The sequence below is a fragment of the Pseudoponticoccus marisrubri genome (assembly GCF_001482405.1).
GTDB lineage: Bacteria > Pseudomonadota > Alphaproteobacteria > Rhodobacterales > Rhodobacteraceae > Pseudoponticoccus > Pseudoponticoccus marisrubri.
On record NZ_LPXO01000001.1, the window covers coordinates 163315 to 610068 of the forward strand.

A 446754-nucleotide genomic window follows, 5' to 3' on the forward strand; every position below is an offset into this window, starting at 1 on the left:
CCGGACGCTCTCGGAGATGATCGCGCAGCAGGAAGACGCGGCGGCAGACAAGGAGACCGAGCGTTTCCACGCGCTCGATTACGCGTTCCATCGCCATATCTGCGACAGCATCGGCCGGCCGCTGGCCTTCGAGACGATCGAGCGCTGCAAGCGCGGCGTCGACCGGCTCTGCATGCTCAGCCTCGAGAAGGCGCATGAGGCCGGCGCGATCCTGCGCGACCACCGGCAGATCGCCGAGGCGCTGGAGCAGCGCGACGTGGCCGCGGCCCGCGCCGCACTCAAGACCCACCTGACGCGGCTCGACGAGACCATCGCCGAGATCCACGCCACGCATGGCACCTATTTCGAGTGAACGCCGCCGCTCAGTAATTCCACATCGTGCCATCGGTCAGGCGCACCACCGGGTGACTGCCGGGCTGGTACTCGAAGCGCGCGGCCTCGCCCTCGTCGAAATCGACGCCCAGGCCCGGTGCATCGCTGACATGGACCATGCCGCCCATCATCCGGTGCTCCGACGGGAACAGTGCATCGCAGTCCGGCGTGCCCAGCACGAGATATTCCTGGATGCCGAAATTGGGCGCCCAGGCGTTCAGATGTGCCTGCGCCGCCATCGAGATCGGCGAATGGCTGGGCGCGCCGTGAAACCCGGTGCGCACATGGTGCAGCCCGGCCAGGTCGACGATCCGCTTCACATGGGTGATGCCGCCGGCATAGGTCACCGCCACACGGATATAGTCGATCAGCTCTTCCTCAATCAGCCTGTTGCAGTCATGGATCGAGTTGAAGACCTCGCCGATGGCCACCGGCACCGTTGAATGCTGCCGCAGCAGGCGCAGCGCGGCCTGGTCTTCGGCCGGCGTCGGATCCTCGAGCCAGAACAGGCCGACGGGTTCCACCGCCTTGGCGAATTCCGCCGCCTCGCGCGGGGTCAGCCGGTGGTGCACGTCGTGCAGGATCTCGAGATCGGGGCCGAACCGCTCGCGGATCTCCATCAGCGCGCCGGGCATGTAGCGCATGTACTTGCCCGTGTCCCAGGTCTCGACCTTGGGCCGGATGCCGGAATAGTCGGTGATGTAGTTCTTCACGTCGCCCTTTTCCTCGGGCACGGCGTAGCTGGCCGAGGGCGTGCCGGGGATGCCGCATTGCACGCGCACCGCCCTGTAGCCCGCCTCGACGTAATGCGCGACCGAGTCCATCAGGTCTTCCAGGTCGGCACCTGTGGCATGGGCATAGCACAGCGCCCCGTCGCGGCTCTTGCCGCCGAACAGCTGGTAGAGCGGCATGTTCGCCAGCTTGCCCTTGATGTCCCAGAGCGCCATGTCGATCGCGCCGACGGCCGCCATCGCGATGGGGCCGCGCCGGAAATAGGCGCCGCGATAGAAGAACTGCCAGATATCCTCGGACCGGCGCGGGTCCATCCCGATCAGGTTCGGCACGAGGTAATCCTGCAGGTATTTCGCGGGCAGCGTCTCGCGGTTGTTCAGCGTCGCGTCGCCCAGCCCGTAGACCCCCTGGTCGGTCATGATCTTGAGCGTGACGTAGTTCTTCTTCGGGCCGCCGACGAATACCTTGGCATCGGTGATCTTCACGGGCTCTCCTCCCTGTATGTGGCCGGCACGGCGCTCAGCCCAGCGCCGTCACGTCGGTGCCGGACCCGGACGTGCGGATGATGTCGATGATCTGCTGGTAGAGGCTGCCTTCGTGAAAGGTCGGATAGGGGTCCACCGTGTGGCCCTGGATGTCCTGCACGAAGATCCGCGCAAGGTGATGCCAGCATTGTTCCGTCTCGCCCGTCACGTCGGGCAGGCTGTCGCTGATATCGGCGGGCAATGGCAGCGCCTGCCAGCGCCCGTCACGATAGTGATGCAGCTGCCCGCTGCCGTAATGCCCCTCGAGGTACAGCGCCCCCTCGGTGCCGTAGAAGACGATGTGATCCTCGTGGAAGCGCGGCACCAGCCCGCCATGCTTGAACAGGACCGAGACGGGCCGCTCAGCCAGCGGGCTCTGCAGCTGCGCCAGCACGGTATAGGACCATTCGACATTGCTCTCGCCCCATTCCAGCGCGGGGTCGTCCAGATCCTCGGGAATGAACGCGCGCCGCGTGGCGAAATTATGCACGCCGGCCACCTTGGGCGCGCGGCCAAGGTCATCGCGCACCTGCCCGGTCACGGTCAGGATCGTCTCGCCCACCACGGCGCAGGCGATGGACAGGGTATGGGTGAAGTTGTTGTTGAGCCGGCCGCCGCCATCCTCCCGGCGATGCGACCAGCCGAAGGGGATGCCGCGTTCGAGGTTGAAATGCGAGATGCACTCCACCTCGGTCGGCGCCCCGATCGCCCCCTCGGCCACGAGGCGCTGCGCGTGCAGCACGCTGGGCGTGTAGCGGAAACTGGCGGCATAGGCGGTCTTGACCCCCGCCGCCTCGGCCCGGCGGCAGAGATCGACCGCCGTGTCGCCCTCGGCCGTCATGGGCTTGTCGCAGAAGACGTGGCAGCCACGCTCCAACGCCTGCCGGATCGGTGCGTAATGCGCGCCGCCGGGTGTGGCGATGGACACGATATCCGCGCGGCAGGTCTCGAGCGCCGCTTCCCAATCGGTGCCGGCAAAGGGAATGCCCATCTCCTCGGCCACCTGCGCCACCACCGCGTCGGTGCGCCCGACAATGCCGACAACCTCCGCCCCCGCCGCGCGAAACGCCTCGGCATGGCCCCGCCCGGCAAACCCGGTGCCACAGATCAGTACCTTCAATGTCGTCACAGGCTCCCCCTCCATATCTGAGCTACTAGCATACTAGTAAATCAGACGAGGGCAATGCGAATCCGCCGACATAATCCACCGCCGCATCGGGCGTCGATGATATCGCAACAGTAAGGGCAATCAGGCAGATGGATCCCGAACGCGGCGCCATCATGATCACGACCAAGCGCCGCCTCGGCCGTGGGCGCTTGCGAAGGGAGACCCGTTGTTCCCGGCCTGTCGCGCGCCCGCTTGCGCCCGAATCGACCATGTTTCTACGGCCCGATCATACCGATGCCGTGATTGCGGGAACATTTTGCAGCTGCAGCGTGTTGCTTGGGCCAACGAGCCAGGAGTGAACATGTCGACGATCACCACGCGAAATCCCGCCACGGGCGAGACGATCGAAACCTATCCCCTGATGTCCGAGCAGGAAGCCGTGTCGCGTCTCGAGGCCGCGCATGCCGCCTTTCTGGACTGGCGCAGGCTGTCCCATGCCGAGCGCGCGCCCTACCTGACGAAGATCGCCGAGGTGCTGCGCGCGCATACCGACGAGCTGGCCGAGCTGATGACGCGCGAGACCGGCAAGCTGTTGCGCGACGGCAAGCTCGAGGTCGAGATCTGCGCCGCGATCTTCGAATACACCGCGCAGCACGGGCCCGACGTGCTGGCCGACGAGGAGCGCACGCATGGCCGCAATGGCTCGCGCGGCGTCGTCACCTACCAGCCGCTCGGTGTGATCTACTCGATCCAGCCGTGGAACTTCCCGCTCTACCAGCCGGTGCGCGTGCTCGCCGCCAACCTGATGGCCGGCAATGCCTGCGTGCTGAAACATGCCACGATCTGCACCGGCTCGGGCCTGCGCCTGCGCGAGCTCTGCATCGAGGCCGGCCTGCCCGAGGACCTGTTCCAGGTCATCCTGATCGACCATGACACCAGCGACCGGCTGATCGAGCATCCCCATGTGCGCGGCGTGACCCTGACCGGCAGCGATGGCGCGGGCCGTCACGTGGGCAGCGTGGCGTCCAAGGCGCTGAAGAAGACCGTGCTCGAGCTCGGCTCCAACGACGCCTACATGGTGCTCGAGGATGCCGATATCGAGACAGCTGTGAAATACTCGGTCATGGGGCGGCTCTACAACAATGGCGAGACCTGCGTCTCGGCCAAGCGCTTTATCGTGGCCGACAAGGTCCATGACAGCTTCGTCGCGGCCTTTGTCGAGCAGATGAAGGCGATCCGCATGGGCGATCCCATGGATGACGATGTCCAGCTCGGCCCGCTCTCGAGCGACGACCAGTTCGAGACCGTCAAGGAGCAGGTCGAGACAAGCGTCGCCAAGGGGGCCAAGGTACTGTGCGGCGGCGCGGCGCCCGAGGGCACCGGCGCCTATTACCCGGCCACCGTGCTGGCCGAAGTTGCCCCGGGCATGCCCGCCTATGACGACGAGATCTTCGGCCCCGTTGCCTCGGTGATCCGCGCCAAGGATGACGAAGACGCGATGCGGCTGGCCAATGACAGCCGTTACGGCCTGGGCGGCGGCATCTTCTGCACCGACGAGGACCATGCGCTCAAGCTCGCCCGCGACCATTTCGACACCGGCATGGTGCGGATCAATTCCTTTGGCGCGGCCGATCCCAACATGCCCTTCGGCGGGGTCAAGGATTCGGGCTACGGGCGCGAACATGGCGGCTTCGGCATGAAGGAATTCGTCAATACGAAAGCGATCTTCCTGCCATGATCACGCTGCACGCCCTGAACTATTCGCGCGCCACCCGCGTCCTGTGGCTGCTGGCCGATCTCGGCAAGCCCTGCGACCGGATCGACTATGAACGCACCAAGGCGTTCCGCGCGCCCGAGGCGCTGTCCCGCGTGCACCCGCTGGGCAAGTCGCCGGTGATCGAGGATGACGGGATGATGCTCGCGGAATCCGCGACCATCCTGCGCTACCTTGTGGCGAAATACGGCGATCACAGCCATACGCCGCCGCCCGGCACCCCCGCCTATTGGCGACACGAGGCGTTGTTCGACTATGTCGAGGCCTCGCTGGCCGAGGTTGCGCTGCAGGCCATCCTGCCCGCCTTTCAGGGCCAGCCCGTGCCCGAGCCGGCCAAGACGGCGCTGGACACGCATCTCGACTACCTCACGCAGGCCATCGGCGATGGCCCGCTGCTGTTCGGCAAGCGCGCCATGCTGGCGGATATCCAGCTGTCCTACATCGTCGCGCTGCTGGCGCGGATGGACCTTTTGGGCGACCACCCGACGGTCGCCGCCTACTGGGAGGCGCTGCAGGAGCAGCCCGGCTACATCTCGGCCACGCAGGCCGCCGGGCCCATGGCGCCCCCCGCTTGATGACATCGAAAGGAGCAACGACCATGAACATCCTCATCGCCGGCGCGACCGGCAAGACCGGCCGCCTTGTCGCACAGGACCTGCTGGCACAGGGCCATACCGTCACAGCACTGACCCGCGAGGGCTCGGACACGAGCGTGCTGCCCGAGGGCACGCAGCAGCGGCAGGCCGACCTGACCGACCTGCAGCCCGGTGTGTGCGACGGGGCCGACGTGGTGGTCTTTGCCGCGGGCTCCGGCTCGTCGACCGGGCCCGAGATGACTCAGAAAGTCGATCGCGACGGCGCGCAGCGGCTGGTGGATTTGGCCAAGCAGGCCGGGGCGCAGCGCTTCGTCATGCTCAGCTCGATCGGCGCCGACCAGAGCAACCCGTCGGGCAAGCTGGCCCATTACCTCGAGGCCAAGCACGCCGCCGACGAGCACCTCAAGCAGTCCGGCCTGACCTACGCCATCCTGCGCCCGGTCGCCCTGACCGATGACGGCCGCAGCGACGCGGTCATCCTCGGCGACCAGGTCGACATGCGCGCCGAGGCCAGCCGCGCCGACGTCGCCGCGGTCCTCGCCGAGGCCGCCACGACCGGCAAGCTCGACAACCAGGCGCTGGACATGCAATCCGCGTGACCGCTCGGGGCGCCCGGCAGTTTCATTCATGATCCGCCGGGCGCCCGCCGGTCGGGCCTTTAGATCAATTAACGGCCGTGTTCCGACAGCTTCCAAAGCCGGTCTGGACACGAATTTCTGGTTTGTGGGTTCCCGTCGGGCTTTTTCCAATAGCCTGAAGAACACCTTTCTTGCGACCGCACCTCCCCGCCCGTCCATGATCCCCCATAACACGCAGTAATCTCATTCTACCGGAGCCAACCCGGCAACGGCCATGACGCGCATAAAACGCTCACCGCATTGCGCGCGGTTCGGAAAACGCCGATCCTGCCCTGAAGACGCGATTTCAGGTCCGATCAGCCGGCCTGCACAAACGGGGAGCCGAAAGCCATGAAGAAAGTGATCATCGCGGGTGGCGGGATCGGGGGGCTGGTGGCGGCGCTGGTCCTGCACCGGATCGGCGTGCCCTGCCTGGTCCTCGAGCAGGTGCACACGCTGAAGCCGCTGGGCGTGGGCATCAACCTGCAGCCCAACGCGGTGCGCGAGCTGTTCGACCTGGACATCGGGCCCGAGGCGCTGGACCGGGTCGGGCTGCCGGTGCGCGAATGGGCGCTGGTCGGCCTGAACGGGCGGGAGATCCATGCCGAGCCGCGCGGAACCCATGCCGGCTACAACTGGCCGCAATACGCCGTGCATCGCGGCCGCTTCCATATGCTGTTGCGCGATGCGCTGATCCGGCGGGCCGGGCCCGATATCCTGCGCACGGGGTGCAAGGTGACGGGTTACCGAAAGGACAGCGACGGTGGCGTGACGGTGCTGGGCGACGGGCCCGACGGGCCCTTTGCCGAACCCGCCACCCTGCTGATCGGCGCCGAGGGCATCCACTCGGCCATCCGCGCGCAGATGCATCCCGACCAGCCGCCGATCCATTGGGGCGGCGCGCTGATGTGGCGGGGCGTCACGCGGGCCCGGCCCATCCGCACGGGGTCGAGCTTCGTGGGCCTTGGCACGCATCGCCACCGCATGGTGATCTACCCGATCTCGCAACCGGACGCGGACGGGCTGGCCGATATCAACTGGATCGCCGAGCTGACGCTGGAGGACACGCGCGGCTGGGAGAAGAGCGGCTGGTTCCGCCCGGTGGAGATCGACAGCTTCGCCCATCATTTTGCGCAGTTCCGCTATGACTGGCTCGATGTCCCCGCGCTGCTTGCATCGGCCGAGATCGCCTACGAGAACCCGATGATCGACCGCGACCCGGTGCCCACATGGGTGGACGGCCCGGTCGCGCTGATGGGAGACGCGGCCCATGCCATGTACCCGACCGGATCGAACGGGGCGAGCCAGGCGGTCATCGACGCGGTGGCGCTGGGACGTCACTTTCTGGCGCACGGGCTGACGCCGGCTGCGCTGGCCGCCTATGATGCCGAGCTCTGCGGGCCGGTGTCCCAGCTGGTCCTGCGCAATCGCGGCGCGGGGCCCTTCGGCCTGCTCGACCTCGTCGACGAGCGCTGCCGCGGCCAGTTCACCCATATCGACGAGGTCATTCCGCCCGAGGAGCGCCGCGCCTTCATGGCCGATTACAAGCGCGCCGCCGGCTTCGCGATCGAGACGCTGAACGCCGCGCCCCGCTCGCTGCCACAGGGCGCCACGCTGCCCGCGACACCGGGCTGACCGGCGGGTCCGGACCGTCCGCCGCCACGGGCGCACCCAAATTTCGTGCACGAAATTTGCAAGAATTTTCGCAAAATTCTTGCACCCCCGGCCGGACCCGGGTCGCGCGGACTGTCACCCGCCGCGCTGGCCGATCTCGCCCTCCAGCAGCCGCTCGAAGGCCACGGGTTCCAGAGCCCCGGGCGTGTCGAACGGATCGGCGAAGGCGTAGATGATGAACATGACCAGCCCGCTGAACGCCCCGTAGATGCTGAGCAGCAGCAGGTGCAGGCGCGTCGGCGAGAAGACGAAATAAGGCACGGTCACCAGCACGACGCCGGCCAGCGCCGCGATCCAGAACAGCGCGTTGACCGCGTGCAGGGCCGTGTTCTCGCGCTCCTGGCGCAGCTCGGCGATCAGCTGCGCCTTGGCGACCATGTGGCGGCGCAGATCCTCCTGCCGCGGCGTCTCGGGCACCAGGTCCAGCACGCCCAGGTAAATGGTCTCGCGCAGGATCCAGCCCTCGGCGCTCAGCGGGCGGTTCTCTGAGAGCAGCTGCCATTCCTCCTCGACCACGATGCGTGTGTAGCGTGACAGCGCGTTCTGGATTGCCCCCTCGGTCTCGGCCTCGCCCCCATAGCGGCGGATGTCGTTGTAGATATCGGCCACCGCGGTCGCCTCGGCCACGAGGTTGCTCCGCAGCGAGTGGTAGTCGACCATCTCCTGCGCGAAGACCAGCGCCAGGATCAGCCCGTGCAGCGCGGCCACCCGGATGATCACCGATCCGGCCAAGGTCTGCGTGTCCTCGGCAAAACGCGCGCCCGACAGCCAACGCAGGGTGAAATAGACGATCCAGGCGAGGGCGATGGTTCCGCCGATGAATAGGACCGGCAAGAGGACAGAGGACAGGCTCATCGAAGGCTCCGCTTTTACGGGGCGAGCACAGCCGCTTTCGCCGCGCTTGGCAAGACCGCCCGCGCCCATGCGGCGCCATGCCCTTGCCATGACCTGCAAAACTGCCCAGAACCGGGAGGGCCGGCATGCGCGCCGGCGCGCTGCAGGAGACATGCCCATGGGTTTCATATTCGATCCGCCCACCCCGCCCTCGGTCGCCGTAGCCGGCGAGGCGGACCGCTTCCCGGTCCGCCGGATCTTCTGCGTGGGGCGCAACTATGCGGCCCATGCGCGCGAGATGGGCAAGGATCCCGATCGCGAGCCACCCTTCTTCTTTACCAAGGCCGCCGACACGGTGGTGGATGACGGCGCCACCCTGCCCTACCCGTCGTTGACCAACGACCTGCATCACGAGGCCGAGCTGGTCATCGCCATCGGTCAGGGCGGGCGCGACATCCCGCGCGAGACCGCGCTGGCCCATGTCTGGGGCTATGGCTGCGGCAACGACCTGACCCGCCGCGACCTGCAGGCCGAGGCCAAGGCGGCGGGCCGCCCCTGGGACTGGGCCAAGAATTTCGACCGCGCCGCGGTGATCGGGCCGCTGCACCGGGTCGCGCGCGTCGGCCATCCCGAAACGGGCCGCATCGCGCTGGAGGTCAATGACGAGACCCGGCAGGAGGGCGACCTGGCCGACATGATCTGGGCGGTGCCCGACATCATCGCCTTTCTCAGCACCGCGGTCGAGATCCGGCCCGGCGACCTGGTGATGACCGGCACGCCGGCCGGGGTGGCCGCGCTGGTGCCGGGCGATGTCTGCACCGTCTCGATCGAGGGGCTCGGCCAGGTGACCACCACCATCGCCGAACGGGCATGACGCTGCGGCTGCACAACTACTTCCGCTCCTCCACCTCGACCCGGCTGCGCGCGGCGCTGAATCTCAAGGGGCTGGACTATGACTATGTCGCCTATGCCCTGCGGGATGATGCGCATCGCCAGCCCGATTTCCTGGCCCGCAACCCCGCCGGGCTGGTGCCCGTGCTCGAGACCTCTGACGGCCACCACCTGACCCAATCACTGGCCATCATCGAATGGCTGGACGAGACATACCCCGCCCCGCCGCTGCTGCCCGCCGATGCGGGCGGGCGGGCGCGGGTTCGGGCGCTGGCCGGCATGATCGCCTGCGAGGTGCATCCGCTGAACAACCTGCGCGTGCTGCGCCAGCTTGAACGCCAGTTCGGGGCCGATGCGGCGGCGCAGGCGCAGTGGTTCACGCATTGGGTGACCGAGACCTTTGACGCGCTCGAAACCATGCTGGCGGGCGCGGCCGAGACCGGGCGCTATTGCCATGGAGCCATGCCCGGGCTGGCCGATATCTGCCTTTACGCGCAGGTCTGGAACAACCGCCGCTTCGACATCGAAACGGCGCGCTGGCCGACCATCGCCCGGATCTTCGCGGCACTGGACCAATTGGACGCGTTCCGCCGTGCCGCGCCCGATGCGCAGCCCGACGCGACCTAGCCGCTTCCACCGCCCAGCTTCGCGGCCGCGTCGAACAGGGCGCGCAGCGTCGGGGTCTGCGGCTCCTGCGCGGGCGCGACCAGCCCCACCGCATGGGCCGCATGGCCACCGGTCAGCGGCACGACCCGCAGCTCGGGCGAGGCGGCGAGAAAGCCGGCCAGGTCGGTGGGCAGGATCGTCGCCCAGCCGCCTTGCCGCACGGTGGCAACCAGCACCACGGTCGAGCTCGCCTCGAGCGCCGGCACCATGTCCAGCCCGGCCTCCATGAAGTTGCGGTTGATGATGCGCCGGTTCTGCATGTCGGGCGTCAGCAGGCAGAGCCGCTGCCCGGCCAGCTCGTCCCAGCCGAGCGACGCGCGACCGGCCAGCGGGTCATCGGCGTGGCAGACCAGCGTGTAGGTCTCGCGGTAGAGCGCCTGCGTCGCGGCGCGCCCCAGCGGCTCGTTGTCGAGGTAGGTGATCCCGGCATCGCATTCGAGCGCTTCGAGCATGTGCAGGATCTCCTGCGAGCTGGCCGCGCGCACCGAGAAGCGCAGCCCGGGATGCGCCTCGGTGCAGCGCGCGGCCAGGCGGGCGCCCCAGGTCAGCGCCGTGGGGATCACCGCCAGCCGGATCTGCCCCGAGGGGCCATGGGTGGAATAGCGCATCTCGTCGCGCAGGCGCTTGGTCTCGCCCACGATGCTGCGCGCCATTTCCAGCGCGCGTTGCCCCTCGGGCGTCAGGCCGCGAAACCGCGCGCCGCGCTGTACCAGCTTGACGCCCAGCTGCGCCTCGAGCTGCTTGATACCACTGGATAATGTGGGCTGCGTGATATTGAGGCTTTCGGCCGCGCGGCCGAAATGGCGCTCCTGCGCGAGCGCGATCAGCATTTCCAGCTTGGCGATCACGCGCGCCTCCGCCGGTCGGGGCGGCGCGGAGCCTGTCCGCGCCGCCCAAGGCTCAGGTTCAGCCCAGCACCTCGGCGACGGCCTGCGCGGTCTTGCCGGCGATCTCGTCCGCCTCGGCCCGGGTCAGGCAGAAGGGCGGCGCGAAGCCGAGGATGTCGCCCTGCGGCATGGCGCGCCCGATCACGCCGCGCTCCATCAGCGCCCCGGCCACCTTGGCGCCCACCTTGTCGGCGGGATCGAAGAAGGCCGGTCCCTCGCGGCCCTTGACCAGTTCCACCGCGCAGAGAAGGCCCTCGCCGCGGACCTCGCCCACATGGGCATGGCCGGCCAGCGCATCGGTCATCGCGGCGTTCAGGTAGGCCCCCACCTCGCCGGCATTCTGCACGAGGTTCAGGTCGTCGATCAGCTGAAGGTTGGCCACGCCTGCCGCGGCGCCCACCGGGTGCGCGGAGTAGGTCCAGCCATGGCCGATCGGGCCGTTCTCGTCGGTGCCCTGCTCCAGCACCTTCCACATCTTGTCGGAAACGATGGAGCCCGAGAGCGGCGCATAGGCCGAGGTCAGCCCCTTGGCGATGGTGATGAGGTCAGGCTTCAGCCCGTAATGGGTGGAGCCCATCATGCTGCCCAGCCGGCCGAACCCGGTCACCACCTCGTCGGCGATCAGCAGGATGTCATGCTTGGCCAGCACCTCCTGGATGGCGTCCCAGTAGCCGGCGGGCGGCGGCACGATGCCGCCCGTGCCCAGCACCGGCTCGCCGATGAAGGCGGCGATCGTGTCGGCGCCCTCGCGGTCGATCAGCGCCTCCAGCTCGGACACGCAATGGGCGACAAAGGCGGCTTCGTCCATCGCCGGGTCGGGGCGGCGGTAGAAATAGGGCGCCTCGGTGTGCAGCACCTGCGCCAGCGGCAGGTCGAACTTCTTGTGGAAGAGCTCGAGCCCCGTCAGCGAGCCGGTCATCAGCCCCGAGCCGTGATAGCCACGCCAGCGCGAGATGATCTTCTTCTTCTCGGGACGGCCGAGGATGTTGTTGTAGTACCAGACCAGCTTGATGTTGGTCTCGTTCGCATCCGAGCCCGACAGGCCGAAATAGACCTTGGACATGTGGTCGGGCGCACGGTCCAGCACCATCTTGGAGAGGGTGATCGAGGCCTCGGTCCCGTGGCCCACATAGGCGTGGTAATAGGCCAGCTCCTTGGCCTGCGTGGCGATGGCCTCGGCGATCTCGGGCCGGCCATAGCCCACGTTCACGCAGTAGAGCCCGGCGAACCCGTCCAGCAGCCGCTTGCCGTCACGATCCTCGATATGGCAGCCATGCCCGCCCGTCACGATGCGGTTGGGCGCCTCGCCGCGGGCGAATTGCGCCAGATGCGTCGAGGGATGGAAGAAGTTCTCGCGGTCCCACTGGTCGAGCCGGTCGTTCTTGAGCATGTGTCACCTCCTGCGGCCCCCCGCGTCACGGGGCGCCCGATGCGTTTCATCACTGGATGGGGCCGCGCCGTGGTCCCGGCGCGGGACCCGCGATGCGGGCGGCGGCGCCGGGGACCGGGTGACGCAGATGGCCCCGGCGACCCGTGCAGCAGCGCGCAATGCCTTTATTGCCAGGGCTGTCCCCGTCCTAGCGCAGCGCGCGCGCCATGACCAGTGCCGCGACCGATGCTAGACCGCGATGACGCTGCCCGCGTCACCGAGACGCGCATGCACATGCGTGGCAATCGCCGTGTCCTGCACCCCGGTGCCGGTCAGGTCGCAGATGATGCAGCCCGGCCGCGGTGCCGGCATGGCCCCGATCAGCGCGCCCAGCTCCGGCGGCACCACGTCCTGCATCAGCCCGGCGGCCAAGGCGCCTTCCAGTTCGCCCGAGACCCGGGCCTGGCTGACCCGGTCGCAGACATAGAGACCGGCTGCCTCCAGCGCCGCGGGCGCGATCTCGGTCTTGCCCGCCTGGTCGGCGCCCATGGCAGTGACCAGCAGCTCGTCATGCAGCCAGTCGGCCTGCACCAGCGGCGTGCGGCTGGGCGTGGTGGTCACCACCAGCTGGCTGTCGCGGACCACCGCCTCGGGCGTCGCGGCGACCTGCGCCTCGATACCCAGCGTCTCGGCCAGGTCCCGCGCGCAGGCCTGCGCCCTGGCCGCGTCGCGCCCCCAGACCAGAACGCGCCGGAAGGGCCGCTCCAGATGCGCGGCCTGCATCTGCAGCCGTGCCTGCACGCCGGTGCCCAGCACGCCCGCCGTCTCGACCGTCGCGGGGGCCAGATGTCGTGCGGCCACCGCCCCGGCGGCGGCGGTGCGGATATCGGTCAGGTAGCCATTGTCGAGAAACACCGCCTGCACCAGCCCCGTCCGGGCCGAGAGCAGCACCATCAGCCCGTTGAGCGAGGCCAGCCCCAGCGCAGGGTTGTCGAAGAACCCGGGCGAGACCTTGATGGCGAACCCCTCGACCCCGGGCATCCAGGCCGTCTTGACATCGACCTCGCCATTCACTTGCGGCAGGTCCATGGACAGGATCGGCGGCATCACCACCTCGCCCGCCGCCAGCGCGACGAAGCCGCGTTCGATCACGTCGACCAAGTCGCGGTCCAGCGCCACGATCTCGCGCAGCTGCGCCTCGGTCACGATGCGGATGTCATGTCCCATAGGGGTGCCCCTTCACGGTCAGATCGCCCAGCACCACGTCCTGCCCGGTGATCACCCGGGTGAACAGGCCCATATCCGGGTTGCGCCCGGTGATGATCGTGGCTGTCGGCCCCTCGGGCTCCAGCTTGCCCGACAGGCAGGCGGCCAGCCCCACCACGCAGGCCCCCTCGGCCACGATCCGGTCCTCGTAATAGAGCACCTGCATGGCGTGGTAGATCTCCTCCTCGCTGACCAGCACAGTCTCGTCCAGCAGGTCGCGGCAGAGCGGGAAGGACAGCCGGTTCCCGGCCCCGATCCCGCCGCCCAGGCTGTCGGCCAGCGAGGCCACTTCCTCGACCTCGACCGGGTGGCCCGCCGCGATCGAGGCCGCCATCGCCGCGCCGCGCTCCATCGTGATGCCGACGACGCGGATGCCGGGCTTGATGGCCTTGGCCGCCAGCGCCACACCCGCCGCCAGCCCGCCGCCCGAGAGCGGCACCAGCAGGGTCTGCAGGTCGGGCCGCGCCTCGAGCATCTCGAGCCCGATGGTCCCCTGCCCCGCGATCACCTGCGGGTCGTCGAAAGGCGATATCTCGACCAGCCCCTCCTCGGCCACCAGCCTGCGGCTTTCGGCCAGCGCATCGTCCTGGCTCTGCCCGCGGATCCGCACCTCGGCCCCCAGCGCGCGGATGCCGTCCACCTTGGCCTGCGGCACCAGCTCGGACATGCAGATCACCGCGCGCAGGCCGCGCTCGGCCGCGGAAAAGGCGACGCCGCGCCCGTGATTGCCGGTCGAGCAGCAGGTGACGCCCGCCGTGCCCTCGGGCAGCGCGGCCACGGCGCTGAGCGCGCCGCGCAGCTTGAACGCCCCGATCGGCTGCATGTTCTCCAGCTTGAGCAGGAACGGCGTCCCGGTCCGCGCGGACATGAAGGGAGACGGCACCAGCGGCGTGGCATCCGCCCGCCCGCGCAGCACCTGTCGGGCCCGCAGGATATCGGCAAGGGTGAGTGTCATCGGACCTCCTTTCACGGGCCGAGTGAACCCCAGCCGCGCCCGAATGTCACGCGATGGCGGAGCCTCGGGATCGGCTGATTTTTTGTCTTGACCTCCCCGGCCGCCAGCCTTAGAGACCGCGCACGGTCTGGCGGAGTAGCTCAGTTGGTTAGAGCAGCGGAATCATAATCCGCGTGTCGGGGGTTCAAGTCCCTCCTCCGCTACCAAAATATCTAGTAATATCAGACAATTCCCTGTACTTGGTTGGTACAGACAGACGGCCGCCACTTGTTTGAGGTTGCGCCGGGGTTGCCCAATGCGGCTCCGTAAGAAAGATGGCCCGGACACCGTTCCGACAGAATCTTCGAGGACGTTGATGGCAGCCAGGAGCCTGCGTCACAGGCGCCGAGGATTTTTCGCCCCATCGCAGGTTTCTTTTTTTCTACCTTACGGCGTCCAATCCGACCTCCCTTCCACAAGCAGAGGGGAGAACGGCGTAGACGCTGAAAAAGCACTGAACGAAAACCTCGTCACCATTTCCGGTCTGGTATCAATGCTTCAACGGTCTCGCGCCAGCATCTATCGCGACGTGAAGGCGGTCACCATCCGATATAAACTGTTGCGGTTGTCTTATCACTGACCTGCCCCCCCCCGGTCGTCCCTCGTTCATGACGAGAGTCCTTGGGGTTGATAGTGGTCTGTTTCGGGTTGGGCAAGCGCGCCGGGCGCGGAGTCCTCAAATTGCTCAAGCGCTCGGCGCGCTTTCTGTGGCGTCTGGTTGCCCAAGGACGAGTGCGGCCTGACCGTGTTGTAGTCGTAGCGCCACAGGGCCAGCTTCCGCTGCGCATAGCCGAGGCTATCAAAAAGCTCCTCGTTGAGCAGCTCGTCTCGCAGGCTGCCGTTGATGGGGAATACGGCCCCGCTCCTGAGAAGGGACCGTATGCTGGTCCTGCATTGCAAGAGGAGCTTTCCCATGACCCCAACCACCGTTGGCCTCGATCTGGCCAAGAACGTTTTTCACGTCCATGTCGCCGATGCGTCGGGCCACACCATTGACAGCAAGAAGCTTGCGCGGCGCAAGCTGTTGCCATTCTTTGAGGCGTTACCGCCTTGTCTGATCGGTATCGAAGCTTGTGCGACTGCCCACAATTGGGCACGTCAGTTACAAGGGCTTGGACATGATGTCCGTCTCATTCCGCCCGGCTACGTCAAACCCTTTGTGCGGCGCGGGGCAAAGAATGATGCTTCAGATGCCGCTGCCATTTGTGAAGCAGTGAACCGTCCGAACATGCGTTTTTTCCCGATCAAATCACGAGAGGATCAAGCCTTTTTGATGCTCCATCGGGCCAGAGGGCTTCTGGTTCGACAACGCACCATGGCAGCTTATGCGTTTCGAGCACATTTGGTTGAATATGGCGTCATCGTCGCCCAAGGCAGACATCGGGTGGATACGCTGATCACCAAGTTAGATGAGTTGAGGAAGGACCTGCCGGATGATGCTTGCTTTGCCTTGGACGCTCTCATCGGCCAACTGGATGCGCTGAACCAGCAGATTGACAGCATTGATGCCCGATTGGCAGAGATCCACAAAAATAGCGCGATCTGCCGCTTGCTGGCGACTGTACCAGCGATCAGGCCGATCACAGCAACTGCTTTCGCCGCCGCAATCCCCGACCCATCAGCTTTCAGATCAGGCCGTGAGTTTGCCGCCTGGCTTGGCCTGACGCCGAGACAGAATTCATCTGGAGGAAAAACCAGGCTTGGTGGCATCACCAAGCAAGGGGACCGATACCTCCGTCATCTATTGGTCTTGGGGGCTCGAACAGTCGTGCGCTATCCTAAGGCGCGTTCACGCGTTGATGGCCCATGGATAGAAGCATTGCTCCAGAGACGCCGACCTATGGTCGTTGCCGTCCCCGTTGCAAACAAGTTGGCACGAGCCATATGGGCCATGCTCACGACTGGTGAAGTTTACCGGGCCGCATAACTGCAAAACTTAATTCACCGAAGGCACAACAAGATGGCACATGTGCAATGACAGCGAGATGGCAAATCGGCAGAGCTGAGGATCGAGAAAGCCCGGAGAGCTTTAAGCGCGCCAGAGCGCGTCCCGTTGATGAGGCCTCGATCTGCGGACACCATCAGGGCCAGCAGTCATGTTCAGGCTGCACAAACAGGCCGAATACATGAACGCACCCGCCGATGGACATTGCGATCAAGACACTTGCGCCTGCAGGACCGTCTATATATGAAGCTCTCCACGAAGGCGTTCTGCTGCGGCTTGCCGGGGTCGATGTAATGCCACGGCGCGATGTTCTCGTCTGCCCATCTCAGGATCGCCCGACTGGTGAACTCGGTGCGGTTGTCACTGACGATGCAGCCGGGCTTGCCATGGAGCCGCACCAGCGCGTCCAGTCCCCGCGTGACGCGGTCGCCCGAGATGCTGGTGTCGGCAATCAGGGCGAGGTTTTTGCGACGGCAGTCATCGTTCACGGCGAGGATCCGGAACCGGCGCGACGCTCCGAAGGTGTCGGAAACGAAGTCCATCGACCAGCGTTGATTCGGGCGCAGCGCTTCGGGCATCGGAGTTCGGCTGCCGCGGGCGCGCTTGCGGCCGCGTCTGCGGCGGATTGAGAGGCCTTCTTCCCGATACAGGCGGTAGAAGCTTCTTGTGGTTCATCGTGATCCCCTTGCGCTCGAGCAGGATGCCAATGCGGCGATCGCCGAACCGCCGCCGCTTCTCGGCGATCCTGCCCATCTCCTTGCGGATATCCGGGTTGTCGGGCGGACGCTCCCGCCCCACCGTCTTCGGATCAACATCGACCAGGATGCGGGCCCGGCGCTGCGAGAGATCATGATCCCGCATCGCCTTCAGTGCCGCGTCCCGCCGCGCCTTCGGTGTCGTCAGGGTTTTCCCAGGAGATCCTTCAGCACGACGTTGTCCAGCATCGCATCCGCCAGCTCGGCATTCTCGTCCTCCAGCTGCCTCAGCCGCTTGGCATCGGACAAGTCCATGCCGCCATACTTGGACTTCAGCTTGTAAAAGAATGGCCGGACTGAGCCCGTGCCTGCGACACACCTCGGAAGTCGGCATTCCGTTCGGCGCTACGATTGATCCACTGGATCAATCGCTTCACGCTTCAACCCTGTTCATTGATCATCCCGATGATCTGCGCCTCGGTAAAACGGCTTTTCCTCATGTCGTCTGCTCCTTCAGAGTGGCAGACTCTACATCACGACGAGGGAACTTCCGGGGGGCAGGTCAGGCGTGTTGGACAGCTTGCCGCCTTCCAGCATCGTCCTCATCCATTCATCAGCCTGGCGGACTGTGACGGTTCCGACGTTCTTGCTCTTGCGGTGCGAAGCGAACTCGTCAGCTGCTCGCCGGTACTTTCGCTCGGCGCTGCTGGACATGGGCTTGGCATCACGACCCGCCGCACGCCGCGCGACCTCCGCATCGATCACGTCTGCAAACGTCTTGTCCGTGGCTTCGCGAGCCTGCTCTCTTGAAGCCTCGGTCTTCGGTACATAGGCCGGATACTTGTCCACTACGTCAGTCTCAGAGTAATCGCCCCTTGCTCGCGCTCCGTTGACACGTGCCACGTCTTCCATGGCGACGGCGACGCGCTGCAACAACCTGACTCGGGATACCGGATCGACAACCAGACCTCGTCGTTCGAGCGTGGCGTCTGTCAGGGCTCCGAAGCGCCGTTCGACGTCGCGGGCTTTGGACTCTTCCGTGGGCACTGCGAGTGGATTGCTACGACCCTTTCTCGCAGCTAGGTCCACTGCCTCGATGTTTTCCCACATTTCGGGTGTCTTGGGATCCTCATCGAAGGCTTCGACAAATACCCCGACCACCTCACCGGCCAAGGCGACCGCCTGCTTGTGGGTGAGACTGCCCGGGCCGCGCCGAAGCGTTTCCCAGTGGTCCTCCAGCGCGGCCAGCGCCTGCGAGTAGCGTCTCTTCGCCTCGGGCCAGTCCTTGGTCCTCAGCGAAACCTTGGCACGGGTGTTGAGCGTGAGGCGGCTCAAACGATCACCGATGGGCAATGCCACAACTGTGCCCGCCGCGCGATTCCGCAGCTCACGGGGGACAATAACACGCAGGTAGTAGGTCGATCCGATCAGGACGGGCTGTGGCATCGTGCATCTCATTATGTACCACCTCTATGTACCAATGGAGGCGGCGCATGGTCCTGACTAACAGGAAGCTGTACGATTTCAATGCGTTAGAGTGGTGGGTGATGAGAGACTCGAACTCCCGACATCTTCGGTGTAAACGAAGCGCTCTACCAACTGAGCTAATCACCCGGGGCCGCGTCGGGATAGCGAAAGCGTGCGGGCTGTGCAAGACCGCTTTGTTGGTTTGCTTGCGTGGTTGGGTGCCGTCCCTTCGAAACTGAAGTCGATGCACCAGCCCTACAGAGCAGGGCGCAACGCGCCCTGCTCCCGAGCAATTGGGTGATCAGGAACTTCCGCCTTCATCTCTGCGGCTCTCCCGCAGCACCCGGTCCACGACCACGCTGCAGGACGGCGAACATCTGTGCCATGAATTCCCGACCCAAACCTCGGTCCAGACGAGCTCTCTTTCCGTCGATTGCATGCTTTCCTCGACGTCATAGACGTCTTGCGTCTGGTAGGTCCTGCCATTGACAACAATGTCCCTACCCGGTCTGCTTTCGTATCTGGACGTTGTGCAGGCCGTCAGCCCGAGGATCGCAATCGTCAAGACCATTGTCGCGATTCCGTTTCCTGTCATGGATCATCCTTTCCTCAATACACATTCCAAAAATAGCATTAATACGCTCCGCGCACCTTGACCCAGGTCATGTCATTGAACGGCTTGTGAAATTTGATCCGCCGGGAATGCAAGCGCGTGTATGCGTCGCACAGCTCCGTCACGCGGTCATGGGCCGCCCTGCCGCACGCTCGGCACGATTCCCTGCAGGGGCTGCCACGCAACAAAAAAACGGCGCGCCGGGGGTGCCGGTGCGCCGTCTGGGTCTTTCGGTGGATCACCCGAGGGGGATCCGGAATTCTGGTGGGTGATAAGAGATTCGAACTCCTGACATCTTCGATGTGAACGAAGCGCTCTACCACTGAGCTAATCACCCGGTGACGCGCGGTTTAGCGTTACTCCGCGGCGTGTGCAAGAGGGTCTGTCGGGGTATTTTCGACGTGTTCGGGCTGGCGCACGCGGGCGTTGATGATCTGGCCGTTGTCGCCCTTCTTCATGCGCGTGATCTTGAGCTTGCCGAAATTCGGCAGGTTCAGCTCGCGCCCGTCGGAGAGCGCCTCGCCCAGCACGGCGAGCGCCGCCTCGATGGCGGGCTTGGCGTCGCGCTTCTTGACGCCGCTGCGTTCGACGGCGAGTTCGACCAGCTCCTTCTTCTTCATCTCGGGCTGCGGCTCGATCGGCAGCACCTCGACATTGGGGTTCTGGGGCGCCTTCTCGCTGGGTTTCACAAGCTCGGGCTCGGCAGCCTCCGGGGCGGCAAGCGGCGCCTCGGGTGCGGGCATGGCCGTTTGCGGAACGCGGAAATCCTCGGTCACGGTGGCCACGACCTCGGTCGGGGCCTCGGTGGGCGCCGCCGGCTTGCTGCGCGGGGTGGCGGATTTGGCGGAGGACGTCCGCGACCGGGTGCTCGTCGACGTCGTCGACGCACGACGGCGCGTCGTGGTCTTGGATGTGGTGCTCATTGGCCTGTCTCTGCTCGGTTCGTTTTTGTCTCCGCGCAAAGCGCGGGAGAGCGTTTCGCTCACCCCTCAGTCTAGACGAAAAAACCACATCGGGGAAGGCACTTGCTTGACCGGTCCGAATCGGCGCGGCAGAATCACCCCAGTCTGCCAAAAAGATAAACGGAGAATACGCATGAAACCTGTTGTGGCGGGGACCGCACTGCTCATCCTGGCCGGGACGGCCCATGCCGGATCGATGGCCGATCCCGTGGTCGAACCCGTGCTCTCGCCCGTGGTCGTGGAAGAGGCCGCCGCAGACAGCAGCGCCCCCTCGGCCGCGCTGGTGCTGGCGCTGATGACCATCGCCGTCTTCGGCGCGGCGGCTGCCGGCAACTGATCCGAAATTCGTATCGACAAAAGCAAAGGCGCCGCAAGATCTTGCGGCGCCTTCTTCATGTGATGGGCGAAGCCCGGCTCAGTGCGCGGTGGCGCCGGCCGTGCTGTCCTCGCCCGAAATGTTGCGGGCCGCGGCGGCCGCTTCTTCAGCCGCTTCATCCCACTCGATCGGCTCGGGCTTGTCGATCAGCGCGGCCTCCAGCACTTCCGAGACGTGGCTGACGGGGATGATCTTGAGCCCGTCCTTCACGTTGTCGGGCAGTTCGGCCAGATCCTTCTCGTTCTCCTGCGGGATGAATACCGTGGTGATTCCGCCACGCAGGGCCGCCAGAAGCTTCTCTTTCAGCCCGCCAATGGCCAGCGCATTGCCCCGCAGCGTGACCTCGCCCGTCATGGCGACATCCTTGCGCACGGGGATGTTGGTCAGCACCGACACGATCGAGGTGACCATGGCCAAGCCGGCCGAGGGGCCGTCCTTGGGCGTGGCGCCCTCGGGGACGTGGACGTGGATGTCCAGCTTGTCGAAGCGCGGCGGCTTGACCCCGATCTGCGGCGCGATGGAGCGCACATAGGACGAGGCCGCGTCGATCGACTCCTTCATCACGTCGCCCAGCTTGCCGGTGGTCTTCATCCGACCCTTGCCCGGCAGGCGCAGCGCCTCGATCTGCAGCAGGTCGCCGCCCACGCTGGTATAGGCCAGCCCGGTGACGACACCGACCTGGTGCTCGTCCTCGGCCAGGCCATAGCGGAACTTCCGCACGCCCAGATAGTCATCAAGATTGTCCGACTCCACCGAGACGGTGTCGGTCTCCTTCTTGACGATCTTGGTCACGGCCTTCCGCGCCAGCTTGGCGATCTCGCGCTCGAGGTTCCGCACCCCGGCCTCGCGCGTGTAGTAGCGCACGATGTCGGTAAGCGCCCCGTCGGTGACCGAGAACTCCTTGCCCTTCAGCCCGTGGTTCTTGACCTGCTTGTCCAGCAGGTGCCGCTTGGCGATCTCGATCTTCTCGTCCTCGGTGTAACCCGACAGCGAGATGATCTCCATCCGGTCCAGCAGCGGCCCCGGCATGTTGTAACTGTTCGCCGTGGTGACGAACATCACGTTGGACAGGTCGTACTCCACCTCGAGATAGTGGTCGACGAAGGTGCCGTTCTGCTCGGGGTCGAGCACTTCCAGCATGGCCGAGGCCGGGTCGCCACGGAAGTCCTGCCCCATCTTGTCGATCTCGTCGAGCAGGATGAGCGGGTTCGTGGTCTTGGCCTTTTTCAGCGCCTGGATGATCTTGCCCGGCATCGAGCCGATATAGGTCCGGCGGTGGCCGCGGATCTCGGATTCGTCACGCACACCGCCCAGGCTGATGCGGATGAACTCGCGCCCCGTGGCGCGTGCCACCGACTTGCCCAGCGAGGTCTTGCCCACGCCCGGCGGGCCGACGAGGCAGAGGATCGGACCCTTCAGCTTCTTCGAGCGCGCCTGCACCGCGAGATACTCGACGATGCGCTCCTTGACCTTGTCGAGGCTGTAGTGATCGGCATCCAGGATGTCCTGCGCCTTGTTCAGGTCCTTCTTGACGCGGCTCTTCACGCCCCACGGGATGGACAGCATCCAGTCGAGGTAGTTGCGCACCACGGTGGCCTCGGCCGACATGGGCGACATGTTCTTGAGCTTCTTCAGCTCGGCCTCGGCCTTCTCGCGCGCCTCCTTGGACAGCTTGGTCTCGGCGATACGCTCTTCCAGCTCGGCCACTTCGCCTTCGCCATCCTCGCCGTCGCCCAGCTCCTTCTGAATGGCCTTCATCTGCTCATTCAGGTAGTACTCGCGCTGGGTCTTCTCCATCTGGCTCTTGACCCGGGTCTTGATCTTCTTCTCGACCTGCAGGACCGACATCTCGCCCTGCATCAGGCCATAGACCTTCTCCAGCCGCTCCGAGACCGACAGCGTCTCCAGCAGGTCCTGCTTCTGCGGCACCTCGATGCCCAGATGACCGGCGACAAGATCGGCCAGCTGCGCCGGCTCGGTCGCCTCGCCCACGGCGGACAGCGCCTCTTCGGGGATGTTCTTCTTGACCTTGGCGTAGCGCTCGAACTCTTCGGCCACGGTGTGCACCAGCGCCTCGATCGCGGCCTGATCGCCGGGCATCTCGGTCAGGTACTCGGCCCGGGCCTCGAAGAAGTTCTCGTTCTCGAGGTATTCGTCGATGCGCACGCGGGTGCGGCCCTCGACCAGAACCTTGACGGTGCCGTCGGGCAGTTTCAGCAGCTGCAGCACGTTGGCCAGCACGCCGGCCTTGTAGATGCCGCCGGTGTCCGGATCGTCCACCGAGGGGTCGATCTGGCTGGCCAGCAGGATCTGCTTGTCGTCATTCATCACCTCTTCGAGCGCGCGGACGGATTTGTCACGGCCCACGAAGAGCGGCACGATCATGTGCGGGAACACAACGATATCGCGCAGCGGCAGCACCGGGTACGAAGGATTGAGGGGCTGTTTCATGCTCGCGTTTCCTTTTTGGCAAGACGGTCCGGCCCCGCTTGGCGGCAGCGTGGCCCGTCTCCGGTTATGAGGGTTACAGGTGGGGTATCCGCCCGGGAATTCAAGCCGAGCCCCCCGTCCCTCCTTGCTGGAAAGATGGCCCTCCTGACCGCCATCCGCAAGGCGGCAAATCCGCGGGCGCGCGCAGGGCCGGCCTGTGGATCGGCGGTCACGGGCGGGACATTGGGCAACACGCGCGGCCCGCGCCCGCGACATGGGCGGGATCCTGCCGGACGGCACGGCAAAAGTGACACATCAATCCTGCGCACCACCATTGTTTTCAAATGACTTTTCAGCAAGATACTCAACCAATCCTGTATCAATTCGCAGAATCTTCATTTTACACGCGCCCCGTCCAGCGTTAGATCCCCGTGCAACGCCCCATCCGCGCGCGGCGCGACGGGGCCTTTCAGGCACGCGGAAAGGAACGGGCACATGCGCATTGCAATCCTCGGGGGCGACGGTTTCGTCGGCTGGCCCACCACCCTGCATCTCAGCGAGACCGGGCACGAGGTCCATATCGTCGACAACCTCTCGCGCCGCTGGATCGACGCCGAGCTGGGCGTGCAGTCGCTGACCCCCATCGATTCGATCCAGGAGCGCTGCCGCATCTGGAAACAGGTCACCGGCCGGGCGCTGCAGTTCCACCTGCTCGACCTCGCCAACGAGTACGAGCGGCTGAAGACCTGGCTCGAGACCGTCAAGCCCGACGCGATCGTGCATTTCGCCGAACAGCGCGCGGCGCCCTACTCGATGAAGACCGACCGCCACAAGGTCTATACCGTCAACAACAATGTCAGCTGCACGCACAACCTGCTGGCGGCGATGGTCGAGACCGGCTGCGACGCGCATCTCGTGCACCTGGGCACGATGGGCGTCTACGGCTATTCCAGCGTCGGCGCCGCCATCCCCGAGGGCTATCTCGACGTGCAGATCGACACGCCCTCCGGACCCAAGGGACAGGAGATCCTTTATCCCACGCGGCCCGGCTCGGTCTATCACATGACCAAGAGCCTCGATCAGATCCTGTTCCAGTTCTACGCCCAGAATGACGGGCTGCGCATCACCGACCTGCACCAGGGCATCGTCTGGGGCACCCATACCGACCAGACCCGCCGGCATGAGCAGCTGATCAACCGCTTCGATTATGACGGCGATTACGGCACGGTGCTGAACCGCTTCCTGATCCAGGCCGCGATCGGCTATCCGCTGACCGTGCATGGCACCGGCGGCCAGACCCGCGCCTTCATCCATATCCAGGACTCGGTGCGCTGCGTCGACCTGGCCCTGCAGGATGCACCGCGCGCAGGTGACAGGGTGAAGATCTTCAACCAGATGACCCAGACCCGCCGCGTCCGCGACCTGGCCGAGATGGTGGCCGGGCTGACCGGCTCCGAGATCCGCTACCTGCCCAACCCCCGCAAGGAAGCGGCCGAGAACGATCTCGAGGTGAAGAACGACCAGTTCCTCGCCCTCGGGCTCGACCCGATCACCCTGCAGGAGGGGCTGCTGAGCGAGGTGGTCGAGGTGGCCGGCAAGTATGCCCACCGCATCGACCGCAGCCGCGTGCCGGCCGTCTCGGCCTGGACGCGCGAACATGGCGCCCGGGTCGAGCATGACCCCGAGGGCACGCGCCTGAAATCCGTGTCATGACGGCGATGGTCGCGGATCGGCCGGCGCGCGGCCGGCAGGCCTATGTGACGCTGGTCACCAATGCCGATTTCGCGCTGGGGGCGCAGGCGCTGCTGAGCTCGCTGCGCCAGAGCGGCACCGAGGCCGACCTCGTCGTCCTGCACACCGACGCGGTCGCGCCCGACGTGCTGGCCCCGCTGTCGCGCCACGGCGCGCGGCTGGTGCGCACCGCGCTGCTGCCCACCTCGGACGCGTTCAACGCCGCCCATGCGCGCGACCGGCTGCACGGGCTGGCCCCCTTCACCAAGGGGGGCAAGCCACCCTTCCACACGCCGCTGGACAATTTCGTCAAGCTGCGCCTGTGGCAGTTGGACTACGACACCTGCATCTTTCTCGATGCCGACACGCTGGTGCTGCGCAATATCGACCGGCTTTTCGACTATCCCGGCTTCTGCGCCGCGCCCAATGTCTATGAAAGCCTCGCCGATTTCCACCGGATGAATTCCGGGGTCTTCGTGGCCCGCCCCTCGGCCCGGGTCTTTGCCGACATGCTGGCGCGGCTGGACAGCCCGGGCGCGTTCTGGCGGCGCACCGACCAGACCTTCCTGCAGGCGTTCTTTCCCGACTGGCACGGGCTGCCGGTCTTCTGCAACATGCTACAATATTGCTGGATGAACCTGCCCGATCTCTGGGACTGGGACTCGATCCGCGTGCTGCACTACCAGTACGAGAAGCCGTGGCAGGCCGACCACCCCAAGGCCCGGGAACTGGCACCACTCATCGCGCTCTGGCACGCCTATGCCGAGGGTCGCAGCCCCGACCTGGCGGCCCTGCCCGCCGCCGCATGAGGATCGCGCTGACAGGCGCCACGGGCCTTGTGGGCCGCTTCCTGCTGGACCTGCCCGGAGAGGTCGTGACGCTGGGCCGGCGCCCCCTGCCCGGCCATGCGCACCGGCCCTGGACGCTGGACGGGCCGGCACCCGATCTCGCGGGCATCGACCTGCTGGTCCATGCCGCCCTGTCGCATGTGCCCGGGCGCTACCGCGGTGGCGAGGGCGATGACCCCAAGGGCTTCCTGACCGCAAATCTCGACGGCAGCCGGCGGCTCTTCGATGCCGCCGCCGCGGCCGGCGTGCAGCGCGTGCTCTTCCTCTCTTCGCGCGCGGTGTTCGACGGGCTGCCCCCGGGCACAAGGCTCACCGAAGAACTGACGCCGCAACCGCGCTCGCTCTACGGGCAGATGAAACGCGCCGCCGAGATGCACCTGTCGCAGATGCCGCTCATCGGCCTGTCGCTGCGCGCCACCGGTATCTACGGCCCCGGTCCCGGCCACAAGTGGGAGGCGCTCTTCGCCGATTACCGGGCCGGAAGGCCGATCGCCCCGCGCCGCGGGACCGAGCTGCACGGCGCGGATCTCGCACGCGCCTGCGCGCTGCTGCTGGACGCGACGCAAGGCGGGCCGGTCCATGTCTCCGACATGCTGCTCGACCGCCACGACCTGCTGGCCGAGCTGCAGCGCCTGACCGGCTGCCCGCATCCGCCACCGCCCCGCGCCACCGATCCGATCAGCACCTTGGCCTGCGACCGGCTGCACGCGCTGGGATGGCGACCGGGCGGCATGAAAAGGCTGCGCGCCGACCTGCCCGCGATTCTGGCCACGGCCGCCCCGGACACCTCCGCCAGCCGCCCGAGCGGTTGACCAAGAGCGCGCACTTCCGCTTCTTCTCTTTCAAAATACTCCGGGGGTCCGGGGGCAGAGCCCCCGGCGGATCGCCCCGTCAGCGGGGCGACCCGGCGCTCAGAGCACCGCGTCCAGCGCCGCGATCAGCCGCGCGACTTCGTCTTCCGAGGTGTAATGCACGAAGGACAGCCGCAGCACCCCGCGCTCGGGATCGACGCCAAGCGCCTGCAGGGGCCGCACCGCGTAGAAATCGCCGCCGCCGGCCATGATGCCGTGATCGGCCAGCGCCGTCGCAGCCTCCAGCGCGGGCCGGGTCAGGGCCAGCGCCACGGTGGGCGCCCGGCTGGCGGCGTCGCGCGGGCCCAGCAGGCGCACGCCCGGCCGGTCGGCCACCGCGTCCAGCAGCGGCTGCAGCAGCCGCGTCTCATGCGCGCGCATCAGGTCATGCACGCAACCCGCACCGATCTCGTGATGCGCGGCCAGCGCCTCGACGTAATCGGCAATGCCGGCACAGGCAGCCACCTGCGCGTGGTCGGGTCCGGCCGGGGTGAAGCGCTTGTAAAGCGTGTCGCCGTTGAAGAAATGCCCCTGGTTGGGCAGCGCCTCGCCCAGGGCGCGGCGGATCACCATGATCCCCTGGTGCGGCCCGTAGGTCTTGTAGGCCGAGAACAGGTAGATATCGGCCCCCATCGCGCCCACCTCGGGAAAGCCGTGCGGCGCATAGCTGACCCCGTCGACGCAGACAAAGGCCCCGGCCGCATGGGCCCGCGCGGTGATCTCGACCACCGGGTTGATCTCGCCCACCACGTTCGAGCAATGCGGAAAGCAGACCAGCCGCACCTTCTCGTCCAGAAGCGGATCCAGCGCCGCCGGATCGAGGTGCCCGGTCTCGGGGTCGATCTTCCATTCGCGGATCTCGATCCCCTCCTCTTCCAGCCGCCGCCACGGCCCGGAATTGGCCTCGTGGTCCTGGTTGGTGACCACGATCGCCTCGCCCGGTGACAGGAACTGCCGGAAGGCCTGCGCCAGCACATAGGCGTTTTGGGTGGTCGAGGGGCCAAAGCTCACCTCGTCCGTCTCCACCCCCAGCAGGCCGGCCAGCCGCGCCCGCGCCTCGTCCATCTCGGCCCCGGCGCGCTCTGCCGCGCCGAAAGGACCGTAGGGCTGCACCTTGCGGTCATGGTAGAAGCGGGTCAGACGGTCGATCACCGGCGCGCAGGCATAGGATCCGCCCGCGTTCTCGAAATGCGCCTGCCCGGCCAGGCCCTCTTCGGCAAAGGCCGGAAACTGCCCGCGCACGAAATCGATATCCAGCATGTCCCTGCCCCTCTTGCTGTGATGCAGCCGCGAAAAGACAGTGCCGCGGCGCCGTCGTCAAGCGCCCGTCCGGCCCGTTCGGCAGAGCGGCGCCACCGCTCCCGCGGCCCGCGGGGCGGGCGGACATATTCACCCCTTGCGATACGGGCAGCCGCGACTTAAGCCACCTGCATGAGCACGACATCCACCCCCCGCGCCCGCCGCAACGTCATCGTCCTCGTCATGGCACAGGCCGTGCTGGGGGCGCAGATGCCGATGATCTTCACCATCGGCGGGCTGGCCGGGCAGTCGCTGGCCGCCAATGCCTGTTTCGCCACGCTGCCGATCTCGCTGATCGTGCTGGGCTCGATGCTGTCGGCCACGCCGGTCTCGGCCTTGATGCAGAAATACGGCCGCCGGGCGGGGTTCTTCGTGGGTGCGGGCGGCGGTGCCCTGGGTGGGCTGGTGGGGGCTTACGGGCTCTACCTCGCCTCCTTCCCGGTCTTCCTGCTGGGCTCCTTCCTGACCGGCATCTACATGTCCGCGCAGGGGTTCTACCGCTTCGCCGCCGCCGACACGGCCTCGGACGATTTCCGGCCCAAGGCGATCTCCTACGTGATGGCGGGCGGGCTGGCCTCGGCCATCATCGGCCCGCAGCTGGTCAAGCTGACGGCGGATGCCTACGTGATCCCCTTCCTCGGCACCTATGGCGCGGTGATCGCGATCAACCTGATCGGGTCGCTGATGTTTCTCTTCCTCGACATCCCAAAGCCGCCCGTGCCCGCGCAGGACGCGCCGCGCGGGCGCACCCGGCTGGAGCTGCTGGCCACGCCGCGCATCGCCGTGGCGGTGATCTGCGCCACCGTTTCCTACGCGCTGATGAACCTCGTGATGACCTCGACCCCGCTGGCCGTGGTCGGCTGCGGCTTCGAGACGGGCGACGCGGCCGACGTGGTTACCGCCCATGTGCTGGCCATGTTCGCGCCCTCCTTCTTCACCGGCCACCTGATCGCGCGCTTCGGGGTCGAGCGGATCATGGCGCTGGGGCTGCTGATCCTCGCCGGGGCGGGCGCCGTGGCGCTGTCCGGCGTCGCGCTCGAGCAGTTCTTTGTGGCACTGATCCTGCTGGGGCTTGGCTGGAATTTCGGCTTCATCGGCGCGACCACCATGCTGGCCGGCGCCCATGAGGCGCATGAGCGCGGCCGCATGCAGGGGCTGAACGACCTGATCGTCTTCGGCGGCGTGACCTTCGCCTCGCTGGCCTCGGGCGGGCTGATGAACTGCTCGGGCGGGTCGGCGGAACAGGGCTGGATGGCGGTCAACATCGCCATGGCGCCCTTCCTCGCGCTGGCGGGCGGCGCGCTGATCTGGCTGGCGCTGCGTCCCAAGGAACAGGACCAGGCGGTCTGAGCGGGCCCGCTACCAGCGGCCGGTGATCCCGACCCAGAGCCGGCGCAGCCTTGTGCGCGCCTCGGAGGGGGCCAGCGTGCCGTCGGCCACGTGGCGCGGATCCTGCACCGCGCGCGCCAGCACCGGGCGCGCCATCATCCCGGTCAGCAGCGCCGGACGGGCCTGCGCGGGCATGGCACCCACGTGCCGGCGCGCTTCTTCCAGCCGGTCCAGCCCGGCCTGCGCCAGGGCCTGCACCGCCTCCGGGCGACCATCGGCCAGTGGCACCTTGGCCAGCGCCTCCAGATCCGGGACCGCCTGCAGGTAGGCCGCCACACCGGATGCCGTGCCAAGGGCATGGGCCGTGCGCCCGTCGAGATCCCCCAGCGCACGGGCCGCGCCCGCCATCAGCACGCCCGCGGTCTCGGCCAGGTAGGCCAGCACCGCGTCATTGTCGTCGAAGGGCGCCTTCTCGATATCGGCGCGCCGCGCCACCACCACCCGGTCGAGCATCTGCGCGGTCTCGGCATCCAGCGCCTCGGAGAGCGGCGTGACCACCTCGTGCCGGCGCACCGTGCCGCCGCCGGCGATCTCTTCCAGTGCGTCGCGCCACCATTGCAGGCGCATCTCGGCGATCATCGGCTCGGCCGTGACCCAGGGCGCGCGGCTGACCTCGACATTGAAGGCGTAGATCGGGAAGAGCGCCAGGCGCGCGGCCACCGGCGCGGCCATCACCCCGGCAAACCGCTCGGGGTCGCCGCGTTCGACGATCTGCGCGCAGGCGTGAATGTCGGTTCCGGGGGCGATGCTCATGGGATGCGTGTCCTGACAAGGGTCGGTGTCGTGGCGCCGCGCGCGGCGGTTTTGCGCGATGTCATGGGCGTCAGCTAGGGCGGGCCCGGGCCGCCGACCAGCCGGCAGCCCGCATGCGCGCGATCAGCCTTCCCAGTCGCGCACCAGCTTCCAGCGCACCGCGTCCAGCAGCGCCTCGAAGGAGGCGTCGACGATATTGGCGCTGACGCCCACGGTGGCCCAGCGGCGGCCCTGCCCGTCTTCGCTGTCGATTGTCACGCGGGTGACCGCCTCTGTCCCGCCCTGGGTGATGCGCACCTTGAAGTCCACCAGCCGCATGTCGTCGATCACCGCCTGGTAGCGGCCCAGATCCTTGGCCAGCGCCTTGGACAGCGCGTTGACCGGGCCGCGATCATTGCCCTCGGCATCCATGCTCTCGCTGACCGAGAGCTTCTTGACGCCATCGACCTTGACCACGACCACCGCCTCGGAGAGCGAGACCATGCGGTTGTACTTGTTCTTGCGCCGCTCGACCGAGACCCGGTAGCGCTTGACCTCGAAGAACTCGGGCAGCCGGCCCAGCTCCTCGCGGGCGAGGATCTCGAACGAGGCCTGCGCCGTGTCGTAGGAATAGCCATCCGTCTCGCGCGCCTTCACCCGGTCGAGGATGCGCGCCAGCGCCGGATCGCCCTTCTCGACCTCCAGCCCCATCTCGGACAGGCGGCGGCGCAGGTTGGACTGGCCGGCCTGGTTCGACATGGGCACCACGCGGCGATTGCCCACCGCGCCGGGGTCGATATGCTCGTAGGTCGAGGGATCCTTGAGGATCGCGCTGGCATGCAGCCCGGCCTTGTGGGCAAAGGCCGAGGCGCCCACATAGGCCATCTGCCGCACCGGCACGCGGTTCAGGATGTCGTCGAGCATCCGGCTGATCCGCGTCAGGTCCTGCAGCGCGGCGCGGTCGATCCCGGTCTCGAACCGGTCGGCGTAATGCGGCTTGAGCAGCAATGTCGGGATGAGCGAGGTCAGGCTGGCATTGCCGCAGCGCTCGCCCAGCCCGTTCAGCGTGCCCTGGATCTGGCGCGCCCCGGCATCCACCGCCGCGAGGCTGCCCGCCACCGCGTTCTCGGTGTCGTTATGAGTGTGGATCCCCAGATGATCGCCGGGCACCGCCTGCGCGATCACCTCCTGCACGATCTGACCGATCTCATGCGGCAGGGTCCCGCCATTCGTATCGCAGAGCACGATCCAGCGCGCCCCGGCCTCCAGCGCCGCGCGCAGGCAGTCCAGCGCATAGGCGGGGTCGGACTTGTAGCCGTCGAAGAAATGCTCGGCATCGAAGAGCGGCTCACGCCCCAGCGCGGCCAGATGCGCCACCGAGGCGCGGATGCTCTCGAGGTTCTCCTCGAGCGAGACCCCCAGCGCCCGGGTGACATGGTAGTCATGCGTCTTGCCCACGATGCAGACCGCCGGCGTGCCCGCATTGGCCACCGCCGCCAGCACGTCGTCATTCTCGGCCGAACGCCCGGCGCGCTTGGTCATGCCGAAGGCGGTCATGGTGGCGCGGGTGCGAGGCACCTCCTCGAAGAAGGCGCTGTCGGTCGGGTTCGCGCCGGGCCAGCCGCCTTCGATATAGTCGAGCCCCAGCGCATCCAGCGCCGCCGCGATGCGGATCTTCTCGGCGGTGGAGAATTGCACGCCCTGGGTCTGCTGCCCGTCACGCAGCGTGGTGTCATACAGGTAAAGGCGGTCGCGGGTCATGCGGTCAGGTCCTTTCGGCCGGTCCGGGCGCGGCAGGTGTCTCGGGCGTCACGATCGGGCGCCGGGCCAAATTCCATGCATGGAATTTGCAAATTTCCAGAGGGAAATTTGGGCGCGCCTCTCACGACGCATCTTCCATCAGGCGGGCCGGGTCGAAGCCGGCCCCGGGCAGAAGCTCCACGCCCTGCTTGGACATGCGCACCTCCAGCCCGGCGGCCAGGAAGCGGGCCTTGAGCCGGTCGACCTCGGAGAAATCCTTGCTCTGCATGGCGCTGTCCCGCGCCGCGGCCAGCGCCTGCGCAAAGGGGGCCAGGTCGATGCCGACCTCGGCCCAGGCGCCCAGCGCCGCCTCCAGCAGCCCCATCAGCCCGGCCCCGGCCTTCAGCCCCGCGGCGTCGCCCTCGGTGGCCAGCCGGTGCAGCGCGGCCAGCGCGCCGGCCGTGTTCAGGTCATCGGCCAGCGCCGCAACCACACTCTCGGGCACCGGCCCCGGCGTGACGCCCGCGGTCAGGGCGCGCCATTTGCGCAGGGTCGCCTCGGCCTCGCGCGCCTTCTCGGCGGTCCAGTCCATCGGCTTGCGGTAATGGGTCGAGAGCATGACGAAGCGGATCACCTCGCCGGGGATGCCCTGGTCCAGCAGGTCGCGCACCGTGAAGAAGTTGCCCAGCGACTTGGACATCTTCTTGCCTTCGACCTGCAGCATCTCGTTATGCATCCAGACCCGGGCAAAGCCGCCCTCGGGATGGGCGCAGCAGCTTTGCGCGACCTCGTTCTCGTGGTGGGGGAACATCAGGTCGTTGCCGCCGCCATGGATGTCGAAGCTGTCGCCCAGCAGCGCATGCGCCATGGCCGAGCACTCGATATGCCAGCCGGGCCGCCCCCGGCCCCAGGGGCTGTCCCAGCCCGGCAGCTCCTCCGAGGAGGGTTTCCACAGCACGAAATCCATCGGGTTGCGCTTGTAGGGCGCCACCTCGACCCGCGCACCGGCGATCATGTCCTCGACCGAGCGGCCGGAAAGCGCGCCGTACCCCGCAAAGGAGTCGACCGAGAAGAGCACATGCCCCTCGGCGGCGTAGGCATGGCCGCGCGCCACCAGATCCGCGATCATCGCGATCATCTCGCCGATATAGGCGGTGGCGCGGGGTTCGTGATCGGGGCGCAGCGCACCCAGCGCGTCCATGTCCTGATGATACCAGTCGATCGTCTCGTCCGAGCGGGCGCGCACCAGTTCCTCCAGCGTGCCCTCGGCGCCATCCGCCTTGCGCTGCAGGGCGGTGGCGTTGATCTTGTCATCCACGTCGGTGAAATTGCGTACATAGGTGACGTGGTCCGCGCCGTAGACATGGCGCAGCAGCCGGTAGAGCGTGTCGAAGACCAGCACCGGCCGGGCATTGCCCAGATGCGCCCGGTCATAGACCGTCGGGCCGCACACATACATCCGCACGTTTCGGTCATCGAGCGGGGTGAACCGCTCCTTGCGGCGGGTGCGCGTATTGGTGAGGAAGATGTCCATGGCCCATCCTTCGCGGGGTTCGCGGCGGGCTTAGCAACTTCGTCGCAGAGAGGGAATAGAAGACCGGCCCGCCAGAAGATTCAGCGGGTAATGCAGCAGGTGATGCGTGCGACGGTCGTCATGCGGCTTGCCTAGCAGAGTTCCGACGGCAGGCCAAGCGGCTTGGGCGGGCGCTGCGAATTTCATTTGCCCCGCGGCTCCGGGGGCGGCACTCTGGGGTCATGGGCCGCGCAACCGTGAACGAGATCTGCAAGGCGCTGCCCGGGGCGGAATGGTCCGATCCCTGGGGCGGCGGGCATGACGCGTGGAAGGTCGGCGGCAAGATGTTCGCCTGTATCGGCGCGGCGGGCGACGGTGTCTCGGTCAAGACACCCTCGATCGAGGATGCGCAGCTGCTGATCGAGATGCAGCGCGCGGTCAAGGCGCCCTATTTCCACCGCTCCTGGGTGCGGGTGGACTGGGATGCCGTGCCCGCGGACGAGCTGCGCGACCGGATCGAGGGCTCGTACCGGATCATCTTTGCAGGGTTGACGAAAAAGCTGCAGCGGCAGATCGCGGGCAGCTAGCGTTCAATCCTCACCGCGTGAGCGAATGAAAAAAGGCGGGCCCGGGGCCCGCCTTTCGATCTGAATGCCTGTCGGCTCAGCGGCCGAGCGACCACCAGCCGCGGCGCTTGGGCTGGCTGGGCGTCTCTTCCGCCGGCTCGGCCGTCTCCGCGTCCGCCTCGGCCGGGCTGTCCTTTGCGACGGGGGCGGTCTCGGTCGCGGGGTCCTCTGCGGCCTCGGGCGCGGGGTCGGCCACCGGCTGGGCCTCGGGCTCCGCCTCCGTCACCGTCTCCGGTGCCGATTGGACCTCTGCCGCTTGCGGGGCCGGCTCGGGCTCCTGTGCGGGCGTCTCGACCGGCTCAACGGCGGCGCTCTCCCCGATCGCCATCGGCTCCGGCGCTTCCGCGCTCTCGGCCGGGGCTGCCGGCTCGGGCGCCTCAGAAGGTTCGGGCGTGCTGTCCGCAGGCGCGTCGGGCTCGGCGGGGGTCACTTCGCCCACGACCTCGGCGATGACATCGGCGGCCTTGCGGCGCACCCGCTTGGGTCGGGCCGGCTCCTCGCCCTCGGCGAGCGCGGGTTGCGCGGCCTCTTCGGCCGGGGCCGGGTCGGGCGCCTGCACGGTCTCGGCCGCGGGCGCGGCCTGCTCGGCCACCGGTTCGGGCGTCGGGATCTCGTCGCCCTTGGCCCCCTCTTCCGCGGTCTCGGTCGCGTCGGATTTCTTGCGCGAGCGCGAGCGGCGCGTCCGGGTCTTGCGCGGCTTCTCCTCGCCCGTCTCGTCCGGGCTGTCCTCGGCGGTCGACGCGGGCTCGGAGGTCTCGGCGGGCGCGGTCTCGGCGCCGTCCTTCGCACCCTCTGGGCGCGCCTCATATGCCGTGGCGGGCTGCTGGCCGTTGCCGTTCTCGGACTCCTCGCCCTCCTTCGACTTGGACTTGCGGCGACGCCGGCGGCGGCGCTTCTTGGGCTTGCCCTCGTCGCCGGTCTCCTCGGATTTCTCGGGAGCGGGTGCGGGCGCGGCTTCGGCCTCTTCCGGCTCGGGCGTCTCGGCCTGGGCCTCGGCCTCGGCGGCCTGCGAGGCATCCTCGTCGATCTGGTCCATGATCGAGGTGTCCACCGACACGACCGGCGCGGTCGCCTCGGGCACGCTGCGCGTGGCGGTCTTGAACTTCTCCATGGCGAAATCGGGCGCGACCAGGTGCGGGTCGCCCTCGATGCGCACGGCCATGCCGTAACGCGCCTCGATCTGGGCCACGTGTTCGCGCTTCTGGTTCATCAGGTAGTTGGCGATGCCCACCGGACATTTCACCAGCACCTCGCGCGAGCGGCGACGCACGCCCTCTTCCTCGATCTGGCGCAGGATCTGCAGCGCCATGTTGTCATCCGAGCGGATCAGCCCGGTGCCGTGGCAGGCCGGGCAAGGCTGGGTCGTGGCCTCGATCATGCCGGGGCGCAGGCGCTGGCGGCTCATCTCCAGCAGGCCGAAGCCCGAGATGCGGCCCACCTGGATGCGCGCGCGGTCGGTCTTGAGCTTTTCCTTCAGGCGCTTCTCGACCGCGGTGTTGTTCTTGCGCTCGTCCATGTCGATGAAATCGATCACGATCAGGCCGGCCAGGTCGCGCAGGCGCAGCTGGCGGGCCACCTCCTCGGCGGCCTCGAGATTGGTCTTGAGCGCGGTCTCCTCGATCGAGCCCTCTTTCGTGGCCCGGCCCGAGTTCACGTCGATCGCCACCAGCGCCTCGGTCACGCCGATCACGATATAGCCGCCGGATTTCAGCTGCACGGTCGGGTTGAACATGCCGCCCAGGTAGCTTTCCACCTGGTAGCGCGCGAAGAGCGGCATCTGCTCGGCGTAATGCTTCACGTTCTTGGCGTGGGACGGCATGATCATCTTCATGAAGTCCTTGGCCACGCGGTAGCCGCGCTCACCCTCGACCAGAACCTCGTCGATCTCGCGCGAATAGAGGTCGCGGATCGAGCGCTTGATCAGGTCGCCCTCCTCGTAGATCTTGGCCGGCGCGATGGATTTCAGCGTCAGCTCGCGGATCTGCTCCCACAGGCGCTGCAGGTACTCATAGTCGCGCTTGATCTCGGTCTTGGTGCGCTTGGCACCGGCAGTGCGGATGATCAGCCCCGCGCCCTTGGGCACGTCGATGCCCTGTGCGATCTCCTTGAGCTTGGAGCGGTCGGCGGCATTGGTGATCTTGCGGCTGATCCCGCCGCCGCGCGCGGTGTTGGGCATCAGCACGCAGTAGCGCCCGGCGAGGCTGAGATAGGTGGTCAGCGCGGCGCCCTTGTTGCCGCGCTCTTCCTTGACGACCTGCACCAGCATGATCTGGCGGACCTTGATGACCTCCTGGATCTTGTAGCGGCGCGGGCGCGGCTTGCGGACCGGGCGGATGTCCTCCTCGGTGTCGTCATCGGCCACGGATTCGATCGAGGTGTCGCGCGCGGCGGCATCGGCGCCGTCGGCGTCACCCTCGTCGTCCTCGTCCTCGTCGCGGGCGCTGTCCTTCTTCGACGCGCCCTTGTCCCGCCGGCTGCGCGAGCGTGACGGCTTGGGGGTCTCGTCGCTGTCCGGTGCGCTGTCGGCGCTCTCGGGCCCGGCCTCGGGCGTGGCGTCCTCGGAGGTCACGACCGCCGCGTCATCCTTGGAGGATTCCGCGATCGGGCGCGGCTTGGGCGCGTCCTCGCTGTCCTCGTCGGGGGCGGCGTCCGTGTCGGTGCTCTCGGAGGTGTCCCCAGCGGTCTCTGCCGGTGCATCGTCCTGCTGTCCCGCGGGCGCCTCTTCTGTCTGGGCCTCGGCCGGCGTAGCCTCCGCGACGGGTGCGCTGTCCGCGGCCGGCGCCTCGGGCACAGCGATCTCCGGCGCCGCAGCCGGGGTTTCGGATGCCGTGGCCTCGGGCGCGGGTTGCGTTTCTGCCACTTCCGTAGTGGCCACGCTCTCCGACGCCGCATCACCCGTCGCAGCCAGAGTATCCGGCGCCGCTACGGGCGTCTCGGGCGCGGCCGGGGCCTGCGCCTCGGCCGGGGCCTGCGCCTCGGCACCCGGGGTCTCGGCGGGCGTCGTCGCGGCCTCGCCGGTCTCGGGCTCGGCCACAGGTGCCTCGCGCACGGTCTCCATCGGGGACAAGCCCTCGCCCGGGGCGCCGGCCTCGCTGTCCTCGCCGAGATCGATCATCTCCATGCCGCTGGGTTCGCGCGGCGTGTCGGGCTTGGCCTGTGCCTCGGGCTTGTCGCCGGCGGGCTTGGATTTGGAGCGGCGCGAGCGGGTGCGCTTGGGCTTTTCCTTCTCGTCCTCCTCCTCGGCGGCGGCCAGGGCCGCCTCTTCCTCCATCAGCGCCTTCCGGTCGGCGATCGGGATCTGGTAGTAATCCGGGTGGATTTCCGAGAAGGCGAGGAAGCCGTGGCGATTGCCGCCGTAATCGACGAAGGCCGCCTGCAGCGAGGGCTCGACCCGGGTGACCTTGGCTAGGTAGATGTTGCCGGCGAGCTGCCGCTTGTTTTCCGATTCAAAGTCGAACTCCTCGACCTTGTTTCCGTCCACCACCACGACGCGGGTCTCTTCCGCGTGGGTGGCGTCGATGAGCATTTTCTTTGCCATGTTATCCGTCTGCACGTGAAGCGCGCCCCCGGTCCGGGCGGACGGGAGGCGGCATAGACGTGTCTTGTCTGGGCGAACTGCGGCGTGCGAGGACGGCGGGCGCATCTGCGTCCTGCCCCGTGCCTCGTCTGTGTCGCGCGCGTCATCGCGGTTCTTCTCCGACGCTCTCGCGGGTCAAGCCCCGCTGGCGCCCGTTGGGAAAGCCCGTCGCACTGCGGCGGTCCGGGCCCGGTTCATCGGCCTTGCGGCCCTATCGGTCTGGCCACGCCTGCCATGGCAGGGCAGCGGCCAGCGAAACTCTTGGCCATGCGCCGCGCGCAATGGCCTGAAAGCCACATTACAGCCAGAGGTGCAGCAAAGACAATGGGCAATCGTGTCCGGCCGCCCCGACATCGGGGCCCTGCCCGCCGGCCGGGCCGCGGCAAGGCGGTTCGAACCGCCTTGGCCAAGCGCGTTGCAACGCGCTTTCACGCCGCTTGCAAGCGGCGTCCGCCCGGTCCTGCCGCCGGGCATGGGCGCGGGAAGCCGCTTCGAAGCGGCTTCGGCGCGTCGCTCATCGGGTCAGCCGATGGCGTTCAACCGTGCGATCAGCGACGAGGTGTCCCAACGCCCGCCGCCCATCTTCTGGACCTCCTTGTAGAACTGGTCGACCAGCGCGGTCACCGGCAGCGCGGCCTGCACCTCGTCGGCGGTCTTCAGGCAGATGCCCAGGTCCTTGCGCATCCAGTCCACTGCGAAGCCGTGGTCGAACTTGCCGTCCAGCATGGTCTCGAACCGGTTCACCATCTGCCAGGACCCGGCCGCGCCGCCGCCGATCACCTCGACCACCTCGCGCCCGTCGAGCCCGGCTTTCTGCGCGAAATGCAGCCCTTCGGACAGGCCCTGCACCAGCCCCGCGATGCAGATCTGGTTGACCATCTTGGTCAGCTGCCCCGCACCGCTGCCGCCCAGCCGCTTGCACAGCTTGGCATAGGCGTCGATCACCGGCGCGGCCGCGTCGTATTGCGCCGCGTCGCCGCCGCACATCACCACCAGCTGACCGTTCTCGGCGCCCGCCTGACCGCCCGAGACCGGCGCGTCGACAAAGCCCAGGCCCTGCCCCTTTGCCGCCTCATACAGCTCGGCCGTCACCTGCGCCGAGACCGTGGTGTGATCGACGAAGATCGCCCCCTCGCGCATACCGCCGAAGGCACCGTCTTCGCCCGTGCAGACCGCGCGCAGGTCGTCGTCATTGCCGACGCAAGCCATCACGAAATCCTGCCCCTCGGCCGCCGCGCGCGGCGTCTCGGCCCGTGCGCCGCCATGCTCGGCCACCCAGGCCTCGGCCTTGGCGGCGGTGCGGTTGTAGACCGTCACGTCGTGCCCGGCCTTTGCCAGGTGACCCGCCATCGGATAGCCCATCACGCCCAGGCCCAGAAATGCAACTTTCGCCATGTCGTCCCTTTCCCTGTGGTTCCGTCCGCCTTTCGCGGATCCGCCGATCCCGGGCCGCGGCTCTTGGCAAGCCCGGTCGGGCAAGTTAAGCCCGCCTGGATCCTTCAGTAACGCAAGGCGGGGGCAAGGGAAATGGCGCGCGTGTTCCGGTGGCTTCTGCGCCTAGCAACCGCTTTCGTCGTGCTGGCCGTGCTGGCCGTGGCCACCGTCTACTACCTCGCCTCACGCTCGCTGCCTTCCTATGACAAGACGCTGCCGGTCGCGGGCACCACCGCCGATATCGAGATCGTGCGCGACAACTCGGCCATCCCGCATATCCTTGCCCTGTCGGACCGCGACGCGTTTTTCGGGCTGGGCTATGCCCATGCGCAGGACCGGCTGTGGCAGATGATGCTGCTGCGCCGCACCGCGCAGGGCCGCCTGTCCGAGATGTTCGGCCGCGCCACGGTCGAGACCGACACGCTTCTGCGCCGGCTCGATCTCTACACGCTGGCGGTGCAGTCGGTCGAGCATCAGGACGCCCGCACGCTGGACGCGCTTGAGGCTTATGCCGCCGGCGTCAACGCGCGCATCTCCGAGATCAACGCCCGTAGCCTCGGCCGCGGGGCGCCGGAATATTTCCTCTTCGACGCGGCCATCGCGCCGTGGCAGCCGGCCGACAGCATCGCGCTGATCAAGGTGATGGCGCTGCAGCTGGCCGGCCATCTCGAGGAGGAGGTGCTGCGCGCGCGCACCTCGCTGGCGCTGGACGATGCCGCGCGGCTGGCCGACATCCTGCCCGACAGCCCCGGCACCGGCGTCGCCGCCCTGCCCGACTACGCCGCGCTGGCCCCCGGTGTCCTGCCGCGCCATGCCAGCGCGCAATCCCCGCGCCCGCCGCTCTTCCCGGTGCCAGCACGCGGGCTGGCCGGCGCATCCAATGTCTGGGCGGCGGCACCAGACCGCTCGGCCGGGCGCGGCACGCTTCTGGCCAACGACCCGCATCTGGGCTTCTCGGCGCCGTCGATCTGGTATCTCGCCCGGATGGAGCTGCAATCGGGTGGCGTGATCGGCGGCACGATCCCGGGCATCCCCACCGTGTTGGTCGGCCGGACCGAGGCGCTGGCCTGGGGGCTGACCTCCAGCTATCTCGACGACCAGGACCTGTTCCTCGAAGAGCTCAACCCCGACGACCCCGAGGAGTACCGCACGCCGGACGGGTTCAAGCGGTTCCGCACGCGCAAGACGATCATCGAGATCAAGGACCACGCGCCGATCACCATCACCCTGCGCTGGACCGAGAACGGCCCCGTCCTGCCCGGCTCGCAGTTCAACCTTGGCGACATCACCCCGCAGGGCCATGTCATGTCGCTGGCCTGGACCGCGCTCTCGCCCGAGGACACCTCGGCCAGCGCCGCGATCGCGCTGATGATGTCGGGCTCGGTCGAGGAGGCGCTGGAGGTCTCGCGCGGGTTCATGGCGCCGTCGCAGAACCTGACGCTGATCGATGACGACACGGTGGCGATGAAGCTGATCGGCACCATGCCGCGCCGCGACCCCGCCCATCAGAGCCGCGGACGCCTGCCCAGCCCCGGCTGGATCGCCACCAACCGCTGGCAGGGCGCGCTGCCCTATACCTCGAACCCCGAATTCCTGGCCCCCGTGGGTGGCATCGTGGGCAATACCAACAACAAGGTGATCGACCGGCCCTTTCCCAACCATGTCAGCTATCACTGGGGCGACAGCCAGCGCGTGCAGCGCTGGCGCGGGCTGATGCAGGGGCGCAAGGTGCATACCCGGGACAGCTTTGTCGAGGCACAGCTGGACACGGTCTCGCCCGTGGCGCGCACCCTGTTGCCGCTGATCGGCGCCGACCTGTGGTATACCGAGGAAACCCTGCCCGAGGGCACGCCGGAACGCCGCCGCCAGCGCGCGCTGGCGCTGCTGGCCGAGTGGAACGGCGCGATGAACGAGCACCTGCCCGAGCCGCTGATCTATGCCGCCTGGCTGCGCGCCCTGCAGGACCGGCTGATCCGCGACGACCTCGGGCCCCTGGCCGATGCCTATACCCATGTGCAGCCGCTCTTCATCGAGCGGGTCTTTCGCAACGTGGACGGCGCCTCGATCTGGTGCGACGTGCGCCGCTCGGCCCCGCGCGAGACCTGCACCGACATCGCCCGGCTGGCGCTGGATGACGCGCTGATCTGGATCGAGGAAACTCATGGCAGCGCGCTGGAAAGCCTGCGCTGGGGCGATGCTCATGCTGTCACCCACAAGCACGAGGTGCTGGGGGACGTGCCGCTGCTGCGCTATTTCGTGAACATCCGCCAGACCACCTCGGGCGGGGATCACACGCTGATGCGCGGCGTGACCTCGGGGCGCGACCCCGATCCCTTCGCCAATGTGCACGGCGCGGGCTATCGCGGGGTCTATGATTTCGCCGATCCCGACAGCTCGGTCTTCATCAATGCCACCGGCCAATCGGGGCATTTCCTGTCGCGCCATTACGACGACCTTGGCCAGCTCTGGCGGCGCGGCGAATACGTGCCCATGTCGCTGGATATCGACCTGGCGCGCGCCGCCTCGGTGGGCATCACACGGCTCGTGAAACCGTGAGGCGCGCCGCCGCGCAGGCGCGCGCGGCCGCGGCGCTGGCTGCGCGGGGTCAGCCTGCCCCGGTGCCCATGGGCCCGGAGGGCGCGCGGCAGGCGCACCTGTTCCGGGCCGAGCGGCCGGAGGGGCCGCTTGTCGTCAAGACCTGGGCGCCCGAGGCGGCCGAACGCGCCCGCGCGCAGGCCCGCCGGCAGTCCGAGCTCGCCCCGGCGCTGCAGGACGGCCCCTGCCGCGTGCCCGCGGTGCATTTCTTCGACGAGGACCATCTTGCGCTGGCCATGCAGGCCGTGCCGGGCCACGACCTGGCCACGCTCTGGCAGGACCGGGGCGATCCAAGGCTGGCCCGGGCGGCGGGACACTGGCTGCGCGCCTTGCACGGGCTGAGCCTGCGCGAGACGCGCTTCGACCCGAAAGGTCAGGTCAACTGGCTGGACCGGCTGGTGGCCGCGGGCGAGGCCGGCAACCGCGCCATCCCCGACCTGCCGGGCTTCACCCGGGCCGCCCGCGCGGTGCAGGCCCGCATGGTGGCGGCCGCGGGGCGCTCCGCCACCCGCGCCATAACGCATCGCGACATGACGCTGTCGAACCTGATGCTAGATGCCAGCGGTACGGTCTGGGGGCTGGATGTCGAGAACCGACGCGAGGACGAACCGCTGCGCGATCTCTTCACCCTTGCGCTGGACCTTGCGACGCTGGGTCCCGGAGACGCTGGGCCCGGCCGCGCCGCGCTGATCGCGGGCTATGGCGACGCACAGACCCATCCGCTCGTGCGGCTGGCACTGCAGGGGGGCTTTGCGCTCTGGGTCTGGGCCAACACACCGGCGCGCCCGTCCCGGCGCCAGATCCGGAGGCTTGCCTTTGCCGAGCGCGTGCTGGCGGACGATGCACCACTGATCTGAGACCCGGCCGCGCCCGGTCAGTCCATCGACGCGAAGCGGGCGCGGTCGCGCGCCGACCAGTTCAGCTGCAGGCGAAAGCCGTCCTCGCCCTGCTGCTCGCCCTCGACAAGGCCGCGCTCGAACAGCCAGGCGCGCTTGCGCCCTTCATCATAGCCCAGCACCAGTTCCTCGCGCCGCCGTTCCTCGCCCAAGGCGCGGGTCACGGCCTGCAGCATCTCGTCCAGCCCCTGCCCGGTCAGGGCCGAGACGACAAAGACGCCGTCCTCGCGCGTGGCGCGCAGGCGCAGCGCCTCGGCCTCGTCCGCGTCGAGCAGGTCGATCTTGTTCCACAGCTCGATCTGGGCGGTCTCCTCGGCCACGCCGAGGCTTTCGAGGATGGCGCGCACATCGGCGGCCTGCTCATCCGTCTCGGGATGAGAGATGTCGCGCACATGCACCACCACGTCGGCGGCCAGCACCTCTTCCAGCGTGGCGCGGAAGGCCGCGACCAGCTCGGTCGGCAGGTCCGAGATGAAGCCCACCGTGTCCGACAGGATCACGTCCGCCCCGGTGGGCAGCGTCACCTTGCGCATGGTCGGGTCCAGCGTGGCAAAGAGCATGTCCTTGGCCATCACCTCGGCCCCGGTCAGCCGGTTGAACAGGGTGGACTTGCCGGCATTGGTATAGCCCACCAGCGCGACGATCGGGTACGGCACCTTGGCGCGCGCCTTGCGGTGCAGGTCACGCGTGCGCACCACCTTGTCCAGCTGCCGGCGCAGGCGCACCAGCTGCTCGTCGATGGCGCGGCGGTCCGCCTCGATCTGCGTCTCGCCCGGGCCGCCGACGAATCCCAGCCCGCCGCGCTGGCGTTCCAGGTGGGTCCAGGCGCGCACCAGCCGGGTGCGCTGGTAGGACAGGTGCGCCATCTCGACCTGCAGCACGCCCTCGCGCGTGGCGGCGCGGTCCGAGAAGATCTCGAGGATCAGCCCGGTCCGGTCGAGCAGCTTGACCTTCCATTCCTTTTCCAGGTTGCGCTGCTGCACGGGGGTCACCGGGCCGTCGACCAGCACCAGCTCGACCTCGGCGGCCTTCAGCCGCTCGGCCAGCTCGGCGATCTTGCCCGAGCCGAACAGCATGCCGGGCTGGGGCCGCGGCAGGGGCACGACCTCGTGGCCGACCACTTCGAGGTCGGGCAGCGCATGGGCCAGCGACACGGCCTCGTCCAGCGCCATGGGCGCGTCCCGGCGGTCCGGGTCGCTCTTGATGTCGGGATGCAGGACCCAGGCGCGGGTCACATGCGGGGCGTGTTCCTTCAAGAGTCCCCTTCGCCGTCATACAGGTTGATCGGCTGGCTTGGCATGATGGTCGAGATCGCGTGCTTGTAGACCAGCTGGGACTGGCCGTCGCGGCGCAGCAGGACGCAGAAATTGTCGAACCACGTGATCACGCCCTGCAGCTTGACGCCGTTGATCAGGAACACGGTCACGGGCACCTTGGTCTTGCGAACGTGATTGAGAAATGCGTCCTGAAGGTTCTGTCTGTCCGAAGCCATCTGAAATTGCCTTTTTTCTTGCGATGCCCGGTACGGCGGGCGGCCCTCGTTCCGCCGGAGTATGTCGCGCGCGCGGCGGAGTTTCCAGCCGAAAAATAATGCGTTTCCCGGCAAGCGCGCGGCTTGGCATTCCGGCAACACGCGCCCGTTCGCCGCAGGGCGGCGGGCTCAGTCGCGCCAGATGTCGGGCGTGAACATGACGATCACCGCCAGCAGTTCCAGCCGGCCCAGCACCATGGCCCCGCAAAGCAGCAGCTTGGCCGGCCAGGCCATGCCCATCAGGTCGATCGGGACGGCCGGCGCCACCTCGATCAGCGGGCCCGTGTTGGACAGCGCCGCGATGGTCAGCACGGTGGCCGGTTCGAATCCCTGCCCCGTCAGGCCCAGCAGAACGGTCAGCGCCGCGATGGTGATCGCGAAGAGCATGAAGAACACCCAGGCGATGAAGGCGCCCTCGCGCCGGATGCGCCGCCCCGCCGCGCCGACCCGCCCCACAGAGGAGGGATGGATCAGCCGCTCGATCTCGCGCTTGCCGTTGAGGTAGAGCGCGAAGACCCTAAGCAGCTTGACCCCGCCCGCGGTGGTGGCCACGCCGCCGCCCACCAGCGCCAGCCCCATCAGGATCAGACCCGGCGTCGACAGGCCCGACCAGCCCTGCGCCGTGGCCCAGTCCGCGCTGAGAAAGCCTGTCGTGGACAGGTAGGACAGCGCCGTGAAGAGCCCGCCCCAGAGCGCGCGCAGCCCGGCCTGCCAGTTCTGCTCGTCGCCCACGTCGAAGGCGGCCGACCAGTGGCGCAGGAAGAGCAGCACCGGCACCACGGCGACGATGGCAAGGCCCAGCCGGAACTCGGGGTCGTGCAAGAGCCCACGCTCCATCCGCGTGTCGCTGGAGAAGGTCAGTCGCGACAGGGCGAAGACGAGGAAGCAGAACAGGATCATCTCGCCCGCCATGCCGCTGGGCGCGGCCTCGAGCCCGCCCACCGGCGAGATCCCCGAGGTCGACATGGCGGCCATGGCATGGCTGAGCGCCACCAGCGGCGGATCGCCCGCCACCAGCAGCATCACCGTCAGCGCGGCGGTAAGCCCGGTATAGACGGGAAAGAGCGCCTCGACGCTGCGCCAGAGCCGCTGTCCGGGATCCGAGACCGCGCTGCGCGCCGCGCCCTGCAGATCGGCCTGTCCGGGCTCGCCGCTGGCGGTCACCTCGAACCCGCCCAGTGCCAGCGGTGCCATGATCGCCGCCGCGGCCACCCACATCAGCAGCCCGCCCATCCAGCCGACCTGCGCCCGCCACAGGTGCTCGGGCGCCGACAGCCGGCCCGGCTCGAACAGGGTGGCGCCCGTGGTGGTCAGGGCCGAGACCATCTCGAAATAGGCGCTGGTGAAGCTGGTGTTGCGCACCGCCTCGTGGAACGGCACGGCCAGGAAGACCGGCAGGAAGACGAAGACCGCGGCCAGCCCGACCAGCTGGCGCAGCGCGTGGCGGTTGTGCTCGCGATTGGCCAGCGCCATGCCGACCAGCGCGGTCAGGATGCCGCCGAGCAGCCCGGCATAGAAGAAGCTGCGCGCGTCGTGATATTCGCCCAGCACCCGGGCATAGACCGCCGGCACGATCATCGAGACCGAGGCGAGGCCCAGCACGATCAGGACGAAGGGGAGCGCGCGAATCGCCGCCATCGGGGATCAGAAGAAATCGATCGAGACCTGCAGCAGGCGCTCGACCTCGGGCACGTCCTTGCTGAGGGCGAACATCACGATCAGGTCGCCCTCCTCGATCTTGGTGCTGCCGGTGGGGCGCACCACCTTGTCGCCCTTCTTCAGCGCGCCGACCAGCACGCCTTCGGGGAAGTCGATCTCGCGGATGCGCGCGCCCGAGATCGGCGAGGTGGACAGCACCTCGGCCTCGATCACCTCGGCCTCGGCATCGCCGATGGAATAGACCGCACGCACCCGCCCGTGGCGGATGTGGCGCAGGATCGAGCTGACCGTGGTGGCGCGCGGGTTGATATAGGCGTCGATCCCCAGCGGCTCCATCAGCGGCACCAGCGTGGGGTCGTTGATCAACGCGATCACCATGGGACAGCCCTTTGCCTTGGCGCGCACCGCGACCAGCATGTTGGTCTTGTCGTCATCGGTCACGCAGAGCGCGGCATCGGCGCGCTCGACACCGGCCTCGGACAGCAGCGCGGCATCCAGCCCGTCGCCATGCAGCACGATGGTGCGCTCCAGCTCCTCGGCGGCGCGCTCGGCGCTCTTGCGCGAGCGTTCGATGACCTTGGCGCGGACGCGCTCCTCCTGGCCCTCCAGCGCGCTGGCCACGGCCAGCCCGACATTGCCGCCGCCCACGATGACCACGCGCTCCTGCTTGCGGACCTGCTTGCCGAAGATCTCGAGCGTGCGGCGGATGTCGTCGCGATGCACCATCACATAGGCCGAATCTCCGTCGAAGAGCTGGTCGCCCGGCTCGGGCGAGAAGAGCGTGCCCTCGCGGCGCACCCCCACAACCACCGCGCGCAGGGTGGAGAACAGGTCCGACAGCTGGCGCAGCGGCGTGTTCACGATCGGGCAGTCGGGATCCACCGACAGGCCCATCAGCTGCGCGTCGCCGTTGAAGAAGATCTCGGTGTCGAAGGCGGCGGGCGCGGCCAGGCGCTGCAGCGCGGCCTCGGCCACCTCCTTCTCGGGGCTGATCACCACATCGATGGGCATGTGATCGCGCCGGTAGAGATCGGAATAGATCGCCGTCAGGTAGGATTGCGCGCGCAGCCGCGCGACCTTGCGCGGCACGGAAAAGACCGAATGCGCGACCTGGCAGGTGACCATGTTCACCTCGTCCGAATAGGTCGCGGCGATCACCATGTCGGCATCGCGCGCACCGGCCTTGTCCAGCACGTCCGGGTAGGAGGCAAAGCCGGCAATGCCCTGCACGTCCAGCGTATCGGTGGCACGCCGCACCAGATCGGGATTGTTGTCCACCACCGTGACGTCGTTGCGCTCGCCCGACAGGTGCCGCGCGATCTGCCAGCCGACCTGGCCCGCCCCGCAAATGATGACCTTCATGGCCTGCCCTCACACCGCCTGACGCCCGGCATGGCACGGCGCCGCGCCGTGGTCAACGTCCGGGGAACAGGGGCGGGTCCGGACCGGGGCGCCCCGCCCCGCCCGGGGCCATCCGGCCCGGGATGCGCGCTCACTGCGCGGCGGTCTCGGCGCGGGCGCGGGCCTTCCAGTCGCGCTTCCAGGCAAAGACCTGCTGGCGGGGCTCCCAGACATAGCGGGGATCCTCGGTCACGCCCACGAAGTAGAGCCGGCCCAGCCCCTGCCGCCACGGGTCCAGCACGATGCCGGTCTCCATCGGCGCGCCCTTCGCGGTCAGGATCAGCGTGGAATGCTCCAGCCGGATGTTGCGCGAATTGGCGATGGCACGGTGCAGGTCGAAGGTGCGGAAGCGCTCGGCCCGCATGGCGCGTTCGAGGTCGTCGGCCCAGTCCTTGCACAGCCCGCGCGGGCGCTGGCCGTTATTGACCTTCATGTTGTGCAGCAGCGGCGGGTCGGTCACGTTCCACTCGCGCGCCCAGACCAGCGGCTCCATCACCGCGATGCGGGCGGCGCGGCGTGCCTCGGCCGGGTCCACGCCGGGGCCGAGATCCATCAGCGCCTGTGTCAGCGCCATGACCTTGGCCTCCTCGGTGTTCTGGGTGGCGGTGAAGGCGCGCGCCTCGCCATTGGCCAGCTTGTCCTCGGGCATGCCGCAGCCGGCCAGCAGGCCCAACCCCAGGCATAGTGCCCAAACCATCCGCAGGATCATTGCCCGCCCCCCGTGTTCATCGCGGCTCTCAGGACACTTCCTGCATCGGATGGTCGACATGGGCAACCCGTCCGCCCGACTTGGCCGAGGTCACCACGCCCAGCGACTTGAGCTTGCGGTGCAGGGCCGAGCGCTCCATCCCGACAAAGGAGGCGGTGCGCGAGATGTTGCCCCCGAAGCGGTTGATCTGGGTCATCAGGTATTCGCGTTCGAACGCCTCGCGCGCCTCGCGCAGGGGCAGCGTCGCCAGCGTGCCGGAAAGCACCACGCGATCCTCGCCGCCATCCTCGCGGCCGCCCTCCTGCGGCAGCTCGCGCGCCTCGATCGGGCCGGTGCCGTCGCCCAGGATCAGCACCCGCTCGACCAGGTTCTTGAGCTGGCGCACGTTGCCGGGCCAGGTCATGGTCTGCATCAGCGCCACCGCGTCCTCGGAGAGCGCGCGCATGGGCAGGCCCTGCCCCTGGTGGCAGCTCTCGATGAAATACTGTGCCAGCACGGGGATGTCCTCGCGCCGCTCGGCCAGCGAGGGCACCGCGATCGGCACCACGTTCAGCCGGTGATAGAGCTCTTCGCGGAAACGGCCCTGCGCAATCTCGGTCTGCAGGTCGCGATTGGTCGAGGAGATCACGCGCAAATCGACCCGCACCTTGTCATTGCCGCCCACGCGGGTGAACTGCTGGTCGACCAGCACGCGCAGAATCTTGGACTGGGTGCCGACCGGCATGTCGGCCACCTCGTCGAAATAGATCACCCCGCCATGCGCCTGCTCCAGCAGGCCCGGTTCGACCCCGCGCTTGGCGCTTTCACGTCCGAAGAGCATCGCCTCCATCATCTCGGGCTCGACGCCGGCGCAGTTGACGGTGACGAAGGGGCCGCGCGCCCGGTTGGAACGGCCGTGAATATAGCGCGCCGCCACCTCCTTGCCGCTGCCGGCCGGGCCGGTCAGCATGACGCGGCCATTGGACTTGGTCACCTTGTCCAGCTGGCTGACCAGCCCGCGGAAGGACGGGCTCTCGCCCACCATCTCGGCCGCCTTGACCTCGCCGCGCTTGAGCTGCTGGTTCTCGCGGCGCAGAAGCGATGTCTCCATCGCGCGGCGGATCACCACCAGCAGCTGGTCGATGTTGAACGGCTTCTCGATGAAGTCGTAGGCGCCCTGCTTGATCGCCGCCACGGCGATCTCGATATTGCCGTGGCCCGAGATGATGACGACGGGAATGTCGGGATTGTCGCGCTTGACGGTCTTGAGGATGTCGATCCCGTCCATCTTGCTGTCCTTCAGCCAGATGTCGAGGATCAGCAGCGCCGGAGGCTCGGCGTTGATCTCGGTCATCGCGTCCTGGCTGTTTCCGGCCAGCCGCGTGGTAAAGCCCTCGTCTTCCAGGATGTCCCCGATCAGCTCGCGGATGTCGCGCTCGTCGTCCACAATCAGGATGTCACTCATGCCTTGCCTCTTACCTTCACGTTCTCAAACCTGTTCCAAGCTCGCCTCGGCGCCGGCCAGCGCCGCGCGGGTCAGCGGCAGGCGGACCAGCGCCCGCGCCCCCACATGCCCGTCGGGGCCGAAGGCCGGCGCGTCGTCCAGCGCCAGCGTGCCGCCATGTTCCTCGATGATCTTCTTGACGATGGGCAGACCCAGCCCGGTGCCCTTGTCGCGTGTCGTCACGTAGGGCTCGAAAAGCCGCGCGCGGTCCTCGGGCAGGCCGATGCCGTTATCCATGATGGCGATCTCGGCCCAGCCGTCCTGCATGCTGGCCGAGACGCGGATCTCGGGGGCGTAATCCTCGGGCGCGCCGCGCTCGATGCGCCCCTCGATCGCCTCGCCCGCATTCTTGATCAGGTTGGTCAACGCCTGCCCGATCATGGTGGCGTCCAGCTCGGCCGGCATCGCCTCGTCCGGCAGTTCGGTGCGGAAGGTCACGTCCGGCAGGCCGGTCTCCTGCAGCAGCACCGCGCCGCGCAGGATCTCGGACAGGTCCTCGGGGCGGCGTTCGGGTTCGGGCATGCGCGCGAATTTCGAGAACTCGTCCACGATGCGGCGCAGATCGTCGGTCTGGCGCACGATCACCTCGGTCATGCTCTCCAGCTTCTCGGCCGAGGCGCCCTCGAGCTCGCGCCCGAACTTGCGGCGGATGCGTTCGGCCGACAGCTTGATCGGCGTCAGCGGGTTCTTGATCTCGTGCGCGATGCGCCGCGCCACGTCGCCCCAGGCCGCCATGCGCTGCGCGCTGACAAGGTCGGTCACGTCGTCGAAGGCGATCACGTAGCCCTCGAGCGAGCCGTCCGCCCGCCGCCGGCGCGACAGCCGCACCAGCAGGTGCTCCAGCCGGCCCTCGCGGCTGACCTTGACCTCTTCCTGCGCCACCTCGCGCCGCTCGGTGCGCAGCCGCTCGAAGAGCGGGCCGAATTCCGGCACCGCCACCATGATCGGGTCCGAGCGATGCGTCTCGTGCCAGCCCAGCAGCCGCTCGGCCGAGCGGTTGACGAAGGTCACCTTGCCCTTGGCGTCCAGCCCGACCACGCCCGAGGTGACCGAGGTCAGCACCGAGTCGAACAGCCGTTGGCGGCGCTCGATCTGGCGGGTGTTTTCCAGCAGCGTCTCGCGCTGGGCCTTCAGCTGCCGGGTCATCTGGTTGAAATAGCGCCCCAGCATCGAGATCTCGTCATCGCCCTCTTCCTCGGGCACCTGCACATCCAGATCGCCCGAGCCCACGCGCTGCGCCGCGCCGGTCAGCTTGCCCACCGGACGGCTGAGCCGTTCGGCAAACCACAGCCCGGCCCACGTCGCGGCGAGGATCAGCAGCACGGCAAAGCCGAGATAGAGCAGCGCGAAATCGAACAGCTGGCGACCGCGCTCGTTTTCCTGCTGCTGGTAGAAGCGCGCGGTCTCCTGCGTCTCGTCCAGCAGGTCGAGGATGTCGCCATCCACCTCGCGCGAGACATAGAGATAGCGGTCCACGAAGGCGCCCAGCGGCATCAGCGCGCGCAGCTCGTTGTTGTCCCAGTCGGCGACCAGCGCCACGCCCTGCGCCTCGGCCGTCTCGAACACGTCGCTGCCCGGCTCTTCGAAATCGAACAGGTAGGAACGCTCGCCACGCGCGCGGATGTCCCCTGCCCCGTCGATCACGAAAGCCTCGCGCAGGCCGCGCTGGATCTGGCCCTGACCCTGGCTCAGCGCCTGGCGCAGCTCGCCGTCATCCATGATGAAGGTGGCGCGTCGGCTGGCATCGAGGAACCCCCCCAGCGCGCGGATGTCCTGTTCGAGGGCGGCGCGCTGGTCCTCCTCATAGGCCTCGGCCGCCGCCAGCGAGGCGCCCACAACGTTCTGCACCCGGTTCGAGAACCATGTCTCGAGCCCGATATTGATGGTGAGCACGGCAAAGACCGCCACGGTCACGGTGGGCAGCAGCGCCATCAGCGCAAAGGCCGCGGTCAGCCGCAGGTGCAGCCGCGAGCCGGCCGATTGCGCGCGCCGATCCGCGATCATCCGGGCCACGCGCGCCATGACCAGCGCCGCGATCAGCAGCACGTAGACAAGGTCGGCCAGCAGCACCAGCCGCAGCGACAGGGCCGAGGCGCCGGTGTCCAGCGGACCCAGCACGGCGAAGGTGGCCCCGGCCAGCGCCGGGCCCAGCAACACCAGCGCCAGCGTCATCACGTTCTGCACGTGACGCCGGCGGCGCAGGCGCGAAAGTCGTTCCCAAAAGGTGGGACTGGTCAACGGACGTGCCCGCGTGGCCACAGCCAAACCTCATAATGATGTGCTGCCCAAGGCAGCGACCGCCATATCATGTGGTCTTTTCGCCACGCAGAGGCGGCGGCGCCACAGTTATGTGGCCCTTTTACATCAACTTGCGGCGGCGTGTCACGCGAATATCGAGATCGGTGATCTTCTTGCGCAAAGTATTGCGATTGATGCCCAGCAGGTCGGCGCATTTCGCCTGGTTTCCGCCGGTGGCCTCCAGCGCGATCTCGAGCAGCGGCGCCTCGACCTCGCGGATGATCCGACCATAGAGCCCCGGCGGCGGCAGCGCCGCGCCATGCAGGTCGAAATAGCGCCGCAGGTGGCGGGCCACCGATTCCCCCAGCTTGTCGCTGTCGCCGCCGCGCAGCACCGCGCCGGTCTCGGGCTGGTTGCCCAGCACCGCCTCGACCTCGGCGCGGCTGATCTCCTCGGTGCGCGAGGTCAGGCTGAGCCGGCGCACCGCGTTTTCCAGCTGGCGCACGTTGCCGGGCCAGGAATAGACGCGGAAGAGATCCGCCGCCCCTTCCGACAGCCAGCGCTTGGGCGCGCCCTCCCGCTCGGAGCGCAGCAGGAAGTGATCCGCCAGAAGCGGGATGTCCTCGACCCGCTCGCGCAGGCTGGGCACGGCGATGGCCGCCCCGTCCAGGCGGTAGAACAGGTCCTGCCGGACCTTGCCCTGCTCGATCAGCGCCGAGGGGTCGAATTGCGACGACGCCAGGAAGCGCGGCACGTGATCGCCCGGCACGTCCATCATGCGCACGATCCGGGCCTGGATCTCGTCGGGTACGTCGGCGATCTCGTCGATCAGCAGCGTGCCGCCCTTGACCCGGGCCAGGATCCGGGCCGGCCCGTCCAGATCCATCAGGTCGGCCGCCGTGACGGTGACAAAAGGCAGGGTGCGGCGGTCCGAGAAATCGTGCAACGCGCGGGCGATCAGGCTCTTGCCGGTGCCGGATTCGCCGGTGATCAGAACCGGCAGGTCGGTGTTCATCACCCGCGCCACCAGCCGGTAGAGCGCCTGCATGGCCGGGGTCTTGCCCACCAGCGGCAGCTCGTCGGGCTCGTCCGCGCCGACCACCGGCTCCTCGCGCGTGGGCGTGCGGTTGCGCGTCTCCAACGCCTTGGCCGTGCGCTTCATCAGGTCCGGCAGGTCGAAGGGCTTGGGCAGGTAGTCGTAGGCCTCGGCCTCGGCCGCCTGGATCGCCGTCATGATCGTGTTCTGCGCGCTGATCACGATCACCGGCAGGCCGGGCCGGTCCTGCGAGATCTTGGGCAGCATCTCGAGCCCGTTGCCATCGGGCATGACCACGTCCGAGATCACCACGTCGCCCTTGCCCTCGCCCACCCAGCGCATCAGCGTTGTCAGGCTCGATGTGGCATGCACCTTGCAGCCGGCCCGTGTCAGGGCCTGGGTCAGCACGGTGCGGATCGTGCGATCGTCATCGGCAACCAGTACAGTGCCATCCATCACGTGGTCTCCTGTGGATCCCCCGGCGCGCGGGGCAGTGAAATGCGAAAGACGGTGCGGCCGGGCACGCTGTCCACGGCGATCCACCCGTCATGGTCGGATATGATCTTGCTGACCAGCGCCAGCCCCAGCCCGGTGCCGTTCTCGCGGCCCGACACGAAGGGATCGAAGATGTCGCCCTTGATGTCCGGTGGCAGGCCGGGCCCGTCATCGATGATCTCGATCTGCAGCGGCAGCGTGTGGCCCGAGCCGTCGGCGCGGCGCAGCCGGAAACTGTGCTCGAAATAGGTGTGCAACCGGATGCGCCCGCCCTGCAGCGGGTCGGCGGCCTCGGCGGCGTTCTTGAGCAGGTTCAGCACCACCTGCAGCAGCTGGTCGGGATCGCCCAGCGCCATGGGCAGCGAGGGGTCGTAATCCTCGATGATCTTCATATGCGCGCCGAAGCCCAGCAGCGCCGAGCGGCGCGCCCGGTCCAGCACGTCATGGATGTTGACCGGCCGGCGCTCGGGGGCCGAGAGGTTGCCGAACTGCTCGACCTGTTCCAGCAGCTTCACGATGCGCCGCGTCTCGGCCACGATAAGATCCGTGAATTCAAGGTCTTCAGGGCCGAGATTCATGCTCAGCAACTGCGCCGCCCCGGTGATGCCGGCCAGCGGGTTCTTGATCTCGTGGGCCAGCATCTCGGCCATGCCGATGGCGGACTTGGCCGCCGACTTGACGCTGTGGCTCTGCGTCATGCGGCCGGCCAGCTCGCGCGGGGAAATCAGCATGACCATCCAACCGGGGCTGCCCTGCAGCGGCGCGATCTGGAGGTTGCAGACCAGCGGCGCGCGCGACCCGGTGCCCACGTCCACGTCGTTGACGAAAAGCGGCGTGCCGTTGGCGCGGGCCCGGGCGAGGCTTTCCTCCAGCGGTGCGTCGATTGCCAGCCGGTCCCAGATCGGCTGGCCGGTCAGCCACTTGGCGGAGTTGTTCAGGAACCCCTCGGCCGCGGGGTTGAGATCGGCGATGCGCTCGTCGGCGTCGATCAGGATCGCCGGGACGGGCAGCGAGGACCAGACCTGGGACTGGATGTCAGGGTCGATCATGCGGCCTCCGCCCGGTTACGGATCAGCGCGTCGGGCAGCAGCTGCAGCACCGCCCGGGGGTCCTTTTCGGTCAGCAGGCGCTGGCGCAGCGCGGCCGGCGTGCCGGCGCGATCCATGTACCAGCCCAGATGCTTGCGGGCGACGCGGCCACCCAACGTGGTGCCATAGAAGCCCAGCATCGCCTCGTAATGGTCCGCGACCATGTCACAAAACGCGCGCCCCTCGGGGATGTGGACGGGCGGCGCGCCGTAAAGCGCCGCGGCGATCTCGGCCAGCCGCCAGGGCGCGCCCTGTGCACCCCGGCCCACCATCACGCCCGCCGCGCCGGATTGCGCGAGCGCCTGCCGCGCGCTGGCCGCATCGGTGATGTCACCATTGGCCACAACGGGGATCTGCACCGCCTCGACCACCTCTCGGATCGCGGCCCAGTCGGCGCGGCCCTTGTAGAACTGGCAGCGCGTGCGACCATGGATCACCACCATGCGCACGCCCGCCGCCTCGGCCCGGCGCGCCAGATCGGCGGCGTTTCGGTGGTCGTCATCCCAGCCCAGACGGGTCTTGAGCGTCACCGGCACGTCCACCGCGCCCACAACGGCCTCGATCAGGCGCAACGCGTGATCGGGCACCTGCATCAGCGCCGAGCCCGACCAGCCGCCGGTCACCTTCTTGGCCGGGCAGCCCATGTTGATGTCGATCACCCGCGCGCCCATGTCGGCAACCTGCCGCGCGGCCTCGGCCATGGGGCCGGGTTCCCGCCCCGCGATCTGGACCGAGGTGTTCTCGATCCCGGCGCCCAGTTCGGCCTTCTCGCGGGTGCCGGGGCGCGCGGTCAGGAACTCGCCGCTGGCGATCATCTCTGAGACGACCAGCCCCGCGCCGAAGCCCGAGACCAGCCGGCGAAAGGGCAGATCCGTGATGCCGGCCAGCGGGGCCAGCAGGACGGGGGGCGCGATCTGTCGGGATCCTAGGGAAAGGGACACCTGCTTATTCCTTGTGCATCTGTTTCCGAGGTACTGTCGGCCCGGGTCGGATACAACATTTAGCGGCTGTTATCCGCGCGGCCCCTTGTCGCTTGCCTGTTTTTTGGGCGCTTCCAGCGGGTCGATTGCGCCGGCCCGCAACTGCCCCTAAGACAGGCGCATGGGACAAGGGGGGCGCATGACGGGCCGCGGGGCGACAACAGGAATCGTGATCGTCGCGGCCGGGCGCGGCACGCGCGCGGGCGGGCCGCTGCCCAAGCAATGGCAGGCGGTCGCCGGGGCGCCGGTCGCCCGCTGGACCCTGCAGGCGCTGGCCCCGCATGGCCGCATCATCCTGGTGATCCACCCCGAGGACGAGGCCCGGGCCGCCTGCGTGGCCGAGGGCCTGCTCGTCACGCTGGTCCCCGGCGCGGGCAGCCGCGCGGGCTCGGTCCTGGCCGGGCTCGAGGCGCTGGCCCAGGATCCGCCGGAGCGTGTTCTGATCCATGATGTGGCGCGGCCCTGCGTCTCGCCCGCGGTGATCGGCGCCGTGCTGGCCGCGCTTGAGACCCATGACGGTGCCGCCCCGGCCCTGCCCGTGACCGATGCGCTCTGGACCGGGGCCGGCGGTCGCGTGACGGGCACGCAAAGTCGCGAGGGGCTGTTCCGGGCGCAGACGCCGCAGGGCTTCCGCTTCGATGCGATCCTGCAGGCGCATCGCACCCATGACGGGACCGCCGCCGACGATGTCGAGGTGGCGCGCGCCGCGGGGCTTGAGGTGGCGATCGTTCCGGGCGAAGAGAGCAATATCAAGATCACCGCGCCCGGCGATTTCGCCCGGGCCGCCAAGCTGCTGGAGCCTCGCATGGATGTGCGCCTGGGCAACGGGTACGATGTACACGCATTCACCACGGGCGATCACGTGGTGCTCTGCGGCGTGCGCGTGCCGCATGACCGCGCCCTGAAGGGCCATTCTGACGCCGATGTGGGCATGCATGCGGCGACCGACGCGATCTATGGCGCGCTGGCCGAGGGCGATATCGGCCGCCATTTCCCGCCCTCCGACCCGCAATGGAAGGGGGCGGCCAGCGAGATCTTCCTGCGCCACGCGGTGGAGCTGGCCCGTTCGAAAGGGTTCGATCTGGGCAATGTCGACGTCACGCTGGTCTGCGAACGGCCCAAGATCGGCCCCCATGCGGCTGCCATGCAGCAAGAAATAGCGCGCATCCTGGGCGTCGAGATCGGGCGCGTCTCGGTCAAGGCGACCACCTCTGAACGGCTGGGCTTCACCGGTCGCGAAGAGGGTATCGCGGCGCTGGCCACCGCGACGCTGGTGACGGCATGAGGGCCCTGGCCTCGCTACTCTATGTGGGGTTCCTGCGCCCGGCCCCCGGGACCTGGGGCAGTCTTGTCGCGATCCCGCTGGCCTGGGCGCTGCACCTGCTGGGCGGGTTCTGGCTCCTGGCGCTGGCCACCCTTGGCGCTTTCGCACTGGGACTGGCCGCGACGCGCGCCGTCACGGCTGGTGGTGAGAGCGACCCGTCCTGGGTGGTGATCGACGAGCTTGTGGGCATGTGGATCGCCCTCTTCCCCGTCAGCTACGGCGCGCAGATGATGGGGGTCGACGTTCTACGGCTCTGGCCGGGCTGGGTTGCCGGTTTCGTGCTGTTCCGCCTGTTCGACATCTGGAAACCCTGGCTGGTGGGGCGCGCCGACCGCATGGGCACGGCGTTGGGGGTGATGCTGGATGACGTGGTGGCCGGTGTCTTTGCCGCACTTGGGGCCATCGCGCTGGCCGGCCTGTTCCACCTGGTCCTCCTCTGACCCGGCGTGGCGCCGGTGGCCCGCGGGGGAGTCGAGTATTTATGGAAAGATGAAAGTGGGGGCGCCTCGTGACCGGCATTCATGACATTGCGACGCGGTTGGTGAGCCGCGCGGTCGAGACGGGCCGGACGGTGACCACGGCGGAGAGCTGCACGGGGGGCAAGGTCTCGGCCGCGATCACCGATGTGGCAGGCTCGTCCAACATGTTCGAGCGCGGCTTCGTCACCTATTCGAACCGCGCCAAGACCGAGATGCTGGGCGTGCCCCCGGACCTGCTGGAGGCGCATGGCGCGGTCTCGGAAGAGGTGGTGCGGGCTATGGCCAGCGGGGCCCGCGCAGCGGCGGGGGCGGATCTTGCCGTGGCGATCAGCGGCATCGCCGGGCCGGGCGGGTCGGAGTTCAAGCCCGAGGGGCGGGTCTGCTACGCGCTGGCCGGTCCGGACGGGGTGACAAGCGAGACGCTGGAGCATGGCGCGCCGGGGCGCGCCGCGGTGCGTGATGCGGCCACGGCACATGCGCTGGAGCTGCTGCTGCGGGCCTTGGGCTGATCATCTTGTACAATTTGGCGGGTTTTCCGCCTGTTTCCGCGCGAGCTGCAAGCTTTGCGTAACGGTTTGCTGCGAGTCTGATCCCACGGTTCACGCGGTCATCAGCAGGCGCGCCGGCGAGGGTTCGGAGGTGGTCTCGTTCGCGGCGGCATATCCCGTATCGGCCCGGCGCGCGGTGTCCGTGGGCGCGGGGTCATCGGCAGGCATGCGGGCCAAGGCCTCGGCCACGCGGGCCGCGGGTTCGCTGCGGGCCGGCGGGGTCGGCGCGGGGGCCGGGAAGAGCGGGCTGGGCTTGGTCTCGGGCCGTGTGTCCAGCACTGGCGGCGCCCAGCCTCGGGCGGCGTCGGGTGCCGGCGGAACAGGCGCGGCCGTGTAGGCCGGCGCGTTGAAGAGCGAGGGCATGGCGTCACCTCCGGGCAGGATACGCCACAGAGGATGGGACGGAAATATGGCAGAAACCGGGCAGACCGCCGCGATTTCGGGGAACAAGGTTAACGCGTGCTCAGGCCTGCCGCGCGGTGCCCTGCGCCCCGTAAAGCGCCGCGGCACGCCGTTCGAAGGCCCGCACGATGCGCTGCATGGCGTCGTAGAAGAACATCCCCGCCGCGCCTTGCAGGATGCGGTTGCGGAACTCGAAATCGACGAAGAAGGAGACCTCGCAGCCGCCGTCGACGTCGCGGAAGGCCCATTTCGAGATCATGTGCTTGAACGGACCGTCGAGATACTCGGTATCGATCCGGTTCTCGCCGGGCCACAGCGTGACCTTGGAGCCGAAGCGTTCGCGGAACACCTTGAAGGAGATCACCAGGTCGGCGAGCATCACCTCGTGGTCGCCCTCGTCCTTGCGCGACCGGATCCGGGCCGCCGCCGTCCAGGGCAGGAACTCCGGGTAGGCGCCCACGTCGGCCACGAGGTCGTACATCTGCGCGGCCGTGTAAGGCAGCGTGCGGGTCTCGGAATGGGTCGGCATGTCGCTCCTTCAAAGGCCTGACATTGCGGACAGATGTCGTATGGTGCGTCGGGGAAATCAAGAGGCGGCTCATGACACAGCGTCCTTATGTCGTAGACGAGATGATCTCGGCCAAGGCGATCGCCGCGCGGATCGAGGCACTGGCCCAGGAGATCAAGCGCGAGTTCGGCGACACGAATCAACTGGTGGTGGTCGGGCTGCTGCGCGGCTCCTTCGTGTTCATCGCCGACCTCGTGCGGGAGCTGGACCTGCCGGTGGAGGTCGACTTCCTCGAGGCCTCCTCCTACGGCAATGCCATGGAATCGAGCCGCGAGGTGCGCATCCTCAAGGATCTGCGCTCGGGGATCGAGGGGCGCGACGTGCTGGTGGTCGAGGATATCGTCGATACCGGCCACACGCTCAGCCATGTGACCGGGCTTCTGACCTCGCGCAAGCCGGCACGGCTGCGCTCCATCGCGCTCTTGGACAAGCCGACGCGGCGCGAGGTGGATTTCGGCGCCGACTGGACGGGGTTCGAGATCCCGGACGAGTTCGTGGTGGGCTACGGCATCGATTACGCGCAGCGCAACCGCAACCTGCCCTATATCGGCAAGGTCCGCTTCACCGGCTGAGGCGGCCGCCAAGCTGTCAATATTCGGGCTGCGCGGGCATGGACACGACCCTGTGCGGCGGGCGAGAATGACATTGTCACATTCCGCGTCCATAGTATCGTGGCGTTATTGCACCTTTGGGAGATACCGATGAAATACACCTTCGCTGCATTGGCCGCCTGTGCCGTTCTCGCCACCCCTGCCCTCGCCCAGGACCTGCCGCAGCCCGTGAAGGCGCGCCAGGGGCAATTCAACATCCTCGCGCTGAACCTCGGCATCCTCGGCGGCATGGCCCGCGGCACGGTGGAGTATGACGCCGACGCAGCGCAGGCCGCGGCCGATTCGCTGGTCGCGGTGACCATGGTCGACCAGCGCGCCATGTGGCCCGAGGGCACCGACATGGAATCGATCGACGGCACCCGCGCCCTGCCCGCCGCCTTCGAGAATGTCGAGGACGTGGTCGCCAAGTGGGAAGCGCTGGGCGAGGCCGCCGTGGCCATGCAGGCCGCCGTGGGTGACGGTCAGCAGGCGATCGGCCAGAACATGGGCGCCATCGCAGGGGCCTGCAAGGATTGCCACGACGACTACCGCGCATCCGAGTAACCCCGCATGCGCCGTCTTCTGACACTTCTGATCCCGGTGGCGATCGTCGCCATCGGGATCGGGCTTTGGCTCACCGCGCCCAGCCGCGTCGATGCCGCCCGGTTCGACGGGCTGACCGGCGCGGCGGACCGGGGCGAGGCGGTGTTCACCGCCGCGGGCTGCGCCTCGTGCCATCACGCCCCCGATGCCGAGGGGGAGGCCAAGCTGGTCCTGGCCGGCGGCCAGCCCTTCCCGTCCGATTTCGGCACCTTCTACGCGCCCAACATCTCGTCGCATCCCGAGGCGGGGATCGGGGATTGGGATCTGGAGGATCTCGCCAACGCGGTGACGCGCGGCGTCTCGCCCGAGAGCCAGCATTACTATCCGGCCTTCCCCTACGGTGCCTATGCCAAGATCACCGACCAGGACCTGGCCGATCTCTGGGCCTACATGCAGACCCTGCCCGCCGACGCGACCCCGTCGAGGGCGCATGACGTGGGCTTTCCCTTCAACATCCGCCGCTCGCTGGGCGGTTGGAAGCTGTTGTTTTTCAGCGATGACTACGTGATCGAGGATATCCCGGCCGAGCTGGAGCGCGGGCGCTACCTGGTCGAGGCGCTGGCCCATTGTGCCGAGTGTCACACGCCGCGCAACGCGTTGGGCGGTCTGGACACCGCGCGTTGGATGGGCGGGGCGCCTAACCCGTCGGGCCGCGGCACGATCCCGCCGCTGACCCCGGATGAGCTGACATGGTCGGCGGCCGATATCGCCTATTACCTGGAAACCGGGTTCACCCCCGATTTCGACGCGGTGGGCGGGCACATGGCCGAGGTGGTGGAGAATTTCGCCGCCCTGACGAAAGAAGACCGCGACGCCGTCGCGGCCTATGTCAAGGCGCTGCCGCCCCTGTCGGAGTAAAGGCCTGGCGGGGCCACGCGGCCCCGCAACACTGTCAGACCGGGCGGGCCTGCGCCAGCTTGGCCTCGCGCGCATCGCGCAGCCGGGCGAAATCATCGCCCGCATGGTAGGACGACCGCGTCAGCGGCGTGGCCGAAACCATCAGGAAGCCCTTGCCGTAGGCGGTCTTCTCATAGGCCGCGAATTCGTCCGGGGTCACGAAACGGTCGACGCGGTGATGCTTGGGCGTCGGCTGCAGGTACTGGCCGATGGTCAGGAAATCGACATCAGCTGCGCGCATGTCATCCATCACCTGCGTCACCGACTGCCGGTCCTCGCCGAGACCGACCATGATGCCGGACTTGGTGAAGATGGAGGGGTCGATCTCCTTCACGCGTTGCAGCAGGCGCAGCGAGTGGAAGTAGCGTGCCCCCGGCCGCACCGTCGGGTAGAGCCCGGGCACGGTTTCGAGGTTGTGGTTGAACACGTCGGGCTTGGCCGCGACCACGGTTTCCAGCGCGCCGGCATCGCATTTCAGGAAGTCGGGCGTCAGGATCTCGATCGTGGTGCCGGGCGAGCGATGGCGCACGGCGCGGATCGTCTGGGCGAAATGCTCGGCCCCGCCATCGGCCAGGTCGTCGCGGTCGACTGAGGTGATCACCACGTGGTTCAGCCCCAGCTTCTGCACCGCATCGGCGACGCGGCCGGGCTCGAACAGGTCCAGCGCGTCGGGCCGGCCGGTGGCCACGTTGCAGAAGGTGCAGCCGCGGGTGCAGATCTCGCCCATGATCATCATCGTGGCGTGACCCTGGTTCCAGCACTCGCCCGCGTTGGGGCAGCCGGCCTCCTCGCAGACGGTGACCAGCTTGTGCTCGCGCATGATTCGGCGGGTTTCTAGGTAGCCTTCGCCCCCCGGGGCCTTGACGCGGATCCAGTCGGGTTTCTTCGGCTGGGCGTTGTCGGGGCGATGCGCCTTTTCGGGATGCCGCTCGCCGGGGATCTTGAGATCGCGCACGGAAAATTCCCCTCTTCCCTGTGTCATTCCCTCCTTAATAAGGGCGTGCAGGGGGTTTTTCCAGTACGGCTTCGCTGACTGCGCAGTGACGCATCCCCAAAGGTAACCAGTGCCCCCTGCGCCTTTTCTGCCCCGATCCCAACCACTTGCCCGCCGCCGTCGCGCGTGCGGCCGGGCGGGCTGTTACAATGGGACGCGGGGTTGCACGGGCCGCAAGGGGCTGACTTTCCTCAGCCCACCAGGTCGCCGCCGCCCTTGGCGGCCTCGTCGTAATGGCGGCGCAGGCGCTGCAGCGCGATGCGCAGCACGATCTTGCCCGAGCGGGCCGACCAGCCCAGCCGCTTCTCGGTCACCTCGAGCCCTTCGAGATAGCAGCAGCAGCGCAGCGCCACGTCGCCCAGCCCGGGGCCCAGATCGCGCAGCGCCGCCTGCACCCGGTGCCGGGCCCGGGCCGCGCCATCGCCGCCGGCGGCCTCGGCCGGGATCGGGTCGGCCATCAGGAACTGGTCCCAGTTGCGGTCCTGGCGCGCGCCGATCTGGCTGAGCTCGAAATCCTCGCGCAGCCGCTCGCCCGCGGCGACCAGCGCCTCGGGCAGGAAGGGGGTGCCGTCCTTCTCGCGCCGGCGGGCCAGCGCGGTCAGCGGGCTTTCGGCCAGCATGTAACGCCCCCGCCGGGCGCGCGGGTCGCGCTCGACCGCGTCCAGCGCGGCCTCGGCGGCGCGGCCCGTCTCGAATCCGGCCTGCGCCTCGGCAAAGCCCCGCACGCGGCTTTCCTGCTCGGCCACCATGCGGTTCAGCGCCTGCCGCCCCGTGGCGGTGATGCGGTAGCGCGAGATGCGGCCCGGCGCCCCGCAGGCGATCCAGTCCTTCAGCGCCATGGCCTGCGCCACCGGCGCATCGACCACCGCGGTGCGCGTGCTGCCGCCATCGCCGGTGTCGCGCACCACCACGGCCTTGTCCATCTCGGCCGCCACGGCCAGCACGGCCCCGGTCTCGCAGAGCCGGCGCAGGACGCGCCGCGCCTCGCGCAGCAGCGTCTGTTCGTCGGGCGGCAGGGGCATGTCATTCATCGCGCTCATCAGCTGTTCCTTTCCGGCCGTGACGGGATCCGCGTCGCCAAGCTGGCGCAGGGCGGCATCCACGAGAGGATCGTCGCGCCGCGTCTCGATCCGGCGCACCTGGCGCAGCACGGTCGAGGCATGGCAGCCCGCCTGCCGCGCCAGCGCGCGGATCGACGCGCCATGTTCGGTATGCGCGAGATAGACCCGCGCGGCATCGGGCACCCAGGACGGCCAGTGCGGCCGCATGACATGTGTTCCCGACTCATCCATTCGCGCTCCCATGGCAGGCCTTTTCCACAGACTTGTCCCCACCCGTCAACTTCGCAACCTTGGCGTGTGCTTCTTACCGAGAAGTTAATGGAACATTTTCAATGTGATCTTTCAGAACAATTTATAAACAGTCCTGACAGCGCCGTGCGCCGCTCTGCGCCCGCCGGCAACACCACTTTGAGTTGTGTCACGCTGATCCCGTCACGCCAGTTCGGGGGAGCACGACATGAAGGATATTCTTGGCATTCTGAGCGACCTGCGCCGGCCGCGCCTGCTGATCCGCGCGGCCCGGATCGGGGCGCAGGATTACTGTCGCGATGCGCATCTCAACCGGCTTCTGGGCTATGGCAGCCTGCCGCGGCCGGGGGCGGCGCTGATGCAGCTGGTCGAGCTGGAATCCGAGATGAACGCCCATCGCCAGCGCCAGAGCGCGACCTATTCGGTCAGCCGCCACGTGGCGCTGCTGACCGCCATGATGGGCGAGGCCCGGCTGCTGCGCGAGACGCGCCAGGCCTGAAGCAGACCCGCCCCGGTCGCGGCCGGGGCGGTGCATGTTCGCGCTGCGTTCCGCAGCGGCGTCGCGCGGGCCGTTTCCCGTTCGGAAACAACGACAGGTGCCAGCGACCCGGCCCGGTGGCGAATCAGGTGAAGCTGTCGCTCATGGCCGCCTTGCGCTGCGCCACGTAAGAGGTCAGCGCCTCGTGGATGCCGGGATCGAGATGCGGCGCCTGGTAGCTGTCCAGCAGCTTGCGCATCCGCGCCTGCGCCAAGAGCACGGTGTCGCGCCCGCCCTCCTCGGACCAGGTCTCGAACGGCTTGTAGTCCAGCAGTTCGGAGCGCCAGAAGGCCTGCTTGAAATTGGCCTGCGTGTGCGCGCAGCCAAGGTAGTGGCCGCCCGGCCCCACTTCACGGATCGCGTCCATGGCCTGGGCATTGGCGTCGCAGCTGACGCCCTCGGCCATCTTGTGAAGCGCGCCCAGCTGGTCGGCATCCATCACGAATTTCTCGAAACTGGCCACCAGCCCGCCTTCCAGCCAGCCGCAGGCGTGCAGCATGAAGTTCACGCCCGACAGAAGCCCCATGTTGAGCGAGTTCGCCGTCTCGTAAGCAGCCTGCGCATCGGGCAGCTTGGAGCCGCAGAAGGACCCGGCCGAGCGATAGGGCAGCCCCAGCCGCCGCGCCAGCTGGCCCGCGCCATAGGTGATCTGGCTGGCCTCGGGCGTGCCGAAAGTGGGCGCGCCGGAATTCATGTCGATCGAGGTGACGAAGGCGCCGAAGATCACCGGCGCGCCGGGCCGGATCAGCTGCGAATAGGCCACGCCCGCCAGCACCTCGGCCAGCACCTGCGTCAGCGTGCCCGCGACCGAGACCGGCGCCATGGCACCGCCCACGATGAAGGGCGAGATGATGCAGGCCTGGTTGTTGGCGGCATAGACCTCGAGCGCGCCCATCATCGTCTCGTCGAAGGTCAGCGGCGAGTTGATGTTGATCAGCGAGGTCATCACCGTGTTGTCACGCACGAAATCGGGCCCGAACAGGATGCCGGCCATGTCGACGCTGTCCTGCGCGCGGCTGGGTTCGGTCACCGCCCCCATGAAGGGCTTGTCCGACAGGGTCATGTGCGCCAGCAGCATGTCGTAATGGCGCTTGTTGACCGGGATGTCGGTGGGCTCGCAGATCGTGCCGCCGGAATGGTGCAGCCATTTGGACATCTGCCCCAGCTTCACGAAGGTGCGGAAATCCTCGATCGTGGCATAGCGCCGCCCGCCCTCTGCATCGCGCACGAAGGGCGGGCCGTAGACCGGAGCCAGCACGAGGTTGCGCCCGCCGATCTCGACCGACTTGGCGGGGTTGCGCGCGTGCTGGGTGAAGCGCGCCGGCGCGGTGGCGGCCAGTTTGCGGGCCAGGCCCCGGGGGATGCGCACCCGCTCGCCCTGCACGTCGGCGCCCGCAGCGCGCCAGCGCTCCAGAGCGGCGGGGGTGTTGACGAAGTTGACGCCGATCTCTTCCAGCACCGTCTCGGCATTGGTCTCGATGATCTCCAGCGCCTCTTCGGTCAGCACCTCGAAATCGGGAATGTTGCGCTCGATATAGCGCGCGGTCTCGATCGTCACCGCGCTGCGCTCGGCCCGCCTTGCGGCACCGCCACCGCTCCGGGACCGTCTGCGCGCTGCCACTTCTGCCATGGGTCTGCCCTCTGCCAAGGTTCGGGCACCGCCAAGGGGCGGCACCGCCGGGTTGTTCCCGGTTCTAACGTGCAACGGCACCCGGCCATCGACGAATTCCGGCACGTCACATGCGAAAGCGACATGATCGGGCCCGCGGGCCCGGCGGGTTTACCGCGGCAGGGCTTCGCGCCATCATGGGCGTGCAGGCGTCAGGGAGGGGTCGCATGCCCGAAGAGGCGGAACGCAGCCAGTTCACCGCGGCCGAGATCGGCGCCATTGCGCATCTCTACCGCGGCGAGGTCTATCGCAGCACGATCTGGCGCACGCGGCTGGACACCACGACCAACTGGGCGGTGGTCACGCTGGGCATCGCGCTGTCCATCTCCTTTGCCGCGCCCGGGGCCTCGCCCCTGCCCTTGGTGCTGGTCGGCGTGCTGATCATTCTCTTTCTCGTGCTGGAGGCGCGGCGCTACCGCTATTTCAACGTCTGGCGTGCGCGCTGCCGCTGGATGGAGCAGAATTTCTACGCCCCCATGCTGATCGAGGGCGACCTGCACCTGGAAGAGAACTGGCAGGAGGTGCTGGCCAATGATTACCTGCGGCCGAACTACCATATCAGCTTCTTTACCGCCGTCGGCCGGCGCATCCGGCGCAACTACCTGTGGATCCTGCTGATCCAGTCCGTGGCCTTCATCGGCAAGATCGTCGTGCACCCGGTGCCGCTGACCACCTGGGACGAGGTGCTGGAGCGCTCGAGCGTGGGCCCCCTGCCCGGCTGGATCGTGCTGGCCGCCGGTGCGCTCTACGTGCTCAGCTGGACCGGCATCGCCATCTGGAGCGAGATCCACGACACGCGCCGCGCCCGGCGCCGCGGGCATAGCGGCTCGTCCATGGGCTGAGGAACCATTCGGCGCCGCGCGCGTTGACCGGCGACTTTCCGGAGGGTTCCCATGTCGACACCTGTCAAGGACCGCCCCGCCAAATGGGGCACGGCCGGCGTTCTGATCGCCGGTTTTCTCGTGGCCGTGCTGGGCTTTCTGACCGGCGCGATCGGCTTCGGCCTGTCGCTGGCCCTGTGTTTCCTGATCTGGATCGGCGGCACGCTGCTGCTGAACCGCCACCGCGTGCGGCAGGACGCGAGGCTGCGGAACGGCGGCTGAGCGTCCGACCCTGCGCCAGATCAAGGCGCCACGGTCCCCTGCCGGCATGATGCACCTGGCGGCGCATGGATCGACGGAGGGGCGGCATGGACTGGCGAGGCAGGAAAAAGCCCTTGATGGGGCTCGTCGGCGGTATCGGTCTCGCCGTCGCGATCGGCGGGCTGGTCGGGCAATGGTATGCGCCGGGCACCGCCATCGCGGGCGCCCTGATCGTCTGGATCGTCGGCGCGATGATCGTGCACGTGATCTGCGACTGACGCGGCCGCGTGGGCCTTGCGCGCCCGCCCCGCTGTGCCTAAAGCGGGGCCATGACCCAGCATGACCGCCTTCTGATCATCGATTTCGGCTCTCAGGTGACGCAGCTGATCGCGCGCCGCCTGCGCGAGCTTAACGTCTATTGCGAGATCCACCCCTACCAGAACGTCACCGACGCCTTCCTGGCCGAGTTCGCGCCGCGGGCGGTGATCTTCTCGGGCGGGCCCGACAGCGTCACGCGCGAGGGCAGCCCCCGCCCGCCCAAATCGGTCTATGACCTGGGCGTGCCGATCCTGGGCATCTGCTATGGCCAGCAGGTCATGATGCAGGATCTCGGCGGCACCGTCGTCGCCGGCGAGGGCACCTCGGAATTCGGTCGCGCCTGGGTCACGCCGGCCGAGACACGCACGGACCTGCTGGCCGGCTGGTTCATGGACGGCTCGGGGCGCGAGCAGGTCTGGATGAGCCATGGCGACCATGTCAGCGCGCTGGCCCCCGGTTTCGCGGTCTACGGCACCTCGCCCGGCGCGCCCTTTGCGGTGACCGCCGATCTGGACCGCCGCTTCTACGCCGTGCAGTTCCACCCCGAGGTGCACCACACCCCCAACGGCAAGACCCTCTACGAGAATTTCGTGCGCGAGGCGGGCTTTGCCGGCGACTGGACCATGGGCGCCTATCGCGAGGAAGCGGTGGCCAGGATCCGCGAAAAGGTGGGCGATGCCAAGGTGATCTGCGCGCTCTCAGGCGGGGTCGACAGCTCGGTCGCCGCGGCGCTGATCCACGAGGCGGTTGGCGACCAGCTGACCTGCGTCTTCGTCGATCACGGGCTGCTGCGGCTCAACGAGGCCGAGGAAGTCGTGGGCATGTTCCGCGACCACATGAACCTGCACGTGATCCATGCCGAGGAGCAGGAGCTGTTCCTGGGCGAGCTTGACGGCGTCTCCGACCCCGAGACCAAGCGCAAGATCATCGGCCGGCTCTTCATCGACGTGTTCCAGAAATATGCTGACGGGATCGAGGGGGCGCAGTTCCTGGCGCAGGGCACGCTTTATCCGGACGTGATCGAATCGGTCTCCTTCTCCGGCGGGCCCTCCGTCACGATCAAGAGCCATCACAACGTGGGCGGCCTGCCCGAGAAGATGGGGCTGAAACTGGTCGAGCCGCTGCGCGAGCTTTTCAAGGACGAGGTGCGCGCTCTGGGCCACGAGCTGGGCCTGCCGGCCAGCTTCATCGGCCGCCACCCCTTCCCCGGGCCGGGCCTTGCCATTCGCTGCCCCGGCGAGATCACGCGCGACAAGCTCGAGATCCTGCGCAAGGCGGATGCGGTCTTCATCGACCAGATCCGCAAGCACGGGCTCTATGACGAGATCTGGCAGGCCTTCGCCGCCATCCTGCCGGTGCGTACCGTGGGCGTGATGGGCGACGGGCGCACCTATGACTATGCCTGCGCCCTGCGCGCGGTGACCAGCGTCGACGGCATGACGGCCGATTTCTACCCGTTCTCGCATGACTTCCTGGGCGAGACGGCGACGCGCATCATCAACGAGGTGAAGGGCATCAACCGCGTCACCTATGACGTCACCTCGAAACCGCCGGGCACGATCGAGTGGGAATGAGGGCGGTGCGCCGCGCGGCGCTCGCCTTCCTTCTGCTCTGCCTGCTGCTGCCCACGCTGTCGCGTTTCGTCACCCCGCCCTGCACCGACCGTGAGCGGCCTGTCGAGATCGCCGTGGTTCTGGGCGGCGGGGCCAGCGCCCGGGGCCTCGGCCCCGACACCGCGAGCCGCGTCGATGCGGGGGTCGCGCTGTTCGACCGGGGTCTGGCCCGACATCTGCACATGACCGGTGGCGGCACCGCGCAGGACGGGCTGACCATCGGCGCCGCCATGGCACAGCGTGCCATCGCCGCCGGCGTGCCGCCCGCACAGGTCAGCTGGGAAGGCGCGTCGCAATCCACGCTGGAGAACGCGCTCTTCTCGCGCCCTGCCCTGCCAGCCGGCGAGAAACGCATCCTCGTGACCGAAAGCTTCCACAGCCTGCGCGCCGCGGCCTCCTTTGCCTGGGCGGGCCGACCCGGCGCGATCTGCGCGGCCCCTGCAGCCCGGCGTTCGGCGCGTGGCTGGCTCTGGACCCGTACGCGCGAGACGCTGGCTTGGGGTTGGAACCTGCCCCGCGCCCTGGTCTGGTCGGCCGCCGCAGTCACCGGCCTGCAGGACGCGCTGCCAGAGACTTGGCTGGAATAGCCCCGCCCGGCCCCACATCATCGATCTGGCTCATGAAGGTGATGCGGATTATGCGTTTGCCTTGTGGTGGCGCATGTGGAACACGACAGGCGACCGGAACGAAAGGCGAAAGATGAGCGACGCTTTGCAGAAAGCCCTGGCCACGCGCGACTGGCTCTTGGCCGATGGCGCGACGGGGACGAACCTGTTCAACATGGGCCTGATGTCGGGCGACGCGCCGGAATTCTGGAACGAGACCGCGCCGGACAAGATCCGCGCGCTCTATCGCGGCGCGGTGGAGGCGGGCTCGGACCTGTTCCTGACCAATTCCTTCGGCGCGAATGCCTCGCGGCTGAAACTGCACGAGGCGCAGCATCGCGCTTTTGAACTTTCCAGGCTGTCTGCCGAGATCGGGCGCGAGATTGCCGATGCCGCCGATCGCCCCGTGATCGTCGCCGGCTCGGTCGGCCCCACGGGCGAGATCATGGGCGCCGCCGGCACGCTGGACCACGCCACCGCGGTCGAGATGTTCGAGGAGACCGCCTCGGGGCTGATGGAGGGCGGCGCCGACCTGCTCTGGGTCGAGACGATCAGCGCGCCCGAGGAATTCCGCGCCGCGGCAGAGGCCTTCGAGCGGATCGGCGCGCCGTGGTGCGGCACGATGAGCTTCGACACGGCCGGGCGCACCATGATGGGCGTCACCTCGGCCGACATGGTCAAGCTGGTCGACGGGCTGCCCAACCCGCCGCTGGCCTTCGGCGCGAATTGCGGCGTCGGCGCGTCGGACCTGCTGCGCACCGTGCTGGGCTTCGTCGCGCAGGGCACCGAGCGGCCGATCATCGCCAAGGGGAATGCGGGCATCCCGAAATACGAGGACGGCCATATTCACTATGACGGCACGCCCGAGCTGATGGCCGAATACGCCGTGCTGGCCCGCGATTCCGGCGCGCGCATCATCGGCGGCTGCTGCGGCACCATGCCCGACCATCTGCGAGCCATGCGCGCCGCGCTGGAAAGCCAGCCGCCCGGCCCGCGCCCGACGCTGGACCGGATCGCCGAAGCGCTCGGCGGGTTCTCTTCCGAGAGCGACGGCACCGGCGAGTCCGCCCCCGCCAAGCCGCGCCGCGGCGGCCGCCGGCGCCGGGCCTGAGCCCGGTTCACGCGCTGTTAACCGGATTCGGGCAAGTCTCATGGCATGTCTCGCGCTCCGATCCATACCCGCCCCGATGACTGGCTCGTCTCCATCTTCTCCGCCCGGGCCGTGGCGCAAGGTGGCATCATCCGCCGCCAGTCGCGCGATATCGACCGCATCGTCGGGTGCGACCGCTTTCTGCGCGAACTGTCCCGCCGCGGCTATCACGCGGTCGAGAATGGCGGCCAGATCGTCATCTTCTGCAACCAGGAGGCGGTCCGGGTGCTGCGGTGACAAATTCCATTCATGGAATTTGCAAATTCTGTCGACAGAATTTGCCCGCTCAGAACAGCGACAGCTGCGCGTCTTCCCGGCCGGGCACCCGGAACAGGTCGCAGCGCAGGGGCGGCTGGGCATGATCCAGCCCCAGCGCCCGTGCAGCACGCTTGAACCGGGCCGCGACCAGCTCTGCATAGGGCCCCTCGCCGCGCATCCGGTGGAACCATTTCGAGGAATAGACCGCGCCGCCATGCATGTCGCGCAGATGCCCCATGATGCGTGCCGCGCGGTCGGGATAATGGGCCTCCAGCCAATCCTGCCAAAGGGTCGCCACCTCGCGCGGCAGGCGCAGCATGATCCAGCTGGCGGCATCGGCCCCGGCCTCGGCCCCCGCGGCCAGGATCGCCTCGAGCTCGTGATCGGTCAGCGCCGGCACGAGGGGCGAGGCCATCACCCGCACCGGCACGCCGGCATCGGTCAGGGCCCGGATCGTGGCCAGCCGCCGCGCAGGCGCCGGGGCGCGGGGTTCCATCTTGCGCGACAGCGCCGGGTCCAGCGTGGTGACCGACAGGCCGACCCGCACCAGCCCCTGCTCCGCCATGTCGGACAGGATGTCGAGATCGCGCTCGATCAGCGTGCCCTTGGTGACAACGGCCACCGGGTGACGGAAGTCGCGCAGCACCTCGAGGCAGGCGCGCATGATGGCACGATCCCGCTCCACCGGCTGGTAGGGATCGGTATTGGTGCCGATCGCCAGCGGCGCCACCCGATAGGACTTGCGCGACAACTCGCGGGCCAGCACCTCGGGCGCGTCGGGTCGGGCGATCAGCCGCGTCTCGAAATCCAGCCCGGGCGACAGGCCCAGATAGGCATGGCTCGGCCGGGCAAAGCAGTAGATGCAGCCATGCTCGCAGCCGCGATAGGGGTTCAGCGTCCGATCAAAGGGCAGGTCCGGCGACCGCGTGTAATTGATCACGCTGCGCGGCCGCTCCTCCGAGATTTGGGTGCGCAGCACGCCTTGCGGCTCGGGGATGTCCCAGCCATCGCAGACATCCTCGCGCCCGTAGCGCTCGAACCGGCCGGCATCGCAGCTGGTCGCGCCCCGTCCCTTGCGGCGGGCTTCATCGATGGGGCGTCGGGCATGACTCATCCCGCGACACTAGAACACAACGGGAACATCCGCAAGCGCGCGCGAAACGGCCCGGCCAAGGTCGGAGACGTCGCGAACCATGTCGCAATCCACCAATTGGCGGCGCGACAAAAAGACCATGAGATTCAGAAGGCCACGCCCCAAGCGCGTGCTCAGGCGAAAGGAACCGCGCCCATGTCCGAAGACGAAGACGACATCATCCTGTCCGAACTCGATGACGAGGAACTCGTCCAGCAGATGTTCGACGATCTCTATGACGGCCTGCGCGAGGAGATCGAGGAAGGCGTCAACATCCTGCTCGAGCGCGGCTGGGCGCCCTACCGCATTCTGACCGAGGCCCTGGTCGGCGGCATGACCATCGTGGGCCATGATTTCCGCGACGGGATCCTCTTCGTGCCCGAGGTGCTGCTGGCCGCCAATGCGATGAAGGGCGGGATGGCGATCCTCAAGCCGCTTCTGGCCGAGACCGGCGCGCCCAAGCAGGGCAAGATGGTGATCGGCACGGTCAAGGGCGACATCCACGACATCGGCAAGAACCTCGTCAGCATGATGATGGAGGGCGCCGGGTTCGAGATCGTCGACCTGGGCATCAACAACCCGGTCGAGAACTATCTCGAGGCGCTGGAGCGCGAAGAGGCCGACATTCTCGGCATGTCCGCGCTGCTGACCACCACCATGCCCTACATGAAGGTCGTGATCGACACGATGGTCGAGCAGGGCATCCGCGACGATTACATCGTGCTGGTCGGCGGCGCGCCGCTGAACGAGGAGTTCGGCCGCGCCATCGGCGCCGATGCCTATTGCCGCGATGCGGCGGTGGCGGTCGAGACAGCCAAGGATTTCATCGCCCGCAAGCACAACCAGATGGCGGCGGGCTGACGGACGGGAACTTATGTCGCACCTGCCCGGTTGTGCCTGCAATGCATGACCGGAGAGGTACAATGTCGCAACGTCTGAACAACCTGAACACCATCGTCGCAGTCCTGAAATCGGGCGCCGAGTTCTACCGCAAGGCATCGCGCGCCACCGGCAAGACCGAGCTCGAGTCGCTGTTCATCGAACATGCCGAGCTGCGCGAGAAGGTCGCGGTGGAGCTGAGCGAGCTGATCGACGAGGCCGGCCACGAACCCGCCGAGGCCTCGACCGTCGAGCAGGGCCGCGCGCATCTGACGCGCATCGGCACGATCTTCAACGACCGCGACGACACGCTGGTCTCCGGGCTCGAAGAGCACGAGGACCGCACGCTCGCCGCCTTTCGCGAGGCGATCCAGCACCGCGACAACGAGCGCGACAAGCCCATGCTGGAAAGCTACATGCAGATGTTCCAGCACTCGCATGACAAGATGCGCGCGCTGAAGCAGGCGGCATGAGCATGCTTTCGGCAAAATCATGACAGAAGGCTCCTTCTCGGCGAAGGGGCCTTTTTCTTTGGCGATCAATGCCACATATTGGTTGGGAAAGGAGACATGGATGCCTGTGACGTCTTTCGCACTTCTGCTCTGTGCCGTGATCGCCGCGGCGGCGCTGACCCTCTGGGCCATGTCGGCCTGGGGTGTGCTGACCGTGTTGCCGGTGCTGATCGTGGCCGTGCTCTGTGCCCGCTGGGGCCTGGCGCATGTGCCCTATGACGACAGCCGACCCTGACCGGACAGCAGGTGACCTGCCGGCGGGCAGTCCTGCCCCGGATGATGCAACACTGACCGAGGACGGGCTGGCCCCCGATTGTTGCGGCCGGGTTCTGCTGATCGCCTGTGGTGCACTGGCCCGCGAGATCCTGGATATCCGGGCCCGCAATGGCTGGACGCATCTCGACCTGACCTGCCTTCCCGCGATCCTGCACAATCACCCGGACCGCATCGCCGATACCGTGCGCGCGGCGGTCGAGAAACACCGACAGGATTACGATCGGATCTGCGTGGTCTATGCCGATTGCGGCACGGGCGGCGCGCTGCACACCACTTGTGACGCGCTCGGGGTCGAGATGGTGGCGGGGCCGCATTGCTACGCCTTCTTCGACGGGCTCGACCGCTTCGCCGCCCGCGACGAGATCGATGCCTTCTACCTCACCGACTTCCTCGTGCGGCAATTCGATGCTTTCGTGTGGAAGCCGCTGGGACTGGACCGCCACCCGGCACTGCGCGACATGTATTTCGGCAACTACCGGCGGCTGGTCTACCTTGCCCAGACCGAGGATCCTGCCCTGACCGAGAAGGCACAGGCGCAGGCCAACCGGCTGGGCCTGGCATTCGAGCGGCGCAGCACCGGGTATGGCGACCTGTCCGGCACGCTGGAAGGCTGGGCGACACGGGCCTGACCCGGGGTGTCGGAACCCGCTTCGAAGCGGGTTCGCCCCGTCCAACTGTCCGCGCGGGCATGGCACGCTCTCCGCAGCACCACCGTCGCGAAGAGGGGCGCGCCGCAGGGGCCGGGCGGTGGGAAGGCTTTTGCAAAAGCCTTGGAAGCCGCTTCGAAGCGGCTTCGGCTCACTCCGGGGCAACCGACTCGCGCAGGACCTGCGACACCGGCACCATCGCGATGCTGGTGCCGCGATCCTGCAGCCCCCAGAGCACGAGGGCCGAGACCGTGTCGGCACGCAGCCGCCCCAGCATGACCACGGCCCCTTCCTGACGTGCCCGGAAGGCCGCCTGGTCCAGCGTGCGCCGGATCGTGGCCGGGTCCTGCCCCTCGCCGTCGAAATCGCGGAACAGGGTTGTCGAGGGCACGCCTTCCTTGGCCGCAAGCTGTTGGGCCGTGTTCAGCCCCTTCGGCATCATGACCATCCCGTGCCCCGAGGCCGCGAGATAGGCCGTCGCCTGCGAAGACACGGCGCGCGAGGCCTGAAGCCCGCCGCCCGGCGCCTCGAGCACGGCCACCGCCTCGGGCACCGCGTCCAACGCCCCGGCCAGTGCCACCTCGACATCGGCGGCCTGCGCGCCTTCGGGCATGTCGGCCAGCGCCAGCACCTCGAACCCGCGTTCCCGATAGGCCGCGGCCGTTTCCGCCGCGGTCGGGTGGCTCGGGTCGATGGCGAAGCTGACCGGAAAGGGGAAGGCCGCCAGCGCGTCGGGGCCCAGCGGGCCGCTGCCATCATCTATCAGCACGACGGACAGGCGCGGCACCTCCGCATCGGCGGTGCTTTCGGCCGCAAACCGGGTGAGCGGGCTGTCCCCGGCGCGCGGCGCCGCCTCGGCCGGCGCGGTCTCCGAGGTCTCCCCCACCGTGGGCAGCCGCCCTTCGCGCACCGCCGGGTCACGGTCGATCAGCGAGGTGGCCGGCCGCCCGATTCCCGGCGCGGAGGGCGACTGGGCCTGCACGGGTTCGGGCGCGCTCTCGGTCCCCGGGCGGAGCTCCAGCGCGGGGCCATCCGACGGCGCGGGCCGCTCGGTCACAAGCGCGCTCTCCCCTTGCGGCACTTGCGGGATCGGCGGTTGCGCGGGATCGGTGGAGATGTCGGGCTCGGCATCGGGGCTGGGCGCGCCAGGCGCCGTGCCCTGCCGCGCAGGCGAGACCGGCGCATCGCGCGCCACGGCGACCTCGGCCCCCTCGGCCGGCTCAACGCCGGGGGACAGCGCATCCGGCGCCGCGCCGACCTCGGGCCGATCCAGCGGCACCGTGTCCGCCCCAACATCGCGCGGCGACGCAGGCTCGTCGAGCGCTGCATCAGGGCGCGGGGGCAGCGCAACGCCGCTTTCCGGCGCAGGACGACGACCGGGTTGCGAGCGATCCTCCAGCACCTCCGGCGCGGCGGCGGCCATTTCTTCCCCGGCCGCCTGCCGGTCCGCGGCCGGGGGCGCTGCTGTCGGCGATGTCGCCTCGGATGCGGTCGGCTCGGCCCTCTCGTCGGCCGCCGGCAACTCATCGGTATCCGCCGGATCGGGGTCAGCGGTCGTCGCGACCGCCTCGGCCGCAGGCTCCGGCGTGGTGCTGGCCGCCTCGCCAGTCTGTTCGGGCGCGACCGGCGCGAGATCCGCGCCCTCGGCCTCTTCCGGGTCGTCTGCGCCCTCGCTGGAGGCCACCTCCGGAGCGCGCGCATCCCCGTCATCGGCCAGATCAGCCGCGGGCGACTGCGCCGCGCGGGTCGCCTCGGGCCCGGGATCGGCCGTGGGCGGGCCGATCGCCACGCCAAGTGCGGCGACGCTCACGCCCGAGACGACGACGCCCCAGATCACCCCTGTCAGAATCCCGCGTGCCATCCTGTGCCCTCCTGCCCGTCTGTTCGTGCCCCGTGCCGCCGGTCCCGACACATCTTGGCCGATGCGCGTCCGGCTTGGCGGGCCTTGACGCCAGAGGGCCCGCCTGCGCATGTATACCGCGATGAGGCGCGACCCTGCCAGCCCCGAGAGCCGAATGCCATGCTTCTTCTGATAGATAACTACGACAGCTTCACCTACAACCTCGTCCATTTCCTGGGCGAGCTGGGCGCCGAGGTGCAGGTGCATCGCAATGACCGGATCGACGTGCAATCGGCCATGGCGCTGAAGCCGCAGGGCATCGTGCTCAGCCCCGGCCCCTGCGACCCCGACCGCGCCGGCATCTGCCTCGCGCTGACCGAGGCCGCGGCTGAGACGGGCACGCCGCTGCTGGGGGTGTGCCTCGGGCACCAGACGCTGGGGCAGGCCTTTGGCGGCACGGTCGTGCGCCATGACGAGATCGTGCATGGCAAGCCGGGCATCATCCACCACCAGGGTGGCGGCGTGTTCGCCGGGCTGCCCTCGCCGCTCAAGGCGACGCGCTACCACTCGCTGGTGGTGGCGCGCGACCGGTTGCCCGACGTGCTCGAGGTGACCGCCGCGCTCGAGGATGGCACGATCATGGGGCTGTCGCACAAGGCGCTGCCGCTGCACGGGGTGCAGTTCCATCCCGAATCCATCGCCTCGGAGCATGGCCACGCGCTGCTGCGCAACTTCCTGGACCTGACATCCGTCGGGGCGCCGGCATGAGCGACGACCTGCGCCCGCTGATCGGCACAGCCGCCGACCGCCCGCTGACCCGCGCCGAGGCCGAGCGCGCCTTCACGCTGCTCTTCGAGGGCGCCGCCACCCCGGCCCAGATCGGCGGGCTGCTGATGGCGCTGCGCACCCGGGGCGAGACGGTGGACGAGTATTCCGCCGCCGCCGCGGTGATGCGGGCCAAGTGCAACAAGGTGACCGCACCCGCCGGCGCGATGGACATCGTGGGCACCGGGGGCGACGGCAAGGGCACGCTGAACATCTCGACCGCGACCGCGCTGGTGGTGGCCGGCGCCGGCGTGCCGGTGGCCAAGCATGGCAACCGCAACCTCAGCTCGAAATCGGGCGCGGCGGATGCGCTGGGGCAGATGGGCATCGACGTGATGCTGAGCGCGGCGCGGGTCGAGGCCGTGCTGGCCGAGACCGGCATCTGCTTCATGATGGCCCCGATGCACCACCCGGCCATGGCCCATGTGGGCCCGGTGCGCGCCGAGCTGGGGACCCGCACGATCTTCAACATACTCGGCCCGCTGACCAACCCCGCCGGCGTCAAGCGCCAGCTGACCGGGGCCTTCACGCGCGACCTGATCCGCCCCATGGCCGAGACGCTCAAGCAGCTGGGCGCCGAACGCGCCTGGCTGGTGCACGGCGGCGATGGCACCGACGAGCTGAGCATCTCGGGCGTCAGCTGGGTGGCCGCGCTGGACACCGATGGCAGCATCCGCGAGACCGAGCTGCACCCCGAGGAGGCCGGCCTGCCCGTGCATCCTTTCGAGGAGATCCTCGGCGGCACCCCGGACGAGAACGGCGCTGCCCTGCGCGCGCTGCTGGACGGTGCGCCCTCGGCCTATCGCGACGCGGTGCTGCTGAACGCCGCCGCCGCGCTGACCATCGCGGACAAGGCCACGGATCTGCGCGACGGCGTGGCGCTGGCACGTGAGAGCATCGACAGCGGCGCCGCACGCGACACGGTCCAAGCGCTGGCCCGAGCCACGCATGCCGGCTGAGCCGGGCGCAATGCTCACCGCAAGAGCTGCAAATTTCATGAATGAAATTTGCAAATTCCGTTCACGGAATTTGCCGTGACCCTTGGCGAGACTCCGCCCGCATGGCGACACCTGCGCTTTTTTCAGCGTGACCTGCCCGAAATCGCCGCGCGCCTGTCGCAGGAGGACGCTCCGGTCCTGCCGCCCGCGGAGCAGGTCTTTGCCGCGCTCGACGCCTGCCCGCCCGACCGGGTCCGCGTGGTCATCCTCGGGCAGGACCCCTACCCCACGCAAGGCCATGCGCATGGCTTCGCCTTCTCGGTCGCGCCGGGCACGCGTCCGCTGCCGCGCTCGCTGACCAATATCTTCCGCGAGATGACCGAGGATCTCGGCGCCTGCCCGCCCGATGGTGACCTGCGGTTCTGGGCGCCGCAGGGCGTGCTGCTGCTCAACACTGCGCTGACCGTGCCCGCGGGCCGGGCCGGCGGGCATGCGCGGCTGGGCTGGTCGCGCCTGACCGAGGAGGTTCTGGCCACGCTCTCGGACCGGCCCCGCGCCTTCCTGCTCTGGGGCAACCACGCGCAGGGCTTTGCCCGCCACATCACCGGCGCCGATCACCTGGTGCTGCGCAGCGCGCATCCCTCGCCCCTCTCGGCGCGGCGTGGCTTTTTCGGCTCGCGCCCCTTTTCCCGGATCAATGACTGGCTTAAAGCCAGAGGTGATACCCCGATCAACTGGACCGTGCCGCCCCATGACTGAGACCATCCTCGACCGGATCAAGGCCTACAAGCTGGAGGAGGTCGCCGCCGACAAGGCGCAGGTGTCGCTGGCCGAGATCGAGGCGCGCGCCCGCGCTGCCGACCCAGTCCGCCCCTTCGCGAGGGCGCTGCAGGCCGCCGCGGCCACGGGCTACGGGCTGATCGCCGAGGTCAAGAAGGCCTCCCCCTCCAAGGGGTTGATCCGGGCCGATTTCGACCCGGCCACGCTGGCCCGCGCCTATGAACAGGGCGGCGCCACCTGCCTCTCGGTTCTGACCGACACGCCCTCCTTCCAGGGGGCCAAGCCCTTCCTGACCGCGGCGCGGGCCGCCACCGCGCTGCCCGCCCTGCGCAAGGATTTCATGTACGACCCCTACCAGGTGGCCGAGGCGCGCAGCCTCGGGGCCGACTGCATCCTGATCATCATGGCCAGCGTCTCGGACGCGCAGGCGGCCGAGCTGGAAGCGGCCGCGCGCGACTGGGGGATGGATGCGCTGATCGAGGTGCATGACGCGGCCGAGCTGGACCGCGCGCTGCGGCTGGACTCGCCCCTGATCGGGGTGAACAACCGCAATCTCAAGACCTTCGAGACCACGCTGGACACCACCCGGCAGCTGTCGCGCGCCATTCCCGAGGGGCGACTGCTGATCTCGGAATCCGGCCTGACCACGCCGCAGGACCTGGCCGACATGGCCGGCTTTGGCGCGCGGGCCTTCCTCATCGGCGAGAGCCTCATGCGGCAGGACGACGTGGCCGCCGCCACCCGCGACCTGCTGCGCGATCCGGTCCCGGCATGAGCGGGCTGACCCATTTCGACGCCGAGGGCAATGCCCGCATGGTCGATGTCTCGGACAAGGCGGTGACCGCGCGCGTTGCCGTGGCCGAGGGCCATATCCGCATGGCGCCCGAGACCTATGCGTTGATCGACGAGGGCCGCGCCAAGAAGGGCGACGTGATCGGCGTGGCGCAGCTGGCCGGCATCATGGGCGCCAAGAAGACCCCCGACCTGATCCCGCTCTGCCACCCGCTGCCGGTCACCAAGGTCTCGGTCGAGCTGACCCGCGACCCCGACCTGCCCGGCCTGCGCATCACCGCGACGGTCAAGACCACCGGGCAGACAGGGGTCGAGATGGAGGCGCTGACCGCCGTCTCGACCGCGGCGCTGACGGTCTATGACATGGTCAAGGCCGCGGACAAGTCCATGCAAATCGGCGGCATCCGCGTCGTGCTGAAGGATGGCGGAAAATCAGGACGTTACGAGGCAGAGTGAGTGCGATGCGCAAAGCGGTGACCGCATGATCCCCGTCGCCGAGGCGCTGGACCGCCTGTTCGCCCTGGCCCGCCCGCTGGGCCATGAGACGGTGCCGCTGGCGCAGGCTGCGGGGCGGGTCCTGGCCGTCGCGGCGACCGCACGGCGTGACCAGCCGCCCTTCCCGGCCTCGGCCATGGATGGCTACGCGGTCAGCGATGCGGCCCCCGGCCAGCAGAAGACGGTGATCGGCGAAAGCGCCGCCGGCGCGCGTTTTGCCGGCGCGGTCGGCGCGGGCGAAGCGGTGCGCATCTTCACCGGCGCTCCGGTGCCCGACGGTGCCACCCGCATCGTCCTGCAGGAGGACGTCACCCGCGACGGCGACCGGATCACGCTGGGCGACGCGCTGGACGCGGGCCCGCATATCCGCGCCGCAGGCACGGATTTCCGCGCCGGCCACCAGCTGGAGGCCCCCCGCCGCCTGACACCGAACGACATCGCGCTGCTGGCGGCGATGAACGTGCCCGAGGTGACGGTGACGCGGCGCCCGAAAGTGGCGCTGATCTCGACCGGAAACGAGCTGGTCATGCCCGGCGACACGCCCGGTCCCGACCAGATCATCGTGTCCAACACCTACGGGCTGCAGGCGCTGCTGAGGGACCTCGGCGCCGAGCCGCGCATCCTGCCCATCGCGCGCGACAGCCTCGCCTCGCTGACCGGGGCCTTCGCGCTGATGGATGATGCCGATCTCGTCATCACGATCGGCGGCGCCTCGGTGGGGGATCATGACCTCGTGGCCGAGGTGGCAGGCACGCTGGGCATGGACCGCGCCTTTCACAAGGTGGCCATGCGCCCGGGCAAGCCGCTCATGTCCGGGCGGCTGGGCGGGGCGATGATGATCGGCCTGCCCGGCAACCCGGTCTCGGCCATGGTCTGCGGCCATGTCTTCGTGGCCCCGGTGATCGACGCGCTGAGCGGCCTGCCCGCGCGCCCCACCCCGCGGCGCCATGCGCCCCTGTCCGCCGATATCGGCGCCAATGGCTTGCGCGAGCATTACATGCGCGCCCGGCTGACCGAGGACGGCATCGCGCCATTCGAGCGGCAGGATTCCAGCCTGTTGAGCGTGCTGGGTCAGGCCAACGCCCTGCTGGTCCGCCCGCCGCAGGACCCGGCGCGCACGGCCGGAGACCGGGTGGCCTACCTGCCGCTCTAGCGCTGTCAAGGACTTATCCACAGACCATTGACACAAAACGGGAACGCCTGTAGAACAAACCGAAACAGGTTTGGGATGACCGGCGATGCTCACCAAGAAACAACTGGATCTTCTGGACTTCATCAACAGGCGGATGGCGCGCGACGGCGTGCCGCCCAGCTTTGACGAGATGAAGGAGGCGCTGGACCTTCGCTCCAAATCGGGAATCCATCGCCTGATCACCGCGCTGGAGGAACGGGGCTTCATCCGCCGGCTGGCCCATCGCGCCCGCGCCATCGAGATCGTGAAACTGCCCGAAAGCCTTGGGGGCCGGGCCAGCGGCTTTGCCCCGCAGGTGATCGAGGGCGACCTGCCCGACACCACCCCCGCCGCCGCGCAGGAGGTCAGTTCGGCCAACGTGGCCGAGCTGCCGCTGATGGGCCGCATCGCCGCCGGCCGCCCGATCGAGGCGATCAACGACCAGCCGCCGGGCATCACGGTGCCGGGCCAGATGCTGCAGGGCCGCGGGCGGCATTACGCGCTCGAGGTCAAGGGCGACTCGATGATCGAGGCCGGGATCAACGATGGCGACGTGGTCGTGATCCGCGAGACGTCGGACGCCTCCGAGGGCGATATCGTCGTGGCGCAGGTAGAGGGCTACGAGGCCACGCTGAAACGCTTCCGCCGCAAGGGTGACATGATCGTGCTCGAGGCCGCCAACCCGGCCTACGAGGCGCGTGTGCTGCCCGCCGGCGCGGTCAGCGTGCAGGGCCGGCTGGTCGGGTTGATCCGAACCTACTGATCCGCCTGCGCGACGCGCCGCTCTTCGGCCTTGGGCCGGCGGTGCCACAGCCGGGTGCCCGCGCGATCCGCGTCGGTGACACGCCGCCATCCATCCTCTGCCGGCCAATAGGCCACCGCGCCGGTGCGGCGCAGCCGGTCCGGGTCAAGGATCTCGCAGCCGCCGGACAGGCGCAGCGGCGCGCTGGTCACGAGGATCTGGCCCTTGGCGCAACCGGTCCAGGCCTCGGTCGCGCGCTTGCCCTGCAGGTGCACCAGGGTGGCGCCCTCCAGCACGGCCCGCGCGGTGCGCTTGGCGGGCCGGTCGGGCCAGAGTTCGGCCGCCCCCTCCTGCACCCCGCCCTGCCCGTCATTCTCCAGCCAGGTGTTCGCGACAAAGCCCGAGCCGCGCGCGCGCGACAGGGCGCGCCCCTCGGGCGTCATCACGCCGACCAGCGTGCCGGTATCGTTGACGAGGATCGCGGGCCGCTCGGTCACGACCCAGAGCGTCAGCCCCAACGCCGCCGGGGCCAGCCCCGCCAGCCGGCCCGGTCCGCGCCAGAGGCAGAGGATCAGACCGCCAAGCGCCAGCAGCGGCAGCACGGCGGGCATGGGCGCCTTGACGTGGCGCACCGCGCCCTCCCACGCGGCCACGTGATGCGCGACGGCCAGGATCCAGTCCAGCCCCAGCCCCATCACCGCCAGCGCGGCCCCGTCCCAGCCCAGCGGCATCAGCAGCGCCGCGACCACGCCCATGGGCACGACGAGCATGCCCATGACCGGGACCGAGACGAGGTTGGCCAGCAGCCCGTAGGGCGCGGCCTGGTTGAAATGCGCCATGCCTACCGGTGCCGTCGCCGCGCCCGCCACGGCCGAGGAGACCACAACCGACAGGACCGCGCCCAGCCAGGGCGGCGGGCGCCAGCTGCGCTGCGCGCGGCTCACCTGTTCGAACACCGCGACCAGCGCGGTCGTGGCGGCAAAGGACATCTGGAAGCCCGGGCCCAGCAATGCCTCTGGCCGCAGCATCAGCACCACCAGCGCGGCCACCGCCACGCTGCGCAGCGACAGCGCGCGCCGGTCCAGCATCAGCGCGCAAAGCGCCGCAGCGGCCATGATGAAGGCGCGTTCGGTCGCGACATTGCCGCCCGACAGCGCGAGATAGCCCGCCGCGGCCCAGAGCGCGCCGAAGGCGGCCACCTTCTTGACCGGCCAGCAATGCCGCGTCCAGGGCAGCAGGAGCAGCGCCAGCCGCAGCGCGGCAAAGACGAACCCGGCCAGCAGCCCCATGTGCAGCCCCGAAATCGCCAGCAGATGCGCAAGGTTCGTGTCGCGCAGCGCCTGCAGCGTGTCCTCGCCCATGCCCGAGCGGTCACCGCTCATGATCGCGGCGGCGAAAGCGCCGGTCTCTCCCGGCAGTCGGGCCTGCACCCGCTCGGACAGCCACATGCGCGCGCGAAAGAGCGGCAGTCCCGCGCCCGGCGGCTCCAGCATCAGCACCGGGTTGCGCGTGTAGCCCACCGCGCCCAGCTGCAGGAACCAGGCATGACGGCGGAAATCGAAGCCGCCGGGCTCCACCGCGCCGCCGGGGGGTGACAGATGGCCGGTCAGGATCACCGTGGCGCCCGGCTCGGGGTCGTAGAAGCCCTGTGTGCCGTGCAGCGAGACGCGCACGCGCAGCGGCGTGTCGTCGGGATCCATGCGCTCCAGCACCACGCGGTCGAGCGTCAGGCGCAGCGCGTCCGAGGCGGAGCGGTCGATCCGCACCACGCGCCCCTCGATCGCGCCGTAATAGCGGAAGTCCAGCACCGGCCCGGCCACTTGGTGCGCCCGCGCCCCGGCCAGCGCCACTCCTAGCGCCACCAGTGCCAGCGCCGCCAGCAGCGGGCCGAACACCGCGCCCGCCCGGGCCTGCCCGAAGACGGCCAGCCCGGCCAGCCCGCAGGCGGCCAGCACGGCAGGTGCCGGTTCGACCCGCAGCGCGAAATAGAGGCCGATGCCGCCGGCGAGGCAGACCGGCACCCAGGGAAACAGGTGCCCGCGCTGGCCGATCACCACGCGCTCCAGCCATTGAAAAGCCTGGCCCATGGTTGCCCCGGCAATACTGGCTCGTTAAGGAACGCGCAGATCCTGCCCCAGCCCGATTAGCAAAAGGTTAACCACGCCATGACCGCCCCCGTCGTGACCCGTTTCGCCCCCTCGCCCACCGGTTTCCTGCATATCGGCGGGGCGCGCACGGCGCTGTTCAACTGGCTGTTTGCGCGCGGCCGCGGCGGGCAGTTCCTGCTGCGGATCGAGGACACCGACCGCGCCCGCTCGACCCCCGAGGCAACCGAGGCGATCCTCAAGGGCCTCGACTGGCTGGGGCTGGACCATGATGGCGAGGTGGTCAGCCAGGCCGCCCGCGCCGAGCGCCATGCCGAGGTGGCGCGCGCGCTGCTGGACCGCGGCGCCGCCTACAAGTGCTTCTCGACCCAGGACGAGATCGAGGCCTTCCGCGAGGCGGCCCGGGCCGAGAAGCGCTCGACCCTCTTCGTCAGCCCGTGGCGCGACGCCGATCCGGCGACGCATCCGGACGCGCCTTACGTGATCCGCCTGCGCACCCCGCTGGACGGCGAGACGGTGATCCGCGACGAGGTGCAGGGCGAGGTGACGATCCGCAACGACCAGCTGGACGACATGATCCTGCTGCGCTCGGACGGCACGCCGGTCTACATGCTGGCCGTGGTGGTGGACGATCACGACATGGGCGTGACCCACGTGATCCGCGGCGACGACCACCTGAACAACGCGGCGCGCCAGATGGGCATCTACACCGCCATGGGCTGGGACCTGCCGGTCTATGCGCACATCCCGCTGATCCACGGGCCGGACGGCAAGAAACTGTCCAAGCGGCACGGCGCGCTGGGGGCGGACGAGTACCAGAAGATGGGCTACCCGGCGGCGGGCATGCGCAACTACCTGGCGCGGCTGGGCTGGAGCCATGGCGATGACGAGTTCTTCACCGACGCACAGGCGCGGGAATGGTTCGACCTTGCGGGAATCGGCAAGTCCCCGGCCCGGTTCGATTTCAAGAAACTGGAGAATATCTGCGGCCAGCACATCGCCGCGGCCGAGGATGCTGCGTTGCTGCAAGAAATCGACGCCTTCCTTGAGGTGACTGGCCAGCTGCCCCTGACCGAGGCGCAGCGCGACGGGTTGGGACGTGCGCTGTATTGCCTCAAGGAGCGGGCCAAGACCCTGCCAGAAGTGCTTGAAAAGGGGCACTTTGTCCTGACAGAGACGCCGGTGGAACCGGACGCGAAGGCGGCCAAGGCGCTGGATACTGTATCCCGTGGTATACTGGGATCGTTGACGCCGCACTTGCAAAATGCTAGCTGGACGCGCGAGGATCTGGAGGCGGTCATGAACCGTTTCGCCGAGGATCAGGGCACCAAGTTCGGCAAGCTGGCGGCGCCCCTGCGGGCCGCTCTGGCCGGTCGCGCGGCGACGCCCTCGGTCTTCGACATGATGCTGGTGCTGGGCCGGGACGAGACGCTGAACCGTCTGACCCATGCCGCGGCCGGCGGGGACGGCTGATCGCCCCTGTCCCCGGGCCATGTGATTGCAAACGGCAGGGCCGCCGCACTGGCCCCGCCCCGACATGACGAAGAGGGACGAAAAGCATGGCTGAACCGACCAAGACTGCAAAACTGACCATCGGCGAACAGGCCTTCGACCTGCCGATCCATTCGCCGACCGCCGGTCCGGACGTGATCGACATCCGCAAGCTCTATGGCCAGGCGGGCGTGTTCACCTATGACCCCGGCTTCACCTCGACCGCGTCCTGCGACTCGACCATCACCTTCATCGATGGCGAGAAGGGCGAGCTGCTGCATCGCGGCTACCCGATCGACCAGCTGGCCTCGAAATCGCATTACCTCGAGGTCTGCTTCCTGCTGCTCTACGGCTACCTGCCCAAGGCGGAAGAGCTCGAGACCTTCGAGGGCACGATCACCCGCCACACCATGATCCACGAGCAGATGGTGAACTTCTTCCGCGGCTTCCGCCGGGATGCGCACCCGATGGCGATCATGGTCGGCGTGGTCGGCGCGATGGCAGCCTTCTACCATGACAGCACCGACATCTCGGACCCGCGCCAGCGCGAGATCGCCAGCCACCGCCTGATCGCCAAGATGCCCACCATCGCGGCCTGGGCCTACAAGTACTCGATCGGCCAGCCCTTCGTGTATCCGCGCAACGATCTGGATTACGCGGCGAACTTCCTGCACATGTGCTTCAGCGTGCCGGCAGAGGAATACGTGGTCGACCCGATCCTGAGCCGCGCGATGGACCGGATCTTCACCCTGCACGCCGATCACGAGCAGAACGCTTCGACCTCGACGGTGCGGCTGGCTTCCTCCTCGGGCGCCAACCCCTTTGCCTGCATCGCGGCCGGCATCGCCTGCCTGTGGGGTCCGGCCCATGGCGGCGCCAACCAGGCCTGCCTCGAGATGCTCAAGCAGATCGGCAGCCCCGAGAACATCCCCGAATACATCGCGCGGGCCAAGGACAAGAACGATCCGTTCCGCCTGATGGGCTTCGGCCACCGGGTCTACAAGAACTTCGACCCGCGCGCCAAGGTGATGAAGCAGTCCGCCGACGAGGTGCTGGACCTGATGGGGATCGAGAACAACCCGATCCTCGCCACCGCCAAGGCGCTGGAAGAGGCCGCACTAAAGGACGAGTACTTCACCGAGAAGAAGCTCTTCCCGAATGTGGATTTCTACTCGGGCATCATCCTCGAGGCGATGGGCTTCCCGACCTCGATGTTCACGCCGATCTTCGCGCTGTCGCGCACCGTCGGCTGGGTCAGCCAGTGGAAGGAAATGCTGAACGACCCGCAGAACAAGATCGGCCGCCCGCGGCAGCTCTACCTTGGCGAGACCGCGCGCGACTACGTCGATATCGAGAACCGTTGAGCCGCCAAGGGCCCGCGACTCACCCGACAGGACCCGGTGCCGGAGACGGCGCCGGGTTTTCCTTTGCCGCCATGCTGCGGCCACCGGTGTCGCGGACAATCTCTGACACCGTCCGGCATTGTTCCGGAACCGGGACGGGCGGCCCGTGGAATGTGGCGCCTTGATGGCGGAAACGCTGCGTTTCCACAAAATTTGAAGCAATTACGGCGGTTTCGCGGCACGACATTGGGCAATCGTCTTTTTTGGTCAATTTGCGCGAGGACCCCGTCATGCCCGCTGTTCCCAGTTCCGAAATCCTGCTTGGCTGTGACCCGCAAGTGCGCTTCGTCGTGATCGAGGACGAGGGCAACCTTGTCCTGCAGGTCTTTGCCGAGGACCCGGCCAATACCGATCTCGACGCGCTGTTCTTCAACCTGACCGATCCCGCGATCGCCCCCGACCTGACGATCTCTCCAGGCTTCAACGAGGCGATCGGTTCCAACGGCGAGAACGTGACCGGCTATGACGTGGCGGTCGGCACGCAGAACCAGTTGAACAACGGCGCCCAGATCGCCGAGAGTTATGACGTCAAGCTGGAATTCGGCACCGTGCCCTATTCCTCGAACGGCGATGTCGACGAGGCGATGCTGACCCTCTATGTCGACGGAAACGGATCAAACCTGACGGCCGACAGCCTCGACCTGTCGAACATGACCGCCGTTGTGAACACCGAGACCGGCACCGGGCTGGCGCTGACCGGCGGCGTGCCGGGCAGCAACGCGCCGGTGCAGACCCCCGTGATCAACACCGTCTCCGAGGATTTCAACGGGCTGCACTATGCCTCGCAGAGCGATCTCGTCGAGGGCTGGACCGACTGGGACATCCGCCATGGCCAGCTGGAGACCGACGGCAATGATGACGGCACGCTGATGCTGCAGGAGGTCGCGACCGAGGGCCCGGCCGCGCTGTCCTTCGACGCGCGCGGCATCAATATCGACCGGTTCGAGAATTCCGGCCATGCCGCCGACAGCCTGCGCATCGAGGTGCAGGTGGATGGCGGCGACTGGGTGCTGCTGGACGAGTTCCAGGTCAATGATGACGGCACTGCGCTGGTCGGCTCGAACACCGGGCAGACCATCACCAGCCACATGGGCCAGGTCAGCTATTCCGGCGGCGTTCTGGACGAAGCCTCGGAAAGCGTGCAGTTCCGGCTGGTCTCGGACATCTCGGCCCGTGACGAGAATATCCGCATCGACAATATCGAGATCCAGACCACCGAGCTGCTGACCGCCGGCGAGACGGTGCTGCTGGACGAGGATTTCGACGGTCTGCACGACCCCGATGACAGCGAGACCGTGGTGCGCGACGATGGCTGGGAGGTCGAGAACGGCCAGGCCATGACCGATGGCTGCAATGACGGCACGATGACCTTCGCCGAGGTCGCCACCTCCGACCCGGTGGAGCTGTCGCTCGACATGCGCGCCCACGGCGTGCAGAATTTCGAGAATTCCGGCTGGAGCGAGGACAGCCTGCGCGTCGAGGTCCAGATCGACGGCGGCGACTGGGTGCTGCTGGACGAATTCCAGGTCAACGATGACGGCACCGCCATGGTGGGCTCGCTCACCGGGCAGAGCTTTGACGGCGACCTCTCCACATTGAACTATTCCGGCGGCGTGCTGGACAGCGCCTCCGAGGACGTGCAGGTGCGGCTGGTCTCGGACATCTCGGCCTCGAACGAGAAGATCTATGTCGACAACGTGCAGATCACCTCGACCTCCGAGGGTGCCCCGGCCAGCGGCGAAGAGACCTGCGAGGAATTCGAGGCCGCGCAGGCCGGTGACAGCGGCGCACTGGTCTTCGGCGGCGTGACCGTCACCGCCGACCGCGCGCAGGACAGCGACGGCGCGGGCAATGACGCCATGGTGTTCGACACCGCCAACCCCACCGGCGGCGATTGGGATCTCGGCTATGCCGGCCAGGGCAATGCGATCATCATCTCCGAGGATGGCGATGCGGCGGATCCCGACGACAACGCGGCCGGCGGCACCATCCGCTTCGAGTTCGAACAGGCCTCGGACGTGACCAGCCTGACCGTGCTCGATGTCGAGGAAGAGGGCGGCGCGATCGACCTCTACGACACCGAGGGCGAGCTGATCGACAGCGTCGCGATCCCGGCGGCCGGCAACAATTCCGAGCAGCTGCTAGAGCTGAACGCCGCCGGCGTGGCCAGCATGGAGGTGACCCTCGCCGGCTCCGGCGCCGTGGACGACCTGTACTACACCACGCCCCAGGACGCCGATTGCGGCCAGTACGAGCTCACCTATGACGACCTGATGAACACCGATCCCCTGCCCGAGGAGCAGCCGGACGAGGAGCAACAGGTCGAGGACGACATGGTTTTCGCCTGACCCTCAGCAACGGGTCGCGCGGCGCACCCCCGGGGGGCCTGCCGCGCGACACAGCGCGGGCCATGGACCGTCAGCGCCCCTCGTAGATCGCGGGGCGCTTTTCGTGGAAGGCGACGACGCCTTCCTTGAAATCACGGGTCTTGCCGCATTCGCCCTGCAGCTTGGCCTCCAGCGTCAGCTGGCTCTCGATGTCGTTGTCAAAGCTCGCCCGCAGCGCCTGCTTGACCCGCGCATAGGCAGCGGTCGGCCCCTTGGCAAGATGGGCGGCGCGGCGGCGCCACGTGGCCTCGAACCCCTCGTCCGGCACCGCCTCCCAGATCAGCCCCCAGGCCTCGGCCTGCGCCGCGGGGATCTTCTCGGCAAAGAGCGCGGCCCCCATGGCCTTGGCCAGCCCAACCTGGCGCGGCAGGACCCAGGTGCCGCCGGCATCCGGGATCAGCCCGATCCGCGTGAAGGCCTGCAAGAAGAAGGCGCTTTGCGTGGCGATCACCACGTCGGTCACGAGCGCGAGGTTCGCCCCCGCCCCCGCCGCCGCGCCGTTCACCGCCGCGATGGTGGGCACCGGGCAGTCGATCACCGCCTTGAGCATGGGCACGTATTCGTCGCGCAGCGTGCGCTCGAGATCGAGATTGGCCGCGTTGCCAGCATCGCCGAGATCCTGCCCCGAGCAGAAGGCCGGCCCCTGCCCCGTCAGCACGACCACCCGCGCCTCGCGCCCCGCACGGGTCACCGCATCGGTGATCTCGGCCCGCATCAGGCTGTTGAGCGCATTCATCACCTCGGGCCGGGCCAGCGAGATCACCGCTTGCCCGTCTTCCAGCTCATACGTGATCGTGTCATAGCGCATATCCGCGGCTCCCCTGTCCTGCTGCCGGCATGAAACACGCGCCGCTCTGGTTTGGCAAAGCCAAACGCCGCGTCACGGCGGCGCCCTTCGCGACAAAAGCCCTCTTGGCGGATTTGCCGGAGGCAGGCCTTTTGGCGCCTTGCCTGGAACATGATACCCGGGCGCCCGGTCCGATCCTTGCGCCGTGAGTATTTTAGGAAAGATGAAAGACAGGCTTGTGGGCGCTGTCAGCTCTTGAGGATCTCGTCGAGGCGTTTCTGCTCGTCTTCGCTGAGGCCGGTGTCGGCGGGGCCGGTGGCGCGGGCGCGGAGGTAAATCGCTGCGAGGGTGAGCGCGATGAGGAAGAGCAGCGGGCCGGAGGCCCAGAGCAGCCAGTTCCAGCCCCCCGTGGTGGGGCGCAGGAGGACGAATTCGCCGTAGCGGTCGACCACGTAATCAACCACCTCCTCGTTGCTGTCGCCTTCCAGCAGGCGTTCGCGCACGAGCAGGCGCAGGTCGCGGGCCAGCGAAGCGTTCGATTCGTCGATGCTCTCGTTCTGGCAGACGAGGCAGCGCAGCCCGGCCGAGATGTCGCGGGCGCGCTCTTCCAGCGCCGGGTCCTCGAGCACCTCGTCGGGGTTCACCGCCAGCGCGGGCAGGGCCGCGCCAGCCAGCATCACTGCCAGGGCGAGGCGGCGAAATCCTTGCATCCAGCCGCTCATTCCGCCGGGACCCCGGTGGCGGGGGTGGGCTTGGCGGCGCCGGCCGCGACGCGGTAGCGGCGGTCGCTGAGGCTGAGCGTGCCGCCCAGAGCCATCAGGATGGAGCCCGCCCAGATCCAGTTGGCCAGCGGCTTGATATAGGTGCGCATCACCCAGCCACCGCCCTCTTGCGGGTCACCGATCACCACGTAGACGTCACGCATCACGCGGTAGTCGATCGCCGCCTCGGTGGTGGGCATCTCGGCCACGGGATAGTTGCGCTTCTCGGGGTTGAGCCGCGCGATCTCGCGCCCGTCCTTCGACAGGCGGACATCGCCCATGGTCGAGATGTAGTTGGGCCCCTGCACCCGATCGACCGAGAGCAGCTCCAGCGTGAAGCCGCCCACCTCGAAGGACTCGTTCAGCTGCGCGACGCGGATATCTTCCTCCTGCCAGGCCATCAGCCCGGCAATGCCCAGCATGGTCACGCCGAGTCCGGCATGGGCCACCGCCTTGCCCCAGTCCGCGCGTGGCAGGCGCGCGAGGCGCGACAGGTCGCGGTTGCGGCCGGTGCGGCTGACCAGGTCGGTCGCGGCGCCGGCGATCAGCCAGGTGCCGAGGAAAACGCCGATCGGACCCATCAGGCTGCGCCCGGTCTGCATCGCCCAGACCAGCCCCATCAGCGCCAAGGCCAGGCCGAAGGCGGGGGCGAGATCCCGCGCCACGCGGGAGAGCTTGCCGCGCTTCCAGGCCAGCATGGAGCCCAGCGGAAGCGCCAGCCCCAGCACCACCATGAAGGGGGTGAAGGCCATGTTGAAGAAGGGCGGGCCGACCGACAGTTTCCGGTCAAACAGCATCTCGGCCACGAAGGGCCACATGGTGCCCACGAAGACCACGAAGGAGGACACGGCCAGCAGGATGTTGTTCAGCACCAGCGCGCTTTCGCGGCTGACCACGCCGAACACGCCCTTGGCCTCCATCGCCTGCGCCCGGGCGGCGAAGAGCGTCAGCGCGCCGCCGGTGAAGAAGACGAGGATCATCAGGATGAACTGGCCGCGCTCGGGGTCGTTGGCGAAGGCATGCACCGAGGTCAGCAGGCCCGAGCGCACGATGAAGGTGCCGATCAGCGAGAAACCGAAGGCGAGGATCGCTAGCAGCACGGTCCAGCTTTTCAGCGCCTCGCGCTTCTCGACCACGATGGCCGAGTGCAGCAGTGCGGCGGCAAAGAGCCAGGGCATGAAGGAGGCATTCTCGACCGGATCCCAGAACCAGAAGCCCCCCCAGCCCAGCTCGTAATAGGCCCACCACGACCCCAGCGCGATGCCGATGGTCAGGAAGACCCAGCTGACCAGCGTCCAGGGCCGCACCCAGCGCCCCCAGGCGGCATCGACCCGCCCTTCGATCAGCGCCGCCACGGCGAAGGAGAAGCAGATGCTCAGCCCGACATAGCCGAGATAGAGGAAGGGCGGGTGGAAAGCGAGCCCGGGATCCTGCAGCAGCGGGTTGAGATCCTGCCCGTCAAAGGGCGGCACGCCGAGGCGCAGGAACGGGTTCGAGGTGAAGATGATGAAGGCGAAAAAGGCCGCCGCGACCGAGGACTGCACGGCCAGCACGCGCGCCCGAAGCGTCGGTGGCAGGTTGCCCCCGAACCAGGCCGCCAGCGCGCCGAACAGGGTCAGGATCAGCACCCAGAGCAGCATCGAGCCCTCGTGGTTGCCCCAGACGCCCGAGATCTTGTAGATCATCGGCTTGGCCGAATGGCTGTTGAGATAGACCAGCCTGAGCGAGAAATCCGACACCACGAAGGCGTAGGTCAGCGCGCAGAAGGAGGCCGCGGTCAGGGCGAACTGCGCCGTCGCGGCGGGCTCGGCCATGGCCATCCAGCCGGGCCATCGCTTGTGGGCCCCCACCAGCGGCACGACCGCCTGGACCAGCGACACGAGAAAGGCGAGGATGAGGGCGAAGTGGCCGAGCTCTGTAATCATGCCTCTGGTTATAGAGGCTGGGGCAGGCCCGGCCAACGGATTTCCCGTCCGCCGGGCGATCACATTGTCGCAACACGATACGATACGTGGCCGTTCAGCGCGACCGTTCCGCGCGCCATTCGGCCAGCGCCGGGTTGTCCGAGCGGTTCTCCGGGACATCCGGTCGGGCATTGTCCGTCGCGTCGGTGGCCGGCGCTTCAGGATCATGGCTGCGCAACCCGTCGATGTCGCGCATGGTGCGCACCACCTGCGGCACCGCGGCGATGGTCGCGGCCATCTCGCGCTGGAACTCCTGCCCCTTGGCCTGGTGGCGCGCGCCGAAATAGAAGCTGACGATCGCCGCCAGCAGCCACCAGAGCGGCTCCGGCACCAGCGCGATCCCGGCCATGCGCGCCGCGAACCAGACCGGGTCGACCATGGCCGCAACGAACAGGCCCAGCGTGCCCAACGCCATGGCAGGCCTCGGCAGCCGGTTCAGCGCGTCCATCAGCCGGTCGAACCAGCCGCGCCGGGTGATCCGGAACTCGCCCGCGAACTGGCCCAGCGCGGCCGATTGCAGGTCATGGCCGCGGGCCGCCTGCGCCTCGGCATTGATGCGGAACACCTCCGCGGTCTCGGCCACCACGTTGCGCCCGCCGCCGAACAGGGCCGAGAGCAGCTTTTCGATCATCCCCATGCCGCCACCCGCTCTGCAAATTCGGCCGCGCTCAGGTGATAGCGGGGCGAGATGAACTCTTCGGCGCGGCGGATCCAGCCGCCCTTGCCGCCGGCCCGGGTGCGCGCGTATTTCCGCGAGGCCGGCCGGCGATCGGCAAGGCGGAAATAGTAGTTGCGCCGCGCGATCCCGTAGGCATCGACCATGTGATCGGGCGCCTGGGCAAAGGCGCGCGCCGCGGCGCCGATAGTCTGTGGCCCGATTTTCCCGTCAACCGCGACCACCTCTCCCATCTCTCCCAGAAGGCGCTGCAGGATCTTCACCGCGTTGCCGCCCGCGTTGACATACATGTCGAAAACGGTGGCATGCAGCGCCTCGGGCAGCTCGGCGATGCGCGGGGACATGAAGTAGTGCTGCAGGAAGATCTCGACCGCCTGGGCGCGGCTCAGCCGCCGGACATCGGCGGCATCCACCCGCCCGTCGCCGGTCAGGTCCAGCCCCAATCGGCGCATGGTGTGGATCGTGACCCCGTGCTTGGTGGCCCCGCCCGGGTCGTCGGGATCGTTGACATAGCCGCCCTCGCGGGCGACGATTTCCTCGGCCATCTGCCGGATACGCCTTTGCGACGCCGCCATCTTCTGCCTCCTGCTGACGCGGATATCGAATGAGAGCAGGCTGCGCCGCGCGGGTTAACCAAACTTCAGGAGGGCGTACGCCGATGCGCGCAGACCAGGTCATCTCAACGCTCGGACTGGCCCCGCATCCCGAAGGCGGTCACTACCGCCAGACCTGGAGCGCCGAAGAATGCGATGCCGAGGGCCGCGCCCTGGGCACCTGCATCTATTTCCTGCTGGCGGACGGCGAGCGCAGCCACTGGCACCGCGTCGATGCCACCGAGATCTGGCTCTTCCACGCCGGCGCGCCGCTGGTGCTTTCCCTCGCCGAGAGCATGTCGGGCCCGCGCACCGACCTCACCCTGGGCCCCGACCTCGCCACCGGCGCGCGCCCGCAAGCGATCGTTCCGAAACATCACTGGCAAAGCGCGCGCAGCACCGGCGCCTGGACCCTGGTCAGTTGCACCGTCTCGCCCGGCTTCCGCTTCGAAGGCTTCACCCTCGCTCCACCTGAGTTTGACATCCCGTGACCGGCGCACCTCAAGACACGCCAGAGCAAGGGTGGCTTGCGTTCATTTTTGAGTATTTTCAGAAAGATGAAAGATACGTGGTGCGTTCCACTCTGAGTCTTTCCGGGCCACGGCCTGTCTTTCATCTTTCCCAAAATACTCAAATCTACCCGAGACATAGGCGCCTTGGTCAGGCGTGGCGTGCCTTCGGCTGCGACAACTTCAGTCACGCCAAAAAAAGACCCCGTCCGGGAGGGAACCGGACGGGGTGGGTGGCCCTTGAACGAGGCCGCGGCGTCAGCCGTCGGTGTCGCCCCGCGCCATCGCTTCGTCGATGCTCTGCATCGAGGTCAGGCGATCTTCGGTGAAGGGCGTGACGATGGCATAGCTGTCCTCGCCGGTGGGCACCAGCTTCATCTCTTCGACCGGGAGCATGACGAACTTGTCGCCGATCCCGAGGAAGCCGCCCACTTCGGCCACGACGCCGGCCAGCTTGCCATCGGCGCTCAGGACCACGTCCTCGATCGAGCCGATGCGGGTCCAGCCTTCGGCAATCCCGTCATGCATCAGCTCGGTATCCCAATCCGCCTGTTCCTGGGCGTCGAGCGTGTAGACCACGCCACCCTCGATGCCGCTGACGCGCAGCAACTGGGTGTTTGCGGCCGCCTCGGTGCCGTCTTCCATGCCCTCCGGTGCGGCGTCGGCCGTGGCATTGCCCGTGGGCACCATCGGATCATCCGAGTCGGCCATGGAGGTCTCACCCTCCGCCATCGGATCGGCACTCTCGGCCGTTTCGCTATCGTCCTCCGCCACCGGCTCGGCGTTTTCGGCCGTCTCGCTATCGTCCTCCGCCATCGGGTCGGCGTTTTCGGCCGTTTCGCTATCGTCCTCCGCCATCGGGTCGGCGTTGTCGGCCGTCTCGCCGCCGTCCTCGGCCATCGGGTCGGCGTTGTCGGCCGTTTCGGACTTGTCACCGGTCATGGTGACCGTATCGTCATCGGCCGTGGGCGCGGTGCTGTCGGCGGTCTCGGTGCCGTCTTCCGAGCCTTGCGAATCGGTATTCTCTGCCTGGTCGGCGGGCGTGACCGTCTGGTCGGTCTCGGTCATGTCGGCCGACGAGGCATGGCTCTCGGCAAGGGCGGGGGCAGTCATCAGGGCGAGCACGGCCGTGGCCGTCACGAAGGTGAGGCGTGTCATCATAAGCTCCTTGAAGCATTGAGGAAATGTGCCCCCTCAACGCCGGGCCCGTGTGGCGGTTCCCGGGCTGCCTCAAGGATCTTCACGGATGCGTGCGGAAACCCGCCGAGGGTTGACAGGGGCGTCGAGGACGACGCCCCGGCCCGGCTCAGCCGCGATGCGCGTGCACGTAGCCCAGAAGCTGCGCGGTGGAGCCGTCCTTGCCTGTGACGGGCGTCTCGCCCGAGACCATCGGCCCCAGCGCGGTGGCCAGCTCCTTGCCCAGTTCGACGCCCCACTGGTCGTAGGAGTTGATGTCGAGGATCACGCCTTCGACAAAGACCCGGTGCTCATACAGAGCCACGATCCGACCCAGCGTCTCGGGGTCGAGCGTTTCGTAGATCAGCGTGGTCGAGGGGCGGTTGCCGGGGAAGACCCGGTGGCGCGCCTGCCGCTCCAGCTCGTCGCCCTCGAACTGGCCGGCCACCTTGGCACGCGCCTCGTCGAGGCTGCGCCCGCGCATCAGCGCTTCGGACTGGGCGAGGCAATTGGCGACCAGCAGCTCGTGATGGTGGCGCAGATCCGGCTCGTGGCCCCGCGCGGCCAGCAGGAATTCGCAGGGCACGACGCGGGTGCCCTGGTGGATCAGCTGGTAGAAGGCGTGCTGGCCGTTTGTGCCAGGCTCGCCCCAGACCACCGGGCCGGAATGGCAGGTCAGATCGGCCCCGTCCATGCTGACGCCCTTGCCGTTGCTCTCCATCTCCAGCTGTTGCAGGTAGGCCGGCAGGCGCATCAGCCGGTTGTCATAGGGCAGCACGGCGCGCGTGGCATGGCCCAGCACCTGGTTGTGCCACAGCCCCACCAGCGCCAGCAGCACCGGCATGTTGGCCTCGGGCGGCGCTTCGCGGAAATGGCGGTCCATGGACTGGCCGCCGCGCAGGAAGGCGCGGAAATTCTCGGGCCCGATGGCCAGCATCAGCGACAGCCCGATCGGCCCCCAGACCGAGTAGCGCCCGCCGACCCAGTCCTCGAAGCCGAAGACCCGCTCGGCCGGGATGCCGAACTCGCCCGCCTTGGCCACGTTCGAGCTCAGCGCGATGAAGCGCCCCGCGTCCGAGACACCCTTTTCGGCCAGCCAGGCCTTGGCGCTGCGGGCATTGGTCATGGTCTCGATCGTGGTGAAGGTCTTGGAGGCCACGATGAACACCGTGCGCTCGGGATCGCAGAGCTTGAGCGTGTCGGCGATATCGGCCCCGTCCACGTTCGAGACGAAATGTGCGCGCGGCCCGTCATGATAGGGCGCCAGCGCCAGCGTCGCCATGACCGGGCCGAGGTCCGAGCCGCCGATGCCGATATTGACCACGTCGGTCACGTCGCTGTCACGGATCTCGCGGGCCAGCGCCTCCATCCGGTCCAGCACCTCGAGCACGCCGGGCATCACGTCGCGGCCATCCACCAGCACCGGGGCGGCATCGAGATTGCGCAGCGCAGTGTGCAGCACGGCGCGGCCCTCGGTCTCGTTGATCTTCTGGCCCGCGAACATCGCGTCGCGCCGCGCCGCGACGCCGCGCGTCTCGGCCAGCTCCAGCAGGGCGGCGCGGATCTCGTCATCGATCTGCGTCTTGGAATAGTCGAACAGCATGTCCTCGGCCGACAGGCTGAAGGCCGCCGCGCGGCCCTCGTCGGCGAACAGCTCCTCGATGCGCCGGTCGCCAAGGCGCCCTGCGAGGCTTGTCAGTTTGTCCCACATGGTCTTTCTCCGCACAGTCCTATACGCGCCGGGCCGGCCGGCCGCGTGCCGCCCGGTCCCCGATGCCCGTCCCCTGCCCGGGGCCGGACCTCATTCCGCCCAGTGCACCGTCGCGTCCGAGAGCACCGCGTTGATCGGGGCCTCGCGCGCAGGCTTGCCGCGGGCCTGTTCCAGCACCTTGCGCTTTTCGGCGCCGAAGATCAGCAGGTGCTTGCGCATGCCGCCATTCAGCACGCGTGCGCTCAGCGTGATGCGCGGCTCCGGCACGTCGTCGCGGCGCATGGCCATCAGGATCGGCGCGCGCGGCGCCAGCGCCGCTTCCAGCTGGTCCGCGCCGGGAAAGAGCGAGGCCGTGTGCAGATCGGTGCCCATGCCCAGCAGCACCACCGCCAGCGGAAGCACGGGCGCGATGGGCACCTCCAGCTCGGCCAGCGCGTCGTCCGGGTCGGCCTTGGGCGCGTAGAGCGGCAGATAGCGGGCCTTGGCGGCGCGATCGACCAGCAGCCGCTGCTTGACCAGCCCGGTATTCGAGCGCGGGCTGTCCTCTGGCACCCAGCGTTCATCTGTCAGCAGCACGTCGACGCGGTCCCAGTCGAGATCCACGGCGCAGAGATCGTCGAAGACCGGCCCGGGCGAGGTGCCCCCCGGCACGGCCAGCGCCACGCGGTCCTCGTGGCGCAGCGCGTTGCGCAGGTCGCTGGCCAGCTGGTCGGCCAGGCCGATGGCCAGCAGGTCGCGGTCGGGATACTCGATGAATTCATAGCTCATGACGCCCCTTTCGCCTGTCGCCCCCGGTCTGTCACGGATCGGCGGCCCGTGGCAAGCCGCGGCAGCTCAGGTCCGGATCTCGCGCCACTTGCGCCCGTCGCGATGCATCAGCATCAGCGCATCCTCGGGCCCCGAGCTGTGCGCGTCATAGGGCTTGGGCACGTCGCCGCGAGTCTGCCAGCCCTCGATGATGGGATCGGTCCAGGCCCAGGCGGCCTCGACCTCGTCACCGCGCATGAACAGGGTCTGGTTGCCGCGGATCACGTCCATGATCAGCCGCTCATAGGCGTCGGGCACCTCTTCGGCCTCGGGGCCCAGCGCCTCGGCAAAGGACATGTCCAGCGGCACGTCGACCAGCCGCATGCCGCCCGGCCCCGGTTCCTTGATGGTGACGTCCAGCGTCATCCCCTCGTTGGGCTGCAGCCGGATCGCCAGCACGTTGCGGTGCCGCCCGGCATCGGCGCCGAAGATCGAATGCGGCGCGTCCTTGAAGACGACGGCGATCTCGCTGGTGCGCGCGCGCAGCATCTTGCCGGTGCGCAGGTAGAAGGGCGTGCCCGCCCAGCGCCAGTTCGAGATGTGGCAGCGCATGGCCACGAAGCTCTCGGTCCTGGAGCGCGGATCCTCGACATGGGCGCGATAGCCCGGCTGATTGTCGTCGGGCGCGTACTGGCCGCGCACGATGTGGTGGTGATCCACCGGGTCCAGCGCGCGGATCACCTTGAGCTTCTCGTCGCGCACCGCGTCCGGCTCGAACCGGGCGGGCGGCTCCATGGCGATCAGGCAGAGCAGCTGCATCAGGTGGTTCTGCACCATGTCCCGCATGGCGCCCGACTGGTCGTAATAGCCACCGCGCCCGCTGACATCGACGGTCTCGGCCACGGTGATCTGGATGTGGTCGACGAATTGCGCGTTCCACAACGGCTCGAACAGGACATTGCCGAAGCGCACCGCCATCAGGTTCTGCACCGTCTCCTTGCCCAGGTAATGGTCGATCCGGTAGATCTGCGTCTCGTCGAAATGCTGCGCCAGCGTCAGGTTCAGCGCCCGGGCCGAGGCGAGATCCTTGCCGAAGGGTTTCTCGACCACCACGCGGCTGTCGTCATCGGCCAGGCCGAACCCCTTGAGCCGCTCGGCCAGCGCGCCGAACAGGCTGGGCGCCACCGAGAAATAGAAGGCCCGCACGCAGCCCGGCCGCATCCGCGCCTTGAGCGCGCTCCAGCCGCCCTCGCCCATGGCATCGACCTGCTCATAGCCGACCCGTTCGAGGAACGCCTCCAGCGTGCCGTGATCACAGGCGCGCGGGCCGCCGAACTCGCGAATCGCTTCGCCCACCAGCGCGCGATAGGCGTCGTCGTCCATCTCGGAGCGCGCGGCGCCGGTGATCCGCGCCTCCTCGGGCATCTGCCCCGAGCAGAAGCGCCGGAACAGGCCCGGCAGGATCTTGCGCCGGGCCAGATCGCCCGTGCCGCCGAAAATCACCAGATCGAAGGGGTCCACCGGGATGACGCGTGAGACCATGGGCTGCCTGCCTTTCGCGGTTGTTAGCGCTAACGCGTGTGTTCTTAGCCGATGTTGCGGCGCGAGTCTAACACCCTTCTTGCGCATCACAATGCTGTCAGGGAAAATCTTTGTGCTGGCATGGGTTAGACAGGTGGCCTAGCTCGAATGCCGCAGCCGGAGGACGTGATGAAAGACCAGATCGCCGCGAATGCGGGCAAATTCGACAATCCCGACTGGACCGCCAAGGGCGAGCCGCGCGCCACCGTGGCGCTCCGCCGGCCGCAGACGCTGTGGTTCAACACCGGCACGCTGTGCAACATCGAATGCGCCAATTGCTACATCCACAGCTCGCCCACGAATGACGATCTCGTCTACATCACCGCCGAGGAAGTGACCGCCTATCTCGACCAGCTCGAGGCGCGGCAATGGGGCGTCGAGGAGATCGGCTTCACCGGGGGCGAGCCCTTCATGAACCCGCAGATGATCGCCATGACGGCGGCCGCGCTCGAGCGCGGCTACCGCGTGCTGATCCTGACCAATGCCATGCGCCCGATGATGCGCCCCTCGGTCCAGCGCGGGCTGCGCGCATTGCAGGAGGCCCATGGCGACCGGCTGACCCTGCGCATCTCGCTCGACCATTTCGACCCCGACTGCCACGATGCCGAACGCGGCCGCGGCAGTTTCGAGGCCTCGCTGAAAGGCATGCGCTGGCTGCGCGATGCCGGGATTCGCATGGACGTGGCCGGCCGCACCCTCTGGGACGAGACCGAGGCCCAGACCCGCGACGGGTTTGCCGCGCTCTACGCCCGTGAAGGCTTCGCCATCGACGCCTTCGACCCCGCCCGCACCGTGCTCTTCCCCGAGATGGATGAAAGCGTCGAGGTGCCCGAGATCACCACCGGCTGCTGGGACATCCTGAACAAGTCGCCCGATGACGTGATGTGCGCCTCCTCGCGCATGGTGGTCAAGCGCCGCGGCGCCGCGCGTCCGGCCGTGCTGGCCTGCACGCTGCTCGCCTATGACCGCGCATTCGAGCTGGGCGAGACCCTGGCCGAGGCCGAGCGCCCGGTCTCGCTCAACCACCCCCATTGCGCCAAGTTCTGCGTTCTGGGCGGGGCCAGCTGCTCGGCCTGAACCCGCGCCCCACACGGCCCACCGGGCCCCATGTCTGGGTCGGCTCGCCACGGGCTCCCTCCCCCCGGCCGTGACGGGGGGAGGACAGGTGGGGGGCCGAGGCCTCCGGCCGAGCGTCAGCGAGACCGCGAGAGAGCGCTGAGCCGGACGCGCGGCGCTTGCCCCCGGGCCCGGCGCGTGTCACGACATGGGCGCACGCGCGAGGAGAGCCCCATGGCCCGGAAGATCATCATCGACACCGATCCCGGACAGGATGATGCGGTGGGCATCCTGCTGGCCCTCGCCTGCCCCGACCAGATCGACCTGCTCGGCATCACGACGGTGGCCGGCAACGTGCCGCTGGAGCTGACCACGCGCAATGCCCGCACCACCTGCGAACTGGCCGGGCGTCCCGACATTCCCCTCCATGCCGGCTGCGACCGCCCGCTGCAGCGCCCGTTGCGCACGGCCGAGTACATCCATGGCGGCACCGGGCTCGACGGGCACGACCTGCCCGCCCCCACCATGCCGGTGCAAGAGGCCCACGCGGTCGATTTCCTGATCGACACGCTGCGCCGCGAGGAACCGGGCACGGTGACGCTCTGCACCATGGGGATGCTGACCAATATCGCCACCGCCTTCACCCGCGCCCCCGACATCGTGCCGCGGGTGGCGGGGATCGTCGCCATGGGCGGCGCCTATTTCGAGGTGGGCAATTACACCCCGGCGGCCGAGTTCAACATCTACAACGACCCCGAGGCGGCCGAGATCGTGCTGCAGGCGGGCCGCCCGGTCACGCTCGTGCCGCTCGACGTCACCCACAAGGCGCTGGCCACGCCCGAGCGGCTGGCCGCCCTGCGCGCCGCCGGCACGCGGGTCTGCGATGTGGTGGCCGACTGGATCGGCTTCTTCGAGCGCCACGACATGGAGAAATACGGCAGCCCCGGCGGCCCGCTGCACGACCCGCTGGTCATCGCCTGGCTGCTCTGGCCCGAGCTCTTTTCGGGCCGCGAGATCAATGTCGAGATCGAGACCGGCTCCGAGCTGACCCTCGGCATGACCGTGGCCGACTGGTGGCGCGTCACAGACCGCCCGGCCAACGCGCTCTTCCTCGGCGATCTCGACGCCGATGCCTTCTATGCCCGCCTGACCGAAAAGCTGGCCACGCTATGAGCCGCCCCGCCGCGCGACGCAGTAACGGCCGGCCCCCGTCGGTCAGTGCCCGGATCGGACCCTTGTCATGAAAAGCCTGCACCTTGCCACGCCCGACGATGCCGACCGGCTGTTGCCGCTGGTGGCCGCCTTCCATGCCGAGATGGGCTTCGACAGCGATGCCGAGGCGCAGGCCGCCGCCGTGGGCCCACTGCTCGACGGCTCGCCGCATGGCGCGATCTGGCTGATCGGGCCGCGCCGCGCGCCGGTGGGCTATATCGCCGTCACCTTCGGCTGGTCGCTGGAATTCGGCGGGCTGGACGGCCATGTGGACGAGATCTTCATCCGCCGCGCCGTGCGCGGACGCGGCATGGGGGGCGATGCGCTGAACGGCATCTGCAAGGCGCTGAAGGAGGCCGGCGTCAAGGCGCTGCATCTCGAGGTCGACCGCGAGGACGAGACCGGGCAGCGCTTCTACCGCCGCGCCCGGTTCGCCCCCCGCGACCGCGCCATGCTGATGACCCGCGCGCTGTGACGCCCGGCCCGGCCTAGACCGCCGTGGCCACCACGATCACCATCAGGATCGAGTAGAGCATGATTCCGCCCCCGATCAGCCAGATCGGGTAGTTGCGCCCGACGCTCGCCTTGGCCAGTTCCTTGGCCTGGTAGATCAGGTCCGGCCACGTGTAGCTGACGAAATCGCCCTGCGTGAAGATCACCTTGATGCGCCCCTCCTCGTCGACCACGGGCAGGCGGCGAAAGCGTTCGTTGGACATGATGCGCAGCCAGTTCACCACCTCGTCGGTGTCGCGCGCCACGCGCGGATTCGCGGTCATGATGTCGCTCAGGGTGACCGCGCCCGGCTCCTTGCCGACGGCCACGATCTTGCGCAGGATGTCGCGCTCGGTGACGATCCCCTCGACCTTGTCCTCGGCGTCCACGACCACGACCGAGCCGAAATTGTTCTTGTCCATCGCCTGCGCCGCGGTCAGCACCGGCGTGTCGGCGGGAAAGGTCAGCGGCTTGGGCTTGGTCGAAAACTCCGGCCGGTCGCGCAGCTTCATGACGTAGTCGTTGTCGGTGTTCATCTTGGGCCTCCTGCTAAGCATGTGACCAAGTGACGCTAGCGCGCAGATTTGAAGGGCAAGCGCTCTGACAAAGCTGTGACCGGCGGGCGCGGCGAGTGATCCAGTCGCTCCCCCCGGAAATCCCGCCATTTCGGCGAATTTGCGTGTCAAACCGGACAAGACGTACAAAACCCGGCAGAGACCGCCTATCTAGTCCGCATGACCCTCTCGATTCCCTTCGACAACAGCTATGCGCGCCTGCCCGACGGCTTCTTTGCCCGGCAGGGGCCCACGCCCGTCCGCGCGCCCGAGCTGATCGCCTTCAACCACGACCTTGCCCGGCTCATGGGCATCGACGGCGCCGACGATCCGCGGCTGGCCGCGCTCTTTGCCGGCAACGCCCTGCCCGAGGGCGCCGAGCCCATCGCCCAGCTTTATGCCGGCCACCAGTTCGGCCAGTACAACCCCCAGCTTGGCGACGGCCGCGCGCTGCTTCTGGGCGAGGTGGTAGGCCGCGACGGGCTGCGCCGCGACATCCAGCTCAAGGGCTCGGGGCCCACGCCCTTCTCGCGCCGGGGGGACGGGCGCGCCTGGCTGGGCCCGGTCCTGCGCGAATACGTCGTCTCCGAGGCGATGCACGCGCTTGGCATCCCCACCACCCGCGCGCTGGCCGCTGTGCGCACCGGCGAGGAGGTGATCCGCGAACGCCACCTGCCCGGCGCCGTGCTGACCCGCGTCGCCGCCAGCCATATCCGCGTCGGCACCTTCCAGGTCTTCGCCGCGCGCGACGACCGGGAGGCCCTTCAGAAGCTCTACGATTACACGGTCGAGCGGCACTACCCCGATGTCACCGACCCCGCCCAGCTGCTGGACCGCGTGATGGAACGGCAGGCGGCGCTGGTGACGCAATGGCTGTCGGTGGGCTTCATCCACGGCGTGATGAACACCGACAACTGCACCCTGTCGGGCGAGACGATCGACTATGGCCCCTGCGCCTTCATGGACAGCTACAACCCCGAGACGGTGTTCTCCTCGATCGACCGGTTCGGGCGCTACGGCTATGCCGCGCAGGCCGACATCATCGTGTGGAACATGGCGCAGCTGGCCAGCGCGCTGGTGCCGCTGATGCCCGACGTCGATGCCGCGGTCGAGGATTTCACCACTCGGGTGCGCGCCATGGGCGACCTGATCCGGGCCGAGTGGCTGACGCGCTTTGCCGCCAAGATCGGCATCTCGACCCCGGTGGCCGAGGATTCCCGGCTGATCGGCGACCTCTTGCAGCTGATGGATGCCGGCGGGTCGGATTTCACCAACACGTTCCGGGCCCTGTCGCGCGATGCCGGCCGGGACGAGATCGCCGACCGCGCCGGGTTCGACGCCTGGGCCGCGCGCTGGCACGAACGGATCGCGGACGAGCCCGCGCCCTTTGAGCTGATGGCGCGGGTGAACCCGGCCGTGATCCCGCGCAACCACCGGATCGAGCAGATGATCGAGGCCGCCGTAGCGGGCGACGACGCGCCCTTCCACCGGTTGCTGCAGGTGCTCTCGGACCCCTATACCGATCAGCCCGAGGCCGCGGATCTCTGCCGCCCGCCGGCCAATTCGGAAAAGGTGCGCGCCACCTTCTGCGGCACCTGACACGGGGCATGGGTGGGCCCCGCGCCCACCCCTAGGCGGGCGCCCGTCGCCGGCGGTTGATCAGCACGATCCCCACCGCCACCAGCGCCAGCGCGCCCAGCAGGCCCGGGCCCACCGGCTCGGACAGCAGCGCCCAGCCGAAGCCCACCGCCAGCACTGGCGAGAGAAAGCTGAAGGCGGCGATGTCCGAGGCCGGGTAGATCGCCATCAGCCGCAGCCAGAACAGGAAGCCCAGCGAGGCGACCATCACCGACTGGTAGCCCAGCCCCAGCGCATGCCACCACGTGGGCGCGCGCATCAACGAGCCGAAGAGCGGCGCCACCACGATCAGCACCACCGCCGAAACCGCCAGCTGCCAGAACAGCTGCGCCTCGGCATTGGCCTCGGAGACGCGCGTCAGCCGCACCGTCAGCGCGATCCCCGCCCAGCAGAACGCCCCCGCCAGCGCCAGCGCATCGCCGCGCAGATCGCCCGCGGCAAGGCTGGCGGGGTCGGCCAGCGCCCATCCGACCCCCGCCATGGCCAGCGCCAGCCCCAGCGCGCGGCGCCGCGACAGCCGCTCGCCCGGCAGGGTGACATGCGCCACGATCGCCAGCCAGACCGGCATGGAATAGAACAGGATCGAGGCGCGCGACACGCTTGTCAGGTCCAGCGCGCTGAACAGGAACAGGAATTCGAAGCTGAAGAGCAGGCCCAGCAGCAGCCCCGACCACAAGGTCCGGCGCAGCATGGTGGGCCGCCGCCCGGTGACCAGCACCCAGAGCCCCAGCACCGCCAGGGCCAGCCACGAGCGCAGCCCGGCGGCAAAGACCGGCTGCAGCCCGTCATTGGTCAACTTGATCACAACCTGGTTCAGCGCCAGTACGCCGGCGAAGGTGACCATCCCGGCCGCCCCCGCCAGATCCATCTCGGTCTTGCGGTCCATGCCGCCATGGACACCGCCCTGCGGCCAAGGTCAATGCCTGCGCGTGCGGGGTGTGCGCGGCGCCCGAATCTGGCACTGTGGTGCGATCGCTGGACAGGGAGGGGACGCGACATGGGACTGATGGGAACGCTGGCCAAGGTCGCGATCGGCTATGCCGCGGCACGCGGGGTGGACAGGATGTCCGGTGGTGCCGGTCTGGGCGGGCTTCTGGGCGGCGGGGCGCAGCTCAAGGCGCGCGACCCCAATGCCGCGACGCAGGCGCAGATGGCGCAGCCGCTCTCGGGCCAGGTACCGGGCGGGGCCGCGAACCCCATGCAGGGCATGCTGGACATGGCGCGGCAGAGCACGGCCGGGCTGGGCGCCGGCGCGCCCATGGCGACGCTGCTGGAAAAGCTGCAGGCCGGCGGGATCGACCTGTCGCACCTGGCCGGGCGTACCCCGGGCGGCGCGGGCTCGGGCGGGCTGCTGTCGCAGCTGGGCTCCGGCGGCACCGGCATGGCCGGGCTCTTCGCGGCCCTCGGCGGCGCGGCGGCGCAGGCGCAGGGTGACGGCGTGGCCCGGGCGCTCGACGCGGTCGATACCGGCGACAGCGCGGCCGAGGAAGCCGCCGCGCTGATGCTGCGCGCCATGATCCAGGCCGCCCGCGCGGATGGCGAGATCGACGCGGCCGAGCGGGCCCGCATCCTCGAGACCGTGGGCGCCGATGCGGATGCCGAGGACCGCGCCTTTGTCGAGGCGCAGATGGCCGCCCCGCTCGATCCCGAAGCGCTGGCCGCCGACACGCCCGAGGCGCAGCGCATGCAGGTCTATTCCGCCTCGCTGATGACGATCCGCGTCGATACCGAGGCCGAGGCGCAGTATCTCGACCGGCTGGCCCGCGCGCTGTCGCTGGACGAGCCCACGGTCAACGCGCTGCACATGCAGATGGGCCTGCAGCCGCTCTACGCCTGACCCCATGATGACCTTCTTCCTGCGTGGTCCCGGCCTGGCCCTGGCCGGGGCGCTGATCCTTACCCCCGATGCGCTGTTCATGCGCTGGTCCGGCATGGACGGGCTGCAGATGCTGGGCTGGCGCGGCCTGTCCATGGGCGCGGTCTTCCTGGGGATCTGGCTGCTCACCGCGCGCCAGCCGCGGCGCGACCTGGCCCGGCTCGCCGCGCCGGTGGCCTGGCTGGTGATCCTCGTGCACGCGATGAACGCGCTGCTCTTCCCGCTGGGCATCGCCAATGCCCCCGTAGCGCCGGTGCTGCTGGGCGTGGCGACCGTGCCCGTCTGGGCGGCGCTGCTGGCGCATGTGCTGCATGGCGAGCGCGCCGGTCGCGCCACATGGATCGCCACGGCCCTGACGCTGGCGGGCATCGCCATCGCGGTGGGCGACCCCGCCCCCTCGGGCACCGAGGCGCGCGCCGCGCTGATCGGCGCGGGCTGCGGGCTGGGCGTGGCGCTGATGCTGGCGCTGAACTTCGTGACGCTGCGCCACCACCCCGACCTGCCGATCCTGCCCGCGATCGGCACCGGCGCGCTGCTGGCCGGGCTGCTGGGCTGGACCGTGACCGGCCCGGGCCAGATGGGCGATGGCGGCGTGGCCGCGATCCTCGTCACAGGGCTGGTGATCCTGCCGCTCTCGTTCTTCGCGCTCAGCCAGGGCTCGCGCCACACCAGCGCCGCCAATGTCAGCCTGCTGATGCTGCTCGAGACCGTTCTGGCGCCGCTCTGGGTCTGGCTCGGCATCGGCGAGGCGCCGCATGAGCGCGAGCTGATCGGCGGCGCCGTGGTGATCGTCACGCTGGCCGCCTACCTGTTGCATGGCCGCCCGCGCCGCCGCGCTCCGGCCTTGGCCTCGGAGCCCGCTTTGCCTAAAACGGCGCGCAACGAATGAGGCCGCCCGATGACCGAGACGATCGCTGACCGCTGTGCCGCGCAGGGCCTGCGCATGACCGAGCAGCGCCGCACCATCGCCGGCGTGCTCGAGGAGTCGAGCGACCACCCCGATGTCGAGGAGCTGCATGCCCGCGCCGTGGCGCTCGACCCCAACATCTCGATCGCCACGGTCTACCGCACCGTCAAGCTGTTCGAGGAGAACGGCATCATCGACCGGCTGGATTTCGGCGACGGCCGCGCCCGCTACGAAGATGCCGAGCGCGAGCACCACGACCACCTGATCGACCTCAGCACCGGCGAGGTGATCGAGTTCGTCGACCCCGAGATCGAGAAGCTGCAGGAACGCATCGCCGAAAAGCTGGGCTACCGGCTCAAAGGCCACCGGATGGAGCTCTACGGCCTGCCCCTCAAGAAGCGGTAAGCGGCCGACCGGGACAGACCATCGAAGCGCCATGCGTACACCCGGACCTGTAGGGTTTGAGCCGCGGAGATGACGAAGCCGCGATAGCAGAGATTGGCCTGCGGGGACGGGCTGACCTGAAGACTCGCGTCCTGAGCGCCATGGCTTTCCAACTGGAACCAAGGCGGAGGACCTGCGCCCTGCTCTACCGCAAGAGCCTTGGACCGGAATGACGCCATCACGCCGATCAATTCATTCCTCGATCTTGGCGATGTGCAGCGTGCCGATCCCGCCAGCCAGCGCAAAAGGCCGCTCTAAAGGACCAATGCGACAGGATTGCAGCACGGCCGAACACCAAACATCTGTTGATGAAATGGTGCTGCCGGAGAGATTTGAATTCTAAACAGTTATTTTAAAACAATAGCTTACAAAGATTATTGTAACGCTGTTCAGTGCTTGATTTTGTAATGTGATTCCCTTGCGTAGGGGCGCTTTGGCGTGTTCGCACCGGGTGTACTTCGGCCAGACGCACTAGGTCGTCTGGCGAATCGGGCCGAAGTTTTGGAGTGAATGCCGGGATCGTTGTTTAGCCGGTACGTCCTGCTACCGGCGGTCAGATGTTGTCGGTTTCCGCAAGCTTGGCGTCGATCTGTGCTAGTTTCGCCAAGTGCGCCTCGTATTCCTCGGGCCTCATAAGCTCTTTCGCGGTCGGCTCTTCGACTGACGGCGCTTTCGGCGGGGCGAACAAAAGTATCTCGGCCTCTTCACGTTCCTTCAGGAACAGTGCCACGTCGCTGCGCTTGACGCTTGTGGAAAGCAGGACCGGGGCTGAATTCTCAATCCCCCTGTGGCCGCGTGCAAATTCTAACGCGGTCTGGCGGTCCAGAGTCCACGACAGCCCAGGCAATGCCTCGGCATCCGTGCCACGGTAGATAGTGAATTCTTCCGGCAGGGCATTGAATGCCGCGCTGTCTTCGGGCCGCATAACATCATTGGTCAGGTACGGGCGCATGCGGTGGAACAGGAGGTGAAACCATCCGTGCGGGATCGCGTCAAAGCCCGTCCATTCCTCGGCGATCAACCGCCAGAACACTTTGCCAAGCGCGTCTTCCTGTCCTTTGAGAAGGGCCTCTTCGGCCCAGCTTGCGACAACGCTGGCGCGCTGTTCGGAAGGGTACAGGGTCGTGTCAGGGGTTTGCATCACTTAGCCCTCAACCTGTTCTTCGCGCATCTCCTGAAACGTACCCTTGCCTTTCGCGCGTATCCACTCGCGGACATGGCCGGGGATCGCGCCGAAGGTTGCCTCAATCTGTGCCTCTACTTCGCGCCGATTAACGTCATGTATCTCGGCGTGTTCAAGCAAGGTTTCCATCACGACAGTGGCGGTAAATAGGGCGGCGCCCATGTGATACTCGGCGGGAAGTTCGGCCTCGTCATCATCTGCCACAGAGCGCGGCCAGATACCGCCGGGGGTGGCCTCAGCAAGTATATGCACGATTTCATCGCGCCTGCCGGGGGCGAGTTCTTCCAGTGCGCGCACAAGGGCGTGGTATTTGTCTTCGCTGATCATCACAACGTCGGCGGGCTGGTTGGCGGTGTCTTTCACTCGGGGTGTCCTTTGTGTCTGTTCTAGTGATTGCAGAATCTCCGATACTGGAATCCTCTGCAAGTCAAAAATTCTTGTAAGCATTTGAAAATAAATGATTAATCACTGAAGGAGGTGCCCTGGATAACCACCCGTGCGAGAGCCGGAAGCTGGTTTTTTCGCGGTCTATGCAACCAGGTTGCCGCAGGATCGCCGGAGCGGCGCTGTCATAAGGCTGAGGCGGTTGCGCGGGACGTTGGGCTGTCTGGGTGCCTGCGGCCTCCTGCGCCTTCTGTGGCGCTGTGGCCGCGTCGGGCGTTTCCAGGTCGAGCGAGTCGAGTAGCGTATCAATCTCGGCACTGGACTGTGCTTGCACCGGCAGAGGCACCACAGGCGAGGTGTCACGCGGCAGGGGATTACCGGAAGGGGTATCAGGGTCTATGTCGAGACAATGCCGCTCGCGGTGGTGCTTGGCACGCCAAGCACGGGCCAACTTGGGCGAGGTGCGGCGCCATGTCGTCAGCCTTTTGTGGCGTGCCTGGGCGATCTGGCGGACAGACTGCGAGAGGTAGATCCGGTCAGGATCGCCCTTAGCGCAATATGCGGTCCATCCGGCGCCGTCGAATATCTCCCCCAGGGAAAGCTGACGTGCTGCCGATCCCCGCTTGGTGATGCGCCCACCGGCGGCTCGAAGTGCCTTCTTGACTTTATCACGGTCATAGTCACCGGGGAGCAACACACCGTGCGCGTGGAGTTTTCCGGTGGGCGAGGTTTCAAGCACCAGTGCGAGGGGCAGCCCGGAGAGGCCGTGTTGTCTCAGGGCGCGGTTAACACGGCGTTGCAGTGCCCGGAGCGGATCGGGTGCGGCGGCGATGCTGGTCTCAACGTCGGGGTGCAAGTTCATGGTGATCGCTGCGGCGGTCATATGGGCCTGATCGGCGGCGAGCCGGAGCTTCTGCATGGGTGTAACGTAGCGCCACTGGCCGGGGAGGCGCGCGTTGTGACTGTGACGGGCGGTGGTGCTCGGTCGGGTCGTCTGGGTGTTGGGGCTTGTGGAGGGGAGTGCGCGGTGGTTCGGTGTCGGGCTGGTGTTGTTGTCGGGTCGGTGGGTGTTGGGGTGTGTAGGTTGGGTAACTGCTGTTACTGCTGTTACTGCTGTTACTGCACAAACGCCGCCGGCAACCGCATTTCGGCCTTGCTGTGCAAGGTTCTTGGCGTCATGCGCAGCGCTCAGGCGTGCGTCAAAACCTGCGCCTCTGTGACCGCCGAAAATCGAAACCACAGGCGTAGAAAAGGGCTGCGTAGGGGGGCGCGAGGTGTTACACATATGCCACCAGTTGATCGTTAGTATCGGTCTGAGGGCCGGGGTGCAGTTGAAGGGGCGCCCCGGCCATTTCTTGTTATAGCGGTTCAGTCGTCGGAGTGCTTGATCTGTGCTTCGATCAAGTCGGCGAATTCGTCGATCACGTCGGGCGCCAGTTTCTTTTCGACGCCGCCGATCTCTATCGCGACAGCACCGCCGGCGCCGCGCAAGGTGTAGCCGTGGTCAATGTTGATGAGCGGCCCTTGGCGCCCCTTTGTGGCAAGCCGCTCGCGTATGTGGCCCACAAGCGCTTGCGCCCCTTCACTTGTGAACGCGACACGCTCGCCTTCGTCAAACATGACCGAAACGTGTTTGCCGATTTTGCGGATCTCGATTCCGGGAATCTCGTGCTCTATCACGCCAAGCTCGGCGAGGTGGGTAATCATGGCGCGGATCGCCTGAGACACGCTTGACGCCTCATAATGATCCTTGAGCCTGTCCAGTTGCAGCAGCCGCTCCTGAGGCAAAGCGATGCGAGAGTTCGGGGGTTTCACCATGGGGGCTATCTCCAAGAATTTGTTCATTTACTTGGAGGTATGCATACCATGTACATAGTATGCTGTCAACACACCATGTACATGGTGTGTTTGATTCAGCTTCCAAGCATGTTGCCGGGCCGGGTAGCCTGCCGGATCTCCTTGACCACGATCTGCTTCATCGAGTTCTCCATCTCGCGCGCCATCTTCTTGGCGAGATCGGCATTCTGCTCCGGCGAGCCGGCCGAGCCGTTCACGGTGACCGGTGCGGAGATGTTGACATCGCCCGAGGAGCGCGCGACCGGCGCCAGGGCGGCCTTGGGGGCGCTGGCGCCGCCTACCAGCCCGCCGGCCGCGTAGCCGCGTAGCGCGCCCTCGTGGAGCCGTTCAAGCTGGTCTACGCCGATCCGTTCGACGGCGGGCTTGCTAACGACAAACTCGCCTCGGTGGACGATCCCGGCGGGTTCATGGCGCGCGCCGGGTCCGGTGAAGCCGCCACCAGCAAAGCCGAGCAGGCCGCCGACAAAGCCCAGCAGGCCGCCCCCAGAGGCCGCGCTGCCGCCGGAGGCCGCGATGCTGCCGGTGAAGATCCTGTCGAAAACCCGGCTTGCGGCCATCTCTGCGAGGCGTCCGATTACGCGCTGCAACGCGCTGTCCAATGTCGTGGCGCCAGTGATCAGGTCGGTGAAGGCGCCTTTGGCGGCGCTTCGCACCTGTTCGCGGGCCTCCTGAATCCCCTCGATCTTCGCAGCGGCTGCATCTGCGGCTCGGGCAGCCTCGGAATAGCTGGCGGCCTCGGCCTCGATTTCGGCGCGCACCTGCGGCGTGATCTCGATACCGGCGCGCTGCGCCGCGTGCAGAAGTTCCGCCTCGCGCCGTGCTTGCTCGATCGCGTCGGCGAAGGTGCGGCCAGCGGCGGCGGTGGCAACCAGGGCGGCGGCTTCGAGTTCCAGCGCGACCGTTTCCTCGCGAATGTCGGCGATCTCGGCTTCGTAATTGTTAAGCTTCGGGGCGCCGCCACTGCCGCCGCCGCCACCGCCGCCGCCGGGGCTGGCCGGTTCAGGATCAGGCACGCCGAAACTGTGGTTGACGCTGGGCAGCTTGGGCCGGAGCGACGTAGTGGGCGCCAGCGGTCCTGTCCGGCCATTTTCGAACGCACGCGGATCGCCACCACGGCCGCTGTAGACCTTCGCAGGTTCGTCTGGCGTGGGGAGGTTTTGGCGTAGCTTTGCAGCCTCGCCTGCCGCTACGGCCAGCGCGCGAGCGATGCCGCCCAATGCCTCGATCACATTACCGAAACGTTTGGCGTCAACCTCGTCCAGTTCGCCGATCAGGTTCTGTGCCTCACCGATCAGGTCGCCGACCGTCTTCTCAAATTCGGCGGCGCTTTTCTTTCCGGACTGGAAAGCACGCATCTCGTGGTCGATATCCTGCAGGATTCCGGCCAATTCGTGCGCCTCGTCAATGTCGGCCACGTCCATCAACCGCAGACCATCCGGGCCGGTGGCGGCGTTGATCGCCCGGAAAAGCCCTTCGTAGGTTGCTTGCAGCCCCTCAACAGTGTCGCGCTGGTCCTCGGTGATACGGGTGGCACCTTTCATCGCGTCATAGGCATCTTGACCCATCATCGCAGCGGCGCGCTCAGCCGATCCGAAAATCTCGTCCACGTCGATTGTCAGCGCATCCTCAATCGCACCGGCAACGTTCACAACGACGCTCTTGCCAAGGGCCGACACGCGCGCTGTGATCTCATCGAATTTTCGGCTTACTTCGTCGGCCTTTTCGATCATCTCCTGGTCGAGCACAGCGCCGACTTCATGCGCGCGGTCGATGGTGCGGCGCAGTTCATCCTCGCCTCGCGCAAGTAGTTGGACGAATTGCTCGCCGCCGGTGCCGCCAAAGACTTCATCGGCGATCCTGATCTGCGCAGCACGGTCGAGGCGTCGGGTGCGCGCGATGATCTCAAGCATGAGTTCGCTGGGGTCTTGCAGCTTCTCGCGCAATTCCTCGGCGCCGAAGCCCAGGCGTTGCAGCGCCTCGGCGGCAGGACCAGCGCCGGTGATGATGAATTCATCGGTGCGCAGGCTCAGTTCTTTTAGGCCATCGGTCAGGGCGTCGGCGCTGATCCGGTTCTGCTCGGCGACGAAGCGCCATTCCTGGAACGCCTCAAGAGGCACGCCTGCGCGTTTGGCCTCGTCGCCGATCTGTGCGACGGCCCGCGCTGTATTCTTCATAGCACGAACGGTCGCGGCGCTACCCAACGTTGCGGCCACGGGCGCGGCCATCTTGGCGAGCCTCCCGGTCACGCGAGACGCCATGGCCCCATAGCTGGAGTTGATCCTGTCCGCGCTTTGTTTTGCACGGCGTTCCATCTGGTCAGCGCTGCGCCGCTGCGCGCGGTTGGCTTTGGCGAGGCCCTTTTCGAGCTTGTCGATCTTGGCTTCCAGATCGACCACAAGGCCGGGCAGGTTCACGTCAGGCATGGTCTGGTTCCTCAGAAAATGAATAGTTCGGCGTCGTCGCTGGCGTAGGCGCTGCGCGTGGTCTCGGCATTCACGGCGCGGCTGACTGCCATCGCGGCGGCAATGGCGCCGTCGATCCGGTCGGTTTTCTTGGCCTTGTGCATCCTGGTCAGGCCGGTGTCGTTTCGGCTCGCAACCACGTTGTCGAAGTGATTGCGCAAGATCGGGTGGCCGTCATGGCGGATCATGTGGCCGTTTACGACGCGCTCAAGATCTCCGGCGGCAACACCCATCGTTAGCGGCGCCTGGCGCATCTCGATAACCGGCAAGCTGTCGTCAAAGAGCTTCTGCATGATTTGCCGGGCAAGGTGCGGATCGAAGGCGATCTCTTGCACGTCGAAGCGCGCCGCCAGTTCGCGGATCAGGGCCTCAATCTCCACCTGGTCAATGATCGGGCCGGGTGTGGCAGTCAGCAGCCCCTCGTCGCGCCAGCGCTCATAGGGCACGCGGTCACGCTCGGCGCGTGCTTTCAGATCGTCGCCCGGCACGAAAAACCACGGCTTGATCGTGATCTGCCCATCGTCATGGCGCCACGCTGCGACCACGGCGGCGGTGTCGGCATTCAAGGCGAGGTCTACGCCGATCCAGCACGGCAGGTCTTCGAGGTCTTCCAACGGATCATCGAAGCGGCGCGCGTCGTATGTGTCGAGGTCGAAGAGCGGGTCACGGCTGTTCCCGTGCCAGCGGTTCAGGTTGTACTGCTGAAAGCTGTAGCGTTCTGCCGGGTGCTCGGCCGCCTCTGCGGCGAGCGTGCGCAGGCCAGACAGGGACGGAAAGCCATGCTGCAGACCGGGGTTCACACGGTGCCACACGTCTTCGTCCTGCCAGTCGTCGCCCGGCTCTGCCGCAAAGATGATCGGCAGGAATTCCGGGTTGTCGATCTCACCTTTCGCCACGCGCAGCGCATACTCGTATTGCTCGGCGGCGAGCGTGTCAGTGCCACGTCCTGCGGTGGTGGCGACGATCAACAAGCTATCGTCGGACTTGGCGAGGCCGGATTTCAGCGCTTCCCACAGGTCGCGGCCCTTCCATGCGTGAATTTCGTCGGCGAGTACGAAAGCCGGGGTGGTGCCGTGCTGGGCACGCCCATCACTGGACACGGCGCGCAACCTAGCGCCGCTGGTCCGGTCGGTGATCTGCTTGGCGGCGTTGAAGGCGTCGTGAATGCGTGTTGCAGCGACAAGCCGGTGATCGGCGCGGATGATCTCGGCGGCTTCGCGAAAGCCGATCCCGGCCTGTTCACGATCACTGGCGGCGAAGATGGCTTGACCGGCGGGGCGCTTCTCGGGGCCGATTACATGCAGCAGGGACAAGGCGGCGGCGAGGCTGGTTTTTCGGTTCCCACGCGGTAGCATCAGGAAGACGCTCTTCACCACGCGGCTGCCGTCAGGGTGGCGCGGTCCGTAGATGCGCCGCACGATCCGCTCCTGAAACGGGTAGAGCTGGAAGGCGCACTTGGGTTCGGTGCTGGCGGGGTGGCGCAGGCGGCGCAGGAATTCGACAGCACGCGCGCCGTGTCCTAACGGGTCAGGGATCGGCGAGCCGTCAAAGATCCAATCGGGATATGCGCTGCCCTTCGCCATGGTCAGACGCTCAGAGGGTTGTCGTCGTCATCGTCGGCGGGCTGCGCGGCGCCGATCCGTGCGCGGCTGGTGGGCGACAGGCCGTACTCGGCGGCAAGCTGGCGCGCAGTCTGGGCGGCACGGTTCAGCACGCCGAAAAGCTTGGGGTCGATTGCGCTACCGGCGGCGGCACGCTGTTCTTCGATCTGCCGGACGTAGCCGATCTGGATACAGTAGTTCTCCACCCCGGCGAGGTCGGCACGGGTAATGACGCGCCGGCCGATCAGTTGCGGCATGATCCGGCGCCACTCGGCTTTCGCGTGCCGGTCGAGGTAGCGCGGCGGGGTCGGCGCTTTCTTCAGCGCGTCGGCGTCGGGCTTCAAGGGCGGCTTCACGCCGCGCTCATGGATGCTCATGTGATGGCCTTTCCGTAAAGGTCGAGGGCGGCGCGGCGGCCTTGTTCGGTGATCCGGTCGATCTCATATGCTGTGCCGTCGAAAATGATGCGGTCGCTGTTTTTCAGGTCGTTGCGCCAGCGCACGCGGAACACGGTCACGTCGCTGTCCAGCGCGCCGAAACCGTGCAGCCGTTCCTCGGTCGAGGCGGTCAGCACCTGAGCGCGCAGAGTGACAACGGGCGCCCATGCCTTCGAAACGGCACCGGACGCGGCCACGGTTTCGGTCTGGCGCTCAATTTTGATGCTGCGATCAAGTTTGCCTGCCGGGATCATCAGACCCTCCACCGGCAAACGGCTTCGACCGTGCCGATACCGTGGCAGTAGGCGCGTTCCGGGTCAGGGTCGCGCATGAAGGCGAAGCTGGGGCGCTGGTACTCGTCAATCTGGATATCGGCAGCGTCCGGCTGATCCCACAGAGCGAGCGCCACCGCGTGGCCGATCTGTTGCGCGGTGTCGGCGCCGTCCTCCAAGGCCCAAAGGTGCAGATCCAGCGCGACAGAAGAGGCGTAGAAACCGCCAGCGGCGCGGCCCAGGTGGATCAGTTGCGGCGTGGCGAAGATCACGCAGGGCAGCCCATCTGGCCGGGTGGAGCCTGTGCGGATCTGGTCAGGCTGTACCAGCGCCGTGACTGCCGGTGTGGCGATCAGCGCGGCACGGCACGCGGTGCGGAGGGACACGGCGGGGTCGATCATTTGCCCGCCTTTCTGATGGCCGTGGTAATCGCGCGCTGAATGCGGCGCATGACGCGGGGCCGAGCGATCCGCCAACCAGGTCGCAGAAAGGGCTGCGCCTCGTGGTGGATCGTGCCGAATTCCTGCAAGTGGCCGTGGCGCACATTCTCATTCCCGACAGTCACCAGTGCCTGGTTCGGACCTGCCGTCCGCTTGCCGCCACCTTCGGCATAGGCCGGTGTGGTCTCATTCGGGCCGGTGACGGTGATCGACGCGGCAAGGTCGCCATCTTCCACCGGGGCGAGCGTGCGCGCATTGCGTGCGGTTTCTTCCGCGCTCTTCACCAATGCCGGGCGCAGGGCGTGGAGAATGTCCTGCGGGATCGCCTCAAGGCGGCGCTCAAGGCGCTTGCTGTCATCACGCAACGACATGGCCTGTCACCTCTTCGACACGGCAGGACTGCAAGAGGTCGATCACGCCGAACGGGATAGGCCGCGCGGTGCCTTCGTATGACGCGGCTTCACGCTGCAGATACCAGAATGCCGCGATCTGCAGGACCGCCTCAGTGATCTGCGGCGGCACCGGATCAGGCAGGGTCGTGATCCCCAGGTATTGCAGCGCCCAGCCCTCGGCGGCGGCGAGCTTGTGCGTCAGGATGGCGTCGTCGGCGTCGTCGGTGATGTTCAGATGCTGTTTCAGCAGGGTGAGGCTGGTGGTCGGCATGGTCATTCCTCAAATCTTATTTTCTGCATATCTTGTGCGGTGGTCCCCCCGCCGGTCCCCTGAGAGCCGCCAAAGTCGGAGCCCCCCCCGCCTCTCTACGTGGCGCTAAGATGTTTTTAAGCATTCGGGGTGAGCCTTGTGATCTGCGGGCATTCGAGCCACTGATGTTCGCGACAAGAACATGCACGGAGGGACCCAAGTAATGCCCTGGGGCTTTGAAGAGGGACGTGTCTACAACCGCAGAAGGGAGATCCACGGGCGTTATGGTGGTCAGCAACGGGGCGGAATTATCACGCCGGCCGACCACGCTCTTGTCATCTGCATCAGCGGTGAAGAGGGCGAGCAACACGGTTACTCGGATAGGATGCGAGCCGATGGAGTCTTTGAATATTTCGGACAAGGACAGGTCGGCGACATGCAAATGTTGCGCGGGAATAAGCACATCCGGGACCATGCCGAGAACGGCAAGGACTTGCTGGTCTTTCGAAACACCGCGGACGGCTTGAGGTTCGTCGGACAGTACTTCTATGAGGCAGACCATATTGAAAGGGCGCCGGATCGTGAAGGTGCCATGCGCGATGCCATTGTTTTCGAGCTTCGCCACATCGACGCGATACTGGCGAGTGAAAACGAACATGCCAATGCACCAAGGCCGGATGAAGCTCCTGATCTCGCTGAGCTTCGTCGGCGCGCTCTGGACGCTGCGTCTGCCGTTCCGAAACAAAAGAAACAGACCGGCTCGGTGTTCGAGCGTGCTAAGGCTGTGCGCGAATATGTACTCGCACGTTCCAAGGGGCGTTGCGAGGACTGCGGCGAACCTGCACCTTTTGCCACGTCCGCAGGGCAGCCGTTTCTTGAGGCGCACCATGTGCGGCGGCTTACGGATGGTGGGCCAGACGATCCGCGCTTTGTGATTGCAATTTGTCCGAATTGCCATCGGAGAGCACATTTCGGCGCTGATGCGGCGGATTGCAACGCGCGTATGCTTGGGTTTCTCAAGCTCATCGAGAAGTTGTAGGCGCGACATCATCAAGCCCACTGTTCAGGTTGGTTGCGACTGCGTGCATAGCGCCGGAACTGCTTGCGGCCCTGTTGGTTCGGCGTGGCTCCATGTTCGGCGGTCTCGATCTGGCGCACCACGCGCTGCCGAACAGCTGCCGGGTCGAGGTCCAGCAGTTCGCAGATGACAGAAAGGCTTGGCGTTGGGTCGCGGAAATAGGCGCATGCCTCGGCGGTCAGGCGTTGCCGGGTCTTGCGGTTTCCCAAGATCGACGGTGCGCCATGCACCGCGTCTTCGATCATCGCTTGAAGCACCGTTGCCCATAGCTGGCGCTCGGGATTGGAGAAGTTGCGTGCATCGGCAGGGTTGCGGAAGCGGTCTGTGTAAGGGGTGGTCATTCGCTGCGCTCCTGCCGCTGTTTGTCGGCGTCGTGGTGGCGCTGGCATAACGGCTGCCAGTTGCTGCGATCCCAGAAGAGGGCGTGGTCGCCACGGTGGGGAATGATGTGATCGACCACGGTAGCGGGTGCGGTGCAGCCGGGATGCGCACAGATCGGATAGAGCGTCAGGAAGGCGGCACGGGCCTTGCGCCATGCGCTGCTGTAGCCTCGGCGTGCGGCGCTGGGACGGTGGGCGTCGTGGCGTTTGTCACGGGCGCGCTTCGTGTCACGCTGACAGGTGCAGAGGGTGCCGTGCGCGACCGTGCGGCCACAGGAGCAGAGGCGGGGCGGACGGGGCATTAGGCACCTCCCTGTAGTCGAGCCTTCAGGGCCTGTAGCCGGTCAAGGTCGAGGTCGGGATCAAGGCCGGCGTCGATATTGCGCTGGCGCTGCTCTTCCGACGGGTGGTGATTTTCAGGTTCATCTTCGGCGGCGCCGTGCAGGGCCTTCAGTTTGTCCAGGTGCGCGGTATAGGCTGCCGTGATCTCATAGGGCGTGGCGGTCCAAGCGATCTCAGGGGGCCATTCCAGCCAGCCGGTGGCGATCTTGTAGAGGCCGTCGAAGATTTCCGCCCAGGTGACGCGCCGGGCAGGTTTGGGACTGTCGCTGGTGGTTTCCGGCTCGGGAAAGATGGCGGCGATCAGGTCGAGAGCAGGAGCCTGCGTAAGTGCCAGGAAGTCGGCCAGCGGCATGTTCCGGGTGCTGCGCAGGAAGCGGTCTGCCGCGTTGGGATCGCTGGCGGCACTCTGAATGACGGTATGCAGCGTGGCGGTGTCGCCTTCCTGCACCTTGCGCAACAGGCCTGCGAAGCCGTCATGCAGCCGTTCAAGTTCCCAGGCCGCGCGCAGGGTCGGACGCAAGCGCACGGCGTGGGTGCCGTGTGCGAGTGTCACTTGCTGATATGCGCGCGGCGTGGGCATGGCTTAGGCGGCGGCCATGGTCAGCTTGCGGAACGCATCGGGCCGCACCACGCCAGCGCCGACGCGGCGGCGGGCGTGGTAGCGCATCAGGCCGTTGGCGCGCTGTGTGAACGGATCTGCAAGCACGCCAAGCATCAGCCGATCATAGATGCGGTAGCCGCGTTTGAAGTCACCGAAGGCGATGGGCGAGGCAGCGGCGCCAATGTCGGGCATATCCACGGCTTCGATCACCGGACGGCCCAGGATCGTTTCGGGCTGGCCTGCCTGGTAAGAGGGCTGCCACAGGTAATTGTCGTGGCCGTCCTTGAGGGTGCGGATCGCGGCCAGCGTGCTGCCGTTCATCATCCAGGTGCCAGCGTTCCGGTAGGTGGCCGGAAGCGCGTAGATCATGGCAATCAGTTCGTCAGCGTCGAGTGCCGTGGCACTGGCGGCAACGGTTTCGGCAATGTTAGCGTCAGCCATGAAACCAGCGGGTTCGTTGGCCGTGCTGCCGGCCACGAAGGAGGTGCTTTCCTTCTGGCCGAAATCCTCCGCCAGCGCGAGGTTCACTTCGCTCAGCACGTTGTCGCTGTCTTCGGAAAGCTGCAGCGACATATCGACGAAGGTGGCGATCTCCTTGATCGTGATCTCGGACTGGTCGAAGGTCGGCACGCTGCCGGTGCGTGCCTCGGTCTCACCAACCCAAGCCGCGTTGGTGACGCTGGCGCGCTTGGGCAGAATGATCGTCGCTGCCGCAGTGGTGCGCACATCTGCGATGCTGCGGATCGGGCTAAATTCCACCAGGTTGCGGATAAACTCTGCGCTCACCTCGTCAGGCGCGAGGATGTGATTGGCCGTATCGCTGGCGGTGGTCAGTGCCTTGGTGTCGTTGCTGCCGGTGCGCAGGTATTCGACAAAGGCCGCTTTCTTCTCGGTGCCCTGATCCGGCTGCCCAATGTGAACGGGGTGGGGTCGGGCAGCTTTTGCTTCGAGCTTGTCGAGCCGGGAGTTGATGGCGTCGAATGCTCTGGTGTCGATCTGCGGCACTTGCGGCGCATCGTTGGCCGGGTTGTTGTCCGGCTTCGGATCGGTGGTTTCGAGGTTTTCGTTTTCCATATGTACGGTCTCCTGTTCATGGGGCGTGCCACCTTTGAGGGAGGAAATGCGCGCGTCCGGGTGGCACGGAACGGCGACAATCGAGATCTCGTGCAGGTCGGCCTTGGTGATGCTGCGACCCTTGGCGCCGCGTTTGGCGTCTTTTGTCTGAAAGCCGATGCTAAGGCCGGAGACTGCGCCAGAGCTGACAAGGGCGCGCACCTCGCGGGCACGCGCCACGTCTTCAATCAGCAAGCGGCCCTTGACGGTGATGCCCTGTTCGGTCTCTTCGATCCGATCCCAAACGCCGACAACCTGCGCCTGATCGTGCGCCCAGAGCATCGGCAGGGTTGCGGGGTAAGTCAGGGCGCCCTTGGTGATGGTGTCGCCGACGCGATCCGGCGTGGTGAAGGGCCAGGCGGTGCCGGTAATCTCGCCGGTCTCTTCGACGTTCAGCGATGCTTTGATTTCGAGCCGGTCAGCCATCGGCAGGTTCCTTGGTTGTGCCGCTCCACCGCGCATCGAGAATGTTGAGTGCGAGCGGGTAGAGTTCTTCGAGGGGCCGGTTGGTGGCGTAGGTGGTGCAAAGATTGTGGGCGGTTTCCGGCGCGGTGCCGCCGCCGATCAGGCCCAACCGAATGATCTGGGTAAGGTCCGCCAGGGCGAAACCGGCACGAACAACGCGCAGATAGAGCGCGCCGATCCCGGTTTCGGTCACGCGCTCAAGCTCGCCGATCATGTCGTCAGTCAGGGCAAAGGTCTTCTCGCCATCGCCGAAGAATGCTGTGTGCTTCATGCGGCGCGGTCCTTGTCTGACGTGGTGTAGGGATTGGCGATCAGGTCGCCGTCCGCGTGCGCCGGGAGGTTCAGGCCAGCGCGGACTTCGTTCGCTGTCATGGCGCCCATTGCGCGATACTGGCCGTAGGCCGTGGCGCGCGATGCGTGATCGGTGGTGAGAAGATCGTCGGTGACGAATTCAAGGTAGAGGTCGGCGCGCTCTTCCGGGGTCAGCAGGCACCGGGAATAGGCCCAGGTCCATTCGGCGAGCCACGGCTTCAGCGTGACGCTGTAGAATTGCCGGGCCATCTCTTCGGTGTTCGACCATGTGCCGCGCGTAAGTTCAAAAAGCATGGTCGGCGGGACACGGAAGGCGCGCGCGATCTCGCGGATTTGTTCAAGGCGGTTCTCGGCAAACTGCGCGTCAGCCAGTGTCATGGCGAGTTGCTGATACGCCATGCCTTCATCGAGGATCGCGGTGCCGCCTGCGTTGTCGCGCGAATGTGTACTGAACCATGACGCGGCGATGCGTTTCTTGGTCTCAAGGTCGAGGCTCTTCTGTGCGGTGATGATGCCGGAGGGGCGGCCACCATTGGCGAAGATTCCGCCCATGTGTTTTTCAAAGGCGATAGCAAGGCCAATGGCTTCGCGCGCCAGATAGATCGGAGAAGCCCCGCCGAAGGGCTGGACGTGCACCACGTCGCGGAAAGTTAGTCGCGCGGTGCCGGTCTCGGTGGTGACGGCGTAGACAGGTTCGCCGGTCGGTTCGATCGTGCGTTGAACTGCGGCGGGGTCGAGGCGGTGTAGCTCGTAAGGGGCGCCATCGCGGACGCGGACAACCTGGGCGTAGCCGGAGCCGTGCAGCAGGGCGTCGGTGCTAAGCTGCGTGCGAAGCTGGGCCGCACTGGTCCATTCGTTCGCCTCGGTATGGGCGAGGCGGTAGGCGGGGTGGTCGCTGACGGTTTGCTTGGTGCCGCGCTCGTAAATCTTGATCGGCAAGGTGCCAACCGTGTCAGCGATCAGGCCAACAGCACAGGCGACGGCGGGCACGCGCATCGCCGAATGCGGCCCGATGTCCAGACCGGAGTGCGTGGCGATGGCGCCAAAGAGTTCGAACGCTGCCGGATCTGAGAGCGACAGCGCCTTGGTCGAATCCTTGTTTTCCACCTGCTTGCGATCCGTCCCGAAGGTGCGGCGCAGGCGTTCTGCGAAGTGCATGTTGGTTGCCCAGAAGTTGCCAATGTTAATAGTATTAACATTAGGATAATAGAATGTAAACAGATTAGTTCATATTGGAGTGGGACTTTGGCAACGCCGTTCAACCGGCAGTCGAAAGCACTGTAGACATGCATCTAAGGCGGGGTGATTAATCGGGCGTAATAAGGAGAATACTATGAAAAACATCATACTAGCGCTCGGCCTAATCGCGCCCCTGGCTGCCCAGGCGGCCGATCCCGCAGACACGCCCAAAGAGGTTAGCGACGCGATCATCGCCTATTGCGAAGACACCGGCGATCTTGCCGAGGCGATCATGCGGCAACGCCAGAACGGGGTGCGCATGAGCACCCTGCTCAAGAAGGTGGATAGCAGGAAAGCCGAGATCCTGATCGAGCTTGCCTACATGGAGTTCCAGCGCCGGGGCAAGGCAGGCAAGGAGCGCATCATCAACGAGTTCGCCGTCGAGTACGAGGCACGGTGCCTGTCGATCGCGTTCGAATGACCGATCATTTCCGAGCGCACCCCGCGCCGGAATTCGGCGAGGGGCTATCATGCAGCGGTGCGTTGCGAAGCGGGGCGGCGCGGGGCGAAGCGTGACGACGTGCTGCGATGTATCTACACTATAACAGGCGATGCTGCGGCACGCAGCGTAAAGCTAACTTTTCAGGTGTGCCAGATCCAAGCCGGGGTAGGTGATGGCCGCAATTAGTTAAGATCGTAGTCCGGCAATGCGTCGACCACACGCGCCTTTGCCTTGAGGGTCACGTCGCCATAGTTCTCACCGGCTGTTCTGCCGGCGTGGCCGCAGATTGCGTCAGTTACTCTGTCTGACGCGCCGACTTCGCGCGCGACGGTCTTGAACCTATGTCGCCAGCCGTGGTTCGGACTGACGCCATTCGGGACCAGATCGCGCGACTTCAGCCACGCGCCGATACGGTTTGAAATGATCCGGGCGCTTTCGAGGTGGGGTTTGCCATCTTTCGGTGTGAAGAACAGCGGGCCGGTTCCGCTGGCTGCTACAAAGTCAAGAAAGCCCATGTCGACAAGCTGTTTGTGCAGCGGCACGTCGCGGTACTGGTCAGTCTTCACTGTTCCGGCGTCTGGGGAAATGCGGATGAAAGAAACACCGTCTTCGTGCTGGACGTCCTGCTTCCGAAGCTGTGTGATCTCGGTGACGCGCGCGCCGGTGTGCGCGCAAAGGAGGGGCACCCAATTCTTCGCTGCGGTCGTTTTGGGAAATTCGCGCGGTGCATTGCCATTGAATGGCTGCGGCTCATACGAAACCGTGTGCCGAATGATGGCCGTGGCTTCTGCGTTCGTGAAACCCTGTTCGCGGTTCCGTGTCGCCTTCGGCACGTCCTGTCGAACGTCCTTGGCCGGGTTGCTCGGCAAGCGGTCTTCGTTCACCGCCCATCCTAACACGGTGCGCACAGAGGCTAGGTAGACGCTCGCGACGGTTTTTGCGGACTTCTCCTGCAAGAGCGCGTCACGCCAACCTATCAGATCTTTCTTCACGATGCGCCGCGCGTCGTCGTGGCGCAGGTATTTCCGCAGATGTTCGAAAACTGGTGTCCAGCGCTTCTCTGCCTCAGCACCTTTGCCAAGTACTTTGCGCGAAGCGATGTAGTCGCCAAACAAGCCCTGCAGCGATACCGGCTCTGGTTGCTGCTCTTCGACTTCGGCGGTGGCAAGGAGCGGATGCTCTGGCGTGCCGGTATAGTTGCCCTCGTCGCGTTCATACATCCGCGCAAGCGATTCAAGTTCCGCAACGCATAGGGAGCGCGCCAGCCGCCGCCATTCCTCGCTGCCGATTTCGGCAGTCGTATTGCCGCGTCGGCGGAACTCAGCGATCCGGTGGCCCACCAGATTATTGAGTTCGGGGTCGGTAAGTGAGCCTGCGATACCGCTCCTGATCTCCGCGACGAATCCATCATCAATCGAGATAGTTGAATAGCCAGGCAGCGAGTTGCGCGCTGTTTCATCCTGCCGAAGCCTGTCCTGGTAACTTCGCAGTGCGATCTGTGCATCAGACAGCGGGTATTGCCCAGGTTCAACGGCAACGCCGCGTGCCTGCGCCTCCTGCTGGCGGGCAAGCTCAATCTTAGCGGTGATCTCGGCCACCGCCATCGGGTGCTTGCGAAGAGCGTTGCGCCGATCAGGACCAAGCGGAACACGAAGCTCGGTTTTTCCGTTCAGAAAGGGTCTGAGAGCAGGCGGAACGACTTTGCGAGCGAAGTACCGTCCTTCCCGGTACAGCAGATGGCGCACCTTGCCTGCCATGTCACAACCTCAATTTTGTAACGGGTTTTGTAACATGAAAACGGGCAAACGCCCTGCCATGCAAGGGAATTCTTTGTTTTCAAAGGGGTGGAATGGTGCTGCCGGAGAGATTTGAACTCTCGACCTCTCCCTTACCAAGGGAGTGCTCTACCCCTGAGCTACGGCAGCAGCCGATCTTCGTCTTGCGCCCCGAGGATCGGGCAGGCCGGATGCGAAGCGGGTCCGGCGCGGCGCCGTGACGGCCCGTCCGGGGCGCTGCGTCATGGCGTGGCGCGCTGATAGACGAAGCGTGCGGGGGGCGCAAGAGGGCGGGTGCAAAAATCTCTGCAGCGCCGTCGCGTCACCGGCCAAACGCTGGACCCGGACCGGTCGCTGCGCTAGACGAACGCGCATGACACGCAAATCCGACGGGCAGAGCGGGCCGGGCACGACGCGCGAGGACCGGCTCAAGGCGGCGCTGAAGGCGAACCTCGCCCGGCGCAAGGCTCAGGCGCGCGCCCGCAGCACGGACAAGGACGCCCAGGCGGCGAAGAGCAGCGAGAAGGACTGACAGGCATGGATTCGATTCTGGTCACGGGCAACGGGCCGTTGGCGGGCGAGATCCCGATCGCGGGCGCCAAGAACGCCTGCCTGACACTGATGCCCGCCACGCTGCTCAGCGAGGATCCGCTCACGCTGACCAATGCGCCGCGGTTGTCGGACATCCGCACCATGTCGCTGCTGCTGCAGTCGCTGGGCGCCGAGGTGACCGCGCTGCAGGACGGCAAGGTGCTGGCCATGTCCAGCCACGGGCTGACCTCGCAGCGCGCCGATTACGACATCGTACGCAAGATGCGCGCCTCGATCCTCGTGCTGGGGCCGCTGCTGGCGCGCACCGGCTATGCCGAGGTCTCGCTGCCCGGCGGCTGCGCCATCGGCGCCCGCCCGGTGGACCTGCATCTCAAGGCGCTCGAGGCGATGGGCGCCGAGATGGACCTGCGCGACGGCTATGTCCATGCGCGCGCGCCGCAGGGCGGGCTGCGCGGCGGCGTGGTCGAGTTCCCGCTGGTCTCGGTCGGCGCGACCGAGAACGCGCTGATGGCCGCCACGCTGGCCCGCGGCACGACCGAGCTGCGCAATGCCGCGCGCGAGCCCGAGATCGTCGACCTCGCGCAGTGCCTGCGCCGCATGGGCGCGCAGATCGAAGGCGAGGGCAGCTCGACCATCACCATCCAGGGTGTCGAGAAACTGGGCGGGGCGACGCATCGCGTGGTCACCGACCGGATCGAGCTGGGCACCTACATGCTGGCCCCGGCGATCTGCGGCGGCGAGGTGACCTGCCTTGGCGGTCGCATCGAGCTGGTGCAGGCCTTCTGCGAGCGGCTGGCCGCCGCCGGCATCGAAATCGAGGAGACCGGCACCGGGCTCAAGGTGGCGCGCAAGGGCGACCGGGTGCGGGCGGTGGACGTCACCACCGCCCCCTTTCCGGGCTTCCCCACCGACCTGCAGGCGCAGATGATGGCGCTGCTCTGCACGGCCGAGGGCACCTCGGTGCTGGAGGAGAAGATCTTCGAGAACCGCTTCATGCACGCGCCCGAACTGATCCGCATGGGCGCCTCGATCGACGTGCATGGCGGCACCGCCACGGTCACCGGCGTCGAGCGGCTGCGCGGCGCACCGGTGATGGCCACCGACCTGCGCGCCAGCGTCTCGCTGATCCTGGCCGGGCTCGCGGCCGAGGGCGAGACGCTGGTCAACCGGGTCTACCATCTCGACCGCGGCTACGAGCATGTCGAGGACAAGCTCTCGGCCGTGGGCGCCCGGATCGAGCGGGTGCAGGGCGCATGACCGAGGACGCGCGCTTCGAGGATGCCGGCGGCCGCGCGCTCCACCTGGGCGCGCTCGATGCCGAGGATCTCAAGGTGATCTCGTCGCTGGCGCAGGATTCGGTCCTGCCGGTGACCGAGATCCGCTACCAGCCGCGCCGCCGCCGGCTGGCGCTGCTGCTCAACCGCGTCCGCTGGGAGGACGTGACCGGCCCGCGCGCCGCCGCGCGCCCGCCCGAGCGCGTGCGGTCACTGCTGGTCTTCGACAACGTGCTGTCGGTCTCCAGCCAGGGGGTCGACCGGACCGACACCGACCTGATCCTGTCGATCCTTGCCATCAGCTTCGAGGAGGGCCCCCCGCCCGGCGGTCACGTGCTGCTGACGCTGGCCGGCGACGGTGTGCTGCGCGCCGAGGTCGAGGCGCTGGAGGTCACCTTGCGCGACGTGACCCGGCCCTATCTCGCCCCCTCGGGCAAGCTGCCGAAACACCCGGACTGATCCGCGACAACAGGGCGCCTGCCGGGGCGCGCCCGGGCCGCTTGAGACCCGCCGGCGCAGCCTCTATGCAGGGCGCCGAGCCTTTGGAGAGCGCCCATGCCTGTCTTCCTGGACACCACGGACCCTGATTTCGAACCGGCCTTCGCCGCGCTGCTGAGCGCCAAGCGCGAGGACAGCCCCGACGTGGACGAGACCGTCGGCCGCATCATCGCCGATGTCCGGACCCGCGGCGATGCCGCCGTGCTGGAGCTGACGGCACAGTTCGACCGGCTGGCGCTGACGGCCGACCGGCTGCGCTTCACCGAGGACGAGATCGCCGCGGAATGCGCCAAGGTGGACGAGGCGGACCGCGCCGCGCTCGAGACCGCGGCGCAGCGCATCCGCGCCTACCATGTGCGCCAGATGCCGGATGATGCGCAATGGACCGACCCCGAGGGCGCGACGCTGGGCTGGCGCTGGACGCCGGTGGGCGCGGCGGGGCTCTACGTGCCCGGCGGGCTGGCCTCCTACCCGTCCTCGGTGCTGATGAACGCGATTCCCGCAAAGGTGGCCGGCGTGCCGCGGCTGGCCATCACCGTGCCGACGCCCGACGGGGTGGTGAACCCGCTGGTCCTGCTGGCCGCGCGTATCGCCGGCGTGGACGAGATCTACCGCATCGGCGGCGCCCAGGCCGTGGCCGCGCTGGCTTATGGCACCGAAAGCATCGCGCCGGTGGACAAGATCACCGGGCCGGGCAACGCCTTCGTTGCCGCCGCCAAGCGGCGGGTCTTCGGCAAGGTGGGCATCGACATGATCGCCGGCCCCTCCGAGATCTTGGTGATCGCCGATGCCGAGAACGACCCCGACTGGATCGCGCTCGACCTGATGAGCCAGGCCGAACATGACGAGAGCGCCCAGTCGATCCTGGTGACCACCGATGCCGGTTTCGGCCAGGCGGTGGCCGAGGCGGTCGAGGCCCGGCTGCAGACGCTGGAGCGGCGCGCCATCGCCGGCGCCGCCTGGCGCGATTTCGGCGCTGTGATCACCGTGCGCGACCTCGACGAGGCGGCCGCCCTGTCGGATCGCATCGCGCCCGAGCATCTCGAGCTCTGCGTCGCCGATCCCGAGGCGCTGAGCGCACGGATCACCCATGCCGGCGCGATCTTCCTGGGCCAGTGGACGCCCGAGGCGATCGGTGACTACGTGGGCGGGCCGAACCACGTGCTGCCCACCGCGCGCTCGGCCCGGTTCTCCTCGGGCCTGTCGGTGCTGGATTTCCTCAAGCGCACCACGCTGGCCAAAATGTCGCCCGAAGCCCTGCGCGCCATCGGCCCCGCCGCCGAGGCGCTGGCCCGCTCCGAAAGCCTGGAAGCCCACGGCCTCAGCGTCACCGCCCGGCTGGCGCGCCTGAACCGCTAGCGCCACGGTCTGGGCAGCGAGAGGCCCGACGGTCGCGAACACGCAATAGGGAATGACCATGCGGGATCATGGCGGAGACCTGGACCGGGCCCGAAGCGCATATGGCGGCACAGACTGGCTGGACTTGTCGACCGGGATCAACCCGGTGCCCTACCCGATGCCGGCCCTGACCGAGGGCGCGCTGGGGGCGCTGCCGCTGGCGCAGGATGTGGCGGCGCTGGAGGGAGTGGCGCGGTCTGCCTTTGGCGGGGGCGACAGCACCGCCTGTCTCGCCATGGGCGGCGCTTCGGCGGCGATCCAGCTGGTGCCGCGGCTGGCCCGCGCGGGCGGGGCCCGCGTGCTGGGCCCGACCTACAACGAGCACGCCGCCGCACTGCGGGCCGAGGGCTGGCACGTGCAGGAGGTGGCGACGCTGGCCGAGCTGGCAGGGGCCGAACTCGCCGTCGTGGTCAATCCCAACAATCCCGACGGGCGCTGCCACGACCCGGACGCGCTGCAAGCCCTCGCACGGAAGGTCGGCCTGCTGGTGGTCGACGAGAGCTTTGCCGATTCCTGCCCCGCCCTGTCGCTGGTGCCGCGGCTGGAGTACGCCCCGCGCGCAATCGTACTGCGCAGTTTCGGCAAGTTCTACGGGCTGGCGGGGCTGCGGCTGGGCTTCGCCTTGGGGGCGCAGCCCCTGATCGACGCGCTGCGGCGCATGGCCGGGCCCTGGGCCGTCAGCGGGCCGGCCATCGCGGCCGGGCGCGCGGCCTATGCCGACAGAGACTGGCAAGAGGCCACGACAGCACGGCTGACCCGCGATGCTGCGCGGCTGGACGGGCTGGCGGCGCGGGCGGGCTGGGCCTTGGTCGGCGGCACGCCGCTCTTTCGCACCTACGCGACACCGGACGCCCGCGCGGCGAAGGACGGGCTGGCCCGGCACCATGTCTGGTCGCGGATCTTTCCCTATTCGGAGACCTGGCTGCGCCTGGGCCTGCCAGGACAGGCAGAGGGCTGGGCCCGGCTGGACCGGGCACTGACGCAGATGGCTCAGTCGTAGCGCGACCAGAAGACCATCAGCGGGTCGACCCAGCTTTCATGGACCAGGAAATAGCCGACCCCGGTATGCAGCACGCAGACCGCGGGCACGCTGTCCAGCTCGGTGCAGGCGCTGACCCGGGACTGGTCCAGGGCGACCCCGTCCGCGCAACCCTCGCCCGCGGCAAAGGCCTGTGCGGCGGCCAGCGCGAGGTCGAGATCCCGCGGCTCGCCGTCTATGTCATCGGGAAACACGATCCCGGTGGCGAGGTCGCGGCTGTCGTCCTGCGACAGGGCGGCGCGGCAGGTCTCGACCGGATCAGAGCTGTCCTCGGACTGGGCGGCAGCCGAAAGCGGCAGGGCCAGAAGGCCGCAAGCCAGAAGCGCGCGGGGCGCGAAACGGTGGATGATCATGAACGGAACTCCTGCGAATGCAGCGTCAGCCTAGCAGCCCCCCGCAACAGGTCAATGACGCGCCGTCACCCGGCCAGCGCCAGCAGGCCCGCCACGTCCAGATGTCTTTCGAGATGGTCGGCCAGCGCGTCCAGCGTGGCCTCGACCGTGGCATCATAGGCCAGCGCGTCGCCCGTCGCACCCAGCCCGGCCAGCCATGCCGCGCGGAAGGCATCCTCGGCGAACATGCCGTGCAGGTAGCTGCCCGCGACGCGCCCGTCGGCCGAGACCGCGCCCTCGGGCTGGCCCGCGACACGGGCAAAGGGGCGCGCCCGGTCCGGCCCGTCCGAGCGGCCGATATGGATCTCGTAACCCGTGAAGGGCAGATCCAGCGTTGCGTGCTGCGCAGCGACGCGGCGCAGGCTCTTGTCGCCGCCCATGACCGTGTCGACCTGCAGCAGGCCAAGGCCCGGCGTCTCGCCCGGCGGGCCCTCGATCCCCTCGGGATCGGCGACCACGCGGCCCAGCATCTGGTAGCCGCCGCAGATGCCCAGCACGCGCCCGCCGCGCCGGTGATGGGCGCGGATGTCCACGTCCCAACCCTGCGCGTGCAGGAAATCGAGATCGCCGCGCGTGGATTTCGAGCCCGGCAGGATCACCAGGTCGGCATCCGCCGGCAGCGCCTGGCCCGGGCCCAGCATGGTCAGCCGCACCCCGGGGCTTTGCGCCAGCGGGTCGAGATCGTCGAAATTGGCGATTCGCGACAGGCGCAGGCAGACCACGTGCAGCCCCTCGGCGCGCGACGGCGTGGCGATGTCCAGCGCATCCTCGGCCGGCAGCTTCCACGCCTCGGCGAACCAGGGCGCCACGCCGTAGCCGCGCCAGCCGGTGCGCGCCGCGATCAGCGCATAGCCCTCGTCGAAAAGCGACGGGTCGCCGCGGAACTTGTTGATGACAAAGCCCTGCACAAGCGCGGCATCGGCCGGGTCCATCACCGCCTGCGTGCCGACCAGCTGCGCGATCACCCCGCCCCGGTCGATATCGCCGCAAAGCACCACGGGCACCTCGGCCGCCTGCGCGAAGCCCATATTGGCGATGTCGCCCGCGCGCAGGTTGACCTCGGCCGGGCTGCCCGCGCCCTCGACCAGCACGATGTCATGCGCCGCGCCCAGCCGGTGAAAGCTGTCGAGCACCGGCGCCATCAGCTGCGGCTTGAGCCGGGCATAGTCGCGCGCCCGCGCGGTGGTCAGCCGGCGCCCCTGCACCACCACCTGCGCGCCGGTCTCGGATTCGGGCTTGAGCAGCACCGGGTTCATGTCGACCACCGGCTCCAGCCCGCAGGCACGCGCCTGCAATGCCTGCGCACGGCCGATCTCGCCCCCGTCTGCGGTGACGGCGGCATTGTTGGACATGTTCTGCGGCTTGAAGGGCGCCACCGACAGGCCGCGGCGCCGCGCGGCGCGGCAGAGCCCCGCCACCAGCATCGACTTGCCGACGTTCGAGCCCGTCCCCTGGATCATCAGCGCGCGTGTCATGCCCGGTCCTGTCCCCTCAAGCCGCGATTGGTCCGCCCCGCCAGACACCTAGCGGCAAACCGGTGCGGGCGGTAGCCCTGCCCCGTCGCTGCGCGCCAAGGGTCAGTCCAGGCCCAGCCGCACAGGCAGCGCGTCGCGGCTGTCATCGGTGAAGTGGAACCCCTGCCAGCCGCGCGCCCGCGCCGCGGCGATATTGGCGGCAAGGTCGTCGACCAGCAGGATGCGCGAGGGGGCCAGCCCGGACCAGCGCTCGATCTGCGCGAAGAAGCCGGGATCGGGCTTGGCCGCCCCCATCCGCCCCGAGGAGAAGACCCGCTCCACTATGGCGGCATAGCCCATCTCCTCCTCGATATAGCGGCAACGGTGATGCTCGTTATTGGTGCCGATCACGTGGCGCGCGGGATGCGCCGCGATCAGCCTTTGCAGCTCGGGATCGGGATGGGCGTCCTTCTCGAACCAGTAGGCGAGGAATTCCGCGCCGGTCAGCGCGTGCCCGTTGCGCCCCAGCCAGTCCGAAACATGGGCCAGCAGGTCGCGCCGCCCGCGCAGGATGTCGTGGAAGTCGCGCGAACTGAACATGTCGCCGCGGAACACCGCCGGGTCGATGCCCAGATCGGCCTTCATGGTCTCGGACCAGAAGGTCCGGCCATTGCGCATGTTGGCGTTCAGCACGCCGTCGAAATCCCAGACGATCAGATCAGGCTGGGTCATGCGATCTCCACCACCACCAGCTCGGGCGGGCAGCGCCAGCGCAGCGGCGGGCCGGACATCCCCAACCCGCCCGAGACGATCATCTGCCGCGCCCCGTCCCGGTAATGACCCCGCGCATAGCGCGTGCCGAAGCGCGAGGGCACGATCAGCGGCCGGTCGAAGGGCCGGATCTGCCCGCCATGCGTGTGGCCGCAGACCGTCAGCGTGACGTGGTCGGGCAGCTCGGGGAAGATGTCGGGCTCATGGGCCATGAGCAGGGTGAAGCGCCCCGCCGGCATCTGCGGCAGAAGCGCCGGCAGGTCGTCCATGCCCCCGGCCCGGCGGCGAAAGAAGGTCTTGAAGGCCTGCTGGGATTCGAGCCCGGCCAGCGTGATCGGCCCCTGCCCGGTCTCCAGCACCGTTGCGGCGTTGCTCAGCATGTGCAGCCCGGCCTCGGCAAAGGCGTGGTGCCAGGCCGTGGGGCGGCGCGCGTCCCGCGCCGCAGGATCGTCGCGCCAGTCATGGTTGCCGAAGATGCCAAAGACCCCAATAGGAGCCGTGAGCCCCGCCAGCACCCCGGCCACCGAGGCCGGCGGCAGCGGGCGCGCGCCCCAGACATGGCCCACGTAATCGCCCAGCATCAGGATCAGATCGCAGCCCAGCGCGTTGGTCCGGTCGACCAGCGCCGCCAGCCGGTCCAGCCCCATGAACGGCGTGCAGGCATGGGGATCTGCAAAGAGCGCAACCCGCAGCCGCGGCGCGGCAGGCCCGGGCGGGGCCGCGACCCGGTAGCTCGTGACCTGCGCCGGGCCCATGGCTCAGCCCTGCGGCGGCAGGAAGGCCTCGATCGCGGCCTGCGCGATCACCGTGACCTCGCCGGTGTCCGGATTGGTGATGTCCAGCCCGCCCGGCACCGCCGTCACCTCGGCCCGGCCGCGCGGCAGGCGTGTGGCCAGCGCGGCGCAATCCACCGCCTCGGGCGCCTGCACGCCGACCTTCACCCGGACCTGCATCTGGTCGTGGTCGATCCCCAGCGCCCCGAAGAGCGGGAGCGAGCTGTGCCGCAGCGCGTCCTCGATCGCGCGCCCGGCGGCCTTGGTGTAATCCTGCCCGTGCAGGTCGGTGCCCATGCCCATCTCGATGATGAAACGCTGCATCACACGCCCTCCAGCGCGACCGAGATCGCCACGTTCGCCATCACCGTCGGCGGCCCGTCGCCCTCGGGGCGCGGCACGTCCAGCCCGCCGCGCGTGACGTTCACCGTCACCTGGCCATACGGGAAGACCGCCGCCACGCGGTCGATATCGACCCGCTCGGGCGCCTGCACGCCCACATCCACGGTGATGCGCATGTCGGTCTTGTCCTTGCCGAAGAGCTCGGCCAAGTTGATCGAGTTGTGCCAGAGCGCATTCTCCACCGCCCGGCAGGCGGCCTGGGTATAGTCCTGCCGGCGCAGCGAGCTGCCCATGCCGAACTCGGTCAGAAGGCGGCGGGGCATCAGAACTCCACCCCTTTCTGCGCCTTCACCCCGTCGCGGAACGGGTGCTTGACGAGGCTCATCTCGGTCACCAGGTCGGCCGCCTCGATCAGCTCGGGCTTGGCATTGCGGCCGGTCAGGCAGACATGGGTCATGCGCGGCTTTTCGTGCAGCAGGAAATCGACCACCTCGTCGATATCCAGATAATCGTAGCGCAGCGCGATGTTGATCTCGTCCAGCAGCACAAACTGCACCTCGGGGTCGAGGATCTGCTCGCGGGCGATCTTCCAGCCGTTCTGCGCCGCGGCGATGTCGCGTTCGCGGTCCTGCACCTCCCAGGTGAAGCCCTCGCCCGAGATGAAGAAGCGGCATTCCTCGGCAAAGCGGTTGCGCAGGATCTCTGCCTCGCCGGTGACCCAGGTGCCCTTGATGAACTGCACCACGGCGCAGGGCATGCCATGCGCGATGCAGCGCAGGATCATCCCGAATCCCGACGAGGACTTGCCCTTGCCCGGGCCGGTATGGACCATGATCAGGCCCTTCTCCTCGGTCTTGCCCTCCATCATCCGGTCGCGCGCGGCCTTGATCTTCTTCATCTTGGCGGCATGGCGGGCGTTCGCGTCGGTGGACTCGTCGCTCATGGCGTGCTGCTCCTTGACATCGCAGGGGATCGTGGCGCATCTGGCATCCAGCTGGTGCCTGTGTAAACAGGTGAAAAGGGAATGTGCAGCCGGGTCCGCCCGGCCAGGCACAGCCGCCCCCGCGACCGTGACCGGAAAGGTCGTCCACCGCCACTGGCCCATGCGCCGGGAAGGCCGGACGCCCGCGGGCCCCAGACCGGGGCCGGGATCCGCAAGCCGGGAGACCTGCCAGCGCATGTTGTTGAGACCGGACGGGGTGTGCCGGTGTCGGACAGGCCATTGCCACCGGCCCGCCCGTCGCCCCTGCCCCGTTCCAGAAGGATGGACCCGCGCGATGGACCCCGCCCCGACCGAACTGCTCGTCTGCGTCAAGTGCCGGCGCGGCCGCGAGATCCCGCAGGACGAGCGCCGCCCGGGCCAGCGGCTCTACGATAGCCTGACCCGGCAGGCGCCGCCCGAGGGCGTGACCGTCACCCCGGTCGAATGCCTGCAGAACTGCGATCACGGCTGCACCGTGGCGCTGCGCGGCGGCGACCGCTGGACCTACGTGTTCGGCAATGTCGACGAGGTGTCGCATCCGGACATGCTTCTGGACGGCGCGGCGCTCTATCACGCGACGGGCGACGGGCTGATCCCGTGGCGCGCCCGGCCCGAACATTTCAAGCGCAACTGCGTGGCGCGCATCCCGCCTGTGACCCCAGCCCCATCCCTGACCCCCGAGGCCAAGACATGACCGATCTCGCCAAGCTCCCCGTCACCGTGATCACCGGCTTTCTCGGCTCGGGCAAGACGACGCTGATCACCCAGCTGATGCAGAACCCCGGCGGCCGGCGGCTGGCCGTGGTGGTCAACGAGTTCGGCGATGTCGGCGTCGATGGCGAGATCCTGAAGGGCTGCGCCATCCCCGACTGCCCGGCCGAGAACATCATGGAGCTGGCCAATGGCTGCATCTGCTGCACCGTGGCCGATGATTTCATCCCCACGATCGAGGCGCTGATGGCGCTGGAGCCGCGCCCCGATCACATCCTGATCGAGACCTCGGGCCTGGCCCTGCCCAAGCCGCTGCTCAAGGCCTTCGACTGGCCCGACATCCGCTCCAAGATCACCGTGGACGGGGTGATCGCGCTGGCCGATGCCGAGGCGGTGGCCGCGGGCCGGTTTGCCCCGGATGTGGCAAAGGTGGATGCGCAGCGGCTGGCCGACGACTCGCTCGACCACGAGACGCCGCTGTCCGAGGTGTTCGAGGACCAGATCTCCTGCGCCGATATCGTGCTGCTGACCAAGCCCGACCTTGCCGGGCCCGAGGGCGTGGCCCGCGCGCGCGAGATCGTGCTGGCCGAAGCGCCCCGCGCCCTGCCCGTGGTCGAGGTGGCCGAGGGCGCGGTGGATCCGCGCGTCATCCTCGGGCTCGAGGCCGCGGCCGAGGATGACATGGCCGCCCGGCCCAGCCACCATGACGACCACGACGATCACGAACATGACGATTTCGACTCGATCGTGGTCGAGATCCCCGAGCAGGCGGCGCCGGACGAACTGGTGGCCGCGATCGAGGCGCTGGCCCGCGATCACGACATCCTGCGGGTCAAGGGCCATGCCGCCGTCACCGGCAAGCCGATGCGCCTGCTGGTGCAGGCCGTGGGCGCGCGAGTGCGCCACCAGTATGACCGGCCCTGGGGCCCGGACGAGGCCCGGCAGGGCCGGCTGGTGGTCATCGCCGAGCATGACCGGATCGACCGCGCCGTGATCGAGGCCGCGCTGTTCGGCCACGCGCAGGCCGCCGAGTAACGCGCCGGGCGGGTCTTGGGCCCGCCCCGCCTGGACCACGCCTATGCATGTCATCTTCCGCGAAAGCCACGGGCTCGACGAGACCGACACCCCCACCGACCTGGGCCAGAGCCCGGCCGACCTGGTGGTGCTGTCCTTCTCGGACAGCGATCTTGGCGCCTTCGCAGAAGGCTGGCATCGCGGCGGCGGGTCCGAGGGGCGGCTGCCGACGCTGCGGCTGGCCAACCTCGCCGCGCTGCGCCACCCGCTTTCGGTCGACACCTATGTCGAGCAGACGCTGGCCGGCGCCAAGGGAATCCTGATCCGGCTGATCGGCGGCGTGCCCTACTGGGCCTACGGGTTGCAGCAGGTCGCCGCGCTGGCGGCCGAACGCGGCATCGCGCTGGCCGTGCTGCCGGCCGACGGGCGCGAGGACCCGAGGCTCGACGCGGTCTCGACCCTGCCGGTCTCGACCCTGCGGCGGTTGGCACATCTTTGCGACACCGGCGGCGCGGTGGCCGCGCAGGCGGCGCTGGCGCAGCTGGCACTGGCCGCCGGGCTCTATGCCGGACCGGTGCGCGGCGCCAAGACCCTGCCGCAGGTCGGCGCATGGACGCCCGAGACCGGCGTGACCTGCCCGGTCCTGACCGTAACCGCCCCGCCGCGCCCGCGCCTGCTGGTGGTGTTCTACCGCTCCTACCTGGTGGCTGCCGACCTCGCCCCGGTCGAGGCGCTGTTTGCCGCCTTCCGCACGCGCGGCTACGAGGTGCTGGGCCTCTTCGCCCCCTCGCTCAAGGCGCCCGAGGCGGCGCGCTGGCTGCGCCGTCAGGTGGCCGCGCTGGCCCCCGCCGGCATCGTCAACGCGACCGCCTTCAGCGGCGCGGGCGAGACCGGGGCCTCGCCGCTCGACGCCGCCGGCGTGCCAGTCTTCCAGGTGGCGCTGGCCACCTCGACCCGCGACGCCTGGGACGGGTCCGAGCGCGGCCTCTCGCCCGGTGACCTCGCCATGCATGTGGTTCTGCCCGAGGTCGACGGCCGGCTCTTCGCGGGCGTCGCCTCGTTCAAGGAGCCGGGCCAGCGCGATCCGCAGCTGCAATTTGCCCGCACCGCCCACCGGTCCGAGCCCGCGCGCATCGAGGCCATCGCCGACCGTGCGCATGGCTGGCTGCGGCTGGCCGCGAGGCCGCGGTCCGCGCGCCGCGTCGGGCTGCTGCTGTCGACCTATCCCGGCAAGGACTGGCAGGCCGGCCATGCGGTGGGGCTGGATGCACCGGCATCGGCGCGCGCGATCCTGTCGGATCTCGCGGCGCAGGGCTATAACACCGCCCCCGAAGCGGGGCTGCTGGACCGGATGCAGCTGCGCGAGATCCGCTGGCCGGTCGCGGACTACCGTGCCGCGCTGGACCGGCTGCCGCAGGCATTGCGCGACGACCTGAAGACCGCCTGGGGCCCGCCCGAAGACGATGAAGACGTGACCGACGGCGCCTTCCGCTTTGCCGCCGCATGGTCCGGCAAGGTGCTGGTCGGGCTGCAACCCGAACGCGGCACGCCCGCCGCGCGCGAGGACGAGTATCACGACCTGTCCCGCGTCCCCCGTCACGGCTATGTCGCCTTCTACCTGTGGCTGCAGATGCAGCTGGACGCGCTGGTCCATATCGGCGCGCATGGCACGCTGGAATGGCTGCCGGGCAAGTCGGTCGCCCTGTCGGATGGCTGCTGGCCCGAGGTGCTGACCGGCGCGCTGCCAGTGCTCTACCCGTTCATCGTGAACGATCCCGGCGAGGCGGCGCAGGCCAAGCGGCGCATCGGCGCGCTGACACTGGGCCACGTGCCGCCGCCGATGCGCGCGTCGCGCACGCCCGACCGGCTGGTCCGGCTCGAGGCGCTGCTGGACGAGTTCTCCAATGCCGACGGGCTGGACCCGCGGCGCCGCGACCGGCTGCAGGGCGACATCCGCGCCGAGGCGCAGGCGCTGGGGGTCGAGGCGGATCTGGGGCTCGACGGGGCCGCCTGCCCGGCCGAGGCGATCACCCGGATCGACCGCTTCGTCTGCGACGTCAAGGAAAGCCAGTTCGGCGACGGGTTGCATGTCTGGGGCCGCGCCCCCGACCCGGCCGACGGCGCCGCGCATCCCGCTGCCCCCGACACCATCGCCGCGGCGGCCGCGGCCGAGCGCGCCGCGCTGATCGACGCGCTGGACGGGCGGCGCATCGCGCCGGGCCCCTCGGGCTCGCCTTGGCGCGGGCGAGCCGACGTGCTGCCCACCGGGCGCAACATCTTCACCACCGACCCGCGCTCCGTGCCCACCCGCGCTGCCTATGCGCAGGGCGGCCGGCTGGCCGAGGAGCTGGTGCGCCGCCACCTGCAGGACGAGGGCGACTGGCCACGCGGTCTGGTGGTCGATCTCTGGGGCTCGGCCACCATGCGCACCGCGGGCGAGGAATTCGCCATGGCGCTGCAGCTGATCGGCGTGCGCCCGGTCTGGGACGCGGGATCCGAACGGGTCTCGGGCATCGAGGTGCTGCCCGTGGCCGAGCTGGCGCGGCCGCGGATCGACGTGACGCTGCGCGTCTCGGGCCTGTTCCGTGACGTCTTCCCCACGCTCTCGGCGCTTTTCGCGCAGGCGGTGCGGGCGCTGGCGGCGCGGGACGAGGCGCCGGACTGGAACCCCTATGTGGGCCGGGCCGACCTGTCGCGGGTCTACGGCCCCGCGCCGGGGCAATTCGGGCTGGGCATGGGCGCCGATCCCGAGACCTTCACTCCCGAGGCGCGCCGCCGCGCCGGCGAGGCCTGGCTGGCGGCCAGCGCCTGGGCGCTGGACGGCGATGCGGCGGCGCGCGACATGGACGGGCTGCAGGCCCGCGTGGCCGGGGCGGATGCCTTCGTGCACCCGCAGGACCTGCCCGAGACCGACCTGCTGCTGGCCGCCGATTACGCCACGCACGAGGCCGGATTTGCCGCCGCGCAGGCCGTGACCGGGGGGCAGGCCCGGACCTGGCATCTCGACAATACCGATCCAGCCCGCCCGCGCGCCCGCGCCCTGCCCGAGGAGATCGCCCGCGTCGTGCAGGCCCGCGCGGCCAATCCCGACTGGATCGCGGGGATGCGCCGGCACGGCTTCCGCGGCGCGGCCGAGATCGCCGCCACGCTGGACCACATGGCCGCCTTCGCGCAGCTGGCCGGCGCCGTGGCGCCGCATCTCTTCGATCTCTACCACGAGGCGACGCTGGGCGACCCCGAGACCGAGGCCTTCCTGCGCGACGCCAACCCCGAGGCGCATGCCGCCATGCGAGACCGCTTTCGCGCGCTGATGGCGGCGGGGCTGTGGCAGACGCGGCGCAACTCGATCGCCGCCGCGCTGGAGGCCCGCGCATGAGCGCGCCGCACGTCAGGGGCTGGTGCCCCGGCGCGCACCGGCCGATGCTGTCGGGCGACGGGCTGGTGGTGCGCGTGCGCCCCTTTCGCGCCGCGCTGTCGACCGAGGCGGTGGCCGGGCTCTGCGCGCTGGCGCGGCGCTTCGGCAATGGCACGCTGGACCTGACGGCCCGGGCCAACCTGCAGATCCGCGGCGTGGCCGAGCCCGATCACCCGGCGCTGCTGCAGGCGCTGGACGGGCTGGGGCTGATCGATGCCGAACCAGCCGTCGAGGCACATCGCAACGTCCTGATGCCGCCGGACTGGCAGGCGGGCGACCTGACCGACCGGCTGCACGCCGCGCTGCTGGGCCAATTGCCGCACCTGCCGGAGCTTCCGGGCAAGATGGGCTTCGCGCTGGACACCGGCGGCGCGGCCTGCCTGACCGACGGCTCGGCCGATTTCCGGTTCGAACGCGATGCGGATGGCGGGCTGATCCTGCGCGCCGATGGCGCCGCGCTGGGGCGCCCCGTGGACGAGGCACGCGCGATGGCGGCGCTGTCGGCGCTGGTGGGCTGGTTCGTCGAGACCGGCGGCCCGGCGCAGGGTCGCATGGCCCGCCACCTGCGCGACACAGCGCTGCCGGCCGACTGGCAGCAGGTCGCGCCCCGACCCCCGCAGGGCGGGCCGGATATCGGGCCCGGGCCGCTGGGAACCGTGCTGGGCGCGCCCTTCGGCAGCATCGAGGCGGCGGCGCTGGAGCAGCTGATAACGGCCAGCGGAGCCAGCGGTCTGCGCCTGATGCTGGGCCGCCGCCTGCTGCTGCTGGATGCGCAGCCGGAGGAAGCCCCCGGTTTCGTCACCCGCCCCGGCGATCCGCGCATGACCACCTTTGCCTGCCCCGGCGCGCCCTATTGCCCGCAGGCCAGCGTCGAGACCCGGCCGCTCGCCACGCGGCTGGCCGGGCGGGTCCGCGGCACGCTGCATGTCTCGGGCTGTGCCAAGGGCTGCGCGCATCCGCGCACTGCCGATCTTACCCTGACCGGGCGCGACGGCGCCTTCGACCTTGTGCGCGACGGCGCCCCATGGGATGAGCCCGCGCGCCGCGGCCTTGCGCCCGCCCAGATCCCCGACCTGACCGAGTTGTCCTGAATGCCTTACACCTACGAGAAAGACGGCGCCGCGATCTACCGGCAGAGCTTCGCCACGATCCGGGCCGAGGCCGAGCTGGCCCGGTTCGATGCCGATGAAGAGCCCATCGCCGTGCGCATGATCCATGCCGCCGGCATGGTGGGGCTGGAGCGTCACGTGCGCTTCTCGCCCGGCTTCGGCGCCGTGGCCCGCGCCGCGCTGGAAGGTGGCGCACCGATCCTGTGCGATGCGCGCATGGTCTCCGAAGGGGTGACGCGCCCGCGCCTGCCGGCCGACAACGCCGTGATCTGCACCTTGCAGGACCCCCGCGTGCCCGAGATGGCGCGCGAGATGGGCAATACCCGCTCGGCCGCCGCGCTGGAGCTCTGGCGCCCCGATCTGGAGGGTGCGCTGGTGGCGATCGGCAACGCGCCCACGGCGCTCTTTCACCTGCTCAACATGCTGGAAGATCCCGCCTGCCCGCGCCCCGCGGCGATCATCGGCTGCCCGGTGGGCTTCGTCGGCGCGGCCGAAAGCAAGGAAGCGCTCTGGGCCGACCAGCCGGTGCCCTGCTGCATCGTCGAGGGGCGGCTGGGCGGCAGCGCGATCACCGTGGCGGCGATCAACGCCATCGCGAGCCGCGCGGAATGACCGGCACGGTGCATGGCGTGGGGCTCGGCCCCGGCGATCCCGAGCTGATGAGCGTGCGTGCCGATCGGCTGGTGCGCGGGGCACGCAACGTGGCCTTCTTCCGCAAAGCCGGCCGGCGCGGCCAGGCCCGCGGCATCGTCGAGGGGATGCTGGCCCCCGGCGCGCGGGAAATCCCCATGGAATACCCGGTCACGACCGAGATCCCGCTTGGCGATCCGCGCTACAACCAGCTTCTCTCGGCCTTCTATGCCGAGTGCACGGAGCGGCTGCGCGCGCTGGTGCAGGCGGGCGAGGACGTGGTGGTGCTCTGCGAGGGCGACCCGTTCTTCTACGGCTCGTTCATGCATCTCTACACCCGGCTCTCGGGCGTGGTGCCCGTGTCGGTGGTGCCCGCGATCACCGGCATGTCGGCGGCCTGGACCGCGACCGGCGCGCCGGTGACCTGGGGCGACGACGTGCTCTGCGTGCTGATGGGCACCCTGCCCGAGGAAGAACTGGCCCGCCGCATGGCCGATGCCGACGCGCTGGTGGTGATGAAAATCGGCCGCAACATCGACAAGATCCGCCGCGCGCTGGCCACCGCGGGCCGCTTCGACGCGGCCTGGCTGGTGGAATATGCCAGCATGGGCGGGCAGAGCGTGATGCGCCTGTCCGAAGCGGGCGAGAAGGTGACGCCCTATTTCTCGATCATCGTGGTGCATGGGCAGGGGCGCCGGCCATGAGCGGCTGGCTGAAGATCGCGGGGCTGGGCCCGGGCGCCGAGGCGCAAGTCACCCCCGAGGTCCGGGAGGCGCTGGACGCGGCGACCGACGTGGTGGGCTACATTCCCTATGTCGCCCGCGTGGCCGAGCGGCCCGGTCTGACCCTGCATGCCAGCGACAACCGGGTCGAGATCGACCGGTCGCGCCACGCGCTGCAGATGGCGGCCGAAGGGCGGCGCGTCGTCGTGGTCTCCTCGGGCGATCCCGGTGTCTTTGCCATGGCGGCGGCCGTCTTCGAGGCGGTCGAGGCCGGGCCCGACGCCTGGCGGGACCTCGACATCGCGGTGCTGCCCGGCATCACCGCCATGCTGGCCGCCGCCGCGCGCGCCGGGGCGCCGCTGGGCCATGATTTCTGCGCCATCAACCTCAGCGACAATCTCAAGCCGTGGGCGCTGATCGAGAAGCGCCTGCGCCTTGCCGTCGAGGCCGATTTCGCCATGGCCTTCTACAACCCCCGCTCCAAAGCGCGGCCCGAGGGGTTCGCCCGCACGCTGGACCTGCTCAAGACCGCCTGCGGCGATGCCCGCCCGGTGATCTTTGCCCGCGCCGTCTCGACCCCAGAAGAGGAACTGCGCGTGGTGCCCCTGCCCGATTGCACACCCGAGATGGCCGACATGCGCACCATGGTGCTGGTGGGCTCGTCGCAGACGCGGGTGATCGCGCGCGACGGTGCGCCCATCGTCTACACGCCGAGATCGGTCGCCTCATGAGCGATCCAGTCCAGCACCGCCGAAACGCCATGTGCCTCGCGCCGGGGCGGGATGCGCGGGCGGTCGATCATGATAACCGGCAGGCCCAGCCTCCGGGCGGCCTCGATCTTGGCATAGGCCCCCGTGCCGCCGGCATTCTTGGAGACGACCAGGTCGACCCCGTGCGCGCGCATCAGCGCCAGGTCGCCCTCCAGCGTGAAGGGGCCGCGATCGACGACGACGTGATGGCGCGGGAAGGCCGGCGGCTCACGCGGCGGATCGACGAGGCGCAGCAGGTAGCGATGCTGCGGGTTCACGGTGAACTCCGGCAGGTGCATCCGCCCCACGGCCAGCATCACCGCACAGGCGGGCCGGTCCAGCGCGGCCACGGCACCGGCAATGTCGGGCACATGGGTCCAGTCGTCGCCCGTCCGCGCCTGCCACGGCGCGCGGGTCAGCGCGATCAGCGGCACGCCGGCCGCGTCGCAGGCCGCCACCGCATTGGCGCTCATCTGCGCGGCGAAGGGATGGGTGGCATCGACCACGTGGGTGATACCGTGGGTCTCAAGGTAGTCCCGCAGCCCCGCCACCCCGCCGAACCCGCCCACGCGCTGCGGCAGCGGCTGGCGCACCGGCCGCGCGACGCGGCCCGCGAAAGAGATCGTACCGCGCAGCCCGGCCTCGGCCAGCGCACGGCAGAGCGCCGTGGCCTCGGTCGTGCCGCCCAGCACAAGCAGGTTGGGGTCCATGTCTGAGGCTCCGTGGCTGACGATCATCGGTCTGGGCGAAGATGGCCCGGATGGGCTGTCGCCCGCAAGCCGTGCCGCGCTGGAACGGGCCGAGATCGTCATGGGCCCGCCGCGCCACCTGTCGCTGCTGCCCGACCTTGCCGCAGAGCGGATCGACTGGCCGGTGCCCTTTGCCGACGGGGTGCAGCAGCTGATGGCCCTGCGCGGGCGTCCTGTCTGCGTGCTGGCCTCGGGCGATCCGTTCTGGTTCGGCGCGGGCAGCGTGCTGGCCGGACGGCTGTCGCCCGGCGAATGGCGCGCCCTGCCCGGCCTGTCCAGCTTTGCGCTGGCCGCCAGCCGGCTGGGCTGGGCGCTGGACCGCACGGGGTGCTACGGGCTGCACGCGGCACCGCTGAGCCGCCTGCGCCCGTCCCTGGCACCGGAGGCGCGAATGATCGTGCTGTTGCGCGACGGCGCGGCGGTGGCCGAACTGGCCGACCTGATCTGCGACGCGGGCTTTGGCGCCAGCCGCATGGTGGTGATGGAGGCCCTGGGCGGCCCGCGCGAACGCATCACCGAGGCCGTGGCCCATGCGCTGCCAGCGACGGGCTTTGCCCACCCGGTCTGCGCCGCGCTCGAGATCGCGGGGGATGGCGCGGTGCTGCCGCTGGCCTCGGGCCGGCCCGACAGCTGGTTCGACAGCGACGGCACGATGACCAAGCAGCCGGTGCGCGCTCTGACCCTCTCGGCGCTGGCGCCACGTCCGGGCGAGCACCTGTGGGATATCGGCGGCGGCTCGGGCTCGATCGCGATCGAATGGCTGCTGAGCCATGCCAGCCTGCGCGCCACCTGCATCGAGCCCCGCCCCGACCGGCTGGCCCGGATCCGCGCCAATGCGGACAGGCTGGGCGCCGATCGGCTGCAGCTGGTCGAAGGCGCCGCGCCCGCCGCGCTGGAAGGGCTGGAGGCGCCGGACGTGGTCTTTGTCGGCGGTGGGCTGTCGCAGGCGCTGTTGGAGCGTCTGGCCACCCTGCCCGCCGGCACGCGGATCGTGGCCAACGCGGTGACGCTGGAGAGCGAGGCGCTGCTGACGCAGGCGCAGGCCACGCTGGGCGGCGAGCTGATGCGGATCGAGATCGCCCGCGCCACGCCACTTGGCCCGCGCCGCGGCTGGTCGGCGGCCTACCCGGTCGTGACCTGGAGCACGGTGCTGTGATCGTCGCGGGGTTCGGCTTCCGCGCCGGCGCCACGGCAGACAGCCTGCGCGACGCCTATGAACAGGCCCGCGGCGCGCTGGCGCCCGATGCGCTGGCCACGGCCGAGGACAAGGCGCTGACGCCGCTCTTTGCCGGGTTCTCCGAGGCGGTGGGCCTGCCGGTGCATGGCGTGGGCGTGCAGGCCCTGCAGGCGGCCCGAACCACCACGCAATCCGAGGCCTCGCAGGCCGCGCGCGGCACCGGATCGGTGGCCGAGGCCGCCGCGCTGGCCGCCGCCGGTCCGGGCGCGCGGCTCTTGACGGCGCGCATGGTCTCGGCCGATCAACGGGCGACCTGCGCGCTCGCCATGGGAAAGAGCACATGACCGTCCATTTCATCGGCGCCGGTCCCGGCGCACCCGACCTGCTGACCCTGCGCGGCCGCGACCTGATCGCGGCCTGCCCGGTCTGCCTTTATGCCGGCTCGCTGGTGCCCGAGGCGGTTCTGGCGCATTGCCCGCCCGGCGCGCGGATCGTGAACACCGCGCCGATGGATCTCGACGCGATCATCGCCGAGATCCGCACCGCCCATGCGCGGGGCCATGACGTGGCGAGGCTGCATTCGGGCGACCTGTCGGTCTGGTCGGCCATGGGCGAACAGCTGCGCCGCCTGCGCGCCGAGGGCATCCCCGTCAGCGTGACGCCGGGCGTGCCGTCCTTCGCCGCCGCCGCCGCGGCCCTGGGCACCGAGCTGACCCTGCCCGGGCTGGCGCAATCGGTGGTGCTGACGCGCACGCCGGGGCGGGCCTCGTCGATGCCCGAAGGCGAGACGCTGGCCAATTTTGCCGCCACCGGCGCGACGCTGGCCATTCACCTGTCGATCCAGAACCTCGCCTCGGTCGTGGAGGACCTCGCGCCCGCCTACGGCCCCGATTGCCCGGTGGCCATCGTCTTCCGCGCCAGCTGGCCTGACCAGCGCATATTGCGCGGCACGCTGGCCGATATCGAGGCACAGCTGGATGCGGGGATCACGCGCACCGCGCTGATCCTCGTGGGCCCGGCTCTGGCCGGCGAGGGGTTCGACGAAAGCTGCCTCTACGCCGCCGCCTATGACCGCCGCTACCGCCCGCAAAGCGCCGAGAGCCCCTGGGCCGGCTGGACGCCGGAAAGCGAGGCGCAGGATGGCTGAGGGTCTGCTTGTTTCCGCGCCCGCCTCCGGCACCGGCAAGACCACCGTCATGCTGGGGCTCTTGCGCGCGCTGGCCGAGGACGGGCTGGTGGTACAGCCCTTCAAGTCGGGCCCGGACTATATCGACCCGGCCTTCCACCTCGCCGCGGCGGGGCGGGCGTCCTACAACCTCGACACCTGGGCGATGGGGCCCGGCCTGCTCGACCGGATCGCGGCCGAGGCGGCGGGCGCGGATCTGTGCATCGCCGAGGGCAGCATGGGCCTGTTCGACGGGGTCGCCACGCCCGGGCAGAGCGGCTTTGGCAGCAGCGCCGAGACGGCGCGGCGCATGGGCTGGCCCGTGGTGCTGGTGCTGGACGTGGGCGGGCAGGCGCAATCGGCCGCCGCCACGGCGCTGGGGTTCAAGACCTACATGCCCGATCTGCCCTTTGCCGGCGTGATCCTGAACCGCGTTGCCTCGCCCCGGCACGAACGGCTGGCGCGCGCGGGCATGGACCGGGCCGGGATCGCGGTGCTGGGCGTGCTGCCAAGGCGCGGCGACCTGACCCTGCCCGAGCGGCACCTCGGCCTGATCCAGGCGGTGGAACATCCCGATCTGGACCAAGCCATCGCGGGCTATGCGACCTTCCTGCGCGAGAATGTGGACCTCTCTGCGATCCGCAAGGCAGCCGCAGGCACCGTGCAGACCGCGCCCACCGGCCGCCTGCCGCGCCCGCCGGCACAACGCATCGCGCTGGCCCGGGACGCGGCCTTTTCCTTCACCTACCCGCACCTGCTGGAGGGCTGGCGCGCGGCGGGGGCCGAGATCCTGCCCTTCTCGCCGCTGGCCGACGAGGCGCCGGCACCCGACGCCGATCTGGTCTGGCTGCCCGGCGGCTATCCCGAGCTGCATGCCGGCCGGCTGGCCGCCGCCGGCACCTACCTGGCCGGGCTGCGCAAACATGCCGAGACCCGGCCGGTGCATGGTGAATGCGGCGGCTACATGGCGCTGGGACAGGCGCTGATCGACAAGGAAGGCACGCGGCACGAGATGGCCGGGCTGCTGGGCCTCGTGACCAGCTACGAGAAGCGCAAGTTCCACCTCGGCTATCGCCGCGCCGTGCTGGAGGCGCCGCTGCCCGGCTTTGCCCCGGGGACGGCGTTGCGCGGGCACGAGTTCCACTATTCCACCATTCTCGAGCAGCCCGACCCGGCGCTGGCCGCGGTGGCCGATGCCGATGGCACGCCCGTGCCCGAGACCGGCTCGCATCGGGGACATGTCAGCGGCACCTTCTTCCACCTGATCTCGGATGAGGGGGCGGCATGAGCGGCTTTGTCAGCTTCATCGGCTCCGGCCCCGGCGACCCCGAGCTTCTGACCCTCAAGGCGGTGGACCGGCTGAAGCGCGCCGACGCGGTGCTCTTCGACGACCTGTCCTCGGGGCCGATCCTGGCCCATGCGCGCGCCGGTGCCGATCTGGTCGGCGTGGGCAAGCGCGCCGGCCGCCCCTCGCCCAAGCAGCACCATGTCAGCCGCCTGCTGGTGGATTACGCGCAGATGGACCAGCGCGTGGTTCGGCTGAAATCCGGCGATGGCGGGCTGTTCGGCCGGCTGGAGGAAGAGCTGGTCGCGCTGCGCGCCGCGGCCATCCCCTACGAGATCGTGCCCGGCGTGCCCTCGGCCGTGGCGGCGGCGGCGGCGGCGGGCATCCCGCTGACCCGGCGACTGACCGCGCGGCGCGTGCAGTTCGTCACCGGCCATGACATCAGCGGCCAGCTGCCCGAGGACATCAACCTTGATGCGCTGGCCGACCCGACGGCCTCGACCGTGGTCTTCATGGGCAAGCGCACCTTTCCCAAGCTGGCCGCACAGCTGGTCATGCGCGGCCTGCCCGAGGACACGCCCGCCCTGCTGGCCGAGGCGGTCAGCACGCCGGAGCAGAACCTGTATCGCAGCACCCTGTCCGCGCTGGTCCAGCGCCTGTCGGCCGAGATCGGCAACAAGCCGGCGCTGATCCTCTACGGCCCGCTGGCCGAGATCGGGGTCGGCTTTGACTGAGCTCTGGCTGATCGGCATCGGCACCGGCCATCCCGGCCACCTGACTCTGGAGGGACGGCAGGCGATCCGCGACGCCCGCCTGATCCTCGTGCCGCAGAAGGGCGCGGGCAAGGAGGACCTGGCCGATCTGCGCCTCGCCATGGCGCGCGAGGCCGGGGCCACGGCGCGGATCGTGCGCTTTGCCATGCCGGTGCGCGACCCCGCCCTGCCCTACCAGGACCGCGTGGCGCGCTGGCATGACGAGATCGCCGAGGCTTGGCAGGCGGCGCTGGCCGGGACCGAGGTCGACGGGCCGGTGGCGCTGCTGGTCTGGGGGGATCCGGGACTCTATGACAGCACGCTGCGCATCGCCGAGCGGCTGCGCCCGGCCCCGCGCCTGCGGGTGATCCCCGGCATCACCGCGCTGCAGGCGCTGACCGCGGCCCATGCGATCCCGTTCAACACGGTGAACGGGCCGGTCACGGTCACCACCGGGCGACGCCTGCGCGATCACGGCTGGCCGGAGGGGGCCGAAACCGTGGTCGTGATGCTGGATGGCGCGTGCAGCTTCGACACGCTGGACCGGCCCGACCTGCAGATCTGGTGGGGCGCCTACCTGGGCATGGCCGAGCAGATCCTCGAGGCCGGCCCGCTGGCCGAGGCCGGGCCGCGCATCAAAGAGGCGCGCGCCGCCGCCCGCGCGCGCCATGGCTGGATCATGGACACCTACCTGTTGCGCGCGCCCTAGGCCGGGCGCGGCTCGGAGGTCAGCACGCCCTGGCGCAGCCGCACCGCGCGCGGCGCCACCTGCGCGCGAAATCCCGCGTCATGGCTGACCAGCAGGATCGCCTGCGGCAGCGTGTTCAGGATCGCGATCAGCCGCGCCTCGTTCTCCTCGTCCAGCGCGTTTGTGGGCTCGTCCAGCAGCAGCACCTCGGGCGTCATGGCCAGCACGGTGGCCAGCGTGACCAGCCGCTTCTCGCCGCCTGACAGGCGATGGGTGATGCGGTCGCGCAGGTGCATCAGGTCCAGCCGGGTCAGCACGTCATCGACGATGGCGCGCGCCTCCTCGCGGCTCTTGCCGAGGTTCAGCGGCCCGAAGGCGACGTCCTCGACCACGGTGGGGCAGAACAGCTGGTCGTCGGGATCCTGGAAGACCAGCCCGACACGGCGGCGCACCTCGTGGAAATCGGCTTCGTCGCGCCGCTCCTGCCCGAAGACGCGAACCCGGCCCGCATCGGGGCGCAACAGCCCCATGATCACGCGCAGCAACGTGGACTTGCCCGCCCCGTTCGGCCCGGTCAGCGACAGCCGCTCGCCCGGGCCCAGCGACAGCGAGGCCCCGTCCAGCACCGGCGCATGACCGGGATAGGCGAAGGACACGGTGTCGAGTTCGATCAGGCTCATGCCAGCACCTCGACCGCCCCGAGCAGCGCGCAGAGCGCCAGCATGGCGCCGGCAAAGACCGCGTCGCGCCGGGCATAGGCAAAGCGCTCCAACAGGGGGATCCGCCCGTCGAAGCCGCGGCATTTCATGGCGTCGAGGATCCGTTCGGAGCGTTCGATGGCCCGGACCAACATCATGCCGACAAGATAGCCGATGCTGCGATAGGTGTGCCAGTTCGTGCCGGGCCGGAAGCCGCGCACCTTCATCGAGACGCGCAGGCGCTGGTATTCCTCGTGCAGCACCTCGATGTAGCGGATGGTGAACATCATCAGGTGCACCAGCCGCTCGGGGCAGCGCAGCGCGTGCAGCGCGTGGCCCAGCGTGACCGGCTCCATCGAGCCGACCAGCACCATCAGCGCCAGCACCACGGCATTGGCGGTCAGGCCGATCTCGATCGCCTGCGCCAGCCCCTGCCACGAGGCTGTCAGCCCCCAGAGCGTGAAGATCGCCTCGCCCGGCACGGTGAAGGGCAGCAGGACCAGCATGAACAGGATGAACCCGTCCATCAGGATCATGCGGCGCAGCGTGCGGCGGGCCGGCATGGGCGACAACGCCAGCAGCGCCAGCGCGCCCCCCAGCGCGGCCAGCAGCGCGGTCAGCGTGGACAGCGCCACGGTGACGACGGCAAACAGCAGCGCGGCCAGGATGCGCGCGCGCGGATCGACCCGGGCCAGCGCGCCCTCGGCCTGCGGCGCCCCGGTCTCGGACAGCCTGCGTGCCGCGCCCGACAGCGTGTGGCCCATGCTCAGCCCGCCGCGAGCTTGCGGCGCGCGGCAAGGTAAAAGCCCAGCCCGAACAGCCCGAAGATGTAGCCGATCCCGCCCAGCACGGTCTGAAGGTCATTCTTTTCGCGATAGGCGGCGATCTCGCGGCGCAGCGGGCGGATCTCGTCGCGCACCAGCGTGGCGATGGCGGCCTTGTCGGCGGCGCTGAGCCCGGTGGCGGCCGGCGTGACCGCTTGCGTGTTAGGTGTCGGGGCGGGCTCCGGCGGGGCCACGCCCAGCAGCGCGGCCACCTCCTCGGCGCTCATGCTGGTCTCGGCCACGTGGCCCGCGCCCAGATCGGCGCGGAAGACATGGCGCACGGGCGCCTGCGGCACGTATTCGAAGAACCCGTCGGCATCGGTCACCGTCTCGCCCAGCCGGTTGCCCTGCCCGTCGAAGACCTCGACCGCCTGGTCGGTGGCCATGTCGCCGTTGGAAAAGCCGATCTCGCCCTCGATCCGATCGCCCGAGGGGAAGACCGCGGCGATCACCTTGTGCGCCAGGGCCGGCCCGGGCAGGGCCAGCAGCAGGACGAGGCAGGCGGCACGGATCATGCCGCACCTTTCCGGAAGCTGGCAAACAGCTCGGGCTTGACCTGCCGCGCGAGGTAGACCGCCGCACCGGTCAGCAGCGCCTCGACCGCGATGACCGGCAGATGCGCGAAAAAGACCAGGCGCGCGGCCGGCAGGAATTCGTCGCCGCTCAGCACCAGCGCGACGGCCACGACCAGCGTCGTGCCCGTGATCGCCAGCGCGCCGCCCAGCCCGGCCCAGAGCGCCGCCACCGGTGGTCGACTGCGCGCGATGACCGGGCCCAGCAGCAGCCCCACCAGCACCGCGGGCAGAGCGATGTTGAGCGTGTTCACGCCCAGCACGGTGAGCCCGCCGAAGCCGAAGAACACCGCCTGCAGCAACAGCCCGACAAAGAGCGCGGGAAAGGCCGCCCAGCCGAGTACGAGCCCGGCCAGACCGTTCAGGATCAGGTGGACCGAGGACGGGCCGATCGGCACATGGATCAGCGAGGCCGTGAAGAAACAGGCCGACAGGACGCCGGCGGCCGGGATCTTTTCCAGCGGCAGGTGGCGCAGCCCCAACGCAACGCCGCCCGCGGCCAGCACCGCACCGCCGATCACCACCTCGTTGGCCAGCGCCCCGTCGACGATATGCATGGGCCTACTCCATGTCCCAGGCGCGGATCCAGAGCACGGCGTCCTGGCTCAGCTCCTTGCCGTCATGCTCGGTCACCGGGCCGGCACCCAGCGCGGCAAAGCCCCAATAGCCCGCGCGCGGAATGCCGAAGGTGAAATAGCCGTTGGCGTCCGAGAGCGCCACGACCGCGCCGCCCGGCGGCGGGCTGGCGGTGGGATCGGTGGCGCGCGCGCTGTCCATGTCCGGCTCGGCCGCCATGTACTCGATCTCGATCTCGGCGCCCGCCACGGGCGCGCCCTCGGCCATGACGCGGCCGGTGAAGGTCGAGCCCGCGAGCACGTTGTAGGGCTTGTTAAGCGGCAGGATCTCGACCGGCAGGCCGACAGGCTCGGCCCAGTCGGTGGGCAGCCCGTTGCGGTTCAGCACGACCTTGGTCAGCTGCTGGATGTAGATGTCCTCGGTCTCTTCGAAATAGGGCTCGGGTACCGTCACCAGCACGTAGTCGCCCGAGCGCTTGACCGGAACGGTGCCGCGAAAAGCCGCGCCGGCGTTCTCGGCGCCCTCGAACGTGATCGGGGCCAGCCCGTCCATCAGGTCGGTCCGCTCGCCCCGATGCACCACGAAGAACTCGCGCGGGCGCGCGAGGTCCATCACCTGCCCGTTCTCGAACGGGTGCCAGAAGATCAGCTTGACCGGGACGTCGCCGGGCCGCGCGATCATCGCGTCGGTGGTGTATTGCAGCAGGAAATGGGCCGAGGCCGCGGCGGGCAGGCAGAGGGCCGCGGTGGCGGCGACGAGCGGTTTCAACAAGGTCATGTCCTTCCGCGTGACACGGGGCCGAGCGGCCCCGGGGTACAAGGGAACGGACGGGATGTATCGGCACGAACGGCGACAGGGCCGCTTCGAGCCAGACGCGCACCCCGGCGTCCGGTGGCAATGCCCCGAAGGGCATGCAAGCGGCAGGTCTCCTGGCTTGCGGATCGACGCTCGGCCGGCCTTCCCGGATCTCTCCAGTGGCACCGTCGGCCTCGCTCACCGCTCACAGTTGCGGGGGCAGCTGCAGGATTGGCGGCCGGGGCCACCGCACTGCATTCCCTCTTTCCCCTGACGCGACTCGCACGTGCAGGACCGTTTGCTAGGCTGGTTTGACCCATGAGGGGCGCGGCTGTCAATCGCGCATGACGACCACGCCGGGCCGGGGGGTGCGGCTCAGACCTTGTAGTAATCGCGGTACCAGCGCACGAATTCGGCCACGCCCTCGCGGATGTCGGTCTGCGGCCGGTAGCCGGTCAGGCGCTCCAGCAGGGTCGCATCGGCCCAGGTCGCGGGCACGTCGCCGGGTTGCATGTCCATGTAGTTGCGCTCGGCCTTGACGCCCAGCGCGGCCTCGATCGCCTCGATGAACTCCATCAGCCGCACGCTGCGCGAATTGCCGATATTGACCACCCGGAACGGCGCCACCGGCGACAGGCTGTCGCCCTCGGGCACCTGCCCGTCGGCGGGTGTCTGCGGCACCGCGTCGGTCATCAGCAGGCGCACCGCGCGCACGAGATCCGTCACATAGGTGAAGTCGCGCTGCATGTTGCCGTGATTGTAGACGTCGATGGGCCGCCCCTCGAGCGTCGCCTTGACGAATTTGAACAGCGCCATGTCGGGCCGGCCCCATGGCCCGTAGACCGTGAAGAAGCGGAACATCGTGGTCGGCAGGCCGTGGATATGGGCATAGGCATGGCCCATGGATTCATCGGCCTTCTTGGTGGCGCCGTAGATCGACATGGGCGTGTCGGCCTTGTCGGTCTCGCGGAAGGGCACCGCGCTGTTGGCGCCGTAGACCGAGGAGGAGGAGGCCATCAGCAAGTGCTGCACGCCGTGGCGCCGCGCGGCCTCCATCACGTTGAAGGTGCCGATCACATTGCTGTCGAGATAGGCGCGCGGGTTCTCGATCGAGTAGCGCACCCCGGCCTGCGCGGCGAGATGCACCACGATCTCGGGCGCAAAGGCATCGGCAGCGCGGTCCAGCGCCGGCTGGTCCTCGAGCATGGCCTCGGTGGCGGTGAAGCGCGCGTGCCGGGCCAGCCGCGCGTGGCGGGCCTGTTTCAGCGACACGTCGTAGTAATCGGTCATGCCGTCGTAGCCCAGCACGTCATGCCCCTCGTCCAGCAGCAGCAAGGCGAGGTGGTAGCCGATGAAGCCGGCCGTGCCGGTGATGAGAACGCGTGCCATGAAGTCCCCTTTCGTTCCGCGGCGTGTAGCGATTGCGCCCCCGGGCGTCAAAAGGAAACGCCCGGCCATCTTTGGCCGGGCGTGGGGATGCCGGGTCGCACCGTGCCGGGCAAGGCCCGGCCGGTCTGGCGCCCGTTGGTCTCAGGCGAGGTCGAACCGGTCGGCGTTCATCACCTTCGTCCAGGCCGAGACGAAATCGCGCGCGAACTTGGCGGCGTTGTCGTCCTGCGCATAGACCTCGGCGATGGCGCGCAGCTGCGAGTTGGAGCCGAAGACCAGGTCGACCCGGGTCGCGGTCCACTTGCGCTCGCCGGTGACGCGGTCATTGCCCTCGAACTCGGTCTGGTCCTCGGTGACCGGCTTCCACACCGTGCGCATGTCCATAAGGTTGACGAAGAAGTCATTCGTCAGCTGGCCCGGACGGTCGGTGAAGACGCCATGCGCGCTGCCGCCATGCGTGGCGCCCAGCGCCCGCATGCCGCCGACCAGAACGGTCATTTCCGGCGCGGTCAGGCCCAGAAGCTGCGCGTGATCCACCAGCAGCTCTTCGCTGGACATGGTGTACTGGCCCTTCTGGAAGTTGCGGAACCCGTCCGAGACCGGCTCCAGCGGCTCGAAGCTCTCGGCGTCGGTCATCTCGTCGGTGGCATCGGTCCGGCCCGGAGTGAAGGGCACGGTGATGTCGTGGCCGGCCGCCTTGGCCGCGGCCTCGACACCGGCGACACCGCCCAGCACGATCAGGTCGGCCATCGAGATCTTCTTGCCGCCCGACGCGCTGTCGTTGAACTCCGACCGGATGCCCTCGAGCGTGTCCAGCACCTTGGCCAGTGCTTCGGGCTCGTTCACGGCCCAGCCCTTCTGCGGGTCGAGGCGCAGGCGTGCCCCGTTGGCACCGCCGCGACGGTCCGAGCCGCGATAGGTCGCGGCCGAAGCCCAGGCGGTCTTGACCAGTTCGGCCACCGGCAGCGCATCTGTCAGCTTGGCCTTCAGCGCGGCCACGTCGGCCTCGTCCACCAGCGGATGGTCGACCGCGGGCACCGGATCCTGCCAGATCAGGTCCTCGGCCGGCACGTCATTGCCCAGGTAGCAGGCCTTGGGGCCCATGTCGCGGTGGGTCAGCTTGAACCAGGCGCGCGCAAAGGCATCGGCGAACTTCTCCGGGTTGGCATGGAAGTCGCGGCTGATCTTCTCGTAGATCGGATCCTCGCGCATGGCCATGTCGGCGGTGGTCATCATGGTGATGGCCTTGCCCTTGCCGTCCGCGGTGGGGGCCAGATGCTCGTCCTTCACGTCCTTGGGCTGCCACTGGTAAGCGCCGGCCGGCGACTTGACCAGTTCCCACTCGTAGCCGAACAGCATGTCGAAATAGGTCATGTCCCAGGTCGTGGGCGTCGGCGTCCACGCCCCCTCGATGCCCGAGCCGATGGCGTGGATGCCCTTGCCGGTCTCGAACTTGGAATCCCAGCCCAGGCCCTGCGCGGCGATGTCGGCGCCCTCGGGCTCGGGCCCGATCAGCGCGGCATCCCCGGCGCCATGCGCCTTGCCGAAGGTGTGGCCGCCGGCGGTCAGCGCGACGGTCTCCTCGTCGTTCATCGCCATGCGGGCAAAGGTCTCGCGGATGTCCAGCGCCGAGGCCTTGGGATCGGGACGGCCGTCCGGCCCCTCGGGGTTGACGTAGATCAGGCCCATCTGCACGGCGGCCAGCGGGTTTTCCAGATCACGCTCGCCCGAGTAGCGGCTGTTGGGCTTGTCGGAGGTGGCCAGCCACTCTTCCTCGGCGCCCCAGTAGATGTCTTCCTCGGGCTCCCAGATATCCTCGCGCCCGCCGCCGAAGCCGAAGGGCTTGAGGCCCATGTCCTCGATCGCGCAGTTGCCGGCCAGGATCATCAGGTCGGCCCAGGACAGGGCGTTGCCGTATTTCTGCTTGATCGGCCAGAGCAGGCGCCGCGCCTTGTCGAGGTTGACGTTGTCGGGCCAGGAGTTCAGCGGCGCGAAGCGCTGCGTGCCCGAGCGCGAGCCGCCGCGGCCATCCGCGGTCCGGTAGGTCCCGGCCGAATGCCACGCCATGCGGATGAAGAAGGGCCCGTAATGGCCGTAATCGGCCGGCCACCATTCCTGGCTGTCCTTCATCAGCGCGAAGATGTCGGCCTTGACGGCCTCCATGTCCAGCTTCTTGAACGCCTCGGCATAGCTGAACTCGGCCCCCATCGGGTTCGAGGCCGGCTGGTTCTGGTGCAGGATCTTCAGGTTGAGCTGGTTGGGCCACCAGTCGCGGTTCGAGCGGCCGCCGAACCGGGTGTGCACGACCGGGCACTTGCCGCTTTCGAAATCATTTCCGTCCATGACGATCTCCGATATTGCCATATGGGGTCGCACGGCCCGCGAACCGGGCACGCGCAGGCCGGTTGCGCCTTGGCGCCGCCCGGCATGTCGGGACAGGTCGGAAACCGTGCCGGTCCCCTGCCCGTCCGGCAGCCGCGACCGGCGCCGGCAGGCGCCCTCCCCCGAGAAACTGGAATGGTTCTAACAAACCCAGCCCATGGGTTTAAGTTGTATTTTCTCATTGGCGCGATAATATTTTTTTATGACAAACCTGACCCTGCGCCAGCTGCGCTATTTCGAGGCGCTGTCCCGCCACGGCCATTTCGGCCATGCCGCCGCGTCCTGCGCGGTCTCCCAGCCCGCCCTGTCGGTGCAGATCCGCGATCTGGAGGACGAGGTCGGCGCCAAGCTCTTCGAACGCGGCGCGCGGCAGGTGCGGCTGACCCAGTTCGGCGAGGAATTCGCCCAGCGCACGCGCGAGATCCTGCGCCGCGTGGACGAGCTGGGCGACCTGGCCCGCGCCTCGCAGGCGCAGCTGGTCGGGCGGCTGCGAATCGGCATCATCCCCACTATCGCGCCCTACCTGCTGCCGCGCCTGATCGGGGACCTGTCGCGCACCCATCAGGGCATCGACATCCATGTGCGCGAGACGCTGACGCCGCGCCTCGTGCAGGAGCTGGTCGAGGGGCGGATCGACACGGCGGTGGTGGCGCTGCCGATTTCCGAGCCGACGCTGCACGAAGAGGCACTGTTCACCGAGCGCTTCATGCTGGTCCGCCACGCCGCGGAAGCCGACAAGCCGGTGCCCGAGGCCGACGAGCTGCGCGAGATGCGGCTCCTTCTGCTGGAAGAGGGGCATTGCTTCCGCGACCAGGCGCTGTCCTTCTGCAACATCCAGTCCGCCCTGTCGCGCGACGGGCTGGATGGCAGCTCGCTGGGCACGCTGGTGCAGATGGTGGGCGCTGGGATCGGCGTGACGCTGATCCCCGAGATGGCCGTCCCGGTCGAGACACGCTCGGCCGATGTGGCGGTGGCGCGGTTCCGCGCGCCCGAGCCCACCCGCGTGATCGGCATGGTCTGGCGGCGCACCAGCCCGCTGGCCGCGCAGCTGGGCCGGATCTCGGAGGTGGTGCGCGACGCGGCCCGGGCGCTCTACCCCGCCGACCCGCTCAGCTGAGCACCAGCACGAGCCCCAGCGCCAGCCCGGTCCCGGCCAGCGCGGCGGGCAGCACCTGCGCCCGCACCAGCCGGGCCAGCAGCACCAGCCCCAGCGCCGCGCCGGCCGCCAGCGCGGCCTCGGGCCCCTCCCACGCGCCGGACAGGCGCAGACCGCAATAGACCGCCAGCGGCACCGCAACGGCTTGTGACAGCGTGCCCGCGCGCTCGGCTGCCGCTGCCTGCAGCCCCAGCACCGCGATCCCGCCCGCGGCCAGCAGCAGCGGGCGCACGTCCGCGGGCAGCTGCGCGGCCAGCGGGCCGGACAGGCTGGCCACTGCGCCCGTCAGCAGGGCCACGGCCAGCACGCGCTCGGCCCCCGCGCGCAGGTAGAGCGCCCAGAGCCCCAGCCCCCAGAGCGCGCCCACCACGTCCAGCGCCGGCACGGCCCACGCGCCCGGAGCGCGCAACACCAGCCCCGCGATGCAAAGCGCAGCGAGACCGGCCAGCGCGGGCCCGCTGCCGCTCATGTGGCGCCCCCGTTCAGCCGCGCGCGGAAGCCTTGCGCGGCCGCGACGATCCCCGGCTGGCAGGGCTGCGCGCGGCAATGCCGCTCCAACGCGTCCAGCGCGCGCAGCGCGCCCTGCGGCAGGTTTGCCCAGTTCAGCATCACCGCGCCAAGATAATGGCACCCCTCGGTGCGGCAGCGGCCCTCGGCCGCCTCGCGCGACAGATCGATCGCGTAGCGCCTTGCCCCGCGGAACCGGCCCAGCGCCTGCATGGCATGGACCGCGGCCTCGACCTCGGGGCCATGGGTCGGGGCGGCCAGACCGCGGCGCAGGATCTCGACATGTGCGGGCAGGTGCAGCGGGTTCAGCTCGACCGCCTGTGCGTAGAGCGCCTGCGCGGCCGCCCCCTGCCCGCGCTGCTCGGCCAGCCGGCCGGCCAGGAAGGCCGTGTCAGCGCCAAGGCAAGGATCGGGCGCCAGCCCCTCCACCGCCTGCAGCGCCGTGGCGGCGCGGCCCGTGTCACCGGCGCCAAGCGCCAGCCGGGCCAGACGGTTGGCAATGGCCACGCGCACCTCCACCGCCCCGTCCGGCAGCCGGGTCTGCAGGTCTTCGGCCAGCGGGGCGGCCTCTTCCAGCGATTTCGTCGAGAGCAGCACCGCCAACGCCGTGCGGTCGCGCAGCCGCACCTGCCCGGCCAGCAGCGCGGCGCGATCGGGCTGCAGCTCGAGACAGCTGCGCCCAGTGACCTCCAGCGTGCCCACCGCGTCATCCGAGGCGTCCTGCAGCGCAACCAGCGCGTCCTCCAGCGCGCTTTGAGAGGCCGCCGGGGCGGCGGGCGGCGCGGCCTCGGCCAGTTCCACCCGGTCCTGCAGCGCCCAGGCGGTCAGCGCGGCCAGCGCCAGCAACCCCGCGCCCAGCGTATGGAACAGTCGCTCTCCTGCGGGCCCGGTCATGCCGGGCATTCCCGCCGCCCCATGAGCGAGGCCGGACGGATCCGCAGCGGGTTCGCGCGGTCGGTATAGGCCGTCTGCGTGCGGGTCCAGGCGGTCCAGCGAAAGCACACCCCGGTCTCGGAGAGGTGCCGGTAGACCGGGCCGAACCGGGCCATCCCGTCGGGAAAAACGATGAAGTCCGGCGCCGCCCCCGCGGGCAGGCGCGCGCGCAGCGCCGCCACCAGCGCGGCCGGCGTCTGACCCGGTACGGCAAGCGCCTGCGGCACCGCGTTCAGCGGGATGTCCAGCACGGCGGTCAGCGCGTGATCGCCCGACAGCGCGCCGCGGTTGCGCACCCGGGTCGGTTCGCCCTCGGCCGCGCCAACGAAGATCCCGCCCGGCACCTCGACCGGCCCGCCACGCCCGGCCGCGGCCAGCGCCTGCCGGATGGCGGGCATGTCCAGCACGGCAAAGCCGGTCGCCGTCACCACCACGGGGCCCGCGGGCCGCGTCACGGTGTCGAAGGGCCGCGCCACGAGGTCGCCGCCATCGGCCTCGGCCAGTCGACCGGGGCGGTCCGCGGCGGCCTCGGCCGTGACGCGGGCCAGGAGCACGATCATGGTCAGCAGGATGAACAGCGCCATCAGGTTCGAGACGATGTCGCCCAGCCCCTCGACCGGGGTCAGATCCTCGGGCCGCCTCATCCCTCTTCCCACTCCGTCACGATCCGGCGCGCGCGGGCGCTGTCCTCGGCGGGGATCACGGTCCAGGAGACCGGCAGGAAATCATCGGCCCCGGTCAGGGCGGCATCGCTGAGCACCGCGTTCAGCGCCTTCATCGCGTCGAACCCGTCGGGCAGCAGCACGATGCCCACCGACAGCGGCGCCGCGCGCCCCTCTGCCGCGGTGACCAGCACGGCGCGCGTCGCGGTCCCGAAGGCGTTGTCGGGTCGGAACGGGTTGTCCAGCGGGGCCACGATCTCGACCGGCGGGGCGCCGTCGGACAGGATCTCGGCCCGGCCCTGCTCGGGCACCGGCCCGGCCGAGACCAGCACCAGCAGGTCGGGCCGCATCGCGCTGGCCTCGGTCTGCAACAGCACGCGCACGGCAAAGACCACCAGGAAGATGCCGAAGACGCCGAAATTCACGTCGAGAAAGCCCAGCGCCGGCGTGCCGCCCAGCCAGCCCGCGCCCCGGCGTGCACGGCGCTGCGCTACCACCGCTGCAACAGCTCGGCATGCATGCCGCGCAGCGCCATCGAGAGCGCGCCCAGCAGGAAAGAACCCACCAGCAGCATCAGCAGCCCCACCAGCGTGGTGTCGAAGGCGGTCTCGAGCCCCGAGACCACGCCCACCAGCGCGCCCGAGACGGCGCCCGCGCCGGCGCCCTCGGCCCCGGCGAGGATGTCGAGCGGCGCGATGGCGGTGCGGATGCCCAGCACCGTGCCGATGAAGCCCGTGGTCGGGAAGGCCACCAGCAGCAGGCGCAGCAGGGTCAGGCGGGCCTCCTCATGCTGGCCCAGCACCAGCTCCAGCCGGTCGCGGTCAAGCGCGCGGGGCCCGTCGGCAAGGTGCCGCACCCAGCCCTCGGGCAGGCCCAGCGCATGCAGCAGCTGCGCGCCGCTTGCCCCGCGCCCGTCCATGGCGGCGCGTTCGATCCGCACGGCGGCCAGCTGCGCGACGATCAGCACGAGGAAGGCGATGAACCCGCCCAGCTGGGCCACGATCACCCAGCCGCCCTGGTTCTCCAGCATGCCGATCAGGCCGTCCGGCAGCTGCCCGGCGGCCTGCAGGCTGCGCAGCAGAAGCGCGCCCAGCGCGCCGAGAACCCCCAGCGCCACGGCCTGCGGGCCCCAGGCGACCAGGAGGCCCGCGCGGCTGTCGGCGGGGTGGGCAGAGCGGCCGAGCGTGTCGTCCGCCCCGTCCATCAATTGGTTTCCTGTTGCCCGAATTCCGGCCCGCCGATGGCGACGGCCAGTTTCTGCATCTCGGTTCTGAGCGTGCCCATGGTTTCGAGCGAGGTCTTGAGCTCGGTCAGCGCACGGTCGAATTCGCCCAGCTTGAGGTCCGCGATGGCATAGACGCGGTTGTCGACATAGGTCTCGCGGATCTGCTCCATCTCGTCGACGAGCGTCAGGTATTCCTCCTCGCGCAGCAGCGCCTCGGCCACGCGCTCGTCCCAGCGGGTGACATATTCGCAGTCGCGGTTCTTGCCGCTCTCGTCGCAGCGCTCCTGCCAGAAGACGCGCTCGGCCTCGGCCTGATCCTTCAGCCCCAGCACGTCGGCGGCCACGTCGGACTCGGCATCGACCTTGTCCAGCATCCGGTCGACCGAGGCGATCATGTCGTCGTAGAACTGCTCGGTCGCCGCCATCTCGGCGGGCAGGTCCGACAGGGTCCGGCCCAGCGTGTCGATATCCTGCGCAAAGCTTTCCGACAGCGTGGCGATGGTGGTGGCCAGCGCCTTGGTGTCGATCGGGGTGGCCTCCTCCTGCGCGGCCGCCGGGCCGCACAGTGCCAGCGACAGGACCAGCGCGGGGATCCAGGGACGTGTCATGATGCTCTCCTCTCCGGGCGGGCCGGTCAGTTGGTTTCCTGGGTGAACTCGGCTTCGAGGTTTTCCATCCGGTCCATGGTGGCGCGGGTCGCGTTGACCACCGTCTCGAGCTGGGCCAGCGTCTCGTCCAGCCCGCGCAGCCGGATCGACAGCGCGATGTCCGGCGCGTCGTCGCGCAGCGCCCGCAGGCTGGCATCCACCTCGGTCTTGAGCGTGCCGACCTGCGCCTCGAGCGTGGTGAACCGGCCCTTGCGCTCGGCCAGCTGCTCGGCGCTGCGCTCGGCCTCCTCGGGGTTGCGCTCGCGCTGGCGGGCAATCTCGTCCTCCAGCGCCTCGATCTCGGTCGCGGTCTGGCGCAAGCCGTTGTCCAGCTTGCCGCCCGATTGCAGGTCGCGCTGGAACAGCTTGAGCGTCGTGATCTCGAGATCCAGCTTGCTGAGCGCGAGGTTGAACGCATCCTCGGCCGAGGCCTCGCTGCCCAGATCCGCGGCCGAGGCGACGAAGGCCTCTGTGCAGAAATTGCGCACGGCCGTCATCTCGGACAGGCTCTCGAGCTCGCCCATGAAGGCCAGCACCGCGGTGCTGTCGGTGCAGTCGATGTCGAAATCGGGCGCCGCGGCCCGATCCGCCGGCGGGACCGGCTGCGGCGTCTCGGGCGTCTCCTCGGCCTGCTGCGCCTGCAGGGCGCCGGCGGCGAGGAGGGCGGCGGCGAACAAGGTGCTGCGCATCACGATCCCTCCGTCTCGCAAACCTGCATGTCGGCCGCGACGCGCTGCGCGTAATCGCTCAGCGTGGTGCCGATCTCGAACAGCCCCATCACCGAGGCAAAGCCCTGCAGGCGATAGAGCTCGCGGATCTCGTCCTCGGCCCGGCGCTTGGAGAGCACCGACAGGCCGCTCTGCACGCCCTCGGCGTCGAAACGCGCGATCAGCTCGTCCCGCGCGGCCACCTGCGCGTCGATGCAGCCGTTGAACCTGTCGCGTTGCGCCGAGGTCAGCGCACCGTATTGCGGCACCAGCCCGTCCAGCTGGGCCTTGATCGCGGGCATGCCGTCCTCGGCGCAGATCACCGGGATCTCGCGCACGATCAGCGCGGCATAGGCGGCGCCGATCTCCTCGACCTGCGTGGTGCGCGCGATGGTGGCGCCATGCTCGACACAGGCGCGATAGCTGGCCACGTCTTCGGGACAGGCCGAGAAATCGCAGATCCCCTCGGGGGCCGGCGCCGCGGCCGTCTCCTCCTCGGGCTCGGGCAGGGCCTCGCCGCCATAGCACATGAAGGCGCGCATCCGCCGCTCATCCGCGCTGTCGCCGGCAAAGTTCTGCAGGCAGGCGCGGCACCCCGACCCGTCCGGCGCATCGAGGCACAGACGGCCCTGCGCCAGCCCCGGCGCCGCGGCCAGAAGGGCGGGAAGGACGGCCGCAAGGATGCGGTACGTCATATGCTATCCCCCTGATTCCAATATAGAAGCGAGACGGTGGCGCACGCTGTTCAATTCACCTCGGACAACGTACCAAGCGGTCGCGAAACAGGTCAACGCTATTAACCCCAGCGCCCCCAGAAACAGGCAGAAATACCTGGTCGCGCCGATCTCGGCGATCTGACCCGCGACGCCGCCCGCCAGCACAAGGCCCAGCCATGTCAGCCCGGCCAGCAGCAGCGCGGTGCCCCCCGCCAGCGCGAAGAGCACGCCCAGATACCAGCCGATCACCGCCATGGGCAGGCGCCGCGGCACCCCCATGGCCAGCATCATGGCAAAGGCGCGGCGGTTGTCGGCGACCAGCGCACCCACCGAGGCCGCGATCATCAGCGCCGTGGCGACCAGAACCAGCGTGGCGACCACCGCCAGCACCGCCGAGACCAGAAGGTTCGAGGCGATCACCTGCCGGAACCGTTCCAGGCTGTCGGGATCATAGCGGTAGCGCACCCCGATGCTGTCGGCTCCCGCTTCGGGTTCGAGGAAACGCGCCAGCGGCGCCAGCTCGCGCGGCTGGAAATAGAGCGCGGTCTTGCGATAGGCGTCATCGGCCATGTCCGGCTTGGCGCGCTCCAGCGCCTCGAGCGGGAAGAGCGCGTCGAAGTAGAAGTCGCCGTCGCGCGGCAGCCGGTCCGAGATGCCGATTAGCGTGATCAGCTGCGGCTCCCCGTCGCGCAGCCCGTTGCGCTGGACGCAGATCGTGTCGCGCGCCGCCGCCTCGGCCGGGCTGATCCCGAACAGACGCGGCACCGCCTCGGCGGCGATGACCAGCCCCATGCGGCTGCCCGCGGCGGTGCGGTCGCGCACCAGCGACGCGATCGAGGCGCCGCCCACGCCGTGCAGGTCCTGCAGGAGCGGCTCGTTACGGTGCAGCGCCACGGTCTGGAGCGAGCGCCGCGCATTGGCCCCGTCGGGCCCACGCCGGCTGTCCGCGCAGCTTTGCCCCGGCTGCGGGAACCACGCGTCCAGCCGCAGGTCGCGCCGGGGCCAGGCCGCAATCTGCGGCGTGCAGGCCGGGCCGGGACTTGCGGAAGCCAGCAGGGCCAGCATCTCGTCGCTGGCCATGCGCTCGGAGCGCAGCGCCTCGTCCGCGGTCGCCTCCAGCCAGGGCCGCGTGGCCAGCCAGCGCACTTCCGGCGGGTCGAGATCCAGCTCGGCGCTGGTGCCCTTGACGATGGTGTGGCAGTTGCGCGCGCTGTTCAGCACGGTCTCGGCCTGACGGTCCTGCACGGCGTAGAGCAACATCAGCCCGTGCAGCACCACCACACCCAGCAGCAGGCGCAGCGTCAGGCTGTATTCGCTGAAGGCCCGTGCCCAGGCGCCCGGCGACGCGCGCGCCCTCGGCCCGGGCAGCGACAGTGTGGCGGCCAGCCCGGACCCCGCCCCGGGCCGGCGCAACACCTGCGCGAGCGCGAGGCTACGGGCCAGGTGGCGCCAGCCGCTGGCCCCCTCGGCCCCGGTGCGGGCGCTGACGGGCGGTGGCGGCGCGGCCGTGCCGACCAGCGCCTCGATCTCGCGCAGGGTCTGCGGCACCGGCACGGGGGCGTCGGTCTTCGGCCCGGCCCGCCCAACGGCATCGGTCGTCATCACCAGAAGCCGGTCGGCATAGCGCTGCACCGGGCGGTAATCATGCGTGACCCAGAGGATGCTGCGCGCGCCCGGCGGACCCGCATCCACCCAGCGACGCAGCCGCAACATCAGCTCGTCGGCGAGGTCGGGATCAAGGCTCGAGGTCGGCTCGTCGGCGATGATCAGCGGCGGATCGGCGATCAGGGCGCGGGCCAGCGCCACACGCTGCTGCTGCCCGCCCGAAAGCTGCCAGACCCGCCGGTCGAGCAGTTCTTCGGAGAGGTTCACATCGGCCAGCGCCCGGGCCAGTTGCGCCCGGTCCACCTGCGCCAGCGCCGCGCCCCGGGGCGCGAGGCCCAGGGCAAGGTTCGCCGCCACGGTCGCGCCCTGCACCAGATGGCCGGACTGGAAGACGCGCCCGACCCGCGCATGGTCGAACCCGTCGCGATCCAGATCGACGGCCGGCCCCTCGCCCAGTGCCACGCGGACCGTCCCCTGCCCCGATCGCTCCAGCCCCGAGCAGATGTTGAGCAGGGTCGACTTGCCGCTGCCCGAGACGCCGACAATGGCCGTGATGCCGCCGCGCGGGATCTCGAGCGCCGGGATCTCGAGCCGGAAGCCCGGCCCGCCCGGCGCGCCACGGGCCAGCGCGAAGGCCTCGATCCGGACCAGGGGCCCCGGCTGGCGCATGGCTCAGAGCACCTGTTTGGGAAAGAAGCTCTGCGGGACGAAATGCACCTGCAGCCCGCCGCCAACGCCCCAGCGCCACTCGAACTCCTTGAGCGGCGCGCGCTCGATGAAGTCGAAGGCCTGGAAATCCTCGTCGAACTCGGCCTCGAAGCTGTCGCGGTCCACGTAATCGCCCTGCCCCACGGCCTCCAGCAGCCGCGCCGAGAGGCACAGCTCCTGCTGCAGGGCGCGGTATTGCGCGGGGTCGTCCTCGAGGTCGATCACCACGTCGACGAAGGCATCGACGCCCAGCTCGCGGTCACCGATCTTGAAGACGCTGAAATACTCGGCTGGCAGGTTGGTCATGCGGGCAAAGAACTCGGGGATGGTCTCGCCCTCGGGGCTGAGCGCGGTGGAGCCGATGCGCGACTCGCCCAGGAAACCCGCGGCCAGCTGCTCGGCCATGTCCTCCAGCTCGCGCCGCATGCGTCCCGGGTCCTGCATGGCGGCGCAGACCGTCTCCATCGCGCTTTCCAGCCCCTGCCGTTCCAGCACCGACAGCGCCACGAAGATCTCGGCATCCTCGATCGGGTAATAGCCGGTGCGCAGCAGGTCGGTGCGCAACTCCAGCGCCTCCAGCTCGCTCAGGTCGGCATCGGCCAGCCGCTGCAGCATCAGCAGCGGGATGTTGCACGAGACGTTGTTCTCCAGCGCAATGCGGCAGACCTCGTCGAGGTTGAACTCGCCCGGCGCGGCCTTCTGCAGCACGAAGAGCGAGGCGATGCTGTCGCGCACGCCGCGCCGCGCATTGTCAAGATCGCTGACCCCGGGATCGTTATAGGCCACCACCGTGGGCAGCGAGCCGCCCGAGCCGGGGATCTGCTCGCCCGCCTCGGCGATGCGCGCGACCTGCTCCAGCCACGCGCTGTTGTTGTCGTCGATATCGCGCCCGGCCACGTTGATCGGCAGGAAGAGCGCGTTGAAATCCTTGAGCGTCAGCGCGATGCGCTCGGCGCTGTCGGCCAGGTCGCGGCCGGGAAACAGCCGCGCCCGGTCATCGCCCACATAGATCACCAACCGCACGGAATCCTGCCGCCACCCGGTCGAGCGGATGGCGATGTCGAGCGCGGCCAGCCCCATCTCCTCGCGGTCCACCTGCGGGTCGGCATAGGCGCCACCGAACCGCGCCTGCAGATCCGCCAGCGTCGGGAAGGCGCCGGGAAAGGCGAGATCCTGCAGCCAGAACTGGAAGGGCTGGCCCGGCGGCATCAACTGGCGCCAGGACGGGTCGAACCCGCCGCGCGTCGCCGCCCAGTCGGTGGCCGCCTCGGGGCTGTCGAAGAAGTCGCCGAACATGGCGACCGCGACGCGCAGCGTCTCGCGGTCGGTGGCGGGATCGTTGTTCAGGTCCTCGATGCCGCGGATCACGCTGTCGCGGTAGACCTCCATGCTCTCGGTATTGTCGAGCACGAAGAGCACGTCGAGATCCTGCGTCGAATCCGCCAGCAGGTTCAGCAGCACCCGGGTCGCGTCGCTGCCGCCGGCCACGCCGGCCTCGGGCGCCGCCGGGGTGGGCCGTGCCCGCGCGGTGACCGGTTCGGCCCGGTCGCTGGCGATCTGCGGATAGGCGACGGAATAGACGCCTTCGGTATCGGACTGGCCCAGCAGCGAGAATTTCAGGATCGAATTGGCCTGGTCGGGGGCGGCTTCGTCGATCCACTCGATCCGCACACCGCGCCCGTCGGCATCAGCCAGGTCGGCGTCCCCGACGATGGACATGAAGGCCTCGGGCCCCTTGGGATAGACCGCCTGGCGCTGCGGCCAGAGCACGAGGTCGTTCTGGCTGACCCAGCCCAGCATCTCGTCGGCGGAGCGCGGGTTGATCCGCCCGTCCTCTTCCAGCCGCAGCCGCGCCTCGTCCTTGGAGCCTATGAAATACCAGTATTGAAGCGTCTCGGCATCGTAATGCGACGCATAGACATAGCCCAGCAGGTAGCGCTTGCGGTATTCCAGCACCGGCGCTTCGGCCGAGGGGCCGGCGCGCAGCGCGATGCCCTGCGGCTCTTCGCCGGGCGCCAGCGTCTCGAGGCTTTCGGGCCGGATGCCCAGCAGCGCCTTGGCCTGCAGCGTGTTGGTCAGGTCCCGCTCGTTGCGGGGGATGTCACTCATCCGCACCCGTTCCGACAGGCAGCCCCGCCCCGAGAAGGTCAGCACCTGGTCGGCCGGCACCAGCGCCGGCGTACCGTCAGGCGCCACCACCGACACGGTCGCGGGCGGCGCCCCGCCCGGCGCCGGGGCCAGCGTGCTCTGGTACTGCTCGGCCTCAAGCGCGTCGAGATAGCCCAGACGGCCGATCTCGGCCCCCGAGGGGTCAACCATGGGCAACCCCTCGGTCAGCGAGAGCACCGGGTAGGCCACCGGGCCGCGACACTCGGCACGGGCGGCCCCGGGCAGCGACAGTGCCAGCGCGGCGCTGAGAAGGCAGAAGACGGTCTGGCGCATGATGGTCCCTCCGCAGGGTCAATCGAGCAGGTATTCGGACAGCGGGTCGCGCAGGGCGCGGGCGAAATCCACGGGCGGGTCGGTCTGGTCGACGAAATCGGTCACCACGAGCGTCGCCTCGAACCCTTCGGGCCCGGTGCAGCGGCTGGTCGCCCAGGTGCGGATCTCGCCGGTCCCGGCATCCTGCGCGGGCGGCACCGGCACGCTGCCGCGCATGTCCTCGAGGATCAGGATCCGCGCCCCGGCGGGCCGGGCCCGGATCGCGCGGCTGAGATCGGCGCAATCGGTGCCCAGCTCGAACCGGGTGGCGGCGGCGCGCAGCACGATGATGTCGGGCCAGCTGCCCTCGGGCAGGCCGGCGGCATCGGCCACGGCGCGGGCATCGTCGAACACGTCACGCAGGTCGGGCTCGCTCAGCGCGGTGGCGTTGCCGCGGATCAGCGCGGCGCTTTCGATGCGCCAGTCCAGCGGCTTGGCCGTGGTGCCCGCGGCGATGGTCTCGAAGCCGCGGCGCGCCGGCTGGCGGATCGCCATCAGCCGCCTGCCTGTCAGCCCCTGCAGCGCGTCCAGCCAGGCCCGGTAGACACGCGGCGCGTCGCGGCCGTAATGCGTGTCGCTGGGCGCGGTGCGCAGGAAATAGACCAGCACGGGATGCGCATAGGGCAGCGCGATGCGGTCGAGCGCGACAAAGGACTTGGCGTCCATGCTGGCGATCACCGTGCCCTCGGGCCGGCAGACCTGTTCGGGCGGCGCGGATTCGCTGCCCGAGGCCGGACGCGGCCCGGTCACGATGTCGATCCGCGAGACCGAGTCCAGCCGGGTGCCGCTGATCGCGTCGGGCAGCACCGCGTCGCGCCCCTCGGGCGTCAGCCACGAGGTCAGCGAGTCCTCGATCTTGAGCCCGACGCGGCAGAAATAATCCTGCACCGGCGTCACCCCGTCCCGGGTCAGGGCCAGCCCGTCCACCGGCAGCCGCTCCGGCAGGGTGACGGAATCGGGCAGGATGCGGATCACCGCGGCGGGCTGGTCGGGCGCCGGTGCGCCGGTCATCCCCGAGATGTCGAGATCCAGCCGGATGCTGCGCGCCTCGGCGCCCGTGTCATCGACAAAGCGCTGCCCGCCGAGCGATTCGAGGAAGACCGGCAGCTGCGCGGTCTTCTGCCACGCATCCAGCGCGGCGGCGGCAAAGCGCGGCGTCAGGCGGACCGAGGCGCGGTCCTCGGCCAGATCAAGCGCCACGGACTCGACGATGTCGCGCCCGTTGATCAGGCTGACGCGGAAATCCCCTGCGCCGACATCCTCGTTCAGCAGCCCGCCCTGCACCGGCACGGTGATCGGCGTCGCGCGCGGCCGCACCCGCAGCGCGACCTGCACCGGCGCGCCCTCGGTCAGCGCGCTGCGCGGCAGGCTGCGCGGATAGTCGGCAACGATCTCGTAGCGCTCGGACAGGCCGGCCTCGTCAAAGGCGATCTCCAGCTCGGGCAGCCCGGCGCGCGGCGTGTCGAGATCGAGACAGTAATGCCGCGCCCGGCTGGCCGGATCGGGGGTAAAGCCGGGGCACGGCCCCTTGAACAGGTCGTCGCGCGCGCCCAGCGCAAAGCCCTCGGGCAGGCGCAACGTGACCGAGATCTCGCGCGCCCCGCAGCTGACCGCGCTGCGCGGCACGGTGAAGGGATCGGCCCCCACCTGCAGCGGCACGGGCGGGCAGACCGACAGCTCCGAGGCCGGCTGCACCGCGATCTCGGCCGGGCCCGGCCGGTCGAGGCGCAGGTGGAAGAGCTCTTCGCCCGTGCCCGCGCGCCAATAGCCCACCCGGTCCGAGAAGATGGCCGGGCCGGTCAGCCGGGCCAGCTCGATCCGCGTCCCGCCGGGCCGCAGCAGCGCCATGCCAGTCACGGGGGTGCGCGTGTCCAGCTCCACCAGCGCGTAGCGCCCGCCGGTTGCGTCCGGGGTGGGTTGCGACACCGGGGTGGCAAAGGCGGTCTCGTCCACCAACAGGAAACCGCCCGTCTCGGCAAGCTCGCGCAGGCGCGCATCGCGGGGCACGACCACCTGCCCGCCGCCGCGCGACAGGGTCACCGGCCCCGTGCCTTCGGGCAGATAGGTGCCGTCGCCCTGCGCGCGCAGCCCGGTGACCGAGACCTCGGCCCCCGCCGCATCTGCCACGCCGCAGCGCGAATTGGTGTTCAGATCGCCCAGCTGCCCGGCGAAGGACGCGCCCAGCCGCGTCACCGGCACGGCCGGGTCAAGGAAATCGGGGCAGTCCGGCGCGCCGCCATCCCAGACCAGCAGGCGCAGCCCGGCCGGCTGCGACGCTTCGGCCGGGCCGACTTGCGCGGCATAGGGCGCGTCGCGCGTGCCCAGCACCAGCAAGTGATCCTCGGCCCCGTCCAGCGTGATCCGCGCCCAGCCGGCGGTCTCGGTCGGGCGCAACTCGCACGCCGCCCCGGGGCCATAGGCCCGCTCGCCCGCCCCCGCGATGCTCAGCGTGAAGCGGTAGCACCCGACGGGCCAGGTCTCGGCCTCTGCATTCTCGACATTGGGGCGGGTATAGACGGCCCGGGGCCGCCCCTGGGACCAGCGGTCGCGCGGATGCCCGCCATCGGGGAAATGCAGCAGGATGGACAGGTCCGTGGGCTGGGGATCGCGATCCGCCACCGGCGCCGCGGCAAAGGGTGTCTCTGCCCCCTCGAACAGGAAATAATTGCTGAGCCGCGGCTCCTTGATGCTGGGAAAAACCCGAAACCACTGCCCGCTGTCGCCGATGGGCTGGATGTCGCGGAAATAGACGTCGTTGGCATTGACCTCGCGCAGCTTCTCGTTCCCGCCGACATTGGGGTTCTGCAGCGCGATCGGCAGCGAGCGCACCGCCTCGAGCGCGACCTCCCCCTGTGCCAGGGCCTCGGCCAGCCGGTCATTGTCGATCTGCGCCGACAGCGCGGTCGCGGACAGGCAGAACGCCGCCGCAAGGGACAGGTGCCTCATTCGGGCGCCTCCGCCAGCACGGTCAGGTAGCGCGTCGCCTCGGAGGTGTTCGGCCGGAAGGTCCGCACATAGGCGCCATCCTCAAGCACGCAGGCCGCCAGCCGCCGCGTGCCGCCCAGCTCGCGCGCGACCCAGGCGCCGCGGGCGCCCGACAGGCCCGGCGTGGCCGCGCGGTACTCGGCCAGCCGCGGGTTCTCCTCGATCACCTGGCCGATACGGTCGCAGTCCGCGATCCCGGCCAGCTCGGGCAGCATCTCCTGCGCCGCGCGCGCCTCGGCGCCCAGGATCCGCCCTCCCGTCTCGACAAAGGTGAACCCGTCCAGCGCCAGCGCGCAGGAGGTGTCGGACAGGGTGGGGTCGAAATCGGTCTCGACCCGGGTCAGCGGCAGGGACAGCGCCTCCAGCCGCTCGGCCGCAAAGCCCGGCACCTGCCCGCTCAGCCGCGCGATCACCGTCTCGCCCTCGACCGAGACCTGCACGGTCGGGCGCATGCACTCGGACAGGTCGAGCTCGGACAGCAAGCCGAACAGCGCCGTCTCGGTATGCGCGACCAACCGGCCGACAAGGCGCAGCCGGTCCTCCAGCTCGCGCTCGGCGCGTTCGAGCGCCGCATCGGCGCGCAGCCGTTCGGCCGCGGCCAGGTCCAGCGCCTCGTCCAGCCGCGCCTCGGCATCGGCGATGGCGCCCTCGGCCTCGGAGGCACGGGCCTCGGCCGCGTCGGCCCGGTCGCGGGCGGCGTCGCGCTCGGCACCCAGCGTGGCCAGTTGCGCCTCGGCCTCTGCCTGCGCTTCGGCGGCGTCGGCTTCGGCCTGCGCCAACGCGGTCTCGAACTCTGCCCGGGCCTCCGTCAGCTCGGCCTGCAGCGCTGCCATCTCGGCCTCGAGATCGGCCACGTCGCCGCGCAGTTGCACGAGGTCATCCGCGGCCTCGGCCGCGCGGGCCTGCGCGGCGTCGCGCGCGATTCGTGCTTCGTCCAGCGCGGTCTGCAATGCCTCGGTGGCCGAGGGCTCCGCCGCGGTATCCGTGCCTGGCGCCGTGCCGGGGGCGGTTTCGACCTCGGTGGTCCGGGGCACGCTCTCCGGCCCGTCCGCCTGCGGAGTGTCGACCGTCGTAACTCCGGGACCGGGATCGGCGGCCTCGGGCAGGTCACAGCCCTGCGCCGCGGCCATCTCGGTCAGTGCGCCGGTGTCCTGCGCCTGCGAGGTGGCGAAGGCCAGCATCTGGGCGATCTGCGCGCAGGAGAACTCCTGCGCCGCGCCCGGCATCGGCAGCGCCGCGATCAGGCAGGCGCAGGCCGCCCGGCTCCCGCTGAAAAGGGTCTTGGTCACTTTCGCTCCTGCCAGTCCGCCCGTCGGTCCGATTCTTTGCCCATGTGCCCGCAAGTGTAGAAAAAAATTGCGCGCATTGGCTAGGCCGGCGCCCAACCTTTGCCACATTGGCAGGCCAGACTGCCAAGCCAGACCCTGACACAAGAGCAGTCGGACACCGATATGGCAATCCTACGGAGCCTCGGCCGGATCGGACAGGACCCGCTTCCCGCGGCGCGCCAGTTGCGGCGCGCATCGCTGCGTGGCCGGGCCCTGCCGATGGGTGCGCTGCTGGTGCTGGCCTTCCTTGCCGGTGCCTACGCGGCGTTGCGCCTGGCCGCCCCGCCCCCGGTGTCGCAGGCCATGGGCCCGGCGCCCGTCACGGTGCTGTCGCCCGATCTGAACCGGGCCAGCGCCGTCGTCTGGCTGAGCCCCGACCGGCGGCGCGTGACCGTCGAGCTCAAGAACCTTGCCGCAACGCGGGAGGCGCCGCTGGCGGTCTGGCTCTACCCGCCCCAGGGCGCGCCGCAGCGGCTGGGCCGCATCGACGGCGCGGCCAGCTTCGACCTGCCCGCCCCGGCGGCTCGCGACACCCGGCTTGCCGTGGTGCTGGACAAAGGACGGCCCGGCACGCCCGGTCCCTGGGCGCTGATGGGGGACCTGCCCTGATGGGCCGCGCGGGCTAGGAGCCGCTCGCGTCGGGCTGGTCCGGCACCGCGAAGACCTGCGGCAGGTGTGCCAGCGCCTCCCGGGCGACGGGACGCGAGAACAGGAAGCCCTGCCCCAGATCGCAACCGATGCCGCGCAGCGCGCGCACCTGTGCCTCGGTCTCGATCCCCTCGGCCACCAGCGAATAGCCCGCCTCGCGCGCGATCGCGGCGATCGCCTGTGTCACGGCGAAATCGGTGCGGTCGCGGTCCATCGCGGCGGTGAAATGCCGGTCGATCTTGATGCGGTCCACGGGCCAGCCGCTGAGATGGCGCAGCCCGCCATAGCCGGTGCCGAAATCGTCCAGCGCGATGCCGGCGCCGCGCGCGCGCAACGTGTCGAGCGTGCGAAAGACCTGCGTCCCGCCGGCATCCAGCATGACGCTTTCGGTCACCTCGAAGACGAAGCTCTGCCAGCGCAGCCCGAACTCGGCCAGCAGGGTCTGGAAATCCAGCACGAAGCCCGGGTTCATCAGGTCGAAAGAGGTCAGGTTGAGCGACATCACCGTCTCGCCCTGCGGCGCGGCCGAAAGGGTCTGCATGACCTGCCGCGCGATGCAGAAGGTCAGCTGCTCGGCATGGCGGTAATCCGAGAACACCGCGCGGAAGGCCCGCGGCCCCAGCACGCCGCGCGCCGGATCCAGCCAGCGGGCCAGCACCTCGTGGCCGCGGCAGGTGCCATTGTGCAGGTCAACGATGGGCTGGAAGAAGGGCACGATCCGTCCCTGCGTGACAGCCGAGGCGAATTGCCGTCCGATCCCGCGCCCGTTCAGCCGGCGCTGCGCGGGGGCGGCCGGGTTTGCCGACTGCGCCGCCCGGCCCTGCCCCAGCTCGGCATCGGCCGTGGCCAGCAGCCTGTCCAGATCGCCACCCTGTCCCGGAAAACGTGCCGTGCCCAGGACCACCGTGCCCAGCCCGGCCCGGCCCATCTTGCGCGTGGCGCGCGACAGGGCGCGGGTGCAGCGCAGCCGCAGCGCCGCGGGCGTCGGGCTCTGGCCCGCCGGCAAATCGACCAGCGCCGCGAACTCCGAGCCGCAGAGCCGCCCGATCAGGCTGCCCGTCGGCAGGGTCTCGACCAGTTCCTCGGCCACGGCCCGGACGAAGGCATCGGCGAATTGCGCGCCATAAAGGTCGGTGACCGCGCGCAGCCGCTCGATCTCGGCCAGGATCAGCATGGCGGGACGGGCGGGATCGGCCAGCCGGCGATCCGCCGCCTCCTCGAAGGCGGGTTTGCCGGCCAGCCCGGTCAGCGCATCGGTCCGCACCTGCCGTCGCAAACGGTCGGCCTGCCCGCTGAGCGCGGCAAGATCGGCGCGCGCCTGCGCCTGCTCGACCAGCGCATCGAGCATCCCGGCCGTCATGCGCAGCACGGCGCGCCAGCGGGTGAGCGTGGACGCGGGCGGCGCCTCGGCCGGGTCGGCGAAACGCAGGCGCACATCGGCGCCCCCGGTCGCCGCCTCGGGCAATCCGACGGTAAGCTGCGCCGCGGCATCGTGCCAGAGCCAGAGCCCGGCCACGGGCTCGCTGGCGGCCGCCGGCCGACCCGCATCGGACGGCACCGCAAGGCCCTGCCGCGACAGCGCCACGATCAGCGGCGCATGGCCCGCCGGCCGCAGCACCGGCAGGCGGATCTGCACGGCCTCGGCGCCCGGTTCGGCCGCCAGCAGCTGCCGCGCCGCGTCGCGCGCATCCGACAGCAGCCGGCCATCGGTATCGACCGGCATCATCGCGGCATGCGTGGTCATGACGGCACCGCCCGGCCGCACGCGGACCTGCAGATGCCCTTCGGTGTCTCGCAACTGCCTGCCCCGGGCGTTCCCCGCACCCGGACCACGCGCGCCGCAGATCCTACACGTTCCACGCGCTTCACCTGTAGTTGTCCCCGCCTTGCAACCTTGAGTATAATCGTTAACAAAACCTTTACGATCCGGCGAGCCCGTATTTCGCGCCCACCTTGTTCCGAGCACGCCACAGTCCCATCCGTCGTGGAGCGCACGCGGGCATTGCGCCACGGGCCGGTTCCGGCTAGCTCTTTGGCAGCAAGTGATTTCGGATTGTGAGATGCCCAACTGTCCCAATTGCGGGGACGCGGTTCCCGGTCGGCTCGACGCGGCGCTGATGGCGGTCTGCCCGTCCTGCGACTCCACGCTCTACATCCTTGACGGTCGGCTGAACGCGGCCGGCACCGCGGGGGTGATGCATGACGCGCCGACGCTGATCGGCCTCGGCGACCGGGTCCAGCTGGACGGGCGCTGGCTGACCGTGGAGGGGCATGCGCGCTTCAGCTATGGCCCCGGCTGGTGGGACGAGTTCTGGGCCACCGCGCCCAAGGGCGACGGCGTCTGGATCAGCGTCGACGAGGGCGATGTCGTGGCACAGTCCGACCTGCCCGATCCGCCCGCCGACCTGCCCGCCCGGCCACGGCTGGGCGACACCGTGCAGTACCGCGGCGAGACCTATGCCGCGACCGAAATCGACAGCGGCGAATGTACCGCGCTGCGCGGTGTCTTCCCCGAGCGTCTGGCGGTGGGTGACCGGTTCGATTACGTCAACCTCTCGGGCCCCGAGACCACGCTGCTGAGCGCCGAGACCCATGCCGGGCAGACCGACTGGTTCCTCGGCGCCTGGCTCGATCCCTTCGAATTGCAGGTGGAGCGGGCATGACGGGCACGGTGCGCGCGATCAACTGCCCCTCCTGCGGCGCCGGGCAGGACGTGCTGGGCGGCGGCCGGGTGCAGACCCATGTCTGCCCCTATTGCGGCGGCGTGCTGGACGCGCACGAGGATTTCCGCCTGATCGCGCAATATGCCGACATGGAGCGGCCGCACAGCCCGCTGTCGCTGGGCGATACCGGGCGGATCGAGGGCGTCAGCTTCACCGTGATCGGCAAGGTCGGCTGGGTCGAACGGTACGGCGGGCGGACCTGGCACTGGCTGGATCACCAGATCTACTCGCCGACGCATGGCTATGCCTGGATCACGCTCGAGGCCTCGGGCCACCTGACCTTCACCCGGCGGCTGCGCCGGCAGCCCTCGCTGTGGTACTCGGCCCGCGACGTGGAACTGGCCGAGCGCCGGCCGCGGGTCTGGCTGGGCGACCGGCAATACGATTATTACGAGAGCTCGCTGGCCGAGATCGACTTTGTCGAGGGCGCCTTCAACTGGACGCCGCGGCTGGGCGATGCGACTTCGACCGTGACCTTCGTCGGGCCGGACGGCATGCTGGCACTGAACCGCGGCGAGGGCAGCGCCGAGCGCGAGGTCGAGCTGACGCGCCTGCTGAGCGATGCCGAGCAGGGCTCCTTCGGGATCGACCACCCGGCGCCCCGCGCCTCGCACCCGCTGACCGCGCCGGGGCCCTGGGCCAACGGTCCCTTCTTCAAGGCCACCGCGATGGCCTTCCTCGTCCTGTCGGTTCTGCTGCTGCTCTTCACCATGATGTCGGGCGGGCCGACGCTGGCGCGGACCGACCGGGTGTCGCTGGACGCGCTGCCGCTGACACTGGAGTTCGAGACCGACGCCTCGATGAACCTGATCTCGATCGACCTGCAGACCGATGTCACCAATGGCTGGGCCTTCTTCGAGCTGGAGCTGGAGGATGCCGAGGGCGAGACGCTCTTCGAAGGCGGGCGCGAGGTGTCCTACTATTTCGGGCGCGACTCCGAGGGCACATGGACCGAGGGCAGCCGTTCGGGCACGCTGACCTTCCGCTCTCCCGCGGCGCAGAGCTATACGCTGCACGTGGACATGACCGAGTTCGGCTCGGGCGAGGTGGGCACGCGGCAGACCAACAGCTGGATCAGCGCCACGGCGCGCGGGCGCACCTACAGCCCCTCGCCGATGTGGAAGACGGTCTTCCTGTTCGGCCTCGTCTTTGCCGCCTGCTTCGCCTACGACCACTGGCGGCGGAACCGCAAATTCGCCGGCTCGGACTGGAGTGACGACGATTGAGTGAGGAGCCGACATGATCTGGATCACGCGCCTGGTCTTCGTGCTGTGCTGCGCCGCCGTGCTGGGGGGATCGGTCTACCTGTCCTCCAAGGGCGTGTGGGGCGCCAGCGCCAGTGTCGTGTCGGTGCGTTCGGGCACATTCGGCGTCGGCGGACGCGTGAAATAGGGAAAGGGCCTTGCCATGTTGGCGAATATTCTGATTGCCGAGATCGTCGGCACGATCTTCTACACCTTCCTCGGTCTGCTCCTGCTGGTGGCCTGCTGGCTGCTGATCGAGAAGCTGACCCCGTTCTCGCTGCGCCGCGAGATCGAGGAGGACCAGAACGTGGCCATCGCGGTGCTGATCTCGGCGCTGTTCCTGTCGATCTCGATCATCATCGCGGCCGTCATCCTGTCGTGACGCAGACCCGGGCCGAGGCGGTCTGGCTGCTGCTGGCCACCTTCATCGTCGCCGTCGCCGGGCTGGTCTACGAGCTGATCGCCGCCACCGCGTCAAGCTACCTGCTGGGCGACAGCGTGCGCCAGTTCAGCCTGGTGATCGGCGTCTTCCTCAGCTCGATGGGCCTCGGCGCCTGGCTGTCGCGCTTCGTGGCGGAACCTGTCGGCGGCTTCGTGCGCGCGCAGATCGCGCTGGGGGTGATCGGTGGCTTCAGCGCGCCGGTGATCTTCGCGGTCTATGCCGGCTACGGCGTGGTGGGCCTGCCGCTCTACGGCGCGCTTGTCGCCATCGGCGTGCTGTCGGGGATGGAAATCCCGCTGATCGCCCGCGTGCTGGACGAGATCGGCGCCCGCGATTTCCGCTTCGAGAACGTGCTGACCGCCGACTATCTTGGCGCGCTGGTCGCCTCGCTGGCCTTTCCGCTGCTGGTCGTGCCGTACCTCGGCCTGATGAGCGCGAGCCTTGCCTTCGGGCTGGCCAACCTCGCCGTGGCGGGGCTGTCGCTGTGGATCTTCCGCGACCGGCTGGGCCGGCTCCTGCCATGGGCCTGGGGGCTGGCGCTGCTGCTCTGCGCCGGCACGCTTGTTGCCTCCGAGCGCATCGTCTCGGCGCTGGATGCCGCGCTTTACGAGGATGACATCATCCTCGCCGAGCGCACGCCCTACCAGGCGATCACGGTCACCCGCTTCCGCGACCGCGTGCGGCTGTTCCTCGACCAGTCGATCCAGTTCGACAGCCGCGACGAGCATCGCTACCACGAGGCGCTGGTCCACCCCGCCATGGGCTATGTCGCGCGACCGCGCAATGTGCTGATCCTGGGCGGCGGCGACGGCATGGCGGCGCGCGAGGTCTTGCGCCATGACGACGTGCAGGCGGTGACGCTGGTCGATCTCGACCCGCGGGTGACCGAGCTTTTCCGCGACACCCCACAATTGGCCGCGCTGAACGACCGAGCGCTCAGCGATCCGCGCGTGACAATCGTGAACCGCGACGCCTGGCAATTCCTCGAAGAGGCCGGGCCGTCCTATGACGTGATCATCGCCGACCTGCCCGATCCACGGAACCTGACGCTGTCCAAGCTCTATTCGGCCGAGTTCTACAAGCTGATGGTGCAGCGGCTGGGCTTTGGCGGCGTCTTCGTCACGCAATCGGGCTCACCGCTCTTCGCGCGCGCGGCCTTCTGGTCGATCGAAGCGACGCTGGCCGCCATTCCCAGCCCCGCCCTGCCGGGCGAGACATTGGCCACCCTGCCCTACCATGTCTACGTGCCCAGCTTCGGCGACTGGGGGTTCGTGATGGCGCGGGCGCAGGGCTTTCCCGACCGCGCGCCGGAACTGCCCGGCGGGCTGCGCTTCCTGACCCCGGCAGCGTGGCAGGCCGCGCAGGTTTTCGGGGCCGATACCGGGCCGCTGGAGGTCGAGGTGAACTCGATCCGGTCGCACCCGCTGGCGCGCTACTACGAAGAGGGCTGGGCGGCCTGGTTCGACTGACAGGGCCGCATCCCGCGCCCGGCTGCCCAAATTTTCAGCAGCTGCACGCATGTCCGGCACCCCGGGGGCGGCATTCCGGCACCCCGGCCCCGCAAACATGACCAAACCATTGCGCGCTCACGGATCTGTTGATTGAGTTGGTGCATGGGCGCCCGCTCGTGGCGCCCTGCCCCACGCGGGCCGAAGACGCAAAGCAGGTGCCCTGACCCCATGGACGACGAACCGATCTTCGACGAGATGCTGGGCCGAGACGACCGGATCCGGGCACCTTATGCGAAATTCAAGGACTGGTTCGACGGCGAGGAACCCAAGCGGCTGCGCGACAAGCAGCGCGAGGCCGAGGAGCTGTTCCGCCTGACCGGGATCACCTTCAACGTCTATGGCCGGGCCGAGGCCGAGGAACGACTGATCCCCTTCGACATCGTGCCGCGCATCATCTCGAACGGGGAATGGCAACGCCTGTCGCGCGGCATCGAGCAGCGCGTGCGCGCGATCAACGCCTTCCTGCACGACATCTATCACCGGCAGGAGATCGTGAAGGCCGGCAAGCTGCCGGCGCAGATGATCGACCGCAACGAGGCCTTCCTGCCCGAGATGATCGGCGTCGACCCGCCGGGCAACATCTACACCCATATCGTGGGCATCGACCTGGTGCGCACCGATGACGACCGGTTCTACGTGCTCGAGGACAATGCCCGCACGCCGTCGGGCGTCAGCTACATGCTCGAGAACCGCGAGACCATGTTGCAGATGTTCCCCGAGCTGTTCTCGCAGAACCGGGTGCAATCGGTGCAGAACTACCCCTCGCACCTGCGCAAGTCGCTGGCCGCCTGCGCGCCGCAGGGCCTGTCGGGCCGGCCCGCCGTGGCGGTGCTGACGCCGGGGATCTACAACTCGGCCTATTTCGAGCATGCCTTCCTGGCCGACCAGATGGGGGTCGAGCTGGTCGAGGGGCACGACCTGCGCATCGTCGACGGCCGCGTGGCCATGCGCACCACGCAAGGCTACAAGCAGATCGACGTGCTCTATCGCCGCGTCGACGACGAGTTCCTCGACCCGCTGAACTTCAACCCGGACTCTGCCCTGGGCGTGCCGGGGATCATGGATGTCTACCGCGCCGGCCGGATCACCATTGCCAATGCGCCGGGCACCGGGATCGCCGATGACAAGGCGATCTACAGCTACATCCCCGACATCGTGCAGTTCTACACCGGCGAGCGCCCGCTGCTGGAAAACGTGCCCACCTGGCGCTGCTCGGAGCCCGACAGCCTGGCCTACGTGCTGGACAACCTGTCCGAGCTGGTCGTCAAGGAGGTGCACGGATCGGGCGGCTACGGCATGTTGATCGGGCCCACCGCGACCAAGAAGGACATCGCCGAGTTCCGCAAGAAGCTGACCGCGCGGCCGGGCAACTACATCGCCCAGCCCACGCTGTCGCTGTCCACCGTGCCGATCTTCAACCGCGCCGGGCTGACCCCGCGCCATGTCGACCTGCGCCCCTTCGTGCTGGTCTCGCCCGACGGGATCCGCATCACCCCGGGCGGGCTGACCCGCGTGGCGCTCAAGAAGGGCTCGCTTGTGGTGAACTCGTCGCAGGGCGGCGGGACCAAGGACACCTGGGTGCTGGAGGACTGATGCTCGGCAAGACGGCAAACGGTCTGTTCTGGATGTACCGCTATCTCGAGCGGGCCGAGAACGTGTCGCGGCTGGTCGAGACCGGCCAGCGCATCGCCCTGACCCGCTCGGGCGAAAGCGACGAGGACTGGCAATCGGTCCTGCAATCGGCCGGCGTGACCGCCGGCTTCCACGATCATTACGACGCGGTGACCAAGGACACGGTGATCGACTGGATGCTGCGCGCCAAGGGCAACCCGTCCTCGGTTCTGAACTGCATCGGCGGCGCGCGGCAGAACGCGCGGCTGGTGCGCACCGCGTTGACCGGCGAGGTCTGGGAAGGCACCAACGCGATCTACATGGGCGCGCGCGACATGCTGGCGCGCAAGGTGGGCGAGCGCGACCTACCCAACATCCTGCGCCGCATCCGCCAGCAGACCGCGCTGGTGCGCGGCGCCACCCATGGCACGATGCTGCGCAACGACATCTACGATTTCTGTCGCATCGGCACCTTCCTCGAACGCGCCGACAACACTACGCGCATCCTCGATGTGAAGTACTACGTGCTGCTGCCTTCGGTCATGGCGGTGGGCACCGATCTGGACAATGTCCAGTGGGAGACGATCCTGCGCTCTGTCTCGGCGCGCGGCGGCTTCCGGATGGAATTCGGCAACCAGTTCGAGCCGCGCGACATCGCCTCCTTCCTGATCCTCGACCGGCGCTTCCCGCGCAGCCTGGGGTTCTGCGTCGACAAGCTGCGCAGCAACATGGAGTTCCTCGGCCGCGAATACGGGAATTTCCCGCGCGCGCACGGCATGGTCGTCGACATGTCCGAGCGGCACCTGAGCCGCGACATCGACGAGATCTTCGACTACGGTCTGCACGAATTCGTCCAGGAGACGCTGAACTGCCTCGGCGCGCTGGGGCAGCAGATCGAGATCGACTACCGATTCTACGAGTGAGCCCCATGCGCCTGCGGATCCGCCACACCACCCAGTACCGCTTCGACAGCCCCGAGACCTACGGGCTCCAGCAGGTGCGCAAGACGCCCAAGCCCGGCGCGGCGCAATCCGTGCTGAGCTGGAGCACCCGGATCGAGGGCGGGGTCAAGGAACTGTCCTACGAGGATCACCACCGCAACACGGTGGAGCTGATCAGCTTCGAGAAGGGCACCGAGACGCTGCTGGTCACCTCCGAGGGCGAGGTCGAGCTGAGCGAGACCCATGGCGTGGTCGGCCCGCATCCCGGGCCCGCGCCGCTCTGGCTCTACCGCCGGGTGACGCCGCGCACCAAACCCGGCCCGGCGATCCGCGCGCTGGTGCGCGAGGTGACGGGCGACACGCCGCTGGAACGGCTGCACATGCTGATGAAACTGATCGGCGAACGGGTGGACTACCAGCTGGGCGCCACCGACAGCGCGTCCGAGGCCGAGCGCGTGCTGACCGAGGGCAAGGGCGTCTGCCAGGACCACGCGCATGTCTACATCGCCTGCGCGCGCGAGATGGGGCTGCCGGCGCGCTACGTCTCGGGCTACCTGCTGATGGATGACCGGGTCGAGCAGGAGGCCATGCATGCCTGGGCCGAGACCCATGTGGACGGGCTGGGCTGGGTGGGGTTCGACGTTTCCAATTGCATTTCGCCCGATACCCGCTATGTCCGCGTGGCGACCGGGCTGGACTATGCCGATGCCGCCCCGGTGACGGGCACCCGAACGGGACAGGCGGGCGAGGCCATGAACGTCGCGATAGAGGTGGCGCAGCAGTAAGGACGATCCCGACATGACCTATTGCGTTGGCATGATGCTCGATGCCGGTCTCGTCTTCATGTCCGACACCCGGACCAATGCCGGGCTCGACAACATCTCGACCTTCCGCAAGATGTTCCACTGGGACAAGCCCGGCGAGCGGATGATCACGCTGATGACCGCCGGCAACCTGGCCACCACGCAGGCCGTGGTCAGCCTGCTGGACGAGCGCACCAAGGCCCACGACGAGCGCGACCCCTCGATCCTGGCCGTGCCCTCGATGTTCCAGGCCGCCAAACTGGTGGCCGAGACCCTGCGCGAGGTGATCGCGAAACAGGCCGGCGAGGGCATGGAGGCCAGCACCGCCTTCAATGCCACGCTGATCATCGGCGGCCAGATCGCCGGCGGCCCGCCGCGGCTGTTCCTGATCTACCCCGAGGGCAATTTCATCGAGGCCGGGTCCGACACGCCCTATTTCCAGACCGGCGAGATCAAGTACGGCCGCCCGATCCTCGTGCGCGCCTTCGAGCCGGGGCTGAGCTTCGACGAGGCCATGCGCCTGCTCTGCGTCAGCTTCGACAGCACCATCAAGGCCAACCTGACCGTCGGCCTGCCGCTGGACTACCACCTGTACAGGGCGGACAGCTTCGAGATCGGCACGACCGGCCGGATCGCGGCAGACTCCGAGTATTTCCAAGCGATCTCGCAGGGTTGGGGCGACGCGCTCAAGAACGCGCTGGACAGCCTGCCGGTCTTCGGTGACTGACCGGGGTGATCCGCCCCCGTTGCCCGGACCGACCGGCGCCCGTTCTTTCAGCACAGTGGCGCGGGATTGGCCCGCGCGGGCACCGGCCCCGACGGCGCAGGCTTTACACGCCGTGCGACGCCCTGTCATCTGAACCCGGACAATCACAAAGGGGACGCCCATGGCGATCACGGCAAGCGTCTATCACCTGACCCATTACGAATATGACCGCCCCGTCATGCTGTCGCCCCAGATCATCCGGCTGCGCCCTGCCCCGCACAGCCGGACGCGGGTGATCTCGCATTCGCTCAAGATCAGCCCGACAGACCATTTCGTGAACCACCAGCAGGACCCCTATGGCAACTGGCTGGCCCGGTTCGTCTTCCCCGAGCCAGTGCGCGAGTTGAAGATCGAGGTCGACCTCGTGGCCGACATGACGGTCTACAACCCGTTCGACTTCTTCACCGAGGACTACGCCAAGGACTGGCCCTTCGACTATGGCGAGGATTTCGGCCATGACCTGCAGATCTACCTGAACCCCGAGCCGGCCGGCCCGCGGCTGAAGGACTACCTTGCCGCGATCCCGCGCCAGAGCACCGGCACGGTGGATTTCCTCGTCGATCTGAACATGAAACTGCAGCAGCAGATCGGCTACATCATCCGCATGGAGCCCGGCGTGCAGACGCCGGAAGAGACGCTGGAGCGCGGCAAGGGCTCGTGCCGCGACACCTCGTGGCTGCTGGTGCAGATCCTGCGCCACCTGGGTTTTGCGGCGCGCTTCTGCTCGGGCTACCTGATCCAGCTGAAACCGGACCTTGTGTCGCTGGACGGGCCACCGGGCACGGATCACGATTTCACCGACCTGCATGCCTGGGCCGAGGTCTTCCTGCCCGGGGCCGGTTGGATCGGGCTGGACCCGACCTCGGGGCTGCTGACCGGCGAAAGCCACATCCCGCTGGCCGCGACGCCGCATTACCGCAACGCCGCCCCCATCGTGGGCGGCTTCACCGGCGATCCCGAGACGCAGACCACCTTCCATTTCGACATGACCGTGGCGCGCACGGCCGAGCATCCGCGCATCACCAAGCCTTTCTCGGACGAGGCCTGGGACGCGCTGGACAAGCTGGGCCACCAGGTGGACGCGGCGATCGAGCGGCAGGACATGCGCCTGACCATGGGCGGCGAGCCGACCTTCGTGTCGATCGACGATTTCCAGTCCGACGAGTGGAACACCGCCGCGGTGGGCCCGCAGAAACGCGCGCTGGCCGACACGCTGATCCGCCGGCTGCGCGGGCGCTTCGCGCCGGGCGGATTCCTGCATTACGGCCAGGGCAAGTGGTACCCGGGCGAGACGCTGCCGCGCTGGACCTTCGCGCTTTACTGGCGCCGCGACGGCAAGCCGGTCTGGAAGAACGACGCCCATGTCGCGCGCGAGAACCCGGCACAGGCGGCCGGCATCGCCGAGGCCGAGAGCTTCCTGTCGAAATTCGCCGAGAACCTCGGCATCCCGCGAGACCACGCGCAACCCGCCTTCGAGGACCCGGCCGAATGGGTGCTGCGCGAGGCCGGCCTGCCGGCCAATGTCTCGCCCGAGGACAGCAAGCTGAAGGATCCCGAGGCGCGGGCGCGCATCGCGCGGGTCTTCAACCGCGGCCTGACAGAGCCTGCGGGCTACGTGCTGCCGCTGCAGCGGCTCTGGCAGTCGCGCGCCTCGGGGCGCTGGCAGTCGGAATACTGGCGTCCGCGGCGAGGCCATCTCTTCCTGATCCCCGGCGACAGCCCGGTGGGCTATCGCCTGCCGCTGGGCGGGCTGCCCTATATCACGCCGGTCGCCTACCCTTACATCTATCCGGCAGACCCGTCCGAGATCCCGGCCACGCCCCTGCCCGACGTGCATGCCGATCTCGACGAGCGCCGCCGTGCCATCCTCGAGGAGCTGGAGCGCATCGCGCGCGAAGAGGCCGAGACCCTGCCGCCGGTCACGCAGGGCCGCGACCAGGATGTCGCCTCGTCGCGGCAGGACATGCGCCGGCGCGAGGAGCAGCGCCAGATGGGCGGCGTGGACCCGGCCACCGGCGCGGTGCGCACCGCCATCGCGATCGAGCCGCGCGACGGCAAGCTGTGCCTGTTCATGCCGCCGACCACCACGCTCGAGGACTATCTCGAGCTGCTCGCCAATGCCGAGGCCACCGCCGAGGAGCTGGGCCTGCCGATCCATGTCGAGGGCTACGCCCCGCCCGACGATCCGCGCATGAACGTCATCAAGGTGGCCCCCGATCCCGGCGTGATCGAGGTCAACATCCACCCCGCCCACAGCTGGGAGGACTGCAAGGCCATCACGCAGGGCGTCTATGAAGAGGCGCGGCACTGCCGGCTGGGCGCCGACAAGTTCATGATCGACGGCAAGCATACCGGCACCGGTGGCGGCAACCATGTCGTGGTGGGCGGGGGCACGACCTACGATTCCCCCTTCCTGCGCCGGCCGGACATGCTGCGCTCGATCGTGCTGCACTGGCTGCGTCACCCGTCGCTGTCCTACCTGTTCTCGGGCACCTTCATCGGCCCGACCAGCCAGGCGCCGCGGATCGACGAGGCGCGGCACGACACGCTCTACGAGCTGGAGATCGCGCTGAACCACATTCCCGACCCGGGCGACGGCACGCAGCCGCAGCCCTGGCTGGTGGACCGGCTGCTGCGCAACATGCTGATCGACGTGACCGGCAACACCCACCGGGCCGAGATCTGCATCGACAAGCTGTTCTCGCCCGACGGGCCGACCGGCCGGCTGGGACTGGTGGAGTTCCGCGGCTTCGAGATGCCGCCCGACGCCAAGATGAGCCTCGCCCAGCAGGTGCTGCTGCGCGCGCTGCTGGCGCGGTTCTGGGCGGCGCCGATCAAGGGCACGCCGCCACGCTGGGGCACCGTGCTGCATGACCGCTTCATGCTGCCGCATTTCGTCTGGGCCGATTTCCTCGACGTGCTGCGCGACCTTGGCGATCACGGCTTCCACTTCCGCCCCGACTGGTACGAGGCGCAGGCCGAGTTCCGTTTCCCCTTCTGCGGCGAAGTCGAGTACGAGGGCGTGCACCTGGAGCTGCGCCAGGCGCTGGAGCCCTGGCACGTGCTGGGCGAGCGCGGCGCCATCGGCGGGACGGTGCGCTATACCGACAGCTCGGTCGAGCGCATGCAGGTCAAGCTGAACTCGCTGAACCCGGGGCGCTACATCGTCACCGCCAATGGCCGCCGCGTGCCGCTGACCGGCACGGGCACCAGCGGCGAAGAGATCGCCGGCGTGCGCTTCAAGGCGTGGCAGCCGCCGGATTCGCTGCACCCCACCCTGCCCACCAACGTGCCGCTGGTCTTCGACATCTTCGACACCTGGACCGGCCGGGCGCTGGGGGGCTGCCGCTATCACGTGGCGCATCCGGGCGGACGCAACTACGACACCTTCCCGGTCAATGCCAACGAGGCCGAGGCCCGCAGGCTGGCGCGGTTCGAAAAGATGGGCCACACGCCCGGCGGCTATTGGCCTGCCGAGGAAAACGTGCATCCTGAGTTCCCGATGACGCTGGACCTGCGCCGACCACCCGGACTCTGATCATGACCGCACCCGACCCCGACCTGCGCAAGCTGGTCGAGGGATATTCCCCACCGAATGGCGTGGCCGACGAGCTGTTGCAGCCCGACGGGCGGCTGCGGCCGGTCTGGCGCCCGCTGATGCGGCTGATCGCGCAGGAAGAGCCCGAGGCGCTGGCCGAACGGTTCCGGCGCGGCGACCAGTACCTGCACGACGCCGGCGTCTACTACCGGCAATATTCCGGCTCGGGCTCGACCGAGCGGGACTGGCCGCTCAGCCACGTGCCGGTGATGATCGGCGCCGAGGAATGGGAGACGCTGGGCGCCGGCATCGTGCAGCGCGCCGAGCTGCTGGAACGGGTGATGGCCGATCTCTACGGCCCCGGCCGGCTGGTCGAGGACGGCCACCTGCCCGCCGAGATCGTCACCCGGATCCCCGAATGGCTGCGCCCCATGGTGGGCGTGCCGCCCCGCTCGGGGCATTACCTGCATTTCCTCGCCTTCGAGCTGGGCCGCGCGCCCGACGGGCAGTGGTTCGTGCTGGGCGACCGCACGCAGGCGCCCTCGGGCGCGGGCTTCGCGCTGGAAAACCGGATGGCCACGGGGCGGGTCTTTCCCGACGTCTTTGCCCGGGCCAATGTCACGCGGCTGGCCGGGTTCTTCCGCAGCTTCCGCGACACGCTGAACGGCTATCGCAGCCAGCCGGGCGGGCGCGTGGGCATCCTGACCCCCGGCCAGCACAACGCCACCTATTACGAGCACGCCTACATGGCGCGCTACCTGGGCTTCATGCTGCTGGAGGGCGACGATCTGCGGGTCGAGGATGACCGTCTGACCGTGCGCACCATCCGCGGCTCCGAGCCGGTCAACGTGCTGTGGCGGCGGCTGGATTCCAGCTATGCCGACCCGCTGGAGCTAAACGGCGCATCGACGCTGGGCACGCCCGGTATGGTCTCGGCACTGCGGGCCGGCGCCTTCACCATGGTCAACGCGCTGGGATCGGGCGTGCTCGAGGCACGCGCGCTGCTGGCCTTCCTGCCCCGCATCGCCGAAGAGCTGACCGGCGCACCGCTGCGCCTGCCCAACATCGCCACCTGGTGGTGCGGCCAGGCGGCCGAGCGCGCCTATGTGCGCGACAACCTGTCCCGGATGATGATCGGGCCGGCCTATTCGACCCGCCTGCCCTTCGACGTGGATGACGCCACCGCGCTGGGGGGGCGGTTCCGCGGCACCGCGCATCCCTCGATCTCGGACTGGCTGGAGGCCGAGGGCAGCCAGCTGGTGGGGCAGGAGGCCGTGACCCTGTCCACCACGCCGGCGATGATCGACGGCGCGCTGGTGCCGCGGCCGATGGTGATGCGCGTCTTCGCCGCCCGCACCCGCGACGGCTGGACGGTGATGCCGGGCGGCTATGCGCGGATCGGCCGGACCGAGGACCCCACCGCGCTGGCGCTGCAGGATGGCGGCTCGGTCGCCGATGTCTGGATCGTCGGCAAGGACCGGGTCGATCCCGACACGCTGGCCCCCAGCCAGACCGGCGCGGCGCGCTACCGCAAGCAGGGCAACCTGCCTTCGCGCGCGGCCGACAACCTGTTCTGGATGGGCCGCTACGTGGAGCGCGCCGACAGCGCGGTGCGCCTGCTGCGCGCCTATCACCTGCGCCTGCAGGACAGCGGCCTGCAGGAGACGCCGCTGCTGGCCCATGTGCAGGGCCATCTCGACGGCATGGGGCTGAGCACCGAGCGCGGCGTGCCCGAGGGGCTGCAGGAGCTCTTCGACAGCGCGCAGAACTGTGCCGGCAAGGTGCGCGACCGCTTTTCGACCGATGGCTGGAACGCGCTTGGCGACCTGTCGCTCTCGGCGCGCGCGCTGAGCCGGGCGGAGTCGCGCGGTGATGCCGCGGCGCGCGAGCTGAGCATGCTGCTGCGCAAGCTGGCGGGCTTTGCCGGGCTGGTGCATGACAACATGTACCATTCCTCCGGCTGGCGCTTCCTGTCGATCGGCCGCGCGCTGGAACGCGCGTTGCAGACCACCTGGCTGCTGGACAGCTTCGCCGACCCCGAGGCGCCGCGCGGCAGTTTCGACGTGGCCATCGAGATGGGCGACAGCGTGATGACCCATCGCCGTCTCTACCCGGTCGAGGCCAATCGCGACACCCTGATCGACCTCATGGTGCTGGAGCGCGAGAACCCGCGTTCGGTGCTCTACCAGCTCGACCGGCTGCGCGAGCTCGAGGTGATGCTGCCGATGAAGGCCGAGGATGTGCGCATGTCGGATCTGGCGCGCCTCATCCTGCGCACACAGACCGCGCTCTCGGTGGCGCATCCCGAAGAGGTCACCGGGGCGCAGCTGGGCGGGCTGCGGGCCGATCTGTCGGCCATGTCCGACGAGCTCTCCGCGCGCTACCTGCAGTGAGGCCCGCCCGTGCCCATCCTCTATGACATCAGGCTTGCCATTTCCTACAGCTACTCGGCGCCGGCGGGCGCGCATCGCACGGTGTTGCGGATGCTGCCGCGCGACCGCGACGGGCAGCGCGTGCTGCGCGGGGCGCTGCGGGTCGAGCCGGCCGAGGATTTCCGGCGCGACAGCCTCGATTTCTTCGGCAACCCGCGGACCGAGCTGTCGCATGCCCGGCCGCTGAGCGCAGTCAGCTTCACCTTCGAGGGGCGGCTGCTGCGCGACGCGCCCGAGTTGCCGCTGGACCTGTCCTGCGGCCTGTCCGAGCTGCGCGCCGAGATCGCCGCGGTGCACAGCATCGCGCCGGACAGCCCGCATCACTTCACCGGCCCCTCGCCCCGCGTGGCGCCGGATCCTGCGATCACCGCCTTTGCCCGCGAGGCCACGTCCGGCGCGCGCTCGGTCCGGGCCATCGTGGCGGCGCTGTCGCGGGCGATCCATGACGGGTTCGCCTTCGACCCGGCCGCGACCGACGTGGCCACCGACCCCGCGCAGGCCTTTGCCCAGCGCCGCGGCGTCTGCCAGGATTTCAGCCACGTGATGATCGCGGGGCTGCGCGGGTTGGGCATCCCGGCGGGCTATGTCTCGGGCTTCCTGCGCACGATCCCGCCCGAGGGGCAGCCGCCGCTGGACGGGGTGGATGCCATGCATGCCTGGGTGCGCGCCTGGTGCGGGGCCGAGACCGGATGGCTCGAGATCGACCCGACCAATGACCGGTGGGCCGGCGCCGATCACGTCACCGTGGCGGTGGGGCGCGATTACGGCGACGTCTCGCCCGTCAAGGGCGCGCTGCGCAGCGCCGGCGGGCATGGCACCAGCCACAGCGTCGACGTCGTGCCGGTGCGCCCCTGAGCCGGCCGACAAGCGCCTGTTTCGGCGGCAGATGCCCGGAAAATCCCCAGACCGACCGGCCGCGCCCGCCCGGCCCGCTTTCAACCACCCCGTGACGTGGTATACCCGTCCCTTGACGACAGACCCCGCGCCTCAGGAGATCCCGCACCCGATGCCCGAGACCTCGACCGCCCTGCACCAGCGTCTGCGCCGCCTGCTGTTCGCCATCTATCCCGAGCAAGACCCCGACGCGCTGGCCCGTCAGGTCGTCGAGGCGTTCTGGCCCGAGGGGCACAGCGCGCGCAAACGCGCCCGCAAGGCCGGCAACACGCTCTGGTCGCAGCGCGACGGCATCCTGATCACCTATGGCGACTCGCTGATCGACGGGGTCTACAAGCCGCTCGACCTGCTGCGCGACTTCCTGGTCGAGCACATGAGCGGCGTGGTCAACGGGGTGCACATCCTTCCCTTCTTTCCCTTCACCTCGGATGACGGCTTTGCGGTGACCGATTACCGCAAGGTGAACCCGACGCTGGGCGACTGGCCGGACATCACCCGCATCGGCGAGGCGTTCCACCTGATGTCGGACCTCGTGCTGAACCATGTGTCGAGCCAGGGCACGTGGTTCAACGCCTACCGCCAGCGCCAGGCCCCCTATGACCGGTTCTTCTACGAGGCCTCGCCCGAGGATGACGTCTCGACCGTCGTGCGCCCGCGCACCACGCCGCTGCTGCAGGAGATCGAGACGCTGGACGGCATCCGCCATGTCTGGTGCACCTTCAGCCATGACCAGGTGGATCTGGATTTCCGCAACCCCGAGGTGCTGCTCGAGATCATCCGCATCATCCGCCTGCATGTCGAGATGGGCGTGCGCATCGTGCGGCTGGACGCGGTGGCCTTCGTCTGGAAGGAGCCGGGCACGCCCTCGATCCACCTGCCCCAGACCCATGCCATCGTGCAGCTGCTGCGCGTGCTGTCGGATTTCGCCGCCGAACCGCTGATCCTGCTGACCGAGACCAACGTGCCCAAGGCCGAGAACCTGTCCTATTTCGGCCAGTGCAACGAGGCCCACTGGATCTACAACTTCCCGCTGCCGCCGCTGATCCTGCACGCGCTGCTGTCGGGCGATGCGCGCTACCTGCTGGGCTGGCAGCGCGCCATGCCGCCCGCCCCGCATGGCTGCGCCTACCTGAATTTCAGCGCCAGCCATGACGGGATCGGGATGCGCCCGGCCGAGGGGCTGCTGCCCGAGGACGAGGTCGCGCGCATGATCGAGACCGTCAAGCTGTCCGGCGGGCTGGCCTCGATGCGCAGCCTGCCCGGCGGGGGCGAGTCGGTCTACGAGCTGAACACCACCTATTTCTCGGCCATGGCGCGGACCTATGCCGGCGAGGACGCGCACCAGGTCGCGCGGTTCCTGTGCTCACAGACCATCGTCATGTCGCTGGAAGGGATCCCCGCCTTCTACATCCATGCCATGCTGGCCACGCCGAACGACCTCGAGGGCGTCGAGCGGCGCGGCATGAACCGGGCCATCAACCGGCACCGTTGGGATTATCCCAGCCTGCAGGAGAAGCTGGCCGATCCCGCCTCGGACCAGGCAAGGGTGATGGCCGCCCTCTCGGAACGTATGCGGCTGCGCGCGCAGCAGCCGGCCTTCCATCCCAATGCCACGCAGTTCACCCTGCATCTGGACGACCGGGTCTTCGGGCTCTGGCGGCAGGCGCTGGACCGCAGCCAGTCGATCTTTGCGCTGCACAATGTCAGCGGCGACCGGGTGGACCTGCCCTCGGGCGCGCTCAACCTGATCGCCGACGAGACCTGGGTTGACCTGCTCTCGGGCGAGGAGCTGACCCCCGACCAGACCGGCGTCTCGCTCGATCCCTACCAGTGTCGCTGGATCACCAACCGGCGCTGAGCCCGGCGGGCGGCGCGCGCTTTTTCGTTTGAAGCGCCCGGCCGGACATGCTGATCTCGGGCCATGACCGACACGCCGCCGCCCCTGCCCTCGGGCCCGACCGAGGAACACCGCTTTCCCTGCGACCAATGCGGGTCGGACCTGCGTTTCGACCCCGAGGCCGGCCGGCTGGTCTGCGACCATTGCGGCAATACCGGCGAGATCGCCGGCGCCGGCCCGTGGGAGGGCGGTGTGCGCGAGCTGGATTTCAAGCAGGCCATGGCCAACCTGCTGCCCTTGCAGGAGATCGAGGAGACGCGGGTCACCACGTGCCCCAACTGCGCCGCCCAGATCGAGTTCGACCCCGATACGCATGCCGCCGAATGCCCCTATTGCGCGACGCCCGTGGTCACCGATACCGGCACGCATCGCCATATCAAGCCGCGCGGCCTGCTGCCCTTCGCGCTGGACGAGGCCGCCGCGCGCAAGGCGATGACCGACTGGCTGGGCGGGCTGTGGTTCGCGCCGAACGGGCTGCAGGACTATGCCCGCAAGGGGCGGCGCATGTCGGGCATCTACGTGCCCTACTGGACCTTCGACGCCCAGACCGCCTCGGCCTATCGCGGCGAGCGCGGCACGATCTACTACGAGACCCGGCAGGTGGTGCGCGACGGCAAGACCGAGACGGTGCGCGTGCAGAAGATCCGCTGGACCCCAGCCGCGGGGCGGGTGGCGCGCTTCTTCGACGACGTGTTGGTGCTGGCCTCCAAGGCGCTGCCCAAGCGCTTCACCGACGCGCTGGAGCCCTGGGACCTGTCGGCGATGGAACCCTACCGCCCCGAATTCCTCGCCGGGTTCCGGGCCGAGGGCTACCAGGTCGATCTCGATGACGGCTTCACCGAGGCGCGCGCCCGCATGGACCGCCAGATCGAGCGCGACGTGAAATTCGATATCGGCGGCGACCGCCAGCGCATCCACCGAATCGACACCGATGTCTCGGACGTGACCTTCAAGCACGTGCTGCTGCCGGTCTGGATGGCCGCCTACAAGTATCGCGGCAAGAGCTATCGCTTCGTGGTCAATGGCCGCACGGGCCGGGTGCAGGGCGAACGGCCCTGGTCGGCCTGGAAGATCGCGCTGGCCGTGCTGCTGGGCGTGATCGTGGCCGGCATCGCGGGCTACGTGATCGCGATGAACCAGTGAGCCGGCGCCCGCCCCCGTGCCGACACGGCTTCCCAGCCCGCGCGCTTTCGTGATAGATAGCGCTAACAATTCGAGGAGATCCCCATGATCCTGTGCTGCGGCGAAGCCCTGATCGACATGTTGCCCCGCAAGACCGAGGCCGGCGAAAGCGCCTTCGCCCCCCATGCGGGCGGCGCGGTGTTCAACACCGCCATCGCGCTGGGGCGCCTTGGCGCGCCCGCGGGCTATTTCGGCGGCCTGTCCACCGACCTCTTCGGCCAGATCCTCGAGGGCTCGCTGCGCGACAGCCGGGTGGATCACAGCCTCTGCCCGCGCAGCGACCGGCCCACCACGCTGGCCTTCGTGACCCTGACCGACGGGCAGGCACGCTACGCCTTCTACGACGAGAATACCGCCGGCCGACTGCTGTCGGAAAGCGACCTGCCCGGCGCGGACGCGCAGATCGACGCGCTGTTCTTCGGCGGCATCAGCCTCGTGGGCGAACCGGCGGCCGACAGCTATGCCGCGCTCTGCGCCCGCGCCGGGGACCGCCCGGTGATGATCGACCCCAATATCCGCCCCGGCTTCATCCGCGACGAGGCCGCCTACCGCGCGCGCCTGCAGACCATGCTGGGCCGCGCCGACATCGTGAAGATCTCGGACGAGGATCTCGACTGGCTGGGCAGCGACCCGGCCGAGCTGATCGCCGGCGGCACCCGCGTGCTGCTGCTGACCCGTGGCGCCGAGGGCGTGACCGTGCTGACCGCCGACGGCAATCTCGACGTGCCCGCCCGCAAGGTCGCGGTGGTCGACACGGTGGGCGCGGGCGACACGTTCAATGCGGGCTTTCTCGCCGGGCTGCACCGCGACGGGCTGCTCGACCGGGGCGCGCTGCAGGGCATCACGGCCGAGGCTTGCGCCCCCGCGGCCGAGCTCGGCACCCGCGCCGCCGCCATCACCGTCAGCCGCGCCGGGGCCAACCCGCCCTGGGACACCGAGCTGTGAGGGCGCTGATCCAGCGGGTCTCCGACGCCCGGGTCGAGATCAACGCCACAACGGTCGGCGAGATCGGCCCGGGGCTGCTGATCCTCGTCTGTGCCATGCAGGGCGACACCGAGGCCGACGCCGACCGGCTGGCCGGGAAGATCGCCAAGCTGCGCATCTTCCGCGACGCGGCCGGTCGCATGAACCGCTCCGTGCGCGACAGCGGCGGCGCGGCGCTCGTGGTCAGCCAGTTCACGCTGGCCGCCGACACGCGGCGCGGCAACCGCCCCGGTTTCTCCGCCGCCGCCTCCCCGGAGGAGGGCCAGCGGCTCTACGAGTATTTCGCCGCGGCGATGCAGGCACAGGGCCTGCCCGTGGCCACGGGGCGCTTCGGCGCCGACATGGCCGTGTCCCTGACCAATGACGGCCCCGTCACGATCTGGCTCGACACCGCCGACAAGGGCTGAGCCGCGACCAAGAGTACCCCGACCACGCCCCAGCCGCGCCACGACCGGCCAGCGCGCCCCCTCTTTCATCTTTCGAAAAATACTCCCGCCGGAGGCCCCTGCCCGCGCCAAACCGGACATCCGTCAGGCGCGACCAAGACCCGCTGTCACAGCCGGGCGCAGGCCTCACGGCTCGCGGAAGGCGTCGCGCGTCTTGTAGAGCGGCTTGAGCAGGTATTGCAGCACCGTCTTCTCGCCGGTGTGCAGCTCGGCCTGCGCCATCATGCCGGGGCGGATCTCGATCCCGGACTGCCGCTCGGTCAGCTCGGACAGGTCGACGCGGATCTGCACCTTGTAATGCGGCGGCGCCTCGGGGCGGCGCTCGTCGCGGAACGTGTCGGCCGAGATGATGTCCACCCGGCCCTTCAGCGTGCCGTAGATCGTGTAATCATAGGCGGTCAGCTTGATCGTCGCGGCCTGGCCTGGGCGGATATTGGCGATGTCCTCGGGATGGACCTGCGCCTCGACGAACAGCTCCTCGCCCGCCGGGATGATCTGCATGATCTCCTCGCCCGGGCGCACCACCCCGCCGATCGTGGTGACGGCAAGGTTGTTGACCACCCCGTGCATGGGCGAGACCAGCACCGTGCGGTTCAGCTGGTCCTGGCTGGCCTTGAGGTTCTGGCGCAGCGTGGCCAGTTCCTTCAGCGTGTCGGAATAGGCCTCAGCGCGGGCCAGCTCGGTCTGGGTGACGATCTCGTCATGCAGCTTCTTGGCATCGGCATGGGCCTTGCGGGCGCGCGTCACCTCGATCAGGGCGACGACCTTCTGGTCCAGCAGGTCCTCCATCAGCCGCATCTCGGCGGTCGCTTCCTGCAGCACCTGCCGCGCGCCCTCGCGACGGCTGACGAAATCGGCCTGCCGCGCGGCCAGCAGCGCGCGTTCCGAGGCCACGATATCGGGCGAGCGCTGCGCCAGCGCGGCGGGCACCTCGAATTCGGCCGCGCCGCGCAGCTCGGCCTCCAGCCGCAGGCGACGGATCTCCAGCGCGGTGATCTGGTCCTGCAGGTCGTCCACCGAGGACTGGAACTGCGTCGGGTGCAGCCGGGCCAGCAGGTCGCCGCGCATCACCTCGTCGCCCTCCTTGACCATCAGCTCGGTCAGGATGCCGCCCTCGAGGTTCTGGATGATCTGAGGCCGCGAGGAGGAGATGATCTCGCCCTCCGCGCGCACGATCTCGTCCAGCCAGGCGACCGAGGCCCAGACGATGAAGGCCCAGACCGCCAGCGCGCAGAGCCAGATCGTGGTCGAGGGCCCGCGCAGCGTGGCCGAAAGCTGCGATGCGAGGTTGGTGGAGGATACGGCCATCACGCGGCTCCCTGTCCGGCGGTGCGCAGGTGGTCCAGCACCTGATCACGCGGCCCGTCGATCGCGATGCGGCCCTGCGCCAGCACCGTGGTGCGGCTGGCCAGCGACAGGATCGGCACGCGATGGGTGGCGATTACCGCGGTGCGTCCTTCCAGCCAGCCCTCCAGCCGCGAGATCAAGGTCTTCTCCAGCGTCTGGTCCAGCGCGGCGGTGGGTTCGTCCAGCAGGCAGATATCGGGATCCTGCAGCCAGAGCCGCGCCCAGCCGATGCTCTGGCGCTGGCCGACCGACAGCCCCTGCCCGCCATCGGTGATGTCGAGATCCAGCCCCTTGGGATGCGCCTTGACGAACTGGCCCAGCCCGGCAAAGTCCAGCGCCTCGTAGAGCCGCTCGTCATTGCGCTCCAGCAGGGTCAGGTTGAGATTGTCGCGCAGCGTGCCCTGGAACAGGCGCACATCCTGGCCCAGGTAGCCGATGGCGCGGCGCAGGTCGCGCGGCTCGATCTGGGCCATCTCGGTGCCGTCGACCAGCACCTTGCCGGCCTGCGGCGCGTAGAGCCCGCTGAGGATCTTCAGCAGCGTGGACTTGCCCGAGCCGTTGGCGCCCAGCACCGCCAGCGTCTGGCCGGGCTGGATCCTGAGGCTCTGCAGGTCCAGCACCGCAACCCCCTCGGGATCGTAGCGATAGCTGACGCCCTGCAGCTCGTACTGGCCCGACAGGCTTTCGCGGCGCAGGTAGCTGCGCGTCGCCGAGCGGTCCTGCGGCGCCTCGGCCAGCCGGTCCAGCCCGTCCAGCGCCGCCTTGACATTGCCCCACCGCGCGAGGATGCCGGACAGCTGCGTCAGCGGCGCCAGCGTGCGCGAGGACAGGATGCCCACGGCGATGATCGTACCGACGGTGAAATTGCCCGCGAAAACAAGGTAAGTGCCCGCGATCACGGCGCCGACATAGGTGGCCTGCTGCAGCCCCTGGCTCCAGAAGGTCAGCGTGGCGGCCAACTTGCGCTGGTCCGAGCTTTTCAGCGCCTGCACGGCGGTCAGCTCTTCCCAGATGCGGGCAAAACGGTCCTCGGCGCGCTGGGTCTTGATTGTGTCCAGCTCGACCACGGTTTCCTGAAGCAGCCGCGCCTGCTTGGCCGCGGCGCCGTGCATCTCCTGTGTCAGCCGGATCATGCGGCGCTGCAGGAAGAAGCCCGGGATCACCATCAGCAGCCCGCCGGCGACCAGCACCCAGACCACGTTGCCCGCGATCGACCAGACCAGCAGCAGGAAGACGAAGATGAAGGGGATGTCGGCCAGCGCCCCCGCGGTCGAGGCGGTGAAGAACTCGCGCACCGAGCCGAATTCCCGCATCGCCGAGAAGAGCTGCGAGGGCGAGCGCCCCACCATGTCCGAGCGCATGCCCAGAAGCCGGGTCATCAGGATCTTCTGCGCGCCCATCTCGATCTGCCGCCCCGCCCCGTCCAGCAACTGCGAGCGCGCAACCTTCAGGAAGGCCTCGAGCAGCAGCGCCACGACGGCGCCGGCGGCCAGCACCCAGAGCGTCGCCTCGGACTGGTGCGGGATCACCCGGTCATAGACCTGCAGCGAGAACAGCGCCACCGAGACGGCCAGCAGGTTGGCCACGAAAGAGCCCAGCGCCACCTCGGCGAATTGCCGGCGGAACTGGCCGAACTGGCCCCAGAACCAATGTGTCTTGCGCTCGACATTGGCATGGGTGTCCGACAGCAGCCGGACCGGCGCCTCGGCGCGCACCACCTGCCCCGAGAAATAGCTGCCGAACTCGTCGATCGCGACCTCGGACTGGCGATGGGCCGTGGTGTCGTCATAGATCGTCAGCGTGTCGCCGTCCTGCGACAGGACCAGCACGACCTGCCCGTTGCTCATCAGCGCCAGCGCGGGCCAGAGGCCGGGGGCCAGCGTGTCGGGCTCGTCCTCCAGCCCCATGAGGCCGGCAGCCTCGACCCCGGCGCGCAGCGCGGCCGGGCCGAACGTGTCCTCGGGGCCGGCATGGCGGGTCAGCGCGTCGAGGATGTCCTGCGCCTTGCCCTCGACCCCCAGCCGGCCGGCCAGTACTCGGATCAGGTCGGCGCGGGCGCGGGCCCGGGCCGAGTGGCGCGGCGCGCGGCGTGCGCTGTTGGCGGCGGCCGAGGGCTTGGGGACGGCGCGCAGCACCGCCCGGCCCGTGCCGCGCGCGGCGGCCTGATCCGGCATGTCGGTCAAATCTCTGCCCCCTCGGCCAAAGCCCCCTGCAGCCGCGCCAGCTCCAGCGCGGCGCGGGCGGCCTTGTATTTCAGCTCGATCTCACGTTCGAGCGCAGCAGCATAGGTCTCGTAGACGCCGACCACGTCCATCACCTGGCGCTGACCGCCCTGGTATTGCTGCTGGAACAGGTCGAGATTGGTCTTGGCCTGCCGCGTCAGCCCCGCCGCCTCGGTGGCCTGCCGGCGATAGGCCGAAAGCTGGCTGGACTGGGTCTGCACCTTGCGCTCGGCCACCTCGCGCGCCTCGGCGACGCGGCGCTCGGCGCTGACCTTGGTGGCCTCGATCGCCTCGAACTCGGCCATGGTGCCCAGCGAGAACAGCGTGTCGGTGGTCACGTCCAGCGAGGCGGTGGGCTGCGAGGTGCCGCCAGAGGCGCCCACCGACAGGCCCGGCAGGTGCTGGGCCCGCGCGATGCGCGCCTCGGCGATGGTGCGTTCATACTCGGCCCGCGCGCGCAGCACGCCCAGCGCCTCGCCCGGGGGGGTATCGGTCAGCCCGCCCAGCCCGGACACGCCGTCCAGCGGGCGGCCGGCCATGGCGGCCAGCTCGGCCAGCGCGGTGGTGGTGGTCTCGCGCGCCTCCAGCCGGTCGGCGCGCATCTGGGCCAGCTTCTGCTGCAGGATGTTGAGGTCCGAGCGGTCCGAGACGCCCCCCGCAACCCGCTGCTGCATGACCCATTCGAAATGCGTCATGTCCTCGATCGCGCCGGCCAGGTGGGCGGCGAATTCCCGGTTCTCTTCCGCCGTCACGTACAGCGACAGCGCGTCGAACACGCGGGTATTGCCGTCCTCGACCAGCGCGACGGCGGCAAACTCCACGTCGGCCTTGGCCAGGTCGCGCTCCGCCTTCTTGCGGCCATTGTCGAAGATCACCTGGTTGATCACCAGGTCGGCCACGAAATCGCCCAGCGAGGTCAGCGAAATGCTAGGCCCGATCCGCGGCATCCAGTTGTTGCGCGCGGCCTCGGCGCGCAGCTGTGCCACGCGCAGCTCGGCGGCCGCGACACGTGCATCCGAGGCGATCACCGCTGCGGCGACCTGCGCATAGGGCGTGCCCGGCTCGATCACCGAGGGGCGGATCTGCAGGGCGTGGATGATGGGGGAGGCATCGGCGGAGCGGATCACGGCGGGCTCGGCCGCCGCGCGCTGCCCCTCGGCCACGACGACGGGATCGGCGCCGCGAAACCGCGACACCGTCCCCTCGGCGAATGTCTTCAAACAGCCGGGCAGCACCGTCAGCGCGACGATCAGGCCCAGGCTCTGCCTGCCAATGCTCATTCGTGCCCCCGTCTCGGCGCGATTATCGTTGTATCGGGATCCGGGGCCCGGTTCGGCCGGGCCTCCGGACGTGGTATCCGCGGTCTCAGACCACCCCGGTCGAGACGTTGGTGATGTCGTCCTCGATCAGGATCGTGGCATCGCCCAGCGAGAAGCTATTGTAGCCGGTGCCATCCTCGCCGGTGACGCTGCCATTGGCGGTCGCCCCGGTGATGGTGACGCTGTCATCGCTGCCGCCCTCGACCACCAGCGTGTCGCTGGTCTGCGACAGCGCGAGGATCTGGTCCTCGGTGATGGTCAGGTGGCTGTCCTCGGCGAATTGCAGGTCGATCGTCTCGACCTGGAAGGCCGACAGCGACCCGGCCAGCTCGTCGGTCATCGCCACTTCCGAGGTGCGGGTGTCGTCGACCACCAGATAGGTGCCCGATGTGTTGCCCGCCGCATCCGTGCCGCTGACCACCAGGTGCGAGCCGTCGGGCACGACCTCGGTGAAGGCGAAGGAGGTCTCGTTCAGCACCGGGATCTCGACGGCGGAATTGCCCACCGGGTCGATCTCGGCATCCGAGACCACATGGCCGATGGCCACCGCGTCGTCGGTCGTCTCGATCGAGATGCCGCGCAGACCGGTATGGTCGCGGGTGTAGCTCTCGACATCAGGCGAGTCCGGCACGTCGGTGTCGATCGAGATCGTGTCGCTGATCGAGCGGGTGTTGCCGGCCGCATCGGTCGCGTCGACCTGCACCGGCGCCTCGAGCGTGCCCTCGGGGATCGATTCCGGCGGAATGTCCGCGCTCCAGCTGCCATCGGCCTCGACACTCGCCACATGCGCCACGCCGCCCACGGTCACCACGACCTCGGAGCCGGGCTCGACCACGCCGGTGAGCGAGATGCCCTGCAGCGCCTCGATCGCGTTGACCACGTCATCGGCGGTGACCGGATCGGCCGACATGGCCAGCCGGTTGACCTCGGTATCGACGGCAAAGCTCACCGTGGCGTCGGCCGTGTTGCCCGCCGCGTCAGTGGTCGTCACCTGTGCCTCGGTCGGGTACTCGCCCGCCGCGATGGCGCTGGCCGGGAAGTCGACCGACCAGTTGCCCTCGGGATCCACGCCGGCGGCGATCGTCTGGCCGGCGAAGGTCACCGCGACCGAACCGCCCGGCTCGGTGGTGCCCGACAGGGTGAAGCCGTCCGACGCCTCGTCGGCATTGATGATGTTGTCACCTTCCACAGGGTCGGTGGAGGTGGCGAAGTTCAGCACCTCGGTGTCGAAGTTCAGCGTGTCGGTCCGGGTCAGCGTGTTGCCCGCGCTGTCGGTGATCGTCGCCGTGATGTCCGCGGTATAGGTGCCTGCCGCCAGCTCACCGGCCGCGAAGGGCGCGGTCCAGATGCCGTTGGCCGCGGTCTCGACCGTGTGGGTGACGCCGTTCATCGTGACATCGACCATCTGGCCGGGGTTGGAGGTGCCGCGCAGGATCACCCCGTCCGAGGCCTCGGCCGCGTTCACCATGTCGTCGCCCTCGACCGGCTCGGGGCTGATGGTCAGCATCCCGGCATCGGTGTCAAAGCGCACGTCCTGGGTGATCGTGTCGGTATTGCCGGCCGGGTCGGTGGCCGTGGCGGTCAGGGTCACGGTGCGCTCGCCATCGGGCAGCTGTGCCGGGGCGAAGCTTGCCGTCCAGCTGCCATCGGCGGCGACCAGCGCCTCGACCTGCTCGCCATCGAGATCCAGTGTCACCGTGCCGCCCGGCTCGGTCGTGCCGGTCAGGGTCAGGCCAGCGGCGGCTTCCTCGGCATTGACCACCGCGTCGGCCCCGCCCGGGGTCGCGGTGACGGCGAAGTCGCGCACCAGCGTGTCCACGTCCAGGGTTCCGGTCGCGGTGGCGGTGTTGCCGGCCGCATCCGTGGCAGTGGCGGTGACGTCCAGCACGCGCTCGCCCTCGGGGATGTCGAAGGCGGCGAAATCGGCGCTCCAGCTGCCATCGGACGCGACCGAGGCGCTGCGGGTGAGCGCGCCCAGCGTGACCTCGACCGTGGCGCCCGGTTCAGCCGCGCCGGTCAGCGTCACGCCATCGGCATGCTCGACCGCGTTGACCACGCCGTCGCCTTCCACGTCATCGGTATCGACGCTGACCGAGGTCAGGGTGTCGATGGCGATGGTGCCGGTGGCGGTGGCAAGGTTGCCGGCCGCGTCCGTCGAGGTGGCGGTCACCGACAGGCTGCGCTCGCCTTCCGGCACGGTTCCGGCGGGGATGGTCACCTGCCAGGTGCCGCTGTCCGAGACGGTGGCGGACAGGGTGGTGCCGGCCACGGTGACCTCGACCGCGGCGCCGGGATTGCCCTCGCCCGTCAGGACCACGCCATCGGCGCGTTCCGCCGCGTTGACGGTGCCATCACCCTCCACCGTGTCGTCTTTAAGCGTGATCGCGTTCAGCGTATCGATCGCGATGCTGCCGGAGGTGGTGGCCACGTTGCCGGCCGCGTCCGTCGCGGTGACCACGGCCTCGGCCGAGGTCTCGCCCTCGGGCAGGCGGCCCGCCGGGATCGCGACCGACCATGCGCCGTCGGTGCCGGCGGTGGTGGTCAGGGTCTCGCCCGCCACGGCGACCGAGATCGCGGCGCCGGCCTCGGCCGTGCCGGTCAGGGTCACGCTGCCGGCCTGTTCTGCGGCATTGACCACGCCGTCGCCGGCCACGCTGGCCGTGTCCACGGTCACGCCGGTCACGGTGTCGATATCCACGTTGCCCGTGGTGCCGGCGGTGTTGCCCGCGGCGTCGGTCGCGGTGACCTCGACATCGAGGCTGGTCTCGCCCTCGGGGATGTCGGCGGCCGGAAGCGCGACGCTCCAGCTGCCGTCGCCCGAGACGGTGGTGGAGAGCACCTGCCCTGCCACGGCGACCGAGATCGCCGCGCCGGGCTCACCGGTGCCGGTCAACGCCAGACCGTCCGCACGGTCGGCGGCGTTGATGACGGAGCCCGTTTCGTCCAGCGTCACGCTGGTCACGGTGTCGATATCCACGCTGCCCGTGGTGCCGGCGGTGTTGCCTGCCGCGTCGGTCGCGGTGACCTCGACATCGAGGCTGGTCTCGCCCTCGGGGATATCGGCGGCCGGAAGCGCGACGCTCCAGCTGCCGTCGCCCGAGACGGTGGTGGAGAGCACCTGCCCCGCCACGGCGACCGAGATCGCCGCGCCGGGCTCACCGGTGCCGGTCAGCGCCAGACCGTCCGCACGGTCGGCCGCGTTTATGACGGAGCCCATGTCGTCCAGCGTCACGCCGGTCACGGTGTCGACCGGGATCTCGCCCGAGGTGCTGGCCGTGTTGCCGTAGGCATCGGTCGCGACCGCGCTGACCGTGACGGTTGTCTCGCCCTCAGGCAGGGTGCCGGCGGGGAGCGTCACGCTCCAGCTGCCATCGGTTTCGGCCGTGGTGTCCAGCGTCGCGCCGGCCACGGTGACAGTGACCGAGGCGCCGGGCTCGGCCGTGCCGGTCAGCGACACGCTGCCGTCACGCTCGGTCGCGTTGATGATGCCGTCGCCGCCCACCGTGTCGGTGTCGATGGTGACCGACGTCTCGGTGTCGATGGTGAAATCATGCGTCAGCGCGCTGGCATTGCCCGCCCCGTCGGTCGAGGTGACACTCGCCGTGACATCGCGCGTGCCGCCCGTCAGGGTGCCGCCCTCGAAGGTGACCGACCAGCTGCCATCCTCGGCGGTGGTGGCGCTGCGGCTGGTGCCGTCAACCACGACCTCGACGGTCGCGCCGGGCTGGCTGGTGCCGGTGAAGGTCACGCCCGCGTCGATCTCGTCGCCACCGATCACGTCATCGCCGGTCAGCGGCGTGTTGGTCAGCGCCACCTCGTTCACGGTGTCGATGCGGATCGCGCTTTGGGTCGCGCTGGGATTGCCCGCCGCGTCCACGGTCGAGGCGGTGACGGTCGTGTCATACTCGCCGCCCGAGAAATCGCCCGAGGTCACGTCGACCGACCAGTTGCCATCGGCACCGGTCACGACCTCGCGGGTCAGGTCCTCGAACACCACGGTGACCACGGCGCCCGGGGCCGAGCTGCCGGTGATCTGGAACCCGGCATCGGCATCGTCGCCGTTCACGAGGTCATCCGAGGTGACCGGGTCGATGCTGATCGGGTTCGGCACGGTGTCGATCTCGACCGCGTCGGTGATCGTGCCGGTATTACCGAAATCATCGGTGGCCGAGATGGTCACGTCCTGCGTGTACTCGCCACCCGGCAGCACGGTATCGTCGAAGGTGAAGCTCCAACTGCCATCCTCGCCGGCCGTGTCGGTCTGGCTGTGCTCGTCGATGGTGACGGTCACGGTGGCGCCCGGCTCGGTCACGCCCACGATGGTGACCCCGTCGGTGTGATCCTCGGCGTTGAAGACATCGCCCTGCGAGACGGTGCCGTCCGTGGTCTCGACCACCGGCGGGGTGGTGTCGATCTCGTAGCTGGGCCCGTCCAGCTCGGTCTCGGTCCCGTCGGGATCGGTGACCGTCACGTCGATATCGTCATAAGTGCCGTCATCGGGGAAGGTGTCGCCCTCGAAGACCACTTCCCAGGTGCCGTCCTCGTCCGCGGTGCCGGTGACGGTCTCGTCGCCGATCACCACCTCGACCTCGGAGTCGGGGTTGGCCGTGCCGGTGACCGTCACGGAGGGATCGTCGCCGCCGACCTGCACGTTGTCATCGGGGTTGTCGACGGTGGGCGGATTCCAGGTGGAGCCGCCGCCATTGCCGTCGCCGCCGCCGCCCAGCAGCGCCGCGGCACCCAGCCCGGCCGCGCCCAGCCCGGCCGCGCCTAACAGGCCCGGGGCCGCGCCCAGCAGGCCGGTGGCCAGCATGCTGACCTCTTCCTCTTCGCCGGTATAGGGCATCTCGGCGACGACGGTCGGCTCCTGCACGAAGATCAGGTCGTCCGAGGGGCTCCACTTGCCCCAGGTCTCGGTCGGGCCGTATTGCGCGAAGAGCGCGCCGGCGCTGGGATCGACGAAGCTGACCTCGTTCAGGATCCCGTCCGAGCTGAGGAAAAGCCGGTTGGCATCGGCGCCGTCAGGGCCGAAATAGCCCTCCAGCACCACCACGCGCCCGTCGGCCAGCGTGATCAGCAGGTCATCGCCCGCACGGTCATAGCCGCGCAGGTCGAGTTGCCGGATGTTCAGGGAAATGTCGTTGCCCGCGCCTGCCGGGATGAGAAAGGACTCATCCGGACCGCCCACGGAACCATGCTGGACCGTACCCGCACGGGTACGGATCACGAAATCGATCGCGTTCATGATACCACCGCTCTACCTCTGGGGACGGCCGATTTTGTGCCTGTGGCCGTCTTGTTGTTCTTGCTCTGGATTAACGCATTTTAGCCAAATTCGCTACAATGTTTTTTTCCAAGCGCCGGGAATGCGGGGGGAATTTTGCAGCGCAATTGTCACATTCGGGGTCGATTGTGGCCAGAATGTGGCGAAACCCGGGCGAAATCAGAGCGTGACCGCCTGCCCCGTCAGCGCCGACTGCTGCGCGGCCAGGCCCATGCGCACCGACCAGTCGCCATCCGCAAGGGTGACCTCGCAGGATGTCCCATGACGTACCACGTCGAGGAACCTCTGGTGTTGGTAGAACGTGGCCCCGTTGTGATCGCCTGCCGCGAGTATCTCGGCGTCGACCGGGATCTCGAGCACCTGCGGCCCCTTCGGACTGCGCGGGCTGAGCACCACCTGCGGCACCGGCGCAGGTCCGGCATGGGCGGGCCAGAACCGGCCCGGGCCAGGCACCATCGCCTCGATCTTGCCGGACGGACCGGTGGCCGAGAGCTCCTCCTGGTAGCGCGATCCCTCGGCATACATGCACAGCTCCAGCATGGCGCGGGCGCCGCTGGCGAACTCGACGATGACATAGGCGCTGTCCCAGATGTCGGGGCGCTCGCCGTCATAGAGCTCGTCGAGATGGTTCACCTCCTGCCCCGCGCTGGCCATCACGCGCACCGGGTCCGAGCGCAGGCAGAGCCGCATGAGGTCGAAGAAATGGCAGCATTTCTCGACCAGCGTGCCGCCCGTGTTGCGGTTGAACCGGTTCCAGTGGCCGATCTTGGGCAGGAAGGGAAAGCGGTGCTCGCGGATGCTGAGCATGCGCACGCCGCCGGTCGCTTCGTCCAGCCGGTCCAGAAAGGCCGCGATGGGCGGCATGTAGCGATATTCCATCGCCACCCAGATCGGCGCCGGGTAGTCGCGGGTCAGCGCGGCGATCCGCTCGGCATGCTGCGGCGCGGTATAGAGCGGTTTCTCCATCAGCACCGGCAGCGGCTGGCGCGCCGCCACCGCGTCGAGCTGCTCGACATGCAGGTGGTTCGGGCTGGCCACCAGAAGGCAGTCCAGATCGTCACGCGACAGAAGCGCGTCCAGATCATCACACAGCACCGCGCCCGGCGCCAGCACGTGCGACGCCGCCGCCATGGCCGCGTTCGGCTCGTAGATCGCGGCGACCTCGGCCCCGTCCAGCAGCGCGATGTTGCGCAGGTGCTCCTGCCCCATCATGCCGCAGCCGATCACGCCGTAGCGAATGTCCTGTGTCATGCCGCAAGGCCCCTATTTCAGTCGTGCCACGTAGGTGGCGACATCGGTGTCGATCCATCCGCGCGAGATCTCGGCCCGGGCGCCATCGCTGGCATGGCTGACCCGCGAGGCCAGCAGCGTGATCCGCCCCGGTTCGGGGCCGAAGGCGGGCGGCGCCCAGTCGGGCACCGGGCCGGTGCCCAGCCGGTCCTCGGCGCCCGAGATCCACAGGTTCAGCCGCTCGCGGTAGAACAGGTAGAGTGACTCGCGCAGGTCCTGCGGGGCCAGCCGCGCCGCATAGCTGCCATCCAGCCAGATCTCCTCGAGGATCGCGGGCGTGCCGTTCAGGCGGCGCAAGCGGCGGATCCGGTGCGCCTCGGACGAGGTGCCGAAGGGCTCCATCCCCTCGGGCTTGGGCAGCCGGTCGACCGAGAGCAGCTCGGCCGTGGGCAGCCCCCCGCCCTGCAACAGCTCGACCCGGAAGAAGGCATAGACCGATTCCACGTCGGCGCGCGCGCGGATGTAATTGCCCGACCCGTGCACCCGTTCCAGCAGCCCTTTCTCGGCCAGGTCCGCCAGCGCCTTGCGCAGCGTGCCGACCGAGATGTTGAGGCTGGCCGCATAGTCCCGCTCGGGCGGCAGGCGCGCGCCGTCCGCCAGCCGCCCGGCATGGATCTCGCGGATCAGCATCTCGCTGATCTGGAGGTACAGCGGCAGGGCGTGGCGGTCCTTCATTCGGGCTCCGGAAATTGATACAGTATTGATCTACTTGAAAGGGGCTGCTACGCAATAGAAAAGTTGCGTCGCGGAGACATCAAATGACGGTCGTGCCCATCACCTCCCCCGATCTGGACGCCGCCGAGGTGTCGTGGTTCGCCGCGCTCTGCTCGGATGATTACGAGTATCTGGGCGTGCCCGAGGGCCGGCTGCGCTCGTCCTGGGCGCATTGCTCGGCCATCTTGCAAGAAGCCGAGTCCCAGGGCTTCCGCAACATCCTGTGCCCGTCGAGCTACCAGGTCGGGCAGGACACGCTGTCCTTTGTCGCGGGCGGTGCGGCGATCACCTCGAAGATCAACATGCTGGCCGCGGTGCGCTGCGGCGAGATGCAGCCCATCATGCTGGCCCGCACCATCGCGACGCTGGACCACATGCTGGAGGGGCGGCTGACGATCAACATCATCTCCTCGGACTTTCCCGGCGAGACGGCCGAGAGCAGCTATCGCTACCAGCGCTCGCGCGAGGTGGTCGAGATCCTGAAACAGGCCTGGACCCGGGACCGGATCGATTACGAGGGGCAGATCTACCAGTTCCGCGACCTCTGGACCGACCCGGCCAAGCCCTACCAGACCGGCGGGCCGCTGATGTATTTCGGCGGCTACTCGCCCGCCGCGCTGGAGCTTTGCGGGCAGCATTGCGACGTCTACCTGATGTGGCCCGAGCCCAAGGAACAGATCGCCGAGCGGATGCGCGCCGTGAACGCCGTGGCCGAACGTTATGACCGGACGCTGGATTACGGGTTGCGCGTGCATGTCATCGTGCGCGACACCGAGGCCGAGGCCCGCGAATGGGCCGAGCATATCGTTAGCAAGCTGGATGACGAGTACGGGCAGCTGATCCGCGAGCGCGCGCATGACAGCGGCTCGCTCGGCGTTGCGCACCAGGCCCGCGCGCGCGAGCTGGCCGACACGTTCGGCTATGTCGAGCCGCACCTGTGGACCGGGATCGGGCGCGCCCGGTCGGGCTGCGGCGCGGCGATCGTGGGCTCGACCGACCAGGTGCTGAGCGAGCTCGAGGCCTATCGCAAGATGGGCATCCGCGCCTTCATCCTGTCGGGCTACCCGCATCTGGACGAATGCCGGCATTTCGGGCAGCGGGTGTTGCCGCAGATCAAGACCTGCTCGCTGCCCGAGGCCTATGGGCGCGTGCCGACCGAGACACCGAAGACGCCGCTGGGCGCAGGGGAGAGACGCTGATGGACCGGATCCGACTGAGTGACACGCTGGAAATGAGCCGGCTGGTCTATGGCATGTGGCGGCTGAGCGACGATGCCGATACCAGCCCCGAACATGTGCGCAACAAGATCGCCGCCTGTCTCGACCAGGGGCTGACGACGATGGACCAGGCCGACATCTACGGCGGCTACGAGGCCGAGGAGGTGCTGGGCAACGCGCTGACGCCCGAGCTGCGCAACCGGATCGAAATCGTCACCAAGTGCGACATCGTCGCGCCGGTCGGGCGCTACGCCGACAAGCGGGTGAAGTACTACGACACCGGCCGCGCGCATATCCTCGCTTCGGTCGAGCACTCGTTGCGGCTGATGCGGATCGACCATATCGACCTGCTGCTGATCCACCGCCCCGACCCGCTGATGGATGCTTGCGAGACCGGCGCCGCGCTGGACGAGGTCGTGGACAGCGGCAAGGTGCGCGCCGTGGGCGTGTCGAATTTCCGCCCCTGGGACTGGAAGCTGCTGCAAGCCTCCATGCGCACGCCGCTGGTGACCAACCAGATCGAGATCAGCCTGCTGCACAACGCGCCCTTCACAAATGGTGACGTGGCCTTCCACCAGCGGCACGGCCAGCCGCTGATGGCCTGGTCGCCGCTGGGCGGCGGTGCGCTGTTCGACGAGGGCCACGCGAAGTTGCGGGCCCGGCTGGCCGAGATCGGCGCCGAGCAGGGCGTCGACGATTCGGCGGTTGCCATTGCCTGGCTCTTGGCGCATCCCGCCCGCATCCTACCTGTGCTCGGCACCAACAGGCTGGACCGGATTTCCCGGATCGGCGATGCTGGCACAGTCAGGATGGACAGGGAGACCTGGTTTGACCTCTACACCCTCGCCCTGGGCCACGAAGTTCCCTGAGGCAGCAAGATGAGCCGGATGACCCATAGTTTCGACCCGGCCGAGGCCGATCCGCGCAGCTTCCGCGATGCCCTGGGCCGGTTCGGCACCGGGGTCACCGTGGTGACCTGCCCGACCGCCACCGGCCCGCTGGGCATCACCGCCAACAGCTTTGCCAGCGTCTCGCTGAAGCCGCCGCTGGTGCTCTGGGCGCCGGCCAAGTCCTCGTCCCGCTACCCGTTCTTCATGGCGGCCGAGCATTTCGCGATCCACGTGCTGGGCGCCGACCAGGCCGCGCTGGGGGCGGCCTTTGCCCGCGACGGCGACGCGTTCGACCAGTTCGCCTGGACCGAGAATGCCGAGGGGGTGCCGCTGCTCGAGGGCTGCCTGTCGCGCTTCGAATGCCGCCTGTCGGCCGCCCATGACGGCGGCGACCACTCGATCGTCGTGGGGCACGTGACGCGGGTGGCCACGCGCGAAGGCGCGCCGCTGATGTTCTTCGGCGGCCAGTTCGGCGCTTTCGGCCCCACCGGCTGAGCGCGCCGAGTCGTCCCCTACCGATCAACAATGACCGAACGCGCGGGAAATTGTTCCTGACGCGGGAACATTTGATCGAATTTTTCGCGACATTTCTGACACTTGCATTGCGCTCACGGGTCGCTCACAATTTGGTTATCGTCTCGTCACATTATTGGTTCCTGATCTCTCCATGGCTGATTTTTTCCGGTTTTCCCGCCCGTTCCGTGCGCTGCTGCCTGCCGCGCTGACCGCCTTCATCGCCCTGTCGCCCGCCGGGCCCGCAAGGGCCCAGAGCCTTAGCGCCGAGGATTTCCTCGATTTCGACCAGGGCCAGGCGCGGCTGGGTCAGCTGCTGTTCTACGACAAGATCCTGTCGGGCAACCGCAATATCAGCTGCGGCACCTGCCACCACCACGAGCTGAACGGCACGGACGGGCTCAGCCTCGGGATCGGCGAGGGCGGGCACGGGCTGGGCCGCGAGCGCACCCCCGGCAGCGGCGCCACGCGCATCGCGGCGCGCATCCCGCGCAATGCGCCGGCGCTGTGGAATCTCGGCAATCGCGACGTGCGCGTGATGTTCCATGACGGGCGCGTCGAGCAGATGGATGCCAAGGGCATGGCCTTTGCCACGCCGGCCGGCGAGCGCACCCCGCGCGGGCTGAACTCGGTCTTGGCAGCGCAGGCGCTCTTTCCGGTCAGCTCACCCGACGAGATGGCTGGGGCGCCATCCGAGAACCCTGTCAGCGCCGCCTTTGCCGAGCGCATCGACAAGGGCTGGGCGATGCTGGCCGACCGGGTGCGCGACGTGCCCGGCTACGTGCAGCGCTTCGAACAGGCCTATCCGCATGTGCGCGGCGCCGAGGACATCACCATCGTCGAGATCGCCAATGCGCTGGCCGCCTTCATCGGCACGGAATGGCAGAGCTATGACAGCCCCTATGACCGCTACGTGACGCAGGGGACCCCCCTGCCCGCCCTGGCCGAACAGGGGCGGCAGCTGTTCTTCGGCGAAGCCGGCTGCGTGCGCTGCCATAACGGGCCGCTCTTCACCGACCAGGAGTTCTATGCCGTGGGCGTGCCGCAATTCGGGCCCGGCCGGCCCTTCGACGGCGACACGATCCCGCGCGACTTGGGCCGGATGGAGACCACGCGCGACGACCGCGATGCCTACAAGTTCCGCACGGCCAGCCTGCGCAACGTGGCGCTGACAGCGCCTTACGGGCATAACGGGGCCTACCCGACGCTGCGCGACATGATCCGCCACATGTGCGACCCGATCACCACGCGGGCCAACTGGAGGCCGGGCATGGCGCGCCTGCCGCAAGTGGACTGGCTGACCGGCGAGGATTTCCGCCTGCGCGAGAATGACGCCGAGCTGGCGCGGCAGGTCTCCTATCTCGACCTGCAGCCGGTCGAGATGATCGAGGAGGATATCGACGCGCTCGAGGCCTTCCTGCACGCGCTGACGGGCGAGAGCGCCGCGCAACGCCCGCTCGGCCGGCCCGACACGGTGCCCAGCGGCTTGCCGGTGGACTGAGCCCGGGGCGGCGCTGGGAACGCCCTTCGAAGGGCGTTCCGTGAACGCGTTTGCAAACGCGTTGATCAAGCGGGTTGCAACCCGCTTGAAGGAAGCCGCTTCGAAGCGGCTTCCCGCTCAGTCCAACGCGTTCAGCATGCGACGGATGGCGGGCAGCTTGTCGGGCTTGTCCTGCAGGCGGGTGAGCAACTCGGCCAGGTCCGGCTCGTCGACCTTGCGCGCCGCGGCCTTGGGCGAGAACCACCGGCGCTTGCGCTCCTTGCGCTCCTTCCAGTTGCGCAGCAGCTTTTCCACTACCATCGGGTAGACCCGCACGATGCAGGGCAGCACGGTGCCGTCCTCCAGCACCTTGCCGTAGCGGTAGGTGCCGATCAGGTCGTGGCCGACAAAGCCCTTGGCGCCGGCCTCTTCCAGAGCCTCGATGGCGGCCGCCGCCCAGGGCTTCTTGCCGTCCATCTCCCAGCCCTTGGGCATCACCCAGCGGCCCGTCCCGCGCGAGGTCACCATCAGCACCTGCACGCTGCGTTTCGACTGCCACCGAATCGGCAGCGCCGCGATCTGCTCTCCTTGCTCGGGCACGCAATGACCCTCCTCGGCCGGAATCGCTAGCACGTGACAGCGACCGGGCACCAGCCCGCCGCGCGCCGCTTCGGAAAAGAAAAAGACCGCGCCGGCAATGCCGTGCGCGGTCTCAGGAAACCTTGGCGGACCGAGGAGGATTCGAACCCCCGACCCCTTGATTCGTAGTCAAGTACTCTATCCAGCTGAGCTATCGGTCCGTGTTTGGCGGAAATACCGCCCACGCCGGGGATGTGCAAGGGGCGTCATGCATTTTTTTGCGATGCCCTCACAGATCGCCCATCGGCAGGCGGATCTCGAAGGCGCTGCCGGTCTCATCGGTGCGCAGCAGCGACAGGCTGCCGCCATGGCCGCGGATCAGCTCGGCCACGATGGCCAGACCCAGCCCCGAGCCGCCCTTGCGCACTCCGCCTTGGAAGGGCTGGAACAGGTGGTCGCGCGCCTTGGGCGGCAGGCCCGGCCCGGTATCGGTCACGGTGATGATCCAGTCGCTCTCGCCGGACTGGGCCGAGACGTTGATCTCGCCCGGCGCGCCGGTGCCGATGATCGCCTGCCGCGCGTTGCGGATCAGGTTGGACAGGACGCGGTAGAACTGCTCGGGATCGGCCCGCACCATCAGCCCGGCGGGGATGTCCTCGGACAGGCTGATATCGTGGCCGTCGATGGCCAGCCGCTCGGCCTCGAGCACCTCGTTGACCATCTCGGCGAGGTTGAAGAGCATCATGCTGGGCGCCGGCTCCTCGGCGCGGCCGAAGGCCAGCGTGTTCTCGCAGAGCGACACGGCCCGCGTGATCGAGTTCACCAGCTTGGGCGCCATGCGCTTGACCGCCGGGTCCTCGGACATCTCGATCCGGTCGGTGAAAAGCTGCGCCGAGGTCAGGATGTTGCGCAAATCATGGCTGACCCGAGCCACGGCCCCGCCCAGCTGGGCCAGCCGGTCCTTCTGCTTGAGCGCCTGGGTCAGCTGGGTCTGCAGCGATTGCAGCGCGTCCTCGGCCTCGCGCAGCTCGCGCACCCCCGCCGAGGGCGTGATGATCCGGTGTGCATCCTCCGGCGCCTCGGCATAGCGCTGCATGTGCCCCACCACCCCCTTGATCGGCTTGACCAGCAGCTTGCGCACCGCAAGGAACAGCAGGAAGGCCGTCATGATCGAGATCACCGCCGAGAGCAGCAGGATGCGCAGCCCGTAATCGAGCATCTCGGCGCGCAGCGGCGCGGTCTCCATGGTGACCTCGATCAGCTCGCCGCCACCGCGCAGCGGGTTGCCCATCACCCGGATCACCCGGTTGGTTGGATCCACGAGGCAGCGCAGCGCGTCCTCGATCAGCTCCAGCGCCGTGGGATCGCGCAGGTCGAAATCCTCGTAGACCTCGCCCGGGATCGGCGAGGACAGCACCAGCTCGCGCATCTGGTCGCGGCGCAGCACGACGTTGAACACGCCGGCATTGTCCAGAAGCTCGGTCTCGAGCGCGGGGTCGATCATCTCGTCGGCCAGAAGCGTCAGCGAGGCGATCTGCGCCCGCTCCAGCCGATCCAGCAGGTAATCCTCGCGAAAGCGCGCGACCGAGGGCACGAAGATCAGCACCTCGGCCAGCATGACGAACACCGTCGTCAGGATCAGGAAGCGGCCGGAGAGGGAGTTGAGCATCACGTCTCGTTCTCAGGGAAGCCAGCGCTGGACCAGCCGGACCACCTTTTTCACCAGGTCATTCTCGAACAATCTGGGTGTGAAATAGGCCCCGGCAACCCGCTTGTTAAGTTCCGATATGGTCGGATAGGGCGCGACCATGCCGGAAATCGTGCTCATCTTCAGCCCGCCCGAGATGGCCAGCGACCACAGCGCGATCAGCTCACCGGCCTGGTGACCGGTGATCGAGGCGCCCACCGGCCGGCCCTTGACCACCATGACCTTGATCAGCCCCTTGGTCTTGCGCTCGGCAATGGCACGGTCGTTGTGGTTGTAGGCAAAGCGCGCCACCTCCAGCTTGTCGCCATGGGCCTTGCGCGCCTGCGCCTCGGTCAGGCCCACATGGGCCAGCTCGGGCTGGGTATAGGTGGCCCAGGGCAGGTGCTCGGTCCTGGCCTTCGCGGGCAGGCCGAACAGGGCCGAGCGGATGACGATCCCCGCGTGATAGCCCGCCACATGGGTGAATTGCAGGCCCCCCGCCGCGTCGCCGATGGCATAGACGCGCCGGTTGGTGGTCTTGAGGCTGTCATCCACCTTCACACCGGTCTTCGTGGTCTCGATCCCGGCGGCCTTGAGGTTCAGCGCCTCGGTATTGGCCTTGCGTCCCACCGCCACCAGCAGGTGCGAGCCGCGGAAGACGCGGCCGTCCTTGGTCTCGACCTCGATCGCGTCACCGGCCTGCCGGACCTCCTGCGCCAGCGCATTCTCGGCGATCTCGATCCCCTCGTCGCGCAGCGTGTCGAGCACGATCCCGGCCAGTTCCGGGTCGTCCTTGCCCAGCGCACGATCGCCCTCGATCACGGTGACCTGCGATCCCAGCCGGCGATGCGCCTGTGCCATCTCCATGCCGATGGGACCGCCACCGATGATCAGCAGGTGATCGGGCCGCGTGCGCAGGTCCCAGATCGTCTCGTTGGTCAGGTAGGGCACGTCCTCCAGCCCCGGGATCGGCGGCACGAAGGGCGACGAGCCGGTGGCGATGACGATGCGGCGCGCGGTGATGCGCCAAGGCCCGGCCTCGACCACGCGGTCGGTGACGAAGCGCCCGGTCTCGCGGATGACCCGCACGCCCAGCTCCTCGAAGCGTTCCTGGCTGTCGACCGGTTCGATCGTAGCGATCACCTCGGCCACGTGGTCCTTGGCGGCGGCATAATCCACCTGCGGCGCCGCATCGGCCACGCCATAAGGCGCCGCATGGGCCATGGCATGGGCCGTCTTGGCCGAGGCGATCAGCGCCTTGGAGGGCACGCAGCCGTAGTTGAGGCAGTCCCCTCCCATCTTGTGCGCCTCGAGCAGGGTGACATCCGCGCCCATCTGCACCGCGCCCGCCGCCACCGACAGCCCGCCCGAGCCGGCCCCAATGACAAGGATGTCCGTCTTGATGTCCTGTTTGGCCTGGGTGTCCTGCATGGCTCAGATCTCCTGCCGGCCGCGGATCGCGCGGATCACGATGGGCAGGGCGGCCAGCGCGGCCAGCCCCAGGATCGGCCCGATCACATGCGGCGCCCAGAGCAGCGACAGGTCGGGCTGCTCGCCCCGGTCAAACACCTCGCCCAGCCCCACGCCGATCGAGGTGTAGACCAGCGCGCCCGGGATGATGCCGAGGCCGGTGGTCAGCAGGAAGTTGCGGAACTTCACGCCGACCAGCGCCGGGATCAGGTTCGCCACGAAGAACGGCACGACCGGCACGAGGCGCAGCAGGAAAAGGACGCTGATCTCGTTCTCGCGCAGCCCGTTGCGCAGGCGCTTGAGCGTGCCCTCCGAGGTCTCGAGCCGCGCCGACAGGGTCCGGCCCAGCCCGGCGCGGGCCGCAAGGAAGATCGCCGTAGCGCCCAGCGTGGCCGCCAGCACGTTGAAGGCGGTGCCCGCCCAGAGCCCGAAGAGGAACCCCCCCGTGACCGAGGCCACCGCCGCGCCGGGCAGCGAGAAGGCGACGATGGCGATGTAGACAGCCACGAATCCCAGCGCCATCAGCACGAAATGGCTGTCGCGGAAAGCCAGCAGCGCCTCGCGATTGGCGCGCAGCGTCTCGAAGGTCAGATAGTCGCGCAGCGTGAAGGCGCCGATCGCCGCCACGATCGCGATCACGATCAGGGGCAGGTGGCGCGTCCAGCGCGTGGATCGTTCGGGTTGGGTCATGTCGCTCATCAATTCGGGCTCCGGTCCGGGGTCGGTTCGCGCTAGACATGCGCGCGGCAGCCGCCCGACAACAGCCGGTTCACGGCGCCTTGATCCCGGATCGCCCCGAACGTGAAGAAACCCGGCCGGATCCGCCAGACTGAAACATTTCCCCCGCCCCGGCCGGGCCGGAATGTTGCATTTCCGACCGTCACAGCGTTTGACACGCGTGCCGGGCGCCCCTATAGCCGGGGTTCGAATCTTTGCCCGGGCGAGTCAGGCTTTGACTGGTCGCGGGCTGCCGAAGGAGCAACCGCGATGAAACGCACCTTTCAACCGTCCAATCTCGTCCGCAAGCGGCGCCACGGCTTTCGTGCGCGCATGGCCACCAAGGCCGGCCGCAAGATCCTGAACGCGCGTCGCGCCCGGGGCCGCAAGAGCCTCAGCGCGTGAGCCCGGGCGCTTCGCTGATGGCGGAGCGGATGACGGATGCCGAAAAGGCCGCCACGGAGCATCCCGGGGCGGCCTTCTCATCGTGTGCGGTGCTGCGCAAGCGGGCCGATTTCCTGCGCGCCGCGCGGGCCCGGCGGGCGCCCTGCCCGGCTTTCCTGCTGCAGGCGCGCCAGCGCCAGCCGGGCGAGGCCGTGGGCATCCGCGTGGGCTTCACCTGCTCCAAGAAGGTGGGCAATGCCGTGGCGCGCAACCGCGCCAAGCGGCGCCTGCGCGAGATCGCGCGCCTCGTGCTGCCCGAACACGGGCAGCCGGGCTGGGATTACGTGCTGATCGGGCGCCGCGACGATACCGCGACCCGCGATTTCGCCGAGATGCAGCAGGACCTGCGCCGCGCGCTGCGCAAGATCCACGGGGGCCGGGCATGAGCCCCCTTGCTCGCGTCGTGGCCCTGCCGGTGCGCGCCTACCGGCTGCTGCTCAGCCCCTGGGTCGGGCATGGCTGCCGCTATCACCCGACCTGCTCGGCCTATGCGCTCGAGGCGCTGGAACGCCACGGTGCCCTGCGCGGCAGCTACCTGACGCTGCGCCGCCTGCTGCGCTGCAACCCGTGGGGCGGCTCGGGCATCGACAACGTTCCCGACTGATCGCCGTTGCACGGAACGCGCTTTGGCGCTACCCCGCTGCCATGCTGGACGATAGCGACGAGATCCACCCGCTCTTTCATGGCGCGCCCAAGAGCACCGAGTTCAAGAAGCTGCGCAAGCGGCTGGTGCAGCACGTGCGCGAGGCCGTCGATCAGTATGGCATGGTCGAGCCGGGCAGCCGCTGGCTGGTCTGCCTGTCGGGCGGCAAGGATTCCTACACGCTGCTGGCGATCCTGTACGAGTTGAAATGGCGCGGCCTGCTGCCGGTGGACCTGCTGGCCTGCAATCTCGACCAGGGTCAGCCGGGCTTTCCCGCAACCGTCCTGCCGGAGTTTCTCGAACGGATGGGCGTGCCGCACCGGGTCGAGTACCAGGACACCTATTCCATCGTGACCGACAAGGTACCTGCGGGGCGGACCTATTGCGCGCTCTGCTCGCGGTTGCGGCGCGGGCATCTCTACCGGATCGCGCGCGAGGAGGGCTGTTCGGCCGTCGTGCTGGGCCATCACCGCGACGACATCCTCGAAACCTTTTTCATGAACCTCTTCCATGGCGGGCGGCTGGCCACCATGCCGCCCAAGCTGTTGAACGAAGAGAAGGATCTGTTCGTCTACCGCCCGCTCGCCCACGTCGCCGAGGCCGATTGCGACCGCTTCGCGCGGGCCATGTCCTACCCGATCATCCCCTGTGATCTCTGCGGCAGCCAGGACGGGCTGCAACGCCAGCAGGTCAAGGCGATCCTCGACGGCTGGGAGAAGAACAGCCCCGGTCGGCGCAACGTGATGTTCCGCGCCCTGATGAACATCCGCCCCTCGCACATGCTGGACCCCAAGCTGTTCGATTTCGCCGGGCTGATGCGCGAGAGGGATCCGGACAATTCGATGCAAAGCGACGAGGCGCGTTAATCACCGGGTTACCGCTCTCCCTTAGCGTGCTTCGCGATGATGGCACATAAAGGGACAGGCGATGAAAGCGGCGCTGTCGGCACGGATCATACAGCTGCGCGCGGGCTTGCGTCGCGCGTTGCAGGGCCCGCAGGCGCTGGCCTTCCTTCCGGCGCTCGCGCTCGCCGCCTTCTGGCTTGGGGGGGAACCCGCGCTGGTCCTCGCCGCGCTGGGGCTGCCCGTGCTGATCCTGGTGGTCGGCGCGACGCCGCAAACGCCGCCAGGCGATGCCTCGCTTGCCGGGGCGGGCGACCTGGTGAATGTCGTGGCGGCCGGTGCGCTGGTCGAACGGGCGCTGGCCCGGGCGCGGGCGGCGAATCTCTCCACCGCCTGTTTCGTGATCGAGCTCGAGGGGCTCGAGGCCGTGGCCGAACGCGCCGGCGATGCCTCGGCCGAGACGCTGCGCGACCTGTCGCTCAACCGCCTGCGCAACATGCTGCGCCGCGACGACCACGCGGTGCGGATGAGCGACCGGCGCTACCTTGTCCTGCTTGGCCCCTCGCTGCGGCTGGATCTCGAATCGCTGCTGCAGCTGGCGACACGGCTGCAATCGGCGCTCGAGGAGCCGGCCTCGATCGACAATTCCATGCGCTACCTCTCGGCCTCGATCGGCTTCTGCGGCAGCCCCCGCCTGTCGCGCAACGCGACCGGGTCCGAGCTGCTGGAGGCAGCGCAGATCGCGCTGACCGAGGCCCTGGGCAACGGGCCGTCCGCCATCCGGGCCTGGTCGGACCAGATGCGCGCGGCCCATTCCGCGGCGCGCGACCTGCGGGTCGAGGTCGATCGCGCACTGGCCAACGGCCAGATCCAGCCCTGGTTCCAGCCGCAGCTCTGCACCTCCACCGGCGAGATCAGCGGCGTCGAGGCGCTGGCCCGCTGGATCCACCCCCAGCGCGGCATCGTGCCCCCGGCCCAGTTCCTGCGCTGCCTCGAGGAGACCGGCCAGATGGACCGGCTGGGCCAGGTCGTGCTGCAGCACGCGCTGACCGCACTGCGCAGCTGGGACGAGGCCGGGCTCGAGATCCCGCAGGTCGGGGTGAATTTCTCGGATGCCGAGCTGCGCGACCCCCAGCTGGTCGACCGCATCAAGTGGGAGCTTGATCGCTTCGGCCTGTCGCCGCAGCGGCTCTGTGTCGAGGTGCTGGAAACCGTGATCGCCGGCGCGCCCGAGGGGGTGGTCGCCCGCAACATCGTCGCGCTGGGACGGCTGGGCTGCCATCTCGACCTGGACGATTTCGGCACCGGCCATGCCTCGATCGCCGCGCTGCGCCGTTTCCGGGTGCATCGGCTCAAGATCGACCGCAGCTTCGTGGCGCGGGTCGACCGGGACGAGGAGCAGCACCGCATGCTGGCGGCGATTCTCGGCATGGCGGACCGGCTGGGGCTTGAAACCCTGGCCGAGGGGGTGGAAAGCGTGGGCGAACACGCGCTGCTGTCCCAGCTGGGCTGCGACCACGTGCAGGGCTTCGGCATCGCCCGGCCGATGCCGGCCGACCAGCTGGTCGACTGGGCCGGGGCCCATGCCGCGCGCATCGCCGATGCCCGCAAGCTGGGCCGCAGCTCGGGCTGAGGCCGGCAGGCCCTTGCCACCAAGCCTGCGCCACGGCGCTGCAGGGTGCCGCAAAACAGGGGAATCCGCTTGACCTTTGCACCCCGGGACGTTTGAACCCTGCGGTGACTTTCAAGAGGAAAGGCGTCGGTCTCCATGGACGATCAGAACAAGAACCTGCTTCTCGCAACGGCGCTCAGCTTTGCCGTGATCCTGGTCTGGTTCATTATGTTCCCGCCACCCGAACCTGCGCCGGAGGATCCCAACGCGCCGGCCGTGACCGAACAGGACGTGCCGGCCGATGGCGTGGCCAGCGCACCGCAGGCCGCCCCGGATGCCGCCGCCCCGGCCGGTGACGGCTCTGCCCCCCGCGCTGCCGGCGCGGACGCGCCGCGCCTGCCGCTGGACACCGCGCGGGTCGAGGGCTCGATCTCGTTGACCGGCGGGCGCATCGACGAGCTGCGCCTCAAGGATTACCGCGTCACGCTGGACCCGGAATCGCCGATTGTCCAGATGCTGGACCCGGTAGCCAGCCAGACCCCCTATTACGCGCTCTATGGCTGGGCCCCCGGCGCCGGGCTGGCGCTGGATGACGTGCCGGGCGCCAACACGCCCTGGACGGTCGAGAGCGGCGAGACGCTGGGCACCGACAGCCCCGTCACCCTGCGCTGGGACAGCCCCGCGGGCCTGATCTTCCGCCGCACCATTGCCATCGACGCGGACTACATGTTCACCGTCACCCAGTCGGTCGAACATGGCGGCGAGGGCACGGTCTCGCTGGCGCCCTACGGCGTGCTGGCCCGCCATGGCGAGCCGCAGGATCTCAAGAATTTCTTCGTCCTGCACGAGGGCGTGGTGGCCATGGCCGATGGCGAGCTGGCCGAGATCGACTATGGCGACATGCCCGATTTCGACGTGGTCCCCTCCGAGGGTGCGCGCGCCGAGGTCACGCAGGTCGCCGAGAACGGCTGGATCGGCTTCACCGACCATTACTGGATGGCCACGCTGATCCCCGAACCCGGCACCGCCTTCAAGCAGGTCGCGAAATTCGACGACCGCCGCAACATCTACCAGACCGAGGCCGTGCTGCCGACGCTGCAGCTGGCCCCGGGCGAGACGCAGCAGGTCACGACGCAGCTCTTTGCCGGTGCCAAGGAGTGGGAGACGATCCGTGCCTACCAGAAGGCCGGCATCGACCGTTTCCTCGACAGCATCGACTGGGGCTGGTTCTTCTTCCTGACCAAGCCGATCTTTGCCGCGTTGCACTGGCTGAACGTCTACATCGGCAACATGGGCGTCGCGATCATCGCGCTGACCCTGCTGATCAAGGCGATCCTCTTCCCGCTGGCCTACAAGTCCTACGCCTCGATGGCGAAGATGAAGGAATTGCAGCCCGAGATGGAGAAGATCAAGGAGCGCGCCGGCGATGACCGCGAGAAGCTCCAGAAGGAGATGATGGGGCTCTACAAGAAGGAAAAGGTGAACCCCGCCGCCGGCTGCCTGCCGCTGCTGCTGCAGATCCCGATCTTCTTCTCGCTCTACAAGGTGATCTTCGTCACGCTGGAGCTGCGCCACGCGCCTTTCTTCGGCCCGTTCCAGGATCTCAGCGCGCCCGATCCGACCTCGATCTTCAACCTGTTCGGCCTGTTCCCGTGGCCCGCGCCCGAGCCGACCTCGATCCTGGCGCTGATCTTCATCGGCGTGCTGCCGATCCTGCTGGGCATCTCGATGTGGTTGCAGCAGAAGCTGAACCCGGCCCCGACCGACCCGACCCAGCAAATGATCTTTGCCTGGATGCCCTGGGTCTTCATGTTCATGCTGGGCGGCTTTGCCAGCGGGCTGGTGGTGTACTGGATCGCGAACAACGTGATCACCTTCTCGCAGCAATATCTGATCATGCGCCACCAGGGCTACACGCCCGACCTGCTGGGCAACATCCGGTCCAGCTTCAAGAAGGGCGGGACGGCGGACAAGAAATGACCCCGCATGTCATCGCCATCCACCGCCACCCGATCAAGAGCCACGGGTGGGAAGTGATCGAGCAGGTGGTGCTGGACGCAGGCGCCACCATGCCATGGGATCGGGTCTGGGCCGTCGCGCATGAGCGCTCGAACGCGGATGGCAGCGCCTGGGCGCCCTGCCAGAACTTCTCGCGCGGGTCCAAGGCGCCGGGTCTGGGCGCGATCCGCGCGCGGCTCGACGAGGCGACCGGCATGCTCACCCTCTCCCACCCGGAGCGGGACGACCTGACCTTCGACCCCGACCGAGAGGGCGACCGCCTGATCGACTGGGCCGGCGATTTCATCCCCGAGAGCCGCGCAGCCTCCGCTCGCGTGGTGCGCGGGGCCGACCGCGGCTTCACCGACAGCGATTTTCCCAGCGTGACCCTGTGCAACATGGCCTCGCATCGCGCGGTCGAGCAGCGGGTCGGCCATATGCTGTCGGTGCATCGCTGGCGCGGCAATTTCTGGGTCGAGGGGCTGGCCCCCTGGGAAGAGTTCGACTGGATCGACCGCGAGATCCGCATCGGCGAGGCCGTGCTGATCCCGCGCGAGCGCACGGATCGCTGCCTCGCCACGCATAACAACCCCGATACGGGCCGGCGCGACGATGACATCCTCGGCGCGCTGGACAGTTGGGGGCATCGCGATTTCTCGGTCCGGGCCGAGATCGTTCAGGGCGGCCGCGTCGCGCTTGAAGACGCGGTGGCGCGGCTGTGAACGAGCTTGCCTTCCCCCTGGCCGAAGCCCCCGACGACGCCGCGCGCGAGGCGGCGCGCAAGCTCTTTGCCGGCGAGGTCGATTTCCTCAAGGGCGTGGTGGCGATGGACGGCCTGCCGCCCGACAACCGGATCGAGGTCTGCTTTGCCGGGCGGTCGAATGTCGGCAAGTCGAGCCTGATCAACGCGCTGACCGGCCGCAAGGGGCTAGCACGCGCCTCGAACACGCCCGGGCGCACGCAGGAGATCAACTTCTTCACGCTGGGGGCCGAGCGCTACCTCGTCGACCTGCCCGGCTATGGCTTTGCCAATGCGCCAGTCAACGTGGTGCAGGCCTGGCAGGCGCTGCTCAAGGCATATCTCGCAGGCCGCGTCAGCCTGCGCCGGGCCTTCGTGCTGATCGACGCGCGGCACGGGATCAAGGCGGTGGACGAAGAGATCCTGACCTTGCTCGACCGCTCGGCCGTGACCTTCCAGGCGGTGCTGACCAAGGCCGACAAGGTCAAGGAAAAGGACCGCGCCAAGGTGCTGGAGCAGGTGCGTACGCGGCTCGCCAAGCACCCTGCCGCCTATCCCGAGATCGTGCTGACCAGCAGCGAGAAGGGCGACGGGATCGCCACGCTGCGCGCCATCATCGCCGGGCTCGGCTGACCGACACGCGCGCGGGCAAGCCGCTTCGAAGCGGCTTGGAAGAAGCGGTTTCGAAACCGCTTCAGGAACGCGTTTGCAAACGCGTTCCGCAAGGCTCTTCGAAGTGCCTTGCCCCCACCCGACCCGCGGGGCACAGTCCCCGCCAAGCCGCGCCTGGACGACCGCAATGAGACAACAGACCATGAACAGAGACTGGATCGCCACCGCCCGGACCCTCTCCGAGGCCCTGCCCTACCTGCAGCGCTATACCGGCGCCGTGGTCGTCGTGAAGTTCGGCGGCAATGCCATGGGCGATGACGAGGCCATGGCCGCCTTTGCCCGCGACATCGTGCTGATGCGCCAGGTCGGCGTGAACCCGGTCGTGGTGCATGGCGGCGGCCCGATGATCAACGACATGCTGGCGCGGCTGCAGATCGAGAGCCGCTTCGTGCGTGGCAAGCGCGTCACCGATGAAGCGACGATCGAGGTGGTCGAGATGGTCCTGACGGGGCGCGTCAACAAGCGCATCGTGCAGGCGATCATGGAACAGGGCGGCCGCGCCGTGGGCCTGTCGGGCAAGGATGACGACCTGATGCTCTGCGCGCCCGACGACCCCGAACTCGGCTTCGTCGGCAAGCCGGTCGAGATGAATGCGCAGGTGCTGCGCGATCTCTTCGACGCGGGTATCATCCCCGTGGTGGCCCCCGTGGGCGGCGGGCGCAATGGGACCGACACCTACAACGTGAACGGCGACACGGCCGCCGGTGCCATCGCCGGCGCGCTGCGCGCCGACCGGCTCCTGCTGCTGACCGACGTCCAGGGCGTCAAGGGCCCCGAGGGTACCGTGCTGACCGAGCTGACCCCCGATGACGTGCGCCGGCTGACCGACGAGGGGGTGATTGCCGGCGGCATGATTCCCAAGACCGAGACCGCGCTCAACGCGATCGAGAACGGCGTGCGCGGCGTGGTGATCATCGACGGTCGCGTGTCCAATGCCTGCCTGCTCGAGCTCTTCACCGAGCACGGGTCGGGCTCGCTGATCCGCCCGGCCGATCTGCCGCAGCTGCGCGGCGCCTCGTGAGCATCGCAGAGCTCGGCGCGGCGGCGCGGGCCTCGGGTCTTGCCCTGCGCGGGGCGCTGCATCCTGACCCGGAGGACGGCGCGCCCGAGGGCACGGGCACGCTGGTCCTGCTGGGCCCGGACGAGCCCGCTTTCTGGCCGATCTTCACCGCATCGCCCGAATATGCCGATGGCGCGCCCGACCCGCTGGATCGCTGGTCGCGGCGCGTGATCGGCGCGCTGGCCGAGGCGTGGGATGGCACGGCGCTCTTCCCCTCGGACGGGCCGCCCTATGCGCCCTTCCTGCGCTGGGCCGAGGCCAGCGGGCAGGCCTGGCCCGCGCCGGTGGGGCTGATGGTGCATGCGCAGGCGGGGCTTTTCATCAGCTATCGCGGCGCGCTGGCCCTGCCCGTCATGCTGGACCTGCCGCCTGCCGCGACACACCCCTGCCCGGCCTGTGCCCAGCCCTGCCTGACGGCCTGCCCGGTGGGCGCGCTCGGCCCCGGGCAGGCATATGACGTGCCACGCTGCCAGGCCCATGTGGCAAGCCCCGCCGGGCGCGATTGCCGCGAGGCGGGCTGCCGGGTGCGTCGCGCCTGCCCCGTGGCACAGGAGGGTTTCCAGCGGCTGGTCGCGCAGTCGGCTTTCCACATGGCCGCCTTCATGCAAAACTACCGGCCATGAAACGCCTGATCCTGATGCGCCACGCCAAGTCCGACTGGTCCACCGGGCTGGACGATCACGACCGACCGCTGAACGCCCGCGGGCGCCTCTCTGCCGCGGCGCTTGGCGACTGGATGCGTCAAACGGGGCACCTGCCCGACGAGATCCTCTGCTCCACCGCGACCCGCACGCGCGAGACGCTGGAGCGCAGCGGCGTCACGGCCCCGGTGCGATACGAATCCTCGCTCTATCACGCCGCGCCCAACACCATGTTCGAGGTGCTGAGTGGCGCCAGCGGTGCGGTGGTGCTGATGCTGGGGCACAATCCCGGGATCGCCGCCTTTGCGCATCGCATGGTGGCCGCGGCGCCCGATCACCCGCGCTTTGCCGATTACCCGACCTGCGCCACGCTGGTGGCGGAGTTCGAGATCGACGCGTGGACAGACCTGACGCCCGGCACGGGCCGGGCCGTCGATTTCGTCATTCCGCGGGAGCTGGCGGGCTAGCGGTCAGCGGAAAGGCGGGCTGTAGAGCAGCCCGCCATCGGTCCATTGCGCGTTCAGGCCGCGCGACAGGCCGATCGGGGTGTTCTCGCCGATATTCTTCTCGAACAGCTCGCCGTAATTGCCCACCGCCTTGATCGCGCGGGCCGCCCAGTCGGGGTCAAGGCCCAGCATCTCGCCGAAAAGCCCTTCGTTGCCCAGCATGCGGTCGATCTCGGGGTTGTCGGTGCCGTCGCGCAGCTCGTCCACATTGGTCGAGGTCACGCCATGCTCCTCGGCCGAGATCAGCGCGTAGAGCACCCAGCGCACCGCATCGGCCCAGGCATCGTCATTGTGGCGCACCACAGGGCCCAGCGGCTCTTTCGAGATGATCTCGGGCAGCAACACGTGATCGCCCGGCGCCTTGAAGGTGGCGCGGATCGCGGCAAGGCCCGAGGCATCGGTGGTGTACACCTCGCATTCGCCCTCGAGATACATGGCCTGCGCCTCGGCCGTGGTGTCGACGGCGATGGGCTCGTATTCCATGTTGTTGCGCTGGAAATACTCGTCGAGATTCGGCGCGGTCGAGCTGTCCGTCTGCACGCAGACCCGGCGCCCGTCCAGTTCCTTGGCCGACGAGATGCCCAAGGCCCGGGGCACGATGAAGCCCTGCCCGTCGTAGTAGTTGATGCCCGCGAAATCGAGTTGCAGGTCCACGTCGGTCGAGAAATTCCAGGTCGTGTTCCGCGCGAGGATGTCGATCTCGCCCGACAGCAACGAGGTGAAGCGCGAGCGGGTCGTCGTCTCGAAGAATTCCACCGCGTTGGGATCGCCCAGCACCGCCGCCGCGACGGCCCGGCAGAAGCCCACGTCGAAGCCCTGCCATTGCCCGGTCTCGCCATTCTTGGTCGCAAAGCCGGCCAGGCCCGAATTGACCCCGCAATGCAGCATGCCGCGCGCGCGCACGTCGTCAAGCGTACCAGCCTGAACCGCACCCGAGGTCAGCATGGCCGCGACGATGATGGATCTCTTGAGCATGCCGTCCTCTTCGTAGTTTCCGCCTTGCCAAACCGCGGGATGAACGCCCGTCTTTGCCTTGCGTGGCAGAGGCCACCGCCCCAAACTCGGCTGCAGTTTGGGCGGAATTCTGCGCAAAGGTCAAGTCGAGAAGGCCCCGCTAAATTTGTGTCGGCCCGTGATATTTTTGTAACAACTACCGGTTTCAGGCAGGGACGACAAGCCGGTAGAAGCGCTCGGCCTGCAGGAATTCGGCCCGTTTGAGCGCCGCGACCTCGGCCGCCTCCTCGTCGACGCCCCATTGTTCCTGCTGCCAGGTCTCGTCGATGCGCGACAGGTCCCAGGCCTGCGCCGCGTCGCGCGCGCCGCGGGTCACGGCCAGCGCCAGGACAAGGCTGCCCGAGATCGAGACGAGGTCATGCACCGCCGCCAGCGCGAAGGGATCGAAGCCGTGCACCTCGTCCGACAGTCGCGCCAGCGCAGCTTCGTCCTGCGGCTGGTGCATGACACCGGCCACCGGCAGCAGCCGCGCGCCATAGGTCTGGTGCGCCCAGTCGAGCAGCGGGTCCCAACCCTGCGCCTGCCGGGCGACCAGCCCCTCGGGGCTGTCGGCGCGGTAGCACAGCAGGTCGCTGTCGCCATAGGCGGCCAGCATGTCGGCCACGGCGGCGCGCTGCGGGCGCACCTTGTCCAGCGCCGAGTTGCTCATCCGGGTGAAGGGCATGGTGCGCGGGTCGATGCGGTCCTCCTGAGCGTCCCACTCGGCGGCGATCTCGCGGGCCAGCGCCTCGGTCGGGACCTCCAGCGGGGTCTTGGCCGGCGTGCGCACGCCGCGCCCGTCCAGCAGCACGGTGTAGCCCGAGGGCGCGGTCTCGACCGTGGCGGCCTTCCAGAATCGTTTCGGGGCCCATTCGCTCATCTGGCATCTCCCAGGATCCGGTGGATGGCGCGTTCCAGCCCGGCGGCATCATCGACCACGGCATGCGCGGCACCCAGCCGCGCGCGCGGGTGATAGCCCCAGCTGACGCCGATCGCGTGCAGCCCGGCGGCACGCGCCATGTCCATGTCATACTCGGTGTCGCCGATCATCACCGCGCGGGATTCCTCGACGCCGGTCTCGGCCAGCGCGGCGAAGAGCATCGCGGGATGCGGCTTGGAGGGGTGGTCATCGGCCACCTGCGTCGTGACGAAACGCCGCGTCAGCCCGTGGCTTTCCAGCAACGCGGTCAGACCGCGGCGCGACTTGCCCGTGGCCACGCCCAGCAGAAGATCCTCGCGCGCGCCCAGCCGGTCCAGCAGCTCCGGCAGGCCGGCATAGAGCGGCGAGCTGTCGGGCCCGCCCCGGCGACGCAGGTCGGCATAGCTGTCCTTGTAGGTCTCGACCATGCGGTCCAGCTGCGCCTGCGGCAGCCCCGGCGCCAGCGCCGCGATGGCCATGGGCAGGGACAGCCCCACGATGCCCAGCACCGCGGCACGCTCGGGCACGGGCAGCCCCTCGGCCCCGAAGGCGGCACGCATCGAGGCAAGGATGTCGCCCTGGCTGTCGACCAGCGTGCCGTCGACATCGAAGATCACCAGCGACAGATCGGTCATCGCAGCTTCTCGAACGGGTCTTCGGCGGCGTAATCCTCTTCCCAGCCGAGCGTCTCCCAGCTTTGCGCCATGTGCGGCGGCAGTGGCGCGGTGATCTCCAGCCACTTGCGGGTGACGGGATGTTCCAGCCGCATGCTGCGCGCATGCAGGTGCAGCTTCTTCGAGATGACGCCGCCCAGCTGGGCGCCCCAGCCATCGCCGAGGTTCTCCTGCCCCGAGCCGCCATATTTGCCGTCGCCGATGATCGGGTGGCCGATCTCGGCCATGTGGGCGCGCAGCTGGTGGGTGCGGCCGGTGACCGGCTCCATCGCGACCCAGGCGGCGCGGCCGGCGACGCGGAACAGCGTGGCGTAAAGCGTGTGGGCGCGCTTGGCGCCGGGGGTGGCATCCATGTCGCGCGGATGCACGGCGCGCATCTTCTCGTTCTCGCCGCCCTTGCCGTGGCCGGGCGCCTTGACCAGCCCGTAGCGGATCTCGCCCAGATAGGGGGTGGGCACGCCGGCCACCAGCGCCCAGTAGATCTTGTGCGTCTGGCGGTGGCGGATCGCGGCGGTGAGCGCCTGCGCGACCTCCCGGGTGCGCGCCAGTAGCAGCACGCCCGAGGTGTCCTTGTCCAGCCGGTGCACAAGCCGCGGCTTTTCGTCGAAGCCGAAGGTCAGCGCGTCGGAGAGCAGGTCCACGTGGCGGGTCTGCTTGCTGCCGCCCTGCGTCGGCAGGCCCGGCGGCTTGTTCAGCGCGATGATGTGGTCGTCCTTCCACAGCACGCAGCCGCGGATCATCTCGGCATCAGCGTCGCTGACGCGGGGCTTGGGCGCGCTCTCAACCTGCCCCGGCTCGGGCAGCGGCGGGATGCGCACCTGCTGGCCCACGGCAAGCCGGGTCGAGGCCTTGACCCGCCCGCCATCGACACGCAGCTCGCCCTTTCGGCACATCTTCTCGATGCGGCCCTGGGCCAGTTGCGGGAAATGGCGCTTGAGCCAGCGGTCGAGGCGCTGGTCGCCGTCGCCCGGGCCTACCGTGACGGTCTGCACGCGGCTCATGCCACCACCCCCCGTGCCAGCGCGAGCCCGGCGAAGAGCGCCGCGATCGAGCCCGCGACCGAGGCGGTCACGTAGAGCGCCGCCAGCCCGCCCTGCCCCCGCTCGAAGAGCGTCACGGCATCGAGCGAGAAAGCCGAGAAGGTGGTGAACCCGCCCAAGAGCCCGGTCATCAGAAGCGGCGCGAACCGGTTGCCCTGCAGGTGCAATAGCGCGACGACAAGCGCCCCCATCAGGAAGGAGCCGGCGATGTTCACGACCAGCGTGCCCCAGGGAAAGCCCTTTCCCAGAAGCCGCGTCAGGCCGAGACCGGTGAGATAGCGTGCCGAGGCGCCAAGCGCCCCGCCGAGTGCGACTTGCAGGACGGGTGTCATGCGCGCTGCTTGGCTGCGCGGCGCCCCCTTGTCAAGCGCCGGGCGATCACGCCGCGCGGAGGGGGCGCTGCCCCCGCCCTGCGGGCCCCCCGGAGTATTTGGAGAAAGATGAAAGCCGCCCTCACGTGCCGTTGCGCTCGGCCCGGAGCCGGGCGAAATAGGCGACGCGCTTGCGCATGTCGCGCTCGAACCCGCGATCGACAGGGTCATAGAACTGCGCGCGCTTCATCGCCTCGGGAAAGTAGTCCTGTCCGGAGAAGCCGTCCTCGGCATCGTGGTCATAGGCGTAGCCCGCGCCGTAGCCCTGGTCCTTCATCAGCGCGGTGGGGGCGTTCAGGATATGCTTGGGCGGCATCAGCGAGCCGGTCTTCTTGGCGGCCCGCCGCGCGGCCTTGTAGGCGGCATAGGCGGCGTTCGACTTGGGCGCGAGCGCGAGATAGACCAGCGCCTGGGCAAGGGCCAGCTCGCCCTCGGGCGAGCCGAGCCGCTCGTAGGTCTCCCATCCCTGCAGGCAGAGCGCCTGGGCCTGCGGATCGGCGAGGCCGATATCCTCGACCGCCATGCGCGTGATGCGCCGCGCGAGGTAGCGCGGATCCTCGCCCGCCTCGAGCATGCGCGCGAACCAGTAGAGCGCCGCGTCCGGGTCGGAGCCGCGCACGGATTTGTGCAGCGCCGAGATCAGGTTGTAATGCCCGTCGCCGGACTTGTCGTATTGCGCGGCGCGTTTCATCACTCGCGTCTTGAGCGCATCGGGTCCCAGCGGCGCGTCGATCCGCCAGGACATGACCTGCTCGACCAGGTTCAGAAGCGCCCGGCCATCGCCATCGGCCATCTCGATCAGCGCGACGCGGGCCGGTGGGGTCAGCGGCAGGGGCTGGCCCAGGGCGGTCTCGGCGCGTTGGCAGAGCCGTTCCAGCGCGGCCTCGTCCAGCCGCTCCAGCACCAGTACCTGGGCGCGCGACAGAAGCGCGGCATTGAGCTCGAAGGAGGGGTTCTCGGTCGTGGCACCCACGAGCAGGATGGTGCCGTCCTCCATGTGTGGCAGGAAGCCGTCCTGCTGCGCCTTGTTGAAGCGGTGGATCTCGTCGACGAAGAGCAGCGTGCCGCGGCCCTGCCGGCGGCGCAGCTTGGCGGCCTCGAAGACCTTGCGCAGCTCGGGCACGCCGGTGAAGATCGCGCTGATCTGGACGAAATGCAGGTCGGTCGCGTCGGCCAGCAGCCGCGCGATGGTAGTCTTGCCGACGCCGGGCGGCCCCCAGAACACGATCGAGCCCAGCGTGCCGGCCTTGAGCATCACACCCAGCGGCGCCTCGGGGCCCAGCACCTGTTCCTGCCCGATCACGTCCTCGAGCCGCGCCGGCCGCAGCCGGTCGGCCAGCGGGCGCGGGGCGCTGCCCTCGCGCGGCGTGTCATCCTGCGCACTGTTCTGGTCGAAGAGGTCCGCCACGCTCAGACCCGGAAGCGCAGCAAAAGGCGGCGGTCGCCGCGCTGGGTCTCGAGCTCGATCCGCGGCGCAGCGCGGCGCAGGCGGCGGTCGACCTCGCGCGGCGTGGTCACGGCGCGGCCGTTGATGGCGCGCAGGATGTCGCCCCGCTGCAACCCGGCCCGTGCGCCATAGGGGCCGGGATCGAGCACGATGATCCCCTGCAGCCCGATGGGCAGGCCCAGCTCGGTCGTGACCGCCGGGTTGATGCGGGCCAGCGCAAGCCCGGGAAGCACGGCGCCCTCGGGCAGGGTCACCGCGTCGCGGGGCGGCGTGTCGGGCGGGGCGATCATGGCGATCTCGGCCGTCGCCGCGTTGCCGCCGCGCATGTAGGAGATGGCGGCCGCCTGCCCGATGCCGCGGATGGACATGCGGAACAGCATCTCGGCGGGCGTGTTGACCGGCAGCCCGTCCACCTCGAGCACCACGTCGCCCACCTGCAGCCCGGCCTCTGCAAAGGGGCTGGCGGGGTGCAGCTGGGCGATGACCACGCCGCCGGGCAGCGACAGGCTGAGGCTTTCGGACAGATCCGCATCGACGGGCTGGCCGACCATCCCCGCCCAGGGCCGTTCGAAGCGGGTCTTGCCCTCGCGCGCCTGCGCCACGAACTGCGCCACCAACGCCGAGGGGATGGCGAAGCCGATCCCGTTCGAGCCGCCCGAGCGGGTCAGGATCGAGGTGTTCACCCCGATCAACCGGCCCGAGACATCGATCAGCGCGCCGCCGGAATTGCCGGGATTGATCGGCGCATCGGTCTGGATGAAATAGCCGCGCGCATTGCCCGTGGCCGTTCCCGAGCGCGCCAGCCCCGAGACGATGCCCGAGGACACGGTCTGGCCCACGCCGAACGGGTTGCCGATGGCCAGCGCCAGTTCGCCCACCTCGACCGTGTCGCTGTCGCGCAGATCGAGATGCGGCATGTTGCTGGCCTCGTCCAGCTGCAGGATGGCAAGGTCCGCCTCCTCGTCGCCCAGAAGCACGCGCGCCTCGTATTCGCGGCGGTCGTTCAGCACGACGCGGATATCGGTCGCCTGCCCCACCACATGGTAGTTGGACACGACGATCCCGTCCTCGGACAGGATCACGCCCGAGCCGAGCGAGTTCTGCACCCGCGGCCGCGACCGGAACTCGCGGAAGAAATCGTTGAAGAACGGGTCATCGGCAAAGGGGCTGCGGGTCTGGACCACGCGGCGGGCGTAGATGTTGACCACGGCCGGCGCGGCCTCGCGGACCAGCGGCGCGAAGGAGAGCGAGATCTCGGCCCGGCTCTCGGGCACCCGTGTCTGGGCCAGCGCCGGTGTGGCGGCAAGGACGGTCAGCAGGACGAGAAGAATGCGCATGGAGCCCCCTGTGCGAGACATCGCCAGATATGCCGTCCGGCGCGGCGTGTTTCAAGCGCCCCGCCCGCCGGGAACGGAAAGCCCGCCCGGATCGTTTGCCCCGCAGACATGAAAGACAAGGAGGCTCCCATGGCAGAGCGCATCAGATCCCAGGACGGGCAGCGCGAGACCGAGGCGTTCATCGAAGAGACCGAGACGCCGTCGCAGCAGGGCCGCGCGCAGGGCAACCTGGAACGCAAGGTGGGCACCCGCGACGAGTTGAAACGCGCCGAGAAGGACTGCGCCGGGGCCACCCGCGTGACCAAGTCCGACGAGGAAGGCCAAGGCAATCTTGGCGGCCACCACGGCACCGACAAGGGGAGCAGCTGACATGGCGGAACTGAAGAAGAACACCTGGATCGTGGTGACGGATAGCGAAAAGGCGCTGTTCCTGCGCAACCTGACCGACCACGAGGATCCCAACCTGAACGTCTTCGACGAGGACGAGCAGGAAAACCCCTCGGACGAGGCGCAATCGGCCAACCGCCCCGGGCGCATGCCCGATACCGGCGTCGGCCAGCGGTCGTCCATGGATGACACCGACTGGCACGAGCTCGCCAAGGAACGCTTTGCCGCCGATCTGGCCGAGAAGCTCTATGACGAGGCGCACAAGGGCGCGTTCGAGCGGCTGGTGCTGGTGGCGTCCCCGCAGGTTCTGGGCGATCTGCGCGACGAGATGCACAAGGAGGTGCGCGACCGCGTCGTGGCCGAGGTGCCCAAGACGCTGACCAACCACCCGGTCGACAAGATCGAGAAGCTGGTCAAGAAAGAGCTGGACGCAGCGTGACGCATGGAACTGCGTCAGCGTATCACCCGCTTCATGGGCCGTGGCATCCTTGCCGCGGCCCTTGGTCTGTCCCTGACCGGAGGCGCGGCCATGGCGGCGGATGAGCTGTTCCGGCCGCTCGCCCCGGAGCGGGCCGAGTTGGGCGATCTGCAATGGCAGGCCCGGCCCGTGCTGGTCTTTGCCGACGGCCCCGAGGATCAGCGCTTTCGCCAGCAGATGACCGCGCTACGCGCATCCTCGGACGGGTTGGCGGCGCGCGACATCGTGGTTCTGACCGATACCGACCCGAGCGCCAAGGGCCGGTTGCGCGCGGCACTGGCGGTGGAGGGGTTCACGGTCCTTCTGGTCGGCAAGGATGGCGGGGTGAAGCTGCGCTCTGACGAGCCGATTGCGACGGACGACCTGTTCTCGACCATCGACGCCATGCCCATGCGCCAGCGCGAGATGCGCGACGACTGACGCCCGGCCCACGCCGCACCGCGGCGGGCCAAGTCGGCCGGGTCGTGCTATGCTGCCTTCGCTGACCGGACGAGAGTCAGCGTCACCCGGAAAGGTCGGACCCATGTATGCGCGCATCACGCCGTTCAAGATGAAGCAAGGCAGCCGCGACGAGGCGATGAAGATCATGGAGAGCGTCAAGAGCCAAATCCTTGGGCTCGACGGGATCCAGCACTTCATCTGCACGATGGACGACAGCGGCAGCGGCTATGTCGTGTCGCTGGTCACGAACAAGGAGATGTCGGACGGCAACGCTGCCCGCGTCAAGGAGATCTGGGCCAATTTCAGCGACCTGCTCGAAGCGCCACCCGTACCCGGCGGCTACGAGATTCTGGCCGACTGGGTGCCGGAACCGGCCTGAGCGATGTCAGGCAGTCACCAAGCCTAGTACCGTTTTTTAAATGACTGCGCCCTCGCAGTATCTGCGAGGGCGCATGAATGTCGGTGTCCCGTCGTCCGCTCCCAGCGACGGTGAGTATTCAGCGACAGAAGGGAGCTGTTTGACGGGTGAGCCCGGAGCTTACTCCGCGGCGGCCTCTTCGGCCTCAAGCCGGGCCTTGTCGGCCGCGCCCTTGGCGTCCACGTCGCGATCGACCAGCTCGATGATCGCCATGGGCGCCATGTCGCCATAGCGGAAGCCCGCCTTGAGCACGCGGGTGTAGCCGCCCGAACGCTCGGCATAGCGCGGGCCCAGCACGTCGAACAGCTTGGCAACGAGCGCGTCCTGCTTGAGCTGCGCCGCGGCCTGGCGGCGGGCATGCAGGTCACCGCGCTTGCCCAGCGTGATCAGCTTGTCGACGATACGCTTGAGTTCTTTCGCCTTGGGCAGCGTGGTCTTGATTTGCTCGTGCTCGATCAGCGAGCCGGCCATATTTGCCCACAGCGCCTTGCGGTGCTCGTGGGTGCGGTTGAGACGGCGATAGCCTTTTGCGTGACGCATTGTCTTACTCCTAGTCTGCCCTCTACGGGCGGTTTTGCTTTGTCAGGCGGCCCATGCGTGCGGACCGCTCTCCTTGGGGCATCTGCCCGGGGGGGCGGGTCGGTGACCCGCCCGGTTCAGAACGAGTCTTCCAGCTTCTTGGCCAGATCCTCGATATTGTCCGGCGGCCAGTCCTCGACATCCATGCCAAGGTGCAGACCCATGCCGGACAGCACTTCCTTGATCTCGTTCAGCGACTTGCGGCCGAAATTCGGCGTGCGCAGCATCTCTGCCTCGGTCTTCTGGATGAGATCGCCGATATAGACGATGTTGTCGTTCTTCAGGCAGTTGGCCGAGCGCACGGACAGTTCCAGCTCGTCCACCTTCTTGAGAAGCAGCGGGTTGAACTCCAGCCCGTCATCATCGTCCTGGCGGGTGGCCGATTCCGGCTCGTCGAAGTTGACGAAGATCGACAGCTGGTCCTGCAGGATGCGCGCGGCATACGCGATCGCGTCCTCGGGCGTGACCGAGCCGTCGGTCTCGACCTTCATGGTCAGCTTGTCATAGTCCAGAACCTGCCCTTCGCGGGTCGGCTGCACCTCGTAGGCGACCTTCTTGACCGGCGAATAGATCGCGTCGATCGGGATCAGGCCGATGGGCGCATCCTCGGGCTTGTTCTTGTCGGCGGCGACATAGCCCTTGCCGGTGTTCACGGTGAACTCCATGTACACCTCTGCACCCTCGTCGAGGTGGCAGATCACGTGATCGCGGTTCAGGATCTCGATGCCGTTGCTTTCCGAGATGTCACCGGCGGTGACGACCCCGGGGCCCTTGGCATTGACCGACAGGCGCTTGGGTCCCTCGACCTCCATGCGCAGGCTGACCTGCTTGAGGTTGAGGATGATGTCTGTCACGTCTTCACGGACACCGGCCACGGACGAGAACTCGTGCAGCACGTTGTCGATCTGCACGGATGTGATGGCCGCGCCCTGGAGGCTGGAGAGCAGCACGCGGCGCAGCGCGTTGCCGAGGGTCAGACCGAAGCCGCGCTCCAGCGGTTCGGCCACGACCGTCGCCATGCGGGACGGATCGGCGCCGGGCTTGATGTCCAGCTGCGTCGGCTTGATCAGTTCAGCCCAGTTCTTGTGGATCATGCAGTTCCCTCCATACCTGCCGGTGCCCCATGTCCCAAGGCCCCGACGCCCGAGGTTTCGAAATGACAGGCCGGGGCCGGGCACATGCGGCCCGGCCCCGGCGAAAAACCGTTAGACGATCAGACGCGGCGGCGCTTCGGCGGACGGCAGCCGTTATGCGCGATCGGCGTGACGTCGCGGATCGAGGTGATGTTGAAGCCGACGGCCGCCAGCGCGCGCAGCGCCGACTCGCGGCCCGACCCGGGCCCCTGCACTTCGACTTCCAGCGTCTTGACGCCGTGTTCCTGAGCCTTCTTGCCGGCATCCTCGGCAGCAAGCTGGGCGGCATAGGGGGTCGACTTGCGCGAGCCCTTGAAGCCCATCGTGCCGGCCGACGACCACGAGATCGCGTTGCCCTGCACGTCCGAGATCAGGATCTTGGTGTTGTTGAAGGTCGAGTTCACATGCGCCACACCGGCTGCAATGTTCTTGGAAACCTTCTTCTTGCCGCCACCGCGGCGAGTATCGCGTGCCATGGTTCCTGTCTCCCCTTACTTCTTCTTGCCGGCGATCGGCTTGGCCGGGCCCTTGCGGGTGCGGGCATTCGTATGGGTGCGCTGGCCGCGCACGGGGAGGTTGCGGCGATGCCGCAGGCCACGGTAGCAGCCCAGGTCCATCAGACGCTTGACGTTCATCTGCACTTCGCGGCGCAGGTCGCCCTCGACGGTGAAGTTCGCGTCGATATGTTCACGAAGCGAGAGCACCTCGGAATCCGACAGCTCGTTCACGCGACGGCTGGTGTCGATGTTCACCGCATCGCAAATGGTCCGGGCTGCTGCCGGGCCGATGCCGTGAATGTAGGTGAGCGCGATCGGAACGCGCTTGTGGGTCGGGATGTTGACGCCGGCAATACGTGCCAAGTCCTTGCTTCCTTTTCGTTGCGAGCCCGTAGCTCCAGGCCCTTTTTTCACAACATGTGGCCCGAGGCGTCCTTTCCTGCGGGCCATAGCTGCTCAGGTGGTCACAGGGGGACGGATCCGCCCTGCACGTTGATTCTCTGCTGAGATGGTGGTCGGTAAAAGGATTCGGCGGGGGCGTCAAGCCCCCGGCCGACACGGCCTGTCAAGCGTCCAGTTTCGCGGCGATCGCGGTCTGGATCTCGTCGATCTCGCCCAACCCGTCGACCCGGGCATGCTTGCCCAGGGCGTAGTAGTAGCCGATGAGCGGCGAGGTCTGCTTGTAATATTCCATCAGACGCTTCTTGAGGCTGTCCTCGTTGTCATCCGCGCGGCGCTTGAACTCGGTCCCGCCGCATTTCTCGCATTTGCCATCGGCCGGGATCGGCTTGGTGATGTCGTTGTAGACCTCACCGCAGGAGGCGCAGGTCGAGCGCGCGGTGATGCGCTTGACCAGGGTCTCGTCCTCGACGCGCAGCTCGATCACGTGGTCGAGCGTCTGGCCCACCTCGGCCAGCAGCTCGGACAGGGCATCGGCCTGCTTCAGCGTGCGCGGGAAGCCGTCGAAGATGAAGCCCGTGGCCTTGGTGCCGGTCAGCTTCTCGCGGATCAGGCCGATGACGATCTCGTCGGTGACAAGGTCGCCGCGCGCCATCACGTCGGCGACGCGCTTGCCCATCTCGGTGCCGCTGTCCTTGGCCTCGCGCAGCATGTCGCCGGTCGACAGCTGGACCATGCCGCGGGTCTCTTCGAGCAGGCGCGCCTGCGTTCCCTTGCCCGCCCCCGGCGGTCCCAGAAGAATGATGTTCATCGCCGAGCCGGTGCCCCCCGTTTCTTGCGGCCCTTGCCTTTGCCGCGCAGTTGCGACTTCTGGATAAGGCCTTCGTACTGATGTGCCAACAGGTGGCTCTGAACCTGCTGGATGGTATCCATGGTCACGCTGACCACGATGAGAACCGAGGTACCACCAAAGTAGAACGGTATGGCGAACTGCGCGCGCAGGATCTCGGGCAGCAGGCAGACCAGGGCGAGGTAGCCGGCCCCCAGCACCAGCACGCGGTTGACCACGTATTCCAGGTACTCGGCCGTCTTCTTGCCCGGGCGGATGCCGGGGACGAAGCCGTTCTGGTTCTTCAGGTTGTCGGCCACGTCATCGGGTTTGAACGACACGTTGAACGTGTAGAAATAGGCGAAGAACACGATCATCAGCGCGAAGAACGCCAGGTAGAGCGGCTGGCCGGGGCCGAAATAGGCCATGATCGTCGACATGATCGGCCCGGCCTGCCCCTGCTGGCTGAAGGTCGCGATGGTGGTGGGCAGCAGCAGCAGCGACGAGGCGAAGATCGCCGGGATGACGCCGGCCGGGTTGACCTTGACCGGCAGGTGGCTCTGCTGTGCCTCGGTCATCTTCATGCCGACCTGGCGGCGCGGGTACTGGATGGTGATCTTGCGCAGCGCGCGTTCCATGAAGACCACGAAGGCGATCACCACGACCACCATCACCATGACCCCAACGATCACCGCGGGGCTGATCGCGCCCGAGCGGCCCGAGGCAAAGAACTGCGCCAGCGCGGCGGGCACCTCGGCGATGATGCCGACGAAGATGATCAGCGAGATGCCGTTGCCGACGCCGCGCGCAGTGATCTGCTCCCCCAGCCACATCAGGAACATGGTGCCGCCGACCAGCGTGATCACGCAGGAGGCACGGAAGAACCAGCCCGGATCGGTCACCAGTTCGCCCGCCTCCAACGAGGCGGCGAGGCCGTAGGCCTGAAAGGTGGCCAGCAGCACGGTGCCATAGCGCGTGTACTGGTTGATCTTCTTGCGGCCCTGCTCGCCCTCTTTCTTCAGCTGCTCCAGCGACGGCACCATGGCCGTGAGAAGCTGCACGATGATCGAGGCCGAGATGTATGGCATGATCCCCAGAGCGAAGATCCCCATGCGTCCCAGCGCGCCGCCGGTGAACATCGACACGATGCCCCCGATCCCCTGCCCGGCCTGCTCCATGAAGTCTTGCAGCGCCGCGCCGTCGATCCCGGGAACCGGGATGAAGGTGCCAAGCCTGTAGACGATCAGAAGCGCGAGGGTGAAGAAGATGCGGTTGCGCAGGTCGGTTGCTTTGCCAAGCGCCGCCCAGGACGTGTTGGCGGCCATCTGCTCTGCTGCGGATACCATGCGGATCCCTCTTTTCAGTCAAACGCCGCCCGGAGCGTTTTCCAGCTCGGGCGGCGTGATGGGAAAACTTGGGGTTATGTAAGCGGCACGGTCGCCGCTCACAAGGCGTTATTCCGCCGCCGCCGCCGCGGCCTTGGTCTTGAGCGCGCCGCCCTTGCCCTCGACAGCCGCCACGGCCGCCTTCGAGGCGCCGGTCACGTCGATGGTCAGGGCGCCGGTCACCTCGCCCTTGGCGAGCACGCGCACGCCGTCCAGCTTGCGGCGCACGAGGCCCGAGGCCACCAGCGCATCCTCGGTGATCGCGCCTGCGTCCAGCTTGCCGGCGTCGACGAATTTCTGGATCAGGCCCAGGTTCACGACGGCATAGGACTTGCGGTTGGGCTTGTTGAAGCCGCGCTTGGGCAGGCGCTGGTAGAGCGGCATCTGGCCGCCTTCATAGCCGTTGATGGCCACACCCGACCGCGATTTCTGGCCCTTGATACCACGGCCACCCATCTTGCCGTAGCCCGAACCGGGGCCGCGGCCGATGCGTTTCTTGCGTTTCGTGGCGCCTTCGTTGTCGCGCAGTTCGTTCAGTTTCATGTCGCTTCTCCAATGCCGGATGCTGCCCGCGAAGCGATGATGGGCAGACCACGGCGTGTCTTGATGTGAATCGGGCCCGCAGGCCACCGGCCGCGTATAGCGAGGACCGGATCGCCTGACAAGGGCCCTGCCCTGCCTGTCAGGTGACGCGCACCGGCAGGCTGGCATAGCCGCGGAACCGCGCCAGCGGCACGCGGGCGGCCGGCCCGTCGGCGGCCAGAGCCGGGAAACGCCGGACCAGCCGGCCGATTGCGATGCGCCCCTCGACCCGGGCCAGCGTCGCGCCCAGGCAGACATGGATGCCGGTGATGAAGGCCAGGTGCCGGTTGGGCCGGCGCGTGATGTCCATCCTGTCGGGATCGGCAAAGACCTCGGGGTCGCGGTTCGCCGCCGCGATCGAGGTGTGGATGTAGGTGCCTTGCGACAGCGTGCCCGAGGCCAGCTCGATCGCCTCGCCCGCAAGCCGGTTGCCGATCTGCAGCGGGCTTTCCAGCCGCAGGAATTCCTCGATGGCCGGCACGATCAGGTCGGGATCGTCGCGCAGCAGCGCGTGCTGGTCAGGATGGTCCAGCAGCAAACCGATCGCGTTGCCGACAAAGCTGGTCGTCGTCTCGTGCCCGGCATTGAGCAGGAAGATGCAGTTCTGGATCAGTTCCTCACGCGTCAGGCGCCGGCCCTCATGCTCGCCGAAGATCAGCGCATCCAGCACCTCGCCCTGGTGGGCGCCGTCCGGGTTCGCACGGCGATGGTCGATCAGGTCGCCCAGGATGGCGCCGAACTCCTCGACCGCGCGGTTGCCCTCGGCCAGCTTGTCGGGCGGCACGGCGGGGTCCAGCGCACCGAGGATGGCCAGGCTGTAGCCGCGCAGCTGCGCGCGATGCGCCTCGGGGATGCCCAGCATGAACGAGATGATCTCGGTCGGCAGCACCTTGGCGAAATCCTCGATCAGGTCGAAGCGGCCCATCTCCTCGACCCGGTCCAGCAGCCGGTCGACGATGCCGTCGATCAGCGGCTCGAACTCGGCCAGCTTGCGCGGCGTGAAGGCGCCCGAGATCAGCTTGCGCACCACCGTGTGATAGGGCGGATCGTTGAAGACCAGCGAGGTGGTGTGATGCGTCAGAAGCGGGCAGCGACCGAACTTGCGGCCGAACTCCTCGGTCTTGTCGGACAGCATGTCACGGCTCTGGTAGACCTTCAGCACATCCGCATGGCGCGTCAGAAAGACCGAGCCGTCGACATTGCGATGCAGAGGATCCTGCGCGCGCAGGGCGTGCAGCGTGGGGTGCGGGTCCTCGATGAACTCCGGCCCGATGCTGGCCAGATCGAACCGCGTGACGTCCAGTGCCATGTCATGATCCTCCCGCCAGAAGACTGGGGGAGGATCGTTGCAGGTGCAAGTGCTTTGGCGGAGCGTTGTCGGGACAGCTCGCCCGGCGCGTTTTGCCTCTGCGGCACCGCCGTGCCGCCAGTGCCGACCGGGTGGTGCCGGGCGGCAGCCCGGACCGGGACAATTGGTCACGCCGTCACGAAACCACGCAAGGTTCAAGAAAAAGCGCCCGCCGGAGGACCGACGGGCGCTTTCAAAATCATGTGGGCGGGGCGTTCTGCCGAATGGTGATCGCCCCGCGCGGGTTCAGCCGCGCTCTTCCACGATCTCGACCAGATGCGGGATCTTGTTGATCATGCCGCGGATCGCGGGCGTGTCTTCCAGCTCGCGGGTGCGGTTCATCTTGTTGAGACCGAGGCCGATCAGCGTCTTGCGCTGGATCTCGGGACGGCGGATCGGAGAGCCGATCTGCTTGACGACGATGGTCTTTGCCATGGATCAGGCCTCCTCGGCGACGTGGGTTTCCTGCGACGAGCCGGCCGGGTTCTCATCCCGCTTGGGCAGGATGTCGGCGACCTTCTTGCCGCGACGCTGGGCCACGTTCCGCGGGCTCTGCTGGAAGCGCAGTGCGTCCAGCGTGGCGTGGATCATGGCATAGGGGTTCTGCGACCCGGTCGACTTGGCGACCACGTCCTGAACACCCAGCATCTCGAAGACGGCGCGCATCGGGCCGCCCGCGATGATCCCGGTACCCTGCGGCGCGGTGCGCAGCGTCACCTTGCCGGCACCGTGATGGCCGTGGCCGTCATGGTGCAGGGTGCGGCCTTCCTTCAGGGGCACGCGCATCATCTTGCGCTTGGCCTGTTCGGTGGCCTTGCGGATGGCCTCGGGGACCTCCTTGGCCTTGCCCTTGCCGAAGCCGACACGGCCCTTCTGGTCGCCCACGACCACCAGCGCCGCGAAGCCGAAGCGCTTGCCGCCCTTCACCGTCTTCGAGACGCGGTTGATCGCGACGAGGCGATCGGCGAATTCGGGCGTTTCGTCGCGGTCACGACGGCCGCGGCCGCCCCCGCGATTGTTGTCACGTTCTGCCATTTGGCAATCCTTCATGCATGGCGCCACCGGCACCTGTCTGTCTCAATCGAAGTGACGCGCCACGGGGCGCATCCCCGATCATCGAGGCGTTTCCGCCTGCGCTGTGGTGCAGGATGGGCCGAGGCCCATCCCGCGCTTCAGATCTTCAGCCCGGCTTCACGGGCAGCGTCGGCCAGAGCCTTCACCTTGCCGTGAAACAGGAAGCCGCCGCGGTCGAAATAGGCCTCTTCCACGCCGGCCGCCTTGGCACGCTCGGCAATGGTGCTGCCGATCTTGCTGGCCGCCTCGAGGTTGTTCTGACCGACCAGGCCGAGGCTCGGCTCCAGCGTCGAGGCCGCGGCGACCGTGCGGCCGGCCACGTCGTCGATGAGCTGCACCGAGATGTTCTTGTTCGAGCGATGCACGCTGAGGCGCATGCGCCCGGCATTGCTCTTGCGAAGCTTGTTCCGGACGCGCAGGCGGCGCTTCTGGAACAGTTGACGTTTACTGTTTGCCATGTCCTTGCGTCCTTACTTCTTCTTGCCTTCCTTCTGGAAGATGTACTCGCCCTTGTAGCGGATACCCTTCCCCTTGTACGGCTCCGGCCGCCGCCAGTCGCGGATATTGGCCGCGACCTGGCCCACCTGCTGGGCATCATGCCCTTCGATGATGACCTCGGTCGGCTTCGGGCAGGTGATCGTGATGCCGTCGGGGATCTGGAAGTCCACGTCGTGGCTCAGGCCCAGGTTCAGCTTCAGGACATTGCCCTGCAGCTGCGCCCGGTAACCGACGCCCTGGATTTCCAGTTCCTTCTTGAAGGTGTTCTGCACGCCATGCACGAGGTTCGCCACGATGGTGCGCGACATGCCCCATTGCTGGCGGGCCCGCTTGGACGACCCGCGCGGGGTCACCGAAACGGCGTTTTCCTCGACGGTCAGCGTGACGTCATCGGTGGCCGTGAAGCTCTGGGTGCCCTTGGGCCCCTTCACCTCGATGGTCTGGCCGGAGACGCTGGCCGACACGCCCGAAGGCAGTTCGACAGGCTTTTTCCCAATACGAGACATCGGCAAGCCTCCTTAGAATACCGTGCAAAGCACTTCGCCGCCGACATTGGCTGCGCGTGCATTTGCATCCGACATCACACCCTTGGGGGTGGAGACAATCGACACGCCCAGGCCCTGGCGGACCTGCGGGATGTCATTGACGCCCATGTAGACGCGGCGGCCGGGCTTGGAGACCCGCTTGAGTTCGCGAATGACGGGGGCGCCGTCGAAATACTTGAGGCTGATCTCGAGCGTCGGGTGACCGCGCCCGTCCGTGCCGGGCTCGTAGCCGCGGATATAGCCTTCGTCCGCCAGCACGTCGAGCACCCAGGCACGCACCTTGGAGGCCGGGGTCGAGACGGTGGACTTGCCACGCATGCCCGCGTTGCGGATACGGGTGAGCATATCGCCGATAGGATCGTTCATCTCATACCCTCCTTACCAGCTCGACTTCACGACGCCCGGAAGCTTGCCGTTCGAGCCGAGGTCGCGCAGGGCGATACGGCTGATCTTGAGCTTGCGGTAGTACGCGTGCGGACGGCCCGTGAGCTGGCAGCGGTTGTGCAGCCGGGTCGGCGACGAGTTGCGCGGCAGTTTCGCCAGTTTCAGACGCGCCTTGAAGCGCTCTTCCATCGGCTTGGATTCGTCGGTCGCGATCTCTTTGAGCTCGGCGCGCTTGGCGGCATACTTCTCCACCAGGCGCTGACGCTTCTTCTCGCGTTCGATCATGGATTTCTTGGCCATGTCTTGTCCCCTTACGCCTTGGTGAACGGCATGTTGAAATGCGCCAGCAACGCGCGGGCCTGCGCGTCGGCGGAGTGCTCGCCGTATTCCTGGGCGGTCGTGGCGATGATGATGTCCATGCCCCAGACCTCGTCGACCTTGTCGAAGTCGATTTCCGGGAAGACGATGTGTTCCTTCAGGCCCATGGCAAAGTTGCCACGACCGTCGAAGGACGGCTTCACGCCGCGGAAGTCGCGGATGCGCGGCATCGCGATGGTGATCAGCCGGTCCAGGAATTCGTACATGCGCACGTCGCGCAGCGTGACCTTGGCGCCGATGACCATTCCCTCGCGCAGGCGGAACGGCGCGTGGCTGTGCTTGGCCTTGGTGCCGACGGCCTGCTGGCCGGCGATCTTGGTCAGGTCCTCGACGGCCGACTTGGCCTTCTTGCTGTCGCGAACGGCCTCGGCGCCGCAGCCGATGTTCAGGACGATCTTGTCCAGGCGCGGAATCGACATGTCGTTGGCATAGCCGAATTCTTCCTTCAGCTTGGCCTTGATCGTGTCGCGGAACTGCGCCTTGAGCCGCGGGGTGTATGTCTGCGCATCAAGCATCGATCACGTCTCCCGTGGTCTTGGCGTAGCGAACCTTCTTGTCGCCTTCCATGCGGAAGCCCACGCGGGTCGGCTTGCCGTTGGCATCGACGAAAGCGAGGTTCGACAGGTCGATCGGCAGCGCCTTGGGCAGGCGGCCGCCCTGGGCGTTCTGGGTCTGGCGCTGGTGACGGATGGCGACGTTGATGCCGTCCACCACGGCCTTGCCCTCTTTCGGCAGGACCTGGGTGATCTCGCCGGTCTTGCCCTTGTCCTTGCCGGACAGGACGATGACCTTGTCACCCTTCTTCAGTTTCGCAGCCATCAGAGCACCTCCGGAGCCAGCGAGATGATCTTCATGAAGTTCTTCGCCCGCAGCTCGCGCACGACCGGTCCGAAGATCCGGGTGCCGATGGGCTCGCCGGCATTGTTCAGGATGACGGCGGCGTTGCGGTCGAAGCGGATGGAGGTGCCATCCTCGCGACGGACCTCCTTGGCGGTGCGCACGACGACGGCCTTGCGGACATCGCCCTTCTTCACGCGACCACGCGGAATGGCCTCCTTGACGGACACCACGATGATGTCGCCGACCGAGGCGTAGCGGCGGTGCGAGCCGCCCAGAACCTTGATGCACTGAACCTTTCGGGCACCCGAATTGTCAGCGACATCCAGATTGGTCTGCATCTGGATCATGTGTTTTCTCCCGACGTCCCGGGCCGCTCTTCAGAGAACATTGACCCGGGGGTTTCGTATATCATCCGGGGCCGCGCAGGTCGGCCCCGGCAGGCACGCCTCAGTGGGCGGCTTCTGCTTCGTGTGCGGCCTCTTCGATCTTCTGAGCCTCGGCGGCGGCTTCCGCGCGCATCCGGTTGTGCTCGTCCAGCATCTCGGGCGTCATGACTTCCCAGCGCTTGGTCTTGGACTTGGGCGCGCATTCGCGGATCATGACGAAATCGCCGACGTTGAAGGCCTCGCCCTCGTCATGGGCGCGGTACTTCTTGGACTTCTTGATGGTCTTCTGCAGCACGGGGTGCTTGAAACGGCGGACCACCTGCACGGTGACGGTCTGGCTGTTGGCGGTGGAGGTCACGGTGCCTTGCAGGATTCTCTTGGGCATGTCGTCAGGCCTCCGCTGCGGCCCCACGGGCCTTTTCGTTCAGGACGGTCTTGACCCGGGCCACGTCGCGGCGGACCTGGCGCATGCGGGCGGTGTTTTCCGACTGGCCGGTGGCCGCCTGGAAACGGAGGTTGAAGGCCTCCTTCTTGAGCTGGACAAGCGCGTCCCGGAGTTCGTCCGGGGTCTTGTCACGGAGTTCGTGGGCGTTCATGCGCCTCTCCTTTGTTGCAACATCACCGGTAGGCCCCTGCCTGCGTACATGCAGGGTCACCCTGATTCCGGTGGAGTCCGTGGATGAGAGGCGCGCATACGACGGACGCCCGCGTTTTGCAACCCCAAACCGACCGACGCCACGGAAAGCAGGCGCTGCGGAACATTGCCGCGGGGGGCCGTGTTGAGGGGCCAGAAGCCAATAAGGAGGCAACGACATGAAACGCATCTTTGCAAGCACCCTCGCACTCGCCATCGGCACCACCGGCGCGATCGCCGGCAGCCACAGCACCGACGGCGAGATGAAAGCCGAAGGCGACATGGCGACCGAAACGCACATGTCGGATGGCACCAACGCGATGCCCATTACCGAGATGGACGGCGCCGAGCTGATCCGCACCCGCGACATCACCGGCGGCGACATCTACACCATGAACGAAGCCAATGACGAAGGCTCGGCATGGGACGCAGACACCATGTATACCGAGGTCGGCGCCGAATGGAACGACATCGGCGAGATCGAGGACCTGGTGCTGTCGAAGGACGGCAAGATCATCGGCATCGTGGCCGAGGTCGGCGGGTTCCTCGACATCGGTGACAAGCACGTGGTGATCGACGTGAGCGACCTGAAGCTCGTCCCGGTCGACAACATGACCTACGCCTATGTCACGCGCCTCAACGAGGAAGACCTCGAGGCGATGGAAGGCGTCGATGAAGGCTATTGGAACTGAGGCGTCACACGCCTTTGATCCCGAAGGGCGCGGCACATCTGTGCCGCGCCTTTTTCATGGGCCCCTGCCCCGGCCCGGGCTCAGGCCCCGAACCGCGACCGACTTAGCCGCGCCAAGTGTTCGTCGCGAAGCGCATCAGGGTGAACGACGCCCAGTTGAGCTGGCATTTCCGGCAGCTCGAGGAGCTTCGCAATGGCAAATCGATGGTTGCCACCACCGCTGCGCAGACAACTGCCGTCGCGCGCTAGGTGCACTAACACCGCCCCGTGTTCGCGCCTGTAGTAGGCATTCGGAAGTTCGTGCATCCGCAGCAGTCGGCCGCGAACCTTGGTTTCGGCGAAGATCCGGTCGAGACGAGCGTAGCGCTCCCTGACCTCTTCGATGGTTCGGCATTCGTCCGGCGCCTCGCCTCTGGAGATTTTTGCCAACATGTCCTGGAAAACCGGGGTCTCTTCCCAATCCGCTCCTTCGACCCACCGCATGCGGCAACTGGTATATTTGCGGCTGCCGCTTACGGGTTTTCGCGAGAGATCCCAGTCGCCGCTCAGAACGCGCCCGCTGGACTGCCGCCTCAACCGCATGCCCCGGCGTGGAGCGCAGCTCTCAGTGATGGTTCGCGGATCCGGGAAGATCGCCATGTCGGACAACGGGCCATTCGCACCGAACCGCAGGCGGTTGACCCGGTCGCGCAGAGCTTTCTGGGGACGGTGCGCCTCCACTGCGCGCAGAATGTCCTTCAACACGCCGCTCGGAAGGGCAAGATGGGATATTGCGGCCACTGCGACTCAACCTTCTTTGTCAGATCATGGAACGGTTACCATCAATTCGGTCACGATTGATCGTGACCGACCAAGGGACAAAACGAAACGTCGCGCCGCAACGAAAGCGCGCAAGTCTGAACGCGCATTGCGCCGGCGTTGCCCTGCGCTTGGAGTTTCGAAGACGGCTTTGACGCTGCTATGTCCATTTGTAATTGAAGCTGACGCTGATCCGGTCCTCTTCGGACATGTTCATCGGCACTTCGTGGCGCAGCCAGCTTTCCCACAGCAGCACCTCGCCCACCTGCGGTTTCTCGTAGACGAAGCTGCGCAGCTCTTCGCGCGCGCCCTTGCGCCGTGCCGGCGCTCCCATCATGAAGCCCAGACGCGGATCCTCGAGCTTGAGCGCCGAGGTCCCTTCGGGCATCGCGACATAGGTCGTGCCCGAGATCACCGAATGCGGATGGATGTGCAGCCCGTGGCTGCCGCCTTCGGGCAGGATATTGATCCAGAGATCCTCCAGCTGCAGCGTCTTGTCGCCAAGGTCGAATTCCAGATCCTCGGCAAAGGCCGCCACGTGCCCGTCCAGCGCCTTGACCACATCCGCGAAGATCGGAAAGCGCCAGGGCAGATCGGTCAGCGAGGCATAGGAGGTATAGCCGGGATAGCCCTCCGTCTCGCACCAGTCCTGCCCCGCCTCGTCATCCTCGGCGATGGAATAGCAGGACGCGGCCAGCTCGGCCGGGTCGATGGCGGGTCCGTGCTCGGACAAGGCGGCACGGTAGAGGCGGGTGGCGAAGAGCGAACGAATCTGGGGCATGGCCGATCCATACCCACGGCACCGGCAGGAGGGAACCGCTTTCGCGCCCTGCCCTCGCGCCGGGACGGGACCGCACAAAGAAAAACCCCCGGCGAAGGGACGCCGGAGGTTTCGAATTTTAAACGGTGCGGGCTTTCATCGCCTTTGCGGACAAAGCCGACTGCCGCCCGCTCGGCGGCAAAACCACCGGTTACCAGTCCTCGCGGACCACCACGCGGGTCTTGATCGGCAGCTTCATCGCGGCCAGGCGCAGGGCCTCGCGTGCGATCTCTTCGTTGACGCCGTCGATCTCGAACATGACGCGGCCGGGCTTGACCTTGCAGGCCCAGCGGTCGACCGAGCCCTTGCCCTTACCCATACGAACCTCGATGGGCTTGGCGGTCACGGGGGTGTCCGGGAAGATGCGGATCCAGACGCGGCCCTGACGCTTCATGTGGCGCGTCATGGCACGGCGGGCAGCCTCGATCTGGCGCGCGGTCACGCGCTCGGGCTGGGTCGCCTTCAGGCCATAGGTGCCGAAGTTCAGGTCGGAGCCGCCCTTGGCCTCGCCCTTGATCCGGCCCTTGTGCATCTTGCGGAATTTGGTGCGCTTAGGCTGAAGCATGACGCTTACCTCCGATCATCACGACGGCCACCACCGGCACCACGCGGGGCCGGACCGTCCTGAATTTCCTGGGCCTTACGATCCCGCGCCGACGGATCATGTTCCATGATCTCGCCCTTGAAGATCCAGACCTTGATGCCGATGATGCCATACGGCGTCGATGCCTCGACATTCGCAAAGTCGATATCGGCCCGCAGCGTGTGCAGCGGAACGCGGCCTTCGCGGTACCATTCGGTCCGTGCGATCTCGGCCCCGCCCAGGCGGCCCGCGACGTTTACCCGGATGCCCAAGGCGCCCATGCGCATGGCGTTCTGCACCGCGCGCTTCATCGCGCGACGGAAGGAGACACGGCGCTCCAGCTGCTGGGCGATGTTCTCGCCGACCAGTTGCGCGTCGAGCTCGGGCTTGCGGACCTCGACGATGTTGAGGTGCAGCTCGCTATCGGTCATCTGCGACAGCTTCTTGCGCAGAACCTCGATATCGGCGCCCTTCTTGCCGATGATCACGCCCGGACGCGCCGTGTGGATCGTCACGCGGCACTTCTTGTGCGGCCGCTCGATGATCACGCGGGCCACGCCGGCCTGCTTGCATTCGTCGTGAATGAAGTCGCGGATCTTGAGGTCTTCCAGCAGAAGATCCCCGTAATCCTTGGTGTCGGCGTACCAGCGGCTGTCCCAGGTGCGGTTCACCTGCAGGCGCATGCCGATCGGATTGGTCTTGTTACCCATTAGGCTTGCTCCTCGACCTGGCGCACCTTGATGGTGATTTCCGAGAACGGCTTGTTGATCCGGCCGAACCGGCCACGCGCCCGCGGACGGCCACGCTTCATCACCAGGTTCTTGCCGACATAGGCCTCGGCGACGACGAGTTCATCGACGTCCAGACCATGGTTGTTCTCGGCGTTGGCGATGGCGGATTGCAGGCACTTCTTGACGTCCAGCGCGATCCGCTTCTTCGAGAAGGTGAGATCGGTCAGCGCCTTCTCGACCTTCTTGCCACGGATCAGGCCGGCCACGAGGTTCAGCTTCTGCGGGCTGGTGCGCAGCATGCGCAGCTTGGCCATCGCCTCGTTGTCCGCCACGCGGCGGGGATTTTTCTCCTTGCCCATGGCTTACTTCCTCTTGGCTTTCTTGTCGGCGGCGTGACCGTAATAGGTACGGGTCGGCGCGTATTCCCCGAACTTCTGACCGATCATTTCCTCGGAGACGTTCACGGGGATGTGCTTCTGGCCATTGTAGACGCCGAACGTCAGGCCCACGAACTGGGGCAGGATCGTCGACCGGCGGGACCAGATCTTGATGACTTCGTTGCGGCCCGACTCGCGCGCTTTCTCGGCTTTCTTCAGCACGTAAGCGTCGACGAAGGGGCCCTTCCAAACTGAGCGTGCCATGTGTTAGCGGCCCTTCTTCTTGGCGTGACGGGAGCGGATGATGAGCTTCTGCGACGCCTTGTTCGTGTCGCGGGTCCGCTTGCCCTTGGTGGGCTTGCCCCACGGCGTGACCGGGTGACGACCACCCGAGGTCCGGCCCTCACCACCACCATGGGGGTGGTCGATCGGGTTCATGACGACGCCGCGGACGGAGGGACGCTTGCCCATGTGGCGCACGCGCCCGGCCTTGCCGAGGTTCTGGTTGCTGTTGTCGGGGTTCGACACCGCGCCCACGGTGGCCAGGCATTCCTGACGGACCATGCGCAGCTCGCCCGAGCTCAGCCGGATCTGGGCATACCCGCCGTCGCGACCGACGAACTGGGCATAGGTGCCCGCGGCGCGCGCGATCTGGCCGCCCTTGCCGGGCTTCAGCTCGATATTGTGCACGATCGTGCCGATCGGCATGCGCGAGAACGGCTTGGTGTTGCCCGGCTTGATATCCGCGGTCTCGGACGAGATCACGCGGTCGCCGATGGCCAGGCGCTGCGGCGCCAGGATATAGGCCTGCTCGCCGTCATCATACTGGATGAGCGCGATGAAGGCCGTGCGGTTGGGGTCGTATTCGATGCGGGCCACGGTGCCCTGCACGTCGAACTTGTTCCGCTTGAAATCGACGATCCGGTAGAGACGCTTTGCGCCACCGCCGCGGCGACGTGCGGTGATCCGTCCGGTGTTGTTCCGGCCGCCCTTCTTGGTCAGGCCCTCGGTGAGGGACTTGACGGGACGTCCTTTGTACAGCTCCGAACGGTCGATCAGCACCAGCCCGCGCTGGCCCGGCGTCGTCGGCTTGTACGACTTGAGTGCCATGCTTTCTGTCTTCCGTTAGCTCGAGGCGGGCTGCCCCGCCTGGTGTTTGGGGCCTTGCGGCCCGGGGTATAGGCCCCCGTAGGTGCCCGGTTCGTGACCCGCAGACAAAAAGTCAGGCCCCGGACGAATCCGGGGCCGCTGCGGATGGGGTCTGTTACGGGAGGATGAGGATGGGGTCAAGCCCGGCATGGCCCGGGCCAAGCCGTCATGGCAGGGCGCGTCTGGCCCGCAGCAACTCGGATGCTCCGACGACGGCCAAGGGGACGCCGCAGACCAGGAACACGACCGCGCCAAGCACCAGGTGGCACAAGGTGCCCGCCACGCCACCCGCGATGAAGGCGCTGATCGTCACCGCGTGAAGCAAGAGCTGGCTCCGATGCAGAGCGTTCCGCTCGGACCGGACCCATAGCCCTGCCAGAGCCAGACCCATATCCGTGGCCATCCCGGATACATGCGTCGTGCGCACCCGAGCCGCCGAGATGCGTGTACTCACCGCATTCTGCCAGCCCAGCAGGAAGCCGAGACAGAAGATCAGAGGCATGCCGGTCGCCACTCCGCTGCCGCCCGAGCCGGCAAGACCGAGCGCAACCAGAAGCCCGGCCTCGACAAGGATCATTGCGGCATAGATGCCCCGGACCCGTCGTTTGCGGCCGTGTTCCATCACGATCCCCGAAAGGGTCGCGCCGCACACGAACACCGCGACCACGGACAGGAAAAGCAGCGCCGGTCCCCAACGACCGACGGCCAGTGCATCCGCGAAGGCGGAGAGGTTGCCTGTCATGTTCGCCGAGAACAGTCCCGCCACCTCGAAACCTGTCGCGTTCAATGCACCAGCGACGGCCGATAGAAGGGCAGCGAGCCTCAGATCAATCGCGGCGCTGCGCGCATCGCCTTCATGTATCAGCATGGATCCCGCTCACACACGGCTTGATCGAAATGAAAAGGGCCCCTCGCGGCGGCGAGGGGCCCTTCCCGGACCAGTCACACGGACAAGCCGATCAAAGACCGGTCGAGACGTCGATCGTGTTGCCCTCTTCGAGGGTCACATAGGCCTTCTTGACGTCCTTGCGGCGACCGCGGATGCCGCGGAAGCGCTTGGTCTTGCCCTTGGTGATGGAGGTGTTGACCGCCTTCACCTTGACGCCGAACAGCTCTTCCACCGCTTCCTTGATCTGCGGCTTGGCCGCGTCGATCGCCACTTCGAAGACCACCGCGCCGTGCTCGGACGCCATGGTGGATTTCTCGGTGATGACCGGCTTGCGGATCACGTCGTAATGTTCTGCCTTCGCGCTCATTTCAGTCGAGCCTCCAGAGCTTCGACACCCGCACGGGTCAGCACGAGCGTGTCGCGCTTGAGGATGTCGTACACGTTCGCACCCATCGAGGGCAGCACGTCGAGGCCGTCGATATTGGCCGCGGCGCGGGCAAAGCCCTCGTTGATCTCGGCGCCGTCGATGACCAGCGCGCGCTTCCAGCCCAGATCCGCGACTTGGCGGGCCAAGGTCTTGGTCTTGCCGTCGCTCTCGGCGTTTTCCAGGATCACGAGGTTCCCGGCCTTGGCCTTGGACGATAGGGCATGCATCAGGCCCAGCCGGCGCACCTTCTTGGGCAGGTCATGCGCATGGCTGCGCGGCGTCGGGCCCTTGTAGATACCACCCTTGCGGAAGATCGGCGCCTTGCGCGAGCCGTGGCGTGCGCCGCCCGTGCCCTTCTGGCGATAGATCTTCTTGGTCGAGTAGCTGACCTCGGACCGGGTCTTGACCTTGTGCGTGCCGGCCTGCGCCTTGTTGCGCTGCCAGCGGACGACGCGGTGGAGAATGTCGGCGCGCGGCTCCAGCCCGAACAGGGCCTCGTCCAGCTCGACTTCGCCAGCGGTGCCGCCGTCGAGTTTGATCACGTCGAGTTTCATTCGTCGCCTTCCTTCTTCTCGGCCTCGATGTCAGCCTCAGCGTCCTTCAGGGCGGCCTCCTGCTGGGCGGCCTCCTCGGCCAGACGGGCTTCCTCGGCGGCTTTCGCCTCTTCCTCGGCCTGGCGGGCAGCTTCCTCGGCCTGGCGCATGGCTTCGCGCTTGGCGCTCATCAGGGCCGCGGGCAGGATGAGGTTTTCGGGCGTCGGCTTCTTGACGGCGTCCTTGACGGTCACCCACGATCCCTTGGGCCCGGGAACGGCACCCTTGATCATGATGATCCCGCGGTCGCTGTCGGTCTTGACGACCTGCAGGTTCTGCGTGGTGATGCGCACGGCACCCATGTGGCCGGCCATCTTCTTGCCCTTGAACACCTTGCCGGGATCCTGGCATTGGCCGGTCGAGCCGTGCGAACGGTGGCTGATCGACACGCCGTGCGTCGCGCGCAGGCCGCCGAAATTGTGCCGCTTCATCGCACCTGCGAAGCCCTTACCGATCGTGGTGCCCGAGACATCCACGAACTGGCCTTCGAAGTAATGGTCGGCGATGATCTCCTCGCCCACCTCGATCAGGTTCTCGGGGCTGACGCGGAACTCGGCCACCTTGCGCTTGGGCTCGACGCTGGCCTTGGCGAAATGGCCGCGCAGTGCCTGGCTGGTGCGCTTGGCCTTGGCCGTGCCGGCGCCAAGCTGCACCGCGGTGTAGCCGTCCTTGTCGGAGGTGCGCTGCGCGACGACCTGAAGGCCATCGAGCTGCAGCACGGTGACGGGGATCTGCTTGCCGTCTTCCATGAAGAGACGGGTCATGCCGATCTTCTTTGCGATCACTCCAGAGCGCATCATCAAGACCTCCTTACACCTTGATCTCGACATCCACGCCGGCGGCGAGGTCGAGCTTCATCAGGGCGTCAACGGTCTGCGGGGTCGGGTCGACGATGTCGAGCAGCCGCTTGTGGGTGCGGATCTCGAACTGGTCGCGCGACTTCTTGTTGACGTGCGGCCCGCGCAGAACGGTGTATTTCTCGATCTTGTTGGGCAGCGGGATCGGTCCGCGGACCTGCGCACCGGTGCGCTTGGCGGTGTTCACGATTTCCTGCGTGCTGGCGTCGAGCACGCGGTAATCGAACGCCTTGAGCCGGATGCGAATGTTCTGGCTTTGCATTGATCTTGGCCTTCATTGGCAAGTGCGAGTTGAGAGGAGGAGACAGGACCACCCGGCCGCCTCGTCGAACCCTTGAAACGGACAGGATGGGTGCGGGCACCCATCCTGTGTTTGCGTGGTCCGGGCGCCGCTTGGGCGCCCGGGGGTCGCGATTACTCGATGATCTTCGAGACGACGCCCGAGCCCACGGTGCGGCCGCCTTCGCGGATCGCGAAGCGCAGGCCGTCTTCCATCGCGATCGGGGCGATCAGCTCGACGGAGAACTTCAGGTTGTCGCCCGGCATCACCATCTCGGTGCCCTCGGGCAGCTCGACCGTGCCGGTCACGTCGGTGGTGCGGAAGTAGAACTGCGGACGGTAGTTCTTGAAGAACGGCGTGTGGCGGCCGCCCTCTTCCTTGGTCAGGATGTAGACCTCGCACTCGAACTTGGTGTGCGGGGTGACCGATTTCGGCTTGCACAGAACCTGGCCGCGCTCGACGCCCTCACGGTCGACACCGCGCAGCAGCGCGCCGATATTGTCGCCCGCCTCGCCGCGGTCCAGCAGCTTGCGGAACATCTCGACGCCGGTGCAGGTCGTCTTCTTGGTGTCGCGGATGCCGACGATCTCGATCTCGTCGCCGACATTGATCACGCCACGCTCGACACGGCCGGTCACGACGGTGCCGCGGCCGGAAATCGAGAACACGTCCTCGATCGGCATCAGGAAGGGCTGGTCCACGGCGCGTTCGGGCTGCGGGATGTACTCGTCCACCGCGGCCATCAGCTCCTTGATCTTCTCTTCGCCGATTTCCGGGTTGTTGCCTTCCATCGCCGCCAGGGCCGAGCCCGCGATGATCGGGATGTCGTCGCCCGGGAAGTCGTACTCGGAGAGCAGCTCGCGCACTTCCATCTCGACCAGCTCGAGCAGTTCCTCGTCATCGACCTGGTCGACCTTGTTGAGGAACACGACCATGGCGGGGATGCCCACCTGGCGGCCCAGCAGGATGTGCTCGCGGGTCTGCGGCATCGGGCCGTCGGCCGCGTTCACCACCAGGATGGCGCCGTCCATCTGCGCCGCGCCGGTGATCATGTTCTTGACGTAGTCGGCGTGGCCGGGGCAGTCGACATGCGCGTAGTGGCGGTTCTCGGTCTCGTATTCCACATGCGCGGTCGAGATCGTGATGCCGCGGGCCTTCTCCTCGGGCGCGCCGTCGATCTGGTCATAGGCCCGGAAGTCGCCGAAATACTTCGTGATCGCCGCCGTCAGCGTCGTCTTGCCGTGGTCGACGTGACCGATCGTGCCGATGTTGCAATGCGGCTTGCCGCGCTCAAACTTTTCCTTTGCCATGGAATTGGCTCCCTTGTTTTCTGTGGGGCGGTGGGTCGGTGACCCACCCTACGGTGGTGGGTAGGGCGGGGTTCACCCCGCCATCCCGTTTATGCGTATTTCGACTGGATCTCGTCGCTGATGTTCTGCGGCACCGGGTCGTAATGGGCGAACTGCATCGTGAACTGCGCGCGGCCCGAGGACATCGAGCGCAGGTTGTTGATGTAGCCGAACATGTTCGCCAGCGGCACGAAGGCCTTGATCGCCACGGCGTTGCCGCGCGGCTCCTGGCCCGACACCTGGCCCCGACGCGAGGTCAGGTCACCGATGATCGACCCGGTGTATTCTTCCGGAGTGACCACCTCGACGCTCATCATCGGCTCCAGCAGCTTGGCGCCGGCCTTGCGCAGACCTTCGCGCATCGCCATCCGCGAGGCGATCTCGAAGGCAAGAACCGAGGAGTCCACGTCGTGGAACTTGCCGTCCACCAGCGCGACCTTGAAGTCGATCACCGGGAAGCCGGCCAGCGGGCCCGAATCCATCACCGAGTTGATGCCCTTCTCGACACCGGGGATGTATTCCTTGGGCACCGAGCCACCGACGATGCGGGACTCGAAGGAATAGCCTTCGCCCGGCTCGGTCGGGGTGATCTCCAGCTTGACCTCGGCGAACTGGCCCGAACCACCCGACTGCTTCTTGTGGGTGTAGGTGTGCTCGATCGGGTGCGAGATGGTCTCGCGATAGGCCACCTGCGGCGCGCCGATATTGGCCTCGACCTTGAACTCGCGCTTGAGACGGTCGACCAGGATGTCCAGGTGAAGTTCGCCCATGCCCTTCATGATGGTCTGACCGGACTCGAGGTCCGTCTCGACGCGGAAGGACGGGTCCTCGGCGGCCAGACGGGCCAGACCCTGGGACATCTTCTCCTGGTCGTTCTTGGTCTTCGGCTCGACCGCGATCTCGATCACCGGATCGGGGAAGGTCATGGTTTCGAGCACGACCTGCTTTTGGCTGTCGGACAGCGTGTCACCGGTGGTGGTCTCTTTCAGGCCGGCCAGTGCGATGATGTCGCCCGCGAAGGCCTCTTCGATCTCCTCGCGGTTGTTCGAGTGCATCATCATCATGCGGCCGATGCGCTCTTTCTTGCCCTTGGTCGAGTTCATGATCGAGTCGCCCTTGCGCAGCACGCCGGAATAGATCCGGGTGAAGGTCAGGGAGCCCACGAAGGGGTCGTTCATGATCTTGAAGGCCAGGCCCGAGAACGGCTCGCTGTCATCGGCGTGGCGCGCGATGTTGCGGGTCTCGGTCTCGTCATCCGGCGCGAAGCCCATATAGGGCGGCACGTCGAGCGGGCCGGGCAGGAAGTCGACCACGGCGTTCAGAAGCGGCTGGACACCCTTGTTCTTGAAGGCCGAACCACCCAGCACCGGCACGAAGGACAGGCTCAGCGTGCCCTTGCGGATCAACTGGCGCAGCGTGGCGATATCGGGCTCTTCGCCTTCCAGGTAGGCTTCCATGGCCTCGTCGTCCTGCTCGACCGCGTGCTCGATCAGGTGCGAGCGCCACTCTTCGGCAGTGTCCTTCAGCTCGTCACGGATCGGGCCGCGGGTCCAGGACGCGCCCAGATCCTCGCCCTTCCAGACCCACTCTTCCATGGTCACGAGGTCGACGATGCCTTCCAGCTTGTCTTCCGCGCCGATCGGGAAGTTCACCGGAACGGGGATCGCGCCGGTGCGGTCCTTGATCATCTTCACGCAGTTGAAGAAGTCGGCACCGATCTTGTCCATCTTGTTGACGAAGACGAGACGCGGAACCTCGTAGCGGTCGGCCTGACGCCACACCGTCTCGGTCTGCGGCTCGACGCCGGCATTGCCGTCCAGCAGCGCGATCGCGCCGTCCAGCACGGCCAGCGAACGCTCGACCTCGATGGTGAAGTCCACGTGACCGGGCGTGTCGATGATGTTGTAGCGGAACTTGGTGTCCGAGGTGCCTTCGGCGGTCGGATCTTCCTGCCACTGCCAGAACGTGGTGGTCGCGGCGGACGTGATCGTGATGCCGCGCTCCTGCTCCTGCTCCATCCAGTCCATGGTGGCGGCGCCGTCATGGACCTCACCGATCTTGTGGGACCGGCCGGTGTAGAAAAGGATACGCTCCGTCGTCGTGGTCTTGCCGGCGTCGATATGCGCCATGATCCCGAAGTTGCGGTAGCGTGTTAGGGGGTAATCGCGGGCCATCTGTCAGGTCCTTGAGCTTGGGAATTTACCAGCGGTAATGGCTGAACGCCTTGTTGGCGTCGGCCATCTTGTGGGTGTCTTCGCGCTTCTTAACCGCGGAACCGCGGGATTGCACGGCATCCAGAAGCTCACCGGCCAGGCGCTCTTCCATGGTGTTCTCGTTGCGCGCGCGCGAGGCGTTGATCAGCCAGCGGATGGCCAGCGCTTCGCGACGCTCGGGACGCACCTCGACGGGCACCTGGTAGGTGGCGCCGCCAACCCGGCGCGAGCGCACCTCGACCGAAGGCTTGATGTTGTCGAGCGCCTCGTGGAACAGCTCGACCGGCGCGCGCTTGACCTTGCTCTCGACACGGTCCAGCGCGCCGTAGACGATGCGCTCGGCGACGGACTTCTTGCCGTCATACATCAGGTTGTTCATGAATTTCGTCAGAACCCGGTCACCATACTTGGCGTCGGGCAGGACTTCGCGCTTCTCGGCAGCGTGACGACGGGACATCTTTCAGATCCTCTTACTTGGGACGCTTGGCGCCGTATTTCGAACGACGCTGCTTACGATCCTTGACGCCCTGGGTATCCAGAACACCGCGCAGGATGTGATAGCGCACGCCGGGAAGGTCCTTGACGCGGCCGCCACGGATCAGGACCACCGAGTGCTCCTGCAGGTTGTGGCTTTCGCCCGGGATGTAGCTGATCACCTCGTAGCCATTGGTCAGGCGCACCTTGGCCACCTTCCGCATGGCCGAGTTCGGCTTCTTGGGCGTGGTGGTGTAGACGCGCGTGCAGACACCGCGCTTCTGCGGGCACTGTTCGAGGTGCTGCGACTTCGAACGTTTGACTTTGGGCTGCCGCGGCTTGCGGATCAGCTGCTGAATCGTGGGCATGAAGGTCTCTTCCCCGTGCTTCTCACATATGTGGCGCATGAGGCGTCTCGCCCCGTGCAGGTTCTCTTTCTGGCGTGCTGCGCGTCCACAGCGTGCCGGTTCGGTGTCGCCGTTCACAAACGACGCAAAAAACCGCATGCGTCCCCTTGGACCGGGAACGACGCGGTGGGTGTCCAGAGGATCGGGGCACGTGGCCCGGATCTTGACCGCTTCCTGATGCAAAGACGCCAAACCCGTCGGGTCAGCGAATTAGCGGCGCGTATAGGGGGAGTCGCGCGCCTTGTCAACAGCCTGGGCACCGCCGGACCGGCAGGGTATCGCAGAGCTGCGCAAAAGGTGCAAGGGGCCGGGAGACAGGGATTTTCCGGGCCTGCACACAGGCCGCGCCCGGCCACGAAAAACGGCCCCCGGAGCGTCTCCGGGGGCCGTTCTCGTCATGGGTGGAATCGTGGCGGAAAACGCCTCAGCTGTCGCCGTCCGACGGCGTCACATGCACCAGCTCGCCGGCGCGGTAATCGGTCGCGAGGATGAACGAGCCATCCTCCAGCACCTCGATATCACGCACACGGCCATACTGTGTCAGCACGCGTTCCTCGGCCGCCACGCGGTCGCCGTCCCATTCAAGACGCACGATCCCCGGCGCGACCAGGCCGCCAATCAGCATGTCGCCCTGCCATTCGGGGAACATGTCGCCCTGGTAGAAGACCATGTCGCCCGGGGCGATCACCGGGTCCCAGTAATAGACGGGCTGCTCCATGCCGTCCTGCACGGCGATGCCCTCTGTGACGTCACTGCCGTCATAGTTGACGCCATAGGAGATCACGGGCCAGCCATAGTTCAGGCCGGGCTCGGGGATGTTCACCTCGTCACCGCCGGCGGGGCCGTGCTCAATGGTAAACAGCGTGCCATCCGCGCGGAAGCCCGCGCCCTGCACGTTGCGGTGGCCATAGGACCAGATCTCGTCCAGTGCGTCCTCGTCGCCGACAAACGGGTTATCCTCGGGCACTGAACCATCAAGGTTCACGCGCACGACCTTGCCGTAATGCGTTCCGAGATCCTGCGCCTTCTTGCGCTCCTCCACGGTGAAGTGCTCGCCCGTGGTGATGAAGGCATGGCCCTCGTCGTCAAAGACGATGCGGCTGCCATAGTGCATGGCCGCCGGCGAGGGCGGGGTCTGCACGAAGATGTCCTCGACCTCGGTCAGCTCGGTCATGTCCTCGGACAGCTTGCCTCGCGCGGCCGCCGTCACCGACATGCCGTCGCCCATGCCCTTGGCATAGGTGAAATAGACCCAGCGGTCGGAGTCGAAATTCGGGCCGATCTTCACGTCCAGCAGGCCAGCCTGCGTGCTGTTGCCGGCGGGTTCGTTGAAGATCTCGGGCAGCCCCGCGATGGGCTCGGATATCTCGCCCTGCAGGCTGACGTGGCGCAGACGGCCGGGGCGTTCGGTGACCAGCAGACCGGCCTCACCGGGCAGCGCCTCGACGGCCCAGGGGTGCTCCAGCTCTTCGGTCAGGCTGCGCGTGGCAAAGCCGTACTCGGATTGCTCCAGCGGCGCACGGGTCTGGTTCTCGAAGGCGGGCTCGAAGCTGGCACTGCGCGCGCCCCACTCATGCGTCTGGCTCTGGGCCAGCGCCGGGGCGATGGCGAGCGAGGTCAGGGCGGTGGCGGTGCTGATGAAAAGCTTGCGCTTTTGCATGGCGGTCCTCCTTTTCGGGGTTGCTTGTGACGGTAACGCGCGCAACCGCGAAAGTTTCCCGCAGCTGACGCGGCCGTGATCATATGGGCGGCAGGAACCCCGTGGCGCCGCGTCCCGTTGCGCCGACAGACCACTAGAGGAGGACATGATGACACACCCGTCGCTGATCCGCGCCGCCGCGCTGTCCGCGCTGGCCCTGGGCGCTGCCACCCCGGCCGCGGCGCAGTCGCGCTGCGGGGACAGCTACACGATGCAGCCGGGCGACACGCTCTACCAAGTCTCGCAAAGCTGCCGGGTCGCCATGTCACGCATCATGGCGCTGAACCCCGACCTCGACAGCCCGCGCGACATCGCCATCGGCACCCGGCTGCAGCTGGTCGGCGATGGCGCGGCCGAGCGCCCTGCCCCGCGCGACACCCGGACATATCGCGTGGAAGAGGGCGACACGCTCTTTGCAATCGCGCAGGCACTTGGCGTCTCGCTGTTCGAGCTGATCAACGAGAACGAGGACGTGAACCCCTTTGCCTTGGCCGTGGGCGAGATGCTGGACGTGCCGGGGGACCGCCCGGGCGCCTCGGTCTCGGTCTCGCCCAATGCCGGCGCGCCGGACACGCAGGTCACGGTGCGCGCCCGCAACCTGCGGCCGGGCGATTACGTCACGATCGGCGCCGGACGCAGCGCCTCGGACTGGAGCGCCCTGCGCGAGGTGCAGGTCGCCCGTGACGGAGACCTCACTGCCACCGTGCCGGTCCCCGACTGGGCGGAACCGGGCGACGCGCTGATCTACGTGGTCGATACCGACCGGGGCATGTCCTTCAAGTCGGACCTGTTCGAGGTGACGGGCGGGGCCCCTGATCCGGTGACGCTGGACGGGCGCGTGAACGCGGGCGTGGAATGCCCCATCCTGCGCACCCGCGACGGCGACAGCTATGCGCTGACCAGCGACAGCGTCGCCTTCACGCCCGGCGAATATGTCGAGATCACCGGTACCCGGGCCGAGATGTCCTACTGCCAGCAAGGCGCCGCGACGATCCGGGTCGACGAGATCCGCGAGGTCCGCCCGCCCGAGGGTGACGAGATCGGCGGCATGACGCTGGAGGGCCGCATCGAGGACGGTGTCGAATGCCCCGTGCTGGTCACGCCCGACGGCGATCGCTGGGCCCTGACCAGCGACGGCATCGGCCTGACAGAGGGCGAATATGTCGAGATCCGTGGGGAGACCGTGCCGATCTCGACCTGCATGCAGGGGCTGGGCACGATCAGCGTGACGGATCTGCGCGAAGTGCCGCAATAAACCGGACGCACCAAGAAAAAGGCCCCCGACGATGCGGGGGCCTTTTTGCTGTTCATGCGGGTCGCGTTACTCGCGGCTTTCCGGGGTGTCGACGATCAGCGTGTCGAAATCGTCGCCACCAACCACGTCGTCCACCATGTCCGGGGCGGCCAGCGCCGCGGCCGCTTCGGCCTCTTCCCGGCGCGCGTCGATCACGACGGTGTCGCGATCCTGCGCGATGCGGCGCACCTTCTGGGTCGCGCCACCGGTGCCCGCCGGGATCAGGCGGCCCACGATGACGTTCTCCTTCAGGCCGACAAGCTTGTCCTTCTTGCCCTGCACCGAGGCCTCGGTCAGCACGCGGGTCGTCTCCTGGAAGGAGGCGGCCGAGATGAAGGACCGGGTCTGCAGCGAGGCCTTCGTGATGCCCAGCAGGATCGGCTCGCCCTTCGCGGGGCGCCCGCCCTTCTTTTCGGCTTTCTCGTTGGCCGTGTCGAACTCGATCTTGTCGACATGCTCGCCCTTCAACAGCGTGGTGTCGCCGCTGTCGAGGATCTCCCATTTCTGCAGCATCTGGCGCACGATGACCTCGACATGCTTGTCGTTGATCTTCACGCCCTGCAGCCGGTAGACGTCCTGCACCTCGTCGATCATGTAGTTGGCCAAGGCCTCGATCCCCATGATCGACAGGATGTCGTGCGGGGCCGGGTTGCCGTCCATGATGTAGTCACCCTTCTGCACGAAGTCGCCCTCGCCCACCGGGATGTGCTTGCCCTTGGGGATCATGTACTCCTTGGGCTCGAGGCTGTCATCGGTCGGCTCGATCGTGATGCGGCGCTTGTTCTTGTAGTCCTTGCCGAAGCGCACATAGCCGTCGATCTCGGCGATGATGGCGTGGTCCTTGGGACGACGGGCCTCGAAGAGTTCGGCCACACGCGGCAGACCACCGGTGATGTCCTTCGTCTTCGCACCTTCGCGCGGGATCCGCGCCACCACGTCGCCGGCCTGAACAGTCTGCCCGTCCTCGCAGGACAGGATCGCGTCCACCGACATCGGGTAGGTGATCGGGTTGCCGGCATCGTTGCGCACCGGTTCGCCGTCCTCGCCCACGAGGATGATCTCGGGCTTGAGTTCGTTGCCCTTGGGCGCGGCCCGCCAGTCGATCACGATCTTCTGCGTCATGCCGGTCGCGTCGTCGGTCTCCTCGCGCACGGCGACACCGTTGACCAGGTCCACATGCTTGGCGACACCGTCCTTCTCGGCGATGATCGGCAGCGTGTAGGGGTCCCACTCAAACAGCTTGTCGCCGCGGGCCACGTCCTGCCCTTCTGTCACGAAGAGCTTGGAGCCGTAGCCCATCTTGTGCGAGGCGATCTCGTCGCCCTGCTCGCTCACGATCAGAACCTGCATGTTGCGGTTCATCACGATCTGCTCCCCGGCGGCATTCGTGATGATGCCGGGATTGGCGAACTGGATCTTGCCGTTCTGGCTGGCCTCGAGGAAGGAGCGCGACGAGCCCTGCGCGACGCCGCCCATGTGGAAGGTCCGCATGGTCAGCTGCGTGCCGGGTTCGCCGATCGACTGCGCCGCGATGATGCCGACGGCCTCGCCGGTATTCACCTTGGTGCCGCGCGCCAGGTCACGACCGTAGCAGGTCGCACAGACGCCTTCTTCGGCCTCACAGGTCAGCGGCGAACGGATGCGTGCGGTCTGCAGCGCCGCGTCCTCGACCATGTCGGCCAGCCGTTCGTCGATCAGCTCGCCCTCTCGGACCAGCACGTCGCCCGAGACCGGGTCGACCAGGTCCTCGGCCGCGACACGGCCCAGGATCCGCTCGCCCAGCGTGGCCACGACCTCGCCATCATTGACGGCCGCCTCGGCGGTGATCGCGCGATCGGTGCCGCAATCATCCATGCGGATGATGCAGTCCTGCGCCACGTCCACCAGGCGGCGGGTCAGGTAGCCCGAGTTCGCCGTTTTGAGCGCCGTGTCCGACAGGCCCTTGCGGGCGCCGTGGGTGGAGTTGAAGTACTCCAGAACGGTCAGGCCTTCCTTGAAGTTCGAGATGATCGGCGTCTCGATGATGTCGCCGTTGGGCTTGGCCATCAGGCCGCGCATGCCGCCCAGCTGCTTCATCTGCGTGACCGAGCCCCGGGCGCCGGAGTGGGCCATCATGTAGACCGAGTTGGGTTCTTCCACCGCACCGGCCTCGGTGCGGCGCTCGGCCGAGATGGTCGACATCATCGCTTCGGTGACCTTGTCGTTGCACTTCGACCAGGCATCGACGACCTTGTTGTACTTCTCACCCTGGGTGATCAGGCCGTCCATGTATTGCTGTTCGAAATCCTTGACCTGGTCGCGGGTCTCTTCCACCAGCGTCCACTTGTTGTCCGGGATCACCATGTCGCCCTTGCCGAAGGAAATGCCGGCCTTGAACGCCTCGGTGAAGCCCATGCGCATGATCTGGTCGCAGAAGATGACCGATTCCTTCTGGCCGCAATAGCGGTAGACGGTGTCGATGACCCGCTGCACGTCCTTCTTGCGCAGCAGCTGGTTGACGAGGTCGAAGGGCGCCTTGGCATTGAGCGGCAGGAGCGAGCCCAGCCGCACGCGGCCCGGCGTCGTCTCGAAACGCTGCCAGACTTCCTGCCCCTCGTCGTCGATCTGCTTGACGCGGCACTGGATCTTGGCGTGCAGATGCACCTCACCCGCGGTCAGGGCGTGCTCGACCTCTTCCATGGAGGAGAAGGTCATGCCCTCGCCTTTCATGCCCTCGCGCATGATGGTCACGTAGTAGAGGCCAAGGATCATGTCCTGCGACGGCACGATGATCGGCGCGCCGTTGGCCGGCGACAGAACGTTGTTCGTGGACATCATCAACACGCGGGCTTCCAGCTGCGCCTCGAGGCTCAGCGGCACGTGCACGGCCATCTGGTCACCGTCGAAATCGGCGTTGAAGGCCGAGCAGACCAGCGGGTGCAGCTGGATCGCCTTACCCTCGATCAGCGTGGGCTCGAACGCCTGGATGCCCAGACGGTGCAGCGTCGGCGCGCGGTTCAGCAGAACCGGGTGCTCGCGGATCACTTCGTCCAGGATATCCCAGACCTCGGGGCGCTCCTTCTCGACCAGTTTCTTGGCCTGCTTCACGGTCGAGGACAGGCCCTTGGCCTCCAGCCGCGAATAGATGAAGGGCTTGAACAGCTCCAGCGCCATCTTCTTGGGCAGACCGCATTGATGCAGCTTGAGCTCCGGCCCCGTCACGATGACGGACCGGCCCGAGAAGTCGACGCGCTTGCCGAGCAGGTTCTGGCGGAACCGACCCTGCTTGCCCTTGAGCATGTCCGAGAGCGACTTCAGCGGGCGCTTGTTGGCGCCGGTGATGACGCGGCCGCGGCGGCCGTTGTCGAACAGCGCGTCGACGGACTCCTGCAGCATCCGCTTCTCGTTGCGAACGATGATGTCGGGCGCGCGCAGCTCGATCAGCCGCTTGAGGCGGTTGTTGCGGTTGATCACCCGGCGATACAGGTCGTTGAGATCCGAGGTCGCGAAGCGGCCGCCATCCAGCGGCACCAGCGGGCGCAGTTCCGGCGGGATCACGGGGATCACCGTCAGCACCATCCATTCAGGCCGGTTGCCGGATTCCAGGAAGCTTTCCACGACCTTGAGCCGCTTGATGATCTTCTTGGGCTTGAGCTCGCCCGTGGCCTCCTTGAGGTCGGCGCGCAGGTTCTCGGCCTCGGATTCAAGGTCGATCGCGGCCAGCATCTCGCGGATCGCCTCGGCGCCGATATTGGCGGTGAAGGCGTCCATGCCGTACTGGTCCTGCGCGTCGAGGAATTCCTCCTCGCTCAGCATCTGGCCGTATTGCAGGTCGGTCAGACCCGGTTCGATCACCACGTAGTTCTCGAAATACAGCACGCGCTCGAGGTCGCGCAGCGTCATGTCCAGCATCAGGCCGATGCGCGAGGGCAGCGACTTGAGGAACCAGATATGGGCGCAGGGCGCGGCCAGCTCGATATGGCCCATGCGCTCGCGCCGGACTTTCTGCAGCGTCACCTCGACGCCGCATTTCTCGCAGACGACGCCGCGATACTTCATGCGCTTGTACTTGCCGCACAGGCATTCGTAATCCTTGATCGGGCCGAAGATGCGCGCGCAGAAGAGGCCGTCACGCTCGGGCTTGAACGTGCGGTAGTTGATGGTTTCCGGCTTCTTGATCTCGCCGAAGGACCACGACAGGATCCGTTCCGGCGACGCGAGCGATACCTTGATCTCGTCAAAGACCTTGGGCGGGGTCAGCGGGTTGAACGGGTTGTTGGTCAGTTCCTGGTTCATCTCATGTCCTCAGAATTTCAGAGGGTGCGGGGGAGCTTGGAGCGACAAATTTCGTGGACGAAATTTGCAAAAATCGTCCACGATTTTTGATGCGTCACTCGGCGTCTTCCTCCTCCGCATCCAGGAGTTCCATGTTGAGGCCCAGACCCCGGACCTCCTTGACGAGCACGTTGAAGGATTCCGGCACGCCGGCCTCGAAATTGTCCTCGCCCTTGACGATCGACTCGTAGACCTTGGTCCGGCCCGCCACGTCGTCCGACTTCACGGTCAGCATCTCCTGCAGCGTGTAGGCGGCGCCATAGGCTTCCAGCGCCCAGACCTCCATCTCGCCGAAGCGCTGGCCGCCGAACTGCGCCTTGCCGCCCAGCGGCTGCTGGGTCACGAGGCTGTAGGGCCCGGTGGACCGCGCGTGGATCTTGTCGTCGACAAGGTGGTGCAGCTTGAGCAGGTATTTCACGCCCACGGTCACCCGGCGGCTGAACTGCTCGCCCGTGCGGCCGTCGAACAGGACCGACTGGCCGCTGTCGTCGAAACCGGCACGCTTGAGCGCGTCGTTCACATCCGCCTCCTTGGCGCCGTCGAAGACCGGGGTGGCGATCGGCACGCCGCCCGTCACGTTGGACGCCGCCTCGACGAGGTCATCCTCGCCCATGCCGGCCAGGCCCTCTTCGTAGACCTCGTCGCCATAGGCGATGCGCAGCGCCTCGCGTACCGGGGTCAGGTCACCCGAGCGGCGATAGTCCTGCAGCGCCTCGTCGATGCGCAGGCCCATGCCGCGACCGGCCCAGCCCATATGCGTCTCGAGGATCTGGCCCACGTTCATGCGCGACGGCACGCCCAGCGGGTTGAGGCAGAAATCGACCGGCGTGCCGTCCTCGAGGAACGGCATGTCCTCTTCGGGCACCACGCGGCTGACCACGCCCTTGTTGCCGTGACGGCCGGCCATCTTGTCGCCCGGCTGGAGCTTGCGCTTCACCGCGATGAAGACCTTGACCATCTTCATCACGCCCGGCGGCAGGTCGTCGCCGCGGCGGACCTTCTCGACCTTGTCCTCGAACCGGGCATCCAGCGCGCGCTTCTGCACCTCGTACTGCTCGTGCAGCGCCTCGACATGCTTGGCATCTTCCTCCTCCCCGAGCGCCAGCTGCCACCACTGACCGCGGGTCAGGCTCTGCAGCAACTCCTCGGTGATCTCGGAATTGGCGCGCACGCCCTTGGGCCCCTTCACCGCGGTCTTGCCGAGGATCATGCCCTTGAGACGCGCATAGATGTTGCGGTCGAGGATGGCGAGTTCGTCGTCCCGGTCACGGGCCAGGCGCTCGATCTCCTCGCGCTCGATCTGCAGCGCACGTTCGTCCTTCTCGACGCCGTGGCGGTTGAACACCCGCACCTCGACCACGGTGCCGTAATCGCCCGGCTTGACCCGCAGCGAGGTGTCGCGCACGTCCGAGGCCTTTTCACCGAAGATGGCGCGCAGAAGTTTTTCTTCCGGCGTCATCGGGCTTTCGCCCTTGGGCGTGATCTTGCCCACGAGGATGTCGCCCGGCTCCACGTCGGCGCCGATATAGACGATGCCCGCCTCGTCGAGGTTGCGGAGCGCTTCCTCGCCGACGTTGGGGATGTCGCGGGTGATCTCCTCGGGGCCGAGCTTGGTGTCGCGCGCGGCCACTTCGAATTCCTCGATATGGACCGAGGTGAACACGTCATCCTTGGCGATCCGCTCGGAGATCAGGATCGAGTCCTCGTAGTTGTAGCCGTTCCACGGCATGAAGGCGACGATCACGTTCTTGCCGAGCGCCAGCTCGCCCAGATCGGTCGAGGGGCCATCGGCGATGACCTCGTTCTTGCCGACCTGCTGGCCCACCTTCACCAGCGGACGCTGGTTGATGCAGGTGTTCTGGTTCGAGCGCTGGAACTTGCGCATCCGGTAGATGTCGACCCCGGGGTCGCCGGGCTCGAGATCGTCTGTGGCGCGGATCACGATCCGCTGCGCGTCGACCTGGTCGATCACGCCGCCACGGCGCGCCAGGACGGCGGCGCCGGAATCGCGGGCCACGATCTCCTCGATGCCGGTGCCCACGATGGGCGCCTCGGAGCGCAGCGTCGGCACGGCCTGCCGCTGCATGTTCGAGCCCATCAGTGCGCGGTTGGCGTCGTCATTCTCGAGGAACGGGATCAGCGAGGCCGCGACCGACACCAGCTGCTTGGGCGACACGTCGATCAGGTCGACGTTCTCGCGCGGGGCCAGCGTGTAGTCGCCCGCCTGACGGGTCGAGACCAGGTCGTTGTTGAACCGCCCGCCCTCGTCCAGCGAAGCGTTCGCCTGCGCCACGGTGTGCCGCATCTCCTCGGTGGCGGACATGTAGTGGACCTCGTCGGTCACCACGGCGTCCTTGACCACGCGGTAGGGCGTCTCGATGAAGCCGTACTTGTTCACCCGCGCAAAGGTGGCGAGCGAGTTGATCAGGCCGATATTCGGGCCTTCCGGCGTCTCGATCGGGCACATGCGGCCGTAATGCGTCGGGTGCACGTCGCGCACCTCGAAGCCGGCGCGCTCGCGCGTCAGGCCGCCGGGGCCAAGCGCCGAGAGGCGCCGCTTGTGCGTCACTTCCGACAGCGGGTTGGTCTGGTCCATGAACTGCGACAGCTGCGACGAGCCGAAGAACTCGCGCACCGCGGCCGCGGCCGGCTTGGCGTTGATCAGGTCCTGCGGCATGACCGTGTCAATCTCGACCGAGGACATGCGCTCCTTGATGGCGCGCTCCATGCGCAGCAGGCCGACGCGGTACTGGTTCTCCATCAGCTCGCCGACCGAGCGCACCCGGCGGTTGCCGAGATGGTCGATGTCGTCGATGTCGCCGCGGCCGTCGCGCAGGTCGACCAGCGCCTTGATGCAGGCGACGATATCCTCGCGGTCCAGCGTGCGCTGGGTGTCGGGCTTTTCGAGCGCAAGGCGCATGTTCATCTTCACGCGGCCCACGGCCGAGAGGTCATAGCGCTCGGCGTCGAAGAACAGCGTGTCGAACAGGGCCGAGGCCGCCTCGACGGTGGGCGGCTCGCCCGGGCGCATGACGCGGTAGATGTCCATGAGCGCGGTGTCGCGGTTCATGTTCTTGTCCTGCGCCATGGTGTTGCGCATGTACGGACCGACCGTGACGTTGTCGATGTCCAGCACCGGGATCTCGGTGATGCCGGCGTCCAGCAGCTCCTTGAGCGACCCGCCGGTGACCTCGCCATCCTTGTCGACGGTCCAGGTCAGCTCGTCGCCGGCCTCGACATAGATCGCGCCGGTCTCTTCGTTGATGATGTCGCGGGCCACGAACTTGCCGACGATCTGGTCGAAGGGCAGCAGCAGGTTCTGGACCTGGCCCTCGTCGATCAGCTTCTTGACGGCGCGCGGGGTGACCTTCTTGCCGGCCTCGGCGATGATCTCGCCGCTGTCGGCATCCACGAGGTCATAGGTCGGACGGGTGCCGCGCACGCGCTCGGGGAAGAACCTGGTCGCCCAGCCCTCGCCACGGCGATACTCGTAGTTCACCGTGTTGTAATAGGCATCCATGATGGATTCCTGGTCGAGACCCAGCGCATAGAGCAACGTGGTCACCGGCAGCTTGCGGCGCCGGTCGATGCGGGCAAAGACGATGTCCTTGGCGTCGAACTCGAAATCCAGCCACGAGCCGCGATAGGGGATGATGCGGCAGGCGAAGAGCAGCTTGCCCGAGCTGTGCGTCTTGCCCTTGTCATGGTCGAAGAAGACGCCCGGGCTGCGGTGCATCTGCGACACGATGACGCGCTCGGTGCCGTTCACGATGAAGGTGCCGTTGGGCGTCATCAGGGGCATGTCGCCCATGAAGACATCCTGCTCCTTGATGTCTTTCACCGACTTGGCGCCGGTATCCTCGTCCACGTCGAAGACGATCAGGCGCAGAGTGACCTTCAGCGGCGCGGCATAGGTCATGTCGCGCTGCATGCACTCCTCTACGTCGTATTTCGGCTTTTCCAGCTCGTAATCGACGAATTCCAGCGTGCTGGTCTCGTTGAAATCCTTGATCGGGAAGACGGACTGGAAGACGCCCTTGATGCCCTCGCCGTCCAGCGGCTTGGGGGCGTCGCCCGATTTCAGGAACAGCTCGTAGCTGGACTTCTGAACCTCGATGAGGTTCGGCATTTCAAGGACTTCGCGGATTTTGCCATAGTACCGGCGAAGACGTTTCTGTCCGAGGAAGCTTTGCGCCATGTGAGGAGCCACCCTTTCGATGTTCTCTGCCCGAACGCGCCGGCCGTCGGGCCCCGGCGGCGCATTCCGTCAGTCACGGCGGATGACCCGATCCATTCTCGGCCGGCGTCCCACCGCCAGCCACTCGATCCGGTTGATCCTGCCTTGGGAAACCTCTCGACCCCGAGAGGCTTGCCAAGCCGGGACGTACCCCGTGCCGCACCCTTGTCCTGATTGTCCTGAGATCGCAGGGATGTGGGGGCGGATGGTTGAAACTTCAATACGACCTGCGCACCTCCCGACCGGAACACGACTGGCGGATTCGAATCAATCGAACCCGCAAGAGATTTCCGAATATTCCGTGAAGCGCAGGAACGCAAGTCCCCGGCCGGAGATTTGCTGCTTATCCACCACCCCACGATGACAAAAACCGCGCGAAAGGTCAAGCTTGGCGCACGTCCCCCGGGCCTTTCCCGTGACCTGCAAGGCGCACCCCTGCCCCGCCGCGCGGGGATATCGGACGAAAAAGGCGCCCCCGCGATGCGGGAGCGCCCTTGATACGTGACAGCTGCGGGGCGCATGCCCCGCAAGCCCGATCACTTGAGCTCGACTTCGGCGCCTGCCTCTTCGAGCTTCTTCTTGATTTCCTCGGCCTCGTCCTTGGAAACGCCTTCCTTGACGGGCTTGCCGCCGGCTTCGACGAGTTCCTTGGCTTCCTTGAGGCCCAGGCCGGTGATGCCGCGGACTTCCTTGATGACGTTGATCTTCTTGGCGCCAGCCGCCTTCAGGATCACGTCGAATTCGGTCTGCTCCTCGGCGGCTTCGCCACCGGCAGCACCGTCGGCCGGGCCCGCCATCATGACGGCGCCACCGGCTGCCGGCTCGATGCCGTACTCGTCCTTGAGGATGGTTTTCAGTTCCTGTGCCTCGAGCAGCGTGAGGTTCACGATTTGCTCGGCAAGTGCTTTGAGATCAGCCATTTTGAGACTCTTTCCGTATGCTTGATGTGTTCCAACGTCAGGGCGCGGGCCCTACGCAGATCCTTGGATGCCTTACGCCGCTTCCTGCTTTTCCTCGATGGTCGACAGGATGGAGGCGATGTTCGATGCAGGTGCGCCAATGGCCCCGGCGATGTTCGAAGCAGGTGCGCCGATGCAGCCGACGATGGAAGCGATGAGCTCCTCGCGCGACGGCATCTTCGACACGGCCTCGACACCGGCCCGGTCCAGCTTGGTGCCCGCCATGGCCCCGCCAAGGATCTCCAACTTCTTGTTGTCCTTGGCGAAGTCCTCGATGACCTTGGCCGCAGCGACCGGGTCCTCGGAGAAGGTGAGCACCGTCATGCCGTCGAGGTACTCGGAGATCTCCTCGGCGGGAGTCCCCTTGACGGCAATCCTGGCGAGCCTGTTCTTGGCGACGCGGACCGTCGATTCACCCTTGCGGGCGCGATCGCGCAGGTCCGTCATCTCGGCAACCGTGAGACCTTCGTAGCGGGCCACCACCACGACGCCAGAGCTTTCGAAGATCTGGCCGAGTTCCTCGACCACTTTCTCTTTCTGGGCTCTATCCACAGTTTCACTCCAGTTGTTGGAGGGCGGACCCTCCGGCTCTTTCCGGCAGGTTGCCCTGCCATTGAAGTCCGAATGAGGGTCGACGCATCCCGTGGCGCCCGGGGTCACGAAGGACCGGGGCGGAAAAGATGTCTCTTCCCGTCTCGGGCAGGAATTACTGGCTGGCGCCGACCCACCGTCTCGGACGAATGCAGCGGGGCCGACGAATCGGATCCCCTTGCAGGCTCAAGCGCATACAGGGTTTCCCCGCCCCCGCCAAGGGGGCATGCGCTCAGCGACGTGCCATCGCCTCGCGCAGCGCGGTGGAAAAGGCGCGCGGCTCGGCCAGCGCATAGAATTCGCGGATCAGCGGCGAGATATGCGCCTGCGCCTCGGCGGTCTCGAAACTGTCCGCCTGCGCGATGAACCCCTGCTCGTAGAGGAACTCGTCGGAATAGCCGGGCAATATCCACGCGATGTCGAAGGGCACCGCGCCGGGGTCGAGCTTGTTCACCGTGCGCGCCAGCACATTGGTGCAGTTGGAGAACAGCGTGTTGTACCAGCGCGGCTGCGCGGCCAGGTCGGCGGTCTCGTCCAGCATGGCGCGCAGCACCGCCTTCTGCTGCTCCAGCGGAATGTCCAGCGGGTACAGGTAAAGCTGGTCCTCGGCCCAGAACTCGGAATTGCCGAACATGTCCCGCTCGGTCGTCCAGAGGAACATGTACTCGAAGATCGGCAGCACGGCGGCCTTGGGGGCGCTGTAGGTCTCGCCCACCTCGCGCCGCGCCTCGATCGAGACGACATGCGCGCTGCCATCCTCGAAGGCGAAGGACAGCATGGTATGCGCGATGGCGTCCACATCGCCGAAGGGCTCGACCAGGTAATAGGCTTGCGTCAGCGTGTCGGGGTCGATCGCGACATCCTCCCAGCGCTCGGCCCGCGGGGTGCCGTCCGGCGCGTAGTCCCAGTTGCGCAGGTTCTCGACCCGGTAGATCCCGTCGCTTTCGCTGACCTGCGGCAGGCGGGCGTGATCGGCCCGCCAGTTGCGGTCATGCGAGGGGGTGGCGAGCTGCCAGTTGAGCCAGAGCCCGGCGACGACCACCACAAGCGCGGCCAGAACGATGGGGAAAAGCTTTTTCATCCCCGCTCTCTAGCGCGGGATTGCGGCCGGACCAAGACGGCAGCGGGGCCGCGACGGGCCGGCGCGGCGCAGGAACATGGCCCCGGGGCGCATCATTGGGCCCATGAAAGGGGGCATCATCGATTTCTTCCGCAGCCTCACCGCCGCCGGCTTTGCCGCCACGGCGATCAGCTATGGCCCCGCGCGCATGGGGTTCGGCCTGTTCGTGCCCGCGTTCCGGGCAGAGTTCGGCCTCTCCGCGGCGCAGGTGGGTCTCATCTCCAGCCTCGGCTTCGCCGGGTTCCTCGTCGGGCTGCTGATCGCGCAAGGGATGCTGGGCCGGCTGGGGCCGATCGGGCCGGTCCTGTCCGGGCTGACGGCCGCGACGACGGGGCTTTTGATCGTCGCGCTGACGCCCGACGTGACGTGGCTGGCAATCGGCGTCTGCCTTGCCGCCTCGAGCGCGGGCTTTGCCTGGACGCCCTTCAACGACGCGGTGCATCGCAAGGTGCGGGACGTGGACCGGCCCACCGCCCTGTCCGAGATCAGCACCGGGACGAGCGTCGGCATCGCGCTGGCCGGGCTGACGGCGCTGAGCATGGCCCTGTGCGGCATCGGCTGGCGGGTCTGCTGGGGCGTCTTCGCGGGGGCGAGTGCCTTGGCACTGGTCGGCAACGGGCTGGCACTGCGTCGGGTGGAGCGGGCCCCGCAAGCGCGCAGCACGCCCGGCTGGCGGGCCCTGTGCAAGCCCGCCGCGGCACCGCTTGCGGGCGTGGCCTTCACCTTCGGCGTCACCTCGGCCGTCTATATCTCCTTCGCCGCCGGACGCTTCGCGGAAGACGGCCTGCCCGGGGTCCCGCCGGACAGCGTCGCGCCGCTGGTCTTCATCTGCTACGGACTGTTCGGCTTGGCAGGCCTGCTGACCGACCACGCGCGGCATCGTCTCGGCCTGCATTGGCTGCTGCGCCTGCTGTTTCTCGCTTCGGCGGGTTCTCTGGCGCTGGCCGGGCTCTGCCCCGACAGTCCCGCCGCGCTTGTTGCCTCCGCCGGTTTGCAGGGGATCAACGTCATGATGACCAGCGCCGTGCTGGCCTTCTGGTCTGAGCGCCTGTTCCCCGCCCTGCCCGCGCTGGGGTTCACCGCCACGCTGCTCGCCATGGCGACGGGCAGCGTGCTTGGCCCCGCGCTGGCCGGGCAAATCGGCGGCGCGCTTTACCCGGCGGCGCGGTTCCTCGGCACCGCCCTGCTGCCCCTGCTCGCGGCGGCATTCCTTCCCGGCCGCGTCACCGACGCGCGCCCGGGATCCGGCCTGGCCGCGACATGACCGGCCACAACGACCAATCCCAATGAAAAAGGGCGCCCCGGCCGGGACGCCCCAATCACTGACGCATACGCTTCGGCTCAGTTGCCGGTGGCGTTGCTCACGTCGACGGTCACGCCCGGGCCCATCGAGGAGCTGAGCGCGATCTTCTTCATGTAGGTGCCCTTGGCACCGGCCGGCTTCGCGGCCGAAACGGCGTTCACGAAGGCGCGGATGTTCTCGGCCAGCTGGCCTGCATCGAACGAGACCTTGCCGACACCGGCATGGACCACGCCGGCCTTCTCGGCCTTGAACTGGACCTGGCCGCCCTTGGCGTCCTTGACCGCCTGCGCGACATCCATGGTCACCGTGCCGACCTTGGGGTTCGGCATCAGGTTGCGCGGGCCCAGGATCTTGCCCAGGCGGCCGACGATCGGCATCATGTCCGGCGTCGCGATGCAACGGTCGAACTCGATCGTGCCGCCCTGAATGGTTTCCATCAGGTCTTCGGCGCCGACGATATCCGCACCGGCCTCTTTCGCCTCGTCGGCCTTGGGGCCGCGGGCAAAGACGGCGACGCGGACGGTCTTGCCGGTGCCGTTGGGCAGGCCGACGACGCCGCGGACCATCTGGTCGGCGTGGCGCGGATCGACGCCGAGGTTCATCGCGATCTCGACGGTCTCGTCGAATTTCGCGCTGGCGTTGGACTTGATGAGCGAGACGGCGTCCTCGACCGAGAGATCGGTCTTGCCGGCAAAGGCCTCACGGGCGGCGCGGGCGCGTTTTCCGAGTTTTGCCATGATGATTACCCCTTCACCTCGATGCCCATCGACTTGGCCGAGCCAAGGATGATCTGCATGGCCGACTCGACGTCATTGGCCGAGAGGTCCTTCATCTTGGCCTCGGCGATCTCGCGCACCTGGGCCACGGTCACGGTGGCGATCGTCTCGCGGCCGGGCGCCTCGGCGCCGCGCGGACGGTTGCGCTTGCCCACGGGCTTCAGGCCGGCGGCCTTCTTCAGGTAGTAAGACGCGGGCGGCGTCTTGATGTCCATCGTGAAGGACTTGTCCTGATAGTAGGTGATCAGGGTCGGGCACGGCGCACCCGGCTCCATCTCCTGCGTGCGGGCGTTGAACGCCTTGCAGAATTCCATGATGTTGATGCCGCGCTGACCCAGGGCGGGGCCCACGGGCGGCGAGGGGTTGGCCTTGCCTGCAGGGATCTGCAGCTTCATCTTGCCGGCGAGCTTCTTGGCCATCGGCGTCTCCTGTTCCATCTCCCCGTGGTCGCGACCCCGGGGCGTTTGCGTGGCGTGGTGCGGACGGGACTTCGCGAAGCCCCTGCCTCCCACGGTGGATCCCGCGCATGGGCGTACCCTGCACGGTGAACCGGCCGGTTAGCTGCTCCGCGCCGATTTGGCAAGCGATTCCCGTGCGGCCCGTGGCGATGGGCGCTAGCCGGTGGCCACCGCCCGATCCACCGCGCCCGTGTCGCGGGCCATCTCGGCAAAGATCCAGTCGCGGAAGGCGCGGATCATCGGGTCGTCGCGGCGGCTTTCGGGATAGGCGACGGAATAGATCGTCACCGGCATGGTCACCGCGTCGAAAAGCCGTTCCAGCCGCCCCGAGGCCAGCGTGCCGCGCACCATCATGTCATAGGCCAGCGCCACGCCCTGCCCCTGCTCGGCCGCCGTGGTCGACAGTTCGCAATTGGGAAAGACCGGGCCGCGTGGCATCGACGGCTCGGCCATGCCGGCGGCGCGGAACCACTCGCCCCAGGCATCGAGCGTCTCGTCATGCATCAGCCGCAGACGCAGCAGGTCCTCGGGCACGGAGACACCTTCGCGCCGGCGCAGCGCGGGGCTGATGACCGGGTAGCGCCACGAGGACATGAAGGGCTCGGTCACCACGCCGGGCACCGGCGCATCGGCCCACTGGATCACCAGGTCGCTGCCATTGCTGGCGAAATCGGTCGAAGGCGCGCCGGTCGAGACGGCCAGCCGCACGCGGTCGCCAAAGCTCAGCCGGTCAAGCCGCGGCACCAGCCAGCGCGCGGCAAAGCCCGGGGTGCAGAGCACGCGGAACGGCCGGGCGCCGGCCTCCTGCACCGATCGCGTGCTTTCCTCGAAGGCGTTCAGCAGGCCCGTCAGCTTGCCGGCATAGCCGCGCCCGGTCAGCGTCAGCGCGATGGCATTGCCCCGCCGCTCGAAGAGCTGCGTGTCGAGATAGGCTTCGAGCGCGCGGATCTGGTGGCTGACGGCCGAGGGGGACAGGCACAGCTCCTCGGCGGCCGCCTTGAAGCTGAGATGCCGGGCCGCGGCCTCGAAGGCGCGGACGGCGGCGAACGGTGGAAAGGCCCGTCCCATGGAAGAATTCCTTTCACCCGAGGCTGAATAAACGTCTTTTGCCGCGTAACAGGTCCGATCGTACCATTTCAGCACCGTTTCTCAAAATCCTTTGGAGGCTTTGATGCGCCTGTTCCCACGCCTTGGCGGGCCGATCCTGTGTGCCCTGATGCTATTGACCCAGCCGGCCCGCGCCGCGGATCCCGATCCCCTTGCATGGCGCAGCGCGCCCGACATGGCCGCGCTGGTCGGCCTTCTCGAAGGCTGGCTCGATGCCCAGCCGGGCGCGCTGCCGCGCCGCACCACCCCGCCCGAGATCCGGCTGATCGGCGCGCCACGCGCCGCCTCGATGCACAGCGCGCTCTTCGCCTCGCATCAGGGGCGGCTGCGCGGGCTCTACGATCCGCAGGCACAGACCGTCTACCTCGTGCATCCATGGAGCGCGCGCGACCCGTTCGACGTGGGCGTGCTGCTGCACGAGCTGGTGCATCACCGACAGAACGGCGCGGGCCACTGGTACTGCCCCGGGGCGCAGGAGCTGCCCGCCTACCGGCTGCAACAGCGCTGGTTGCAGGGCATGGGGCTGGAGCCGGACGTGAACTGGATCGCCGTGGTGCTGGAGGCCGGCTGCACCCCACGGGACATCCATCCCGACTGATCCCGGCCTTAAAGGGTCTGGTCTGGCCGCTTGCCTAACGCATCGTACAGGCCCGGTGTCGGCGGGGCCGGACACCACCCTGAGTGCGCGTATAGCATCAGGTATCGCCAAAGCTGACAGTGGACCCCGCCTCCGGTATCCTCGGTACATGGAGGGCGGGATATGACGAACCGTGTCACGGGTGGGTGCAAGTGTGGCCTCGTCAGGTATCAGGGTACGCGGCTCGACGCTCCGATGTTCCGGTGTCACTGCCGCGATTGCCAGAGGCTGACAGGGGCCGGCCATGCCGAGATGATGCCCTTGTCGATCAAGGGCTTTTCCATCGGCGCGGACTGCAAGAGCTTCAAGATGACCGGCGGATCGGGACAGCCGACCTTCAGCGGCTTCTGCCCCAATTGCGGATCGCAACTCACCAGAAACAGCGCCCGGATGAGCGATCGGATCTACGTCCACGCCGCATCGCTGGACGACCCGGGCCTCTACCGCCCCGACAAGTCGATCTACGCCGACGCGGCACCGGATTGGGACAGGGCAGCAATCATAGCGAGCGACTGAGGGCGCGCATCAGCCCCTCGCGCCCCGCACACACGGCCGCCCGAACGAAAAAGGGGCGCCGGACCGCTCCGGCGCCCCCTCTATGCACTCTGGGGGACCTGTGAAATCAGGCCTCGTAGCCCAGCTTGTAGACATGGATCTCGAAGGTCGGGTGCTGCTCGGCATTGACCAGCTCGGGGCGCGCATGGCGGAAGGTCGAGCGCCAGTAAGGCTGAATGACGACGCCTTCCTCCTGCATGATCCGCTGCAGCTTGGCCGACAGCTCGCGACGCGTATCGGCATCGGCGATCGACAGAGCCTCCTGCAGGGTGGCGTCGAACTCCGCGTTGGAGAAGCCGGTCTCGTTCCACGGCTCGCCCGAGCGGTAGGCCAGCGCGAGCACCTGCACGCCCAGCGGGCGTTGCGCCCAGTCGGTGGCCGAGAACGGGTATTGCGTCCAGTCGTTCCAGAAGGTGCTGCCGGGGATCACCGTGCGGCGCACCGGGATGCCGGCGTCGCGCAGCTGGGCCGCGACCGCGTCACAGGTATTGCGGCGCCAGTTGTCGTCGATCGAGATCAGCTCGTGCTCGAAATCACCCAGGCCCGCCTCCTGCAGCATGGCCAGCGCCTGCTCGGGGTCGGTCTCGGGCGCCGGAAGCTCGGCATATTCGGGATGGATCGGGCAGACATGGTGGTTCTCGGCCAGCGTGCCGCGCCCGGCATAGCCCAGCTCAAGGCAGATCGCGTTCGACACGGCCAGCGCCAGCGCGCGGCGCACCGCGGCGTCGGCATAGGGTGTCTGGCCGTTCACCTCGGCATTCTGGTTGGTGCGGATCACCACGGTGTTGGCGGTAACGGTCTCGGACTTGGTCCAGCCGATCGTGTCCATCAGATCGACGAACTCGCCCAGCGATTCATAGAGCATGTCGACCTCGCCCGCATCGGCGGCGGCGAAATGCGCGGCCTGGTCGGTGCCGAAATCGTGGTACTCGATCCGGTCGGCATAGGGCCCGCCGAAGACCTCGGTGCCCCACCAGTCATGGTCGGTGTTGCGCTCCATGGCCGAGCGCACGCCCACTTCGAGCTCGACCGGGCGGTAGGGGCCCGTGCCCTTGGACATCATCGGGTCGCCGTTGAAATCCTGCGGCACGATGGCGGCCGGGTAGTCCGAGAACCCCGCGATCAGCGTGATGTCCGGCGCGTTCAGCGCCAGCGTCACGGTCATCTCGTCGGTCTCGGTGATCGCGCCCTCGCGCGCCATCCCGGTCTCGGTGTCGATCAGCGGCGTCATGCGCGACGCCATGGAGTTGCCCTCGACCCCGGTCTCGCACCAGCGGGCGATGTTGAAGGCCACGTCGGCGGCGGTGAAGGGGGTGCCGTCGCTCCAGGTCACGCCCGGGCGCACGCGCAGCACGTATTCCGTGGCGTCGTCGCTGACCTCCCAGCTTTCCAGCAGCATCGGCTTGAACGAGCCGTCACGCTGGTACTCGACAAGGTATTCCAGCCAGCCGCGCGACAAGTTCGACATTTGCGGCCAGTCATAGGTGCGCGGATCTTTCAGCGGGCGCACGTCGGACTGGATGCGGATCGTGCCGCCCATCTGCGGCTGGGCGGCGGCGGGGCTGGGCGCGGCCAGCCCGATCAGGCCATAGGCGGCGGTGGCGGTGACACCCAGCGAGGTCGCGCGGGTCAGGAATTCGCGCCGCGACAGCTGCCCGGCGGCATGTTCTGCGGCAAGATCACGGGCGGCGGGGTGGATATGTCCGGATGTCATGGAATCTCCGATCGACGTGGCGCAAGAGGCGCACTGTTGGGCCGGCCGTCGGTATCCCGACGCCCGGATTGTCAGGCCCGTCCCGTCCGGACAGGCCCTCGGTACATCGATGAAGGTAAAGCATTCCGGGGCATCCGCCACCGGGAAATGTGCCGAAATTTCCGGCACATGGGCGCAGGTGACGCTCAGACGTCCTTCGAGACCTGCGTGAATTCCAGCTCGACCGGGGTTTCCCGGCCGAAGATCGACACCGAGACGCGCAGGCGCTGGTTGTCCTCGTCCACGCCTTCGACCATGCCGTCGAAGCCCTCGAACGGGCCGTCATTGACCTTGACCTTCTCGCCCACCTCGAAGTGGATCAGCGTGCGCGGCGTCTCCTCGCCCTCCTGCACGCGGCCCAGGATCGCCTCGACCTCGGCATCGCGCATCGGCATCGGCCGGCCCTGCGGGCCGAGAAACCCCGTGACGCGGTTGATCGAGTTCACGAGGTGATAGCCCCGGTCGGACATCTCCATGTGCACCAGCACGTAGCCGGGCATGAAGCGCCGCTCGGTCGTGACCTTCTTGCCGCGGCGGACCTCGATCACCTCTTCGGTCGGCACCAGGACCTCGTCGATCTGGTCCTCGAGCCCCTGTTCCTCGACCGCTGTCCGGATCTGCTCGGCGATCTTCTTCTCGAAATTCGAGAGGACGCTCACCGAATACCACCGCTTTGCCATCTGGCCTTACCCTTGTTCTTCTGGTTCCGGACGACAGCACACCGCCCCAAATGAAAACCGGCGTGCAATACGACTCATTGCACGCCCGTTCCTCGAAGTGACGCGCCTGTTACACGCGCCGTCCACAGGATTCAAGGGGCGTGCGCGACGCCCGCCCGATCAGCTGAACAGGCCCAGAAGCCCGGTCACGCCGCTGCGGATCAGCAGATCGACCAGCGCGAAGAAGATCGCGGTCAGCGTGGCCATGATGAACACCATGATGGTGGTCAGCAGAACCTCGCGCCGTGTCGGCCAGACGATCTTGGCCACTTCGGCGCGGACCTGCTGGATGAACTGGAGCGGATTTGTCGTAGCCATGCCGAAAGCACATCCTCTTGCGCGGTTTGGGCTGATTTACGCGCCCGGTTCGCGGAATACAAGCCCGGGGCGGATCGCGGCGCCCGTTCACGTCCGCGTCAGCCCTGCGCGCGGCATCGTGAAGCTGACGCGGCGTTGAGGACCGGTTTCCGCGGGAACCCGTCACAGGCTGTGCGCGTTTGCGCGCGTGCTTCTTAGTTGGGCCACCAAGCTGCTGAAATAGGTGAACTTTTTCGCGGAACCCTTTCGCGGGCCGGGTGTTGGTCTGCCACATCCGGCGCCGCGATGACAGCGGGGCCGACGAATTGGAAGCTGATCAAGGAGATCATGACATGAAACGCCTGTTTGCCACCACCGCCCTTGCCGCCACCATCGCCACCGCATCGGTCGCCGCGACGGAAGGCCAGCTGAACGAGATCCAGACCTACCTGCCCAATGCCGATGTCGAGCTGCTGACCGACGAGCAGGTGACCATGCTGATCACCATCGCCAATGGTGGCGAAAACCGCGGCGACAAGATCGAGCGCATGGAAGCCGTGATCGAGGGCACCCCGGCCGAGGGCGACTACGAGCCGGTGGCCAGCGTTGACGTCGACACGATCGAGGCCCCCGCCCCGCTGACCGACGCCGAATATGCCGAGCTGAAGGTCTATGATCCGGACTTCACCGGCGCCGGCTACACCGAGGCCGAGCTGGAATCGCTGGCCGCCGCACTGGCCGCCGGTGACCGCGAGAAGATCGAGAGCCTTCTCCTCGCCGCCAAGTAACCGCATTGCTGCGGACTGTTCGACGGGTCGCCCCTTGGGCGGCCCGTTTTTCATGTCACGCTAAAACAGATAGCCATAGGCCAGCACCCAGCCCGACAGCAGCAGCCCCGAGAGCAGCACGAACAGCCCGTTCCAGCGCATGCCCACGTAAAGCGCCGAGTGCCCGGCATAGCGCCCGACCAGCAGGTTCGTCGCCGTGAAGGGCGAACTGGCCCCCGCCAGCGCCCAGCCGGCGGTCAGCGCGATCACCTTGGCCACCGGGGTGATGCCCAGCGCCTCGGGCGTGGGAAGCAGCGGCGCGATCAGCGTCACGCCAAGGATCGGGTTCATGCCCAGCTGCCCCATGGCCGGGATCACCCAGACCAGCGCCACGAGGATGACCCAGGGCGGCAGCGCGTTCAGGTCGAACCCCATCGAGACCAGCCAGGGCGCCAGCAGCGCCGCGCCCACCGTGCCGATATAGCCCGCCATCATCAGCAGCACGAGTTCGCCCCGGAAGGCGGGCAGCTCCTCCCACAAGTAGCGGCGCAGGCTCGCCAGCACCGCCCAGCCGGGGCCCGATCCGCGGTTCTGGAGATACAGCCAGACGATGGCCATCAGCGGCACCACCACGCAGACCACGCCCACGATACGCACGCCGGTCAGCCCGTTCAGCCCCAGCACGCTGATCATCAGGATCGCCAGTAGCACCAGCAGCGGCGTCATGCTGGCCCAGCTGCCCTCGGGCGTCATGCGCGGCGGGCGCGGGCCGCTCAGCTTCGGCTTGAGCACCGTGTCCAGCGCCCAGCCCGTGCCCGCCAGCAGCACGCAGGTCACCAGCGAGGGCAGCACGATCTGCGCCCAGGAGGTGCCCGGCACCACCGCCGTGCTGATCGCCACGGCAAAGGACAGCGGCGACCATGGCAGGGTCGAGACGAGACCGCGCTCGATCGCCAGCAGCATCCGCTTGATGCGGATCGCGCGGATCTCGGGATCGGGTTCGCGCTCGGCGCTGGTCAGGGCCAGCGTGCTCAGCAGTTGCAGGGCGCCGTAGTTCAGCAGCAGCGTAAAGCCCTGCCCGCCCACGGTCAGCGCAAGGTAGCGCCGCCCCGGCGGCTGCGAGGCGAGGAACCGGCCCGCCCGGCGCATCGCCTCGGACCCCTCGGCCACGGTCTTGAGGATCGTCAGCGCGGTGAAGAAGGCGGCGATGAAGCCGGCGGTGGTCAGCCCCGCGCGCGCCGGGCCCGTCCAGTCCTCGCCGCCCAGCACCAGCAGCAGGGTCAGCCCGGCGCCGAGCACAAGATAGGCCAGCCGCGACCACGCGATGCGCCCCGCAAACAGCGCCAGGATCAGCAGCGGCAGCGCCTCGCGCAGCCCGGTACGCGGCGCGCCCCATTCCTCGGCGATCACCACCAGCGTCACCAGCAGAAGCACGCTGCCCGTCAAGCGGTCGACAAGGGAGGAACGGGACATCCGGGGCAGCCTTTCTGCTCGGGCGGGCCGGTGCGCGGCCCAGCCCTCTGCCCGTCTGTTAGATCAATCCCGCGCCAAGGGGAATGTGCAGGGGCGTGCGGCTCAGCCCCGGTCGCCTACCGCCTCGCGCCAGTGCCGGCGGCAGAGGCTGACATAGGTCTCGTTGCCGCCGATCTGCACCTGTGCCCCGTCGCGCAGCACCTCGCCATCGGGGCCCTGCCGGATCACCATCGTGGCTTTGCGCCCGCAATGGCAGATCGTGCGCACCTCGCGCATCTCGTCGGCCAGCGCCAGCAGCGCCGCCGAGCCGGGGAACAGCTCGCCCCGAAAATCCACCCGCAGCCCGTAGGCCATGACCGGCACGCCCAGATCGTCGACCACCCGGGCCAGCTGCCAGACCTGCGCGCGGGTCAGGAACTGCGCCTCGTCGACGAAGATGCAGGCCACCGCGCCCTGCGCCAGCCGCGCCTCGCAGCGGGCAAAGAGGTCATCCTCGGGGCCGAAGGTCTCGGCCGGGCGCGACAGGCCGATGCGCGAGCCGATCGTGCAGGGCCCGGCCCGCGTGTCGACACCGGCGGTCAGCAGGTAGGTCTGCATGCCGCGCTCGTTGTAGTTGTGCGCGGCCTGCAACAGCAGCGTCGACTTGCCCGCGTTCATGGTGGAATACTGGAAATGCAGCTTGGCCATGCATCGCTCTTGCCGCAAGCGCCGGGGCCGCGCAAGACGGTTGGCGCGCGCCGCCCTCCTGGGGCAAGCCCCGGGGGTCGCGGAGGACGGCGCGCGCCGGTCAAGGGGCCCCGATGCGGGTGACGCGCACCGCCCGGCGCCGCGAAGGCGCGCATCGGGACCCGGGCACCGGGCCGGGCCCCGGTGCACTGGTGACCCCGTCCCGTGCGGGACAGGCTGATTTGTCAATGACATTCCCGGAGGAGAGCGCTAATGGGAAAGGACTTTCGGACTTCCCCGCAGGCGGGGCGCTGCAGCACGAGGCATGGATGTCGGTACTGGGACGCTACTTGAAGAAGCACATCGAGGCGCTGGTCAAGGATGTCGGCATCGAAGCGGCCTGCGAGCTGACCGGCAAGTCCAAGGCGACGCTGGGGCGCTACTACTCGGACTATCCCGAACATGCCGACCGCTTCATGCCGGTCGACGCGGTGGCCGCGCTGGAAGAGGCGGCCAGTTATCCGCATGTCACCTCGGCGCTGGCCGAGTTGAAGGGCATCACGCTGAATTTCGACCAGACGCGGCGCAACTCGCCCCGGCAGGGCGGCATCAATGCCGACGTGATCGCGCTGTCGCAGCGCTTTGCCATGCTGATGGCCGAGTACAACCAGTCGATCGAGGATGGCGTGATCTCGGCCAACGAGGCCAAGCGCCTTCTGAAGGAGACGCTGGCCATCCAGAAGGTGCTGATCGACATGAAGCTGCATCTCGAAGATGAGACGACCTGATCGCCACCCTGTCGCGCGCGTCGGCACGCGGGGGCGCCAGGGCACCTGATGCCAGACGGGCCCGCCGCCTGATCCTGCACCTCGGGCATGGCAAGACCGGCTCGACCTCGATCCAGCGGGCGCTGCGCGCCTCGCCCGGCCTGCTGTCCGCACAGGGCATCCTGTTTCCCGATCCCGGCCGGCACGACAATCACCAGTTGCTCTTCCCGCATCTGCACGATGCGCTGCCCGACGACCCGGTGCAGATGGCCAGCCTGGCCGACAGTGCCGTGGCGGCGCGGCGCCAGGCCGAGCGGCTTCATGACGACCTGCGGGCGCGCATCGCGGCCGAGCGGCCCGACACGGTGGTGCTGAGCTGCGAGAACCAGTTCCGCGCCTTCGATGCCACCGCCATGGCGCGGCTGTGCCAGACCTGCGCCACGCTAGCCGAGACGGTCGAGGTGGCGGTCTACCTGCGCGCGCCCGCCCCCTTCTTCCTGTCCAACGTGCAGCAGGACGTGAAGAAACGCCCCGAGTTCCGCTGGATCTCGCCCAGCCGCGTGCGCGACGTGCTGGAGCCCTTCGTGACCCATGGCCCCGGCCCGGTCACCGCGCGGCGCTTTGCCCGCGACGCGCTGGTCGGTGGCGACGCGGTGACCGATTTCGTCACGACTTGGCTGCCCGGCCTCGACCCCGCCGCGCTGAGCCGCGGTGCAGCGGAAGAGAACAGCTCGGTCTCGGCCGAGGCGATGGCGCTGCTGCAAGAGATGTTTCGCGGCCAGCGCCCCCTGCCGGGCCGCTATGCCCGCGATCTCAAGGGGTTACGCAAGCGGATCGTGGCGCTGGACGCGCAGTTGCCGGGGCAGACGCGCCCAGTCTTGTTCGACGCGGTGCGCGACTGTGTCGAGGCGCGGGTGGCCGATCTCGACTGGACGGACGAGGTGCTGGGCGTGCGCTTCCCCGAGATGGGTGCCCCCGCCCTGTCACGCTCCGAGGCCGAGACCCTCTATGCCGGGCTGCATGACGTGGCCGATATCTGCACGGTCGATGCCGCGCGCAAGGAAGCGCTGTGGCAGGCGGCTTGCGACGAGGCCCGCCCCTTGGCGCGGCTGGCCCGTCGGCTGGGGTTGCGCTGAGCGTTACCCCGCGACCGGCACGCCCCAGAGATCGTACTCGCTGGCCTCGTCCACCTCGACCGTCAGGATCTGACCCGGACGCAGCTCCGCCCCGCCCTCATCGATGAAGAGATTGCCGTCGATCTCGGGCGCATCGGCCATGGTGCGGCAGGTGGCGACACCCTCGGCATCGACCTCGTCCACGATGACCGGCAGGCGGCGGCCGACCTTGGCAGCCAGCTTCGCCTCGGAAATCGCCTGCGCCTTGTCCATGAACCGCTCCCATCGCTCCTGCTTGAGCTCGGGCGCCACGTGATCGGGCAGCGCGTTGGATCGCGCGCCGGCGACGTTTTCGTACTGGAAGCAGCCCACGCGATCGAGCTGCGCCTCGTCCAGCCAGTCCAGCAGGGTCTGGAACTCGGCCTCGGTCTCGCCGGGATAGCCCACGATGAAGGTCGAACGCAGCGTGATGTCGGGGCAATCGGCGCGCCAGGCGGCGATCTCGTCCAGCGTGCGCTATGCCGCGGCGGGGCGCGCCATGCGGCGCAGCGTGTCGGGATGGGCGTGCTGGAAGGGAATGTCGAGATAGGGCAGGATCCTGCCCTCGGCCATCAGCGGCACGACCTCGCGCACATGCGGATAGGGATAAACATAGTGCAGCCGCACCCAGACGCCGAGCTGACCCAACTCGCGCGTCAGGTCGAGGAAGGGGAACTTCGCCTCGCGATCCTTCCAGTCGGTGCCATAGGCCGAGGTGTCCTGGCTGATGACCAGCAATTCCTGCACGCCCGCCTCGACCAGCTTCTCGGCCTCGCGCAGCACCGCCCGCTGCGGGCGACTGACCAGCCGGCCGCGCATGTCGGGGATGATGCAGAACTTGCACTTGTGATTGCAGCCCTCGGAAATCTTGAGATAGCTGTAATGCCGGGGTGTCAGGCTGACCCCGCTGGCCGGCAGCAGGTCGATGAACGGGTCGGGCGCGGGCGGCACCGCGCCATGCACCGCGTCCAGCACCTGTTCGTATTGATGCGGCCCGGTCACGGCCAGCACCTTGGGATGCACGCCGGTGATGTAGTCCGGCTCGGCGCCGAGGCAGCCCGTCACGATCACGCGCCCGTTCTCGGACAGCGCCTCGCCGATCGCGTCGAGGCTTTCGGCCTTGGCACTGTCGAGAAAGCCGCAGGTGTTCACGATCACCGCATCCGCCCCGGCATAATCGGGCGAGATGCCATAGCCTTCGGCGCGCAGCCGGGTCAGGATACGCTCGCTGTCGACCAGCGCCTTGGGACAGCCGAGGCTGACCATGCCGATGGTGGGCTGGCCGGCGCGGCGGTCATCACCGATCCGGGCGCGGGCAAGGTCGGGGCGAAGGTCGGGAGGATTCTGCATGGCCGCTCCATAGCCAATCGCGCGGCCGGACGGAAGCGCCCGTGCACCCGGCGCGACAGCGCGCACCGGGCCCGGTCAGCGGATCATTGCCGCGGCGCTGATCTGGCGCCGCCCCGGGTCAGCGGCGCCGGTCGCGGCGCAGTTCAGCGGCGCCGGTCGCGGCGCGAGGACATGGGTTGGAAGGCCACGCCCACATGCGCCTCGCAATAGGGCTTGCCCTGCTGCACCGGCAGGCCGCAGAACCAGAAATCCGAGGTTGCCGGGTCGCCCACGGGCCATTTGCAGGTCCGCTCGGTCAGCTCCATCAGGGTGAGCTTCTTGGCCTTCTTTTCCACTTCGCTCACTTTCGCCAGCGCTTCGGGGCTGATCTCGTTGGTGGAGGGTTGCGGCGGCAGGGGCTGGCCGGCCGGGATGATCTGCTTGCGCGCCGGGCTGACCGCGGGGGTCGCGGCCGCGGGCGCCTCGGCCGCGGGGGCCGGCTCGGGCTTGGGCTCGGCGCGCGTCTCGGGCTCGGCCGGCTTGGGCTGGGCGGCGGGCCTCGACGGCTTGGCCTTGGCGGCCTCGGGCTTGGGCTTGACGGGTTCGGCCGGGGCCGGCGCCGCGCCCGCGCGGTTCGACAGGCCCAGCCGATGCACCTTGCCGATCACGGCGTTGCGCGTCACGCCGCCCAGTTCCTTGGCGATCTGGCTGGCCGACTGGCCGTCCGACCACATCTTCTTCAGCAGTTCGACGCGTTCATCGGTCCAGGACATGGTCTCTCCACGGAAAAAAGCGGCCGCGGGGCCCGGGCCGCCTGACGTTTCTTGAGTGCCCCCTATTCTAATCATCGCCACGCGAGTTACAAGGCGGCCCAGACCGAAGGAGGCTTCATGTCCGACACCCAGAACTTTGCGCCCGGCGCGCGGCGCTTCGGCCGCGTCAACTGGCTGGGCCTGCAGACCCTGGCCCAGCGCGAGATCCTGCGCTTTGCCAATGTCTGGACCCAGACCCTGCTGGCGCCGCTCGTCACCGCGGGGCTGTTCCTGCTGATCTTCACCATCGCCATCGGGCCACGGCGCGGCGACGTGATGGGCGTGCCCTTCACCACCTTCATCGCGCCTGGCATCCTGATGATGACGGTGATCCAGAACGCCTTTGCCAATACCTCGAGCTCGATCATGATCTCGAAGACGCAAGGCAACATCGTCGACACGCTGATGCCGCCGCTCTCCGCCGGAGAGCTGGTGCTGGGCTATCTCGCCGGCGGCGTGGCGCGCGGGCTGGTCGTGGCCGTGGCCATCGGCATCGCGCTGGTCGCCGTGCTGGGCATCGTGCCGGCCCATCCGCTGGGCGCGCTGGCCTTCGTCCTGCTGGGCGGCGCCTTCCTGTCGGCGCTGGGGATCCTCGCAGGGATCTACGCGCAGAAGTTCGACCAGATGGCGGCGATCACCAATTTCATCGTCACGCCGCTGGCCTTCCTGTCGGGTACCTTCTACTCGGTCGAGGCGCTGCCGTCGGGGCTCTACCAGGTGACCCATCTCAACCCGGTCTTCTACCTGATCGACGGGGTGCGCTGGGGCGTGATCGGCGTGTCGGACAGCCCGCCGCTGCTGGGCTTCGCCGTGGCGCTGGCCGCCACCCTCGCCGCCTGCCTCGCCGCCTGGCACATGTTCCGCCGCGGCTACCGGCTGAAAAGCTGAAGCGGCGCGGGCATACGCGGCCGCGCGGCGCATGTGTGACGCCAACTGACAGCATCGTATCTGACAAGCGGGCCCCGGCGGGCCCGCCTTTTCGTGTCTGCGCCGCTTCCCCGCCCGCGCCCCTGCGGATAGGGTGCGGGCGAGCTGGAGGAGGAGAGCCCATGCCGTTGATCGCATTCGACCACGTAAACCTGAGGACGAGGCAGTTGCAGACCATGATCGACTGGTACGGGCGCGTGCTGGGCCTGTTGCCGGGACCGCGGCCGCCCTTCGGCTTTGGCGGGGCGTGGCTCTATCTTGGCGAGCAGCCTTACGTGCATCTCGTGGAGAAACCCGAGCAGAAACCCTCGGTCCCGGACAACACGATGGAGCATTTCGCCTTTCGCGCCAAGGACATGCCTGCGTTTCTTGAGACACTACAGGAAGAGGGCGTCGCGCACAGCATCGACCCCTTGCCGGGCTTTCCCATCGTGCAGGTCAATTTCCGCGACCCCGACGGCAACCACATCCACGTGGATTTCGACAAGGCCGAGCATACGGGCTGAGGCGCGTCAGGCCAGCCCCTCGGTGCCGTATTTCAACAGGACGGGCACGATCAGGTCTTCCTCGTCCTCGAGATGGCGCAGCAGCAGCGTCTCGAAACCCGACACCTCGGCATGAAAGCGGCCCGGCTCGTCCCGGCCCTGCAGCACGGCATTGGCCGCGCCGGTAAAGCGCTCGAGCAGCGCGTCCATGGCGTGGTGGTCGCGGTCGAGGATCTCGAAGCCGCGCGACAGGCGCGGGTCGCGCTGCCCGAGCACCGGGAAATAGTGCATGTCCTCGATCTGGTGATGGCCATGCAGCTGCTGCACCAGCATCGCGCCGTAGCGTGACAGCCGGGCCTGCATCTGCGGCAGGTCCAGCCGGCCATCCACCGCGGCCTCGGCATCGGTGCGCAGGGTCTTGCCCAGCTTGCGGAACATAAGGTGCCGGTCGAGCCAGAAGGCGACCAGCCCGGCGAAATTGTCATGCCCGGGCCACGTGGCGCGCGGATGCTCGTGCAACAGCACCCGCAGCGCATCCGGCAGCCCGTCCCGGCGGTCAAGGTCAAGCGCATCATCCATGCGCCTGAATTGGCCGCGCGGGCGCCCCTGTCAACGCAGCACGTGCACAGCACAGGGCGCGTGACGCACAACCTGCGCCGCGGTCGAGCCCAAGAGCAGGTCCTGCATGCCCGGCCGGTGCGAGGCGATGACGATCAGGTCGACGGAATTGTCCGCCGCCCAGTCGAGGATGGTGCGGCCCGAATGCCCGTCCACGACCAGCGCGACCGAGCCCGGCAGTTGCGCGGCAAGATCCTGCAGATGCGTCTCGATCGCGTTGCGGGCCTTGGCGATGTAGTCGCCGGGCAGGTAGCTCGAGACATAGCCGGGCACCTGCTCGATCACGTGCAGCAGGGTGATCCGCGCGCCGGTGCCGGCCAGGGTCTCGGCCACGGACATGGCCGCGCGGGCCTTGGTGTCGCTGTTCTCGTCGAAGGCGACGGGGACTAGGATGTTCTGGTACATGGGTGGCTCCTCCTCCCCTCCACTGTGCCGGGTGGCGGGCCGTGCCACATTGATACAAATCATGCCGGCATGGCGACGCGGGAACACCACAGATTCTTCACATTTGCCGCGTAGCCAGAGGCACGGCTGACAGAAGGCGCCGATCCGATCCGCCGGGGGCAAGAATGCCCGGTGGCGGCAGATTTGACGGGCCGGGATGGGGTGCGCGAACGCCCCTGCCCCGGGCCGGCGACATCCCCGATGTCGCGACGTCGCAAGGAGACCGCCGATGCGTTACCTGATCGCCGAAACCAGCTGGGCCACGATGGAATTGGCACAGGACCTGTCCGGGACCGGCCCGCTGGTCACCCGCACCGACCGCCCCGAGGACCTGCAGCATTTCCTGCGGCTGGGCGGGCTCGACCTTGTCGTGCTGGATGCCGCGCAGCTGGGCCGCGACGGGGTCAGCCTGCCGGCCCTGCGCCATGGCGCGCCGAGCGTGCCGGTGGCGCTGGTCGCCGCTTCGACCGACCCGCGTCAGGTCTCGCACTGGCTGGAGGCCGGGGCCGACATGGTCATCACCCCGGACATGCCGCTGGCCGAGGTGTCCGCCCGGCTGCTGGCGCTGGCCCGCCGCGCGCATGGCCGCGGAACCGAGACGCTGCGCTATGGCGCCCTGCAGATCGACCTGCGCCGGCGCCGCGTGACGCTGCGCGAGACCCCGGTCAAGCTCAGCCCCAAGGTCTACGAGATCCTCGAATACCTGTCGCTGCGGCCGGGCCGGCTGGTCACCCGGTCCGAGCTGCTGGGCCATGTCTATGGTTACGAGAACGAGCCCGACAGCCGCGTCTTCGATGTCTACATGTGCAACCTGCGCGCCTGCCTCACCACCGCCGAGGGCGTCGATATCGAGACGGTGCGCGGCGCGGGCTTCCGCTTTTCCGTGCGCGGCGGCGATGCGGCGCTGGCCGCCTGAGCGGTCTCAGCCTTTCGGGAAAGTGGTCACCACGTCGTAGAGCACCGGCTCGAAGGTGCGGCACAGCGCGCTGATACGGCGGTTGCGCTCGCGCATCTCGTCCGAGCGCAGCATCGCCTGGAAATCCTCGCGCCGCTCCCATTGCGAGTAATTGGCGATGCGCGTCTGCGCGTCGTTCACATGCAGCCCGGCAGCGATGAAGCCGGGCTGTTTCGAGATGAACTCGGCATAGGCGGCGTTGAGCGCGTCGATCAGGTCCTGGCAGGTGCCGGGGCTGGTCTCGAACGTTGTGATCACGGTCTGAAGATCGCTGTCGCTGGAAATCCTCGGCATGGCCGCCCTCCCCTGTCGCGCAACCCCGCGCGAAATATGCCTGATTTCTCTCATCCTGACACGATTCTGCCACGCGACGGAAGCCGCCGCGCGCCTGCCGGCGCACCGGGATTTCCTTGACAGAAAGGGGGGCTGCGGGGCAAAACCGGAACATCGACAGACGAAGAACCGGACCACGGTCGCCCATTTCGAGCAGCACAGGACAGTCATGAGCAGCATTCAGCGAATCGAGGAGTCGCTCCGCGAAACCATCATGTCCCGACCGGACATGATCCTGGACGACAAGGACCTCATGCATGCCCTGATCGCCGCGAACGAGCGGGCCATGGGCGGCAACATCATCGACCTGCGCGGCATCGCGATGGAACGGCTGGAGGCGCGGCTCGACCGGCTCGAGGACACGCATCGCTCGGTCATTGCGGCCGCCTACGAGAACCTTGCCGGCACCAACCAGATCCACCGCGCCGTGCTGCGCATGCTGGACCCGGTGGAGTTCGAAGTCTTCCTGCGTGACCTTGGCGGCGAGGTGGCGCAGATCCTGCGGGTCGATGTCATCAAGCTGGTGCTGGAATCGCAGCAGAACGACAATGAACCGGTGGTGAAACGGCTGGGCGACGTGCTGTCGGTGGCCGAGCCGGGTTTTGTCGAAAGCTATGTCTCCGAGGGGCGCGAGGCGCCGTCGCGGCAGGTGACCCTGCGCCAGATCCAGCAGGGCGACGGCCGCATCTACGGCGAGAAGGCCGAGTTCATCCGCTCGGAGGCCTGCCTGCGGCTGGATTTCGGCCCCGGCCGCCTGCCCGGCCTGCTGGTCATGGGTTCGGAAGACCCGCACCAGTTCACGCCGCTTCAGGGCACCGACCTGCTGGCCTTCTTCGCCGGCGTGTTCGAGCGCACCATGCGCCGCTGGCTGTCGTGACCGTCGCGCGAGCCCCGTCTCGCGCGACGTGCGGGCAAGGGTGTCTTTCCAAGGGAAAGATCACCAACCCGCCCCCTCACCCTGCCGGGCACCCCCTGTCGGCGCGAGCCCCGTCTCGCCCGACCACCAATGGCCGGCACGCATGAGCTTGGCTCTGTCCCCCGCCGCGCGCGACGCGCTGTCCGGCTGGCTGGCCTCGGCCAAGGCGCTCAAGGGGGCCTCGGACAACACGCTGACCGCCTACCGCGCGGATGTCACCGATTTCATCACCTTCCTGACCCTGCACCATGCCGAGCCCAACGGGCTGGCGCCGCTGGCGCGGGTGACGACCTCGGACATGCGGTCCTGGCTGGCGCATCTGCGCGGCCAGTCGATCGGGTCGCGCTCGATGGCGCGCAAGCTGTCGGCGGTCAAGAGCTTCTACCGCTGGCTGGCCGAGCGCGAGGGGTTCGAGCCGACCGCCGTGCTCTCGGCCCGCGCGCCCAAGTTCCAGAAACGCCTGCCCCGCCCGCTGAGCGAGGATGCCGCCGCCGCCATGATCGACACGGTAGAGCTGCAATCCGCCGACAGTTGGCAGGGCGCGCGCGATGCCGCGGTGATCACCCTGCTATACGGTTGCGGGCTGCGGATCTCGGAGGCGCTTGGCCTGACCGGGCGCGACCTGCCGTTGGGCGAGACACTGCGCATCACCGGCAAGGGCGGCAAGGAGCGGATCGTGCCCGTGCTGCCCGTGGCCCGGCAGGCGGTGGACACCTACCTGCGGCTCTGCCCCTACCCGCCCGAACCCGATGCGGCGCTGTTCCGCGGTGCGCGCGGCGGCAAGCTGAACCCGCGGCTGGTGCAGAAGGTGACCGAGCGCGCGCGGATGCAGCTGGGCCTGCCGGCCACCGCCACGCCCCATGCCATGCGACACAGCTTTGCCACGCATCTTCTGTCGGCCGGGGGCGATCTGCGCACGATCCAGGAGCTGCTGGGCCATGCGTCCCTGTCCACCACGCAGGCCTATACCTCGGTCGACGAAGTGCAGCTGATGCGCGTCTACGAGGCGACCCACCCCAAGGCGCGCTGAGCACACGGCAAGTTCACAGCCGGCCCGTGCCGCTTCCATGCTATGCTTGATCCGTCGCCGGTCCGGCCGGGCGATGCATTTCAGCAAAGGAAGCGTTCATGACTTTCACGTCCATTGTGCCCGTCCCGTTGCGTTCCCTGTCCATTTTCACCGTGATCACCGCCGCCAGCCTCGCCCTTGCCGCCCCGTCCCTTGCCCAGGAATGGGTGCATGGCACGGGCTGGCAGATCTGGGACGATGCCACGGCCAATGACGCCTGCCCCTCGGTCTGCGGGCAGCGCAACATGAGCTATACCGGCTACTGGGAGGATGATGGCACCCAGAACTTTACCTCGTGGTGCTATTGCGACGCTGCCGCCCCGGCGCCGGACCCGGGGATGAGCCCGGCCATGGACACCGCGCAGGCGACGCCGCAGGGGGGCGGCGGGTTCCGCGACGCGGTGCTGGGCGCGCATAACACGCTGCGGGCCAATCATGGCGCACCGCAGATGGCCTGGTCGAGCGCGCTGGAACAGAGCGCGCAGAACTACGCCAACATGCTGCAGCAGAATGGCTGCGCCGGCGGCCACAGCCCCGCGACTCTGCGCAACGGCGCGGGCGAGAATCTCTATTCCACCGGCAACACCTCTCCCGGGTTCGATCCCGCGCGCGTCGGGCAGGCGGCGGTCGAATCGTGGTACTGGTGCGAGATCGGGCTCTACCCCTCGCCGCAGGCCGGGCATTACACGCAGGTGATCTGGCAGAACTCGACCCAGCTGGGCTGTGCGATGCTGCAATGCGATGCCGGCAGCCAGCAGGTCTGGCCGGGGCAGAATTATCACGTCGCCCGCGTGGTGTGTCAGTATGCGCCGGCTGGCAACATCACCAATGCCGGCCAGTACGAGCGGAACGTGCGCCACCGAACCGATCTGCAGAAGCCCGCGCATGTAAGCTGTTTCTGAGACCGGGCGGGCCGTGCCGCCGCGCGGCCCGCTTGCCTTTCCCACGGCGCCTTGCCAAGACTTGGGGCAGACCCGCCCCTGCCGTGGAGGAGACGCGATGAAACTGCTCAAGGCCGGCCCCTCGCCTTTTGTGCGCAAGGTGATGGTGACATTGCACGAAACCGGCCAGTTCGACGATGTCGAGCAGGTCGACGTGGTCGCCTCGCCCATGGCACCCGACGCCACGCTGACCGCCGCCAACCCGGTGGGCAAGATCCCCGCGCTGATGCGCGAGGACGGCCCGACGCTCTATGACAGCCGGGTGATCTGTCGATTCCTCGACGCGCGCGCCGGGGCCGGGCTCTATCCTGAAAGCCGGATCTGGGACACGCTGACGCTGGAGGCCACGGCCGACGGCATCATGGAAGCGGCGGTGCTGATCGTCTACGAGGAACGTTTCCGCCCGCCCGAGAAGGTGTCGATCGAGTGGATCGAGGGGCAATGGTCCAAGGTCTCGCGCGCGCTGGACGCGGTGAACACCCGCTGGATGAGCCACCTGCACGGGCGGCTGGACATGGGGCACATCGCCATCGCCTGCGCGCTGGGATATCTCGACTTCCGCCACGACGTGCGCAGCTGGCGCACCGGGCGCGACAGCCTGGCCACATGGTACACGCGATTCTGCGAGCGGCCCGCGATGCAGGCCACCGATCCGAACGCCTGATTGTCAGGAATCGGGAATGTCGGGATGGGGCAGCCCCATCCCGCAGCGTCAGAACTTCAGCGACAGGCCGACATTCAGCGCGTTGGTCTTGATGTCGGTCGACAGCGAGCCGCCGCCGTCAAGCTCGGCCTCGTTGCTGGAATAGGTGAACTGGTACTCGCCGAAGACCGAGAAGCGATCGTTCAGCGGATAGCTCACCCCGGCGGTCAGCCGCGCGGCCGGGCCGGTCAGCTGGAATTCGTAGGTGTCCGAGCCCGAGGCCGGGTGCTCGACATCCACATGCGGGACGGCGATCCCGATGCCGCCGCCGACATAAGGCGTGGCCGAGCCCCAATGCTCGGGCCAGCGGCGCATGACGTTGACGGTGATGATGTTCAGCCCGTCGGTGAACTCCATCGAGGAGAACCCCAGCGCATTGCGCTCGGCCTCGGGGGCGTAGACCTTGGTATGGGTGAACTCCAGCCCGAAACCCAGCGTCTCGGAACGCCACCAGGTGCCGCGCAGACCGTAATAGGGCGGCATCTCGCCCGAGCGGCCTTCCCAGCCGATCAGCGCATTGTAGCTGCCACCGCCGGGGTAATCGCCCGAGGCGCGGCTGTGCGGCGCGGTCTGCCAGCCGGTATAGACCGACACTTCCATCTCGGCCGCGGCGGGGGCCGCGACACCGGCGATCAGCGCCGTGGACAGAATCAGATGGCGCATATGCACACTCCTTGAACTCGCAGGACAAATAACCATTCGGTCCCGGCGGATTCAACCGCGACACTTCCGCGCTAAACCAGTAGTGAGGCTTTTGTGCGCTTTACGCCTCACCACCCCCCCGCTAAGTAACTTTCCGGAACGGTCGCAGGGGCCCTGCGGCCATGGTTTTGTTGCGGCCGATCTTCGGCCCCGAGCAATGGAGCGAACTTCGTGTCACATGCAGAAGACCACGACGACAACCGGAGGGACTTCCTCTATTACGCGGCGGCCGGCACTGCGGCCGTGGCCACCGGCGCGGCCGTCTGGCCGCTGGTCCACCAGATGAACCCGTCTGCCGACGTGCGGGCCCTGTCGACGATCCGCGTCGACGTGTCGGGCCTGTCCGAAGGCTCGCAGCTGACGGTGAAATGGCTGGGCAAGCCGGTCTTCATCCGCCGCCGCACCGCCGAGGAGATCGAGGCCGCCAATGGTGTCGAGATGTCCGAGCTGATCGACCCGCTGGCCCGCAACGCCAACCTGCAGGACGGCGCCGACGCGACCGATGCGAACCGCGCGCTGGACGAGACCGGCGAGTGGCTGGTGCAGATGGGCGTGTGCACGCATCTGGGCTGTGTCCCGATCGCCAATGCCGGCGATTACGCGCTGGACAGCGGCCAGGGCGGCTGGTTCTGCCCCTGCCACGGCTCGCACTATGACACCGCCGGCCGGATCCGGAAGGGACCCGCGCCCGAGAACCTCCCGGTGCCGCCGGCCGAGTTCATCGACGACGCCACGATCCTGCTGGGATAAGGATAAGGAAACGCGCAATGTCCGGAATTCCGCACGACCATTACGAACCCAAGTCGGGTGGCGAGAAGTGGCTGCACAAGCGGCTGCCGATCGTCGGCCTGCTCTACGACACGATCATGATCCCCACGCCCAAGAACCTCAACTGGATGTGGATCTGGGGGATCGTGCTGACCTTCTGCCTAGTGCTGCAGATCATCACCGGCATCGTGCTGGTGATGCATTACACGCCCGACACGAACCTCGCCTTCGCGTCGGTCGAGCACATCATGCGCAACGTGAATGGCGGCCACTTCATCCGCTACCTGCACATGAACGGCGCCTCGCTGTTCTTCATCGCGGTCTACGCACACATCTTCCGCAGCCTCTACTACGGGTCCTACAAGGCCCCGCGCGAGGTGACGTGGATCATCGGCATCCTGATCTACCTGCTGATGATGGGCACCGCCTTCATGGGCTACGTGCTGCCCTGGGGCCAGATGTCCTTCTGGGGCGCGACCGTGATCACCGGCCTGTTCGGCGCCATCCCGTTCATCGGTGAGCCGATCCAGACCTGGCTGCTGGGCGGACCGGCCGTGGACAATGCCACGCTGACCCGCTTCTTCTCGCTGCACTACCTGTTTCCGTTCATCATCGCGGGCCTGACCATGGTGCATATCTGGGCCTTCCACACCACGGGCAACAACAACCCGACCGGTGTCGAAGTGCGCCGCACCTCGAAGGCCGAAGCCGAGAAGGACACGGTTCCGTTCTGGCCCTACTACGTCATCAAGGACCTGTTCGCGCTGGCGGTGATCTTCGCGGTCTTCTTCGCCATCGTCGGCTTCATGCCGAACTACCTGGGTCACCCCGACAACTACATCGAGGCGAACCCGCTGGCGACGCCCGCGCATATCGTGCCGGAATGGTACTTCCTGCCGTTCTACGCGATCCTGCGCGCCTTCACCTCCGAGGTCTGGATCGTCCAGTTCTTCAGCTTCATCACCGGCGGCATCATCGATGCCAAGTTCTTCGGCGTGCTGGCCATGTTCGGCGCGATCGCGGTGATGGCGCTGGCACCCTGGCTCGACACCTCCTCGGTGCGCTCGGCCCGCTACCGTCCGCAGCTGAAGTGGTGGTTCTGGCTTCTGGTCATCGACTTCTTCGCGCTGATGTGGCTTGGCGCCATGCCCGCGGAAGAGCCCTATGCCACCTTCTCGCTGATCGCCTCGGCCTACTGGTTCGCGTATTTCCTCGTCATCCTGCCGCTTCTGGGCGTGATCGAGAAACCGCTGCCGGTGCCGGCCACGATCGAAGAGGATTTCGAGGCGCACAAGTCGGCCACCGGCGGCACCAAGACGCTGCCCGACGCCACGCCTGCGGAATAATGCACAAAGGACCGATTGAGATGTTCAAGAAACTGACCCTCGCGGGCCTTCTGGGCCTCGGCCTCACCTCCGGCGCGTTTGCCGCCGGGGGGGAGGGCCACACCGAGGATTATGCCTTCTCGTTCGAGGGGCCCTTCGGCACCTGGGACGAGGCACAGCTGCAGCGCGGCCTGCAGGTCTATACCGAGATCTGCTCGGCCTGCCACGGCATGCAATACGTGCCGATCCGCACGCTCGAGCAGCTGGGCTATTCCGAGGAGCAAGTGATCGCCTATGCCGAGTCCTTCCCGGTGATCGACCCGGCCTCGAACCCGGAACTGGTCGACCCGGACACGGGCGACGTGGCGACGCTGAAGCCCACCGACCACTTCCCGGCGAACAACGCGCTGAATGCGCCCGACCTGTCGCTGATGGCGAAGGCGCGGGCGGGCTTCCACGGCCCCTACGGCCTGGGCCTGAACCAGCTGTTCAACGGCATGGGCGGCGCGGAATATATCGCCTCGCTGCTGACCCACTACACCGGCGACGACAAGACCGAGGCCGGCGCGGTGCTCTACGAGAACACCACCTATGGCGGCTATTTCGGCATGGCCCCGCCGCTCTACGGTGATGACGTCGTCTATGCCGACGGCACCCCGGCGACGGTCGAGCAGGAGGCCAAGGATGTCGCGGCCTTCCTGATGTGGGCGGCCGAGCCCAAGATGATGGAACGCCAGCAGGCCGGCTTTGTCGGCGTGTTCTTCCTGGTGGTTCTGTCGGTGCTGCTCTACCTCGTGAACAAGCGCATCTGGCGCCCGATCAAGTACGGCACCAAGGCCTGATCGCGGGCGACATGCTCTGAAAGACAAAGCCCCGTCGGTTCGGCGGGGCTTTTTCGTGTCCGGGTCGTCGCGCTTCAGCCGCGCTCGGGTGCCGGGCTGCCCACGTAGCTGCGGAAGGCGGCCGGCGGGTCGGCCAGGAAGGCGCCGGTGGGCACCGGGGCATGCGCCGCCCCGTCGGCCACCAACACGATGTCATCGGCAAAGAGGCCTGCATCGCCCGGGTCATGGGTCACCATCAGGACCAGCGCGCCCAGCCCCTCGGCCACCTCGCGCACCAGCTCCAGCATCTCGGCCTTGAGCGCGGGCCCCAGCGCGGCAAAGGGCTCGTCCAGCGCAAGGATCGGGCGCGCCTGCAACAGCACCCGCGCCAGCGCTGCCCGCCCCTGCTGCCCGCCCGACAGCGTGCCGGGCTTGCGCGCACCGAGGCCCTGAAGCCCGACCCGCGCCAGCGCCCCCTCGATCCGCTCGGCTTGCGCGCGATCCGGGCGTCGCCCGTCGGGCCGCAGCGCAAGACCGAGGTTGCGCGCAAGGTCCAGATGCGGGAACAGGTTGCCATCCTGGAACAGGATCGAGACCGGGCGGCGGTCGGGCGGCAGGCCGGTCAGATCCTGCCCGTCCCAGCGGATGCGCCCCGCCTCCAGCGCCCGGAAGCCCGCCACCGCGTCCAGCAGGGTCGACTTGCCCGCCCCGGAAGCGCCCAGCACGGCCACGCGCCGTCCCGGCGACAGGCTGAAATCGGCCGCCAGCGCGCCGCCCTCCATCGCGATCCGCACGCCCTCAAGTGTCAGCACGCACGCGCCCTCCCCTGTCGAACAGCCAGAACAGCCCCAAGCTGAGCGCCAGCAGCAGCAGCGCCGCGCCCGACGCGGCCTCCATCCGGTAGGCGCCCATCAGCCGGTAGACCTGCAGCGGCAGCGTCGCACGGTCGGGATCGGCAAACAGCGCGATCACGCCCAGGTCCCCCATGGCCAGCGCCGCGCTCAGCCCCGCGGCAAAGCCGATCGGCCGGCGCAGGCGCGGCACCCAGACCACCCGCAGCCAGGCCAGAGGCGTCAGGCGCAGCGTGGCGCGCAGCCGCCCGTACTCGGCCTCGACCGTCTCGGCCTCGGGGCGCAGGATGCGCAGCGCGAAAGGCAGCGCCATCAGCGCGTTGACCATGGCCGTCACCACCAGCGCCAGGTCGAACGGGTTCACCAGCGGCCGCAGGATCAGGTAATAGCCCGTGCCCAGCACCAGCGGCGAGATCGCGATGGCCGCCAGCGACAGAAGCTCGCCCCGCCGGTTGGCCAGCGGCAGCGCCCAGGCCAGGCAGAGCGCGGTGGAGCCCAGCGCGACCGAGACCGAATGCCCCGCTGCGTGCCATGTCTGCGGCCCCAGCTCCGCCAGCCCCGGCAGACCGCGCAGCACCACGCTGGCCAGCGGCACCAGCAGAAACAGCGCCGCGGCGAGCAATGCCAGCGCGTCGCCGGCGCGTGCCAGCGCGCCCTGCCCGTCCCAGCGCGGCACCACCCGGTCGCGCCCGGCACCAAAGCCGGCGGTGCGCGACAGCCGCAGCGCCACGATGCCCGCGACCAAGGCCAGCGCCAGCTGCAGCAGCGCCAGCGCCGCCGCCCGGCCCAGGTCAAAATCGAAGCGCATGGCCTGGTAGATCGCAAGTTCCACCGTGGTGGCCCGAGGGCCGCCCCCCAGCGTCAGCGCCACCGCGAAACTGGTCAGGCAAATGACGAAAATCACCGCGAAGGCCCCCGGCGCAATTCGCCGGATCAGCGGCGCCTCCAGCACGTGCCAAGTGGCGCGCGGGCCGAGGCCCAGCGAGGCGGCCAGCCGAAATCGTTCGGCCGGGATGGCCAGCCAGCCCTGCAGCAGCATCCGCACCGCCAGCGGCAGGTTGAAGAAGACATGGGCCAGCACGACCCCGTGCAGCCCGTAGATGTCGATGCGTGGCAGGCCGAGCGCGGCAAGACCCAGGTTGACCAGCCCGTTCTGACCGAACACCGCGATCAGCCCCATCGCCGCGACGATCACAGGCAGGATGAAGGGCGCGCCCATCAGCGCCACCAGCAGACCGCGCCCGCGAAAGCGGCGCCGCGCCAGCGCGCGCGCCACCGGGATTGCCAGCACCGTGCTGAACAGGGCAGACAGAAAGGCCTGCCAAAGGGTGAAGCGCAGCGCCTGCCAGTCGCCCGGCCCCAGCGTGGCCAGCCCGCCGGCGCGGATCAGAACCGCCGCGATGGGCCCCAGCGTCAATGCCGCCAGGACCCCGCCCGCGATCAGCGCGAGAGCGCGCGGCGCCATGCGTCGATGGCCTCGTCCCTCAGCGCGGCGGCCTCGTCCTCGGAATAGAACAGCACCTTGTCGGGCAGGTCGAGGGCCTGGAAGCCCTCGGGCCAAGCTTCCTGCGGCAGCGCGGCCGGGATCGACCAATTGCCGGTGGTGATCATGCCCTGAAAATCCTCGTCGAGGATGAAGCCCATGAACTGGTCGGCCAACTCCGGCTGGTCGGTGCCGGCCAGCTTCGCGGCCAGTTCGACCAGGAAGTAGTGGCCCTCGGGGAAGATCGCGGCCTTCTTGGTGAAATCCTCCTCGGCAATCATGTGATAGGCCGGCGAGGTCGTGTAGCTCAGCACCATGTCGGCCTCGCCCTCGGTGAACAGCCCGTAGCTTTCGGACCAGCCGCGCGTGACCGTGACGATCTTGGGCGCGAGGTCCTGCCACGCGGCCTCGGCCGCGTCGCCATAGACCGCCTGCACCCAGAGCACGAGCGCCAGACCAGAGATCGAGGAGCGCGGATCCTGGATCACCAACCGCAGATCGTCGGGCGCCGCGCGCAGGGCATCAAAGCTCTCGGGCGGGGTCTCGATCCGGGTCGTGTCATAGACAAAGGCGGTGTGGCTGTAGTTGAACGGCAGGAAGACATCGTCGTCCCAGTCGATCGGCAGGGTCAGCGGCGAGAGGTCCTGCCCGTGCGGGGCAAACAGGCCCGACTCGCGGGCCCGTTTCGTGACATCGGTGTTCAGCCCGATCACGACATCCGCCTCGGTCCGCGCGCCCTCCAGCAGGATGCGCGGCAGCAGGTCGCCCGGCTTGAACTGCAGGTCGCAATCGCAGCGCGCCTCGAACAATTCCTCGATCCGAGGGCCCGGCCCCCATTCCGAAACGAAATAGTCGGGGGCATAGACCGTCAGAACCTCACCCTGCGCGAACGCGCTGGTGGCCAGGAACAGTCCCGCGGCAAAGCTTGGTGCCTTCATGGCATCCTCCAATCTTGCGGCGAGAGGGCAAGATCGGCCGCCTTGTGCGCAGCGTGCCATGCCTTCCCTCCGCCGGTGCTAACCGGTTCAGGTTCAACGGGTTGATGCGGTCACGCAAATCTCAGGCGGATCACGCTCCGCCACCCCGAGGTAGGCTTGAAGGTAGGCCCGCGGCGGGGGCGGATCAAGGCGAAATCTCTTGAGACAGCGGGCGCGCTGGCCTAGAGGAACGCCAAAGGAGACCCGCGCATGAGCCTGAACACATTCGGACATCTCTTCCGCGTCACCACTTGGGGCGAAAGCCACGGGCCCGCCCTTGGCGCGACGGTGGATGGCTGCCCACCCGGCGTGCCGCTGGACGAGGCCACGCTGCAGCACTGGCTGGACAAGCGCAAGCCGGGGCAGAACAAGTACACCACCCAGCGGCGCGAGGCCGACGCGGTGCGGATCCTTTCGGGCGTGTTCGAGGGGCGGAGCACAGGCACGCCGATCCAGCTGATGATAGAGAATACCGACCAGCGCTCCAAGGATTACGGCGACATTGCCGAGAAATTCCGCCCCGGCCATGCCGACATCACCTATTGGCAGAAATACGGGATCCGCGATTATCGCGGTGGCGGCCGATCGTCGGCCCGCGAGACCGCGGCGCGGGTGGCTGCCGGCGGCGTGGCCCGCGCGGCGCTGGAAAGCCTCGCGCCGGGGCTGACGTTGACCGGCTACATGGTGCAGATGGGCCCGCGCCGAACCGATCCCACGCGCCATGACATGGACGAGATCCCGCGCAACCCATTCTGGTGCCCCGATCCGCAGGCGGCCGAGGACTGGGCCGGCTATCTCGACGATCTGCGCAAATCGGGCGACAGCGTGGGCGCGGTGATCGAGATCCGCGCCAGCGGCGTGCCCGTCGGGCTGGGTGCGCCGGTCTATGGCAAGCTGGACACCGATCTTGCCGCCGCGATGATGAGCATCAACGCGGTCAAGGGGGTCGAGATCGGCGAGGGCTTTGCCGCCGCCGCGCTGACCGGCAGCGCCAATGCCGACGAGATCACCATGGGCCCCGACGGGCCGGTCTATTCCTCGAACCATGCCGGCGGCATCCTTGGTGGCATCTCGACCGGGCAGGACGTGGTGGTCCGTTTCGCGGTCAAGCCGACCTCGTCGATCCTGACGCCTCGGCGCACGATCACGAAATCGGGGGAAGAGACCGAGATCGTGACCAAGGGGCGCCACGACCCCTGCGTCGGCATCCGCGCCGTGCCGGTGGGCGAGGCGATGGCCGCCTGCGTGCTGCTCGATCACCTGCTGCTGCATCGCGGCCAGGTTGGAGAGGCCGGCGGGCGCATCGGCCCGGCCGGCTGAGACCGGCCCGGTCAGAAATCCTTCCACGGCGCCTGGTCCCCGACGGCCAGCGCCTCGGGCGCGAATGGCACGGAATCCTGCATCTCCTCCGCCCAGCCGCCCTGTGATCCTCCCTCCGAGGGGCGATCCCGGTGCAGGACCGGCCCTTCGACCTCATCCGTCGTGTCTTCGGAAGGCGTCGTAGCAAGCGCCGGATCCCCTCCGCCGAAACGGTCCAGCAGGCTGGCCAGGCGCGAGGCCTCGGCGCTGAGCTGACGGCTGGCGGTGTTGGTCTCGCCGACCATGGCGGCGTTCTGCTGGGTCACCTTGTCCAGTTCGGCCACGCCGACATTGATTTCCTGCACGCCGGCCGATTGCTGGCTGGCCGAGGCCGCGATCCCGCCCACCATCTCGGAGACATCGGTCACGCTCTCGACGATCAGGGTCAGGGTCTCGCTCGTGGCCTGCACCAGTTTCTCGCCATCGGCGACCTGCTCGGTGCTGCTCATCACGAGATCCTTGATCTCGTTGGCCGATTCCGCCGCGCGTTGGGCGAGGTTGCGCACCTCGGACGCGACCACCGCAAACCCCTTGCCGGACGGGCCGGCGCGCGCGGCCTCGACCCCGGCATTCAGCGCCAGCAGGTTGGTCTGGAAGGCGATGTCGTCGATCACGCCGATGATCTGGGTGATCTGTTCCGAGGATTTCGCGATCGAGCCCATGGCCGCCATGGCACGGGCCATGACCTCGCCGCCCTCCTCGGCGCGGCGGCGGCCCTCGACCACCTTGGCGTTGGCCTCCTGCGCCTGCTCGGCCGCCGAGCGCACGCTTTGTGCCAGCTGGTCCAGTGCGGCGGCCGATTGCTCGAGCGTGGCGGCCTGCACCTCGGAGCGGCGCGACATCTCTCCGGACATCTCCGAGAGTTCCTCGGCATTGCGGGCCACCTGCCCCGAGCTGTGCCGCAGCGAGCCGACAAGCTCTTCCAGCGTGGCGCCCAGGTCGTTGAAATCATGGCAGAGCTGCGCATAGCTCTCGCCCAGTTCCTGCCAGTCCTCAGCCCGGATCCGGCCCTGCAGATCGCCCTCTTTCAGACGGCTCATCGCCTCGCCCAGCGTCCGGAACAGCGCGACCCGCAGGTCGTTCATCGCGCCCGCGTGGCGCGCCTCGTCCTCGGCCCGGGAAAGGCGGTCGCGCAGGGCTTCGAGGTTGCGCGCGATCTCGCCCACCTCATCCCCCCGGCCCGTGCCCGAGATCTCGACCGCGTAATCCTGGTCGACCAGCGCGCGCACCGCGTCAGCGGCGCGCATGATCGGCCGGCTCAGCCCCCGGCCAAAGGCCGTTGCCAGGATCAGGGCCAGCAGGATCACCGCGCCGCTGCTGGCCATAAGGATGAGCGGAAGGATACGGGCATTACGTTCGACATCGGCAGCCACGGCGGCGGCGCTGGCATCGATCGGGCCGATCATCTCGACCATGTCGGCGCGGATATCGGCGAGGATCGGCTTGATCTCGCGATCCGCCATGGCCTTGCGATCGAACAGGCTGAGGGTTTCCAGCCGGTCGAGCGCGGCATTCACCGTGCCCAGCTCGCCCTGGATATCGGCGACGAGCGGGCCCATGTCGCTGCGCCGCGCTTCCGGCGTGCGCGCCTCGGTGAACAGGGCGAAGGCGGTGTCGAGATCACTGGCAATGGCGTCCATATGCGCGCGTACGCGCGCCATGGCGGCGTCATCGCCCGCCACGAAATCCAGCAGCGCGGCCGAGCCCTGTTCGGCCTGCAGCCGGACATGTCGCAGCATGTCGGTCTGGCGGCCGAAATCCTGCGTCTTGTGAATATCATGCACCAACCGGGCGTTCACGGCCCAGGACACGCCCGACACGACCAGCAGCGCGACCACGAAGCACGCTGCAAGGACCATCACCTGGATACGGACCGAGAATCTGCTCATCACCTTCCTCGCCTGTTCCGACGGGTCGGGCGACACGCCCCCGTCTGGACCGGCACGCTAGTCGCGGAGGGGTAAAGAAGTTCTCAGCAGATGACGGAACCCGCGCAGAAAATGCCGCGCATTCTATTCAACGGTGCGCGCACGGGGCAGCTTGGCCAGCTGCACCGCCAGGATGCCGCCCGCGATCACCGCCACGCCCAGCAGGTCCAGCGCGCGCAGCGCCTCGCCCAGCAGCACCGCGGCGATGGCCACGCCGAGAAACGGGTTGAGAAAATGGAAGGTCGCCGCCCGCACCGCGCCGATGCGGTTGACCAGAAGCACCCAGACGAAGGTGGCGGCCAGCCCCGGCACAAGGGTGGTATAGAGGAAGGCCGCGACGAGCTGCGGCGACCAGGCGATCTGGACCGTCTCGAAAGCCAGTGCCGGCACCCAGAGCACGGCGCTGCCCACCAGCATCTGCAGGCCCACGACCATCATGTAGTTGCCGCCCGAGATCGCCCCGCGCAGCGACAGCGTGGCCACGGTCAGCGCCACGACCCCGACGACGCAGAGCGCCACGCCGACGCCGTCGACCCCGCCGCCGAACCGCGCGCCCATGATCATCGCCACCCCGGCGACCCCGGCCAGAAGGCCGGCCACGGCCAGCGCCTTCAACCGCTCGCCGAAGAAGAGCCAGCCCGACAGCGCCACCAGAAGCGGCATGGTCGAGGCGATGATCGCCGCCAGCGAGGCCTCGACCGTCTGCATCGCGACGAAATTCAGGCCGAGGTACAGGGCGTTCTGGCAGATCCCGAAGATGATCGTGGCCTTCCATTGCGCCCGCGTCAGGCGCCAGTTCTGCCCCATCGCCCAAGCGATGAGCACCGCGATCAGGCCCGAGATCAGGAAGCGCAGCGCCAGCGCGCTCAGCGGCGGGGCGGCGGCGACGATGATCCGCGCCGAGGTGAAGGCCGACGACCACATGGCCGCGAAGGCCAGGCCCATGAGTAACGCGCGCAGATCCATGGTCCTGCGATACCCATTCCGCCGGCCGGGGGAAAGGCGGTTTCCGCGCCGCAGGCAGGGTTTGCCGGAATTGCCGGAACGGGGCCCGCTTGCTACTCTGGGATCACATCATCCAATCATTGCCACGGATCCTTGTCATGCTGAAAACCATTCTCGCCACGGGCCTTGCCCTGTCTCCGCTTGCCGCCAGTGCCCAGATGGTCAATGCCGAGGACCCCGAGCGGCTGGCCCAGATCATCCGCGCCGAGGGCTACCCGGTCGAGGTCGGTACCGACAATGTCGGCGACCCCAAGATCACGGGCAAGATCCGCGGCACCACGTTCAATGTCTTCTTCTACGACTGCACCGACAACCGGAACTGCCTGACGCTGCAGTTCCAGGCGGCCTATGACGTGCCCAATGGCATCTCGCTGGAGCGGGCCAACCAGTGGAACATGGATCGCCGCTATGCCTCGGTCTATCTCGACGCGGAATACGACCCCTTTCTCGAGATGGACCTGAACATCGACTACGATGTCACGGAAGAGAACTTCCTCGACAATTTCCTGATCTGGGCCAACGTGATCGGCGAGTTCGAGGATTTCATCAACTGGTAGGCGGGGGACGAAAAATGCCCCGCCTGCATCGGGCAGACGGGGCCAGTTGGCGCGCGTGAGATCTCACGGCGCGCCGGCGGTGACTTGTTTTTCGGTAGGTCGGGCCCGGATCAGTCCGGGCGATCTTCCATCTCGGCGCGGATCTGCTGGCGCAGCACGTCGATCGGGACGGTCTTGCCGTCGCGGCGGAAGCACCAGTAGGTCCAGCCGTTGCAGCTGGGCGCGCCTTCCAGCGCCGCCCCCACCTGGTGGATGGAGCCCTTGACGTCGTCGCCGATCAGCGTGCCGTCGGCGCGGACCTTGGCCTTGTGGCGGCCGTTCATGCTCCACAGTTCTTCGCCCGGGCGCAGCATCCCGCGCTCGACCAGCTGCCCGAAGGGCACGCGCGGCGCGGCGCGGCGCGAGGTCGAGACCTGCAGCGCGGACTTGTCGAAGGGGCGCACATCGGCGATGCGGCGATGGGCCACCTCGCGATAGCCGGCATCGCGCTCGATCCCGATCCAGTCGCGGCCCAGCATGCGCGCCACGGCGCCGGTCGTGCCGGTGCCGAAGAACGGGTCCAGCACCACGTCGCCGGGATTGGTCGAGCCCACCAGCACGCGGTGCAGCAATGACATCGGTTTCTGCGTCGGATGCGCCTTCTCGCCGGTCTCGGTCTTCAGCCGCTCGCCGCCATTGCAGATCGGCAGCACCCAGTCGCTGCGCATCTGGATGCCCTCGTTCAGCGCCTTCAGCGCCTCGTAGTTGAAGGTGTATTTCGCGCCTTCGCCCTTCGAGGCCCAGATCATCGTCTCATGCGCGTTGGTGAACCGCTTGCCGCGGAAATTCGGCATCGGGTTCGACTTGCGCCAGACCACATCGTTCAGGATCCAGAACCCCGCGTCCTGCATCGCGGCGCCGACCCGGAAGATGTTGTGATAGGAGCCGATTACCCAGATTGCCCCGTCGGGCTTGAGTAACCGGCGCGCTTCCCGAAGCCAGTCTTGGGTGAACCTGTCATAGGAAGCGAAACTGGAAAACCGGTCCCACTCGTCGTCGACCGCGTCGACGCGCGAATTGTCGGGCCGATGCAACTCGCCCTTGAGTTGCAGATTATAGGGCGGATCGGCAAAGATGAGATCGACGGACCCCTCCGGCAGCCCTTTCATGACCTCGATGCAATCACCGGCCATAATCGTGTTGAGGGGGAGCGCGGGTGCGCCCGTGAGATCCGTCATCTTCGTCATTCTCTGCCTCTGTCCCCGGCGCTTGAACGCGCTCATGTGTTGGACAAAAGATGAGTCAAAGGCGATTCGGCGTCAATTTCTTTTTTGAATCAGTCACTTGCAGAATGCTCTTGATACAAGATATTGTGCACCGGCTTGAAGGAGCGTCTATGGTGTGGGGTGACACCGAGATTTCGAAGCGCCGTTTTGTGACATTTCGACGGGTAGCCGACATTCGTCTCCCAGCCATATCCGGGGTAGTGTTGCGCCAAATCCCGCATGACACGATCTCGCCATGTTTTGGCCACAATCGAGGCCGCCGCGATCGAGGGGGAACGGCCGTCTCCCCCCACGATTGCAGAGGCCGGACAGGGCAGATCGGGCGGCAGACGGTTGCCATCGACCAGCAGGTGGTCCGGCACGACCGGCAGCGCGGCCACCGCGCGGCGCATGGCCAGCAGGCTGGCCTGCAGGATGTTGAGCCGGTCGATCTCGGCGACGCTGGCCTCGCCGATAGCAAAGATCGCCTCTTCGCGCAGCTGCCGTTCGAAGGCGGCGCGGCGCTTGGCCGTCAGCTTCTTGGAGTCGTTCAGCCCCTCGGGCACGCCATTGCGGCTGAGCACCACCGCAGCGGCCACCACGGGTCCGGCCAGCGGCCCGCGCCCTACCTCGTCCACCCCGGCCACAAGGCCCACGCCCTGCGCCCAGAGCGCCTCTTCCAGTGTCATTTCCAGCGCCATGACCCGTTTCAAATCCAGAACGCGGGCCCGGGCAAGGCCAAACTCAGTCTCCGGCGAAGAGCCGCGGCCGGAACAGGCGCTGCGTCACCGCCCCCGCGCCGGTCAGGCACAGCGCCAGCACGAAGAGCCAGCCAAGGAACGGGATGAGCCCGATCAGCCCGGCCGAGAGCGCGCCGATCGCCGCCGCGATGGCACGGTCGCCATTGCTGTCGGGCATGCCGCCGCCGAACAGGCTCAGCCCCCAGGCGCCCAGCGCGTAGGCGCCCACCACATAGCCCGCCACGCAGGCCAGCACGGCACCGATCAGCAGAAACGGCGCGGCGATCAGGCCGATCACCGTGGCGCCCAGAACGAACGTGCCGCCCAGCAGCGCCGAGACCGTGACGAAGCCGGTCATCAGCCCCTGCCCCGGCGCGCGCAGCACATGGGCGCGCATCGACGCCATGGTGGCCGGGGCCAGCACGGCCAGCGCGGCCCCCAGCACGGCCACGACGAGCACGCCCAGCAGGAAGGAGATCGGCTCCTGCGCGGGGCTGTCCTTCTGCGCCTTCGCCTTGGGTTTCGACAGAGCGCGCGTCGCGCCCTCGACCCGGCCGTCGAAATCCCGCCGCTCGATCCGGTCGGCGGGCACCACGCGCTCGGGCACCGCCAGCGCGCCGGGCTCTTCCTCATAGAGGATCAGCCGCCCGCCGATGCGGGCCTCGGGGCCGAAGCGCGCCTCGTTGGCCATCAGCGCCACGTCCCCCGTCACCGGGGCGTCCAGCTCGACGATCTCGCCGGCGACCATCAGCGTGTCGCCCACGGGCGCGTCGATCTCGATCTCGGAGCCCATCACCCGCAGGTCGCCCTGCACCGGCGCGTCGACCTCGATCCGCTGCGCGGCCAGCAGGGCGTCTTCCGCGATCGTCGCCTCGATGGTGATGCGCTGCGCGGCAGCGTAGAGGCTGCCCCCCACCGGGGCGGTCACCTCGACGAAGCGGCCGGCCATGTGCGCGGTGCCGGTGATTTCGGCCTGCAGCGTGACCCGGGCACCGGCCATGAAGGCGTCGTCACGCCCCTCTGCGTCCAGCGTGGCGGTCTCGCCGGCCAGGTAGAGGTCGCTGCCCAGCTCGAACCGCTCTCCGGCCTCCTGCGCGGCGGCCGGCGCGGCCAGCAGGACCAGCCCCAGCATGAATTTCCCAAAGCGTCGCATGGCATCCCCTTTTTCGACAGCGTCCCGCCCAGCATAGCGGCCGGGCATGACGCGGGCATTGCACTGGATCAGACGACCGCCGCGATCAGCGACAGCACGGTGACCTCTTCGCTCAGCCCGTGACGCTCTGCAAGCATGCGCAGGCGGGCGCGCTCATCGGGCGACAGCTGCAGAAGGATGGGCCGGGACAGGCCGGGCTCGACCGGCGGGTCGGGGGCAAGGCCGCGTTCGAAAGCCTGGCGCAGCGCGTGGCGCGACAGGTAGGCCAGCGACAGCCGCGCCTCGGTGGTGCGCACCAGCGCGCGGCGCAGCGTGCTTGGCAGCCGGATCGTCAGCGCCTTTCTCTCGTCGCGGCGACTCATCCCCGATGCTCCCTGCGGCCTGCCGCGAAAGGTTAACAGATTGTCGGGGTGATACGACCGCGAAACGGCCCTCGGCGCGCGCAAGGAGTCCGGCAAAAGAAAAGGGCCGGCGAACCGGCCCTTTCCCGAAAGTCGTTGCGCGGGGGCGCTTACATCATGCCGCCCATGCCGCCCATGTCGGGCATGCCGCCGCCGGCTGCGGCGCCTGCGCCTTCCTTCTGCGGCTTGTCGGCCACCATCGCTTCGGTGGTGATCAGCAGGCCGGCAACCGAGGCTGCGTCTTCCAGCGCGGTGCGGACCACCTTGGCCGGGTCGATCACGCCAAACTTGAACATGTCGCCATATTCGTCGGTCTGCGCGTTGTAGCCGAACTTCAGGTCGTCGCTTTCGCGGACCTTGCCGGCCACGACCGAGCCGTCCACGCCGGCATTCTCGGCGATCTGGCGCAGCGGAGCTTCCAGCGCGGTGCGCACGATGGCGATGCCGCGGTTCTGGTCGGCATTGGTGCCCTGCAGGCCGTCAAGCGCCTTGGCGCCCTGGACCAGAGCAACACCACCGCCCACGACGACACCTTCCTGCACGGCTGCGCGGGTGGCGTTCAGGGCGTCATCGACGCGGTCCTTGCGCTCTTTCACTTCCACTTCGGTCATGCCGCCGACGCGGATCACGGCGACACCGCCGGCCAGCTTGGCGACACGTTCCTGCAGCTTCTCGCGGTCGTAGTCGCTGGTGGTCTCTTCGATCTGGGTGCGGATCTGGGAGACACGCGCCTCGATCTCGGCCTTCTCGCCGGCGCCATCGACGATGGTGGTCTCATCCTTGGTGATGGAGACCTTCTTGGCGGTGCCAAGCATGTCCATGGTGACGTTCTCGAGCTTCATGCCGAGATCTTCCGAGATCACCTGGCCGCCGGTCAGGATCGCGATGTCCTGCAGCATGGCCTTGCGGCGGTCGCCGAAGCCCGGTGCCTTGACGGCTGCGATCTTGAGGCCGCCGCGCAGCTTGTTGACCACGAGGGTGGCCAGCGCTTCGCCTTCGACGTCTTCCGCGATGATCAGCAGCGGCTTCTGCGACTGGATGACCGACTCGAGCAGCGGCACCATCGGCTGCAGCGACGAGAGCTTCTTCTCGTGCAGCAGGATCATGCAGTCTTCCAGCTCGGTGATCATCTTGTCGGGGTTGGTCACGAAGTACGGCGACAGGTAGCCGCGGTCGAACTGCATGCCCTCGACGACGTCGGTCTCGGTCTCGAGGCCCTTGTTCTCCTCGACGGTGATGACACCCTCGTTGCCGACCTTCTGCATCGCGTCGGCGATCTGGCGGCCGATTTCGGCTTCGCCGTTGGCCGAGATGGTGCCGACCTGGGCGACTTCGTCCGAGTTCTCGACGGTGCGCGCCGCGCCCTTGATCTGCTCGACGACCTTGGCGGTGGCCAGGTCGATGCCGCGCTTGAGGTCCATCGGGTTCATGCCCGCGGCCACGGCCTTGGAGCCTTCGCGCACGATGGCCTGGGCCAGCACGGTGGCGGTGGTGGTGCCGTCGCCGGCCTCGTCATTGGTGCGGGAAGCGACTTCCTTCACCATCTGCGCGCCCATGTTCTCGAACTTGTCTTCCAGTTCGATTTCCTTGGCGACAGTGACACCGTCCTTGGTGATGCGCGGTGCGCCGAACGACTTGTCGATGACCACGTTGCGGCCCTTGGGGCCCAGGGTCACCTTGACGGCATCGGCCAGCACGTTGACGCCCTTGAGCATCTTGCTGCGGGCATCGGTATCGAACTTCACGTCCTTAGCAGACATCTGATGGTCTCCTGAAATTCTGGGGTTGGTAGAGGACGGGCCGCTTGCGCCCGTCCGCGGTCAGGAAGCGGTCGCTCAGGCCGCGGCTGCGGCGGCGGTGCCCTCGATGATCCCGAGGATGTCCGATTCCTTCATGATCAGCAGGTCTTCGCCGTCGACCTGCACCTCGGTGCCCGACCACTTGCCGAACAGGATGCGGTCGCCGACCTTGACGTCCAGCTCGATGCGGTCGCCGTCATCATCACGTGCGCCGGCGCCCACGGCCACGATTTCACCCTCGGCGGGCTTTTCCTTGGCGCTGTCGGGGATGATCAGACCACCCTTGGTCTTTTCGTCGCTCTCGACGCGACGGACGAGCACGCGGTCATGCAGCGGTTTGAATGCCATCTTCGAGTCTCCTAGCTCAAAGTTATCCCTGAACGCCTCTCTCCGGGGAGGGAGGCGTTAGCACTCGCCCTCGGTGAGTGCTAACAGCGCTTAGCTAGGCAAACCGCCGTCACCTGTCAACACGGTGCCGTGAAAATTTTGAGCGGCTTCCGGGGCGTCCGGAACGGGCCTGTCGCCCCGCCACAGGTGGGGATCCGGACGGGCGGAAAAAACCGCCCCCACGGCCTTTTCTTTCGCCCCGACGCGGGTCTACCCTGTCGCCAAGGCCCGCGGTTGCGGGCAATCCGAAAGGCTCCCCCATGCCCACCCCTCCGGTCGCGCCCTATCCGCTGGCGCCCAGCGACGCGCCGCGCGTCGACAACCTGCGCGGCATCGTGCTGATGTTGCTCGGCTTCTTCCTGTTCGCCGCCTGCGACATCCAGGCCAAGGTCCTGACCGAGACGCTGAACCCGTTCCAGGTGGTCTGGCTGCGCAATATCGGCCTGTGCCTCGGCGTGCTGGTCATGCTGGCGCTGCGCGGCACGCACCTGCTGCGCACGACGAACCCGGTGCTGCAGGTGATGCGCGGACTGGTCGCCGCGGTCTCGGCCGCCTGTTTCATCTTCGCGCTGCGTTACGTGCCGCTGGCCGATGCGGTGGCGGTGTCCTTCGTGGCGCCCTTCATGGTGACCGTGCTGGGCGCCCTCCTGCTGCGCGAGCCGGTGGGCCCGCGGCGCTGGGGCGCGGTGGCGGTGGGGTTCCTGGGCATGCTGATCGTCATCCGCCCCGGCTACGGTGTGTTCCACCCCGCGATCCTGCTGGTGGTGCTGGCCGCGATGGCCTTTTCGGCGCGCCAGATCCTGTCGCGCTGGCTGTCTGGCGGCGATGGCGTGGCGACCACGGTGGCCTATACCTCGCTGACCGCAACCGCGGCGGCCAGCCTGGTGCAGCCCTTCGTCTGGACCACGCCCACCGACCCGGGCGTCTGGGCGCTGATCGTCGGGCTGGCGGTGACCGCCGGGCTGGGCGAGGTCTTCGTGATCCGCGCGCTGGACGTGGCGCAGGCGGTGGTGCTGGCCCCGCTGCAATACACGATGATCCTCTGGGGCACCTTCTACGGCTACATGGTCTATTCCGACCTGCCCGATGCCTGGACGCTGGGCGGCTGCGCGGTGATCGTGGCCTCGGGGCTCTACACGCTGCACCGCGAGCGGCAGGTGGCGCGGCGCGCGGCCGGCTGAGGCGCCTCACGCCCCGGACGCCGCGGCCTCCCAGCTATAGGCCCAGTGCACCAGCCCGGCGCGGCCGGCCTCGGTCAGGCCGTAGACGCCGGTCTCCACCTTCTCGAACCAGCCGTAATGGTTCTCGCGCATGATGCGGGTGGCCTGCGCGACCCCGGTCGACGCCGCCACGTCGCGCCCGCGCGCCGCGCCATGCTCGGCCAGGTAGGCGGCGCAGGCCAGCGAATCCTGCCGGTAGCCGGTGACGATGCCGTGCCGCGTCGCGCCCCCGTCATTGGGATCGCCACGCAGCCGCTGGAAGGCGCGCAGCAGCCGGTCACGCCGCCGCGCGCTCTTGCGCGGCGCGTAGGGGCCGGGATCGCAGTGCACCTCGACGAAGCCGTCCTCGGGGCGCACGGTGATGAAGCCCAGCCCCAGCCGCCGGCAGAGCGCAAGGTTGTCCTTGAGCGCGCGTTTCGCGCTGCGCCCGCTCGGGCGCGGCACCGCGATATAGACAAGGTCGGTGACCGCCTGCCGCGCCACCGCCTGGTGAAACAGCGCAAGGCTCAGCCGCAGCTTGAGCTCGACCACCACCGGCTCCTCGTTGCCACGCAGCGCCACAAGGTCGGCCGCGCCTACCTCGCCCTTGACCTCGTAGCCCTGCCCCACGAGCAGCGCCTTGACCGGCGCATACAAATCCCGCTCCTGCTTCATGGGCGCAGCTTTGCCGCTCCGTTCCCCCTTGTCCAGCCGGCCCCCGCGCGACAGGATGCGCGCGAGAAGGAGACGCCCCATGCGCCATGCCCTGTCCCTTGCCCTGCTCTGGCTGCTCTGCGCCGGAACGGCCCTGGCCGACTGTGCCGGGCGCGACCTGCGCGCCACGCTCGACCCCCAGACACGCGCGGTGCTGGACGAGCGGGTGGCCGAGACACCCTATCCCGAAGGCAATCACTGGCGCGCGACGCGGGGCGACACGGTGCTGCACCTGATCGGCACGATGCACCTGGCCGATCCGCGGTCCGAAGGCCCGCTGGCGCGGCTGGCGCCGCTGATCGAGGGCGCGGGGCGCGTGCTGCTGGAGATGACCGAGACCGAGCAGGCGGCGCTGGAAGAGGCGGTGGCCGGGCGCCCCGACATGATGCTTCTGTCCGAAGCGACGCTGCCCGAACTGCTGCCCGAGGCGGATTGGCAGGCCCTGTCACAGGCGGTGCAGGCGCGCGGCCTGCCGGCCATCATGGCCGCCAAGATGCAGCCCTGGTACCTGTCCATGCTGCTGGCCGTGCCCGCCTGCATGAGCGAGGCGATCCTGTCGGGCGGCGGGCTGGATGCGCGGATCGAGGCGCTGGCCCGCGCGGCCGGCGTGCCGGTGAGCGCGCTGGAGCCCTTCGACACGGGCTTTGCCGTCTTTGCCGAGGCGCCGATGGATCTGCAGCTGGCGATGGTGCGCTCGGCACTGGCCAGCCCCGAGGCCAGCGAGGACCTGTTCGAGACGCTGCTGGCCGCCTATTTCGACGAGGCCCATGCCGAGGGGCAGATCGTGCTGGAACTGCTCTCGCCGCAGCTGACCGCGCTGGATGGTGCGGAAAGCGGCCCGGTCTTCGACGCGGTCGACCAGCGCCTGCTGACCGCGCGCAACCGGGCCTGGCTGCCGGTGCTGCTGGAGGCCGCCGAAACGACCCAAGGCCCGGTGGTGGCGGCCTTCGGCGCCGCGCATCTGTCGGGCGCGAACGGCGTGCCGGCCCTGCTGGAGGCCGAGGGCTTCACGCTGGAGCGCCTGCCCTTCTGAGCCCCGGGGCGCGCGCGCGGACCCCGCGCGCCCCGCGCCCAAATCAGGCTGCCAGCCCGCGCCCTTTCAGCAGCGCCTCGACCCCCGGCATCTTTCCGCGGAAGGCCATGTAGAGCGTCTCGGCCTCGTCCGAGCCGCCGCGCGACAGGATGTGCTGTTCCAGCCGCTCGGCCATGGCCGGGTCGAAGGCGCCGCCGGCCTCCTCGAAGGCGGCAAAGGCATCCGCATCCATCACCTCGGACCACATGTAGGAATAATAGCCGCTGGAATAGCCGTCCCCGGCAAAGACATGCGCGAAATGCGGCGTGGCGTGGCGCATGGTGATCGCCCGGGGCATGCCGATCCCCTCCAGCACCTCGGCCTGTTTCTGCATCGGGTCCGCCGGCGGCGGGCCGGAATGGAATTCCAGATCGACCAGCGCCGAGCCCACGTATTCCACCGTCTGGAACCCCATGTCGAAGGTCGCCGCCGCCAGCACCTTGTCGAGCAGCGCCTGCGGCATCGCCTCGCCCGTCTCGGCATGGGTGGCGAACTCGGCCAGCACCTCGGGCACTTCCAGCCAGTGCTCGTAGAGCTGGCTGGGCAGTTCAACGAAGTCGCGCGCCACCGAGGTGCCCGAGACCGAGCCGAACTCCACATCCGACAGCATCTGGTGCAGTGCGTGGCCGAATTCGTGGAACAGCGTGCGCGCATCGTCATAGGACAGCAGCGCCGGCTTGCCCGAGGACGGCTTGGAGAAGTTGCACACATTGACCACGATGGGCGTCTCGACGCGCGGACGACGCGCCTGCGTGCGGAAGGCCGAGCACCACGCGCCCGAGCGCTTGGAGGACCGCGCGAAGTAATCCGCGATGAAGACGGCCAGGTGCGTGCCGTTGCGCGTCACCTCCCAGGCGCGGCAATCGGGATGGTAGAGCGGCACGTCCAGCGCACGGAATTCCAGCCCGAACAGGCGGTTGGCGCAGGCGAAGGCGGCCTCGACCATGCGGTCGAGCTGCAGGTAGGGTTTCAGCTCGGACTCATCGAGATCATGCAGCGCCTGCCGGCGCTTCTCGGCATAGTAGCGCCAGTCCCAGGGCTCAAGCGGGCCGGTGATGCCGTCGGCGCGCAGCATCTCCTCCATCTCGGCCGCGTCCGATAGGGCCTGCGCGCGGGCCGGTTCCCAGACCGCCATCAACAGCGCGCGCACGCGGTCGGGCGTGCCGGCCATCTCGGTCTCCAGCTTGTAATGCGCGAAATCGGGATAGCCCAGCAACTGCGCGCGCTCGGCGCGCAGGGCCAGCACCTCGGCCGCGATGCCGCGATTGTCGGTCTCGCCGCCATTCTCGCCGCGCATCACCCAGGCGCGCCACGCCTTTTCCCGCAGGTCGCGCCGGGGCGAGAACTGCAGGAAGGGCGTGATGAGCGAGCGCGACAGCGTCACGCGCGGCCCCTCGGCCCCGGCCGCCTCGCCCGCCGCGCGGGCGGCGTCGACGACAAAGCCGGGCAGCCCCTCGAGATCGGCCTCGGAGAGCGGCAGGAACCACTCCGCCTCGTCCTTGAGCAGGTTCTGCGTGAACTGCGTGCCCAGCACGGCCAGCCGCGACTTGACCGCGCGCATGCGCTCGGCCGCGTCGCCTTCCAGCGCCGCACCCGCCCGGACAAAGCCGCGATGCGTCAGGTAGAGCACGCGCGCCTCCTCGGGCGACAGATCCAGCGTGTCGCGCCGGTCCCACAGCTCCGAGATGCGCGCAAAGAGCGCCCGATTGGCATAGATGGCCGAGCTGTGCGCCGCCAGTTTGGGCGAGACATCGCGCTGCAGCGCCTGCCGCGCGGGGTTGCTGTCGGCGCCGGCGAGGTTGAAGAAAACGCCCAGCACCTTGTCCAGCGCGGCACCCGCGCCTTCCAGCGCCACGATCGTATTCTCGAAATCCGGCGGCTCGGGGGTGTCGGCGATCGCCTCGATCTCGGCCATGTGCTCGGCCAGCGCCGTGTCGATGGCGGGGGCGAAATCGGCGTCGTCGATCGCGTCGAAGGGCGGCAGGTCGAACGGGGTCTGCCAGTCGGCCAGTAGCGGGTTGGTCATGGTTGTGCTCTCCTCTGCCGGGGCCGCTGCGCCCCGGGCTGTCATTATGTGTCGCGCCGGGATCAGGCCGCCCCGCAGACCGGGCAGTCCTGGCGCCGGCGCAGGGTGATCTTGCGGGTCTCGCCCCAGAGCGCGTCATAGATGATCATCTCGCCGCGCAGCACCTGCCCGACATCGGCGATCAGCTTGATCGTCTCCACCGCCATCATCGAGCCCACAACGCCGGGCAGCGGGCCCAGCACGCCGGCCTCGGCGCAGGTGGGGGCCAGCCCGTCGGCCGGGGGCTCGGGGAAGATGCATTGATAGCAGGGCGCGTCATGGGCGGGGTCAAAGACGCTCACCTGCCCCTCCCATTGCGCCAGCGCGCCCGAGACCAGCGGCTTGCCCTGCGCCACCGCCACCCGGTTGGTCAGGTAGCGGGTCTCGAAATTGTCCGTGCCGTCGAGGATCACGTCATATTCCGCGAAGAGGTCGGCGGCGATCTCCTCGGTCAGGCGGCGGTTGTAGGGGCGGATCTCGGCATAGGGGTTCTGCGCCTCCATCGCCTTCTGCGCCGAGAAGACCTTGGGCATGCCGATATGCGCGTCCACGTGGATCACCTGCCGCTGCAGGTTGCCGGGATCGACCACGTCATCGTCGATCACCCCGATCCGGCCCACCCCGGCGGCGGCGAGATATTGCAGCGCCGGCGCGCCCAGCCCGCCGGCCCCGATCACCAGCACGCTGGCCTGTTTCAGCGCGCGCTGCCCCGGCCCGCCCAGTTCGCGCAGCACGACATGGCGCGCGTACCGGTCAAGCTCGCCCGCGGCGAAGGGGCCGGTGGCGCCCGGCGACGGCGCGGCGGCGCTTTCCTGTTCGGTGGCGCGCGCGCGCAGCCGGCCGAGCCCCGCGCGGTAGAGCGCCACCAGCACGCCGGCCCCGGCCAGCATCAACCACGGCGCCGCGCTGCCGCCGGTCGCCGCGCGCAGCGCGTTGCCGTCGGGCAGGACCAGCTGGGCCAGCACCACCGCCAGCAGCAGCGCACCGACGCACATGGCCCGCAGGCGCTGCGGTGCCCCCATCACGCGGCCGCCGAACCAGATCAGCGCCGCCAGAGCCAGAACGAGAAGCATCAGGATCTCCCGGTCGAGCCGAACCCGCCGGCGCCGCGCGGCGTCCCGGGCAGGGTCTCGGCAATGGTGAAGGCGGCGCGGATCACCGGCGCCACGACCATCTGCGCGATCCGGTCGCCATGGTGCAGCGTGACCGGCTCGGTGCCGGCGTTCAGCAGTATCACGCCGAGCGGGCCGCGATAGTCACTGTCGATCGTGCCGGGCGCATTGGCCAGCGTCAGCCCGTGGCGCAGCGCCAGCCCCGAGCGCGGGCGCACCTGCACCTCATATCCCTCGGGGATGGCAAGGCGCAGCCCCGTGGGCACCAGCGCGCGGGCGCCGGGCGCCAGCTCCACGCGGCCCCGGTCGGGCAGGTTGGCACGCAGATCCGCGCCCGCGGCCCCCGCGCTGGCATAGGCGGGCAGGCCCAGCGCCCGGTCCGCGCCTTCCTCCCAACCGATCACGATCTCGACCATCCGGCCCCCTTCATATGCCTTTCGGTCCCGCGCCGCGGGCCCTTTTATTCCTGACCAAGACGTTCGCGAAGTCGCGCGGGTTCACCCTTTCGACAAGGCGTCGGCCATGCGCTCGGCCAAGCGCCGGGCGACAACGTCCTTGCCGGCGCGAGGCCATGGCTCCACCCCGTCGCCCGTGACCAGCAGCACGGCGTTCTCGGTCCCGCCCATGATCCCCGTCTCGGGCGAGACATCGTTGGCGACGATCCAGTCGCATCCCTTGCGCGCGCGCTTTGCCACGGCATTGGCCTCCACGTCATCGGTCTCGGCGGCAAAGCCGACGACCAGCCCGGGCCGGCCGTCCTGCAGATGCGCCACCTCTCGCAATATGTCCGGGTTCTCGGCAAATTCCAGCACCGGCAGGCGGCCATCCTGTTTCTTGATCTTCGAGCCCGATTCCGAGGTCACCCGCCAGTCGGCCACCGCCGCGGCAAAGACCGCCGCCGCCGCGGGCAGCGCGCCCATCACCGCCGCGCGCATGTCGCGGGCGCTTTCCACCTCGATCACCTGCACGCCCTGCGGGCGCGGCGCGGTCGCCGGCCCGGTGACAAAAACCACCTCGGCGCCGAGGTCCCGCAGCGCCTCGGCAATGGCGGTGCCCTGCGCGCCCGAGGAGCGGTTGGCAATGTAGCGCACCGGGTCGATGGGCTCATGCGTGGGGCCCGAGGTCACCACGATGCGCTTTCCCTCCAGCGGACCCGCCGCAAGCGCCTGCTGGATCGCGGCCACGATCTCGAGCGGTTCGGCCATGCGGCCGGGGCCGTATTCGCCGCAGGCCATGTCGCCGTCATTGGGGCCGGTCACGTGCACGCCGTCGCCCCCCAACATGGACAGGTTGCGCTGTGTCGCGGGATGCTCCCACATGCGCACGTTCATCGCCGGGGCGATCATGACCGGCGTGTCGGTTGCCATCAGCAGCGTCGTGGCCAGATCATCGGCATGACCCCCCGCCATCTTTGCCATCAGGTCGGCCGTGGCGGGGGCCACGACCAGCAGGTCGGCCACGCGGCTGAGCTGGATATGGCCCATCTCGGCCTCTTTGGTCAGGTCGAACAGCGCCCGGTGCACCTCTTCCCCGGCAAGCGCCGAGACGCTGAGCGGCGTGACGAATTCCTCGGCCGCACGGGTCATCACGGGCGTCACCGCGGCGCCGCGTTCGCGAAGGCGCCGGATCAGGTCCAGCGCCTTGTAGGCGGCGATCCCGCCTCCGATGATTAGCAGAATGCGTTTGCCCGCCAGCATGGCCCGTCCCCCGTTCGACGTCTGGCCAGACCCTAGACCCGGGCCACGCCGGGCCACAAGGGGCGGCGCCTAGTTGAACGCCGCGCAGGGATCGCCCCGCTCGACCGGGGGTGCACTTTCGATCACGTCAAAACCGCCCTCGGGTGCGCCGCGACCGGTTTCCCCCTGCCCCAGGGCAAAGATCCGGATCTTGGGCGCGGCGCGGGCCAGCAGCGCCGGCGCGCCCCAGTCCTTGCGGGCATGGCCGTTGCCGGTGATGACCGCGACCGGGCCGCCTGTCTCCTCGAACGCCTGAAGCGCCGCCGCGGCCAGCGTGCCGTCGCGCAGCCGCTGAATCTCTACCATCACGGGCAGCATCTCTTCGGGCATGGCGTTGCAATGGGCGGCCTGCTGGCCGTCGAGACGGGTCTGAAGCTCATCCTCCGGCAGCGGGCTGTCCAGCCCGAAGGCAGAGGCCTGTGCGCCGAACGTCGCCGCAAGCCCGGCCTGCATGACCTCTCCGGCTGCCTGCCGCGTGACGAGCGCGCCGTAATGCGCCGCCTCGGGGGCTGCCGCGAAGATCGGATAGTACATGAAGAAGTCGGGCCAGCCGCTCTCGGCCCAGCCCAGCGCCGCGCCCAGCGCGTCCTCGTCCGGCACGAGGTCTGGCGCGACCTGCCCGGCCTGCGCCGGGGTCAGCATTTCCCAGACGATGGCCGCCGGCTGGACCTCGGCCACGATCTCGGCCTGCCGTGCGTGATGGGCGGGGTTGTCATGCACCTCGCCCAGGAACAGCACGTCCGCACTGTCGTGACCGGCCGCGAGGGCCGGGCCCGCGACAAGGCAGGCCGCCAGGCACAGCCCCCTCATGCGAGGAAGTGCTGCACCTCGCCGGATTGCGCCTCCAGCGCCCGGCGCATCTTCTGGAAAGCCGCCGCTTCAAGCTGACGAACGCGCTCCTTGGACAGGCCCAGCTCTAGGCCCAGCGATTCCAGTGTGCGCGAGTCATCGCGCAGCTTGCGCTCACGGACGATGAAACGCTCACGCTCGTTCAGGGCGCCCATCGCCTCCAGCAACCATTCGCGCAGCTGGTCGGTGTCATGCGTGTTCTCGACCAGTTCCGAGGCCTGGTCCGAAGGGTCTTCCAGCGTGTCGATCCACTCGCGCCCCTCATCTTCGACCGACTGGGTGGCGTTGAGCGAGTAGTCCGAGCCGGAGAGCCGCCCCTCCATCATCTCGACATCGCGCAGGGGCACGCCGATCTCCATGGCGATCTTGTGGCGCAGCTGGTGGCCGTCCAGCTCCTCACCCGCTTGCGCGGCTTCGCGCTCGATCCGTGCCTGCACGCGCTTCATGTTGAAAAACAGCGACTTCTGCGACGAGGTCGAACCGGTGCGCACCATCGACCAGTTGCGCATCACGTAATCCTGGATCGAGGCCTTGATCCACCAGACCGCGTAGGTGGAAAAGCGCACGCCGCGGTCGGGGTCGAACTTGTCGGCGGCCTTCATCAGGCCCAGCCCGGCCTCCTGGATCAGGTCGTTCATCGGCGCGCCGTAGCGCTTGAACTTGGCCGCCATCGAGATCGCGAGGCGCATGTATGCGGTGATCAGACGGTGCAGGGCCTGCTCGTCCCGGTGGTCGCGCCAAGCATAGGCCAGTTGCAATTCCGTCTCAGCGTCGAGGAGTTCCGCCTTCATTGCCCGGCGGGAGAGGCTCTGGTCGTTGAACACGTCGAGTGCCATATTATTTCCCCTGTTTGCGCCCCCGTCTCCGGGGTATTTGCAGGGTATACGGACCGTCCGCGCATCCGGTTCACTCTTTTTTATGACTTGGTTTCGACATCCTTGCCGCTTGCCCCGTCACGCCCCGTGATCAGCCCCGTCACGAATGGGCATTTCCCCGCGCCCCGTGTCCCGGCTAGGGTTCGGCAACACCAAGCGCGGAGGCCCCGATGACCGACAATCCCGACACACTTTATATCGGCGACCGCTGCTATTCCAGCTGGTCGCTCCGCGCCTGGCTGCTCTTCGCGCGGTTCGACCTTGAGGTGACCTTGCGCGAGGTGGATTTCGCCAAGGCCGAGGTGGCCGCGCAGCTGGCCCATCTTGCGCCCGCGCGTACCGTGCCCACGCTGCACACGGGGGACGGACACCTGCTCTGGGACAGCCTCGCGATTGCCGAGGACCTGGCCGAGCGGTTTCCCGCGTCCGGGCTCTGGCCCGCCGACCGGGGCCTGCGCGCACTGGCGCGCAGCCTCGCGGCCGAGATGCATTCGGGCTTTGCCAGCCTGCGCGCCGAATGCCCGATGAACCTGCGCTGCGCCTATGCGGATTTCACGCCCAGCGACGAAACCCGCGCCGATCTCGCCCGGATCGAGACGCTGTGGTCACATGCGTTGGCGCGCTCGGGCGGGCCGTGGATGGCCGGCGCATATTCGGTGGCCGATGCGTTCTTTGCCCCCGTCGCCGCGCGGATCGCCGGCTACGGGCTGTCCGTCTCGGAGACGGCGCAAAGCTATGTCGACGCCCATCTGAGCGATCCTGCCTTTGTCCGCTGGCGCGCCGAGGGGCTGGCCACGGGGGGCGAGCTGCCCTGGTATCGGCGCGATTTCCCGCAAGTGCCCTGGCCCGGGCCGGAGTGAGCCGCCCCGTTTCCTAACGCCTTCAGGGTCGCGTTAACCGGTTGCTAACCACATTTGCGCCACCCTGCCCCCGGATCGGCAAGGGGACAACATGGTCGCGCAGGCCTACACGGTGGCGTTCGAAGGGGTGGAGGCCCGCCCGGTCGAGGTGCAATGCGCCGTGACCCCGGGCCTGCCCGCCTTCTCGATCGTGGGCCTGCCCGACAAGGCGGTGTCTGAGGCGCGCGACCGGGTGCGCACCGCGTTGTCATCGCTGTCCATCGCGCTGCCCTCGAAACGCATCACGGTGAACCTCTCACCGGCCGATCTGCCCAAGGAGGGGTCGCATTTCGACCTGCCCATCGCGCTCGGCCTGCTCGCCGCGCTCGAGATCATCCCCGCCGACGCGGTCGCGCAGACCGTCTCGCTGGGCGAGCTGTCGCTGGACGGCAATCTCGTTCCTGTGCTTGGCGCCCTGCCCGCCGCGATGACGGCCGCCAACGAGGATCGCGCGCTGGTCTGTCCCCGCGCCTCGGGCCCCGAGGCCGCCTGGGTCGGGGCCTGCAACGTGATCGGCGCTTCCAGCCTGCTGGAAATCGTGCGGCATTTCTCGGGCCAGCAGGTACTGGAGCCGGCGCAACCCGGCGAGGTGCTGGCCGATCCGCAGGCCCGCGACCTGCGCGACGTCAAGGGGCAGGAACGCGCCAAGCGTGCGCTCGAGATCGCGGCGGCCGGGCGGCACCACATGCTGATGGTCGGCACGCCGGGCTCGGGCAAGTCGATGCTGGCCGCCCGCCTGCCCGGCCTTCTGCCGCCACTCACCCCGGTCGAGGCGCTCGAGACCTCGATGATCCATTCCATTGCGGGGCTGCTGACCGAGGGCGGCATCTCGCGCACCCGCCCATTCCGCGAGCCGCATCACACCGCCTCGATGGCCGCGATCACCGGCGGCGGGCGCGGCGCCAAGCCGGGCGAGATCAGCCTCGCCCATCACGGCGTGCTCTTCATGGACGAGTTCCCCGAGTTCCCGCGCTCGGTGCTCGAAACCCTGCGCCAGCCGCTCGAGACCGGCGAGGTCGTGGTCTCGCGCGCCAATGCCCATGTGCGCTATCCCTGCCGCTTCCTGCTGATGGCGGCCGCGAATCCCTGCAAATGCGGCTATCTCTCGGATCCCGGCCGTGCCTGCGCCCGGGCCCCAGTCTGCGGCGAGGATTACATGGGCCGCATCTCGGGCCCGCTGATGGACCGGTTCGACCTGCGGGTCGAGGTGCCGCCGGTGGCCTTCACCGATCTCGACCTGCCTGCCACGGGCGAGACCTCCGAAACAGTCGCTTCGCGCGTCGCCACCGCAAGGCAGGTCCAGGCCGAGCGTTATGGCGGGGCCGTGCCGCGCACCAATGCCGATGCCGAGGGGCAGCAACTCGAAGCGGTGGCCCGCCCCGATGACGACAGCCGCGCCCTGATCGCGCGGGCCGCCGAGCGTTTCGGGCTCAGCGCCCGCGGCTATCACCGCGTGTTGCGCGTGGCGCGCACCATTGCCGATCTCGACGGGGCCGAAACGGTCCGGCGGCCGCATGTGGCCGAGGCGCTCAGTTACCGGCTGACGATGACGAAAGAGAGTTGAGCCACCCGTCCAGCGCCTTCAGCGTCTGGCGCGCCTCGGGCAGGAATCCGTGGAACAGCGGCCAGGCATGTGGCAGATCCCGCGCGATGCGCTCGGTCACATCGACCCCGGCCGCGCGCAACCGGGCGGCCATGCGGCGCGTGTCATCCAGCAAGAACTCGGTATCGCTGGCCGTCAGCCAGACCGGCGGCGCACCATTGAAGTCAGCGAAAAGCGGCGAGGCACGCGGATCGGCCGGGTCCTGCCCGGGCAGGTAGAGATCGACGATGTCATGGATGCGCGAGACGGGCAGCAGCACGTCGCTACCCGCATTGTCCCTGACGCTCGCCCCGGAAAACCCCAGGTCGGTCAGCGGCGAGAAGGCGAAGGCACCGAGCGGCGCAGGGCCGCCGCGGCGCAGGATCTCGGCAAGCACGGACAGCGCCAGCCCGCCGCCGGCGCTGTCCCCGCCCAGCACGACCCGGTGCCCCTGCGCCACCAGCGCGTCAAAGACGGCCAGCGCATCCTCTGGCGCCGCCGGGAACGGATGTTCGGGCGCCAGCCGGTACTCCGGCAGGCAGAGCGCCAGCCCCGCGCCAGTGGCGATCCGGGCCGCCAGTGCCCGGTGAGTGCGCGCCGAGCCCATGATGAAGGCCCCGCCATGCAGGTAAAGCAGAACCGGCGCGCCAGTCGGGCCGGACAGGTGCGTCGCCGGAACGCCCCCGATCGGCGCGCGCCGAAAGGCCATACCCCGCGGCGCGCGAAAGAGCAGCCCCGCCTTGCGGTCAAAGGCGCGGCGCAGGGCGAGAGGGTCCTGTGCCCGGGCCAGCATCGGCTTCTCGGTCCAGCGCAGCCAGAGGTTCAAAATCCGCCGCGTCAGGCTCACGCGCGTTTGGCCTCGATCGCCTGCCAGATCTTCTCGGCCACGTTGACGCCATCGAAGCGCTCCAGCTCCTGCAAGCCGGTGGGCGAGGTCACGTTGATCTCGGTCAGCCAGTCGCCGATCACGTCGATGCCGACAAAGACCTGCCCCTTCTCGCGCAGGGTCGGCCCGATGGCTTCGCAGATCTCGCGGTCGCGCTCGCTCAGCGCGATCTGCTCGGGACGGCCGCCCACATGCATGTTGGAGCGCACCTCGCCGGCCGCCGGCACCCGGTTGATGGCCCCGACCGGCGCGCCGTCGACAAGGATCACACGCTTGTCGCCCTTGGAGACGGCGGGCAGGTATTTCTGCACGATCAGCGGCTCGCGAGAGAAGCCGGTGAACAGCTCGTGCAGCGAGCCGAGATTGCGGTCATTGGCATCCAGCCGGAACACCCCGGCGCCGCCATTGCCGTAGAGCGGCTTGAGGATGACATCGCCATGGCGCTCCTTGAAGGCACGGATCGTGGCCAGGTCGCGGGCGATGGTGGTGGGCGGCGTGAGCTCGGGGAAGTTCAGCACCAGCAGCTTCTCGGGGAAGTTGCGCACCCAGAACGGGTCATTGACCACCAACGTCTGCCCGGCCAGCCGGTCCAGAAGATGCGTCGTGGTGATGTAATGCATGTCGAAGGGCGGGTCCTGCCGCAGCCAGACCACGTCCATTTCGGCCAGGTCCACCGCCACCCGCTCGCCCAGGATCGCCGGCGTCCCGTCCACGCGTTGCACCGTCATCCAGTGGCCGCGTGCGGTGATGCGCCCCTCTTCATAGGCCAGATCGTCCGGCGCGTAATAGAACAGCTGGTGCCCGCGCGCCTGCGCCTCTTCCGCCAGACGGAAACTGCTGTCGGCCTTGATGTCGACCCCGGTAATCGGGTCCATCTGAAACGCTACCTTCATCGCTGCCCCTGCATGGCTGTTCAACTCGGCCCATAGATGGCCGAACCCCGTGCCGGGCGCAATGGCGGCTAGATCCCGATGGCGTTCTCGATCACGCGGATGTCGCCGCGTCCGTCGACCAGCGCGACGTCGAACCGCATCGGCGTCAGCGCGCCGCGCGGCTCGGAGCCGGCGAATTCCTCGGCCGCCAGCTGCAGGCGCATCATCTGGCGCTGCGAGAGCCGTTCAGCGGCGCGCGCGAAATCGCGGCTTTTCTTGACCTCGACGAAGATCAGCCCGTCGCCATCCCGCGCGATCAGGTCGATCTCGCCGCCCGCGCCGCGCCAGCGGCGCCGCGCGATGGGAAAACCCCGCCTTTCGTAATCGGTCGCGATGGCCTGTTCCGCCGCGGCGCCGGCGAGATGCCCGCATTGTCCGCGCGCCCGACGCGGCGCCGCCCGATCTGTCGTGATCCCGACCATGATCATTCCTTTCCGTCGCTGTCGCGCTCGGCCGCCAGCCGCATGGCCAGCTGGTAGACCGGACGTCGCTTGACCCCGAGCTGGACCGAGACGAAATCGGCCGCATCGCGAACCGACATCCTGTCCAGCGCGGTCTTCACCGCCTGTTCTACGTCGGATTCCTTAATCTTTTCCGAATCCGACTTGCCGATCAGGACAACGATCTCGCCTTTCGGCGGGTCGCTCTCGCAGCTGGCGGCCAGCTCGGGCAGCGCCATGCGGCGGGTTTCCTCGAATTTCTTCGTTAGCTCGCGGCAGAGCGCGGCCGGGCGCGGCCCGAGGATCTCGGATGCGTCGGTCAGGAGCGCGGCCACGCGGCGGGGCGATTCGTAGAGCACCAGCGTCGCGTCGAGCTCGCGCAGACCCTCCAGCGCCTTGCGCCGCGCGCCCTGCGCATTGGGCAGGAAGCCCGCGAAATGGAAGCGGTCGGTGGGCAGCCCGGCCAGCGTCAGCGCCGCCACCACGGCCGAGGGGCCCGGCGCCGAGGTCACCGGGAAGCCCGCCTCGGTCACCGCGCGGGCCAGGTCGAAGCCCGGATCCGAGATCATCGGCGTGCCCGCCTCGGAGGCGTAGACCACCGACTGCCCCTCGGCGAGGGCCTGCAGGATCTGCGGGCGCATCCGCGCGCCGTTATGGTCGTGATAGGCGATCACGCGGCGCCCGGCGGGCGCGATGCCGTGGATCTCCATCAGCCGGCGCAGGCTGCGCGTGTCCTCGGCCGCCAGCAGGTCGGCACTGGCCAGCAGGTCCAGCGCGCGCAGCGTGATGTCGCGCGCATTGCCGATCGGCGTGGCCACGAGGTACAGCCCCGGCGCCAATTCGCCCTTGTTCGCAATCGCCACTGGTCGCCCCCTCTCCGCTTCTTTATGCTCCCGGCAAAGCGCGCGGTCGCTCACCCGCGCAGGAAACGAGGGAGTCCGATGTCCATGTTTGCCGTTTTGTCCTCTGTCCGCAAGGTCTTGCGCCCCGCTGCGCTGATCGGCGCCATGGCACTCACCGCCGCCTGCGACCCGGTCGCGCTGCCCGGGCTGGGCGGCGGCCAGGCCGGCCGGGGCGGTCCCCAGATCGACCCGGCCCAGCCGGTGCAGGTGGCGCTGCTGGTGCCGCAATCCGACCAGGGTGCCGCCCCGGTGGCGCAATCGCTGGAAAACGCCGTGCGGCTAGCCATCTCGGAGCAGTCCTCGGCACGGATCGACCTGCGGGTCTACGACACGGCCGGCGTCGCCTCGACCGCCGCGGCGCGTGCCCAGCAGGCGGTGGATGAGGGCGCCAAGATCATCCTCGGCCCACTGTTTGGCGAGAATGCCAACGCGGTCGGGCTGGCCGTTGCGGATGAGGGCGTGAACGTGCTCAGCTTCTCGAACAACCCCTCGATCGCGGGCGGCAATGTCTTCGTGCTGGGCCCGACCTTCAACAACACCGCCGACCGGCTGATGCGCTATGCCCGCCAGCAGGGCAAGCGCAACGTGGTCATCGTGCATTCGCGCGACGTGCCCGGCCAGTTCGGCAAGACCGCCATCGAACAGGCCGCCGCGGCCAACAATATCCAGATCACCTCGGCCGAGGGCTATGACCTGTCGGTCGAGGGCGTGACCGCTACCGCCCGCGCCGCCGCCGCCGCGATCCAGACCGGCGCGGCCGACAGCGTCTTCATCACCACCGACGCCACCAACGCGGCCATGCCCATGCTGCTGAACCTGCTGCCGCAGAACGGTGTCGCGCCGGGCCAGGTGCAGTTCATCGGCCTGACCCGCTGGGACGTGCGCCCCGACCTGTTCGACCTGCCCGGCGCGCAGGGCGCCTGGTTCGCGCTGCCCGACAAGGCCCGCCAGGACGCCTTTGCCGGGCGCTACCGGTCGACCTTCGGCGATGCGCCGCACCCGCTGGCGAGCCTCGGCTATGACGGGATCGCCGCGATCGCGCTGCTGGCCGGGCGGGGCCGCGCGGATGCGCTGACGGGCCGCGCGCTCACCTCGGCTAGCTTTACCGGCACGGGCGGTGTATTCCGCCTGATGAGTGATGGCACGAACGAACGGGCGCTCGCCATCGCCTCGGTGACGAACAATCAGATGGTGATCCTTGACCCTGCCCCCAGCCGTCTCTCCGGCCCCGGCCTCTAGGCCGGCGCCCAACACGGTCCCCGACGACCTGATCGCGCCCGCCTCGGACATCTGCGACGTCTCGGCCCTGCGGGCCACGCTCTTCGCGGCGATCGCGCCCGAGATGGCCGAGGCAGAGCTGCGCCGCGAGGCGGTGCGCCTGCTCTCCGAGGCCCGCAAGGCGGGCTTCGCGGTCATCTCCGAGGCCTTCACGGCCGAGCCCTTCGGCGCGCGGCGCACCACGCGCTCCTACAGCTGGCTGACCGACTGCATCGTCTCGCTGGCCTACGAGATCGCCACGCAGCACCTGCACCCGCTGCCCAACCCGACCGAATCCGAGCGCCTCTCGGTGCTCTCGGTCGGGGGCTACGGGCGGGGCGAGATGGCGCCCTATTCCGATGTCGACCTGCTGTTCCTGACCCCCTACAAGATCACGCCCTGGGCCGAGAGCGTCATCGAATCGATGCTCTACATCCTGTGGGACCTGAAGCTGAAGGTGGGGCATTCCTCGCGCACGGTGAAGGATTGCATCCGGCTGGGCGGCGAGGATTTCACCATCCGCACCGCCATGCTGGAGAACCGCTTCATCATCGGCGACGAGCTGCTGGCGCAGGAGCTGGACGAGACGCTGTGGTCGCAGCTCTTCAAGGGTTCCGAGCGCGCCTTCGTCGAGGCCAAGCTGGAGGAGCGCGACCGACGCCACGACAAGCAGGGCCAGCGTTACATGGTCGAGCCCAACATCAAGGAGGGCAAGGGCGGGCTGCGCGACCTGCAATCGCTGTTCTGGATCATCAAATACGTACACCATACCGACGACGTGTCCGAGCTGGTGCGCCAGGGCATCTTCAGCCCGGAGGAATACGAGACCTTCGTGCAGGCCGAGCGCTTTCTCTGGGCGGTGCGCTGCCATATCCACCTCGTCTCGGGCCGTGCGGTCGAGCAGCTGACCTTCGACATGCAGGTCGAGGTGGCCGCGCGCATGGGCTACAATGACCGTGGCGGTCGGCGCGCGGTGGAATGGTTCATGCAGGACTATTTCCGCCACGCCACCTCGGTGGGCGACCTGACGCGCATCCTGCTGACCTCGCTCGAGGCCGACCATACCAAGAGCGCCCCGCTGCTGGCGCGCATCTTCCAGCGCCAGCCCAAGGTGAAATCCGGCTACTCGGTGGTGAACAACCGGCTGGCCATCGCCGATGACGAGGCCTTCCTGTCGGACAAGCTGAACCTGCTGCGTCTCTACGAGGAAGCGCTGCGCACCGGGCTGCTGATCCATCCCGACGCCATGCGGCTGGTCACCGCCAACCTGCACCTGATCGACGATGCCATGCGCCGCGATCCCGAGGCGCAGCGGATCTTCCTGGACCTGCTGCTGAAACACGGCAATCCCGACCGCGCGCTGCGCCGGATGAACGAGCTGGGCGTGCTGTCCGCCTTCATCCCGGAATTCGCCCCCATCGTGGCGATGATGCAGTTCAACATGTATCACCACTACACGGTAGACGAACACACGATCCAGTGCCTGTGGCATCTCTCCGAGATCGAGAACGGACAGCTGACCGAGGAACTGCCGGTCGCCTCGACCATCCTCAAGGAGGGGGTGAACCGCCGAGTGCTCTACGTGGCGTTGCTGCTGCATGACATCGGCAAGGGCCGCGACGAGGACCATTCCGTGCTGGGCGCCAAGATCGCCCGCAAGGTGGCGCCGCGGCTGGGGCTGAACAAGTCCGAATGCCAGACCGTCGAATGGCTGGTGCGCTACCACCTGCTGATGTCGGACATGGCCCAGAAACGCGACATTGCCGATCCGCGCACGGTGCGCGACTTCGCCAAGGCGGTACAGACGCGCGAGCGGCTGGACCTGCTCTGCGTGCTGACGGTCTGCGACATCCGCGGCGTGGGCCCCGGCGTGTGGAACAACTGGAAGGCGGCGCTGATCCGCGCGCTCTACCGCCAGACAAGGCGCGGGCTGGAACAGGGCATGGAGGCGCTCAACCGCGAGAACCGCGGCACCGAGGCGCGAAAGGCGCTGCGCGCCGCGCTGTCGGACTGGGAGGGCAAGGATTTGCGCCGCGAGACGCAGCGCCATTACCCGCCCTATTGGCAGGGGCTGCATGTCACCGCCCACGTGGTCTTTGCCAACCTGCTGCGCGGCATCGACGATGACGAGATCCGCATCGACATCCATCCCGACGAGGATCGCGACGCCACCCGCGTCTGCTTTGCGCTGCAGGATCATCCCGGCATCTTCTCGCGGCTGGCCGGGGCGCTGGCGCTGGCGGGGGCCAACGTGGTCGACGCGCGCACCTTCACCACCAAGGACGGCTACGCCACTGCCGCCTTCTGGATCCAGGACCCCGACGGGCACCCCTACGAGGACACTCGCATCCCGCGGCTGCGCGACATGATCCGCAAGACGCTGATGGGCGAAGTCGTGGCCCGCGAGGCGATCCGGCCGAAGGACAAGCTGAAGAAGCGCGAGAAAGCGTTCCGGGTGCCGACCTCGATCACCTTCGACAATGACGGCTCCGAGATCTTCACCATCATCGAGGTGGACACCCGCGACCGGCCCGGCCTGCTCTACGACCTGACGCGGACGCTGGCCGACCAGAACATCTACATCGCCTCGGCCGTGATCGCGACCTATGGCGAGCAGGTGGTCGACACGTTCTACGTCAAGGACATGTTCGGGCTGAAGCTGCATTCCAAGGTCAAGCGCGACATGATCGAACGCAAGCTGCGCGCCGCGATCACCGCGGGCACCGAACGGGCCAACAGCTAGGCGCGCTTGCCACGGGCCGGCGGGAAGGCCCTTCGAAGGGCCTTCCGGGAACGCGTTTGCAAACGCGTTCCTGAAGCGGTTTCCAAACCGCTTCCTGCAATCCGCTTCGAAGCGGATTGGCCCCCGGCCCCGGCGTCATGGCGATCGTCTTGGAACCCCCGTGGCCCCGGCCGGTTGAACTGGCAGGTGACGGCACGCCCGGTGCCGCCCTGCCCCGTCAGACCTGCCCGAAAGGCCCCCGCCCGCATGCTCGCCGATCTCGCATGACCCCAACTGCCAGCGCCCTTGCCTTGCCATCGGGCCTGTCCACGCCCCGCGCCGGGCTGCGGGCTTCCCCCGGCCGCGCGCTTGGGATAAGCCCGGATCAAAAGACGGGACAGGGCAGGATGAAACCGATCAAGCTGATCTCGGGCGTGATGACCGTCGGGTTCTGGACGCTCATGAGCCGCGTGCTCGGCGTCGCGCGCGAAGTGGTGATCCTCGCACTGATCGGGCCCGGCCCGGTGCTCGACGCGTTCGTCGCCGCCTTCCGCCTGCCCAACATGTTCCGCCGTTTCTTTGCCGAGGGCGCGTTCAACGCCGCCTTCGTGCCGATGTTCTCGAAGAAATACGAGGGCGCAGAGGATCCGCTGGGCTTTGCCCGCGACGCGCTGTCGGGGCTGGCCTTCGTGCTGCTGATCCTGACCGGGCTCGCGCTGGTCTTCATGCCCGCACTGGTCTGGGCCAGCGCCGGCGGGTTCGCGGGCGATGCGCGCTTCGACCTGACCGTGGGCTATGGCCGCATCGTCTTTCCCTACATCCTGCTGATCTCGCTGGCCGCGCTGTTCTCGGGCGCGCTGAACGCCACGGGCCATTTCGCCGCCGCCGCCGCCGCGCCGGTGCTGCTCAACATCTTCGTTCTGGCCGGCATGGCGCTGGGGTCCGTTGTCGGGGGCGAGATCATCCTGTGGCTGGTCTGGACCGTGCCGCTGGCCGGGGCGGCGCAGCTGGCGCTGGTCTGGGTCGCGGCCGGGCGCGCGGGCATCCGCGTGCGCCCCGGACGGCCGCGCTGGACGCCTGACATGGCCCGGCTGGTGCGCATCGCGGTGCCGGCCGCGCTGGCCGGCGGGGTCATGCAGATCAACCTGCTGGTCGGCCAGCAGGTCGCCTCGCATTTCGACAAGGCGGTAGGCTGGCTCTACGCGGCCGACCGGCTCTACCAGCTGCCGCTGGGCGTGGTCGGCATCGCGGTGGGCATCGTGCTGCTGCCCGACCTGTCGCGGCGGCTGAAGGCCGAGGATCACGCGGGCGGCCGCGCCGCCTTTTCCCGCGCGGGCGAGCTGAGCCTTGCGCTGACCATCCCCTCGGCCGTGGCGCTGGTGGTCATCCCGCTGCCCATGGTCTCGGTCCTGTTCGAGCGGGGCGCCACCGGGGCCTCGGACAGCGCCGCCATTGCGCTTGCGGTGGCGATCTACGGGCTGGGCCTGCCCGCCTTCGTGCTGCAGAAGGTGCTGCAGCCGCTCTACTTCGCGCGCGAGGACACGCGCACCCCCTTCCGCTACGCGCTCTGGGCGATGGCCGTGAATGCCGCGCTGGCCATCGGGCTGGCGCCGCTGATCGGCTGGATCGCACCCGCCATCGCCACCACCGCCGCCGGCTGGTCCATGGTCTGGCAGCTGGCGCGCGGCGCCCGCGGCATGGGCGAGGTCGCCCGGTTCGACGACCGGTTCCGCGCCCGGATCTGGCGCATCTGCGCCGCCTCGGCGGCGATGGGCGCGGTGCTCTGGGGCGCGCAGAGCCTGCTGATGCCCTGGCTCATGGCCGATTACTGGCGCTACGCCGCGCTTGCGCTTCTGATCGGCATCGGCATCATCGCCTACGGGATCGCCGGCCAGGGGATCGGCGCCTTCTCGATGACCGAACTGCGCGGCGCATTCCGACGGGGGCCGAGGGACACATGACGCTGACACCGCTCATCACGGGGGCCGAGGGCTTTCCGGCGCTGGAACGGCTGGTCGCCGGCGCGCAGGACGAGCTGCTGATGTCCTTCCGCATCATCGACCCGGGCACGCGGCTGCGCGCGCCCGAATTGCTGGAGCGCGGGCTCGAGACATGGGGCGACCTGATCGGGCTGGTCACGGCGCGCGGCGTGCGCCTGCGCCTGCTGGTGGCCGATTTCGACCCGCTCTTCGCGCCGGAGTTGCACCGCAACGCCTGGGCCTGCGCCTCGGGCTTTGCCGATGTGGTTCAGGGCGACGCGCAGGTCATGGTGGCCCCGCATGGCCAGCAGGCCGGCGCCTTCTGGCGCGTGGCCATGCGCATCCAGCTGAACCAGGCCATGGCGCAGCTGCGCGCGACCGATCCGACCCGGCTGACCCCGGTGCAGCGCAAGGTGCTGAAGACCGGGCCGATCCTGCGCCCGGTGACGCTGCACCAGAAATTCGCCGTGGCCGACGGGCGCGACTGCGTGATCGGCGGGCTGGACGTGAACGAGCGGCGCTTCGACACGCCCGAGCATGACCGCCCCTCGGAAGAGACCTGGCATGACGTCTCGGCCCGGGTCGAGGATGCGGATTTCGCGGGCGCGCTGCGCGGCCATTTCGCCGATTGCTGGAACGATGCCATCGCCTGCGGCGCCGCCTCGCTGGCCGACCGGGCCGAGCGCTTCGCTGCCGAGCCGCGTCCGCAGGGCCGCAGCGACCTGCGCCTGCTGCGCACCCGGGCCGCCCCCTGCACCGGTCCCGCGCGACTGGCGCCGCGGCCACGCATCACCGATCACGAGGCCGCCACGCTGCGGCTCTTCGACCGGGCAGAGCGCTACATCTATCTGGAAACGCAGTTCCTGCGCCACGCCCCGCTGGCCGATGCGCTGGTGCGCGCCGCCGACCGCGCGCCCAAGCTGAACCTGATCGTGGTGCTGCCCGCCGCGCCCGAGCGCATCCTGTTCGACAATGACGACAGCTGGGACGCACGCCATGCCCACCAGTTGCAGGTCGACCAGATCGACAAGCTGCGCCGCGCCTTCGGCGAACGGTTTGCGCTGGTCACCCCGGCCTCGCCGCGCCGCGCCACGCCGGACGGGCCGACGCTGGTCGAGGCCGACCCGGTCTACCTGCATTCCAAGGTCACCATCGTGGACGATGCCGCGGCTGTGGTGGGCTCGGCCAACCTGAACGGCCGGTCGATGCGCTGGGACACCGAGGCCTCGGTCCTGTCCTTCGACGAAACCTTCGCGCGCGACCTGTTCGAACGGCTGTCGCAGAAATGGCTGCGCGGCGCGGCGCCCGAGGGGCGCGACCCGCGCGAGGCCGCGCTCTGGACCGAGGTCGCCGCCGCCGAGGCCCGCCGCCCGCCCGAGGCGCGCGAGGCCTTCCTGCTGCCCTTCCCGCTGTCGGATGCGCGGCGCTTCTCGCGCCGGGTAAGGCTCCTGCCCGACGACATGTTCTGAGACCGCGACAAGGGCGTCGAGCCGACGACCCCGTGCTCACGCCGGGGTCGCCACCGCTGCGCTGTCGGCCCGGCTTTCATCGGCCAGCTCGCGTGCGTGCAGTCCCAGCACGACCAGCGCGGGCCAGAGCAGGTAGGCCTCGATCTCGATATTCTCGCCAAAGGACAGCAGCACCAGCACCATGCAGATGCCTAGCGGCAGCCGTCCGCGCGGGCCGCGCGCCGCGTCGTAGAGCGCCAGCACCGTCTGCCAGACCAGCGGCACGAGGAAGGCGAAGAAGCCCACCAGCCCCTTGACGAAGAGCAGCCCGAACCAGGTGTGGTGGCTGCCGATCGGCATGTATTCCACAAGGTGCGGGCCCGGCTGCACCGTGCCATGGCCGAACCAGACCGCCTCTTCCTGCCAGCGCTCATGCGCGATACGCTGCAACGTGGCGCGCACCCGCGTGCTGTCGGCGCGCGCGCCCTTGAAGGCGGCGATGCCGGCCTCGGCCTGGCGCAGCAGCCAAGGCCCCACCACCGCCATGGACGCGGTCACCCCGGCCAGCGCGACCCAGGCCCAGCTGCGCAAGACCAGCGGCATCAGCCGCGGCCCGATCGTGCAGGCCACCAACCCGACCAGCCCCATGCGCGACTTGGAGGCAAGGATCATCAGCACCCCCGCCGCGATCCCCGCCGCCATCCAGCGCCGGTCGCGCTCTTCCAGCGCGAAGAGCACCATGACAACGCCCAGCAGCGCGGCAAAGGGCGACCAGGGGGCAAAGAACTGCCAGCGCGGCGTCCACGAGGCCGGGTCGAAGGTGAACAGGTAGACCGAGAAATATTCCGGCCCCGGACCGCCCACCGCCTTGAGCGGCGAGGTCCAGATGCGTTCCGGCAGGCCCAGATAGGGCGCGGCCAGCAGCACCGGGGCGATGCAGAGCGTCCAGAGCCCCAGCTTGCACTGCGCGCGCACCAGGATCTCGCGCCGGATCGGCAGCACCGCCCCGGCCAGCGGAAACAGCGCCAGCAGCGCCCAGCCCTTGGCCCAGCCGATCGAGGACTTGATGGTCTTCTTCAGGCCCAGCCCCCAGTCCAGGTGCCCGCCCCAGAGCGCCACCAGCATGACCAGCATGCCGATGATCCAGCCCCAGACGGGCAGCGGGATCGAGCCGGTGGCGCGCAGGTCGGCGCGGATCGCCGGGCCGAGATAGAGCGACAGGAAGGCCAGCCCCGCCAGCAGCCCCGCCAGCACCGGGCCCACCACGTAGAGCGCGCCGAAGGCGTAGAAGGGCCAGGTCCAGACGATCGCCTTCCAGACCATGCCCTCGGCGGGGTTCTGCGGCGCGATCACGGCCGCTCCCCCTTCATGTAGAGCACCTTCTCGATCATGCTGCGGCGCATCCAGCCAAGGCCCAGCACGATCAGCAGCATCATCGAGGCGGCGATGCCCGCGGCGATGGCCAGCTTGCGCTTGGGCGAGCTGGGCTCGTCGGCGAGCGAGGGATCCTCGAGCACCTGCACCAGCGGGTAGGAGGCATAGATGTCTGTCTTGCTGGACTGGGTGCGCGCGATGGCCGAGGCAAAGACCGCCTCTGCCACGTTGAAATCGCGCTGCATGTCCTCGAGCCGGGCGGCCAGCGGCGCCAGCGCTTCCAGCCGGGCGGCCTCGTCGGCGTGATGGGCGCGCAGCTGCGCCAGCTCGGCATCCAGCCCGGTGCGCTCGGCCTCGAAGCGGACCAGCTCGGTCAGCAGCGCCGCGCGCCCGCCATCGACCGCGCGCTCCAGCGCCACGCGCCCGCCGGTCAGCGCGGCGACATAGGTCTCGGCCTTGGCCTGCGCCGCGGCATAGCCCGCCTGCGCCTTGACCACCTCGGGGTGGCGCGCGCCGTATTGCGAGCGCGCCTCGGCCAGCGCCGAGGAGGCGTCGGCCATCGATTCCAGCAGGGCCAGGTAGGCGCTGTCACCGTTCAGCCGCAGGATCGCCGCGGCGTCCTGCGCGTTGGTGCCCAGCCGCGCCTCGAGGCGGTTCACCTCGGCGGCCTTGCGCTCGCGCTCGGATTGCAGCCGCTCGATGCGGACGGCCAGCGCGTCCAGCTCGTCAAGCTGGCGCTGGTACTGCTCGGCCGAATGCAGCCCGGTCTCGGCCTGCAGCCGCGCGATATCGGCACGGGTCGCCGCGACCGAGGCCTGGTATTCGCGGATCGCCGACAGACCGCCCGACTGGCGGCTGTCCACCTCGTCACCGCGCAGCCGGTCGATCTCGTCCATGAAGGCCTCCAGCAGCGCCGCGTTGCGGGCCTGCGCCTCTTCGGCCGAGGGGCCGGTCATCTCGACATGGATGAAGGCGGTCTGGTCGACCAGCCGCACGCGCGGCTCGCCGAAGACGCGCGGGTGCAGGCCGAGCCGATCGGCGGCGTCCTCGCGCACGCGGCCGGCGGACAGCAGGCGCTTGTAGGTCTCGGTCGGGCTGACCGCGCTGCTGGCAAAGGCCGAGTTGGAATAGCTGGAGGCCTGCCCGATATCGGCGAGGTTGACCGAGGCCGAGGCGCCCGAGCCCGGCAGGATCAGCGACATGTGGCTGCTGTAGCTCAGCGGCGCGGTCTTGAGATAGCCGGTGATCGGCGCCCAGACCGCCGCCAACGCCAGCGTGCCCAGCCAGACATAGCGCGGCAGGCGGCTGACATCGCCCGACCGCCCGCCCATGAGGATGCGCTTGAGCCCCGGGCCGCGACGACGCGGGCGCGGCCCGGCCTGTGCCGGATCGGCGGCGATGGCAGAGGACTCGACAGCGCTCGCCGAAAGCTCGGCGGCGGGACGGGGGAAGCGGCGGCGCAGGGTCAGGGGCATGGGCGGTCTCCTTTGCCCGGCACCCTACCCTTTGCGCGTCGTTAACGCTTCTGCGCGGCGGGAGCGGCGGCCGGGACAGATGGCCCCGGACCTATCCGCCCGGATAGGACCCGCTCAGAACAGGCCCGCATCATGCGCCACGATGGCCGCCTGCGTGCGGTTGTTGACCTTGAGCTTGCGATAGAGCGTCTTCATGTGCAGCTTGATCGTCGGCTCGGTCAGGTCGAGATCGCGCGCGATCTCCTTGTTGGACTTGCCCGCGCTGAGGCCTTCCAGCACTTCCAGCTCGCGCCGGGTCAGGGTCTTGGCCAGCGGGTGCGCCTCTTCGGGGTCGGGCGCGGTCATGAAATCGATGGGCGCGTATTTCTCGCCCATGGCCATGAAGCGCACGGCATTGACCAGCGACTTGGCCGGCAGCGTCTTGGGCACGAAGCCCGCCGCGCCCATCTCGAGCGCCTTCTCGGCGATCTCGCGCGAGGCCTCGCCCGAGATCAGCGCCACGCGCTGCCCGCCCTTCATCCCGAGCGCGGTCTCCAGGCCGTCCAGCCCGTTCATCCCCGGCATCTTGTAGTCGAGCAGCACGAGATTGTAGGGCGCATCGCTCTCGATCCGCTCACAGGCTTCCTCGAAGCTCGCGGCGCTGCCCATCTCGATGCCGTCCTCGGCCCCGAGAAAGGCGACCAGCGTGTCGCGCAGAAGATCATGGTCGTCGGCAATCAGCACTCGCATCGCACCTATCCACAGGCGGTTATTGCAGAAGCTGCAGAATAGACCGGCGCCCCGGCAAAGTTAAGGCGAGATTAAACAATTTGGTAAACTTGGCAGCACGCCGCCCCTGTCCGAACGGATAGGGCGTGACCTGACCGCGCCATGCGCGCCCCCGTCCGGAGAGGGGCGCCCTGCCGGCGGGACACAAGGGCCCATGCGGCCGGGGCGCGCGGCCCCCGCCTGCCCCCTCCGGCTAGCCCTTGGCGAAATTGCGCCCAAGGGGGCCGATGGCGCATCCAGACCGGGACAACGCCATTCCCGTTCGGAGGATCCGACAATGAACCTGCCCCCCGCATCCGACTTCGCCAATGCCCGCCCCGTCCAAGGCCACGACCTGCCCACCGCCCGCGTGCTGGGCCTGCCGGTCGTCGACGCCACCACCGAGCGCACGGTCGAGGCGCTGCTGGAGGGCGGCGCGCGCAGCGTGGTCTTCCTGAACGCCCATTGCGCCAACCTGCGCGCCCGCAAGCCCGCCTATGCCGCCGCGCTGGCCCGCGCCGACATGGTGCTGCCCGACGGGATCGGCGTGGAACTGGCCGGCCGCATGACCGGCACGCGGCTGACCGAGAACCTCAACGGCACCGATTTCACCCCGGCGCTGCTGCGGCGCGCGGCGCAGCGCGGCCTGTCGGTCTTCCTGTTCGGCGGCGCGGCGGGCGTGGCCGCGGCCGCAGCGCGGCGGCTGGCCGTCACCATCCCCGGCCTGCGCATTGCCGGCACCCGTGACGGCTTTGACGGCGCGCAGGACGAGACCGCCGCGATCGACGCGATCAACGCCTCGGGCGCCGACATCCTGCTGGTCGCCATGGGCGTGCCGCAGCAGGAGCTGTGGATCGACCGCAACCTCGACGCGCTCGCCCCGCAGCTGGTGCTGGGCGTGGGCGCGCTGTTCGACTTCCTGTCGGGCCGCGTGCGCCGCGCGCCGCAGCCGGTGCGCAAGGCGCGGCTGGAATGGGCCTGGCGGCTGGCGATGGAGCCGCGCCGCATGGCCGGCCGCTACCTTGTCGGCAATGCCACCTTCCTCGCGCGTGCCGCGGCCAATGCGCTGCGCGTGGCCGGCCCCGACGCGGTGGCCAAGCGGGCGCTGGACATCACGCTGTCGGCCGGCCTTGTCCTGCTGCTGGCGCCGCTCTTCCTGGTGCTGGCCGGGCTGATCCGCGCCGACAGCCGCGGGCCGGTCTTCTTCCGCCAGACCCGCGTCGGCCAGAACGGCCGTCCCTTCACCATGTTCAAGTTCCGCACCATGCATGTGGATGCCGAGGCGCGGCTGGCCGAGATCCGCGCGATGTCCGACCGCGAAGGCGTCTGCTTCAAGTCGCGCCACGACCCGCGGGTGACCCGCATCGGCCGGCTGCTGCGGCGCAGCTCGATCGACGAGCTGCCGCAGATCCTCAACGTGCTCTTCGGCCAGATGTCGCTGGTGGGCCCGCGCCCGGCGCTGCCCTCCGAGGTGGCCGCCTACCCGACCCGCGCGCTCGAGCGGCTGGCCGCACGGCCCGGCATCACCGGGCTGTGGCAGGTCTCGGGCCGCGCCGATATCGGCTTCGACAAGATGATCGACATGGACGTGGCCTATGTCCGCTCGCGCGGGGTGCTGCTCGACCTGGTGCTGTTGGCACTGACGGCGCGGGCCGTGATCTCGGGCCGTGGGGCATACTGACCCCGCGGCAAGCCCGGCCTATCCGTCCGGATAGGTCCTGCTCTCCCGAATTCCCGGTGCATGACGCACCGGCAAGTGTCACATATACTCCACCCCAGTACAGGAGATTTCCATGGCCCTGCGCACCGCCCTGCTTGCCTCGGCAGCATCGCTGACCGCCCCCGCCGCCGCCGACACCCTGCCCGAACCGCAGGGCCGGGTCGTGCTGACCATCACCGGCGACATCGCCCACACCAATGCCGAGGGCGCGGCGCGTTTCGACGTCGAGATGTTGCGCGCCATCGACGAGACGGATATCGCGACCGAGACGATCTGGACCGAGGGCGAGAATGTCTTTACCGGTGTCCGGCTCGATCTGCTGCTGGCCCATGTCGGGGCCGAGGGCGACGAGATCGAAGCCAAGGCAATCAACGACTACGCGGTGTCGATCCCCGTATCCGACGCCGTCGAGGACGGCCCCATCATCGCCTACGAGATGGACGGCCGCCCCATGCCCCTGCGCGAGAAGGGGCCGCTATGGGTGATCTACCCGTATTCCTCCTCGAGCGCCTACCGCACCGAGGTCATCTATTCCCGCAGCATCTGGCAACTGGACCGGTTGCACATCCCGGACTGATCCCATGGCATGGAAGGGTGGCCTGATGGCGACCTGGCGCGCCACGGGCCAGGGCGGCAAGGCCCTGATGGCCGCGATCGGGCTGATCAGCCTGGTCGCGATCGCGTTCCTCGTGTCCGAGATCGTGCGCGAGCTGCGCTTTCTCAGCACCGCGAACTCGGACAACGTGCACTGGACGCTGTCGCAGGCCGAGGTCGAATTCCTCGAGTTCCAGCACGCCGTCGATGCCGCGCGCGTCGGCGACACGGATGACCTGACCGAGGTGATCGTCGAGTTCGACGTGTTCTACAGCCGCATGGCGACGCTGGCGCAGGGCTCGCTCTATGCCGATCTGCGCGACCAGCCGGATTTCCTGGCGCCGCTGCAGCGGATCCGCGCCCAGCTGGATGCGCTGATCCCGCTGATCGACGGGTCCGCTTCCGATCTGCGCGCCGAGCTGGACAGGCTCTCGGCCGAGATCGAGGAGATGCGCCTCGACGTGCGGCTTCTGTCGACCAACGGCCTGCAATTCTTTGCCCGCCAATCCGATGCCAGTCGCAATTCGGTCGCGGTGACGCTGCTGCGGCTTGCGCTCATCACCATCGCGCTGGTGCTGGCGCTGGTCCTTCTGCTGCGGCATGCGCGGCGCGTCGGCCAGCAGACCGAGCAGCGCGGACAGGAACTGGCCACCGCCTATGCGCGGCTGAACACGATCATGCAGACCTCGCTGGACGCGGTGATCGTGACCGATCTCAAGGGGCGGATCGTGTCCTTCAACGCTGCCGCCGAACGCATCTTCCAGCATCTGGGCGAGGACGTGATCGGGCGCAGCATCGGCGACGTGATCGTGCCGCCGCATCTGCGCGAGGCGCATGAGACCGGCATGAAGCGCATGCGCGAGACCGGCGAGCATCGCGTCGTGGGCCATGGCCGCGTGCGGCTGGAGGGGATGCGCGGCGACGGCAGCATCTTCCCGGTCGAGCTGGCCATCGAGAAGGCCGTCTCAGGCGAGGACGAATTTGTCGTGGCCTTCCTGCGCGACATCTCGCACCGGGTCGCGGCCGAGAACGAGCTTGTCGCCGCGCGCGACGAGGCGCTGGCCGGTGAACACGCCAAGGCCGAGTTCCTGGCGATGATGACGCATGAGATCCGCACCCCGCTGAACGGCATCCTCGGCAACCTGTCGCTGCTCGAGGACACGCGGCTCGACGCCGCGCAGGGCCGCTATGTGCGCAACATGGACATTTCGGGCAAGCTGCTGATGCGGCACGTGGATTCCGTGCTGGACGTGGCGCGGTTCGAATCGGGCGCCGATGGCGCGGCCGAGGACGAGGTGCATCTGGGCCGGCTGATCCAGGACATCGTGGACAGCCAGTCCAGCGCCGCCGAGGCACAGGGCAACACGCTTAGCTGGGGCTGGGCGGGCGATCCGGTCGGCTGGATCCGCATCGACAGCTCGCGCCTGCAACAGGTCCTGCTGAACCTCGTGGGCAACGCGATCAAGTTCACCCGCGGTGGCAGGATCACCATCGAGGCCGAGAGCGTCGAGGGTGAGGCCGGCCCCGAGATCGAGCTGCGCATCATCGATACCGGCATCGGCATCTCGGAAGAGGACCAGGCCCGCGTCTTCGAGGATTTCCAGACCGTCGACAGCGTGCAGACCGACAGTATCGGCGGCACCGGGCTGGGGCTGGGCATCGTGCGGCGCTTCGTGCAGGCGATGCAGGGCGAGATCGGCGTCGAGAGCGCACCGGGCGACGGCAGCGTCTTCTGGCTGCGCCTGCCGATCGAGCACGTGACAGGCCCCGCCGACGATCCCGCGATCCAGGCGGACGCGGATGCGCAGGCCGTGCGCGACATCCTGCTGGTCGAGGATAACGAGATCAACGTGCAGCTCGCCCACGAGGTGCTGATGCGCATGGGCCACCGGGTCACCATCGCGCGTGACGGGCAGGCCGGGGTGGAGGCGGCCTCCGAGCGGCGCTTCGACCTGATCCTGATGGATATCCGCATGCCGGTTCTCGACGGGCTGGGCGCCACCCGTGCCATCCGCGAGGGCGACGGGCCCAATCGCGACGTGCCGATCATCGCCTTCTCGGCCAATGTGCTGCCCGAGGCCAAGGACCGGTTCCTGGCCGCCGGCATGTCGGATTTCCTGGGCAAGCCTTTGCAGAAGGCCGAGCTGCAGCAGGTGATCGCCCGGTTCGGCACGTCCGCCCCGGCCCCGGCCAAGCCCGCGCCGTCAGCGCCTGCCCCGGCCCCTGCCGCGTCGAAGCCTGCGCCGGCCGATCCGCTGGCCGGGCTGGCCGAGCGGCACCGGCAGGAGACCCAGGCCCTGTTCGACTGGCTGGCCACGGCGCCCGCCGATCACGACCAGATCGCCGATCGCGCCCATCAGGTTGCCGGCAGCGCCGCCGCCTTCGGCCAGCCGGGGCTGCGCGACGCGCTGGTGGCTCTGGAACGCGCCGCCGAGACGGGAACGCCCGAAGACCTGGCCGAGGCCACGCGGCAAGCCCATCGCGCCTGGCAGAAAGCCCCCGCCCCCAGCCTTGGCTGAGGGGCGGGCCCGCCAAGGCGCGGCTCAGCGCATCAGCGCCACGGCGCCCACCGCCCCCACGACGCGCGCCGCCTCGGCCACGTTGGTGACCGAGCTGTCATAGCAGGCGATGGCATCGCCGGGCAGCAGGTACGGGTCGAAATCGTCGCGATCGGCGCGGCGCAGCTGGTCCTCGATCTGGCGCTCGATCACGATCGACACGCCGGTGACCGGGTTGCGCGTGAACAGCACGGCCGAGCGGTGCGCGCTGGTCGCCCGCGCCCCGCCGACGCAGTTGGTGTCCACCACGGCCTGCATGAAACGCGTGCCATAGGGCACCTGCCGCACGTCGCGCCCCACCGCCGAGGGCGCGTTGCCGGTGGCCGGCTGGGTCAGGTTCGACAGGAACAGCGACACGCCCGGCGGGCTGACCGGGCTGGGCCGCATCAAATCGTCCTGGAAACACTGGCGCGAGGGCACGACGATCTCGTCGCCGGTCAGCAGCATCACGTCCACCGCGTGGCGCCCCTCGAAGACGCCGCGCAGGTCCAGCACGTGTTTGCGGCCGTTGCGATAAAGCGCGATCGCGGAAAGATCGGCATCCGGGCGCACGCCCCCCGCTGCGCGGATCGCGGCCGAGAGGTTGCGCGCCTCGGTCGAGGCCCCCAGCGCGCCCTGCCGGGCCCGGTCGATATTCTCGGCCGACAGCCCGCCGATCTCGACGCTGTGCGGCTCGAACACCGCGCCCGAGACCGCGACGTTCACGCTGGCGAAATCGGCCGTGCGCACAGATATGCGCGGTGCGGTGTCATACAGCTCCTCGCGCACCAGCAAGCGGGCCAGGTCGGCCTCCACGTCCTCGGGCCGGCGGCCCTGCGCGGGGATGGGCGGCAGGAAGGGCAGTTTCAGCATCCCGTCGCGCGAGATCACGTAATCGCCGTTGAAGGTCTCGTCATCGCCGACGCGCACATCCACCAGGTCGTTGCGCGACAGCCGCTCGCCGCGCAGCGCGCGCGCGGCCTGCACCGCGCCGGCCGCCTTGCCGCTGCCCGCCGGGCCGCCCGCCGCGGGGCGGCAGCGCTCGGCATTCATGCGCGCCGACACGAGGTAGACGGCGTCGTCGCTCTGCCGCGGCGGGTCGCGATACTGCGCCTGGTAGCCACCGCCGCTGGCGACGGGGGCGACGTTCTCGGGTGCGGGCGCGGCGCCGCAGCCGGCCAGCAGCCCGAGGCCGAGGCAGGCGCCGAGACGCAGGGAGATCGGGATCGGCATGTCTGTCCCTTCGGGCCACGTTCTGTCGTTGCCTTCCGTATAGACCAAAGCGCCGCGGCGCGTCATCCCGTTCCGCCCCTCCCGCGCGGCAACCCCGCCTATCCGTGCGGATAGGTCACTTCCCGTCCGCGCCGCCCGACCCTCCCGCGGCGCGCGCGACAGGCGGGGCGGGCGCGGGTAGACCTGTCTTCAGCATCCAAGGAGACACACCCGTGCCCAGATCCACCCTTTTCGGCCACCTGATGGCCTACGGCGCCTCCGAGCTGGCCACGAAGCTGTCGCGGCTCGGCGTGGTGGTGGCCGTGGCCCGCACGCTGGACCCGGTCGAGATCGGGCTGGCCGCCGCGGCGCTGGCCGCCGGGGACATGCTGAAATCGCTGACCGAGAACGGCATCGGCCAGCGCCTGATCGCGGCCCCCGCCGACCAGCTGGACGCCATGTGCAACCGAGCGCACGGGCTCTTCTGGATCTGGTGCGTCGGGCTCTTCGTGGTGCAGTCGGCGCTGGCCGGCGGTCTGTGGATGGTGACCGGCAATGCCGCGCTGGCCGCGCTTGTGCTGGTCCTGGCGGGTGAATACCTGTTCATGCCCGGCGGGCTGGTGCAGACCGGGCTGGCGCTGCGCGCCGGCAAGCTGCGCCGCACCGCCGCGATCGCCGGCGGCCAGGCGGTGATGGCCAACCTGATGTCGGTCGCGCTGGCGCTGGTCTGGCCCTCGGCGCTGGCGCTGGTGCTGCCGCGCCTGCTGACCGCGCCGTTCTGGCTGATCTCGATGCGCCGCCTGCACCCCTGGCAGCCCGATCCCGCTGCCGGCAAGGCGCCGATCCGCCCCTTCCTCGCCTTCGGCTGGCCGGTGCTGGGTGTCGAGATCGTCAAGGCCGCGCGGCTGCAGGCCGACAAGCTGATCATCGGCGCGCTGCTGGGCCCGCAGGTGCTGGGGATGTATTTCATGGCCTTCAATGCCGGGCTCAGCCTTGCCACCTCCTTCTCGACGGCCTTTGCCGCGGTGCTCTTCCCGCATCTGTGCACCAGCCCCGACCGTGCCGGCGCGCTGCGCCAGAGCATGACCGTGTCGCTGGGCCTCGTGGCGCCCGCCGTCATCGCGCAGTCGCTGCTGGCGCCCTGGTACGTGCCGCTGCTGCTGGGCTCCGAATGGCAGGACCTGAGCGGCGTGGTCAGCATCCTGTGCCTTGCCGCAATCCCCACCATGCTGTGGACCGCCACCGCCGGCTGGCTGCGCGCCGAGAACCGCCCGGGCCGCGAACTGGCCGGCACCGCCGCCCTGACCACCGTGCTGATGGCCGCCACCGCGCTGGCCGCGCCCTTCGGGCTCGAGGCGCTGGCCTGGGCCTATCTCGCCACCGCGAGCCTCGCCATGACGCTGCTGTCCTGGCCGGCCCTGCGCACCGCCTGTCTTCCGCTTGCAAAGGTCTGATCCCATGCCGCTTTTCTCCGTGATCCTGCCCGCACACAACGCCGCGCAGACCCTGCCCCAGACCGTTGCCAGCCTGCAGGCCCAGACCTGCACCGACTGGGAGGCCATCGTGGTCGAGGACCAGTCCACCGACACGACCTGGCAGGTGGCCTGCGATCTTGCCCGGCCCGAGCCGCGCCTGCGCGTGATGCGCAACACCGGCAAGGGCCCCAGCGCCGCGCGCAACCTTGGCGCGGCCGAGGCGCGGGGCGAGATCCTGGCCTTCTGCGATGCCGACGACCTGTGGACCTCGACCAAGCTGGACGGCACCGCCGCCGCGCTGCAGGGCGCCGACGCGGTGTTCGGCCGGATCGGCTTCTTCGACGGCACCCCGACCCATGTGCGCACGCACTCCACCGTGCCCGCCGCCCCGGTCACCATCCCCGTGCTGATGGGCGAGAACCCGGTCTGCACCCTGTCCAACCTGTCGCTGCGCAAGCAGGATTTCGACGCGCTGGAGGGGTTCCGCACCGACATGGTCCATAACGAGGACCTCGAATTCCTGATCCGCCTCGTGGGTCGCGGCCTGATCCTGCAGGGCGTCGATTCGCTGCACGTGCTCTACCGGCTCTCACCGCTTGGCCTGTCGGCTGACCTGGACGCGATGCAGGCCGGCCGCGCCACGGCGCTGGAGACCGCGCGGCGCTTCGGCTTCCGCCCCGATCCCCGCTCGGAGGCGGTGCACCTGCGCTATCTCGCCCGCCGCGCGCTGCGGCTGGACCTGCCCGGCACGGCGCTGCGCCTTGCCCTGCGCGGCCTCGCCCGGGCGCCGCGCGCCTTCCTCTCGCCGCTGCGCCGCGGCGCGCTCGTCTCGGGCGGCGCGCTGGTCGCGCCGATCCTGCCCCGCGCCCTGCGCCGCAGCCTCTTCTGCCATTAAGGACCCGCTGTCATGCCCTTTGCCTCCATCGTCGTCCCCGCCTTCAACGCCGCCGCAACCCTGCCCGCCACGCTGGCCTCGCTCTCGGCCCAGAGCTATCGCGATCTCGAGATCGTCGTGGTCGATGACGGCTCGACTGACGCGACGCCACGGATCGCCGCCGAGCATGCGACCCGCGACCCGCGCGTGCGGCTGGTCCAGCAGTACAACCGCGGCCTGGCCGGCGCGCGCAACAGCGGCATTGCCGCCGCGACCGGCGCGGTGGTGGGCTTCTGTGATGCCGACGATCTCTGGGCGCCGGACAAGCTCGACACCCACGTGGCGCACCTGGCCGCCGCGCCGCTGGTCGGGATCAGCTATTCCGGCTCGGCCCTGATCGACATGGAGGGCCGCCGGCTGGGCCACGCCCAGAGCCCGCGCCTAACCGACGTCACCGCGGCGCATGTCTTCAAGCGCAACCCGGTCGGCAACGGCTCGGCCCCGGTGATCCGCCGCGCCGCGCTGAAGGCGATCGCCTGGCGCCCGGCGGTCGAACGCCGCCGCGACTGGGTCTTCGACGAGACCTTCCGCCAGTCCGAGGATATCGAGTGCTGGCTGCGCCTGAGCCTGACCACCGACTGGGGCATCGAGGGCGTGCCGGGCCTGCTGACCGAGTATCGCGTGAACACCTCGGGCCTGTCGGCGCGCACCGATGCGCAGCTCGCCTCGTGGGAGCGCATGGTGACCAAGCTGCGCCCGACCGACCCGGGCTTCTTCGCCCGGCACGAACCTGCCGCCCGCGCCTACCAGCTGCGCTACCTCGCACGCCGCGCGGTCAGCGCCGGCGATGCCGCCACGGCGCAGGCCTATATCCGCCAGGCGCTGTCGCTGTCCCGCGCGCCGCTGACCGAAGAGCCGCTGCGCACCGTGACCACGCTGGCCGCGGCCGAGCTGTCGGCGCGACTGGGCGCGGCGCCGATGCGCCTTGCCCTCTCGCTGAAATCCGCCCTGCGCGGCTGACCCCTCATCCGACCCGGAGCCCGACCATGACCCGCCCCCGCATCCTGCACCTGATCGACGACACCACGCCCGGCGGCATCACCCGCGTGCTGGACCACATCCAGAGCTGCCCGCAGATGGCCCGCGACGCGCGCCACGTGGTGCAGGTCGTGTCGCGCAACCGCGCCCTACCCCGGCTGTCGGCGGACATGATCGTCTCGCACCTGACGATCGGCTGGCGCTTCCTGCCGGCGCTGATCTCGTTCCGCGCGCGCCACGCGACCACGCCGCTGGTGCATGTCGAGCACAGCTATACCGAGGGGTTCACCGCGCTGAACGTGCCGTTCCGGCCGCGCTTCTTCACCCTGCTGCGCAGCGCTTATGCGCTCTTCGACACGGTGGTGGCGGTCAGCCCCACCCAGGCGCGCTGGCTGCGCGACCGCAAGCTGGTGACGCGCTCAAACCTGCGGGTGATCCCGCCCATGGTCGACCTGTCGGGCTTCCGCGCACTGGCCGCGCCCACCGGGCGGCCGCGCGTGATCGGCGCCATCGGGCGGCTGGACCGGCAGAAAGGATTCGACGCGCTGATCCCCGCCTTCCGCGCCCTGCCCGACCGCGATGTCGAGCTGCATATCTACGGCACCGGCGCCGAAGAGGCCGCGCTGAAGGAGCTGGCCGGCACGGATCGCCGGATCCGCTTCATGGGCCATGCTCCCTCGCCCGAGGCCGCGATGGCGGCGGTGGACCTGGTGGCGATGCCCTCGCGCTGGGAAGCCTACGGGCTGGTCGCGCTCGAGGCCCGCGCCGCCGGGCGCGGCATCGTCGCCGCCGAGGTGGACGGGCTGCAGGACAGCGCCGCCGGCGCGCTGCGCACGGTCAAGGGGCTGAGCCAGGCCGACTGGACCGCGGCCCTCGCCGCCGCCCGCACCCTGCCCGCGCCCGAAGACCGCGCCACCGGTGCCGAGACCCGCTTCGCCCGCGCCTGGTCCGACCTCATCACGCAGCACTGCGACGCCGCGCAGGCGGCCGCGGCCTGAGACAGGTGTTGCGAGCGACTTACCCCGCTTCGCCCCTAGCCTCCGCGATCTTCACCTTGATGACATCCGCCATGGGCCGGGTCTGCGAGCCGGCGGTGACGCCGCCCACTGCCACGCGGCGCCCGAGCCGCCACCACAGGCCCGGGCGCCAGGCGCGCGGGCCCGAGGTCTTCAGAACGATCAGGAACCCGTTGGAGGGTTTCATCGCGAAGGCCCCGCGATCCACCCGGGCGATATCGTCGAGCCGCGCGATGACCGTGCCGTCGCTGTCGCGCAGGTCGGTCTCGGTCAGGATCAGCGCGTGGCCGGTCACCTCCCACATCAGCTGCGACACCCAGAGCGCCAGCGCGCCGCCCAGGCCGACGCCCAGGCGGAAAGGCATCGCCATCTCGGGCGTGCCGAGCGCCATGTAGAGCAAGAGCGCCCCCAGCCCGACCAGCGCGCCGACCCCGATCACCCGTCGCGGCCCGGAGGCCGAAATCCGCATCACTTCCCCGTCGCTCATCTGCGTCCCCGCTCTGACCTGCGCCCCCATAGCGCCAAGCGCGCCGCGACGAAAGCCATTGCGCGCAGCAAAGGGGTATCGCGCAACACCCGCCAAACAGCGCCAGCCCGCAGCCGCAGGCCCGAAGGGCCGGAGGCGAGGTACAAAGCGCGCCGCAGGCGCCCCTTTTGACAGGACCGCCGCGACCGGGCGCGGGTGATGCCCTGCTAGTCGCGCCGGGGATCGCGCGGGTAGACGCCCAGCACCTCGAGCGTGTCGGTGAAATAGTCCAGCTCTTCCAGCGCGCGCTGCACGCCCGGATCGTCGGGATGGCCCTCGATATCGGCGTAGAACTGCGTCGCGGTGAAGGAACCGCCGACCATGTAGCTTTCCAGCTTGGTCATGTTCACCCCGTTGGTGGCAAAACCGCCCATCGCCTTGTAGAGCGCCGCGGGGATGTTGCGCACCTGGAAGACGAAGGTGGTCATCATGCCATGGGTGCCGCGCCGGGTCAGGTCGGGCTCGGGCGCCATCAGCAGGAAGCGCGTGGTGTTGTGGGCGTGGTCCTCGATATGGCGGGCCAGGATGTGCAGCCCGTGGATCTCGGCGGCGAGATCCGAGGCCAGCACGCCCACGTCGCGCTGCCCGGCCTCGGCCAGTTCCGCCGCAGCGCCCGCGCTGTCGGCCGCCGCCTCGCCGCGGATGCCGTATTTCGCCAGGAAGGCGCGGGCCTGCGGCAGCAGCACCAGGTGCGCGCGCACCACGTCCAGCGCCTCGATCTCGACCCCGGGCAGCGCCATCAGGCTGATATGCACCCGCACGAAGGCCTCGTCGACGATGCGCAGCCCGCTTTCGGGCAGCAGGCGGTGGATGTCGGCCACCCGGCCATAGGTCGAGTTCTCGACCGGCAGCATGGCCAGATCGGCCCGCCCCTCGCGCACCGCCGCGATCACGTCCTCGAAGGTCTTGCAGGGCAAGGGCTCGGCCTCGGGCCGCGCCTCGACGCAGGCCTGGTGCGAATAGGCGCCCAGTTCCCCCTGGAAGGCAATGCGCTCAACCATCACTCGTCCCCTGTTCGGCCCGGCCGTGCGGGCGTTTGGTCGCGGCTTCTATATCTTGCCTGTGCCGAAGGGAAGCTCTAGACCCTCATGCAATCCGAGCTTTCTGAACAGGGCATCTCATGTTTGACACGATGACATTCACCAAGGTGGTCGGCGGGGTCTGTGGATCCCTGCTGGTCTTTCTGCTGGGGAAATGGGCCGCGGAAACCATGTATCACGGCGGCGGCGGCCACGGCGACGACCATGCCGCGGCCTACGTGATCGAGACCGGTGGCGGGGACGAGCCGCCCGAACCCGTGGAAGAGGTCGACTTCGCCACGCTGATGGCCGAGGCCGATGCCGGCAAGGGCGAACGCGTCTTCGGCAAGTGCAAGGCCTGCCACAAGCTGGACGGCTCCAACGCCGTGGGCCCCTATCTGAACGGTGTCGTGGGCCGCGACATCGGCGCAGTGGACGGGTTCGGCTATTCCGGCAATCTCGAGCAGGTCGGCGACGCCTGGACACCCGAGAACCTGAACGCCTTCCTGGAGAACCCGCGCAACGCCGCGCCGGGCACCACGATGAGCTTCAACGGCCTCAGCAGCGCCGTGGACCGGGCCAACGTGATCGCCTACCTGCAGGGCACCGACAGCTGACAGCGGCGAAAATTGTTGAATTCAAGGGTCGTCCCCGTCGGGGGCGGCCCTTTTGCCATGTGGCGCGCCCGATAGGCCGCTCTCTGCCGCTTCACGGGGAATTCATGCCTGGCTGACGCCAATCACCGCTTGAATGTGGTCAACCGGAGCACTTAGCTTATTTTCAAGAAAAATAACGTGCAGCAGGCCTGCCGCCGCAGGGCAGCCCCCAGGGAGTAGCAGATGACGATCCGACCCCACCGCACCGAATCCCGCGCCAGGACAAAGGCGCGCCACCGTCCCGATCTTCGCCCCTACGCCACCGGCGCGCTGGCGCTCGGCGTGGCGCTGCTGGCCGTGCAGGCCTTTGCGCAGGACGGGGACGAGACGATCATCAAGGCGCATGGCTATTCCTATTTCGGCAATCTCGACTACCCCGAGGACTACGCCCATTTCGACTTCGTCAACCCGGACGCGCCCAAGGGCGGCGAGTTGGTCCTCTCGGCCACCGGCACTTTCGACAGCCTGAATCCCTATTCGCGCAAGGGCCGCGCCGGGGCGCTGACCACGCTGCAATACGACCAGCTCTTCGAATCCGTCGAGGACAGCGTCGGCCAGTATTACTGCATCCTTTGCGAAAGCCTCGAATATCCCGAAAGCCGCGACTGGGTGATCTTCAACCTGCGCCCCGAGGCGACCTTCTGGGACGGCACCCCCGTCACGGCCGAGGACGTGGTCTATTCGCACCGGCTCTTCATCACGCAGGGCCTGCCCTCCTACGCGCAGGCCGTGGGCGAGATGGTCACCGGCGCCGAGGCGCTGGACGAGCACCGCGTCAAGTTCACCTTCAACCCCGAGCTGTCCAAGCGCTCGCGGATCGAGACGGTGGGCTCCACCCCGGTCTTCAAGAAGGCGTGGTTCGAGGAGGATCCCGAGAACCGCCGCCTCGACGAGCCGCGCATGGAGGTGCCACCCGGGTCGGGCCCGTACCGGCTCGACAGCTATGACGTGAACCGACGCATCGTCTATTCGCGGCGCGACGATTACTGGGGCGAAGACGTGCCCTTCAATGTCGGGCGCAACAATTACGACACGATCCGGCTGGAATATTTCGCCGACCAGACCGCCTCGTTCGAGGCGTTCAAGGCGGGGGAATACACGTTCAAGGTCGAGACGGACCCCAAGCAATGGGCCTCGGCCTATGACTTCCCCAAGGTGCAGGAAGGCGTGATCGTCACTGAGGAAATCCCCGATGGCAGCCCGCCCAACCCGACCGGCTTCGTCTTCAACCTCGGCAAGGAACAGCTGCAGGACAAGCGCGTGCGCGAGGCGATCGCGCTGGCCTTCAACTTCGAATGGACCAACGAGTCGCTGCTGTTCGGACTCTACTCGCCGCGCTCCTCCTTCGTCGAGGGCACCCATGTCGAGGCGACCGACGTGCCCACCGGCGCCGAGCTGGAGTTCCTGCAATCGCTGGGCGACGTGGTCCCCGAAGAGCTGCTGACCGAGCCGGTGCGCGTCATGCACGCCTCGGATGGCGACCGGCTGGCTGACCGGCGCAACCTGCGCAGCGCCTCGCGCCTTCTGTCCGAGGCCGGCTGGGAGGTCGGCGATGACGGCATCCGCCGCAACGACGCCGGCGAGACGCTGAGCGTAAACCTGCTGATCCCGTCGAACATCCAGCCCTCGGTCGAGGCGATGCACGAGACCTTCGTGCAGAACCTCCAGCAGATCGGCGTCGACGCCACGTTCGAGCGGGTCGACCCGTCGCAATACACGCTGCGCCGCCGCGACCGCGACTATGACATCCTGTACTCCACCCGCTACGGCGCCTTCCTGTCCACCGGGGGTGGTCTGACGCAGATGTACGGCTCGCGCGAGGCCGAGTTCAGCCTGTTCAACCCCGCCGGGCTGGCCAGCCCGCTGGTGGACGAGATCCTCGAGGCCTCCTTCGTGGCCGACAGCCAGGAAGAGACCGACGTGGCGCTGACCGCGCTGGACCGCGCGCTGCGGCACGAGTTCTTCGTGATCCCCACCGGCTATATCGCCGATCACTGGGTGGCCTATTTCGACATGTACGAGCACCCCGAGGAGCTGCCCCCTTACGACCTGGGCTATCTCAGCTTCTGGTGGGTCAACCCCGAGAAAGAGGCCGCGCTGAAGGCGGCCGGCCACCTGGACTGACAGGGCGGACATGGGAGCGTATATTCTTCGACGGCTGTTGCTGATCATCCCCACCCTTCTGGGGATCATGGTCATCAACTTCGTCCTCGTGCAATTCGTGCCGGGCGGCCCGATCGAACAGATCATCGCCCAGATCGAGGGCCAGGGGGACGTGTTCGGCGGCTTTGCCGGCGATGGCGGGCCGCAACTGGACGAGGGCGTGGGGGCCGGCGACAGCGAGTATGCCGGCGCCCGCGGCCTGCCGCCCGAGTTCATCGAAGAGCTGGAACGCCAGTTCGGCTTCGACAAGCCGCCGCTGGAACGCTTCCTCGACATGATGTGGAACTACATGCGGCTCGATTTCGGCGAGAGCTATTTCCGCTCGATCTCGGTCATCGACCTCGTTGCAGAGAAGATGCCGGTCTCGATCAGCCTCGGGCTGTGGTCGACGCTGATCGCCTACCTGATCTCGATTCCGCTGGGCATCGCCAAGGCGGTGCGCGACGACACCGCCTTCGACACATGGACCTCGGGCGTGATCATCGTGGCCTATGCCATCCCGGGCTTCCTCTTCGCCATCCTGCTGCTGGTGCTGTTCGCCGGCGGCTCCTACTACCAGATCTTCCCGATCCGCGGGCTGGTCTCGGACAACTGGGAGGAACTGGGTTTCTTCGCCAAGATCGGCGACTACTTCTGGCACATCACGCTGCCGGTGGTTGCCTCGACCATCTCGGCCTTTGCCACGCTGACGCTGCTGACCAAGAACAGCTTTCTCGACGAGATCAAGAAGCAATATGTGATGACCGCCCGCGCCAAGGGCCTGGCCGAGCGCGGCGTGCTCTATGGCCATGTCTTCCGCAATGCCATGCTGATCGTGATCGCCGGCCTGCCGGGCGTGTTCATCGGCGTGTTCTTCTCGGGCTCGATCATCATCGAGACGATCTTCTCGCTCGACGGGCTGGGCCGGCTGGGCTTCGAGGCGGCCGTGGCGCGGGACTACCCGGTGATCTTCGGCACGCTGTTCATCTTCGGCCTGATCGGGTTGGTGATGAACATCATATCGGACCTGATGTACGTGATGGTCGATCCGCGCATCGACTTCGAAAAGCGGGAGGGCTGAGCCATGGTCGCCAATCCCAATCCGCCCGTCACGCCCGAACCCATGCCGGGCAAGCCCGTGGCCCCGCCGCCGCGCCGCCGCGGCCGGTTCGAGCTGTCGCCGCTCAACAAGCGGCGCTGGCGCAACTTCAAGCGCAACCGCCGCGCGCTGTGGTCGCTGTGGATCTTCGCCTTCCTGTTCGGGCTGTCGCTGTTCGCCGAGTTCCTCGCCAATGAAAAGCCGATCCTCGTGCAGTATCGCGGCGAATATTACATGCCGATCTTCCAGTTCTACCCCGAGACCGAGTTCGGCGGGGATTTCCGGACCGAGGCGCCCTATCGCGACCCCGAGGTGAAATGCCTGATCCGCACCGGCGGGCTGGATGCCTGTTTCGACGACCCCGAGGGGCTGGTCGAGCGGGTCGACGCGGGCGAGGACCTGGGCGGCGAGTTCTACAAGGGCTGGACGCTATGGCCGCCCATTCCCTACAGCTACACCACCCCGGTCGAGCGCCCGGGCGCGGCACCGCTGCCGCCCAATGCGCAGAACTGGCTGGGCACCGACGACACCAAGCGCGACGTGCTGGCGCGGGTGATCTACGGCTTCCGCCTGTCGATCCTGTTCACCCTGATCGTGACCTTCTGCGCCTCGATCATCGGCATCGTGGCCGGCGCGCTGCAGGGCTATTTCGGCGGCTGGCTGGACCTGATCTTCCAGCGGGTGATCGAGATCTGGGGCGCGACCCCCTCGCTCTACATCATCATCATCCTCTTCGCGATCCTCGGGCGAAGTTTTTGGTTGCTGGTGCTGCTGACCATCCTGTTCGGCTGGACGGCGCTGGTGGGCGTGGTGCGGGCGGAGTTCCTGCGCGCCCGCAACCTCGAATATGTGCGCGCGGCCAAGGCGCTTGGCGTGTCGAACATGACCATCATGTTCCGCCACATGCTGCCCAACGCGATGGTGGCAACCGTGACCTTCCTGCCCTTCATCGTCACCGGCACGATCTCGACGCTGGCGGGGCTCGACTTCCTCGGCTTCGGCCTGCCCTCCTCGGCCCCCTCGCTGGGCGAGCTGACATTGCAGGCCAAGCAGAACCTGCAGGCGCCCTGGCTGGCCTTCACCGCCTTCACCGTCTTCGCCATCATGCTGTCCCTGCTCGTCTTCATCTTCGAAGGCGTGCGCGATGCCTTCGATCCCAGAAAGACCTTCAATTGAGCGCCATTCTTCAAGTCCGAGATCTGAAAGTCTCGTTCACGCAGGACGGGGCGACCACGCAGGCCGTCAAGGGCGTGTCCTTCGACATCCGCCGCGGCGAGACCGTCGCGCTGGTGGGCGAATCCGGGTCCGGCAAGTCGGTCACCGCCCTGTCCACCGTGTCGCTGCTGGGCGATTCCGCGGGGGTCGAGGGCTCGGTCCTCTATGACGGGCAGGAGATGATCGGCGCCTCGGATGCGCGGCTGCGGCAGGTGCGCGGCAACGACATCTCGTTCATCTTCCAGGAACCGATGACTTCGCTCAACCCGCTGCACAAGCTGGAAAAGCAGATCTCGGAAAGCCTTGCGCTGCACCAGGGCCTGTCGGGCGAGGCCGCCCGCGCCCGCATCGTCGAGCTGCTGGACAAGGTCGGAATCCGCGATCCCGAAAGCCGGCTGGGCGCCTATCCGCACCAGCTCTCGGGCGGGCAGCGCCAGCGCGTGATGATCGCCATGGCGCTGGCCAACGGCCCCGACCTCTTGATCGCGGACGAGCCCACCACCGCGCTCGACGTGACGATCCAGGCGCAGATCCTGCAGCTGCTGGCCGATCTCAAGGCGGCCGAGGACATGTCGCTGCTCTTCATCACCCATGACCTGGGCATCGTGCGCAAGATCGCCGACCGGGTCTGCGTGATGAAGGATGGCGAGATCGTCGAACAGGGCGAGGTTGCGCGCATTTTCGACGACCCCCAGCACCCCTACACCCGCAAGCTTCTGTCGGCCGAAAGCACCGGCACGCCCGAGCCGGTGAACCCCGACGCGCCCGAGATCGCGCGCACCGACAACCTGCGCATCTGGTTCCCGATCCAGCGTGGCCTGCTCAAGCGCACGGTGGGCTATGTCAAGGCGGTGAACGATGCCACCATCGCCGTGCGCGCCGGCGAGACGGTGGGCATCGTGGGCGAAAGCGGGTCCGGCAAGACGACGCTGGCGCTGGCCATCATGCGGCTGATCCAGTCCGAGGGCGCGATCACCTATCGCGGGCAGGACGTGCGCGAATGGTCCACGCGCGAGCTGCGCCGCCTGCGCTCCGAGATGCAGATCGTCTTCCAGGACCCGTTCGGCTCGCTCTCGCCACGCATGACCTGCGAGCAGATCATCGCCGAGGGGCTGGAGGTGCACGGCTCGCCCGACGGGCTGTCCCATCACGAGGCGGTCACCACGGTGATGCAGGAGGTCGGGCTGGACCCGGCCACGATGCACCGCTATCCGCACGAGTTCTCGGGCGGGCAGCGCCAGCGCATCGCCATCGCCCGCGCCATGGTGCTTCGCCCGCGGCTGGTGGTGCTGGACGAGCCGACCTCGGCGCTGGACATGACCGTGCAGGTGCAGATCGTCGACCTGCTGCGCAAGCTGCAGCGCAAATACGACCTCGCCTACCTGTTCATCAGCCACGACCTGAAGGTGGTCCGGGCCATGTCCCACAAGGTCATCGTGATGAAACAGGGCGACGTGGTGGAATACGGCACCGCCGAAGAGGTCTTCGACGCCCCGCAGACCGACTACACCCGGCAATTGCTGGACGCGGCGCTGAACGTGGCGTGAGGGGCGAGCCGGGATTGCAACCGCCGGCCCGCACCACGTGACCTTCCGAGCCCGAACCACACGCAATGCGTTGAGCGATATGAACCTGCGCCTGTGGGTCCGGATCATATGTCCGTGGGCGAGTGGCTTATTGCGCGTCCACCTGCTTGCGGAACCCGATCGCGCCAACTTCGGCGTTGACGGCATCCATCACGTCCAGCACCGGCTCCACCTTGAACCGGAAAGTGCCGAACACCGAAAAGAACTCGTGCATCGCTTCCAGATCGTCGGTCTGGACGACCATGTAGCCGCCATACTCGCCGACACGGACGACGAATTGCTGGATGTCGAGTGTTTCAGGCACTTGGTAGGCTTGGAACAGTTGCAGGATGCGCTCCTGAGCCGCTTCATATTCCTGGTAGGAGCCAACCGGACGATCCGTCCATGTGACAACGTATTTCTGTCCGGATGACGCTTGGTCTTCTTGTTGTGCCAAACCAGGCGCGGCAAGGCCCAGTGCGACGACCAATGCAATGCAAAGCGCTTTCATGTACTTGTCTCCTGTTCAAACGTCCTTTCAAAAAACACGCCCCTGAGCAGGGTGTGCATGATCCCGAGACTGACGTGGACGCGCCAGACCGATCGAGTCTTTTCAGAAGACGCTTCGATTGGTGTCGCCTTGAGCGCTGTGAAAGGCGGTGCGGCACGACTCCGGCAAGGTCGCAACCGGTGCCCGTGTTTGAGCTTGGCAAACCAAAGCCTCAGACGGCAAACCGGCTCAAGCTCAAAACCAGAAAGTACACCGCCAACTCACCATCACTCCGGACCCGTCGGACCCTGGTGTCATGCGTAGCTGCACTCGCGTCAGCCTCGCGCTTTGGCCTTCGTGAAGCGCGGCGCACGCCCTTCAGATCGCCGAGGAATGCCCGGCCTTGCTCAGGTCATAGGCGTCGAAGGCGCGGGCGATGAGGCGGGTCAGGGGGCGGGCTTCGGGCGGGACGAAGAGCCCGTCCTCGGTGATCTCCAACAGGCCCTCGAACTGGGCGTTGGCGGCCTCGAACAGCGCGTAGAGCGCCGGCCGCGTGATGGCGTGATCGCGCAGGATCTCGGCGGCGTCGATGCGGAAATCGCACATCACTGCCTCGATCAGCCGGCCGCGCAGCAGATCCTCGCCCTTGAAGACATGGCCGCGCGCGGTCGAGAAGCGCCCCTCGCGGATCGCGGCGACATGGGCCGAGGTGCCCGGCGCGTTCTGCGCGTAGCCTTGCGGGAAGCGCGAGATCGACGAGGCACCGATCCCGATCAGCGCATCCGAGGTGTCATCGGTGTAGCCCTGGAAATTGCGCCGCAGCTTGCCGGTGCGCTGCGCCACGGCCAGCCCGTCATCGGGTACGGCGAAATGGTCGATGCCGATCTCGCGGTAGCCGTCCCAGAGGAACAGCCGGCGCGCGGTCTCGAACAGCTCCAGCCGCTCGGCCGGGGTGGGCAGCGCGTCCGACGGGATCAGCTGCTGCCGCTTGGCCATCCACGGCACATGCGCATAGCCATAGAGCGCGACGCGGTCGGGCGCGAAGCTCAGCAGTTTCTGCACCGTCTCGGTGATCCGCGCGCGGGTCTGGTGCGGCAGGCCAAAGAGGATGTCGGCGTTCAGGCTGGCCACGTCACGGTCGCGGATCAGCTCCACCGCGTGGCGCGTCACGTCATAGCCCTGCGGCCGGCCGATCGTCTCCTGGATCTGCGGGTCGAAATCCTGCACCCCGATCGAGGCGCGGTTCATGCCGCCGTCGACCAGCACGTCCAGCCGTTCGGCGTCGATCTCGTTGGGGTCGATCTCGACCGAGAACTCGGCCCCCTCGGCCAGCTCGGCCGTGCCTCGGATCGCTTCGATCAGCCGTGCCATCAGCGCCGGGCTCAGCAGGGTCGGCGTGCCCCCGCCCCAGTGCAGCCGAGACAGCCGGACCCCGCGCGGCAGATGCGCGCGCAGAAGCGCCAGCTCCTGTTCCAGCACCGAGACATAGGCCTCGACCGGGGCCAGCGTCGATGTGCCCTGCGTGCGACAGGCGCAGAACCAGCACAGCCTGCGGCAAAATGGGACATGCAAATAAAGCGATATATGGCCATCTTCAGGGAGTGCCTCGATCCACTCGGCGAATCCGCGCGGGCCCACATCGCCTGCGAAATGCGGCGCGGTGGGATAGGATGTGTAGCGGGGCACTTTCGCGTCGAAAAGGCCAAGGCGGTCGAGTTGAGTTCGGCGTGTCATGTGGATAGGATTATGTCGCGACACGGGGCCGGGCCTTGATGCAGATCAACAAAAGGGCATCCAGCATGCTGAACGACAAGAGCCTTGCGACGGCGCCGGATTGCGCCGATTGCCCGATCCGCCATCGCGCGGTCTGCGCCCGTTGCGAGACCGATGAGCTGGAGCGCCTCGAAGAGATCAAGTATTACCGCAAGTTCGAGGCCGGCCAGACGGTGATCTGGTCGGGCGACCGGATGGATTTCGTGGGCTCGGTCGTCTCGGGCATCGCCTCGCTGACCCAGACGATGGAGGACGGGCGCACCCAGATGGTGGGCCTGCTGCTGCCGTCGGATTTCGTCGGCCGCCCCGGCCGCAGCACCGCCGCCTATGACGTGGTGGCCACGACCGACCTGGTGATGTGCTGCTTCCGCAAGACCCCGTTCGAGGAGATGATGGTGCGCACCCCGCATATCGCGCAGCGCCTGCTCGAGATGACGCTGGACGAGCTGGACGCGGCACGCGAATGGATGCTGGTGCTGGGGCGCAAGACCGCGCGCGAGAAGATCGCCTCGCTGCTGTCGATCATCGCCCGGCGCGACGCGACGCTGAAGACAGGCAAGCTGGAGGGCGCGCTGGTCTTCGACCTGCCGCTGACGCGCGAGGCGATGGCCGATTACCTTGGCCTGACGCTCGAGACGGTCAGCCGCCAGATGTCGGCGCTGAAGAAGGACGGCGTGATCCAGCTGGAAGGCAAGCGGCACGTGACGATCCCCGACATGGCCCGCCTTATGGACGAGGCGGGCGACGATGCGGACGGGGGCATTCTTGCCTGAGACGCGGCCGTTCCAGACTTGGGACGTGTTCACGCAGACGCGGTTTGCCGGCAATCCCCTCGCCATCGTCGAGGATGCGGACGGGCTGAGCACGGCGCAGATGCAGACCCTTGCGCGCGAATTCAACCTGTCCGAGACGATCTTCGTGCAGTCGCCCGAGGATGCCGCGCACAGCGCCAAGGTGCGGATCTTCTTCCCGACTGACGAGATCCCCTTCGCCGGCCATCCCACGATCGGCTGCGCGATCTGGCTGGCCCTGAAATCCGCACCCGAGGGCGATTTCGAGACGCGGATCGTGCTCGAGGAACAGGCCGGCCTGGTGCCGGTCGACGTGTCGCGCCGGGCCGGGCAGATCGACGCGTGTTTCACCGCGCCCGTTCTGCCCCACGCGCCCGGCACGGGCCGCGTTCCCGGGGATGACCTGCTGGCCGCGGCCGTCGGTTTGACAGCCGCGCAGATCGGCTTTGGTACACATCGCGCCGGGATCTGGCGGGGCGGTCCCGGCTTCCTGTACATTCCGGTGTGCGATCTCGATGCGCTGGCGGCGTCGCAGCCGCATCGGCCCGCATGGGACGAAGCAATGCAGATGTCCGGGATGGAGGGCGCCTATCTCTACGCGCCGGGCGGCGCGTGCGATTACCGCGCGCGCATGTTCGCGCCCGATGGCGGTGTGCCGGAGGATCCGGCGACCGGCTCTGCCTCGGCGATCCTCGCCGCCCAGCTGCGCGCCTGCGGGGTTCTGGGCGACGGCCGGTCGCAATTGACCCTGCACCAAGGGGTCGAGATGGGCCGCCCGTCCCGGATCGGTCTCGAGATCCGGGTCGAGAACGGCGCATTGGCAGAGGTTCGGGTCTCCGGCAGCGCCGTGCCCGTCGGCGAAGGCCGGGTCGCCCTGCCCCCTCGCTGAGCGACCCCGCCCCCTCTGCACCGGGTGACCGGTTTTCCGGCCCGCTAGTGGGACATGAAGACGGACACCCCGGACTGTTCCAGCATGTTGCGGGTGGCCCCGCCCAAAATCGCCTCGCGGAAGCGCGAATGGCCATAGGCGCCCATCACCACCATGTCGGCATTCACATCCGCCACGTGGCGCAGCATCACGTCCGAGACGCGCGGCATGGTCTTGGACAGCACGTCGATCTCGGCCTTGACCCCGTGGCGGGCCAGGAATTGCGACACCGCCCCGCCCGGGTCCGAGCGGTTGGGCCCGTGCTGCGGCGGGTCGATCACCGCGACATGCACCGTCTCGGCGCCCGCCAGCAGGGGCAGCGCGTCACGCACCGCGCGCAGCGCCTCGTTGCTTTCGTTCCAGCCGATCACGATGCGCCGGGGGCTGGCCGGCGGGGTCACGTCATCGGGCACCACCAGCACCGGCACGCGCCCCTCGAACAGCGCGCCTTCCAGCACCGGTTCCAGCTCGATCCCGTGGCCGTCGCCATAGGGCTTGGGCAGCACCACCATGTCCGAGAACCGCGCCCGCGCCGCCACGTGCCGGCCGATATCGGCCAGCTGCGCCACCCCGTGCTCGACCGAGGCGCGGCAGTCCAGCCGGCCCAGCCGCTTGCGCGCCGCGTCGGCCAGCGCCTCGGCCTCGGAGTTGGCGCGGGACAGCGTCTCCTGCAACACCATGGCATTGGCCCCGGCATAGTAATAGCCGGTCTGGGTCCGGTCGACGCCAAAGCACAGCACGTCCAGATGCGCGTCATAGGCAGCGGCCAGCGTGCCGGCATGGTCGAGCGTGCTGTCGACCAGCGCGGCATCGGTGCACACCGTCAGGACAGTCTTGTAGGCCATGAGATCCTCCAGTCGTTCATTTTCCCCACGCTAGCGTGATGCGGATGGTCGCACCTTGACCCGCGTCAATTGCCAGCCTGCGATCCATTGATGCAGATCAAGGTCAGGTTCATGCGATGCGGTCAAAGACGTGCCAGTCTAAGAACAGCCCGCACGGGCATCGAATCGTGTCGGTCAGACGAAGGGACGAACAATGTTGAATTATCTCAAGCTCATCGTGCTTGGCCTCATCGCGATCTTCGCGATGGTCGCGGCCAACAATGCACGGGATGTGGCTTACCTCGTCCATGCGATCATCATCCTGCTGGTCTCGGCAGGCCTGTTCGTATGGGTCCTCCGCAACACGGATGAACCGGCCCCCGCGCCGCCGCCGCAGAACGAGTACATGGACGGCGTGATCCGCTACGGCGTGATCGCCACGGCGTTCTGGGGCGTGATCGGCTTCATCGCCGGCACCTTCATCGCCTGGCAGCTGGCCTTTCCGGGTCTGAATTTCGAATGGGCCCAGGGCTACATGAATTTCGGCCGCCTGCGCCCGCTGCACACCAGCGCCGTGATCTTCGCCTTCGGCGGCAACGCGCTGCTGGCCACCTCGTTCTACGTGGTCCAGCGCACCTCGGCCGCGCGGCTCTGGGGCGGCAACCTGGCGTGGTACGTGTTCTGGGGCTACCAGCTGGTGATCGTGCTGGCCGCGACCGGCTATGTGCTGGGCGCCACCCATGCCAAGGAATATGCCGAGCCGGAATGGTACACCGACTGGCTGCTGACCGTGGTCTGGGTCGCCTACCTGGCCGTCTTCGTGGGCACCCTGGTCAAGCGGAAAGAGCCGCACATCTACGTGGCCAACTGGTTCTACCTGTCCTTCATCCTGACCGTCGCCATGCTGCACGTGTTCAACAACCTCGCCATCCCGGTCTCGATCTGGGGCTCCAAGTCGGTGCAGGTCTTCTCGGGCGTGCAGGATGCCATGACCCAGTGGTGGTACGGCCATAACGCGGTGGGCTTCTTCCTGACCGCCGGTTTCCTGGGCATGATGTACTACTTCATCCCCAAGCAGGCCGAACGCCCCGTCTTCAGCTACAAGCTGTCGATCATCCACTTCTGGGCGCTGATCTTCATCTATATCTGGGCCGGCCCGCACCACCTGCACTACACCGCGCTGCCCGACTGGGCCTCGACGCTGGGCATGGTCTTCTCGGTCGTGCTGTGGATGCCGTCCTGGGGTGGCATGATCAACGGGCTGATGACGCTCTCGGGCGCCTGGGACAAGTTGCGCACCGACCCGGTGATCCGCATGATGGTGATCTCGGTGGGCTTCTACGGCATGTCGACCTTCGAGGGCCCGATGATGTCGATCCGCGCAGTCAACTCGCTGTCGCACTACACCGACTGGACCATCGGTCACGTCCATTCCGGCGCGCTTGGCTGGAACGGCATGATCACCTTCGGCGCGCTCTATTACCTGGTGCCCAAGCTGTGGAACCGCGAGCGCCTCTACTCGCTCTCGATGGTGTCCTGGCACTTCTGGCTCGCCACGATCGGCATCGTCTTCTACGCCGCCTCCATGTGGGTGACCGGCATCATGGAAGGCCTGATGTGGCGTGAGGTCGATGCGAACGGCTTCCTCGTGAACAGCTTCGCCGACACCGTGGCCGCCAAGTTCCCGATGTATGTGGTCCGCGCAACGGGGGGCATCCTCTACGTCGCCGGTGGCGTGATCATGTGCTACAACCTGTGGATGACCGTCCGGCGTGCGCCCGCGGTCGAGGCCCGCGCCGCCGCGGCCCATGCCACCCCGGCCGAATAAGGAGACGGGTCATGAGCATTCTCAACAAGCACAAGATCCTCGAGAAGAACGTCACCCTGCTGGCCATCTTCTCTTTCCTCGTGGTCACCATCGGCGGGCTGGTGCAGATCGTGCCGCTCTTCTACCTCGAGAACACGATCGAGGACGTGGAAGGCATGCGCCCCTACACGCCGCTGGAACTGGCCGGGCGCGAGATCTACCTGCGCGAGGGCTGCTATGTCTGCCACAGCCAGATGATCCGCCCCATGCGCGACGAGGTCGAGCGCTACGGCCATTACAGCCTTGCGGTGGAATCCAAGTACGACCACCCGTTCCAGTGGGGCTCCAAGCGCACCGGGCCGGACCTGGCGCGCGTCGGCGGGCGCTACTCGGATGAGTGGCACGTGGACCACCTGCGCGATCCGCAATCGGTGGTGCCGGAATCGGTCATGCCGAAATACGGCTTCCTCGAGGCCAAGCTGATCGACGGCGAGCATATCGGAGAGCTGATGGCCACCAACCGCATGGTCGGCGTGCCCTATACCGAGGAGATGATCGACCAGGCGCGGCGCGACTTCGCCAACCAGGCCGATCCGGACAGCGACTATGACGGGCTGTTCGAGCGCTACGGCGACAATGTCAACGTGCGCAACTTCGACGGGCAGCCGGGCGTTTCCGAGGCAGATGCGCTGATCGCCTATCTGCAGATGCTGGGCACGCTGGTCGACTTCTCGACCTTCACGCCCGACGCCAGCCGCTGACGACCGGAGGAGACGTGGAAGAATATACCTTCCTTCGCCAGCTCGCCGACAGCTGGGGACTGGTGGCCATGTTCGTCTTCTTCGTGGGCATCATTGCCTGGGCCCTGCGCCCGGGCAGCCGCAAGACCCACGAGGACACGGCCAACATCCCCTTCCGGCACGAAGACAAACCGGCGCCCGACGACACGGACGCCCCCGCCCAGGATGAGGAGGCGCGGAAATGAGCGACCACAAGAAAGACGACGACGATCTCGACTACGAGACGACCGGCCATGAATGGGACGGCATCCAGGAATACAACAAGCCGCTGCCCAAGTGGTGGCTGTGGACCTTCTACGCCACGATCGTCTGGGCCATCGGCTACACGATCGCCTACCCGGCCTGGCCGGGCATCACCTCGGCCACGGCCGGCGTGCTGGGCTTCTCCACCCGCGGCCAGGTCGCCGAGGAGATCGCCCGCGTGGACGAGGCCAATTCCGGCATCAACCAGCGCCTGGCCGAGGTCGAGCTGGCCTCGATCAGCGAGGATGACGAGCTGCTGAACTACGCCACCAATGCCGGCGCGGCGGTCTACCGCAGCTGGTGCGCGCAGTGCCACGGCTCGGGCGCGGCGGGCTCAAGCCAGCCGGGCTGGGCGCCGGGCTATCCCAACCTGCTGGACGATGACTGGCTCTGGGGCGGCTCGATCGAGGCGATCCACGAGACGATCAGCCACGGCATCCGTAACGAGGACGATCCCGACGCGCGCTACTCCGAGATGCCGGCCTTCGGCGCCGACGAGATCCTCCCCGAGGAAGAGGTGGTGCAGGTCGTCAACTACGTGATGCAGATGTCCGGTCAGACCCCGCAGGACGCGGCCGCGGCCGAGGCCGGCGCCGAGGTGTTCGAGTACAACTGCGCCGCCTGCCATGGCGAGGACGGCCAGGGCGACCGCTTCCAGGGCGCGCCGAACCTGACCGACGCGATCTGGCTCTATGGTGGCGATTACGAGGCCATCTACGAGACGGTCTGGAACTCGCGCTACGGCGTGATGCCGCCCTGGCAGAACCGCCTGTCCGAGGCCGAGGTCCGCGCCGTGGCCACCTATGTGCACGGGCTGGGCGGGGGAGAAGCCTCCGAGCAGTGATCCGGCGGATCGTGTTGGAAAAGACACACGGCGCGGGGGCTTCCCTCGCGCCGTTTTTCATGCGGGCAAGGCCCTTCGAAGGGCCTTGCAGGAACGCGTTTGCAAACGCGTTCCCCAAGCGGTTTCGAAACCGCTTGAAGAAAGCCGCTTCGAAGCGGCTTTCCCGCCCGCGCCAGAAGATGCACGGGAAATAATATTCCGAAAATCGCAGATTTCAGCGCATGAATTGATGCAGGTCAAACACGGCGGTCGTGGAACGGTGCATCATCAAGCTCGACGGTCGGGGCAGTTCCCCCGGCCCGAGACACCCCCGCCCGATGGGCCGGGGCGTATGGCGCCGGTGCCCTGTCCTGTTCGCGCGTTTCCTGGGGCACCGGCGCATTTTTCATCTTCATCTCAAGCGACGCGCCCCCTGCCGCACGGCACGGGACCGGGGCGCAGAGCGATCCGCTCGATCAGGCGCCGCGGCGCATCGGGCGGGTGCCCTCGGGCGTCCGCAGGCGCGGCAGGTCACGGCTTTCGGCCCCGCGCTGGGGGCGATCCTCGATGCGGGTCGCGGTCATGAAGCTCTTGGCAAATATTCCGAACATCTGGGCCTCCTTCGGCACTGGGCTGACAGGTGGTCCTCTTGACGCAAACCGACGAATGATGCCACTCAGGAATATGTTTGGCATGTAAGGCAGGCTTACACATGGATTGGACCAGCCTTCCCCCGCTTTCCGCCCTGCGCGCCTTTGCAGCCTTCGCCGAGACCGGATCGGTGGCCGAGGCCGGGGCCGCGCTCAATGTAAGCCACGCTGCCATCAGCCAGCAGATGCGCGCGCTGGAGACCCACCTGGGCCTCGCGCTGCTGGACCGGAGCGGGCGCGGCCTGCGGCTGACCGCCGAGGGCGAGACCCTGGCCCGCGCCGCGCTGGACGGGTTCGGCACCATGGCCGTGACGATCGAGGCGCTGACCGGCGCCGATGCCGAGCGCCCGCTGCAGATCTCGGCCACGCCCACCTTCGCCGCCGCCTGGCTGATGCCGCGGCTGGCCAGCTTCCGCGAGGCCCATCCCGAGATCAGCCTGACCATCGATCCCAGCTCGCGCCTGCAGGCGCTGGAGCCGGGCGGAATCGATGTGGCGCTGCGCTACGGCTCGGGCGACTGGGCGGGGCTCGAGTCCGAGCTGCTGGTGCGCTCGCCGATCTCGGTCGTCGCCGCGCCCAGCCTCGTGGGGGAAAGCGAGATCACCTCGCCGGCGCAGCTGCGCGACTATCACTGGCTGCAGGAGCTGGGCACCACCGAGGCCAGCACATGGTTCGCCCGCCACGACGTGCACCGCGACGCGGGGCTGGGCTATACCTCGCTGCCGGGCAACCTGATGCTGGAGGCGGCGCGCAACGGCCAGGGCGTCGCCATCGTGGCCGGTGTCTTCGTCGAGGAGGACGTGCGCGCCGGGCGGCTGCGTGTGCTCTTCGAGGATACCCAGAAGAAGGGCTACTACCTTGTCACCCGCCCCGGCATGCCGCGCCCGCCGCTCAAGGCCTTCCTGCGCTGGATCCGGCGCGAGGCCCGTCGCCCCGCCGCCCCGCAGCCCGCCGCCCTGCCCCGCCGCACCCGGCCCCGTCGGCCGCCACCGCGGCCCGCGCGCTAGGCGGCACGGCCTGCGACCCGCCGCCGCAAAGCGGCGCAAAACCTATCTCGCAGAGTCAGAAATTGATACAGGTCAAAGAGGCGGACCGCGCCGCCTGTGACAAGGGCCGCCAACAGAACGCCAGCAACGGAGCGATTCCCCCGTGTCCGACAGCAATTCCCCGGCCCCCTCCCTCTACGCCGCGCGCGAGCCGATCTTCCCGCGCCGGGTCAGCGGCAAGTTCCGCAACCTCAAGTGGATCATCATGATCGTCACGCTGGGGATCTACTACATCACGCCCTGGCTGCGCTGGGACCGCGGTCCGCAACTGCCCGACCAGGCGGTGCTGATCGACCTCGCCAACCGGCGCTTCTTCTTCTTCTGGATCGAGATCTGGCCGCACGAGTTCTACTTTGTCGCGGGCCTGCTGATCATGGCCGGGCTGGGGCTGTTCCTGTTCACCTCGGCACTGGGCCGGGTCTGGTGCGGCTATGCCTGCCCACAGACCGTCTGGACCGATCTCTTCATCCTCGTCGAGCGCTGGATCGAGGGCGACCGCAATGCCCGCCTGCGCCTGCACCGCCAGAAGAAGATGGATTTCCGCAAGGCGCGGCTGCGCGTCACCAAATGGGCGGCCTGGTTCCTGATCGGGCTGGCCACGGGCGGCGCCTGGGTGTTCTACTTCGCCGACGCGCCCACTCTGCTGGTGGATCTGGTGACCGGGCAGGCCCATCCGGTGGCCTACACCACCATGCTGATCCTGACGCTGACCACCTTCTTCTTCGGCGGCTTCGCGCGCGAGCAGATCTGCATCTATGCCTGCCCCTGGCCGCGCATCCAGGCCGCCATGATGGACGAGGACACGCTGACCGTGGGCTACCGCGTCTGGCGCGGCGAGCCGCGCGGCAAGGGCAATGTGCGCCGCAAAAAGACGGCCGAGGCCATGGCCGCCGAGGCCGCCAGCCAGGCCGGCGGGCGCGACAAGGGGATCGGCGAGGCGCGCTACGCCCCCACCCCCTATCCCGGCATCGAGGCCAAGGCCGCCGCCGCCCCGGTGGAACCCGCCGCCTTCCAGGATGGGCCCGGCGACTGCATCGACTGCATGGCCTGCGTCAATGTCTGCCCCATGGGGATCGACATCCGCGACGGCCAGCAGCTGGAATGCATCACCTGCGCGCTGTGCATCGACGCCTGCGACGACGTGATGGCCAAGCTGGGCAAGCCGCGCGGGCTGATCGACTACCTCGCGCTCTCGGACGAGCCGCGCGAGCGCGACGGCAACCCGCCCCGCCCGGTCTGGCACCATGTCTTCCGCCTGCGCACCATGCTCTATACCGGGCTGTGGTCGCTGGTGGGGATCGGGCTGATCTTCGCGCTGTTCATCCGCCCCGATATCGAGATGACCGTGGCGCCGGTGCGCAACCCGACCTTCGTCACGCTGTCTGACGGCTCGGTGCGCAACACCTATGACGTGCGACTGCTGAACAAGCATGGCGAGGACCGCCCCTTCCGCATCACGCTGCGCGGCGATCCGACCCTGCGAGTGCAGCTGGAAGGCACGCCCTACGAGACGGTGGACGTGCCCGCGAACGAGACCTACCTGCAGCGCGTCTACGTCATCGCGCCGCCAAACTCGGCCCCGGCCGAGAGCGAGCGCACGCCCTTCCGCTTCTGGGTCGAGGACCTAACCAATGGCGACCGGGCCCATAACGACACGATCTTCAACGGCAGAGTGAACTGATGTCCAAAGCCAAGGAATTCAAACTGACGGGCTGGCACGCGCTCGGGATCTTCGGCGGCGCCTTCGCGATCATCATCAGCGTGAATGTCGCGCTGGCGGTGAACGCGGTGCGCACCTTCCCCGGGGTCGAGACCGACAATTCCTATGTCGCCAGCCAGACCTTCGACGACCGCCGCGCGGCGCAGGAGGCGCTGGGATGGGATGTCTCGGCCCGGCTGACCGGCGGGCTGCTGATCCTCGAGATCCGCGACGACCAGGGCCGCGCCGTCGAGGTCGAAGACCTGGACGCCGTGCTGGGCCGGCCGACCCATGTCAAGGATGACCGCAGCCCGGATTTCCGCTTTGACGGCCGCGCCTACGTGGCGCGCGAAAGCCTGGCCCCCGGCAACTGGAACATCCGCATGACCGCGCGGGCCGAGGATGGCACGCCCTTCGAACAGCGCGTCGTGTTCCACGTCAAGAACTGAGCCGGCCGCGGGGGGCCTGCCCCCGCGCGCCACGATCCCTCCGAGAGCTTCGATGACCGCGACCCTTCGCCCGCCCGCCTCTGCCTGCCCCGCCTGTTCCGCCGCCCCCGCCGCCCAGGCGCTTGCCGCGCGGCCGGCCCCGGAGGAGGCGCATATCGTCCTGTCGCTGCCCACCATTCACTGCGCCGCCTGCATGGCCGCGGTGGAACGTGCGCTGCATGCCGCCCCCGGCGTGACGGCTGCGCGGGTCAACCTGACGCAGAAACGGGTGAACATCGAGGCCGCGCCCGACATGGCCGCCGCCGACCTGATCCCGGTGGTCGAGGCGGCGGGCTACGAGGCGCATGAACTGGACGCCTCCGCCATCGCCGCCACCGCCACGGACCGCGCCGGTCGCGACCTGCTGATGCGGCTGGCCGTGGCCGGCTTTGCGTCGATGAACGTCATGCTGCTGTCGATCGCCGTCTGGTCCGGGGCCGAGGGGCAGACCCGCGACCTGTTCCACTGGATCTCGGCGCTGATCGTGCTGCCGGCCGTGGCCTTCTCGGCCCAGCCCTTCTTCCGCAACGCCTGGACCGCGCTGAAGGCCCGAACGCTGAACATGGACGTGCCGATCAGCCTGGCCATCCTGCTGGCGCTGGTCACCTCGCTGTGGGAGACGTCGCTCTCGGGCGAGCATGCCTATTTCGATGCCGCCATTGCGCTGACATTCTTTCTGCTGACAGGGCGCTATCTCGATCACCGCACCCGCGCCGTGGCGCGCTCGGCCGCCGAGGAACTCGCCGCGCTGGAGGTGCCGCGCGCCTGGCGCATCGGCGCGGAGGGCGAGGAACAGGTGCCCGTGGCCGAGCTGCGCGTGGGCGACCTTGTGCGCGTGCGCCCCGGCGGGCGGATGCCCGTCGATGGCGAGATCACCGAGGGCACCTCCGAGCTCGACCGCTCGCTGCTGACCGGCGAGACGCTGCCGGTCTATGCCGCGCCCGGCCGGCCGGTCAGCGCGGGCGAGGTCAACCTGACGGGCCCGCTGACCATCCGCGCCAGCGCCGTGGGCCGCGACACCTCGCTGGCGCGCATGGCCGACCTGGTGGCAATCGCCGAGTCGGGCCGCTCGCGCTATACCTCGCTGGCCGACCGCGCGGCCAAGCTCTATGCGCCGGGCGTGCATATCCTCTCGGCGCTGGCCTTCCTCGGTTGGCTGGCCTGGTCGGGCGATCTGCGCGTGGCGCTGAACATCGCCGCCGCGGTGCTGATCATCACCTGCCCCTGCGCACTGGGGCTGGCCGTGCCGGCGGTGACCACGGCGGCCAGCGGGCGGCTCTTCAAGCGCGGGCTGCTGATCAAGGACGCCACCGCGCTGGAGCGGCTGGCCCAGATCGACACGGTGGTCTTCGACAAGACCGGCACGCTGACCGCCGGCACGCCCGAGCTGACCAATCTCGACGATTTCACGCGCCGCGACCTGCAGATCGCGCTGGCGCTGGCGCAGGGATCATCGCACCCGCTGTCGCAGGCGCTGACAAGCGCGGCACAGGCCGCCGGCATCACGCCCGCCGACCTGGAGGATCTGGAAGAGGTGCCCGGCCACGGCACGCAGGCCACCTGGCAGGGCCGGCAAGTGCGGCTGGGCCGCGCGACCTGGACCGGCGGGCAGGCGACCGAAAGCACCGCCGCCTGGCTGCGGGTGGGCACGGACGGGCCGGCGCAGGCCTTCCTGTTCACCGACCGGCTGCGCGAGGGCGCGGCCGAGACCGTGGCCGCGCTGAAATCGGCCGGGCACCGCGTCATCCTGCTGTCGGGCGACACCACCGCGGCGGTCGAGACCCTCGCCCGCCGGCTGGACATCCCGCACTGGATGGCCGAGGCGCTGCCGCAGGACAAGGTCGCCCGGATCGAGGCGCTGACCGCCGAAGGCCGGCACGTGCTGATGGTGGGCGACGGGCTGAACGACACCGCCGCCCTGACCGCGGCACATGCCTCGATCTCGCCGGCATCGGCGCTGGACGCGGCGCGCGTGGCCTCGGACATCGTGCTGCTGGGCCGCTCGCTGGCGCCGATCCCGCAGGCGCTGACCACCGCGACCAAGGCCACCCGCCGCATCCGCGAGAATTTCACCATCGCGACCTGGTACAACGTCATCGCCGTGCCGCTGGCGGTGGCGGGGCTCTGCTCGCCGCTGATTGCCGCATTGGCCATGTCGGCCAGTTCGATTACCGTGTCGCTGAACGCGCTGCGCCTGCGCTGAGTGACGCGGGCCCGCGCCCGAGACGGAACAGCCCCCGGAGGCCGCCATGAACGTGTTGACCTACCTCATCCCGATCTCGCTGGTGCTGGGCGGGCTGGGCCTTGCCTTCTTCGTCTTCACCCTGCGCTCGAACCAGTATGACGACCCCGAGGGCGACGCCCGGCGCATCCTGTCCGGCGAATACGACGACCACCCGAAACCCTGATCGTCGCGGGTCGTTTTCCGACCGCAACGCGTCGGGCGCAAGCGGCGCGCCCGGGCCCGACGCGGTAGGACTGTCCCAGTATATCCGGGAGTCGGTCCATGAAGACGCATGTCAAAGCCCTGGTCGTCGGCGGTGGCGCCGTCGGCACCTCGATCGCCTATCACCTCGCCCGCGCGGGCTGGGCCGATGTCATGCTGCTGGAACGCGACGAGCTGACCAGCGGCTCGACTTGGCATGCGGCGGGGCTTCTGCCCTATTTCAACATGTCCTACGCGACGACCCATATCCACGACTATTCCATCAAGTATTACAAGACGCTGGAGGAGGATACGGGGCTGAATGCCGGCTTCTTCGTGGTGGGCAACCTGCGCATGGCCCAGACCGAGGCGCGCATGGACGAATACCGGCTTTATGCCTCGACGGCCGAAACCTGCGGCGTGCCTTACGAATGGATGACGCCCGCCCAGATCAAGGAACGCTGGCCGCTGGTGCGCACCGACGACCTGAAGGGCGCGATCTATCACCCAACCGACGGCTACATCAATCCCGCCGATGTCACCATGGCCATGGCCAAGGGCGCCCGGCAGCGCGGCGTCACGATCGAGCGCAAGTGGCAGGTGGACGGCTATCGCTGGACCGGCTCGGACTGGCAGGTCAGCGTCACGAAGATGGTCGAGCGCGGCGGCAACCTCGTCCCCGGAGACGAGACCGCGACGATCACCGCCGAACATGTCGTCACAGCCACGGGCAACCACGCGCAGCGCACCGCGCAGCTTCTGGGCATCAAGATCCCCGCCATCCCGGTCGAGCACCAGTATATCGTGACCGAACCCGACCCCGCGCTGGTCGAGTGGCGCAAGACCAACGACCAGCACCCGGTGCTGCGCGATGCCGATGCCAAGTGGTATGTGCGCGAGGAGCGCGGCGGCTGGATCCTCGGGCCTTACGAACGCAATGCGCCGGCGCGGTTCCAGTACGGCGTGCCCGACAGTTTCCGCGCCGATCTCTTCCCGCTCGATCTCGACCGGATCGAGGAAGAATACATGTCGATGATCCACCGCATCCCGTCTTCCGAGACGGCGGGGCTGAAGGACGACTATAACGGCCCGATCTGCTACACGCCCGATGGCAACCCGCTGCTGGGCCCCGCACCGGGCCTGCGCAACATGTGGCTGGCCGAGGGCTTCTCCTTCGGCATCACCGCCGCTGGCGGGGCCGGGCATTACCTTGCGCAGATGATGGTCGAGGGCGAGGCCGAGATCGACATGGCTAGCCTCGACCCGCGCCGCTACGGCTCGTGGATGACCACCGAATACGCCGTTCGCAAGAACGAGGAGGCGTATGAGCATGTCTACATCCTGCACCACCCCGACGAGGAACGCCCCGCGGCCCGGCCCCTGCGCACCGCGCCGGCCTATGACCGGCAGAAGGCGCTGGGGGCGCAATTCGGGCAGGTGAACGGCTGGGAACGGCCGAACTACTATGGCCCGGTGGACGCGCCCGAGAGCTTCGACCACGACGCGCGCAGCTTCCGCCGCGGCGGCTGGTGGCAATATGCGGTCGAAGAGGCCAAGGCGATCCGCGAGGGCGTCGGCCTGATCGACGCCACCGCCTTTGCCAAGACGCTGGTGCACGGGCCGGGCGCGGCGGGGTTCCTCGACTGGTTCACCTGCAACAGGCTGCCCAAGGTGGGCCGGATCAACCTGACCTACGCGCTGACCGGCGCGGGCACGACGCGCACGGAATACACCATCCTGCGCGAAGCCGAGGACCGGTTCATGCTGATCTCCTCCGGGGCATGGCAGGCCTATGACCAGGATTTCCTGAGAAAGGCGGTCGAGGACAGGGAGGCCGAGTTCGGCCGCATCACCGTCGAGGACTGGACCACGCGCCACGGTGTCTTTGCCATCGCCGGGCCGAAATCGCGCGACGTACTGCGCGCGGTGATCCGGGATGCCGATCCCGACACGGCGCTGTCGAACAAGCGCTTCCCCTGGCTGTCGACGCGCCGGATCGAGCTGGGCATGTGCCCGGTCACCGCCGTGCGCGTCGCCTATACCGGCGAGCTGGGCTGGGAACTGCACCACCCGATCGAGATGCAGACCTATCTGTGGGACCTGCTGATGCAGGCGGGCGCGGCGCACGGGCTGAAGCCGGTCGGCGCGCGGGCGCAGAACTGGCTGCGCCAGGAGAAGAGCTATCGCGCCTTCGGCAACGAGCTGGGCCGCGACGCGACGCCGCTCGAGGCCGACCTGCCCCGCTTCGTCGACCTGTCCAAGGCGTTCCATGGCAAGGCGGCGATGGAGGCGACCGGCGTACGGGTGAAATGCGTCACGCTGCTGATCGACGGGCCCGCGGATGCCGATCCCTGGGGTCGCGAGGCGCTCTACACGCCGGAGGGCGAGCGCGTCGGCCGGCTGACCTCGGGCGGCTACTCGGTCGCCTTCGGCCAGTCCATCGGCATGGGCTATGTCCGCCCGGAGCTGGCGGTGGAGGGCACGCGGCTGAAGGTGAAGATGCTGGACGCGCTCTGGGATGCGCGCATCACCTGCGACAGCCCCTATGATCCCGGCAACGAGACGATCCGCAAGGATGGTTGAGGGGACTGCGAGGGGCCAGCCCCTCGCGCTCCCCGGAGTATTTGCCGAAAGATGAAAGACAGGCCCCGGGCGTTGCCATCGCCGCACATGGGCTTAGGTTGCGCGCAGCCGGCGCGGACGGCGCGCCGCCAAGCCACAAGGAGCGAGCACATGGGGCTGAACGTCTATCTTTCCGGCGAGATCCACACCGACTGGCGCGAGCAGATCATCGAGGGGGCGCAGGGGCTCGACGTGACCTTCACCGGGCCGGTCACCGATCACGGGGCCAGCGACGATTGCGGGGTGACGATCCTGGGCGCCGAGAGCGACAAGTACTGGCATGACCACAAGGGCGCGATGGTCAACGCGATCCGCACCCGCAAGGGGATCGCGGATGCCGATGTGGTGGTGGTGCGCTTCGGCGAGAAATACAAGCAGTGGAACGCGGCCTTCGACGCGGGCTATGCCGCCGCCTTGGGCAAGTCGCTGGTCATCCTGCAGCAGCCCGAGCATGACCACGCGCTGAAGGAGGTGGACGCCGCGGCGCTGGCCATGGCGCGCACCCCCGAGCAGGTGGTGCAGATCCTGCGCTACGTGCTGACCGGCGCCCTGCCCGGCTGACGGGACCGGCTGCTTCAGTCGCGCGGCGGCACGTTCAGCCCGGCCTGCACGGCCGGCCGGGCGAGGAACCGGTCGAGATAGGCCACGGTGCGGGGATGCTCGGCCCAGCCCACGGTGTCGCGCACGCCGTAGAAGTCCAATGCGCGCAGCCAGGGCGCCAACGCGATATCGGCGATGGAGTAGTCGCCCATGATCCAGTCGCGCCCGTCCAGCTGTTTCTCGATCACGCCCAGCAGGCGCCGCGCCTCGTTGATGTAGCGGGTGCGCGGGCGGGGATCCTCGATCTCCTTGCCGCCCAGCTTGGTGAAATAGCCCAGCTGACCGAACATCGGGCCGACCCCGCCCATCTGGAACATCAGCCATTGCAGGATCTGGGCGCGCTCGGCCGCGTCCGTCCCGATCAGCTGCCCGGATTTCTCGGCCAGGTAGACGAGGATCGCGCCCGATTCGAAGAGCGGCAGTGGCTCGCCCCCGGGCCCGTCGGGATCGATGATTGCGGGGATCTTGTTGTTGGGGTTCAGGCTGAGGAAGGCGTCGCTCTTGACGTCGGCATCCGACAGGGTGACGCGATGCGCCTCGTAAGGCAGGCCCATCTCTTCCAGCGCGATCGAGATCTTGACCCCGTTGGGCGTGGGGAAGGAATAGAGCTGGATCCGGTCGGGATGTCGCGGCGCCCAGCGGCGGGTGATCGGATGGTCTGTCAGGTCTGTCATGATGTCCTCGGCTGTCCTGTGTCGCGTTCGGGGGAAAGCTATGCACGGTTTCCCGATGTCACAGGCCTCGCCTCTGTGCGATGGCGCAGCCGGGATGTGGCGCCATGCAGGGGTCACGCGCACAAGGGGACGGAACGGATGGTACAGGAATTCAGGGACTTCATCGCCAAGGGCAATGTCATGGACATGGCGGTCGGCATCATCGTGGGCGCGGCCTTCACGGCCATCGTCTCTTCGCTGGTGGCCGACCTGATCAACCCGGTCATCGCGCTGTTCACCGGCGGGATCGACTTCTCGGGCTGGTTTTACGCACTGAACGGCGAGAGCTATGCCTCGCTTTCGGCCGCGCAGGAGGCCGGCGCGCCGGTCTTTGCCATCGGCAACTTCCTGATGGCGGTCATCAATTTCTTCATCATCGCCTTTGTGGTCTTCCTGCTGGTCAAGATGGTGAACCGCATCAAGGCCGCCGCCGAGGCGCCCGACGATGTCGCCCCCGAGGTCGAGACCGGGCCGTCCGAGCTGGACGTGCTGCTGGAGATCCGCGACGCGCTGAAGCGCTGAGCCCCCGCCGGGCGGGCGGGCCCGCGGGTTGCGTGGCACCCGGGGCCCGGCTATCAGCGCGGCCAAGCAGCCGGAGCCGCAGGACCATGCCCAGAGCCACGCAGATCGCCCTTGGCAGCCTGGCCGTCGGGCTGGTCGTGCTGGCGGTCAAGCTGCTGGCCTGGCGGCTGACCGGATCGGTCGCGCTGCTCTCGGACGCGCTGGAGAGCATCATCAACGTGGCCACCGCGCTGGCCGCGTTGGTGGCGGTGCATATCGCGGCGCAGCCCGCCGATGACGACCACCCGTTCGGGCATCACAAGGCCGAGTATTTCAGCGCCGTCATGGAGGGCGCACTGATCCTGATCGCCGCGGCGCTGATCCTGCGCGAGGCCTGGGCCGCGCTGTTCGACCCGCGCGCCATCGACGCCCCGGCCGCCGGCCTGCTGCTGGTCGCGCTGGCCAGCGCAGTGAACGCGGTCTGGGCCTGGCGGCTGGGCCATGCGGGGCGCGCGCTGCGCTCGCCGGCGCTGGCGGCCGAAGGGCGGCATCTCTGGGCCGACGTGGTGACCTCGGCCGGGGTGTCGGCGGGGATCCTCGCCGCGCTGTTCACCGGGTGGCACTGGCTCGACCCGCTGATGGCCCTGGCCGTGGCGCTGCACATCCTGTGGTCGGGCTGGCACGTGGTGCGCGGCTCGGTCGGCGGGCTGATGGATGAGAGCGTGCCCGAGGCCGAGCTGCAGCGCATGCGCGACGTGATCGCCGCCAATGCCGAGGGCGCGGTCGAGGCGCATGATTTGCGCGCGCGGCAGGCCGGACAGGCGACCTTTGTCGAGTTCCACCTGGTGGTCCCGGGCGGGATGTCGGTGGACGCGGCGCATGAGATCTGCGACCGGCTGGAGGCCGCGCTGCGCGACGCCGTCGACGGCGCCCGCATCACCATCCACGTGGAGCCCGCGCACAAGGCCAAGCCGGGCGGGATCACTGTGCCCTGAGGCCCCCGCCGCCCGGCCGGTCTCAGCCCTTCACCACCAGCTGCGGCGAGGTCACGTCGATGCCCAGCGCCTTTCCGACCGCGTAATAGGTCAGCTTGCCCGCATGCACGTTCAGCCCGGCCAGCAGGTGCGGATCCTCGGCGCAGGCCTGCCGCCAGCCCTTGTCCGCCAGCGCAAGCATGTAAGGCATGGTCGCGTTGCCCAGCGCGATGGTCGAGGTGCGCGCCACCGCGCCGGGCATGTTGGCCACGCAGTAATGCACCACGCCGTCCACCTCGTAGATCGGATCCTGGTGGGTGGTGGGTTTCGAGGTCTCGAAACAGCCGCCCTGGTCGATGGCCACGTCGACGATCACCGCGCCGGGCTTCATGCCCGACAGCTGCGCACGGCTGACCAGCTTGGGCGCCGCCGCACCCGGCACCAGCACCGCGCCGATCACCATGTCGGCCTGCGCCACCAGTTCGGCCGTGCTGCCGGCGCTGGCATAGCGCGTGCCGAACTGCCCGCCGAACACGTCGTCGAGATAGCGCAGCCGCGGCAGCGAGCGGTCGAGCACCGTGACCGCTGCCCCCATGCCCGCGGCCACCCGCGCCGCATGGGTGCCCACCACGCCGCCGCCGATCACGACGACCTCGGCCGGGCCGACGCCGGGCACCCCGCCCATCAGCACGCCGCGCCCGCCATTGGCCTTCTGCAGTGACCACGCGCCCATCTGCGGCGCCAGCTTGCCGGCCACCTCGGACATGGGCGCCAAAAGCGGCAAGCCGCCGCGATCATCGGTCACCGTCTCGTAGGCGATGCAGGTCGCGCCCGAGGCCAGCAGGTCGCGCGTCTGCTCGGGGTCCGGGGCGAGGTGGAGATAGGTGAACAGCACCTGCCCCTCGCGCAGCATGGCACGCTCGGCCGGCTGCGGTTCCTTGACCTTGACCACCATCTCGGCCTCGGCAAAGACCGCCTCGGCGGTGTCGACCAGCCGCGCGCCCGCCGCCTCGTAATCGGCATCGTCGAACCCCGCGCCCGCGCCTGCGCCGCGCTGGACCAGCACCTCGTGCCCATGCGCCACAGCCTCGCCGGCCGCGTTGGGGGTCAGGCCGACGCGGAACTCCTGCGGCTTGATCTCGGTCGGGCATCCGATCTTCATGGCTTCCTCCTCTCGGTTTTGTTCCCGATCGTGCCACAAGCCGGTTGCAATCGGCTGCGCGACTTGCGCAAAAAGCCGGCAACGCACGCAAGATCCTGCGCAAGGATGCGCGGAAATCCGGAGGAATCTTCGAAAATGGCCCTTGACGAGACAGACCGCCGTATCCTGCGCGTGCTCCAGCGCCGCGGCCGGATCTCCAATGCCGAGCTGGCCACCGAGGCGACGCTGTCCGCCTCGGCCTGCCATCGCCGGGTGCAGCGGCTGGAGGCCGAGGGGTACGTGCGCGACTACGTGGCGCTGCTGGATGCGCGCAAGCTGGACCTGCCCACCACCGTCTTCGTCGAGATCAAGCTGAGCGCGCAGGCCGATGACGTGCTCGAGGCCTTCGAGACCGCCGTGGCGCGCGTGCCCGCGGTGCTGGAATGCCACCTGATGGCCGGCACGGCGGATTACATCCTCAAGGTCGTGGCCGAGGATACCGAGGATTTCGCCCGCATCCACCGCCAGTACCTGACCCGCCTGCCGGGCGTGGCGCAGATGCAATCCTCTTTCGCGCTGCGCACCGTGTTCAAGACCACCGCCCTGCCCGTGTGAAACCCTTTCAAATGCAAGCCATTTCGGTGCTTGGGGCGCACGGCGCTTAACCCGATCTTTGCGCGTCTCCTCCCATGCTCGCCACAGAGACGGAGCATGCGATGGGCCTTTCCTTCACCGCGCAGGACAACCAGTTCGCCACGGCGACCGGCCGCAATATCGGTGCCGGACCCGACCGGTCCAATTTCGACGCGCCGCCGGGCAGCGCGACCAGCGGGCTTGTCATCACGGCATCGGATGACGATCCCGACCCGCGCCTGTTCGAGGTCGGCGACAGCTACAGCCTGTCCTGGACCGGGCCGGACGGGCCGGTGACGCTCGCCAATGCCAGCGTGATCCGCAGCGACGATGTCGGTTCCGGCGGCGCCATCGTGTTCGAGGGCTACGACCAGACGGGCGCGCTTACGCAGCTCGTCTGGGCCCCCGAGGTGGATCTTGCCGGCTGGTATGCCGCGAACTCGGCCGGCGGTGCTCAGCCGCAATTCTTCACGACCGATCAGAATCCGGCCTATACCCATGAATTCATCTGTTTCGACGCCGCCGCGCGGATCGACACGCCACGCGGGCTGGTGCCTGCCGGTGCACTGTCGGTCGGGCAGACCGTCCGCACATGGGACGGCCCGCCGCGCCCCATCCGCTGGATCGGGCGCCGCCGCGCCAGCATCGCGCCGCGCCATGCGCCGATCCGCTTCGCGCCGGGCAGCATCGGCAATTTCGGCGCGCTCAAGCTGTCGCCGCAGCATCGCGTGCTGATCCGCGACCCGCGGGCCGAGCTGCAGCACGGCTCGGCCGAGGTGCTGGTGCCCGCCCGCGCGCTGGTCGACGGGCGACGCATTCGACAGGTGCCGCGCCGGCAGGTCACCTACGTGCATTTGCTGCTCGACCGCCATGCCATCGTCCTGGCCGAAGGCGCGCCCTGCGAAAGCCTGCTGCCCGGCGGGCGCGAGGCGCAGATGCTGCCGCCGCCCGACCGCGCCGCGATCCGTCGCGTGACGGACGGTGACCCCATGCCCGCCTGCCGCCCGGTCCTGACCGGGGCCGAGGCGCGCGCCCTGCTCGACCGCGCACCTTTGCCGGCCGGTTTCTGACGTGGACCCGGCGCGGCGTTTGCGGCACTGTCCCGGAACGGCACGACAGGGGGGCGGCGCATGCAGGGAGACTGGGATCACATCGTGGTGGGCGCAGGCAGCGCAGGTTGCGTTCTGGCCAAGCGGTTGGCCGAGGGCGGACGCCGCGTGCTGCTGCTCGAGGCGGGCGGCCGCGACACCTACCACTGGATCCACATCCCGATGGGATATCTCTATTGCATCGGCAATCCGCGCACCGATTGGTGTTTCCGCACCGCCGAAGAGCCGGGGCTTGGCGGGCGCTCCCTGCTCTATCCCCGCGGCAAGGTTCTGGGCGGCTGTTCCTCGATCAACGGGATGCTCTACCTGCGCGGACAGGCCGCCGATTACGATGGCTGGCGCCAGTCGGGGCTGACCGGCTGGGGCTGGGATGACGTGCTGCCCTATTTCCTGAAATCCGAGGATTATGTCGACGGCCCCTCCGAACATCACGGCGCGGGCGGCGAGTGGCGGGTCGAGAACCAGCGCCTGCACTGGCCGCTGCTGGACGACTGGATGGAGGCTGCGCACCAGGCCGGACTGCCCAAGGTCAGTGATTTCAACACCGGCGACAACGAGGGCGTCGGCTATTTCCGCGTCAACCAGAAGAACGGTTGGCGCATGAACACCGCGCGCGCCTTCCTGCGCAGCTCGCCGCGCGATCGGGTCAAGGTGCAGACCCATGCGCAGGTGACCACGCTGCTCTTCGACGGGGCGCGCGTGACCGGCGTGGAATATGACCTTCAGGGCACGCGGCACACGGCCCGCTGCCGGGGCGAGGTCATTCTTGCCGCGGGGGCGATCGGTTCACCCCATGTGCTGCAACTCTCCGGCATCGGCCCCGAGGACGTGTTACGCGCCCATGGCATCGCGCCGCACCACGTGTCGCCCGAGATCGGGCGCAACCTGCAGGACCATCTGCAACTGCGCTGCGCATGGCGTTTGACCGGGGCGAAGACATTGAACACGCTGGCCAATTCGCTCTGGGGCAAGGCGGCGATCGGGTTGGAATACCTTGCGAAACGCTCCGGCCCAATGGCGATGTCGCCCTCGCAGCTGGGCGCCTTCGCGCGCTCGCGCCCCGGGCTGGCCACGGCGGACCTAGAATACCACGTGCAGCCGCTCTCGCTCGACGCGTTCGGCCAGCCGCTGCACGACTACCCCGCCGTCACCGCCAGCGTCTGCCATCTGCGCCCCGAAAGCCGCGGCACGGTCGAGCTTGCCTCGCCAGATTTTCGCGACGCGCCGCGCATCGCGCCCAACTACCTGTCGACCGAGGGCGACCGGCAGGTGGCGGTGGACGCGATCCGGCTGACCCGCCGCATCATGGCCCAGCCCGCGCTGGCGCGCTATGCCCCGGAAGAGGTCAGCCCCGGCGCGGCGGCGCAGGACGATGCCGCGCTGGCCGAGGCCGCGGGGCGCATCGGCACCACGATTTTCCACCCTGTCGCCACGGTGCGCATGGGGGCGGACGAGGCCGCCCCGCTCGATGGCGCGCTGCGCCTGCGCGGGGTCGAGAATCTGCGCGTGGCCGATGCCAGCGTGATGCCGCGCATCACCAGCGGCAATACCAACGCGCCCACGATCATGATCGCCGAGAAGGCGGCGGACATGATCCTGTCGACCTGAACCTGCCCGCTCAGGGCCGGGCGCGCGCCGTCAGCACCCCCTGCGCCCCGCCCTGCCCGGCCGCGCGCAGGTCGGGCACCGGCGCGACCATCGCCTCGAGCAGGGCATAGTCCATCCCCTTGAGCACCGCCTTGATCCGGCCGGGCTGTGCGTTGGACAGCACGAAGACGTGCAACTCGCCATCCCCCTCGCGATGGGCGAAGATCCGGTAGGGGCGCATCTCGGCCCGCTCCATGCGGCGCACCACCAGCGGCAGCATGCCGAAGCGCCACTGCCCCCGCGCCATGAAGGGGCGGTAATCATGCGATTCGTAGCCGCCGCCGAAATGATGCGCCACCGCTCCGGCCAGCGGGCCCGGCGAGTGGATCCGCCCCGCGGGCCAGGCGTCTTTGCCCCGGTGATAGCGGATCAGCACGATGATGCGCCGATCGCCCTTGCGATAGCTCCACGCGTGCCGGGCGTCTGGCATCGGGCACGGGCCATCGCCCAGCAGGGCGCGCGCCCGCATCGCGCGGTCCATCTCGCGGCACCCGTCCAGATCGGGGCGCAGCGCCCAGAGATCCCCCTCGGCATAGGGGGCCAGCGTCCACCCCTCGGGCGCGGGCGGCAGGGCCGCGGCCAGATGGTCGGCACGGTCGCGCTTTTCCTCCAGCGTCAGCGGGGCGGCCTTGTAGTCGCGCGCGGCCAGCACCGGGCGCGCCGGGGCAAGCGTGATCCCCGTACGATGCGCCAGGTAGGCGCGCGGACCCGCCGGTTCGCTGTAGAGCCCCGCCGTCACGCTGAAGACGAGAAAATCGGTCACCAGCAGCAGGACCGGCATCACCACCACGAAAATCCCGACGGCGATGAGTTTCACGGAATCACGCATGAGCCGCCCTTTCCTTTCGCTCTCCGGCCCCGATCTGCCACGCAACCGTGGCAGCAATCGGTCAAGGCGGCGTTAACGTCAGGGCGTGAACATGAAAAACCCGACCGACCCGGGGTGCCCTGCCAACCGATCATTGCGGCGGGGCGGGCGGCGCCAGCATGGCGTTAAGCAGATCGTAATCCAGTGTCATCACGATGCGCTTGATATCGGCGCGAGTCGCGCGCCCGACGACCAGCACGTCGAGCCGGCCATCACCCTTCCGGCTGGCCGCGACCCGCATGGGCGGACGGTCTGGCCCGTTGCTGCGCGCGTGGTTCGGCCACTCGGTGAAGCGGAAACCGCGCCGTGTCAGGAAATGCCGCACGCGCGGGGTGCGGAACTTGTGACCAAAGAGGGTCAGCACGACGACGGGGCGGCGATCCTCGATGCGACCCGCGGGCCGGGCCTCGCGGTTGCGGCTGTAGCCGACGAAGACCGAGATGATCCGGTCGCCCAGCTCGTAGGTGATGAACCCGCCGCCACCGGTCAGGTAGGGGCAGGCCCGGGGGCGCTGCTGGCCGGTCCGGGCACGCGGCCGGTCGGCCTCCAGCTCCTCCTTTGAGAGCATCTGCGTGGTCGGGTTGTAGATTGCCTTCTCCCACAGGCTGCGCTTGTGGCAGTGGGCGAGGTCGGGCTTCAGCCGGTAGAGATCGCTCTCGCGGTAATAGCGCTTGCGCCAGCCCTCGGGCGCTTCGGGCAGCGCCATGTGCATGCGCCGCGCGATGCGGGCCTTGTCCTCCAGCGTCAGCGGGTCGGCGGCATAATCGCGCTCGGGCGCGCCGCGCAGCCCGCCGAACGGGTTCAGGCGGGCAAGCCTCTGCCGCACGTAGTCCGCCGGCGTGCCGCCCTGCTGCAGGGCCGAGGCATAGACGCGGAACAGCCCGTAATCGATGGCCGCCGCACTGGCGCCGCTCAGGAACAGCGTGCCGAGAACAAAGACGATGATCCGCATAATGCCCCTTTCACGCCTGCCGCAGCCGGGCCGGCTCAGTCATGGACCCAGCGGCAATACTCGCGGCCGCGATAATCGACGCAGACCTCGGGCGTGTACTCGCCGAAGCGGCTGCGCGAGCGGGCGATGCTGGCCTTGCGATCCAGCTCGGATTCGACCGCCTCGAGATAGGAGGCCCGCCGACGCTGCCGTTCCAGCCGCTGCCGCGCCATCTCGGCGCGCAGCTCGCGGGTCGACTGCTCTTCCACGCCCTCGGGCCATTCGACCAGCGTCTTCATGGTGCGGAAATCCACGCCCGCCAGGATGCGGTCCATGTCCTGCGCGCGGCCATTCGTGGCGATGGTCACCTCCATCTGCAGGCCGATCATGGCGCGCCAGATCCTGGTGCCGCGCGCATTGCCCGACCCGCGCATGTCACGGAAGGCCACGCCGTGGTGGATCGTCCGGATCGGGCGCCCTGCCGCCCAGTCGCCGCCGGCAAAGTCCCGCCCGCCGACCAGCGCGGTGACGCCCCAGAGCCGCCGCGGCCGCAGGTCGAGAAAGCGCGTCTTGATCACCACGATCGTGTCGCCATCGGTGTAGACGCGGATGTCCTCGGGCCGCGCGGGCCCGGCCTTGTCGGCGATCATCTTGGCCACCAGATCCCGGCGGTCGCGCGCGGGATCCATGCCGAACCGGTCATAGGGATCGTCCTGCGGGCTGACCATGCGGTTGCGGTCGCGCTTGAGAAAGGCTTCGTGCGCGGGATCCCAGTCGAGCCGTTCCCAGCCGGTGGGGGCCTCCGGGTAATGGGTGCTGAGCGGCGCGTCCCGATCGGCCATCATGCGCTTGCGGTCGGCGGCGCGGCGGCCGCGCTCGGCAAAGCTCTCGGTCCAGCCCGACAGGCCGAAGGCCAGCGGCCCCTGCCCGGCCGCGCGCGCCTGAAGCAGGTAATCCGCCCCCGCCACGACGAGGATGAAGAAGATGACGCCGGCCCCGACAAGCGCCCCGATCCGCAGCATGTTGAGTTCCCGCCCTGTCCTCGTTGCGCGTCAGGATCGGCGCCGAACCGGGCAAGATTTTGGCAGGCCAAGGGAAATTTGCCGTCCCCGCGACAAAGGCGGATTCACGCTGAATTGCAGGGGCGCAACACTTTCGCTCGCGGAACACGGCCCGTATAAGTGCGCTCGGCCCGGACCCGAGAGAGTCGCGGGCCCTTCGGGCAATGGGGCAGAGCGAAATGTTTGGAATGGATGGCATCTTGGGCATGTTCTCGTCGGACATGGCCATCGACCTGGGGACGGCGAACACGCTTGTCTACGTGAAAGGCAAGGGCGTCATCCTGTCGGAGCCCTCCGTGGTGGCCTATCACGTGAAGGACGGGCAGAAGAAGGTGCTCGCCGTGGGCGAGGACGCCAAGCTGATGCTAGGCCGCACGCCGGGTAGCATCGAGGCGATCCGCCCGATGCGCGAGGGCGTGATCGCGGATTTCGACACCGCCGAGGCGATGATCAAGGAATTCATCCGCAAGGTGCATCGCCGCTCGACCTTCTCGAAGCCCAAGATCATCGTCTGCGTGCCGCATGGTGCCACCCCGGTCGAGAAACGCGCGATCCGCCAGTCGGTCCTGTCGGCCGGCGCGCGCAAGGCCGGGCTGATCGCCGAACCGATCGCCGCGGCGATCGGCGCGGGCATGCCGATCACCGATCCCACCGGCAACATGGTGGTCGATATCGGCGGCGGCACGACCGAGGTGGCGGTGCTGTCGCTGGGCGACATCGTCTATGCGCGCTCGGTCCGCGTGGGCGGCGACCGCATGGACGAGGCGATCATCAACTACCTTCGGCGCCAGCAGAACCTTCTGGTCGGCGAATCGACGGCCGAGCGGATCAAGACCTCGATCGGCACGGCGCGCATGCCCGATGACGGGCGCGGCTCCTCGATGCAGATCCGCGGCCGCGACCTTCTGAACGGCGTGCCGAAAGAGACCGAGATCAGCCAGGCCCAGGTGGCCGAGGCGCTCTCCGAACCGGTGCAGCAGATCTGCGAGGCGGTGATGACCGCGCTCGAGGCGACGCCGCCGGACCTGGCCGCCGACATCGTGGATCGCGGCGTGATGCTGACCGGAGGCGGCGCGCTTCTGGGCGACCTGGACCTTGCGCTGCGCGAGCAGACCGGGCTGGCGGTCTCGATCGCCGATGAAAGCCTCAACTGCGTGGCGCTCGGCACCGGCAAGGCGCTGGAATACGAGAAACAGCTGCGCCACGCCATCGACTACGACAGCTGACGGCCACGGGCGGGACAAAAGTCTTGAGGAAGACTTTTGCAAATTTTTGCTGAAAAAATTTGTCCCCGTCCCGACCGTCGCGCGGGGCGACCCCCTGCCGGACATGTGCAGACTGGCGAAACCGCGGAACAAACCGTAGGTTTCGGAACAATCGACCGGGGACCTTCGTGGCCAGTGACCGCAACAGCGACGATTTCACCGGCCCGCTGAAGCGCCTGCTTCTGGCGGTTCTGGTGCTGTGCCTGACCGGGCTGTTCCTGCTCTGGCGGATCGACAGCCCGCGGGTGGAGCGGTTTCGCGCGCAGGTGGTCGACACGGTCGTGCCGCGCATGGACTGGGCCATGGCGCCGGTCACCGCCTCGATCCGGCTGGTGCGCGACTTCCAGAGCTACCAGCGCATCTACGCGCAGAACCAGGAACTGCGCCGCGAGCTGCGCCAGATGACCGCCTGGAAGGAGGCCGCGCTGCAGCTGGAGCAGGAAAACGCCCGGCTGCGCGATCTCAACAATGTCCGGCTCGATCCGCGGCTGACCTATATCACCGGCGTGGTGCTGGCCGACAGCGGCTCGCCCTTCCGGCAGTCGGTGCTGATCAACGTGGGCTCGCGCGACGGGATCGTCGACGGCTGGGCCACGATGGACGGGATCGGGCTGGTGGGCCGGATCTCGGGCGTGGGGCGCAACACCTCGCGGGTGATCCTGCTGACCGATGCCACCTCGCGCATCCCGGCCGAGATCCAGCCCTCGGGCCAACGCGCCATCATCTCGGGCGACAACAGCGCCGCGCCGCCGATCGATTTCCTCGAAAGCCCCGACCTCGTGCGCCCCGGCGACCGGATCGTGACCACCGGCGATGGCGAGGTCTTCCCCCCTGGCCTGCTGATCGGCCAGGTGGCCGAAGATCCCGGCGGCCGCCTGCGCGCGCGTCTGGCCGCGGACTACGAGCGGCTGGAATTCCTGCGCGTGCTGCGCGATCACGGCGCGCGGCGGGTCAACAACCCCAGCGCGCTGATCCTGCCCGAAGAGCGGCCCGACGCGGGCCCGCCCCCCGAAGAGACGACCGACGCGCCGGAGGCCGGCGATGGCTGAGATGACGCCCGGCCGCCTCTGGGGGATGCGTGCGCTCTACATCCTGCTCGCCCTTCTGGTGATGTTCGTCCACCTTCTGCCCATGCAGACCCTGCCCCGCGGCATCGCGGGGCCCGACCTGCTGGTCGCGATGACCTTTGCCTGGGCGCTGCGCCGGCCCGATTTCGTGCCCGCCCTGTCCATCGCGCTGGTCATGCTGCTGGCCGACATGCTGTTCCAGCGCCCGCCGGGGCTGTGGTCGGTGCTGGTGCTCATGGGCTCGGAATTCCTCAAGAACCGCGAGAAGACGGTGCGTGAGAACACGTTCTTCGCCGAGTGGGTCACCGTCGCGGCTCTGCTGGCGGCGTTGACCGTGGCCTACCGGCTGGCTCTCGGAGTCTTGATTGTCGCACCCGGGACCCTTTCCCTTAGCATCATGCAATATGGTATGACGGTGATGGCCTACCCGGTCGTGACGGCCGTCAGCCACGTGGCCCTTGGTGTCCGCCGCAGCAAGCGCGGTGGCTATGACACCGGGCGGACGCTGTAACCCGCGACGCAAGCAGAGAGACCGCGCCCGAGATGAGACGCACATCCCGTGAAAACGCCGAAAGCGCCCGCCGGATCACCCGGCGCGGGCTGATCCTGGGCGGCGCGCAGGTTGGCTTTGCCGGTCTGCTGGCGCTGCGCATGCGCTACATGCAGGTCGACCAAGCCGACGAGTTCCGCCTGCTGGCCGAGGAGAACCGCATCTCGATCCGGCTGATCCCGCCCTCGCGCGGGCGCATCTTCGACCGCGAGGGGCGGATCATCGCCGAGAACGAGCAGACCTACCGCATCACGCTGGTGCGCGAGGATGCGGGCGACGTGAACGACGTGATCGCCCGGCTGGGCCAGCTGATCGAGCTGGACGAGGATGACCTGAACCGGGCCCTCACCGAGATGCAGCGCACTGCGCCCTTCCACCCGGTAACGGTGGCCGACCGGGTCAGCTGGGAGGATCTGAGCCGCGTCGCGGTGAACGCGCCCGCCCTGCCCGGCGTGGTGCCCGAGGTGGGGCTCAGCCGCTTCTACCCCGAGCGCGAGCTTTACGCCCATGTGGCGGGCTATGTGGGCCCGGTCTCGGAGCGCGACCTTGAACGCTACGAGGACCCGCCCGCGGTGCTGCGCATCCCGCGGTTCCAGATCGGCAAGGTCGGCGTCGAGGCCAAGCACGAGGAGGTGCTGCGCGGCTCGGCCGGAGCCAAGCGGGTCGAGGTGAACTCGGTCGGCCGCGTCATGCGCGAACTCGACCGGCGCGAGGGCGTGGCCGGCACCGACCTGCAGCTGACCGTGGACAATGCGCTGCAATCCTACGTGCAGGCCCGGCTGGGCCAGGAAAGCGCCTCGGTCGTGGTGATGGACGTGGAAAAGGGCGACCTCTTGGCCATCGCCTCGGCGCCCTCCTATGATCCCAACAAGTTTGTGCGCGGCATCTCCGTCGCCGATTACGGCGAGCTGCGTGACAACGATCACCGGCCGCTGGCCTCGAAGACCGTGCAGGACGCCTATCCGCCGGGCTCGACCTTCAAGATGGTGACGGCGCTGGCGGCGCTGGATGCCGGGCTTGTCTCGCCCGAGGAGACCGTCTGGTGCCCCGGCCATCTCGAGGTGGGGGGGCGCCGCTTCCATTGCTGGAAGCGCGTCGGCCATGGCCACATGAACCTCGAACAGTCGCTGCGCGAAAGCTGCGACGTCTATTATTACGAGCTGGCCCTGAAGGTCGGCATCGAGCGCATCGCCGCGATGGCGCGCAAGCTGGGCCTGGGCGAGGCCTATGACGTGCCCATGTCCGCCGTGACCAAGGGGCTGATCCCCGACAAGGAGTGGAAGCGGCGCGAACGGCAGGCAGAATGGGTGATCGGCGATTCGGTCAACGCCTCGATCGGGCAGGGCTTCGTGCTCTCCTCGCCGCTGCAGCTGGCGGTGATGTCGGCGCGGCTGGCCACCGGGCGCAGCGTGACGCCGCGGCTGGTCAAGTCGATCGACGGGGTCGAGACGCCCCATACCGGCGGCAGCGATCTGGGCTTCAATCCCAACCACCTGCTGCAGATCCGCCGCGCCATGTATGCCGTGTCGAACAACCGGCGCGGCACCGCCTACCGCTCGCGCATCGTGGCCGAGGGGATGCGCATGGCCGGCAAGACCGGCACCAGCCAGGTGCGCAACATCACCGCGGCCGAGCGGGCCCGCGGCGTGACCTCGAATGCCGACCTGCCCTGGGAGCGGCGCGACCACGCGCTCTACGTGAACTACGCGCCCTGGGACAATCCCCGGATCGCCGTGTCGGTCGTGGTCGAACATGGCGGCGGCGGCTCGACCGCGGCGGCGCCCATCGCGCGCGACGTGACGCTGCAGGCGCTCTTCGGGGGCGATCCGCCGCTCGACGCCTACCCGCGCAGCGAGCAGCGCAAGGTCAAGGCGCAGCAGGAACGCCTCGCCCGCGAGCGCGAGGAACGCCGGGCCGAGGGGGACAGCCGCGCGTGACCTATCTCGAATATTCCGTCAAGACGACGCCGTCGGGCTGGCGCAAGATCCTCTACCTGAACTGGCCGCTGGTGGTGCTGCTCAGCGCCGTGGCCGGCGTCGGCTTCCTGATGCTCTACTCGGTGGCGGGCGGCTCCTTCAGCCCCTGGGCCGAGCCGCAGATGAAACGCTACCTGCTGGGTCTGACGGCCATGTTCGTGGTCGCGCTGGTGCCGATCTGGTTCTGGCGCAGCATGGCGCTGGCAATCTACGGGCTGGCCTTCTTCCTGCTGATCCTGGTGGAGTTCTTCGGCGCCGTCGGCATGGGCGCGCAGCGCTGGATCGATATCGGCTTCATGCGGCTGCAGCCCTCGGAGGTGATGAAGATCGCCATGGTCGTGCTGCTGGCCGCCTATTACGACTGGCTGCCGCTGGCCAAGACCTCGCGCCCGCTCTGGGTGATCCTGCCGGTGCTGATCATCGTCGCCCCCACCATGCTGGTGCTGACCCAGCCCGACCTCGGCACCGCGATCCTGCTGCTGACGGCGGGCGGGCTGATGATGTTCCTCGCCGGGGTGCACTGGCTCTATTTCGCCAGCGTCATCGCCGCCGGGGCGGGCGGGATCTGGCTGGTCTTCCAGAGCCGCGGGACCGAGTGGCAGCTGCTCAAGGATTACCAGTTCCGCCGCATCGACACCTTCCTCGACCCCTCCACCGACCCGCTGGGCGCGGGCTATCACATCACCCAGGCCAAGATCGCCATGGGCTCGGGCGGCTGGACCGGCAAGGGCTTCATGCAGGGCACCCAGTCGCGGCTGAACTTCCTGCCCGAGAAGCATACCGACTTCATCTTCAACACGCTGGCCGAGGAGTTCGGATTCGTCGGCGGGGTCTCGCTGCTGTTGCTCTACGTGCTGATCCTGGTCTTCTGCGTCTTCGCGGCGCTGCAGAACCGCGACCGGTTCTCGTCGCTGCTGACGCTGGGCATCGGGCTGACCTTCTTCCTGTTCTTCGCGGTGAACATGTCCATGGTGATGGGCCTCGCGCCGGTGGTGGGCGTGCCGCTGCCGCTGGTCAGCTATGGCGGATCGGCCATGCTGGTCTTGATGATCGCCTTCGGTCTGGTGCAAAGCGCGCATATCCACCGCCCGCGCTGACGCGCCAGACAAGGAAGACCCGATGCCCGATATCCTGTTCGCCGCCTCCTCCGAAAGCTGGGAGGAGTACGAGGCCCCGCTGCGCCGCGCCTTCGACGCGGTCGGGCTGGACGCCCGGATCGCCCCCGAGATGGCGCCGGAGGAGGTCGAGTACGTGATCTACGCGCCCAACTCGGCGCTGCAGGATTTCACCCCCTACACGCGGCTGAAGGCGGTGCTGAACCTCTGGGCCGGGGTCGAGGACGTGGTCGGCAACACCACCCTCAAGGCGCCGCTGGCCCGGATGGTCGACCCCGACGGGCTGACGCAAGGCATGGTCGAATGGGTGACCGGCCACGTGCTGCGCCATCACCTGGGCATGGACGCCCATATCGTGAACCCCGAGCGGCGCTGGGACGCGACCCCGCCGCCGCTGGCCACGGAGCGCCCGGTCACGATCCTCGGGCTGGGCACCCTGGGTCAGGCCTGCGGCGCGGCGCTCGGCGCCCTGGGCTTTCCGGTGACCGGCTGGAGCCGCTCGGCCAAGCAGGTCGACGGGATCCGTTGCCTGCACGGCGCGGATGGCCTGGCCGAAGCGCTGTCAGGCGCGCAGATCGTGGTGCTGCTGCTGCCCGACACGCCGCAGACCGAGAACCTGATGGATGCCGAGCGCCTCGCCCTGCCCGCCCCGGGCGCGGTACTGATCAACCCCGGCCGCGGCCCGCTGATCGACGATGACGCGCTGATTGCAGCGCTGGATGCAGGACAGATCGGACACGCCACGCTGGACGTGTTCCGCACCGAACCGCTGCCAGAGGACCACGCCTTCTGGGCGCATCCCAAGGTGACGGTCACGCCGCATATCGCCTCGACCACCCGGCCCGAGACGGCGGCCCTGGTGATCGCCGAGAACATCCACCGCGCCGAGACGGGCGCGCCGCTGTTGCACCTCGTGGATCGCGCCGCGGGGTATTGAGGCGCCGCGCAAGCGAGCTGAGTGCGGAGGGGGCGCTGCCCCAGCCCTTCGGGCCCCCCGGAGTATTTTCGGAAAGATGAAAGGGCTGTCGGGTCACTGCGTGTCCGGGGCGCTGCCCTTGGCGCGGCCGGGCATGCAGTAGTACCGCGTCTCGACCTCGGGGCGCTCCTGGAAGAGGCGGGCGGCGAGCCAGCAATTCTCGGCATTGGTCTCGGCGCCGTGGCGCGTGTCGAAGGTGGCGACATGTTCCGAGGCCAGCGGGTCGCCGGGCGAGGAGCGGTAGAGGGAATAGATCCCCTCGGCCGCCGCTCCGGCCGGCAGGGCTGTCAGACAGAGAAGGGCGATGATCGGGCGCATCATGCCTCCTGGTAGATGCGGGTGATCCAGTTGGCCACGAGCGCAGGGTGCGCGGCGCCCGCGATCTCGACCTCGACATCCCAATGCACGTTCAGGGCAGTGCCGCGTTCCTCGACATCGGCCACGATGAAGCGGCCGCGCACGCGGGCGCCGACGCGCACGGGGGTGACGAAGCGGATCCGGTCGAAGCCGTAATTCACGCTGGCGGCCATGCCGGGCAGATCGGCGGTGACCTCGTCGCTCATGGCGGTGAGCATCGACAGGGTCAGGAAGCCGTGGCAGATCGCGCCGCCGAAGGGCGTCTCGGCCGCGGCGCGGGCCTCGTCGAGATGGATGAACTGCCAATCCTCGGTGGCCTCGGCAAAGGCGCGGACCCGGGCCGTGTCCATCGTAACCCAGCCGCTGTGGCGCGGCGGCAGGGCGCGCAGCGCGTCAGCCAGCATCGGGCAGCCCGTACCCGGCATAGCGCCGGCGCAGGTCCAGCTTGGAGACCTTGCCCGTGGCGGTCAGGGGCAGGTCCTCGACGATCTCGAGCGCATCGGGGAATTGCCAGCGGGCGAGGTGGTCCTGCATGGCGGCGTGGATCTCGTCCAGCCCCGGCGGGTCGGCCACGTCGCGGGGCACGACGACCAGCAGCGGGCGTTCCTCCCATTTCGGGTGGGGCACGGCGATCACCGCGCAATTGGCCACCTTGGGATGGGCCATGGCGATGTTCTCGAGGTCGAGCGAGCTGATCCATTCGCCGCCCGACTTGATCAGGTCCTTGGCGCGGTCGCGGATGTAGAGAAACCCGTCGGGGTCGATGCTGGCCACGTCGCCGGTGCCGAACCAGCCCTCGGCATCGAAGGCCCGAGACGTGGCGGTCGCGTTGTCGAAATACTCGGCGATCACCGTGTTGGCGCGCACGAAGAGTTCGCCCGTGGCGATGCCGTCCTGCGGCAGGGTCGCGCCGGTCGCGTCGACGATCTTGAGGTCCACCCCGAAGAGGCGCCGGCCCTGTTTCGACTTCAGTGCCAGCCGTTCGGCGTCGTCCAGGGCGCCGAGGCCGGTGGGCAGCTGGGCCTGCGTGCCGACGGGGCTCATCTCGGTCATGCCCCAGGCGTGGCAGATATCGACCCCGCGGGTTTCGAAGAAGGAAATCATCGCGCGCGGCGCGGCCGAGCCGCCGATCGCCAGCTGGTCGAGCGTGGCGGGCGCATGGCCGCGATTCTCGATCTCGGCGCCGAGCCCCAGCCAGACCGTGGGTACACCCCAGCTGGCCGTGACGCGCTCGGCCTCCATCAGCTCGAACAGCGCGGCGCCGTCCAGCCGCGGACCCGGCATGATCAGCGAGGCGCCGACCAGCGGGGCGGCATAGGCCAGACCCCAGGAATTGACGTGGAACATGGGCACGCCCGGCAGGATTCGGGCGCCCTCGTGCAGGCTGCGCGGCACGGTCAGCGCCACGGTCATCGCGTGCAGCACAGTGGAGCGGTGGGAATAGAGCGCGCCCTTGGGATGCCCGGTGGTGCCCGAGGTGTAGCAGAGCGCGGCGGCCGTGGTCTCGTCCATCATCGGCCAGTCATAGGTGTCGGGCCGGCCCTCGAGCATCTCCTCGTAGCAAAGCAGGTCCAGCGCGCTGTCGGGCATGTGGGCGCGATCGGTCAGCACCACGATCACCAGATCGTCGGGAAGCTGCGGGGCCAGGGCCTCGACCAGCGGCACGAAGCTGGTATCGACGCAGAGCACGCGGTCCTGCGCATGGGTGATGATGTAGAGCATCTGCTCGGCCGAGAGGCGCGGATTGATCGTGTGGCAGACCGCGCCCATGCCCGAGATGGCGTAGTAGAGCTCGAAATGACGGTATCCGTTCCAGGCCAGCGTGGCGACACGGGTGCCATGGGTGACCCCCAGCCCGGCCAGCCCGTGCGCCAGCTGCGCGGCGCGCCGGTAGGCGGTGGCATAGCTTTCGCGGTGCAGGTCGCCCTCGGTCCGGACCGAGACGATCTCGCCGGCGGGGTGCAGCTCGGCCGCGTAGCGCAGGATCTCGATGATCCTGAGCGGCACGTGCATCATGCCTCCTTGCATCGGACCCTCCCTTGTCGTCAGCGCATGTCTGCATAGATTGGCCGGGTTGGCGCGCTGCGCGCAACAGATTTTCCCGAACGGACAGGCAAGGAGCCCCCATGACCGACCAGATGCGCTGCATCACGCTTGCGCGACGCCCCGACGGCGCGCCGGTGCTTGAAGATTTCGGACACGAGACGCGACCCATGCCCCAGCCGGCGGAGGGCGAGGTGCTGGTCGAGGTCTCGCACCTGTCGCTCGATCCCTACATGCGCGGCCGGATGAGCGAGGGGCCCAGCTATGCCCCCTCGGTCGAGCTGGGCGAGGTGATGACCGGCCAGGGGGTCGGCCGGGTGCTGGCCTCGCGCGTCGAGGGCGTGGCCGAGGGCGACATCGTCACCGGCATGACCGGCTGGGCCAGCCACGCGTTGCTCAAGGCCGACGCGCTGCGCAAGCTGGACGGCGACCTGCCCCCTTCGACCGCGCTGGGGGTGCTGGGCATGCCGGGGCTGACCGCCTGGGCGGGGCTGCGCGAATACGGCCGGCCCAAGGCGGGCGAGACGTTGGTCGTGGCCGCCGCCACCGGGCCGGTGGGCTCGCTGGTGGGGCAGCTGGCCAAGGCGGCCGGGCTGCGCACCGTGGCCGTGGCCGGCGGCGCCGAGAAGTGCAAGCTGGCCACCGAGCGCTTCGGCTTCGACGCCGCGGTGGATCACCGCGCCCATCCCGATGCCGAAAGCCTGCGCGCCGCGTTGGCCGAGGCCGCGCCGGACGGGGTCGACATCTACTGGGAGAATGTCGGCGGCAAGGTGCTGGAGGCGGTGCTGCCGCTGATGAACACGCATGGTCGAATCCCGGTCTGCGGCACGATCGCGTGGTACAGCGGTGCCGAGGACACGGCCGACCGGCTGCCCGCCACCTGGCGCAGCATCCTGGTCAAGCGGCTGCAGGTGGCCGGCTTCATCATCTTCGATCACTGGAACCTGATGCCGGAATTCGTGGCCGAGATGACGCCGCGCGTGGCCGCGGGCGAGATCGCCTTTCTCGAGGATGTGACCGAGGGGCTGGAGAACGCGCCGGCGGCCTTCCTGTCGCTGCTGGAAGGCGGCAATACCGGCAAGGCCGTAGTCAAGCTGACCGGCGAGGGCTGAGGCCGCATCGCCATGAGCCTGCCGGTCTCGAAATCGGCGGGCTCAGCCCTCCTCGGCGCTGCCGGTCAGGGCCAGCGGCGCCGGGGCCCCGCCAAGATCGTCGATGCGCAGCCCGCCGGTGGGCCGCGCCAGGCGGTTGCGCACCACCCAGAACAGTCGCGATTGCGCCCGCGTGATCGCCACATAGGCCAGCCGTTTCCACAGCGGCTGGCCAGCCTCGGTCCGGCCCATGCGCGCCGCGGCGTAGAGGTCGGGCGCAAAGACCTGAACGTTCTCCCATTGCGAGCCTTGCGCCTTGTGGATCGTCACCGCGGCGCCGTGCAGGAAGGTGGCGCCCATGCGCGCGGCATAGGGGATGAAGGGCTCTTCCGCCTCGGGCTTCTCGATCTTGACGATGGAAGAGGCCGAGATCTGCGGCTCGGGCGCACCCACGAGGTGCAGCTTGGAGAACCCCGGCTTGCGCCCGGGGCCCAGATAGATCGCCTGCGCACCCTTGATCAGCCCGCGCGCCTCGAGATCCAGCCGCTTCTTGCGGTGCTTCAGCGGCAGCTCGATCCCGTCGCAGATCAGCGGCTCACCGGGCAGAAGCTCGGTCTCGGGCGCGCCATGCACGTGGCGGAAAGCATGGATCAGCCGGATCCGCGTGGCATTGCGCCAGACCAGCACGGGCGAGCGCGCCATCAGGTCGACCTCGACCCGCTGGCTCCAGACCACCCGCTCGTCGCGCGAAGCGGCTTGCTCGACCAGCCGCTCGAAATCCTCGAAACCCAGCTCGGGATCGGCCAGCGCATGGGCGAGGTCCAGGATCGGGTTGTCCGCCGCCTGCCGGTGGATGCGGCTCAGCTCCTGTTTCTGGCTCTCGCGCAAATCGTCGAAGACCATCTTGCCCGACTGGTTCACCGGCGCCAGCTGCGCGGGATCGCCGAACAGGATCAGGTTGGGAAAGATCTCCTGCAGGTCCTCGAACTGGCGTTCGTCCAGCATCGAGGCCTCGTCGACGAAGCCGATATCCAGCGGCTCCTCGCGGCGCTTCCAGCCGGTGATGAAATCGCTTCCGCGCAAGCCCGCCGCGGCCAGCGCCGCGGGGACCGAGGCATGCGCCTGGTAGCTGGCCTCGGCGCGGGCCAGCGCCTCCTCGGTCAGCTCTTCCAGCTCGGGTTTCTCGCCATTGCCCATCAGCCATTCGGCGATGCGCTCGTATTCCGGGTCATAGACCGGCGTGTAGATGATGCGGTGGATCGTGGTCGCCGGCACGCCGCGCATGCGCAGCACGCTGGCCGCCTTGTTGGTCGGCGCCAGCACGGCCAGGGTGCGGCGCTCCTTGCGCTTGCGCCCCTCGTAATCGCCCGAGACCGTCTCGACCCCGATCGCCTCCAGCGCCTTGACCAGCTCGGCCAGCAGCAGCGTCTTGCCGCTGCCCGCCTTGCCCATCAGCGCCATGACGCCGCGCTTGCCCTCGCGCGGGGGCAGGCACATCCCCTCGTCCAGATCCACGCCCGCCCCGCGCAGCATCTCGGTCACGCGGTCATAGGCAGCGGCCTGGTCATCGGAAAGGGTCAGCGCGGGCAATGTCATGGCGGCACCCTATCCCGGCCGCCGGCCCTCCGCCAGAAGGCTTGACCGCCAAGCCCCAGGTCGGGGACGAAAAAACGCGCCCCCGCGGGGGGCGCGCCTGCCGGGTCAGAGCTCGACCACGTCCAGCGGCGGGAAGCCGTTGAACCCGACCGAGGCATAGGTCGAGGTATAGGCGCCGCAATTGCGGATCAGGATGCGGTCGCCCGAGGCCAGCCCCAGCGGCAGCTGCACCGGGTGCTGTTCATAGAGCACATCGGCGCTGTCGCAGGACGGCCCGGCCAGGATGCAAGGCCCGGTCGGCTCGGCATCGCGCGGCGTGACGAACTGGTAGCGGATCGCCTCGTCGATGGTCTCGGCCAGCCCCGAGAACTTGCCGATATCCAGGTACACCCAGCGATGCAGGTCATTGGCCGACTTGCGCGCCACCAGCAGCACCTCGGCCGAGATCGCACCCGCCTCGGCCACCAGCCCGCGACCCGGCTCGGCCATGACATGGGCCACGGCGCCGAAGCGCTCGCTCACCAGCCGCATCACCTCGGCGGCATAGAGCGTGGGCGCCTGCACCTCCTGCCCGTAGAAGGCGGGAAAGCCGCCGCCGATGTTCAGCAGGCTCAGCCCGAACCCGGCGTCTTGCGCGGCGTGCCAGACCTCGGCCACCTGGTCGAGCACCGGCGCCCACATGGAGGCCTGCCGGGTCTGCGAGCCGACATGGAAGCTCAGCCCCACCGGCTGCAGCCCCAGCGCGCGGGCCCGCTCCATCAGCCACAGCGCCTTGGACGGCGCGCAGCCGAACTTGCGCGACAGCGGCCAGTCGGCCTGCGACGCCTCGACGATCAGCCGGATATAGACCTCGGCCCCCGGCGCGTGGCGGGCGATCTTGTCCAACTCGTCCTCGGCATCGGCGGCGAACAGGGTCAGCCCCGCGCCATGCGCCCAGGCGATGTCCGACACCTTCTTGACCGTGTTGCCAAAGCTGATCTGGTCGGGGCGCGCGCCGGCGGCCAGGCACATCTCGATCTCGGCCCGCGAGGCGGCATCGAAATGCGAGCCTGCCTCGACCAGCGTGGACAGGATGCCCGGCGCGGGGTTCGCCTTGACGGCATAATGGATGCGCGCACGGCCCAGCCCCTGGGCCAGCGCGGCATATTGCCGGGCGACCTGCGTGGTGTCGATGACCAGCGTCGGCCGGTCGAAATGATGCGTCAGGATATGCGCCTCGGCGCGCGAAAAGGATGCGGACTCGCGGGCGGCAAGCCCGGTCACGAAAGCATTCATGGTCATCTCCAGTCAGACCCGGCCATGTCCGGTTTCCCGGCATGAGACCGCTCAGTTCCAAGGGGAGACGTTACCGTCGCTGCGTAACCTTAGGGGGCGTCCCTTGCGACAGAGGCGCGTGCGTTGGCGTCTATGGGCGCGCATATGGCGGCTTGGCCCGAGTCGTGCAAGGGGTTTTCGCGGCGCGGCACGGATTATCCCGGCCGGGGCTCAGCCCGTGTCGCGCAGGCATCGCTGCGGGGTCTTTCCGCGCGGTCCGCGCGTCTCGGCGCCGCAATGGATGCAGGTCCAGCGGCTCTGGTCTCCCTGCGGGTATTCCCGCCAGCGGCAATTGCGCGTGGCGCGGTTCGAAAAGACCGCGATGAGGATGAAGGCCACGACCAGCCCGACGATCACAAGCATGCCGCATGACCTATGGCGAAGCGGCGCCGCGGGCAAGGCGCCGGGGTTCCCCCTGCCCTGCTCCCCGGCGCGTCACGGGGCCGTTTGCGCTCGAGGACGGCGCCGGAGGCGCAAGGACGAGGGATCCTGCGCGCGCCCGCAGGGCGCGCTCCGTCGGATCAGGCCCAGTCCGCCGCGGCCTCGTAGGCCGGGCTCTCGAACGGGGGGCATGGCGCGGGGGTGTAATAGGCCCAGGCCTCTGCCAGCGCCTCGCGGGCGGCGCGTGCCTTGCGGCTGCTCTGGATGTTCATCTGCGTGGTCTTTCCGTCTCTGAATTCCCTCCCCGACGCAGCAGATAGATCATGCGTCGTGCCGCGACATGGGCACGGCTGCATGTCCGGCATGAGCCCATCACAACCCCATGAAAAAGCCCCGGAACCATCGGTTCCGGGGCCCTGTCACACCGCGGATGGCGATCTCAGACGGCGCGTTCCACCATCATCTTCTTGATCTCGGCAATCGCCTTGGCCGGGTTCAGACCCTTGGGGCAGGTCTTGGTGCAGTTCATGATCGTGTGGCAGCGATAGAGCTTGAACGGATCCTCCAGCTGGTCCAGCCGCTGGCCCGTGGCCTCGTCGCGGCTGTCGATGATCCAGCGATAGGCATGCAGCAGCGCGGCCGGTCCAAGATAGCGGTCGCCATTCCACCAGTAGGACGGGCAGGCGGTCGAGCAGGACGCGCACATCACGCATTCATAAAGCCCGTCCAGCTTCTTGCGATCCTCGATGGACTGCTTCCACTCCTTGGCCGGCCGGTTGGTCTTGGTCTCCAGCCACGGCATGATGCTGGCATGCTGGGCGTAGAAATGCGTCAGGTCCGGGATCAGGTCCTTGACCACCGGCATGTGCGGCAGCGGGTAGATCTTGACCTCGGCGCTGGAAATCTCGTCCAGCCCGTAGATGCAGGCCAGCGTGTTGATCCCGTCGATATTCATCGCGCAAGAGCCGCAGATCCCCTCGCGGCAGGACCGGCGGAAGGTCAGGGTCGGGTCGATCTCGTTCTTGATCTTGATCAGCGCGTCCAGGACCATCGGCCCGCAGGTCTCCATGTCGACGAAATAGGTGTCGACCCGGGGATTCTCGCCGTCATCGGGGTTCCAGCGGTAGATCTGGAACTTGCGCGTCTTCTTGGCGCCCTCGGGCTTGGGCCAGGTCTTGCCGGTGCGGATCTTGGAATTCTTTGGGAGCGTGAACTGAACCATCTCTCTCTCCTATCGAAGCAGGGCGGGCAGGCCTTCGGCGGCCAGGCAGGTCAGGGTTTCGGGTTTCGAGACGATCTGGCTGACGATCTCGATCGTGCCTTCGGTCGGGCCCAGCACGGCATCGGCGGCGAGTGCGCGGATCTGCACGGCGCTGGCATTGTCGATCAGGCAGTCGATGGCCGGCTCGACCGGCAGGGCCGGATAGCGGTCGGTGACCACCCGTGTCAGCGTGGCGCGGGCCGCGTCGCGCGTGATGCGGTCCTGCGCCTGCGGCGAACAGGCCGCCAGCCCGAGGGCCAGAAGCGCCGTGCCAAGCGCGGGCCGGATCAGTCGAGGCAATAGAGCGTGCCCCGATACATGCGCGGCGCCCCCGGATAGCAGCCATAGCTGCCCGAGGTCACGATGACCGGCACCTTGTACCGGCGCTGCCGGTAGTCGACAGGGCCGTTGTAGTAGCGTGCCGAGTTCGTGCATTGCGCCAGCGCCGCGCGGTAGCGCGCGGCATAGCCCGATTTGGACCCGTCATAGGCATAGGCATGGGCCTGTGCCTCGCAGGACTGTGTGACCGGCAGGTGACCGCCGGCCTGGGCCGACAGGCCCGCGACGCAGAGCGCCGCGGCGGTGAAAAGGGCAGTGCGCATCAGAAGGTCCTCGCCTTGGGGGCGATCTTTTTCAGCGCGATGCCGCCCTCGTCCTCGTTGGTGAGCGGGTCGGTAATCACCGGACGATAGCTCAGGTCGACCTTGGCCTTGTCGACAGTGGCAATCGTGTGCACCCGCCACGTCTCGTCGTCGCGCTCGGCGTGATCTTCATGCGCATGGGCGCCGCGGCTTTCCTTGCGCGCCTCGGCGCTGACGATCGTGGCCAGCGCGTTGGGCATCAGGTTGGTCAGCTCCAGCGTCTCCATAAGGTCCGAGTTCCAGACAAGGCTGCGATCCGAGACCTGAATGTCGTCCATCTTGCCCGCGATCGCGGTCATCGCGGTCACGCCCTCGGCCATGGTCTTGGCGGTGCGGAAGACGGCGGCGTCGCGCTGCATGGTCTTCTGCATCTCCAGCCGCAGCTCGGCCGTGGGCACGGTGCCCTTGGCGTGGCGCAGCCCGTCGAACCGGTCGAAGGCGCGGTCGATCTGGTCGGCCGGCGCCGTCGGCACGGCCGTCTCGGGGTTGACCACCTTGCCGGCGCGGATCGCGGCGGCGCGGCCGAAGACCACGAGGTCGATCAGCGAGTTCGAGCCCAGCCGGTTGGCGCCGTGCACACTGGCGCAGCCCGCCTCGCCCACGGCCATCAGGCCCGGCACGATGGCGTTGGGATCGCTCTCGGTCGGGTTCAGCACCTCGCCCCAGTAATTGGTCGGGATGCCGCCCATGTTGTAATGCACCGTGGGCAGGACCGGGATCGGCTCCTTGGTGACGTCGACCCCGGCAAAGATCTTGGCGGATTCCGAGATGCCGGGCAGCCGTTCGGCCAGCGCCTCGGCCGGCAGGTGCGACAGGTTGAGGTGGATGTGGTCGCCTTCGGCGCCCACGCCGCGGCCCTCGCGGATCTCCATGGTCATCGAGCGGCTGACATAGTCACGCGGCGCGAGGTCCTTGTAGGTGGGCGCATAGCGCTCCATGAAGCGCTCGCCCTCGGAGTTCGTCAGGTAGCCGCCCTCGCCGCGCGCGCCTTCGGTGATAAGGCAGCCCGAGCCGTAGATGCCGGTCGGGTGGAACTGCACGAATTCCATATCCTGCAGCGGCAGGCCCGCACGGGCCACCATGCCGCCACCGTCACCGGTGCAGGTATGCGCCGAGGTGGCCGAGAAATAGGCGCGGCCGTAGCCGCCGGTGGCCAGCACGACCATCTTGGCGTTGAACACGTGGAAGGTGCCGTCATCGAGTTTCCAGCACAGCACGCCCTTGCACTCGCCATTCTCCATCAGCAGGTCGATGGCGAAATATTCGATGTAGAACTCGGCCTGCTGCTTGAGCGACTGGCCGTAAAGCGTGTGCAGGATGGCGTGGCCGGTCCGGTCGGCCGCGGCACAGGTCCGCTGCACCGGCGGGCCCTCACCGAACTCGGTCGTGTGGCCGCCGAAGGGACGCTGGTAGATCTTGCCCTCTTCGGTGCGCGAGAAGGGCACGCCATAATGCTCGAGCTCATACACCGCCTTGGGCGCCTCGCGCGCGAGGTACTCCATCGCGTCGGTGTCGCCCAGCCAGTCGGATCCCTTGACCGTGTCGTACATGTGCCACTGCCAGTTGTCCGGGCCCATGTTGGACAGCGATGCGGCAATGCCGCCCTGCGCGGCGACGGTGTGCGAGCGGGTCGGGAAGACCTTGGTCACGCAGGCGGTGCGCAGCCCCTGCTCTGCCATGCCCAGCGTGGCCCGCAGGCCGGCGCCCCCGGCGCCCACCACCACGACGTCGTAATCGTGGGTTTCGTATTCGTATGCAGCCATGTTCCTCAGCCTCGTGTCTCGTGCGGGCCGGCATTCCCGTCCGGAAGGCGCGGCCATGGCAGAAGCGCGGTCACGGCCGACCTGCGCTCCCGCGGTTGTGGTCTGTCAGAGCGCCAGCTTGGCGATGGCGAAGATGCCCACCGCCGCTGCGCCGTAGCTGACGCAGGTCATCAGAAGGATCAGGATCTTTTCCCACAGGCCGTGCACATAGTCCTCGATCAATACCTGCACACCCATGTTGAAATGGTGAAAGCCCACGAGGATCGTCAGCGCCGCCACGATCGCCGGGAAGGGCCGCGCGTAATAGGCGAGGATCTCTTCGTAGGTGCCGCCCAGCGCCGGCCCGAAGGTGAAGACGAAGAGCGGCACGAGGATGAGCAGCGCCACCGAGCTCTTCTTCATCGCCCAGAAATGCTCGGTCCCGGATTTCGCGGAGCCCCAGCCAACGGCGCGCTTGCGATCGGTCAGAAATGCCATGGTCGGCCTCCTCAGATGATGATGACGGTGACGATGGTCAGGATGACCGAGCCGAACACGACGCCCCAGCCCAGCTTCTCGGCGCGCTCGAGCTCCAGCATCTGCGCGTTGTCCCAGACCAGGTGCCGGATGCCCGCCAGCGTGTGGTACCACAGCGCCCAGAGCGAGCCGAACAGCACCAGGTCGCCGAAGCCCGAGGTCAGGACGGCATTGGCCGTGCGGAAATACTCCTCCGAGGTCGCCGCGGCGAGCAGCCACCAGATCACCATCAGCGCGCCGATCAGCAGCGCGTTGCCAGTGATGCGGGTCAGGATCGAGGTGACGGAGGTCAGTTGCGGCCGGTAGTACTGGCCGATCATGAAGGGCGAAAGCGGGCGGTTGCCGCGGTTCACGTCGGGCATTGGGCTTTCCTTGTCGTGGTCCGTTTGTACTGGTTCTACTTCATTTTATCCGCCTGTCACGCGCGGCGCGCCTGAAATGGCGCGGTTTTTTGGCGCAATTCGGGAAAAATCAAGATTTGTGATCACGCACTTGCAACGTGTGATCACATGGTTTCGCTAACAGCGCGGGCCTGAAACGCAAAGGGCCGGCGCGCTGCGCCGACCCACGGATTCTGTCAGGAAAAGGGGACACCAGAGCGCCGGACGGCCGCCCGTGCCCTGTCACTCGGGAAAACCCATGTGCCGCAGGGCAAGGCTGCCTTGCTGGCGCAGGGCCGGGTCCTCGGAGCGCAGATCGCGGTGGATTCGCGCCATCAGCGGGGTCAGCGCCTTGTTGCGGATCAATCCGCGCATGGTGTCGGGCATCTGCTCGGCCGGGATGGCCAGAAGATCATCGGGTGCCGAGGGCAAGGCTGGACGTGTCATGTGCGTCTCCCTGTACTGGTGCGGTCGTTCCTCTCCCCAGGCAGAAGGATACGGAACCCTGACCGGCGCGCCAAGCCCCGTCTTCGTGTCAGCCGCATCACCGGACGCAACGTCCGGCTTGCCCGGTCATTTCGGAATCAGCACCCAGATGTCGAGATCCAGCAGCACCCCGGGCAGGTAGCGCCCGTCCTCGCCCCGCAGATCGAAGGGCGCACCGTCTTTGTTCGCGACCAGCCGCAGCCGCAACGCCCCGACCCCGGGAGCCGGCGTGTCGGCCTTGTCCAGCACCTCGGACCAGGCCTTGACCGTGTCCCCGGCAAAGCAAGGCCCGGCATGGGCGCCGCCGTTAAGCCCGACCACCATCTGCGCATTTGCCAGACCGTTGAAGCTGAGCGCGCGCGCCAGCGAGATCACGTGCCCGCCATAGATCAGTCGCCCCTCGGGGCGGAAGCTGAGGTCGAAATGCACCTTGGCCGTGTTCTGCCAGAGCCGCGTCGCCATCATGTGCTCGGCCTCTTCCACCGTCACGCCGTCCACGTGGTCGATGGTCTCGCCGATCTCGTAATCGCTCCAGCGATGCGGCTCACCCGCCAGGGTGAAATCGTAGCCGGTGAAGTCGAGCCCCTCGGGAATGACCAGATCCTCGGGCGCCAGCGCCTTTTTCAGCTCGGGCAGCACCGTCTCGGGCGCGGGGGCCTCGGCGTCGCGCTTGCGCACCATGACCCAGCGGCAATATTCCAGCACCGCCTCATCGCGCTGGTTGAGTCCGCGCGTGCGCACATAGACCACGCCGGTCTTGCCATTGGAATTCTGCTTGAGCCCGATCACCTCGGAGGAGGCGCGCAGCGTGTCGCCGGGCCAGACCGGGCGCAGCCAGCGCCCCTCGGCATAGCCCAGGTTCGCCACGGCGTTCAGCGAGACGTCCGGCACCGTCTTGCCGAAGACAAGGTGGAAGGCCGCGAGGTCGTCGATCGGCGCGGCCGGCAATCCGCAGGCCTGCGCGAAGGCGTCCGAGGAATAGAGCGCATGCCTTGCCGGGTAGAGCGCGTGGTAGAGCGCCCGCTCGCCCCCCGAGACGGTGCGCGGCACCGCGTGGTCGATCACCTGGCCCACACGATAATCCTCGAAGAAGCGGCCCGGGTTGGTTTTGGTGCCCATCACTGCTCTCCCAGCTTGAGGTCGGGGCTGTAGGCGCCCGGGGCCTCCTTCACCACGGCCTGCCCGCAACGCATGACGCCGTTGGCGGCGTCGAAGGCGTAAGTCGGCGCGCCGTGCAGCTCCCAGCCCGCGTTCAGCGCGGCAGTGACCTTGTGGCAGAAGGCAGACGTGTCGTCGGCGGTGAGAAAGCGATAGAGTTTCATGAGCTTATCCGAATGCTGGGTAGCCGAGCAGACCGTGGACCCAACCGATGGCCAAGAGCAGCACGACGCTGGCGGCCAAGAACATCGCGTCCTTGGCAATCGGCCCCGGTTCGCGCGGGGTCCAGTCCGGCTCGGCCCGGTTGATGATGACGATCTCGGCCAGCGCCCAGGCCAGCAGACCGCCGAAGAGGATGAAGGAGGGCACGTCGCCATTGACCAGCAGGTGCGCGCCGGCCCAGAGCGCAAAGCCCGTCAGCATCGGGTGACGCATCCCGGCCAGCAGCTTGCCCTTCTTGGCGGCCGGGCTCATCAGGTAGATCGCGATCAGGATGGCAAGGTTGTTGATGCCCACCGTGGCCGGGTGACGGCCCCAGAAGAAGGCCCCGTCGGCCATGCGATAGCCGATGATCATGAGCAGGATACTGACCCCGATGGCGGCGGCGATCAGCCCCTTGCCCTTGTCGCCCATCTGCGCGCGCTGCGCCGGCGCGAACCGCTTGAAGAAATGCGCGCCCGCCCAGAGCAGGACACCGAGAATCAAGATCAGCATGGCTTTCTCCCTGGCTGTGCTGGCGCGACCCTGTCGCTATTCCGCCAGCGCCGCAATGGCCTCGGCCTTGGCCAGCGTCTTGCGGGCGGTGTCCACGTGCAGGTTCTCGACGATCTTGCCATCGACCACGGCGACGCCCTGCCCCTCGGCCTCGGCGGCGCGGAAGGCGTCGATCTGGCGCTGCGCGAGGTCGATCTCGGCCTCGGAGGGGGCGAAGGCCGCGTTGGCGATGTCGACCTGCGCGGGGTGGATCAGCGTCTTGCCATCCATGCCCATGTCGCGGCCCTGAGCGCATTCCGCTTTCAGGCCCTCGTCATCCTTGAAGGCGTTGTAGACCCCGTCGACGATCACCGCGCCATGCGCCTTGGCGGCCAGAAGGCACAGGCCCAGACCGGTCATCATGGGCAGGCGATCGGCGCGGAACCGGGTGTTGAGGTCCTTGGCAAGATCGTTGGTGCCCATGACGAGCCCCTGCAGCCGCGGATGCGCGGCGATGGCGGCGGCGTTCAGCATGGCGGCGGGCGTCTCCATCATCGCCCAGAGCGGCTTGTCGCACAGCGCGGCCAACGCGTCGAGATGTTCGGGCCCCTCGACCTTGGGCAGCAGCACCGCGTCGCAGTCCATGGCGGCCACGGCGCGGGCATCCTCGGCGCCCCACTCGGTGTCCAGCGCGTTGATCCGCACGATCCGCGTGCGCTTGCCATAGTCCTCGGCCAGCGCGCGCGCCAGCGTGTCACGCGCGGCGGCCTTCTCGGAGGGCGTCACCGCGTCCTCGAGATCGAAGATGATCGCGTCCACGGGCAGGGTGCGGGCCTTTTCCAGTGCGCGCTCCTTCGAGCCGGGAATGTAGAGAACCGAGCGGTAGGGGCGCGTGCGCAGATCCATGACAGCCTCCGATAGGGTAACTTTGTTGCGCATGGGTGGCCATTTTTGCAGGAATGTTCAACCCGAAATTTGCCGCATCGCAGAATTTGCCCGCAATTCGGGCAATCCCGGCACCAGCCGGCCGCCACCGCGCGGCGCGTTAACCGGATCGGAACCGGCATGGACGGAAGCTTGACCCATGGCCGGCGGACCGGCCGGGGCACGCGGGCACAGGGCCGGCGCGCCGCCTCAGAGGGGACCGAACCGCCCCCGGGACCATCCCCGGGGCCAAACCGGAAGGTGACGACATGACGGAGAATTTCGTGAAACTCGGCCTGCTCTCGGCGGGCCTGGTGCTGGGGGCCGCCACGCTGGTCGATGCACAACAGCTGCGCCACTGCGCCCCGCGCGCCGCCGTGGTCGAACGGCTGGCCATTACCTATGGCGAGACGCGCCAGAGCATGGGGCTGGGCAGCAACAACGCGGTGATGGAGGTCTTTGCCTCGCCCGAGTCGGGCTCGTGGACGATCACGGTGACCCTGACCAACGGCATGACCTGCCTTGTCGCCAGCGGCCAGGCCTTCGAGGAACTGGCCGACGCGCTGCCACCCAAGGGCGACCCGGCCTGAGCAGTCGGGCCTGAAAACGTCGGCGGAGGGCCGAACGCCTTCCGCCTGCCGGCACGGGGCACCTCAGGTCAGCGCGACCCAGACCAGCCGCAGCCCGGTCAGCGTCAGCGCCACGTAGGTGATCGCGAAGAAGACGCGCTCGGACACGTAGTGATGCGCCTTGATGCCCAGCCACGTGCCCAGCACGGCAAAGGGCGCCAGCGCCAGATCCATCATCAGCGTCTCGCGCGTGAAGATCCCCATGCCCCCATAGAAGCCCGCCTTGAACAGGTTGACCGCCCAGAAGACCAGCACCGTGGTCGCCTGGTAGGTGGTCTTGGCCAGCCCCTGCCCCAGCAGGAACACCGCCGCCACCGGCCCGCCGGCATGGCTGACGAAGCTGGTGAAGCCCAGCCCCAGCCCGCCGGTCAGCCCGGTCACCGGCCCGGCCCGCCGCGTGCCCAGCCGGATCAGCCCGCGCGCCGTGGCGAATTGCCAGGCGACGAAGGACAGCGCCACCATGCCGATGATCAGCCGGATCGTGTCCGCATCGGCCCAGGCGTAGAACAGCGCGCCCAGCACCGTGCCCGGCACCCCGCCCAGCAGCAGGATCCGCGCCGCCGGCCAGTCCCACTTGCGCCAGTAGGCCGGCAGGCTGGTCACGTCGATCAGCATCAGCAGCGGCAGCATCAGCCCCAGCGCCACCCCCGGCTCCAGCATCAGCGCCAGAATCGAGGCGCTGGCAAAGGCAACGCCCGAGCCGAAGCCCCCCTTGGAAATGCCGGCGAAAATCACCGCCGGGATGGTCAATGCAAAGACCGAAAGGCTGAACAGCTCCACCCGCGCCCCCTTTATTCCGTGCGCAGGGCTGCGTTTATCCTGTTGAATGCACAGGCGATAGCCCTAACAGGTGACGATGCCGCGCCGCCGCACTCTTGCGCGGGGCGTCGCGAAGGCTTACGCCAACGGGCAAATTCACGAAGGACCGGAGATCAAATCCATGGCCAGACCCAAGATCGCCCTGATCGGCGCGGGACAGATTGGCGGCACCCTTGCCCATCTTGCAGCAATGAAGGAACTGGGCGACGTCGTCATGTTCGACATCGCCGAGGGCATCCCCGAGGGCAAGTCGCTCGACATCGCCGAGTCCGGCCCCTCCGAGGGCTTCGACGCGCGGCTGAAGGGCACGCAGGACTATGCCGACATCGCCGGTGCGGATGTCTGCATCGTCACCGCAGGCGTGCCGCGCAAGCCTGGCATGAGCCGCGACGACCTGCTGGGCATCAACCTCAAGGTCATGAAGGCCGTGGGCGAAGGCATCCGCGACAACGCGCCCGATGCCTTCGTGATCTGCATCACCAACCCGCTGGACGCGATGGTCTGGGCCCTGCGCGAATTCTCGGGCCTGCCCCATGCCAAGGTCTGCGGCATGGCCGGCGTGCTGGACAGCGCGCGCTTCCGCCATTTCCTCAGCCTCGAATTCGACGTCTCCATGAAGGACGTGACCGCCTTCGTGCTGGGCGGGCATGGCGACACGATGGTGCCGCTGACGCGCTACTCGACCGTGGCCGGCATTCCGCTGCCCGACTTGGTCAAGATGGGCTGGACCACGCAGGAGAAGCTGGACGCCATCGTGCAGCGCACCCGTGACGGCGGCGCCGAGATCGTCGGCCTGCTCAAGACCGGCTCGGCCTATTACGCGCCGGCCACCTCCGCGATCGAGATGGCCGAGGCCTATCTCAAGGACCAGAAGCGCGTGCTGCCCTGCGCGGCCTATTGCGACGGCCAGTTCGGCCTCGACGGCTTCTACGTGGGCGTGCCCACGGTGATCGGCGCCGGCGGGATCGAGCGGATTGTCGACATCAAGATGACCAAGGACGAGCAGGCGATGTTCGACCACTCGGTGGGCGCGGTGAAGGGCCTGGTCGAGGCCTGCAAGGGCATCGACGAAACCCTGGCCTGAGGCCATCCCCGAAGATGACTGCAAAGCCCCGGCCCCGCGCCGGGGCTTTTTTTGTCTGGCACGGGGCTGCGCGCGCCCGGGGCGACTCGGGGTTCGGCACGGGGCGCGACGGTCTCTGCGCTAACAGTCGGGAGGCTTGTGATCACACGTCGGAAAGCTGTGATCACAAATGCCCCAAATCCGGCGGAAATTTGCATCCGCCGCAAGTTTTCATTTAACCTCCGCCTGCAGACCGGCCTAAATCGCGCCAATCCGAAGCAGAACGGGGACAGACGACCCATGAATATCCACGAATACCAGGCCAAGGCGCTGTTGCGCGAATACGGAGCGCCGGTGTCAGATGGCCGCGTCGTGCTCAAGGCCGACGAAGCCAAGACCGCAGCCGGGGAAATGGATGGACCGCTCTGGGTCGTCAAGGCGCAGATCCACGCCGGCGGGCGCGGCAAGGGCAGCTTCAAGGAGGCCGATGCCGGCGACAAGGGCGGCGTGCGGCTGGCCAAGTCGGTGGAAGAGGCCGAGATGGAGGCCAAGCGCATGCTGGGCCGCACGCTGGTGACCAAGCAGACCGGCCCGGCCGGCAAGCAGGTCAACCGCATCTATATCGAGGACGGCTCGGGCATCCAGACCGAGATGTACCTCGCCCTGCTGGTCGACCGCGTGACCAGCCGCGTCTCTTTCGTGGCCTCGACCGAGGGCGGCATGGATATCGAGGAAGTGGCCGAGAAGACCCCCGAGAAGATCCTGTCCTTCTCGATCGACCCGGCCACCGGCTACCAGGCCTTCCACGGCCGCCGCATCGCCTTCAACCTCGGCCTGACCGGCAAGCAGGTGAAGCAATGCGTGGCGCTGATGGGCACGCTCTACAAGCTGTTCCTCGACAAGGACATGGAGATGCTCGAGATCAACCCCCTGATCGTCACCGACGAGGGGGACCTGAAATGCCTCGACGCCAAGATGGGCTTTGACGGCAACGCGATCTACCGCCATGCCGACATCGCCGCGCTGCGCGACGAGACCGAGGAAGACCCCAAGGAACTGGCGGCCTCCAAGTACGACCTGAACTACATCGCGCTGGACGGCGAGATTGGCTGCATGGTGAACGGCGCGGGCCTGGCCATGGCGACCATGGACATCATCAAGCTCTACGGGGCCGAGCCGGCCAACTTCCTCGACGTGGGCGGCGGCGCCACCAAGGAGAAGGTGACCGAGGCGTTCAAGATCATCACCTCGGACCCCAACGTCAAAGGCATCCTGGTCAACATCTTCGGCGGCATCATGCGCTGCGACGTGATCGCAGAGGGCGTGGTCGCCGCGGTCAAGGAAGTCGGCCTGCAGGTGCCGCTGGTGGTGCGCCTCGAGGGCACGAATGTCGAGAAGGGCAAGGAGATCATCAACACCTCCGGCCTGAACGTCATCGCCGCCGACAACCTCTCCGACGGGGCCGAGAAGATCGTGAAGGCGGTCAAGGGATAGGTTCGTGTTCTCTCCCGTTCCCACGACCCCGGGTCAGGATTGGATCCTCGCGGCCGCTCTCGGCCTGCTGATCGGTCCTTGTGTGCTGCTGATTGCAGCCGGCAAACCTGAGTGGGTGCGATACGTGGCATGGGCGCAAATGGCGCTGCTGGCACTGGTCGTGCTGCGCAACATCCTGACCCCCGTGCCGGTCTTCGGAACATTCGTGATCATCTACCTTCTGGTGCTTGGGCTGCTGGTCCTCGCGCTGGCTGCGGGAGCGAAGTTTTTGGCGGGTCTTGTGCGCAGGCATGTCTGGCGTGTCGCTGCACAGCCCGAAAAGCAAATCAAATAGGAGCCAACGAAAATGGCCGTCCTCGTCAATGAGAACACCAAAGTCATCTGTCAGGGCCTGACCGGCTCGCAGGGTACCTTCCACTCCGAGCAAGCGATTGCCTACGGCACCAAGATGGTCGGCGGCGTGACCCCCGGGAAGGGCGGGACCGAGCATCTCGGCCTGCCGGTCTTCAACTCGGTCCACGAGGCCCGGCACGTGACCGAGGCCAATGCCTCCGTCATCTACGTGCCGCCGCCCTTCGCCGCGGATTCGATCCTCGAGGCGATCGATGCCGGGATGGAACTGATCGTCTGCATCACCGAGGGCATCCCGGTGCTGGACATGATGCGCGTCAAGCGCGCGCTCGAAGGCAGCGCCAGCCGGCTGATCGGGCCGAACTGCCCCGGCGTCATCACGCCCGACGCCTGCAAGATCGGCATCATGCCCGGCCACATCCACAAGCGCGGCAAGGTCGGCGTCGTGTCGCGCTCGGGCACGCTCACCTACGAGGCGGTCAAGCAGACCTCCGACATGGGCCTGGGCCAGTCCTCGGCCGTGGGCATCGGCGGCGACCCGATCAAGGGGACCGAGCATATCGACGTGCTGGACATGTTCCTCGACGATGACGAGACCGAGGCGATCATCATGATCGGCGAGATCGGCGGCTCGGCCGAGGAAGACGCGGCCGAGTTCCTGGCCGAGCAGAAGAAGAAGGGCCGCTGGAAGCCCACCGCCGGCTTCATCGCAGGCCGCACCGCCCCTCCGGGCCGCCGCATGGGCCATGCCGGCGCCATCGTCGCGGGCGGCAAGGGCGGCGCCGAGGACAAGATCGAGGCGATGAAATCCGCCGGAATCGTCGTCGCCGACAGCCCCGCCACGCTGGGCGAGGCCGTGATGAAGGCGATCGGGTAAACGATCGCCATGTCCGCGTCAGCCCATCGCCCGAGGGCCCTGGCATCCATGATCGCCCCGCTGCCTGCCATGCAGGCGGCGGGATCGGATGTCACCGGTGGTTCGGGAGCAGGGCCAAGCGGGCGCTGGCCGGACGGCCCGCCGACCGGCCGCGGTGCCAACCACCCGACACGCCTGCCCGGCCATGCTTGCCATACCGCGCCGGGTGACGCGCGCCGGACCGTCCCCTATATCCATCAAGTTGCGCCCCCCGGATTGATCCCCTGCGGAAAGGAACGCTCATGACTGACCAATCCCCCAATGACCTGTTCCACGCCTCGAGCTTCATGCAGGGGCACAATGCCGAGTATCTCGAGCAGATGTATGCCCGCTATGCCGCCGATCCGAACGCGGTCGACGCGGCCTGGGCGGATTTCTTCCGTCAGCTCGGCGACGAGGACATGGACGTCAAGAAGGAGGCGCAGGGGCCCAGCTGGGCGCGCGCCGACTGGCCGCCAACGCCCGATGACGACCTGACCGGCGCGCTGACCGGCGACTGGCCGATGCCCATGGTGCCCGCCGAGGCGAAGGGCGCGGCCAACAAGATCCGCGAGAAGGCCGAGGAGACCGGCGTCAAGGTCAGCGACGACCAGGTGCAGCGCGCCGTGCTGGACAGCATCCGCGCGCTGATGATCATCCGCGCCTACCGGATCCGCGGCCACCTGGCGGCCGATCTCGACCCGCTGGGGCTGCGCGACACCTCGAACCACCCCGAGCTGGATCCGAAATCCTACGGCTTCACCGAGGCCGACATGGACCGGCCGATCTTCATTGACAACGTGCTGGGCCTGCAGATCGCGTCGCTGCGCGAGATCGTCAGCATCGTCAAGCGCACCTATTGCGGCACCTTCGCGCTGCAGTACATGCACATCTCGGACCCCGAGCAGTCGGCCTGGCTGAAGGAGCGGATCGAGGGCTACGGCAAGGAGGTCAAGTTCACCCGCGAGGGGCGCAAGGCGATCCTGAACAAGATGGTCGAGGCCGAGGGCTTCGAGAAGTTCCTGCACGTCAAGTACATGGGCACCAAGCGGTTCGGTCTCGACGGCGGCGAAAGCCTGATCCCCGCGATGGAGCAGATCATCAAGCGCGGCGGCAACCTCGGCCTCAAGGAGATCGTCATCGGCATGCCGCATCGCGGCCGCCTGTCGGTGCTCGCCAACGTGATGAACAAGCCCTACAAGGCGATCTTCAACGAATTCCAGGGCGGCAGCTTCAAGCCCGATGACGTGGACGGCTCGGGCGACGTGAAATACCACCTCGGCGCCTCTTCCGACCGGGAATTCGACGGCCACCCGGTGCACCTGTCGCTGACCGCCAATCCCAGCCATCTCGAGGCGGTGAACCCGGTGGTGCTGGGCAAGGTGCGCGCCAAGCAGGACCAGCTGAAGGACAGCGAGCGCACGGCGGTGATGCCGGTGCTGCTGCATGGCGACGCGGCCTTTGCCGGCCAGGGCGTGGTGGCGGAATGCTTCGCGCTGTCGGGTCTGCGCGGGCATCGCACCGGCGGCACCATGCATATCGTCGTGAACAACCAGATCGGCTTTACCACGGCGCCGCATTTCTCGCGCTCCTCGCCCTACCCCACCGACAACGCGCTGGTGGTCGAGGCGCCGATCTTCCACGTCAACGGCGACGACCCCGAGGCCGTGGTCCATGCCGCCAAGGTGGCCACCGAGTTCCGCCAGAAATTCGGCAAGGACGTGGTGCTGGACATCTTCTGCTATCGCCGGTTCGGGCATAACGAGGGCGATGAGCCCATGTTCACCAACCCGATCATGTACAAGAAGATCAAGCAGCAGAAGACCACGCTGTCGCTCTATACCGAAAGGCTGGTCAAGGACGGGCTGATCCCCGAGGGCGAGATCGAGGACATGAAAGCCGCCTTCCAGGCCCATCTGAACGAAGAGTTCGAGGCCGGCAAGAACTACAAGCCCAACAAGGCCGACTGGCTGGATGGCCGGTGGAGCCATCTCGACAAGCAGAAAGAGGGCAAGTACCAGCGCGGCAAGACCGCGATCAGCGAGGAGACCGCCAAGTCGATCGGCACCGCGCTGACCCGGGCGCCCGAGGGCTTTGCCATGCACCGCACGGTGCAGCGCCTCGTCGAGACGCGCGGCAAGATGTTCGAAAGCGGCGAGGGCTTCGACTGGGCCACGGCCGAGGCGATGGCCTTCGGCTCGCTGCAGCTGGAAGGCTACCCGGTCCGCCTGGCCGGGCAGGACAGCACCCGCGGCACGTTCAGCCAGCGCCATTCGGCCTTCATCGACCAGAATACCGAGGATCGCTACTACCCGCTGAACAACATCCGCGAGGGGCAGGCCCGGTTCGAGGTGATCGACAGCGCGCTGAGCGAATACGCGGTGCTGGGCTTCGAATACGGCTACTCGCTGGCCGAGCCCAACGCGCTGACCCTGTGGGAGGCGCAGTTCGGCGATTTCGCCAACGGCGCGCAGATCATGTTCGACCAGTTCATCTCGTCGGGTGAAAGCAAGTGGCTGCGCATGTCGGGCCTTGTCTGCCTGATGCCGCACGGCTTCGAGGGCCAGGGCCCGGAGCACAGCTCGGCCCGGCTGGAACGCTTCCTGCAGATGTGCGGGCAGGACAACTGGATCGTGGCGAACTGCTCGACCCCGGCCAACTACTTCCACATCCTGCGCCGCCAGCTGCATCGCAGCTTCCGCAAGCCGCTGATGCTGATGACGCCGAAATCGCTGCTGCGCCACAAGCTCTGCGTCTCCGAGCTGAAGGATTTCGTCACCGGCTCCTCTTTCCACCGGGTGCTGTGGGACAGCGCGGATTCGGGCGAGAGCGATACCAAGCTGAAGCCCGACTCCGAGATCAAGCGCGTGGTGATGTGCTCGGGCAAGGTCTATTACGACCTGCTGGAGGAACGCGACGCGCGCGGGCTGGACGATGTCTACCTGCTGCGGGTCGAGCAGTTCTACCCCTTCCCGGCGCTGGCGCTGGTGAAGGAGCTGGAACGCTTCCCGCAGGCCGAGATGATCTGGTGCCAGGAAGAGCCCAAGAACCAGGGCGCGTGGTCCTTCATCGAGCCCAATATCGAATGGGTCCTCGGCCGCATCGGCGCCAAGCATCCGCGCCCGCGCTATGTCGGCCGCGCCACCTCGGCCTCGCCGGCGACGGGCCTGGCCAGCCAGCACAAGGCACAGCAAGAGGCGCTCGTGAACGAGGCGCTGACCATCGACTAAACCTCGGGCAGCCAAGCCGCAGGGTATCAAGAAGGGAACTGAGACAATGACCGAAGTGCGCGTCCCCACGCTTGGGGAATCCGTGACCGAGGCAACCGTGGCCACGTGGTTCAAGAAGCCGGGCGACACGGTGGCCGTGGACGAGATGCTCTGCGAGCTGGAGACCGACAAGGTGACGGTGGAGGTGCCCTCGCCCGCCGCCGGCACCCTGTCGGACATCGTCGCGAACGAGGGCGACACGGTGGGCGTGGACGCCCTGCTGGCCAATATCTCGGAAGGCGACAGCGGCAGCGACGCCGCGCCCAAGGCCAAGGAGGCCAAGCCCGACAGCGCGCCGGCGCAGGAAAGCGCCCCGGCCGCGGGCGGCGCGCAGACCGACGTGATGGTGCCGACGCTGGGCGAATCCGTCTCCGAGGCGACCGTGTCGACCTGGTTCAAGAAGGTGGGCGACAGCGTTGCGCAGGACGAGATGCTCTGCGAACTCGAGACCGACAAGGTCTCGGTCGAGGTGCCCTCGCCCGCCTCGGGCACGCTGGCCGAGATCGTCGCCGACGAGGGCGCCACGGTCGAGGCCAATGCCAAGCTGGCGGTGATCTCCTCCAATGGCGAGGTCAAGGGCGCCGCCCCGCAGGAGAATGCCGAGGCCGCCAACGGCAAGCAGTACGAACAGCCCCCCGCCGGCGATGGCGGCCCGGGCAAGGACATCAAGGACGGCCCGGCGGCCGAGAAGGCCATGGCAGAGGCCGGCATCAGCCGCGACCAGGTGCAGGGCTCGGGCCGTGACGGGCGGGCCACCAAGGAGGATGTCTCGCGCGCCGTGGCAGCCGCCTCGGCCCAGCCGCAGGCCAGCGCGCCCGCCCCGGCCCCGCGCGCCCCGGTCAGCGCCGAGGATGCCGGGCGCGAGGAGCGGGTCAAGATGACCCGTCTGCGCCAGACCATCGCGCGCCGCCTCAAGGACGCCCAGAACACCGCCGCGATCCTGACCACCTACAACGAGGTGGACATGACCGAGGTCATGGCGCTGCGCAGCCAGTACAAGGACATGTTCGAGAAGAAGCACGGCGTGCGCCTGGGCTTCATGTCCTTCTTCACCAAGGCCTGCTGCCACGCCCTGAAAGAGGTGCCCGAGGTCAATGCCGAGATCGACGGCACCGACATCGTGTACAAGAACTTCGTGCATATGGGCATCGCCGCGGGCACGCCGCAGGGCCTTGTCGTGCCGGTGATCCGCGATGCCGACGCCATGTCCTTTGCCGAGATCGAGAAGGCGATCAACGAGAAGGGCAAGCGCGCGCGCGACGGCAAGCTGTCCATGGCGGAAATGCAGGGCGGCACCTTCACCATCTCGAATGGCGGTGTCTACGGCTCGCTCATGTCTTCGCCGATCATCAACCCGCCGCAATCCGGCATCCTCGGCATGCACAAGATCCAGGACCGGCCCATGGTCATCAACGGCGAGATCAAGATCCGCCCGATGATGTACCTCGCGCTGTCCTACGATCACCGCATCGTCGACGGCAAGGGCGCGGTGACCTTCCTCGTCCGCGTCAAGGAAGCGCTGGAAGATCCGCGTCGCCTGCTGATGGACCTGTAAGAGGCGGTGGGGGAAGACCCCCATCCCATGGCGGGCGCGGCACACCGCGCCTGCCCTTCCCGGGAACGGGCGCTGTCATGACCGTCAAGACCACCAGCATCGCGTGCAGCGCGCCCCCGTCGGACCGGCCGGCGGCATGAGCGACGGTGCCTGCATATCGGCCGCGACCCTCTATCGCGACGCGGTCGCGCGGCGGCGGGCCTTCCGCCTGCCGGGCTACCCGACGCTGGCCGAGGCCGGGTTCGACGGCGACTATGTCTCGCCCATCCAGATGAGCTCGGGCAACCTGACCGGGCCGATGCTGATCTCGAAGGACTGGCTGGATGCGCCCTCGGCGGCGCGCCATCATGCGCAGCTGAGCCGCACCGGCTACCTGCCTGACAACCCGTTCAACCGGGTGATCGACAAGGTGCTGGCAATGCTGGGCCTCGCGCGTGCCGATATCTACATCACGCCGGTCTTTCATTTGCTGGTGTCGAAGCGCTCCTCGACCATTCCGCCGGCCCATGCGCGCGCCTGTTTCAAAGCGGTGGGCCAGTACGAGCTGCTGGGCCGCCGGCCCGTCGCGCTCGGCACGGACTCGGCCCGCGTGCTGCGCGCCTTCGGCATCGACCACGTGCCAGCGCCGCACCCCTCGGCGCGGATCGGCAGTTTCGACCTGCGCGCAAGCCGCATCGCCGACGCGGTGGCCCGGGCATGAGCGGCGCCGCTCCCCAGCCGCGCGTGGCGCTGGCCGCCTGCATGCGCAACGAGGGCCCCTTCGTGCTGGAATGGGTGGCCTATCACCGGCTGATCGGCTTCGACCCGGTCATCGTGGTGACCAATGACGTCACCGACGGCTCGGACGCGCTGCTGGACCGGCTGGCACAGCTGGATGCCGTGACCCATCTGCGCCAGACCGTGCCGCCGGGGGCCGCGCCGCAGGATGCGGGCATGGATCACGTGCTGGCGCTCTGCCGCGATCAGGGCATCCCCTTTGTCATGCATCTGGACAGCGACGAATTCCTGGCCATCCTGCAGGACGACCTGGCCGAGATCCTGCGCCGGGTCGAGGGGCTGGGCGCCGACGTGGTGGCTGTGCCGTGGCGCGCTTTCGGCGACAGCGGGCTGCGCGACTGGACGCCCGGCGATCTCGTGCTGGAGCGCAACACGCGCGCCGAGCCGGCGCCCGAGCCGGGCGTGGCCAAGTTCAAATCGCTGTTCCGCGTGGCCAGTTTCGGCGGCGCTTCGGATCATATGCCGCGCGCGCCGCAGGTGCCTGATCCGCTGGTCATCCGCCCCGACGGCAAGGCGTTGCGCAACGCGCCGCTCTTCTGGCCCGAGACGACCTCGCGCTACCGGCCGCATGGCACGGCGACCGCCTCGGCCCGGGCGCAGGTCTATCACTACGCGCTGCGCGCCGAGGACGTCTTCCTTATGAAGAACGACCGTGGCAACGGGCAGGGCAAGACCGGCGACACCAAGTACCATCTGGGATCGCGCTGGCACCGGCTGGCCAATCGCAACGATGTCGAGGAGACGCGCATGCTGTCACTGGTGCCGCAGATCCGTGCGCAGATCGCCGCGTGGCGGGCCGATCCGGCGCTGGCCGCCTGCGAGCGCGCCTGCCATGACTGGTTTCTCGCCCGCAAGGCCGCCGTCCTGACGCCCGCGCAGCGCGCCGCCTGGACACGAAAGGCCCCCGCATGAGCCGCATCCCCCCGCCCCCACCCGTCACGCCGGCCGACCGCCTTGCGCGGATGCGCGAGACGCTGGCCCTGGGCACGCCCGGGGCGCTGCGCGCCGCGGGCTTTGCCTGGACGCGCTACGACGCTGACGATGCGGGCGCCAGCCACGCGGACTGCGCAGGCTGCGCCGCGCGGATCTCGGATGGCGACTGGGGCGACAACCACCCCCGCGCCTTCCGCGACGGCGCGCTCTGGCTCTGCCCCTATTGCCACGCTTTCCTGCAGGGGGTCGAAAGCGGGCGGGAGGGCGCGCCATGACGCCCGAGCTGACCTGCCTGGCCCTCGCCGCGCTGTGGCAGATGGTGCAATACGTGCTGATGTCTGTGCCCGCCAACCGCGAGTTGGGCACCGACAGGACGTTGGGCCCGCGCGACGGGGGCGACCTGCAGGCGCAGCTGTCGCCCAAAACGGCGCGGCTGGTGCGCGCGCTCGACAATCATTTCGAGGGGCTAATCCTCTTTGCCATCGCGGTGATGGTCATCACCTATGCCGACAAGGGCGACGGCGTGACCGCCGTGCTGTCAGGGGTCTACCTCGTCGCGCGCATCCTCTACGTGCCGGCCTATTACTGGGGGCTGACGCCGTGGCGGTCGCTGATCTGGCTGGCGGGCTTCGGCGCGACCGGCCTCATGCTGCTCTGGGGGCTGGCATGAACATCCGTTCCGGACATATCCGCTCTGGACAAATCCCCTGCCCGGCCCGTCTTGTGGCCGCAAACTCCGCGGGGCGCCGGGCTGGCGCCCTCCCCTGCCCCGCAATCAAGAAAGGAAACTGACATGGCAAATTACGACGTGATCGTCATCGGCTCCGGCCCCGGCGGCTACGTGGCGGCGATCCGCTGCGCGCAGCTGGGGCTCAAGACCGCCTGCGTGGAAGGCCGCGAGACGCTGGGCGGCACCTGCCTGAACGTGGGCTGCATCCCCTCCAAGGCGCTGCTGCATGCCACCCACCAGCTGCACGAGGCCGAGCACAACTTTGCCAAGATGGGCCTGAAGGGCAAATCGCCCTCGGTCGACTGGAAGCAGATGCTCTCCTACAAGGAGGACACGATCGGCCAGAACACCAAGGGGATCGAATTCCTGTTCAAGAAGAACAAGATCGACTGGCTCAAGGGCTGGGGCAGCATCCCCGAGGCCGGCAAGGTCAAGGTCGGCGACGAGGTGCATGGCGCCAAGTCGATCATCATCGCCACCGGCTCCGAGGCGGCCTCGGTCCCCGGCGCCGAGGTCGAGATCGACGAGAAGGTCGTGGTCACCTCGACCGGTGCGCTGGAGCTGAACAAGATCCCCAAGAAGCTGGTGGTGATCGGCGCGGGCGTGATCGGGCTGGAAATGGGCTCGGTCTATGCCCGGCTGGGCGCCGAGGTGCAGGTGATCGAGTATCTCGACACGATCACCCCCACCATGGATGCCGAGGTCTCGCGCCAGTTCCAGAAGATCCTGCAGAAACAGGGCCTGTCCTTCACGCTGGGTGCCGCGGTCTCGAAGGTCGAGGCGACCAAGACCAAGGCCAAGGTCACCTACAAGACCCGCAAGGATGACAGCGAGGAGACGGTGGATGCCGATGTCGTGCTGGTCGCGACCGGGCGGCGCCCCTATACCGACGGGCTGGGCCTCGATGCGCTGGGGATCGAGACCGAGCGCGGCATGATCAAGACCGACAGCCAGTGGCGCACCAACGTGGACGGCATCTATGCCATCGGCGACTGCATCGCCGGCCCGATGCTGGCCCACAAGGCCGAGGACGAGGGCATGGCCGCGGCCGAGGTGATCGCCGGCAAGCATGGCCACGTGAATTACGGCGTGATCCCCAGCGTGATCTACACCGCCCCCGAGGTGGCCAGCGTCGGCCAGACCGAGGAAGAGCTCAAGAAAGAGGGCCGCGCCTACAAGGTCGGCAAGTTCTCGTTCATGGGCAATGGCCGGGCCAAGGCGAATTTCGCTGCTGACGGCTTCGTCAAGATCCTCGCCGACAAGGACACCGACCGCATCCTAGGCGCTCATATCATCGGACCGATGGCCGGCGACCTGATCCACGAGATCTGCGTAGGCATGGAATTCGGCGCCGCGGCCGAGGACATCGCGCTGACCTGCCACGCGCACCCGACCTTCTCGGAAGCGGTGCGCGAGGCGGCGCTGGCCTGCGGCGACGGCCCGATCCACTCCTGACGAATACCTGCCCGGCCCGGGGGAACAGCCCCTTCGGGCCGGGCGCTCAACGCCCTGCGGGCGCTACCAGAGCGTCTCGCGCGCCCGGGCCACGTAGCCGAAATCGTAATCGGCCCCGCCATCGCGGCCCTTGGTGACCTCTTCCAGCATCTGGCCGACCGTGGGCAGTTCGGCGCTGTCGTCGCGGGTCCAGAGCCCCGAGCGGATCAGCGCCTTGGCGCATTGCGAGAAGGCCTCGGAAATCTCGATCACCATGACCAGCGTCGGCAAGCGGCCATCATGGGCGAAACTCTCGCGCAGCGCGGCGTCATCGGTCAGGAAGGCCCGTCCGTTGACCCGCAGAGAGGTGGTGGAGCCGGGCACGAGGAACAGCAGCGCCACGCGCGGGTCCTCGACGATGTCGCGCAGCGCATCCAGCCGATTGTTGCCGCGCCAGTCGGGCATCATCAGCGTGCCTGCATCGGCCACGCGCACCACCGGCCCGTCATCGCCGCGCGGCGTGCCATGCACGCCCTCGCGCCCCACGGTGGACAGCACGCAGAAGCGCGAGGCCTCGATCCAGCGGCGGTAGAGCGGCGTCAGCTGCGGCGCCACCTTGCGCAGCGCGACGGCGGGCGGGTCGGGATAGAGCTCGGCCAGGGCCTCAGGCGTTTCGATCCGGCGCATGGAACCCGGCCTCCTTCATCAGGATGTTCGAGGCGGTCTCGACCTCGGCCTCGAGCCGGGCAACGAAAGCCTCCTTGGACAGGCCCTGCGGGATCGGTTCGAGGAACTCGACCACGGCAAGGCCCGGCTTGCGGGCGATCCCCTTGCGGGGCCAGAACACACCCACATTGGTGGCCGCGGGCACGCAGACCTGCCCGGTCTGTTCATAGAGCAGCGCGGCGCCCACCTTGTAGGGGGCGGAGACACCGGGCGCGATCCGCGTGCCCTGCGGGTAGATGATCAGCTGCCCGGGCTCCAGCGCGCCGCGCTTCACATCGGCCAGCATCTTGGCGATGGCCTGTCCGCGCTTGCCCCGCTCGACCGGGATGCAGCCGATGCGCAGCGCGTATTGCCCAATCACCGGGGCCCACATCAGCTCGCGCTTCATGATGAAACGGCCCGCCGGCACGGCGCCGAAGATCAGGATGATGTCGAGGAAGGACTGGTGCTTGGCCGCGATCAGCACCTCGGCCGAGGGCGGCTCGCCGCGCACCTCGGTGCGCAGCCCGACCATCCAGGCGGCGGTCCAGCGCACCCAGCGGCAATAGGTGCGGCAGGCCAGCCGCGCGCCCCGGCGCGAGACCAGCGCCAGCGGCAGGAACACGATCCCCATCACCGCCATCATGGCATACATCTGCACGACGAAGACAAAGGATCGGATCTGCTGCATCAGGCAAGGGCCCCCAATACGCGCCGCGCCGCGGCCTGCGTGGCAAGAAAGGCCACCAGCGCGGCCAGCGGTGGCACGGTCAGGGGCAGCAGCCAGTGCCAGCCCTGAAGGCGCAGCGAGGTCAGGAAGCCCCCGGCCTCGCTGTCCCCGGGCATGAGCAGGATCGCCGCCAGCCCCAGCGCCGCCCCCAGCGCCGCGCCCGAAAAGGTGCGCAGCGTGTAGCGCCGCACGAAAGCGCGCGCGATATAGCCATCGGTGGCCCCCACCAGCCGCAGCACCGCGATGACCTGTGCATTTGCGGCCAGTGCGGCATTGGCGGCCAGCGTGACCATGGCGCCCGTGGCCGCCGCGATCAGCAGGATCGAGGCCCAGCCCAGCAGGCGCAGCCGGCTGGCCGCCGCCACCAGTGGCCGACGCCAGCGGGTATGCTCGTCCAGCACGGCGCCCGGCACCTCGGCCTGCAGCCGCAAGCGCAGCCCCTCGCTGTCATAGCCGTCATCGGTCTCGACGATCTCGATCAGCTGCGGCACGGGCAGGCTGTCGACCGGCAGGTCGGGGCCGAACCAGGGCTCCAGCAGAGCCTGCTGCTCGGCCTCCGACAGCGCACGGGCGCGCGCCACGCCGGGGGTCTGTTCCAGCACGCGCAGGGCCGCGGCGGTCTGCCCGGCCATCTGCTCGGCCGGGGTCGAGATGCGCAACGTCGAGGCGCGGGCCAGCTCCTCGCCCCAGTCCTGCGCCAGCCGGCCCGAGGCCAGCGAGAAGGCCATGACGAAGATTGTCAGGAAGGCCATGGCCGCCGAGGTGAAGACGGTCAGGCGCACGGTGAAGCCCGAGGGCGGCACGACCCGGTCGGCGGCGGCATCGCGGCGCAGCACGGCGCGGATGGCGTCGGGGATCAGCCTCACAGGTCCGCCCCTGCCAGTTGCAGCGAACGGTTCGCGATGCGCAGCACGCGGGCCTGCACCTGCGCCTTGGCGGCGCGGATCAGCATCAGGTCATGCGTGGCGATCATCACCGTCTTGCCCATCCTGTTCAGCTCGACCAGCAGGCGCAGCAGGCGCTGCGACATCTCCCAGTCGACATTGCCCGTGGGCTCGTCGGCCAGGATCACGTCGGGCGACAGGATCAGCGCGCGGGCCAGCGCGGCGCGCTGACGCTCGCCCCCCGACAGCTCGGGCGGCAGCGCATCGGTCTTGTCGACCAGCCCCACCCAGGCCATCAGCTCGCGCAGGTTGTCGGACTGGTCGGGGCTGCCCTGCCCCGAGACGGTCAGCGGCAGGGCCACGTTCTCGGACAGCGGCAGGTGGTCGAGGAACTGGCAATCCTGGTGCACCACGCCGATCCGACGGCGGGTATAGGCGACCGCATCCCGGCTCAGCCCGGTCACGTCGCGCCCGAACAGCCGCACCTGCCCGCCGGTGGGCTTCAGCGCGCCGTAGCAGAGTTTCAGGAAGGTGGTCTTGCCCGCGCCCGAGGGCCCGGTCAGGAAATGGAAGGTGCCGGGGGCCAGTTGCAGCGACATGTCCGTCAGAAGCGCGTCGCCACCGTAGGAATAGGCCACGTTCTCCAACTCGATCACGGCGACTGTGCCTTTCCTGCTGCCTGAGGCTCCGTTTTGCCCGAGCACGCCGCCCGTTGCAACGCGGCTTGGCCTTAACAATTGGACTTTTCCCCCTGTTCCGTGCCACTTATTCTCCCAAAAGAGGCCAGCAGAGCGGTAAGGGGACGACGACGTGAGCAGGATGCGGCTGATTTGCCCCAATTGCGGTGCGCAATACGAGGTGCCGACCGAGGTGATCCCCGAGGGCGGGCGCGACGTGCAATGCTCCAATTGCGGGCACACGTGGTACCAGCGCCACCCCGATGACGACCGCGATCTCGCCGAGGAACTGAACGAGCCGCTGCCCGAACCCGAATGGACACCCGAGCCGGAGCCCCGGCCGGCCGCGCCGCGCGGCCCGGTGCCGCCCCCACCCCCGCCCGCCGCCGCGCCGGCCGAGGAGGTCGAGGAGCCCGGGCCCGCCTCGCCCGAGCCCGAACTGCAGCGCAGCCGCTCGATCGACCCCGAGATGGCCGAGCTGTTCCGCGAGGAACGCGATTTCGAGGCGCGCCGCCGGGCCGCCGAGGCGCTGGAGAGCCAGCCGGATCTGGGCCTGGCCGAACCCGACGAGGACGAGCTGGCCCGCCGCTCGCGGCAGGCGCGCGAACGCATGGCGCGGCTGCGCGGCGAGGATCCCGAGGCGGTGGCCAAGCCAGCCACGCCGCGCCCGGCCCCACCCGCCACCGAGCCGCAGCGCCCCCGCCCCGACGGGCGCGCCGCGGCAGAGGCCGCGGCGGCGGCCGCCGCCGGCTCGCGCCGAGACCTGCTGCCGGATGTGGACGAGATCAACCAGACGCTGCGCGCCACCTCTGAGCCGCGCGTGGTCGACACCGCCCGCGGCGAGCAGGTCACCGAGAAGGCCGCGCGCCGCGAGGGCGGCGGTTTCTCCAAGGGCTTCTTCATGGTGGTCGTGCTGGTGCTGATCGCGCTGGCCATCTATGTCTCGGCCCCCCAGATCACCGAGGCCGTACCCGCCGCGGCGCCGGTGCTGCAGGCCTATGTCGAGGCCGTGGATGCCGGCCGGACATGGCTCGACGGGCAGGTCACGGCGCTGCTGCAGACGCTGGACGGGATGAGCTCCGAGGCCCCGCCCGAGGGCGATCCCGCGCCTCAGACCGACCCCGCCCCGGCGCCAGACGCGACCGCAACCGACGGCTGAGCCGCAACTCTGTCACGAAAACGGGCGGCCCCTTGGCCGCCCGTTTCGCGTTCCGGACAGGTAGCGTTGTCAGATCCGCCCCTTCCACGGCACCAGCGCCTTCTCGGCAAAGCGCATCAGGATGTCGATGCCGAAGCCGATGATGCCGATCAGGATGATCCCCATGATCACGATATCGGTCAGCTGGAATTTCGAGGCGACCATGATCATCATGCCGGCCCCCTTCTCGGCGGCGACCAGCTCGGCCGCGACCACCGTGCCCCAGCAGACGCCCATGGCGACGCGCGCGCCGGTGAAGATCTCGGGCAGCGAGTTGGGCACGATCACGTGGCGCATGATCTGCCACTTGCTGGCGCCCAGGCTATAGGCCGCGTGCACCTTGGAAATGGCCACGCCCGACACGCCGGCCCTCGCAGCGATGGCCATGATCCAGAGCGCCGCAAGGAAGAGCAGGATGATCTTGCCCAGCTCGCCGATGCCCGCCCAGATGATCACCAGCGGGATCAGCGCCAGCGGCGGCACCGGGCGCATGAACTCGACGATCGGGTCGAACCAGCCGCGGAACCAGTTGCTGAGCCCCATGGCATAGCCCAGCGGGATGCCCACCAGCGCGCCGAAGAAGAAGCCCACGACCACGCGGAACAGCGAATAGCCCAGATGCTCCCACAACGTGCTGTCGCGGTAGCCGTCGCTGGCGATCTCGCCCAGCCGGGCCACCACCGCTTCGGGCGGGGGCAGCCAGATCGGCTCCATCTGCCAGCCCTTGGCGGGTTCGAAATTCAGCGTGCCCTTGGGCGACATGCCGACGCGGCCGAACTCGGTCATGACCTCGCCGCCCGGCTCGATGGGCTGGCCGTTGACCGCCACCACCCGGTGGCCCGCGTCGCGGCCGTACGCGTCGTTGCGGTCCACCCGGACGAGCCCCGAGCGCCAGGCGCCCACCGTGTCCACGTCATTTTTGGCCCAGCCCTCGCCCGGCGGCACCTCGGGGTCCGCGACATCGGTACCCACCTCGAAGACCCGCACGGTCACGGTGGCGTCGTCCGGCGCCACGCCGTCGGCCTCGGCGGTATAGGTGAAGGTCGCATCGCCGATGAACGGGCCCGGCGCGTGCAGGAAACGCGGCACGAGGCTGGAGCCGGTGAAGGCCGCCCAGAGCAGGAAGATGGTCAGCACCGACAGGATGCTGGCGATCCGGTTCGGGGTCACGGCGCTTTCATCGCCGAAGGTCACGGTCTTGAGCGAGGTGAAATCGGTCACCGTCTTGCGGGCCACGAATTTCACCACGAAGAAGGAGGCGATGAAGATCGCCACGTAGATCAGGAAGACGATCATGCGTTCTCCTCCGTGCGGCCCATGATTTCCTCTTCCATGTCCCAGATCATGCCGAGGATCTCCTCGCGCTTCTGGCCGAACTCGGGGTGTTTCTTGACCTCGCGCAGATCGGCATTCACGCCCAGATCGGCAAAGGGCAGCCGGTATTCGCGGTGGATGCGGCCGGGGCGCGGCGCCATGACCAGCAGGCGTTCGCCCAGCAGCAGCGCCTCCTCGACCGAATGGGTGATCAGGATGATGGTCTTGCCGGTCTCCTTCCACAGCTTGAGCACCAGCCCCTGCATTTTCTCGCGCGTCAGCGCATCGAGCGCGCCCAGCGGCTCGTCCATCAGGATGACATCGGGATCATTGGCGAGGCAGCGGGCCAGCGCCACGCGCTGCTGCATCCCGCCCGAGAGCTCGTAGACCGCCTTTTCCTTGAAGTCGCGCAGCCCCACCACGTCGAGCAGGTGGTCGACCGTTTCGGCCCAGTCGCCTTCGCGCCGCCCCGCCATGCGCGGCCCGAAGCTGACATTGTCGCGCACGCTCATCCATTCGAACAGCGCGCCCTGCTGGAAGACCATGCCGCGCTCGGCATCCGGGCCGGTCACCGCGTGCCCGTTCAGCATGATGTCGCCCGAGGTGGGGGCCAGGAAGCCGGCCACGATGTTGAGCAGCGTGGTCTTGCCACAGCCCGAAGGGCCCAGCACGCTCATCAACTCGCCCTCGGCAAGCTGCAGGCTGACATCCTTGAGCGCCTGGACCGAGCCGCCATTGGGCAGGTCGAAGCGCATCGAGAGGTTTTCGATGGACAATCCGTTCATGGGACTCCGGTACGGCTGGGGGCAAGACTTTTCAGTAAAAGTCTTGCAAAAATCTTGCTGAAGATTTTTGGCCCGGCGGGGGCGCGTGGCTCCGCCGGGCCGCTGGCGTCACATGCCCTGCGCCGTGGAGAGCGGGCCGGTGTTGACGTTTTCCTCGTAGCTGTCGAGCGCGGCGTCGATGCTGCCCGCCTCGACGAAGACATCCGCGACGCCCTTCATGAACTCCTGCGCGCCGCCGCCCAGCCACTTGGCCGTCAGCTGCTCGTCCACGCCCGGGAAGACGAAGGTCGAGATGGTCTGCATCGTCGCCTCGGGGTCCATGCCCGCATCATTGGCGATCACCGGCAGCATCATCTCGTGGTTGGACTCGTCGGCCCACATGGCGTTGGCCTCGGCCGTCACGGCAAGGAAATCGGCCACGATGTCGGAGTTCTCGGCCACCCAGCTGGCCGGGCCCGAGGTCACGTCGAAGACCAGGATGCCCAGCTCTTCCTTCTCGGCGCCGGTCAGCAGCACGTTGCCATGCTCGAGCATGCGGCGCAGCGAGCCGCCCCAGCCGCAGGCCATGTCGACCGAGCCCTGCGCCAGCGCCGCGGCCCCGTCGGGCGGCGCCATGTCGACGATCTCCATGGTCGAGATGTCGACGCCGAAATGGGTCATCTGCTTGAGATAGCCGTAATGCGCGGCGGTCCCCAGCGGCACGGCGACCTTCTTGCCTTCCAGCTCGTCGGCGGAGTCCTTGTCGATCTCCAGCGCCTCGGCCACGACGCAGTTGTCATTGTCGGCATAGCTGACCGCCACGTCGAGGATCTGCAGGTCCTGCCCGGCCGAGGTGGCCACCACGAAGGGCGGCACGCCCTGGCTGACCGAAAGCTGCACGTCGCCGCTGGCCATGGCGGCCGACATCGCGGTGCCGGTGTCGAAGCTGACCCAGTTGATCGAGACATCCATCGCCTCGTCATACATGCCTTCGGCCTTGGCGTACTGGAAGGGCATCGGCCATTCCAGGAAATAGCCCACCGTGATCTCGCCATGCCCGGCGGCCATCACCGCCTGGCTGCCGGCCAGCAGCGCCATGCCGGCCACCGCGCCCTTGAGACCCGTCCTGATATCCATTGTCGTTCTCCCCTGCTGTGCCGGATCCTCGAACGGGGTCCGGACGTTTGCCGGGCGCCGCGCGGGCCCCCGAAACCCGGCGGCCCTTTGGCTGGCCGCTCGGGATGATCGGAGCGGAAAACCGGCGTCGGATCAACGATTTTTGCGCGGACCTGCCCGGGGATGCGGGGGGCTGCGCGGCGCCCCGCGTACAGGACATCGAGCCGAAATCTTTGAAAACCCTGCGTAAACCGCCACCCGGCGCGACGGCGCGCGCGCTTTGCCGCGCGCAACTGGCCCTATAGGGCTTGACCAACTGGCCCTATCCGGTGCTCATGAAATAGCGCATCTCGAACGGGATCATCGCATCCCCCGCCCTGCATCGAAGGAGGCTCCCCATGGACGGCACCTATTCCCAGAACGACCTGTCCCACGTGGTCGAGGCCGACAAGGCGCATGTCTGGCATCACCTGATCCAGCACAAGCCCTTCGAGTCGAAGGATCCCAACATCATCGTCGAGGGCCGCGGCATGCGGGTCTGGAACCAGGCCGGAAAGGAGCATCTCGACGCGGTCTCGGGCGGCGTCTGGACCGTCAACGTGGGCTACGGGCGCGAGCGCATCGCCAGGGCGGTCTATGACCAGCTGATGCGCCTGAACTATTTCGCCGGCGCCGCCGGATCCGTGCCCGGCGCGCTCTTCGCCGAGCGGCTGATCGAGAAGATGCCCGGGCTCAGCCGGGTCTATTACTGCAACTCGGGCTCGGAGGCGAACGAGAAGGCGTTCAAGATGGTCCGCCAGATCGCCCACAAGCGCTATGGCGGCAAGAAGAACAAGATCCTGTTCCGCGACCGCGACTATCACGGCACCACCATCGCCTGCCTGTCCGCCGGCGGCCAAGACGAGCGCAACGCGCAATACGGCCCCTTCACCCCGGGCTTCGTGCGCGTGCCGCATTGCCTGGAATACCGCGCCGCCGACCAGGGCGCGCCGACCGAGCATTACGGCGAATGGGCCGCCGACCAGATCGAGCAGGTGATCCTGGCCGAGGGACCCGACACGATCGGCGCGCTTTGCCTGGAGCCGGTGACCGCCGGCGGCGGCGTGATCGTCCCGCCCGAGGGCTACTGGCAGAAAGTGCAGGAGATCGTGCGCAAATACGACATCCTGCTGCATATCGACGAGGTCGTCTGCGGCGTGGGCCGCACCGGCACCTGGTTCGGCTACCAGCATTACGGGGTGGAACCCGATTTCGTGACCATGGCCAAGGGCGTGGCCTCGGGCTATGCCGCCATCGCCTGCTGCGTCACCAACGAGCGTGTCTTCGAGATGTTCAAGGACGACGCGGATGACCCGATGAACTATTTCCGCGACATCTCGACCTTCGGGGGCTGCACCGCCGGTCCGGCGGCCGCGCTCGAGAACCTCGCCATCATCGAAGAGGAAAACCTGCTCGAGAACACCACCGCCATGGGCGATTACATGTTGGGCCGTCTCGACGAGCTGGCCGGCAAGCACGCGGTGATCGGCCACACCCGCGGCAAGGGCCTGTTCCTGGGCGCCGAACTGGTCGCCGACCGCGAGACGCGCGCGCCGGCGCCCGAGAAGCAGGTGCAGGCCGTGGTCGCGGACTGCATGGGCCAGGGCGTCATCATCGGCGCCACCAACCGCTCGGTCCCGGGCTACAACAACACGCTGTGCTTCTCGCCCGCGCTGATCGCGACGAAGGACGATATCGACCATATCGTGACGGCGGTGGACGGTGCGCTGAAGCGTGTCTTCGGATGAGCTGAACGCGCTCGGCCAGCCGGTCGGGCGCCCGGTCGCCGGCGCGTTCCCGCGCCCGCGGCCCCCCCATGTCACCCTGCCCGGCCGGTACGGCCGGCTTGAGCCGCTGCGCGCGCATCACGCCCCGGCGCTGTTCGCGGCCTATGCCGAGGATGCCGAGGGGCGCGGCTGGACCTACCTGCCGATCGCGCCCTGGGCCGATCTGTCCGCCGCAGAGGCCTGGTGCCGCAACGGGCAAGCCAGCGCCGACCCGCTGTTCTACGCGGTCTGCACGCCGGAGGGCACCGCGCTTGGCGTCTGTTCGCTGCTGCGCATCGCGCCCGAGGTCGGCAGCATCGAGGTCGGCTATATCCATTTCGCCCCCGCCCTGCAGCGCACCGCGTTGGCGACCGAGGCGATGGCGCTGCTGATGACCCATGTCTTCGACACGCTGGGCTATCGCCGCTGCGAGTGGAAATGCCACGCGCTGAACGCCGCCTCGCGCCGGGCGGCCGAGCGGCTGGGCTTCACCTACGAGGGCACGTTCCGGCAGGCCAGCGTGGTCAAGGGGCGCAACCGCGACACGGCGTGGTTCTCGATCCTCGACAGCGAGTGGCCGCGGATGAAAACCGCTTTCACACAATGGCTTGAGCCCGAGAATTTCGACGCGGCGGGCCGGCAGCTCCGACCGCTGGGTGCCTTCGCCACAGCCTGTTAGATCGCGTTTTAGGCAAGAAACGGGCCGGTCTTGAGATGCCGGAAAGGTCCACCCTGCAAGGGTAGCGCAACCGCGTTGCGAAACCGCGCAGGGGGACGAGCCGCATGCCCAGGAAATACCCCGACTACCCCTATGTCGAGATGGTCGCCGCCGGTCTGCCCGCGGCGCAGATCGACGCGGCCGCCATGGCGCTGCGGCGCCGATTCCCCGAGATCGCGCTGGACCGGGGCGACCCGCTGGACCCGCTCTGCCGCGCCCTGGGCGTGGATCTCGACTATGCCGGGCCACCGCACGAGATCGTGCTGGATGTCCCGGCCGAAGGGCGCCCGGTGCTTTACCTGCCCCGGCTGGGCCGCACGCGGCAGGACCGGGTGGATGCCGCAATGGGCATCGGGCACTGGATCCTGCATGTCCCGCCGACGCGGCTGGCCCATCCCGGGGCCGGCATGCAGGCGCTGGTCGAGCCCACCGACCCCGCGCTGCTGGACGAGGCGCGCCGCTTCGCGCTGGCGCTGCTGATGCCCGAGCCGGTCTTCTGGGAGCTCTGGTACGAGGGGCGCGCCGGGGCCGTGGCCGAGACGCTCAACGTGCCCACGCAATTCGCCTATGAACGCGCCGCGACGCTGGACGTGGGCCATCACGATCCCGACGGCGCCGGCCCGGTCTGGACGGATCATCCCGCCCCGTGAGGAGGCAGGGGCAGCCCACGAAACGGGCCGCAAAAGAAAAAGGACCGCGCAGGCGGCCCTTGTTCCGGCAGATCGCGCCCTGGGGCTATCCGCTCAGGCGTTCACGCTGTCCTTCAGGGCCTTGGCAATGGTCACCTTGACCTGTTTGTCGGCCTCTTTCTTGAACTGCTCGCCGGTGGCGGGGTTGCGCACCATGCGCTCGGGCCGCTCGCGGCAGTAGATCTTGCCGACACCCGGCAGGGTCACCGCACCGCCGGCCGCCACGGCGCCGGTGATGATGTCGCCCAGCGCGTCCAGCGCCGCGCTTGCGGTCTTCTTGTCGGCTTCCATCTTCTCGGCCAGCGCGTTCACCAGCTCGGTCTTGGTCATCGGTTTCGCCATTTCATGGTCTCCTTCACTGCCCATCGCCTAGGGCCTCCGAGGGCAAATAAAACCGGATATGGCCGGGAAACACAACAATTCGTGGGCCTGCGGGCGCGCCCAATGTGCATTTTGTGCCACTTTCCGCCGGGTCAGAGGAAGGCGGTCTCTTCGAAACTGCGCAATTTCCGGCTGTGGATGCGCGACAGGGGCATTTCGCGCAGCGCCTCCATGGCGCGAATCCCGATGCGCAGGTGGCGCCCGACCTGGGTCTTGTAGAACTCCGACGCCATGCCCGGCAGCTTCAGCTCGCCATGCAGCGGCTTGTCCGAGACGCAGAGCAGCGTGCCGTAGGGCACCCGGAAGCGGAAACCGTTGGCCGCGATCGTGGCGCTTTCCATGTCCAACGCGATGGCGCGCGACTGGCTGAGGCGCTGCACCGGGCCGGTATGCTCGCGCAGCTCCCAGTTGCGGTTGTCCACGCTGGCGACGGTGCCGGTGCGCATCACCCGCTTGAGGTCGTAGCCCGCCAGCTTGGTCTCGCCCTCGACCGCCTCTTCCAGCGCGATCTGGATCTCGGCCAGCGCCGGGATCGGCACCCAGATCGGCAGGTCGTCATCCAGCACCTTGTCCTCGCGCAGATAGGCATGGGCCAGCACGAAATCCCCCAGGCTCTGCGAGTTGCGCAGCCCCGCGCAATGGCCGACCATGATCCAGGCATGCGGGCGCAGCACGGCGATGTGGTCGGTCGCCGTCTTGGCGTTGGACGGCCCCACGCCGATATTGACCAGCGTGATGCCCGCGCCGCCCGGCCGCTTGAGGTGATAGGTCGGCATCTGCGGCATGCGCGCGGGGTTGGGCAGCGGCGTGTCGGGTTCGGTGATCTCGACATTCCCGGTGCTGACGAAGCTGGTATAGCCGCTTTGCGGATCGCCCAGCTGCGCGCGGGCATAGGCCTCGAATTCCGACACGTAGAACTGGTAGTTGGTGAACAGAACGTGGTTCTGGAAATGCTCGGGATCGGTCGCGGTGTAATGCGCCAGCCGGGCCAGCGAGTAATCCACGCGCTGCGCGGTGAAGGGTGCCAGCGGGGCGGTCCCCTCCTCGTCGCGCGTCGCCACGCCGTTGACGATGTCGTCATTGGTCGAGGCCAGGTCCGGCACGTCGAACACGTCGCGCAGGGTGAAGGCGGCGGCGCCCTCCTGCGGGACGGCGATGTCGGGGAAGTTGGCCACCGCGAAATGCACCGGCATGGGCGTGGACGAGGCGCCGATGCGCAGCTTGACGCCGTGGTTCTGCATCAACAGCCCCAGCTGCTGCTTGAGGTAGTGGCGGAACATGCGCGGCCGGGTCACGGTGGTGGCATAGGTGCCGGGCTCGGGCACGTGGCCAAAGCTCAACCGGCTGTCCACCTTGGAGAAACTGGTCGTGGTCAGCCGGATCTCGGGATAGAAGGCGCGGCAGCGCACGCCGGGATGGCCCGAGCCGATCGCCTGCAGGAACCGGTCGCGCAGGAACTCGGCCGCCGCGTCGTAGAGCGCGCAGAGCCGGTCCACAGCTGCCTCGGGGTCGTCGAACAGCTCGGGCGCGGCCACGTCGGGCGTGACGATCTCCAGGGCTTGGCTGTGGTCCTGCATGGGGGCTCTCCGCGGTTTCGCGGCACCGTGACAGCTTGGCCCGGGGGGATCAAGCCGCGAAGCGGCGCCCGATTGACGGCCCTGCCCCGCTCGTGTCCAATGCGCGCGCAAGGAGGCCCAAGATGAACGCACCGCAGACCATTCCGAACCTCGATTTCTGGCAGGAGCGCGTCGACCTCGCCGCCGCCTTCCGCTGGACCGTGCGGCTGAACCTGCACGAGGCCGTCGCCAACCACTTCAGCCTTGCCGTGAACGGCGACGGCACGCAGTTCCTGATGAACGCCAACCAGATGCATTTCAGCCGGGTCAAGGCGTCCAACCTGCTGCTGATCGACGCCAATGATCCCGAGACGATGAACCGCCCCGACGCGCCCGACGCCACCGCCTGGGGGCTGCATGGCGGCGTGCACAAGCACTGCAAACATGCCCGCTGCGTGATGCATGTGCATTCGGTCAATGCCACCGTGCTGGCCTGTCTCAAGGACAAGCGCCTGCCGCCGCTCGACCAGACCTGCGCGATGTTCTACGACCGCGTGGTGATCGACGAGGGCTATGGCGGGCTGGCCTTCGAGGACGAGGGCGCACGCTGTGCCCGGCTCTTCGACGACCCGAAGAAGAAGGTCATGGTGATGGGCAATCACGGCGTGCTGGTGATCGGCGACACCGTGGCCGAGACCTTCAACCGGCTTTATTACTTCGAGCGGGCGGCGACGACCTATATCACCGCGCTTCAGACCGGTCAGCCGCTGGACATCCTGTCGGACGAAGTGGCCGAGAAGACCGCCCGCGAGATCGAGGAATATGACGAGCAGGACGCCCGTCACCTGGCCGAGCTGAAGGCGATCCTCGACGAGGAGGGCTCGGACTACGCCAGCTGAGCCGGCGTCCGGCAAAGCTATGCCGACAGCGATCAACCCGGCATACAAGAGATGACCGAACTCGAGGAACGGCTGGAACGCGAAGTCGCGGAGTGGCGGGCCAGGGAACAGGCTCGCTCCGAAAAGGATGCGCGCAAGTCCCGCTGGAACATCGTCCTTGCCGCCCTCCTCGGCTCAACCCTTCTGGGCGCTGTCGTCACCGAAATCGGCGAGATTGTCGGGGGCGAGTACAGGGAAGACGTCGAGCGTTGCCGGATCGCGCTGGACAACCTTCAGGACCTGGGCGCGCAGGATCTCTCCGGGCTCGGTGAAGAGGTTCAGAAACGGGTGCTGGCCGAGCTTGTTGAAATGATGGACGACAACTGCCATTTTGATAGCGGGCAATGAGGCTGCACCATGGACGTAACGGACGCAATCCAGATCATTCTGCTGCTGGTCGCGATGATCTCGGCCATTCTGCTGGTCGTGAACAACCTTTGAGCCGCCTCAGCCCGGGCGCAGGCCTGTTTCCACCAGCAGGCCCTTGCGCTTGGCCTCGTAGTAATAGCCCCGCGCATACCACTTGATGGCGTCGTCATGGTCGCCCCCCGCGACGAGGTAGGCGCCCTTGAGGTATTTCAGCGCGTATTTCAGGTTCGTCTCGGCATCCAGCAGGTCGTTTGGCGCGCCGCGGAAGCCCATGGTGCGCGCGGTCTGCGGCAGGATCTGGAAAAGCCCGTAATAGGGTCCGTTGCGCGCCCAGGGGCGGTGCGTGCTCTCGCGGATGGCCAGCCGGTGCACCAGACGGCGCGGCAGGCCGTAGTGATCCGACCAGCGGTTGATCTGCGCGCGCAGCTCGGGCGTCTCGTTGGGATAGAGTGGCGGGTCGAACTTCGCCCGCTTGACCCGGGCGGGCTCGGGCGCGGGGGCAGCGGCACAGCCGGCGACAAGCGCGGTGGCGGACAGCAGAAGGAAACGGCGCGAGATCATGGCACTCTCCGGGTCGACGTGGGTCCCTCGTAGACCGCGGGGCGGCGCCGGGCCAGCGCGCCGGGTGACGCATCGGCAAGAGCCTGCCGGGCCGGGGCGGGCTTCGGCGCGGACCTGCCGAAGCGCAAATTCCCGTGCCTGCCCTTGCAAACCGCCCCCCACAGCGTCACCTATGCGCCATGAACGGAACGCTGCTCTCGCTCGGGCACGGCTATTCGGCCCGTGCCCTGACCCCTCGGTTGCTGGCCGAGGGTTGGCACGTGATCGGAACGACCCGCGATCCTGCCAAGGCCGAGCGCTTGCGCGCCGAGGGCGTGGAGCCGGTGCTCTGGGGGCGCGAGGCGCTGTTGGAGGTCCTGCCCGAGGCCACGCATCTGCTGGTCTCGGCCGGCCCGGATGCAGACGGCGATCCAAGCCTGTCGCTGATCGGGCCCGAGATTGCCCGGCACGCGCGCAGCATCCACTGGGCGGGCTACCTGTCGACCACCGGTGTCTACGGCGATCACCGCGGCGCCTGGGTGGACGAGACCACGCCGCTCAGCCCCAGCTCGGAACGGGGCGCGGCGCGCGTCGCGGCGGAGGCGGCCTGGGGCGCGATCCCGCACCTGCCGCTGCATGTCTTCCGCCTGGCGGGCATCTACGGCCCAGGGCGCGGCCCCTTCCAGAAAATCCGCAAAGGCACCGCGCGGCGGCTGATCAAGCCAGGCCAGGTCTTCTCGCGTATCCATGTCGAGGATATCGCACAGGCGCTCTGGGCCTCGATCCATGCGCCCGACCCGGGCGCGGTCTACAACCTGTGCGATGATGTCCCGGCACCGCCGCAGGACGTGCTGAGCTACGCGGCCGAGCTGCTGGGCCATCCCCTGCCCCCGCGCGTCGATTTCGAGACCGCGGAACTGTCCGAGATGGTGCGCAGTTTCTACTCGGACAACAAGCGGGTGTCGAATGCCCGCGTCAAGAAGGATCTGAACCTGACCCTGCTGTACCCCGATTACCAATCCGGCCTGCAGGCCATCCTGCGGGCCGAAGGCGCATGAGCGGCCAGGCCATCGAAGGCGCCCCGATGACGAAAGCACCGGAAAGCCTTCAGGACCTTCTCGACGCCATGAAGCCCCGCGACGGCGACACGCGTGTCTACGTGCGCGACGTGCTGAAACGGGTCGGCGGCAAGTCCTTCCCGGCGGTGATCCTGGTGCCCTGCATCGTGCTGGTCTCGCCGATCTCGGGCATTCCCGGCACGCCGACCATTGGCGCGCTGATCGTCTTTCTTTGTGCCATCCAGGCGCTGTTCGGCCGCCGCCATCTCTGGCTGCCGGACGTCCTGATGCGCCGCTCGGTCAGTGCCGAGCGGATGCAGCGCGCGGTGGACTGGCTGTCGCGGCCGGCCGGCTGGATGGACCGCCACAGCGCGGGCCGGCTGAAGATGCTGACCGCCGGGCCGCTCAAGCTGGTGGCCTATGCGGCGGTGGCCTTGGTGGCGCTGTCCTGGCCGATTCTCGAGTTGCTGCCCTTCGTCACCTCCTTCGGCGCGGGGGCGGTGGCCATGATCATGTTCGGCATGATGACCCGCGACGGCGCCTACGTGGTCGCGGGCTACGTGCAGGGATCGGCGCTCTACCTGATCCTGCTCTCCATCTGGTCGGGCTTGATCTGATCCCGGTCTGACACCGGCGCGGGGTGCGGACCTGGCGCCCCCGCAGCGCGAGGCTCAGGCGCGCTTGCCGACCGTCTCGACGCCCAGCACCAACAGCACCTTGGCCTCGATATGTTCGGCATTGAGCCCCGCCACCGCATACATGTCGGCGGGCGAGGCCTGGTCGATGAAGATGTCGGGCAGCACCATGGAGCGGTATTTCAGGCCCTTGTCGAACACGCCCTCCTCGGCCAGCAGATGCGCCACGTGGCTGCCGAAACCGCCGACGGCGCCTTCCTCGACCGTGATCAGCGCCTCGTGCTCGGCGGCCAGCCGCAGGATCAGCTCGCGGTCCAGCGGCTTGGCAAAGCGCGCATCCGCCACGCTGGGCGATATGCCGCGGGCCTGAAGCGCCTCGACCGCCTGCATGACCTCCTGCAGGCGGGTGCCGAAGGACAGGATCGCCACGCGCCCGCCCTCGCGGATCATCCGGCCGCGCCCGATCTCGAGCGGCTGGCCGCGTTCGGGCATCTCGACGCCCGAGCCCTCGCCCCGCGGGTAGCGGAAGGCAATGGGCCCCTCATCATGCGCCGCGGCGGTGGCCACCATGTGCACCAGCTCGGCCTCGTCGGCCGCCGCCATCACGGTGAACCCCGGCAGGTTCGCCAGATAGGCCACGTCGTAGCTGCCCGCATGGGTCGCGCCGTCGGCCCCCACCAGCCCGGCGCGGTCGATGGCGAAGCGCACCGGCAGGCGCTGGATCGCCACGTCATGCACCACCTGGTCATAGCCGCGCTGCAGGAAGGTCGAGTACATTGCGCAGAATGGACGCATGCCCCCCGCGGCCAGCCCCGCGCTGAAGGTCACGCCGTGCTGCTCGGCGATGCCCACGTCGAAGCAGCGGCTGGGATAGCGCTCGGCAAAGAGGTCGAGACCGGTGCCGTCCGGCATGGCCGCGGTCACGGCGCAGATGCGCGGATCCTCGGCCGCCTGCGCGATCAGGCTGCGGGCAAAGACCTTGGTATAGGACGGCGCGTTGGAGGGCGCCTTCTTCTGCTGGCCGGTGACCACGTCGAACTTGGCCCGGGCATGGCCCCGGTCGGCGGCATCCTCGGCATGGGAATAGCCCTTGCCCTTGCGGGTCAGCGCATGGATCAGGATCGGGCCGGTCGCGCGCTGGCGCACGGTGCGCAGCACCGGCAGCAGCTGGCCCAGGTCGTGCCCGTCGATCGGACCGAGATAGGAAAAGCCCAGCTCTTCGAACAGGGTGCCGCCCACGGTCATGCCCTTGAGCATCTCCTTGGCGCGCTTGGCGCCTTCGCGGAAGGGGCCGGGCAGCATCGAGACCGCGCCCTTGGCAGCGGCCTTGAAATCCTGGAACGGCGCCTCGGCGTAGAGCCGTGACAGGTACGACGACATCGCCCCGGTGGGCGGCGCGATGGACATCTCGTTGTCGTTGAGGATGACAATCAGCCGCTTGCCCAGATGGCCGGCATTGTTCATCGCCTCGAAGGCCATGCCCGCGCTCATCGCGCCATCGCCGATCACCGCGATGGCATCGCCGTGCCCGGTGTCGCAGGCGCCGCCAAGGTCGCGCGACACGGCAAAGCCGAGCGCCGCCGAGATCGAGGTCGAGCTGTGCGCCGCCCCGAACGGGTCATAGGGGCTTTCCGAACGCTTGGTGAAGCCCGACAGCCCGTCCTTCTGGCGCAGCGTCCGGATCCGGTCGCGCCGGCCGGTCAGGATCTTGTGCGGGTAGCACTGGTGGCTGACATCCCAGACGATCTTGTCGCGCGGCGCGTCGAAGACGGCGTGCAGCGCCACGGTCAGCTCGACCACGCCCAGACCGGCGCCCAGGTGCCCGCCGGTCTCGGACACGGCCGAGATCGTCTCTTCGCGGACCTCGTCGGCCAGCCGCACCAACTCGGCATCCGAGAACTGCTTGAGATCGGCGGGCACGTTGACCCGGTCCAGCAAGGGGGTTTGGGGCCGTTCGGACATGGCTGCGCCTTTCGTTCAGTTCCGGCGCGAGATAACGAAGCGGGCGGCCTCCCGCAAGTTCCCGGCCGCGTCACCATACAAAGATAGGCTGTCGCAGGCCTCTTGCACCAGCGCCTCGGCGCGGCGTTTCGCCCCGTCAAGCCCGAGATGGCCGACAAAGGTGGCCTTGCCGCGGGCGTCATCCTTGCCCACCGCCTTGCCCATCGCGTCGGCGTCACCCTCGACATCCAGCACGTCATCGGCAATCTGGAAGGCCAGCCCCAGGCAATCGCCATAGCGCCGCAGCGGTGCGGGATCCTGCTGGGCCATGATCGCGCCGGCCTCGGCCGACCAGGTGATCAGGGCGCCGGTCTTGCCCGCCTGCAGCGCCGTGATCTGGTCCAGATCCAGCGGCAGCGCGGCGCTTTCGGCGGCGATGTCCATGGCCTGCCCGCCCACCATGCCGCGCACGCCCGCCGCCTCTGACAGGCCCAGCGCCAGCGTCACCCGCGCCTCGGCCGGGCAGACGGTCTTGAGCACGAGGTTGAAGGCCAGCGCCTGCAGCGCGTCGCCGGTCAGCACGGCGGTCGCCTCGTCCCATTGCCGATGCACCGTGGGCTTGCCGCGGCGCAGGTCGTCATCATCCATGCAGGGCAGGTCGTCATGCACGAGGCTGTAGGCATGCAGCGCCTCGATCGCCGCGCCCGCCGGTGCCGCGGCGGTGCGCTCGATCCCGAACAGGGCGGCGCTTTCGATGGCCAGAAAGGCGCGCAGCCCCTTGCCGCCCTGAACCGCGTAGATCATCGCCTGCCCCAGCGCCCCGTCGAGGTCGCGCAGCGCCATGGCCACATGCGCATGGGCAAGATCCGCATCCAGCGCCAGCGCCTCTTCGAAACCAATGGCGCGATCGTCCACCGCGCCCAGCCGGTCCACGAGAAACTCCGGCAAGGGCGCAAAGCGGTCCTGCATCAGAGCCCCTCGACCGGCTTGGTGCCCTTGGGCGTGCCCTCGGCATCCAGCGTGATCGCGGCCACCTTCTCCTCGGCCTCCTTCAGCTTGGCATCGCAGCGCTTGCGCAGCTTGGCGCCGCGCTCGTACAGGCTGATCGACTCGTCCAGCGCCACGTCGCCGCGTTCCAGCTGGGCCACCACCTGCTCCAGCTCGGCCATGGCCTGCTCAAAGGTCATCTCGTCGGGATTGGTCTCGGTCACGCGCCCGCCTCCATCAGTTCCTCCACATGCGCCCGGGCCGCGGCCGAAAGCGCTGCAAGGTCATAGCCGCCTTCCATCAGGGAAACAACGCGCCCGCCTGCCGTCTGATGCGCCAGGGCCAGGATCTCGCGGGTGATCCAGCGGAAATCCTCGAGGCTCCAGTTCAGCTGCGCCAACGGGTCGTCCTGGTGCGCATCGAACCCGGCCGAGATCACCACCAGCTCCGGAGCGAAGCGGCGCAGCCGCTCCAGCGCCGGGGTCCAGGCCGCGCGCATCTCGGCCCCGGCCGAGCCGGGCGCCAGCGGCAGGTTGAGTACGTTGTCATGCGCGCCGCGCTCCTCTGCCGCGCCGGTGCCGGGCCAGAGCGGCATCTGGTGCGAGGACACAAACAGCGCGCGCGGCTCGTCCCAAAGCAGGTCCTGCGTGCCATTGCCGTGATGCACGTCGAAATCCAGCACCGCGACACGCGACAGCCCGTGCACGTCCAGCGCCACCTTGGCCGCCAGCGCCGCGTTGCCGAACAGGCAGAACCCCATCGGCGTCTCGCGCTCGGCATGGTGTCCGGGCGGGCGCATGGCGCTGAAGGCATTGTCCACCTCGCCGGACATGACCATGGCCACCGCCTGCACCGCCGCCCCGGCACCGCGCAGCCCGGCGCGCCAGCTGCCCGGCGACATCCATGTATCGGCATCCAGCTGGTGCTGGCCCGAGGCGGGCTCGGCCGCCGCGATCCGGTCGATATAGGTCTGCGGGTGGATGCGGCGCAGATCGGCGATCTCGACCTCGGGCGCGGTCACGCGCTTGAGGTCGAGCGGCTGCAGCGCGTGCAGCACGTGCTCCAGCCGCGCCACGCGCTCGGGATGCCCCTCGGGTGTCACATGTTCCAACGCATCCGCATGCGTGATCAGTGCCGTGGCCATCGCCCCTCCTGCCGAAAATCCCTGTGCCGGACGGATCAGTCCGGTGCCAGCATGTAACCCGCTCCGCGCACGGTCTGCAAATAGCGCGGCTGCTTGGGATCGGATTCCAGCTTGCGGCGCAGCCGGGTAATCTGCACGTCGACGGCGCGTTCCTGCGCCTGCCCCTTGTCGCGGCCCAGATCCTCGACCAGCCGTGCGCGGGTGATCGGCTCGCCCGGGCAGGCCGAGAAGATGCGCATCAGCTGCGCCTCGGTCGCGGTCAGGCGCACCATCTCGTCGCCGCGCCACATCTCGCCCCGCTCGATGTCGTAGCGCACCTCGCCCAGCGTCAGCAGCTTGGGCGCGGCATCGGCGGGCCGGGTCTCGGGCATGCGGCGCAGGATGGCATTGATGCGCAGCAAGAGCTCCTTTGGCTCGAACGGTTTGGCCAGGTAGTCATCCGCCCCGGCCTCGAGCCCGGCGATCCGGTCCTCGGTCTCGGAGCGCGCGGTCAGCAGCAGGATCGGCGTGGCACGCGTCTCGCGCAGGCTGCGGGTCAAGCTGACCCCGTCCTCGCCCGGCATCATCACGTCAAGCACCACGAGGTCGAAATCCAGCCCCTCGAGCAGGCGCCGCGCATGCGCGGCATCGCGCGCCGCGCTGACCAGAAAGCCGTTGCGGATCAGGAATTTCTGCAACAGGCCGCGGATCCGTTCATCATCGTCCACGATCAGCAGATGGGCATCCGCCTCGGTCATCCCCGCCCCTCCCGGAGTTTTTGGTAATGGCGGCGCATCTCGGGATCCATCATCGCCTCGAGCACGCGGCGAAAGCCGGCGACGGCCTCGGGCCCGGCCTGCCGGAAGGCGGCGCGCATGCGGGCGCGCTGCGCATCGGTCAGCTGTTTCTCCAGCGCCTCGCCATCAGCGGTCAGGTAAAGGTGGCGTTCGCGCTTGTCGGTGCGGCCGACCTGGCTTTCCACCAGCCCGTCCTCGATCAGGGTGCGCAGCACGCGGTTCAGCGACTGCTTGGTCACGCCGAGGATGCTGAGCAGGTTGTTGACCGTGGTGCCGGGCGCGCCATGGATGAAATGCAGCGCGCGGTGATGCGCGCGGCCATAGCTCAGCCCCGCGAGGATCCGGTCGGGATCGGCCGTGAAGCCGCGATAGGCGAAGAACATCGCCTCTGCCCCCTGCCGCAACTGCTCGTCGGTCAGGTAGAGCAGCGTTTCGCCCTGCGGGCTTTGCCCGTCTGCCATGGGACCTCCGTCCTCTTGCCGCCTTTTTCCGCAGTTTACGTCAGTCTTGTTGACATTCCAAGCGCGAACTGTTAGCGACTCATAGATTTGACGCAACTTTATGTCCGATCCGGACATAGACGACGCAACTTTCGAAAACCGCTGAACCCGGGAGACACGCAATGGCGGAAGCAGCATATGACGATCGCGACGGCAAGATCTGGCTGGATGGCCAGATGGTGGACTGGCGGGCGGCGAATGTACATGTGCTGACCCACGGGCTGCACTATGCCAGCTCGGTCTTCGAGGGAGAGCGCGCCTATGGCGGCAAGATCTTCCTGTCGCGCAAGCATTCCGAGCGGCTGCATTTCTCGGCCGGCGAGCTGGATTTCCAGATCCCCTACACCGTGGACGAGATCGAGGCCGCGAAATCGGCCGTGCTGGCGGCCAACGGCCTGACCGACGCCTATGTGCGCGCGGTGGCGTGGCGCGGCGCCGGCCCCGATATGGGGGTCGCCTCGGCGCGCAACCCGGTGCGGCTGGCCATCGCCGCCTGGGAATGGGGCAGCTATTACGGCGACGCCAAGTTCAAGGGCGCCAAGCTGGACATCTCCAAGTGGAAGCGCCCCTCGCCCGAGACGATCCCGGTGCATGCCAAGGCGGCCGGGCTCTACATGATCTGCACCACGTCCAAGCACGCGGCCGAGGCCAAGGGCTGCTCGGACGCGCTGTTCATGGATTACCGCGGCTACGTGGCCGAGGCGACGGGCGCCAACATCTTCTTCGTCAAGGATGGCGAGGTGCACACGCCCAAGCCCGACTGCTTCCTGAACGGGCTGACGCGCCAGACCGTGATTGGCATGCTGGAAGACCGCCAGATCAAGGTGCATGAGCGCCACATCATGCCCGAGGAGATGGAAGGCTTCGAACAGTGCTGGCTGACCGGCACCGCGGCCGAGGTGACCCCGGTGGGCCAGATCGGCGAGTTCAGCTTCGAGGTCGGCGCGCTGACCCGCGAGATCGCCGAGAGCTACGAGACGCTGGTGCGCAGCTGATCGCGGCGCTGCGCCCGCTCAGATGAGCGAGCGCAGCATCGCCGTGTTGTTCTGGATGACCGAGTTCAGCTCGACGATGCGGGCCAGCCGCTGCTCGATCTCGTTCTGGCAATCGTCGAGCTGTTCGACGATCCCGTTCAGCGCGGTGCCCGAGCCCGACAGGGTGGCGCTTTCGATCTTGCACATCATCCGGGTGGAGCTGAGCCCGGTGACATAGCGCTTCATGTCCAGCACGCTGCGGGCAAAGCGGCGGGCCTCGCGCTCCACGCTCATCAGCGCATCGCCGGTCATGTCGAGGTACATTTTGCGGTGCTCCTCCAGCAGCGCGACCTCTGCCCCGATATCGATGCTGTCGGGATAGCTGGCCTCGATCTCCTGGAAGATCTCGATCATCTCCTTCTCGACCACCGAGGCGAAGCCAAGGAACTGGCCCAGCCGGATGGCGTCGCGGATCTTGGCAAAGACGCAGGCCTCGCCATCGACGAAGGTGTTCACCCAGGTCGTCATCTCCTCGAGCATCTGGCTGTAATTGACCGAGATCGCGCTGATCGGGCCGCCCGCATTCTCCAGCCGCGAGGCGATCAGGCGCATGTTCATGGGCACCGTGCGGATCGCCTTGAACGCCTCGGTCATCTCAGAGGTCTCTCGCTGCACCTCGCCGATGGCGCGGGACATGTCGAGAAAACGTTTCTGCACCTGCCCCACCGGCTGGCCCAGCTGCCGGGCGCGGGCTTCATACTCGGCCGCGATGGCATCGGCCTGGAACATCTCGTAATTCGGATAGCCCTTCTCGCGCAGCGTCGCGCGCAGCCAGGCGGCGCTGTCGGCGGGGCTGACACCCTGCGCCTGTTCGCGGCGCGCCATCTCGGCGTAAAGCTCGGTCACCATGCGGTGGAGCGGCGAGCTGGGCTTGATCCGGGTCGAGATATAGCCCCCCTCGGTCGGCGAGACGAGCGCGAAGACCCAGTAGAACCGCCCGCATTTGCGGCGGTTCTTGACATAGGCGCCGGTGGGCCGGCCGTCCTTGATCCGTTCCCACATCAGGTGGAACAGGCCGCGGGGCATGTCGGGATGGCGCACGATCTTGTGCGGCGCGCCGATCAGTTCCTCCCACTCGAACCCCGCGACGCGGTGAAACACGGAATTGCCCGCGCGGATCACGCCCCGCGTGTCGGTCCGGGAATAGAACAGCTCGTTCAGGTGAAACGACGCCTCGTTGGCCGAGGCGTCGTTGACAAGGCTGGGACTGAGATCGGTCATGCGGGGATCCTTGCGGCGCGGTCGGGCCGATCATGCCGACCAAACCTTGCCACGAGGTGAATCCCCGCGGAGATCAGCCGGGGCTGAGGCCGCGCATCTTCTCGGACCGCCGCCGCAACAGCTCGACCGTGGTCAGCAGCGCGATCGAGATCGCCACGAGAATCGTCGCCACCGCCAGGATGGTCGGGCTGATCTGCTCGCGCAGGCCGGTGAACATCTGCCATGGCAGCGTCTGCTGGTTGGCCGAGCCGACAAAGAGCACGATGACCACCTCGTCGAAGGAGGTGATGAAGGCGAAGAGCCCGCCCGAGATCACGCCCGGCAGGATCAGCGGCATCTGGATCTTGAAGAAGGTCCGCACCGGGTCCGCGCCAAGATTCGCCGAGGCGCGCGTCAGCGACCGGTCGAAGCCCACCAGAGTGGCGGTCACGGTGATGATGACGAAGGGGATGCCCAGGGCTGCGTGCGCCAGGATCACGCCGGCAAAGGTGCCCTGCAGCCCGATCCGCGAATAGAAGAAATACATCCCCGCGGCCGAGATGATCAGAGGCACGATCATTGGCGAGATCAGGATCGCCATGATCGCGCGGCGGAAGGGCACGTGCTCGGAGCTGAGCCCGATCGCCGCCAGCGTGCCGAAGCTGACCGAGAGCAGCGTCGCCACCGGCGCGATGATGACCGAGTTGCGCAGCGCCTGCTGCCATTCCGACGAGGTGAAGAAGTCGCGGTAATGCTTGAGGCTGTAGCCCTCGGGATCGAAGCGCAGCATCTCGGGCGTGAAGGTGAAGAAATCCTCGGCGTTGAACGACAGCGGCATCACCACGAGGATCGGCGTGATCAGGAAGACGAAGATCGCCCCGCAGAGCACGCGGAAGCTGTAATGCCACAGCACCTGCCCGCCGGTCAGGTAGGGTGGCAGCGGCGCGCGGTAGCGGCCCATGCCGACCCAGTAGACCAGCCAGCCGAAAAACCAGCCGAAGAGCCCGCCCAGCACGAGGCCCGGCAGCCCGCCCAGCAGGACGCCCAGCACCACCAGCAGCCCGATGATGCCCCATTTCGCCTGTTTCTCGCGCTCGGTGCCCAGCACCTCGAGCGCCACGTAGGCCAGCGCCGCCAGCAGCGCAAAGCCGATCAGGATGCCGAGGAAGGTGGAGCCGTTGGCCGTGCCCACGAAGATACCGGCAAAGGCACCGAACGCGCCCACGACGGGCAGCGTGAAGGACATGGGCTGTTTCTTGATTTCGGTCAGGATGGGCATGTCTCAGCGCTCCTCTGTGGGTGTGCGGCCACGGAGGGCCGGCGCGGCGTCGGTCAGGGCCGCGCGCGCATCGCGCAGCCTGTCTGCGGGGCGGGTGTCAGATGCCATCGCCTCAGCCCCCCAGCTTGACATTGTCGATCCCGACGATCCGGTCATAGGCCCAGTAGAGGATCAGGACCACGGCCAGCAGGATCGTCCCCAGCGCGGCCGCGAGGCCCCAGTTGAGCGAGGACGAGATGTGATAGGCGATCCGGTTCGAGATGAACGTGCCGGTGGTGCCGCCCACGATCTCGGGCGTGATGTAGTAGCCGATGGCCAGGATGAAGACCAGGATACTGCCCGCGCCGATGCCCGGCACCGATTGCGGGAAGTAGACCCGCCAGAAGGCCGTCCAGTTCGTGGCGCCCAGCGACTTGGCCGCGCGCACGTAATAGGGCGGGATGGTCGACATGACCGAGTACATGGGCAGGATCATGAAGGGCAGCAGGATGTGCGTCATCGCCACGATCGTGCCGAACTGGTTGTTGATCATCACCAGCCGCTCGGCATCGCCCACGAGACCCAGCCAGACCAGCACGTCGTTGATCACCCCCTGTTGCTGCAGCATCACCTTCCACGCGCTGGTTCGCACCAGAAGCGATGTCCAGAAGGGCAGCAGCACGAGGATCATCAGCAGGTTGGCCGAGCGCATCGGCAGGTTCGACAGCAGGTAGGCCACCGGGTAGGCCAGCAGGATGCAGCTGAAGGTGATCATCAGCGACATGAACATGGTGCGCTTGAACAGCAGGCCATAGATCCGTTCGTCCTCGTCGCGCAGCGCCGGGCCGTCCGGGGTCTTCTGCATGTCCACGGCGTTCAGGAAATAGCCACTGGTATAGTTCGGACTGTAGGTCTGGATGGTGCGCCAGACCTCGGGATCCAGCCAGTCCTCGTCGATCTCCTCGAATCCGTCCTGCAGGGTGACGGTCTCGAAATCGGGGTTGTCGACCAGCGCGTCGGCGGCCTGCAGCATCTCGGCGCGCGGGCCGTCATAGCTGCTCATGTCGCCGTCGCGCAGATCCTCGTAAAGGCGCGTGTAGACGATCGACCACGGCTCTTCCTCGAAGGCGCTGTCCTCTTCCTCGACCTCCATGAAGGTGGCGAAGCGCTGGTACATCTCGGCGGTGCGCGGCAGCGTCTCGGAGATGTCGGCGCGCAGCTCGAAGGAGGGGATCGGCTCGTCGAAGTCGCGTCCGGCCTCGCGGGCCGCGTCCTCGGCCGCTTCCCATTCGCGGAAGGCGGCGACGCTGGCCTCGGTGCCCATCAGCTCGGCCCAGGGCAGCGCTTCGTCCCAGTTCTCGTCGAGATCCTCGAACTGGTCGAGATAGACCTCGCCGATATCATCCAGCCCGCGGCCGGACTTGCGGAACAGCGAGGAGACGCCGGTCAGCTCGTAGTTCAGACGCGTGCCCAGCCGCGTGTGCCGCTTGTTCTCGGCGGCGATGAAGATGTCGGTATAGGCGGCCTCGAACACCGCGTCGCCAGGCAGCTCGCCCGACTCGGCGTCCCAATCCTCCAGCGCCGCGACCGTGCGGGGCAGCGTCTCGGAGACGATCTGGTTCTCGACCGAACGGAACAGCATGTCGGCGATCGGCGCGATGAAGGTCACCAGCACGAAGATGAGCAGAGGCGCGATCAGCGCCAGCGCCCGCAGCTTCTGCATGCGCAGCGCCCGGGCGAGGCTTTTCTTCAGCGGCGTGCCATCGGCGGCCAGAACCGGCCCGCCCAAGTTTTCGGCCGCATCGGCGGCACGCAGGGCATTGTCCGGGGTCGGACCCTCGATCTTGTCGGGATCGGATGTAGCGTCGGTCATGCGGTGCCTTCCACAAGGATCATTGTGCCCTCGGAACAGTCGCGCCGGATTGCGGCGACCTCCTGATAGGCCGGGTCATGATACGCCGCGCGCGCCGCGGCATAGCTGGGATAGGCGATCACGACGTGGCGTTCGCCGGTCTCGCCTTCGAGCATCTCGGAGCGACCGCCCCGCACGATGTAGCGCGCGCCATGGCCGCGCATGATCGGCGTGTTGCCCTCGACATAGGGCTTGTAGCCGTCGGGATCGTGCACGGTGACATGCGCCACGAGAAAGCCCAGCGGCGCGTCACTGTCGGCATCGGGCAGGTTCTCGTCGGTGCCTTCGGCAACAAGGATCACGCTTTCGGCGGCACGGGCGCGGATCTTGGCGACCTCCTGGTAGTCGGGGTCGCGGAAGGCGGCCAGCGCGGTGTCGTAATCGGGAAATTCGAAGATCACGTGGCGGTCATGGGCGGTGCCCTCGACCAGCTCGGCCTGTCCGCCGCGCACGAGGGGCCTTGCCCCGTGACCCAGAAGGATCGGCGTGTCCCGCGCGACGTATTCCTTGTACGCCTCGGGATCCTTCACCGTGATATGTCCGATGATATAGCCTTTGGGCATGATGCTGTGCGCTCCGCCTGTCAGGTCGGGTGCGCGGCGGCCGCGCACCCGGATTGCGTGGCAAGAGGCGCCCGGAGGCGCCCCCGACCTCAGTTCTGTGCCAGCCAGGCCTGGAACTTCGCGTCGATGTCGTCGCGGTAGTCCGCCCAGAACTCGTAGTTGTACAGGAACGTGTTCTGCGCGTTGTTCGGGTCGGTCGGCATGTGCGGCGCCATCTCGATGCCCAGCTCGGCATGGGTCGAAACCAGCGGGGCCGAGCTCTCACGGGCGGGGCCGTAGGAGATGTACTTGGCCTGATCGGCGAGGCGCTGGGTGTCGGTGGCGAACTTGAGGAAGTCCATCACGCGCGCCAGGCGATCCTCGGGCAGGTCCGCGGGCACGATCCAGCCGTCCAGGTCGAAGACCTGAGCGTCCCACATCATGCCGACGGGCTGATCCTGCTCCTCGATGACCGAGAAGAGACGGCCGTTATAGGTCGAGCCCATGAAGATCTCGCCATCGGCCAGCAGCTGCGGCGTGTCGGCACCGGCGGACCACCAGATCACGTCGTCCTTGATGGTGTCGAGCTTGGCGAGCGCCTGGTCCTGGCCCTCTTCGGTCTCGAGCACGTCATAGACGTCTTCCTTGGCCACGCCGTCGCAGAGCAGCGCCCATTCCATGTTGTTGATCGGACGCTTCTCCAGCGCGCGCTTGCCCGGATAGGTTTCCAGGTCGAACACGTCGCAGATGTCGTTCGGGGCCTCGACGCCTTCCGGCACCAGGTCGGTGCGGTAGCCGAAGGTGGTCGAGTAGACGATCTGCGGGATGAAGCAGTCGCTGACGATCAGGTCGCCGAAATCGTCCGAGGCGTCGGTGCCGTCCGGCGCGGGCGCCAGCACGTCGTCATGGTCGATCTCCATGGCGAGACCTTCGTCGCACAGGCGGATGGCGTCCGAGGCCACCACGTCGACGAGATCCCAGGTCACGTTGCCCGCCTCGTTCATGGCGCGCAGCTTGGCGACCGCCTCGGCCGAGCTTTCGTCCCAGGTCGCCGAGACGCCTTCGTTCATCTCGAGATAGGGCTCGACATAGGCCTTCTGCTGGCTCGACTGGTAGGCACCGCCCCAGCTGACCAGCGTCATGCTGTCGGCCATGTCGGCATGGCTTCCCGCGAAGGCACCGGTGGCTGCCACGGTCAGAGCCGTCGACGCCATGAGTGTCTTGGTGAGATTCATTCTATTACTCCCTAACTGGACCCGTTTGATTACGGGGGGCCGGGCTCCGGGTCACATGACCGGCCCCTCCGGATGGTGCTGCGCGCAGGCCTTGGCCACGCGCCGGCATCATTGACCTTTTAGCTCGCGTCGAGCGCGCGGCAATCTCGCGGTAGCCAGCCAAGCTCGACATGCTCGCCCGGCTTGAAACGTACCTGGTCGGGCGAGTTGCGCGTCTTGACGACGAAGTTGTCATTGCCCGCCACCCGCAGGCGCGTGCGGAAGATGTCGCCCATGTAGATGAATTCCAGCACCTCTGCCTTGAGCGTATGGGCATCGTCGCTCAGCTTGGTGGGGTTGAATTCCACCCGTTCGGGCCGGATCGAAATCGTCGTGCGCTCGCCCACCTCGGTCACGTTGACCGGCTTGGCGTCGATCACCTGCCCGTCATCCAGCTTGACCACGCAGGTCTCGCCCTGGATCTCCTGGATGTTGCCCTGCAGCGTGTTGTTCTCGCCGATGAACTGCGCGACGAAGGAATTCTGCGGCTCTTCATACAGCACATCGGGTGCGGCCAGCTGCTGGATGCGGCCGTCGTTGAACACCGCCACGCGGTCCGACATGGTCAGCGCCTCGGTCTGGTCGTGGGTCACGTAGACCACGGTGATCCCGAGGCTGTGCGCCAGGTTGGTGATCTCGAACTGCATGTGCTCGCGCAGCTGCTTGTCCAGCGCGCCCAGCGGTTCGTCCATCAGGACCAGCTCGGGCTCGAAGACCAGCGCGCGGGCCAGCGCGATCCGCTGCTGCTGGCCACCCGACAACTGCGCCGGACGGCGGCCGCCGAAATCGCCCATCTGCACCATGTCGAGCGCGCGCTTGACCTTCTCGTCGCGCTCGGACTTGCCCAGCTTGCGCACCTCCAGCGGGAAGGCGAGGTTCTCGGCCACGGTCATGTGCGGGAACAGCGCGTAGTTCTGGAAGACCATGCCGATGCCGCGCTTGTGCGGCGGGATGTTGTTGATCGACACGCCGTCCAGCTTGATCTCGCCATGGGTGGCGGTCTCGAACCCGGCCAGCATCATCAGGCAGGTCGTCTTGCCCGACCCGGATGGTCCCAGCATCGTCAGGAACTCGCCTTTCGGCATGGAGAGGTTCAGATCCTTGACGACAAGAGTTTCACCGTCATAGCTCTTCTGCACGCGTTCGAAGGCGACGAAACCGTCGCTGCTGCTTCCATCTGCCAAGACTGGCTCCCTGTCTGTTCTTGTCGCGGATGATCTCCGCTGTCTTGTCTGAAAACTAAAGCGCGTTGGGACAAGCGTTGCAACCTTTTCGCCGAAAAATGCCCGTTCCTCCGTCAAATACGGGCGGATCGCGCAGAAAGCCGGCAGGTTTCAGGCCAAAACCGTCCCGATTTTGCGAAAATCGGTCCCTTGGCCCGGCCCCCTCGCCGCCCAGACGCGCGAAACGAGCGGCCGACTCGCCCCCAAAGCGCTTGCAGCACCGGGCGATCCCCATGGTCCCAGGCGCGCCTCTGCCCGATCCTGAGGCAAATGCCCCCGGTTCAAGCAGTTTTTCGACAACACCTGACGTTTTTCCGCCTTCCACGTCGTAA

General features: G+C 68.3%; 434 protein-coding genes, 5 tRNA genes, 4 pseudogenes and 3 riboswitches (1 of these 446 only partly in view). Of the genes and pseudogenes, 196 read left to right on the forward strand and 247 right to left on the reverse strand.

Features of this window, described 5'->3' with window-relative positions; genetic code table 11:
- Positions 1-352, forward strand: the 3' portion of a protein-coding gene (locus AVJ23_RS00815; protein ID WP_058860257.1) for a GntR family transcriptional regulator. Its footprint begins 329 nt before the window's first position; only the last 352 of its 681 coding nucleotides appear in the window; its start codon lies off the left edge, out of view; its stop codon occupies positions 350-352.
- A gap of 10 nt (positions 353-362) precedes the next feature.
- On the opposite strand, the gene manD is transcribed toward AVJ23_RS00815, so the two are convergent.
- Positions 363-1589: a D-mannonate dehydratase ManD gene (gene manD, locus AVJ23_RS00820; RefSeq protein WP_058860258.1), complete on the reverse strand. Its 1227-nt coding sequence runs from the start codon at positions 1587-1589 to the stop codon at positions 363-365.
- Between the two features lie 34 nt (positions 1590-1623).
- Positions 1624-2757, reverse strand: coding sequence for a Gfo/Idh/MocA family protein (locus AVJ23_RS00825; RefSeq protein ID WP_240484474.1), 1134 nt, complete (start codon positions 2755-2757; stop codon positions 1624-1626).
- A 340-nt stretch (positions 2758-3097) separates the two neighbouring features.
- On the opposite strand from AVJ23_RS00825, the gene AVJ23_RS00830 reads away from it, so the two are divergent.
- The 4 genes from AVJ23_RS00830 to AVJ23_RS00845 all read left to right on the forward strand — a co-directional run bounded on the left by AVJ23_RS00830 (position 3098) and on the right by AVJ23_RS00845 (position 7358).
- Positions 3098-4474, forward strand: a complete 1377-nt coding sequence (locus AVJ23_RS00830; protein WP_058860260.1) for an NAD-dependent succinate-semialdehyde dehydrogenase — start codon at positions 3098-3100, stop codon at positions 4472-4474.
- The gene (locus AVJ23_RS00835; protein WP_058860261.1) at positions 4471-5085 is read left to right on the forward strand and encodes a glutathione S-transferase family protein; all 615 of its coding nucleotides are present in this window, start codon (positions 4471-4473) and stop codon (positions 5083-5085) included. Before AVJ23_RS00830 ends, AVJ23_RS00835 begins: the two co-directional genes overlap by 4 nt.
- A gap of 23 nt (positions 5086-5108) precedes the next feature.
- A complete protein-coding gene (locus AVJ23_RS00840; RefSeq protein WP_058860262.1) occupies positions 5109-5705 on the forward strand; it encodes an SDR family oxidoreductase in 597 nt (198 codons plus the stop codon).
- Positions 5706-6074: 369 nt separating this feature from the next.
- Positions 6075-7358 (forward strand): flavin-dependent oxidoreductase, encoded by a 1284-nt coding sequence (locus tag AVJ23_RS00845; RefSeq protein ID WP_058860263.1) that lies wholly within the window; start codon positions 6075-6077, stop codon positions 7356-7358.
- 114 nt (positions 7359-7472) lie between these two features.
- Here the strand turns inward: AVJ23_RS00845 and AVJ23_RS00850 are convergent, their stop codons facing one another.
- Positions 7473-8252, reverse strand: coding sequence for a bestrophin-like domain (locus tag AVJ23_RS00850; RefSeq protein WP_058860264.1), 780 nt, complete (start codon positions 8250-8252; stop codon positions 7473-7475).
- A gap of 157 nt (positions 8253-8409) precedes the next feature.
- Here AVJ23_RS00850 and AVJ23_RS00855 point away from each other — a divergent pair, with 157 nt between their 5' ends.
- Both AVJ23_RS00855 and maiA read left to right on the forward strand, forming a co-directional pair.
- Complete coding sequence (locus AVJ23_RS00855) at positions 8410-9105, forward strand: fumarylacetoacetate hydrolase family protein (RefSeq protein ID WP_058860265.1); 696 nt, start codon at positions 8410-8412, stop codon at positions 9103-9105.
- Positions 9102-9749 carry a maleylacetoacetate isomerase gene (maiA, locus tag AVJ23_RS00860; RefSeq protein ID WP_058860266.1) on the forward strand — a complete coding sequence of 216 codons (648 nt, stop codon included), beginning with the start codon at positions 9102-9104 and terminating at the stop codon, positions 9747-9749. Before AVJ23_RS00855 ends, maiA begins: the two co-directional genes overlap by 4 nt.
- Here the strand turns inward: maiA and AVJ23_RS00865 are convergent.
- From AVJ23_RS00865 to eutB, 4 genes are all read right to left on the reverse strand, one after another.
- Positions 9746-10636: a LysR family transcriptional regulator gene (locus AVJ23_RS00865; RefSeq protein ID WP_058860267.1), complete on the reverse strand. Its 891-nt coding sequence runs from the start codon at positions 10634-10636 to the stop codon at positions 9746-9748. The two genes, maiA and AVJ23_RS00865, sit on opposite strands and share 4 nt — an antisense overlap.
- Before the next feature lie 58 nt (positions 10637-10694).
- Positions 10695-12065 carry an aspartate aminotransferase family protein gene (locus AVJ23_RS00870; RefSeq protein WP_058860268.1) on the reverse strand — a complete coding sequence of 457 codons (1371 nt, stop codon included), beginning with the start codon at positions 12063-12065 and terminating at the stop codon, positions 10695-10697.
- 228 nt (positions 12066-12293) lie between these two features.
- Entirely contained in the window at positions 12294-13271 is a 978-nt protein-coding gene (locus tag AVJ23_RS00875) for a cyclodeaminase (RefSeq protein WP_058860269.1), read from the reverse strand.
- Entirely contained in the window at positions 13261-14265 is a 1005-nt protein-coding gene (gene eutB, locus AVJ23_RS00880; RefSeq protein WP_058860270.1) for a hydroxyectoine utilization dehydratase EutB, read from the reverse strand. Before eutB ends, AVJ23_RS00875 begins: the two co-directional genes overlap by 11 nt.
- Before the next feature lie 129 nt (positions 14266-14394).
- Between eutB and AVJ23_RS00885 the strand changes: the two genes are divergently transcribed.
- Positions 14395-14471, forward strand: a tRNA-Met gene (locus tag AVJ23_RS00885).
- Between the two features lie 439 nt (positions 14472-14910).
- On the opposite strand, the pseudogene AVJ23_RS00890 reads toward AVJ23_RS00885, so the two are convergent.
- Positions 14911-15147: pseudogene (locus AVJ23_RS00890) on the reverse strand (integrase core domain-containing protein); the annotation flags it as partial.
- A 70-nt stretch (positions 15148-15217) separates the two neighbouring features.
- On the opposite strand from AVJ23_RS00890, the gene AVJ23_RS22125 reads away from it, so the two are divergent.
- Complete coding sequence (locus AVJ23_RS22125; protein WP_084794186.1) at positions 15218-16231, forward strand: IS110 family RNA-guided transposase; 1014 nt, start codon at positions 15218-15220, stop codon at positions 16229-16231.
- 263 nt (positions 16232-16494) lie between these two features.
- Here the strand turns inward: AVJ23_RS22125 and AVJ23_RS00895 are convergent.
- The 5 genes and pseudogenes from AVJ23_RS00895 to AVJ23_RS00925 all read right to left on the reverse strand — a co-directional run.
- Positions 16495-17444, reverse strand: a pseudogene (locus AVJ23_RS00895) (IS3 family transposase); the annotation flags it as partial.
- Between the two features lie 28 nt (positions 17445-17472).
- Complete coding sequence (locus tag AVJ23_RS00905) at positions 17473-18390, reverse strand: DUF6538 domain-containing protein (RefSeq protein WP_058860271.1); 918 nt, start codon at positions 18388-18390, stop codon at positions 17473-17475.
- Between the two features lie 92 nt (positions 18391-18482).
- Positions 18483-18558, reverse strand: a tRNA-Val gene (locus AVJ23_RS00910).
- 728 nt (positions 18559-19286) lie between these two features.
- Positions 19287-19361, reverse strand: a tRNA-Val gene (locus AVJ23_RS00920).
- Between the two features lie 19 nt (positions 19362-19380).
- Complete coding sequence (locus AVJ23_RS00925) at positions 19381-19947, reverse strand: HU family DNA-binding protein (protein WP_240484476.1); 567 nt, start codon at positions 19945-19947, stop codon at positions 19381-19383.
- A 172-nt stretch (positions 19948-20119) separates the two neighbouring features.
- Here AVJ23_RS00925 and AVJ23_RS00930 point away from each other — a divergent pair, with 172 nt between their 5' ends.
- Positions 20120-20323 (forward strand): hypothetical protein, encoded by a 204-nt coding sequence (locus AVJ23_RS00930; RefSeq protein WP_058860273.1) that lies wholly within the window; start codon positions 20120-20122, stop codon positions 20321-20323.
- Positions 20324-20401: 78 nt separating this feature from the next.
- On the opposite strand, the gene lon is transcribed toward AVJ23_RS00930, so the two are convergent.
- Positions 20402-22813 carry an endopeptidase La gene (gene lon / locus AVJ23_RS00935; RefSeq protein WP_058860274.1) on the reverse strand — a complete coding sequence of 804 codons (2412 nt, stop codon included), beginning with the start codon at positions 22811-22813 and terminating at the stop codon, positions 20402-20404.
- Positions 22814-23287: 474 nt separating this feature from the next.
- On the opposite strand from lon, the gene AVJ23_RS00940 reads away from it, so the two are divergent.
- Genes AVJ23_RS00940 through AVJ23_RS00950 form a run of 3 tightly spaced genes read left to right on the forward strand, consistent with a single transcriptional unit; the run spans position 23288 to position 26183 of the window.
- Entirely contained in the window at positions 23288-24505 is a 1218-nt protein-coding gene (locus AVJ23_RS00940; RefSeq protein WP_058860275.1) for an NAD-dependent epimerase/dehydratase family protein, read from the forward strand.
- Between the two features lie 5 nt (positions 24506-24510).
- Complete coding sequence (locus AVJ23_RS00945) at positions 24511-25332, forward strand: glycosyltransferase (protein WP_058860775.1); 822 nt, start codon at positions 24511-24513, stop codon at positions 25330-25332.
- Positions 25329-26183: an NAD-dependent epimerase/dehydratase family protein gene (locus AVJ23_RS00950; RefSeq protein ID WP_058860276.1), complete on the forward strand. Its 855-nt coding sequence runs from the start codon at positions 25329-25331 to the stop codon at positions 26181-26183. The genes AVJ23_RS00945 and AVJ23_RS00950 overlap by 4 nt, the downstream gene beginning before the upstream one ends.
- A 99-nt stretch (positions 26184-26282) precedes the next feature.
- On the opposite strand, the gene AVJ23_RS00955 is transcribed toward AVJ23_RS00950, so the two are convergent.
- Positions 26283-27482: an aminotransferase class V-fold PLP-dependent enzyme gene (locus AVJ23_RS00955; protein ID WP_058860277.1), complete on the reverse strand. Its 1200-nt coding sequence runs from the start codon at positions 27480-27482 to the stop codon at positions 26283-26285.
- 171 nt (positions 27483-27653) lie between these two features.
- On the opposite strand from AVJ23_RS00955, the gene AVJ23_RS00960 reads away from it, so the two are divergent.
- Positions 27654-28871, forward strand: coding sequence for an MFS transporter (locus AVJ23_RS00960; RefSeq protein ID WP_058860278.1), 1218 nt, complete (start codon positions 27654-27656; stop codon positions 28869-28871).
- A gap of 9 nt (positions 28872-28880) precedes the next feature.
- Here the strand turns inward: AVJ23_RS00960 and AVJ23_RS00965 are convergent, their stop codons facing one another.
- The 3 genes from AVJ23_RS00965 to cysS form a co-directional block, all read right to left on the reverse strand.
- On the reverse strand, positions 28881-29663 hold the full coding sequence (locus AVJ23_RS00965; protein WP_058860279.1) for a squalene/phytoene synthase family protein: 783 nt from the start codon (positions 29661-29663) through the stop codon (positions 28881-28883).
- Positions 29664-29786: 123 nt separating this feature from the next.
- A complete protein-coding gene (cimA, locus tag AVJ23_RS00970) occupies positions 29787-31403 on the reverse strand; it encodes a citramalate synthase (RefSeq protein ID WP_058860280.1) in 1617 nt (538 codons plus the stop codon).
- Between the two features lie 121 nt (positions 31404-31524).
- The gene (gene cysS, locus AVJ23_RS00975; RefSeq protein ID WP_058860281.1) at positions 31525-32916 is read right to left on the reverse strand and encodes a cysteine--tRNA ligase; all 1392 of its coding nucleotides are present in this window, start codon (positions 32914-32916) and stop codon (positions 31525-31527) included.
- A gap of 221 nt (positions 32917-33137) precedes the next feature.
- Here cysS and AVJ23_RS00980 point away from each other — a divergent pair, with 221 nt between their 5' ends.
- Positions 33138-33482, forward strand: a complete 345-nt coding sequence (locus AVJ23_RS00980; protein WP_058860282.1) for an MmcQ/YjbR family DNA-binding protein — start codon at positions 33138-33140, stop codon at positions 33480-33482.
- A 76-nt stretch (positions 33483-33558) separates the two neighbouring features.
- Here AVJ23_RS00980 and AVJ23_RS00985 read toward each other — a convergent pair whose 3' ends face one another.
- A complete protein-coding gene (locus AVJ23_RS00985; RefSeq protein ID WP_058860283.1) occupies positions 33559-37059 on the reverse strand; it encodes an Rne/Rng family ribonuclease in 3501 nt (1166 codons plus the stop codon).
- Positions 37060-37620: 561 nt separating this feature from the next.
- Complete coding sequence (locus AVJ23_RS00990; protein WP_058860284.1) at positions 37621-38493, reverse strand: NAD(P)-dependent oxidoreductase; 873 nt, start codon at positions 38491-38493, stop codon at positions 37621-37623.
- A 132-nt stretch (positions 38494-38625) separates the two neighbouring features.
- Here AVJ23_RS00990 and AVJ23_RS00995 point away from each other — a divergent pair, with 132 nt between their 5' ends.
- Positions 38626-41088 carry a penicillin acylase family protein gene (locus AVJ23_RS00995; RefSeq protein WP_058860285.1) on the forward strand — a complete coding sequence of 821 codons (2463 nt, stop codon included), beginning with the start codon at positions 38626-38628 and terminating at the stop codon, positions 41086-41088.
- Positions 41085-41984 carry a phosphotransferase gene (locus tag AVJ23_RS01000; RefSeq protein ID WP_157772594.1) on the forward strand — a complete coding sequence of 300 codons (900 nt, stop codon included), beginning with the start codon at positions 41085-41087 and terminating at the stop codon, positions 41982-41984. The genes AVJ23_RS00995 and AVJ23_RS01000 overlap by 4 nt, the downstream gene beginning before the upstream one ends.
- Positions 41985-42001: 17 nt before the next feature.
- Here the strand turns inward: AVJ23_RS01000 and hflX are convergent, their stop codons facing one another.
- The 10 genes from hflX to dusB all read right to left on the reverse strand — a co-directional run bounded on the left by hflX (position 42002) and on the right by dusB (position 54604).
- Positions 42002-43279, reverse strand: coding sequence for a GTPase HflX (hflX, locus tag AVJ23_RS01005; protein ID WP_496197019.1), 1278 nt, complete (start codon positions 43277-43279; stop codon positions 42002-42004).
- The gene (gene hfq, locus AVJ23_RS01010; RefSeq protein ID WP_058860288.1) at positions 43276-43515 is read right to left on the reverse strand and encodes an RNA chaperone Hfq; all 240 of its coding nucleotides are present in this window, start codon (positions 43513-43515) and stop codon (positions 43276-43278) included. The genes hflX and hfq overlap by 4 nt, the downstream gene beginning before the upstream one ends.
- Before the next feature lie 168 nt (positions 43516-43683).
- Complete coding sequence (locus tag AVJ23_RS01015; RefSeq protein WP_058860289.1) at positions 43684-45192, reverse strand: TrkH family potassium uptake protein; 1509 nt, start codon at positions 45190-45192, stop codon at positions 43684-43686.
- Between the two features lie 6 nt (positions 45193-45198).
- The gene (trkA, locus tag AVJ23_RS01020) at positions 45199-46575 is read right to left on the reverse strand and encodes a Trk system potassium transporter TrkA (RefSeq protein ID WP_058860290.1); all 1377 of its coding nucleotides are present in this window, start codon (positions 46573-46575) and stop codon (positions 45199-45201) included.
- A gap of 130 nt (positions 46576-46705) precedes the next feature.
- On the reverse strand, positions 46706-47311 hold the full coding sequence (locus AVJ23_RS01025) for a hypothetical protein (protein WP_240484478.1): 606 nt from the start codon (positions 47309-47311) through the stop codon (positions 46706-46708).
- Between the two features lie 40 nt (positions 47312-47351).
- The gene (gene ntrX / locus AVJ23_RS01030) at positions 47352-48767 is read right to left on the reverse strand and encodes a nitrogen assimilation response regulator NtrX (protein ID WP_058860292.1); all 1416 of its coding nucleotides are present in this window, start codon (positions 48765-48767) and stop codon (positions 47352-47354) included.
- A gap of 24 nt (positions 48768-48791) precedes the next feature.
- Positions 48792-51065, reverse strand: coding sequence for a sensor histidine kinase NtrY-like (locus AVJ23_RS01035; protein ID WP_058860776.1), 2274 nt, complete (start codon positions 51063-51065; stop codon positions 48792-48794).
- 100 nt (positions 51066-51165) lie between these two features.
- Positions 51166-52536 carry a response regulator gene (locus AVJ23_RS01040; protein WP_058860293.1) on the reverse strand — a complete coding sequence of 457 codons (1371 nt, stop codon included), beginning with the start codon at positions 52534-52536 and terminating at the stop codon, positions 51166-51168.
- Complete coding sequence (locus tag AVJ23_RS01045) at positions 52536-53624, reverse strand: two-component system sensor histidine kinase NtrB (protein ID WP_058860294.1); 1089 nt, start codon at positions 53622-53624, stop codon at positions 52536-52538. Before AVJ23_RS01045 ends, AVJ23_RS01040 begins: the two co-directional genes overlap by 1 nt.
- Positions 53621-54604 carry a tRNA dihydrouridine synthase DusB gene (gene dusB, locus AVJ23_RS01050; RefSeq protein ID WP_058860295.1) on the reverse strand — a complete coding sequence of 328 codons (984 nt, stop codon included), beginning with the start codon at positions 54602-54604 and terminating at the stop codon, positions 53621-53623. Before dusB ends, AVJ23_RS01045 begins: the two co-directional genes overlap by 4 nt.
- A gap of 178 nt (positions 54605-54782) precedes the next feature.
- On the opposite strand from dusB, the gene AVJ23_RS01055 reads away from it, so the two are divergent.
- The 3 genes from AVJ23_RS01055 to AVJ23_RS01065 all read left to right on the forward strand — a co-directional run bounded on the left by AVJ23_RS01055 (position 54783) and on the right by AVJ23_RS01065 (position 56955).
- A complete protein-coding gene (locus tag AVJ23_RS01055) occupies positions 54783-55928 on the forward strand; it encodes a bifunctional 2-C-methyl-D-erythritol 4-phosphate cytidylyltransferase/2-C-methyl-D-erythritol 2,4-cyclodiphosphate synthase (protein ID WP_058860296.1) in 1146 nt (381 codons plus the stop codon).
- Entirely contained in the window at positions 55925-56407 is a 483-nt protein-coding gene (locus tag AVJ23_RS01060) for a phosphatidylglycerophosphatase A family protein (RefSeq protein WP_058860297.1), read from the forward strand. The genes AVJ23_RS01055 and AVJ23_RS01060 overlap by 4 nt, the downstream gene beginning before the upstream one ends.
- Positions 56408-56484: 77 nt before the next feature.
- Entirely contained in the window at positions 56485-56955 is a 471-nt protein-coding gene (locus AVJ23_RS01065; RefSeq protein WP_240484503.1) for a CinA family protein, read from the forward strand.
- Positions 56956-57045: 90 nt separating this feature from the next.
- Here the strand turns inward: AVJ23_RS01065 and AVJ23_RS01070 are convergent, their stop codons facing one another.
- Together AVJ23_RS01070 and AVJ23_RS01075 are read right to left on the reverse strand one after the other, a co-directional pair.
- Positions 57046-57357: a hypothetical protein gene (locus AVJ23_RS01070; protein WP_058860299.1), complete on the reverse strand. Its 312-nt coding sequence runs from the start codon at positions 57355-57357 to the stop codon at positions 57046-57048.
- 100 nt (positions 57358-57457) lie between these two features.
- Positions 57458-57925, reverse strand: a complete 468-nt coding sequence (locus AVJ23_RS01075) for a type II toxin-antitoxin system RatA family toxin (RefSeq protein ID WP_058860300.1) — start codon at positions 57923-57925, stop codon at positions 57458-57460.
- Between the two features lie 71 nt (positions 57926-57996).
- Here AVJ23_RS01075 and hpt point away from each other — a divergent pair, with 71 nt between their 5' ends.
- From hpt to AVJ23_RS01090, 3 genes are all read left to right on the forward strand, one after another.
- Positions 57997-58536: a hypoxanthine phosphoribosyltransferase gene (hpt, locus tag AVJ23_RS01080; RefSeq protein WP_058860301.1), complete on the forward strand. Its 540-nt coding sequence runs from the start codon at positions 57997-57999 to the stop codon at positions 58534-58536.
- A gap of 129 nt (positions 58537-58665) precedes the next feature.
- Complete coding sequence (locus AVJ23_RS01085; RefSeq protein ID WP_058860302.1) at positions 58666-59118, forward strand: c-type cytochrome; 453 nt, start codon at positions 58666-58668, stop codon at positions 59116-59118.
- Between the two features lie 6 nt (positions 59119-59124).
- Positions 59125-60015, forward strand: coding sequence for a c-type cytochrome (locus AVJ23_RS01090; RefSeq protein ID WP_058860303.1), 891 nt, complete (start codon positions 59125-59127; stop codon positions 60013-60015).
- Between the two features lie 34 nt (positions 60016-60049).
- Here the strand turns inward: AVJ23_RS01090 and lipA are convergent, their stop codons facing one another.
- Both lipA and AVJ23_RS01100 read right to left on the reverse strand, forming a co-directional pair.
- A complete protein-coding gene (lipA, locus tag AVJ23_RS01095; protein WP_058860304.1) occupies positions 60050-61009 on the reverse strand; it encodes a lipoyl synthase in 960 nt (319 codons plus the stop codon).
- Positions 61010-61239: 230 nt separating this feature from the next.
- Entirely contained in the window at positions 61240-62340 is a 1101-nt protein-coding gene (locus AVJ23_RS01100) for a DUF6456 domain-containing protein (protein ID WP_058860305.1), read from the reverse strand.
- A 226-nt stretch (positions 62341-62566) separates the two neighbouring features.
- On the opposite strand from AVJ23_RS01100, the gene AVJ23_RS01105 reads away from it, so the two are divergent.
- Positions 62567-62857: a DUF6477 family protein gene (locus AVJ23_RS01105; protein ID WP_058860306.1), complete on the forward strand. Its 291-nt coding sequence runs from the start codon at positions 62567-62569 to the stop codon at positions 62855-62857.
- A 124-nt stretch (positions 62858-62981) separates the two neighbouring features.
- Here AVJ23_RS01105 and AVJ23_RS01110 read toward each other — a convergent pair whose 3' ends face one another.
- Positions 62982-64526 carry a trimethylamine methyltransferase family protein gene (locus tag AVJ23_RS01110; protein WP_058860307.1) on the reverse strand — a complete coding sequence of 515 codons (1545 nt, stop codon included), beginning with the start codon at positions 64524-64526 and terminating at the stop codon, positions 62982-62984.
- 206 nt (positions 64527-64732) lie between these two features.
- Between AVJ23_RS01110 and AVJ23_RS01115 the strand changes: the two genes are divergently transcribed.
- The 7 genes from AVJ23_RS01115 to AVJ23_RS01140 all read left to right on the forward strand — a co-directional run bounded on the left by AVJ23_RS01115 (position 64733) and on the right by AVJ23_RS01140 (position 69570).
- Complete coding sequence (locus AVJ23_RS01115; RefSeq protein WP_058860308.1) at positions 64733-65407, forward strand: DUF2270 domain-containing protein; 675 nt, start codon at positions 64733-64735, stop codon at positions 65405-65407.
- 51 nt (positions 65408-65458) lie between these two features.
- Positions 65459-65668 carry a hypothetical protein gene (locus AVJ23_RS01120; RefSeq protein ID WP_058860309.1) on the forward strand — a complete coding sequence of 70 codons (210 nt, stop codon included), beginning with the start codon at positions 65459-65461 and terminating at the stop codon, positions 65666-65668.
- Positions 65669-65754: 86 nt separating this feature from the next.
- Positions 65755-65925, forward strand: coding sequence for a hypothetical protein (locus tag AVJ23_RS22725; protein ID WP_157772595.1), 171 nt, complete (start codon positions 65755-65757; stop codon positions 65923-65925).
- Between the two features lie 51 nt (positions 65926-65976).
- A complete protein-coding gene (guaA, locus tag AVJ23_RS01125; protein WP_058860310.1) occupies positions 65977-67539 on the forward strand; it encodes a glutamine-hydrolyzing GMP synthase in 1563 nt (520 codons plus the stop codon).
- The gene (locus AVJ23_RS01130) at positions 67536-68165 is read left to right on the forward strand and encodes a YdcF family protein (protein ID WP_084794190.1); all 630 of its coding nucleotides are present in this window, start codon (positions 67536-67538) and stop codon (positions 68163-68165) included. The genes guaA and AVJ23_RS01130 overlap by 4 nt, the downstream gene beginning before the upstream one ends.
- A gap of 112 nt (positions 68166-68277) precedes the next feature.
- Positions 68278-69294: a betaine--homocysteine S-methyltransferase gene (bmt, locus tag AVJ23_RS01135; RefSeq protein ID WP_058860312.1), complete on the forward strand. Its 1017-nt coding sequence runs from the start codon at positions 68278-68280 to the stop codon at positions 69292-69294.
- A gap of 45 nt (positions 69295-69339) precedes the next feature.
- Complete coding sequence (locus AVJ23_RS01140; RefSeq protein ID WP_058860313.1) at positions 69340-69570, forward strand: hypothetical protein; 231 nt, start codon at positions 69340-69342, stop codon at positions 69568-69570.
- 49 nt (positions 69571-69619) lie between these two features.
- On the opposite strand, the gene AVJ23_RS01145 is transcribed toward AVJ23_RS01140, so the two are convergent.
- Positions 69620-70705, reverse strand: coding sequence for a PA0069 family radical SAM protein (locus tag AVJ23_RS01145; protein WP_058860314.1), 1086 nt, complete (start codon positions 70703-70705; stop codon positions 69620-69622).
- A gap of 174 nt (positions 70706-70879) precedes the next feature.
- On the opposite strand from AVJ23_RS01145, the gene AVJ23_RS01150 reads away from it, so the two are divergent.
- The 4 genes from AVJ23_RS01150 (at position 70880) to AVJ23_RS01160 (ending at position 73019) form a co-directional block, all read left to right on the forward strand.
- Complete coding sequence (locus tag AVJ23_RS01150; RefSeq protein WP_058860315.1) at positions 70880-71584, forward strand: corrinoid protein; 705 nt, start codon at positions 70880-70882, stop codon at positions 71582-71584.
- Positions 71585-71646: 62 nt separating this feature from the next.
- Complete coding sequence (locus AVJ23_RS01155) at positions 71647-72075, forward strand: PA2169 family four-helix-bundle protein (protein WP_058860316.1); 429 nt, start codon at positions 71647-71649, stop codon at positions 72073-72075.
- Between the two features lie 100 nt (positions 72076-72175).
- Positions 72176-72349, forward strand: a complete 174-nt coding sequence (locus tag AVJ23_RS23045; protein WP_169795921.1) for a hypothetical protein — start codon at positions 72176-72178, stop codon at positions 72347-72349.
- Entirely contained in the window at positions 72330-73019 is a 690-nt protein-coding gene (locus AVJ23_RS01160; RefSeq protein ID WP_084794196.1) for a DUF1638 domain-containing protein, read from the forward strand. Before AVJ23_RS23045 ends, AVJ23_RS01160 begins: the two co-directional genes overlap by 20 nt.
- A gap of 169 nt (positions 73020-73188) precedes the next feature.
- Here the strand turns inward: AVJ23_RS01160 and AVJ23_RS01165 are convergent, their stop codons facing one another.
- A complete protein-coding gene (locus AVJ23_RS01165) occupies positions 73189-74898 on the reverse strand; it encodes a divergent polysaccharide deacteylase family protein (protein ID WP_058860317.1) in 1710 nt (569 codons plus the stop codon).
- A gap of 159 nt (positions 74899-75057) precedes the next feature.
- On the opposite strand from AVJ23_RS01165, the gene AVJ23_RS01170 reads away from it, so the two are divergent.
- The 7 genes from AVJ23_RS01170 (at position 75058) to lexA (ending at position 80641) form a co-directional block, all read left to right on the forward strand.
- Positions 75058-75645: an anthranilate synthase component II gene (locus AVJ23_RS01170; RefSeq protein ID WP_058860318.1), complete on the forward strand. Its 588-nt coding sequence runs from the start codon at positions 75058-75060 to the stop codon at positions 75643-75645.
- Positions 75642-76661: an anthranilate phosphoribosyltransferase gene (gene trpD, locus AVJ23_RS01175; RefSeq protein WP_058860319.1), complete on the forward strand. Its 1020-nt coding sequence runs from the start codon at positions 75642-75644 to the stop codon at positions 76659-76661. The genes AVJ23_RS01170 and trpD overlap by 4 nt, the downstream gene beginning before the upstream one ends.
- A gap of 75 nt (positions 76662-76736) precedes the next feature.
- Positions 76737-77399 (forward strand): uracil-DNA glycosylase, encoded by a 663-nt coding sequence (locus tag AVJ23_RS01180; protein ID WP_058860778.1) that lies wholly within the window; start codon positions 76737-76739, stop codon positions 77397-77399.
- Positions 77392-78195 carry an indole-3-glycerol phosphate synthase TrpC gene (gene trpC, locus AVJ23_RS01185; protein WP_058860320.1) on the forward strand — a complete coding sequence of 268 codons (804 nt, stop codon included), beginning with the start codon at positions 77392-77394 and terminating at the stop codon, positions 78193-78195. Before AVJ23_RS01180 ends, trpC begins: the two co-directional genes overlap by 8 nt.
- On the forward strand, positions 78192-78668 hold the full coding sequence (moaC, locus tag AVJ23_RS01190; protein WP_058860321.1) for a cyclic pyranopterin monophosphate synthase MoaC: 477 nt from the start codon (positions 78192-78194) through the stop codon (positions 78666-78668). Before trpC ends, moaC begins: the two co-directional genes overlap by 4 nt.
- Before the next feature lie 25 nt (positions 78669-78693).
- A complete protein-coding gene (locus AVJ23_RS01195; RefSeq protein ID WP_058860322.1) occupies positions 78694-79860 on the forward strand; it encodes a molybdopterin molybdotransferase MoeA in 1167 nt (388 codons plus the stop codon).
- An 85-nt stretch (positions 79861-79945) separates the two neighbouring features.
- Positions 79946-80641 (forward strand): transcriptional repressor LexA, encoded by a 696-nt coding sequence (gene lexA, locus AVJ23_RS01200; protein WP_058860323.1) that lies wholly within the window; start codon positions 79946-79948, stop codon positions 80639-80641.
- Here the strand turns inward: lexA and AVJ23_RS01205 are convergent.
- Positions 80635-82707, reverse strand: coding sequence for a ComEC/Rec2 family competence protein (locus AVJ23_RS01205; RefSeq protein ID WP_058860324.1), 2073 nt, complete (start codon positions 82705-82707; stop codon positions 80635-80637). The two genes, lexA and AVJ23_RS01205, sit on opposite strands and share 7 nt — an antisense overlap.
- A 78-nt stretch (positions 82708-82785) precedes the next feature.
- Between AVJ23_RS01205 and gltX the strand changes: the two genes are divergently transcribed.
- The 3 genes from gltX to AVJ23_RS01220 all read left to right on the forward strand — a co-directional run bounded on the left by gltX (position 82786) and on the right by AVJ23_RS01220 (position 87967).
- Complete coding sequence (gene gltX / locus AVJ23_RS01210; protein WP_058860325.1) at positions 82786-84198, forward strand: glutamate--tRNA ligase; 1413 nt, start codon at positions 82786-82788, stop codon at positions 84196-84198.
- An 86-nt stretch (positions 84199-84284) separates the two neighbouring features.
- Positions 84285-85580: a citrate synthase gene (gene gltA, locus AVJ23_RS01215; protein ID WP_058860326.1), complete on the forward strand. Its 1296-nt coding sequence runs from the start codon at positions 84285-84287 to the stop codon at positions 85578-85580.
- A 269-nt stretch (positions 85581-85849) separates the two neighbouring features.
- Entirely contained in the window at positions 85850-87967 is a 2118-nt protein-coding gene (locus AVJ23_RS01220; protein WP_058860327.1) for a hypothetical protein, read from the forward strand.
- 70 nt (positions 87968-88037) lie between these two features.
- Here the strand turns inward: AVJ23_RS01220 and AVJ23_RS01225 are convergent, their stop codons facing one another.
- The 5 genes from AVJ23_RS01225 to AVJ23_RS01245 form a co-directional block, all read right to left on the reverse strand.
- Positions 88038-88814 carry an enoyl-CoA hydratase-related protein gene (locus AVJ23_RS01225; protein ID WP_058860328.1) on the reverse strand — a complete coding sequence of 259 codons (777 nt, stop codon included), beginning with the start codon at positions 88812-88814 and terminating at the stop codon, positions 88038-88040.
- Between the two features lie 227 nt (positions 88815-89041).
- Entirely contained in the window at positions 89042-89503 is a 462-nt protein-coding gene (locus AVJ23_RS01230; RefSeq protein ID WP_058860329.1) for a cytochrome c-type biogenesis protein, read from the reverse strand.
- Between the two features lie 8 nt (positions 89504-89511).
- Positions 89512-91479, reverse strand: a complete 1968-nt coding sequence (locus AVJ23_RS01235) for a heme lyase CcmF/NrfE family subunit (RefSeq protein ID WP_058860330.1) — start codon at positions 91477-91479, stop codon at positions 89512-89514.
- A gap of 94 nt (positions 91480-91573) precedes the next feature.
- Complete coding sequence (locus tag AVJ23_RS01240) at positions 91574-92155, reverse strand: holin family protein (RefSeq protein ID WP_058860331.1); 582 nt, start codon at positions 92153-92155, stop codon at positions 91574-91576.
- Positions 92146-92769, reverse strand: coding sequence for a holin-associated N-acetylmuramidase (locus tag AVJ23_RS01245; protein ID WP_240484480.1), 624 nt, complete (start codon positions 92767-92769; stop codon positions 92146-92148). Before AVJ23_RS01245 ends, AVJ23_RS01240 begins: the two co-directional genes overlap by 10 nt.
- 83 nt (positions 92770-92852) lie before the next feature.
- Between AVJ23_RS01245 and AVJ23_RS01250 the strand changes: the two genes are divergently transcribed.
- On the forward strand, positions 92853-93278 hold the full coding sequence (locus AVJ23_RS01250; protein WP_058860332.1) for a cupin domain-containing protein: 426 nt from the start codon (positions 92853-92855) through the stop codon (positions 93276-93278).
- Positions 93279-93554: 276 nt separating this feature from the next.
- On the opposite strand, the gene AVJ23_RS01255 is transcribed toward AVJ23_RS01250, so the two are convergent.
- The 4 genes from AVJ23_RS01255 to zwf all read right to left on the reverse strand — a co-directional run bounded on the left by AVJ23_RS01255 (position 93555) and on the right by zwf (position 98472).
- Positions 93555-94454, reverse strand: a complete 900-nt coding sequence (locus AVJ23_RS01255; protein ID WP_058860333.1) for a PRC-barrel domain-containing protein — start codon at positions 94452-94454, stop codon at positions 93555-93557.
- 148 nt (positions 94455-94602) lie between these two features.
- Positions 94603-96198: a glucose-6-phosphate isomerase gene (gene pgi / locus AVJ23_RS01260; RefSeq protein WP_276203201.1), complete on the reverse strand. Its 1596-nt coding sequence runs from the start codon at positions 96196-96198 to the stop codon at positions 94603-94605.
- A 75-nt stretch (positions 96199-96273) separates the two neighbouring features.
- Entirely contained in the window at positions 96274-96951 is a 678-nt protein-coding gene (pgl, locus tag AVJ23_RS01265) for a 6-phosphogluconolactonase (protein WP_058860335.1), read from the reverse strand.
- A gap of 66 nt (positions 96952-97017) precedes the next feature.
- A complete protein-coding gene (gene zwf / locus AVJ23_RS01270; RefSeq protein WP_058860336.1) occupies positions 97018-98472 on the reverse strand; it encodes a glucose-6-phosphate dehydrogenase in 1455 nt (484 codons plus the stop codon).
- Between the two features lie 168 nt (positions 98473-98640).
- Here zwf and AVJ23_RS01275 point away from each other — a divergent pair, with 168 nt between their 5' ends.
- The 3 genes from AVJ23_RS01275 (at position 98641) to AVJ23_RS01285 (ending at position 101254) form a co-directional block, all read left to right on the forward strand.
- Positions 98641-99588, forward strand: a complete 948-nt coding sequence (locus AVJ23_RS01275) for a radical SAM protein (protein WP_058860780.1) — start codon at positions 98641-98643, stop codon at positions 99586-99588.
- A 213-nt stretch (positions 99589-99801) separates the two neighbouring features.
- Positions 99802-100740, forward strand: coding sequence for a nucleoside hydrolase (locus AVJ23_RS01280; protein WP_058860337.1), 939 nt, complete (start codon positions 99802-99804; stop codon positions 100738-100740).
- A 67-nt stretch (positions 100741-100807) separates the two neighbouring features.
- A complete protein-coding gene (locus tag AVJ23_RS01285; RefSeq protein WP_058860338.1) occupies positions 100808-101254 on the forward strand; it encodes a GNAT family N-acetyltransferase in 447 nt (148 codons plus the stop codon).
- Between the two features lie 13 nt (positions 101255-101267).
- On the opposite strand, the gene AVJ23_RS01290 is transcribed toward AVJ23_RS01285, so the two are convergent.
- On the reverse strand, positions 101268-101807 hold the full coding sequence (locus AVJ23_RS01290; protein ID WP_058860339.1) for a CBS domain-containing protein: 540 nt from the start codon (positions 101805-101807) through the stop codon (positions 101268-101270).
- A gap of 198 nt (positions 101808-102005) precedes the next feature.
- On the opposite strand from AVJ23_RS01290, the gene AVJ23_RS01295 reads away from it, so the two are divergent.
- Complete coding sequence (locus tag AVJ23_RS01295) at positions 102006-103424, forward strand: protein adenylyltransferase SelO (RefSeq protein WP_058860340.1); 1419 nt, start codon at positions 102006-102008, stop codon at positions 103422-103424.
- A 31-nt stretch (positions 103425-103455) separates the two neighbouring features.
- On the opposite strand, the gene AVJ23_RS01300 is transcribed toward AVJ23_RS01295, so the two are convergent.
- On the reverse strand, positions 103456-104349 hold the full coding sequence (locus tag AVJ23_RS01300) for a DMT family transporter (protein ID WP_058860341.1): 894 nt from the start codon (positions 104347-104349) through the stop codon (positions 103456-103458).
- A 111-nt stretch (positions 104350-104460) separates the two neighbouring features.
- Between AVJ23_RS01300 and AVJ23_RS01305 the strand changes: the two genes are divergently transcribed.
- Genes AVJ23_RS01305 through AVJ23_RS01315 form a run of 3 tightly spaced genes read left to right on the forward strand, consistent with a single transcriptional unit; the run spans position 104461 to position 106651 of the window.
- Positions 104461-105300 (forward strand): tellurite resistance TerB family protein, encoded by an 840-nt coding sequence (locus tag AVJ23_RS01305; RefSeq protein ID WP_058860342.1) that lies wholly within the window; start codon positions 104461-104463, stop codon positions 105298-105300.
- A 4-nt stretch (positions 105301-105304) separates the two neighbouring features.
- On the forward strand, positions 105305-106228 hold the full coding sequence (locus tag AVJ23_RS01310) for a DMT family transporter (RefSeq protein ID WP_058860343.1): 924 nt from the start codon (positions 105305-105307) through the stop codon (positions 106226-106228).
- 9 nt (positions 106229-106237) lie between these two features.
- The gene (locus tag AVJ23_RS01315) at positions 106238-106651 is read left to right on the forward strand and encodes a Fur family transcriptional regulator (protein ID WP_058860344.1); all 414 of its coding nucleotides are present in this window, start codon (positions 106238-106240) and stop codon (positions 106649-106651) included.
- A 592-nt stretch (positions 106652-107243) separates the two neighbouring features.
- Here AVJ23_RS01315 and AVJ23_RS01320 read toward each other — a convergent pair.
- The 11 genes from AVJ23_RS01320 to AVJ23_RS01365 form a co-directional block, all read right to left on the reverse strand.
- A complete protein-coding gene (locus AVJ23_RS01320) occupies positions 107244-107831 on the reverse strand; it encodes a hypothetical protein (protein WP_058860345.1) in 588 nt (195 codons plus the stop codon).
- A gap of 3 nt (positions 107832-107834) precedes the next feature.
- On the reverse strand, positions 107835-108236 hold the full coding sequence (locus AVJ23_RS01325) for a hypothetical protein (protein ID WP_058860346.1): 402 nt from the start codon (positions 108234-108236) through the stop codon (positions 107835-107837).
- Positions 108237-108300: 64 nt separating this feature from the next.
- Positions 108301-109176: a hypothetical protein gene (locus AVJ23_RS22730; protein WP_157772596.1), complete on the reverse strand. Its 876-nt coding sequence runs from the start codon at positions 109174-109176 to the stop codon at positions 108301-108303.
- Between the two features lie 449 nt (positions 109177-109625).
- Positions 109626-110102 carry an RNA-binding protein gene (locus AVJ23_RS01330; RefSeq protein WP_157772597.1) on the reverse strand — a complete coding sequence of 159 codons (477 nt, stop codon included), beginning with the start codon at positions 110100-110102 and terminating at the stop codon, positions 109626-109628.
- Positions 110103-110170: 68 nt separating this feature from the next.
- Positions 110171-112537 carry a phage tail tape measure protein gene (locus AVJ23_RS23630; RefSeq protein ID WP_058860348.1) on the reverse strand — a complete coding sequence of 789 codons (2367 nt, stop codon included), beginning with the start codon at positions 112535-112537 and terminating at the stop codon, positions 110171-110173.
- Between the two features lie 11 nt (positions 112538-112548).
- On the reverse strand, positions 112549-114159 hold the full coding sequence (locus tag AVJ23_RS01340; protein ID WP_058860349.1) for a terminase large subunit: 1611 nt from the start codon (positions 114157-114159) through the stop codon (positions 112549-112551).
- A gap of 2 nt (positions 114160-114161) precedes the next feature.
- Positions 114162-114554 (reverse strand): phage terminase small subunit P27 family, encoded by a 393-nt coding sequence (locus AVJ23_RS01345; protein ID WP_058860350.1) that lies wholly within the window; start codon positions 114552-114554, stop codon positions 114162-114164.
- Positions 114551-114868, reverse strand: coding sequence for a phage head closure protein (locus AVJ23_RS01350; RefSeq protein ID WP_058860351.1), 318 nt, complete (start codon positions 114866-114868; stop codon positions 114551-114553). The genes AVJ23_RS01345 and AVJ23_RS01350 overlap by 4 nt, the downstream gene beginning before the upstream one ends.
- Positions 114868-115287 carry a tail completion protein gp17 gene (gp17, locus tag AVJ23_RS01355; protein WP_058860352.1) on the reverse strand — a complete coding sequence of 140 codons (420 nt, stop codon included), beginning with the start codon at positions 115285-115287 and terminating at the stop codon, positions 114868-114870. The genes AVJ23_RS01350 and gp17 overlap by 1 nt, the downstream gene beginning before the upstream one ends.
- On the reverse strand, positions 115284-115697 hold the full coding sequence (locus AVJ23_RS01360) for an HK97-gp10 family putative phage morphogenesis protein (protein WP_058860353.1): 414 nt from the start codon (positions 115695-115697) through the stop codon (positions 115284-115286). Before AVJ23_RS01360 ends, gp17 begins: the two co-directional genes overlap by 4 nt.
- On the reverse strand, positions 115684-115989 hold the full coding sequence (locus AVJ23_RS01365; RefSeq protein WP_058860781.1) for a head-tail connector protein: 306 nt from the start codon (positions 115987-115989) through the stop codon (positions 115684-115686). Before AVJ23_RS01365 ends, AVJ23_RS01360 begins: the two co-directional genes overlap by 14 nt.
- Positions 115990-116191: 202 nt before the next feature.
- Here AVJ23_RS01365 and AVJ23_RS22130 point away from each other — a divergent pair, with 202 nt between their 5' ends.
- Positions 116192-117007, forward strand: a complete 816-nt coding sequence (locus AVJ23_RS22130) for an HNH endonuclease (RefSeq protein WP_084794202.1) — start codon at positions 116192-116194, stop codon at positions 117005-117007.
- A gap of 11 nt (positions 117008-117018) precedes the next feature.
- Here AVJ23_RS22130 and AVJ23_RS01370 read toward each other — a convergent pair whose 3' ends face one another.
- The 6 genes from AVJ23_RS01370 to AVJ23_RS01390 are packed head-to-tail and all read right to left on the reverse strand — an operon-like array spanning position 117019 to position 121417.
- Entirely contained in the window at positions 117019-117387 is a 369-nt protein-coding gene (locus AVJ23_RS01370) for a hypothetical protein (protein WP_058860354.1), read from the reverse strand.
- Complete coding sequence (locus AVJ23_RS22135) at positions 117384-117728, reverse strand: HNH endonuclease signature motif containing protein (protein WP_084794204.1); 345 nt, start codon at positions 117726-117728, stop codon at positions 117384-117386. Before AVJ23_RS22135 ends, AVJ23_RS01370 begins: the two co-directional genes overlap by 4 nt.
- Positions 117728-118321: a hypothetical protein gene (locus AVJ23_RS01375; RefSeq protein ID WP_157772598.1), complete on the reverse strand. Its 594-nt coding sequence runs from the start codon at positions 118319-118321 to the stop codon at positions 117728-117730. The genes AVJ23_RS22135 and AVJ23_RS01375 overlap by 1 nt, the downstream gene beginning before the upstream one ends.
- A gap of 30 nt (positions 118322-118351) precedes the next feature.
- On the reverse strand, positions 118352-119908 hold the full coding sequence (locus AVJ23_RS01380; RefSeq protein ID WP_058860356.1) for a phage major capsid protein: 1557 nt from the start codon (positions 119906-119908) through the stop codon (positions 118352-118354).
- On the reverse strand, positions 119901-120218 hold the full coding sequence (locus tag AVJ23_RS01385; RefSeq protein ID WP_058860357.1) for a gene transfer agent family protein: 318 nt from the start codon (positions 120216-120218) through the stop codon (positions 119901-119903). The genes AVJ23_RS01380 and AVJ23_RS01385 overlap by 8 nt, the downstream gene beginning before the upstream one ends.
- Positions 120215-121417: a phage portal protein gene (locus AVJ23_RS01390; protein ID WP_058860358.1), complete on the reverse strand. Its 1203-nt coding sequence runs from the start codon at positions 121415-121417 to the stop codon at positions 120215-120217. Before AVJ23_RS01390 ends, AVJ23_RS01385 begins: the two co-directional genes overlap by 4 nt.
- Positions 121418-121592: 175 nt before the next feature.
- On the opposite strand from AVJ23_RS01390, the gene AVJ23_RS01395 reads away from it, so the two are divergent.
- Entirely contained in the window at positions 121593-121919 is a 327-nt protein-coding gene (locus AVJ23_RS01395) for a hypothetical protein (RefSeq protein ID WP_058860359.1), read from the forward strand.
- Positions 121920-122122: 203 nt separating this feature from the next.
- Here AVJ23_RS01395 and AVJ23_RS01400 read toward each other — a convergent pair whose 3' ends face one another.
- Together AVJ23_RS01400 and AVJ23_RS01405 are read right to left on the reverse strand one after the other, a co-directional pair.
- Complete coding sequence (locus AVJ23_RS01400; protein WP_084794206.1) at positions 122123-123697, reverse strand: site-specific integrase; 1575 nt, start codon at positions 123695-123697, stop codon at positions 122123-122125.
- Between the two features lie 93 nt (positions 123698-123790).
- Positions 123791-123865 (reverse strand) — tRNA-Thr (locus AVJ23_RS01405).
- Positions 123866-124088: 223 nt separating this feature from the next.
- Here AVJ23_RS01405 and AVJ23_RS23050 point away from each other — a divergent pair.
- The 5 genes from AVJ23_RS23050 (at position 124089) to cobD (ending at position 128437) form a co-directional block, all read left to right on the forward strand.
- A complete protein-coding gene (locus tag AVJ23_RS23050; RefSeq protein WP_169795922.1) occupies positions 124089-124247 on the forward strand; it encodes a hypothetical protein in 159 nt (52 codons plus the stop codon).
- A gap of 5 nt (positions 124248-124252) precedes the next feature.
- A complete protein-coding gene (gene murA, locus AVJ23_RS01410) occupies positions 124253-125524 on the forward strand; it encodes a UDP-N-acetylglucosamine 1-carboxyvinyltransferase (protein WP_058860360.1) in 1272 nt (423 codons plus the stop codon).
- Complete coding sequence (locus AVJ23_RS01415) at positions 125521-126000, forward strand: DUF2948 family protein (RefSeq protein ID WP_058860361.1); 480 nt, start codon at positions 125521-125523, stop codon at positions 125998-126000. Before murA ends, AVJ23_RS01415 begins: the two co-directional genes overlap by 4 nt.
- A gap of 96 nt (positions 126001-126096) precedes the next feature.
- Positions 126097-127398 (forward strand): histidinol dehydrogenase, encoded by a 1302-nt coding sequence (hisD, locus tag AVJ23_RS01420; protein WP_058860362.1) that lies wholly within the window; start codon positions 126097-126099, stop codon positions 127396-127398.
- Between the two features lie 58 nt (positions 127399-127456).
- Entirely contained in the window at positions 127457-128437 is a 981-nt protein-coding gene (gene cobD / locus AVJ23_RS01425) for a threonine-phosphate decarboxylase CobD (RefSeq protein ID WP_058860363.1), read from the forward strand.
- On the opposite strand, the gene AVJ23_RS01430 is transcribed toward cobD, so the two are convergent.
- From AVJ23_RS01430 to cobO, 7 genes are all read right to left on the reverse strand, one after another.
- Entirely contained in the window at positions 128428-128829 is a 402-nt protein-coding gene (locus AVJ23_RS01430) for a hypothetical protein (protein ID WP_058860364.1), read from the reverse strand. The genes cobD and AVJ23_RS01430 overlap by 10 nt on opposite strands.
- Positions 128830-128894: 65 nt before the next feature.
- Positions 128895-130343 carry a cobyric acid synthase gene (locus AVJ23_RS01435; RefSeq protein WP_058860365.1) on the reverse strand — a complete coding sequence of 483 codons (1449 nt, stop codon included), beginning with the start codon at positions 130341-130343 and terminating at the stop codon, positions 128895-128897.
- Positions 130344-130445: 102 nt separating this feature from the next.
- On the reverse strand, positions 130446-131054 hold the full coding sequence (locus AVJ23_RS01440) for an HAD family hydrolase (RefSeq protein WP_058860366.1): 609 nt from the start codon (positions 131052-131054) through the stop codon (positions 130446-130448).
- Positions 131051-131848 (reverse strand): metallophosphoesterase, encoded by a 798-nt coding sequence (locus AVJ23_RS01445; RefSeq protein WP_058860367.1) that lies wholly within the window; start codon positions 131846-131848, stop codon positions 131051-131053. Before AVJ23_RS01445 ends, AVJ23_RS01440 begins: the two co-directional genes overlap by 4 nt.
- Positions 131849-131851: 3 nt before the next feature.
- Positions 131852-132190, reverse strand: coding sequence for a Lin0512 family protein (locus tag AVJ23_RS01450; RefSeq protein WP_058860368.1), 339 nt, complete (start codon positions 132188-132190; stop codon positions 131852-131854).
- A complete protein-coding gene (locus AVJ23_RS01455; protein WP_058860369.1) occupies positions 132190-132531 on the reverse strand; it encodes a Lin0512 family protein in 342 nt (113 codons plus the stop codon). The genes AVJ23_RS01450 and AVJ23_RS01455 overlap by 1 nt, the downstream gene beginning before the upstream one ends.
- Entirely contained in the window at positions 132531-133151 is a 621-nt protein-coding gene (cobO, locus tag AVJ23_RS01460) for a cob(I)yrinic acid a,c-diamide adenosyltransferase (RefSeq protein ID WP_058860370.1), read from the reverse strand. The genes AVJ23_RS01455 and cobO overlap by 1 nt, the downstream gene beginning before the upstream one ends.
- Before the next feature lie 35 nt (positions 133152-133186).
- Positions 133187-133397, forward strand: a riboswitch (cobalamin riboswitch).
- Positions 133398-133485: 88 nt separating this feature from the next.
- On the opposite strand from cobO, the gene AVJ23_RS01465 reads away from it, so the two are divergent.
- From AVJ23_RS01465 to cobJ, 7 genes are read left to right on the forward strand one after another with little or no spacing between them, the layout of a single operon-like run.
- The gene (locus AVJ23_RS01465) at positions 133486-133884 is read left to right on the forward strand and encodes a DUF1636 family protein (RefSeq protein WP_058860371.1); all 399 of its coding nucleotides are present in this window, start codon (positions 133486-133488) and stop codon (positions 133882-133884) included.
- Positions 133881-134936: a cobalamin biosynthesis protein CobW gene (cobW, locus tag AVJ23_RS01470; RefSeq protein WP_058860372.1), complete on the forward strand. Its 1056-nt coding sequence runs from the start codon at positions 133881-133883 to the stop codon at positions 134934-134936. Before AVJ23_RS01465 ends, cobW begins: the two co-directional genes overlap by 4 nt.
- A gap of 43 nt (positions 134937-134979) precedes the next feature.
- The gene (gene cobN, locus AVJ23_RS01475) at positions 134980-138291 is read left to right on the forward strand and encodes a cobaltochelatase subunit CobN (RefSeq protein ID WP_058860373.1); all 3312 of its coding nucleotides are present in this window, start codon (positions 134980-134982) and stop codon (positions 138289-138291) included.
- On the forward strand, positions 138288-139421 hold the full coding sequence (locus AVJ23_RS01480; RefSeq protein WP_058860374.1) for a ferredoxin-like domain-containing protein: 1134 nt from the start codon (positions 138288-138290) through the stop codon (positions 139419-139421). The genes cobN and AVJ23_RS01480 overlap by 4 nt, the downstream gene beginning before the upstream one ends.
- Positions 139422-140051 (forward strand): precorrin-8X methylmutase, encoded by a 630-nt coding sequence (locus tag AVJ23_RS01485; protein ID WP_058860375.1) that lies wholly within the window; start codon positions 139422-139424, stop codon positions 140049-140051.
- Positions 140048-140773 carry a precorrin-2 C(20)-methyltransferase gene (locus AVJ23_RS01490; RefSeq protein WP_058860376.1) on the forward strand — a complete coding sequence of 242 codons (726 nt, stop codon included), beginning with the start codon at positions 140048-140050 and terminating at the stop codon, positions 140771-140773. Before AVJ23_RS01485 ends, AVJ23_RS01490 begins: the two co-directional genes overlap by 4 nt.
- The gene (gene cobJ / locus AVJ23_RS01495) at positions 140770-141522 is read left to right on the forward strand and encodes a precorrin-3B C(17)-methyltransferase (protein ID WP_058860377.1); all 753 of its coding nucleotides are present in this window, start codon (positions 140770-140772) and stop codon (positions 141520-141522) included. Before AVJ23_RS01490 ends, cobJ begins: the two co-directional genes overlap by 4 nt.
- Here the strand turns inward: cobJ and AVJ23_RS01500 are convergent.
- Positions 141495-142250, reverse strand: a complete 756-nt coding sequence (locus AVJ23_RS01500; RefSeq protein ID WP_058860378.1) for a cobalt-precorrin-6A reductase — start codon at positions 142248-142250, stop codon at positions 141495-141497. The genes cobJ and AVJ23_RS01500 overlap by 28 nt on opposite strands.
- Between AVJ23_RS01500 and AVJ23_RS01505 the strand changes: the two genes are divergently transcribed.
- From AVJ23_RS01505 to cobF, 6 genes are read left to right on the forward strand one after another with little or no spacing between them, the layout of a single operon-like run.
- Positions 142249-143445, forward strand: coding sequence for a bifunctional cobalt-precorrin-7 (C(5))-methyltransferase/cobalt-precorrin-6B (C(15))-methyltransferase (locus AVJ23_RS01505; RefSeq protein ID WP_058860379.1), 1197 nt, complete (start codon positions 142249-142251; stop codon positions 143443-143445). The genes AVJ23_RS01500 and AVJ23_RS01505 overlap by 2 nt on opposite strands.
- Positions 143442-143810: a cobalamin biosynthesis protein gene (locus AVJ23_RS01510; protein WP_058860380.1), complete on the forward strand. Its 369-nt coding sequence runs from the start codon at positions 143442-143444 to the stop codon at positions 143808-143810. The genes AVJ23_RS01505 and AVJ23_RS01510 overlap by 4 nt, the downstream gene beginning before the upstream one ends.
- Entirely contained in the window at positions 143807-144613 is an 807-nt protein-coding gene (gene cobM, locus AVJ23_RS01515) for a precorrin-4 C(11)-methyltransferase (protein WP_058860381.1), read from the forward strand. Before AVJ23_RS01510 ends, cobM begins: the two co-directional genes overlap by 4 nt.
- Entirely contained in the window at positions 144606-145919 is a 1314-nt protein-coding gene (locus AVJ23_RS01520; protein ID WP_058860382.1) for a cobyrinic acid a,c-diamide synthase CobB, read from the forward strand. Before cobM ends, AVJ23_RS01520 begins: the two co-directional genes overlap by 8 nt.
- Positions 145916-146650: a uroporphyrinogen-III C-methyltransferase gene (gene cobA / locus AVJ23_RS01525; RefSeq protein WP_058860383.1), complete on the forward strand. Its 735-nt coding sequence runs from the start codon at positions 145916-145918 to the stop codon at positions 146648-146650. Before AVJ23_RS01520 ends, cobA begins: the two co-directional genes overlap by 4 nt.
- On the forward strand, positions 146643-147377 hold the full coding sequence (cobF, locus tag AVJ23_RS01530) for a precorrin-6A synthase (deacetylating) (RefSeq protein ID WP_058860384.1): 735 nt from the start codon (positions 146643-146645) through the stop codon (positions 147375-147377). Before cobA ends, cobF begins: the two co-directional genes overlap by 8 nt.
- Here the strand turns inward: cobF and AVJ23_RS01535 are convergent.
- The 7 genes from AVJ23_RS01535 to katG form a co-directional block, all read right to left on the reverse strand.
- Positions 147374-148036, reverse strand: a complete 663-nt coding sequence (locus AVJ23_RS01535; protein WP_058860385.1) for an energy-coupling factor ABC transporter ATP-binding protein — start codon at positions 148034-148036, stop codon at positions 147374-147376. The two genes, cobF and AVJ23_RS01535, sit on opposite strands and share 4 nt — an antisense overlap.
- Positions 148033-148818, reverse strand: coding sequence for a cobalt ECF transporter T component CbiQ (gene cbiQ / locus AVJ23_RS01540; RefSeq protein ID WP_058860386.1), 786 nt, complete (start codon positions 148816-148818; stop codon positions 148033-148035). Before cbiQ ends, AVJ23_RS01535 begins: the two co-directional genes overlap by 4 nt.
- A 2-nt stretch (positions 148819-148820) precedes the next feature.
- Positions 148821-149393: a NikL family nickel/cobalt ECF transporter subunit gene (locus tag AVJ23_RS01545; RefSeq protein ID WP_058860387.1), complete on the reverse strand. Its 573-nt coding sequence runs from the start codon at positions 149391-149393 to the stop codon at positions 148821-148823.
- Complete coding sequence (gene cbiM / locus AVJ23_RS01550) at positions 149390-150007, reverse strand: cobalt transporter CbiM (RefSeq protein ID WP_058860388.1); 618 nt, start codon at positions 150005-150007, stop codon at positions 149390-149392. Before cbiM ends, AVJ23_RS01545 begins: the two co-directional genes overlap by 4 nt.
- A 4-nt stretch (positions 150008-150011) precedes the next feature.
- On the reverse strand, positions 150012-150803 hold the full coding sequence (locus AVJ23_RS01555; protein WP_058860389.1) for a DUF4198 domain-containing protein: 792 nt from the start codon (positions 150801-150803) through the stop codon (positions 150012-150014).
- Positions 150804-150928: 125 nt separating this feature from the next.
- Positions 150929-151135: riboswitch (cobalamin riboswitch) on the reverse strand.
- A 61-nt stretch (positions 151136-151196) separates the two neighbouring features.
- Complete coding sequence (locus AVJ23_RS01560; protein ID WP_058860390.1) at positions 151197-152210, reverse strand: GDP-mannose 4,6-dehydratase; 1014 nt, start codon at positions 152208-152210, stop codon at positions 151197-151199.
- A gap of 141 nt (positions 152211-152351) precedes the next feature.
- On the reverse strand, positions 152352-154553 hold the full coding sequence (katG, locus tag AVJ23_RS01565) for a catalase/peroxidase HPI (protein ID WP_058860391.1): 2202 nt from the start codon (positions 154551-154553) through the stop codon (positions 152352-152354).
- Positions 154554-154794: 241 nt separating this feature from the next.
- On the opposite strand from katG, the gene AVJ23_RS01570 reads away from it, so the two are divergent.
- Entirely contained in the window at positions 154795-155709 is a 915-nt protein-coding gene (locus tag AVJ23_RS01570; RefSeq protein ID WP_058860392.1) for a hydrogen peroxide-inducible genes activator, read from the forward strand.
- Here the strand turns inward: AVJ23_RS01570 and AVJ23_RS01575 are convergent.
- From AVJ23_RS01575 to AVJ23_RS01630, 12 genes are read right to left on the reverse strand one after another with little or no spacing between them, the layout of a single operon-like run.
- On the reverse strand, positions 155702-156217 hold the full coding sequence (locus AVJ23_RS01575) for a hypothetical protein (RefSeq protein ID WP_058860393.1): 516 nt from the start codon (positions 156215-156217) through the stop codon (positions 155702-155704). The genes AVJ23_RS01570 and AVJ23_RS01575 overlap by 8 nt on opposite strands.
- A complete protein-coding gene (locus tag AVJ23_RS01580; RefSeq protein ID WP_157772599.1) occupies positions 156214-157149 on the reverse strand; it encodes a hypothetical protein in 936 nt (311 codons plus the stop codon). The genes AVJ23_RS01575 and AVJ23_RS01580 overlap by 4 nt, the downstream gene beginning before the upstream one ends.
- Positions 157146-157832, reverse strand: a complete 687-nt coding sequence (locus tag AVJ23_RS01585) for a hypothetical protein (RefSeq protein ID WP_058860395.1) — start codon at positions 157830-157832, stop codon at positions 157146-157148. The genes AVJ23_RS01580 and AVJ23_RS01585 overlap by 4 nt, the downstream gene beginning before the upstream one ends.
- Entirely contained in the window at positions 157829-158347 is a 519-nt protein-coding gene (locus AVJ23_RS01590) for a hypothetical protein (protein ID WP_058860396.1), read from the reverse strand. Before AVJ23_RS01590 ends, AVJ23_RS01585 begins: the two co-directional genes overlap by 4 nt.
- Positions 158341-159054, reverse strand: a complete 714-nt coding sequence (locus AVJ23_RS01595) for a MotA/TolQ/ExbB proton channel family protein (RefSeq protein WP_058860397.1) — start codon at positions 159052-159054, stop codon at positions 158341-158343. The genes AVJ23_RS01590 and AVJ23_RS01595 overlap by 7 nt, the downstream gene beginning before the upstream one ends.
- A complete protein-coding gene (locus AVJ23_RS01600) occupies positions 159054-159683 on the reverse strand; it encodes a hypothetical protein (protein ID WP_058860398.1) in 630 nt (209 codons plus the stop codon). Before AVJ23_RS01600 ends, AVJ23_RS01595 begins: the two co-directional genes overlap by 1 nt.
- Positions 159684-159709: 26 nt before the next feature.
- Complete coding sequence (locus AVJ23_RS01605; RefSeq protein ID WP_058860399.1) at positions 159710-160411, reverse strand: hypothetical protein; 702 nt, start codon at positions 160409-160411, stop codon at positions 159710-159712.
- Positions 160411-161124, reverse strand: coding sequence for a hypothetical protein (locus AVJ23_RS01610; protein ID WP_058860400.1), 714 nt, complete (start codon positions 161122-161124; stop codon positions 160411-160413). The genes AVJ23_RS01605 and AVJ23_RS01610 overlap by 1 nt, the downstream gene beginning before the upstream one ends.
- A gap of 3 nt (positions 161125-161127) precedes the next feature.
- The gene (locus AVJ23_RS01615) at positions 161128-163419 is read right to left on the reverse strand and encodes an ATP-binding cassette domain-containing protein (RefSeq protein ID WP_058860401.1); all 2292 of its coding nucleotides are present in this window, start codon (positions 163417-163419) and stop codon (positions 161128-161130) included.
- Positions 163420-163422: 3 nt separating this feature from the next.
- Positions 163423-165900 (reverse strand): hypothetical protein, encoded by a 2478-nt coding sequence (locus AVJ23_RS01620; protein ID WP_058860402.1) that lies wholly within the window; start codon positions 165898-165900, stop codon positions 163423-163425.
- 18 nt (positions 165901-165918) lie between these two features.
- Complete coding sequence (locus AVJ23_RS01625) at positions 165919-168885, reverse strand: hypothetical protein (RefSeq protein ID WP_058860403.1); 2967 nt, start codon at positions 168883-168885, stop codon at positions 165919-165921.
- The gene (locus AVJ23_RS01630; protein ID WP_058860404.1) at positions 168882-170213 is read right to left on the reverse strand and encodes a hypothetical protein; all 1332 of its coding nucleotides are present in this window, start codon (positions 170211-170213) and stop codon (positions 168882-168884) included. The genes AVJ23_RS01625 and AVJ23_RS01630 overlap by 4 nt, the downstream gene beginning before the upstream one ends.
- Before the next feature lie 162 nt (positions 170214-170375).
- On the opposite strand from AVJ23_RS01630, the gene AVJ23_RS01635 reads away from it, so the two are divergent.
- A complete protein-coding gene (locus tag AVJ23_RS01635) occupies positions 170376-170861 on the forward strand; it encodes an anti-sigma factor domain-containing protein (protein ID WP_157772600.1) in 486 nt (161 codons plus the stop codon).
- A gap of 13 nt (positions 170862-170874) precedes the next feature.
- On the opposite strand, the gene AVJ23_RS01640 is transcribed toward AVJ23_RS01635, so the two are convergent.
- A complete protein-coding gene (locus AVJ23_RS01640) occupies positions 170875-172644 on the reverse strand; it encodes a GGDEF domain-containing phosphodiesterase (protein ID WP_157772601.1) in 1770 nt (589 codons plus the stop codon).
- Between the two features lie 316 nt (positions 172645-172960).
- Between AVJ23_RS01640 and AVJ23_RS01645 the strand changes: the two genes are divergently transcribed.
- The 16 genes from AVJ23_RS01645 (at position 172961) to dtd (ending at position 192275) form a co-directional block, all read left to right on the forward strand.
- Positions 172961-173563 (forward strand): DUF4178 domain-containing protein, encoded by a 603-nt coding sequence (locus AVJ23_RS01645; RefSeq protein ID WP_058860407.1) that lies wholly within the window; start codon positions 172961-172963, stop codon positions 173561-173563.
- Positions 173560-174849: a DUF4178 domain-containing protein gene (locus AVJ23_RS01650; RefSeq protein WP_058860408.1), complete on the forward strand. Its 1290-nt coding sequence runs from the start codon at positions 173560-173562 to the stop codon at positions 174847-174849. Before AVJ23_RS01645 ends, AVJ23_RS01650 begins: the two co-directional genes overlap by 4 nt.
- 13 nt (positions 174850-174862) lie before the next feature.
- Positions 174863-175015: a hypothetical protein gene (locus tag AVJ23_RS22735; protein WP_157772602.1), complete on the forward strand. Its 153-nt coding sequence runs from the start codon at positions 174863-174865 to the stop codon at positions 175013-175015.
- 15 nt (positions 175016-175030) lie between these two features.
- Positions 175031-175249, forward strand: coding sequence for a DUF350 domain-containing protein (locus AVJ23_RS01655; RefSeq protein WP_058860409.1), 219 nt, complete (start codon positions 175031-175033; stop codon positions 175247-175249).
- Positions 175246-176778, forward strand: coding sequence for a polyamine aminopropyltransferase (locus AVJ23_RS01660; RefSeq protein WP_058860410.1), 1533 nt, complete (start codon positions 175246-175248; stop codon positions 176776-176778). The genes AVJ23_RS01655 and AVJ23_RS01660 overlap by 4 nt, the downstream gene beginning before the upstream one ends.
- 210 nt (positions 176779-176988) lie before the next feature.
- The gene (locus AVJ23_RS01665; protein WP_058860411.1) at positions 176989-178413 is read left to right on the forward strand and encodes a circularly permuted type 2 ATP-grasp protein; all 1425 of its coding nucleotides are present in this window, start codon (positions 176989-176991) and stop codon (positions 178411-178413) included.
- Positions 178413-179354: an alpha-E domain-containing protein gene (locus AVJ23_RS01670; RefSeq protein WP_058860412.1), complete on the forward strand. Its 942-nt coding sequence runs from the start codon at positions 178413-178415 to the stop codon at positions 179352-179354. Before AVJ23_RS01665 ends, AVJ23_RS01670 begins: the two co-directional genes overlap by 1 nt.
- A gap of 5 nt (positions 179355-179359) precedes the next feature.
- On the forward strand, positions 179360-180157 hold the full coding sequence (locus tag AVJ23_RS01675) for a transglutaminase family protein (protein ID WP_058860413.1): 798 nt from the start codon (positions 179360-179362) through the stop codon (positions 180155-180157).
- A 13-nt stretch (positions 180158-180170) separates the two neighbouring features.
- The gene (locus AVJ23_RS01680) at positions 180171-180902 is read left to right on the forward strand and encodes a proteasome-type protease (protein ID WP_058860414.1); all 732 of its coding nucleotides are present in this window, start codon (positions 180171-180173) and stop codon (positions 180900-180902) included.
- Positions 180903-181062: 160 nt separating this feature from the next.
- Positions 181063-184479: a transglutaminase family protein gene (locus AVJ23_RS01685; protein ID WP_058860415.1), complete on the forward strand. Its 3417-nt coding sequence runs from the start codon at positions 181063-181065 to the stop codon at positions 184477-184479.
- A 2-nt stretch (positions 184480-184481) separates the two neighbouring features.
- Positions 184482-186872 carry a circularly permuted type 2 ATP-grasp protein gene (locus tag AVJ23_RS01690; RefSeq protein WP_058860416.1) on the forward strand — a complete coding sequence of 797 codons (2391 nt, stop codon included), beginning with the start codon at positions 184482-184484 and terminating at the stop codon, positions 186870-186872.
- Between the two features lie 15 nt (positions 186873-186887).
- Entirely contained in the window at positions 186888-187766 is an 879-nt protein-coding gene (locus tag AVJ23_RS01695) for a transglutaminase family protein (RefSeq protein ID WP_058860783.1), read from the forward strand.
- Between the two features lie 151 nt (positions 187767-187917).
- Positions 187918-189663, forward strand: a complete 1746-nt coding sequence (locus AVJ23_RS01700) for a sugar phosphorylase (protein WP_058860417.1) — start codon at positions 187918-187920, stop codon at positions 189661-189663.
- A 63-nt stretch (positions 189664-189726) separates the two neighbouring features.
- Positions 189727-190845 (forward strand): TFIIB-type zinc finger domain-containing protein, encoded by a 1119-nt coding sequence (locus AVJ23_RS01705; protein WP_058860418.1) that lies wholly within the window; start codon positions 189727-189729, stop codon positions 190843-190845.
- A gap of 84 nt (positions 190846-190929) precedes the next feature.
- Positions 190930-191829 carry a carbohydrate kinase family protein gene (locus AVJ23_RS01710; protein WP_058860419.1) on the forward strand — a complete coding sequence of 300 codons (900 nt, stop codon included), beginning with the start codon at positions 190930-190932 and terminating at the stop codon, positions 191827-191829.
- Entirely contained in the window at positions 191826-192275 is a 450-nt protein-coding gene (dtd, locus tag AVJ23_RS01715; protein ID WP_058860420.1) for a D-aminoacyl-tRNA deacylase, read from the forward strand. The genes AVJ23_RS01710 and dtd overlap by 4 nt, the downstream gene beginning before the upstream one ends.
- 165 nt (positions 192276-192440) lie before the next feature.
- On the opposite strand, the gene AVJ23_RS01720 is transcribed toward dtd, so the two are convergent.
- The 6 genes from AVJ23_RS01720 to AVJ23_RS01745 all read right to left on the reverse strand — a co-directional run bounded on the left by AVJ23_RS01720 (position 192441) and on the right by AVJ23_RS01745 (position 204451).
- The gene (locus AVJ23_RS01720) at positions 192441-193622 is read right to left on the reverse strand and encodes an HlyD family type I secretion periplasmic adaptor subunit (protein WP_084794210.1); all 1182 of its coding nucleotides are present in this window, start codon (positions 193620-193622) and stop codon (positions 192441-192443) included.
- Positions 193622-195835 (reverse strand): ATP-binding cassette domain-containing protein, encoded by a 2214-nt coding sequence (locus AVJ23_RS01725; protein ID WP_058860784.1) that lies wholly within the window; start codon positions 195833-195835, stop codon positions 193622-193624. The genes AVJ23_RS01720 and AVJ23_RS01725 overlap by 1 nt, the downstream gene beginning before the upstream one ends.
- A gap of 5 nt (positions 195836-195840) precedes the next feature.
- A complete protein-coding gene (locus AVJ23_RS01730; RefSeq protein WP_084794213.1) occupies positions 195841-197163 on the reverse strand; it encodes a TolC family protein in 1323 nt (440 codons plus the stop codon).
- An 85-nt stretch (positions 197164-197248) separates the two neighbouring features.
- The gene (locus tag AVJ23_RS01735; RefSeq protein ID WP_058860422.1) at positions 197249-202447 is read right to left on the reverse strand and encodes an Ig-like domain-containing protein; all 5199 of its coding nucleotides are present in this window, start codon (positions 202445-202447) and stop codon (positions 197249-197251) included.
- Positions 202448-202645: 198 nt separating this feature from the next.
- The gene (locus tag AVJ23_RS01740; RefSeq protein ID WP_058860423.1) at positions 202646-203737 is read right to left on the reverse strand and encodes a Gfo/Idh/MocA family protein; all 1092 of its coding nucleotides are present in this window, start codon (positions 203735-203737) and stop codon (positions 202646-202648) included.
- Positions 203738-203749: 12 nt separating this feature from the next.
- Positions 203750-204451, reverse strand: coding sequence for a GntR family transcriptional regulator (locus AVJ23_RS01745; protein WP_058860424.1), 702 nt, complete (start codon positions 204449-204451; stop codon positions 203750-203752).
- 83 nt (positions 204452-204534) lie between these two features.
- Between AVJ23_RS01745 and AVJ23_RS01750 the strand changes: the two genes are divergently transcribed.
- From AVJ23_RS01750 to AVJ23_RS01765, 4 genes are all read left to right on the forward strand, one after another.
- Entirely contained in the window at positions 204535-205689 is a 1155-nt protein-coding gene (locus AVJ23_RS01750; RefSeq protein ID WP_058860425.1) for an LLM class flavin-dependent oxidoreductase, read from the forward strand.
- Positions 205689-206576 (forward strand): aldo/keto reductase, encoded by an 888-nt coding sequence (locus tag AVJ23_RS01755; RefSeq protein WP_058860426.1) that lies wholly within the window; start codon positions 205689-205691, stop codon positions 206574-206576. Before AVJ23_RS01750 ends, AVJ23_RS01755 begins: the two co-directional genes overlap by 1 nt.
- 9 nt (positions 206577-206585) lie before the next feature.
- Positions 206586-207092 (forward strand): flavin reductase family protein, encoded by a 507-nt coding sequence (locus AVJ23_RS01760; RefSeq protein ID WP_058860427.1) that lies wholly within the window; start codon positions 206586-206588, stop codon positions 207090-207092.
- 172 nt (positions 207093-207264) lie between these two features.
- Positions 207265-208611, forward strand: a complete 1347-nt coding sequence (locus AVJ23_RS01765; protein WP_084794216.1) for a cytochrome-c peroxidase — start codon at positions 207265-207267, stop codon at positions 208609-208611.
- Between the two features lie 117 nt (positions 208612-208728).
- On the opposite strand, the gene AVJ23_RS01770 is transcribed toward AVJ23_RS01765, so the two are convergent.
- The 5 genes from AVJ23_RS01770 to AVJ23_RS01790 all read right to left on the reverse strand — a co-directional run bounded on the left by AVJ23_RS01770 (position 208729) and on the right by AVJ23_RS01790 (position 213025).
- Positions 208729-209190, reverse strand: a complete 462-nt coding sequence (locus AVJ23_RS01770; protein ID WP_058860787.1) for an NUDIX hydrolase — start codon at positions 209188-209190, stop codon at positions 208729-208731.
- 123 nt (positions 209191-209313) lie between these two features.
- A tRNA-Arg gene (locus AVJ23_RS01775) sits at positions 209314-209390 on the reverse strand.
- A 68-nt stretch (positions 209391-209458) separates the two neighbouring features.
- Positions 209459-210838 carry a sensor histidine kinase gene (locus AVJ23_RS01780; RefSeq protein WP_058860428.1) on the reverse strand — a complete coding sequence of 460 codons (1380 nt, stop codon included), beginning with the start codon at positions 210836-210838 and terminating at the stop codon, positions 209459-209461.
- Positions 210839-210850: 12 nt separating this feature from the next.
- Entirely contained in the window at positions 210851-212287 is a 1437-nt protein-coding gene (locus AVJ23_RS01785; protein WP_058860429.1) for a dihydrolipoyl dehydrogenase family protein, read from the reverse strand.
- A 3-nt stretch (positions 212288-212290) separates the two neighbouring features.
- Positions 212291-213025 carry a TVP38/TMEM64 family protein gene (locus tag AVJ23_RS01790; protein ID WP_058860430.1) on the reverse strand — a complete coding sequence of 245 codons (735 nt, stop codon included), beginning with the start codon at positions 213023-213025 and terminating at the stop codon, positions 212291-212293.
- A 288-nt stretch (positions 213026-213313) separates the two neighbouring features.
- Between AVJ23_RS01790 and rpmH the strand changes: the two genes are divergently transcribed.
- The 11 genes from rpmH to AVJ23_RS01845 all read left to right on the forward strand — a co-directional run bounded on the left by rpmH (position 213314) and on the right by AVJ23_RS01845 (position 222161).
- A complete protein-coding gene (gene rpmH / locus AVJ23_RS01795; RefSeq protein WP_012177012.1) occupies positions 213314-213448 on the forward strand; it encodes a 50S ribosomal protein L34 in 135 nt (44 codons plus the stop codon).
- A gap of 29 nt (positions 213449-213477) precedes the next feature.
- A complete protein-coding gene (gene rnpA / locus AVJ23_RS01800; protein ID WP_058860788.1) occupies positions 213478-213873 on the forward strand; it encodes a ribonuclease P protein component in 396 nt (131 codons plus the stop codon).
- The gene (gene yidD, locus AVJ23_RS01805; RefSeq protein WP_058860431.1) at positions 213870-214091 is read left to right on the forward strand and encodes a membrane protein insertion efficiency factor YidD; all 222 of its coding nucleotides are present in this window, start codon (positions 213870-213872) and stop codon (positions 214089-214091) included. The genes rnpA and yidD overlap by 4 nt, the downstream gene beginning before the upstream one ends.
- A 41-nt stretch (positions 214092-214132) precedes the next feature.
- A complete protein-coding gene (ttcA, locus tag AVJ23_RS01810) occupies positions 214133-214996 on the forward strand; it encodes a tRNA 2-thiocytidine(32) synthetase TtcA (RefSeq protein ID WP_058860432.1) in 864 nt (287 codons plus the stop codon).
- A 61-nt stretch (positions 214997-215057) separates the two neighbouring features.
- Positions 215058-216605: a putative bifunctional diguanylate cyclase/phosphodiesterase gene (locus AVJ23_RS01815; protein WP_058860433.1), complete on the forward strand. Its 1548-nt coding sequence runs from the start codon at positions 215058-215060 to the stop codon at positions 216603-216605.
- A gap of 135 nt (positions 216606-216740) precedes the next feature.
- Positions 216741-218564, forward strand: coding sequence for a membrane protein insertase YidC (gene yidC, locus AVJ23_RS01820; protein ID WP_058860434.1), 1824 nt, complete (start codon positions 216741-216743; stop codon positions 218562-218564).
- The gene (locus tag AVJ23_RS01825) at positions 218561-219304 is read left to right on the forward strand and encodes an MOSC domain-containing protein (protein ID WP_058860435.1); all 744 of its coding nucleotides are present in this window, start codon (positions 218561-218563) and stop codon (positions 219302-219304) included. Before yidC ends, AVJ23_RS01825 begins: the two co-directional genes overlap by 4 nt.
- The gene (gene yihA, locus AVJ23_RS01830; RefSeq protein WP_058860436.1) at positions 219301-219954 is read left to right on the forward strand and encodes a ribosome biogenesis GTP-binding protein YihA/YsxC; all 654 of its coding nucleotides are present in this window, start codon (positions 219301-219303) and stop codon (positions 219952-219954) included. The genes AVJ23_RS01825 and yihA overlap by 4 nt, the downstream gene beginning before the upstream one ends.
- 166 nt (positions 219955-220120) lie before the next feature.
- Positions 220121-221014, forward strand: a complete 894-nt coding sequence (gene argB / locus AVJ23_RS01835) for an acetylglutamate kinase (RefSeq protein WP_058860437.1) — start codon at positions 220121-220123, stop codon at positions 221012-221014.
- Positions 221011-221676, forward strand: a complete 666-nt coding sequence (locus AVJ23_RS01840; protein ID WP_058860438.1) for a hypothetical protein — start codon at positions 221011-221013, stop codon at positions 221674-221676. Before argB ends, AVJ23_RS01840 begins: the two co-directional genes overlap by 4 nt.
- The gene (locus tag AVJ23_RS01845; protein ID WP_058860439.1) at positions 221673-222161 is read left to right on the forward strand and encodes a SixA phosphatase family protein; all 489 of its coding nucleotides are present in this window, start codon (positions 221673-221675) and stop codon (positions 222159-222161) included. Before AVJ23_RS01840 ends, AVJ23_RS01845 begins: the two co-directional genes overlap by 4 nt.
- A gap of 3 nt (positions 222162-222164) precedes the next feature.
- On the opposite strand, the gene AVJ23_RS01850 is transcribed toward AVJ23_RS01845, so the two are convergent.
- From AVJ23_RS01850 to AVJ23_RS01880, 7 genes are all read right to left on the reverse strand, one after another.
- Positions 222165-223175, reverse strand: a complete 1011-nt coding sequence (locus AVJ23_RS01850) for an amino acid ABC transporter substrate-binding protein (RefSeq protein ID WP_058860440.1) — start codon at positions 223173-223175, stop codon at positions 222165-222167.
- Positions 223176-223359: 184 nt separating this feature from the next.
- Positions 223360-224073 (reverse strand): ATP12 family chaperone protein, encoded by a 714-nt coding sequence (locus tag AVJ23_RS01855; RefSeq protein ID WP_058860441.1) that lies wholly within the window; start codon positions 224071-224073, stop codon positions 223360-223362.
- Entirely contained in the window at positions 224070-224747 is a 678-nt protein-coding gene (locus tag AVJ23_RS01860) for an HAD-IA family hydrolase (protein ID WP_058860442.1), read from the reverse strand. Before AVJ23_RS01860 ends, AVJ23_RS01855 begins: the two co-directional genes overlap by 4 nt.
- The gene (locus AVJ23_RS01865) at positions 224744-225787 is read right to left on the reverse strand and encodes an RluA family pseudouridine synthase (RefSeq protein WP_058860443.1); all 1044 of its coding nucleotides are present in this window, start codon (positions 225785-225787) and stop codon (positions 224744-224746) included. Before AVJ23_RS01865 ends, AVJ23_RS01860 begins: the two co-directional genes overlap by 4 nt.
- On the reverse strand, positions 225784-226158 hold the full coding sequence (gene crcB, locus AVJ23_RS01870; RefSeq protein ID WP_058860444.1) for a fluoride efflux transporter CrcB: 375 nt from the start codon (positions 226156-226158) through the stop codon (positions 225784-225786). The genes AVJ23_RS01865 and crcB overlap by 4 nt, the downstream gene beginning before the upstream one ends.
- 121 nt (positions 226159-226279) lie before the next feature.
- Positions 226280-227605: a replication-associated recombination protein A gene (locus AVJ23_RS01875; RefSeq protein WP_084794221.1), complete on the reverse strand. Its 1326-nt coding sequence runs from the start codon at positions 227603-227605 to the stop codon at positions 226280-226282.
- Between the two features lie 2 nt (positions 227606-227607).
- Positions 227608-228981 (reverse strand): trypsin-like peptidase domain-containing protein, encoded by a 1374-nt coding sequence (locus AVJ23_RS01880; protein ID WP_058860445.1) that lies wholly within the window; start codon positions 228979-228981, stop codon positions 227608-227610.
- Between the two features lie 129 nt (positions 228982-229110).
- Here AVJ23_RS01880 and AVJ23_RS01885 point away from each other — a divergent pair, with 129 nt between their 5' ends.
- From AVJ23_RS01885 to AVJ23_RS01900, 4 genes are all read left to right on the forward strand, one after another.
- Positions 229111-229350: a hypothetical protein gene (locus tag AVJ23_RS01885; protein WP_058860446.1), complete on the forward strand. Its 240-nt coding sequence runs from the start codon at positions 229111-229113 to the stop codon at positions 229348-229350.
- Position 229351: 1 nt separating this feature from the next.
- The gene (locus AVJ23_RS01890) at positions 229352-229807 is read left to right on the forward strand and encodes a host attachment family protein (RefSeq protein WP_058860447.1); all 456 of its coding nucleotides are present in this window, start codon (positions 229352-229354) and stop codon (positions 229805-229807) included.
- Positions 229808-229810: 3 nt separating this feature from the next.
- Positions 229811-230266, forward strand: a complete 456-nt coding sequence (locus AVJ23_RS01895; protein WP_240484482.1) for a DUF4174 domain-containing protein — start codon at positions 229811-229813, stop codon at positions 230264-230266.
- A gap of 103 nt (positions 230267-230369) precedes the next feature.
- Positions 230370-230666, forward strand: a complete 297-nt coding sequence (locus tag AVJ23_RS01900; protein ID WP_058860448.1) for a hypothetical protein — start codon at positions 230370-230372, stop codon at positions 230664-230666.
- 159 nt (positions 230667-230825) lie between these two features.
- Here AVJ23_RS01900 and rplQ read toward each other — a convergent pair whose 3' ends face one another.
- The 19 genes and pseudogenes from rplQ to rpmC all read right to left on the reverse strand — a co-directional run bounded on the left by rplQ (position 230826) and on the right by rpmC (position 242158).
- Entirely contained in the window at positions 230826-231245 is a 420-nt protein-coding gene (gene rplQ / locus AVJ23_RS01905; RefSeq protein ID WP_058860449.1) for a 50S ribosomal protein L17, read from the reverse strand.
- A gap of 116 nt (positions 231246-231361) precedes the next feature.
- Complete coding sequence (locus AVJ23_RS01910; protein WP_058860450.1) at positions 231362-232378, reverse strand: DNA-directed RNA polymerase subunit alpha; 1017 nt, start codon at positions 232376-232378, stop codon at positions 231362-231364.
- Between the two features lie 119 nt (positions 232379-232497).
- Entirely contained in the window at positions 232498-232893 is a 396-nt protein-coding gene (gene rpsK / locus AVJ23_RS01915) for a 30S ribosomal protein S11 (RefSeq protein WP_058860451.1), read from the reverse strand.
- Between the two features lie 15 nt (positions 232894-232908).
- Positions 232909-233277 carry a 30S ribosomal protein S13 gene (gene rpsM, locus AVJ23_RS01920; protein ID WP_058860452.1) on the reverse strand — a complete coding sequence of 123 codons (369 nt, stop codon included), beginning with the start codon at positions 233275-233277 and terminating at the stop codon, positions 232909-232911.
- 202 nt (positions 233278-233479) lie between these two features.
- A complete protein-coding gene (locus AVJ23_RS01925) occupies positions 233480-234124 on the reverse strand; it encodes an adenylate kinase (RefSeq protein WP_058860453.1) in 645 nt (214 codons plus the stop codon).
- Positions 234121-235488 (reverse strand): preprotein translocase subunit SecY, encoded by a 1368-nt coding sequence (gene secY / locus AVJ23_RS01930; RefSeq protein WP_058860454.1) that lies wholly within the window; start codon positions 235486-235488, stop codon positions 234121-234123. The genes AVJ23_RS01925 and secY overlap by 4 nt, the downstream gene beginning before the upstream one ends.
- A gap of 108 nt (positions 235489-235596) precedes the next feature.
- Entirely contained in the window at positions 235597-236070 is a 474-nt protein-coding gene (rplO, locus tag AVJ23_RS01935) for a 50S ribosomal protein L15 (RefSeq protein ID WP_058860455.1), read from the reverse strand.
- Positions 236071-236209: 139 nt separating this feature from the next.
- Entirely contained in the window at positions 236210-237418 is a 1209-nt protein-coding gene (locus AVJ23_RS01940; protein ID WP_058860456.1) for a cytochrome P450, read from the reverse strand.
- A 285-nt stretch (positions 237419-237703) separates the two neighbouring features.
- Positions 237704-237892 (reverse strand): 50S ribosomal protein L30, encoded by a 189-nt coding sequence (rpmD, locus tag AVJ23_RS01945; protein ID WP_058860457.1) that lies wholly within the window; start codon positions 237890-237892, stop codon positions 237704-237706.
- 3 nt (positions 237893-237895) lie between these two features.
- Complete coding sequence (gene rpsE, locus AVJ23_RS01950) at positions 237896-238492, reverse strand: 30S ribosomal protein S5 (protein ID WP_058860458.1); 597 nt, start codon at positions 238490-238492, stop codon at positions 237896-237898.
- A gap of 137 nt (positions 238493-238629) precedes the next feature.
- A complete protein-coding gene (gene rplR / locus AVJ23_RS01955; RefSeq protein WP_058860459.1) occupies positions 238630-238989 on the reverse strand; it encodes a 50S ribosomal protein L18 in 360 nt (119 codons plus the stop codon).
- Between the two features lie 12 nt (positions 238990-239001).
- On the reverse strand, positions 239002-239535 hold the full coding sequence (gene rplF / locus AVJ23_RS01960) for a 50S ribosomal protein L6 (protein ID WP_058860460.1): 534 nt from the start codon (positions 239533-239535) through the stop codon (positions 239002-239004).
- 12 nt (positions 239536-239547) lie between these two features.
- Positions 239548-239940, reverse strand: a complete 393-nt coding sequence (gene rpsH / locus AVJ23_RS01965) for a 30S ribosomal protein S8 (protein ID WP_058860461.1) — start codon at positions 239938-239940, stop codon at positions 239548-239550.
- A 12-nt stretch (positions 239941-239952) separates the two neighbouring features.
- Positions 239953-240258 (reverse strand): 30S ribosomal protein S14, encoded by a 306-nt coding sequence (gene rpsN, locus AVJ23_RS01970; RefSeq protein ID WP_058860462.1) that lies wholly within the window; start codon positions 240256-240258, stop codon positions 239953-239955.
- A gap of 11 nt (positions 240259-240269) precedes the next feature.
- Positions 240270-240851 carry a 50S ribosomal protein L5 gene (rplE, locus tag AVJ23_RS01975; RefSeq protein WP_058860463.1) on the reverse strand — a complete coding sequence of 194 codons (582 nt, stop codon included), beginning with the start codon at positions 240849-240851 and terminating at the stop codon, positions 240270-240272.
- The gene (gene rplX / locus AVJ23_RS01980; RefSeq protein ID WP_058860464.1) at positions 240844-241155 is read right to left on the reverse strand and encodes a 50S ribosomal protein L24; all 312 of its coding nucleotides are present in this window, start codon (positions 241153-241155) and stop codon (positions 240844-240846) included. Before rplX ends, rplE begins: the two co-directional genes overlap by 8 nt.
- On the reverse strand, positions 241155-241523 hold the full coding sequence (rplN, locus tag AVJ23_RS01985; protein WP_058860465.1) for a 50S ribosomal protein L14: 369 nt from the start codon (positions 241521-241523) through the stop codon (positions 241155-241157). The genes rplX and rplN overlap by 1 nt, the downstream gene beginning before the upstream one ends.
- A 202-nt stretch (positions 241524-241725) precedes the next feature.
- A pseudogene (rpsQ, locus tag AVJ23_RS01990) lies at positions 241726-241947 on the reverse strand (30S ribosomal protein S17); the annotation flags it as partial.
- A 4-nt stretch (positions 241948-241951) separates the two neighbouring features.
- Complete coding sequence (gene rpmC, locus AVJ23_RS01995; protein ID WP_058860467.1) at positions 241952-242158, reverse strand: 50S ribosomal protein L29; 207 nt, start codon at positions 242156-242158, stop codon at positions 241952-241954.
- 217 nt (positions 242159-242375) lie between these two features.
- On the opposite strand from rpmC, the gene AVJ23_RS02000 reads away from it, so the two are divergent.
- Positions 242376-242888: a PRC-barrel domain-containing protein gene (locus tag AVJ23_RS02000; protein WP_058860468.1), complete on the forward strand. Its 513-nt coding sequence runs from the start codon at positions 242376-242378 to the stop codon at positions 242886-242888.
- Positions 242889-242968: 80 nt separating this feature from the next.
- Here the strand turns inward: AVJ23_RS02000 and AVJ23_RS02005 are convergent, their stop codons facing one another.
- The 17 genes from AVJ23_RS02005 to AVJ23_RS02085 form a co-directional block, all read right to left on the reverse strand.
- Positions 242969-243628, reverse strand: a complete 660-nt coding sequence (locus AVJ23_RS02005; RefSeq protein WP_437176744.1) for a hypothetical protein — start codon at positions 243626-243628, stop codon at positions 242969-242971.
- A gap of 217 nt (positions 243629-243845) precedes the next feature.
- Positions 243846-244466, reverse strand: coding sequence for a TIGR02466 family protein (locus AVJ23_RS02010; protein ID WP_058860470.1), 621 nt, complete (start codon positions 244464-244466; stop codon positions 243846-243848).
- Positions 244467-244656: 190 nt separating this feature from the next.
- Positions 244657-245070 (reverse strand): 50S ribosomal protein L16, encoded by a 414-nt coding sequence (gene rplP / locus AVJ23_RS02015; RefSeq protein ID WP_058860471.1) that lies wholly within the window; start codon positions 245068-245070, stop codon positions 244657-244659.
- Between the two features lie 5 nt (positions 245071-245075).
- Complete coding sequence (gene rpsC / locus AVJ23_RS02020; RefSeq protein WP_058860472.1) at positions 245076-245798, reverse strand: 30S ribosomal protein S3; 723 nt, start codon at positions 245796-245798, stop codon at positions 245076-245078.
- Entirely contained in the window at positions 245798-246178 is a 381-nt protein-coding gene (rplV, locus tag AVJ23_RS02025; protein WP_058860473.1) for a 50S ribosomal protein L22, read from the reverse strand. Before rplV ends, rpsC begins: the two co-directional genes overlap by 1 nt.
- A gap of 3 nt (positions 246179-246181) precedes the next feature.
- Positions 246182-246460, reverse strand: coding sequence for a 30S ribosomal protein S19 (gene rpsS, locus AVJ23_RS02030; RefSeq protein ID WP_058860474.1), 279 nt, complete (start codon positions 246458-246460; stop codon positions 246182-246184).
- 3 nt (positions 246461-246463) lie between these two features.
- On the reverse strand, positions 246464-247306 hold the full coding sequence (rplB, locus tag AVJ23_RS02035) for a 50S ribosomal protein L2 (protein WP_058860475.1): 843 nt from the start codon (positions 247304-247306) through the stop codon (positions 246464-246466).
- Positions 247307-247511: 205 nt separating this feature from the next.
- Positions 247512-248213 carry a YoaK family protein gene (locus tag AVJ23_RS02040; RefSeq protein WP_058860476.1) on the reverse strand — a complete coding sequence of 234 codons (702 nt, stop codon included), beginning with the start codon at positions 248211-248213 and terminating at the stop codon, positions 247512-247514.
- Positions 248214-248304: 91 nt separating this feature from the next.
- Positions 248305-248601, reverse strand: coding sequence for a 50S ribosomal protein L23 (locus AVJ23_RS02045; RefSeq protein ID WP_058860477.1), 297 nt, complete (start codon positions 248599-248601; stop codon positions 248305-248307).
- Positions 248598-249215: a 50S ribosomal protein L4 gene (rplD, locus tag AVJ23_RS02050; protein WP_058860478.1), complete on the reverse strand. Its 618-nt coding sequence runs from the start codon at positions 249213-249215 to the stop codon at positions 248598-248600. The genes AVJ23_RS02045 and rplD overlap by 4 nt, the downstream gene beginning before the upstream one ends.
- Entirely contained in the window at positions 249212-250054 is an 843-nt protein-coding gene (gene rplC / locus AVJ23_RS02055) for a 50S ribosomal protein L3 (protein ID WP_084794223.1), read from the reverse strand. The genes rplD and rplC overlap by 4 nt, the downstream gene beginning before the upstream one ends.
- Positions 250055-250064: 10 nt before the next feature.
- Positions 250065-250373, reverse strand: a complete 309-nt coding sequence (gene rpsJ / locus AVJ23_RS02060) for a 30S ribosomal protein S10 (protein ID WP_058860479.1) — start codon at positions 250371-250373, stop codon at positions 250065-250067.
- A 152-nt stretch (positions 250374-250525) separates the two neighbouring features.
- A complete protein-coding gene (gene tuf / locus AVJ23_RS02065) occupies positions 250526-251701 on the reverse strand; it encodes an elongation factor Tu (RefSeq protein WP_058860480.1) in 1176 nt (391 codons plus the stop codon).
- 89 nt (positions 251702-251790) lie between these two features.
- Entirely contained in the window at positions 251791-253914 is a 2124-nt protein-coding gene (gene fusA, locus AVJ23_RS02070) for an elongation factor G (protein WP_058860481.1), read from the reverse strand.
- Between the two features lie 25 nt (positions 253915-253939).
- Entirely contained in the window at positions 253940-254410 is a 471-nt protein-coding gene (gene rpsG, locus AVJ23_RS02075; RefSeq protein WP_058860482.1) for a 30S ribosomal protein S7, read from the reverse strand.
- 13 nt (positions 254411-254423) lie between these two features.
- Positions 254424-254795, reverse strand: a complete 372-nt coding sequence (rpsL, locus tag AVJ23_RS02080; RefSeq protein ID WP_005862801.1) for a 30S ribosomal protein S12 — start codon at positions 254793-254795, stop codon at positions 254424-254426.
- 463 nt (positions 254796-255258) lie between these two features.
- Entirely contained in the window at positions 255259-256494 is a 1236-nt protein-coding gene (locus AVJ23_RS02085) for a PQQ-dependent sugar dehydrogenase (RefSeq protein ID WP_058860483.1), read from the reverse strand.
- 148 nt (positions 256495-256642) lie between these two features.
- On the opposite strand from AVJ23_RS02085, the gene AVJ23_RS02090 reads away from it, so the two are divergent.
- Positions 256643-257788: a DUF5818 domain-containing protein gene (locus AVJ23_RS02090; RefSeq protein ID WP_169795923.1), complete on the forward strand. Its 1146-nt coding sequence runs from the start codon at positions 256643-256645 to the stop codon at positions 257786-257788.
- A 66-nt stretch (positions 257789-257854) separates the two neighbouring features.
- Here the strand turns inward: AVJ23_RS02090 and rpoC are convergent, their stop codons facing one another.
- The 5 genes from rpoC to AVJ23_RS02115 all read right to left on the reverse strand — a co-directional run bounded on the left by rpoC (position 257855) and on the right by AVJ23_RS02115 (position 269009).
- Positions 257855-262102 carry a DNA-directed RNA polymerase subunit beta' gene (gene rpoC, locus AVJ23_RS02095; RefSeq protein ID WP_058860485.1) on the reverse strand — a complete coding sequence of 1416 codons (4248 nt, stop codon included), beginning with the start codon at positions 262100-262102 and terminating at the stop codon, positions 257855-257857.
- Between the two features lie 94 nt (positions 262103-262196).
- Positions 262197-266339 (reverse strand): DNA-directed RNA polymerase subunit beta, encoded by a 4143-nt coding sequence (rpoB, locus tag AVJ23_RS02100; RefSeq protein ID WP_058860486.1) that lies wholly within the window; start codon positions 266337-266339, stop codon positions 262197-262199.
- 575 nt (positions 266340-266914) lie between these two features.
- Positions 266915-267298: a 50S ribosomal protein L7/L12 gene (rplL, locus tag AVJ23_RS02105; RefSeq protein WP_058860487.1), complete on the reverse strand. Its 384-nt coding sequence runs from the start codon at positions 267296-267298 to the stop codon at positions 266915-266917.
- A 72-nt stretch (positions 267299-267370) separates the two neighbouring features.
- Positions 267371-267889, reverse strand: a complete 519-nt coding sequence (rplJ, locus tag AVJ23_RS02110; protein ID WP_058860488.1) for a 50S ribosomal protein L10 — start codon at positions 267887-267889, stop codon at positions 267371-267373.
- Positions 267890-268160: 271 nt separating this feature from the next.
- Entirely contained in the window at positions 268161-269009 is an 849-nt protein-coding gene (locus AVJ23_RS02115) for a lipoprotein N-acyltransferase Lnb domain-containing protein (protein WP_058860489.1), read from the reverse strand.
- A 103-nt stretch (positions 269010-269112) separates the two neighbouring features.
- Between AVJ23_RS02115 and AVJ23_RS02120 the strand changes: the two genes are divergently transcribed.
- Complete coding sequence (locus AVJ23_RS02120; RefSeq protein WP_084794225.1) at positions 269113-270312, forward strand: MFS transporter; 1200 nt, start codon at positions 269113-269115, stop codon at positions 270310-270312.
- A gap of 77 nt (positions 270313-270389) precedes the next feature.
- Here AVJ23_RS02120 and rplA read toward each other — a convergent pair whose 3' ends face one another.
- From rplA to AVJ23_RS02135, 3 genes are all read right to left on the reverse strand, one after another.
- Entirely contained in the window at positions 270390-271088 is a 699-nt protein-coding gene (gene rplA, locus AVJ23_RS02125; RefSeq protein WP_058860490.1) for a 50S ribosomal protein L1, read from the reverse strand.
- Between the two features lie 5 nt (positions 271089-271093).
- On the reverse strand, positions 271094-271546 hold the full coding sequence (rplK, locus tag AVJ23_RS02130; protein WP_058860491.1) for a 50S ribosomal protein L11: 453 nt from the start codon (positions 271544-271546) through the stop codon (positions 271094-271096).
- Between the two features lie 195 nt (positions 271547-271741).
- Positions 271742-272653, reverse strand: a complete 912-nt coding sequence (locus tag AVJ23_RS02135; RefSeq protein WP_058860492.1) for a LysR substrate-binding domain-containing protein — start codon at positions 272651-272653, stop codon at positions 271742-271744.
- A gap of 103 nt (positions 272654-272756) precedes the next feature.
- Between AVJ23_RS02135 and AVJ23_RS02140 the strand changes: the two genes are divergently transcribed.
- Positions 272757-273290, forward strand: coding sequence for a DUF6647 family protein (locus tag AVJ23_RS02140; RefSeq protein WP_058860493.1), 534 nt, complete (start codon positions 272757-272759; stop codon positions 273288-273290).
- A 162-nt stretch (positions 273291-273452) separates the two neighbouring features.
- Entirely contained in the window at positions 273453-273845 is a 393-nt protein-coding gene (locus tag AVJ23_RS02145) for a GFA family protein (RefSeq protein ID WP_058860494.1), read from the forward strand.
- A 106-nt stretch (positions 273846-273951) separates the two neighbouring features.
- Here the strand turns inward: AVJ23_RS02145 and AVJ23_RS02150 are convergent, their stop codons facing one another.
- The 3 genes from AVJ23_RS02150 to secE all read right to left on the reverse strand — a co-directional run bounded on the left by AVJ23_RS02150 (position 273952) and on the right by secE (position 276674).
- Entirely contained in the window at positions 273952-275598 is a 1647-nt protein-coding gene (locus tag AVJ23_RS02150) for an ABC transporter substrate-binding protein (protein WP_058860495.1), read from the reverse strand.
- Between the two features lie 185 nt (positions 275599-275783).
- On the reverse strand, positions 275784-276317 hold the full coding sequence (gene nusG, locus AVJ23_RS02155) for a transcription termination/antitermination protein NusG (protein WP_058860496.1): 534 nt from the start codon (positions 276315-276317) through the stop codon (positions 275784-275786).
- Positions 276318-276476: 159 nt separating this feature from the next.
- Entirely contained in the window at positions 276477-276674 is a 198-nt protein-coding gene (secE, locus tag AVJ23_RS02160) for a preprotein translocase subunit SecE (protein WP_058860497.1), read from the reverse strand.
- Positions 276675-277006: 332 nt separating this feature from the next.
- Here secE and AVJ23_RS02165 point away from each other — a divergent pair, with 332 nt between their 5' ends.
- Positions 277007-277441 (forward strand): hypothetical protein, encoded by a 435-nt coding sequence (locus AVJ23_RS02165; protein ID WP_058860498.1) that lies wholly within the window; start codon positions 277007-277009, stop codon positions 277439-277441.
- A 60-nt stretch (positions 277442-277501) separates the two neighbouring features.
- Here AVJ23_RS02165 and AVJ23_RS02170 read toward each other — a convergent pair whose 3' ends face one another.
- Together AVJ23_RS02170 and AVJ23_RS02175 are read right to left on the reverse strand one after the other, a co-directional pair.
- Complete coding sequence (locus AVJ23_RS02170) at positions 277502-278893, reverse strand: hypothetical protein (RefSeq protein ID WP_058860499.1); 1392 nt, start codon at positions 278891-278893, stop codon at positions 277502-277504.
- 102 nt (positions 278894-278995) lie between these two features.
- Positions 278996-279580 carry a thymidine kinase gene (locus AVJ23_RS02175; protein WP_058860500.1) on the reverse strand — a complete coding sequence of 195 codons (585 nt, stop codon included), beginning with the start codon at positions 279578-279580 and terminating at the stop codon, positions 278996-278998.
- A 308-nt stretch (positions 279581-279888) separates the two neighbouring features.
- Between AVJ23_RS02175 and AVJ23_RS02180 the strand changes: the two genes are divergently transcribed.
- Together AVJ23_RS02180 and AVJ23_RS02185 are read left to right on the forward strand one after the other, a co-directional pair.
- Positions 279889-280347 carry a hypothetical protein gene (locus tag AVJ23_RS02180; RefSeq protein ID WP_058860501.1) on the forward strand — a complete coding sequence of 153 codons (459 nt, stop codon included), beginning with the start codon at positions 279889-279891 and terminating at the stop codon, positions 280345-280347.
- Between the two features lie 197 nt (positions 280348-280544).
- Positions 280545-281462 (forward strand): hypothetical protein, encoded by a 918-nt coding sequence (locus AVJ23_RS02185; protein WP_058860502.1) that lies wholly within the window; start codon positions 280545-280547, stop codon positions 281460-281462.
- 3 nt (positions 281463-281465) lie between these two features.
- Here the strand turns inward: AVJ23_RS02185 and rimO are convergent.
- Together rimO and AVJ23_RS02195 are read right to left on the reverse strand one after the other, a co-directional pair.
- A pseudogene (rimO, locus tag AVJ23_RS02190) lies at positions 281466-282830 on the reverse strand (30S ribosomal protein S12 methylthiotransferase RimO).
- A gap of 143 nt (positions 282831-282973) precedes the next feature.
- Positions 282974-283582: a GcrA family cell cycle regulator gene (locus AVJ23_RS02195; RefSeq protein WP_058860503.1), complete on the reverse strand. Its 609-nt coding sequence runs from the start codon at positions 283580-283582 to the stop codon at positions 282974-282976.
- 117 nt (positions 283583-283699) lie between these two features.
- Here AVJ23_RS02195 and AVJ23_RS02200 point away from each other — a divergent pair, with 117 nt between their 5' ends.
- Positions 283700-284509 (forward strand): ABC transporter permease, encoded by an 810-nt coding sequence (locus AVJ23_RS02200; protein WP_058860504.1) that lies wholly within the window; start codon positions 283700-283702, stop codon positions 284507-284509.
- Between the two features lie 161 nt (positions 284510-284670).
- Positions 284671-285054, forward strand: coding sequence for a VOC family protein (locus AVJ23_RS02205; protein WP_058860505.1), 384 nt, complete (start codon positions 284671-284673; stop codon positions 285052-285054).
- A gap of 6 nt (positions 285055-285060) precedes the next feature.
- Here AVJ23_RS02205 and AVJ23_RS02210 read toward each other — a convergent pair whose 3' ends face one another.
- Together AVJ23_RS02210 and AVJ23_RS02215 are read right to left on the reverse strand one after the other, a co-directional pair.
- Positions 285061-285612, reverse strand: coding sequence for a hemerythrin domain-containing protein (locus AVJ23_RS02210; protein ID WP_058860506.1), 552 nt, complete (start codon positions 285610-285612; stop codon positions 285061-285063).
- 30 nt (positions 285613-285642) lie between these two features.
- On the reverse strand, positions 285643-286056 hold the full coding sequence (locus AVJ23_RS02215) for a universal stress protein (RefSeq protein WP_058860507.1): 414 nt from the start codon (positions 286054-286056) through the stop codon (positions 285643-285645).
- A 268-nt stretch (positions 286057-286324) separates the two neighbouring features.
- Between AVJ23_RS02215 and AVJ23_RS02220 the strand changes: the two genes are divergently transcribed.
- A complete protein-coding gene (locus tag AVJ23_RS02220; RefSeq protein ID WP_058860508.1) occupies positions 286325-287011 on the forward strand; it encodes a winged helix-turn-helix transcriptional regulator in 687 nt (228 codons plus the stop codon).
- A 6-nt stretch (positions 287012-287017) separates the two neighbouring features.
- Here the strand turns inward: AVJ23_RS02220 and AVJ23_RS02225 are convergent, their stop codons facing one another.
- On the reverse strand, positions 287018-287344 hold the full coding sequence (locus tag AVJ23_RS02225; RefSeq protein WP_058860509.1) for an antibiotic biosynthesis monooxygenase family protein: 327 nt from the start codon (positions 287342-287344) through the stop codon (positions 287018-287020).
- Between the two features lie 208 nt (positions 287345-287552).
- Between AVJ23_RS02225 and AVJ23_RS02230 the strand changes: the two genes are divergently transcribed.
- From AVJ23_RS02230 to AVJ23_RS02245, 4 genes are all read left to right on the forward strand, one after another.
- Entirely contained in the window at positions 287553-288260 is a 708-nt protein-coding gene (locus AVJ23_RS02230; protein ID WP_058860510.1) for a DUF484 family protein, read from the forward strand.
- 142 nt (positions 288261-288402) lie between these two features.
- On the forward strand, positions 288403-289329 hold the full coding sequence (locus tag AVJ23_RS02235) for a tyrosine recombinase XerC (protein WP_058860511.1): 927 nt from the start codon (positions 288403-288405) through the stop codon (positions 289327-289329).
- A gap of 98 nt (positions 289330-289427) precedes the next feature.
- A complete protein-coding gene (locus AVJ23_RS02240) occupies positions 289428-290270 on the forward strand; it encodes a CAP domain-containing protein (RefSeq protein WP_058860512.1) in 843 nt (280 codons plus the stop codon).
- Positions 290271-290367: 97 nt separating this feature from the next.
- A complete protein-coding gene (locus tag AVJ23_RS02245) occupies positions 290368-290973 on the forward strand; it encodes a glutathione S-transferase (RefSeq protein WP_058860513.1) in 606 nt (201 codons plus the stop codon).
- Positions 290974-291021: 48 nt separating this feature from the next.
- Here the strand turns inward: AVJ23_RS02245 and AVJ23_RS02250 are convergent, their stop codons facing one another.
- Positions 291022-291675 carry an outer membrane protein gene (locus AVJ23_RS02250; protein WP_058860514.1) on the reverse strand — a complete coding sequence of 218 codons (654 nt, stop codon included), beginning with the start codon at positions 291673-291675 and terminating at the stop codon, positions 291022-291024.
- 210 nt (positions 291676-291885) lie between these two features.
- Between AVJ23_RS02250 and petA the strand changes: the two genes are divergently transcribed.
- From petA to AVJ23_RS02265, 3 genes are read left to right on the forward strand one after another with little or no spacing between them, the layout of a single operon-like run.
- On the forward strand, positions 291886-292464 hold the full coding sequence (gene petA / locus AVJ23_RS02255; RefSeq protein WP_058860515.1) for a ubiquinol-cytochrome c reductase iron-sulfur subunit: 579 nt from the start codon (positions 291886-291888) through the stop codon (positions 292462-292464).
- Between the two features lie 17 nt (positions 292465-292481).
- The gene (gene petB, locus AVJ23_RS02260) at positions 292482-293828 is read left to right on the forward strand and encodes a cytochrome b (protein WP_058860516.1); all 1347 of its coding nucleotides are present in this window, start codon (positions 292482-292484) and stop codon (positions 293826-293828) included.
- Between the two features lie 20 nt (positions 293829-293848).
- Positions 293849-294649: a cytochrome c1 gene (locus AVJ23_RS02265; protein ID WP_058860517.1), complete on the forward strand. Its 801-nt coding sequence runs from the start codon at positions 293849-293851 to the stop codon at positions 294647-294649.
- 74 nt (positions 294650-294723) lie between these two features.
- Here AVJ23_RS02265 and AVJ23_RS02270 read toward each other — a convergent pair whose 3' ends face one another.
- The 3 genes from AVJ23_RS02270 to AVJ23_RS02280 are packed head-to-tail and all read right to left on the reverse strand — an operon-like array spanning position 294724 to position 297900.
- Positions 294724-295440 (reverse strand): thiamine ABC transporter ATP-binding protein, encoded by a 717-nt coding sequence (locus AVJ23_RS02270; protein ID WP_058860518.1) that lies wholly within the window; start codon positions 295438-295440, stop codon positions 294724-294726.
- Positions 295427-296944: an ABC transporter permease family protein gene (locus tag AVJ23_RS02275; RefSeq protein WP_058860519.1), complete on the reverse strand. Its 1518-nt coding sequence runs from the start codon at positions 296942-296944 to the stop codon at positions 295427-295429. Before AVJ23_RS02275 ends, AVJ23_RS02270 begins: the two co-directional genes overlap by 14 nt.
- On the reverse strand, positions 296920-297900 hold the full coding sequence (locus AVJ23_RS02280; RefSeq protein WP_058860520.1) for a thiamine ABC transporter substrate-binding protein: 981 nt from the start codon (positions 297898-297900) through the stop codon (positions 296920-296922). Before AVJ23_RS02280 ends, AVJ23_RS02275 begins: the two co-directional genes overlap by 25 nt.
- 47 nt (positions 297901-297947) lie before the next feature.
- Positions 297948-298058, reverse strand: a riboswitch (TPP riboswitch).
- Between the two features lie 91 nt (positions 298059-298149).
- Between AVJ23_RS02280 and aroC the strand changes: the two genes are divergently transcribed.
- Positions 298150-299259, forward strand: a complete 1110-nt coding sequence (gene aroC / locus AVJ23_RS02285; protein ID WP_058860521.1) for a chorismate synthase — start codon at positions 298150-298152, stop codon at positions 299257-299259.
- A gap of 11 nt (positions 299260-299270) precedes the next feature.
- Here aroC and AVJ23_RS02290 read toward each other — a convergent pair whose 3' ends face one another.
- Complete coding sequence (locus tag AVJ23_RS02290; RefSeq protein ID WP_058860522.1) at positions 299271-301187, reverse strand: methyl-accepting chemotaxis protein; 1917 nt, start codon at positions 301185-301187, stop codon at positions 299271-299273.
- Between the two features lie 123 nt (positions 301188-301310).
- Positions 301311-302192 (reverse strand): DMT family transporter, encoded by an 882-nt coding sequence (locus AVJ23_RS02295; RefSeq protein WP_058860523.1) that lies wholly within the window; start codon positions 302190-302192, stop codon positions 301311-301313.
- A 137-nt stretch (positions 302193-302329) separates the two neighbouring features.
- On the opposite strand from AVJ23_RS02295, the gene AVJ23_RS02300 reads away from it, so the two are divergent.
- Positions 302330-302788 (forward strand): YbjN domain-containing protein, encoded by a 459-nt coding sequence (locus AVJ23_RS02300; RefSeq protein ID WP_058860524.1) that lies wholly within the window; start codon positions 302330-302332, stop codon positions 302786-302788.
- A gap of 110 nt (positions 302789-302898) precedes the next feature.
- Here the strand turns inward: AVJ23_RS02300 and AVJ23_RS02305 are convergent, their stop codons facing one another.
- The 6 genes from AVJ23_RS02305 to groES all read right to left on the reverse strand — a co-directional run bounded on the left by AVJ23_RS02305 (position 302899) and on the right by groES (position 308473).
- On the reverse strand, positions 302899-304014 hold the full coding sequence (locus AVJ23_RS02305; protein WP_058860525.1) for a site-specific DNA-methyltransferase: 1116 nt from the start codon (positions 304012-304014) through the stop codon (positions 302899-302901).
- 89 nt (positions 304015-304103) lie between these two features.
- Complete coding sequence (rnhB, locus tag AVJ23_RS02310; RefSeq protein WP_058860526.1) at positions 304104-304733, reverse strand: ribonuclease HII; 630 nt, start codon at positions 304731-304733, stop codon at positions 304104-304106.
- A gap of 43 nt (positions 304734-304776) precedes the next feature.
- Positions 304777-305925, reverse strand: a complete 1149-nt coding sequence (locus AVJ23_RS02315; RefSeq protein ID WP_240484488.1) for a DUF8173 domain-containing protein — start codon at positions 305923-305925, stop codon at positions 304777-304779.
- Positions 305926-305993: 68 nt separating this feature from the next.
- A complete protein-coding gene (locus AVJ23_RS02320) occupies positions 305994-306287 on the reverse strand; it encodes a hypothetical protein (protein ID WP_058860527.1) in 294 nt (97 codons plus the stop codon).
- Positions 306288-306436: 149 nt separating this feature from the next.
- Positions 306437-308086 (reverse strand): chaperonin GroEL, encoded by a 1650-nt coding sequence (gene groL / locus AVJ23_RS02325; RefSeq protein ID WP_058860528.1) that lies wholly within the window; start codon positions 308084-308086, stop codon positions 306437-306439.
- A gap of 75 nt (positions 308087-308161) precedes the next feature.
- Positions 308162-308473: a co-chaperone GroES gene (gene groES / locus AVJ23_RS02330; RefSeq protein WP_058860529.1), complete on the reverse strand. Its 312-nt coding sequence runs from the start codon at positions 308471-308473 to the stop codon at positions 308162-308164.
- 299 nt (positions 308474-308772) lie between these two features.
- On the opposite strand from groES, the gene AVJ23_RS02335 reads away from it, so the two are divergent.
- The gene (locus tag AVJ23_RS02335; RefSeq protein WP_084794227.1) at positions 308773-309693 is read left to right on the forward strand and encodes a DMT family transporter; all 921 of its coding nucleotides are present in this window, start codon (positions 308773-308775) and stop codon (positions 309691-309693) included.
- A gap of 6 nt (positions 309694-309699) precedes the next feature.
- Here AVJ23_RS02335 and AVJ23_RS02340 read toward each other — a convergent pair whose 3' ends face one another.
- A complete protein-coding gene (locus tag AVJ23_RS02340) occupies positions 309700-310386 on the reverse strand; it encodes a DUF2161 domain-containing phosphodiesterase (RefSeq protein ID WP_058860794.1) in 687 nt (228 codons plus the stop codon).
- A gap of 79 nt (positions 310387-310465) precedes the next feature.
- Between AVJ23_RS02340 and AVJ23_RS02345 the strand changes: the two genes are divergently transcribed.
- Complete coding sequence (locus AVJ23_RS02345; RefSeq protein ID WP_058860530.1) at positions 310466-311458, forward strand: TraB/GumN family protein; 993 nt, start codon at positions 310466-310468, stop codon at positions 311456-311458.
- Between the two features lie 43 nt (positions 311459-311501).
- On the opposite strand, the gene AVJ23_RS02350 is transcribed toward AVJ23_RS02345, so the two are convergent.
- The 6 genes from AVJ23_RS02350 to AVJ23_RS02375 form a co-directional block, all read right to left on the reverse strand.
- Complete coding sequence (locus tag AVJ23_RS02350; RefSeq protein ID WP_058860531.1) at positions 311502-313523, reverse strand: M3 family metallopeptidase; 2022 nt, start codon at positions 313521-313523, stop codon at positions 311502-311504.
- 62 nt (positions 313524-313585) lie between these two features.
- Complete coding sequence (locus tag AVJ23_RS02355) at positions 313586-314635, reverse strand: HesA/MoeB/ThiF family protein (protein WP_058860532.1); 1050 nt, start codon at positions 314633-314635, stop codon at positions 313586-313588.
- Complete coding sequence (dut, locus tag AVJ23_RS02360; protein WP_058860533.1) at positions 314635-315090, reverse strand: dUTP diphosphatase; 456 nt, start codon at positions 315088-315090, stop codon at positions 314635-314637. Before dut ends, AVJ23_RS02355 begins: the two co-directional genes overlap by 1 nt.
- Positions 315091-315171: 81 nt before the next feature.
- The gene (coaBC, locus tag AVJ23_RS02365; RefSeq protein ID WP_058860534.1) at positions 315172-316371 is read right to left on the reverse strand and encodes a bifunctional phosphopantothenoylcysteine decarboxylase/phosphopantothenate--cysteine ligase CoaBC; all 1200 of its coding nucleotides are present in this window, start codon (positions 316369-316371) and stop codon (positions 315172-315174) included.
- 69 nt (positions 316372-316440) lie between these two features.
- On the reverse strand, positions 316441-317220 hold the full coding sequence (locus tag AVJ23_RS02370; RefSeq protein ID WP_058860535.1) for a ChaN family lipoprotein: 780 nt from the start codon (positions 317218-317220) through the stop codon (positions 316441-316443).
- Complete coding sequence (locus AVJ23_RS02375) at positions 317217-318095, reverse strand: RNA polymerase factor sigma-32 (RefSeq protein ID WP_058860536.1); 879 nt, start codon at positions 318093-318095, stop codon at positions 317217-317219. The genes AVJ23_RS02370 and AVJ23_RS02375 overlap by 4 nt, the downstream gene beginning before the upstream one ends.
- Positions 318096-318304: 209 nt before the next feature.
- Here AVJ23_RS02375 and AVJ23_RS02380 point away from each other — a divergent pair, with 209 nt between their 5' ends.
- Both AVJ23_RS02380 and AVJ23_RS02385 read left to right on the forward strand, forming a co-directional pair.
- On the forward strand, positions 318305-318994 hold the full coding sequence (locus AVJ23_RS02380; RefSeq protein ID WP_058860537.1) for a glutathione S-transferase: 690 nt from the start codon (positions 318305-318307) through the stop codon (positions 318992-318994).
- A gap of 91 nt (positions 318995-319085) precedes the next feature.
- The gene (locus AVJ23_RS02385) at positions 319086-320597 is read left to right on the forward strand and encodes a YifB family Mg chelatase-like AAA ATPase (RefSeq protein WP_058860538.1); all 1512 of its coding nucleotides are present in this window, start codon (positions 319086-319088) and stop codon (positions 320595-320597) included.
- On the opposite strand, the gene AVJ23_RS02390 is transcribed toward AVJ23_RS02385, so the two are convergent.
- The 4 genes from AVJ23_RS02390 to rsmI form a co-directional block, all read right to left on the reverse strand.
- On the reverse strand, positions 320563-321462 hold the full coding sequence (locus AVJ23_RS02390; protein WP_058860539.1) for an alpha/beta hydrolase: 900 nt from the start codon (positions 321460-321462) through the stop codon (positions 320563-320565). The genes AVJ23_RS02385 and AVJ23_RS02390 overlap by 35 nt on opposite strands.
- Entirely contained in the window at positions 321459-322394 is a 936-nt protein-coding gene (gene gshB, locus AVJ23_RS02395) for a glutathione synthase (RefSeq protein WP_058860540.1), read from the reverse strand. The genes AVJ23_RS02390 and gshB overlap by 4 nt, the downstream gene beginning before the upstream one ends.
- A 68-nt stretch (positions 322395-322462) precedes the next feature.
- Complete coding sequence (locus AVJ23_RS02400) at positions 322463-322855, reverse strand: YraN family protein (protein ID WP_058860541.1); 393 nt, start codon at positions 322853-322855, stop codon at positions 322463-322465.
- A gap of 2 nt (positions 322856-322857) precedes the next feature.
- A complete protein-coding gene (rsmI, locus tag AVJ23_RS02405; RefSeq protein WP_240484490.1) occupies positions 322858-323736 on the reverse strand; it encodes a 16S rRNA (cytidine(1402)-2'-O)-methyltransferase in 879 nt (292 codons plus the stop codon).
- 84 nt (positions 323737-323820) lie between these two features.
- Between rsmI and AVJ23_RS02410 the strand changes: the two genes are divergently transcribed.
- From AVJ23_RS02410 to AVJ23_RS02425, 4 genes are all read left to right on the forward strand, one after another.
- On the forward strand, positions 323821-325014 hold the full coding sequence (locus AVJ23_RS02410) for a penicillin-binding protein activator (RefSeq protein ID WP_058860796.1): 1194 nt from the start codon (positions 323821-323823) through the stop codon (positions 325012-325014).
- Positions 324974-327775, forward strand: coding sequence for a [protein-PII] uridylyltransferase (locus tag AVJ23_RS02415; RefSeq protein ID WP_084794229.1), 2802 nt, complete (start codon positions 324974-324976; stop codon positions 327773-327775). The genes AVJ23_RS02410 and AVJ23_RS02415 overlap by 41 nt, the downstream gene beginning before the upstream one ends.
- Before the next feature lie 386 nt (positions 327776-328161).
- Positions 328162-329715: a murein biosynthesis integral membrane protein MurJ gene (gene murJ / locus AVJ23_RS02420; protein WP_058860542.1), complete on the forward strand. Its 1554-nt coding sequence runs from the start codon at positions 328162-328164 to the stop codon at positions 329713-329715.
- Positions 329712-331202, forward strand: a complete 1491-nt coding sequence (locus AVJ23_RS02425; protein WP_058860543.1) for a phospholipase D-like domain-containing protein — start codon at positions 329712-329714, stop codon at positions 331200-331202. Before murJ ends, AVJ23_RS02425 begins: the two co-directional genes overlap by 4 nt.
- Before the next feature lie 36 nt (positions 331203-331238).
- Here AVJ23_RS02425 and AVJ23_RS02430 read toward each other — a convergent pair whose 3' ends face one another.
- The 3 genes from AVJ23_RS02430 to AVJ23_RS02440 form a co-directional block, all read right to left on the reverse strand.
- Positions 331239-332504 carry a capsular biosynthesis protein gene (locus tag AVJ23_RS02430; protein ID WP_058860798.1) on the reverse strand — a complete coding sequence of 422 codons (1266 nt, stop codon included), beginning with the start codon at positions 332502-332504 and terminating at the stop codon, positions 331239-331241.
- Positions 332505-332530: 26 nt separating this feature from the next.
- Positions 332531-334030 carry a GumC family protein gene (locus AVJ23_RS02435; RefSeq protein WP_240484491.1) on the reverse strand — a complete coding sequence of 500 codons (1500 nt, stop codon included), beginning with the start codon at positions 334028-334030 and terminating at the stop codon, positions 332531-332533.
- 114 nt (positions 334031-334144) lie between these two features.
- Positions 334145-334759 carry a response regulator transcription factor gene (locus AVJ23_RS02440; RefSeq protein WP_058860544.1) on the reverse strand — a complete coding sequence of 205 codons (615 nt, stop codon included), beginning with the start codon at positions 334757-334759 and terminating at the stop codon, positions 334145-334147.
- Positions 334760-335075: 316 nt separating this feature from the next.
- Between AVJ23_RS02440 and AVJ23_RS02445 the strand changes: the two genes are divergently transcribed.
- The 3 genes from AVJ23_RS02445 (at position 335076) to AVJ23_RS02455 (ending at position 339610) form a co-directional block, all read left to right on the forward strand.
- Positions 335076-336458, forward strand: a complete 1383-nt coding sequence (locus AVJ23_RS02445) for a WecB/TagA/CpsF family glycosyltransferase (protein WP_058860545.1) — start codon at positions 335076-335078, stop codon at positions 336456-336458.
- Positions 336459-336570: 112 nt separating this feature from the next.
- Positions 336571-337074, forward strand: coding sequence for a putative pterin-binding protein (locus AVJ23_RS02450; RefSeq protein WP_058860546.1), 504 nt, complete (start codon positions 336571-336573; stop codon positions 337072-337074).
- A 4-nt stretch (positions 337075-337078) separates the two neighbouring features.
- Complete coding sequence (locus AVJ23_RS02455) at positions 337079-339610, forward strand: hybrid sensor histidine kinase/response regulator (RefSeq protein ID WP_240484493.1); 2532 nt, start codon at positions 337079-337081, stop codon at positions 339608-339610.
- 24 nt (positions 339611-339634) lie between these two features.
- Here AVJ23_RS02455 and AVJ23_RS02460 read toward each other — a convergent pair whose 3' ends face one another.
- Positions 339635-340861 (reverse strand): polysaccharide biosynthesis/export family protein, encoded by a 1227-nt coding sequence (locus AVJ23_RS02460; protein WP_058860547.1) that lies wholly within the window; start codon positions 340859-340861, stop codon positions 339635-339637.
- Between the two features lie 242 nt (positions 340862-341103).
- Here AVJ23_RS02460 and AVJ23_RS02465 point away from each other — a divergent pair, with 242 nt between their 5' ends.
- From AVJ23_RS02465 to AVJ23_RS02480, 4 genes are read left to right on the forward strand one after another with little or no spacing between them, the layout of a single operon-like run.
- A complete protein-coding gene (locus tag AVJ23_RS02465) occupies positions 341104-342294 on the forward strand; it encodes an oligosaccharide flippase family protein (RefSeq protein ID WP_058860801.1) in 1191 nt (396 codons plus the stop codon).
- 4 nt (positions 342295-342298) lie between these two features.
- The gene (locus AVJ23_RS02470; protein WP_058860548.1) at positions 342299-343210 is read left to right on the forward strand and encodes a glycosyltransferase family 2 protein; all 912 of its coding nucleotides are present in this window, start codon (positions 342299-342301) and stop codon (positions 343208-343210) included.
- Between the two features lie 12 nt (positions 343211-343222).
- Positions 343223-344209: a glycosyltransferase family 2 protein gene (locus AVJ23_RS02475; RefSeq protein WP_058860549.1), complete on the forward strand. Its 987-nt coding sequence runs from the start codon at positions 343223-343225 to the stop codon at positions 344207-344209.
- Between the two features lie 26 nt (positions 344210-344235).
- Entirely contained in the window at positions 344236-345225 is a 990-nt protein-coding gene (locus AVJ23_RS02480; RefSeq protein ID WP_058860550.1) for a glycosyltransferase, read from the forward strand.
- Positions 345226-345244: 19 nt separating this feature from the next.
- Here AVJ23_RS02480 and AVJ23_RS02485 read toward each other — a convergent pair whose 3' ends face one another.
- On the reverse strand, positions 345245-345730 hold the full coding sequence (locus AVJ23_RS02485) for a hypothetical protein (RefSeq protein WP_058860551.1): 486 nt from the start codon (positions 345728-345730) through the stop codon (positions 345245-345247).
- 206 nt (positions 345731-345936) lie between these two features.
- On the reverse strand, positions 345937-346770 hold the full coding sequence (locus AVJ23_RS02490) for a prephenate dehydratase (protein WP_058860552.1): 834 nt from the start codon (positions 346768-346770) through the stop codon (positions 345937-345939).
- Positions 346771-346889: 119 nt separating this feature from the next.
- Between AVJ23_RS02490 and AVJ23_RS02495 the strand changes: the two genes are divergently transcribed.
- The 5 genes from AVJ23_RS02495 to AVJ23_RS02515 all read left to right on the forward strand — a co-directional run bounded on the left by AVJ23_RS02495 (position 346890) and on the right by AVJ23_RS02515 (position 353447).
- The gene (locus AVJ23_RS02495) at positions 346890-347405 is read left to right on the forward strand and encodes a c-type cytochrome (RefSeq protein ID WP_058860553.1); all 516 of its coding nucleotides are present in this window, start codon (positions 346890-346892) and stop codon (positions 347403-347405) included.
- Positions 347406-347627: 222 nt separating this feature from the next.
- On the forward strand, positions 347628-349568 hold the full coding sequence (locus tag AVJ23_RS02500) for an extracellular solute-binding protein (RefSeq protein WP_084794231.1): 1941 nt from the start codon (positions 347628-347630) through the stop codon (positions 349566-349568).
- A gap of 10 nt (positions 349569-349578) precedes the next feature.
- Positions 349579-350667, forward strand: coding sequence for a microcin C ABC transporter permease YejB (locus AVJ23_RS02505; RefSeq protein WP_058860554.1), 1089 nt, complete (start codon positions 349579-349581; stop codon positions 350665-350667).
- A gap of 42 nt (positions 350668-350709) precedes the next feature.
- Complete coding sequence (locus AVJ23_RS02510) at positions 350710-351861, forward strand: ABC transporter permease (protein ID WP_058860803.1); 1152 nt, start codon at positions 350710-350712, stop codon at positions 351859-351861.
- Positions 351858-353447, forward strand: coding sequence for an ABC transporter ATP-binding protein (locus tag AVJ23_RS02515; protein ID WP_058860555.1), 1590 nt, complete (start codon positions 351858-351860; stop codon positions 353445-353447). Before AVJ23_RS02510 ends, AVJ23_RS02515 begins: the two co-directional genes overlap by 4 nt.
- A gap of 127 nt (positions 353448-353574) precedes the next feature.
- On the opposite strand, the gene AVJ23_RS02520 is transcribed toward AVJ23_RS02515, so the two are convergent.
- Together AVJ23_RS02520 and hemN are read right to left on the reverse strand one after the other, a co-directional pair.
- The gene (locus AVJ23_RS02520; protein ID WP_084794235.1) at positions 353575-353976 is read right to left on the reverse strand and encodes a DUF3303 domain-containing protein; all 402 of its coding nucleotides are present in this window, start codon (positions 353974-353976) and stop codon (positions 353575-353577) included.
- Positions 353977-354333: 357 nt separating this feature from the next.
- Positions 354334-355689, reverse strand: a complete 1356-nt coding sequence (gene hemN, locus AVJ23_RS02525; RefSeq protein WP_058860556.1) for an oxygen-independent coproporphyrinogen III oxidase — start codon at positions 355687-355689, stop codon at positions 354334-354336.
- A 65-nt stretch (positions 355690-355754) separates the two neighbouring features.
- Here hemN and fnrL point away from each other — a divergent pair, with 65 nt between their 5' ends.
- Together fnrL and AVJ23_RS02535 are read left to right on the forward strand one after the other, a co-directional pair.
- Positions 355755-356501 (forward strand): transcriptional regulator FnrL, encoded by a 747-nt coding sequence (gene fnrL / locus AVJ23_RS02530; protein ID WP_058860557.1) that lies wholly within the window; start codon positions 355755-355757, stop codon positions 356499-356501.
- Complete coding sequence (locus AVJ23_RS02535; protein ID WP_240484495.1) at positions 356494-357408, forward strand: PhzF family phenazine biosynthesis protein; 915 nt, start codon at positions 356494-356496, stop codon at positions 357406-357408. The genes fnrL and AVJ23_RS02535 overlap by 8 nt, the downstream gene beginning before the upstream one ends.
- Positions 357409-357452: 44 nt before the next feature.
- Here AVJ23_RS02535 and AVJ23_RS02540 read toward each other — a convergent pair whose 3' ends face one another.
- Positions 357453-358292: a universal stress protein gene (locus tag AVJ23_RS02540; RefSeq protein ID WP_058860559.1), complete on the reverse strand. Its 840-nt coding sequence runs from the start codon at positions 358290-358292 to the stop codon at positions 357453-357455.
- A 193-nt stretch (positions 358293-358485) separates the two neighbouring features.
- On the opposite strand from AVJ23_RS02540, the gene ccoN reads away from it, so the two are divergent.
- Genes ccoN through ccoP form a run of 4 tightly spaced genes read left to right on the forward strand, consistent with a single transcriptional unit; the run spans position 358486 to position 361965 of the window.
- The gene (ccoN, locus tag AVJ23_RS02545; protein WP_058860560.1) at positions 358486-360099 is read left to right on the forward strand and encodes a cytochrome-c oxidase, cbb3-type subunit I; all 1614 of its coding nucleotides are present in this window, start codon (positions 358486-358488) and stop codon (positions 360097-360099) included.
- Between the two features lie 11 nt (positions 360100-360110).
- Positions 360111-360839 carry a cytochrome-c oxidase, cbb3-type subunit II gene (gene ccoO, locus AVJ23_RS02550; RefSeq protein ID WP_058860561.1) on the forward strand — a complete coding sequence of 243 codons (729 nt, stop codon included), beginning with the start codon at positions 360111-360113 and terminating at the stop codon, positions 360837-360839.
- Positions 360840-360853: 14 nt separating this feature from the next.
- Positions 360854-361063, forward strand: coding sequence for a CcoQ/FixQ family Cbb3-type cytochrome c oxidase assembly chaperone (locus AVJ23_RS02555; RefSeq protein ID WP_058860562.1), 210 nt, complete (start codon positions 360854-360856; stop codon positions 361061-361063).
- Positions 361060-361965, forward strand: coding sequence for a cytochrome-c oxidase, cbb3-type subunit III (gene ccoP, locus AVJ23_RS02560; RefSeq protein ID WP_058860563.1), 906 nt, complete (start codon positions 361060-361062; stop codon positions 361963-361965). The genes AVJ23_RS02555 and ccoP overlap by 4 nt, the downstream gene beginning before the upstream one ends.
- Positions 361966-362420: 455 nt before the next feature.
- Here the strand turns inward: ccoP and AVJ23_RS23445 are convergent, their stop codons facing one another.
- On the reverse strand, positions 362421-362555 hold the full coding sequence (locus tag AVJ23_RS23445; RefSeq protein ID WP_276203202.1) for a hypothetical protein: 135 nt from the start codon (positions 362553-362555) through the stop codon (positions 362421-362423).
- 101 nt (positions 362556-362656) lie between these two features.
- Between AVJ23_RS23445 and AVJ23_RS02565 the strand changes: the two genes are divergently transcribed.
- The 7 genes from AVJ23_RS02565 (at position 362657) to AVJ23_RS02595 (ending at position 371435) form a co-directional block, all read left to right on the forward strand.
- Complete coding sequence (locus AVJ23_RS02565; protein WP_084794237.1) at positions 362657-363601, forward strand: LysR family transcriptional regulator; 945 nt, start codon at positions 362657-362659, stop codon at positions 363599-363601.
- Between the two features lie 142 nt (positions 363602-363743).
- The gene (gene ccoG / locus AVJ23_RS02570; protein ID WP_058860564.1) at positions 363744-365321 is read left to right on the forward strand and encodes a cytochrome c oxidase accessory protein CcoG; all 1578 of its coding nucleotides are present in this window, start codon (positions 363744-363746) and stop codon (positions 365319-365321) included.
- Positions 365321-365788 (forward strand): FixH family protein, encoded by a 468-nt coding sequence (locus tag AVJ23_RS02575; RefSeq protein WP_058860565.1) that lies wholly within the window; start codon positions 365321-365323, stop codon positions 365786-365788. Before ccoG ends, AVJ23_RS02575 begins: the two co-directional genes overlap by 1 nt.
- A 52-nt stretch (positions 365789-365840) precedes the next feature.
- The gene (locus AVJ23_RS02580; RefSeq protein WP_058860566.1) at positions 365841-368030 is read left to right on the forward strand and encodes a heavy metal translocating P-type ATPase; all 2190 of its coding nucleotides are present in this window, start codon (positions 365841-365843) and stop codon (positions 368028-368030) included.
- Positions 368031-368076: 46 nt separating this feature from the next.
- A complete protein-coding gene (ccoS, locus tag AVJ23_RS02585; RefSeq protein ID WP_058860567.1) occupies positions 368077-368235 on the forward strand; it encodes a cbb3-type cytochrome oxidase assembly protein CcoS in 159 nt (52 codons plus the stop codon).
- A gap of 98 nt (positions 368236-368333) precedes the next feature.
- Entirely contained in the window at positions 368334-370835 is a 2502-nt protein-coding gene (locus AVJ23_RS02590; protein ID WP_058860568.1) for a GcvT family protein, read from the forward strand.
- Between the two features lie 150 nt (positions 370836-370985).
- On the forward strand, positions 370986-371435 hold the full coding sequence (locus AVJ23_RS02595; RefSeq protein WP_058860569.1) for a YtoQ family protein: 450 nt from the start codon (positions 370986-370988) through the stop codon (positions 371433-371435).
- 14 nt (positions 371436-371449) lie between these two features.
- Here AVJ23_RS02595 and AVJ23_RS02600 read toward each other — a convergent pair whose 3' ends face one another.
- Positions 371450-372148 carry a glutathione S-transferase family protein gene (locus AVJ23_RS02600; protein WP_058860570.1) on the reverse strand — a complete coding sequence of 233 codons (699 nt, stop codon included), beginning with the start codon at positions 372146-372148 and terminating at the stop codon, positions 371450-371452.
- Between the two features lie 138 nt (positions 372149-372286).
- Between AVJ23_RS02600 and mscL the strand changes: the two genes are divergently transcribed.
- Together mscL and AVJ23_RS02610 are read left to right on the forward strand one after the other, a co-directional pair.
- Positions 372287-372709, forward strand: a complete 423-nt coding sequence (gene mscL, locus AVJ23_RS02605) for a large conductance mechanosensitive channel protein MscL (protein ID WP_058860571.1) — start codon at positions 372287-372289, stop codon at positions 372707-372709.
- Positions 372710-372795: 86 nt separating this feature from the next.
- The gene (locus tag AVJ23_RS02610; RefSeq protein ID WP_058860572.1) at positions 372796-373683 is read left to right on the forward strand and encodes a cation diffusion facilitator family transporter; all 888 of its coding nucleotides are present in this window, start codon (positions 372796-372798) and stop codon (positions 373681-373683) included.
- Positions 373684-373705: 22 nt separating this feature from the next.
- Here AVJ23_RS02610 and ald read toward each other — a convergent pair whose 3' ends face one another.
- Positions 373706-374824, reverse strand: a complete 1119-nt coding sequence (ald, locus tag AVJ23_RS02615) for an alanine dehydrogenase (protein WP_058860573.1) — start codon at positions 374822-374824, stop codon at positions 373706-373708.
- 135 nt (positions 374825-374959) lie between these two features.
- On the opposite strand from ald, the gene AVJ23_RS02620 reads away from it, so the two are divergent.
- The 3 genes from AVJ23_RS02620 (at position 374960) to AVJ23_RS02630 (ending at position 378153) form a co-directional block, all read left to right on the forward strand.
- Positions 374960-375418 carry an Lrp/AsnC family transcriptional regulator gene (locus AVJ23_RS02620; RefSeq protein ID WP_058860574.1) on the forward strand — a complete coding sequence of 153 codons (459 nt, stop codon included), beginning with the start codon at positions 374960-374962 and terminating at the stop codon, positions 375416-375418.
- A gap of 101 nt (positions 375419-375519) precedes the next feature.
- Entirely contained in the window at positions 375520-376506 is a 987-nt protein-coding gene (locus tag AVJ23_RS02625; protein ID WP_058860575.1) for a Hint domain-containing protein, read from the forward strand.
- A 60-nt stretch (positions 376507-376566) separates the two neighbouring features.
- Positions 376567-378153 carry a GMC family oxidoreductase gene (locus AVJ23_RS02630; protein WP_058860576.1) on the forward strand — a complete coding sequence of 529 codons (1587 nt, stop codon included), beginning with the start codon at positions 376567-376569 and terminating at the stop codon, positions 378151-378153.
- A 10-nt stretch (positions 378154-378163) separates the two neighbouring features.
- Here the strand turns inward: AVJ23_RS02630 and AVJ23_RS02635 are convergent, their stop codons facing one another.
- The 3 genes from AVJ23_RS02635 to AVJ23_RS02645 all read right to left on the reverse strand — a co-directional run bounded on the left by AVJ23_RS02635 (position 378164) and on the right by AVJ23_RS02645 (position 381013).
- Complete coding sequence (locus AVJ23_RS02635; protein ID WP_058860577.1) at positions 378164-379021, reverse strand: hypothetical protein; 858 nt, start codon at positions 379019-379021, stop codon at positions 378164-378166.
- Positions 379022-379151: 130 nt separating this feature from the next.
- The gene (locus tag AVJ23_RS02640; RefSeq protein ID WP_058860578.1) at positions 379152-380012 is read right to left on the reverse strand and encodes a hypothetical protein; all 861 of its coding nucleotides are present in this window, start codon (positions 380010-380012) and stop codon (positions 379152-379154) included.
- A 35-nt stretch (positions 380013-380047) separates the two neighbouring features.
- A complete protein-coding gene (locus tag AVJ23_RS02645) occupies positions 380048-381013 on the reverse strand; it encodes a hypothetical protein (RefSeq protein ID WP_058860579.1) in 966 nt (321 codons plus the stop codon).
- A gap of 227 nt (positions 381014-381240) precedes the next feature.
- On the opposite strand from AVJ23_RS02645, the gene AVJ23_RS02650 reads away from it, so the two are divergent.
- The 6 genes from AVJ23_RS02650 to AVJ23_RS02675 all read left to right on the forward strand — a co-directional run bounded on the left by AVJ23_RS02650 (position 381241) and on the right by AVJ23_RS02675 (position 387962).
- Positions 381241-382278, forward strand: a complete 1038-nt coding sequence (locus AVJ23_RS02650) for a rod shape-determining protein (protein WP_437176745.1) — start codon at positions 381241-381243, stop codon at positions 382276-382278.
- 167 nt (positions 382279-382445) lie between these two features.
- Positions 382446-383366 carry a rod shape-determining protein MreC gene (gene mreC, locus AVJ23_RS02655; RefSeq protein ID WP_058860580.1) on the forward strand — a complete coding sequence of 307 codons (921 nt, stop codon included), beginning with the start codon at positions 382446-382448 and terminating at the stop codon, positions 383364-383366.
- Positions 383359-383895, forward strand: coding sequence for a hypothetical protein (locus tag AVJ23_RS02660; protein WP_058860581.1), 537 nt, complete (start codon positions 383359-383361; stop codon positions 383893-383895). Before mreC ends, AVJ23_RS02660 begins: the two co-directional genes overlap by 8 nt.
- 32 nt (positions 383896-383927) lie before the next feature.
- Positions 383928-385871 carry a penicillin-binding protein 2 gene (gene mrdA, locus AVJ23_RS02665; protein ID WP_058860582.1) on the forward strand — a complete coding sequence of 648 codons (1944 nt, stop codon included), beginning with the start codon at positions 383928-383930 and terminating at the stop codon, positions 385869-385871.
- Positions 385868-387007, forward strand: a complete 1140-nt coding sequence (rodA, locus tag AVJ23_RS02670) for a rod shape-determining protein RodA (protein WP_058860583.1) — start codon at positions 385868-385870, stop codon at positions 387005-387007. The genes mrdA and rodA overlap by 4 nt, the downstream gene beginning before the upstream one ends.
- A 22-nt stretch (positions 387008-387029) precedes the next feature.
- The gene (locus tag AVJ23_RS02675; protein WP_058860584.1) at positions 387030-387962 is read left to right on the forward strand and encodes a 2-hydroxyacid dehydrogenase; all 933 of its coding nucleotides are present in this window, start codon (positions 387030-387032) and stop codon (positions 387960-387962) included.
- A 93-nt stretch (positions 387963-388055) separates the two neighbouring features.
- Here the strand turns inward: AVJ23_RS02675 and AVJ23_RS02680 are convergent, their stop codons facing one another.
- From AVJ23_RS02680 to AVJ23_RS02690, 3 genes are read right to left on the reverse strand one after another with little or no spacing between them, the layout of a single operon-like run.
- Positions 388056-388319 carry a hypothetical protein gene (locus AVJ23_RS02680; protein ID WP_058860585.1) on the reverse strand — a complete coding sequence of 88 codons (264 nt, stop codon included), beginning with the start codon at positions 388317-388319 and terminating at the stop codon, positions 388056-388058.
- On the reverse strand, positions 388319-388762 hold the full coding sequence (locus tag AVJ23_RS02685) for a MaoC family dehydratase (protein WP_058860586.1): 444 nt from the start codon (positions 388760-388762) through the stop codon (positions 388319-388321). Before AVJ23_RS02685 ends, AVJ23_RS02680 begins: the two co-directional genes overlap by 1 nt.
- Positions 388752-390386: a long-chain fatty acid--CoA ligase gene (locus tag AVJ23_RS02690; protein ID WP_058860587.1), complete on the reverse strand. Its 1635-nt coding sequence runs from the start codon at positions 390384-390386 to the stop codon at positions 388752-388754. The genes AVJ23_RS02685 and AVJ23_RS02690 overlap by 11 nt, the downstream gene beginning before the upstream one ends.
- Before the next feature lie 98 nt (positions 390387-390484).
- On the opposite strand from AVJ23_RS02690, the gene AVJ23_RS02695 reads away from it, so the two are divergent.
- Positions 390485-391513, forward strand: a complete 1029-nt coding sequence (locus AVJ23_RS02695) for an NADP-dependent oxidoreductase (RefSeq protein WP_058860588.1) — start codon at positions 390485-390487, stop codon at positions 391511-391513.
- A 42-nt stretch (positions 391514-391555) separates the two neighbouring features.
- Here the strand turns inward: AVJ23_RS02695 and AVJ23_RS02700 are convergent, their stop codons facing one another.
- From AVJ23_RS02700 to AVJ23_RS02765, 15 genes are all read right to left on the reverse strand, one after another.
- Complete coding sequence (locus AVJ23_RS02700) at positions 391556-393088, reverse strand: ATP-dependent DNA helicase (protein ID WP_058860589.1); 1533 nt, start codon at positions 393086-393088, stop codon at positions 391556-391558.
- Between the two features lie 105 nt (positions 393089-393193).
- Complete coding sequence (locus AVJ23_RS02705) at positions 393194-394363, reverse strand: type III PLP-dependent enzyme (RefSeq protein ID WP_058860806.1); 1170 nt, start codon at positions 394361-394363, stop codon at positions 393194-393196.
- Positions 394364-394573: 210 nt separating this feature from the next.
- Positions 394574-394765: a hypothetical protein gene (locus AVJ23_RS02710; RefSeq protein WP_058860590.1), complete on the reverse strand. Its 192-nt coding sequence runs from the start codon at positions 394763-394765 to the stop codon at positions 394574-394576.
- A 158-nt stretch (positions 394766-394923) separates the two neighbouring features.
- Positions 394924-395055: a hypothetical protein gene (locus AVJ23_RS23450; protein ID WP_276203203.1), complete on the reverse strand. Its 132-nt coding sequence runs from the start codon at positions 395053-395055 to the stop codon at positions 394924-394926.
- 167 nt (positions 395056-395222) lie between these two features.
- Positions 395223-396005 carry a succinate dehydrogenase iron-sulfur subunit gene (locus AVJ23_RS02715; protein ID WP_058860591.1) on the reverse strand — a complete coding sequence of 261 codons (783 nt, stop codon included), beginning with the start codon at positions 396003-396005 and terminating at the stop codon, positions 395223-395225.
- Between the two features lie 9 nt (positions 396006-396014).
- Positions 396015-396344 carry a hypothetical protein gene (locus AVJ23_RS02720; protein WP_240484497.1) on the reverse strand — a complete coding sequence of 110 codons (330 nt, stop codon included), beginning with the start codon at positions 396342-396344 and terminating at the stop codon, positions 396015-396017.
- Positions 396332-396646: a hypothetical protein gene (locus AVJ23_RS02725; protein WP_058860592.1), complete on the reverse strand. Its 315-nt coding sequence runs from the start codon at positions 396644-396646 to the stop codon at positions 396332-396334. Before AVJ23_RS02725 ends, AVJ23_RS02720 begins: the two co-directional genes overlap by 13 nt.
- The gene (gene sdhA / locus AVJ23_RS02730; RefSeq protein ID WP_058860593.1) at positions 396646-398448 is read right to left on the reverse strand and encodes a succinate dehydrogenase flavoprotein subunit; all 1803 of its coding nucleotides are present in this window, start codon (positions 398446-398448) and stop codon (positions 396646-396648) included. The genes AVJ23_RS02725 and sdhA overlap by 1 nt, the downstream gene beginning before the upstream one ends.
- Before the next feature lie 105 nt (positions 398449-398553).
- Entirely contained in the window at positions 398554-398925 is a 372-nt protein-coding gene (gene sdhD / locus AVJ23_RS02735; RefSeq protein WP_058860594.1) for a succinate dehydrogenase, hydrophobic membrane anchor protein, read from the reverse strand.
- Between the two features lie 11 nt (positions 398926-398936).
- Complete coding sequence (gene sdhC / locus AVJ23_RS02740) at positions 398937-399326, reverse strand: succinate dehydrogenase, cytochrome b556 subunit (protein ID WP_058860595.1); 390 nt, start codon at positions 399324-399326, stop codon at positions 398937-398939.
- Positions 399327-399587: 261 nt separating this feature from the next.
- On the reverse strand, positions 399588-399791 hold the full coding sequence (locus AVJ23_RS02745) for a hypothetical protein (RefSeq protein WP_157772603.1): 204 nt from the start codon (positions 399789-399791) through the stop codon (positions 399588-399590).
- Between the two features lie 126 nt (positions 399792-399917).
- The gene (locus tag AVJ23_RS02750) at positions 399918-400949 is read right to left on the reverse strand and encodes a MaoC family dehydratase (RefSeq protein WP_058860597.1); all 1032 of its coding nucleotides are present in this window, start codon (positions 400947-400949) and stop codon (positions 399918-399920) included.
- Positions 400949-401152, reverse strand: a complete 204-nt coding sequence (locus tag AVJ23_RS02755) for a DUF1737 domain-containing protein (RefSeq protein ID WP_058860598.1) — start codon at positions 401150-401152, stop codon at positions 400949-400951. Before AVJ23_RS02755 ends, AVJ23_RS02750 begins: the two co-directional genes overlap by 1 nt.
- Positions 401153-401156: 4 nt before the next feature.
- The gene (locus AVJ23_RS02760; protein ID WP_058860599.1) at positions 401157-401702 is read right to left on the reverse strand and encodes an NnrU family protein; all 546 of its coding nucleotides are present in this window, start codon (positions 401700-401702) and stop codon (positions 401157-401159) included.
- Positions 401703-401738: 36 nt separating this feature from the next.
- A complete protein-coding gene (locus AVJ23_RS02765) occupies positions 401739-402587 on the reverse strand; it encodes an HpcH/HpaI aldolase/citrate lyase family protein (RefSeq protein ID WP_058860600.1) in 849 nt (282 codons plus the stop codon).
- A gap of 287 nt (positions 402588-402874) precedes the next feature.
- On the opposite strand from AVJ23_RS02765, the gene AVJ23_RS02770 reads away from it, so the two are divergent.
- On the forward strand, positions 402875-403195 hold the full coding sequence (locus tag AVJ23_RS02770; RefSeq protein WP_058860601.1) for a hypothetical protein: 321 nt from the start codon (positions 402875-402877) through the stop codon (positions 403193-403195).
- A gap of 63 nt (positions 403196-403258) precedes the next feature.
- Here the strand turns inward: AVJ23_RS02770 and AVJ23_RS02775 are convergent, their stop codons facing one another.
- Positions 403259-404014, reverse strand: a complete 756-nt coding sequence (locus AVJ23_RS02775) for a sulfite exporter TauE/SafE family protein (protein ID WP_058860602.1) — start codon at positions 404012-404014, stop codon at positions 403259-403261.
- Positions 404015-404174: 160 nt separating this feature from the next.
- Between AVJ23_RS02775 and mdh the strand changes: the two genes are divergently transcribed.
- The 11 genes from mdh (at position 404175) to lpdA (ending at position 416575) form a co-directional block, all read left to right on the forward strand.
- Positions 404175-405137 (forward strand): malate dehydrogenase, encoded by a 963-nt coding sequence (gene mdh / locus AVJ23_RS02780; protein ID WP_058860603.1) that lies wholly within the window; start codon positions 404175-404177, stop codon positions 405135-405137.
- 279 nt (positions 405138-405416) lie between these two features.
- Positions 405417-406610 (forward strand): ADP-forming succinate--CoA ligase subunit beta, encoded by a 1194-nt coding sequence (sucC, locus tag AVJ23_RS02785; protein ID WP_058860604.1) that lies wholly within the window; start codon positions 405417-405419, stop codon positions 406608-406610.
- A 4-nt stretch (positions 406611-406614) separates the two neighbouring features.
- Positions 406615-406944, forward strand: a complete 330-nt coding sequence (locus AVJ23_RS22740) for a hypothetical protein (protein WP_157772604.1) — start codon at positions 406615-406617, stop codon at positions 406942-406944.
- 12 nt (positions 406945-406956) lie between these two features.
- The gene (gene sucD / locus AVJ23_RS02795) at positions 406957-407838 is read left to right on the forward strand and encodes a succinate--CoA ligase subunit alpha (RefSeq protein ID WP_058860606.1); all 882 of its coding nucleotides are present in this window, start codon (positions 406957-406959) and stop codon (positions 407836-407838) included.
- Between the two features lie 281 nt (positions 407839-408119).
- Entirely contained in the window at positions 408120-411086 is a 2967-nt protein-coding gene (locus tag AVJ23_RS02800) for a 2-oxoglutarate dehydrogenase E1 component (RefSeq protein ID WP_058860607.1), read from the forward strand.
- A 46-nt stretch (positions 411087-411132) separates the two neighbouring features.
- A complete protein-coding gene (odhB, locus tag AVJ23_RS02805; RefSeq protein ID WP_058860608.1) occupies positions 411133-412680 on the forward strand; it encodes a 2-oxoglutarate dehydrogenase complex dihydrolipoyllysine-residue succinyltransferase in 1548 nt (515 codons plus the stop codon).
- Between the two features lie 136 nt (positions 412681-412816).
- Positions 412817-413380 (forward strand): hypothetical protein, encoded by a 564-nt coding sequence (locus tag AVJ23_RS02810; RefSeq protein WP_058860609.1) that lies wholly within the window; start codon positions 412817-412819, stop codon positions 413378-413380.
- Positions 413377-414369 (forward strand): glycosyltransferase family 2 protein, encoded by a 993-nt coding sequence (locus AVJ23_RS23455; protein ID WP_084794240.1) that lies wholly within the window; start codon positions 413377-413379, stop codon positions 414367-414369. Before AVJ23_RS02810 ends, AVJ23_RS23455 begins: the two co-directional genes overlap by 4 nt.
- Complete coding sequence (locus AVJ23_RS02820) at positions 414366-414665, forward strand: hypothetical protein (RefSeq protein WP_058860611.1); 300 nt, start codon at positions 414366-414368, stop codon at positions 414663-414665. The genes AVJ23_RS23455 and AVJ23_RS02820 overlap by 4 nt, the downstream gene beginning before the upstream one ends.
- Entirely contained in the window at positions 414662-415060 is a 399-nt protein-coding gene (locus AVJ23_RS02825; protein ID WP_058860612.1) for an MAPEG family protein, read from the forward strand. The genes AVJ23_RS02820 and AVJ23_RS02825 overlap by 4 nt, the downstream gene beginning before the upstream one ends.
- Before the next feature lie 123 nt (positions 415061-415183).
- Positions 415184-416575, forward strand: coding sequence for a dihydrolipoyl dehydrogenase (lpdA, locus tag AVJ23_RS02830; protein WP_058860613.1), 1392 nt, complete (start codon positions 415184-415186; stop codon positions 416573-416575).
- Positions 416576-416638: 63 nt separating this feature from the next.
- Here the strand turns inward: lpdA and AVJ23_RS02835 are convergent, their stop codons facing one another.
- The 4 genes from AVJ23_RS02835 to AVJ23_RS02850 are packed head-to-tail and all read right to left on the reverse strand — an operon-like array spanning position 416639 to position 419529.
- Positions 416639-417241: a pyridoxamine 5'-phosphate oxidase family protein gene (locus AVJ23_RS02835; RefSeq protein ID WP_058860614.1), complete on the reverse strand. Its 603-nt coding sequence runs from the start codon at positions 417239-417241 to the stop codon at positions 416639-416641.
- Entirely contained in the window at positions 417219-417950 is a 732-nt protein-coding gene (locus AVJ23_RS02840) for a lysophospholipid acyltransferase family protein (RefSeq protein WP_058860615.1), read from the reverse strand. The genes AVJ23_RS02835 and AVJ23_RS02840 overlap by 23 nt, the downstream gene beginning before the upstream one ends.
- Positions 417950-418855, reverse strand: a complete 906-nt coding sequence (locus AVJ23_RS02845; RefSeq protein ID WP_058860616.1) for a cell division protein FtsX — start codon at positions 418853-418855, stop codon at positions 417950-417952. The genes AVJ23_RS02840 and AVJ23_RS02845 overlap by 1 nt, the downstream gene beginning before the upstream one ends.
- Positions 418852-419529: a cell division ATP-binding protein FtsE gene (locus AVJ23_RS02850; RefSeq protein ID WP_058860617.1), complete on the reverse strand. Its 678-nt coding sequence runs from the start codon at positions 419527-419529 to the stop codon at positions 418852-418854. The genes AVJ23_RS02845 and AVJ23_RS02850 overlap by 4 nt, the downstream gene beginning before the upstream one ends.
- Before the next feature lie 163 nt (positions 419530-419692).
- Here AVJ23_RS02850 and AVJ23_RS02855 point away from each other — a divergent pair, with 163 nt between their 5' ends.
- The gene (locus AVJ23_RS02855; protein ID WP_084794242.1) at positions 419693-420709 is read left to right on the forward strand and encodes a zinc-ribbon domain-containing protein; all 1017 of its coding nucleotides are present in this window, start codon (positions 419693-419695) and stop codon (positions 420707-420709) included.
- A gap of 69 nt (positions 420710-420778) precedes the next feature.
- On the opposite strand, the gene AVJ23_RS02860 is transcribed toward AVJ23_RS02855, so the two are convergent.
- The 3 genes from AVJ23_RS02860 to AVJ23_RS02870 form a co-directional block, all read right to left on the reverse strand.
- Entirely contained in the window at positions 420779-422044 is a 1266-nt protein-coding gene (locus AVJ23_RS02860; protein WP_058860618.1) for an ABC transporter permease subunit, read from the reverse strand.
- The gene (locus tag AVJ23_RS02865; protein ID WP_058860619.1) at positions 422041-422847 is read right to left on the reverse strand and encodes a taurine ABC transporter ATP-binding protein; all 807 of its coding nucleotides are present in this window, start codon (positions 422845-422847) and stop codon (positions 422041-422043) included. Before AVJ23_RS02865 ends, AVJ23_RS02860 begins: the two co-directional genes overlap by 4 nt.
- A gap of 108 nt (positions 422848-422955) precedes the next feature.
- On the reverse strand, positions 422956-423963 hold the full coding sequence (locus tag AVJ23_RS02870) for a taurine ABC transporter substrate-binding protein (protein ID WP_058860620.1): 1008 nt from the start codon (positions 423961-423963) through the stop codon (positions 422956-422958).
- A 377-nt stretch (positions 423964-424340) separates the two neighbouring features.
- Between AVJ23_RS02870 and AVJ23_RS02875 the strand changes: the two genes are divergently transcribed.
- The 3 genes from AVJ23_RS02875 (at position 424341) to AVJ23_RS02885 (ending at position 427115) form a co-directional block, all read left to right on the forward strand.
- Complete coding sequence (locus AVJ23_RS02875; protein WP_058860621.1) at positions 424341-425729, forward strand: aminotransferase family protein; 1389 nt, start codon at positions 424341-424343, stop codon at positions 425727-425729.
- Complete coding sequence (locus AVJ23_RS02880) at positions 425716-426426, forward strand: GNAT family N-acetyltransferase (protein ID WP_058860622.1); 711 nt, start codon at positions 425716-425718, stop codon at positions 426424-426426. The genes AVJ23_RS02875 and AVJ23_RS02880 overlap by 14 nt, the downstream gene beginning before the upstream one ends.
- A gap of 104 nt (positions 426427-426530) precedes the next feature.
- Positions 426531-427115 carry an ImmA/IrrE family metallo-endopeptidase gene (locus AVJ23_RS02885; RefSeq protein WP_058860623.1) on the forward strand — a complete coding sequence of 195 codons (585 nt, stop codon included), beginning with the start codon at positions 426531-426533 and terminating at the stop codon, positions 427113-427115.
- Positions 427116-427208: 93 nt separating this feature from the next.
- Here AVJ23_RS02885 and AVJ23_RS02890 read toward each other — a convergent pair whose 3' ends face one another.
- Both AVJ23_RS02890 and AVJ23_RS02895 read right to left on the reverse strand, forming a co-directional pair.
- Positions 427209-427496 carry an HU family DNA-binding protein gene (locus tag AVJ23_RS02890; protein WP_058860624.1) on the reverse strand — a complete coding sequence of 96 codons (288 nt, stop codon included), beginning with the start codon at positions 427494-427496 and terminating at the stop codon, positions 427209-427211.
- A gap of 131 nt (positions 427497-427627) precedes the next feature.
- Positions 427628-429112, reverse strand: coding sequence for an AMP nucleosidase (locus AVJ23_RS02895; RefSeq protein ID WP_058860625.1), 1485 nt, complete (start codon positions 429110-429112; stop codon positions 427628-427630).
- Between the two features lie 122 nt (positions 429113-429234).
- Between AVJ23_RS02895 and AVJ23_RS02900 the strand changes: the two genes are divergently transcribed.
- Complete coding sequence (locus AVJ23_RS02900; RefSeq protein ID WP_058860626.1) at positions 429235-429990, forward strand: class II aldolase and adducin N-terminal domain-containing protein; 756 nt, start codon at positions 429235-429237, stop codon at positions 429988-429990.
- Positions 429991-430041: 51 nt separating this feature from the next.
- On the forward strand, positions 430042-430377 hold the full coding sequence (locus AVJ23_RS02905) for a hypothetical protein (protein ID WP_058860627.1): 336 nt from the start codon (positions 430042-430044) through the stop codon (positions 430375-430377).
- A 99-nt stretch (positions 430378-430476) separates the two neighbouring features.
- On the opposite strand, the gene AVJ23_RS02910 is transcribed toward AVJ23_RS02905, so the two are convergent.
- Positions 430477-430959, reverse strand: coding sequence for a transglycosylase SLT domain-containing protein (locus tag AVJ23_RS02910; protein ID WP_058860628.1), 483 nt, complete (start codon positions 430957-430959; stop codon positions 430477-430479).
- 179 nt (positions 430960-431138) lie between these two features.
- On the opposite strand from AVJ23_RS02910, the gene AVJ23_RS02915 reads away from it, so the two are divergent.
- Positions 431139-431996, forward strand: coding sequence for an SDR family oxidoreductase (locus AVJ23_RS02915; RefSeq protein WP_058860629.1), 858 nt, complete (start codon positions 431139-431141; stop codon positions 431994-431996).
- Between the two features lie 26 nt (positions 431997-432022).
- A complete protein-coding gene (locus tag AVJ23_RS02920) occupies positions 432023-432613 on the forward strand; it encodes an exopolysaccharide biosynthesis protein (RefSeq protein WP_157772605.1) in 591 nt (196 codons plus the stop codon).
- 54 nt (positions 432614-432667) lie between these two features.
- Here AVJ23_RS02920 and dxs read toward each other — a convergent pair whose 3' ends face one another.
- The 6 genes from dxs to AVJ23_RS02950 form a co-directional block, all read right to left on the reverse strand.
- Entirely contained in the window at positions 432668-434593 is a 1926-nt protein-coding gene (gene dxs / locus AVJ23_RS02925; RefSeq protein WP_058860631.1) for a 1-deoxy-D-xylulose-5-phosphate synthase, read from the reverse strand.
- A gap of 15 nt (positions 434594-434608) precedes the next feature.
- Positions 434609-435415 carry a polyprenyl synthetase family protein gene (locus AVJ23_RS02930; protein WP_058860808.1) on the reverse strand — a complete coding sequence of 269 codons (807 nt, stop codon included), beginning with the start codon at positions 435413-435415 and terminating at the stop codon, positions 434609-434611.
- A gap of 125 nt (positions 435416-435540) precedes the next feature.
- Positions 435541-435783 carry an exodeoxyribonuclease VII small subunit gene (locus AVJ23_RS02935; RefSeq protein ID WP_058860632.1) on the reverse strand — a complete coding sequence of 81 codons (243 nt, stop codon included), beginning with the start codon at positions 435781-435783 and terminating at the stop codon, positions 435541-435543.
- Positions 435780-436703 (reverse strand): histone deacetylase family protein, encoded by a 924-nt coding sequence (locus AVJ23_RS02940; RefSeq protein WP_058860633.1) that lies wholly within the window; start codon positions 436701-436703, stop codon positions 435780-435782. The genes AVJ23_RS02935 and AVJ23_RS02940 overlap by 4 nt, the downstream gene beginning before the upstream one ends.
- Positions 436704-436738: 35 nt before the next feature.
- The gene (locus AVJ23_RS02945) at positions 436739-437440 is read right to left on the reverse strand and encodes a response regulator (RefSeq protein WP_058860634.1); all 702 of its coding nucleotides are present in this window, start codon (positions 437438-437440) and stop codon (positions 436739-436741) included.
- Positions 437437-437940: a MarR family winged helix-turn-helix transcriptional regulator gene (locus tag AVJ23_RS02950; protein ID WP_058860635.1), complete on the reverse strand. Its 504-nt coding sequence runs from the start codon at positions 437938-437940 to the stop codon at positions 437437-437439. Before AVJ23_RS02950 ends, AVJ23_RS02945 begins: the two co-directional genes overlap by 4 nt.
- A gap of 161 nt (positions 437941-438101) precedes the next feature.
- Between AVJ23_RS02950 and AVJ23_RS02955 the strand changes: the two genes are divergently transcribed.
- Positions 438102-438974, forward strand: coding sequence for a branched-chain amino acid aminotransferase (locus AVJ23_RS02955; protein WP_058860636.1), 873 nt, complete (start codon positions 438102-438104; stop codon positions 438972-438974).
- Positions 438975-438992: 18 nt separating this feature from the next.
- Here the strand turns inward: AVJ23_RS02955 and AVJ23_RS02960 are convergent, their stop codons facing one another.
- The 6 genes from AVJ23_RS02960 to AVJ23_RS02985 all read right to left on the reverse strand — a co-directional run bounded on the left by AVJ23_RS02960 (position 438993) and on the right by AVJ23_RS02985 (position 446383).
- Positions 438993-440234, reverse strand: a complete 1242-nt coding sequence (locus tag AVJ23_RS02960) for a PAS domain-containing protein (RefSeq protein WP_058860637.1) — start codon at positions 440232-440234, stop codon at positions 438993-438995.
- A 73-nt stretch (positions 440235-440307) separates the two neighbouring features.
- Positions 440308-441492: an ABC transporter permease gene (locus AVJ23_RS02965; protein ID WP_058860638.1), complete on the reverse strand. Its 1185-nt coding sequence runs from the start codon at positions 441490-441492 to the stop codon at positions 440308-440310.
- Positions 441493-441604: 112 nt separating this feature from the next.
- A complete protein-coding gene (locus tag AVJ23_RS02970; protein ID WP_084794247.1) occupies positions 441605-443344 on the reverse strand; it encodes an ABC transporter permease in 1740 nt (579 codons plus the stop codon).
- On the reverse strand, positions 443341-443946 hold the full coding sequence (locus tag AVJ23_RS23560) for a DUF1330 domain-containing protein (RefSeq protein WP_084794249.1): 606 nt from the start codon (positions 443944-443946) through the stop codon (positions 443341-443343). Before AVJ23_RS23560 ends, AVJ23_RS02970 begins: the two co-directional genes overlap by 4 nt.
- An 89-nt stretch (positions 443947-444035) precedes the next feature.
- The gene (locus tag AVJ23_RS02980) at positions 444036-445160 is read right to left on the reverse strand and encodes an extracellular solute-binding protein (RefSeq protein ID WP_058860639.1); all 1125 of its coding nucleotides are present in this window, start codon (positions 445158-445160) and stop codon (positions 444036-444038) included.
- A gap of 119 nt (positions 445161-445279) precedes the next feature.
- Positions 445280-446383, reverse strand: a complete 1104-nt coding sequence (locus tag AVJ23_RS02985) for an ABC transporter ATP-binding protein (protein ID WP_058860640.1) — start codon at positions 446381-446383, stop codon at positions 445280-445282.
- Between the last annotated feature and the right edge of the window lie 371 nt (positions 446384-446754).

Excerpts from the sequence above, each read along its gene's own strand:
- AVJ23_RS00830 (WP_058860260.1), top strand. The coding sequence starts at position 3,098 with ATGTCGACGATCACCACGCGAAATCCCGCCACGGGCGAGACGATCGAA.
- AVJ23_RS00835 (WP_058860261.1), top strand. The coding sequence starts at position 4,471 with ATGATCACGCTGCACGCCCTGAACTATTCGCGCGCCACCCGCGTCCTG.
- AVJ23_RS00840 (WP_058860262.1), top strand. The coding sequence starts at position 5,109 with ATGAACATCCTCATCGCCGGCGCGACCGGCAAGACCGGCCGCCTTGTC.
- AVJ23_RS00845 (WP_058860263.1), top strand. The coding sequence starts at position 6,075 with ATGAAGAAAGTGATCATCGCGGGTGGCGGGATCGGGGGGCTGGTGGCG.
- AVJ23_RS00850 (WP_058860264.1), bottom strand. The coding sequence starts at position 8,252 with ATGAGCCTGTCCTCTGTCCTCTTGCCGGTCCTATTCATCGGCGGAACC.
- AVJ23_RS00855 (WP_058860265.1), top strand. The coding sequence starts at position 8,410 with ATGGGTTTCATATTCGATCCGCCCACCCCGCCCTCGGTCGCCGTAGCC.
- maiA (WP_058860266.1), top strand. The coding sequence starts at position 9,102 with ATGACGCTGCGGCTGCACAACTACTTCCGCTCCTCCACCTCGACCCGG.
- AVJ23_RS00870 (WP_058860268.1), bottom strand. The coding sequence starts at position 12,065 with ATGCTCAAGAACGACCGGCTCGACCAGTGGGACCGCGAGAACTTCTTC.
- AVJ23_RS00875 (WP_058860269.1), bottom strand. The coding sequence starts at position 13,271 with ATGGGACATGACATCCGCATCGTGACCGAGGCGCAGCTGCGCGAGATC.
- eutB (WP_058860270.1), bottom strand. The coding sequence starts at position 14,265 with ATGACACTCACCCTTGCCGATATCCTGCGGGCCCGACAGGTGCTGCGC.
- AVJ23_RS22125 (WP_084794186.1), top strand. The coding sequence starts at position 15,218 with ATGACCCCAACCACCGTTGGCCTCGATCTGGCCAAGAACGTTTTTCAC.
- AVJ23_RS00905 (WP_058860271.1), bottom strand. The coding sequence starts at position 18,390 with ATGCCACAGCCCGTCCTGATCGGATCGACCTACTACCTGCGTGTTATT.
- AVJ23_RS00925 (WP_240484476.1), bottom strand. The coding sequence starts at position 19,947 with ATGAGCACCACATCCAAGACCACGACGCGCCGTCGTGCGTCGACGACG.
- AVJ23_RS00930 (WP_058860273.1), top strand. The coding sequence starts at position 20,120 with ATGAAACCTGTTGTGGCGGGGACCGCACTGCTCATCCTGGCCGGGACG.
- lon (WP_058860274.1), bottom strand. The coding sequence starts at position 22,813 with ATGAAACAGCCCCTCAATCCTTCGTACCCGGTGCTGCCGCTGCGCGAT.
- AVJ23_RS00940 (WP_058860275.1), top strand. The coding sequence starts at position 23,288 with ATGCGCATTGCAATCCTCGGGGGCGACGGTTTCGTCGGCTGGCCCACC.
- AVJ23_RS00945 (WP_058860775.1), top strand. The coding sequence starts at position 24,511 with ATGGTCGCGGATCGGCCGGCGCGCGGCCGGCAGGCCTATGTGACGCTG.
- AVJ23_RS00950 (WP_058860276.1), top strand. The coding sequence starts at position 25,329 with ATGAGGATCGCGCTGACAGGCGCCACGGGCCTTGTGGGCCGCTTCCTG.
- AVJ23_RS00955 (WP_058860277.1), bottom strand. The coding sequence starts at position 27,482 with ATGCTGGATATCGATTTCGTGCGCGGGCAGTTTCCGGCCTTTGCCGAA.
- AVJ23_RS00960 (WP_058860278.1), top strand. The coding sequence starts at position 27,654 with ATGAGCACGACATCCACCCCCCGCGCCCGCCGCAACGTCATCGTCCTC.
- AVJ23_RS00965 (WP_058860279.1), bottom strand. The coding sequence starts at position 29,663 with ATGAGCATCGCCCCCGGAACCGACATTCACGCCTGCGCGCAGATCGTC.
- cimA (WP_058860280.1), bottom strand. The coding sequence starts at position 31,403 with ATGACCCGCGACCGCCTTTACCTGTATGACACCACGCTGCGTGACGGG.
- cysS (WP_058860281.1), bottom strand. The coding sequence starts at position 32,916 with ATGGACATCTTCCTCACCAATACGCGCACCCGCCGCAAGGAGCGGTTC.
- AVJ23_RS00980 (WP_058860282.1), top strand. The coding sequence starts at position 33,138 with ATGGGCCGCGCAACCGTGAACGAGATCTGCAAGGCGCTGCCCGGGGCG.
- AVJ23_RS00985 (WP_058860283.1), bottom strand. The coding sequence starts at position 37,059 with ATGGCAAAGAAAATGCTCATCGACGCCACCCACGCGGAAGAGACCCGC.
- AVJ23_RS00990 (WP_058860284.1), bottom strand. The coding sequence starts at position 38,493 with ATGGCGAAAGTTGCATTTCTGGGCCTGGGCGTGATGGGCTATCCGATG.
- AVJ23_RS00995 (WP_058860285.1), top strand. The coding sequence starts at position 38,626 with ATGGCGCGCGTGTTCCGGTGGCTTCTGCGCCTAGCAACCGCTTTCGTC.
- hfq (WP_058860288.1), bottom strand. The coding sequence starts at position 43,515 with ATGGCTTCGGACAGACAGAACCTTCAGGACGCATTTCTCAATCACGTT.
- AVJ23_RS01015 (WP_058860289.1), bottom strand. The coding sequence starts at position 45,192 with ATGGCGGCGATTCGCGCGCTCCCCTTCGTCCTGATCGTGCTGGGCCTC.
- trkA (WP_058860290.1), bottom strand. The coding sequence starts at position 46,575 with ATGAAGGTCATCATTTGCGGGGCGGGCCAGGTCGGCTGGCAGATCGCG.
- AVJ23_RS01025 (WP_240484478.1), bottom strand. The coding sequence starts at position 47,311 with ATGGTTTGGGCACTATGCCTGGGGTTGGGCCTGCTGGCCGGCTGCGGC.
- ntrX (WP_058860292.1), bottom strand. The coding sequence starts at position 48,767 with ATGAGTGACATCCTGATTGTGGACGACGAGCGCGACATCCGCGAGCTG.
- AVJ23_RS01040 (WP_058860293.1), bottom strand. The coding sequence starts at position 52,536 with ATGGATGGCACTGTACTGGTTGCCGATGACGATCGCACGATCCGCACC.
- AVJ23_RS01045 (WP_058860294.1), bottom strand. The coding sequence starts at position 53,624 with ATGATCGACCCTGACATCCAGTCCCAGGTCTGGTCCTCGCTGCCCGTC.
- AVJ23_RS01055 (WP_058860296.1), top strand. The coding sequence starts at position 54,783 with ATGACGGGCCGCGGGGCGACAACAGGAATCGTGATCGTCGCGGCCGGG.
- AVJ23_RS01060 (WP_058860297.1), top strand. The coding sequence starts at position 55,925 with ATGAGGGCCCTGGCCTCGCTACTCTATGTGGGGTTCCTGCGCCCGGCC.
- AVJ23_RS01070 (WP_058860299.1), bottom strand. The coding sequence starts at position 57,357 with ATGCCCTCGCTCTTCAACGCGCCGGCCTACACGGCCGCGCCTGTTCCG.
- AVJ23_RS01075 (WP_058860300.1), bottom strand. The coding sequence starts at position 57,925 with ATGCCGACCCATTCCGAGACCCGCACGCTGCCTTACACGGCCGCGCAG.
- hpt (WP_058860301.1), top strand. The coding sequence starts at position 57,997 with ATGACACAGCGTCCTTATGTCGTAGACGAGATGATCTCGGCCAAGGCG.
- AVJ23_RS01085 (WP_058860302.1), top strand. The coding sequence starts at position 58,666 with ATGAAATACACCTTCGCTGCATTGGCCGCCTGTGCCGTTCTCGCCACC.
- AVJ23_RS01090 (WP_058860303.1), top strand. The coding sequence starts at position 59,125 with ATGCGCCGTCTTCTGACACTTCTGATCCCGGTGGCGATCGTCGCCATC.
- AVJ23_RS01100 (WP_058860305.1), bottom strand. The coding sequence starts at position 62,340 with ATGGATGAGTCGGGAACACATGTCATGCGGCCGCACTGGCCGTCCTGG.
- AVJ23_RS01105 (WP_058860306.1), top strand. The coding sequence starts at position 62,567 with ATGAAGGATATTCTTGGCATTCTGAGCGACCTGCGCCGGCCGCGCCTG.
- AVJ23_RS01110 (WP_058860307.1), bottom strand. The coding sequence starts at position 64,526 with ATGGCAGAAGTGGCAGCGCGCAGACGGTCCCGGAGCGGTGGCGGTGCC.
- AVJ23_RS01115 (WP_058860308.1), top strand. The coding sequence starts at position 64,733 with ATGCCCGAAGAGGCGGAACGCAGCCAGTTCACCGCGGCCGAGATCGGC.
- AVJ23_RS01120 (WP_058860309.1), top strand. The coding sequence starts at position 65,459 with ATGTCGACACCTGTCAAGGACCGCCCCGCCAAATGGGGCACGGCCGGC.
- AVJ23_RS22725 (WP_157772595.1), top strand. The coding sequence starts at position 65,755 with ATGGACTGGCGAGGCAGGAAAAAGCCCTTGATGGGGCTCGTCGGCGGT.
- guaA (WP_058860310.1), top strand. The coding sequence starts at position 65,977 with ATGACCCAGCATGACCGCCTTCTGATCATCGATTTCGGCTCTCAGGTG.
- AVJ23_RS01130 (WP_084794190.1), top strand. The coding sequence starts at position 67,536 with ATGAGGGCGGTGCGCCGCGCGGCGCTCGCCTTCCTTCTGCTCTGCCTG.
- bmt (WP_058860312.1), top strand. The coding sequence starts at position 68,278 with ATGAGCGACGCTTTGCAGAAAGCCCTGGCCACGCGCGACTGGCTCTTG.
- AVJ23_RS01140 (WP_058860313.1), top strand. The coding sequence starts at position 69,340 with ATGTCTCGCGCTCCGATCCATACCCGCCCCGATGACTGGCTCGTCTCC.
- AVJ23_RS01145 (WP_058860314.1), bottom strand. The coding sequence starts at position 70,705 with ATGAGTCATGCCCGACGCCCCATCGATGAAGCCCGCCGCAAGGGACGG.
- AVJ23_RS01150 (WP_058860315.1), top strand. The coding sequence starts at position 70,880 with ATGTCCGAAGACGAAGACGACATCATCCTGTCCGAACTCGATGACGAG.
- AVJ23_RS01155 (WP_058860316.1), top strand. The coding sequence starts at position 71,647 with ATGTCGCAACGTCTGAACAACCTGAACACCATCGTCGCAGTCCTGAAA.
- AVJ23_RS23045 (WP_169795921.1), top strand. The coding sequence starts at position 72,176 with ATGCCTGTGACGTCTTTCGCACTTCTGCTCTGTGCCGTGATCGCCGCG.
- AVJ23_RS01160 (WP_084794196.1), top strand. The coding sequence starts at position 72,330 with ATGACGACAGCCGACCCTGACCGGACAGCAGGTGACCTGCCGGCGGGC.
- AVJ23_RS01165 (WP_058860317.1), bottom strand. The coding sequence starts at position 74,898 with ATGGCACGCGGGATTCTGACAGGGGTGATCTGGGGCGTCGTCGTCTCG.
- AVJ23_RS01170 (WP_058860318.1), top strand. The coding sequence starts at position 75,058 with ATGCTTCTTCTGATAGATAACTACGACAGCTTCACCTACAACCTCGTC.
- trpD (WP_058860319.1), top strand. The coding sequence starts at position 75,642 with ATGAGCGACGACCTGCGCCCGCTGATCGGCACAGCCGCCGACCGCCCG.
- trpC (WP_058860320.1), top strand. The coding sequence starts at position 77,392 with ATGACTGAGACCATCCTCGACCGGATCAAGGCCTACAAGCTGGAGGAG.
- moaC (WP_058860321.1), top strand. The coding sequence starts at position 78,192 with ATGAGCGGGCTGACCCATTTCGACGCCGAGGGCAATGCCCGCATGGTC.
- AVJ23_RS01195 (WP_058860322.1), top strand. The coding sequence starts at position 78,694 with ATGATCCCCGTCGCCGAGGCGCTGGACCGCCTGTTCGCCCTGGCCCGC.
- lexA (WP_058860323.1), top strand. The coding sequence starts at position 79,946 with ATGCTCACCAAGAAACAACTGGATCTTCTGGACTTCATCAACAGGCGG.
- AVJ23_RS01205 (WP_058860324.1), bottom strand. The coding sequence starts at position 82,707 with ATGGGCCAGGCTTTTCAATGGCTGGAGCGCGTGGTGATCGGCCAGCGC.
- gltX (WP_058860325.1), top strand. The coding sequence starts at position 82,786 with ATGACCGCCCCCGTCGTGACCCGTTTCGCCCCCTCGCCCACCGGTTTC.
- gltA (WP_058860326.1), top strand. The coding sequence starts at position 84,285 with ATGGCTGAACCGACCAAGACTGCAAAACTGACCATCGGCGAACAGGCC.
- AVJ23_RS01220 (WP_058860327.1), top strand. The coding sequence starts at position 85,850 with ATGCCCGCTGTTCCCAGTTCCGAAATCCTGCTTGGCTGTGACCCGCAA.
- AVJ23_RS01225 (WP_058860328.1), bottom strand. The coding sequence starts at position 88,814 with ATGCGCTATGACACGATCACGTATGAGCTGGAAGACGGGCAAGCGGTG.
- AVJ23_RS01230 (WP_058860329.1), bottom strand. The coding sequence starts at position 89,503 with ATGCAAGGATTTCGCCGCCTCGCCCTGGCAGTGATGCTGGCTGGCGCG.
- AVJ23_RS01235 (WP_058860330.1), bottom strand. The coding sequence starts at position 91,479 with ATGATTACAGAGCTCGGCCACTTCGCCCTCATCCTCGCCTTTCTCGTG.
- AVJ23_RS01240 (WP_058860331.1), bottom strand. The coding sequence starts at position 92,155 with ATGGGGATGATCGAAAAGCTGCTCTCGGCCCTGTTCGGCGGCGGGCGC.
- AVJ23_RS01245 (WP_240484480.1), bottom strand. The coding sequence starts at position 92,769 with ATGGCGGCGTCGCAAAGGCGTATCCGGCAGATGGCCGAGGAAATCGTC.
- AVJ23_RS01250 (WP_058860332.1), top strand. The coding sequence starts at position 92,853 with ATGCGCGCAGACCAGGTCATCTCAACGCTCGGACTGGCCCCGCATCCC.
- AVJ23_RS01255 (WP_058860333.1), bottom strand. The coding sequence starts at position 94,454 with ATGACACGCCTCACCTTCGTGACGGCCACGGCCGTGCTCGCCCTGATG.
- pgl (WP_058860335.1), bottom strand. The coding sequence starts at position 96,951 with ATGAGCTATGAATTCATCGAGTATCCCGACCGCGACCTGCTGGCCATC.
- zwf (WP_058860336.1), bottom strand. The coding sequence starts at position 98,472 with ATGGTCTCACGCGTCATCCCGGTGGACCCCTTCGATCTGGTGATTTTC.
- AVJ23_RS01275 (WP_058860780.1), top strand. The coding sequence starts at position 98,641 with ATGAAAGACCAGATCGCCGCGAATGCGGGCAAATTCGACAATCCCGAC.
- AVJ23_RS01280 (WP_058860337.1), top strand. The coding sequence starts at position 99,802 with ATGGCCCGGAAGATCATCATCGACACCGATCCCGGACAGGATGATGCG.
- AVJ23_RS01285 (WP_058860338.1), top strand. The coding sequence starts at position 100,808 with ATGAAAAGCCTGCACCTTGCCACGCCCGACGATGCCGACCGGCTGTTG.
- AVJ23_RS01290 (WP_058860339.1), bottom strand. The coding sequence starts at position 101,807 with ATGAACACCGACAACGACTACGTCATGAAGCTGCGCGACCGGCCGGAG.
- AVJ23_RS01295 (WP_058860340.1), top strand. The coding sequence starts at position 102,006 with ATGACCCTCTCGATTCCCTTCGACAACAGCTATGCGCGCCTGCCCGAC.
- AVJ23_RS01300 (WP_058860341.1), bottom strand. The coding sequence starts at position 104,349 with ATGGACCGCAAGACCGAGATGGATCTGGCGGGGGCGGCCGGGATGGTC.
- AVJ23_RS01305 (WP_058860342.1), top strand. The coding sequence starts at position 104,461 with ATGGGACTGATGGGAACGCTGGCCAAGGTCGCGATCGGCTATGCCGCG.
- AVJ23_RS01310 (WP_058860343.1), top strand. The coding sequence starts at position 105,305 with ATGATGACCTTCTTCCTGCGTGGTCCCGGCCTGGCCCTGGCCGGGGCG.
- AVJ23_RS01315 (WP_058860344.1), top strand. The coding sequence starts at position 106,238 with ATGACCGAGACGATCGCTGACCGCTGTGCCGCGCAGGGCCTGCGCATG.
- AVJ23_RS01320 (WP_058860345.1), bottom strand. The coding sequence starts at position 107,831 with ATGCAAACCCCTGACACGACCCTGTACCCTTCCGAACAGCGCGCCAGC.
- AVJ23_RS22730 (WP_157772596.1), bottom strand. The coding sequence starts at position 109,176 with ATGCAGAAGCTCCGGCTCGCCGCCGATCAGGCCCATATGACCGCCGCA.
- AVJ23_RS01330 (WP_157772597.1), bottom strand. The coding sequence starts at position 110,102 with ATGAACAAATTCTTGGAGATAGCCCCCATGGTGAAACCCCCGAACTCT.
- AVJ23_RS23630 (WP_058860348.1), bottom strand. The coding sequence starts at position 112,537 with ATGCCTGACGTGAACCTGCCCGGCCTTGTGGTCGATCTGGAAGCCAAG.
- AVJ23_RS01340 (WP_058860349.1), bottom strand. The coding sequence starts at position 114,159 with ATGGCGAAGGGCAGCGCATATCCCGATTGGATCTTTGACGGCTCGCCG.
- AVJ23_RS01345 (WP_058860350.1), bottom strand. The coding sequence starts at position 114,554 with ATGAGCATCCATGAGCGCGGCGTGAAGCCGCCCTTGAAGCCCGACGCC.
- AVJ23_RS01350 (WP_058860351.1), bottom strand. The coding sequence starts at position 114,868 with ATGATCCCGGCAGGCAAACTTGATCGCAGCATCAAAATTGAGCGCCAG.
- gp17 (WP_058860352.1), bottom strand. The coding sequence starts at position 115,287 with ATGATCGACCCCGCCGTGTCCCTCCGCACCGCGTGCCGTGCCGCGCTG.
- AVJ23_RS01360 (WP_058860353.1), bottom strand. The coding sequence starts at position 115,697 with ATGTCGTTGCGTGATGACAGCAAGCGCCTTGAGCGCCGCCTTGAGGCG.
- AVJ23_RS01365 (WP_058860781.1), bottom strand. The coding sequence starts at position 115,989 with ATGCCGACCACCAGCCTCACCCTGCTGAAACAGCATCTGAACATCACC.
- AVJ23_RS22130 (WP_084794202.1), top strand. The coding sequence starts at position 116,192 with ATGCCCTGGGGCTTTGAAGAGGGACGTGTCTACAACCGCAGAAGGGAG.
- AVJ23_RS01370 (WP_058860354.1), bottom strand. The coding sequence starts at position 117,387 with ATGACCACCCCTTACACAGACCGCTTCCGCAACCCTGCCGATGCACGC.
- AVJ23_RS22135 (WP_084794204.1), bottom strand. The coding sequence starts at position 117,728 with ATGCCCCGTCCGCCCCGCCTCTGCTCCTGTGGCCGCACGGTCGCGCAC.
- AVJ23_RS01380 (WP_058860356.1), bottom strand. The coding sequence starts at position 119,908 with ATGGCTGACCGGCTCGAAATCAAAGCATCGCTGAACGTCGAAGAGACC.
- AVJ23_RS01385 (WP_058860357.1), bottom strand. The coding sequence starts at position 120,218 with ATGAAGCACACAGCATTCTTCGGCGATGGCGAGAAGACCTTTGCCCTG.
- AVJ23_RS01390 (WP_058860358.1), bottom strand. The coding sequence starts at position 121,417 with ATGCACTTCGCAGAACGCCTGCGCCGCACCTTCGGGACGGATCGCAAG.
- AVJ23_RS01395 (WP_058860359.1), top strand. The coding sequence starts at position 121,593 with ATGAAAAACATCATACTAGCGCTCGGCCTAATCGCGCCCCTGGCTGCC.
- AVJ23_RS01400 (WP_084794206.1), bottom strand. The coding sequence starts at position 123,697 with ATGGCAGGCAAGGTGCGCCATCTGCTGTACCGGGAAGGACGGTACTTC.
- AVJ23_RS23050 (WP_169795922.1), top strand. The coding sequence starts at position 124,089 with ATGACACGCAAATCCGACGGGCAGAGCGGGCCGGGCACGACGCGCGAG.
- murA (WP_058860360.1), top strand. The coding sequence starts at position 124,253 with ATGGATTCGATTCTGGTCACGGGCAACGGGCCGTTGGCGGGCGAGATC.
- AVJ23_RS01415 (WP_058860361.1), top strand. The coding sequence starts at position 125,521 with ATGACCGAGGACGCGCGCTTCGAGGATGCCGGCGGCCGCGCGCTCCAC.
- hisD (WP_058860362.1), top strand. The coding sequence starts at position 126,097 with ATGCCTGTCTTCCTGGACACCACGGACCCTGATTTCGAACCGGCCTTC.
- cobD (WP_058860363.1), top strand. The coding sequence starts at position 127,457 with ATGCGGGATCATGGCGGAGACCTGGACCGGGCCCGAAGCGCATATGGC.
- AVJ23_RS01430 (WP_058860364.1), bottom strand. The coding sequence starts at position 128,829 with ATGATCATCCACCGTTTCGCGCCCCGCGCGCTTCTGGCTTGCGGCCTT.
- AVJ23_RS01435 (WP_058860365.1), bottom strand. The coding sequence starts at position 130,343 with ATGACACGCGCGCTGATGATCCAGGGGACGGGCTCGAACGTCGGCAAG.
- AVJ23_RS01440 (WP_058860366.1), bottom strand. The coding sequence starts at position 131,054 with ATGACCCAGCCTGATCTGATCGTCTGGGATTTCGACGGCGTGCTGAAC.
- AVJ23_RS01445 (WP_058860367.1), bottom strand. The coding sequence starts at position 131,848 with ATGGGCCCGGCGCAGGTCACGAGCTACCGGGTCGCGGCCCCGCCCGGG.
- AVJ23_RS01450 (WP_058860368.1), bottom strand. The coding sequence starts at position 132,190 with ATGCAGCGTTTCATCATCGAGATGGGCATGGGCACCGACCTGCACGGG.
- AVJ23_RS01455 (WP_058860369.1), bottom strand. The coding sequence starts at position 132,531 with ATGCCCCGCCGCCTTCTGACCGAGTTCGGCATGGGCAGCTCGCTGCGC.
- cobO (WP_058860370.1), bottom strand. The coding sequence starts at position 133,151 with ATGAGCGACGAGTCCACCGACGCGAACGCCCGCCATGCCGCCAAGATG.
- AVJ23_RS01465 (WP_058860371.1), top strand. The coding sequence starts at position 133,486 with ATGGACCCCGCCCCGACCGAACTGCTCGTCTGCGTCAAGTGCCGGCGC.
- cobW (WP_058860372.1), top strand. The coding sequence starts at position 133,881 with ATGACCGATCTCGCCAAGCTCCCCGTCACCGTGATCACCGGCTTTCTC.
- cobN (WP_058860373.1), top strand. The coding sequence starts at position 134,980 with ATGCATGTCATCTTCCGCGAAAGCCACGGGCTCGACGAGACCGACACC.
- AVJ23_RS01480 (WP_058860374.1), top strand. The coding sequence starts at position 138,288 with ATGAGCGCGCCGCACGTCAGGGGCTGGTGCCCCGGCGCGCACCGGCCG.
- AVJ23_RS01485 (WP_058860375.1), top strand. The coding sequence starts at position 139,422 with ATGCCTTACACCTACGAGAAAGACGGCGCCGCGATCTACCGGCAGAGC.
- AVJ23_RS01490 (WP_058860376.1), top strand. The coding sequence starts at position 140,048 with ATGACCGGCACGGTGCATGGCGTGGGGCTCGGCCCCGGCGATCCCGAG.
- cobJ (WP_058860377.1), top strand. The coding sequence starts at position 140,770 with ATGAGCGGCTGGCTGAAGATCGCGGGGCTGGGCCCGGGCGCCGAGGCG.
- AVJ23_RS01505 (WP_058860379.1), top strand. The coding sequence starts at position 142,249 with ATGTCTGAGGCTCCGTGGCTGACGATCATCGGTCTGGGCGAAGATGGC.
- AVJ23_RS01500 (WP_058860378.1), bottom strand. The coding sequence starts at position 142,250 with ATGGACCCCAACCTGCTTGTGCTGGGCGGCACGACCGAGGCCACGGCG.
- cobM (WP_058860381.1), top strand. The coding sequence starts at position 143,807 with ATGACCGTCCATTTCATCGGCGCCGGTCCCGGCGCACCCGACCTGCTG.
- AVJ23_RS01520 (WP_058860382.1), top strand. The coding sequence starts at position 144,606 with ATGGCTGAGGGTCTGCTTGTTTCCGCGCCCGCCTCCGGCACCGGCAAG.
- cobA (WP_058860383.1), top strand. The coding sequence starts at position 145,916 with ATGAGCGGCTTTGTCAGCTTCATCGGCTCCGGCCCCGGCGACCCCGAG.
- AVJ23_RS01535 (WP_058860385.1), bottom strand. The coding sequence starts at position 148,036 with ATGAGCCTGATCGAACTCGACACCGTGTCCTTCGCCTATCCCGGTCAT.
- cbiQ (WP_058860386.1), bottom strand. The coding sequence starts at position 148,818 with ATGGGCCACACGCTGTCGGGCGCGGCACGCAGGCTGTCCGAGACCGGG.
- AVJ23_RS01545 (WP_058860387.1), bottom strand. The coding sequence starts at position 149,393 with ATGATCCGTGCCGCCTGCCTCGTCCTGCTGCTGGCCCTGCCCGGGCCG.
- cbiM (WP_058860388.1), bottom strand. The coding sequence starts at position 150,007 with ATGCATATCGTCGACGGGGCGCTGGCCAACGAGGTGGTGATCGGCGGT.
- AVJ23_RS01555 (WP_058860389.1), bottom strand. The coding sequence starts at position 150,803 with ATGACCTTGTTGAAACCGCTCGTCGCCGCCACCGCGGCCCTCTGCCTG.
- AVJ23_RS01560 (WP_058860390.1), bottom strand. The coding sequence starts at position 152,210 with ATGGCACGCGTTCTCATCACCGGCACGGCCGGCTTCATCGGCTACCAC.
- katG (WP_058860391.1), bottom strand. The coding sequence starts at position 154,553 with ATGGACGGAAATGATTTCGAAAGCGGCAAGTGCCCGGTCGTGCACACC.
- AVJ23_RS01570 (WP_058860392.1), top strand. The coding sequence starts at position 154,795 with ATGACAAACCTGACCCTGCGCCAGCTGCGCTATTTCGAGGCGCTGTCC.
- AVJ23_RS01575 (WP_058860393.1), bottom strand. The coding sequence starts at position 156,217 with ATGAGCGGCAGCGGGCCCGCGCTGGCCGGTCTCGCTGCGCTTTGCATC.
- AVJ23_RS01580 (WP_157772599.1), bottom strand. The coding sequence starts at position 157,149 with ATGACCGGGCCCGCAGGAGAGCGACTGTTCCATACGCTGGGCGCGGGG.
- AVJ23_RS01585 (WP_058860395.1), bottom strand. The coding sequence starts at position 157,832 with ATGAGGCGGCCCGAGGATCTGACCCCGGTCGAGGGGCTGGGCGACATC.
- AVJ23_RS01595 (WP_058860397.1), bottom strand. The coding sequence starts at position 159,054 with ATGGACGGGGCGGACGACACGCTCGGCCGCTCTGCCCACCCCGCCGAC.
- AVJ23_RS01600 (WP_058860398.1), bottom strand. The coding sequence starts at position 159,683 with ATGACACGTCCCTGGATCCCCGCGCTGGTCCTGTCGCTGGCACTGTGC.
- AVJ23_RS01605 (WP_058860399.1), bottom strand. The coding sequence starts at position 160,411 with ATGCGCAGCACCTTGTTCGCCGCCGCCCTCCTCGCCGCCGGCGCCCTG.
- AVJ23_RS01610 (WP_058860400.1), bottom strand. The coding sequence starts at position 161,124 with ATGACGTACCGCATCCTTGCGGCCGTCCTTCCCGCCCTTCTGGCCGCG.
- AVJ23_RS01615 (WP_058860401.1), bottom strand. The coding sequence starts at position 163,419 with ATGCGCCAGCCGGGGCCCCTGGTCCGGATCGAGGCCTTCGCGCTGGCC.
- AVJ23_RS01620 (WP_058860402.1), bottom strand. The coding sequence starts at position 165,900 with ATGCGCCAGACCGTCTTCTGCCTTCTCAGCGCCGCGCTGGCACTGTCG.
- AVJ23_RS01625 (WP_058860403.1), bottom strand. The coding sequence starts at position 168,885 with ATGAGGCACCTGTCCCTTGCGGCGGCGTTCTGCCTGTCCGCGACCGCG.
- AVJ23_RS01635 (WP_157772600.1), top strand. The coding sequence starts at position 170,376 with ATGGCAATCCTACGGAGCCTCGGCCGGATCGGACAGGACCCGCTTCCC.
- AVJ23_RS01640 (WP_157772601.1), bottom strand. The coding sequence starts at position 172,644 with ATGACCACGCATGCCGCGATGATGCCGGTCGATACCGATGGCCGGCTG.
- AVJ23_RS01645 (WP_058860407.1), top strand. The coding sequence starts at position 172,961 with ATGCCCAACTGTCCCAATTGCGGGGACGCGGTTCCCGGTCGGCTCGAC.
- AVJ23_RS01650 (WP_058860408.1), top strand. The coding sequence starts at position 173,560 with ATGACGGGCACGGTGCGCGCGATCAACTGCCCCTCCTGCGGCGCCGGG.
- AVJ23_RS22735 (WP_157772602.1), top strand. The coding sequence starts at position 174,863 with ATGATCTGGATCACGCGCCTGGTCTTCGTGCTGTGCTGCGCCGCCGTG.
- AVJ23_RS01655 (WP_058860409.1), top strand. The coding sequence starts at position 175,031 with ATGTTGGCGAATATTCTGATTGCCGAGATCGTCGGCACGATCTTCTAC.
- AVJ23_RS01665 (WP_058860411.1), top strand. The coding sequence starts at position 176,989 with ATGGACGACGAACCGATCTTCGACGAGATGCTGGGCCGAGACGACCGG.
- AVJ23_RS01670 (WP_058860412.1), top strand. The coding sequence starts at position 178,413 with ATGCTCGGCAAGACGGCAAACGGTCTGTTCTGGATGTACCGCTATCTC.
- AVJ23_RS01675 (WP_058860413.1), top strand. The coding sequence starts at position 179,360 with ATGCGCCTGCGGATCCGCCACACCACCCAGTACCGCTTCGACAGCCCC.
- AVJ23_RS01680 (WP_058860414.1), top strand. The coding sequence starts at position 180,171 with ATGACCTATTGCGTTGGCATGATGCTCGATGCCGGTCTCGTCTTCATG.
- AVJ23_RS01685 (WP_058860415.1), top strand. The coding sequence starts at position 181,063 with ATGGCGATCACGGCAAGCGTCTATCACCTGACCCATTACGAATATGAC.
- AVJ23_RS01690 (WP_058860416.1), top strand. The coding sequence starts at position 184,482 with ATGACCGCACCCGACCCCGACCTGCGCAAGCTGGTCGAGGGATATTCC.
- AVJ23_RS01700 (WP_058860417.1), top strand. The coding sequence starts at position 187,918 with ATGCCCGAGACCTCGACCGCCCTGCACCAGCGTCTGCGCCGCCTGCTG.
- AVJ23_RS01705 (WP_058860418.1), top strand. The coding sequence starts at position 189,727 with ATGACCGACACGCCGCCGCCCCTGCCCTCGGGCCCGACCGAGGAACAC.
- AVJ23_RS01710 (WP_058860419.1), top strand. The coding sequence starts at position 190,930 with ATGATCCTGTGCTGCGGCGAAGCCCTGATCGACATGTTGCCCCGCAAG.
- AVJ23_RS01720 (WP_084794210.1), bottom strand. The coding sequence starts at position 193,622 with ATGGCCGTATCCTCCACCAACCTCGCATCGCAGCTTTCGGCCACGCTG.
- AVJ23_RS01725 (WP_058860784.1), bottom strand. The coding sequence starts at position 195,835 with ATGCCGGATCAGGCCGCCGCGCGCGGCACGGGCCGGGCGGTGCTGCGC.
- AVJ23_RS01730 (WP_084794213.1), bottom strand. The coding sequence starts at position 197,163 with ATGAGCATTGGCAGGCAGAGCCTGGGCCTGATCGTCGCGCTGACGGTG.
- AVJ23_RS01735 (WP_058860422.1), bottom strand. The coding sequence starts at position 202,447 with ATGAACGCGATCGATTTCGTGATCCGTACCCGTGCGGGTACGGTCCAG.
- AVJ23_RS01740 (WP_058860423.1), bottom strand. The coding sequence starts at position 203,737 with ATGACACAGGACATTCGCTACGGCGTGATCGGCTGCGGCATGATGGGG.
- AVJ23_RS01745 (WP_058860424.1), bottom strand. The coding sequence starts at position 204,451 with ATGAAGGACCGCCACGCCCTGCCGCTGTACCTCCAGATCAGCGAGATG.
- AVJ23_RS01750 (WP_058860425.1), top strand. The coding sequence starts at position 204,535 with ATGACGGTCGTGCCCATCACCTCCCCCGATCTGGACGCCGCCGAGGTG.
- AVJ23_RS01755 (WP_058860426.1), top strand. The coding sequence starts at position 205,689 with ATGGACCGGATCCGACTGAGTGACACGCTGGAAATGAGCCGGCTGGTC.
- AVJ23_RS01760 (WP_058860427.1), top strand. The coding sequence starts at position 206,586 with ATGAGCCGGATGACCCATAGTTTCGACCCGGCCGAGGCCGATCCGCGC.
- AVJ23_RS01765 (WP_084794216.1), top strand. The coding sequence starts at position 207,265 with ATGGCTGATTTTTTCCGGTTTTCCCGCCCGTTCCGTGCGCTGCTGCCT.
- AVJ23_RS01780 (WP_058860428.1), bottom strand. The coding sequence starts at position 210,838 with ATGCTCAACTCCCTCTCCGGCCGCTTCCTGATCCTGACGACGGTGTTC.
- AVJ23_RS01785 (WP_058860429.1), bottom strand. The coding sequence starts at position 212,287 with ATGCAGGACACCCAGGCCAAACAGGACATCAAGACGGACATCCTTGTC.
- AVJ23_RS01790 (WP_058860430.1), bottom strand. The coding sequence starts at position 213,025 with ATGAGCGACATGACCCAACCCGAACGATCCACGCGCTGGACGCGCCAC.
- rpmH (WP_012177012.1), top strand. The coding sequence starts at position 213,314 with ATGAAACGCACCTTTCAACCGTCCAATCTCGTCCGCAAGCGGCGCCAC.
- rnpA (WP_058860788.1), top strand. The coding sequence starts at position 213,478 with ATGACGGATGCCGAAAAGGCCGCCACGGAGCATCCCGGGGCGGCCTTC.
- yidD (WP_058860431.1), top strand. The coding sequence starts at position 213,870 with ATGAGCCCCCTTGCTCGCGTCGTGGCCCTGCCGGTGCGCGCCTACCGG.
- ttcA (WP_058860432.1), top strand. The coding sequence starts at position 214,133 with ATGCTGGACGATAGCGACGAGATCCACCCGCTCTTTCATGGCGCGCCC.
- AVJ23_RS01815 (WP_058860433.1), top strand. The coding sequence starts at position 215,058 with ATGAAAGCGGCGCTGTCGGCACGGATCATACAGCTGCGCGCGGGCTTG.
- yidC (WP_058860434.1), top strand. The coding sequence starts at position 216,741 with ATGGACGATCAGAACAAGAACCTGCTTCTCGCAACGGCGCTCAGCTTT.
- AVJ23_RS01825 (WP_058860435.1), top strand. The coding sequence starts at position 218,561 with ATGACCCCGCATGTCATCGCCATCCACCGCCACCCGATCAAGAGCCAC.
- argB (WP_058860437.1), top strand. The coding sequence starts at position 220,121 with ATGAGACAACAGACCATGAACAGAGACTGGATCGCCACCGCCCGGACC.
- AVJ23_RS01845 (WP_058860439.1), top strand. The coding sequence starts at position 221,673 with ATGAAACGCCTGATCCTGATGCGCCACGCCAAGTCCGACTGGTCCACC.
- AVJ23_RS01850 (WP_058860440.1), bottom strand. The coding sequence starts at position 223,175 with ATGCTCAAGAGATCCATCATCGTCGCGGCCATGCTGACCTCGGGTGCG.
- AVJ23_RS01855 (WP_058860441.1), bottom strand. The coding sequence starts at position 224,073 with ATGAGCGAATGGGCCCCGAAACGATTCTGGAAGGCCGCCACGGTCGAG.
- AVJ23_RS01860 (WP_058860442.1), bottom strand. The coding sequence starts at position 224,747 with ATGACCGATCTGTCGCTGGTGATCTTCGATGTCGACGGCACGCTGGTC.
- AVJ23_RS01865 (WP_058860443.1), bottom strand. The coding sequence starts at position 225,787 with ATGAGCCGCGTGCAGACCGTCACGGTAGGCCCGGGCGACGGCGACCAG.
- crcB (WP_058860444.1), bottom strand. The coding sequence starts at position 226,158 with ATGACACCCGTCCTGCAAGTCGCACTCGGCGGGGCGCTTGGCGCCTCG.
- AVJ23_RS01880 (WP_058860445.1), bottom strand. The coding sequence starts at position 228,981 with ATGCGCATTCTTCTCGTCCTGCTGACCGTCCTTGCCGCCACACCGGCG.
- AVJ23_RS01885 (WP_058860446.1), top strand. The coding sequence starts at position 229,111 with ATGGCAGAGCGCATCAGATCCCAGGACGGGCAGCGCGAGACCGAGGCG.
- AVJ23_RS01890 (WP_058860447.1), top strand. The coding sequence starts at position 229,352 with ATGGCGGAACTGAAGAAGAACACCTGGATCGTGGTGACGGATAGCGAA.
- AVJ23_RS01895 (WP_240484482.1), top strand. The coding sequence starts at position 229,811 with ATGGAACTGCGTCAGCGTATCACCCGCTTCATGGGCCGTGGCATCCTT.
- AVJ23_RS01900 (WP_058860448.1), top strand. The coding sequence starts at position 230,370 with ATGTATGCGCGCATCACGCCGTTCAAGATGAAGCAAGGCAGCCGCGAC.
- rplQ (WP_058860449.1), bottom strand. The coding sequence starts at position 231,245 with ATGCGTCACGCAAAAGGCTATCGCCGTCTCAACCGCACCCACGAGCAC.
- AVJ23_RS01910 (WP_058860450.1), bottom strand. The coding sequence starts at position 232,378 with ATGATCCACAAGAACTGGGCTGAACTGATCAAGCCGACGCAGCTGGAC.
- rpsK (WP_058860451.1), bottom strand. The coding sequence starts at position 232,893 with ATGGCACGCGATACTCGCCGCGGTGGCGGCAAGAAGAAGGTTTCCAAG.
- AVJ23_RS01925 (WP_058860453.1), bottom strand. The coding sequence starts at position 234,124 with ATGAACATCATTCTTCTGGGACCGCCGGGGGCGGGCAAGGGAACGCAG.
- secY (WP_058860454.1), bottom strand. The coding sequence starts at position 235,488 with ATGGTATCCGCAGCAGAGCAGATGGCCGCCAACACGTCCTGGGCGGCG.
- rplO (WP_058860455.1), bottom strand. The coding sequence starts at position 236,070 with ATGAAACTGAACGAACTGCGCGACAACGAAGGCGCCACGAAACGCAAG.
- AVJ23_RS01940 (WP_058860456.1), bottom strand. The coding sequence starts at position 237,418 with ATGGCACTGGACGTCACGCGGTTCGATCTGGCCAGCATCGGGCCGGAG.
- rpmD (WP_058860457.1), bottom strand. The coding sequence starts at position 237,892 with ATGGCAAAGACCATCGTCGTCAAGCAGATCGGCTCTCCGATCCGCCGT.
- rpsE (WP_058860458.1), bottom strand. The coding sequence starts at position 238,492 with ATGGCAGAACGTGACAACAATCGCGGGGGCGGCCGCGGCCGTCGTGAC.
- rplR (WP_058860459.1), bottom strand. The coding sequence starts at position 238,989 with ATGGCAAACAGTAAACGTCAACTGTTCCAGAAGCGCCGCCTGCGCGTC.
- rplF (WP_058860460.1), bottom strand. The coding sequence starts at position 239,535 with ATGTCTCGTATTGGGAAAAAGCCTGTCGAACTGCCTTCGGGCGTGTCG.
- rpsH (WP_058860461.1), bottom strand. The coding sequence starts at position 239,940 with ATGAACGATCCTATCGGCGATATGCTCACCCGTATCCGCAACGCGGGC.
- rpsN (WP_058860462.1), bottom strand. The coding sequence starts at position 240,258 with ATGGCCAAGAAATCCATGATCGAACGCGAGAAGAAGCGTCAGCGCCTG.
- rplE (WP_058860463.1), bottom strand. The coding sequence starts at position 240,851 with ATGCTTGATGCGCAGACATACACCCCGCGGCTCAAGGCGCAGTTCCGC.
- rplX (WP_058860464.1), bottom strand. The coding sequence starts at position 241,155 with ATGGCTGCGAAACTGAAGAAGGGTGACAAGGTCATCGTCCTGTCCGGC.
- rplN (WP_058860465.1), bottom strand. The coding sequence starts at position 241,523 with ATGATCCAGATGCAGACCAATCTGGATGTCGCTGACAATTCGGGTGCC.
- rpmC (WP_058860467.1), bottom strand. The coding sequence starts at position 242,158 with ATGAACGCCCACGAACTCCGTGACAAGACCCCGGACGAACTCCGGGAC.
- AVJ23_RS02000 (WP_058860468.1), top strand. The coding sequence starts at position 242,376 with ATGAAACGCATCTTTGCAAGCACCCTCGCACTCGCCATCGGCACCACC.
- AVJ23_RS02010 (WP_058860470.1), bottom strand. The coding sequence starts at position 244,466 with ATGCCCCAGATTCGTTCGCTCTTCGCCACCCGCCTCTACCGTGCCGCC.
- rplP (WP_058860471.1), bottom strand. The coding sequence starts at position 245,070 with ATGCTTCAGCCTAAGCGCACCAAATTCCGCAAGATGCACAAGGGCCGG.
- rpsC (WP_058860472.1), bottom strand. The coding sequence starts at position 245,798 with ATGGGTAACAAGACCAATCCGATCGGCATGCGCCTGCAGGTGAACCGC.
- rplV (WP_058860473.1), bottom strand. The coding sequence starts at position 246,178 with ATGGGCAAGGAGAAAAATCCCCGCCGCGTGGCGGACAACGAGGCGATG.
- rpsS (WP_058860474.1), bottom strand. The coding sequence starts at position 246,460 with ATGGCACGCTCAGTTTGGAAGGGCCCCTTCGTCGACGCTTACGTGCTG.
- rplB (WP_058860475.1), bottom strand. The coding sequence starts at position 247,306 with ATGGCACTCAAGTCGTACAAGCCGACGACGCCGGGCCAGCGCGGGCTG.
- AVJ23_RS02040 (WP_058860476.1), bottom strand. The coding sequence starts at position 248,213 with ATGCTGATACATGAAGGCGATGCGCGCAGCGCCGCGATTGATCTGAGG.
- AVJ23_RS02045 (WP_058860477.1), bottom strand. The coding sequence starts at position 248,601 with ATGAGCGCGAAGGCAGAACATTACGACGTGATCCGCAAGCCGGTCATC.
- rplD (WP_058860478.1), bottom strand. The coding sequence starts at position 249,215 with ATGAAACTCGACGTGATCAAACTCGACGGCGGCACCGCTGGCGAAGTC.
- rplC (WP_084794223.1), bottom strand. The coding sequence starts at position 250,054 with ATGATGCGCTCTGGAGTGATCGCAAAGAAGATCGGCATGACCCGTCTC.
- rpsJ (WP_058860479.1), bottom strand. The coding sequence starts at position 250,373 with ATGCAAAGCCAGAACATTCGCATCCGGCTCAAGGCGTTCGATTACCGC.
- tuf (WP_058860480.1), bottom strand. The coding sequence starts at position 251,701 with ATGGCAAAGGAAAAGTTTGAGCGCGGCAAGCCGCATTGCAACATCGGC.
- fusA (WP_058860481.1), bottom strand. The coding sequence starts at position 253,914 with ATGGCCCGCGATTACCCCCTAACACGCTACCGCAACTTCGGGATCATG.
- rpsG (WP_058860482.1), bottom strand. The coding sequence starts at position 254,410 with ATGTCCCGTCGTCACGCTGCCGAGAAGCGCGAAGTCCTGCCCGACGCC.
- rpsL (WP_005862801.1), bottom strand. The coding sequence starts at position 254,795 with ATGCCCACGATTCAGCAGCTGATCCGCAAGCCGCGGCAGCCCAAAGTC.
- AVJ23_RS02085 (WP_058860483.1), bottom strand. The coding sequence starts at position 256,494 with ATGCAAAAGCGCAAGCTTTTCATCAGCACCGCCACCGCCCTGACCTCG.
- AVJ23_RS02090 (WP_169795923.1), top strand. The coding sequence starts at position 256,643 with ATGACACACCCGTCGCTGATCCGCGCCGCCGCGCTGTCCGCGCTGGCC.
- rpoC (WP_058860485.1), bottom strand. The coding sequence starts at position 262,102 with ATGAACCAGGAACTGACCAACAACCCGTTCAACCCGCTGACCCCGCCC.
- rpoB (WP_058860486.1), bottom strand. The coding sequence starts at position 266,339 with ATGGCGCAAAGCTTCCTCGGACAGAAACGTCTTCGCCGGTACTATGGC.
- rplL (WP_058860487.1), bottom strand. The coding sequence starts at position 267,298 with ATGGCTGATCTCAAAGCACTTGCCGAGCAAATCGTGAACCTCACGCTG.
- AVJ23_RS02115 (WP_058860489.1), bottom strand. The coding sequence starts at position 269,009 with ATGAAAAAGCTTTTCCCCATCGTTCTGGCCGCGCTTGTGGTGGTCGTC.
- AVJ23_RS02120 (WP_084794225.1), top strand. The coding sequence starts at position 269,113 with ATGAAAGGGGGCATCATCGATTTCTTCCGCAGCCTCACCGCCGCCGGC.
- rplA (WP_058860490.1), bottom strand. The coding sequence starts at position 271,088 with ATGGCAAAACTCGGAAAACGCGCCCGCGCCGCCCGTGAGGCCTTTGCC.
- rplK (WP_058860491.1), bottom strand. The coding sequence starts at position 271,546 with ATGGCCAAGAAGCTCGCCGGCAAGATGAAGCTGCAGATCCCTGCAGGC.
- AVJ23_RS02135 (WP_058860492.1), bottom strand. The coding sequence starts at position 272,653 with ATGGGACGGGCCTTTCCACCGTTCGCCGCCGTCCGCGCCTTCGAGGCC.
- AVJ23_RS02140 (WP_058860493.1), top strand. The coding sequence starts at position 272,757 with ATGCGCCTGTTCCCACGCCTTGGCGGGCCGATCCTGTGTGCCCTGATG.
- AVJ23_RS02145 (WP_058860494.1), top strand. The coding sequence starts at position 273,453 with ATGACGAACCGTGTCACGGGTGGGTGCAAGTGTGGCCTCGTCAGGTAT.
- AVJ23_RS02150 (WP_058860495.1), bottom strand. The coding sequence starts at position 275,598 with ATGACATCCGGACATATCCACCCCGCCGCCCGTGATCTTGCCGCAGAA.
- nusG (WP_058860496.1), bottom strand. The coding sequence starts at position 276,317 with ATGGCAAAGCGGTGGTATTCGGTGAGCGTCCTCTCGAATTTCGAGAAG.
- secE (WP_058860497.1), bottom strand. The coding sequence starts at position 276,674 with ATGGCTACGACAAATCCGCTCCAGTTCATCCAGCAGGTCCGCGCCGAA.
- AVJ23_RS02165 (WP_058860498.1), top strand. The coding sequence starts at position 277,007 with ATGAAACGCCTGTTTGCCACCACCGCCCTTGCCGCCACCATCGCCACC.
- AVJ23_RS02170 (WP_058860499.1), bottom strand. The coding sequence starts at position 278,893 with ATGTCCCGTTCCTCCCTTGTCGACCGCTTGACGGGCAGCGTGCTTCTG.
- AVJ23_RS02175 (WP_058860500.1), bottom strand. The coding sequence starts at position 279,580 with ATGGCCAAGCTGCATTTCCAGTATTCCACCATGAACGCGGGCAAGTCG.
- AVJ23_RS02180 (WP_058860501.1), top strand. The coding sequence starts at position 279,889 with ATGTCGGTACTGGGACGCTACTTGAAGAAGCACATCGAGGCGCTGGTC.
- AVJ23_RS02195 (WP_058860503.1), bottom strand. The coding sequence starts at position 283,582 with ATGTCCTGGACCGATGAACGCGTCGAACTGCTGAAGAAGATGTGGTCG.
- AVJ23_RS02200 (WP_058860504.1), top strand. The coding sequence starts at position 283,700 with ATGTCCGACACCCAGAACTTTGCGCCCGGCGCGCGGCGCTTCGGCCGC.
- AVJ23_RS02205 (WP_058860505.1), top strand. The coding sequence starts at position 284,671 with ATGCCGTTGATCGCATTCGACCACGTAAACCTGAGGACGAGGCAGTTG.
- AVJ23_RS02210 (WP_058860506.1), bottom strand. The coding sequence starts at position 285,612 with ATGGATGATGCGCTTGACCTTGACCGCCGGGACGGGCTGCCGGATGCG.
- AVJ23_RS02215 (WP_058860507.1), bottom strand. The coding sequence starts at position 286,056 with ATGTACCAGAACATCCTAGTCCCCGTCGCCTTCGACGAGAACAGCGAC.
- AVJ23_RS02220 (WP_058860508.1), top strand. The coding sequence starts at position 286,325 with ATGCGTTACCTGATCGCCGAAACCAGCTGGGCCACGATGGAATTGGCA.
- AVJ23_RS02225 (WP_058860509.1), bottom strand. The coding sequence starts at position 287,344 with ATGCCGAGGATTTCCAGCGACAGCGATCTTCAGACCGTGATCACAACG.
- AVJ23_RS02230 (WP_058860510.1), top strand. The coding sequence starts at position 287,553 with ATGAGCAGCATTCAGCGAATCGAGGAGTCGCTCCGCGAAACCATCATG.
- AVJ23_RS02235 (WP_058860511.1), top strand. The coding sequence starts at position 288,403 with ATGAGCTTGGCTCTGTCCCCCGCCGCGCGCGACGCGCTGTCCGGCTGG.
- AVJ23_RS02240 (WP_058860512.1), top strand. The coding sequence starts at position 289,428 with ATGACTTTCACGTCCATTGTGCCCGTCCCGTTGCGTTCCCTGTCCATT.
- AVJ23_RS02245 (WP_058860513.1), top strand. The coding sequence starts at position 290,368 with ATGAAACTGCTCAAGGCCGGCCCCTCGCCTTTTGTGCGCAAGGTGATG.
- AVJ23_RS02250 (WP_058860514.1), bottom strand. The coding sequence starts at position 291,675 with ATGCGCCATCTGATTCTGTCCACGGCGCTGATCGCCGGTGTCGCGGCC.
- petB (WP_058860516.1), top strand. The coding sequence starts at position 292,482 with ATGTCCGGAATTCCGCACGACCATTACGAACCCAAGTCGGGTGGCGAG.
- AVJ23_RS02265 (WP_058860517.1), top strand. The coding sequence starts at position 293,849 with ATGTTCAAGAAACTGACCCTCGCGGGCCTTCTGGGCCTCGGCCTCACC.
- AVJ23_RS02275 (WP_058860519.1), bottom strand. The coding sequence starts at position 296,944 with ATGGCGCCGCGCGCTCTCGCGCTGATCGCGGGCGGGGTCCTGGCGGCA.
- AVJ23_RS02280 (WP_058860520.1), bottom strand. The coding sequence starts at position 297,900 with ATGAAGGCACCAAGCTTTGCCGCGGGACTGTTCCTGGCCACCAGCGCG.
- aroC (WP_058860521.1), top strand. The coding sequence starts at position 298,150 with ATGAGCCTGAACACATTCGGACATCTCTTCCGCGTCACCACTTGGGGC.
- AVJ23_RS02290 (WP_058860522.1), bottom strand. The coding sequence starts at position 301,187 with ATGAGCAGATTCTCGGTCCGTATCCAGGTGATGGTCCTTGCAGCGTGC.
- AVJ23_RS02295 (WP_058860523.1), bottom strand. The coding sequence starts at position 302,192 with ATGGATCTGCGCGCGTTACTCATGGGCCTGGCCTTCGCGGCCATGTGG.
- AVJ23_RS02300 (WP_058860524.1), top strand. The coding sequence starts at position 302,330 with ATGCTGAAAACCATTCTCGCCACGGGCCTTGCCCTGTCTCCGCTTGCC.
- AVJ23_RS02305 (WP_058860525.1), bottom strand. The coding sequence starts at position 304,014 with ATGACGAAGATGACGGATCTCACGGGCGCACCCGCGCTCCCCCTCAAC.
- rnhB (WP_058860526.1), bottom strand. The coding sequence starts at position 304,733 with ATGGCGCTGGAAATGACACTGGAAGAGGCGCTCTGGGCGCAGGGCGTG.
- AVJ23_RS02315 (WP_240484488.1), bottom strand. The coding sequence starts at position 305,925 with ATGCGACGCTTTGGGAAATTCATGCTGGGGCTGGTCCTGCTGGCCGCG.
- AVJ23_RS02320 (WP_058860527.1), bottom strand. The coding sequence starts at position 306,287 with ATGAGTCGCCGCGACGAGAGAAAGGCGCTGACGATCCGGCTGCCAAGC.
- groL (WP_058860528.1), bottom strand. The coding sequence starts at position 308,086 with ATGTCTGCTAAGGACGTGAAGTTCGATACCGATGCCCGCAGCAAGATG.
- groES (WP_058860529.1), bottom strand. The coding sequence starts at position 308,473 with ATGGCATTCAAACCGCTGCATGACCGCGTGCTCGTCCGTCGCGTCGAG.
- AVJ23_RS02335 (WP_084794227.1), top strand. The coding sequence starts at position 308,773 with ATGCCCACCCCTCCGGTCGCGCCCTATCCGCTGGCGCCCAGCGACGCG.
- AVJ23_RS02340 (WP_058860794.1), bottom strand. The coding sequence starts at position 310,386 with ATGAAGCAGGAGCGGGATTTGTATGCGCCGGTCAAGGCGCTGCTCGTG.
- AVJ23_RS02345 (WP_058860530.1), top strand. The coding sequence starts at position 310,466 with ATGCGCCATGCCCTGTCCCTTGCCCTGCTCTGGCTGCTCTGCGCCGGA.
- AVJ23_RS02350 (WP_058860531.1), bottom strand. The coding sequence starts at position 313,523 with ATGACCAACCCGCTACTGGCCGACTGGCAGACCCCGTTCGACCTGCCG.
- AVJ23_RS02355 (WP_058860532.1), bottom strand. The coding sequence starts at position 314,635 with ATGCTTCTCGTTCTGGCTCTGGCGGCGCTGATCTGGTTCGGCGGCCGC.
- dut (WP_058860533.1), bottom strand. The coding sequence starts at position 315,090 with ATGGTCGAGATCGTGATCGGTTGGGAGGAAGGCGCGGACCGGGCGCTG.
- coaBC (WP_058860534.1), bottom strand. The coding sequence starts at position 316,371 with ATGCTGGCGGGCAAACGCATTCTGCTAATCATCGGAGGCGGGATCGCC.
- AVJ23_RS02370 (WP_058860535.1), bottom strand. The coding sequence starts at position 317,220 with ATGAGGGGGCTGTGCCTGGCGGCCTGCCTTGTCGCGGGCCCGGCCCTC.
- AVJ23_RS02375 (WP_058860536.1), bottom strand. The coding sequence starts at position 318,095 with ATGGCACTCGACGTGTTCAACGACCAGAGCCTCTCCCGCCGGGCAATG.
- AVJ23_RS02380 (WP_058860537.1), top strand. The coding sequence starts at position 318,305 with ATGACCGACAATCCCGACACACTTTATATCGGCGACCGCTGCTATTCC.
- AVJ23_RS02385 (WP_058860538.1), top strand. The coding sequence starts at position 319,086 with ATGGTCGCGCAGGCCTACACGGTGGCGTTCGAAGGGGTGGAGGCCCGC.
- gshB (WP_058860540.1), bottom strand. The coding sequence starts at position 322,394 with ATGAAGGTAGCGTTTCAGATGGACCCGATTACCGGGGTCGACATCAAG.
- AVJ23_RS02400 (WP_058860541.1), bottom strand. The coding sequence starts at position 322,855 with ATGGTCGGGATCACGACAGATCGGGCGGCGCCGCGTCGGGCGCGCGGA.
- AVJ23_RS02410 (WP_058860796.1), top strand. The coding sequence starts at position 323,821 with ATGTTTGCCGTTTTGTCCTCTGTCCGCAAGGTCTTGCGCCCCGCTGCG.
- murJ (WP_058860542.1), top strand. The coding sequence starts at position 328,162 with ATGAAACCGATCAAGCTGATCTCGGGCGTGATGACCGTCGGGTTCTGG.
- AVJ23_RS02425 (WP_058860543.1), top strand. The coding sequence starts at position 329,712 with ATGACGCTGACACCGCTCATCACGGGGGCCGAGGGCTTTCCGGCGCTG.
- AVJ23_RS02430 (WP_058860798.1), bottom strand. The coding sequence starts at position 332,504 with ATGGTCTGGAAGGCGATCGTCTGGACCTGGCCCTTCTACGCCTTCGGC.
- AVJ23_RS02435 (WP_240484491.1), bottom strand. The coding sequence starts at position 334,030 with ATGCCCCTGACCCTGCGCCGCCGCTTCCCCCGTCCCGCCGCCGAGCTT.
- AVJ23_RS02440 (WP_058860544.1), bottom strand. The coding sequence starts at position 334,759 with ATGCGAGTGCTGATTGCCGACGACCATGATCTTCTGCGCGACACGCTG.
- AVJ23_RS02445 (WP_058860545.1), top strand. The coding sequence starts at position 335,076 with ATGAACCTGCCCCCCGCATCCGACTTCGCCAATGCCCGCCCCGTCCAA.
- AVJ23_RS02450 (WP_058860546.1), top strand. The coding sequence starts at position 336,571 with ATGGCCCTGCGCACCGCCCTGCTTGCCTCGGCAGCATCGCTGACCGCC.
- AVJ23_RS02455 (WP_240484493.1), top strand. The coding sequence starts at position 337,079 with ATGGCATGGAAGGGTGGCCTGATGGCGACCTGGCGCGCCACGGGCCAG.
- AVJ23_RS02460 (WP_058860547.1), bottom strand. The coding sequence starts at position 340,861 with ATGCCGATCCCGATCTCCCTGCGTCTCGGCGCCTGCCTCGGCCTCGGG.
- AVJ23_RS02465 (WP_058860801.1), top strand. The coding sequence starts at position 341,104 with ATGGCCTACGGCGCCTCCGAGCTGGCCACGAAGCTGTCGCGGCTCGGC.
- AVJ23_RS02470 (WP_058860548.1), top strand. The coding sequence starts at position 342,299 with ATGCCGCTTTTCTCCGTGATCCTGCCCGCACACAACGCCGCGCAGACC.
- AVJ23_RS02475 (WP_058860549.1), top strand. The coding sequence starts at position 343,223 with ATGCCCTTTGCCTCCATCGTCGTCCCCGCCTTCAACGCCGCCGCAACC.
- AVJ23_RS02480 (WP_058860550.1), top strand. The coding sequence starts at position 344,236 with ATGACCCGCCCCCGCATCCTGCACCTGATCGACGACACCACGCCCGGC.
- AVJ23_RS02485 (WP_058860551.1), bottom strand. The coding sequence starts at position 345,730 with ATGAGCGACGGGGAAGTGATGCGGATTTCGGCCTCCGGGCCGCGACGG.
- AVJ23_RS02490 (WP_058860552.1), bottom strand. The coding sequence starts at position 346,770 with ATGGTTGAGCGCATTGCCTTCCAGGGGGAACTGGGCGCCTATTCGCAC.
- AVJ23_RS02495 (WP_058860553.1), top strand. The coding sequence starts at position 346,890 with ATGTTTGACACGATGACATTCACCAAGGTGGTCGGCGGGGTCTGTGGA.
- AVJ23_RS02500 (WP_084794231.1), top strand. The coding sequence starts at position 347,628 with ATGACGATCCGACCCCACCGCACCGAATCCCGCGCCAGGACAAAGGCG.
- AVJ23_RS02505 (WP_058860554.1), top strand. The coding sequence starts at position 349,579 with ATGGGAGCGTATATTCTTCGACGGCTGTTGCTGATCATCCCCACCCTT.
- AVJ23_RS02510 (WP_058860803.1), top strand. The coding sequence starts at position 350,710 with ATGCCGGGCAAGCCCGTGGCCCCGCCGCCGCGCCGCCGCGGCCGGTTC.
- AVJ23_RS02520 (WP_084794235.1), bottom strand. The coding sequence starts at position 353,976 with ATGAAAGCGCTTTGCATTGCATTGGTCGTCGCACTGGGCCTTGCCGCG.
- hemN (WP_058860556.1), bottom strand. The coding sequence starts at position 355,689 with ATGACACGCCGAACTCAACTCGACCGCCTTGGCCTTTTCGACGCGAAA.
- fnrL (WP_058860557.1), top strand. The coding sequence starts at position 355,755 with ATGCTGAACGACAAGAGCCTTGCGACGGCGCCGGATTGCGCCGATTGC.
- AVJ23_RS02540 (WP_058860559.1), bottom strand. The coding sequence starts at position 358,292 with ATGGCCTACAAGACTGTCCTGACGGTGTGCACCGATGCCGCGCTGGTC.
- ccoN (WP_058860560.1), top strand. The coding sequence starts at position 358,486 with ATGTTGAATTATCTCAAGCTCATCGTGCTTGGCCTCATCGCGATCTTC.
- ccoO (WP_058860561.1), top strand. The coding sequence starts at position 360,111 with ATGAGCATTCTCAACAAGCACAAGATCCTCGAGAAGAACGTCACCCTG.
- ccoP (WP_058860563.1), top strand. The coding sequence starts at position 361,060 with ATGAGCGACCACAAGAAAGACGACGACGATCTCGACTACGAGACGACC.
- AVJ23_RS23445 (WP_276203202.1), bottom strand. The coding sequence starts at position 362,555 with ATGTTCGGAATATTTGCCAAGAGCTTCATGACCGCGACCCGCATCGAG.
- AVJ23_RS02565 (WP_084794237.1), top strand. The coding sequence starts at position 362,657 with ATGGATTGGACCAGCCTTCCCCCGCTTTCCGCCCTGCGCGCCTTTGCA.
- AVJ23_RS02575 (WP_058860565.1), top strand. The coding sequence starts at position 365,321 with ATGTCCAAAGCCAAGGAATTCAAACTGACGGGCTGGCACGCGCTCGGG.
- AVJ23_RS02580 (WP_058860566.1), top strand. The coding sequence starts at position 365,841 with ATGACCGCGACCCTTCGCCCGCCCGCCTCTGCCTGCCCCGCCTGTTCC.
- ccoS (WP_058860567.1), top strand. The coding sequence starts at position 368,077 with ATGAACGTGTTGACCTACCTCATCCCGATCTCGCTGGTGCTGGGCGGG.
- AVJ23_RS02590 (WP_058860568.1), top strand. The coding sequence starts at position 368,334 with ATGAAGACGCATGTCAAAGCCCTGGTCGTCGGCGGTGGCGCCGTCGGC.
- AVJ23_RS02595 (WP_058860569.1), top strand. The coding sequence starts at position 370,986 with ATGGGGCTGAACGTCTATCTTTCCGGCGAGATCCACACCGACTGGCGC.
- AVJ23_RS02600 (WP_058860570.1), bottom strand. The coding sequence starts at position 372,148 with ATGACAGACCTGACAGACCATCCGATCACCCGCCGCTGGGCGCCGCGA.
- mscL (WP_058860571.1), top strand. The coding sequence starts at position 372,287 with ATGGTACAGGAATTCAGGGACTTCATCGCCAAGGGCAATGTCATGGAC.
- AVJ23_RS02610 (WP_058860572.1), top strand. The coding sequence starts at position 372,796 with ATGCCCAGAGCCACGCAGATCGCCCTTGGCAGCCTGGCCGTCGGGCTG.
- ald (WP_058860573.1), bottom strand. The coding sequence starts at position 374,824 with ATGAAGATCGGATGCCCGACCGAGATCAAGCCGCAGGAGTTCCGCGTC.
- AVJ23_RS02620 (WP_058860574.1), top strand. The coding sequence starts at position 374,960 with ATGGCCCTTGACGAGACAGACCGCCGTATCCTGCGCGTGCTCCAGCGC.
- AVJ23_RS02625 (WP_058860575.1), top strand. The coding sequence starts at position 375,520 with ATGGGCCTTTCCTTCACCGCGCAGGACAACCAGTTCGCCACGGCGACC.
- AVJ23_RS02630 (WP_058860576.1), top strand. The coding sequence starts at position 376,567 with ATGCAGGGAGACTGGGATCACATCGTGGTGGGCGCAGGCAGCGCAGGT.
- AVJ23_RS02635 (WP_058860577.1), bottom strand. The coding sequence starts at position 379,021 with ATGCGTGATTCCGTGAAACTCATCGCCGTCGGGATTTTCGTGGTGGTG.
- AVJ23_RS02640 (WP_058860578.1), bottom strand. The coding sequence starts at position 380,012 with ATGCGGATCATCGTCTTTGTTCTCGGCACGCTGTTCCTGAGCGGCGCC.
- AVJ23_RS02645 (WP_058860579.1), bottom strand. The coding sequence starts at position 381,013 with ATGCTGCGGATCGGGGCGCTTGTCGGGGCCGGCGTCATCTTCTTCATC.
- AVJ23_RS02650 (WP_437176745.1), top strand. The coding sequence starts at position 381,241 with ATGGATGGCATCTTGGGCATGTTCTCGTCGGACATGGCCATCGACCTG.
- AVJ23_RS02660 (WP_058860581.1), top strand. The coding sequence starts at position 383,359 with ATGGCTGAGATGACGCCCGGCCGCCTCTGGGGGATGCGTGCGCTCTAC.
- mrdA (WP_058860582.1), top strand. The coding sequence starts at position 383,928 with ATGAGACGCACATCCCGTGAAAACGCCGAAAGCGCCCGCCGGATCACC.
- AVJ23_RS02675 (WP_058860584.1), top strand. The coding sequence starts at position 387,030 with ATGCCCGATATCCTGTTCGCCGCCTCCTCCGAAAGCTGGGAGGAGTAC.
- AVJ23_RS02680 (WP_058860585.1), bottom strand. The coding sequence starts at position 388,319 with ATGCGCCCGATCATCGCCCTTCTCTGTCTGACAGCCCTGCCGGCCGGA.
- AVJ23_RS02685 (WP_058860586.1), bottom strand. The coding sequence starts at position 388,762 with ATGCTGGCTGACGCGCTGCGCGCCCTGCCGCCGCGCCACAGCGGCTGG.
- AVJ23_RS02690 (WP_058860587.1), bottom strand. The coding sequence starts at position 390,386 with ATGCAAGGAGGCATGATGCACGTGCCGCTCAGGATCATCGAGATCCTG.
- AVJ23_RS02695 (WP_058860588.1), top strand. The coding sequence starts at position 390,485 with ATGACCGACCAGATGCGCTGCATCACGCTTGCGCGACGCCCCGACGGC.
- AVJ23_RS02700 (WP_058860589.1), bottom strand. The coding sequence starts at position 393,088 with ATGACATTGCCCGCGCTGACCCTTTCCGATGACCAGGCCGCTGCCTAT.
- AVJ23_RS02705 (WP_058860806.1), bottom strand. The coding sequence starts at position 394,363 with ATGAATGCTTTCGTGACCGGGCTTGCCGCCCGCGAGTCCGCATCCTTT.
- AVJ23_RS02710 (WP_058860590.1), bottom strand. The coding sequence starts at position 394,765 with ATGCTTGTGATCGTCGGGCTGGTCGTGGCCTTCATCCTCATCGCGGTC.
- AVJ23_RS23450 (WP_276203203.1), bottom strand. The coding sequence starts at position 395,055 with ATGAACATCCAGAGCAGCCGCAAGGCACGCGCCGCCCGCGAGGCGCTG.
- AVJ23_RS02715 (WP_058860591.1), bottom strand. The coding sequence starts at position 396,005 with ATGGTTCAGTTCACGCTCCCAAAGAATTCCAAGATCCGCACCGGCAAG.
- AVJ23_RS02725 (WP_058860592.1), bottom strand. The coding sequence starts at position 396,646 with ATGCGCACTGCCCTTTTCACCGCCGCGGCGCTCTGCGTCGCGGGCCTG.
- sdhA (WP_058860593.1), bottom strand. The coding sequence starts at position 398,448 with ATGGCTGCATACGAATACGAAACCCACGATTACGACGTCGTGGTGGTG.
- sdhD (WP_058860594.1), bottom strand. The coding sequence starts at position 398,925 with ATGGCATTTCTGACCGATCGCAAGCGCGCCGTTGGCTGGGGCTCCGCG.
- sdhC (WP_058860595.1), bottom strand. The coding sequence starts at position 399,326 with ATGCCCGACGTGAACCGCGGCAACCGCCCGCTTTCGCCCTTCATGATC.
- AVJ23_RS02745 (WP_157772603.1), bottom strand. The coding sequence starts at position 399,791 with ATGACACGTCCAGCCTTGCCCTCGGCACCCGATGATCTTCTGGCCATC.
- AVJ23_RS02750 (WP_058860597.1), bottom strand. The coding sequence starts at position 400,949 with ATGGGCACCAAAACCAACCCGGGCCGCTTCTTCGAGGATTATCGTGTG.
- AVJ23_RS02755 (WP_058860598.1), bottom strand. The coding sequence starts at position 401,152 with ATGAAACTCTATCGCTTTCTCACCGCCGACGACACGTCTGCCTTCTGC.
- AVJ23_RS02760 (WP_058860599.1), bottom strand. The coding sequence starts at position 401,702 with ATGCTGATCTTGATTCTCGGTGTCCTGCTCTGGGCGGGCGCGCATTTC.
- AVJ23_RS02765 (WP_058860600.1), bottom strand. The coding sequence starts at position 402,587 with ATGGATCTGCGCACGCGCCCCTACCGCTCGGTTCTCTACATTCCCGGC.
- AVJ23_RS02770 (WP_058860601.1), top strand. The coding sequence starts at position 402,875 with ATGACGGAGAATTTCGTGAAACTCGGCCTGCTCTCGGCGGGCCTGGTG.
- mdh (WP_058860603.1), top strand. The coding sequence starts at position 404,175 with ATGGCCAGACCCAAGATCGCCCTGATCGGCGCGGGACAGATTGGCGGC.
- sucC (WP_058860604.1), top strand. The coding sequence starts at position 405,417 with ATGAATATCCACGAATACCAGGCCAAGGCGCTGTTGCGCGAATACGGA.
- sucD (WP_058860606.1), top strand. The coding sequence starts at position 406,957 with ATGGCCGTCCTCGTCAATGAGAACACCAAAGTCATCTGTCAGGGCCTG.
- AVJ23_RS02800 (WP_058860607.1), top strand. The coding sequence starts at position 408,120 with ATGACTGACCAATCCCCCAATGACCTGTTCCACGCCTCGAGCTTCATG.
- odhB (WP_058860608.1), top strand. The coding sequence starts at position 411,133 with ATGACCGAAGTGCGCGTCCCCACGCTTGGGGAATCCGTGACCGAGGCA.
- AVJ23_RS02810 (WP_058860609.1), top strand. The coding sequence starts at position 412,817 with ATGAGCGACGGTGCCTGCATATCGGCCGCGACCCTCTATCGCGACGCG.
- AVJ23_RS23455 (WP_084794240.1), top strand. The coding sequence starts at position 413,377 with ATGAGCGGCGCCGCTCCCCAGCCGCGCGTGGCGCTGGCCGCCTGCATG.
- AVJ23_RS02820 (WP_058860611.1), top strand. The coding sequence starts at position 414,366 with ATGAGCCGCATCCCCCCGCCCCCACCCGTCACGCCGGCCGACCGCCTT.
- AVJ23_RS02825 (WP_058860612.1), top strand. The coding sequence starts at position 414,662 with ATGACGCCCGAGCTGACCTGCCTGGCCCTCGCCGCGCTGTGGCAGATG.
- lpdA (WP_058860613.1), top strand. The coding sequence starts at position 415,184 with ATGGCAAATTACGACGTGATCGTCATCGGCTCCGGCCCCGGCGGCTAC.
- AVJ23_RS02835 (WP_058860614.1), bottom strand. The coding sequence starts at position 417,241 with ATGCGCCGGATCGAAACGCCTGAGGCCCTGGCCGAGCTCTATCCCGAC.
- AVJ23_RS02840 (WP_058860615.1), bottom strand. The coding sequence starts at position 417,950 with ATGCAGCAGATCCGATCCTTTGTCTTCGTCGTGCAGATGTATGCCATG.
- AVJ23_RS02855 (WP_084794242.1), top strand. The coding sequence starts at position 419,693 with ATGCGGCTGATTTGCCCCAATTGCGGTGCGCAATACGAGGTGCCGACC.
- AVJ23_RS02860 (WP_058860618.1), bottom strand. The coding sequence starts at position 422,044 with ATGATCGTCTTCCTGATCTACGTGGCGATCTTCATCGCCTCCTTCTTC.
- AVJ23_RS02865 (WP_058860619.1), bottom strand. The coding sequence starts at position 422,847 with ATGAACGGATTGTCCATCGAAAACCTCTCGATGCGCTTCGACCTGCCC.
- AVJ23_RS02870 (WP_058860620.1), bottom strand. The coding sequence starts at position 423,963 with ATGGATATCAGGACGGGTCTCAAGGGCGCGGTGGCCGGCATGGCGCTG.
- AVJ23_RS02875 (WP_058860621.1), top strand. The coding sequence starts at position 424,341 with ATGGACGGCACCTATTCCCAGAACGACCTGTCCCACGTGGTCGAGGCC.
- AVJ23_RS02885 (WP_058860623.1), top strand. The coding sequence starts at position 426,531 with ATGCCCAGGAAATACCCCGACTACCCCTATGTCGAGATGGTCGCCGCC.
- AVJ23_RS02890 (WP_058860624.1), bottom strand. The coding sequence starts at position 427,496 with ATGGCGAAACCGATGACCAAGACCGAGCTGGTGAACGCGCTGGCCGAG.
- AVJ23_RS02895 (WP_058860625.1), bottom strand. The coding sequence starts at position 429,112 with ATGCAGGACCACAGCCAAGCCCTGGAGATCGTCACGCCCGACGTGGCC.
- AVJ23_RS02900 (WP_058860626.1), top strand. The coding sequence starts at position 429,235 with ATGAACGCACCGCAGACCATTCCGAACCTCGATTTCTGGCAGGAGCGC.
- AVJ23_RS02905 (WP_058860627.1), top strand. The coding sequence starts at position 430,042 with ATGACCGAACTCGAGGAACGGCTGGAACGCGAAGTCGCGGAGTGGCGG.
- AVJ23_RS02910 (WP_058860628.1), bottom strand. The coding sequence starts at position 430,959 with ATGATCTCGCGCCGTTTCCTTCTGCTGTCCGCCACCGCGCTTGTCGCC.
- AVJ23_RS02915 (WP_058860629.1), top strand. The coding sequence starts at position 431,139 with ATGAACGGAACGCTGCTCTCGCTCGGGCACGGCTATTCGGCCCGTGCC.
- AVJ23_RS02920 (WP_157772605.1), top strand. The coding sequence starts at position 432,023 with ATGACGAAAGCACCGGAAAGCCTTCAGGACCTTCTCGACGCCATGAAG.
- dxs (WP_058860631.1), bottom strand. The coding sequence starts at position 434,593 with ATGTCCGAACGGCCCCAAACCCCCTTGCTGGACCGGGTCAACGTGCCC.
- AVJ23_RS02930 (WP_058860808.1), bottom strand. The coding sequence starts at position 435,415 with ATGGCGCTGCGCGACCTCGACGGGGCGCTGGGGCAGGCGATGATCTAC.
- AVJ23_RS02940 (WP_058860633.1), bottom strand. The coding sequence starts at position 436,703 with ATGGCCACGGCACTGATCACGCATGCGGATGCGTTGGAACATGTGACA.
- AVJ23_RS02945 (WP_058860634.1), bottom strand. The coding sequence starts at position 437,440 with ATGACCGAGGCGGATGCCCATCTGCTGATCGTGGACGATGATGAACGG.
- AVJ23_RS02950 (WP_058860635.1), bottom strand. The coding sequence starts at position 437,940 with ATGGCAGACGGGCAAAGCCCGCAGGGCGAAACGCTGCTCTACCTGACC.
- AVJ23_RS02955 (WP_058860636.1), top strand. The coding sequence starts at position 438,102 with ATGGCGGAAGCAGCATATGACGATCGCGACGGCAAGATCTGGCTGGAT.
- AVJ23_RS02960 (WP_058860637.1), bottom strand. The coding sequence starts at position 440,234 with ATGACCGATCTCAGTCCCAGCCTTGTCAACGACGCCTCGGCCAACGAG.
- AVJ23_RS02965 (WP_058860638.1), bottom strand. The coding sequence starts at position 441,492 with ATGCCCATCCTGACCGAAATCAAGAAACAGCCCATGTCCTTCACGCTG.
- AVJ23_RS02970 (WP_084794247.1), bottom strand. The coding sequence starts at position 443,344 with ATGACCGACGCTACATCCGATCCCGACAAGATCGAGGGTCCGACCCCG.
- AVJ23_RS23560 (WP_084794249.1), bottom strand. The coding sequence starts at position 443,946 with ATGCCCAAAGGCTATATCATCGGACATATCACGGTGAAGGATCCCGAG.
- AVJ23_RS02980 (WP_058860639.1), bottom strand. The coding sequence starts at position 445,160 with ATGAATCTCACCAAGACACTCATGGCGTCGACGGCTCTGACCGTGGCA.